This window comes from Rhizobium sp. SRI_017, assembly GCF_057586295.1.
Genome location: NZ_JBYCZP010000005.1, coordinates 1 through 449911, shown reverse-complemented (window position 1 = coordinate 449911; position 449911 = coordinate 1). Strand labels below are relative to the sequence as shown.

The 449911-nt window shown below is 60.9% G+C and carries 394 protein-coding genes, 3 tRNA genes, 1 other RNA gene and 5 pseudogenes; 191 read left to right on the top strand and 212 right to left on the bottom strand.

Going from position 1 to position 449911, the window contains the following annotated elements; genetic code table 11:
* Positions 1–423 (bottom strand): annotated as a pseudogene (locus AC2YI2_RS14815) (hypothetical protein); the annotation flags it as partial.
* Positions 424–440: 17 nt separating this feature from the next.
* On the opposite strand from AC2YI2_RS14815, the gene AC2YI2_RS14810 reads away from it, so the two are divergent.
* Complete coding sequence (locus AC2YI2_RS14810) at positions 441–707, top strand: helix-turn-helix domain-containing protein (protein ID WP_487387236.1); 267 nt, start codon at positions 441–443, stop codon at positions 705–707.
* 327 nt (positions 708–1034) lie between these two features.
* Here AC2YI2_RS14810 and AC2YI2_RS14805 read toward each other — a convergent pair whose 3' ends face one another.
* The 3 genes from AC2YI2_RS14805 to AC2YI2_RS14795 are packed head-to-tail and all read right to left on the bottom strand — an operon-like array spanning position 1035 to position 5642.
* On the bottom strand, positions 1035–2066 hold the full coding sequence (locus AC2YI2_RS14805) for a glycoside hydrolase family 19 protein (RefSeq protein ID WP_487387235.1): 1032 nt from the start codon (positions 2064–2066) through the stop codon (positions 1035–1037).
* A 15-nt stretch (positions 2067–2081) separates the two neighbouring features.
* Positions 2082–3227 (bottom strand): trypsin-like serine peptidase, encoded by a 1146-nt coding sequence (locus AC2YI2_RS14800; protein WP_487387234.1) that lies wholly within the window; start codon positions 3225–3227, stop codon positions 2082–2084.
* Positions 3228–3245: 18 nt separating this feature from the next.
* Positions 3246–5642, bottom strand: a complete 2397-nt coding sequence (locus AC2YI2_RS14795; RefSeq protein ID WP_487387233.1) for a S8/S53 family peptidase — start codon at positions 5640–5642, stop codon at positions 3246–3248.
* Positions 5643–6733: 1091 nt separating this feature from the next.
* Between AC2YI2_RS14795 and AC2YI2_RS14790 the strand changes: the two genes are divergently transcribed.
* Genes AC2YI2_RS14790 through AC2YI2_RS14780 form a run of 3 tightly spaced genes read left to right on the top strand, consistent with a single transcriptional unit; the run spans position 6734 to position 8705 of the window.
* A complete protein-coding gene (locus AC2YI2_RS14790; RefSeq protein WP_487387232.1) occupies positions 6734–7117 on the top strand; it encodes a very short patch repair endonuclease in 384 nt (127 codons plus the stop codon).
* A gap of 4 nt (positions 7118–7121) precedes the next feature.
* Entirely contained in the window at positions 7122–7793 is a 672-nt protein-coding gene (locus AC2YI2_RS14785; protein ID WP_487387231.1) for a hypothetical protein, read from the top strand.
* Between the two features lie 30 nt (positions 7794–7823).
* Complete coding sequence (locus tag AC2YI2_RS14780) at positions 7824–8705, top strand: GIY-YIG nuclease family protein (protein ID WP_487387230.1); 882 nt, start codon at positions 7824–7826, stop codon at positions 8703–8705.
* A 93-nt stretch (positions 8706–8798) separates the two neighbouring features.
* Here the strand turns inward: AC2YI2_RS14780 and AC2YI2_RS14775 are convergent.
* Positions 8799–8872, bottom strand: a tRNA-Gly gene (locus AC2YI2_RS14775).
* Positions 8873–9236: 364 nt separating this feature from the next.
* Here AC2YI2_RS14775 and AC2YI2_RS14770 point away from each other — a divergent pair.
* Positions 9237–10182, top strand: a protein-coding gene (locus AC2YI2_RS14770; RefSeq protein ID WP_487387229.1) for an IS630 family transposase whose coding sequence is annotated in 2 segments (ribosomal slippage) — positions 9237–9575 and positions 9577–10182 — 945 coding nt in all. Because the reading frame shifts where the segments join, the coding sequence is not laid out codon by codon here.
* Positions 10183–10357: 175 nt separating this feature from the next.
* Here AC2YI2_RS14770 and aqpZ read toward each other — a convergent pair.
* The 6 genes from aqpZ to rocF form a co-directional block, all read right to left on the bottom strand.
* Entirely contained in the window at positions 10358–11074 is a 717-nt protein-coding gene (gene aqpZ / locus AC2YI2_RS14765; RefSeq protein ID WP_487387228.1) for an aquaporin Z, read from the bottom strand.
* 215 nt (positions 11075–11289) lie between these two features.
* The gene (locus AC2YI2_RS14760) at positions 11290–11976 is read right to left on the bottom strand and encodes a Crp/Fnr family transcriptional regulator (protein ID WP_487387227.1); all 687 of its coding nucleotides are present in this window, start codon (positions 11974–11976) and stop codon (positions 11290–11292) included.
* Positions 11977–12125: 149 nt separating this feature from the next.
* Positions 12126–15479, bottom strand: coding sequence for an efflux RND transporter permease subunit (locus AC2YI2_RS14755; RefSeq protein ID WP_487387226.1), 3354 nt, complete (start codon positions 15477–15479; stop codon positions 12126–12128).
* Between the two features lie 12 nt (positions 15480–15491).
* A complete protein-coding gene (locus tag AC2YI2_RS14750) occupies positions 15492–16688 on the bottom strand; it encodes an efflux RND transporter periplasmic adaptor subunit (protein WP_487387225.1) in 1197 nt (398 codons plus the stop codon).
* Between the two features lie 373 nt (positions 16689–17061).
* Positions 17062–18126 (bottom strand): ornithine cyclodeaminase, encoded by a 1065-nt coding sequence (locus AC2YI2_RS14745; RefSeq protein ID WP_487387224.1) that lies wholly within the window; start codon positions 18124–18126, stop codon positions 17062–17064.
* Positions 18123–19046 (bottom strand): arginase, encoded by a 924-nt coding sequence (gene rocF / locus AC2YI2_RS14740; RefSeq protein WP_487387223.1) that lies wholly within the window; start codon positions 19044–19046, stop codon positions 18123–18125. Before rocF ends, AC2YI2_RS14745 begins: the two co-directional genes overlap by 4 nt.
* A gap of 114 nt (positions 19047–19160) precedes the next feature.
* Here rocF and AC2YI2_RS14735 point away from each other — a divergent pair, with 114 nt between their 5' ends.
* The gene (locus AC2YI2_RS14735; RefSeq protein ID WP_487387222.1) at positions 19161–19598 is read left to right on the top strand and encodes an Lrp/AsnC family transcriptional regulator; all 438 of its coding nucleotides are present in this window, start codon (positions 19161–19163) and stop codon (positions 19596–19598) included.
* Here the strand turns inward: AC2YI2_RS14735 and AC2YI2_RS14730 are convergent.
* The 5 genes from AC2YI2_RS14730 to tkt form a co-directional block, all read right to left on the bottom strand.
* Entirely contained in the window at positions 19595–20038 is a 444-nt protein-coding gene (locus AC2YI2_RS14730; RefSeq protein WP_487387221.1) for a hypothetical protein, read from the bottom strand. The two genes, AC2YI2_RS14735 and AC2YI2_RS14730, sit on opposite strands and share 4 nt — an antisense overlap.
* A 48-nt stretch (positions 20039–20086) precedes the next feature.
* On the bottom strand, positions 20087–21283 hold the full coding sequence (locus tag AC2YI2_RS14725; RefSeq protein WP_487387220.1) for a phosphoglycerate kinase: 1197 nt from the start codon (positions 21281–21283) through the stop codon (positions 20087–20089).
* A 75-nt stretch (positions 21284–21358) separates the two neighbouring features.
* Positions 21359–23155, bottom strand: a complete 1797-nt coding sequence (locus tag AC2YI2_RS14720) for a potassium/proton antiporter (protein WP_487387219.1) — start codon at positions 23153–23155, stop codon at positions 21359–21361.
* A 261-nt stretch (positions 23156–23416) separates the two neighbouring features.
* Positions 23417–24424, bottom strand: a complete 1008-nt coding sequence (gene gap, locus AC2YI2_RS14715) for a type I glyceraldehyde-3-phosphate dehydrogenase (protein ID WP_487387218.1) — start codon at positions 24422–24424, stop codon at positions 23417–23419.
* 70 nt (positions 24425–24494) lie between these two features.
* Positions 24495–26471, bottom strand: a complete 1977-nt coding sequence (gene tkt / locus AC2YI2_RS14710) for a transketolase (RefSeq protein WP_487387217.1) — start codon at positions 26469–26471, stop codon at positions 24495–24497.
* Positions 26472–26779: 308 nt separating this feature from the next.
* Here tkt and AC2YI2_RS14705 point away from each other — a divergent pair, with 308 nt between their 5' ends.
* From AC2YI2_RS14705 to ssrS, 3 genes are all read left to right on the top strand, one after another.
* Positions 26780–27052, top strand: a complete 273-nt coding sequence (locus AC2YI2_RS14705; protein ID WP_487387216.1) for a DUF4164 domain-containing protein — start codon at positions 26780–26782, stop codon at positions 27050–27052.
* 25 nt (positions 27053–27077) lie between these two features.
* Positions 27078–27458 carry a cell division protein ZapA gene (locus AC2YI2_RS14700; protein ID WP_487387215.1) on the top strand — a complete coding sequence of 127 codons (381 nt, stop codon included), beginning with the start codon at positions 27078–27080 and terminating at the stop codon, positions 27456–27458.
* A 58-nt stretch (positions 27459–27516) separates the two neighbouring features.
* A non-coding RNA gene (gene ssrS, locus AC2YI2_RS14695) (6S RNA) lies at positions 27517–27674 on the top strand.
* A gap of 73 nt (positions 27675–27747) precedes the next feature.
* On the opposite strand, the gene AC2YI2_RS14690 is transcribed toward ssrS, so the two are convergent.
* The 3 genes from AC2YI2_RS14690 to ybgC form a co-directional block, all read right to left on the bottom strand.
* Positions 27748–28227 carry a DUF2938 domain-containing protein gene (locus AC2YI2_RS14690; RefSeq protein WP_487387214.1) on the bottom strand — a complete coding sequence of 160 codons (480 nt, stop codon included), beginning with the start codon at positions 28225–28227 and terminating at the stop codon, positions 27748–27750.
* A gap of 153 nt (positions 28228–28380) precedes the next feature.
* A complete protein-coding gene (locus AC2YI2_RS14685; RefSeq protein ID WP_487387213.1) occupies positions 28381–28608 on the bottom strand; it encodes a hypothetical protein in 228 nt (75 codons plus the stop codon).
* A 123-nt stretch (positions 28609–28731) separates the two neighbouring features.
* On the bottom strand, positions 28732–29160 hold the full coding sequence (gene ybgC / locus AC2YI2_RS14680; protein ID WP_487387212.1) for a tol-pal system-associated acyl-CoA thioesterase: 429 nt from the start codon (positions 29158–29160) through the stop codon (positions 28732–28734).
* An 89-nt stretch (positions 29161–29249) separates the two neighbouring features.
* On the opposite strand from ybgC, the gene AC2YI2_RS14675 reads away from it, so the two are divergent.
* Positions 29250–29756 carry a hypothetical protein gene (locus AC2YI2_RS14675; protein WP_487387211.1) on the top strand — a complete coding sequence of 169 codons (507 nt, stop codon included), beginning with the start codon at positions 29250–29252 and terminating at the stop codon, positions 29754–29756.
* Here AC2YI2_RS14675 and AC2YI2_RS14670 read toward each other — a convergent pair.
* The 6 genes from AC2YI2_RS14670 to ruvC all read right to left on the bottom strand — a co-directional run bounded on the left by AC2YI2_RS14670 (position 29753) and on the right by ruvC (position 33637).
* Complete coding sequence (locus tag AC2YI2_RS14670) at positions 29753–30652, bottom strand: metallophosphoesterase (RefSeq protein ID WP_487387210.1); 900 nt, start codon at positions 30650–30652, stop codon at positions 29753–29755. The two genes, AC2YI2_RS14675 and AC2YI2_RS14670, sit on opposite strands and share 4 nt — an antisense overlap.
* Positions 30653–31693, bottom strand: coding sequence for a Holliday junction branch migration DNA helicase RuvB (gene ruvB, locus AC2YI2_RS14665; protein ID WP_487387209.1), 1041 nt, complete (start codon positions 31691–31693; stop codon positions 30653–30655).
* Positions 31694–31766: 73 nt separating this feature from the next.
* Positions 31767–32381 (bottom strand): Holliday junction branch migration protein RuvA, encoded by a 615-nt coding sequence (ruvA, locus tag AC2YI2_RS14660; RefSeq protein ID WP_487387208.1) that lies wholly within the window; start codon positions 32379–32381, stop codon positions 31767–31769.
* A 27-nt stretch (positions 32382–32408) separates the two neighbouring features.
* Entirely contained in the window at positions 32409–32825 is a 417-nt protein-coding gene (locus AC2YI2_RS14655; protein ID WP_487387207.1) for a type II toxin-antitoxin system VapC family toxin, read from the bottom strand.
* Complete coding sequence (locus tag AC2YI2_RS14650; protein WP_487387206.1) at positions 32806–33069, bottom strand: AbrB/MazE/SpoVT family DNA-binding domain-containing protein; 264 nt, start codon at positions 33067–33069, stop codon at positions 32806–32808. The genes AC2YI2_RS14655 and AC2YI2_RS14650 overlap by 20 nt, the downstream gene beginning before the upstream one ends.
* 55 nt (positions 33070–33124) lie before the next feature.
* Positions 33125–33637 (bottom strand): crossover junction endodeoxyribonuclease RuvC, encoded by a 513-nt coding sequence (ruvC, locus tag AC2YI2_RS14645; RefSeq protein ID WP_487387205.1) that lies wholly within the window; start codon positions 33635–33637, stop codon positions 33125–33127.
* A gap of 248 nt (positions 33638–33885) precedes the next feature.
* Between ruvC and AC2YI2_RS14640 the strand changes: the two genes are divergently transcribed.
* Both AC2YI2_RS14640 and AC2YI2_RS14635 read left to right on the top strand, forming a co-directional pair.
* Positions 33886–36183, top strand: coding sequence for a methyl-accepting chemotaxis protein (locus AC2YI2_RS14640; protein ID WP_487387204.1), 2298 nt, complete (start codon positions 33886–33888; stop codon positions 36181–36183).
* 127 nt (positions 36184–36310) lie between these two features.
* Positions 36311–37309, top strand: a complete 999-nt coding sequence (locus AC2YI2_RS14635; RefSeq protein WP_487387203.1) for an LLM class flavin-dependent oxidoreductase — start codon at positions 36311–36313, stop codon at positions 37307–37309.
* A gap of 62 nt (positions 37310–37371) precedes the next feature.
* Here the strand turns inward: AC2YI2_RS14635 and AC2YI2_RS14630 are convergent, their stop codons facing one another.
* From AC2YI2_RS14630 to AC2YI2_RS14600, 7 genes are all read right to left on the bottom strand, one after another.
* Positions 37372–38118, bottom strand: coding sequence for a YebC/PmpR family DNA-binding transcriptional regulator (locus tag AC2YI2_RS14630; protein WP_487387202.1), 747 nt, complete (start codon positions 38116–38118; stop codon positions 37372–37374).
* A gap of 76 nt (positions 38119–38194) precedes the next feature.
* Positions 38195–39028 (bottom strand): MBL fold metallo-hydrolase, encoded by an 834-nt coding sequence (locus AC2YI2_RS14625; RefSeq protein ID WP_487387201.1) that lies wholly within the window; start codon positions 39026–39028, stop codon positions 38195–38197.
* Positions 39029–39143: 115 nt separating this feature from the next.
* Positions 39144–39968, bottom strand: coding sequence for a TIGR00282 family metallophosphoesterase (locus AC2YI2_RS14620; RefSeq protein ID WP_487387200.1), 825 nt, complete (start codon positions 39966–39968; stop codon positions 39144–39146).
* Complete coding sequence (locus AC2YI2_RS14615; protein ID WP_487387199.1) at positions 39965–40552, bottom strand: 5-formyltetrahydrofolate cyclo-ligase; 588 nt, start codon at positions 40550–40552, stop codon at positions 39965–39967. The genes AC2YI2_RS14620 and AC2YI2_RS14615 overlap by 4 nt, the downstream gene beginning before the upstream one ends.
* Positions 40553–40648: 96 nt before the next feature.
* Complete coding sequence (locus AC2YI2_RS14610; protein WP_487387198.1) at positions 40649–41341, bottom strand: DUF1345 domain-containing protein; 693 nt, start codon at positions 41339–41341, stop codon at positions 40649–40651.
* A gap of 24 nt (positions 41342–41365) precedes the next feature.
* Positions 41366–41557 (bottom strand): DUF1192 domain-containing protein, encoded by a 192-nt coding sequence (locus AC2YI2_RS14605; protein ID WP_487387197.1) that lies wholly within the window; start codon positions 41555–41557, stop codon positions 41366–41368.
* Entirely contained in the window at positions 41554–42849 is a 1296-nt protein-coding gene (locus AC2YI2_RS14600) for an MFS transporter (protein WP_487387196.1), read from the bottom strand. Before AC2YI2_RS14600 ends, AC2YI2_RS14605 begins: the two co-directional genes overlap by 4 nt.
* A 254-nt stretch (positions 42850–43103) precedes the next feature.
* Between AC2YI2_RS14600 and AC2YI2_RS14595 the strand changes: the two genes are divergently transcribed.
* Positions 43104–43241, top strand: coding sequence for a hypothetical protein (locus AC2YI2_RS14595; RefSeq protein WP_487387195.1), 138 nt, complete (start codon positions 43104–43106; stop codon positions 43239–43241).
* Here the strand turns inward: AC2YI2_RS14595 and AC2YI2_RS14590 are convergent.
* Both AC2YI2_RS14590 and AC2YI2_RS14585 read right to left on the bottom strand, forming a co-directional pair.
* Entirely contained in the window at positions 43228–44259 is a 1032-nt protein-coding gene (locus AC2YI2_RS14590) for a peptidoglycan -binding protein (protein ID WP_487387194.1), read from the bottom strand. The two genes, AC2YI2_RS14595 and AC2YI2_RS14590, sit on opposite strands and share 14 nt — an antisense overlap.
* Position 44260: 1 nt before the next feature.
* Positions 44261–45307, bottom strand: a complete 1047-nt coding sequence (locus AC2YI2_RS14585) for a MotA/TolQ/ExbB proton channel family protein (RefSeq protein WP_487387193.1) — start codon at positions 45305–45307, stop codon at positions 44261–44263.
* Positions 45308–45810: 503 nt separating this feature from the next.
* Here AC2YI2_RS14585 and rcdA point away from each other — a divergent pair.
* The 4 genes from rcdA to AC2YI2_RS14565 all read left to right on the top strand — a co-directional run bounded on the left by rcdA (position 45811) and on the right by AC2YI2_RS14565 (position 48438).
* Positions 45811–46326: a protease adaptor protein RcdA gene (gene rcdA / locus AC2YI2_RS14580; protein ID WP_487387255.1), complete on the top strand. Its 516-nt coding sequence runs from the start codon at positions 45811–45813 to the stop codon at positions 46324–46326.
* A gap of 216 nt (positions 46327–46542) precedes the next feature.
* The gene (gene ykgO / locus AC2YI2_RS14575) at positions 46543–46668 is read left to right on the top strand and encodes a type B 50S ribosomal protein L36 (protein WP_280778017.1); all 126 of its coding nucleotides are present in this window, start codon (positions 46543–46545) and stop codon (positions 46666–46668) included.
* A gap of 81 nt (positions 46669–46749) precedes the next feature.
* Positions 46750–47373, top strand: a complete 624-nt coding sequence (locus AC2YI2_RS14570) for a hypothetical protein (RefSeq protein WP_487387192.1) — start codon at positions 46750–46752, stop codon at positions 47371–47373.
* A 57-nt stretch (positions 47374–47430) separates the two neighbouring features.
* Positions 47431–48438, top strand: coding sequence for an alpha/beta fold hydrolase (locus tag AC2YI2_RS14565; protein ID WP_487387191.1), 1008 nt, complete (start codon positions 47431–47433; stop codon positions 48436–48438).
* Positions 48439–48440: 2 nt separating this feature from the next.
* On the opposite strand, the gene pyk is transcribed toward AC2YI2_RS14565, so the two are convergent.
* The 3 genes from pyk to AC2YI2_RS14550 form a co-directional block, all read right to left on the bottom strand.
* The gene (pyk, locus tag AC2YI2_RS14560; protein ID WP_487387190.1) at positions 48441–49880 is read right to left on the bottom strand and encodes a pyruvate kinase; all 1440 of its coding nucleotides are present in this window, start codon (positions 49878–49880) and stop codon (positions 48441–48443) included.
* Positions 49880–50335 (bottom strand): DUF1036 domain-containing protein, encoded by a 456-nt coding sequence (locus AC2YI2_RS14555; protein WP_487387189.1) that lies wholly within the window; start codon positions 50333–50335, stop codon positions 49880–49882. Before AC2YI2_RS14555 ends, pyk begins: the two co-directional genes overlap by 1 nt.
* 129 nt (positions 50336–50464) lie before the next feature.
* Positions 50465–50587, bottom strand: a complete 123-nt coding sequence (locus AC2YI2_RS14550; RefSeq protein ID WP_487387188.1) for a hypothetical protein — start codon at positions 50585–50587, stop codon at positions 50465–50467.
* A gap of 103 nt (positions 50588–50690) precedes the next feature.
* On the opposite strand from AC2YI2_RS14550, the gene AC2YI2_RS14545 reads away from it, so the two are divergent.
* The 3 genes from AC2YI2_RS14545 (at position 50691) to AC2YI2_RS14535 (ending at position 52152) form a co-directional block, all read left to right on the top strand.
* Positions 50691–51485: an N-formylglutamate amidohydrolase gene (locus AC2YI2_RS14545; protein WP_487387187.1), complete on the top strand. Its 795-nt coding sequence runs from the start codon at positions 50691–50693 to the stop codon at positions 51483–51485.
* Positions 51486–51488: 3 nt separating this feature from the next.
* Complete coding sequence (locus tag AC2YI2_RS14540) at positions 51489–51794, top strand: DUF1244 domain-containing protein (protein WP_487387186.1); 306 nt, start codon at positions 51489–51491, stop codon at positions 51792–51794.
* A 91-nt stretch (positions 51795–51885) separates the two neighbouring features.
* Positions 51886–52152 carry a DUF2312 domain-containing protein gene (locus AC2YI2_RS14535; RefSeq protein ID WP_487387185.1) on the top strand — a complete coding sequence of 89 codons (267 nt, stop codon included), beginning with the start codon at positions 51886–51888 and terminating at the stop codon, positions 52150–52152.
* A 35-nt stretch (positions 52153–52187) separates the two neighbouring features.
* On the opposite strand, the gene AC2YI2_RS14530 is transcribed toward AC2YI2_RS14535, so the two are convergent.
* On the bottom strand, positions 52188–52655 hold the full coding sequence (locus tag AC2YI2_RS14530) for a hypothetical protein (protein ID WP_487387184.1): 468 nt from the start codon (positions 52653–52655) through the stop codon (positions 52188–52190).
* 2 nt (positions 52656–52657) lie between these two features.
* Positions 52658–53134 carry a MarR family winged helix-turn-helix transcriptional regulator gene (locus AC2YI2_RS14525; RefSeq protein ID WP_487387183.1) on the bottom strand — a complete coding sequence of 159 codons (477 nt, stop codon included), beginning with the start codon at positions 53132–53134 and terminating at the stop codon, positions 52658–52660.
* 138 nt (positions 53135–53272) lie between these two features.
* On the opposite strand from AC2YI2_RS14525, the gene AC2YI2_RS14520 reads away from it, so the two are divergent.
* The 4 genes from AC2YI2_RS14520 to AC2YI2_RS14505 are packed head-to-tail and all read left to right on the top strand — an operon-like array spanning position 53273 to position 56779.
* Entirely contained in the window at positions 53273–54193 is a 921-nt protein-coding gene (locus AC2YI2_RS14520; RefSeq protein WP_487387182.1) for a metal ABC transporter substrate-binding protein, read from the top strand.
* Complete coding sequence (locus AC2YI2_RS14515; RefSeq protein ID WP_487387181.1) at positions 54190–55092, top strand: manganese/iron ABC transporter ATP-binding protein; 903 nt, start codon at positions 54190–54192, stop codon at positions 55090–55092. Before AC2YI2_RS14520 ends, AC2YI2_RS14515 begins: the two co-directional genes overlap by 4 nt.
* Complete coding sequence (locus tag AC2YI2_RS14510; RefSeq protein ID WP_487387180.1) at positions 55089–55949, top strand: metal ABC transporter permease; 861 nt, start codon at positions 55089–55091, stop codon at positions 55947–55949. Before AC2YI2_RS14515 ends, AC2YI2_RS14510 begins: the two co-directional genes overlap by 4 nt.
* Positions 55946–56779 (top strand): metal ABC transporter permease, encoded by an 834-nt coding sequence (locus AC2YI2_RS14505; protein ID WP_487387179.1) that lies wholly within the window; start codon positions 55946–55948, stop codon positions 56777–56779. The genes AC2YI2_RS14510 and AC2YI2_RS14505 overlap by 4 nt, the downstream gene beginning before the upstream one ends.
* A gap of 110 nt (positions 56780–56889) precedes the next feature.
* On the opposite strand, the gene AC2YI2_RS14500 is transcribed toward AC2YI2_RS14505, so the two are convergent.
* Both AC2YI2_RS14500 and AC2YI2_RS14495 read right to left on the bottom strand, forming a co-directional pair.
* Entirely contained in the window at positions 56890–58728 is a 1839-nt protein-coding gene (locus AC2YI2_RS14500; protein ID WP_487387178.1) for a peptidoglycan L,D-endopeptidase MepK, read from the bottom strand.
* 457 nt (positions 58729–59185) lie between these two features.
* A complete protein-coding gene (locus AC2YI2_RS14495) occupies positions 59186–60757 on the bottom strand; it encodes a sigma-54-dependent transcriptional regulator (RefSeq protein WP_487387177.1) in 1572 nt (523 codons plus the stop codon).
* Positions 60758–60955: 198 nt separating this feature from the next.
* On the opposite strand from AC2YI2_RS14495, the gene AC2YI2_RS14490 reads away from it, so the two are divergent.
* The 9 genes from AC2YI2_RS14490 (at position 60956) to hemH (ending at position 71200) form a co-directional block, all read left to right on the top strand.
* A complete protein-coding gene (locus tag AC2YI2_RS14490) occupies positions 60956–62809 on the top strand; it encodes a M3 family oligoendopeptidase (protein WP_487387176.1) in 1854 nt (617 codons plus the stop codon).
* 33 nt (positions 62810–62842) lie between these two features.
* On the top strand, positions 62843–64000 hold the full coding sequence (locus AC2YI2_RS14485) for an aminodeoxychorismate synthase component I (RefSeq protein WP_487387175.1): 1158 nt from the start codon (positions 62843–62845) through the stop codon (positions 63998–64000).
* Positions 63997–64626, top strand: a complete 630-nt coding sequence (locus AC2YI2_RS14480; protein WP_487387174.1) for an aminotransferase class IV family protein — start codon at positions 63997–63999, stop codon at positions 64624–64626. The genes AC2YI2_RS14485 and AC2YI2_RS14480 overlap by 4 nt, the downstream gene beginning before the upstream one ends.
* Positions 64627–64634: 8 nt before the next feature.
* Positions 64635–64919: a YciI family protein gene (locus AC2YI2_RS14475; RefSeq protein WP_487387173.1), complete on the top strand. Its 285-nt coding sequence runs from the start codon at positions 64635–64637 to the stop codon at positions 64917–64919.
* The gene (locus AC2YI2_RS14470; RefSeq protein ID WP_487387172.1) at positions 64916–65839 is read left to right on the top strand and encodes a heme-dependent oxidative N-demethylase family protein; all 924 of its coding nucleotides are present in this window, start codon (positions 64916–64918) and stop codon (positions 65837–65839) included. The genes AC2YI2_RS14475 and AC2YI2_RS14470 overlap by 4 nt, the downstream gene beginning before the upstream one ends.
* An 80-nt stretch (positions 65840–65919) precedes the next feature.
* Positions 65920–67365: a homospermidine synthase gene (locus AC2YI2_RS14465; RefSeq protein ID WP_487387171.1), complete on the top strand. Its 1446-nt coding sequence runs from the start codon at positions 65920–65922 to the stop codon at positions 67363–67365.
* A gap of 190 nt (positions 67366–67555) precedes the next feature.
* On the top strand, positions 67556–67954 hold the full coding sequence (gene omp10 / locus AC2YI2_RS14460) for an outer membrane lipoprotein Omp10 (protein ID WP_487387170.1): 399 nt from the start codon (positions 67556–67558) through the stop codon (positions 67952–67954).
* Positions 67955–68063: 109 nt separating this feature from the next.
* Positions 68064–70043 carry a 5'-nucleotidase C-terminal domain-containing protein gene (locus tag AC2YI2_RS14455; RefSeq protein ID WP_487387169.1) on the top strand — a complete coding sequence of 660 codons (1980 nt, stop codon included), beginning with the start codon at positions 68064–68066 and terminating at the stop codon, positions 70041–70043.
* A gap of 131 nt (positions 70044–70174) precedes the next feature.
* On the top strand, positions 70175–71200 hold the full coding sequence (gene hemH / locus AC2YI2_RS14450) for a ferrochelatase (RefSeq protein ID WP_487387168.1): 1026 nt from the start codon (positions 70175–70177) through the stop codon (positions 71198–71200).
* Between the two features lie 6 nt (positions 71201–71206).
* Here the strand turns inward: hemH and AC2YI2_RS14445 are convergent, their stop codons facing one another.
* A complete protein-coding gene (locus AC2YI2_RS14445) occupies positions 71207–71767 on the bottom strand; it encodes a DinB family protein (protein WP_487387167.1) in 561 nt (186 codons plus the stop codon).
* Positions 71768–71923: 156 nt separating this feature from the next.
* Here AC2YI2_RS14445 and AC2YI2_RS14440 point away from each other — a divergent pair, with 156 nt between their 5' ends.
* Genes AC2YI2_RS14440 through AC2YI2_RS14430 form a run of 3 tightly spaced genes read left to right on the top strand, consistent with a single transcriptional unit; the run spans position 71924 to position 74176 of the window.
* A complete protein-coding gene (locus AC2YI2_RS14440) occupies positions 71924–72982 on the top strand; it encodes an SPFH domain-containing protein (protein ID WP_487387166.1) in 1059 nt (352 codons plus the stop codon).
* Entirely contained in the window at positions 72979–73437 is a 459-nt protein-coding gene (locus AC2YI2_RS14435) for an NfeD family protein (protein ID WP_487387165.1), read from the top strand. The genes AC2YI2_RS14440 and AC2YI2_RS14435 overlap by 4 nt, the downstream gene beginning before the upstream one ends.
* Before the next feature lie 25 nt (positions 73438–73462).
* A complete protein-coding gene (locus AC2YI2_RS14430) occupies positions 73463–74176 on the top strand; it encodes a carboxypeptidase-like regulatory domain-containing protein (protein WP_487387164.1) in 714 nt (237 codons plus the stop codon).
* On the opposite strand, the gene AC2YI2_RS14425 is transcribed toward AC2YI2_RS14430, so the two are convergent.
* On the bottom strand, positions 74177–75172 hold the full coding sequence (locus AC2YI2_RS14425) for a KpsF/GutQ family sugar-phosphate isomerase (protein ID WP_487387163.1): 996 nt from the start codon (positions 75170–75172) through the stop codon (positions 74177–74179).
* A 281-nt stretch (positions 75173–75453) separates the two neighbouring features.
* Between AC2YI2_RS14425 and AC2YI2_RS14420 the strand changes: the two genes are divergently transcribed.
* Positions 75454–76938, top strand: coding sequence for an outer membrane beta-barrel protein (locus AC2YI2_RS14420; protein WP_487387162.1), 1485 nt, complete (start codon positions 75454–75456; stop codon positions 76936–76938).
* Position 76939: 1 nt separating this feature from the next.
* Here the strand turns inward: AC2YI2_RS14420 and galU are convergent, their stop codons facing one another.
* Positions 76940–77824, bottom strand: coding sequence for a UTP--glucose-1-phosphate uridylyltransferase GalU (gene galU, locus AC2YI2_RS14415; protein ID WP_487387161.1), 885 nt, complete (start codon positions 77822–77824; stop codon positions 76940–76942).
* Positions 77825–77991: 167 nt separating this feature from the next.
* On the opposite strand from galU, the gene AC2YI2_RS14410 reads away from it, so the two are divergent.
* Together AC2YI2_RS14410 and AC2YI2_RS14405 are read left to right on the top strand one after the other, a co-directional pair.
* Positions 77992–79212 carry a lytic murein transglycosylase gene (locus AC2YI2_RS14410; RefSeq protein ID WP_487387160.1) on the top strand — a complete coding sequence of 407 codons (1221 nt, stop codon included), beginning with the start codon at positions 77992–77994 and terminating at the stop codon, positions 79210–79212.
* Between the two features lie 71 nt (positions 79213–79283).
* Positions 79284–80468, top strand: a complete 1185-nt coding sequence (locus AC2YI2_RS14405; RefSeq protein WP_487387159.1) for an SGNH/GDSL hydrolase family protein — start codon at positions 79284–79286, stop codon at positions 80466–80468.
* A 42-nt stretch (positions 80469–80510) separates the two neighbouring features.
* Here the strand turns inward: AC2YI2_RS14405 and AC2YI2_RS14400 are convergent, their stop codons facing one another.
* Both AC2YI2_RS14400 and gltB read right to left on the bottom strand, forming a co-directional pair.
* Positions 80511–81965 (bottom strand): glutamate synthase subunit beta, encoded by a 1455-nt coding sequence (locus tag AC2YI2_RS14400; protein ID WP_487387158.1) that lies wholly within the window; start codon positions 81963–81965, stop codon positions 80511–80513.
* 141 nt (positions 81966–82106) lie between these two features.
* Positions 82107–86837, bottom strand: coding sequence for a glutamate synthase large subunit (gltB, locus tag AC2YI2_RS14395; RefSeq protein WP_487387157.1), 4731 nt, complete (start codon positions 86835–86837; stop codon positions 82107–82109).
* 425 nt (positions 86838–87262) lie between these two features.
* On the opposite strand from gltB, the gene AC2YI2_RS14390 reads away from it, so the two are divergent.
* Positions 87263–88312 (top strand): threonine aldolase family protein, encoded by a 1050-nt coding sequence (locus AC2YI2_RS14390; protein WP_487387156.1) that lies wholly within the window; start codon positions 87263–87265, stop codon positions 88310–88312.
* Between the two features lie 7 nt (positions 88313–88319).
* Here AC2YI2_RS14390 and AC2YI2_RS14385 read toward each other — a convergent pair whose 3' ends face one another.
* Entirely contained in the window at positions 88320–88712 is a 393-nt protein-coding gene (locus tag AC2YI2_RS14385; RefSeq protein WP_487387155.1) for a nuclear transport factor 2 family protein, read from the bottom strand.
* 164 nt (positions 88713–88876) lie between these two features.
* Complete coding sequence (locus tag AC2YI2_RS14380; RefSeq protein ID WP_487387154.1) at positions 88877–89359, bottom strand: Hsp20 family protein; 483 nt, start codon at positions 89357–89359, stop codon at positions 88877–88879.
* Positions 89360–89773: 414 nt separating this feature from the next.
* On the opposite strand from AC2YI2_RS14380, the gene AC2YI2_RS14375 reads away from it, so the two are divergent.
* Complete coding sequence (locus AC2YI2_RS14375) at positions 89774–90751, top strand: alpha/beta fold hydrolase (RefSeq protein ID WP_487387153.1); 978 nt, start codon at positions 89774–89776, stop codon at positions 90749–90751.
* Between the two features lie 58 nt (positions 90752–90809).
* Here AC2YI2_RS14375 and hisN read toward each other — a convergent pair whose 3' ends face one another.
* Both hisN and AC2YI2_RS14365 read right to left on the bottom strand, forming a co-directional pair.
* Positions 90810–91583 (bottom strand): histidinol-phosphatase, encoded by a 774-nt coding sequence (gene hisN / locus AC2YI2_RS14370; RefSeq protein WP_487387152.1) that lies wholly within the window; start codon positions 91581–91583, stop codon positions 90810–90812.
* 291 nt (positions 91584–91874) lie between these two features.
* A complete protein-coding gene (locus AC2YI2_RS14365) occupies positions 91875–92759 on the bottom strand; it encodes an N-formylglutamate amidohydrolase (protein ID WP_487387151.1) in 885 nt (294 codons plus the stop codon).
* A 209-nt stretch (positions 92760–92968) separates the two neighbouring features.
* Here AC2YI2_RS14365 and cpdR1 point away from each other — a divergent pair, with 209 nt between their 5' ends.
* The 3 genes from cpdR1 to AC2YI2_RS14350 all read left to right on the top strand — a co-directional run bounded on the left by cpdR1 (position 92969) and on the right by AC2YI2_RS14350 (position 93766).
* Positions 92969–93331 carry a response regulator CpdR1 gene (gene cpdR1, locus AC2YI2_RS14360; RefSeq protein WP_449110743.1) on the top strand — a complete coding sequence of 121 codons (363 nt, stop codon included), beginning with the start codon at positions 92969–92971 and terminating at the stop codon, positions 93329–93331.
* Between the two features lie 90 nt (positions 93332–93421).
* Positions 93422–93496 (top strand) — tRNA-Val (locus AC2YI2_RS14355).
* Between the two features lie 102 nt (positions 93497–93598).
* Positions 93599–93766: a hypothetical protein gene (locus tag AC2YI2_RS14350; RefSeq protein WP_487387150.1), complete on the top strand. Its 168-nt coding sequence runs from the start codon at positions 93599–93601 to the stop codon at positions 93764–93766.
* Between the two features lie 34 nt (positions 93767–93800).
* Here AC2YI2_RS14350 and AC2YI2_RS14345 read toward each other — a convergent pair whose 3' ends face one another.
* From AC2YI2_RS14345 to AC2YI2_RS14335, 3 genes are all read right to left on the bottom strand, one after another.
* Positions 93801–94814, bottom strand: a complete 1014-nt coding sequence (locus tag AC2YI2_RS14345; protein WP_487387149.1) for an aldose epimerase family protein — start codon at positions 94812–94814, stop codon at positions 93801–93803.
* A gap of 116 nt (positions 94815–94930) precedes the next feature.
* Entirely contained in the window at positions 94931–95851 is a 921-nt protein-coding gene (locus AC2YI2_RS14340; RefSeq protein WP_487387254.1) for a 3-hydroxybutyryl-CoA dehydrogenase, read from the bottom strand.
* Positions 95852–96120: 269 nt separating this feature from the next.
* Positions 96121–96723, bottom strand: a complete 603-nt coding sequence (locus AC2YI2_RS14335; RefSeq protein WP_487387148.1) for a TetR/AcrR family transcriptional regulator — start codon at positions 96721–96723, stop codon at positions 96121–96123.
* 101 nt (positions 96724–96824) lie between these two features.
* Here AC2YI2_RS14335 and AC2YI2_RS14330 point away from each other — a divergent pair, with 101 nt between their 5' ends.
* The 4 genes from AC2YI2_RS14330 (at position 96825) to AC2YI2_RS14315 (ending at position 100496) form a co-directional block, all read left to right on the top strand.
* Complete coding sequence (locus tag AC2YI2_RS14330; RefSeq protein ID WP_487387147.1) at positions 96825–97262, top strand: ABA4-like family protein; 438 nt, start codon at positions 96825–96827, stop codon at positions 97260–97262.
* Positions 97263–97265: 3 nt separating this feature from the next.
* The gene (locus AC2YI2_RS14325; protein WP_487387146.1) at positions 97266–98123 is read left to right on the top strand and encodes a hypothetical protein; all 858 of its coding nucleotides are present in this window, start codon (positions 97266–97268) and stop codon (positions 98121–98123) included.
* 120 nt (positions 98124–98243) lie between these two features.
* On the top strand, positions 98244–99884 hold the full coding sequence (locus AC2YI2_RS14320; RefSeq protein ID WP_487387145.1) for a Na/Pi cotransporter family protein: 1641 nt from the start codon (positions 98244–98246) through the stop codon (positions 99882–99884).
* A 255-nt stretch (positions 99885–100139) separates the two neighbouring features.
* Positions 100140–100496, top strand: a complete 357-nt coding sequence (locus tag AC2YI2_RS14315; protein ID WP_487387144.1) for a hypothetical protein — start codon at positions 100140–100142, stop codon at positions 100494–100496.
* Positions 100497–100602: 106 nt separating this feature from the next.
* On the opposite strand, the gene AC2YI2_RS14310 is transcribed toward AC2YI2_RS14315, so the two are convergent.
* A complete protein-coding gene (locus AC2YI2_RS14310) occupies positions 100603–101310 on the bottom strand; it encodes a response regulator (RefSeq protein WP_487387143.1) in 708 nt (235 codons plus the stop codon).
* On the bottom strand, positions 101310–104297 hold the full coding sequence (locus tag AC2YI2_RS14305; RefSeq protein ID WP_487387142.1) for a hybrid sensor histidine kinase/response regulator: 2988 nt from the start codon (positions 104295–104297) through the stop codon (positions 101310–101312). The genes AC2YI2_RS14310 and AC2YI2_RS14305 overlap by 1 nt, the downstream gene beginning before the upstream one ends.
* A 267-nt stretch (positions 104298–104564) precedes the next feature.
* On the opposite strand from AC2YI2_RS14305, the gene AC2YI2_RS14300 reads away from it, so the two are divergent.
* From AC2YI2_RS14300 to AC2YI2_RS14290, 3 genes are all read left to right on the top strand, one after another.
* Positions 104565–105254: a response regulator gene (locus tag AC2YI2_RS14300; protein WP_487387141.1), complete on the top strand. Its 690-nt coding sequence runs from the start codon at positions 104565–104567 to the stop codon at positions 105252–105254.
* 156 nt (positions 105255–105410) lie between these two features.
* Positions 105411–106415: a L,D-transpeptidase family protein gene (locus AC2YI2_RS14295; RefSeq protein WP_487387140.1), complete on the top strand. Its 1005-nt coding sequence runs from the start codon at positions 105411–105413 to the stop codon at positions 106413–106415.
* Positions 106416–106563: 148 nt separating this feature from the next.
* Positions 106564–106800 (top strand): DUF4189 domain-containing protein, encoded by a 237-nt coding sequence (locus AC2YI2_RS14290; RefSeq protein ID WP_487387139.1) that lies wholly within the window; start codon positions 106564–106566, stop codon positions 106798–106800.
* Positions 106801–106856: 56 nt separating this feature from the next.
* Here the strand turns inward: AC2YI2_RS14290 and AC2YI2_RS14285 are convergent, their stop codons facing one another.
* From AC2YI2_RS14285 to AC2YI2_RS14245, 9 genes are all read right to left on the bottom strand, one after another.
* Positions 106857–107729, bottom strand: coding sequence for a DMT family transporter (locus AC2YI2_RS14285; protein WP_487387138.1), 873 nt, complete (start codon positions 107727–107729; stop codon positions 106857–106859).
* A 105-nt stretch (positions 107730–107834) separates the two neighbouring features.
* Positions 107835–108368 (bottom strand): MgtC/SapB family protein, encoded by a 534-nt coding sequence (locus AC2YI2_RS14280; protein ID WP_487387137.1) that lies wholly within the window; start codon positions 108366–108368, stop codon positions 107835–107837.
* A gap of 69 nt (positions 108369–108437) precedes the next feature.
* Complete coding sequence (gene speB, locus AC2YI2_RS14275; protein ID WP_487387136.1) at positions 108438–109391, bottom strand: agmatinase; 954 nt, start codon at positions 109389–109391, stop codon at positions 108438–108440.
* Positions 109392–109649: 258 nt separating this feature from the next.
* Positions 109650–111272, bottom strand: coding sequence for a 5-guanidino-2-oxopentanoate decarboxylase (locus AC2YI2_RS14270; RefSeq protein WP_487387135.1), 1623 nt, complete (start codon positions 111270–111272; stop codon positions 109650–109652).
* Between the two features lie 70 nt (positions 111273–111342).
* Positions 111343–112146 carry an ABC transporter permease gene (locus tag AC2YI2_RS14265; RefSeq protein WP_487387134.1) on the bottom strand — a complete coding sequence of 268 codons (804 nt, stop codon included), beginning with the start codon at positions 112144–112146 and terminating at the stop codon, positions 111343–111345.
* A 4-nt stretch (positions 112147–112150) separates the two neighbouring features.
* Positions 112151–112978, bottom strand: a complete 828-nt coding sequence (locus tag AC2YI2_RS14260) for an ABC transporter permease (RefSeq protein ID WP_487387133.1) — start codon at positions 112976–112978, stop codon at positions 112151–112153.
* A gap of 269 nt (positions 112979–113247) precedes the next feature.
* Complete coding sequence (locus AC2YI2_RS14255; protein ID WP_487387253.1) at positions 113248–114357, bottom strand: ABC transporter substrate-binding protein; 1110 nt, start codon at positions 114355–114357, stop codon at positions 113248–113250.
* 85 nt (positions 114358–114442) lie between these two features.
* Positions 114443–115516: an ABC transporter ATP-binding protein gene (locus tag AC2YI2_RS14250; RefSeq protein ID WP_487387132.1), complete on the bottom strand. Its 1074-nt coding sequence runs from the start codon at positions 115514–115516 to the stop codon at positions 114443–114445.
* A gap of 109 nt (positions 115517–115625) precedes the next feature.
* Positions 115626–116531: a LysR substrate-binding domain-containing protein gene (locus AC2YI2_RS14245; protein WP_487387131.1), complete on the bottom strand. Its 906-nt coding sequence runs from the start codon at positions 116529–116531 to the stop codon at positions 115626–115628.
* Between the two features lie 128 nt (positions 116532–116659).
* Between AC2YI2_RS14245 and AC2YI2_RS14240 the strand changes: the two genes are divergently transcribed.
* The 5 genes from AC2YI2_RS14240 (at position 116660) to AC2YI2_RS14220 (ending at position 122990) form a co-directional block, all read left to right on the top strand.
* Complete coding sequence (locus AC2YI2_RS14240; protein ID WP_487387130.1) at positions 116660–118240, top strand: zinc-binding metallopeptidase family protein; 1581 nt, start codon at positions 116660–116662, stop codon at positions 118238–118240.
* 45 nt (positions 118241–118285) lie between these two features.
* Positions 118286–119218 (top strand): dimethylarginine dimethylaminohydrolase family protein, encoded by a 933-nt coding sequence (locus AC2YI2_RS14235; protein WP_487387129.1) that lies wholly within the window; start codon positions 118286–118288, stop codon positions 119216–119218.
* Between the two features lie 17 nt (positions 119219–119235).
* Positions 119236–120402, top strand: coding sequence for an alpha-hydroxy acid oxidase (locus tag AC2YI2_RS14230; protein ID WP_487387128.1), 1167 nt, complete (start codon positions 119236–119238; stop codon positions 120400–120402).
* Positions 120395–121771 carry an FAD-binding oxidoreductase gene (locus AC2YI2_RS14225; protein WP_487387127.1) on the top strand — a complete coding sequence of 459 codons (1377 nt, stop codon included), beginning with the start codon at positions 120395–120397 and terminating at the stop codon, positions 121769–121771. The genes AC2YI2_RS14230 and AC2YI2_RS14225 overlap by 8 nt, the downstream gene beginning before the upstream one ends.
* A gap of 214 nt (positions 121772–121985) precedes the next feature.
* Complete coding sequence (locus AC2YI2_RS14220; protein ID WP_487387126.1) at positions 121986–122990, top strand: LacI family DNA-binding transcriptional regulator; 1005 nt, start codon at positions 121986–121988, stop codon at positions 122988–122990.
* On the opposite strand, the gene AC2YI2_RS14215 is transcribed toward AC2YI2_RS14220, so the two are convergent.
* The 3 genes from AC2YI2_RS14215 to AC2YI2_RS14205 all read right to left on the bottom strand — a co-directional run bounded on the left by AC2YI2_RS14215 (position 122987) and on the right by AC2YI2_RS14205 (position 126017).
* A complete protein-coding gene (locus tag AC2YI2_RS14215; RefSeq protein WP_487387125.1) occupies positions 122987–123736 on the bottom strand; it encodes a glutamine amidotransferase in 750 nt (249 codons plus the stop codon). The genes AC2YI2_RS14220 and AC2YI2_RS14215 overlap by 4 nt on opposite strands.
* 61 nt (positions 123737–123797) lie before the next feature.
* Entirely contained in the window at positions 123798–124604 is an 807-nt protein-coding gene (locus AC2YI2_RS14210; RefSeq protein ID WP_487387124.1) for a phosphodiesterase, read from the bottom strand.
* Between the two features lie 51 nt (positions 124605–124655).
* The gene (locus AC2YI2_RS14205) at positions 124656–126017 is read right to left on the bottom strand and encodes an aspartate aminotransferase family protein (protein WP_487387123.1); all 1362 of its coding nucleotides are present in this window, start codon (positions 126015–126017) and stop codon (positions 124656–124658) included.
* 185 nt (positions 126018–126202) lie between these two features.
* On the opposite strand from AC2YI2_RS14205, the gene AC2YI2_RS14200 reads away from it, so the two are divergent.
* From AC2YI2_RS14200 to AC2YI2_RS14160, 9 genes are all read left to right on the top strand, one after another.
* Positions 126203–127561, top strand: coding sequence for a glutamine synthetase family protein (locus tag AC2YI2_RS14200; RefSeq protein WP_487387122.1), 1359 nt, complete (start codon positions 126203–126205; stop codon positions 127559–127561).
* 8 nt (positions 127562–127569) lie between these two features.
* Positions 127570–128274: a transporter substrate-binding domain-containing protein gene (locus tag AC2YI2_RS14195; RefSeq protein WP_487387121.1), complete on the top strand. Its 705-nt coding sequence runs from the start codon at positions 127570–127572 to the stop codon at positions 128272–128274.
* Positions 128275–128291: 17 nt separating this feature from the next.
* Positions 128292–129962 carry an amidohydrolase gene (locus tag AC2YI2_RS14190; protein ID WP_487387120.1) on the top strand — a complete coding sequence of 557 codons (1671 nt, stop codon included), beginning with the start codon at positions 128292–128294 and terminating at the stop codon, positions 129960–129962.
* A gap of 188 nt (positions 129963–130150) precedes the next feature.
* Positions 130151–131248, top strand: coding sequence for an ABC transporter ATP-binding protein (locus tag AC2YI2_RS14185; protein ID WP_487387119.1), 1098 nt, complete (start codon positions 130151–130153; stop codon positions 131246–131248).
* A gap of 1 nt (position 131249) precedes the next feature.
* Complete coding sequence (locus tag AC2YI2_RS14180) at positions 131250–132170, top strand: ABC transporter permease (protein WP_487387118.1); 921 nt, start codon at positions 131250–131252, stop codon at positions 132168–132170.
* Positions 132163–132963: an ABC transporter permease gene (locus tag AC2YI2_RS14175; protein ID WP_487387117.1), complete on the top strand. Its 801-nt coding sequence runs from the start codon at positions 132163–132165 to the stop codon at positions 132961–132963. The genes AC2YI2_RS14180 and AC2YI2_RS14175 overlap by 8 nt, the downstream gene beginning before the upstream one ends.
* 55 nt (positions 132964–133018) lie before the next feature.
* Positions 133019–134017 carry an ABC transporter substrate-binding protein gene (locus tag AC2YI2_RS14170; RefSeq protein ID WP_487387116.1) on the top strand — a complete coding sequence of 333 codons (999 nt, stop codon included), beginning with the start codon at positions 133019–133021 and terminating at the stop codon, positions 134015–134017.
* Between the two features lie 69 nt (positions 134018–134086).
* Complete coding sequence (locus AC2YI2_RS14165) at positions 134087–135118, top strand: histone deacetylase family protein (protein WP_487387115.1); 1032 nt, start codon at positions 134087–134089, stop codon at positions 135116–135118.
* A 143-nt stretch (positions 135119–135261) separates the two neighbouring features.
* A tRNA-Val gene (locus tag AC2YI2_RS14160) sits at positions 135262–135336 on the top strand.
* Positions 135337–135373: 37 nt separating this feature from the next.
* On the opposite strand, the gene AC2YI2_RS14155 is transcribed toward AC2YI2_RS14160, so the two are convergent.
* The 3 genes from AC2YI2_RS14155 to AC2YI2_RS14145 form a co-directional block, all read right to left on the bottom strand.
* Entirely contained in the window at positions 135374–136543 is a 1170-nt protein-coding gene (locus tag AC2YI2_RS14155; RefSeq protein ID WP_487387114.1) for a site-specific integrase, read from the bottom strand.
* Positions 136544–136805: 262 nt separating this feature from the next.
* A complete protein-coding gene (locus AC2YI2_RS14150; protein ID WP_487387113.1) occupies positions 136806–137276 on the bottom strand; it encodes a hypothetical protein in 471 nt (156 codons plus the stop codon).
* Between the two features lie 59 nt (positions 137277–137335).
* Positions 137336–137593: an Arc family DNA-binding protein gene (locus tag AC2YI2_RS14145; protein ID WP_487387112.1), complete on the bottom strand. Its 258-nt coding sequence runs from the start codon at positions 137591–137593 to the stop codon at positions 137336–137338.
* A 112-nt stretch (positions 137594–137705) separates the two neighbouring features.
* Between AC2YI2_RS14145 and AC2YI2_RS14140 the strand changes: the two genes are divergently transcribed.
* Positions 137706–138356, top strand: a complete 651-nt coding sequence (locus tag AC2YI2_RS14140; RefSeq protein WP_487387111.1) for an Arc family DNA-binding protein — start codon at positions 137706–137708, stop codon at positions 138354–138356.
* Between the two features lie 633 nt (positions 138357–138989).
* Here the strand turns inward: AC2YI2_RS14140 and AC2YI2_RS14135 are convergent.
* Positions 138990–139571 carry a putative Ig domain-containing protein gene (locus AC2YI2_RS14135; RefSeq protein WP_487387110.1) on the bottom strand — a complete coding sequence of 194 codons (582 nt, stop codon included), beginning with the start codon at positions 139569–139571 and terminating at the stop codon, positions 138990–138992.
* A gap of 133 nt (positions 139572–139704) precedes the next feature.
* Between AC2YI2_RS14135 and AC2YI2_RS14130 the strand changes: the two are divergent.
* The 5 genes and pseudogenes from AC2YI2_RS14130 (at position 139705) to AC2YI2_RS14110 (ending at position 145502) form a co-directional block, all read left to right on the top strand.
* A pseudogene (locus tag AC2YI2_RS14130) lies at positions 139705–140615 on the top strand (IS5 family transposase).
* A 195-nt stretch (positions 140616–140810) separates the two neighbouring features.
* Positions 140811–142718: a hypothetical protein gene (locus AC2YI2_RS14125; RefSeq protein WP_487387109.1), complete on the top strand. Its 1908-nt coding sequence runs from the start codon at positions 140811–140813 to the stop codon at positions 142716–142718.
* Positions 142719–142805: 87 nt separating this feature from the next.
* On the top strand, positions 142806–143891 hold the full coding sequence (locus AC2YI2_RS14120) for an FAD-dependent oxidoreductase (RefSeq protein WP_487387252.1): 1086 nt from the start codon (positions 142806–142808) through the stop codon (positions 143889–143891).
* A gap of 4 nt (positions 143892–143895) precedes the next feature.
* Positions 143896–144669 (top strand): NAD-dependent epimerase/dehydratase family protein, encoded by a 774-nt coding sequence (locus AC2YI2_RS14115; RefSeq protein WP_487387108.1) that lies wholly within the window; start codon positions 143896–143898, stop codon positions 144667–144669.
* Positions 144666–145502 carry a sugar phosphate isomerase/epimerase family protein gene (locus AC2YI2_RS14110; RefSeq protein ID WP_487387107.1) on the top strand — a complete coding sequence of 279 codons (837 nt, stop codon included), beginning with the start codon at positions 144666–144668 and terminating at the stop codon, positions 145500–145502. Before AC2YI2_RS14115 ends, AC2YI2_RS14110 begins: the two co-directional genes overlap by 4 nt.
* Before the next feature lie 108 nt (positions 145503–145610).
* Here the strand turns inward: AC2YI2_RS14110 and AC2YI2_RS14105 are convergent.
* From AC2YI2_RS14105 to AC2YI2_RS14095, 3 genes and pseudogenes are all read right to left on the bottom strand, one after another.
* Positions 145611–145787, bottom strand: a pseudogene (locus AC2YI2_RS14105) (transposase); the annotation flags it as partial.
* Positions 145788–145911: 124 nt separating this feature from the next.
* Positions 145912–147045 carry a dTDP-4-amino-4,6-dideoxygalactose transaminase gene (rffA, locus tag AC2YI2_RS14100; protein WP_487387106.1) on the bottom strand — a complete coding sequence of 378 codons (1134 nt, stop codon included), beginning with the start codon at positions 147043–147045 and terminating at the stop codon, positions 145912–145914.
* Positions 147046–147313: 268 nt separating this feature from the next.
* Positions 147314–153418 carry a glycosyltransferase gene (locus AC2YI2_RS14095; RefSeq protein WP_487387251.1) on the bottom strand — a complete coding sequence of 2035 codons (6105 nt, stop codon included), beginning with the start codon at positions 153416–153418 and terminating at the stop codon, positions 147314–147316.
* Positions 153419–153725: 307 nt separating this feature from the next.
* Between AC2YI2_RS14095 and AC2YI2_RS14090 the strand changes: the two genes are divergently transcribed.
* Both AC2YI2_RS14090 and AC2YI2_RS14085 read left to right on the top strand, forming a co-directional pair.
* The gene (locus AC2YI2_RS14090) at positions 153726–154466 is read left to right on the top strand and encodes a class I SAM-dependent methyltransferase (RefSeq protein ID WP_487387105.1); all 741 of its coding nucleotides are present in this window, start codon (positions 153726–153728) and stop codon (positions 154464–154466) included.
* 143 nt (positions 154467–154609) lie between these two features.
* Positions 154610–155353, top strand: a complete 744-nt coding sequence (locus tag AC2YI2_RS14085) for a class I SAM-dependent methyltransferase (protein WP_487387104.1) — start codon at positions 154610–154612, stop codon at positions 155351–155353.
* Positions 155354–155986: 633 nt separating this feature from the next.
* On the opposite strand, the gene AC2YI2_RS14080 is transcribed toward AC2YI2_RS14085, so the two are convergent.
* From AC2YI2_RS14080 to AC2YI2_RS14045, 8 genes are all read right to left on the bottom strand, one after another.
* Positions 155987–157204 carry a glycosyltransferase gene (locus tag AC2YI2_RS14080; RefSeq protein ID WP_487387103.1) on the bottom strand — a complete coding sequence of 406 codons (1218 nt, stop codon included), beginning with the start codon at positions 157202–157204 and terminating at the stop codon, positions 155987–155989.
* Positions 157201–157959 carry a class I SAM-dependent methyltransferase gene (locus tag AC2YI2_RS14075; RefSeq protein WP_487387102.1) on the bottom strand — a complete coding sequence of 253 codons (759 nt, stop codon included), beginning with the start codon at positions 157957–157959 and terminating at the stop codon, positions 157201–157203. Before AC2YI2_RS14075 ends, AC2YI2_RS14080 begins: the two co-directional genes overlap by 4 nt.
* Positions 157960–157967: 8 nt before the next feature.
* Entirely contained in the window at positions 157968–160025 is a 2058-nt protein-coding gene (locus AC2YI2_RS14070) for a glycosyltransferase (RefSeq protein ID WP_487387101.1), read from the bottom strand.
* Positions 160015–161409, bottom strand: coding sequence for an HlyD family type I secretion periplasmic adaptor subunit (locus AC2YI2_RS14065; RefSeq protein ID WP_487387100.1), 1395 nt, complete (start codon positions 161407–161409; stop codon positions 160015–160017). Before AC2YI2_RS14065 ends, AC2YI2_RS14070 begins: the two co-directional genes overlap by 11 nt.
* A 2-nt stretch (positions 161410–161411) precedes the next feature.
* Positions 161412–163133, bottom strand: coding sequence for a type I secretion system permease/ATPase (locus tag AC2YI2_RS14060; protein WP_487387099.1), 1722 nt, complete (start codon positions 163131–163133; stop codon positions 161412–161414).
* Positions 163134–163172: 39 nt separating this feature from the next.
* A complete protein-coding gene (locus tag AC2YI2_RS14055) occupies positions 163173–164462 on the bottom strand; it encodes a glycosyltransferase (protein ID WP_487387098.1) in 1290 nt (429 codons plus the stop codon).
* 16 nt (positions 164463–164478) lie between these two features.
* Positions 164479–165042: a hypothetical protein gene (locus tag AC2YI2_RS14050; RefSeq protein WP_487387097.1), complete on the bottom strand. Its 564-nt coding sequence runs from the start codon at positions 165040–165042 to the stop codon at positions 164479–164481.
* A gap of 65 nt (positions 165043–165107) precedes the next feature.
* Complete coding sequence (locus tag AC2YI2_RS14045; protein ID WP_487387096.1) at positions 165108–165641, bottom strand: hypothetical protein; 534 nt, start codon at positions 165639–165641, stop codon at positions 165108–165110.
* A gap of 654 nt (positions 165642–166295) precedes the next feature.
* Here AC2YI2_RS14045 and rfbC point away from each other — a divergent pair.
* The 6 genes from rfbC (at position 166296) to AC2YI2_RS14015 (ending at position 173475) form a co-directional block, all read left to right on the top strand.
* Positions 166296–166850, top strand: a complete 555-nt coding sequence (gene rfbC / locus AC2YI2_RS14040; RefSeq protein ID WP_487387095.1) for a dTDP-4-dehydrorhamnose 3,5-epimerase — start codon at positions 166296–166298, stop codon at positions 166848–166850.
* A 16-nt stretch (positions 166851–166866) separates the two neighbouring features.
* A complete protein-coding gene (rfbB, locus tag AC2YI2_RS14035; protein ID WP_487387094.1) occupies positions 166867–167925 on the top strand; it encodes a dTDP-glucose 4,6-dehydratase in 1059 nt (352 codons plus the stop codon).
* Positions 167922–168854 (top strand): dTDP-4-dehydrorhamnose reductase, encoded by a 933-nt coding sequence (rfbD, locus tag AC2YI2_RS14030; RefSeq protein WP_487387093.1) that lies wholly within the window; start codon positions 167922–167924, stop codon positions 168852–168854. Before rfbB ends, rfbD begins: the two co-directional genes overlap by 4 nt.
* Positions 168851–169750 carry a glucose-1-phosphate thymidylyltransferase RfbA gene (gene rfbA, locus AC2YI2_RS14025; RefSeq protein ID WP_487387092.1) on the top strand — a complete coding sequence of 300 codons (900 nt, stop codon included), beginning with the start codon at positions 168851–168853 and terminating at the stop codon, positions 169748–169750. Before rfbD ends, rfbA begins: the two co-directional genes overlap by 4 nt.
* Positions 169751–170704: 954 nt before the next feature.
* Positions 170705–171928, top strand: coding sequence for a flagellar hook-basal body complex protein (locus AC2YI2_RS14020; protein WP_487387091.1), 1224 nt, complete (start codon positions 170705–170707; stop codon positions 171926–171928).
* A gap of 956 nt (positions 171929–172884) precedes the next feature.
* Positions 172885–173475, top strand: coding sequence for a calcium-binding protein (locus AC2YI2_RS14015; RefSeq protein WP_487387090.1), 591 nt, complete (start codon positions 172885–172887; stop codon positions 173473–173475).
* 617 nt (positions 173476–174092) lie between these two features.
* On the opposite strand, the gene AC2YI2_RS14010 is transcribed toward AC2YI2_RS14015, so the two are convergent.
* From AC2YI2_RS14010 to AC2YI2_RS14000, 3 genes are all read right to left on the bottom strand, one after another.
* On the bottom strand, positions 174093–174341 hold the full coding sequence (locus AC2YI2_RS14010; protein WP_487387089.1) for a hypothetical protein: 249 nt from the start codon (positions 174339–174341) through the stop codon (positions 174093–174095).
* Positions 174342–174437: 96 nt separating this feature from the next.
* Positions 174438–174779, bottom strand: a complete 342-nt coding sequence (locus AC2YI2_RS14005; RefSeq protein WP_487387250.1) for a hypothetical protein — start codon at positions 174777–174779, stop codon at positions 174438–174440.
* 723 nt (positions 174780–175502) lie between these two features.
* Positions 175503–176285: a hypothetical protein gene (locus tag AC2YI2_RS14000; RefSeq protein WP_487387088.1), complete on the bottom strand. Its 783-nt coding sequence runs from the start codon at positions 176283–176285 to the stop codon at positions 175503–175505.
* Between the two features lie 620 nt (positions 176286–176905).
* On the opposite strand from AC2YI2_RS14000, the gene AC2YI2_RS13995 reads away from it, so the two are divergent.
* The 11 genes from AC2YI2_RS13995 (at position 176906) to AC2YI2_RS13945 (ending at position 188622) form a co-directional block, all read left to right on the top strand.
* Entirely contained in the window at positions 176906–177082 is a 177-nt protein-coding gene (locus AC2YI2_RS13995; RefSeq protein WP_487387087.1) for a hypothetical protein, read from the top strand.
* Between the two features lie 154 nt (positions 177083–177236).
* Entirely contained in the window at positions 177237–178016 is a 780-nt protein-coding gene (locus AC2YI2_RS13990; RefSeq protein WP_487387086.1) for a glucose 1-dehydrogenase, read from the top strand.
* 22 nt (positions 178017–178038) lie between these two features.
* Positions 178039–179106: a 2,3-butanediol dehydrogenase gene (locus AC2YI2_RS13985; RefSeq protein ID WP_487387085.1), complete on the top strand. Its 1068-nt coding sequence runs from the start codon at positions 178039–178041 to the stop codon at positions 179104–179106.
* 7 nt (positions 179107–179113) lie between these two features.
* Entirely contained in the window at positions 179114–180133 is a 1020-nt protein-coding gene (locus AC2YI2_RS13980) for a Gfo/Idh/MocA family protein (protein WP_487387084.1), read from the top strand.
* A gap of 3 nt (positions 180134–180136) precedes the next feature.
* The gene (locus AC2YI2_RS13975; RefSeq protein ID WP_487387083.1) at positions 180137–181123 is read left to right on the top strand and encodes a zinc-dependent alcohol dehydrogenase; all 987 of its coding nucleotides are present in this window, start codon (positions 180137–180139) and stop codon (positions 181121–181123) included.
* Positions 181123–182181 carry an SDR family oxidoreductase gene (locus AC2YI2_RS13970; protein ID WP_487387082.1) on the top strand — a complete coding sequence of 353 codons (1059 nt, stop codon included), beginning with the start codon at positions 181123–181125 and terminating at the stop codon, positions 182179–182181. Before AC2YI2_RS13975 ends, AC2YI2_RS13970 begins: the two co-directional genes overlap by 1 nt.
* A gap of 37 nt (positions 182182–182218) precedes the next feature.
* Positions 182219–183241, top strand: a complete 1023-nt coding sequence (locus AC2YI2_RS13965) for an ABC transporter permease (protein WP_487387081.1) — start codon at positions 182219–182221, stop codon at positions 183239–183241.
* Complete coding sequence (locus AC2YI2_RS13960) at positions 183238–184296, top strand: substrate-binding domain-containing protein (RefSeq protein ID WP_487387080.1); 1059 nt, start codon at positions 183238–183240, stop codon at positions 184294–184296. The genes AC2YI2_RS13965 and AC2YI2_RS13960 overlap by 4 nt, the downstream gene beginning before the upstream one ends.
* Positions 184297–184373: 77 nt before the next feature.
* Positions 184374–186884 (top strand): ATP-binding cassette domain-containing protein, encoded by a 2511-nt coding sequence (locus tag AC2YI2_RS13955; RefSeq protein ID WP_487387079.1) that lies wholly within the window; start codon positions 184374–184376, stop codon positions 186882–186884.
* A 54-nt stretch (positions 186885–186938) separates the two neighbouring features.
* Positions 186939–187457 carry a VOC family protein gene (locus AC2YI2_RS13950; protein ID WP_487387078.1) on the top strand — a complete coding sequence of 173 codons (519 nt, stop codon included), beginning with the start codon at positions 186939–186941 and terminating at the stop codon, positions 187455–187457.
* 55 nt (positions 187458–187512) lie between these two features.
* Positions 187513–188622, top strand: coding sequence for an NAD(P)/FAD-dependent oxidoreductase (locus tag AC2YI2_RS13945; protein WP_487387077.1), 1110 nt, complete (start codon positions 187513–187515; stop codon positions 188620–188622).
* On the opposite strand, the gene AC2YI2_RS13940 is transcribed toward AC2YI2_RS13945, so the two are convergent.
* Positions 188619–189488, bottom strand: coding sequence for an NAD(P)-dependent oxidoreductase (locus tag AC2YI2_RS13940; protein ID WP_487387076.1), 870 nt, complete (start codon positions 189486–189488; stop codon positions 188619–188621). The genes AC2YI2_RS13945 and AC2YI2_RS13940 overlap by 4 nt on opposite strands.
* A 143-nt stretch (positions 189489–189631) precedes the next feature.
* On the opposite strand from AC2YI2_RS13940, the gene AC2YI2_RS13935 reads away from it, so the two are divergent.
* The gene (locus AC2YI2_RS13935; RefSeq protein WP_487387075.1) at positions 189632–189949 is read left to right on the top strand and encodes a putative quinol monooxygenase; all 318 of its coding nucleotides are present in this window, start codon (positions 189632–189634) and stop codon (positions 189947–189949) included.
* A gap of 139 nt (positions 189950–190088) precedes the next feature.
* Complete coding sequence (locus AC2YI2_RS13930; RefSeq protein ID WP_487387074.1) at positions 190089–191792, top strand: extracellular solute-binding protein; 1704 nt, start codon at positions 190089–190091, stop codon at positions 191790–191792.
* Between the two features lie 9 nt (positions 191793–191801).
* Here AC2YI2_RS13930 and AC2YI2_RS13925 read toward each other — a convergent pair whose 3' ends face one another.
* The 5 genes from AC2YI2_RS13925 to AC2YI2_RS13905 are packed head-to-tail and all read right to left on the bottom strand — an operon-like array spanning position 191802 to position 197518.
* The gene (locus AC2YI2_RS13925; RefSeq protein WP_487387073.1) at positions 191802–192881 is read right to left on the bottom strand and encodes a CobW family GTP-binding protein; all 1080 of its coding nucleotides are present in this window, start codon (positions 192879–192881) and stop codon (positions 191802–191804) included.
* Positions 192882–192904: 23 nt separating this feature from the next.
* A complete protein-coding gene (locus AC2YI2_RS13920; protein WP_487387072.1) occupies positions 192905–194158 on the bottom strand; it encodes a M24 family metallopeptidase in 1254 nt (417 codons plus the stop codon).
* Positions 194159–194215: 57 nt separating this feature from the next.
* On the bottom strand, positions 194216–195514 hold the full coding sequence (locus tag AC2YI2_RS13915; protein ID WP_487387071.1) for a dihydrolipoamide acetyltransferase family protein: 1299 nt from the start codon (positions 195512–195514) through the stop codon (positions 194216–194218).
* A 1-nt stretch (position 195515) separates the two neighbouring features.
* Entirely contained in the window at positions 195516–196499 is a 984-nt protein-coding gene (locus tag AC2YI2_RS13910) for an alpha-ketoacid dehydrogenase subunit beta (protein WP_487387070.1), read from the bottom strand.
* Positions 196487–197518 (bottom strand): thiamine pyrophosphate-dependent dehydrogenase E1 component subunit alpha, encoded by a 1032-nt coding sequence (locus tag AC2YI2_RS13905; RefSeq protein ID WP_487387069.1) that lies wholly within the window; start codon positions 197516–197518, stop codon positions 196487–196489. Before AC2YI2_RS13905 ends, AC2YI2_RS13910 begins: the two co-directional genes overlap by 13 nt.
* A 202-nt stretch (positions 197519–197720) precedes the next feature.
* Between AC2YI2_RS13905 and AC2YI2_RS13900 the strand changes: the two genes are divergently transcribed.
* The gene (locus AC2YI2_RS13900) at positions 197721–198785 is read left to right on the top strand and encodes a ketopantoate reductase family protein (RefSeq protein ID WP_487387068.1); all 1065 of its coding nucleotides are present in this window, start codon (positions 197721–197723) and stop codon (positions 198783–198785) included.
* A gap of 607 nt (positions 198786–199392) precedes the next feature.
* Here AC2YI2_RS13900 and AC2YI2_RS13895 read toward each other — a convergent pair.
* Positions 199393–199857 carry a hypothetical protein gene (locus AC2YI2_RS13895; RefSeq protein ID WP_487387067.1) on the bottom strand — a complete coding sequence of 155 codons (465 nt, stop codon included), beginning with the start codon at positions 199855–199857 and terminating at the stop codon, positions 199393–199395.
* A 401-nt stretch (positions 199858–200258) separates the two neighbouring features.
* Entirely contained in the window at positions 200259–200453 is a 195-nt protein-coding gene (locus AC2YI2_RS13890) for a hypothetical protein (protein WP_487387066.1), read from the bottom strand.
* 311 nt (positions 200454–200764) lie between these two features.
* Between AC2YI2_RS13890 and AC2YI2_RS13885 the strand changes: the two genes are divergently transcribed.
* Positions 200765–201301: a flavin reductase family protein gene (locus AC2YI2_RS13885; RefSeq protein WP_487387065.1), complete on the top strand. Its 537-nt coding sequence runs from the start codon at positions 200765–200767 to the stop codon at positions 201299–201301.
* A gap of 98 nt (positions 201302–201399) precedes the next feature.
* On the opposite strand, the gene AC2YI2_RS13880 is transcribed toward AC2YI2_RS13885, so the two are convergent.
* From AC2YI2_RS13880 to AC2YI2_RS13835, 10 genes are all read right to left on the bottom strand, one after another.
* Positions 201400–201867 (bottom strand): RrF2 family transcriptional regulator, encoded by a 468-nt coding sequence (locus AC2YI2_RS13880; protein WP_487387064.1) that lies wholly within the window; start codon positions 201865–201867, stop codon positions 201400–201402.
* 93 nt (positions 201868–201960) lie between these two features.
* Positions 201961–203328 (bottom strand): FAD/NAD(P)-binding protein, encoded by a 1368-nt coding sequence (locus AC2YI2_RS13875; RefSeq protein ID WP_487387063.1) that lies wholly within the window; start codon positions 203326–203328, stop codon positions 201961–201963.
* Positions 203329–203418: 90 nt separating this feature from the next.
* On the bottom strand, positions 203419–204942 hold the full coding sequence (locus AC2YI2_RS13870; RefSeq protein ID WP_487387062.1) for an FGGY-family carbohydrate kinase: 1524 nt from the start codon (positions 204940–204942) through the stop codon (positions 203419–203421).
* Positions 204943–204980: 38 nt separating this feature from the next.
* Positions 204981–205823, bottom strand: coding sequence for a class I fructose-bisphosphate aldolase (locus tag AC2YI2_RS13865; protein ID WP_487387061.1), 843 nt, complete (start codon positions 205821–205823; stop codon positions 204981–204983).
* Positions 205802–207538, bottom strand: coding sequence for a glycerol-3-phosphate dehydrogenase/oxidase (locus AC2YI2_RS13860; protein ID WP_487387060.1), 1737 nt, complete (start codon positions 207536–207538; stop codon positions 205802–205804). Before AC2YI2_RS13860 ends, AC2YI2_RS13865 begins: the two co-directional genes overlap by 22 nt.
* A gap of 11 nt (positions 207539–207549) precedes the next feature.
* Positions 207550–208542: an aldo/keto reductase gene (locus AC2YI2_RS13855; RefSeq protein ID WP_487387059.1), complete on the bottom strand. Its 993-nt coding sequence runs from the start codon at positions 208540–208542 to the stop codon at positions 207550–207552.
* A complete protein-coding gene (locus AC2YI2_RS13850; protein WP_487387249.1) occupies positions 208542–209546 on the bottom strand; it encodes a sugar-binding transcriptional regulator in 1005 nt (334 codons plus the stop codon). The genes AC2YI2_RS13855 and AC2YI2_RS13850 overlap by 1 nt, the downstream gene beginning before the upstream one ends.
* A 2-nt stretch (positions 209547–209548) precedes the next feature.
* Positions 209549–210538, bottom strand: coding sequence for an ABC transporter permease (locus AC2YI2_RS13845; RefSeq protein WP_487387058.1), 990 nt, complete (start codon positions 210536–210538; stop codon positions 209549–209551).
* A 28-nt stretch (positions 210539–210566) separates the two neighbouring features.
* A complete protein-coding gene (locus AC2YI2_RS13840; protein WP_487387057.1) occupies positions 210567–212090 on the bottom strand; it encodes a sugar ABC transporter ATP-binding protein in 1524 nt (507 codons plus the stop codon).
* 242 nt (positions 212091–212332) lie between these two features.
* Positions 212333–213364, bottom strand: coding sequence for a substrate-binding domain-containing protein (locus tag AC2YI2_RS13835; protein WP_487387056.1), 1032 nt, complete (start codon positions 213362–213364; stop codon positions 212333–212335).
* Between the two features lie 252 nt (positions 213365–213616).
* Here AC2YI2_RS13835 and AC2YI2_RS13830 point away from each other — a divergent pair, with 252 nt between their 5' ends.
* From AC2YI2_RS13830 to AC2YI2_RS13810, 5 genes are all read left to right on the top strand, one after another.
* Positions 213617–214567, top strand: coding sequence for a GlxA family transcriptional regulator (locus tag AC2YI2_RS13830; protein ID WP_487387055.1), 951 nt, complete (start codon positions 213617–213619; stop codon positions 214565–214567).
* Positions 214568–214647: 80 nt separating this feature from the next.
* Positions 214648–215949 carry a M24 family metallopeptidase gene (locus AC2YI2_RS13825; RefSeq protein WP_487387054.1) on the top strand — a complete coding sequence of 434 codons (1302 nt, stop codon included), beginning with the start codon at positions 214648–214650 and terminating at the stop codon, positions 215947–215949.
* On the top strand, positions 215949–216632 hold the full coding sequence (locus tag AC2YI2_RS13820) for an isochorismatase family protein (RefSeq protein WP_487387053.1): 684 nt from the start codon (positions 215949–215951) through the stop codon (positions 216630–216632). The genes AC2YI2_RS13825 and AC2YI2_RS13820 overlap by 1 nt, the downstream gene beginning before the upstream one ends.
* Positions 216633–216883: 251 nt before the next feature.
* Positions 216884–218494, top strand: a complete 1611-nt coding sequence (locus AC2YI2_RS13815; protein WP_487387052.1) for an ABC transporter substrate-binding protein — start codon at positions 216884–216886, stop codon at positions 218492–218494.
* Positions 218482–219333 (top strand): alpha/beta hydrolase, encoded by an 852-nt coding sequence (locus tag AC2YI2_RS13810; protein ID WP_487387248.1) that lies wholly within the window; start codon positions 218482–218484, stop codon positions 219331–219333. Before AC2YI2_RS13815 ends, AC2YI2_RS13810 begins: the two co-directional genes overlap by 13 nt.
* Here AC2YI2_RS13810 and AC2YI2_RS13805 read toward each other — a convergent pair.
* Complete coding sequence (locus AC2YI2_RS13805; RefSeq protein ID WP_487387051.1) at positions 219327–220070, bottom strand: SDR family NAD(P)-dependent oxidoreductase; 744 nt, start codon at positions 220068–220070, stop codon at positions 219327–219329. The genes AC2YI2_RS13810 and AC2YI2_RS13805 overlap by 7 nt on opposite strands.
* A gap of 27 nt (positions 220071–220097) precedes the next feature.
* Positions 220098–220412, bottom strand: coding sequence for an L-rhamnose mutarotase (gene rhaM / locus AC2YI2_RS13800; protein ID WP_487387050.1), 315 nt, complete (start codon positions 220410–220412; stop codon positions 220098–220100).
* A 157-nt stretch (positions 220413–220569) separates the two neighbouring features.
* Between rhaM and AC2YI2_RS13795 the strand changes: the two genes are divergently transcribed.
* Positions 220570–221001: a MarR family winged helix-turn-helix transcriptional regulator gene (locus AC2YI2_RS13795; protein WP_487387049.1), complete on the top strand. Its 432-nt coding sequence runs from the start codon at positions 220570–220572 to the stop codon at positions 220999–221001.
* Here the strand turns inward: AC2YI2_RS13795 and AC2YI2_RS13790 are convergent, their stop codons facing one another.
* Positions 221002–221586, bottom strand: coding sequence for an SRPBCC family protein (locus AC2YI2_RS13790; RefSeq protein WP_487387048.1), 585 nt, complete (start codon positions 221584–221586; stop codon positions 221002–221004).
* Positions 221583–221912 (bottom strand): ArsR/SmtB family transcription factor, encoded by a 330-nt coding sequence (locus AC2YI2_RS13785; protein ID WP_487387047.1) that lies wholly within the window; start codon positions 221910–221912, stop codon positions 221583–221585. The genes AC2YI2_RS13790 and AC2YI2_RS13785 overlap by 4 nt, the downstream gene beginning before the upstream one ends.
* A 155-nt stretch (positions 221913–222067) precedes the next feature.
* On the opposite strand from AC2YI2_RS13785, the gene AC2YI2_RS13780 reads away from it, so the two are divergent.
* From AC2YI2_RS13780 to AC2YI2_RS13740, 9 genes are all read left to right on the top strand, one after another.
* Positions 222068–225388 (top strand): transglutaminase family protein, encoded by a 3321-nt coding sequence (locus AC2YI2_RS13780; protein WP_487387046.1) that lies wholly within the window; start codon positions 222068–222070, stop codon positions 225386–225388.
* Between the two features lie 29 nt (positions 225389–225417).
* On the top strand, positions 225418–227814 hold the full coding sequence (locus AC2YI2_RS13775) for a circularly permuted type 2 ATP-grasp protein (RefSeq protein ID WP_487387045.1): 2397 nt from the start codon (positions 225418–225420) through the stop codon (positions 227812–227814).
* A gap of 8 nt (positions 227815–227822) precedes the next feature.
* Positions 227823–228704, top strand: a complete 882-nt coding sequence (locus AC2YI2_RS13770) for a transglutaminase family protein (RefSeq protein WP_487387044.1) — start codon at positions 227823–227825, stop codon at positions 228702–228704.
* A gap of 118 nt (positions 228705–228822) precedes the next feature.
* Positions 228823–229986 (top strand): vWA domain-containing protein, encoded by a 1164-nt coding sequence (locus AC2YI2_RS13765; protein ID WP_487387043.1) that lies wholly within the window; start codon positions 228823–228825, stop codon positions 229984–229986.
* A 243-nt stretch (positions 229987–230229) separates the two neighbouring features.
* Complete coding sequence (locus AC2YI2_RS13760) at positions 230230–232695, top strand: glycogen/starch/alpha-glucan phosphorylase (RefSeq protein ID WP_487387042.1); 2466 nt, start codon at positions 230230–230232, stop codon at positions 232693–232695.
* An 80-nt stretch (positions 232696–232775) separates the two neighbouring features.
* Entirely contained in the window at positions 232776–235061 is a 2286-nt protein-coding gene (gene glgB / locus AC2YI2_RS13755; protein WP_487387041.1) for a 1,4-alpha-glucan branching protein GlgB, read from the top strand.
* Between the two features lie 31 nt (positions 235062–235092).
* Entirely contained in the window at positions 235093–236355 is a 1263-nt protein-coding gene (gene glgC / locus AC2YI2_RS13750) for a glucose-1-phosphate adenylyltransferase (protein ID WP_487387040.1), read from the top strand.
* A gap of 15 nt (positions 236356–236370) precedes the next feature.
* Positions 236371–237822, top strand: coding sequence for a glycogen synthase GlgA (glgA, locus tag AC2YI2_RS13745; protein ID WP_487387039.1), 1452 nt, complete (start codon positions 236371–236373; stop codon positions 237820–237822).
* Entirely contained in the window at positions 237819–239450 is a 1632-nt protein-coding gene (locus AC2YI2_RS13740; protein WP_487387038.1) for an alpha-D-glucose phosphate-specific phosphoglucomutase, read from the top strand. The genes glgA and AC2YI2_RS13740 overlap by 4 nt, the downstream gene beginning before the upstream one ends.
* 185 nt (positions 239451–239635) lie before the next feature.
* On the opposite strand, the gene AC2YI2_RS13735 is transcribed toward AC2YI2_RS13740, so the two are convergent.
* Complete coding sequence (locus AC2YI2_RS13735; protein ID WP_487387037.1) at positions 239636–240598, bottom strand: flagellin N-terminal helical domain-containing protein; 963 nt, start codon at positions 240596–240598, stop codon at positions 239636–239638.
* 328 nt (positions 240599–240926) lie between these two features.
* Here AC2YI2_RS13735 and AC2YI2_RS13730 point away from each other — a divergent pair, with 328 nt between their 5' ends.
* The 6 genes from AC2YI2_RS13730 to AC2YI2_RS13705 all read left to right on the top strand — a co-directional run bounded on the left by AC2YI2_RS13730 (position 240927) and on the right by AC2YI2_RS13705 (position 250342).
* Positions 240927–241667 carry a metallophosphoesterase family protein gene (locus AC2YI2_RS13730; RefSeq protein WP_487387036.1) on the top strand — a complete coding sequence of 247 codons (741 nt, stop codon included), beginning with the start codon at positions 240927–240929 and terminating at the stop codon, positions 241665–241667.
* Positions 241668–243086 (top strand): protein kinase domain-containing protein, encoded by a 1419-nt coding sequence (locus AC2YI2_RS13725; protein ID WP_487387035.1) that lies wholly within the window; start codon positions 241668–241670, stop codon positions 243084–243086. It abuts the gene before it with no gap.
* A 109-nt stretch (positions 243087–243195) separates the two neighbouring features.
* On the top strand, positions 243196–243996 hold the full coding sequence (locus AC2YI2_RS13720; protein ID WP_487387034.1) for a GGDEF domain-containing protein: 801 nt from the start codon (positions 243196–243198) through the stop codon (positions 243994–243996).
* 512 nt (positions 243997–244508) lie between these two features.
* A complete protein-coding gene (locus tag AC2YI2_RS13715) occupies positions 244509–246299 on the top strand; it encodes a methyl-accepting chemotaxis protein (RefSeq protein ID WP_487387033.1) in 1791 nt (596 codons plus the stop codon).
* Between the two features lie 905 nt (positions 246300–247204).
* Positions 247205–249151 (top strand): glycogen debranching protein GlgX, encoded by a 1947-nt coding sequence (gene glgX / locus AC2YI2_RS13710; protein WP_487387032.1) that lies wholly within the window; start codon positions 247205–247207, stop codon positions 249149–249151.
* A 114-nt stretch (positions 249152–249265) separates the two neighbouring features.
* Entirely contained in the window at positions 249266–250342 is a 1077-nt protein-coding gene (locus AC2YI2_RS13705; protein WP_487387031.1) for a DUF2332 domain-containing protein, read from the top strand.
* Positions 250343–250679: 337 nt separating this feature from the next.
* Here the strand turns inward: AC2YI2_RS13705 and AC2YI2_RS13700 are convergent, their stop codons facing one another.
* From AC2YI2_RS13700 to AC2YI2_RS13685, 4 genes are read right to left on the bottom strand one after another with little or no spacing between them, the layout of a single operon-like run.
* Positions 250680–251231 carry a sarcosine oxidase subunit gamma gene (locus AC2YI2_RS13700; protein ID WP_487387030.1) on the bottom strand — a complete coding sequence of 184 codons (552 nt, stop codon included), beginning with the start codon at positions 251229–251231 and terminating at the stop codon, positions 250680–250682.
* On the bottom strand, positions 251224–254220 hold the full coding sequence (locus AC2YI2_RS13695; RefSeq protein ID WP_487387029.1) for a sarcosine oxidase subunit alpha: 2997 nt from the start codon (positions 254218–254220) through the stop codon (positions 251224–251226). The genes AC2YI2_RS13700 and AC2YI2_RS13695 overlap by 8 nt, the downstream gene beginning before the upstream one ends.
* Positions 254217–254531 carry a sarcosine oxidase subunit delta gene (locus tag AC2YI2_RS13690; RefSeq protein ID WP_487387028.1) on the bottom strand — a complete coding sequence of 105 codons (315 nt, stop codon included), beginning with the start codon at positions 254529–254531 and terminating at the stop codon, positions 254217–254219. The genes AC2YI2_RS13695 and AC2YI2_RS13690 overlap by 4 nt, the downstream gene beginning before the upstream one ends.
* Positions 254532–254546: 15 nt before the next feature.
* Positions 254547–255800: a sarcosine oxidase subunit beta family protein gene (locus tag AC2YI2_RS13685; RefSeq protein WP_487387027.1), complete on the bottom strand. Its 1254-nt coding sequence runs from the start codon at positions 255798–255800 to the stop codon at positions 254547–254549.
* 291 nt (positions 255801–256091) lie between these two features.
* Between AC2YI2_RS13685 and rpsU the strand changes: the two genes are divergently transcribed.
* The 3 genes from rpsU (at position 256092) to AC2YI2_RS13670 (ending at position 258461) form a co-directional block, all read left to right on the top strand.
* Positions 256092–256322, top strand: a complete 231-nt coding sequence (gene rpsU, locus AC2YI2_RS13680; protein ID WP_093003918.1) for a 30S ribosomal protein S21 — start codon at positions 256092–256094, stop codon at positions 256320–256322.
* A gap of 125 nt (positions 256323–256447) precedes the next feature.
* A complete protein-coding gene (locus AC2YI2_RS13675; protein WP_487387247.1) occupies positions 256448–257323 on the top strand; it encodes a tetratricopeptide repeat protein in 876 nt (291 codons plus the stop codon).
* Positions 257324–257384: 61 nt separating this feature from the next.
* A complete protein-coding gene (locus AC2YI2_RS13670) occupies positions 257385–258461 on the top strand; it encodes an NAD(P)/FAD-dependent oxidoreductase (RefSeq protein WP_487387026.1) in 1077 nt (358 codons plus the stop codon).
* Here AC2YI2_RS13670 and AC2YI2_RS13665 read toward each other — a convergent pair.
* Complete coding sequence (locus AC2YI2_RS13665) at positions 258431–259429, bottom strand: GlxA family transcriptional regulator (protein ID WP_487387025.1); 999 nt, start codon at positions 259427–259429, stop codon at positions 258431–258433. The two genes, AC2YI2_RS13670 and AC2YI2_RS13665, sit on opposite strands and share 31 nt — an antisense overlap.
* 78 nt (positions 259430–259507) lie before the next feature.
* Here AC2YI2_RS13665 and AC2YI2_RS13660 point away from each other — a divergent pair, with 78 nt between their 5' ends.
* On the top strand, positions 259508–260179 hold the full coding sequence (locus AC2YI2_RS13660; RefSeq protein ID WP_487387024.1) for a DJ-1/PfpI family protein: 672 nt from the start codon (positions 259508–259510) through the stop codon (positions 260177–260179).
* A 67-nt stretch (positions 260180–260246) separates the two neighbouring features.
* Here the strand turns inward: AC2YI2_RS13660 and AC2YI2_RS13655 are convergent, their stop codons facing one another.
* The 5 genes from AC2YI2_RS13655 to AC2YI2_RS13635 form a co-directional block, all read right to left on the bottom strand.
* Positions 260247–261644, bottom strand: a complete 1398-nt coding sequence (locus AC2YI2_RS13655) for an NAD(P)(+) transhydrogenase (Re/Si-specific) subunit beta (protein ID WP_487387023.1) — start codon at positions 261642–261644, stop codon at positions 260247–260249.
* 12 nt (positions 261645–261656) lie between these two features.
* Positions 261657–262064 carry a proton-translocating transhydrogenase family protein gene (locus AC2YI2_RS13650; protein WP_487387022.1) on the bottom strand — a complete coding sequence of 136 codons (408 nt, stop codon included), beginning with the start codon at positions 262062–262064 and terminating at the stop codon, positions 261657–261659.
* A gap of 2 nt (positions 262065–262066) precedes the next feature.
* The gene (locus tag AC2YI2_RS13645; RefSeq protein ID WP_487387021.1) at positions 262067–263203 is read right to left on the bottom strand and encodes a Re/Si-specific NAD(P)(+) transhydrogenase subunit alpha; all 1137 of its coding nucleotides are present in this window, start codon (positions 263201–263203) and stop codon (positions 262067–262069) included.
* Between the two features lie 82 nt (positions 263204–263285).
* Positions 263286–263507, bottom strand: a complete 222-nt coding sequence (locus AC2YI2_RS13640) for an aa3-type cytochrome c oxidase subunit IV (protein ID WP_487387020.1) — start codon at positions 263505–263507, stop codon at positions 263286–263288.
* Between the two features lie 489 nt (positions 263508–263996).
* A complete protein-coding gene (locus AC2YI2_RS13635) occupies positions 263997–265103 on the bottom strand; it encodes a TRAP transporter substrate-binding protein (RefSeq protein WP_487387019.1) in 1107 nt (368 codons plus the stop codon).
* 208 nt (positions 265104–265311) lie between these two features.
* On the opposite strand from AC2YI2_RS13635, the gene AC2YI2_RS13630 reads away from it, so the two are divergent.
* A complete protein-coding gene (locus tag AC2YI2_RS13630) occupies positions 265312–266061 on the top strand; it encodes a gamma-glutamyl-gamma-aminobutyrate hydrolase family protein (protein ID WP_487387018.1) in 750 nt (249 codons plus the stop codon).
* On the opposite strand, the gene msrQ is transcribed toward AC2YI2_RS13630, so the two are convergent.
* The 6 genes from msrQ to AC2YI2_RS13600 all read right to left on the bottom strand — a co-directional run bounded on the left by msrQ (position 266043) and on the right by AC2YI2_RS13600 (position 270163).
* A complete protein-coding gene (gene msrQ / locus AC2YI2_RS13625) occupies positions 266043–266690 on the bottom strand; it encodes a protein-methionine-sulfoxide reductase heme-binding subunit MsrQ (protein WP_487387017.1) in 648 nt (215 codons plus the stop codon). The genes AC2YI2_RS13630 and msrQ overlap by 19 nt on opposite strands.
* Before the next feature lie 10 nt (positions 266691–266700).
* The gene (msrP, locus tag AC2YI2_RS13620; protein WP_487387016.1) at positions 266701–267645 is read right to left on the bottom strand and encodes a protein-methionine-sulfoxide reductase catalytic subunit MsrP; all 945 of its coding nucleotides are present in this window, start codon (positions 267643–267645) and stop codon (positions 266701–266703) included.
* A 106-nt stretch (positions 267646–267751) separates the two neighbouring features.
* A complete protein-coding gene (locus AC2YI2_RS13615; protein ID WP_487387015.1) occupies positions 267752–267955 on the bottom strand; it encodes a hypothetical protein in 204 nt (67 codons plus the stop codon).
* A complete protein-coding gene (locus AC2YI2_RS13610) occupies positions 267952–268632 on the bottom strand; it encodes a GNAT family N-acetyltransferase (RefSeq protein ID WP_487387014.1) in 681 nt (226 codons plus the stop codon). Before AC2YI2_RS13610 ends, AC2YI2_RS13615 begins: the two co-directional genes overlap by 4 nt.
* Before the next feature lie 84 nt (positions 268633–268716).
* A complete protein-coding gene (locus tag AC2YI2_RS13605) occupies positions 268717–269430 on the bottom strand; it encodes a tellurite resistance TerB family protein (RefSeq protein ID WP_487387013.1) in 714 nt (237 codons plus the stop codon).
* 94 nt (positions 269431–269524) lie between these two features.
* The gene (locus AC2YI2_RS13600; protein ID WP_487387012.1) at positions 269525–270163 is read right to left on the bottom strand and encodes a 2-dehydro-3-deoxy-phosphogluconate aldolase; all 639 of its coding nucleotides are present in this window, start codon (positions 270161–270163) and stop codon (positions 269525–269527) included.
* A 144-nt stretch (positions 270164–270307) separates the two neighbouring features.
* Here AC2YI2_RS13600 and AC2YI2_RS13595 point away from each other — a divergent pair, with 144 nt between their 5' ends.
* The 9 genes from AC2YI2_RS13595 to AC2YI2_RS13555 all read left to right on the top strand — a co-directional run bounded on the left by AC2YI2_RS13595 (position 270308) and on the right by AC2YI2_RS13555 (position 278495).
* Positions 270308–271015 carry a helix-turn-helix transcriptional regulator gene (locus AC2YI2_RS13595; RefSeq protein ID WP_487387011.1) on the top strand — a complete coding sequence of 236 codons (708 nt, stop codon included), beginning with the start codon at positions 270308–270310 and terminating at the stop codon, positions 271013–271015.
* Between the two features lie 54 nt (positions 271016–271069).
* Positions 271070–271438, top strand: coding sequence for a VOC family protein (locus tag AC2YI2_RS13590; RefSeq protein WP_487387010.1), 369 nt, complete (start codon positions 271070–271072; stop codon positions 271436–271438).
* A complete protein-coding gene (locus AC2YI2_RS13585) occupies positions 271435–271851 on the top strand; it encodes an EVE domain-containing protein (protein WP_487387009.1) in 417 nt (138 codons plus the stop codon). Before AC2YI2_RS13590 ends, AC2YI2_RS13585 begins: the two co-directional genes overlap by 4 nt.
* A 219-nt stretch (positions 271852–272070) precedes the next feature.
* Positions 272071–273012 (top strand): oxygen-dependent tRNA uridine(34) hydroxylase TrhO, encoded by a 942-nt coding sequence (gene trhO, locus AC2YI2_RS13580; protein WP_487387246.1) that lies wholly within the window; start codon positions 272071–272073, stop codon positions 273010–273012.
* Between the two features lie 75 nt (positions 273013–273087).
* A complete protein-coding gene (locus AC2YI2_RS13575; protein ID WP_487387008.1) occupies positions 273088–273291 on the top strand; it encodes a type II toxin-antitoxin system HicA family toxin in 204 nt (67 codons plus the stop codon).
* Positions 273288–273671 carry a type II toxin-antitoxin system HicB family antitoxin gene (locus AC2YI2_RS13570; protein WP_487387007.1) on the top strand — a complete coding sequence of 128 codons (384 nt, stop codon included), beginning with the start codon at positions 273288–273290 and terminating at the stop codon, positions 273669–273671. Before AC2YI2_RS13575 ends, AC2YI2_RS13570 begins: the two co-directional genes overlap by 4 nt.
* Before the next feature lie 9 nt (positions 273672–273680).
* Positions 273681–274862, top strand: a complete 1182-nt coding sequence (locus AC2YI2_RS13565; protein ID WP_487387006.1) for an amino acid aminotransferase — start codon at positions 273681–273683, stop codon at positions 274860–274862.
* 119 nt (positions 274863–274981) lie between these two features.
* Positions 274982–276928, top strand: a complete 1947-nt coding sequence (locus AC2YI2_RS13560; RefSeq protein WP_487387005.1) for an AfsR/SARP family transcriptional regulator — start codon at positions 274982–274984, stop codon at positions 276926–276928.
* A 607-nt stretch (positions 276929–277535) separates the two neighbouring features.
* Positions 277536–278495, top strand: a complete 960-nt coding sequence (locus AC2YI2_RS13555; RefSeq protein ID WP_487387004.1) for a S1C family serine protease — start codon at positions 277536–277538, stop codon at positions 278493–278495.
* Here the strand turns inward: AC2YI2_RS13555 and AC2YI2_RS13550 are convergent.
* The 7 genes from AC2YI2_RS13550 to AC2YI2_RS13520 form a co-directional block, all read right to left on the bottom strand.
* Positions 278492–279037: an NADPH-dependent FMN reductase gene (locus tag AC2YI2_RS13550; protein WP_487387003.1), complete on the bottom strand. Its 546-nt coding sequence runs from the start codon at positions 279035–279037 to the stop codon at positions 278492–278494. The two genes, AC2YI2_RS13555 and AC2YI2_RS13550, sit on opposite strands and share 4 nt — an antisense overlap.
* A 1-nt stretch (position 279038) precedes the next feature.
* Complete coding sequence (locus tag AC2YI2_RS13545; RefSeq protein ID WP_487387002.1) at positions 279039–280433, bottom strand: GH1 family beta-glucosidase; 1395 nt, start codon at positions 280431–280433, stop codon at positions 279039–279041.
* A gap of 184 nt (positions 280434–280617) precedes the next feature.
* A complete protein-coding gene (locus AC2YI2_RS13540) occupies positions 280618–281793 on the bottom strand; it encodes a Gfo/Idh/MocA family protein (RefSeq protein WP_487387001.1) in 1176 nt (391 codons plus the stop codon).
* Between the two features lie 221 nt (positions 281794–282014).
* Positions 282015–283067 carry a sugar phosphate isomerase/epimerase family protein gene (locus AC2YI2_RS13535; RefSeq protein ID WP_487387000.1) on the bottom strand — a complete coding sequence of 351 codons (1053 nt, stop codon included), beginning with the start codon at positions 283065–283067 and terminating at the stop codon, positions 282015–282017.
* 154 nt (positions 283068–283221) lie between these two features.
* Entirely contained in the window at positions 283222–284166 is a 945-nt protein-coding gene (locus AC2YI2_RS13530; protein WP_487386999.1) for a substrate-binding domain-containing protein, read from the bottom strand.
* A gap of 69 nt (positions 284167–284235) precedes the next feature.
* Positions 284236–285246, bottom strand: coding sequence for an ABC transporter permease (locus tag AC2YI2_RS13525; protein WP_487386998.1), 1011 nt, complete (start codon positions 285244–285246; stop codon positions 284236–284238).
* A gap of 66 nt (positions 285247–285312) precedes the next feature.
* Complete coding sequence (locus tag AC2YI2_RS13520; RefSeq protein WP_487386997.1) at positions 285313–286836, bottom strand: sugar ABC transporter ATP-binding protein; 1524 nt, start codon at positions 286834–286836, stop codon at positions 285313–285315.
* A gap of 168 nt (positions 286837–287004) precedes the next feature.
* Between AC2YI2_RS13520 and AC2YI2_RS13515 the strand changes: the two genes are divergently transcribed.
* Together AC2YI2_RS13515 and AC2YI2_RS13510 are read left to right on the top strand one after the other, a co-directional pair.
* Complete coding sequence (locus AC2YI2_RS13515) at positions 287005–288036, top strand: LacI family DNA-binding transcriptional regulator (RefSeq protein ID WP_487386996.1); 1032 nt, start codon at positions 287005–287007, stop codon at positions 288034–288036.
* Positions 288037–288046: 10 nt separating this feature from the next.
* Complete coding sequence (locus tag AC2YI2_RS13510; RefSeq protein ID WP_487386995.1) at positions 288047–288697, top strand: hypothetical protein; 651 nt, start codon at positions 288047–288049, stop codon at positions 288695–288697.
* A 78-nt stretch (positions 288698–288775) separates the two neighbouring features.
* Here AC2YI2_RS13510 and xylA read toward each other — a convergent pair whose 3' ends face one another.
* The 7 genes from xylA to AC2YI2_RS13475 all read right to left on the bottom strand — a co-directional run bounded on the left by xylA (position 288776) and on the right by AC2YI2_RS13475 (position 296437).
* Entirely contained in the window at positions 288776–290083 is a 1308-nt protein-coding gene (gene xylA, locus AC2YI2_RS13505; protein ID WP_487386994.1) for a xylose isomerase, read from the bottom strand.
* 266 nt (positions 290084–290349) lie between these two features.
* A complete protein-coding gene (gene xylB, locus AC2YI2_RS13500) occupies positions 290350–291801 on the bottom strand; it encodes a xylulokinase (protein WP_487386993.1) in 1452 nt (483 codons plus the stop codon).
* Positions 291802–291819: 18 nt separating this feature from the next.
* Complete coding sequence (locus AC2YI2_RS13495) at positions 291820–292848, bottom strand: LacI family DNA-binding transcriptional regulator (protein WP_487386992.1); 1029 nt, start codon at positions 292846–292848, stop codon at positions 291820–291822.
* 87 nt (positions 292849–292935) lie between these two features.
* Positions 292936–293442 carry a DUF1993 domain-containing protein gene (locus AC2YI2_RS13490; protein ID WP_487386991.1) on the bottom strand — a complete coding sequence of 169 codons (507 nt, stop codon included), beginning with the start codon at positions 293440–293442 and terminating at the stop codon, positions 292936–292938.
* Between the two features lie 75 nt (positions 293443–293517).
* Positions 293518–294600, bottom strand: a complete 1083-nt coding sequence (locus AC2YI2_RS13485; protein WP_487387245.1) for a nickel/cobalt transporter — start codon at positions 294598–294600, stop codon at positions 293518–293520.
* Positions 294601–294812: 212 nt separating this feature from the next.
* On the bottom strand, positions 294813–295457 hold the full coding sequence (locus tag AC2YI2_RS13480; RefSeq protein ID WP_487386990.1) for a DUF1007 family protein: 645 nt from the start codon (positions 295455–295457) through the stop codon (positions 294813–294815).
* Positions 295458–295543: 86 nt separating this feature from the next.
* Positions 295544–296437: a LysR family transcriptional regulator gene (locus tag AC2YI2_RS13475; RefSeq protein WP_487386989.1), complete on the bottom strand. Its 894-nt coding sequence runs from the start codon at positions 296435–296437 to the stop codon at positions 295544–295546.
* 601 nt (positions 296438–297038) lie between these two features.
* On the opposite strand from AC2YI2_RS13475, the gene odc2 reads away from it, so the two are divergent.
* Entirely contained in the window at positions 297039–298172 is a 1134-nt protein-coding gene (gene odc2 / locus AC2YI2_RS13470; protein ID WP_487386988.1) for an ornithine/lysine decarboxylase, read from the top strand.
* Positions 298173–298259: 87 nt separating this feature from the next.
* A complete protein-coding gene (locus tag AC2YI2_RS13465) occupies positions 298260–298859 on the top strand; it encodes a GNAT family N-acetyltransferase (protein ID WP_487386987.1) in 600 nt (199 codons plus the stop codon).
* Here AC2YI2_RS13465 and AC2YI2_RS13460 read toward each other — a convergent pair.
* From AC2YI2_RS13460 to AC2YI2_RS13450, 3 genes are all read right to left on the bottom strand, one after another.
* On the bottom strand, positions 298804–299217 hold the full coding sequence (locus AC2YI2_RS13460; RefSeq protein WP_487386986.1) for a DUF982 domain-containing protein: 414 nt from the start codon (positions 299215–299217) through the stop codon (positions 298804–298806). The genes AC2YI2_RS13465 and AC2YI2_RS13460 overlap by 56 nt on opposite strands.
* Before the next feature lie 292 nt (positions 299218–299509).
* Complete coding sequence (locus AC2YI2_RS13455; protein ID WP_487386985.1) at positions 299510–300085, bottom strand: hypothetical protein; 576 nt, start codon at positions 300083–300085, stop codon at positions 299510–299512.
* Positions 300086–300193: 108 nt separating this feature from the next.
* Positions 300194–301018 carry a MerR family transcriptional regulator gene (locus AC2YI2_RS13450; protein ID WP_487386984.1) on the bottom strand — a complete coding sequence of 275 codons (825 nt, stop codon included), beginning with the start codon at positions 301016–301018 and terminating at the stop codon, positions 300194–300196.
* 145 nt (positions 301019–301163) lie between these two features.
* On the opposite strand from AC2YI2_RS13450, the gene AC2YI2_RS13445 reads away from it, so the two are divergent.
* Both AC2YI2_RS13445 and AC2YI2_RS13440 read left to right on the top strand, forming a co-directional pair.
* On the top strand, positions 301164–302447 hold the full coding sequence (locus AC2YI2_RS13445; protein ID WP_487386983.1) for a 4-aminobutyrate--2-oxoglutarate transaminase: 1284 nt from the start codon (positions 301164–301166) through the stop codon (positions 302445–302447).
* Positions 302448–302450: 3 nt separating this feature from the next.
* A complete protein-coding gene (locus AC2YI2_RS13440; RefSeq protein WP_487386982.1) occupies positions 302451–303929 on the top strand; it encodes an NAD-dependent succinate-semialdehyde dehydrogenase in 1479 nt (492 codons plus the stop codon).
* 153 nt (positions 303930–304082) lie between these two features.
* Here the strand turns inward: AC2YI2_RS13440 and amaB are convergent.
* Positions 304083–305626 (bottom strand): annotated as a pseudogene (gene amaB / locus AC2YI2_RS13435) (L-piperidine-6-carboxylate dehydrogenase).
* A gap of 161 nt (positions 305627–305787) precedes the next feature.
* On the opposite strand from amaB, the gene AC2YI2_RS13430 reads away from it, so the two are divergent.
* From AC2YI2_RS13430 to AC2YI2_RS13415, 4 genes are all read left to right on the top strand, one after another.
* Complete coding sequence (locus AC2YI2_RS13430; RefSeq protein WP_487386981.1) at positions 305788–305979, top strand: hypothetical protein; 192 nt, start codon at positions 305788–305790, stop codon at positions 305977–305979.
* 216 nt (positions 305980–306195) lie between these two features.
* Positions 306196–307191 carry a cytochrome-c peroxidase gene (locus AC2YI2_RS13425; RefSeq protein ID WP_487386980.1) on the top strand — a complete coding sequence of 332 codons (996 nt, stop codon included), beginning with the start codon at positions 306196–306198 and terminating at the stop codon, positions 307189–307191.
* A gap of 10 nt (positions 307192–307201) precedes the next feature.
* Entirely contained in the window at positions 307202–309094 is a 1893-nt protein-coding gene (locus AC2YI2_RS13420; protein ID WP_487386979.1) for a methyl-accepting chemotaxis protein, read from the top strand.
* Between the two features lie 97 nt (positions 309095–309191).
* Positions 309192–310391, top strand: a complete 1200-nt coding sequence (locus AC2YI2_RS13415; RefSeq protein ID WP_487386978.1) for a hypothetical protein — start codon at positions 309192–309194, stop codon at positions 310389–310391.
* 37 nt (positions 310392–310428) lie between these two features.
* Here the strand turns inward: AC2YI2_RS13415 and lysS are convergent, their stop codons facing one another.
* The 3 genes from lysS to AC2YI2_RS13400 form a co-directional block, all read right to left on the bottom strand.
* Positions 310429–311931 carry a lysine--tRNA ligase gene (gene lysS, locus AC2YI2_RS13410; RefSeq protein ID WP_487386977.1) on the bottom strand — a complete coding sequence of 501 codons (1503 nt, stop codon included), beginning with the start codon at positions 311929–311931 and terminating at the stop codon, positions 310429–310431.
* A gap of 19 nt (positions 311932–311950) precedes the next feature.
* Positions 311951–313399, bottom strand: coding sequence for a glutamate--tRNA ligase (gltX, locus tag AC2YI2_RS13405; protein ID WP_487386976.1), 1449 nt, complete (start codon positions 313397–313399; stop codon positions 311951–311953).
* Between the two features lie 106 nt (positions 313400–313505).
* The gene (locus AC2YI2_RS13400; protein WP_487386975.1) at positions 313506–314189 is read right to left on the bottom strand and encodes a TetR/AcrR family transcriptional regulator; all 684 of its coding nucleotides are present in this window, start codon (positions 314187–314189) and stop codon (positions 313506–313508) included.
* A gap of 143 nt (positions 314190–314332) precedes the next feature.
* On the opposite strand from AC2YI2_RS13400, the gene AC2YI2_RS13395 reads away from it, so the two are divergent.
* On the top strand, positions 314333–315541 hold the full coding sequence (locus AC2YI2_RS13395; RefSeq protein ID WP_487386974.1) for an HlyD family secretion protein: 1209 nt from the start codon (positions 314333–314335) through the stop codon (positions 315539–315541).
* A 220-nt stretch (positions 315542–315761) separates the two neighbouring features.
* Entirely contained in the window at positions 315762–317309 is a 1548-nt protein-coding gene (locus AC2YI2_RS13390; protein ID WP_487387244.1) for a DHA2 family efflux MFS transporter permease subunit, read from the top strand.
* Positions 317310–317332: 23 nt separating this feature from the next.
* On the opposite strand, the gene AC2YI2_RS13385 is transcribed toward AC2YI2_RS13390, so the two are convergent.
* The 4 genes from AC2YI2_RS13385 to AC2YI2_RS13370 form a co-directional block, all read right to left on the bottom strand.
* Complete coding sequence (locus tag AC2YI2_RS13385) at positions 317333–317737, bottom strand: hypothetical protein (RefSeq protein WP_487386973.1); 405 nt, start codon at positions 317735–317737, stop codon at positions 317333–317335.
* Positions 317738–317862: 125 nt separating this feature from the next.
* Positions 317863–318813: a 2-hydroxyacid dehydrogenase gene (locus AC2YI2_RS13380; protein WP_487386972.1), complete on the bottom strand. Its 951-nt coding sequence runs from the start codon at positions 318811–318813 to the stop codon at positions 317863–317865.
* A 20-nt stretch (positions 318814–318833) separates the two neighbouring features.
* The gene (locus AC2YI2_RS13375) at positions 318834–319856 is read right to left on the bottom strand and encodes a LacI family DNA-binding transcriptional regulator (RefSeq protein WP_487386971.1); all 1023 of its coding nucleotides are present in this window, start codon (positions 319854–319856) and stop codon (positions 318834–318836) included.
* Positions 319857–319968: 112 nt separating this feature from the next.
* Positions 319969–320475 (bottom strand): MarR family winged helix-turn-helix transcriptional regulator, encoded by a 507-nt coding sequence (locus tag AC2YI2_RS13370; protein WP_487386970.1) that lies wholly within the window; start codon positions 320473–320475, stop codon positions 319969–319971.
* 75 nt (positions 320476–320550) lie between these two features.
* Here AC2YI2_RS13370 and AC2YI2_RS13365 point away from each other — a divergent pair, with 75 nt between their 5' ends.
* Positions 320551–321330 carry a creatininase family protein gene (locus AC2YI2_RS13365; protein ID WP_487386969.1) on the top strand — a complete coding sequence of 260 codons (780 nt, stop codon included), beginning with the start codon at positions 320551–320553 and terminating at the stop codon, positions 321328–321330.
* 8 nt (positions 321331–321338) lie between these two features.
* Here the strand turns inward: AC2YI2_RS13365 and AC2YI2_RS13360 are convergent, their stop codons facing one another.
* Entirely contained in the window at positions 321339–323234 is a 1896-nt protein-coding gene (locus AC2YI2_RS13360; protein WP_487386968.1) for a methyl-accepting chemotaxis protein, read from the bottom strand.
* Positions 323235–323491: 257 nt separating this feature from the next.
* Between AC2YI2_RS13360 and AC2YI2_RS13355 the strand changes: the two genes are divergently transcribed.
* From AC2YI2_RS13355 to AC2YI2_RS13345, 3 genes are all read left to right on the top strand, one after another.
* Entirely contained in the window at positions 323492–324583 is a 1092-nt protein-coding gene (locus AC2YI2_RS13355) for a CobW family GTP-binding protein (protein WP_487386967.1), read from the top strand.
* Positions 324584–324695: 112 nt separating this feature from the next.
* Positions 324696–325685 carry a WD40 repeat domain-containing protein gene (locus AC2YI2_RS13350; protein WP_487386966.1) on the top strand — a complete coding sequence of 330 codons (990 nt, stop codon included), beginning with the start codon at positions 324696–324698 and terminating at the stop codon, positions 325683–325685.
* Positions 325686–325689: 4 nt separating this feature from the next.
* Positions 325690–326109 (top strand): DUF2267 domain-containing protein, encoded by a 420-nt coding sequence (locus tag AC2YI2_RS13345; protein ID WP_487386965.1) that lies wholly within the window; start codon positions 325690–325692, stop codon positions 326107–326109.
* Between the two features lie 51 nt (positions 326110–326160).
* On the opposite strand, the gene AC2YI2_RS13340 is transcribed toward AC2YI2_RS13345, so the two are convergent.
* Entirely contained in the window at positions 326161–326538 is a 378-nt protein-coding gene (locus tag AC2YI2_RS13340; RefSeq protein ID WP_487386964.1) for a VOC family protein, read from the bottom strand.
* A gap of 169 nt (positions 326539–326707) precedes the next feature.
* Here AC2YI2_RS13340 and AC2YI2_RS13335 point away from each other — a divergent pair, with 169 nt between their 5' ends.
* Complete coding sequence (locus tag AC2YI2_RS13335; RefSeq protein ID WP_487386963.1) at positions 326708–327568, top strand: hypothetical protein; 861 nt, start codon at positions 326708–326710, stop codon at positions 327566–327568.
* 173 nt (positions 327569–327741) lie between these two features.
* A complete protein-coding gene (locus tag AC2YI2_RS13330; RefSeq protein WP_487386962.1) occupies positions 327742–329754 on the top strand; it encodes a DEAD/DEAH box helicase in 2013 nt (670 codons plus the stop codon).
* A gap of 61 nt (positions 329755–329815) precedes the next feature.
* On the opposite strand, the gene AC2YI2_RS13325 is transcribed toward AC2YI2_RS13330, so the two are convergent.
* The 9 genes from AC2YI2_RS13325 to AC2YI2_RS13285 all read right to left on the bottom strand — a co-directional run bounded on the left by AC2YI2_RS13325 (position 329816) and on the right by AC2YI2_RS13285 (position 339223).
* Positions 329816–330256 carry a glyoxalase superfamily protein gene (locus AC2YI2_RS13325; RefSeq protein WP_487386961.1) on the bottom strand — a complete coding sequence of 147 codons (441 nt, stop codon included), beginning with the start codon at positions 330254–330256 and terminating at the stop codon, positions 329816–329818.
* Positions 330257–330489: 233 nt separating this feature from the next.
* Positions 330490–331935, bottom strand: a complete 1446-nt coding sequence (locus AC2YI2_RS13320; protein WP_487386960.1) for an aldehyde dehydrogenase — start codon at positions 331933–331935, stop codon at positions 330490–330492.
* A 16-nt stretch (positions 331936–331951) separates the two neighbouring features.
* Complete coding sequence (locus AC2YI2_RS13315; protein ID WP_487386959.1) at positions 331952–332737, bottom strand: coniferyl-alcohol dehydrogenase; 786 nt, start codon at positions 332735–332737, stop codon at positions 331952–331954.
* 3 nt (positions 332738–332740) lie between these two features.
* Complete coding sequence (locus AC2YI2_RS13310) at positions 332741–333757, bottom strand: branched-chain amino acid ABC transporter permease (RefSeq protein ID WP_487386958.1); 1017 nt, start codon at positions 333755–333757, stop codon at positions 332741–332743.
* Complete coding sequence (locus tag AC2YI2_RS13305; protein ID WP_487386957.1) at positions 333754–334650, bottom strand: branched-chain amino acid ABC transporter permease; 897 nt, start codon at positions 334648–334650, stop codon at positions 333754–333756. Before AC2YI2_RS13305 ends, AC2YI2_RS13310 begins: the two co-directional genes overlap by 4 nt.
* A gap of 244 nt (positions 334651–334894) precedes the next feature.
* Entirely contained in the window at positions 334895–335623 is a 729-nt protein-coding gene (locus tag AC2YI2_RS13300; RefSeq protein WP_487386956.1) for an ABC transporter ATP-binding protein, read from the bottom strand.
* Positions 335620–336372 (bottom strand): ABC transporter ATP-binding protein, encoded by a 753-nt coding sequence (locus AC2YI2_RS13295; protein ID WP_487386955.1) that lies wholly within the window; start codon positions 336370–336372, stop codon positions 335620–335622. Before AC2YI2_RS13295 ends, AC2YI2_RS13300 begins: the two co-directional genes overlap by 4 nt.
* A gap of 5 nt (positions 336373–336377) precedes the next feature.
* A complete protein-coding gene (locus tag AC2YI2_RS13290; RefSeq protein ID WP_487387243.1) occupies positions 336378–337601 on the bottom strand; it encodes an ABC transporter substrate-binding protein in 1224 nt (407 codons plus the stop codon).
* Between the two features lie 107 nt (positions 337602–337708).
* Positions 337709–339223: an aldehyde dehydrogenase gene (locus AC2YI2_RS13285; protein ID WP_487386954.1), complete on the bottom strand. Its 1515-nt coding sequence runs from the start codon at positions 339221–339223 to the stop codon at positions 337709–337711.
* A 104-nt stretch (positions 339224–339327) separates the two neighbouring features.
* Between AC2YI2_RS13285 and AC2YI2_RS13280 the strand changes: the two genes are divergently transcribed.
* Positions 339328–340221 carry a helix-turn-helix domain-containing protein gene (locus AC2YI2_RS13280; protein ID WP_487386953.1) on the top strand — a complete coding sequence of 298 codons (894 nt, stop codon included), beginning with the start codon at positions 339328–339330 and terminating at the stop codon, positions 340219–340221.
* 18 nt (positions 340222–340239) lie between these two features.
* On the opposite strand, the gene AC2YI2_RS13275 is transcribed toward AC2YI2_RS13280, so the two are convergent.
* Positions 340240–341262 carry a LacI family DNA-binding transcriptional regulator gene (locus AC2YI2_RS13275; protein WP_487386952.1) on the bottom strand — a complete coding sequence of 341 codons (1023 nt, stop codon included), beginning with the start codon at positions 341260–341262 and terminating at the stop codon, positions 340240–340242.
* Between the two features lie 419 nt (positions 341263–341681).
* On the opposite strand from AC2YI2_RS13275, the gene AC2YI2_RS13270 reads away from it, so the two are divergent.
* From AC2YI2_RS13270 to AC2YI2_RS13245, 6 genes are all read left to right on the top strand, one after another.
* Positions 341682–343043: an ABC transporter substrate-binding protein gene (locus AC2YI2_RS13270; protein ID WP_487386951.1), complete on the top strand. Its 1362-nt coding sequence runs from the start codon at positions 341682–341684 to the stop codon at positions 343041–343043.
* Positions 343044–343220: 177 nt separating this feature from the next.
* On the top strand, positions 343221–344231 hold the full coding sequence (locus tag AC2YI2_RS13265) for a carbohydrate ABC transporter permease (RefSeq protein ID WP_487386950.1): 1011 nt from the start codon (positions 343221–343223) through the stop codon (positions 344229–344231).
* Positions 344231–345370, top strand: a complete 1140-nt coding sequence (locus AC2YI2_RS13260; protein WP_487386949.1) for a carbohydrate ABC transporter permease — start codon at positions 344231–344233, stop codon at positions 345368–345370. Before AC2YI2_RS13265 ends, AC2YI2_RS13260 begins: the two co-directional genes overlap by 1 nt.
* Positions 345371–345410: 40 nt before the next feature.
* Positions 345411–347063: a beta-galactosidase BglA gene (gene bglA / locus AC2YI2_RS13255; protein WP_487387242.1), complete on the top strand. Its 1653-nt coding sequence runs from the start codon at positions 345411–345413 to the stop codon at positions 347061–347063.
* A 26-nt stretch (positions 347064–347089) separates the two neighbouring features.
* On the top strand, positions 347090–348097 hold the full coding sequence (locus AC2YI2_RS13250; RefSeq protein WP_487386948.1) for an ABC transporter ATP-binding protein: 1008 nt from the start codon (positions 347090–347092) through the stop codon (positions 348095–348097).
* 209 nt (positions 348098–348306) lie between these two features.
* Positions 348307–349476, top strand: coding sequence for an aminotransferase (locus tag AC2YI2_RS13245; protein WP_487386947.1), 1170 nt, complete (start codon positions 348307–348309; stop codon positions 349474–349476).
* A 7-nt stretch (positions 349477–349483) separates the two neighbouring features.
* Here AC2YI2_RS13245 and AC2YI2_RS13240 read toward each other — a convergent pair whose 3' ends face one another.
* The 4 genes from AC2YI2_RS13240 to AC2YI2_RS13225 form a co-directional block, all read right to left on the bottom strand.
* Positions 349484–351019, bottom strand: coding sequence for a trimethylamine methyltransferase family protein (locus AC2YI2_RS13240; RefSeq protein ID WP_487386946.1), 1536 nt, complete (start codon positions 351017–351019; stop codon positions 349484–349486).
* Entirely contained in the window at positions 351012–351854 is an 843-nt protein-coding gene (locus tag AC2YI2_RS13235; protein WP_487386945.1) for an isocitrate lyase/PEP mutase family protein, read from the bottom strand. Before AC2YI2_RS13235 ends, AC2YI2_RS13240 begins: the two co-directional genes overlap by 8 nt.
* Positions 351855–352130: 276 nt before the next feature.
* Positions 352131–354581, bottom strand: a complete 2451-nt coding sequence (locus AC2YI2_RS13230; RefSeq protein WP_487386944.1) for a GcvT family protein — start codon at positions 354579–354581, stop codon at positions 352131–352133.
* Positions 354578–357025, bottom strand: coding sequence for a GcvT family protein (locus AC2YI2_RS13225; RefSeq protein ID WP_487386943.1), 2448 nt, complete (start codon positions 357023–357025; stop codon positions 354578–354580). Before AC2YI2_RS13225 ends, AC2YI2_RS13230 begins: the two co-directional genes overlap by 4 nt.
* 245 nt (positions 357026–357270) lie before the next feature.
* On the opposite strand from AC2YI2_RS13225, the gene AC2YI2_RS13220 reads away from it, so the two are divergent.
* The 5 genes from AC2YI2_RS13220 to AC2YI2_RS13200 all read left to right on the top strand — a co-directional run bounded on the left by AC2YI2_RS13220 (position 357271) and on the right by AC2YI2_RS13200 (position 362531).
* Entirely contained in the window at positions 357271–358176 is a 906-nt protein-coding gene (locus tag AC2YI2_RS13220) for an NAD(P)-dependent oxidoreductase (RefSeq protein ID WP_487386942.1), read from the top strand.
* Positions 358176–359798 carry a GMC family oxidoreductase gene (locus AC2YI2_RS13215; protein ID WP_487386941.1) on the top strand — a complete coding sequence of 541 codons (1623 nt, stop codon included), beginning with the start codon at positions 358176–358178 and terminating at the stop codon, positions 359796–359798. Before AC2YI2_RS13220 ends, AC2YI2_RS13215 begins: the two co-directional genes overlap by 1 nt.
* 58 nt (positions 359799–359856) lie before the next feature.
* Complete coding sequence (locus AC2YI2_RS13210) at positions 359857–360774, top strand: LysR family transcriptional regulator (protein ID WP_487386940.1); 918 nt, start codon at positions 359857–359859, stop codon at positions 360772–360774.
* 199 nt (positions 360775–360973) lie between these two features.
* Positions 360974–362167 carry an aromatic ring-hydroxylating oxygenase subunit alpha gene (locus AC2YI2_RS13205; RefSeq protein ID WP_487386939.1) on the top strand — a complete coding sequence of 398 codons (1194 nt, stop codon included), beginning with the start codon at positions 360974–360976 and terminating at the stop codon, positions 362165–362167.
* A 43-nt stretch (positions 362168–362210) separates the two neighbouring features.
* Positions 362211–362531: a YnfA family protein gene (locus AC2YI2_RS13200; RefSeq protein ID WP_487386938.1), complete on the top strand. Its 321-nt coding sequence runs from the start codon at positions 362211–362213 to the stop codon at positions 362529–362531.
* A gap of 6 nt (positions 362532–362537) precedes the next feature.
* On the opposite strand, the gene AC2YI2_RS13195 is transcribed toward AC2YI2_RS13200, so the two are convergent.
* The 5 genes from AC2YI2_RS13195 to AC2YI2_RS13175 form a co-directional block, all read right to left on the bottom strand.
* Positions 362538–363950 carry an aminotransferase gene (locus tag AC2YI2_RS13195; RefSeq protein WP_487386937.1) on the bottom strand — a complete coding sequence of 471 codons (1413 nt, stop codon included), beginning with the start codon at positions 363948–363950 and terminating at the stop codon, positions 362538–362540.
* Between the two features lie 120 nt (positions 363951–364070).
* Positions 364071–364310: a hypothetical protein gene (locus tag AC2YI2_RS13190; RefSeq protein WP_487386936.1), complete on the bottom strand. Its 240-nt coding sequence runs from the start codon at positions 364308–364310 to the stop codon at positions 364071–364073.
* 33 nt (positions 364311–364343) lie between these two features.
* Entirely contained in the window at positions 364344–365564 is a 1221-nt protein-coding gene (locus tag AC2YI2_RS13185; protein ID WP_487386935.1) for an aminomethyl transferase family protein, read from the bottom strand.
* A complete protein-coding gene (locus AC2YI2_RS13180; RefSeq protein ID WP_487386934.1) occupies positions 365561–367120 on the bottom strand; it encodes a phytoene desaturase family protein in 1560 nt (519 codons plus the stop codon). The genes AC2YI2_RS13185 and AC2YI2_RS13180 overlap by 4 nt, the downstream gene beginning before the upstream one ends.
* Positions 367107–368726, bottom strand: coding sequence for a phytoene desaturase family protein (locus tag AC2YI2_RS13175; protein ID WP_487386933.1), 1620 nt, complete (start codon positions 368724–368726; stop codon positions 367107–367109). Before AC2YI2_RS13175 ends, AC2YI2_RS13180 begins: the two co-directional genes overlap by 14 nt.
* Positions 368727–368886: 160 nt before the next feature.
* On the opposite strand from AC2YI2_RS13175, the gene AC2YI2_RS13170 reads away from it, so the two are divergent.
* The 3 genes from AC2YI2_RS13170 (at position 368887) to AC2YI2_RS13160 (ending at position 371716) form a co-directional block, all read left to right on the top strand.
* A complete protein-coding gene (locus AC2YI2_RS13170) occupies positions 368887–369672 on the top strand; it encodes a class I SAM-dependent methyltransferase (protein WP_487386932.1) in 786 nt (261 codons plus the stop codon).
* Positions 369673–369712: 40 nt separating this feature from the next.
* Positions 369713–370360: a TetR family transcriptional regulator C-terminal domain-containing protein gene (locus tag AC2YI2_RS13165; RefSeq protein ID WP_487386931.1), complete on the top strand. Its 648-nt coding sequence runs from the start codon at positions 369713–369715 to the stop codon at positions 370358–370360.
* Positions 370361–370450: 90 nt separating this feature from the next.
* On the top strand, positions 370451–371716 hold the full coding sequence (locus AC2YI2_RS13160) for a hypothetical protein (RefSeq protein ID WP_487386930.1): 1266 nt from the start codon (positions 370451–370453) through the stop codon (positions 371714–371716).
* A 9-nt stretch (positions 371717–371725) separates the two neighbouring features.
* On the opposite strand, the gene AC2YI2_RS13155 is transcribed toward AC2YI2_RS13160, so the two are convergent.
* From AC2YI2_RS13155 to AC2YI2_RS13115, 9 genes are all read right to left on the bottom strand, one after another.
* The gene (locus AC2YI2_RS13155; protein ID WP_487386929.1) at positions 371726–373006 is read right to left on the bottom strand and encodes a glycerate kinase type-2 family protein; all 1281 of its coding nucleotides are present in this window, start codon (positions 373004–373006) and stop codon (positions 371726–371728) included.
* 2 nt (positions 373007–373008) lie between these two features.
* Positions 373009–373317, bottom strand: a complete 309-nt coding sequence (locus AC2YI2_RS13150; RefSeq protein ID WP_487386928.1) for a Dabb family protein — start codon at positions 373315–373317, stop codon at positions 373009–373011.
* A 4-nt stretch (positions 373318–373321) separates the two neighbouring features.
* A complete protein-coding gene (locus AC2YI2_RS13145; RefSeq protein WP_487386927.1) occupies positions 373322–374977 on the bottom strand; it encodes a GMC family oxidoreductase in 1656 nt (551 codons plus the stop codon).
* Positions 374978–375071: 94 nt separating this feature from the next.
* Positions 375072–375839: a 3-ketoacyl-ACP reductase gene (locus tag AC2YI2_RS13140; RefSeq protein ID WP_487386926.1), complete on the bottom strand. Its 768-nt coding sequence runs from the start codon at positions 375837–375839 to the stop codon at positions 375072–375074.
* Positions 375839–377344, bottom strand: a complete 1506-nt coding sequence (locus tag AC2YI2_RS13135) for a GMC oxidoreductase (protein ID WP_487386925.1) — start codon at positions 377342–377344, stop codon at positions 375839–375841. The genes AC2YI2_RS13140 and AC2YI2_RS13135 overlap by 1 nt, the downstream gene beginning before the upstream one ends.
* A gap of 3 nt (positions 377345–377347) precedes the next feature.
* Entirely contained in the window at positions 377348–378463 is a 1116-nt protein-coding gene (locus AC2YI2_RS13130) for an ABC transporter ATP-binding protein (protein WP_487386924.1), read from the bottom strand.
* A 5-nt stretch (positions 378464–378468) separates the two neighbouring features.
* Positions 378469–379353, bottom strand: a complete 885-nt coding sequence (locus AC2YI2_RS13125) for a carbohydrate ABC transporter permease (protein ID WP_487386923.1) — start codon at positions 379351–379353, stop codon at positions 378469–378471.
* Positions 379353–380231, bottom strand: coding sequence for a carbohydrate ABC transporter permease (locus AC2YI2_RS13120; RefSeq protein ID WP_487386922.1), 879 nt, complete (start codon positions 380229–380231; stop codon positions 379353–379355). Before AC2YI2_RS13120 ends, AC2YI2_RS13125 begins: the two co-directional genes overlap by 1 nt.
* Before the next feature lie 187 nt (positions 380232–380418).
* Complete coding sequence (locus AC2YI2_RS13115; RefSeq protein WP_487386921.1) at positions 380419–381669, bottom strand: ABC transporter substrate-binding protein; 1251 nt, start codon at positions 381667–381669, stop codon at positions 380419–380421.
* Between the two features lie 330 nt (positions 381670–381999).
* Between AC2YI2_RS13115 and AC2YI2_RS13110 the strand changes: the two genes are divergently transcribed.
* On the top strand, positions 382000–383046 hold the full coding sequence (locus AC2YI2_RS13110) for a LacI family transcriptional regulator (RefSeq protein WP_487386920.1): 1047 nt from the start codon (positions 382000–382002) through the stop codon (positions 383044–383046).
* 42 nt (positions 383047–383088) lie between these two features.
* Here AC2YI2_RS13110 and AC2YI2_RS13105 read toward each other — a convergent pair whose 3' ends face one another.
* The 5 genes from AC2YI2_RS13105 to AC2YI2_RS13085 are packed head-to-tail and all read right to left on the bottom strand — an operon-like array spanning position 383089 to position 389033.
* Entirely contained in the window at positions 383089–384594 is a 1506-nt protein-coding gene (locus tag AC2YI2_RS13105; RefSeq protein WP_487386919.1) for an aldehyde dehydrogenase family protein, read from the bottom strand.
* Entirely contained in the window at positions 384594–385373 is a 780-nt protein-coding gene (locus AC2YI2_RS13100; protein ID WP_487386918.1) for an enoyl-CoA hydratase/isomerase family protein, read from the bottom strand. The genes AC2YI2_RS13105 and AC2YI2_RS13100 overlap by 1 nt, the downstream gene beginning before the upstream one ends.
* Positions 385366–386976, bottom strand: a complete 1611-nt coding sequence (locus AC2YI2_RS13095) for an acyl CoA:acetate/3-ketoacid CoA transferase (protein ID WP_487386917.1) — start codon at positions 386974–386976, stop codon at positions 385366–385368. Before AC2YI2_RS13095 ends, AC2YI2_RS13100 begins: the two co-directional genes overlap by 8 nt.
* 18 nt (positions 386977–386994) lie before the next feature.
* A complete protein-coding gene (locus AC2YI2_RS13090; protein WP_487386916.1) occupies positions 386995–387996 on the bottom strand; it encodes a Gfo/Idh/MocA family protein in 1002 nt (333 codons plus the stop codon).
* Complete coding sequence (locus tag AC2YI2_RS13085; protein ID WP_487386915.1) at positions 387993–389033, bottom strand: LacI family DNA-binding transcriptional regulator; 1041 nt, start codon at positions 389031–389033, stop codon at positions 387993–387995. The genes AC2YI2_RS13090 and AC2YI2_RS13085 overlap by 4 nt, the downstream gene beginning before the upstream one ends.
* A gap of 303 nt (positions 389034–389336) precedes the next feature.
* Here AC2YI2_RS13085 and AC2YI2_RS13080 point away from each other — a divergent pair, with 303 nt between their 5' ends.
* From AC2YI2_RS13080 to hpaR, 3 genes are all read left to right on the top strand, one after another.
* The gene (locus AC2YI2_RS13080; protein WP_487386914.1) at positions 389337–390500 is read left to right on the top strand and encodes a dihydrodipicolinate synthase family protein; all 1164 of its coding nucleotides are present in this window, start codon (positions 389337–389339) and stop codon (positions 390498–390500) included.
* 567 nt (positions 390501–391067) lie between these two features.
* A complete protein-coding gene (locus AC2YI2_RS13075) occupies positions 391068–392483 on the top strand; it encodes a PepSY-associated TM helix domain-containing protein (RefSeq protein WP_487386913.1) in 1416 nt (471 codons plus the stop codon).
* Positions 392484–392527: 44 nt separating this feature from the next.
* The gene (gene hpaR / locus AC2YI2_RS13070; RefSeq protein WP_487386912.1) at positions 392528–393019 is read left to right on the top strand and encodes a homoprotocatechuate degradation operon regulator HpaR; all 492 of its coding nucleotides are present in this window, start codon (positions 392528–392530) and stop codon (positions 393017–393019) included.
* A gap of 3 nt (positions 393020–393022) precedes the next feature.
* Here the strand turns inward: hpaR and AC2YI2_RS13065 are convergent, their stop codons facing one another.
* From AC2YI2_RS13065 to AC2YI2_RS13040, 6 genes are read right to left on the bottom strand one after another with little or no spacing between them, the layout of a single operon-like run.
* The gene (locus AC2YI2_RS13065) at positions 393023–394012 is read right to left on the bottom strand and encodes a phosphotransferase enzyme family protein (protein ID WP_487386911.1); all 990 of its coding nucleotides are present in this window, start codon (positions 394010–394012) and stop codon (positions 393023–393025) included.
* A gap of 3 nt (positions 394013–394015) precedes the next feature.
* Entirely contained in the window at positions 394016–395299 is a 1284-nt protein-coding gene (locus AC2YI2_RS13060; protein ID WP_487386910.1) for an aspartate aminotransferase family protein, read from the bottom strand.
* A 1-nt stretch (position 395300) separates the two neighbouring features.
* Entirely contained in the window at positions 395301–396659 is a 1359-nt protein-coding gene (locus AC2YI2_RS13055; RefSeq protein WP_487386909.1) for an aminotransferase class III-fold pyridoxal phosphate-dependent enzyme, read from the bottom strand.
* Between the two features lie 3 nt (positions 396660–396662).
* Positions 396663–397316, bottom strand: coding sequence for an HAD family hydrolase (locus tag AC2YI2_RS13050; RefSeq protein WP_487387241.1), 654 nt, complete (start codon positions 397314–397316; stop codon positions 396663–396665).
* 2 nt (positions 397317–397318) lie between these two features.
* A complete protein-coding gene (locus AC2YI2_RS13045) occupies positions 397319–398572 on the bottom strand; it encodes a Tm-1-like ATP-binding domain-containing protein (RefSeq protein WP_487386908.1) in 1254 nt (417 codons plus the stop codon).
* Positions 398572–399357 carry an IclR family transcriptional regulator gene (locus AC2YI2_RS13040; RefSeq protein WP_487386907.1) on the bottom strand — a complete coding sequence of 262 codons (786 nt, stop codon included), beginning with the start codon at positions 399355–399357 and terminating at the stop codon, positions 398572–398574. The genes AC2YI2_RS13045 and AC2YI2_RS13040 overlap by 1 nt, the downstream gene beginning before the upstream one ends.
* A gap of 265 nt (positions 399358–399622) precedes the next feature.
* Here AC2YI2_RS13040 and AC2YI2_RS13035 point away from each other — a divergent pair, with 265 nt between their 5' ends.
* The 3 genes and pseudogenes from AC2YI2_RS13035 to AC2YI2_RS13025 all read left to right on the top strand — a co-directional run bounded on the left by AC2YI2_RS13035 (position 399623) and on the right by AC2YI2_RS13025 (position 403647).
* Positions 399623–401071 (top strand): APC family permease, encoded by a 1449-nt coding sequence (locus AC2YI2_RS13035; RefSeq protein WP_487386906.1) that lies wholly within the window; start codon positions 399623–399625, stop codon positions 401069–401071.
* Between the two features lie 71 nt (positions 401072–401142).
* Positions 401143–402621 (top strand): aldehyde dehydrogenase, encoded by a 1479-nt coding sequence (locus AC2YI2_RS13030; protein WP_487386905.1) that lies wholly within the window; start codon positions 401143–401145, stop codon positions 402619–402621.
* Positions 402622–402858: 237 nt separating this feature from the next.
* A pseudogene (locus AC2YI2_RS13025) lies at positions 402859–403647 on the top strand (SDR family NAD(P)-dependent oxidoreductase).
* Positions 403648–403685: 38 nt separating this feature from the next.
* Here AC2YI2_RS13025 and AC2YI2_RS13020 read toward each other — a convergent pair.
* The 12 genes from AC2YI2_RS13020 to minC all read right to left on the bottom strand — a co-directional run bounded on the left by AC2YI2_RS13020 (position 403686) and on the right by minC (position 414965).
* Positions 403686–404075 (bottom strand): nuclear transport factor 2 family protein, encoded by a 390-nt coding sequence (locus tag AC2YI2_RS13020; RefSeq protein ID WP_487386904.1) that lies wholly within the window; start codon positions 404073–404075, stop codon positions 403686–403688.
* A gap of 69 nt (positions 404076–404144) precedes the next feature.
* The gene (locus AC2YI2_RS13015; protein ID WP_487386903.1) at positions 404145–404852 is read right to left on the bottom strand and encodes an ABC transporter ATP-binding protein; all 708 of its coding nucleotides are present in this window, start codon (positions 404850–404852) and stop codon (positions 404145–404147) included.
* Positions 404849–405565 carry an ABC transporter ATP-binding protein gene (locus tag AC2YI2_RS13010; RefSeq protein WP_487386902.1) on the bottom strand — a complete coding sequence of 239 codons (717 nt, stop codon included), beginning with the start codon at positions 405563–405565 and terminating at the stop codon, positions 404849–404851. Before AC2YI2_RS13010 ends, AC2YI2_RS13015 begins: the two co-directional genes overlap by 4 nt.
* On the bottom strand, positions 405562–406581 hold the full coding sequence (locus tag AC2YI2_RS13005) for a branched-chain amino acid ABC transporter permease (protein WP_487386901.1): 1020 nt from the start codon (positions 406579–406581) through the stop codon (positions 405562–405564). Before AC2YI2_RS13005 ends, AC2YI2_RS13010 begins: the two co-directional genes overlap by 4 nt.
* Positions 406581–407453 carry a branched-chain amino acid ABC transporter permease gene (locus AC2YI2_RS13000; protein WP_487386900.1) on the bottom strand — a complete coding sequence of 291 codons (873 nt, stop codon included), beginning with the start codon at positions 407451–407453 and terminating at the stop codon, positions 406581–406583. Before AC2YI2_RS13000 ends, AC2YI2_RS13005 begins: the two co-directional genes overlap by 1 nt.
* A 12-nt stretch (positions 407454–407465) precedes the next feature.
* A complete protein-coding gene (locus AC2YI2_RS12995) occupies positions 407466–408722 on the bottom strand; it encodes an ABC transporter substrate-binding protein (RefSeq protein WP_487386899.1) in 1257 nt (418 codons plus the stop codon).
* Between the two features lie 88 nt (positions 408723–408810).
* Entirely contained in the window at positions 408811–410406 is a 1596-nt protein-coding gene (locus AC2YI2_RS12990) for a GMC family oxidoreductase (RefSeq protein WP_487386898.1), read from the bottom strand.
* A gap of 3 nt (positions 410407–410409) precedes the next feature.
* Positions 410410–411813 carry an aldehyde dehydrogenase family protein gene (locus AC2YI2_RS12985; RefSeq protein ID WP_487386897.1) on the bottom strand — a complete coding sequence of 468 codons (1404 nt, stop codon included), beginning with the start codon at positions 411811–411813 and terminating at the stop codon, positions 410410–410412.
* A gap of 152 nt (positions 411814–411965) precedes the next feature.
* Entirely contained in the window at positions 411966–412940 is a 975-nt protein-coding gene (locus AC2YI2_RS12980) for a helix-turn-helix domain-containing protein (protein ID WP_487386896.1), read from the bottom strand.
* 164 nt (positions 412941–413104) lie between these two features.
* Positions 413105–413371 (bottom strand): cell division topological specificity factor MinE, encoded by a 267-nt coding sequence (minE, locus tag AC2YI2_RS12975; protein WP_487386895.1) that lies wholly within the window; start codon positions 413369–413371, stop codon positions 413105–413107.
* Positions 413368–414183, bottom strand: a complete 816-nt coding sequence (gene minD, locus AC2YI2_RS12970) for a septum site-determining protein MinD (protein ID WP_487386894.1) — start codon at positions 414181–414183, stop codon at positions 413368–413370. The genes minE and minD overlap by 4 nt, the downstream gene beginning before the upstream one ends.
* A gap of 26 nt (positions 414184–414209) precedes the next feature.
* Positions 414210–414965 (bottom strand): septum site-determining protein MinC, encoded by a 756-nt coding sequence (gene minC, locus AC2YI2_RS12965; RefSeq protein WP_487386893.1) that lies wholly within the window; start codon positions 414963–414965, stop codon positions 414210–414212.
* Positions 414966–415196: 231 nt separating this feature from the next.
* Here minC and AC2YI2_RS12960 point away from each other — a divergent pair, with 231 nt between their 5' ends.
* The 5 genes from AC2YI2_RS12960 to AC2YI2_RS12940 are packed head-to-tail and all read left to right on the top strand — an operon-like array spanning position 415197 to position 420674.
* The gene (locus tag AC2YI2_RS12960; RefSeq protein WP_487386892.1) at positions 415197–416843 is read left to right on the top strand and encodes a N,N-dimethylformamidase beta subunit family domain-containing protein; all 1647 of its coding nucleotides are present in this window, start codon (positions 415197–415199) and stop codon (positions 416841–416843) included.
* Positions 416840–418207 (top strand): aminotransferase family protein, encoded by a 1368-nt coding sequence (locus AC2YI2_RS12955; RefSeq protein WP_487386891.1) that lies wholly within the window; start codon positions 416840–416842, stop codon positions 418205–418207. The genes AC2YI2_RS12960 and AC2YI2_RS12955 overlap by 4 nt, the downstream gene beginning before the upstream one ends.
* A gap of 9 nt (positions 418208–418216) precedes the next feature.
* Positions 418217–419146 carry a 3,5-dioxohexanoate:acetyl-CoA acetone transferase gene (gene kce / locus AC2YI2_RS12950; protein WP_487386890.1) on the top strand — a complete coding sequence of 310 codons (930 nt, stop codon included), beginning with the start codon at positions 418217–418219 and terminating at the stop codon, positions 419144–419146.
* 14 nt (positions 419147–419160) lie between these two features.
* A complete protein-coding gene (locus tag AC2YI2_RS12945) occupies positions 419161–419649 on the top strand; it encodes an N-acetyltransferase family protein (protein ID WP_487386889.1) in 489 nt (162 codons plus the stop codon).
* The gene (locus AC2YI2_RS12940; RefSeq protein ID WP_487386888.1) at positions 419646–420674 is read left to right on the top strand and encodes a histone deacetylase family protein; all 1029 of its coding nucleotides are present in this window, start codon (positions 419646–419648) and stop codon (positions 420672–420674) included. Before AC2YI2_RS12945 ends, AC2YI2_RS12940 begins: the two co-directional genes overlap by 4 nt.
* Here AC2YI2_RS12940 and AC2YI2_RS12935 read toward each other — a convergent pair.
* Both AC2YI2_RS12935 and AC2YI2_RS12930 read right to left on the bottom strand, forming a co-directional pair.
* On the bottom strand, positions 420665–421618 hold the full coding sequence (locus AC2YI2_RS12935; protein ID WP_487386887.1) for a LysR family transcriptional regulator: 954 nt from the start codon (positions 421616–421618) through the stop codon (positions 420665–420667). The genes AC2YI2_RS12940 and AC2YI2_RS12935 overlap by 10 nt on opposite strands.
* Positions 421615–422979 (bottom strand): aminotransferase-like domain-containing protein, encoded by a 1365-nt coding sequence (locus AC2YI2_RS12930; RefSeq protein WP_487387240.1) that lies wholly within the window; start codon positions 422977–422979, stop codon positions 421615–421617. The genes AC2YI2_RS12935 and AC2YI2_RS12930 overlap by 4 nt, the downstream gene beginning before the upstream one ends.
* Positions 422980–423136: 157 nt before the next feature.
* On the opposite strand from AC2YI2_RS12930, the gene AC2YI2_RS12925 reads away from it, so the two are divergent.
* Positions 423137–424000, top strand: coding sequence for a DMT family transporter (locus AC2YI2_RS12925; protein ID WP_487386886.1), 864 nt, complete (start codon positions 423137–423139; stop codon positions 423998–424000).
* A 186-nt stretch (positions 424001–424186) separates the two neighbouring features.
* Positions 424187–425353 (top strand): MFS transporter, encoded by a 1167-nt coding sequence (locus tag AC2YI2_RS12920; RefSeq protein WP_487386885.1) that lies wholly within the window; start codon positions 424187–424189, stop codon positions 425351–425353.
* Positions 425354–425381: 28 nt separating this feature from the next.
* On the opposite strand, the gene AC2YI2_RS12915 is transcribed toward AC2YI2_RS12920, so the two are convergent.
* From AC2YI2_RS12915 to AC2YI2_RS12895, 5 genes are all read right to left on the bottom strand, one after another.
* A complete protein-coding gene (locus AC2YI2_RS12915) occupies positions 425382–426341 on the bottom strand; it encodes an ABC transporter permease (RefSeq protein ID WP_487387239.1) in 960 nt (319 codons plus the stop codon).
* The gene (locus AC2YI2_RS12910; protein ID WP_487386884.1) at positions 426341–427888 is read right to left on the bottom strand and encodes a sugar ABC transporter ATP-binding protein; all 1548 of its coding nucleotides are present in this window, start codon (positions 427886–427888) and stop codon (positions 426341–426343) included. The genes AC2YI2_RS12915 and AC2YI2_RS12910 overlap by 1 nt, the downstream gene beginning before the upstream one ends.
* A 90-nt stretch (positions 427889–427978) precedes the next feature.
* Positions 427979–428932 (bottom strand): sugar-binding protein, encoded by a 954-nt coding sequence (locus AC2YI2_RS12905; RefSeq protein ID WP_487387238.1) that lies wholly within the window; start codon positions 428930–428932, stop codon positions 427979–427981.
* 136 nt (positions 428933–429068) lie between these two features.
* Complete coding sequence (locus AC2YI2_RS12900; RefSeq protein ID WP_487386883.1) at positions 429069–430064, bottom strand: substrate-binding domain-containing protein; 996 nt, start codon at positions 430062–430064, stop codon at positions 429069–429071.
* Positions 430065–430127: 63 nt separating this feature from the next.
* Positions 430128–431108 (bottom strand): NAD-dependent epimerase/dehydratase family protein, encoded by a 981-nt coding sequence (locus AC2YI2_RS12895; protein WP_487386882.1) that lies wholly within the window; start codon positions 431106–431108, stop codon positions 430128–430130.
* 141 nt (positions 431109–431249) lie between these two features.
* Here AC2YI2_RS12895 and AC2YI2_RS12890 point away from each other — a divergent pair, with 141 nt between their 5' ends.
* The 3 genes from AC2YI2_RS12890 (at position 431250) to AC2YI2_RS12880 (ending at position 433795) form a co-directional block, all read left to right on the top strand.
* Entirely contained in the window at positions 431250–431990 is a 741-nt protein-coding gene (locus AC2YI2_RS12890; RefSeq protein ID WP_487386881.1) for an ATP-binding cassette domain-containing protein, read from the top strand.
* Between the two features lie 14 nt (positions 431991–432004).
* Positions 432005–433003, top strand: coding sequence for an ABC transporter permease (locus tag AC2YI2_RS12885; RefSeq protein WP_487386880.1), 999 nt, complete (start codon positions 432005–432007; stop codon positions 433001–433003).
* 69 nt (positions 433004–433072) lie between these two features.
* The gene (locus AC2YI2_RS12880) at positions 433073–433795 is read left to right on the top strand and encodes a FadR/GntR family transcriptional regulator (protein ID WP_487386879.1); all 723 of its coding nucleotides are present in this window, start codon (positions 433073–433075) and stop codon (positions 433793–433795) included.
* Positions 433796–433922: 127 nt separating this feature from the next.
* Here AC2YI2_RS12880 and AC2YI2_RS12875 read toward each other — a convergent pair whose 3' ends face one another.
* Positions 433923–434048 carry a hypothetical protein gene (locus tag AC2YI2_RS12875; protein WP_487386878.1) on the bottom strand — a complete coding sequence of 42 codons (126 nt, stop codon included), beginning with the start codon at positions 434046–434048 and terminating at the stop codon, positions 433923–433925.
* 28 nt (positions 434049–434076) lie between these two features.
* Between AC2YI2_RS12875 and AC2YI2_RS12870 the strand changes: the two genes are divergently transcribed.
* The 6 genes from AC2YI2_RS12870 to AC2YI2_RS12845 all read left to right on the top strand — a co-directional run bounded on the left by AC2YI2_RS12870 (position 434077) and on the right by AC2YI2_RS12845 (position 440127).
* Positions 434077–435216, top strand: coding sequence for an ROK family transcriptional regulator (locus AC2YI2_RS12870; RefSeq protein WP_487386877.1), 1140 nt, complete (start codon positions 434077–434079; stop codon positions 435214–435216).
* Positions 435213–435980: an ATP-binding cassette domain-containing protein gene (locus tag AC2YI2_RS12865; RefSeq protein ID WP_487386876.1), complete on the top strand. Its 768-nt coding sequence runs from the start codon at positions 435213–435215 to the stop codon at positions 435978–435980. The genes AC2YI2_RS12870 and AC2YI2_RS12865 overlap by 4 nt, the downstream gene beginning before the upstream one ends.
* 35 nt (positions 435981–436015) lie before the next feature.
* The gene (locus AC2YI2_RS12860) at positions 436016–437056 is read left to right on the top strand and encodes a sugar ABC transporter substrate-binding protein (RefSeq protein WP_487386875.1); all 1041 of its coding nucleotides are present in this window, start codon (positions 436016–436018) and stop codon (positions 437054–437056) included.
* Positions 437057–437277: 221 nt separating this feature from the next.
* Complete coding sequence (locus AC2YI2_RS12855) at positions 437278–438273, top strand: ABC transporter permease (RefSeq protein WP_487386874.1); 996 nt, start codon at positions 437278–437280, stop codon at positions 438271–438273.
* Positions 438270–439040 carry an SDR family NAD(P)-dependent oxidoreductase gene (locus AC2YI2_RS12850; RefSeq protein WP_487387237.1) on the top strand — a complete coding sequence of 257 codons (771 nt, stop codon included), beginning with the start codon at positions 438270–438272 and terminating at the stop codon, positions 439038–439040. Before AC2YI2_RS12855 ends, AC2YI2_RS12850 begins: the two co-directional genes overlap by 4 nt.
* A gap of 88 nt (positions 439041–439128) precedes the next feature.
* Positions 439129–440127: an AraC family transcriptional regulator gene (locus AC2YI2_RS12845; protein WP_487386873.1), complete on the top strand. Its 999-nt coding sequence runs from the start codon at positions 439129–439131 to the stop codon at positions 440125–440127.
* 61 nt (positions 440128–440188) lie between these two features.
* Here AC2YI2_RS12845 and AC2YI2_RS12840 read toward each other — a convergent pair whose 3' ends face one another.
* Entirely contained in the window at positions 440189–441319 is a 1131-nt protein-coding gene (locus AC2YI2_RS12840; RefSeq protein ID WP_487386872.1) for an MFS transporter, read from the bottom strand.
* Positions 441320–441582: 263 nt separating this feature from the next.
* Here AC2YI2_RS12840 and AC2YI2_RS12835 point away from each other — a divergent pair, with 263 nt between their 5' ends.
* The 6 genes from AC2YI2_RS12835 (at position 441583) to AC2YI2_RS12810 (ending at position 449071) form a co-directional block, all read left to right on the top strand.
* Positions 441583–442623, top strand: a complete 1041-nt coding sequence (locus tag AC2YI2_RS12835; RefSeq protein WP_487386871.1) for an AraC family transcriptional regulator — start codon at positions 441583–441585, stop codon at positions 442621–442623.
* Between the two features lie 117 nt (positions 442624–442740).
* Positions 442741–444339, top strand: a complete 1599-nt coding sequence (locus tag AC2YI2_RS12830; RefSeq protein ID WP_487386870.1) for a xylulokinase — start codon at positions 442741–442743, stop codon at positions 444337–444339.
* Positions 444332–444982 (top strand): class II aldolase/adducin family protein, encoded by a 651-nt coding sequence (locus tag AC2YI2_RS12825; RefSeq protein ID WP_487386869.1) that lies wholly within the window; start codon positions 444332–444334, stop codon positions 444980–444982. Before AC2YI2_RS12830 ends, AC2YI2_RS12825 begins: the two co-directional genes overlap by 8 nt.
* A 3-nt stretch (positions 444983–444985) precedes the next feature.
* Positions 444986–446446 carry an aspartate aminotransferase family protein gene (locus tag AC2YI2_RS12820; protein WP_487386868.1) on the top strand — a complete coding sequence of 487 codons (1461 nt, stop codon included), beginning with the start codon at positions 444986–444988 and terminating at the stop codon, positions 446444–446446.
* Position 446447: 1 nt separating this feature from the next.
* On the top strand, positions 446448–447104 hold the full coding sequence (locus tag AC2YI2_RS12815) for a hypothetical protein (RefSeq protein ID WP_487386867.1): 657 nt from the start codon (positions 446448–446450) through the stop codon (positions 447102–447104).
* Positions 447105–447328: 224 nt separating this feature from the next.
* Positions 447329–449071, top strand: coding sequence for a chemotaxis protein (locus AC2YI2_RS12810; protein ID WP_487386866.1), 1743 nt, complete (start codon positions 447329–447331; stop codon positions 449069–449071).
* A gap of 38 nt (positions 449072–449109) precedes the next feature.
* Here AC2YI2_RS12810 and AC2YI2_RS12805 read toward each other — a convergent pair whose 3' ends face one another.
* Positions 449110–449805, bottom strand: coding sequence for an AAA family ATPase (locus tag AC2YI2_RS12805; RefSeq protein WP_487386865.1), 696 nt, complete (start codon positions 449803–449805; stop codon positions 449110–449112).
* Between the last annotated feature and the right edge of the window lie 106 nt (positions 449806–449911).

The window sequence follows — 449911 nt, the reverse complement described above, 5'->3', positions numbered from 1 at the left end:
GTCCGTATCGGTCAGTTTGGCCAAGAATGAAGGCGTCACACACAGATTCGCAAGAGAGGTGTAGCACTCGGGATCCTGACTATTGTCGTAGACATGATTGAACTGAAGATCCCTGGGCCGCCGCCTCCACCCGTTGCACCACATAAAGACATCCGTCGGCGCCTTATTATCATCATAGCCAATCTTGAGCTCCCCCTGTTCGACGACCTCCCCTCGCCTGGCGACGTTTCGAACGATATTAAAGATGGACCGGCCGCCTGTCTCGGCGACAGTCTTTGGATGGCTGAAAATCGTAAGTGAAGCCACGGCCTGCAAGGTCATTTGATAATTTGACGATGCAATGACCGCCTCAAGGGCGCTGCGCCCGTCGAAGCCAAACTCCTCAAGGGTACGACCCAAACCATAAGGCAGACTATGAGTCATAATATGACTCATAGTCTATGGCGCCAGTCGGCGCAATCGACCGACGTACTCCTATGGATGTGCGGGTGCGTATCGGGCTGAATCTTCAGAACTTGAGGCGGGATCGGGGCCTGTCGCAGGAAGAATTGGCGTTCAGATCAGGCATTCATCAAACCTACCTAAGCGTCGTGGAGCGCGGCAAACGAAATCCAACGGCGCTTGTTCTGCAGAAGATTGCTAGGGCAATTGACGCCGATATAGGCGACTTAGTGGCTCGGCGACAGAGCGAGTCAAAGCCAGACTAAGCACACTCTAATTGTGTGGAATCCCGATCAGAACCACTGACGAGGTCAGGGTCGCGCCTGGGGAATCCGGAACATTGAAAAAATATCCTCAGCGACTTTTCGATGCTCAGATGTAGAGGGGTGGAAATGAATTTCCGTCTGGAACTGGGGCCACTGTCCGTTCATGCGTATCAGGTAGACAATTTCCGCTTCCACAGTCTATAGGTCCAGGTGATTACGGAACTGCACGTCCTCGGCATCAGCCGGGTATACTGTCAATATTGCATACCCCTAACATCGCGGATTCTAACCGTAAATCTCCTGAGACGCTCCATGAGTGCCGCTCACCTACTTCATGGTCGGCTCCAGTGCGATTCGAGCGTCTATGTCGAGAAGGGTATCTGATGAATCAGCAACATTTTGCTTAGCAACAACCGCTATGGCGTTAATCGTTGCATTGTCTGGAAACCCGGTCTCCGGAAGTCCGACAGATGTTTGAAAGGTCGCTACACCGTTGGAAAAATCCGCAGGTGTGAATGCCTCCTCGGGCGCCTTTTGGATGTAGTCGAGTTTCTTCAGGAGCGAATAGATCGAGATAAAATCGCCGATGCCCAATTCATAGGCGCCTGCCTCAGCAGCGCCAGGCTTGAATATCGACTTTGCCCTCACCAGGTAGGTGCGCGCGACATCCAGCCCGTTTGTCCCGCCATTGATCTTCTTTCGAACGCCAGCCACATCGTCCAGCAGGGCGAATTTGCTCGCATTTGATATCTTCCAGAAAGCGACTGCTATTTTGAAAGCCACGGCCGGATCACGTGCGGTGTCAGGAAAATCAACGATGTTCAGTCCGGGCACACTGTCTTGCAACAATGCCTGGACGCGCTTGAAATTGTTCTTGAAGGTAAGTTGAATGAACCCAGACCCTCGATATTTCCAGCCGTCGCCCGGTTGCGTATTACCCATATTCGGGCGGGCATAGACGTGGTTTGCGATGGCAATCGGTCGACGTGCCAGCTTTTGCGCCTGATCTTCGGTAACGCGGGTCTTGAATATGGCTCGCAAGCGCTTCGCAGAGTAGTTTAGGTTTTCTTCGAGAATGGTGAGGCCGCCGGTTTCTGCCGCAAGCGTCGAGAAGAAATGGGCTATGACCAACGGATTCGTCATTCCTGCGGCCGCAGCAAAACCCCAATTGTCGACGATAGCGGTTATTATCTTCACAGGAGCATTTGGAGCGAATTTAGCGACTTTCTTCATGGTGACAAGCTGTGCCACACCGGCTTCAACCGACTCGCAATCCGCGGCCGAAGCAACGGCGGGAGTTGCCAAAAATGCAGTGGTGAAACCGACGCCGAATGCTCTTCTCGTTACTGCCATTCCCATCACGCTTTCCTCCATCTATTCGCAAACCTCGAATTTGAGATCCGTATCCTTCTTTCTCAAGAAGGAGACGATCTTGGACATCTCTACTGCGCGGTTGTAATCTTCGAAGGGCGGGTCATCGAAGCCGAAGTGATGGAGACCTCTTGCGCAATCGAAGGCGGGGTCACTGTTTCCGTTGGCCAGTGAGACGAGGACAGGAGAGCCCGATGAGCCCCCTAACGTGTCGCATCTGTGAGTAAAGTCGACCGATGGAACCCGACCATCGACGTCTACGTCGAGCACCGAGCAGCCCTTGACGGAAAACTGTTTCGGCTCACCACCCGGATGCTGGATCAGAACAGCAGGTTCGTTCCGTAGGGGAGCAGCTTCGGACAGTTTGATGTTGCCGCCATCGGGCAATGCACCCGACTCCACGGTGAAAACCGAAAAGTCCAGGTCAGGGTCGGAGATGATTTTCTTCTTGCATCGCGCTTGGGGCCCGTATTGCAGATCGCCAGCGGCAGAAATCTGATAGTTTTGGATAACGACAGTGGTGTCGCAGATCTCCTGCGTGCCAATGCAGTGTTCATTCGTCATGAAAGCGTCTTTGGCGATCTTGAAAGCGCTGCAGACCTTGAATTCCCCATCCTGTATCAAGGAGAGAAAAGAAATCGCTTTAATTGCGCTATCAAACTGGGAGTCATTTACACCCGTCTGAATCTTCTGTCTGTCGTCGGGGCCAAAAACACTATTTGGAACGGATATCTCTTGTTCGACATAGGCCCTGCCGATTGTAATGCCGATGTCGGAGGGGTTAGCGCCTTCCAGCGTCATTTTCGCAAATGTTGTCAGGATGGCGTAGCTGTATTGAGGTTTGGAGATCTCCAGGGGCCCGAGGAATTCCTGGATTAGATTTGAGGATTGATCGTATATGCTGATCTTCGCGCCGGGAGGTAATCTTACGGAGTCGATGCGAAGCCTCAGGAATCCGGAACGTTTTCCATCACTCTGACCGTCGCCTTGGCCAAGGTCGACGACCGTAGATTCATACTTGCCGGCTTGATCGCTTATTAATTTGGAACCGTCGAAACTCAAGTCGATGGGAAAGCCAATTCGAAGCGCCTCCTGCGCATAGCATGAAAGATGTGAAGAGCCGGCCACGAATATTGCCAGAAGTGCCATTCTCAATTTCATCTTCAACTACTCCCCCGCTCTAACATATTTTCGGATCTCCGAAATTTCTATTTCCTCGCGGGAGCCATCCAGCAATCTTACCCTTAGTTTCTGTTCGTTATATTCTCCTGGAAATGTCCCGAATTTCTTTTCTATTTCGGAATCAGACGAATTGCTCTTCCTCGAGTAAAACATGACGATCTGATCGTCTTCTCCATCTATTCTCTGAAATGATTTGATCCGCGACATCGAAAATTCTCTATCTTCTGAATCGTCATCCTTAAAGAGTAGTTTCTCATCACTTGAATTCATGATTGTTGTGCTGTGCTTCTTTGCTATTATTGGTGAGGTGGCGCCGGTTTTGTATATGAGATCCACCTCTGCCTTGATGACGCATCCCGCGTCGATAGAACCGCCTTTCATCTTCTTTTCCATCCAACTGGAGATGTCGGAGCAGACGATCAGGCGGTCTTTCACGTCAGAGGGCTTTAGTTCGGCATCCTTTGATCGAAGCGAAAGGTTCACAATTCCGGCCACAATGGCAGCAGCGGGCGATGTCCCGGTAAAATTGTCATACCGATTGAGGGGGGTGGTCGTCGGCACGCTCTCGCCGAGCGCCGCTATTGAATAGTCGTCATGGATCGATGTGTTGGTATAGAAGCCGTTGCCTTGGCTATTCAGTGCGGCGACTGCGATGAGATTTCTAAAATGAGACGAGAAGCATGCTGGAAATGTATCACACAGCGGTCCGCGGCTCTTGGTATTGCCGCCAGACACTACAAATGTAGCATAATTTGTCCCTTCAACCAAATCGTAGAACCAGTTTCTGGCAACGACATTGCTCGTAGACTCACTCGCTAATACCACCACAGAGACTTGGTTTTCTTGGATAATCTCACTTATGTTCTTTAGGAGGAATTTTCCGTACTGCTGGTTGGTAAAGACCCGCGCGAAATCAATCTTTACACCCAAGACTTCAGTTTCCGGGCTAAGTCCGCCGACGCCAAAATCGTCCCATTTCGCAGCGATCAGACCGACCATCTGTGTGCCGTGACGCTCAAGTGTTTGCTTCGGGGATGGGTTGACAACGCCTTCCAGCGCCCAAACGCCCGTGTCACCGCAGCGTTCGCGATCATTTGCAGTGAAACCTTCGCTCACGATGGCAGCAGGTGGCGCAGGTGTGCACTCCGCCTCATTGCCTTTGTAAACCGAGCAGTCCAGCACTGTGACGGCTCCAGCCGCAAACTCACAATGGTCTTTGTCAAAGTTGGCATCGAGCACCATAATGCGCCTCGGCACGAGGCCCGTGAGCTTCATCGGATATCGGGTCGGCGTCAGGATATCGACTTTTTGCAACTCTGCCCAATGGCTTAGATCGAAGTCCTGATCAAGCTTTATGCCGGGCACCGCGCGCCAAATCCGGTCCTTCACAGAGGCGGCGCTGTCCTCCAGCCTCGCCTTTAATTCCGGGGGGAGTGAAAACTGCTGGTGAGCATTGTCCAGATAGCGTTCGTTAAAGACCTCGGGATCGATCGCAGTGCTTGTTATGTCGACGATCGAAAAGGGCGGTGTAACGAAACTCTGCGTTACCGTATCGAAATACAATAGGCGATTTGCCACTGCGCATTTCTGCACGCATTCGGTATTAACCGTATAGCTATAGGCCGGAACCTCAATCGAGCCGAAAAAATCCTGCGAAGTAATTCGCTTATCGTATTGGTTTAGATATAAAATCGTGTCTTCGCAGGCGGAATCATCTAGTTTTCTGTCTTGGCAAACTTCATTGGATCTTATTATGTTCTTAAGTGAGTTCCTTTTGTCTTTTTCTATCCTTACTGACCCGCGTATTTTGGTGACATCGAATTTTGGTATTACAATCACCTGGCCCGGCTGGGGCCAACTGCGCGTATCGACTTCAGTGTCTTGCAGCTCGATAGTGCTTCGGAGAACAGTGAGATTCGCTGGCCAACCGTCTACGGGCTCTATGCTGGTAGGCTGATCTGCCCTGAGCTTTCGTTCTCTTGGGCAGCCCTGATTCAAATCGCAGACAAGTGCTGACAGAAATAGCGGAACATAGTCGCCGAAGAAGGCATTCTCGCGCTTCAGAATGTCTATAATTCGATCGCCCCTCTCGACCACGACGCGCTTAACGGGGATTTTTCCGACTACCGCAGCCGCTTGATAGAGGTTCTCAAATTGCCGTGCAGTATTGTCGCCATTGAGAGGCTTTATTGTGTAGTAATCAGCAAATGACGGAGCTGCCGCCAATGTCGTGATCCAGGCGACAATAAGTCCTCGCACTTTCAAGCCTTGATATGCGCAATACAATACCGACGCGATGTATCTCAACGCGGGAGAAAAACCCGCGGGCAGTTGCAAATCGCTCGGAGCGCAGGTTGCATTGAGGAGAAGGCCATTTCTCATCTTGCACTCCTTCCTTGCTGCGGTCGCACGCAAGCGCACGCAGCCCATTTGCGAGCTGCACGTAGTCGAAATCTATGTATGTATTAGAGAATGGACATTAATCTTTTGAGTGTAGTGAGTCAACAGACCTCTTTCGAGTGTGCAATCTGCATGATTATCGCCCAGGACGTCTTTCTTCTTTAGATAGAATTTTACACGTCGAACCGGGTACCCCTCGACTTACCGCATGTGCTTTTTCGGAGTCGAATATGCTTGGTCGTGCCGTGCAACGAGAGGCCGTGCGTCGCGCTACGATGCGGCAGAATCCGCGCCGTGGCGGTGCGTCTCATTGCACCCCCGAAACTCGAGAACCGCATGACCTAAAATCCTTGGCGCGGTTAACCCCAGCAGCGATGCGGATCATCAAGGTGACCGCGTAACAAATTTGAACCACCCGGGGGCTGCCGGAAGCTTCCACGACCGCTTAAGGCGCAAGGGCAGACTTAGCCCGAGTGACTGGAATTGCGGCGCATGGACGGCCTCAATGACCGACATGGGGGGCAAAGCGCTCGTTGGCCCGAGATCCAAAACGGAAGTATTAGGCGCATGCCAATCATTACATGCCACCAACCTATTACTCGTCGCTTTCACCCAGCTGTTGTCTCCGGCGTTTCCCTGCAAAGACATCCTTCAGACAAGCGCTATTAGAAGCCGATATCTACATTGGCCTACTTTATTTGGGGAGTTCCAAGGAACTCGAACGCGTTGGCCAAAGCCTTGTTGCATTCACGACGGTTGCGGAAGCAAGGCCGCCTGGCGATACGACCACTACGCTCAAAGCCAGGACAGAAACCACAGGATCGGGCAGACCCTGCCGGTCACTTACCTGCGACTACTCGCTTCGGACACCATCGAGGAGGCTATAGTGGTAGCACTGGAGCGGAAATCGGCGCTAGCACGCAGTCTTCTTGGCAATGAGGGTGCGGTCGATGCGGTGTCTCAACTTTATAAAGAGGAAATGTGTGAGCTGCTGAAGACCAATCGTCTCCCCGCCAGATAATGTAGGGGAAACGATGGCCGATCGGATTACGCCTGAGCAACGCTAAAAAAACATGTCGAGGATCAAAGGCCGAGACACCAAGCCGGAAGTCCGGCTTCGCTCGGCACTGCACCGGGCCGGGCTCCGTTTCCGCGTCTGCCGAACAGACCTCCCCGGGCGACCGGACATAGTATTCCCGCGCCAGAAGATGGCGATACAAGTCCGCGGGTGTTTTTGGCATCAGCACAATGACTGCGGCGGCGGTCGGATGCCAGGGTCAAACTTGGACTACTGGAGGCCAAAGCTGCAGCGGAACGTGTGGCGGGATGCCGCGAAGGACGAGGAGCTGCGCGGCCTCGGTTGGCAAGTGTTGGTGGTTTGGGAATGTGAGATACGGACGCCCTCCATGGTCGATGAGATTGTCGGGAGAATAATCCAGGAAATCGACAACAGGTGATGATATGCAGAAACTCTCCAATTTCGGCGACGACCGTCAAATCGGCTTCTGTGTCCATTGTGGCGGCCCCGCTGAAACTCAAGACCACGCGCCGTCCAAGGTCTTTCTGGACCTGCCTTACCCGCTTACCCGACCAACCGTCCCTAGCTGCATGGATTGCAACAATGGGTTCTCGGCCGATGAGGAATATGTCGCGTCGTTTATCGAGTGTGTCATCTGGGGCACGACCGAACCGGAGGCTCTCGGCAGGGAAAAAGTGGTGAAGGCGCTCCAGAGGAATAAGGGCCTCCGGGAGCGGATCGGAAGGGCGAAACGCGAGGCCAATACCCTGGCCGGTGGGAGGATCATTACATGGCAACCAGAAGAGAAGCCGTTTAGTCGTGTCGCTCTAAAGCTCGGTCGGTGCCACGCCGCATACGAATTGAACGAGCCACAGCTGTCTGAGCCTGATCACTTGCTGATAGTCCCGCTGGCTACTCTGGACCAGGCACAGCGCGAGCACTTCGAGACGCCACCAGATACGGCCCTTTCGCCTGAGGTTGGCGGCAGGGCGATGCAGCGTCTCCTTATTGTAGATCATGCCTACTCGGAGGGGCTGGCTACACGTCCAAGAGGGACGCTACAGATACATGGCTGCGGTCGCCGGAAGCATCATGGTTCGTGGTGTCTTGAGTGAATACCTTGCCTTTGAGGTAGTTTGGGAATCATGAAGGTTTTCATCACCAGAGTGTGGGGCTTTGATCCGGAACGATGGCCCGTAATCATGTTTGGTCTTGAGGGCGACAGAGACATACTGCTTCGGGATTCATCTCCGGGTGATCGTATTGTTTTTGTTGGGACGCTCCGAGATCCCACCCCAGAAGCCTTGCGCGGTCGGCTTCTCGGGATAGCACAAATTAGTAGAATTGCCGTCGATACCTTGGACGTGATTAGCGATGATGTCCAAGGTCCGCAAGGCTGTGACGGAACTGGTCGGCTTCGCTGGCCGAAAGCAGGTCTGATGGAAAAGGCATGGCGTTTTACACCGCAACCAAGGCTTCTGGAGGTTCTGACTGACCAACTACCTTATCATGCCGCGTCGCAGTCCGTTCTTCTGTCGCACGAGGACGCTCATGCTGTGTTTACGCTGCCGAGCACCGAGGTATCGATCCCGGCTTCTGTGGCCTTAACAACGGATCGGCTGCTCAATCAAACTGTCGAAATCTCGGGTCCAACAACAGGGCCGGCGCCCAGCTCATGGAACGGATCAACCGGCCGGGACGTCAACAGAACCGCGTTCAATTATGCACTCCGCTTCGGAAGCACGGGCATTTGGAAGATAGGTCACACGATCGATATCAGCCAACGCATAAAGCAGGCGAACTGGCATATTCCACCAAAGATTGTTCCACAAAGGTGGAGCCTAATGCTTCACCAGCGGTGGGCAAATGAGACTGATGCCCACGCTATGGAGCAAAGCGTACTCGGGCTGCTCCAATCCTATCGCACGAGCGCCGAACGCGTCAGTTGCTCCGAGGCCGAGCTATTAGCCGCTTGGTCGAAAGGGTTTAGATTTTCATTTCATAATGGTAAATTCGCTGTTGGATGAGAGTCAACATGTGAACTTTGCGAAAAAAATCTACCCTCAGACCAAAAGGCTAATTGGGACTAATCTAAAGTAACAAAAATACAGGCTTACGATTGGAGCGGGTAGCGGGAATCGAACCCGCACGTTCAGCTTGGGAAGCTGACAGGCTACCACTACATCATACCCGCGCTGTTGAATGGTTATCCCATCTCCTTCGCTACCGTCAACGTCGTTTGGCGAGGAAACTATCAGGTCTTCTCAGGAGATCGCTTCAATCCGCTACGCTATCGCTACGAACGCTTCCAGTCTCAAGGGTGAATTTAAGCCCGCACTAAGAATTGTGCTTCATATACAATCGCTTTGCGGCTTCCGGCTCGGAGTTGAGCATGAGCTTCCCAAGCTGAATACGAGGGTTCGATTCCCTTCACCCGCTCCAGCACAAGCCTAAACGGCTCCCGCGTCACGCTAGACGGGTTTGCAATTTATCGGAATCGGGATTCCAAAATTCTTTCAAATCAGATTCTGTTGGTCGGTCAACGGAGGTCTGGGGTGATGGGTCGTCCCTATTCGGTGGATTTGCGGCAGCGAGCGATGGATCGGCTCGGTTCGGGTGAGAGTTGTCATGACGTTGCGTCGGCGCTGAAGGTTGCGCCGTCGAGCGTGATCAAATGGGCCCAGCGACATCGCCAGACCGGCAGCGCTGCGCCGGGCAAGATGGGCGGCCATCGGCCGCATGCGATTGCTGGCAGCCATCGCGACTGGGTTCTGTCCAGGATCGAAGGACCGGGCCATGTCACCTTGGCGATACTGGCCGTTGGATTGCTGGAACGGGGCTTGAAGGTGCATCCGGCCAGCATCTCCCGCTTCCTGCATCGCGAGGGCAAGAGCTTCAAAAAAAACCGTTCTGCCGGCTGAACAGAACAGGCCGAAGCTGGTCCGTCAACGCGAACGGTGGAAGCGTCATCAGGGCAGGATCGACCCCAGTCGCCTTGTGTTCATTGATGAAACCTGGGTGAAGACCAACATGGCGCCACTGAGAGGATGGGGCCAGCGAGGCACACGACTGATCGCCCATGTTCCCCATGGCCATTGGCGGACAATGACGTTCGTCGCGGCGCTCAGGTGCGACCGTATCGATGCGCCATTGGTTCTCAATGGCCCGATCAATGCCAATGCCTTCCTGACCTATGTGGAAAGGGAACTGGTCAAGACCCTGTCGCCCAACGACATTGTCGTGCTCGACAATCTCGGCAGCCACAAAGGCCAGGCTGTGCGTCAGGCAATCCGGCGGGTAGGTGCGAGAATCATCTTCCTGCCACCCTACAGCCCAGACCTCAATCCCATCGAGCAGCTCTTCTCAAAGATCAAGCAGGCCATGAGAACCGCCATGGCCCGATCCGAGGATGCCGTCCACAACGCCCTCGCCGAAACGATCAAGGCAATCCCACCATCGGAATGCGCAAACTACATTCAGAACGCAGGATACAGGTCAACCTAAATGCAAAACGATCTAAGACTCAAGACAGCGCGACCCTCGGTGTGTCAACCTCATACCCGCATGAACCCGATGGCCCACATTGCTGGTTTTCGTCGTCCGCCTGACTGCGTCCAGGCGGCTCGGCAAACGGCGTGCCCCGCGCTCGATCTCACATGCCGAGCACGGGGCTCCTGCACTATTCCGTGCGACCGATGCCCCGCGGGGATTCGCCCGGCGATAGGACAAAACTCCAAATTGCCGCGCCAATCGCACCACCGATCAGGGGCGCCAGCCAGAACAGCCAGAGCTGACCCATGGCCCCGTTCTGGGCGAAGAATGCGACGGCAGTCGAGCGAGCCGGATTGACAGACGTATTGGTCACCGGAATCGAGATCAGGTGGATAAGCGTCAACCCCAAGCCGATTGCGATCGGTGCGAAGCCGGCGGGGGCAGCAGCCGATGTTGATCCAAGAATGATAACAAGGAACGCGGCGGTTAGCACCACCTCGATGAGGAACGCCGCGGTGATGCCGTAGCCGCCGGGGGAGTTCGCGCCATAGCCGTTGGACGCAAAGCCACCGACCGCGAAATCGGCCTTTCCAGTTGCGATCACATACAGAACCAGGGCTCCGACCGCGCCGCCGACGACCTGCGCAATCCAGTAGGGGACAAGATGCGCCCAATCGAACCGACGGGCAATCGCAAGACCAAGGGAGACGGCTGGATTGAAATGGCCGCCAGAGATGCCGCCAACGGCATATGCCATCGTCAGAACCGTCAAGCCAAAGGCCAGTGACACTCCCGCAAAAGCGATGCCCAACTGCGGAAAACCCGCAGCCAGCACGGCGCTGCCGCATCCACCGAACACAAGCCAAAAAGTGCCGAAAAACTCAGCTGCTAGTTTCCTAAACATACTTCCTCCGATCGCATTGTCCTAAAGGACGCGATTTTGTCGAACTATGCTTGCCTGGGGCTGAGGCTTAAGAGGCGCATCTGCCGATGGAGCCTACCCGCATATCACTCGCTGATCGCGTGAGGTGCGGATAGTCTCGGCCAGAGTCGAAAGAAAAAGCGCGCGCTCCGCGCTTCAGGGGTCAATGCTGGATCGGCGGCTGGGGTCGCCGCCAGTCAAAAATTTTCGAGCGCCTCGGCATCGGTAATGTGCACCATGCGGCCGCTGATCGAGACGCCGGTCTTCTGCAGCATTGCGAAGGCGCGGGAGAGCGCTTCTGGCGCAAGACCGAGCTTGCCGGCCAGCAGGCTCTTCTGGAACGGGAGGCGGAACGGATTGCCAGGGCCACCCTGTGCCCGCCAGAGTTCGAGCAGATATTTGGCCACGCGCTGCGGCGCCGTGTTGAGGCGGTCGTTCGCGACGCTGAGACGGGCGTCCATGCTGTGCTTGGCCATGATCCGGCCAATCGCAAGCAGCAGCGGCGGTTCTTCCTTCATGATCGCGCTGATCGCCTGTATGTCAAAGGCGGCTAATGTCGTCGCCTCGGCCGCCTGCACCTGGAACGGATAGCATCCGTCGAGGAACATGGCGCATTCGCCAAAGACGTCGCCTGGTCCGTAGATGGCGATGTCGGCCTGGCGGCCCTTGGCATCGACGCGGTAGAGCCGCACATGGCCGCTGATGACAGTGAAGAAACTGCGCGGCGTGCTCTCGAGCGCAATCATCACCTCACGCGCGCGGCAGCTCATCAGCGAGGCGGCTTCCAGAACGCGACGCTGGAGGCGCGGCTCAAGATCAACGAGCAACACGGACCTCAACGCGATTTCGCGATCACGTGCGCTCAGCTTCATGTTCCTGTTCACCACCATACTCCCGAGAAGAACCGACACGCTTATAGAGTAGCCGGTTCCTGTACCGGGAAATTGATCTGAATCAACTTCTGGCAAAAATTCACCTCAAAAGCAGAAACCCGACACGAGGCCGGGTTTCTGACAATTCGCAACTCTGGCGACTATTCCGCCGCGAGCGGTTTGCTGGTCATGTCGTTTGCCACGGCGCCGCGCCGGTTCCGCGTTGCGGCGGCGGGCTCGGGAGCCGCCGGCCGATCGCTTTCGAGCCGCTGTAGCCGTTCTTCGAGCGAAGAAATCGTCCGGCTGTTGTCAGTGAGCAGCCGTGTGAGTTCTTCGTTCTCCAGTGCCGGCTGATCTTCCTCCTTCTTGCCGAAGAAGCGGCCGAAGATCCAGCCGAGCAGACGCGACAGATCATCCATGATCAGGAAGAAGGCTGGCACGACGACAAGCGACAGCACCGTCGAGACGATGATGCCGCCCATCACCGCGATCGCCATGGGAGCGCGGAACGCACCGCCTTCGCCGACGCCGAGCGCCGACGGCAGCATGCCGGCTGACATGGCAATCGACGTCATGATGATCGGACGCGCGCGCTTGCGGCCCGCTTCCACCATGGCTTCGCTGCGCTTCATGCCGCGATGCATCATCTCGATCGCGAAGTCGACGAGCAGGATGGCGTTCTTCGCCACGATACCCATCAACATCAGCATGCCGATCATGACAGGCATCGACAGTGCATTGTTGGTGATGAGCAGCGCAATCGCCACGCCGCCGGTCGCCAGGAACAGCGAGAAGATGATGGTGATCGGCTGCAGCACGTCCTTGAAGAGCAGGATCAGCACCGCGAAGACCAGCATCAGGCCGAGGATCATCGCATTGAGGAAGCCCTGGACCATTTCGCCCTGGATCTTGGTGTCACCGCTTTCCAGCTGCTGCACGCTCGGTGGCAGGTTCGCGGCCTTGACCGCCTTGTTGAAGGCCACCATGGCCGGATCAAGCGCAACACCCTTCGGCAGGCCGGCGCCCAGCGTCACGACGCGGTTGCGGTCGTAGCGCTTGATCTGGCTCGGACCCTCCGCATAGAAGATGTCGGCGACCGACGAAAGCGGCACGCTGGCACCGGTATTCGTCGGAACCTTCAGCGCCTTGATGGCCGAGAGATTGCGGCGGACGGAAAGGTCGAGCTGCACACGAACCGGGATCATCCGATCGTCCAGCGAAACCTTGGAGAGCGCCTGGTCGGTATCGCCGATCGTGGCGACGCGCACCAGTTCCGACACCTGCGCGGTGGTGATGCCGAGGCGAGCCATGCGCACCGGATCCGGCCTGATCTGGATCTCCGACCGGGGCAATGCGCCTTCCGCGCCGACATTGAGCAGTTCCGGTGCTTTGCGCAGTTCGGCTTCAAGCAGAGCGGTCGCCTTGTCGAGATCTTCAGCGTTCGGCGACGTCAGATTGTAAGCTATGTCACGCTCGCCGCGGTCATTGAGCTTCAGGATGCGGGCATCCGGAATACCGGCGACGCGATTGAAGATCTCGGTTTCGATATCCCACTGCGGAACCGTACGGCCGTGGACCTCCATCTTCGGAATATAGGCCCCGACAACGGGCAGACGGCCGAAGACGTCGTTGACGACCTTCTTGAGCAGCGAGTGCTCGACCTTGTCGAGGTTCACATAGATCGATGCGCGGCGCAGTTCGAGATCGCCCTTGGGCGACGAACCGCCGAGGACGTAGATACTTTCCACACCCTCGATATCCTTGATCCGCTCGGCCACCTGGCTGGTCACATTGTCCGTGTCCTCGAGCTGTGCGCTCGGCGGCAGTTCGACGGACAGGATCACGCGACCGGCATCTTCGGGCGGCATGAAGCTGCCTGGAACCTGTGCCAGGAGGACGAACGATCCGAAGAGCACGCCAAGCGCAATGACCAGCGTGGCATACCGGCCATACCAACGATGCGTGACGGCGCCGACCAACGCGGTGTAGCCGCGCATGATCCAGCCTTCCTTGTCATGGCTGTCATGGTCAAGGTTGGCGTCGGATGCGCGCATCATATAGGCGGCCATCAGCGGCGTGACCAGTCGCGCCACAGCGAGCGAGAAGAATACCGAAATCGCGACGGTGAGGCCGAACTGGATGAAATACTGGCCCGGAATGCCGCCCATGAAGGATACCGGAGCGAACACCGCGATGATGGTGAAGCTCGTGGCGATGACGGCGAGACCGATTTCGTCGGCCGCTTCGATGGCTGCCCGATAGGGCGTCTTGCCCATCTTGATATGGCGGGCGATATTCTCGATTTCCACGATCGCGTCGTCGACCAGAATACCGGTGGCGAGCGTCATGGCGAGGAACGAGACCAGGTTCAGCGAGAACCCGATCATGTCCATAATCCAGAAGGTCGGGATCGCCGAAAGCGGTAGCGCCACGGCCGAGATCAGTGTCGCGCGCCAGTTCCGCAGGAACAGGAAGACGACGATGACGGCGAGCACTGCGCCTTCGATCAGCGTATGGATGGCCGATTCATAGTTGCCATAGGTGAAGTAGACCGCGTCATCGACGAGTTCCATCTTCACTTCAGGGTACTTGGCCTTGATATCGTTGAGACCGGCCTCGGTCGTCTCGGCAACGGTGACTTCCGACGCGCCCTTCGAGCGGAACACGGCGAAGGAAACGACCGGGTTGCCGTTGAAGCGCGAGAAGGACGACGGCTCCTTGTAGGTATCGCGGATGCTCCCGAGATCGGAAAGCTTTACGAAACGGTTCGCCGACACGTAGATCGTCGTATCCGCAAGCGCCTTGACGTTGCGCTTGTCGCCAAGCGTACGGATTGCCTGTTCGCCGCCGGCGAGCTGGCTGCGGCCCGAACCCATGTCGGCATTGGTGTTGCGGAGCTGGCGATTCACGTCGGCCGCGGTGATGCCGTAGGAGTTGAGCTTGGCAGGGTCGAGCTCGATATGGACCTCGCGATCGGCGCCGCCGTAACGGTCGATACGTCCGACGCCGGGCTTGCCCTGAAGCGCGCGTTTCACCGTATCGTCGACGAACCAGGACAGCTCCTCGAGCGTCATGTTGGGCGACGACACCGCATAGGTTCGGATCGGGCTGCTTTCGACGTCGATCTTGGTGACTTCGGGAGTCTCGGCGGTAGCCGGCAGGTCGGACTGGATGCGGTCGATCGCATCCTTGACGTCCTGCAGCGCCTTGTCTGAGGGCACCTCGATCTTGAACATGATAGCGGTCGTCGACACGCCGTCATTGACCGTCGACTGGATGAAGTCGACGCCGGCGATACCGGCCACAGCGTCTTCGACCTCGCGCGTCACCTGCATTTCGAGTTCGGCCGGCGCTGCACCGGTCTGTGACACGCTGACCGAGACGATCGGCACGTCGATATTCGGGAAACGGGTGATCGGCAGCTCGTAGAACGACTTCATGCCGAGGACCGTCAGCAGGAAGAAGGCGAGCAGTGGCGCGACCGGGTTTCGGATGGACCAGGCTGAGAAATTCATGTCCCGTCCCCCTTACTTCGACGCTGTCTTCTGGAAGACCGGGGCGACCTTGTCACCGTCGCGCACATAGGCGCCCGCCTTCTCAACCACGATATCCTTGAGCTTCAGCCCTTCGGAAATCTCGACGAAATCGCCATCCTGGACGCCGGTCGCAACCTTGGTCATCGTGACGACGCCATCCACCACCCGGCGAACAACCATGCTGCCGTCTTCGGCCATGACAGCGGTGAGCGGCAGCGCCAAAACCTTGCGATCCGACACGATGACCTCAGCGGAGGCATACATGCCGATGCGCGCGATATCCGGGTTGTCGATCGAGATCTTCACAGTTCCAAGACGGGTCGTGGCATTGATCACGGGCTCGATCGTCCGCACCTTGCCTTCGACGCGCGTGCTGGTTCCGGCGACATTCATATACACGACCTGGCCGGGCTTGAGCTTGAGCAGGTCGCCTTCGGACACATCGGCATTGAGTTCGATCGCGTTGTCGCGAATGATCGTGAAAAGCGGATTGCCGGCACCGGCGGCGATCGCGCCGATCTTGGCATTTCGCGCCGATATGACGCCGCCGATCGTCGTCTTAACGTCGGTGCGGGCGAGCCGGAGATCGACATCGTCGATCTGGGCGTCGATGACCTTGAGATCAGCATCGTTGGCGACAATGGACTGCTTGGCAGAATTCACACGCGCAGTCGATGCCGTCGCCGTCGCCCGAAGTTGCTCCGCCTGACCGACAGCAAAGGCCTTGCTCTTGACCAGACGCTCGGCGCGCTCGGCCTGACGGATTGCCTCTGCCTCGTTGGCTTCCGCCTCGAGGACCTGCGCCTGAAGCTGCGAGGTCACGGCCTGGACCTTGGCTCTGTTGGCAAGGAGCTGACTCTTTTGCAAAATCAGCGAGTCGGTCGCGAGCGTTGCAAGAACGTCTCCTGCCTTGACGGTGTCGCCGATATCCGCCTTCAGGTCCTCGATCCGGAGGCCTTCGACCTGCGGCTGGACATAGACCTCTTCGACGGCCTGGACGGTTCCGGTCACGATGATCCGGTCGACGAGTTGATGCTCGCCGACTTCGGTTACCCGGATCGCGGGAAGATTGGCGTCCGCGGGCTTAGCCGTCGTCGTTGCGGCTGGCTCCTCAGCGGAAAGCACAATGGCTGGCTGCGCCGCAAACACAGACGCGGCGAGAATGAACGCAAATTTGCTTGTAGACATGTATCATCGTCCCTGGCCGGTGGTCGAAGTTTGAATGATAAACCGGTTCCGGCGGTTAGCCGGAAGCATACCCTCTTTGCTGCAGTGCAACAAGTCCGTTGAAGGACTTCGCGCCAATCACACTGCAAACTCGGTTTCTATCCAGTCCGCCGCCCCCACCCAGCTTGACCGGCGGGGCAAGCGTGCAAAGGCAGCATGCCCGCTATGTGGACATTCAACGAAGGTCTCACAAGTGGGCTCGCTATCCTAATAATTGCAGAAAGTAAAAAAATGAAGGCACGATTGGACCAACTCTTGCACTGTTACGCAAAAGCGACAGTTTTGATCGGAACTGATCAATTTCAGTCCTGAAATTTAGTCGGTCGTCCAATAGTCAGGCAACCTTAGCTTCCTGTTTCGTCGAACGCAAGAGCATGCCGAAAAGATCGCGCGGTTCGTCCGGATCGGCCAGCAGGTCGAGCTCTTCGAAGAGACCCGTGCCGGCAAGGCGGTCACGGAGATAGCGCAGCGCAGAGAAGTCCTCGATCGCAAAACCGACGGAGTCGAAGAGCGTGATCTGGGCGGCATCGCGGCGGCCCTCGGCCTGGCCCGCGATCACCTTCCAGAGCTCATTGATCGGATGGCTGCGGTCGAGCTGCTGGATCTCGCCCTCGATCCAGGTCTGCGGCGGATATTCGACGAAGATGTCCGAGCGCAGCACGACATCCTTGTGGAGCTCAGTCTTGCCGGGGCAGTCGCCGCCCACCGCATTGATGTGAACGCCTGACCCGACCATGTTGTCGGTCAGGATCGTCGCATTCTTCTTGTCGGCCGTGACGGTGGTGATGATATGGGCGCCACTGACTGCTTCTTCCGGCGTAGCGCATTCGGTGATATCGAAACCGTATCCGGCGAGATTTCTGGCGCATTTCGTGGTGGCATTGGGGTCGAGATCATAAAGGCGCAGTTTGTTGATCCCCAGCACGGCCTTAAAAGCCATCGCCTGGAATTCGGACTGCGCGCCATTGCCGATGATCGCCATGGTATCAGCACCCTTCGGCGCGAGATACTTGGCGGCCATGGCCGACGTCGCGGCGGTGCGCAGCGCCGTCAGAATGGTCATCTCGGTGATCAAGGTCGGATAGCCGCTCGCCGTATCAGCCAGAACGCCAAAGGCTGTCACGGTCTGGCGGCCGGTCCGCGTGTTGTAGGGATGGCCGTTGACATATTTGAAGCCGTAGAGCGTGCCGTCGCTGGTCGGCATCAGCTCGATCACGCCGGCTTCCGAATGAGCGCCGATACGTGGCGTCTTGTCGAACAGCTCCCAGCGGCGGAAATCCTCCTCGATGTAGCCGACGAGGTCCGTCAGGAACTTGTCGAAACCAGTCCGCATCACGAGCTTCATCATGTTGTCGACGCTGACGAAGGGAACGATGTTGAGGTTCGGGATCGGCGTCATGCAAAACTCCTTGTGGGTCGGTCGATCACCTGCTTGCCCATCAGGCTCGCGGTGAAATCTGTCATGAGAACTGCGGTCCGGCCGCGGTCATCGAGGAAGGGATTGAGCTCGACGAGGTCGAGGCTGCAGACGAGGCCGCTGTCGTGAAGAATCTCCATGACGAGATGGGCCTCGCGGAAGGTCGCCCCACCCGGCACAGTGGTGCCGACTGCGGGGGCGATGGACGGTTCGAGGAAATCGACGTCGAAGCTGACATGGAGCACGCCGCCGGCTTCTTCGATCTCCTTGAGGAAGCGCTTGAGGGGCGTGACGATGCCTTCCTCGTCGATCATGCGCATATCGGCGACCTGGACGCCAACCTCTCTGATAGCCTTGCGTTCGGCGGGATCGACGGAGCGGATACCCATCATCATCATGTGCTCAGGCTTTACCGGCGCTTCGAGCGGCGGGAAATAGCCTTCGAAACCCGGCTGGCCAGTGAAATAGGAAACCGGCGTGCCGTGGAGATTGCCTGATGTCGTGGTCACCAAGGAATGGAAATCCGTGTGGGCGTCGAGCCAAAGCACATAGAAGGGCTTGCCGCGCGCCTTGGCACGCTTCGCCATGCCCGAAACCGTGCCTGCCGACAGGCTATGGTCTCCGCCGAGGAAGACCGGCGTCGCATCGGCGCTCTCGGTGAAGGCGGCATAAGCCAGCGCCTCGGTCCAGGCGACGGTTTCGGCGAGATTCTTGAGCGCCTTGTTCGGATGATCGAAACTGCGCGGCGTCGCCGGCGACACATTGCCGAGGTCGACGACGTCGTGGCCGAGCTCGCGAAGCGCGCCCACGATTCCAGCAGCACGAAAGGCAGCCGGTCCCATGTCACATCCGAGACGACCCGTGCCTTCCTGAACCGGCACGCCAATGAGCTTGATCTTCATGAATTTCTCCTTGCGATGATTGCACCACGAATGAATGGCAGTGTGAACAATATGATTTGGCAATTAGAACCATATTGCTTATCATTATGATGAATTTGGCTGGCATATTGGCACATGGACGATCTCGACCGGAAACTCATCACCCTTCTCCGGCACAATGCGCGCCGCAGCGTCTCGGATCTCGCGATCGAACTCCGCGTGGCACGCGCCACGATCCGCACCCGCATGGAGCGGCTGGAGCAATCGGGTGAGATCATCGGCTATACGGTCATGTTGAAATCCGATGCGGCAGCGCTTCCCGTCCGCGGCATCATGATGATCGAGGTCGAGGGCCACTCCGCCGACCGCGTGCTGCGTGCCCTCAACGGCTTTTCGGAAATCGCGGCCATCCATACGACCAATGGCCGCTGGGACCTGATTGCCGAGCTCGGTGCCGGGACACTGCCGGATTTCGACGGTGTCCTGCGGCGCATCCGGCTCATCACGGGTATCACCAGCAGCGAAACCACATTGCTACTGACGACGCCGCGGAGCACTAAGGCGCGGCTTTAAGGCGCGATTTGCACCGGCGTGCCTTCAAACGCCTTGGACGGAAGTCGTACGCCCGCGAGCGGGGGGTCGCCGATTTCGAAGGCGATAAACTCCCAGAAGAACAGCGTCTGTTTCCGGGCATTGAATATTGCCGAGAAAGGGACGAAGAGCGGCGGGTGGCCGGGGCGGAAAACCTTTCGGTTCTCGATATAGAGCCCGGTATCGGTGGTGATGACGGTCAGCACATGCTTGTACCGAGCCATGCCGAACATGCCTGTGAGATGTTTCAGGACCCTGCCCTGCGGTGGCCCGCCGACAGCGGCGTAGCGCTTGCCGACCTTGCCCCAGCCGCCGATGAAAGACATGACCAGAGTGACGCCGACCCAGAGGGCGGTGAAGAAAATCGGAAATACGATGAGGATGAAGAGGACAATTAGAGCCGTCTCGGTACCGGTAGACAATCGCAAATCCCCCAAAGAAAATGGCGGGCAAGCCCGCCATTCAAAAGATCATTTTTTCAAGACCTCGACACCCGGAAGCGGCTTGCCTTCCATCCATTCGAGGAAGGCGCCACCTGCGGTCGAAACATAGGAAAAGTCGTCGGCCACGCCGGCATGGTTGAGCGCCGAAACCGTATCGCCGCCGCCCGCGACAGAGACGAGTTTGCCGGCTTTGGTTTCCTCGGCCGCATGCTTTGCGGCCGAAACGGTCGCCTTGTCGAAGGGTTCGATTTCGAACGCGCCGAGTGGGCCATTCCAGACCAGGGTCGCAGCCTTGCCGATCCAGGCATTGACTGCTTCAATCGACTTCGGGCCGACATCCAGCATCATGGCATCGACCGGAATGGCGCTGACGGCCACCGTCTCGTTGGCGGCATTGGCTTTGAACTCGCGCGCGACGACGCCGTCCGAAGGCAGAACGATATGACAACCGGCTGACCTGGCTTCCGCCATGATGGCGCGCGCCGTGTCGGCAAGATCGTGCTCACAGAGCGACTTTCCGACATTGATGCCCTGGGCCGCGAGGAACGTGTTGGCCATGCCGCCGCCGATTACCAGCGCATCGACCTTCTTCACGAGGTTCTGCAACAGGTCGATCTTGGTCGAGACCTTGGCGCCGCCGACAATGGCAACGACCGGGCGCGTTGGATTGCCGAGACCCTTTTCCAGCGCTTCGAGCTCGGCCTGCATGGTGCGGCCGGCATAGGCCGGAAGATGGTGGGCGAGACCCTCGGTCGACGCATGCGCGCGATGGGCTGCGGAGAAAGCGTCGTTGACGAAGATGTCGCCATTGGCTGCAAGCGCCTTGACGAAATCCGGCTCGTTCTTCTCTTCCCCCTTGTGGAAGCGGGTGTTTTCGAGCAGCAGGATGCCGCCGGCTTCAAGGCCGTCAATGGCAGAAGCGGCCTTCCCGCCGATGCAGTCGTCGGCGAAATGCACCTTGCGATCCAGAACCGCCTCGACGGAAGGCGCGACAATCTTCAGCGAAAACTCCGCCTCGGGCCCTCCCTTGGGACGGCCGAAATGGGCGAGCAGGACGACCTTTGCACCCTTGTCGGAGAGTTCCAGAATCGTCGGTGCGACGCGCTCGATACGCGTCGCGTCGGTGACCTTGCCATCAGCCACCGGCACATTGAGATCGACGCGCACGAGAACGCGCTTGCCTTTGATGTCACCGAGGTCGTCGAGGGTCTTGAAAGACGGCATGAGATCAATCCGCACTGATGTTGAACCGGCGCGAACATACACCGGCAGATAGGAGACGCAAGCCCGCGAACCCGCTCAGGTCTCGCCCCGGAAGCGGTTTCGCATACGCTCGGCAATCTCGCGGATGTTGAGGAAGATCGGCAGGGTATGGCGCGGCTCCACTGCTTCCATCGAGATGCCGATGGAGGAAATGTGATTGGTCTCGTCTATGTCGCGGACAATGAGGATGATCGGGCCGAGACGAACGCGGTCGGCATAATCTGCCCGGCCGCCGAGTCGGGAAAGCATCAGTTCGCCGACCGTCATGCCCTTTTCGTTTTCTATCAGCAGGCCGGGGCCGTAGGCCGCATCGAGCTCGCGCGCCGGCCGATGCGGCGAGATGGCAAAGGTGCCGAAGAACTCCTCGTCCTCAGGATCGAGTTCGGCGCGCGTCGCGAACAGCCGGTCAAGCAGCGGAATGAAGGTCGGCGTCACGAACAGATACGCAATGTCGTTCTCTTTGAGCCGTCCCGCATATTGGTAGCGCATCGACCGACCATCGCGGATGACGAGCGAGGGCATCGCCCAGCGCGGCAGGCGCTCGCCTTTGAAAACCGGGCTGTCCTTGATGACCCGATAGGCGACGAGTTCATGGTTAGAAGAACGCGGGAGATCGACCTCCAGCCTGTCGACCGCGCCGGTCTGCCTCGGGATGATAAGGCCGAGGCGTCGCGCCACCGGCTTCAATGTCCAGCCCTGCAGGAGCAGCGATACCAGCACGATGATGAAGGTGATGTTGAAGAAGTTCTGCCCGTTCGGCAGCCCCGACAGAATAGGCAGGATCGACAGCAGGATGGATACGGCGCCGCGCAACCCGACCCAGGCGAGAAACGTGATTTCACGCTGGTTGAAGTCGAAGGGCAGCAGGCAGAGCCAAACCGCAAGCGGGCGGGCGACAAAGATCAGGAAGACACCGAGGACGACCGCTGGGATCGCGATCGAATGGAAATCGGATGGCGTCGCCAGAAGGCCGAGCATCACGAACATGATGATCTGCGCAAGCCAGGTCATTCCATCCTGGAAGCGCTTGATCGCCAGCTTCGACGGAAGCTTCTGGTTGCCGGCATAGAGCCCGGCGACATAGACGGCGAGGAAGCCGCTGCCATGCAGCGCGCCAGTGGTCGAGAAGACGAGCAGTGCGAGTGCCAGGACCAGAATGGGCGTCAGCCCTCGGTCGGCGTCGAAGCGGCTGACCGCGGCAGCGATCAGCCAGCCGCCCGCAAGACCTGCGACAAAGCCGATGCCCATCTCCTTGACGAAGGAGAGCAGCAGCGCCCCGTTGAAGCCGGCGAGGCCTTGCCCCGAAGTGATCAGTTCAACAAGAGAGATGGTGAGGAAGATTGCCATCGGATCATTGGTGCCCGACTCCACTTCGAGCGTGGAGGTGATCTGGTCGCGGATGTTGATGCCGCTGATCCTGAGAAGGAAGAAGACCGCGGCGGCATCCGTCGAGGCGACGATCGAGCCGAGCAGCAATCCCTCAATGAAGGTGAAGTCGAGTAGATAGATCGCAGCAGTGGCGAAGATCACCGTCGTGATGACAACACCGACCGAGGCAAGCACCACGGCCGGCACGGCAGCCTGCCTGAACGCCTTGATCGGCGTGCCGAAACCGGAGTCGAACAGAATGATCGCCAGGGCGACATAACCCAGCATGAAGGACAGGCCGTTATTGCTGAAATCGATGCCGAGACCATCGACTCCGGCGATCAATCCGACGCAGAGAAAAAGTAGAAGTATGGGGGAGCCAAAACGAAAAGCGATAAGGGAAGAAAACGCAGCCAGAAGAACCAGCGAGGCACAGACCAATACGACGATATAGAATGCCTCCAATAGTTATCCCCTCTTGCGCTCCAATAACTGGCGACTTTCCCGCTCAACCCGCCAGAAAAACAGACAAATATACTTCCATGTGCCAGGATAATCATTTTCCGACCATGGAGAAGGATGGGCCGGCGAATCCCGGCGAAGCAATACTGCTTTGAATATATGGACGAGAATGCGGCGATGACAATGAAAAATGGCAAATCGCCGGAAAATGAAAAGGCGGGCAAATTGCCCGCCTTGAAAATCGTCGATCCGTATTTTCGCGGATCAGATGAGCTTGGCCATCGCGACGGCGGTGTCCGACATGCGGTTGGAGAAGCCCCACTCGTTGTCGTACCATGAGAGAACCGAGACCATCGTACCGTCCATGACCTTGGTCTGGTCGAGCGCCACGGTCGAGGAATGCGGATCGTGGTTAAAGTCGATCGAGACGTTCGGATGGTTGGTATAGGCCAGAACGTTCTTGAAGCGGCCATCGGCGGCGGCGATGATCGCGTCGTTGATGTCCTTCACGGTCACCGACTTCGAGGCGATGAACTTGAAATCAACAAGCGACACATTCGGCGTCGGCACGCGAACCGAGATACCGTCGAGCTTGCCCTTGAGGGCCGGAATGACAAGGCCGATCGCCTTGGCTGCACCGGTCGAGGTCGGGATCTGGCTGAGCGCCGCAGCACGGGCGCGGTAGAGATCCTTGTGCATCGTATCCAGCGTCGGCTGGTCGCCGGTGTAGGAATGGATCGTCGTCATCATGCCGCGTTCGATGCCGAAGGCCGAATGCAGCACGTCGACCACCGGCGCCAGGCAGTTGGTGGTGCAGGACGCGTTGGAGACGACGAGGTCTTCCTTGGTCAAGGTGTCGTGGTTGACGCCGTAAACGATCGTCTTGTCGGCGCCATCGGACGGAGCGGAAACGAGCACGCGCTTCGCGCCAGCCGAGAGGTGGATTGCCGCCTTGTCTTTCGCGGTGAAAATGCCGGTGCATTCCATGACGATATCGACGCCGAGATCGCCCCAGGGCAGCTTGGCCGGATCGCGTTCGGCGAGAACCTTGAAGCTTTCGGAGCCAATGGAGATCACGTCGCCATCAACCTTCACTTCATGGGGAAAACGACCATGCACCGAGTCGAAGCGCAGCAGATGCGCATTGGTCTCGACCGGGCCAAGGTCGTTGACCGCAACGACGTCGATGTCCTTACGACCGGATTCATAGATCGCGCGGAGCACGTTGCGGCCGATACGGCCGAATCCGTTGATGCCTACCTTGACTGCCATGGTGTGTTTCTCCTGGTCAACCTTCTTGAGGCGCTTGATGTAGCGCCCCTCTCAAAGCATTTCAATCGATTTATGCGAGCATCTTCGACGCAAGATCGGAGACAGCTTCCGGCGTGATACCGAAGTGTTCGTAGAGTTGCTTATAGGGTGCCGAAGCACCGAAGCTCTTCATGCCGACAAAACCGCCGTCATTGCCAATGAACCGATCCCAACCCTGCCGAACGCCGGCCTCGACCGCGATATTGACCTTGGCTTTACCCAGAACCGAGGCCTTATAGGTGTCGGACTGCTGTTCGAAGAGTGCTACGGCCGGGACGGACACGACGCGAACCGAGACGCCCTTGGCCTCAAGCATTTCCTTGGCCTTGAGCGCGATCTCAACTTCCGAGCCGGAGGCGAAGATCGAAACCTTAGCATCGGCAGCGTCCGACAGGACATAGGCGCCCTTGGCCGAAAGGTTCTCCTCGCTATAGGTGGTGCGCGCGGCGATCAGGTTCTGGCGGGTCAGCGCCAGGCCCGACGGATGGGTCTTGGCTTCGAGCGCGAGCTGCCAGCATTCCGCCGTTTCGGTCGCATCGGCCGGACGGAACATCACGAGACCCGGGATGGCGCGGAGCGCCGCCATCTGCTCCACCGGCTGGTGGGTCGGACCGTCTTCACCGAGACCGATCGAGTCATGCGTCAACACATGGATGACGCGGATGCCCATCAGCGAGGCGAGACGGATCGGCGGGCGGCAATAGTCCGAGAAGATCAGGAAGCCGCCGCCATAGGGGATGAGGCCGCCATGCAGCGAAATACCATTCATGGCCGAGGCCATGCCGTGCTCGCGGATGCCGTAATGCATGTAGCGGCCGGAGAAATCGGTCGGAGTGATCGACTTCATCTGGCTGGTCTTGGTGTTGTTGGAGGGCGTCAGGTCGGCCGAACCGCCGATCGTCTCCGGTAGCACGCCGTTGATGACTTCAAGCACGTCCTCGGAGGCCTTGCGGGTTGCGACGGAAGCCTTGGCCTCGGCGAGCTTCTTCTTGTGTTCGGCAATTGCCGGGCCGAAGGACTTCGGCAGGTCACCGGCGAAGCGGCGTTCAAATTCAGCCTTGTGGGCAGAACCAGCCAGGCGGCCTTCCCACTCCTTGCGGGCAGCGACACCGCGGGTGCCGGCTTCACGCCAGGGCTTGAGGACCTCGTCAGGAACGACAAAGGCTTCCCAAGGCCAATCGAGCGCCTTGCGGGTCGCCGCGATTTCCTCTGCGCCGAGCGGCGAACCGTGGACCTTGTGGGTGCCGCCCTTGTTGGGCGCCCCAAAGCCAATCGTGGTCTTGGCAGCGATCAGGGTCGGCCTGTCGGACTTCTGCGCAGCCTCGATCGCCTTGCCGATGGCTTCAGGATCGTGACCGTCGATCTCGATCGTGTTCCAATGCACCGACTTGAAGCGGGCGATCTGGTCGGTCGAATCCGACAGAGATACGGCGCCATCGATGGTGATGGAATTGTTATCCCAGAAAACGATCAGCTTGTTGAGCTTGAGGTGGCCGGCTAGCGCGATCGCTTCCTGGCTGATGCCCTCCATCAGGCAGCCGTCGCCTGCCAGCACATAGGTGTAGTGGCTCTGGAGATCCGAACCGAATTCATCCGCGAGCTTGCGCTCGGCGAGCGCGAAGCCGACCGAATTGGCGAGGCCCTGGCCGAGCGGGCCGGTGGTGGTCTCGATGCCGGTGGCATGGCCATATTCCGGGTGGCCGGCGGTCTTGGAACCGAGCTGGCGGAAATTCTTGAGCTCGTCGATCGTCAGGTCCTCATAACCGGTGAGGTAGAGGAGCGAGTAGAGCAGCATTGAGCCGTGTCCGGCCGACAGGATGAAGCGGTCCCGGTCAGGCCAGTGCGGCGCCTTGGGATCGAATTTCAGATATTTCGTGAACAGCACGGTGGCGACATCAGCAGCGCCCATCGGCAGGCCGGGGTGACCCGAATTTGCCTTTTCAACGGCATCCATGGCCAGGAAGCGGATTGCGTTTGCCATCCGATCGTGTTGTTCGCGTGAAGTCATGATCTGACGCTTGCTCCGAAGTAAGGGGGGAGCAGCCGAAGGCTGCCGCCAATCGAGGGGGACACATAGCAGTTGGACGGTGTCTGTCAATCAATTCGCACAAGCTTTGTGCGGTGCGAGTCCAGATTCTACGCAGTAGGAAACTGTGCAGTTCCAGCACCCGCAAACAAGCACTACAACTCTTCCACAGAATTGCCTGATTTTGCGGCGCTTTGATCGATTGACGCGAGCCTGAGCGATCTCATACTATCGTAGAGTTAGCTCGGCCTGCAGGCGGTCGATTCGAGATTCTATAGGTTTGGTTGAATATGCCCGCAGGGACGGCGGTCAAGGCTGCGATCGAGGAACTTCGTAATGCATTGGGGGCGCTCGACCGCGCCATCGATATGCGTTTCGAACGCGAACGTGACTCCGTCGAGATGGAACAGGAGATACGGCGCGTCCACGCCGACCGGTCGCGCCTCGCACAGGATCTCGACCAGTCCGAATTCCGCGCCAACCGCCTCGAGGAAGTCAATCGCGAAGTCTCTCGCCGGCTTGTCACGGCGATGGAAACAATCCGCGCGGTCCTCGACCGCTGAAATCAGTTCGAAGAGCGTTTTATCGATGGCACAGGTAGTGGTGACGATCGACAGCAAGGCCTATCGCATGGCCTGCGAGGAAGGTCAGGAAGCCCATCTCGAGGGTCTTGCCCAGAATTTCGATCGCTATGTCGGCCACCTCAAGGCGCAGTTCGGCGAGATCGGCGATCTCCGGATCACCGTCATGGCCTCGATCATGGTGATGGACGAACTCTCCGAGGCCAATCGCCGGATCGGTGAACTGGAACGTCAGATGGACGCGATGCGCCAGCATGGCGACAACGCCGCCACGGTCGCCGAGAAGAGCGATCACGCACTCGCGGGCATGATCGCCGAGCTCAGTTCCCAGGTGCGCTCGATTGCCGACAAGCTCAATGGAACCGGCGGCGCCGACAGCGCCAACTGATTTGTCTCATTTCCCGGCTGCCCCTTCCTTCTGGGCAGCAAAACCACTATATGTCGGTTGCGGTCTGCGCCTCTCGACAGGGTCAACATTTCCAGGGGCCATACTCGATCTAAAGGGAGCTGTCCCTGTTCCGGCCCGTGGGCTGGGGCACACGGCGCCCACCTACGTTTGTAGGCACCCGGGATCGAAGCACTCATCGGCTGTCGTGGATCGCACCTTTCCCCTCATTGAGTGCCAATTCGGAGTATGCCGCCTAATTCAGCGACATCTGGTCCGCCAAATGGCGCTCTCACCGCAGAGCGATCGCGGTCCCCCACATGCCGAGTGCGAAGATCGTGTGGGCAATCAGCCCCATCGCGCGGACTTTCGTCGGATTGGGTGTGTTCGATGCCATCCAGCCGAGCCCGAGACCGGGATGCAGCAGGAACCAGCCCGCGCCGACGGTCACGATGCCCCATATGAAGGCCGGGAGGAATGTCGGCGCGGCAAGCCAGGTCTCGCCCATGAAAAGCGCCAGCACCACGCCATAGACAATCCCGACAAAGTAATGGAACGCCCAGCCGAGTACCTGCTCGTTGGCGTAGGGCGTCGCATGGGCAATGCTGTCGTGGAAAACCGTGCCGTCCTGCAAGTGCCAGGTCCAACGTCCGACGGGCGCCCAATTCGGTGCACTTTGCCCGAAGAGTCTCCAGAGGATGATCGCCCAGATATCCATGGCGACCGTGCCGCCGATGCCGATCAGGGCGCCGATGAGAATGGTGTGAAGCATGGTGATTCCTGCCAGACGGGAACGGCATGAAGAGCACCGGATCAGGGATTAGGCAAGCCCTTGCAGCAATGACAGATTCAAAATGGAGGAAGCCCGGTCCAGCAGGGCGGCGGACCGGGCTTCAGGGCAATCTGCGCCTTTGGCGAACGGGGATTAGGCGCAGACGCGAACTTTCTTCATGTAGGGAAGGCCGTTGAAATCATACTTCAAGGTCTTCTCGATCCGGCAGGTCTGGACGGTGTATTTACCGACGACCGCTTCTTCCGACGCACCCGTCACCTGGGTCTGCGCCGGGCGGAGCGAGATGCCTGCCTGAGAGGCCGCTGCAAAGCTGATTGCGCCCGCACCGATCACCACTGCCATGACAAGAAACTTGCGCATCGTCGAAACCTTCCGTTTTGTCGTTCCGGAAGGCCTTGGCCGTCCGATGTCCCTGTTTTCGCATCACTGGCGCTTGGATGCTGTTACAAAGGGAACAGGAGGAATGTTTCAGGAATATGCCGCTCAGAATTTTGCTGCGAGATCAGCCGGCAGTCGGCGCGGCCGGCCGGCCCGGTTGACGACGGCAACCGTTACTTTGGCAGCGATCAGCACACGTTCGCCGAGCCGCACCTCCTGCGCAAGCACGAGCTTGGCGCCGGCAGCCTTCTCGCTGACGGTGACGATATCGACCACGTCATCCATCCGCGCCGAACCCTTGAAGTCGATCTCCATGCGATGGACGACGAAGGCGAGCCCCTCGCCTTCCGCCGCATGCAGTCTGGCCTGCTCGATACCGAGGCAGCGAAGGAAGTCGGTGCGCCCCCGCTCCATGAAATGCAGGTAGCGAGCATGGTAGACGACACCCGAGAAATCCGTGTCCTCGTAATAGACCCGCTGGGTCAGCACATGGCCTTCTGCAGTCAGTGCACCGGAGAGGGGAATATTCGTCATGGGCGAGCCGTAGAGATTTGAGCGAGTTGTGACGCGGGTGATCCCGCGCGGACCGCGGCAGCTATAGTGGTTGACGAGAGGATATGACAATGCCCATTCGTTCCGGATTGATCGTCGTACTCAGGCTCTTTGCGATCCTGCTTCTGCTTCAGATCGCGGGCTACATGTTGGCTGTCGCGGTAACCATGCCGGGGTCCGAGGATGCCTCGCGGTTGCCCCAGGTCGCCGTGGCGGCCTTCCTGCTGATCCCATTCCTGCTGATCTTCTGGGGTGCGGCCGCGATCGTGGATTTCCTTGCTCCCAAGCCGGCCGATATCATACCCGAAGGGCCGATGACAGAACCCAGCCTCCAGGCGATTGCTTTCAGTGCGATGGGTGCCTTCATCCTCTTTCTTGCCCTTGGCCAGACGATCGGGTGGCTGTCAGCCTGGTACTATGTCAGTCGGGTGCCGGGTGCCACCGCCGACCTGCTTCCTGTCGGGGACCTGCCGAAAGCGATCCTTGGCTGGGTCGTCGGTGTCTACCTCCTGCTGGGCGGACCGGGCCTTCGGCAATGGATCATCGGTCTTCGGCGTGCCGGCCTGAAGGACGTCTAGCCTAGTTCGAGCAGCACGATCTCCGGCAGGCTCATGAAACGAACCGGAATGACCGAGCAGCCGAGGCCACGCGAGACGACGAGATTCCGACCGCCCTCCTCGACATGGCCGCCGGCATAGAGCGCACCGAAGCGCGATGGTACGACCGGCTTCCAGCCGAAAATATTGATCTGCCCGCCATGCGTATGGCCCGAGATCGTCAGACTGACGCGCGCGGGAACATCGGGAAAGATGTCCGGCTCATGGGCGAGCAAAATGACGGGTCCATCATCCGTCACCTGGGCAAGTGTCGCGGGAAGATCGTCAAGCCCCTGCCAGCCCGTCCGATTGAACCGACTGCCTGGCCGGAGCGCAACCTGGTCGTCGAGGCCCGCCAACCAGAATCCCATTCCATCCTTTTCAAGCCGGATTGCACGGTTCACGTGGACTGAGATGCCGACATCTTCGAGCGCCTTCTTGGCGAAGGGTTCGGCCGTCTGGTCACGCTGGAAGGTCAGGTCCTCCCAATAATCGTGATTGCCCATCACCGCATGCACACCGAGCGGCGCGCTAAGCCCTGCCATCGCCCTGGACCATTCGGACGAGTGGACATGATCGGTCACGAGGTTCATGCCGCTGACATAGTCGCCGAGCAGCAAAATGACGTCTGCTTCCAGTTCATTGGCGCGGTCGCAGATGCTCTTGATCCGCTCCGCGCTCATCCAGGGCTCGCAGGCGTGGATGTCGGCGATCACAGCCGCGCGAAGTTTCAGCCCCGGCGTCCAGCCCGGCGGCGTCAACCGGTAGGTCGTGATACGGGCCTTCGCCATCACCTCGGAGAAGGGATAGGCGGCCATGGCAGCAAGCACCAGCCCGCCGCGCCAGAGGAATTTCAGGAAGCCACGGCGGGTGAACAATCAGTCGTCATCCTGGAACAGGGCAATCTGCGTCATGGCAAGGTTCGCCGGCGGGTTGAGACCGAGATGCTTCCATGCATTTGCGGTCAAAACACGGCCGCGCGGCGTGCGCTGGATAAAACCCTGCTGGATGAGATAGGGTTCGATAATGTCCTCGATCGCATCGCGCGGCTCCGAGAGGCCCGCGGAGATCGTTTCGATGCCCACCGGCCCACCGCCGAAATTGGTGGCGATCATGGTGAGATAGCGCCGGTCGAGCTGGTCGAAGCCCATATGATCGACATCGAGGCGGGTCAGCGCCTTGTCTGCGACCTCGCGATTGACGGTCTCCGCTTTCGCCACTTCGGCAAAGTCACGCACGCGGCGCAGAAGCCGGCCCGCGATACGTGGGGTGCCCCGCGCCCGTCGTGCTATTTCCCGAGCGCCCTCGACCGACATCGGCAGACCCATCAGACGCGCGCCGCGGCTGACGATGCTTTCCAGTTCCTCCACCGTGTAGAAATTGAGCCGCACCGGAATACCGAAGCGGTCGCGCAGCGGGTTGGTCAGCAGGCCGAGGCGGGTGGTTGCCGCCACGAGCGTGAATTTCGAAAGATCGATCTTCACCGACCGCGCCGCCGGCCCCTCGCCGATGATGAGATCAAGCTGGAAGTCTTCCATTGCGGGATAGAGGATTTCCTCGACCGCCGGATTGAGCCGATGGATCTCGTCGATGAAGAGCACGTCCCGCTCTTCGAGATTGGTAAGCAGCGCCGCAAGGTCGCCAGCCTTGGCGATGACCGGGCCCGATGTCGAGCGGAAATTAACGCCCAGTTCCTTCGCCATGATCTGCGCCAGCGTCGTCTTGCCGAGGCCGGGCGGACCGACGAACAGCACATGATCGAGCGCTTCGCCACGATTCTTTGCTGCCTCGATGAAGATCTTCAGATTGGCGCGTGCCTCTGCCTGGCCGGTGAACTCGTCGAGCGACTGCGGCCGCAGCGCCGTGTCGATGTCGTCGCCACGCCGTTCGGGCGTCAACAATGCGTTGGGGCCGGTCATTGAAAATCGTCCATTGCGTTGCGGCTCATCTCAGCACGGCTTATCAAGCCCGCATCGATAAGGGAAATCGGATTCACCGCGCCAGCTCCTTCAAACCCAGCCTGATCAGCTTGGCGCTATCCGCACCCTCGCCGCCATTCCTCAGCGCCGCTGCAACGGCATTGGCCGCCTGGTCACGCGAATAGCCGAGATTGGTGAGTGCCGAGACGGCATCCGAGACTGGCGCCGCGGCGACGCCTTCCCCTATCTCCTGCTTAAGCGCGATATTGATAGATTCGCCCGCGAAGGCCGGCGCCTTGGTCTTGAGCTCAGTGAGGATACGGATCGCGACTTTCGGGCCGACGCCCGGCGCACGGGAAATTGCCGTCTTGTCCTGGAGCGCGATGGCATTGGCGAGTTCCGATGGCGTCAGTGTCGAGAGCACGGCGAGCGCTACCTTCGAGCCCACGCCCTGGACAATCTGCAGCAGACGGAACCACTCGCGCTCGAGAGCTGTCATGAAACCGAAGAGCTTCAACTGGTCCTCGCGGACATAAGTCTCGATGAACAGAACAACCGCTTCGCCCGCCGAGCCGATGCGCGACAGCGTCCGGCCCGAACAGAAGGCGACGTAGCAGACGCCGTGTACGTCAACGAGAACATAATCCTCGCCGATCTCGTCGATCGTTCCCTTGAGCTTTCCGATCATGTGGCTTTTCCGATCATGCGCGTACTTTCAGGGATGGGTTTCGGGAGAAATCGTAGCGAGATCAGGAAAATAGGTTCGGTATCTTGCTGCGTCACGCGTCAGCAACCGATGCCCGCGAACGGCGGCATGAGCGCCTATCAAGAAGTCTGGCAAGGTCCGTTCTCGAACGCCTCCGCGTGTCCGATAATCCCTGTGGGCTACACCAGCGCGGTAGGCAGCTGAAAAGGGGAGCGTCTCGCGAACGAGATCCAGTCGCGAAAAGAGTGTGGCCAGCTCGGCCTCGCTGTGACGCATTCCGGCCAACTCGGCCCAAACGATCGGAGACAGTACAAAGGAAGATGTCGTCCTGAGCGACGCTATCTGCCTTACAGACCATTCGAGAAACCGTGTCGGCGGGCCAAAAATGTCGATGAAGATGTTGGTATCAATGAGGATCGAGGTCATCCCGCGGCCCCCTCAACCATTCCATATACTCGTCAGTCGTCATCCCGCCGGTATTTAGCGTGCCGCTTACGCTGTTTAGCCATGCTTCAAAATCCGCGGGCTCGCGCTTGCGATGATCGGCAAGAACGATCAGCCTGGCGCCGCTTGCATCGTGAATGAAATCCACTTCGGAGCCTGGCACAATGCCGAGTTGATCGCGGATTTCCTTGGGAATGGTGACCTGGCCTTTTTCGGTGACGCGCATGGTAATACCTCTAAAGTATTACTTCTCACACAAGAGAGAACAAGTCAAGAACAAACTACCCGCCCGCCATTTTCAGCCGCGCCCTCAAGCCTCCGGAGTGATGCGCATGACAGATCGCGATCGCCAGCGCATCCGCTGCGTCATTGCCCACAAACTGCGCCTTCGGCATCAGCACCTTGAGCATCAGATGAATCTGTTGCTTCTCGCCGTGGCCGACGCCGATGACGGCCTTCTTCACCGCGTTCGGCGCATATTCGGAGACCGGCAGCCCGGCGCGCGCCGGAACCAGCATGGCGATGCCGCGGGCCTGGCCGAGCTTCAGGGTCGCCGTCGCGTCCTTGTTGACGAAGGTCTGCTCGACCGCCGCCTCGTCAGGCTTAAACGAATGGAGCACCTCGGCGAGCCCGTCGTGCAATTGGCAGAGCCGCGAGGCGAGATCGGCCTTGTCGTCGGATGTCACTGTGCCGGAGGCCACGAAGCGCAGCGAATTGCCAAGCGTTTCGATGATTCCCCATCCGGTTCGGCGGAGACCGGGATCGATGCCGATGATGCGAATCAGGCTGTTCATGCCACACTTATAAGCCGCGCCATCGCCGCCAGCCATCTGCCGAGGACCGCAACACATGTTTGATTGCTTTTGATTTGATTTTTTTCGGTTTTCGAAGCCTGATTAACCACGAATTAAACGGTTCAGCTTGAGATATCAGACTTCAAGGGGAAGGCAGAAAACTGCCTCGGGGAACATTGCACGTTTGCGGCTGCCGATCCGGCGCCATCGAAGACGATGTTCCGCGCCCAGCCCGAACGGAGTCGTCAATGCCGAAGATCTTTCAGACTCTTCAGGGTAAGGTCATCACCATTTTCCTGGTGTTGATCTTCCTTTCGGAGAGCGCGCTTGCGCTTTTGAGCTACTACAGTTCCAACACGATCTTCCTGGAAAAGACCAAGGCCTCGATGGAGAGCATCCTGACCTTCCGGTCCTCCAACCTGTCGAGCGGGCTGCATCAGATCACCGACCAGGCCTCCTCGCTCTCCAAGATCGAGTCGCTCGGCAAATCGATGGTCAATTTGAAGAGCGGCTGGAAGTCACTCGACAAGACTCCCGGCAACGCCAAGACGGAACTGCAGCAATATTTCATCGCCAAGAACCCGAACCCTGCCGAAGAGCGCGAGAAGCTCATCAAGCCGGAGGGTCCGGCCGGCTATTACTACTCGGCCCATGAAGAGCTTCAGCCGCAGCTTGCAAAGGTGCTGGCCGCGACGCCCTTCAAGGACATGCTGATGCTCGATGCCAAGGGCAATGTCATCTATTCCTACAAGAAGGCAGAAACATTCGCTGAAAACGCCGCCGACCCGGCCCTCGCCGAAACCGGCCTCGGCAAGGTCTTCGCCGAAACGTCCGCCAATGTGAAAAAGGCCGAGACCGATGAAGTGCCCAGCGCCTTCTCTGGCCTTGCCATGAACAAGGCGACTGGCAAATCCGACATTTTCGTCGCCGTGCCGCTCGTCAATCTCGGCCAGCTCCGCGGCATCTTCGTCTTCCAGGTTCGCGATGACGTGGTCGGCAAGATTCTTTCGATGGGCATTCCCTCGGGAAGCTCGGAGAAGACCAACATCATCACATCGGACGGCACCGTGATCGGCCTCGATGACAAGGGCCAGCTCACGATCGTCGATGCGGCGCCCTACGCCTTTCGCGATGGCGCCATGGCCGACGGTGCCATGACGGTGGCAAACTTTGCCCGTGCCGATGGCCCTGCCACCAGCTTCAGCAAGCCGCTGGTCGAAGGCGAGTCCAAATATCTGATCTCCGAAAGCGTGCTCGACAGCGAATTGCAGGCAGGCTCGCTACAGATCGCCGCCCTGCTGACACTCGTCGGCACGGCTGTTCTCGCGATCACCTCGGCCATCGCCTGGTTCGTGCTTCGCCGCATGTTTGGCCCGCTCGGCCGCCTCGCCGGCGCTACCGAAGCCGTTGCCGCAGGCACGCTCGACATCAAGATCGACGGCGAGGCGCGCAAGGACGAGATCGGCACCATGTCGCGCGCCCTCTCAGGCTTTCGCGACTCGCTGATTTCCCAGCGCGAACTCGAGGCTCAGGCCAAGGCCTCGCAGGCCGCAGAAGAGGAAGGTCGCCGCTCCCGTGCCGAACAACAGCAGCGTGAAGCTGATGCGCTCTCGGCTGTGGTCAACGCATTGGGCGAAGGCCTGACCCGCATGGCGCGGGGCGACCTCGCCTACCAGATCCACCAGCCCTTCCCGACAGCGCTCGAGAGCCTGCGCCACAACTTCAACGCCTCGGTCGATCAACTCGCCGAAGCGCTGACGGCGATCAGCCGCAACTCCAATGCCGTCAAGGCAGGCACCGAGGAAATGCGCAGTGCGGCCGACCAGCTTGCCGAACGCACCGAGCGCCAGTCGGCTTCGATCAGCGAAGCGGCCACCTCCATCGGCCAGATCACCAATGCGGTTCGCCAGCAGATGGCACGCGCCGAGGATGCGACCCGGATCGCACGCGACGCGACCCAGGGCACGCGCGCTTCCGCCGATATCATGGAGCAGACGATCAAGGCGATGGAGGCGATCCAGAGCTCGTCGCAGCAGATCAACACCATCATCTCCGTTATCGACGAAATCGCCTTCCAGACCAACCTGCTGGCACTGAATGCCGGCGTCGAAGCGGCCCGTGCCGGCGAATCCGGCAAGGGCTTTGCCGTCGTGGCGCAGGAAGTGCGCGAACTCGCCCAGCGTTCGGCAAAGGCAGCGAAGGAAATCTCCGATCTGTTGTCGAAATCCACTTCCGAAGTGGAGGCGGGTGTCTCTATGGTCGAGAAGGCCGGCCAGGCGCTGAAAGCGATCGGGAGCCATGTGGAATCGATCAATCACCAAATATCAGCGATGATGGACTCGACCCGCGAGGAAGCCGAAACGCTCCGCGAAATCAACACCTCCGTCACCCAGATCGAGGGTATGACGCAACAGAACGCGGCCATGGTTGAGGAGACCACGGCGTCCATCCATCAACTGGCCCAGGAAGCCGGCGAAATGGACGGCCGTATCGGCCATTTCCAGCTCGCCGAACAGGCGGCTCCGGAGTGGCGCCGCGCCGGCTGATAGAGTTTCAGGACACATTGAGACTGGCCGCGGTCACCTCCGCGGCCATTTTACGTTGCCGGCCACATCTTGATTCCTGGCACTGAAGCTCCCAACTTTGCGAGACAAGTTGCGGAAGGATGCCGGCATGATTCCCTTTTCCATTCTCGATCTCTCGCAGGTCACCGAAGGCGGCACCGTCGAGGAAAGCTTCCGCAACACCGCGCGCATGGCGCAGGCGGCCGAGAAGACAGGCTATCACCGCTATTGGCTCGCAGAGCATCATGGCATGCCCGCAGTGGCGAGCTCCGCGACCGCAGTGTTAATCGGCCATGTCGGCCAGGCGACGTCGCGCATCCGCATTGGTTCCGGCGGCATTATGCTTCCGAACCACTCGCCGCTCGTCATTGCCGAGCAGTTCGGCACGCTGGCTGCCCTCTTCCCCGGTCGAGTCGACCTCGGGCTTGGCCGTGCACCCGGCACGGACATGCGCACTGCCCGCGCGCTTCGTCGCGACCTCGAGGCCGGCGCGCATTCCTTCCCCAATGACATTCTCGAACTGCAACGCCTCTTTGGTCCGGGCGATGACGGCCAAGTCATGGCGATGCCCGGCATCGGCTCCAATGTGCCGCTCTGGCTGCTCGGATCGAGCCTCTATTCGGCGCATCTGGCGGCCGCACTCGGTCTGCCCTATGCCTTCGCGTCGCATTTTGCACCCGACGCACTATTGGACGCGATCGCCATTTATCGCGAGCGCTTCCAGCCTTCGGCACAGCTCGACAAGCCCTATGTGATGGCCGGGGTGATGGGCGTGGTTGCCGATACCGACGAAGAGGCGAAGTATCATTTCACGTCGGCGCAGCTTCAGTTCATCAACCTGCGTCGCAATGCCCGCGGCTATTTCCCCAAGCCGGTCAGGAACATGGACGAGCACTGGACCGAGGCCGAGAAATACAATGTCGAGCACACGCTGCAATATGCGATTGTCGGTTCGCCCAAGACCGCCGAGCGCGATCTCACTGACTTCATCCGCGTAACGGGCATCGACGAACTGATCATTTCCATGCCAGTCGCCGATGTCGACGCGCGGCTTAGATCCATCGAGCTATTCGCCGGCCTCGATACGATCGTACAGAAGGCCGCATAGATCAAAGAAGCCCGCAGCGACGAGCGCTGCGGGCTTCTTTCATTTTGAGCAGCTGAGAAGCGTTAGGCCGAGAGCTTGGCCATGACGTCCTCGGGAATATCCATGTTTGTATAGACATTCTGCACGTCGTCGTCGTCTTCGAGCGAGTCGGTCATCTTCATCAGTGATTGCGCGCGCTCTTCGTCGACCGGCACTGAATTCTGCGCCTTCCAGATCGCCTTCACGGTCGAGGCTTCGCCAAGAAGAGCTTCGAGCGCCTTCGAGACCTCGTTGATGGCTTCGAAGGCACAGTAGATGTAGTGGCCTTCCTCGTCGGTCTGCACGTCGTCGGCGCCGGCTTCGATTGCGGCTTCCATCACCTTGTCGCCATCGCCGACAGACAGTGGATAGACGATTTCGCCGACATGATCGAAGGAGAAGGAGACCGAACCGGTTTCGCCGAGCGCGCCGCCGCCTTTGGTAAAGATCGAGCGGACATTGGAAGCGGTACGGTTGCGATTGTCGGTCAGCGCCTCGACGATGACGGCGATACCGCCCGGGCCGTAGCCTTCGTAGCGCACCTGATCATAGTTTTCCGCATCGGCACCCGACGCCTTCTTGATGGCACGGTCGATATTGTCCTTGGGCATGGACTGCGCCTTGGCATTCTGAACCGCCAGGCGAAGCGCCGAATTCATCGACGGGTCCGGCAGACCCGTCTTAGCGGCAACGGTGATTTCGCGTGCGAGCTTGGAGAACATCTTGGACCGGATGCCGTCCTGCTTGCCCTTCCGGTGCATGATGTTCTTGAACTGTGAATGGCCTGCCATGGCACCCCTATTCGTCTCTATGTCGTTGGATGCGGCCTTATATTGCCGGAAAAGCAGGCATTCAAGGGGGTAGCCGTCAGAGTCCCTTCAGAACATAGATCGTCGGCTTCTTCGGCAACGACCGGAGTGACACGTCGATGGTCGCCTCTGGCGAGACGACCTGCTCGTATTCCGGGCCGAACATCGAGAGGAAATCATCGATGACAGGGCCGCGGCGATGCATCGGCAGGATGACCGAGGAGCGCAGGCGCTGCACCACCTTGCTCATGCTCTCCTTGCCCATGGTCAGCCCACCGTCGACCGGTACCATCAGCACGTCAAGACGGCCGATCTCTGCATAGTGCCCCTCGTCCAGTTCATGATGCAGATGGCCGAGATGGCCGATGCAGAGGCCTTGCACCTCGAAGATGAAGATAGAATTGCCGTCCTTCTCGTGCTGCCCCCAGCGATTGATGTCGGTGGTGACATTGCGGACGAACGTGTCGCCGACCATCAGTTCGTGCTTGATGGGCTCGCCCGGCGTGTCGCTCCAGCCATGCAGGACATATTGGATCTCGGGCTCGGGCGTCAGCGTGTAATGCGTCGTATGCGCATGGTTCATCGTGGCGACCATGGGCGGCACTGTCGGCTTGTACCAGCCATTATAATCGGTCGCGATCGTCACCCCGCCGGGCGTGACGATATGGAAGGTTGAGTGGCCGAGATAGGTGATCGAGACCGGCTGGTCCGATATCACGGCGCGCTGAAGCAGCAACCCTTCGGACGGCTCGTAGCTGGCAAAGGTCGCACCCGGCAGCCGGCCGGCAATCGCTTGGCACTGGCTGAAATTGCGCGGCTGTTCCTTGTCCTGCGCCTGGAGGGCAAGCGGCACGAAGATCGTAGCCACCACGAACAAAAACAATCGGAGCATCGCCGCGTCCCACATTAAGCCTTTTTGCAGGCGCGAAGGATGCGGCAGCCTTGGTCAATCGTCCAGCATCAATTGCCGGGGCAGCCGTCACTTTCCTGTTATCTAGGTCGTCGCGTCAAGACCAGAAATCCGGCACCGTCTCCGCCAATCGCGGCCCCAGCCGCAGCGGCGCGATCTTCTCTGCGAGCCCGGTGCGGCCGGAGATCTCGACGCCGACGCCGCAGATCGTCGCTGGACCCGACGCCGCTTCGAAGCGCCCGCGCGGCACCTTGGTGAGGAAGCGGTTGAGCGGCTCCTCCTTCTCCATGCCAAGTGAGGAATCATAGTCTCCGCACATGCCGGCATCGGACATATAGGCGGTGCCGCCGTTGAGGATCTGGTGATCGGCGGTCGGCACATGGGTATGGGTCCCGACGACGAAGCTCGCGCGGCCATCGACGAAATGGCCAAAACACTGCTTCTCGCTCGTCGCCTCGGCGTGGAAATCGAAGACCACCGCGTCGGCCTGCTCGCCCAGCGGACAGGCGGCAAGAATGTTCTCCGCCGACTTGAAGGGATCGTCGAGATCGGGGCTCATGAACACGCGCCCCATGATATTGGCGACGAGAATACGCGCCCCGTTGCGGGCGAGATAGACGCCCGATCCCTTACCCGGAGTGCCCGCGGGGTAATTCGCGGGCCGCAGGAACTGATCGTGCCGGTCAGCGAAGATCAGCGCCTCGCGCTGGTCCCAGACATGGTTGCCTGTCGTCACCACATCGGCGCCGGCATCGATCGTCGACTGGAAGATATCCTCGGTAATCCCGAAGCCGCCGGCGGCATTCTCGCCGTTGACGATGACGAAATCGAGCTTGAGATCGGCGATCAGACCCGGCAGCCGGTCATAGACCGCTTGCCGGCCGGTGCGGCCTACCATATCGCCGAGAAAGAGCAGTCTCATGGATTTTCCTTCTCGATGATTTTGAGCCCGCTTTCGGTCAGGATCGCGTCCACCGCGACATCATGATCCTCGGCCGGGATGATGTCGACCTCCTGGCAATCGAAGGCGACGCCGATCAGGCGCGGCCGCAAACCCTTCTCGTGCAAGCGGGAAATCGCGCGGTCATAGAAGCCCGCACCATAACCGATCCGGTGGCCAGCGCGATCGAAGGCGGCCAGCGGCACCAGCATGATATCAGGATCGACGGGGCGGGCATCCTCGCCGGGTCCGAAGGTGCCGAAGCCTGTGCTGACCATCGGCGCGCCGGCGAGCAGTTCGCGGAAGACAATCGTATGCTTGTCGACCACGACGGGCATGCAGAGCTTGGCACCCCGCTCCTTGAGCTTTTGCATCAGCGGCCGCACATCGACTTCGGAGCGGATAGGAAAGAAGCCGGAGACCTCCTGGCCGGGCAAGAGATCGATGAGGCTGCCACCCGTCTCGGCCATCATGAGGGCCTTCTCGATGCGGTCTTCCCCGGAGATCGCGTCGCGCGCCGCAAGCCGCTCCGAACGCAGCTTCGCCTTGAGGGCCTTCGAAATCATTTCCGTCTTTCTGCTCGTGCCATCTTCTGCCCTCTTAGAGCCTCGACGGAAAAATGAAAACAGGTCTGTAAGCGACGCTGGCTTGCCGGACAGCGGTCAGCCGCCAAGCATGCTGGCCGCGATGTTGATGGTGAGTGCCAGGATGATGGTGTTGAAGAAGTAGGAGATGACGGAATGGATCAGCACCAGCGCCCGCATCTGACGCGACACGACCTCCGTATCCGCAGTCTGGTTGGCAACGCCGATGGTGAAAGAGAAATAGAGAAAGTCGAGATAGTCCGGCCAGGGTTCACCGGGAAAATGCAGGCCCTTCTTCTTCCGCGTCTCGATGTCGTCGCTACCGCTGTCGAGCGGGCCATCGAGCAGATAGAAATTGTGCGCATAATGCTCGGTGAAGATGACATGTACGAAGCTCCAGGACGTCACGATCGTGGCGACCGAGAGCCCGATATGCAGCGCGACGACCGAACCCGGCTCACTCTTGAGGTTGAAGAGCTCCAGCACGATCGTCACGAGGCTGGAGAGCGCTGCAACGATCGCAAGGATCAGGACGGTGTAGCGCCCCTCGTCGAGCACGCGCGCGCGCCGCCGCATGGTCTCATGGTCGGATCGCGCCATCATGAAGCCGATCAGCACCAGATAGGCGATGATCGCTATGTTCCATGCGATCAACCCCCGGCTCGTCCACTCCAGGAAGGATGGGAGAAGAAAATAGGTCAGCAGACCGATGACCAGGGAAGAAAACAAGCGGATGCGGAACAGGATATGCCGCAGAGGGCCGGATGCCATGGCGGCCTTCATCGCGCGCGATCCCTATTTGCGGAACAGGCCTTCGGCTACATTGCGGCTCGAGGACTTGGCCGTAATCTCGTCTTCAAGGCGCTCGATCTCGGCCTTGAGAAGACCGATCCTTGCTTTGAGTTCATCAACGGAGAGCATGGAGAGGTCCGAGCCGATCTCGTGGCCGGTCTTCTTCTTCGGCTTGTCGTCTTCGAAAAGGCTCATGCGGGCTCCGCTCCATCCTTCACAGGCTCGACGTTAGCGCTGGAGCCCGGTTCCGGCAAGGGCTGGGCGCGCGGGTTGAGCGCGAGGCTTTCCGGCGTGACAGTCGTGCCCGAAGACACTGATTGGTAGCTGTCACGTTCGCCGACCGGCACCGGCGCACGCATCCGCGAGCGGATCAGCGCGTAGATGACGATCAGGGCATGCGAAAGGGCCGTCACGGCAAAGAGCGCATAGGGGCCGAGATATTGCATGACCGGGCCACCGACAGTCGGACCGATGACCGTGCCGATGCCATAGAGCAGCAGCAGGCCGCCTGAAATGGCGACGAAATCGGTCGATTTGGCGAAGTCGTTGGCATGCGCCACGGCGATCGGGTAGAGCGCATAGGCCGTCGCGCCATAGACGCTGATCAGGATCAGCAGCGTCGTTACATTTTCCGGTTGCACGACGAAAAGCTGGAATCCGGCCAGGAAGGCCACGCCTGACAGGATCGCCAGCACATAGCGCCGGTCCATGCGGTCCGACATGCGACCCGCCGGGATCTGCATGGCAGCGCCGGCGAAGATGGTGATCGTCATCATCAGCGCGATATCGCCTGCCGACAGGCCGGCCTTGGCGCCGAACACGGCGCCCAGCGTTCCCCAGGCGCCGTTCGCGATACCCACGAGCAATATGCCGAAAAACGAAACCGGAGAATTCTTGTAGAGCGCAACAAGGTCGAGCTTCAATTCGTTCAACGGCTTGGGAGTCTGCGCGTTTGAGATCAGCGTCGGCAGCATGGCGAAGCAGTAGAAAATGCCGGCCAGCAGGAACAGGGTCTGGCTGTTGATGTCTGACAGAGGCACAGCCATCTGCCCACCGACGACGCCGACGAGGGTGATCGAAATGTAGAATGAAAAGATCATGCCCCGGCTCTCGTTCGTCGCCCGTTCATTCAGCCAGCTCTCGATGATCATGACGGTCGCTGCCGACGAGAAGCCGGTGACGGCGCGCGAAAACACCCAGACGGTCGGTTCGATGATGATGCCAGTGGTCAGCGCGGTGATGGCGATAATCGAAATGAAGCCCGAGAATGCGCGGACATGGCCGACGCGCTTGACGAGCCGGCGCGCGAAGATGCAGCCGAGCACGAACCCCGCAGCCCAAGACGTCCCGAAGAACCCAAGGATCGTTTCCGAATAGCCCTCGACCGCGCCGCGCATCGGCATCAGCAGGCTGTGCAGGCCGTTGCCAAGAAAGAGAAAGAGTGTGCCGACCAGAAGCGCCAATACGGAAAACAGGTTTTGTCTCATAAGGCGTGCTCTTTCGCTTGCGGCGGCCCCACTCCCATCAGCCCCGGCAAGAAAGCCTGACGAGAAAACCCTGGGGGTGTTATGGATTTGTGGAGCGCCGATTCGTACCCGTGAAAGTCTATGCGACCTCCACGACTTGTCCAACCGGCGGAACGAGAAATGCCATCGACACGAAAGGCGCCGATTATGTGGCGCCTTGACCTAAAGGGCCGGAAAGTTTGACGAAAGTCATCCCGATCATCGGTTTGATTCTGATGGCATTGCACATCATCTGGCCGCTCAATCTGCCTGGACTCCGCAAACGTAGCGACTTCTGGAAGATCGCGCTTGCGATGGGCATTGCCATCGTCTTCACAGCGCTTCTTCGCGAGCAGCTGGCTATTTCTCCGTGAGCTTGAGCTCGATGCGGCGGTTCTGGTTTCGTGCCTCTTGGCTGTCGCCCTGCGCGATCGGCTGAAATTCGCCAAAGCCCGCCGCAACTAGTCTGTCGGCCGGCACGCCACTTGCGATCAGGAACTTGACGACCGAGGTCGCGCGCGCAGACGAGAGTTCCCAGTTGTCGGCATATCTGCCGGTGCCGGAGAGAGGCACATTGTCAGTATGACCATCGACTCGCAGCACCCAGTTGATCTCGGCGGGAATTTCCTTCGACAGATCAATAAGCGCCTGCGCGAGCTTCGCCATCTCCACCTTGCCGGCGTCATTGAGTTCGTTGCCTCCCGAGGGGAAGAGAACCTCGGACTGGAAGACGAAACGGTCGCCGACAATGCGGATATTCTCACGGTCGGAAAGGATTTCGCGCAGCCTGCCGAAGAAATCGGAGCGATAGCGGTTCAACTCTTGCACCCGCTGCGCCAGAGCGACGTTCAGGCGTTTGCCGAGATCGGCGATCTTGGTCTGCGAGGCCTTGTCCTTGGCTTCGGACGTTTGCAGCGCTTCCTCGACAGCGGCGATCTGAGCACGCAGGGCCGCGATCTGCTGGTTGAGCAGCTCGACCTGGCTCATCGCCTGCTGGCTGACCTCCTTCTGCTTGGAAAGCTCGTCATTCAGCGTGCCGATGCGGGCCGTGGCGGCATCGGAATTGCCGGATCCCTGGTCGAGCAGCTTACGAAGCCGCGACCTCTCGTTCTCGGCTGATGTCAGTTGCGCCTGCAGATTGGCGAAGGAATCCTCGAGATCCTGCTTGCCGCCCTTCTCGAGCGCGAGAAGTTCGGTCAGTTCGTTGATCTGGTTGTTGAGCCGTTCCAGCACCTCGTCGCGGCCGGAGACCTCCTGGCTCAGGATGAACTGGCCAAGCACGAAGACGACGAGCAGGAACATGATGGCAAGAAGCAGCGTCGACAGCGCGTCGACGAAGCCCGGCCAATAATCGATCGTGCGCTCACGGCCGCCCTTGCGACGCAACGCCATGCTACTTGCCCCCGATCTTTTCGGTCAGTTGGTCAAGCGTCCGGCGCAGCGCCTTCGATTCTTCCTGCTGCGCTTCGATCCAGTCGCGCAGCATCTGCTGTTCGGTGCGCATGTTGCGCACCAGGCCCTGGATACCCTCGGCGAGCGACGCCATGGCGGCCGTGGAGCGTTGGTTGCTGCCACCTTCCTGGGTGATCTTCACGAGCTGTTCGGAGAGCGCCTTGAGCTCCTCCGCCGAGCCGGTTGCCGCCACGCGGGCAACGGCGGGCGCGAAATCGTGGCTCACGTCGGTAACCGATGACAGCCAGTTTTCCAGCTCGTTGTAGAATCGGTTCTGCGCACGGCCAGCCTGGAGGTCGAGAAACCCGAGAATCAGTGAACCAGACAGGCCGAAGAGGGAGGCTGAGAAGGCGGTTGCCATGCCGGTCAGCGGTGCCGAAAGGCTGTCCTTCAGCGTGTTGAGGATATCTGAACTCTGGCCGTTGCCGGCATCGAGCCCCTGGATGACGGTGTTGATCGACCCGATCGTGCCAAGAAGGCCCCAGAATGTGCCGAGCAGGCCGAGAAAGACCAGAAGCCCAGTGAGGTAGCGTGTGATATCGCGCTGTTCGTCGAGGCGCGAGGCGATAGAATCGAGGATCGACCTCAGCGCCGCAGTCGAAATCGCACCTGTCTGGCTCGACGACATCAGCGCCCGCATCGGCCCAAGCAGAACAGGGTCACGGCCCGCCTTGTCAGTGCTGCCTGCGGCCCGGAAGGAGTTGAACCAGCGCACCTCCGGCCGAAGCGCCAACACATGGTTGAACGCCAGCAGAATGCCGATGGCGGCCACGCCGAGAATCAGCCCGTTGAGCCCCGGATTGGCGACAAATGCCTCACGCGCCTGCCTGAACAGAATGGCGCCTGCAAATCCTGCCAAAATAAGGAAGATGACCATCGTCCAGAAATAGGACATGGGACTTGAGAGCTTGCGGCTGTAGGACGGCTGATCGTCCGCCCCCTCTTCACGGTCGAAGAATCCTGCTGCAGCCATGCTTTCACTATCCATTCGTCAAATCGTGGCCGGAGACTAGAGGAAGATTGCGCCGAATTGAAGAGGCTGGAGTAGCCCAGCATGTGCATAGCGGCTGTTCGTCACTTCTTGGATTGTCGGAAGGACAGCGCTGGTGAAGGTGCTCGGCTCGCTTTACTCGGTATCGTCAAGAACTCTCGCGGGCTCTGTGCCGCTTTTCTTTGCAGCCGCGGCGGATATTAACTTTTCATTAACCCTCCTGTGATATTACTGTTCACATCCAGAGCTTCTGGACTCAGACAATTTCCTTCATCGGGTTGCGTCTGATTTTTCTCCCTGTTTTACCTTAAAGAGCCGCTCCGCGCGGCTCTTTTTTTATTCGATGTTGTGGAACATTTCGCTGACATTTGATATTAGTTGTGGAGATTAACCGTTCCTTAAGAATTGGGTTGCGCGGAAGAGGTACGAGTATATTGTCGCCGTTGTTCAGGCGGGCTTGTCCAGCTTCCGATGTGATGCGTACGGGAATGAAAAAAATGATGTCTGAGATGGGTGCCAATACCATTAGCTTCGCCGGTCATGCGGCTTCGTCCAATCAGTTCAAGTCGCTCTACGGCGAGGGCATGGCGTTGGTCGAGGAAACCGCGAGCTATCTCGACGGCCCCGGTCGCATTGCCTCCAAGGCTTTGCCCCGCATGGCATCGGTGCTCTACGCGGCAGAATCCATGCGACTGACCACCCGTCTGATGCAGGTTGCCTCATGGCTTCTCCTGCAGCGCGCCATCAACAATGGCGAAATGACCCGCGACCAGGTCGTGAACGAGAAGAAGAAGGTCCGCCTCGACACATTCAACGTCGACCGCAGCGCACCAGGCTGGACCGACCTGCCGGGCGATTTCCGCGAACTGGTCGAGAAGTCCATCCGCCTGCAGAATCGCGTCGCCGTGCTCGATCGTGAAATCTATCGCCCCGCGGAGATCATCCCGGCTGCCAACAACCAGAACTCGGTGCAGGCACAGCTTTCGCTGCTGAAGACGGCATTTGGCGGTCACTAAACGCGCCTGTGTCCCAAGAGGTACAAGGCCGGCTCTGCCGGCCTTTTTCATGCGACAAAGCCGCGTTTTCGGCCTGATTTCGAGCGTCATGCGGTTGACATGGAAAGACTCTGCAGCTACATGCCACAGCCAATTCCGGGCGCGCCTCTTTAGCCAGCGGCGCGCCTTTGATTGTCAATGAAGCAGGATCAACCTGCAGAATCGCGGATCAGTACAATGAAGATCAAGAACTCGCTCAAGGCGCTCAAGGCCCGTCATCGTGAAAACCGTCTGGTCCGTCGCAAGGGCCGGGTTTACATCATCAACAAGCTGAACCCGCGCTACAAGGCTCGCCAGGGCTGATCGGCCCGGCCTGTTTTGATGTGCGCGGCGTCTGCCGGCTCACGACATTTTGCCTTTGAATATTCGCAATGGCGGGCTACCATGCCCGCCATGCGCTTTATCACGTCTGCTCTTCCGCTCCTTGCCATTCTCGCTGCCGCGCCTGCCATGGCTCAGGACAAAAAGGCGACCGCCGTCAAACCGGAAGTAGTCAAGGAAAGCGCGCCCGGGCCGCTGGCCACCGGCGAGCAAAGGCTCGACAATCTTTTCCTTCGCCTGAAGAAAGAACGAAGCACCGAACAGGCGCGCGGCATTGCCAACGAGATCCGCGAAGTCCTCACCCAGTCCGGCAGCGCCACGGTCGACTTCCTGATGGAAAGCGCCGCGCGAGCGATGAACGACAAGCGCTACGGCGCCGCGCTCGACTTCCTGGACCAGGTGACGCTGCTCAAGCCCGACTATGTCGAAGGCTGGAACAGGCGTGCCACGCTGCACTATCTGCTCGGCAACTATCCCAAGGCCATGTCCGACAGCGCCCGCGTGCTCGCGCTCGAACCGCGCCATCTCGGCGCGCTGGCTGGTATTGCCGGCATCCTGCAGGAAACTGGCCACGAGCAGCAGGCGCTCAATGCCTGGCAGTCCTATCTCTCCTATTATCCCGCCGACCGCGAGGCGCAGGAGCAGATGTTCGAGCTCATGAACAAACTCGCCGGCCAGAAGACCTGAACCGAAGCCACCACTCCAGCGTAACAGAGACATTCGACCCGCCGGTTCATGGTTTTCATGCTGAAATTTTTCCTCTATGCCCTGACCGGCGTCGCCGGCCTCGTGTTCACGGCCTTCCTCTTCTCCCAATGGCAATCGCGCCAGATCACCTCACGCTACCCGAACATCGGTGAGTTGATCGACATCGGCGGCTTCCGGCTCAACAGCCTGCATGTGCCCCGCCCGGTAACGTCCGACCTGCCGACGCTGCTCTTCATCCATGGTGCGAGCGGCAATCTTCGTGATCCGATGGCGGCCTTCCTCAAGCCACTCGAAGGCCGGGCCGAGATGCTCTTCGTGGATCGGCCCGGTCACGGCTATTCCGAACGCGGTGATGACGCGAACCTCACGCCCGACGGCCAGGCCGATGCCATCGCCCGCCTGCTCGACAAGCGCGGCATCGACAAGGTCATCGTCATCGGCCATTCCTTCGGTGGCGCCACGACCGCGAGCTTCGCGCTCCGTCACAGGGACAAGGTGCTCGGCCTCGTCTTCCTGTCGCCCTCGACCCATCCCTGGCCGGGCGGCGTCGAGTGGTACTATGACCTCGCCAATACGCCCTATCTCGGCCCGCTCTTCTGTAACACTGTCGCCCTGCCTGCCGGTCTGCTCCGCATCCGGGAAGGCGTCAAGTCCGTCTTCCACCCGAACCCGGTGCCGGCGGGATATCTGGAAGGCGCGGCGATCCCGCTGGTCTTGCGCCCCGACAACTTCTGCAACAATGCACGCGATGTCGCGAACCTGCTCGTCTATGTCCGGAAGACCCAGCCACATTACCACGAGATCGCGGTGCCCACGGTCATCATAACCGGCGACAGCGACGAGATCGTCTATGAGGAACTGCACTCCCTCGGACTCAATCGCGACATCAAGGGCTCTGAGCTGGTCTGGGTCAAAGGCCTCGGCCACAAGCCCGACTATGTGGCAACCGACCTCGCGATCGCGGCAATAGAAAAGGTCGCGGGGATGGACCGCGACCTCAGGAAACTCGCCAGCGATGTCGAAAGGCGCATAGCGCCAAGGTAACCTTACACGCCGCCTTGGCCGTCCGAGGCGATATAGGCGATGCGCAGCATGTTGGTGGCGCCAGGCGTGCCGAGCGGCACGCCCGCGGTGATGATGATGCGGTCACCCGGCTTGCCGAAGCCTTCGTGATGCACGATGCGGCAAGCGCGGTTGACCATGTCATCTAGATCGCTCGCATCCTCGGTGACCACGCAATGCAAGCCCCAGACCACCGAGAGGCGCCGCGCCGTCTCGATAATCGGCGAGAGCGCCAGGACCGGCACTTCCGGCCGCTCGCGCGCGGCACGCAGGCCGGTATTGCCCGAGCCCGTATAACAAACGATGGCCGCGAGCTTCAGCGTCTCGGCGATTTCGCGCGAGGCCAGCGAGATGGCGTCGGCGCCCGTCGGTTCCGGCTTCGGCCGCTGGGCGTGGATGATGTTGGAGTAATACGGGTCGCGTTCGACGGTGCTGGCGATCGACGCCATGGTCTTGACCGCCTCGACGGGATACTGGCCGGAAGCGGACTCGGCCGAGAGCATGATCGCGTCAGCGCCTTCGAACACGGCAGTCGCGACGTCGGAGACTTCGGCGCGGGTCGGCACAGGCGCCGTGATCATCGATTCCAGCATCTGGGTCGCGACGACCACCGGCTTGCCGACACGGCGGCAGGCGCGGGTAAGCTGCTTCTGAATACCCGGAACCGCTTCGAGCGGCATTTCGACGCCGAGGTCGCCGCGCGCCACCATCAGCGCATCTGACATTTCGATGATTTCGTCGATGCGCTCGATCGCCTGCGGCTTCTCGATCTTCGACATCAAGCCGACCTTGCCGCGCGAGATCTTGCGCACTTCGGCCAGGTCTTCCGGACGCTGGACGAAGGACAAAGCGACCCAATCGACGCTGCCCGTTGCCAGGACGGCATCGAGATCGACGCGGTCCTTGTCGGTCAGCGCGCCGATAGCGAGCAGCGTGTCGGGAAGCGAAACACCCTTCTTGTCCGAGATTTTCGTACCGGCGACGACCTTGGTCACGATCGAGGTGCCATCGCATTCGACTGCTTCGAGATGAAGCTTGCCGTCATCGATCAGCAGGCGATGGCCGGGCTTGACGGCTTCGAGGATTTCCGGATGGGGCAGGTAGACGCGGGTATGGTCGCCCGGCGCGTCGTTGTTGTCCAGCGTGAAGGTCTGGCCCGGCGTCAGTTCAACCGGCCCATTGGCGAACTTCCCGACACGCAGCTTCGGCCCCTGAAGGTCGGCCAGAATGCCGATCGGACGGCCCGAACGCGCCTCTACTGCTCGGATCATTGAAATCAGCGAGCGCATCCCGTCATGGCTGGCATGGCTCATATTGATGCGGAACACATCCGCGCCTGCTTCATGCAGCTTCTCGATCATCTCCTCGTTGTTCGAGGCTGGACCGAGCGTGGCGAGGATTTTGACTTTTCTGTTCCGCTTCATCAATTCTGGCTTTCGTTTGTGGTCGGCGTGTCGGTCAGCTGGACCATCCAGCTCCCCTGACGGCCGGTGTCGTATTCCTTGAACCCGAATTGCTGGTAGCCGCGGGCATAGCAATCCTGGACACCGATAATCTTAAACTCGTTGTCTGCGACACACATATTAACGTTGCCCGTCCAACGACCCCCGCGCGCCGCATCTTCTGCATAAAGGTAGTAATACCGAGACTGCAACTGGCCTTCGATCAGGGTCGAGCAGGTCGTCGGCGGGATCTGCCACCAGCCCTCCGAAATCCAGCCCTCCTTGGCCCTGTAGCCGATCGCGACTCCGACCGCCGTCTGCGTGGCGTTGCAGACTCGGAACTCGGCCGAGGCCTCATTGGCGCTCAGCCCGAAGGCCGTCGCGGCCAGCAGAAATGATGCGCCGACAAGCGCGGCCGTCCTGAAGCGCGCTGTCATCGGGCGATCGGCTGACTGTACTGGCCCCGGTATCCTGCGTGCCGCGCCCGGCGATGCTGCAACTTTGGGCATGATGGTCCAGGAGGCTCCCATGGCTTGAGTGCTATTTGCGCTGCCAAAACTCGAATGTCAACGCAAATCTAAATCGATTATATTCGGCAATTTCTCCTTGAGCGGCGGGAGTTTGGCCGAATAGGCGGCATTCAACCGGACCGCATCCAGGCGACGTGCCGAGACGTCGAATCCATTCATATTGTGCCTTCCTTGAAGTCTCAATAACACGCGCCTTGAAAGAGAAGCCCGTCTCATGCAAAGACGTCAAAAAATGTGAGAAATTGTGCCGAAGGGCGTTCCGATGCAGGATTTTCCCGCCTTCGAGACTATCGAAGGCAATCTCGACCTCGGCCTTCTGATCCTTGCCGACCATGCCACCAACCGTCTGCCCGCCGATTACGGCGATCTCGGGCTCGACCCGTCGGCCTTCAAGCGGCACATCGCCTATGACATCGGCGTCGAACCGCTGACCCGGGCGCTTGCTGCGACACTTGGCGCACCGGCGGTGATGAGTTGCTTCTCCCGGCTGCTGATCGACCCCAACCGCGGCGAGGACGACCCGACGCTGATCATGAAGATCTCCGACGGCGCGATCATTCCGCGGAACTATCCCATGTCATCAGAGGAGGCCAATTTCCGCCTCACCCATTTCCACCGGCCCTACCACGACGAAGTGTCCGGTATGATCGGCCGCATCGAGAATGCGACCGGCAAGGCGCCGCTGGTCATGTCGATGCACTCTTTCACGCCGATATGGAGAACCACGGTGCGCCCCTGGCACGCCGGCATTCTCTGGGACACCGACGAGCGTGTCGCCCGCCCTCTGATCGACGCGCTCGCGGCCCTGCCCGGCATCATCTGCGGCGACAACGAACCCTATGATGGCGCGTTGAGGGGCGACACCATGTATCGCCATTGCATGAAGCGCGGCATCCCACACGCGCTGATCGAGGTCCGGCAGGATCTGATCGCCGATGCGAAGGGCGTTGCCGAATGGACAGAGTACCTCTCGCCGATCTTCGAAAGATTGAATGCCGATCCGGCGCTCCATACATATGAGATCCATTCCTCCCGCACCGGCCCCTATGAAGATTGATCCATGACAGAACTGACCAAGGAACAGCAGACCCAATTCGAGGCGGCGGCCTTCAGGCGGCTCGTCGGCCATCTCCGCGAACGCGCCGACGTGCAGAATATCGATCTGATGAATCTCGCGGGCTTCTGCCGCAACTGCCTGTCCAACTGGTATCTCGACGCGGCCACCGAGGCCGGCGCGGGTCTCAGCAAGGAGGAGTCGCGCGAGATCGTCTACGGCATGCCCTATGACGAATGGAAGGCGCGCACGCAGACCGAGGCGAGCGACGCACAGAAGGCCGCGTTCGAGATCAATCGCCCAAAGGAATGACCGGGCCCGAATCCACTTGACCTCCGGCCGCTTTCGCGGCACGTGAGCGCCCGAGATATCGTCCAACGGAATCAGAAAAGGAGCGGGCCCAATGGCGGATGCACATGGCGTCGCACGCGATCAGCTCAGGTCTTTCATCGAGCGGATCGAGCGGCTGGAAGAAGAAAAGAAGACCATCGCAGACGACATCAAGGATGTCTATGGCGAGGCCAAGGCCACGGGTTTCGACTCGAAGATCCTCAAGAAGGTCATCGCGATCCGCAAGCAGGACAAGGATGAGCGCATGGAGCAGGAAGCAATCCTGGAAACCTATCTCGCCGCGCTCGGCATGATCGAAGGTCCGCCCGAGGAGGCGTGAACCAAGACGATGTTGGAAGCTTTGACCGCCGGCCCTCAGCCGGCGGTTTTCGTTTTGCGTGGCGCCATCCGGCGCAGTCGCCCCGACAACCTGAGCCCGTCACGGAAGTTGCGACCCAACAGATAGAGCTGCAGCAATCCCCCAGCGATCTCGACGGCCTGAACGATCAAGAAGCCCGTGCCGAAGTTGCCTTCGGCGGCGAGCCAGTAGAGCCAGATCGCCGAGGGAAGCATCACGACGAGCCCGTTGACCGCAACCACACGCATGCGCTTCATCTTGGCGTCGACGGGTCCACCTACGCGTCCCTTGGCAAGCGAAAAGCCGCTGCCGCCGGTGACCGCCATCGCCGGGATCAACAGACAGAGGCCATAGAGGATGAGAAGCTTGGTTCCTGCGATCAGCCTCTCGTCCATCGTCACTTCGGCATAGATCGTGCTCACGAGAAATGTTGCGACGAGCAGCATTGCCGCTGTCCCGGCGATTGCATGAACCATTCGCTTCATATTCATTCTCCTTTGACTTTGGGAAGGCTCGCATCGAGGAAGCGCAGCCCGGTCAGCGCGCCATCCAGAACCGCTGCCGGCACATCCCTCGTCGCCTCCAGCGTCCACGCCTGATATTTTTCCGAAACCTGCGAATAGACACGCTCCCCCGCCTCGGTGAGCCGATAGTGCGGCGAGCGGCGATGGCGGGGATTGGGGCGTCTGGACACCAGCCCCTCTGCCTCCAGCAGGTTGACTTGCTTCTGCGTCGCCTGGCGGCTGACGCCCATGCGGTCGGCGATCTCGGGCACCGTCTGCGGCGCATTGGCAAGTGTGATCGCGCCCAGAACCTGCCAGCGCGCGCTGGTCAGGCCGAATTCGCTACTCAGGTCATCGCCCCATTCGATGATCCGCCCATTCAGCCGGAAGATCGCCAGGATGATTTCGGTAATTTTTTCGCTGTCTGACACAATCTTGATCTCTGTCTTTTCAGATGACAACTAATTACCAAGATGACATCCAGTTGTCAACATGACGAAAGTCCGGAACTTCCGCTTTGCGAATGACTTGCACTTGCAAAATCACGGGTCCTGCCATACCGTGCTATTGCAACTTATTCTCAATAAGGAGACGACTGCATGCTGACTGGAACTCGACGCGGCTTCATCACCGCCCTTGCGGCGGCATCTGTCCTGCTGATGCCCGGATTGTCGCCCGCCTTGGCCGCCGGAAAATTCAAGGTCGTGACGACCTTCACCGTCATCGCGGACATGGCGCGGAACGTCGCCGGCGATGCCGCCGAGGTGGAGTCGATCACCAAGGCGGGGGCCGAGATTCACAATTACGCGCCAACGCCGGGCGACATTCAGCGGGCCCAGGGCGCCCAACTCATTCTCTGGAACGGTCTGGGCCTGGAACGCTGGTTCGAGAAATTCTTTCAGAATCTGGACGCCGTGCCGGGCGTGGTTGTCTCCGATGGCATCGATCCAATGGGCATTTCCGAAGGACCATACGAGGGCAAGCCCAATCCGCATGCCTGGATGTCGCCGGCCAATGCGCTCATCTATGTCGATAATATCAGGGACGCGCTGGTGAAATACGACCCTGATAATGCCGAGACCTACAAGGCCAATGCCGAGGCTTACAAGAAGACGATCGAAGCCGCAGTCGCGCCGATCAAGGCCAAGCTCGATACGATTCCGGAGGACAAGCGCTGGCTCGTATCCAGTGAAGGCGCATTCACCTATCTCGCGCGCGATTTCGGCCTCAAGGAGCTCTATCTCTGGCCGATCAACGCCGACCAGCAGGGTACGCCGAAGCAGGTCCGCAAGGTGATCGACACCGTGCGCGAACACAAGATTCCCGCCGTTTTCAGCGAGAGCACCGTGTCGGACAAACCGGCCCGGCAGGTGGCGCGTGAAACCGGCGCGCATTATGGCGGCGTGCTCTATGTCGACTCGCTGAGCGAAGCGGACGGCCCGGTCCCCACCTATGTCGATCTGCTGAAGGTGACCTCCGACACGGTCCAGAAGGGTCTCGAAGAGGGCCTGTCGCAATGAATGTTGCCCCCGCACGCGCGATCGGACCCGATGTGAAGATCGGCCCTGGCCTCTCTGTCCGGCGTGCCACAGTTACCTATCGCAACGGGCTTACCGCCATCAAGGATGCAAGTTTTGAAATACCCGCAGGCACGATCACCGCGCTTGTTGGAGTCAACGGCTCGGGCAAGTCGACTATCTTCAAGGCCATCATGGGCTTCGTTCGGCTCGCCTCCGGCGACATTTCCATCCTCGGCGAACCGGTGAACAAGGCACTGCGCAAGAATCTCGTCGCCTATGTGCCGCAGGCCGAGGAGGTCGACTGGAATTTCCCCGTTCTGGTCGAGGATGTGGTGATGATGGGTCGTTACGGCCATATGGGTATGATGCGCATTGCTGGCGCTGCCGACCGCAGCGCGGTCGACACCGCGCTCGCTCGCGTCGGCATGAGCGATTTCCGCAAGCGGCAGATCGGCGAACTCTCTGGCGGCCAGAAGAAGCGCGTCTTTCTCGCCCGCGCATTGGCCCAGGATGGCCGTGTCATCCTGCTCGACGAGCCGTTCACCGGCGTCGACGTCAAGACCGAGGACGCGATCATCGGTTTGCTGCGCGACCTGCGCGATGAGGGTCGCATCATTCTCGTCTCGACGCACAATCTTGGCTCGGTTCCGGAATTCTGCGACCAGACCGTTTTGGTCAAGGGCACCGTGCTTGCCTATGGCCCGACATCGGAAATCTTCACCCAGGCAAATCTCGAGCGCGCTTTCGGCGGTGTATTGCGCCACTTTGTGCTCGGCCATGCCGACAGCGAGACGCCCTATCCCTTCGGCCTTCTCACCGACGACGAACGGCCGCTGGTGCTGCAGGGCGGCAAGGCCGTGCCACGGGTATCGCCGCCATCGCCCGAGGAAAGCACATGATGGAAGTGCTGCTCGAGCCCTTCGGCTATGAATACATGACCAATGCCATGTGGGTCTCTGCCCTTGTCGGCGGCGTCTGTGCCTTCCTCTCCTGCTATCTCATGCTCAAGGGCTGGTCGCTGATCGGCGACGCGCTCTCGCATGCCATCGTGCCGGGCGTCGCCGGCGCCTACATGCTGGGCCTGCCCTTCTCCATCGGCGCCTTCTTTTCGGGCGGGTTGGCCGCCGGCGCCATGCTCTTCCTCAACCACCGCACCAAGCTCCGGGAAGACGCGATCATCGGCCTGATCTTCTCTTCCTTCTTTGGTCTCGGCCTCTTCATGGTTTCGCTCTCGCCGACGTCGGTCGACATCAAGACCATCGTGCTTGGCAATATACTGGCGATCACGCCCGAGGACACGCTGCAGCTGGTTCTTATCAGCGTCGTGACGCTGGCTATCCTGCTCGTCAAATGGAAGGATCTGATGGTGACCTTCTTCGACGAGAGCCATGCGCGCTCCATCGGCCTCAATCCGACGCTGCTCAAGGCGCTTTTCTTTGCCTTGCTTTCCGCCTGCACCGTCGCAGCACTGCAGACCGTCGGCGCCTTTCTCGTCATCTGCATGGTCGTCACACCCGGCGCGACGGCCTATCTGCTTACCGACCGCTTTCAGCGTCTGCTCGTGATCGCCGCGGCTATCGGCACGGTCACCAGCTTCGCCGGCGCCTATATCAGCTACTTTCTCGACGGCGCGACCGGCGGTATCATCGTCGTTCTGCAGACCGCGATTTTCCTCCTCGCCTTCTTCCTCGCCCCCAAGCACGGCATGCTGGCCGCGCGCCGCCGTGCTGCGGCTGCCACGGAGACGACCCTATGATCGAGACGTTACTCTCCCCGTTTCACTTCGACTTCATGCTGAACGCCTTCCTGATTTCGGCGCTGATCGCGGTGCCGACGGCGCTGCTCTCCTGCTTCCTCGTCCTCAAGGGTTGGTCGCTGATGGGCGATGCGATCTCCCACGCGGTCTTCCCCGGCGTGGTCCTCGCCTATATTATCGGCATACCCTATGCGATCGGCGCCTTCGCTGCCGGCCTGTTCTCCGCTGTTGCGACCGGCTTCCTGAAGGACAACAGCCGCATCAAGCAGGATACGGTGATGGGCATCGTCTTCTCCGGCATGTTCGCTCTGGGGCTGGTGCTCTATCTCGAGATCCAGTCCGACGTGCATCTCGACCACATCCTCTTCGGCGACATGCTCGGCATCGGACTCTATGATCTCGCCCAGGCCGCGATCATCGCGCTGGTGGCGGTCGGCATTATCGTCGTAAAGTGGCGCGACTTTCTCCTCCATGCCTTCGATCCGGCCCAGGCGCGCGTCGCGGGCCTGCGGGTCGGCCTGCTGCACTATGGATTGCTCAGCCTGATCTCGCTGACCATCGTCGGTGCCTTGCAAGCGGTTGGCATCGTCCTGGTGATCGCACTGCTGATCGCGCCGGGGGCGATCGCCTTCCTTCTGACGCGCAGCTTCGGCACGATGTTGCTGATCAGTCTGGTGATCGCACTCCTCACCTCCCAGATCGGTGTCTATGCCGCATTCTTCATCGACGCTGCTCCTGCCCCGACCATCGTGCTGCTGATGGCGGCCACTTTCGTCGGCGCCTTCCTCTGGACCACATGTCGCCGGCACGAAATTGCCACGACAATCTGACTGAGCCGGGACCATCGACCCGATCCGACAAACAGCTCAAAACAAAACCGCCGAGGCAAACGCCTCGGCGGTTTTGTTTTCGTCCGATGCCCCGATGGGCTTCGATCTCTTTATTTGTCGAACTTCTTGACCGGAATGAAGTCCACGGCAGAGCCTGAGAAGCGGGCCGGGTCGATCCGCGCGGCTTCAAGCGTGAAGCCGTCGGTATAGACCTCGGTCGGTTGCTTGCGCATGGTACGGCTCACGAAGCGCGGTGCCTTGACCGGCTTTACGATGATCTGCGAACGGCCCTTGGTGAGCGCCCATTTGGCGATCAGGTTCTCGGTCAGCTTCGGCTCGACGCGGATGCTGTCCTTCGATGCCGTTTCGTTCTCGCCGGCCTTGATACGCGAGCTCTTCGACACGCGCTTCGGCTCGTCCTTGATATCGTCAAGCGACAGGCTGGTCGGGATGGAGAAGCCACGGGTGACCGTTGCCTTCGGCATGTCGAGCGATGCCATTTCGGCCAGCGGCTCCTTGGCATCGGACTTGTCGGCGCTATCCAGACTGTCGATCATGGCTGTGTTTACGTCGTCCTGATCGGTGGTCATCGCTGCAAGTTCCTGGCCGCTTTCCTGGGCAAGGGCAGCAATTTCCTTCTCCGTCAGATCCGGAGCAGGCTTGTTGGCATCATCCGCAGCGACACTGGCTGTGACAAGGGCCTGGGCATCCTCAGGACGGAATTCCGGTACCGGTACACCGGCCACGGTGACGGAAGCAGCCGAGTCGAGCGCCTCAGCAGAAGCCGTCAGCACCTCTTCCTGGCTGTCGCCGGGACGCTTGCGGTCGCCGAGCATTTCGGGAACCGGCACCTTGTACTGGGCGAGATCGGCAAATTCCGGCTTCTCTTCCTCAGGCTTGGTCTCGTCGAACTCCACCGGCTGCGGTGTCAGCGCAGCCTTCATCGCATCCTCGGCCGGATTCTTCTTGGTGGAGAAGAGCGCAGTCTGGATCGTTTCGGATTCTTCTTCCGCATAGGCCGGGCGGACGCGCGGCACGGGGGCCTTTAGGTCATCTTCGTCAGCCTTGGCGACCAGAATTTCGGCGGGCTTTTCTTCCTTGATCTTCTTCGACTTCGGCACTTCAGCCGCCGTCTCCGGAACATCATTGATATCGCCCTCGTCCTCATCGGCGCGCGAGAAGAGCGAGGCGAGCAGGCTCTTGCGTTCGCGGCTCTCGGAGTCCGAATTCTTCGACGGCGTATCGGCGATCATGATGGAATTCTTGCCGACGCGACGCTTGTAATCTGCAAGAGCGGCATTGTAGCCGGGCATCTGGCCACCTTCGGCTGGACGATGAAGCGTCTTGCCGTCGGGGAAGATACGGGCGAGTTCACGGCGCGGCATGCGCGGCCAGGTACGAACGCCACCAACATCCATATGGACGAAGGGCGAACCGGACTTCGGATAGAAGCCGACGCCACCAACCTGGAACTTCACGCCGATTTCGCGCAGTTTGCTGATCCGAACGTCGGGAATATAGAAGTCCATCGCTTTACCGAGCATGTGCTGGCTCTTTTCGGCAACGCCGGAGCGGCGCGAACGGCCCTTGAGCATGGCATTGGTCGATGGCGAACGGTAACCGCAGACAACATGGATATAATCGCGCGAACCCGACTTTTGGTAAACTTCCCAGATCAGGTCCAGCAGCCGCGGATCCATCTTGGTCGGCTGGTTCTTGCGCCAATCGCGCAGGATGTAATTGATCTTCTTCAGACCCGCTGAATCGTAACGACCACCGCGCTTGAAGACGATGGTCTGTTTCTCGTGGGTGTGTACGTTGTACAGCTTAAGCGCCCGGGTCTGGGCGACGGCGCCGGAGGTCACCGTCATGAGGCCGACGGCCAGAATGGCTGCCGGCACAAGTGCCTTGAGGTCACAGGCGGCCCTCCGCACAAAGGCGGATATCATGCCCAATTTCTGTGAAACTCGGCTCTTGGACTCTTCGTTATGTACCAACTCGATCCCCGTCCACTGGTCATCGCCCCGCCCGCCCTATGAAAGCCAAATGCGGTAAGACGATGGCAAATGCGTACACTCACGTCAGATCCCAACTTATAGTCAATGAAGCACTAACAAGGGATAAACGATAAGCAGGATTTTTAACCAAGCATCCGCATTAAGCTCATTTTCACGATGTTTTCCAGCGGTTTTTTTACGTGTTCGTTCGTAAGCCGCCGTCAATTTATATGAGGGGTTTCTTACCTGAGGCTGTTCGCAGGGCTTTGCGACCGAATCAAAAAAAGATTCAAAGTGACCTCGGGGCCACAGGAACTGTGGATGACGTTAACGATTCCTGAGTGGAATCGCGCCGTTCGCCAGATGCACGCGCCACCGATTCGGGCGCGTGCATTTGGAGCAGATTCGCTCAGAGATGTTCGAGCTCCCGCACCCGCATCGGATCGTCTGGGTCGATGCCGTAGTCCTTCAGTTTGCGATAGAGCGTCGAACGACCGATGCCGAGCCGGCGCGCCACTTCGCTCATCTGGCCGCGATAGAAGCGCAGTGCGAAGCGTATCAGCTCCTCTTCCACGATGGCGATCGTTCTGATCTCTCCGTCCGGACCGACGGCGGCAAGCGAACCCTCCGGCGCCGAACGGACGACAGCCGACCGCGGCTCATGTCTGATCTCGCTGACGTCGGACGTCCCGGCGAAATCCGGAAACACCGACGGCATGTGATTGACGGCCATGCTGGGGACTTGGAGCACATCCCTGTTGCCGGTGAAGATGCTCTCGCCATCCTCCGAGATATAGCCCGGGATCTGTGCGGCGATCTGCGGGAAATCGCCGACATCGAGATGATCGCCCTCGCAAAGCACCACCGCACGGAAAATCGAGTTCTCGAGCTGGCGGATATTGCCCGGCCAGTCGAATGCGGTGAGCAGCGCCATGGCTGCCGGCGTGATCTCAGGCAGCTTCTCGAGCTTCTGGCCTGCGGCGAAGCGCTCGGTGAAGGTGCGGGCCAGCACCGGAATGTCTTCCTTGCGCCTGCGTAGGGCCGGGATGGTGATCGGGAAGACGTTGAGGCGGTAATAGAGGTCCTCACGGAACTCACCGTTCTTTACCGCCGCGATCAGGTCCTTGTTCGTCGCAGAGATCAGGCGGACATCGACTTTCTGGGTGCGGCGGGCGCCGATCGTCTCGATCTCGCCGTGCTGGATGGCGCGTAGCAGTTTGACCTGGACTTCGAGCGGCAGGTCGCCGATCTCGTCGAGGAACAGTGTACCGCCATCGGCTTCCGCGAACTTGCCGGCATGTTTCTCGGTGGCGCCGGTAAAGGCGCCCTTCTCGTGGCCGAACAGGATGCTTTCGACGAGATTGTGCGGGATCGCGCCACAGTTCACGGTTACGAAGGGCTTGTGCGCCCGTTCGGAACTCGCCTGGATGGCGCGGGCCACCATTTCCTTGCCGACACCGGATTCACCTTCCAGTACGACGGGAATGTCGGACTGCGAGGCGCGCTTGGCCAGCTCCATCACACGCGCCATCGCTGGGCTGACAGCGACGATGTCCTCGAAGCGGATCGTGCTGTTGCGGGATCGGACCGGTGCACGTGAAGCGGCGGTGCGGTCGACCTTCAGCGCATTGTTGACCGCCGTGCCGATGCGCTCCGGCGAGACCGGCTTGACGACGAAGTCGAAAGCACCGGCGCGCATGGCCATGACCACGGTTTCGATGCCGCCCTGCCCGGTCTGGACAATGACGGGAATATCGATGCCACGATCCTTCATGGCATTGAGGAAAGCGAGCCCGTTCATTTCGGGCATCATCAGGTCAAGGATGATGACGGAAACCTTGTCGCCGAGGCGGCCAAGTGCTTCCAGTCCCTGCCGGCCGTTTTCCGCCATATGGGCGACATGGCCGATGCGTTCGACGGCGTGCCTTAGCAGCCGTCTCTGAACGGGATCATCATCGATCAGCAGGATATGCGTGCTCACAGGAAATTCTCCCCGAGTTCGTTCTCGTTATCCGGGCACAATCGCACCATCAGCTGAAAATCCCGTTCGGGGAAATGCTCGCATTTTAGCGATCGTCCCATTTTGGGCCTTGGCTTAAGAGACCGTGAATCTCAAGGTTTTCATCCTGCTCTTGATGCTCTAGAGAGGGGTGGATTCGAGACCATGCGAGGTACGCCCATGTACGATCCCCTCTCCCGCTCCATCCCCCGCCAGGCGCCAGAAACCCGCGCAGAGAAATTGAGCGAGGCTCTCGGCAACCTGCCGGAATGGAATCTCGGCGACCTCTATCCCTCTCGCGACGGCTCCGCCTTCATCGGCGATCTCGAAAAGGCGAAGAAGGATGCGGCCGCGTTCCAGGAGCGCTGGAAGGGCAATCTCGCCGATGCCTGCACGAAATCCGGCGACGAAGGTCTCGGCGCGTCGCTCCGCCAATTTGAGGCGCTCGAGGACCTGATCGGCCGCATCGGTTCCTATGCCGGCCTCGCCTACTATTCCGACATGACCGATCCGGCCAATGGCAAGTTCTTCGCCGACACGAGCGCGGCGATCACCGACATGGCTGGCAACCTCCTGTTCTTCAGCCTTGAACTCAATCGCGTCGAGGATGCGGTGCTGGAAGCGGCGATGAGCCAGGACGCCGTCGCCGGCCACTTCCGCCCGTGGATCGAGGATCTCCGCAAGGAGAAGCCCTACCAGCTCGAAGATCGGATCGAACAGCTTTTCCTCGAGAAGTCCCAGACCGCGGCTGCCGCATGGAATCGCCTGTTCAACGAAACGCAGGCGGAGCTGAAATTCGAACTCGACGGCGAGACGCTTGCACTCGAAGCCATCCTCAACAAGCTGCAGGAACCCGACCCGGCGCTGCGCGCCCGCGCGGCCGAAGTCATCAGCCGCGTGTTCAAGGACAATATCCGCGTCTTCGCCCTGATCACCAATACGCTCGCCAAGGACAAGGAAATCTCCGACCGCTGGCATGGCTTCAAGGACATCGCCGACTCCAGGCACCTCTCGAACCGCGTCGAGGGCGAGGTGGTCGATGCGCTCGCCGCTGCCGTCAAGGCCGCCTATCCGCGCCTGTCGCACCGTTATTACAAGATGAAGGCCAAATGGCTGGGCATGGAGCAGCTCAATTATTGGGACCGCAACGCGCCGCTGCCGGAAACGCCTTCGCAGATCGTGAGCTGGGACGAGGCCCGCGACACCGTGCTTTCGGCCTATCACGGCTTCGCACCCGAGATGGCCGACATCGCCCGCGACTTCTTCGAAAAGGGCTGGATCGATGCGCCGGTCAAGCCGGGCAAGGCACCGGGCGCTTTTGCCCATCCAACCGTGCCGTCGGCGCACCCTTACGTGCTGGTCAACTATCTCGGCAAGCCGCGCGACGTGATGACCCTCGCCCATGAGCTGGGCCACGGCGTGCACCAGGTGCTGGCCGGTGACCAGGGTGCGCTCATGTGCTCCACGCCGCTGACGCTGGCCGAGACTGCTTCGGTCTTCGGCGAGATGCTGACCTTCCGCGCGCTCCTGGCGAAGACCAAGGACAAGGCGGAGCGCAAGGCGATGCTCGCCCAGAAGGTCGAGGATATGATCAACACGGTCGTGCGCCAGATCGCATTCTATGAATTCGAGCGCCGGCTGCACACCGCGCGCAAGGATGGCGAGCTGACCTCCGATCAGATCGGCGAGATCTGGCTCTCGGTCCAGGGTGAGAGCCTTGGTCCCGCGATCAAGATCTCCGAGGGCTATGAGGCCTGGTGGTCCTACATCCCCCACTTCGTCCACTCGCCCTTCTATGTCTACGCCTATGCCTTCGGCGACTGCCTGGTGAATTCGCTCTACGCGGTCTACCAGAATGCTGAGGAAGGCTTCCAGGGACGCTATTTCGAATTGCTCAAGGCCGGCGGCACCAAGCATTATGCCGAGTTGCTCAAGCCCTTCGGCCTCGACGCCACCGATCCGTCGTTCTGGGACAAGGGCCTGTCGATGATCGAGGGGCTGATCGACGAGCTTGAGGCGCTTGATAGGGCTTGACCCTCCGCTGGCCTATACCGATCTGAGCAAGGCATGACACCGGACGAACCCTTTGTGCTGCTGCGCGACGACGTCGCGGACGAGACGCGCATTTTCGCGCGTCCCGAAGCGCTGATCGTCGCGCGCGATCCGGCAGAATTCTTTGCCGGGCTAGCGACGATGGAGGATGCGCGGAACCGGGGTAAGTGGTTAGCGGGCTTCATGGCCTACGAAGCCGGCTATCTCTTCGAAAAAAAGCTCGCACCCTATGCCAGCCTCGGCCGCGAAACCCCGCTGATGGCCTTTGGCGTCTTCGAAGCGCCCACGATTGGTCATCCGCTGGCAACGCCACGGCAGAGAGTCGAAAACGAGCCCTTCCTGTCCAATCCCCGCGCCGACTGGGACTTCGCGACATATAGAGAGCGCTTCGACAAGCTGCATTGGCACCTGAAGCAGGGCGACTGCTATCAGGCAAACTTGACCATGCCGATCCGCGCCCGCTGGACCGGCGACCCCGTCGCCGCCTTCTGGTCGCTGATCGAGCGGCAGCCGGTGCATTACGGCGCGCTGATCAATCTCGGCGGCCCGGTCCTGCTGTCGCGCTCGCCGGAACTCTTCTTCAACGTCGATGAGGAAGGCTGGATCGAAACCCATCCGATGAAGGGCACGGCGGCGCGTGGGTCTTCGCCCGAAGAAGATCGCCAGATCGTCGAGGCGATGAAAGCGGATGAGAAGACCCAGGCCGAGAACCGGATGATCGTCGACCTGCTGCGCAATGACATTTCGCGCATCACCGAGGTCGGCACGCTCAATGTCCCTCGACTCTTCGACGTCGAGACCTACCCGACCGTCCACCAGATGGTGAGCCATGTCCGCGCCAGGCTGCTGCCCGATTTGACGATATCGGACATCTTCGCCGCCCTCTTTCCCTGCGGTTCGATCACCGGTGCCCCCAAAATGCGGGCAATGGAAATCCTCCACGAACTCGAGGACGGCCCGCGCGACGCCTATTGCGGCGCGATCGGCTTCATCGCGCCGGATGGCCGCATGCGCTTCAACGTCGCGATCCGCACCATCTCGCTCTTCGACACCGGGGAGGCTGTCTTCAATGCCGGCGGCGGCATCGTCTTCGATTCCCGCGCCGCGGACGAATACGCCGAATGTCTGCTCAAGGCCCGCTTTGCGGTGGGCGACGCGGAGATCGCGGCATGACGCCGGATTTCTCGCTGATCGAGACGATGCGTTTCGAGCCGGGAACCGGGATAGTCCGCCGCAAGCTGCATGCCGCGAGACTTCGGAATTCTGCCAAGGTTCTCGGCTTCGAAGGTGCCGAGCGCGCGCTTGCCGCCCTGGATGAGGCGTTTGCCAACTCGGACAGTTCACTTCGTCTTCGCCTCGAACTCTTCGCCGACGGCCGCCACGACATCACCAGCGCTCCCTTTGTGCCCACAGCTGAAGGCACGACGTGGCGCATTGGAATTGCCCGTGAAGCGCGACTGAACTCGACAGACCCTATTCTCAGACACAAGACGTCGAAGCGTACGGTCTATGACACCGCCCGTGCCGAGCACCCGCGCGAGACAATCGACGAGGTCATCCTGCTCAACGAAAGGGATGAAGTTTGCGAAGGCACCATCACCAACCTTTTCGTCGATGACGGTTCGGGCAGGCTGCTCACACCGCCTCTCTCTTGCGGCTGCCTCGCTGGCATTCTCCGCACGTCTCTGATTTGTGGCAGGAAGGCCAGGAACCAGCGCCTCACCCTTGACGACCTGAAGCACCGTCCCTTCTATGTCGGCAATTCGCTGCGCGGATTGGTCCGCGCTATACTAGCCTGAAGGTTCGCATGTTCATCCTCTCGCTCACCTACATCGCCCCGCTCGAAGACGCCGACAAACATATGGAAGCGCATATGGCCTGGGTCAAAGCCGGCTATGAGAAAGGCCTCTTTCTAGCCTCCGGCCGCAAGGTGCCGCGCACCGGCGGCGTGATCCTGGCGCGCGGCGAGCGGGCCGCACTCGAAGCGATGTGCGCGGCCGATCCGTTCACGGTGCACGGCATTGCCGGATATGAAATCACCGAGACCGCCTTCACGACGGTTGCTCCCGGCTTCGAGAATCTCAAGGCATGACCGGCGCGCCTACAGCCGGGCCGAAATACACGCCCTATCTTGCCGCGAGTTCCTTCGTCATCGGGTTGTCGGCGATCGAGCCGAGGCATTGGCTCGAGCCCGACGGCGATCTCGAGGCCTTCCTCACAGAAAAACAGCGGCTGCTGGAGACGGAACATGACGCCGTGTTCCAGCAGGTTGAAGGCTCCGAGACCGGTCAGCGCGAGTGCCTCGACCTCGTCGTCTCCCACCTGGTCGAAGACCATCCCCACCTCTGTCGTCGCTCAGGCGAGCGGTTGGAAATTGGTGGGCGGAGCATCGATCTGGTCTCGGACGAACCGCCGCTAATCACTGCAGGATCGCTCATCCAGGATGACCTCATCATTCTTTCCAAGCGCGAGACCGGCTGGCATGTCGTGGCCGGCTTCGTCGCCTTCCCCTCGGCCTGGTCGCTGCGCGAGAAGATCGGCCATCGCATGGACGTGGTCCATGCCCATGTACCGGGCTTCTCCGGCGGCACGCGCAACGCCGCGATGATCAGCCGCATCTTCGATAATTTGCAACCTGACCTGCCGGCCATGCGAATGAACTGGTCGATCTATCCGGAGGGTGATCTCTTCTGGCCGCCGGACAGGAATGCCGAGGCGAACCGCCGGCCTTTCGCAGCGGCAAGCAACTTTGTGCGCGTCGAAAGGCAGGTGTTGCGCCGCCTGCCAAGAACCGGCGATATCGTCTTTTCGATCCGCATCTATTCCGATCCTATTGGAAGCCTCGGCAATCTCCCGAATGGAGCCGAGATCGCAAAGGCGCTGATCCAGCGCCTCGAAGATTTCACCCCGGAACAACTCGAGTACAAAGGAATGGCAAGCAAGAAAGCCGCTCTTCTTGCCTATCTGAGCGGCCTGATCGACGGCCGTTTCGCTGACTCGCCAGTTCAGTAAGCGAATCCTGCCCCTTTTTTGTGACATCGATATGTGGTTTGTAGCCACCGTCCGTGTCAACAAAAGGAGTACAGCGGGAAATGGCAGATAATAACTACCCGGTTTATGGCGAAATCACAGGTCCGATCGTGATGATCGGTTTCGGCTCGATCGGTCGCGGTACCTTGCCGCTCATCGAGCGTCACTTCAAGTTCGACAAGAGCCGGATGGTCGTCATTGACCCGCGCGATGCCGATGCGAAGCTGCTCGAGGAGCGCGGCATTAAACATATCCAAGAGCATGTTACGATCGACAATTACAAGAAGCTGCTCAAGCCGCTGCTGACGGAAGGCGAGGGCCAGGGCTTCTGCGTCAATCTTTCCGTCGACACGTCATCTCTAGATCTGATGAAGCTGTGCCGCAAGCTCGACGTTCTCTATATCGACACCGTCGTCGAACCCTGGCTCGGCTTCTATTTCGACGCCGACAAGGACAATGCTTCACGCACAAATTATGCGCTGCGCGAGACGGTCCGCAAGGAAAAGGAAAAGAACCCCGGTGGCTCGACAGCAGTCTCCTGCTGCGGCGCCAATCCCGGCATGGTCTCGTGGTTCGTCAAGCAGGCGCTGGTCAATCTCGCCAAGGACACCGGCACCAAGTTCGACGAGCCGGCGGCCGACGATCGCGAAGGCTGGGCCAAGCTCATGAAGAAGCTCGGCGTCAAGGGCGTGCACATCGCCGAACGTGATACCCAGCGCACCAAGAATCCGAAGCCGTTCAACACCTTCTGGAACACCTGGTCGGTCGAAGGCTTCGTCTCCGAGGGCCTGCAGCCGGCCGAGCTCGGCTGGGGCACGCACGAGAAGTGGATGCCGAAGAACGCCAAGAAGCAGAAGAAGGGCAACAAGGCCGCGATCTATCTCGAACAGCCCGGTGCCAATACGCGCGTGCGCACCTGGTGCCCGACGCCCGGCCCGCAATACGGCTTCCTCGTCACGCATAACGAGTCGATCTCGATCGCCGATTATTTCACGGTCCGCGACAAGGATGGCGACGTGACGTTCCGTCCGACCTGCCACTACGCCTACCATCCCGCCAACGACGCCGTGATCTCGCTGCACGAGATGTTCGGCAATGGCGGCAAGGCGCAGCCGGTTCTGCACGTGCTCGACGAGAACGAGCTGGTTGACGGCATCGACGAACTCGGCGTGCTGCTCTATGGCCACGAGAAGAACGCCTATTGGTACGGCTCACGTCTGTCGCTAGACGAAGCTCGCAAGCTCGCTCCCTACCAGAATGCAACCGGCATGCAGGTGACTTCAGCCGTGCTCGCCGGCATGGTCTGGGCACTCGAGAATCCGAACGCCGGCATCGTCGAAGCCGACGAGATGGACTACAAACGCTGCCTTGAAGTACAGGCACCCTATCTCGGACCGGTGGAAGGCCACTACACCGACTGGACGCCGCTCGACGACCGCGCGAAGCTCTTCGCGGAAGACCTCGATACGTCCGATCCGTGGCAGTTCCGCAACATCCTCGTTTGCTGAACCCGAACGCAGAAAAGACTGCAAACCCCGTGGCTTTGCCCACGGGGTCTTGCTTTGCACAGGGCAACCTGAACACGCTGGAGAAGCCTGTCCAAACCCTTGCTTTCGTTTTCGAAAGGCGGCAAACTCCGGTCCAACGGGGCGAAAGAGCAGAAAAAGCGGACGTTGTGCCGCCCCAAGGGAGATACGCATGAAGAATTTCGCCATTCCGGCTCTCGTCGTTACGGCTGCCTTGGCCTCCTGCAGCTCGACCGAACGCGAGCGGCCCCTGCCCGTCGCACCCGCGCCGGTGACAATCGAGGGCACATGGACGGATCCGAATGGCCTGATCTCCACTTTCCAGGCCGGTGCCTTCTCGACGCGCACCACCGATACGAACCAGATGCTGGCCACCGGCAGCTATGCCAATACGTCCGGAAACCTCTACGAAATCAGCCTGACCTCGCTCGTGCAGAACAAGCAATCGAAGGTCAATTGTGCGCTGGTCAATCCCAACCAGCTCAACTGCACCGCCGATTCCGGAGCGCAGTTCACGCTAGCGCGCCAGTCGAACACCGTGGCCGCCGTTACGCCTGCCCCCGCGCAATAAAGCCGGGGTATCTGCGTTCGCGCGCGCGCCGCTCGCAGACTGCGCCAAGCGCGTGTCATACTGCCCCGCTAGATATGATATAAGACGCCAGAAATCAGAGGAGAACACCATGAACCGCATGATACGGTTTGCCATGCTGACAGTGTCGGCACTGGCCGTGACGTCAGGCGCAGCACTTGCAGACTATGAGCTCAACATTCTCCACATCAACGATTTCCATTCCCGCATCGAGTCGATCAACAAATTCGATTCGACCTGCTCTGCCGAGGATGAAGGCAAGGGCGAGTGCTTCGGCGGCGCCGCGCGCCTTTTTACCGCCATCAACGAGACCCGTGCCGCGCTCGCGGGCAAGAACGTGCTGCTACTGAACGCCGGCGACAATTTCCAGGGCTCGCTCTTCTACACGATGTACAAGGGCTCGGTGGAAGCCGAGATGCTCAACTTCATGAAGTTCGACGCCATGACCGTCGGCAATCATGAATTCGACGACAGCGAGGATGCCCTGGCACCCTTCCTCGAAAAGGTCCATTTTCCCGTTGTCACCGCCAATGTGATGGCCGGCTTCAATTCCAAGATCAAGGACAAGATCAGGCCGTCGATTGTCATCACCGTCGGCGGCCAGAAGATCGGCATCGTCGGCGCCGTCACCAATGACACGCCCGAAATCGCGACGCCCGGCCCGAACATCATGATCGGCGTCGACGAGGCCGCGATCAAGGACGAAGTCGCCAAGATCAAGGCCGAAGGCGTCAACAAGATCATCGCGCTCACCCATGTCGGCTATCCGCGCGATCTCGAGGTCATCGCCAAGATTCCCGATGTCGACGTCGTCGTCGGCGGCCACACCCACACGCTGCTGTCCAACACCGACAAGGATGCGGCCGGCCCCTATCCGACCATGGTGGACAACCCCGGAGGCTACAAGGTTCCCGTCGTGCAGGCCGGCCAGTATTCCAAATATCTTGGCGACCTCAACTTGGTCTTCGACGACAACGGCGTCGTGAAGTCGGCCAAGGGCGACCCGATCCTTGTCGATGCCAAGTTCAAGCCGGATGCGGGGATTGCGACCCGCATCGCCGAACTCGCCAAGCCGATCGAGGAACTCAAGGGTAAGGTGATCGGCGAAAGTGCCGAAGCCATCGATGGCGACCGCAAGAATTGCCGCGCCAAGGAATGCGCGATGGGCAATCTTGTCGCCGAAGCCATGCTCGACCGCGTCAAGGACCAGGGCGTGACGATTGCCATCCAGAATGGTGGCGGCGTGCGTGCGTCGATCGATGCCGGTCCGGTGACGATGGGCGAGGTGCTGACGGTTCTGCCGTTCCAGAACTCTGTCGCGACTTTCCAGGTCACGGGCGCCGACCTTAGTGCCGCGCTTGAAAACGGCCTGTCGCAGTTGGAAGACGGCGGCGGTCGCTTCCCGCAGGTCGCCGGCATGAAGTATTCCTTCGATCCCAAGAAGCCTGCTGGTAACCGCGTGATTTCGGTCGAAGTGATGGACAACGGCAAGATGGTCGCACTCGATCCCGCCAAGACCTACAATGTTGTGACCAACAACTATGTCCGCGGCGGCGGCGACGGCTATAAGGTGTTCGCCGAAAAGGCCAAGAACGCCTACGACTTCGGACCAAGCCTCGAGGATACCACCGCGGCCTATCTGGAAAAGAACTCGCCTTACAAGCCGTTCACCGACGGGCGCATTACGATCGTCGATTCTGCAGTCCCGGCGACGACGGCGGAGACGAAGACCGAACCCGCCACGGAAACCAAGACCGACACCGCCTCGGGTGGCGACGTCAAGACGCCCGACCTGCCGACGGCAGCGACCGATATCGCCAGCCAGCCGCCGGTCGTCGTTCAGGATGCCGCCGAGTCGAAGCAGACGACGACGTCGGAAGGATCCGAGGCCGCGAACACCCAAGCAGCGACCGAGCAGAAATACACGCTCGCCAAGGGCGACAATTTCTGGGATCTCGCCAAAAAGACCTACGGTGACGGCACCCTGTGGAAGAAGATCTCCGACGCCAATCCGGGCCTGCGTCCGCGCGCCCTTCCGATCGGCAGGGAAATCACCGTTCCCGCAAAATAAGCGCGGCCGCAAATGCATGCGACAGACGGCCCGGTTGTCCCGGGCCGTTTTTGCTTTATGCGCAGTGTCAGCCGGGTAATCCACGCCGCGTCCGCCGACGTAAGACGACCGCAAGACAAACAGGATCGACCATGACCGCACACCGCCCCGCCAAGCATCCGCCCGTCAAATCCGGCAAGATCGGGGTGTTGCTGGTCAATCTGGGAACACCTGACGGTACCGACTATAATTCCATGCGACGCTACCTCGCGGAGTTCCTCAGCGACAAGCGCGTGATCGAATGGTCGCGCCTCTACTGGTACCCGATTCTCTACGGCATCGTGCTCAACCGCCGGCCGCAGAAGGTCGGCAGAGCCTATGAGACGATCTGGAACAAGGATCTCAACGAGAGCTATCTTCGCACCTATACCCGCGCGCAGGGGGAGAAAATGGCAACGCGTCTTGCCGACCTTCCCAACGTGATCGTCGACTGGGGCATGCGCTATGGCAATCCTTCGATTGCAGACCGGCTCAATGCTCTTCAGCAGCAGGGCTGCGAGAGAATCCTGCTCTTCCCGCTCTATCCGCAATATGCAGCAGCCACGACCGCAACGGTCAACGACAAGGCTTTCGACGCCCTGAAACAGATGCGCTGGCAGCCGGCCTTGCGCACAGTGCCGCCTTATCACGACGATGACAGTTACGTCACCGCGCTCGCCAGTTCGATCGGGACCCATATCGCCACGCTCGATTGGGAGCCCGAGAAGGTACTGATGTCCTTTCACGGCATCCCACAAAGCTATTTCGACAAGGGGGATCCCTACTATTGTCACTGCCAGAAGACGGCGAGGCTGCTGCGCGAGAAGCTCGGCTGGGGTGAGGACAGGCTCATGCTGACCTTCCAGTCGCGCTTCGGGCCCGAAGAATGGCTCAAGCCCTACACCGACAAGACCGTCGAGGAACTCGCCAAGCAGGGCGTGAAGCGCATCGCCGTCATCAATCCCGGCTTTGTCTCGGACTGCCTAGAAACACTCGAGGAAATTGCCGTCGCCGCAGGTGAGACATTCCATCACAATGGAGGGGAGAAATTCACCCATATCCCCTGCCTCAACGACAGCGAGGAAGGTATGGCGGTGCTGGAGAAGCAGGTGCGGCGCGAATTGATGGGCTGGATCTGATTACTCTCAGCGGGTCAGGTGCGCCTCGTCCCAGCCGACCGCAGCTAGATCGTCGGCTCGCGGCTCGGGCACATTGACCTGAATGAACTCGTCAAGCTGCGGCGGGGCGACACTCGAGCCGGCAAGCATCGCGTGAACCTGTCCGCGGTGGTGCTGCCCGTGCAGGAAGAAATGCAGAAGCGTGTCGGCCAGCGTCTCCGTGAAAGTGCGGTCCGGCCACTGGTTGACGATCTCGCGTGAGAGATCTTGCGCCCGGAGCCCCTCGCAGAATTCCACCAGCCAGGCATCGACCTCGGCCCTTTCGGCGGCGAACTCGGCCGCTGTCTCCCGACTTCCCGCATCGGTTCTAAGGCCGGGGCGATCGCCTCTCATCATGTCGATGTACCAGCGATCCGCATTGAGAAGATGGACCATCGTCTCCTTCAATGACGGGAAGAAGGAGGTCCGCTCCGCTTCCCATTCACCAGGACCGAGCGCCATGCAGGCTATATCGAGCCGCCGGTTCGAAAGCAGTGCATTGCGCGCCATCTGCCTCAGCGGCCGGCATATCGCGTCATCCCCAAGCATCTCCCCTCCATTTCGATTTGGCGTGCCAGCGACATTATTTCACGCGCAGCCCGCATCGAACTCGTCGCAGTCTTGCAAATAAAGGCCCGTATACCAACGTCTTGTGTATGATGCCTGCATGCACGCGCGGCAATCGATGTCATTTCGGAGGGACACATGGATTTCGAATCGTTTTCGGGTTTCGACTGGGTCGTCATAGGCCTCGTCATCCTGGTCATCCTGACGCTCTGGGCCGGCATCAAGACGGTGCCGCAGGGCAATAACTACACGGTTGAGTTCTTCCGCAAATATACGAGGACGCTGCATCCGGGCCTGAATTTCATCATCCCCTATTTCGAAACGATCGGTGCCAAGCTCAACATGATGGAGCAGGTACTCGACGTGCCGACGCAGGAAGTCATCACCAAGGACAATGCCAGCGTAAAGGCCGACGCTGTCGCCTTCTACCAGATAGTGAATGCCGCCCAGGCTGCCTACCAGATCTCCAACCTCAATCAGGCGCTTCTCAATCTCACCATGACCAATATCCGCTCGGTCATGGGCTCGATGGACCTCGACGAGTTGCTCTCCAACCGCGACGTCATCAACGAAAAACTGCTGCGCACGGTCGATGAAGCGGCCAATCCCTGGGGCGTCAAGATCACCCGCGTCGAGATCAAAGATATCTCGCCGCCGCAGAATCTCGTCGATTCGATGGCCCGCCAGATGATGGCCGAGCGCGAGAAGCGCGCGCTTGTCCTGGAGGCGGAAGGTCAGCGCAATTCCCAGATCCTCAAAGCGGAAGGTCTCAAGCAGGCCGCTATCCTCAAGGCCGAAGGCGAGCGCGAAGCCGCCTATCGCGAGGCCGAAGCCCGCGAGCGTCTCGCCGAAGCCGAAGCCAAGGCGACCAAAGTGGTGTCCGAAGCGATCGGCGAAGGCAACGTCCAGGCGCTGAATTACTTCGTCGCGCAGAAATACACCGAGGCGTTGGTATCAATCGGTACCGCCAACAATTCCAAGATCGTCCTGATGCCGCTCGAAGCGTCGTCGCTGATCGGCTCGCTCGGCGGTATCGGTGCCATCGCCAAGGAGGTGTTCGGCAATGGCGGCGGCTCGCCCAACACCCCGCGCCCGACCACGACGGCGCGCTCTACCCCCAATGTCACGACGACGTCTTCCAACACGCCGGTCAATCCTTTCGTGTTCCGGCAGGAAAACCAGGATGATCAGTCATGATTATCACCCTGATCAAGGAAGCCGGGCCCTGGGCCTGGTGGATCCTCGGCATCGTTCTGCTGGTCGCCGAAATCGCGGTTCCCGGCAATATCCTGGTCTGGGTCGGAGTCGCCGGCCTCGCGACCGGCCTGCTCTCGAATATCTTCTGGGAGACGAGCTGGTGGGTTTGGGAAGTCCAGTGGCTGATCTTTGCGGCGCTCGCCGCGCTCAGCCTCTGGCTCGGTCGTAGCTGGCTCAACCGCAGCCGCAATCAGTCGGAAGAGCCGACGCTGAACCAGCGTGGCGCGAGTCTCATCGGCCGCACCGCCGATCTTATCGAACCGATTCACAATGGCCGCGGTCGCGTGAAGATCGGCGACACGATCTGGATGGTCAGGGGCCCCGATCTCCCGGCAGGCAGCCGCGTCAAGGTCGTGGCGAGCGACGGCAGCGACCTCAAAGTCGAAGCCAGCTGATCGCAGTCAATTCGAAGAGACATTCATGCTTTTGAAAACCCTCATCGCCGGGGTGGCGATGCTTGTCGCCGTCACACAGGCTGCCGTCGCCGGCACCGTGAGCGGACTGGTAACCGACGAAAGCGGTGCACCGCTCCCCGGCGTCAATGTCGAAGTCGTCTACCAGACCTACAACTCCGACGACCTGCCCAATGGCGGGGAGAGCATCAAGCAGTCGGCGGTAACGGACGAGAGCGGGCGCTACACGATCTCCACCGAGGGAATGCCGCCGGGCGAGTATTCCGCCAATGCCTATCAGGTGGTCGAGAACGGCGGAAAGCAGATCAACATCGATTTCCGCGCCGAGGATCCGTCAACTTTCGCCGGGAATGCCGACATGGTACGCAATTTCAAAGGCGGCTTCGTCGAGAGCACGCCCGACAATCCCTATGGCAATGGCGGCATCTTCCTCGTCAACAACGATATCGGTGACTTTACCGACCTGAGTTCGGCGGAAGTCACGCTCACCCATGTCGAGACCGGCAAGACCTATCAGAAGACCGTACGATCGACCGGGGAGGGCTTGGTGGTCACCGGCATTCCCTTCGGCAGCTATCGTGCCGAAGTGCGCGTCAATGGAAAGCCGATGCAAATCCGGCTTTGGGGTCCGGGCACCTCGGATACGTTTGCCGACAGCGTCACCCACGATTTCACCATGGGCTGGCTGGGCAACCAGTTCTCGGTTGCGGTGACACCCTGATCAGGCCACGCCGATCTTCAGCAGGTCGTGGAAGTGCACGATGCCGACGGGGCGCTTGTCCTCGTCGGTCACGATCAACGCCGAGATATTGTGATGCTCCAGCAGGCCCATGGCGCTGGTCGCGAGCGTCGACGGCCGCACCGTCTTCGGGTTCCGCGTCATGATCTCATCGACCTTAAGCTCGGCGAGGTTCTTGTCGAGGTGACGGGCGATATCGCCATCCGTGACGATGCCGGCAAGACGGCCGTCATTGTCGACGATGCAGACGCAACCGAAACGCTTGGCCGAGAGCATCATGACAGCCCCGCGCATGTCGGTGCCGACGGGCACGAGCGGGATTTCGTCGTCCCTGTGCATCACATCGCCGACATGGCTGAGCGTCGCGCCCAGCTTTCCGCCGGGATGGAAGGTCTTGAAGTCGACAGCGGAGAAGCCACGGGCTTCAAGGAGCGCGACAGCCAGCGCATCACCGATCGCGAGCTGCATCATCGCCGACGTGGTCGGCGCCAGGCCATGCGGGCAGGCTTCCTGCGACTTCGGCAGGCAGAGCACGATGTCGGCTTCGCGCGCCAGCGTCGAGTTCTCGCCCGAAGTGACCGCGATCAGTGGAATGGAGAAACGGCGCGAATAGGCGACGATACCCTGCAGCTCGGACGTCTCGCCGCTCCACGACAACGCAATGATCGCATCACGCGTGGTGATCATGCCGAGATCGCCGTGATTGGCTTCCACGGGATGGACAAAGAAAGACGGCGTACCGGTGGAGGCAAGCGTCGCGGCGACCTTGGCGCCGACATGGCCGCTCTTGCCGATACCCGTCACGACCACCCGGCCAGGCGTCGCCCGGATCTTGCGAACGGCTTCGGTGAACGGAATCGACAGGCCATTGCCAAGCGCCCGCTCAAGATCGGCCAGACCCGACTTCTCTGCCTTGATCGTCCGCAATGCGGAACGGGCTGCATCGGTTTCGGGAAGCTTCAGAACATTTTCACTCATGCCCGTGATTTACTCTTTCTTTATCGGCTGTCCAGAGCGGATTTGACGTGAGACCTTCCGATTCTGAGTAAGCAACAGCGATCTGCGGCTTAAACCCCCGCCCATCCTTGCAGCCGTCTCAGCGAATCCCCGCCCGATTCCAGGAGCACTCACCCGAAATCGCGACTGATTTATGGTCGCGCTCCCGCACCCGCAGCAACGATTGATTAACCTTGGTCCTTTACGAATAGGTAAGGATATTCCGAAGACTGTCGCGGCCCTTCATGACCCGTTGCCCAACCATGCGCCTTAGGACGACCGCAGCGCTCTGCCTGAGCGTGCTGGCGACGCATATGTGGCTCGGCCTTGCCAGCACCGCGATTGCACAATCAGCGACATCGCGCGACCAGAATTCGACGGCCACGGACCAGTCGAGGCTTGAGGCCGATAGCGAGCGCGACGGAGAAGTCGATCCCAACGCGACTGACGACGGCGATGACGACTCGACCGACGCCAGGCCCGCTGCCACGACCAGCGCGCTAGACCCTTCGATCACTGATCCGTCCGATCTGCTCGACCAGGAAGCGCTGCAGGAGCTCCGCCGTCAGAATATGCGCGAAGCCACCGTCGATGGTCTGCGAACGCCGAAGACGGAGGGACGCGACGATGTCCAGGGTATCCGTGTCGGCTCCCTTATTCTCCGGCCGTCGCTGACCGAGACGGTCACGTCCGAACGGACGACGATCGGCGGCGACGCGACGACGCGCACCTTTCTGCGGTCGGGGCTCCGAACCTCGGTTCTGTCCGACTGGTCGCTGCATCGGTTGCGGATCGACGCGGAAGGCACCTGGGACAAGACGCTTTCGGGCGTCCAGCAGGACGATCCGGAGGCAAGGATCCAGGCCGAACTCAGGCTCGATCTTTCCGACGAGACGATCGCGACTTTGCGCGCCGGCTATACGCTCAGCCGCGAGGAGATCGGCGATCCCAATGCACTGGCCAACGCCGTGACGCAGGCGGAAGTCAACGAATATACGGCAGGCGCCGAGGTGACCCGCGACCTTGGCATTCTTCGGACGACAGCCGGCTTCGATTTCACCCGCCAGACCTACAGCAATGCGGTGCTGGCGGACGGCCTGCTGGTGGACCAATCCGCCCGCGACAACAACGAAGCCAAGGTCCGGGGACGCGTGGGATACGAATTGTCTCCCGCGCTTATTCCCTTCCTGGAAGCGTCCTACAGCCGCCTCTTCTACGATCAGCATGAGGATACAGCGGGCACCGTCCGCGATGCGAACCTCTATGCGATGAAGGCTGGTCTGGAGACCGATTTCGGCGAAAAGCTAACCGGCGAGCTTTCTGGTGGCTATCTGATCGCCGAGTTCGACGATGCGGCGCTGCAATCGATCTCGGCCGCCACCATCGACGGCAATGCCCTCTGGTCACCGTATCGCGGCACGAATGTTGCGTTCAATCTCAGAACCGAGATTGAACCGACAACGACACCCGGCGCCTCCGGCAGCACGGCTTATACGGGCACCATGGTGCTGAGCCAGATCATCCTGCAGAACCTAACGGGCCAGATATCGAGCGGTCTTACCCTGCGCGACTATTCGCAGGAGGAGATGCCGGTCCAAACCTTGCTATCGCTCGGGACCGGCGTCACCTGGAGCCTTTCACGCTCGCTCGACTTCAACGCCGATGTCGCCTGGGAAAAGACCCAGCAGCACGGCGTCGAATCGACCGAAATTCTCCGCGCCGGCATCGGCCTGACGCTGAAACGCTGATCTATTTAAGCGCTGCGATCAGCGCCTTGAGATCGGCTTCCACCAGCCCGCGTATGTCCGGCCGATCGAGCGCGAAGGCGACATTGGCCATGATGAAGCCATCCTTGGCGCCGGTGTCGTAGGTCGCGCCGCGGTAATGATAAGCGGTGAAATCCTGCTGCTGGAGGAGCTTCAGCATGCCGTCGGTGAGCTGGATCTCGTTGCCTGCACCGCTCTCCTGCGTGGAGAGGATCTCGAAGATCTCAGGCTGCAGGATATAGCGGCCATTGATGAAGAAGTTCGACGGCTGCGTGCCCTGCGGCGGCTTCTCGACCATGCCGGTAATGCGGAAGCCATCGCCGATCTTCTCGCCGGGTGCGACGATGCCGTAGCGATTTGCGAGTTCGGGCGCGCATTCCTCGACGGCGATGACATTGCCGCCGCTGACCTCGTAGAGATCGACCATGCCCTTGAGGCAGGCCACTTGGGACTTCATGATCATGTCGGGCAGCAGCAGCGCGAAGGGTTCGTGGCCGACAATATCGCGGGCACACCACACGGCATGGCCGAGACCAAGCGGCTCCTGCTGGCGCGTGAAGCTGGTCGAGCCGGCCTTGGGCAGGATCGACGACAGAAGGCTGAGCTCCGTCTTCTTGTTGCGCGCCTTGAGCGTCGCTTCCAGTTCGTACTGGATGTCGAAATAGTCCTCTATGACACCCTTGTTTCGACCGGTCACGAACACGAAATGCTCGATGCCGGCCTCGATTGCCTCTTCGACGACATATTGAATGACCGGCTTATCGACGACAGTCATCATTTCCTTCGGTACCGCCTTGGTGGCAGGCAGGAAGCGCGTTCCGAGGCCTGCGACGGGGAATACAGCCTTTTTGACTTTGCTAGCCGTCATCTATTTCTCCTTGGGGGGACATGAAACGGTCACGGTAGTGCGAACTATGCAGCCATACCTAGTACTTTCTGAAAAGGTGACGCAAGGCCACCGCCATGGTAAAGAATTTGTTGACTCGGTTCGGGTAAGTTCGCGTTTTCGACCAACGCATGACCGGAATGATACCAATGCAGAGTGTGCGCAAATCGAGCCTGAAGACCATCCTTCTGCCTCTCATCGCGGCGGGCCTACTCCTTGTCGCCTCGCCCGCGAGCGCGGACAAGGGGTTCCAGAAATGGATCAACAATTTCTACCCGACGGCAGCCAAGGCCGGCATCAGCAAGTCGACCTATCTCACTGCTTTCCAGGGCGTAACGGAACCCGATCCCGATGTGCTGCAGAAGGCGACCTACCAGCCTGAATTCAAGCATGCCATATGGGATTATCTCGACAGCCGTGTGAACCCCTATACGGTCGGCATCGGCCAGGACATGTTGCGCCAGCACGCCAAGACGCTCAATGCGATCGAGCGACATTTCGGCGTCGATAAGCATATCCTGCTCGCGATCTGGTCGATGGAGAGCAATTATGGCGCGGTTTTTGAAAAGCCCGACCGGCTCCACAGCGTTCCGCGTGCGCTGGCGACGCTCGCCTATGCCGACAAGCGGCGGTCCAAATTTGCGCGCACGCAGCTGATCGCGGCGCTGAAGATTCTCGAACGTGGCGACGTCAAACCCGGCCAGTTCACCGGCTCCTGGGCAGGTGCGATGGGCCATACCCAGTTCATCCCGACAAGCTACCTGATCTATGCCTATGACGCCGACGGCAATGGCAAGCGTGACATCTGGAATTCGATCCCGGATGCTCTCGCCACTGCGGCAAATCTTCTCAAGAAGAATGGCTGGCAGGCGGGCAAGACCTGGGGCTATGAAGTCACAGCGCCGGCCAATGCCGGAAAATATGCCGGCAAAAGCAAATCGCTCGCTGAATGGCAGTCGCTGGGCTTCGTTCGCCCGAACGGCAAGGGCTTCAAGTTTGGCAAGGATCGCGCCGTGCTGAAGATGCCTGCCGGCCCGAACGGCCCCGCCTTCTTGATGACCAAGAACTTTTTCGTCATCAAGAACTACAACGCCGCGGACTCCTACGCGCTCGGCGTCGGAACGTTGGCCGACCAGATCGCTGGCTTCAATGGCGTGGCACAAGCCTGGCCACGTCCGGCGGGTACGCTCGACATCAGCCAGAAATTCGAGCTCCAGACCCGGATGAAGACGCTGGGCTATTATGATGGCGCCATCGACGGCAATTTCGGCTCGGGCTCTAAGGCGGCAATTCAGGCGATCCAGAAGCAGCTCGGCATGGAGCCGGACGGCTTGCCATCAGCAGCATTGCTCAAGGCCTTGAAGAAATAGGCAGCCCTACCCTATAGTGATGTAAGGGCCGGCCATGTCCGGCCCTTTTGATTTGCAGCCGGTGAACGAAGATGACCCCTCTGCCACGGCGAACCAACCGAGCTATTGTCCTCAGGATTTTGATCCTGCCGGTGCTGGCCCTCGCCTTCCTCATCACCGATCCCGCCCTCAACTACCAGGGCGTGGCGCAGGCCCAGGAAGTGCGTGAGCGCCGCTCGATCATCGACATGATCTTCGGCGGGCGGAAGAAGCGGGTCACCAAGAGCAAGACATCTGTCACCCGTGTGAAACGACCGCGCCGGAAGAAGCCGACATCCGTGTCGGATCCTGCGATTACCGGCGCTGAAGTCGAAGTGGCAAAGCAGCCGGATGCCAAGAAGGTGCTCGTCGTCGGCGACTTCATGGCCTCGGCACTGGCTGACGGCCTGATCGTCGCCTTCGCCTCCGATCCCGGAATCATCATCGAGAAGAAGACCGACGGCTCGTCCGGTCTGGTCCGCGACGACCACCTCAACTGGCCTCAGACCCTCACGACCTATATTGGTGAGGTCAAGCCCGCGATGGTCGTGATCATGCTTGGCGCCAACGATCGTCAGCAGATGGTAGTGAACGGCAAACGCGAGAAATTCCAGACAGATCCGTGGAAGGTTGAATACGAGAAGCGGGTCGACGCCGTTCTAGCCGTTGCGCGCCAGAACAAGATTCCCTTCGTCTGGACCGGGCTGCCGGCCTTCTCCTCACCGTCGCTCAGCGCCGACGCGGCGACACTCAACAACTACTATCGCGCCAAGGCTGAATTTGCCGGCGGCGAATTCATCGACATCTGGGACGGCTTCGCCGACGAGAACGGCAAGTTCATCGCGTCAGGCTCCGATATCAACGGCCAGCCGGTTCGCCTGCGCGGCTCGGACGGTCTCAGCCTGACCAAGGCCGGCAAGCGCAAGATCGCCTTCTATGTCGAAAAGCCGATCCGAAAACTGATCGGCACCAGCCTGCCCGCCATTTCGCAGTTGAGCGCCACGGCCAACGACTCCGTCGCCGTCCCCACTGTCACCGATATCGTCTCCGTGCCGCCGATCAGCCTGATGGATCCCGATCTCGACGGCGGTGGCGAGCTGCTCGATGCCGCAACCATCCCGAAGACGAACGGCACCTCGCCACGCGACAAACTGATCGAGAAGGGCGAGACGGTCGATCCGCCGGATGGCCGCGTCGATGACTTCAAATGGAAGCCCATAGAAGAACCCGCCGGCTGAATTCAATCAGCGCAGCGGGTTCGGTATCCAACCCTGTCTTGCTTAGCGCGGCAGCGTCGTCGCGCCCATCAGCGCCTCGTCGATCGCACGCGCGGCTTGCCGGCCCTCGCGGATCGCCCAGACAACCAGCGACTGGCCGCGGCGCACGTCGCCGGCGGTCCAGAACTTGTCGACCGAGGTCTTGTAGTCGCTTTCATTGGCGATGACATTGGTCGACCCGCGCTTGTCGACATTGAGCGCCAGCCTGTCGCCGAGATCCTTCAGCACGCTGTCGGTGAAGGGGCCGCGGAAGCCGATGGCGATAAAGGCGAGATCCGCCTTGATGATGAACTCGGTGCCCTCCACCGGGCGGCGGCGATCATCGACCTGGCAGCACTTTACACCGGTCAGGATGCCGTCCTCGCCAACGAATTCCAGCGTCGCGACCTGGAATTCGCGCACGGCGCCCTCCGCCTGCGAGGACGAGGTGCGCATCTTGGTGGCCCAGAACGGCCAGACGGCGAGCTTGTCTTCCTTCTCCGGCGGCTGCGGACGGATGTCGAGCTGGCTCACACGAACCGCGCCCTGACGGAAAGCAGTACCGACGCAATCCGACGCAGTATCACCACCACCGACGACCACAACATGCTTGCCGCCCGCCATGATCGGCGCCGACGGCCAGCCGACGCTGTCGATATTCTCGCGGCCGACGCGGCGGTTCTGCTGTACGAGATAGGGCATGGCGTCATGCACGCCGACGAATTCTCCGCCCGGGATGCCCGCATCACGCGGGGTCTCGGAGCCGCCGCAATAAAGTACGGCGTCATAATCGGCCAGCAATTTGTCGACAGAGACGTCGACGCCGACATTGACGCCGCAATGGAAGGTCACACCTTCACCACGCATCTGTTCGGCGCGGCGGTCGATGAAGTTCTTCTCCATCTTGAAATCGGGAATGCCGTAGCGCAGTAGGCCGCCTGGACGGCTTTCGCGCTCGTAGAGATCGACGGTATGACCAGCGCGAGCAAGCTGCTGGGCAGCGGCCATGCCGGCCGGGCCGGAACCGATCACAGCAACCGACTTGCCCGACTTGATCGTTGCTGGCTGCGGCACGATAAAGCCCATCTCATAGGCCTTGTCGGCAATCGCTTGTTCGACCGTCTTGATCGCAACCGGCGCGTCCTCGAGGTTCAGCGTGCAGGCCTCCTCGCAAGGAGCAGGACAGACGCGGCCGGTGAATTCCGGGAAGTTGTTGGTCGAATGCAGATTGCGGATCGCCTCTTCCCACTTGCCGTTGAAAACGAGGTCGTTCCAATCGGGGATCTGGTTATGAACCGGGCAGCCCGTCGGACCGTGGCAGAAGGGAATGCCGCAATCCATGCAGCGGGCGGCCTGTTTCTCGACCTCGGGGTCCGACATCGGAATGGTGAATTCGCGGAAATGGCGAATGCGATCCGAGGCGGGTTGATAGCGTCCCACCTGCCTGTCGATTTCGAGAAAACCCGTTACCTTGCCCATACTACTCAGTCCTCAAGCGGCTGCTGCGGCAGCCTGTGCATTTACCCGATCGTCTCCGATCAGGATACCCCCAAGCCTAGTCGTCGTGATGACGCGTGGAAATACGCTGGATGCCGGTGGGGCATCCCGAAGGGGCGGAGGTTACTCCGCCGCCTCCTGTATTTTCATTCGCTCCATGTCCTCGAGCGCACGGCGATACTCGACCGGCATCACTTTGCGGAATTTCGGCCGGAACGCCGTCCAGTTGTCGAGAATCTCCTTGGCGCGCGTCGAACCGGTGTAATGCGCGTGGTTGGAGATGAGCTGGAAGAGCCGCTCCTCGTCATGCCGCGTCATGTCGCCTGACACGTCGACCATGCCCATATGGGCCAGGTCGCCGCCGTGATGGTGCAGCTTTTCGAGCAGTTCGTCTTCTTCCGGCACCGGCTGCAGTTCGACCATGGCCATGTTGCAGCGGCGTGCGAAGTCCTCGCTCTCGTCGAGAACATAGGCGACACCACCCGACATACCCGCCGCGAAGTTGCGGCCGGTCTCGCCGATGACGACGACGACGCCACCGGTCATATATTCGCAGCCGTGATCGCCCACACCTTCCACAACAGCGATGGCGCCCGAGTTACGGACGGCGAAACGCTCGCCGGCAACGCCCCTGAAGTAGCACTCACCTGTGGTCGCACCGTAGAGCACGGTGTTGCCGACGATGATCGAGTTCTCAGCGACGATCTTTGAATTCTCCGGCGGACGGATGATGATACGGCCGCCCGAGAGGCCCTTGCCGACATAGTCGTTGCCGTCGCCTTCGAGATCGAAGGTGACGCCGCGTGCCAGGAAGGCACCAAAGGACTGGCCGGCCGTGCCCTTGAGGCGCACGGTGATCGTGTCGTCCTTGAGGCCCTTCTGGCCATAGCGCTTGGCGACCTCGCCCGAGAGCATGGCACCCGCAGAACGGTCGACATTCTTGATCGTCGCCTCGATCACCATCGGCTGCTTGGTGTCGAGCGCCGGCTGGGCGCTCGCGATCAGCTCGCGGTCGAGGATATCAACGATCGGATGGTTCTGGCGCTCGGTCCAGCGCGTGGCTTCGACAGGCGCGTCGACCTTGTGGAAGAGCCGGGTGAAATCGAGACCCTGCGCCTTCCAGTGGCTGATCGACTCGTTCTTCTCGAGATATTCCGAACGCCCGACGATCTCGTTCAGGCTCTTGAAGCCCATTGCCGCGAGGATCTCGCGGACGTCGTTGGCGACGAAGAAGAAGTAGTTGATCACATGCTCGGGCAGGCCCTTGAAGCGCTTGCGCAACACCGGGTCCTGGGTCGCGACGCCCACCGGACAGGTGTTGAGATGGCACTTGCGCATCATGATGCAGCCGGCCGCGATCAGCGGAGCCGTCGAGAAGCCGAACTCGTCGGCGCCGAGCAGCGCGCCGATGATCACGTCTCGGCCGGTCTTGAGACCGCCGTCGACCTGCAGCGCCACGCGGCTGCGCAGGCCGTTCAGCACCAGCGTCTGCTGGGTTTCGGCAAGGCCGATTTCCCAGGGGCTGCCGGCGTGCTTGAGCGACGTCAGCGGCGAGGCGCCGGTGCCACCGTCATAGCCCGAGATGGTGATATGATCGGCACGCGCTTTGGCAACGCCGGCGGCGACCGTACCGACACCGACTTCCGAGACGAGCTTGACCGAGATATCGGCCGTCGGGTTGACATTCTTGAGGTCGAAGATCAGCTGCGCCAGATCCTCGATCGAATAGATGTCGTGATGCGGCGGCGGCGAGATCAGGCCGACGCCCGGCGTGGAGTGCCGCGTCTTGGCAATGGTCGCATCCACCTTGTGGCCAGGCAACTGGCCGCCTTCGCCAGGCTTGGCGCCTTGCGCAACTTTGATCTGCAGTACGTCAGCATTGACGAGATATTCCGTCGTGACGCCGAAGCGGCCAGAGGCAATCTGCTTGATCGCTGAGCGTTCGAGCGGGATCGAGCCATCAGCCTTCGGCATGTAGCGCTCGGATTCCTCGCCGCCTTCGCCCGTGTTGGATTTGCCACCGATCTTGTTCATGGCAATAGCAAGCGTCGTATGCGCCTCACGGCTGATCGAGCCGAAAGACATCGCGCCCGTGGCGAAGCGCCTGACGATGTCGGCCGCCGATTCGACCTCGGATATGTCGATCGGAGTCCGGCCGATTGCGTCAGCCATCTTGACCGTGAACAGGCCGCGCGGCGAGTTCATGCGGACAGAAGACGTGTTCACCAGCCGGGCAAATTCCTTGTAGCGATCCTCGGCATTGCCGCGGACGGCGTGCTGAAGCTCGGCCACCACGTCGGGCGTCCAGGAATGCGCCTCACCGCGCATGCGGTAGGCATATTCTCCGCCGATATCGAGCGTGCTTGCCAGGATCGGGTCGCGACCGAAGGCTGCCGTATGGCGGCTATAAGTCTCGGCCGCCACTTCGGCGAGGCCGACGCCTTCGATCATCGTCGCCGTGCCGAAGAAGAACTTATCGACGAATTCCGTCGACAGGCCGACTGCGTCAAAGATCTGCGCGCCGCAATAGGACTGGTAGGTCGAGATGCCCATCTTGGACATGACCTTGAGAATGCCCTTACCCACCGCTTTGATATAGCGATAGACGACTTCATCCTCGGACACTTCCTTCGGGAATTCGCCACGCTTGTGCATGTCGATCAGCGTGTCGAAGGCGAGATAGGGGTTGATCGCTTCGGCGCCGTAGCCCGCCAGGCAGCAGAAATGATGCACTTCGCGCGGCTCGCCGGATTCGACGACGATGCCGACGGAGGTCCGGAGCCCCTTGCGGATCAGATAGTTGTGCACGGCCGCCGTCGCCAGCAGCGCCGGGATCGCGACGCGGTCAGGCCCGACCTGGCGATCAGAGAGCACAATGATGTTATAACCACTGCGTACGGCTGCTTCCGCCCGCTCGCAGAGTCGGTCGAGCATCTCTGGCATCGCCTCGGCGCCGCGCTCGACATCATAGGTATAGTCGAGTGTCTTGGTGTCGAAGCGGTCTTCCGTGTGGCCGATCGAGCGGATCTTCTCGAGGTCGCCATTGGTCAGAATCGGCTGGCGCACTTCCAGCCGCTTGGCCTTCGACGCGCCCTCGTGATCGAGGATATTCGGCCGCGGGCCGATGAACGAGACGAGGCTCATCACCAGTTCTTCGCGGATCGGGTCGATCGGCGGGTTGGTGACCTGGGCGAAGTTCTGCTTAAAATAGGTATAGAGCAGCTTCGACTTGTCCGACATGGCCGAGATCGGCGTGTCGGTCCCCATCGAACCGACGGCCTCCTGCCCGGTGGTCGCCATGGGCGACATCAGGAGCTTGGTGTCTTCGAGCGTGTAGCCGAAGGCCTGCTGGCGGTCGAGCAGCGACACGTCACGGCGCAACGCCCGCGGCTCAACCGGGTCGAGGTCTTCGAGGATCAACTGGCTCTTGTCGAGCCACTCTTCGTATGGATGCGCCTTGGCCAGGCCGTCCTTGACCTCCTTGTCGGAGACGATGCAGCCTTTCTCCATGTCGATGAGCAGCATCTTGCCGGGCTGCAGCCGCCACTTCTTGACGATCATTTCCTCGGGCACCGGTAGCACACCGGCTTCGGAGGCAAGGATCACACGGTCGTCGGACGTGACGATATAGCGGGCTGGACGCAGGCCGTTGCGGTCGAGCGTCGCGCCGATCTGGCGGCCGTCGGTGAAGGCCACGGCGGCCGGGCCGTCCCACGGCTCCATCAGCGCGGCATGGTATTCGTAGAACGCCTTGCGCTCGCGCTTCATGAGCTGGTTGCCGGCCCAGGCCTCGGGGATCAGCATCATCACCGCATGAGCAAGCGAATAGCCGCCGCGCACGAGAAATTCGAGTGCGTTGTCGAAACAGGCGGTATCGGACTGACCTTCATAGGAAATCGGCCAGAGCTTGGATATATCGTCGCCATAAAGCGGCGAAGACACCGACGCCTGACGCGCCGCCATCCAGTTGACGTTGCCGCGCAGCGTGTTGATCTCGCCGTTATGCGCCACCATGCGGTAGGGATGCGACAGCTTCCAGCTCGGAAAGGTGTTGGTCGAAAAGCGCTGGTGCACGAGCGCCACCGCCGACTCGAAGCGCGGATCGGCAAGATCCTTGTAGTAGGCGCCGACCTGATAGGCCAGGAACATGCCCTTGTAGACGACGGTCGTGGTCGACAGCGACACGATATAGAAGCCGTTATCCTCGCCCTTCGTCTCGCCATAGATGCGATTGGAAATCACCTTGCGGAGCGTAAACAGCCGCCGCTCGAACTCGGCATTGTCCTTGACGGTTGCGCCGGCGCCGATGAAGACCTGCAGATGGAAGGGCTCCGTCGCCGCGATATCAGGGGCCTTCGACAGCGAAGCGTTATCGACCGGCACTTCGCGATAGCCGAGCAGGACTTGCCCCTCGGCAGCAACGACATCGGCGATGATGCCCTGGATATGGGCACGAACTGCCGCATCCGGCGGCATGAAGAGGTAACCGACGGCATATTGTTCGGCGGGCGGCAGGGTCACACCCTGCAAGGCCATCTCTTCGCGGAAGAACTGGTCCGGGATCTGCACGAGAATACCCGCGCCATCACCCATCAGCGGGTCGGCGCCGACTGCACCGCGATGCGTCAGGTTTTCGAGGATGAACAGGCCGTCGCGCACGATCTGGTGCGACTTCACGCCCTTCATATGGCAGACGAAGCCGACGCCGCAGGCATCGTGCTCGTTCCTCGGGTCGTAGAGGCCCTGTTTGGCAGGCAGGCCGAAATTGTAAGAGGCCTTCTTCGTCGTGCTCGTCAGCTCATGAGCCTTGAACCCGTCGAACGAATGCGATGCGGTATGGTCCGTCATCTTCATATCCTCCTGTCGCGCGCCTGCCGCGCTTTTTCTATTTCGCGGCGCGCGGGGCTTCGAACCCTTGCGCCGCAAGCGATGTCGACTCTCGCATTTTCCTGAACGCGCTGCAATTACCGGGCCAGATCGACCCGGTCTTGACGCGGCTGCCGGCTTCTGCCCTGGCCTGATTTCCCCATCAGTTCTTCCAGGGCCGGACCGCTTCTTAAAGACCAACTATGGCCTTCAGGATCCATGCAGCAAAATAGGACAGCATGACTGTCCTATTGCAGAGAATTGATGACACAAAGACCTGTCCCCTGCAAGGCCACTTTCCAAAAAATATGATCTTACGACACGAAGGGGGAAAAGGCTGAAAATCAAGGCTTCAGCGGCTTTTTTGGAGAGATCTGTTCGCCTATAAGTCTCGACATCAAGAGGAGTGACACATGTTCTTCGCGTCCGACAATTGGGCAGGCGCCCATCCCCTCATCGCCGAGAGCCTCGTCAAGGCCGCAACCGGCTATTCCGTCCCCTATGGCGAGGGCGAAATCGATCGCAGGGTCGAGCGCAAATTGTCTGATATCTTCGAGCGCGATGTGAAGGTTTTCTTCGTCGGCACCGGTACGGCCGCCAACGCACTTTCCCTCGCCTCCGTCGCCAAGCCGGCCAGCGTGATCTTCTGCCATCCGAAGGCCCATGTGACCCATGAGGGCGGCGCCGTAGAAATGATGACCAATGGCGGCAAGCTGGTCCCCGTGCGGCCGAGCGGCGCGGGCGCAAGCAAGATGGATACGGCCGGCCTCAAAGCTGCGATCAGCCCCTATCTATCGACGGATGCCAGCATCGGAAACCGGACCGCCTTTACGCTGTCCCAGGCCACCGAAGCTGGCACTGTCTATACGGTCGAAGAAATCGCCGAACTCTCGGCTGTCGCACATGCCGCCGGGCTCAAGGTTCACATGGACGGCGCACGATTTTCAAACGCCGTCGCGGCCTTGGGCGTGACGCCGGCCGAGATGACATGGAAGGCCGGCATCGATATCCTCTCGCTCGGCGGCACCAAGAATGGCTGCTGGTGCGCCGAGGCGATCGTCTTCTTCAATCCCGACGACGCTGCGGCACTGCCGGTGCTCCGCAAGCGCGCTGGCCACCTCTTCTCCAAGTCGACCTTCATCTCCGCCCAGTTCGAACGCTGGCTGGAAAGCGATCTCTGGCTGGAACTCGCTCGTCATGCCAATCAAATGGGCGACAAGCTCGCCGCGGCGATCCGAGCGTCGAAGGATCTTTGCCTCGCCTGGGAAACGGGCACCAACCAGCAATTCGCCATCATGACAGATGAGAAGGCGGCCAAGATCCGGGCCTCCGGGGCGACTTTTCACGATTGGCCTGCGCCGGAAGGGTTCGACGGTCTCGGTGAAGGCGAAAAAATCCGCCGCCTGATCGCTTGCTATGCGACCACGCAGACGGATATCGACCAGCTGGTTGCCCAGTTCTAGGAAAACCTTATTGCTTCAGGAATGTTTCGCTATGTGCGTGGCATTCCCAGCCATTCGCCCCACGGATCCACACGGAACTGTCGGCGGCCTTGAGACTGTCCGACTTGCCATCCATGGTGACGTCCTGCCGGACGGTATAGGCGATCAGCGCAACATCAGGAGATGGTGTCGAGACCTCGATGTCTTCAAATGCATAGGATTCGAGCGTCCAATTGCCCTCCTCCGTCATCTTGCCCATCTTTTCCTTCGCAATGCGGGTGACGCCGCGAGCGCCGGTCACGAGGCTGGATTTAGCCGACAGCTGTGCGGTGCGGTTGCCGTCTTTCGTCTTCATCGCATCCCAATAGGATTTCTCGAGAGCGATGATCTCGTCCTTGGTCGGCATGGCGTGAGCATTCATGTCATCCTCCTTCGGTAGATATGAGGCAAACGATCCAAATAGGATGCTGTTCCGGCCAACTGCCGCCAAAGTCTCTTCGATCGCATCAAGGCAACAAAAAGCCCTTCCGGAGAGGGGGACCGGAAGGGCTCTTTCGGAGAGCGGCTAAGCGCTCACCCGCTTGGTTAGTTGACCGTCTCTTCAGTCACGACCTGGGCCTCGATCGACTTCGGCTCATTGTTCTTCTGGGCCGGGAGGATGTCGATCTTGCGCGGCTTCATCGCCTCGGGAATGTCCCGCACGAGGTCAATATGAAGCAGGCCGTTCTTGAGCTGGGCAGCCCTTACCTCGACGTGATCGGCAAGCTGGAAGCGGCGCTCGAAGGCGCGCTTGGCAATGCCGCGATAGAGGGTTTCGGAGCCTTCGCCATTCTCGGTGCCTTTGTCGCCCTTCACGGTAAGCAGGTGCTGGTTGAGTTCGAGCGAGAGTTCGCTCTCGTCGAAGCCGGCAACCGCCATGGTGATGCGATAGGCATTTTCACCCGTCCGCTCGATATTGTAGGGCGGATAGGTAGGCTGTTCCGGCTGGGACAGGCTGTCCAGCATGGAGAAGACACGGTCGAAACCGACGGTCGAACGATAGAGGGGGGAGAAATCAAAGTGACGCATAGTGTCCTCCTTCAGAGCAACGTTTGCGATGTCAATTGAAGCGCTGCAGGCCCTGATTTTCAGGCGCCGGCCGCTCCGTTTTACAGGACCCGATCATCGGCGCCCCGTGTCCATGAATTGGTATTCGGCAAAATCCATTTCAAGACCGCCCGGCCGAATTTTCGAATCTGAACGCCAGATGAACGATAGGTTTGGCATGCATTCAGACGGCGGTTGGTAAAACCGGACCATTGGGAGCGAAATCTCCCTAGACTGGTGCGAATGTCCCTTCCGCCCCAGCCTTCTTTTGACCGGAAATCGCATTGCCCCTCAACATGGCGGTTTCCGGTTCCTTTTCTCCCCAGACCTCACCTTGCGAAGCCCGGTGCGAACTGGGATAAGCGCTTTCATCAAGCGTTTATCCGACCGGACATCATGAGCGACGTACTCTTCGAATCCCCCGGCAATCCCATACCACCCAATCATTTCGCCGGCTTTTTCGAGAGCTTCGACGGCATGAGGCTGCGTTATGCCGTATTCCGCTCGGGATCGCAGGTGCCGCGGGGCACGATCGTACTTCTTCCGGGCCGCAACGAGCCGATCGAGAAATATTTCGAGACAGCACGCGACCTCAACGCCCAGGGCCTGTGGGTCGCAACCTTCGACTGGCGCGGCCAGGGTGGATCCCCGCGCCTCATCAAGGGCCGCCGGGGTCGCCGTCGCGGCCACGCCCGCCGCATGCGCGATTTCGAGCGCGATCTCGATATCTTCCTCGAGCAGATCGTCCTGCCGGACACCAAGCTGCCATTCTTCATCCTCGGCCATTCCATGGGCGCGCTGATCGCTCTCAAGGCCGCGCCGCGACTGGCCAATCGCATCGAGCGCATGGCGCTGGTGGCGCCCTTTGTGGGCGCAACCGGCCTCGGCATCCCCTACTGGCTGCTGAAGCTGCTGGCCAACGCGTCGACACTGTTCGGTTTCGGCTGGATCCAGTTCTCGCGCGACACGCTGGCCAACCGCCCGTTCGAGGGCAATCCGCTTACCTCGGATCCGGTTCGCTTCGCCCGCAACCAGGCCATCGTTCAGGCCAATCCGAAACTCGGAATCGGTCCTCCGACCGCGCGCTGGATCGCCACCATGATCGATGCAATCGAGGAGGTAACGACAATGGATTACCTCCGGAAGATCGAGGTCCCGTGCCTCGTCATCGCCCCGGCCAATGATCAGATCGTGCCCTATGCGGAACTTGAAGCTCTGTCGCGGAAATTCCGCGCCGGCAAACTGCTGACCATCCCCGGCGCCCAGCACGAAGTACTGCAGGAGCGCGACATTTTCCGCGAACAGGCGCTGGCAGCGATTGCCGCTTTCATACCCGGCTCGGACGCCGACCCCGAGCAATATACGAGCGCCTGATTGTCTCTCGGGCGCAATTCCGGACGGAAAGCCGCTTCACACTTTTCCTGGAATTGCTCTAGCTATTGAGAATTTCCAGCGCCTCGGCATGGAGCTTGGCGTTCGCCGCGGCGACGATGTAGCCGCCCATTTCCGGCCGCCCGCCGTCCCAGGTTGTCATCACACCGCCGGCCTGCTCGATAACGGGAATGAGCGCGCCGACATCATAGGGCTTGAGCGAGTTTTCAACCACGAGGTCGACATGGCCGCTCGCGAGCAGTGCGTAGGCATAGCAATCGCAGCCATAACGGAAGAGTTTCGCCTTGCGCTCGATCTCGCGGTAGCGCCGATCACCCTCGTTTTGGAAGAGATGCGGCGAGGTGGTAAAGAGGATAGCGCTTGAAATGGTCTCGCAAGCGCTTGTCGTGAGGACCTTGTCGCCACCCGGCCCGCGATAATGGCTGCGCTCGCCGTCGGCGAACCAGCGCTCACCGGTAAAGGGCTGGTCGATGACACCCATGCGCGCCCGGCCGTTCTGGTAGAGGCCGATCAGCGTGCCCCAGACCGGCACCCCGGAAATGAAGGCCCGCGTACCGTCGATCGGGTCGATGACCCAGACGAATTCGCGGTCGAGCCCCTTCGACCCATGCTCCTCGCCGAGAATGCCATGATCCGGAAAGGTCGCCTCGATCAGGGTGACGATGGCCGTCTCAGCCCGCTGATCGCCCTCCGTGACGGGATCGTAGAATTGCCCGCCCTTGTCGGTAACGGATAGGGCCGAGCGGAATCGCGGCAGAGTCTCGGCCTTGGCGGCATCGGCGAGTCGATCGAAGAAAGCGCGGTCCGGAAGCATGGCGGGGCCTCGAAAACAGATTGATTGGCATCTCAAGAGCGGTCATTTGAAGAAAAATCAAGCACTGCGTCAGGCAAATGATGAAAATTTCTGCAAGTTAAGCTTCTGTCATTTTTTTCATCAGTTGCGTTGACTTTTTCGCAGTGCAGCAGTAGTCTTTTTCTTACAGTCCTTACCGGCTGTAAATGCCCTCCTTGGGTGTTTCCTCCCTAGACTTGACCGCGCTTTTGAGCGCGGTTCTTTTTTGACGAACCGTTTGTTGCGTTCGTTTTTCCGGAAGAAATATTGGCGTTATTCAGCGGCGAGGGAAACGTCACCGCCGCCCTTGCAGACCTCATTGGAAAAGCTCTGGATGAAGCTTCTGATGGAGAGCACGACCTTGTCGAAATCGGCCTTCTTCCTGAGCGAGGTTTCATCGATATAGAGGCTTCTGTTGACCTCGATCTGCAAGGCATGCAGCCCACGCGCCGGCCGGCCGTAATGCTCGGTGATGAAGCCGCCCGCATAGGGCTTGTTCCGTACTGCGACAAAGCCCTGCTCTTCGAGCAACTTCAGCGCCAGCCGCGACAGTTCCGACGAGGCCGAGGTGCCATAGCGGTCGCCGATGATAAAGTCGGGGCGAACGCCGCTACCGGAAATCCGGATATTGCCTGGCATGGAATGGCAATCGATCAGCACCGCGCGTCCGAAGCGCGCATGGGTCCGGGCGATCAGCCGTCTCAGCGCCGCGTGATACGGCTTATAGATAACCTCGATGCGCTGCATCGCCTCTTCGACACCGAGCTTGCAGCGATAGATATCCATGTTCTCGCCGACGATACGCGGCACGGTGCCGAGACCGCCCGCCACGCGCACCGAGGCCGTATTGGCATAGGGCGGCAGCCGCCCGTCGAACATGGTCGGATCGAGCTCATAGGGCTCGCGGTTCACATCGACATAGGCGCGGGGAAAATTGGCCGAGAGCATCGGCGCGCCAAAGCTGACACAGGAGAAGAAGAGCTCCTCGACGAAGTGATCTTCGGAGCGGCGGATGGCGGTCTGGTCGAGCTTGGATCGATCGGTGAATGTACGAGGATAGATCCGTCCGGAATGCGGAGAATTGAAAACAAAGGGCAGAGATTGACTCTCCGGTTCCCAGATTTCGAAAAGTTCCCCCTCCCTGAAATCCCAGACCATCCGGCTCCTTCTTTCGACGCGGCAATTTAACTGATTTGGCCATGTTGCCAGCAGCCGCTGGTCAAGTCCATACTATCAGAGGCTAAATTGCCGCACGGTTGACCGCATGCGACTAAAATGTCGTCGCGTTCACCGGATTTTTACTGCCCGCCCGGTAATTTCGGTCTATCCCTCCTATAGTCGGGTTCCACACAGGTTTTAAGACACCCATGAGTCAGAAGATCCTTCTCGCCGAAGACGACAACGACATGCGCCGGTTCCTGGTGAAGGCGCTTGAAAAGGCGGGCTATCGTGTCATATCCTATGACAATGGCGCCAGCGCCTATGACCGGCTTCGCGAAGAGCCCTTCTCGCTCCTGCTGACCGATATCGTCATGCCGGAGATGGATGGCATCGAGCTCGCGCGCCGGGCCACCGAACTCGACCCTGATTTGAAGGTCATGTTCATCACGGGATTCGCCGCCGTGGCGCTTAATCCTGATTCGAATGCGCCGAAGGATGCCAAGGTCCTGTCCAAGCCGTTCCACCTCCGAGAGCTGGTGGACGAGGTCAACAAGATGCTCGCCGCCTGACAATCTCGGAGCTTTCAAGAAAACGTCGCACGGCCAAAAAAACCCTATTGACCTCCGATGGGTTTTTTGGTCTATGCCCCGACATCGGATGGGCGTGTAGCTCAGCGGGAGAGCACTACGTTGACATCGTAGGGGTCACAGGTTCGATCCCTGTCACGCCCACCATCCTGTTTCAAAAGGCCTTTCGAGAAATCGAAAGGCCTTTTTGCATTGTTGCCGCTCGTTTCACCCACCCCCAGTTAGGGGATAGTGACCTTTGGAAGTGATGTGATCACCGACATTGACGCCAAAGGTGGCTTGCAGGCCCTGGACTATTTGATTGGGGATTTCGCCAGTGTCCCAGCGATCAAGAAATCCGGAAACACCACCGTCCTCGAGTTCTCCAGTGGTGACCAGATAACGCTTCGCTTCTGCATGTCAGGCCCGGCGATGTAACGCCCGACGACTTTCTCCGGAACGCCGATGCCCTTCAACTCTTGGCGAAGACGTATTCCGTCTCCTGCCGCAACACCTCGCCAGGCCGAAGAATGGCCTTTGGGAAACCCGCCTGGTTGATTGCATCCGGCCAGATCTGCGTTTCCAGGCAGAAGCCGGAGAAGGCGGGATAGCTGAGCCCATCGAGGCCGGGAACCGGCACATTCATCTTGAAGGCGGCGTAGAATTGCACCCCCGGCTCGGTGGTCAGCACGCGCAGATGCACGCCGGAAGCCGGGCTCGTCGCATGGGCGACGAGGCGCTTCTCCGTCCGCTCGGGCGAGAGGCAGAAATTGTGGTCGTAGAGCACCCGCTCGCCACTTGCCGTCTGCACCATCGGCTTCATTGCGCGAAAATCGAAGGGCGTGCCGCTGATGTCTTTCGGTCCGCCTTCCGGGATCTGCTCCGCATTGGTCGGCAGATAGGCATCGGCGGCGATCATCAGCATATGGTCCGATGTGTCATGCCCGTCCTTCAGCGAGAAATAGCTGTGCTGGCAGACATTGGCGATCGTGGGTTGGTCGGTTGTGCTCTCGTAGATGACGGAGAGTACGCCCTCTGGCTTGAGTTGATAGGTCGCTGTGATTGTGCAATTTCCCGGATAGCCGGCGCGGCCGTCGCGATCGACAATGCGCAGAACGACCTTGTCGTCGGCCAGTTCGATGATGTCCCAGTTCTGGCTGGCAATGCCGTCCTTGCCGCCATGGAGATGGGTAATGCCCTGCTCGTTCTGTTCGATCTGATACTGACGGCCATCGATGGTGATGCGGCCCTTGGCAATGCGGTTGGCATTGCGCCCGGGCGAGGCGCCGAAGAACGGCGAATGCGTGAGATAGTCGGCCATATTGTCGAAGCCGAGCACCAGCGGCGCGGCATGGCCTTCGAGCCTGAGATCCTGGATGATCGAGCCCCATGTCAGCACGTTCGCGGTGAGACCGCCGCCCTTGAGGAAGATCCGCGTCACAGCTTCGCCGTTGGCGCCTGTGCCAAACACTTCGCTCTTGGTCATGCGGCTATCCCCCCGAATTAAAGACTGGCGGCGCGCAAATTGTATGATTTTTCGTGCGATCGCAACCGCCAAACCTGGACGGATGCAAAAACCCTGCTGATAAGCCGAAATCAGGCTTAGCGGGTGGGAACGGGCGTCGCACCACGGTAGTCATAGAAGCCGCGGCCGGACTTTCGACCGAGCCAGCCTGCTTCAACATATTTCACCAGCAGCGGGCACGGGCGATATTTGGAATCGGCGAGACCGTCGTGCAGCACCTGCATGATCGAGAGGCAGGTATCGAGGCCGATGAAATCGGCGAGCTGCAGCGGACCCATCGGGTGGTTGGCGCCAAGCCTCATGGCCGTATCGATGGCATCGACGCTGCCGACGCCTTCATAAAGCGTGTAGATCGCCTCGTTGATCATGGGCAGTAGAATGCGGTTGACGATGAACGCGGGGAAGTCTTCGGCAACAGTGGTCGTCTTGTCCAGCGTGTCGACGAATTGCTTGGCGGAGGTGAAGGTCGCCTCGTCAGTTGCTATGCCGCGTACGAGCTCGACCAGCTTCATCACCGGCACCGGGTTCATGAAGTGAATGCCCATGAACTTTTCCGGCCTGTCCGTTGCCGAGGCCAGACGGGTGATCGAGAGTGAAGACGTGTTAGTGGCGAGGATCGCTTCCGGTTTCATGACCGGACAGACGGCATTGTAGATCTTGCGTTTGGTCGCTTCGTCCTCGGTCGCCGCTTCGATGACGAGATCGGCCGAGGCGAGATCGTTGATATCAGAGGAGCCAGCAATGAGAGAGAGCGCCGCCTTCCGCTCGTCCTCAGTGATCTTACCGCTCGACATCTGGCGGGCCAGGTTGCCGTTGACGGTGGCCAGCGCGGCTTCAATCCGGTCAGGCGTCAAATCGTAGAGCTGGACCTTGTATCCTGCCGCGGCAGCGACCTGGGCGATGCCATTGCCCATCTGCCCCGCGCCAACCACGCCCACCGTCTTGATTTCAATGCCCATGTTGTTTCCCGTCGAACGCCCGGCGTGCTTCTTCTTGATTGAGGAACCGGATAATAGATGGCGGATATGTTATTCCGCAAGTCTGACCTTGATATCGCCCTTACGCCGCCAGTTCCAGTGTTTTTTCGCAATTGCGAAAGCGAGGTAAATGTCCGCACGGCGTCCTAAAGCGCAGCGTGCTGCCCATGCTGGCGCAGCTGGGAGCAGCATCTTCGCGGACAGCAATGGCGACACGATCACGATTTCACGATCGAGCTCGATCGCGCTTCAACCTCAGGGAAGGCGACTTCCTGTTGTGAGTCACGCCCCTACCCGCCGGCTCGTCCGGCGGCACCGAAGATGAGCGAGGCTATGTCCAGCGTAGCCGCCCCACTTTCTTCGGGAAGTTTGTGATCTATCGTGAGATGCGCCTCGCCGTGGATCTGCGACCAGACAAGGCCAGCCAACCTTCGCCGCTCATTCTCGGTCTTGAGACCGAGATGGTTGGCCGCCGGCGCACTTAGATCGAGCAGCTGTTTCCAGGCCACGTCCGCCGCCTCACAGAGCTCCGGCGCGCTCCAGTCGAGATGCCCGGAACTGAACATGAGCCGCAGCACGTTGGGATGCACCTTGGCGAACGCCAGGTAGCCGCGCCGTGCCGCGCGCAGAATTTCAGCACCTTCCTTCGGCGACTGTTCCATCTCCCCGGCAATCGTGCGGACAAAGGTCTCGAAGCCCCAGGTCGCCATCGCATTGTGGAGATGCCGCATCGACGGGAAGTGATGTTCGGGCGCGGCGTGGGAAACCCCGACGCTCGCCGCGACCTTTCTGAGCGACAACTGCTCGAGGCCGATTTCCTCCACCATGATCAAAGCCGCCTGCAACAGGGCGTTGCGCAGGTCTCCATGATGATAGCTCTGTCGTTTGGGCATGACCCTGCATAGCGCCCAATCCGCTATGTGTCAAAAATATCTTGACACTGACAAGATAAAAACTCATCTTGATCCTGACACTGTCAAGATAGGAGGGCGGCATGTCATTCGAACAGGGCTTCTCGCTTGCAAGCACGCTGGCCATGATTGGATGGCTCGCATTGATCTGTCTGCCCCGCTGGTCCTTGCTGACCGCCGTCCTGAGGTTCGGGCTAGTTGGATTGCTATCCGTCGCCTACGCCGTCCTGATCATGGTCTATTTCTTCCGCGTCGAGGGTGGCGGCTTTGGTTCGATCACCGAGGTGCGGCAGCTCTTCCTCTCGGATGGCGGCCTTCTAGCCGGCTGGATCCATTATCTGGCCTTCGATCTCTTCGTCGGTCTCTGGATTGCCGAGCGGGCCGACCGCGCGCAGCTCAGCCGTCTGCTCCAGGCGCCCATTCTCGTCGCCACCTTCATGTTCGGTCCGCTAGGCCTACTCATGTTCTACGTCACCCGCGGGGCGCAGACCTCATTGTCCTCCATTGCTGCCAGGAGCTGAGCCATGGCCATCACCTTCGAGACTTTTCAGTCTGCCATCCCAGAGACCGCGGCTTTCGCTCGCACCAACCCGCTCACGCGCCGTGTCGAGCAGACGCTGCTCGCGGCCCTCGGCATCCAGATCGCCTTCATGATCCCCAGCCTCGCCGCCTATCTCATCGATGAGCGGCTGCTCAACGGGATCAGCGTCTGGTCAAAGCCGCTCAAGTTCCAGTCCTCCTTGATCCTGCTGATCGGAACGTTGTTTCTGTTACTGCCGATCCTCCGCGTCGAAGCGATGGCGGGCCGCTTGGCCCGCGCCACGGCTTTGGCGATAGCGGTTTCCGCCACGTTGGAGATCGCCTACATCACGCTCCAGGCGGCACGAGGCCGCGCCTCGCATTTCAATGACAGCACGGCGCTCGAGGCAACGCTCTATTCGGTCATGGGCGTCGGCGCATTAACACTCGTCATTTGCACCTTCATTTTCGGCTGGATGATCTGGCAACAGGGTCGTCCTGAAGTGGGCCTGGGCCTTCGGATGGGAGCAGCCTCGGGTCTGATGATCGGCGCCGTGCTTACCCTGATCACGGCCGGCGTGCTGAGCGGCGGCGCTATCGACGGCCCGGGCCACTGGGTCGGCGGAACCAAGACCGACGCCGGCGGACTCTTCCTCCTCGGCTGGTCACGCACCGGCGGTGACCTGCGCGTGCCACACTTCTTCGCCACCCATATCATGCAGGCACTACCGCTTCTCGGCCTCATGCTCGACCGGTTCCGACCCAATCGCGCACGCATTGGCATCTGGATCGGTGCATTGCTGGGCACGGCAATCGTTGCCGCAACCTTCGTGCAGGCCATGTCTGCTACGCCTTTCCTCTGAGCGCAGACCAGCTTTCGGGAATGGCGTCATCGGACGAATTAATTTCGCCGGCGAATGAACGCATCCTTTCAGATCGTGCTAGCATATGCGCTCATTCTGGAAAGGAGTCTTTCGCCCGCGATGGAATCCCTTGTCGTCATGACCAATCTGTTCGGCGCCGTGGCGCTGTTGCTCTTCGGCCTTGCGCAGGTCCGGGATGGCGCGACGCGTGCGCTCGGGGTTAGGCTCCGAAGCGGCCTTGCCAGCAGCACGCGCGGCAGTTTCAGATCGTTCGCATCCGGTTTCGCAGCCACCATCGCACTTCAGAGCTCCACCGCAACGGCGCTGATGATCACCTCCTTCGTCGAGCGCGATCTCGTGGCACCGGCCATGGCGCAGGTCGTGCTGCTCGGCGCCAATGTCGGTACTGCCGTCACGGCGTGGATCGTATCCACGGGGATTGAGTGGATATCGCCGCTCCTCATCCTCGTCGGCATCGTCTTCTATCGGCGCGCCTCGACGGTCGCCAAGGGAATCGGTATGGCGACGATCGGCGTCGGCCTGATGCTTCTCTCGCTTCATCTCCTCAGCCTCGCGACCGAGCCCCTCCGGCACTCGCCGGCGCTCGGCGCATTCATCCAGCTTCTCGACAATGCATGGGTCGTGGCGATGCTGTTTTCGGCGGCGCTCGCGGCCCTGTCGTCCTCCAGCCTTGCGGTCGTTATCCTCATTGTGTCGCTGGCCTCAACCGGCGCGCTCTCGCCCGGCCTGACAGTCGCATTGATCCTTGGCGCCAATCTCGGCGGCGCCGTGCCGCCGGTATTGTCGACGCTCTCCGCTCCGGCCCAGGCGCGCCGGGTCACCCTTGGTAATCTGCTCGTCCGCGCCATCGGCTGTGTCGCCGCGTTACCCTTCGCAGGCTATCTCGGCGCCCTGCTGCTGGGCCTGCCCTTCTCGCCCGCCACCATGCCGGTCGACGCACATCTTGCGTTCAACATCATCCTCGCGGCGCTTGCCTGGCCATTCACGCCACTTCTCAGCAAGCTGATGAAGCGGCTGATCGCGGATGATCCCAAGGGCGAGGAAGGATCGCGGTTCCTCGACACGCAGGCGCTCAACACCCCGGTCGTTGCGCTCGCCAATGCGACGCGCGAGGTACTGGGTATCGGCGACCTCATCGAAAAGATGCTGATCGAGTGCCAGAAGGCCTTCACCGCCAATGACCTGGCGCCGCTCAAGGATGTCCCGCTTCTGGAAAAGCGCGTCGACAAGCTGCAGCAGGAGGTGAAACTTTACCTCTCCCGCCTCGCCCGCGACACGGGTTCGGGCAATGATCGCCGGTCGATCGCCATTATCGAATATGCGATCAACCTCGAGCATATCGGCGACATCATCGAAAAGGGCCTGGTCGAGCAAATCACCAAGAAGGTCGCCAAGGGCCTTGCCTTCTCCGAAGATGGGCTCAAGGAACTCAAAGGCCTGTTCGACCTCACCATCGACAATCTGCGCATCGGTCAGACGATCTTCGTCACCAGCGATGCGGGGCTCGCCCGGCAGCTCATGGAAGTCAAGGTCAGCGTCCGCCGGCTGGAGAAACAATCCTCCGAGCGCCATCTCGAACGCCTGCGCGACGGCCTCACCGAAAGCCTGCTCTCGAGCTCACTGCATCTCGATCTGCTGCGCGACCTCAAGCGCATCAATGCCCATATCGTCTCCGTCGCCCACCCCATTCTCGATGAGAGCGGCCTCCTCATTGAAAGCCGCCTTCGGACTGGCGCCTAAAGTAAAATTTGGCGCGATCGTTTCAGTTGCGTGACCGTTCTGCGACTGAAAATCTGTGAATTCAGCTCAAGGTAGCGCTGTCATCAAAGCCTGGCGGCGCTGTTATTGTGGGCATTCTATCACTTCGGCGCCAGCTGGGACGCGTTTTGGCGCCCGATAACAAATTTTCGCCCCGACGACTTTGTTGTGAAACAATCATTTCTTAATCATGCCATCCAACGAAGGCGGGCGGGGAGCCAGGCCGGGGGACCGAAGATGAGCAACATTGCAAATCAGTTGGTGGCAGTTGTTGCAACCCTCTTGGGGTTCGTGGCGCACGATGCCCTCACGCAGCGCAGCACGCCGGTCACGGTCGTTGCCAGCGCCACCGAGGCCACTATCGATCCCGTCGTCACCCGCGCCCTCAATCTCGAAGGCATCTCTTCAGACTGGCTGAATGAAACAGCCCGCGCCGAGCGCGCCGCCCAGCCGTGCCCGTTGATGCGTGTTTCTGCGGCGGCGGTCGCGCCGCGGCTCGATCCTCACCATGTCGATGCCGAGTTCGCCGACATCCGCATCAATCACGCTCGCGTTGCGGCTCCCGGTGTGCGCAACGACGCCTTCATCCGCTGAAAAGAGTCCTCCCGAGACTCGGAAAGGGACGGCCAGTGTGCCGTCCCTTTTCATTTGGCGCCAGGTGCCTGATCGCATTCGGCGCTTGCGCACAAGATAATGCGGATCAGTTGACCGGCTCGAAGACATAACCTTCGCCACGCACCGTCTTCAGCACCGGCGGATGGTTGGGATCGACCTCGATCTTCTTGCGAAGCCGGGCGATGCGGATGTCAAGGCTGCGGTCGGCCGGCGCAAGCGGGCGCCCGAAGGCAAGTTCGCAAAGCCGGTCGCGCGACAGGATCTGCCGCGGATGGCGGGCAAAGGTTTCGAGCAGGTCGAAATCCATGCTGGAGACCTCGATCTCGATACCTTCAGGGCCGAAGACGCGACGACCGTCCATATCGAGCGCGAGCGGCCCGAATTCCAGCGTCTGGCGTTTCTTGGCGGGCTTCTCCTGGCGCGGCGGCAAGCGACGCTGCAGGCTGCGGACGCGGGCGAGCAGTTCCCGCACTTCGAACGGTTTGGTGAGGTAATCATCCGCGCCGTAGGAGAGCCCGTCAACCTTGCTGCTCTCTTCGGCATTGGCGGTCAGCATGATGATGCCCATGCGCTCGCCAGCATGCCTGAGCCGCTTGACGATGGAAATCCCGTCCTCGCCGGGCATATTTACATCCATCAGCAACATGTCCGGATTGTTGGTCGCCAGCAGACGGTCGAGTGCCGCGCCGTTTTCAGCGGAGGCCACGGAAAAACCCTGCATCGACAGATAGTCCTCGATCATGCCACGAAGGCCGGGTTCGTCATCGACGACGATGATATTCAGGTCTGACATTACGCATTCTCTTTCTGGTCTGCCTCGGCCTTTCGGTCGAGATTCTTTTCTTTGCTATGGCTATCCTTGCCCAGGATGGCACGCAGCGCGGTACGCAGTGCTCTCAGTTCGAGCGGCTTGACGACGACGGGAACGTCGCGCGTCCTGGAAACGACCTCGGGTCCGAGGGCGTCGCCGGTCATCATCACGACACGGCCCTCAAGATCCGGTCGGTTTTCGGCGATATAGTCGATCAGCTTGTCGCCGCTGATGTCGGGCATGCGAAGATCCGTCAGCACCGCATCGAAAGCGGTTCCGTTGGCGAGCAATTCGAGCGCCTCGCGACCCGTATCCACAGCGGTGACGACGACGCCTTCAGCGCTGAGATATTCGGTGATGTAGCGACCGATGGCCGGCTCATCGTCGACGACGAGCAGCGCGCCAGAAAGCACAAAGGCGGCCTCGCCGCCGCCTGGTACCGTTGTCATGCGCGCCTCTGTCACCGGCAATCGGATGCGGCATATGGTGCCACCCCCTTCACCATTGTCGAGGTGGATCGTCCCGCCATGCGCCTGAACGATGCGCAGGCAGACGGAAAGGCCGATACCGGTCCCGACCCCCTGCGGCTTGGTCGTGAAGAAGGGTTCGAACACGCGCTTGCGGATATCTTCCGGGACGCCGGGGCCGGTATCGGCGATGTCCACCTCGATATTGGTGCCATCGAACCGCGTCTCGACATCCAGGGAGCGCGCACCCGTGATGTTCATCATCGCCTGCTGCGCATTCAGCACGACATTCATGAAGACCTGATGCATCTGGTCCGGATCGGCAAGCGTGGTGGGCAGGTCCTTGCCGCGGTTCCGCACCATGGTGACACCGTTGCTGCGCAGTCCGTAGGCGGCCAGTTCCAGCACATCGTCGATGACGGTGTCGATATCGACGTTGCGCTTCTCGATCGGCTTCGACCGGGCCATGGAGAGGAAGGTCTTGACGATACGCCCGCAGCGCTCGGCCGCCGAATGCAGTTCCTTGGTCCGGCGCTTGGTCGCCTCGTCGGTCGCCATTTCATGCAGCATGCCGGCATAACCGACGACGATGGAAAGCGGATTGTTGAGTTCGTGCGCGACGCCGGCAAGCAGCGAACCGAGCGCCGCAAGCTTCTCGCTCTGGTGCAGGGCGCCACGCTGCTGGTCGAGTTCCAATTCCGCGAGCTTTTCACGGGTCTGGTCGACGACGAAAATGCCGACGCCGTTGATTTCGCCCGAGGCGGCACGCAGCGGAAAGCGGATGAACAGGCTGTAGAGGAACGGTTCGAGCGATGGATGATGCTGCTCCTCGACCTGCATCTCGCCGGTCTCCAGAACCTTGGCAATCGAGCGGTCCATCTCGTCGGCTTCGCTGGCCGGCAGGATATCGATTGTCATCTTGCCGATAACATCCGCTTCGGTCCGATTGAGCCGCTTGAGCGCCTCAGGATTGGCAAGCGTAAACCGTCCCTCCAGATCCTTGGCCAGCATGGCCACGGGCGCATAGTTCAGGAACCCTCCAAGACGAGCCTCGCTCGCGCTTTGCGCTTCCTGCGCCAGCATCTTCTCGGTCACATCGCGACCGATCGCCTGGATCTCGACGAGCTTGCCTGCCTCATCGAAAATGCCGGTATCGGTCCACTCTTCCCAGTGAATGATGTCGCTGGTCGGGGTCGTGCACCGGATGACGATCGTGGACGAAGGCTGATTGGGCGCGAGCGATTTGATGTAATCGCGATGGCGCTCGCGATCCTCGGGGATGACGAGTTCGAAATCGCTATTCGCCCTATTCAGCATCTCCTCGAGCGATATGCCAAGGTAGCGGCAGTAGGCCTCGTTTGCGAAAGTCGGGAAGCCGTTTCCGTCGTAGCGAACGACGAACTCGGTCTGGGTTTCGACGACATTGCGGTAGCGCGCCTCGCTCTCGCGCATCCTGAGTTCGGATGACTTCGCATCGGTGATGTCGCGCAGCAGGATCACGCGCCCGCCGTCTGGAATATGGCTCTGGCGGCCAGCGATCCAGCGACCGTCGGGCAGCTGGCGCTCGATATCCATGCCGTCACCGCCCGACCATGCTCTGTCAATGTCATCCTGAACATCGCGACCGACGAAAATCCTGTCGCGCTGCTCCTCGGCTAGATGCATGGCGAGCGCTTCGTTGAAGAAGGCAAGCTTGCCATCTGGTCCGATGATGGCGAAACCGTCCTGAAGGCTGGTCGTGGCGGCGAGGAAGCGGGCTTCGCTCCTTTCCAGCTGCGTCTGATAGCGACGGCTTGACGCAAAGGCGTTGGCGATCAGCCCGAACTGCTTGCTCCAGGCCGACGGCATTTGCGGCGCCGTTACCACCTGGCCCGAGGCCTGGTCGCTGACATAGCGCGCGAGCTTCAGGCTCGGCAGGATGTAAGCCCGGTGCAGGAAATAGAAGATGCCGGCCACGGTCGCGGCAAGACCAGCGAGGATGACCAGGAAAGGCGCAAAGCGCGGGAGCAGATAGGCCCTTAGATCGCTGTCCGGAACGATATAGACAAGCTTGTAGCCGGACTGCCCGAAGACACGGGTCAGCGATCGGAAATCCGAATGTTCCTCGAAAGTCGGCCCGCTCGTGTCCGTCGCACTGTCTTCGGCGATGTCGGGCCGGCGGATAAAGCCGACGAGACGCTGGCGGTCGCCATCGTTCATCTGCCCGTTGATACCGGCGATCGAATTCTTATCGTCGAGCACGACGACGGTGCCGATGGGCGGCTTGTAGGCATCGAGGCCCATCGACAGGCGCAGCGCCGTCAATTGCGGTCCTGCACCCTCGATCGATGCGCTGATAATCCCATGTCTTTCGGTCGCCTCGCCTGCAAGGTCCGAGAGAAGAGCTGCCCGCTGGCGGACATACTGGTCGACGCCCATGGCGATGACCAGGACAGCCAGCGGCAGGAAGCAGAGCATGAGCAAGCGCGGCGACGGCCCGATACCCGTTACCCTTGATGCCATGGCGTCTTCGTGCTCCCGCACTTTGTATGAAGATATCGCCAATCAAACTCCATGCACTGGGTGTTATTCAATCAAATTATCCCGATATGCGTCGAATGTTTCACATCGACGTCGCGCCGCTGGGCAGACGCCGGTCGCCCTTTAGGGCGGCGATTCGCACACCGCAGGTCCTCTGGCATTCTCGAGGGTTCAGACGATTGCATTTTGTCAGGCTTCGGATGATAGTGGGCACTGAAAAAATTGCCTTTTCTCGATCGTGGAGAGCGGATGGCAGACCTGATTGTGGTCGATGACGACGTAGCGTTGAGCGGAATGCTGGCCGACTACCTGTCGATTGCCGGCCATGAAGTGCGACTTGCCGCCGATGCGGGAACGCTCGACACACAAATGGCGGTGGCCTCCCCCGATCTGATCATCCTCGATGTCAGCCTGCCGGGCGAGGACGGTTTCAGCATCGCGCGCCGGATGCGGCAGCAGCACGATGTCGGAATCATCATGCTGACCGGCGCCATCGATCTCGTCGACCGCGTCGTCGGCCTCGAACTTGGTGCCGACGATTATGTTACCAAGCCCTTCTCGCTTTCGGAGATTTCAGCACGCATCGAGGCGATTATCCGGCGCCGCAGCGCAAACCGCCATCAGCTCGAACCCTTCGGTCCCTTTTCGCTCGATCTCAAGCGCTGGATCCTGCTTGATGGCACCGGGGAAAAGATCCCGCTCTTTCCGACCGAGATCGATCTCGTCGCCGCTTTCGTCACCAATCCTGGCAAGTTGATGACCCGCGACGAGTTGTTGCGGCTCGCGCCCGGCAATGCGTCCGACCCGATCGACCGGTCGATCGACAAGCGGGTGGAACGGTTGCGGCGAAAGCTCGACAAGCATGGGGTCGAGGCGGATCTGATCGAGACGGTGCGCAGCGACGGCTATATCTACAAGGGGCCGGTCACGCGGTCGTGAGCCCGGCGGACGTGCGCGATCAACCTTCTCTTAACTCTGTTGCCGCATTTTGACACGAAATCCGTGACCTCTTGCAACCCTGCCAAAATAGGGACACAAGCGTGTCGCAAGGAGGCGGATGCATGATGTGCGCATTCGGGGCCTAGAGTTACAGCGATGATCAGCAATAGACCGTCCATCATCACGACGATGCGGAAGCTTGCCAGCAGTGCGTTGGTGACATCCGCGATCCTGGTCGCCGCCGGCTGCTCCGGCGGGCTCGATGCGCTCGACCCGTCGACGGAAATCACCCCGAAACTCGCACGCGAGATCAAGGCCAAGGGCTTCGATCAAAAGGACGCCGTTCTCGTTCGCATCTTCAAGGAAGAGAGTGAACTTGAAGTCTGGAAGCGGAAGGCGTCGGGCGAATACGCGCTCTTCAAGACCTATCCGATCTGCCGCTGGTCGGGCAAACTCGGTCCGAAGAAGAAGATTGGCGATCGCCAGGCGCCCGAAGGATTCTATCAGGTCAATATGGGCCTGCTCAATCCGAAGTCCCAATTCTATCTCTCCTTCAATCTCGGCTACCCGAACCGGCTCGAAAGTGCGCTCGGTTATACGGGCGAAGCGCTGATGGTGCATGGCGCCTGCTCATCATCGGGCTGCTATGCCATGACCGACCAGCAGATGGCCGAACTCTACCCGATCATTCTCAAGGCGATGAAGAGCGGCCAGCGCTCCTTCCAGGTCCAGGCATACCCGTTCCGGATGAACGCGACCAATATGGCAAGCCATGCCGGCGACCCCAACATGCGTTTCTGGCAGAACCTGAAGCAGGGCTACGATGCCTTCAACCGCACCAAGCGAGACGTGAAGGTTTCGGTCTGCGAAGGCCGCTACCAGTTCAATCGCGCCTTTCCCGAAGAGCCCGACAGCCCGCTCGGCGCCTGCCCCGGCTCGAGTGACACTGTCGTTGCCGATGCGACGCCGGTGACCCGCGACATCGTGCTCGAGAGCCGTATCACCGAACACTCCTATGTCGACGGCGGCATGCACCCCTCGTTCCGGGCGCAGCTCAAGCGCTACGGCGCCAAGACTCTTGCAGCGAAGACCTCGGTCCGCAAATATCCGATCAGCCGACCGGACGCGGCGCTGTCGGACCCATTCAAGCCTGCGAACTGAGACTTTGCGGCCACAATCGACGAGCGCATCGGTTTAATCTGCGCCTGCGTACGCTAACGTACCAAGATTCCTTGACTTTTATCATGGACGGCAAGTGGCCGGCGTGCCACTGAAAAGCCGCCGCATGGCACCAATTCAGGGGAATGACATGAACAAATACCTGCGCATCGCGCTCGCAGCCTTCATTGCATCGACAGGTGCGATCGCGACCTCCGGCACCGCAAACGCCTGGGGCTGCATCGCTGTTTCCGAGGAAGGCTCCTATGGATACAGCTACAATTACGACAACCAGGACGATGCCTCCGATCGTGCGCTGAACGAATGCGCCGCCAAGACCACGACCTCAAGCACCTGCGAAATCACCGAATGCACCGAAGGCTCGTGAACGACCTGACGGCGGAGTGAAAACTCCGCCGGTTCCGTTCGCCGGCCGGCGTGGCGCTAAGCTGCGCGCCGCCCGAAACGTTCTCCGAGGATAATCGTGACGCCCGCTGCAAAGATCAGCATGGCGCCCAGGAACACATTGTGCCGGGGCACATCGCCCCATATCAGGAAGCCAAGCACAAAAGCCCAGATCAGCGACGTATATTCGAAAGGCGCCAGGATCGAGACCGGCGCACGCCGCATGCCTTCGAACATGGCATATTGACCAAGGGCGGCGAACACGCCGGTCAGCGAAGTCAGGGCAAGCTGCGGGAGTGTCACCGGCGTCCAGTAATAGAAAAGCGCAAGCCCGGTAAACACTGCGAGCATCGCGTTGGAGAGCGTCATCTGCACGATCGTCCGCTCCGCCAGCGATGTCTTGCGCAGCAGCACGGTCGAAATAGCCCAGAAGATAGCTGCCTGCAGCGCAAGCCAAACCGGCCAGGAAATCCGCATGCCGGTGCCTATCAGGTCGGTGGCAACGATCACGCCGACAAAGCCGATCAACACGGCGAGCCAGCGGATCGGCGGCACATCCTCCTTGAGTATCGGTACTGCCAGGATCGTGATCAGGATGGGCGCGGCGTAGTAGAGGGTCGTGAGTTCCGCGAGCCCGAGATACTTCGATGCATTGTAGTAGGAGAGCCAGGCGGCAAAGAGCAGCAGCGCGCGCAGGAACATCGGCTTCAGAACCGGCGAATTCAACGATTGCACAACCACGTCGCGGCGACCAATTGCAACACATATCACCAGGATGGTGATGGAGCGCACGAAGAGGATCTGCACGACGGGCTGGCCGACGACGAGCCATTTCACCGCCGCATCCTGAAGCGAGAACATGAAATAGGCGAGAATGGTCGAGACGACCCCGATGAGAACGGTCTTGGGCATGGGAACCGGAGGGGCTGGAATGCGGGCGCCCAGTATTAACGCATCCTCTCCCGGCCGGGAAATGATTATTATACGTCTGTATATTCGCCCTGAGAATGGATCACGTCATTCGCCCTTGGGCGGATCCCCCTGCGGCAGCTTGTCGTCATCGACATGGATGCTGCCACTGGAGTCGAGCCTGTCTTCCATGAAGCCCACGAAGAAGAGAATGGCAATGCCGGCCACGACGGCCGCGAAGCCGATGACCCAATGGCCGAAGCCCAGGCAAAGCCCGATGGCGCCGGCAAGCCAGAGGCTGGCACCTGTGGTGATGCCGTGGATCTCCCCGCGCGACAGTACGATCGTGCCGGCTGCGAGAAAAGCGACGCCCGCCGTGACCGCTTCGATCACGCGCAACGGATCCGGCTTGAAACTGTCCGAGGCGAGCGCCGCAGTATGGATGGCCTCGATTGAGATGATCGAGAACACCGCGGCGGCGAGCGCCACCATGATATGGGTCTTGAGCCCCGCCGGCCGATTCTTGGCTTCGCGCTCGAAGCCGATGAGGCCTCCGAGCAGGATCGCGCCGACAAAGCGGGCGAAGATGACGGGATAGCCGATGCGGCTTTCGGGGAACATGTCGGCGAGAATGGCATCCATGGCGGCAAGAACGCCGATGCCCGCGCCCGAGTTCCCCCGAGCCTTTCATGGAACATGAAAGGCTCCAGTTCAGCCGCGCTTCACGCCCGGCAGCACGCAGAGCATCTCGTAGAGCAGGTTGGCGCCGATCAGCGCCGTATTTCCGGTTGTATCGAAAGGCGGCGAGACCTCGACCAGATCTCCGCCGACGAGATTGAGACCAGCGCAGCCGCGGATGATCTCCAGCGCTTGCCAGGTCGTCAGGCCACCGATCTCGACCGTGCCGGTGCCCGGTGCGAAAGCAGGGTCGAGGCTGTCGATATCATAGGTGAGGTAGACCGGTGCATCGCCGATCTTGGCGCGGATGTCGGCCATCAGCGGCGTGAGCGACTTGTACCAGCATTCCTCCGCCTGAACCACCGTCCAGCCCTTGGACCGCGCCCAGTTGAAGTCCTCCGGCGAGTATCCGGTGCCGCGGAGCCCGATCTGGAACACCTTGTCGTTCCGCAGCAGGCCATCGTCATAGGCGCGGCGGAACGGCGTGCCATGGGCGATCTTCTCACCGAACATCTCGTCATTGATATCGGCATGGGCATCGACATGGATCAGCGCCACCGGCCCATGCTTCTTGGCGATCGAACGCAGGATCGGATAGGTCATCGTATGATCGCCGCCGAGCGAAAGCGGAATGCAGGGATGCGCCAGGATGCCGTCGTAGAAGGCGGTGATGATATCGACCGACTTCTTGAGATCGAACGTATTGAGCGGCACGTCGCCAATATCTGCCACCTGGATGGAATCAAAAGGCGCGGCACCCGTCGCCATGTTGTAGGGGCGCAGCATGCAGCTTTCCTGCCGGATCTGACGTGGCCCGAGCCGCGTGCCGGATCGGTTGGAGGTGCCGACATCGAGCGGAATGCCGACGAAGCAGGCATCGAGGCCCTCGGCCGTTGGCTGGGTCGGCAGCCGCATCATCGTGCCGGGGCCGGCAAAGCGGGGCATCTCGTTGCCGCCGAGCGGCTGGTTGAATTTGTGTTCCGACATGGTTGGTCAACCTTTTCCTTCAAACCGTCAGCTTGGAAATTTACCCCTCACCAACTTCGGCCAGGGGTTCGCTCTGCTCACCCGGCCTTCGTATCCTCTCCCACAAGGGGAGAGGTAGACTCGCTGCACCGCCTCGCCACAGTAAAGGCGGCAATCGGGGCACCCTACCTCTCCCCTTGTGGGAGAGGATAGCAAGCCCGCGCGAGACCAGCGGTCGAGTGCCTGGGCGCGCTTGGTGAGGGGTAATCCCCAATCACCTCATCCCGCCGTCGCCACCCTCATCGCCTCATCCCGCACAGTATCCCCAAAAACGATCATCGTCGGTTCATCGCTTCCACCCGCCGCCACCAGCGCGGCCTTCAACCCATCGAGATCGTCGACATGTTCCGTCTGCCATCCATAGGCCTTGCCGATGCCGATGAAGTCGGGCGTGTAAAGATCCACCCCCAGCGGCGGGATGTTCTGCGACACCATATAGGACTTGATCTCGCCATAACCCTTGTTGTCGAACAGCAGCAGGATGACTGGCAGCCTGGCCTCCTTGGCCGTGGCAAGCTCGGCAATGGAAAACTGCACGCCGCCATCGCCGGCGAGCACCACGACCGGCGCTTCGGACAGGCCCGCCTTGGCGCCTATGCCGGCCGGGAGGCCATAGCCCAGGGTGCCATAACCAGTGGCGGAGTTGAAATATTGCGCTGGTCCCGCCGAGTCGAAACCGAGATTGCCGGCATAGACGAGCTGGGTGGAATCGCCGGCGAAGATGACACCCGGCAGCGTATCGCGCACCAGCTCGAGGATGTGCAGGTCGCCGCGCATCTGTTCGGTCAGATCGCTGCGGGCGCCGTCGGCACGCGCCTTTTCGGCCCGTGCCTTGCCGCCGCGTTCCTTCTCCTCGACCAGTTCGATGAGGTCATTGGCCGCCGACTGCGCGTCGCCGACAATGCCGATCTCGGGAACCGGTCCACGCATGACCTGCGCCGGGTCGAGATCGACGCGGATCAATCGGCCGGGCAGTTCGAAGAAGCCATCCTCATACATGTCATAATCGGTCGGACCGAACTCCGTGCCGAGCGCCAGCACCACGTCGGACGACGCGACCAGCGCGCGCGAAGCAGGGAAGCTCGGCGAGATCGACACCGCGAGCGGATGCCCGGGCGGCAGGATGCCGCGACCATTGGTGGTCATGATCACGGGTGCATCAAGTCGCTCCGCAAGCGCCGTGATTTCCTGTGCCGACCATTTCGCGCCGCCGCCAGCGAGGATCAGCGGCGCCTTGGCAGCGTTCAGCAAGTCGGCCGCCCAGATGATTTCCTCGTAGCCCGGCTCCGGCGGCGCCATGCGCGCCACGCTTTCCGGCACCTTGAGATGGCCGGCATCCGCCAGCATCACATTGATCGGCAGCTCGATATGCACCGGCCGCGGCCGGGCGCTGTCGAAGATGGCAAATGCGCGGGCCAGGACCGGCGCCAGCTCCTCGGGGCGGTTCACGGTATGGCTGAAGGCCGCCACCTGGCTCACCAGCGCCTGCTGGTTCGGCAGCTCATGCAGCCAACCCTCGCCCGAGCCCATGCGGCCATGGCTGTTGACGGTGGAGATCACCAGCATCGGGATCGAATCGCCATAGGCCTGCCCCATGGCGGTGACGATATTGGTCATGCCGGGACCGGTGATGATGAAGCAAACGCCCGGCCGGCCGGTGACCCGTGCATAGCCATCGGCCATAAAGCCCGCGCCCTGCTCATGCCGCGGCGTGATATGGCGGATCGAGCTGCCGGCGAGACCGCGATAAAGCTCGACCGTATGCACGCCCGGAATGCCGAACACCGTGTCGACACCATAGGCTTCCAGAAGTTTCGTCAGATACATGCCCGTGCTGATCACGTCCCGCTCCCGTCAGATTCTTTTAATTCTACAAGCGTATAATTTATCGCGGATTTGTCCAGCAGGAAGTTCAGCTCTTTTTCGCCGCCATCGCGGCGACGACGGTTTTGCCGAGGATCACGATGATGACAAGGCCGATCAGTAGAACCGAGATCGCAGCGATGGCTGGATCGATATTGTCGCGCAGGCCCATCCACATCATGCGCGGCAGCGTCACGGCATTGACCGAAGTGATGAAGAGCGTGACCCCGATTTCCTCCCAGGAAAGCACGAAGGCAAGGAAGGCCGCAGTGAAGACGCCGAACTTAATATTGGGCAGGATCACCCGGAAGATCCTTTGGCTGACGCTGGCCCCGAAGCCGCGCGCGGCGAGATCGATACGGCGATCAACCTGGCTCAGCGACACCGTGACCAACACCACTGCGAAAGGCGCGATCATGACGGCATGCGCGATCGCCACGCCCACGACCGTGTCATAGCCGATCCAATCGTTCATCTTGGAGAGCGAGGTCAGGAAGAAGTAGATCGTGATCGCCGAAACAACAGGCGGCGCCACCATCGGCATCAGCACGAAGCCGTAATAAAGGCCCGGCATGACCGGCCGGTACATCCACATGCCGAGGCTGAAGGCGAGCGCGAGGCCTGTCGAGATCAGCGAACTCAAGACGGCAATCCGAATCGAGAGCCACGTCGCCTGCAGCCAGGCCGGGTTCTCGACTAGCGCCATATAGTGCCGCAGCGACCAATTTCCGTTGGGCATGGAGAGAAAGCGCGCTGGCGTGAAGGAAACCGGCACAACGGCGAACAGTGGCAGCAGCAGGAATACCGCGACGAAGGCGGCGAGGATGAGGGCGATTGCGCTTGGGCGTTCCATGGTTCTACCTCACCATTCCGCCGGGGCGGACATAGCGCATCAGCAGCGCCAGCAGCAGCCCGACGATCAGCATCATCAGCACGCTGATGGCCGCACCCAGGCCCCAGTCCGGGCTCTGGAACAGCCGAAGATAGATCAGTTCCGCGGCCATGACGCTGCGGCCGCCGCCGAGAATGGCGGGCGTGATGAAGAAGCCGAGCGAGAAGACGAAGACCATGATTGCGGCACCCAAAATGCCGGCCGCCGTCATCGGCAGGAAGATCTGCCAGAAGGTCCGCATCCGCGTCGCCCCCATGCCGCGCGCTGCGAGCAGAACGCGCTCGTCGAGGCTGCGCATCGCAGAGGCGATCGGGAAGACGGCAAAGGGAATGAGGAAATGCGTCATGCCGAGCACGACGCCGAATTCGTTGCGCACCATGGTCAGCGGCTCACTGATAACGCCAAGTTGGGTCAGCCAGGTATTGATCAGGCCACGATTGGAGAGCAGCGCCACCCAGCCGAAGGCGCGCGTCAGCACCGAGATCCAGAACGGAATGAGGATGCAGAGCTCCGCGATCAGCCTTTGCGCCGGCGTGCCGCGCACCCAGACGAGCGCGACAATATAGGCCATGGCGACGGAGAGGATGGTGACGAAGAAGCAGATCCGGAAGGTGCGGATAAAGACTGAGATGATCAGCGGATCGGTGACCGCCCGGCCGTAATTGCCGAGGCCAAGTTCGGGAAGCGTCACGCTCCAGCGGACGACACCGAGGAAGGGGATGGCATAGGCGAGCAGAAGGAACAGGATCAGCGGCCCGAGCAGCAGTGCCGGCTTGAGATAGTCCGATCGCATTTTGGGCCTCCTTTCCAGATATTGGTTTCACTAGAAGATCCACCCCTCACCAAGCGCGTCCATGCACTCGGCTTCGCCTCGTGCGGACTTGCTATCCTCTCCCACAAGGGGAGAGGTAGGGTGCCACGATTGCCGCCCTCACCTGCGGCAAGGGCGGTCGATGCGGGTTTACCTCTCCCCCTGTGGGAGAGGATACGAAGGCCGGGTGAACCACAGTGAACCTTTGGCCGAAGTTGGTGAGGGGTGAACTCGACACCCCTCACCCCATCTTAGGCAGCAATAATCTTCGTATACTCGTCCAGCGCCGGACCGTAATTGGTCTCGTACCAGGCCATGTCCAGCGCGATCTGCTTCTTCATGTTCTCCGGATCGACTGGGTTCAACCGCTTCTGGTCCTCGGGCACCAGCGCATCCGCTGCCGGATTGGCCGGGCCCTGGCCGAGCTTTTCGAACATGACGAGCTGCTTCTTCGGATCCTGCGAAGAAGCGATGAACTTCATCGCATTATCCTTGCCGCCCGGATTGCCCTTGAGCACGCCCATCGCGCCGGGCGAGATCAGGCCCTGGTCCCAGATGAACTTGACCGCGCCGCCGGAATCCTTCTCGATCAGGCCCGCGCGCGTCGACCACACGATCGCCATCGAGGCTTCGCCGTTGAGCAGGACCGACTGGCTTTCAGCACCGCCACCCCAATAAGAAACTACATTGTCCTTGAAGGCCGCGATCTTGTCATGTGCGCGCTTGAGGTCGAGCGGATAGAGCTTTTCCGGTGCGACCCCATCGGCGAGCAGAGCGGCTTCCCACATGCCGGCGCCCCATTTGTAGAGCGAGCGCTTGCCTGGGAATTTCTCGACGTCGAAGAAGTCGGCCATGCCTGTCGGCACCTTGTCGCCGAATTTCGAGGCGTCATAGGCGATGATGTAAGAGAAGAAATAGGTCGAGGCGGCATATTCCCAGCCGAAGCCCGGGCGGAACTTGGACTTATCGACGATCGAGTAGTCGATCGGCTCCATGAGGCCCTTCTTGCCGAGCGCCTGGGCAGAGAACGGGTCGGCGTCGACAATGTCCCAGCTCGGCTTGCCGCTTTCGACCTGGGCGGCGATCGCGCCTTCGGTCGGGCCGGAACCGTCCTGCTTGACGGTCACGCCGGCTTCCGCGAGGAACGCCTTGCCGTAGGCCTCGTCATAGGCGGTCATCGCGTCCCCGCCCCAATTGACGAACACCAACTCGTTGGCGGCAGCCCAGGCGCCCTTGGCCTTGAGCGCCAGCGGCGCGCCACCGATCAGCATCGCCGCAATCTGGGTGAAGCGGCGGCGGGTGAGCTGACCGCTATCGACGCGCTTGGACAGGATTTCCAGCGTTTCCTTCTCGAATTCCATAGACATGTCGTTCTCCTCTATTTTTGTGTTTTAGTATGCATTCCCAGTCTTCTCAGGTATTCCAGCCTTCTCAGACGGGCGGGGATCAGAGGAAAAAGCCCTGATCGCGTTCCCAGCTCGCCCAAACTCTCTTGCCCTTTTCGAAATCCGGCCCGGTCTCGCGCGTCGGCATTTCCAGAGCCAGTCCCTTGCCGCCCGGCGTCTTCAGTGCAAAGCGCGTCGCGGCGCCCAGATAGGTGATGTCCTCGATATCGGCAGCCAGTGCATTGCGATCCGCCGGCTGCTCGCGGGTCAGGACCATGTGCTCGGGCCGTATCGCGAAATGGCCGGTCGGCACGCCTGCGGCCTTCGAGGCCCGGATCACGCTGTCCTCGAACTTGCCCTCTGCGACATCGCCAGCGAGCTTGCAGCCTGCAAGATCGAAGATGTTGATATCGCCAAGGAATTCCGCCACGAACCGGTTGGCCGGATGCTCGTAGACGTCCTTCGGACTGCCAAGCTGCTGCAGCTTGCCCTTGTTGAAGATCGCCACCCGCGTCGACAGCGCCAAGGCCTCCGATTGGTCATGCGTCACGAAGACGAAGGTCGTGCCGGTCTCCTGGTGCAGCCGCCGCACCTCTTCCTGCATCGAACCGCGCAGATTCTTGTCGAGCGCCGAGAATGGCTCGTCGAGCAGCAGCACGGAGGGTTCGAACACCAACGCACGGGCCAGCGCCACGCGCTGTTGCTGACCACCCGAGAGGTCGGACGGGCGCTTCTTGGCATGTTCGCGCAGGCCGACGCGGTCGACGATGTTATCGACCTTGGCCTTGATGTCCTGGGCATTGCGGCCCTGGACCTGCAGCGGGAAGGCGATGTTCTTCTCGACCGACATGTGCGGGAAGAGCGCGTAGCCCTGGAACACCATGCCGAAGCCGCGCTTCTCCGCCGGCAGCTTGGTGATATCGGCGCCATCCATGGTGAGCGCGCCCGATGTCGCGTTCACGAAACCGGCCAGGATCATGAGAAACGTGGTCTTGCCGGAGCCCGAAGGCCCAAGCAGCGTCAGAAACTCGCCGCGTCCGATCGTCAGCGATACGTCATTCAGCGCATGAAAATCGCCGTATGTCTTGCCAATTCCCCGAGCGTCAAGTTCGGCCGCCCTGTTCTTGGTTTGCATGGCCGTTCCCTTGTTATTGCAATGAGCCTAGGGGCGAATTGACAGCCGTTCAAACGAAATCTTTTCACCCATTTGACAAATTTGGTTCACCTATTGGCCGATTTTTCCATCAAGCCATGACAGGCACCGCCTCGTTTTTCATCACCTCTTCTTTCAGCCACTCACAGAAGGCGACGACTGTCTTGTTGTCGGCCTTGGCCTCTGAAACGACGAGATAGTAAGAGCGCTTGGAGCGGATATTGATATCAAAGGGCCGCACGAGCTGGCCCGTCGCCATTGCATTGCGACAGATGAACTCGTCGCCCATGGCGATGCCCTGTCCCGCCATCGCAGCGGCGTAGACGAGATTCATGTCGGAGAAGGTGATGCCGGTCTGGGCGAAAGCGGGATCGACGCCCGCCGTCGTCAGCCATTCCTCCCAGTCGTCATCATCGACCAGATGCAGCAGGCAGGCCTTGCGGATGTCGGAAGGATCGGAGAGCCATACGGTCTTGTTGATCAGTACAGGGCTGCAGAGCGGGGTGAACTCCACCTCGACCAGGAGCTCCACTGTCATGTCCGGCCAGTAGCCAGTGCCGAAGGAGATGAAGACATCGACATCGGGATTGGAGACATCATCGAGCCGCATCGGTGTCGAGATTGCAAGCTTCACATCGGGATGCGCCTCGCGAAAGCTCGAAATATGGCTGCAGAGCCAGCTCGAGGCAAAGCCCGGCGTGCAGCAGACATTGATCGAGCCCGAGACACCCCGATTGGCATGCCGCACCGCCGAGCCGGTGATCGTGTTGAGCGCCTTGCGGACATCGAGCGCATAGCCAAGCCCTTGCTCGGTCAACTCGATCCGGGTTCCTATACGATTGAGCAGCTGAAAACCGAGGTCGCGTTCCAGAAGGCGCAGTTGGTGGCTGACGGCGCTGCGGGTCAGGTTCAGCTCGTCCGCTGCCTTCCAGACCGAGCCATGCCGGGTGAAACTGTCGAGCGCGCGCAGCGCCTGGGTCGATGGAATCCGTTTCATGACGTCTCCTCAAGCCCGTTAAGCTAACCAAATTCGGGGCAATGGTGAACCAAATTTGCCGCGCCAGGGAAAAGATTTCACTTTCTCGAATATGCGATGTGCGCTGTACTCCGGGTGAGGAGAATTGCATGTCCTTGTCGCCAGCCCAGAGCCACGCCCTTGCCCATGTCGATGCGATCCAGAGGGATCTCTCTGCCTGGACGTCGACGATTTTCGATTTCGGCGAGACGGCCTGGCGGGAATACAAATCCGTCGACTGGTATGTGAAGACGCTGCGCGCCAACGGCTTCACCGTCGAGGAAGGCTCGGCCGGCATGCCGACGGCCTTCGCCGCAGAATGGTCAAGCGGCGCCGGCCCCTCCGTCGGCATGTATGCCGAATATGACGCCGTGCCCGGCAACTGCCAGGCGGCCACGACCTACAAGGCACCCCGCGCTGGCCTCAGCGAACATGCCGGCGGTCATACGGATCCACATTCCGGCCTTGGCATCGGCGCGCTCGGCGGCCTGCTGGCCACCAAAGCGGCGATGGAGCGTCACGATATCAAAGGCACGCTACGCTTCACCGGCGAGCCGGCTGAGAAAGTGCGCGGCTCCAAGCCGATCCATGCTGCCAAAGGCTATTATGACGGCCTCGACGGCATGCTGTCATTCCACCCGTTCTACATGCTGCCGATGTGCAACACGGTGCGCTGGGACACGCATTGCGGCGCCGCCTATTCCATGATCTACCGCTTCGTCTGCGACCAGCCCGAGGATTGGGGCCGGTCGGACGGTGCCCCGATCCCCCAGTCGCATTCTGCCGTCCGCGCACCAGGCGCCAATGACGCACTCATGATGATGTACATGTCGTCCAAGGCGCTGCGCGATTCCATGCTACCGCATCAAGGCGGCTGGTCCGTCAGCGAGGCGATCTTGGCCGCCGGCCAGGCCACGGCCGACAACCTTCCCGCCGGCCTCGCCGAAATCCAGTACATGATGCGGATGCCTGATCTTGCCATGGCCGAGCAGGCGACCGCCTTCCTCGACCGCAATGCCGAACATGCCGCCCGGATGTCCGGCTGCCGCTACGAGCGCCACTGGGTCTGCAAGTCGCGCCCCGGCCTCGCCAATCACGCCATGGCCAACGTGGTCTGGGACTCATTGCAGGCCGTCGGCGCGCCGCGCTGGGGCGAAGCCGCCAAGGACAAGGCGCGCGAAATCCAGGCGACGCTCGGGCTCAAGCCGATGCCCGAACCCTTCATCGATGAGATGGAGCAGCTGATCGACCCGCAATCCGCCGAAGCAATCCTCCGCCGCGACCTGCCGCCGTCGCAGCTCAATTCGACATCCGACGACTATACCGACATGTCCTGGCATGCCCCAGTCGCCCGCTTTTACATCGCCCGCCCGGCCCTCAGGGCCCCGGGAGGTTACCGCTATCCCGGCTGGGTCATGAATGCCCTCGGCGGCATGCCCGAGACCATCGACCCGATGGTGCGAACCGCCTCCAAGGTGCTGGCGCTCTCCGCACTGCGCTTGATGGAAGACGCCGACGCCCGCAAGGCGGCCCGCGATGAATTCGAGACCCGCACCGGCGGCGGCATCGGCGGCGCCAAATGGATCCCGCCGCTCTGCGACTACGATCCCCCGATCCATTTCCGCTGGCCGGAATATGTCGAGACCCCGCGCGGTCGCGACTGGTGGATTCCGACCCAACCCCATTCCTGAACACCAAGAATTCAAAGCCCAAAAGCTAAATCAAGGAGACCGAACATGAACCTCCAGCCCACTTTCACCGACGAACCCTTCTCGCTCCAGCGCCGCAATCCCAATGGCAAGACACCGCGCCTCAAGGGCTGGGGTTTTCGCAACGAGACCGACAAGCTGACCGACGTGCTGCTCGGTTCGCCCGCCTATCTCCGTCACCTCGCGACTTCCTCGCTGTCGAGAAAGCACCTGCGCGACAATCCCTGCAACATCCAGACCGCCCAGGCCCAGCACAAGGAACTGGTCTCGGCCTATGAGCACTTCGATGTGAAGATCCACTGGCACGAGCCGTCGCCGGAACTGCCGATGCAGGTCTATTCCCGCGACAGCGCGGTCATGACGCCTTATGGCATGATCATCACGGCGATGGCGCAGTTCTGGCGCCGCGGCGAGAACTATGCCGCGATCCGCACCTTCGAAAAGCTCGGCCTGCCGATCTATGACATGGTCACCGCCGGCACCTTCGAAGGCGGCGATTTCAACGTCATCGAGGACGGAGTGGTGCTGATCGGCTGCGGCGGCGCCCGCACCAACGAGGAAGGCGCCCGCCAGGTCAAGGAGTGGTTCGACAAGGAAGGCTGGGAAACCCGCCTCGCCTTCATCGACGAATATTATGTCCATATCGACCTGATGGTCGTGCCGATCGCCGAGAAGCTGACCGCCGTCTGCCTCGACTGCACCGACCCCGCGATCGTGGCTTGGCTGAAAGATAAGGGCCATGATATCGTCGATGTGCCCTTCCAGGATACGATGGCGCTCGGCTGCAACTTCATGTCGCTCGGCAATGCCAAGGTCATCGCCCCCACGTCATCGCGGGTTCTGATCGAGCAGTTGAAGGCGCGCGGCTTCGAGGTCGCCGCGGTGGATACGAGCGAGATTTCCAAGACGGGCGGCGGCATTCATTGCATGGCGCAGGCCCTCCGTCGCGAGGCTGCGTAAGCCTCGCGGAGGACGACTTGGCGAATATTCAGAAGCGGTTTCCCTCGATCCCGCACATGAAGGACAAGGCCCGGTGGCGCATACCGGGCTTTGCCTGGGAGTATATGACCGGCGGCATCGGACTGGAGGAAAACGTTCGGCGCAACACCGACGATCTTCAGAAGATACAGTTCATGCCGCGCTATCTCAGCGACGCGCAGCAGCCGGACATCACGACGTCGATCTTCGACCAGAAGCTGGACGCGCCCTTCGGCGTGGCGCCTGTCGGCCTTGCCGGCCTGCAATGGCCAGGCTGCGAGCCGCCGATCGCCAAGGCCGCGCGCCAGCACAACGTGCTCCACGTGCTTTCGACGCATGCGACACAGAGCCTCGAGACGATGAAGGCCCATTCCGGCCCGGTCGGCTGGTTTCAGCTCTATCCGCCCAAGGATGCGAAGATGGAAACCGACATGATCGAGCGGGCGAAACGCGCCGGTTATGAGGGTCTCGTCGTCACCGTCGACATTCCCGGCGTCACCCGCCGCGACAAGGACATCCGCAACGGCCTCTCGGTGCCGCCCAATTTCGATGCGCGGACGGTTTATCACGCCGCTATGCGCCCGCACTGGCTGCTGCGCCTTGCCCGGCACGGTATCCCGCATTTCGAGAACCTAACGCCTTACGCGCCGAAGGGTGCCTCGACCAGGGAACTCTACGACTTCCTCGGCTCCGTCCTTTCCAACCACATCACCGCTGACCGCTTCAGGCAGATCCGCGACCAGTGGCCGGGCAAGCTGCTGGTCAAGGGCGTGCTCGACCCCGAAGAGGCCGCAACCTATATGGCGCTCGGCGCCGACGGCATCATCGTCTCCAACCATGGCGGCCGCCAGATCGACGCGGCCCCCTCCTCCGTCTCGATGCTGCCGCACGTTCGCAAGCGGCTGGGGCCGGATGCGCTGGTGATGGTCGATGGTGGCGTGCGCTCCGGCCTCGACATCGCACGGATGATCGCCCTCGGCGCCGACTATGTCTTCCTCGGTCGCCCCTTCATCTTCTCGGTGGCGGCGATCGGCGACGAGGGTCCCGCTCATCTGATCGACGTGCTGAAGCTGGAACTGCGCGGCACGATGTGGCAGCTCGGATGCCCCAGGCTCGGCGACCTGCACAACTTCCTGCACGATCCTGACAAGGCCGCGAATGCCTGACACACCTGCCTTCCTCACCGCCCTTTCGCGGGCGCTCGACGACAGTACCCTACTCACCGGGGATCGCATTCCCGCGAAGTCACGCAGCGACGCCAGTCTCTCCGGTCGCCTCCTGCCGATCGCCTATGTCAGGCCAATCAGCATCGAACAGATCTCTGCGACGCTCCGCATCTGCAACGACCATCGCATGCCCGTCGTCGCGCAGGGCGGCATGACCGGACTGGCCGGCGGCGCCAATCCGGTCGAGAACTCTCTCGTCCTCTCCCTCGACCGCTTCTCCGGCATCGAGGAAATCGACACCGCGGCGGGCACCATGACATTGAAAGCCGGCACCGTACTTGAGGTCGCCCAGCGCGCCGCAGAAGAGGCCGGCTTCCTGCTGCCGATCGATCTCGGCTCCCGCGGCTCCTGCCAGATCGGCGGCAATATCGCCACCAATGCCGGCGGCATCCGCGTCATCCGCCATGGCGTGACCCGCGACAATATCCTTGGCCTCGAAGCCGTGCTGGCGGACGGCACGGTGATTTCCTCGCTCAATCGCCTGCGCAAGAACAATACCGGCTACGATCTCAAGCACCTTTTCGTCGGCTCAGAAGGCACACTCGGCGTCATCACCCGCGCGGTCATCCGCCTCCAGCCGCTACCCGTGGGCAAGGCTACGGCGCTGGTGGCACTGCCAAGCTACGAAAATGCGGTCCAGCTTCTCGCCCGCGCCCAGGCAGGCCTTGTCGGGCTTACCGCCTTCGAGATCATGTGGGACAGCTATTTCAGTTTCTCGAGCACGGGCGAAGGCTTCAAGCTTTTTGATCACAGCCATCCGTTCGCTGTCATCATCGAACAATCCGGAACGCCGGACAACGAAGCCCTCGAGACCTTCCTCGGCGCCATGTTCGAGGAAGGCCTGATCGAGGATGCCCTGATCGCCCAGTCGGAAAAGGAAAGCCGCCAGTTCTGGGCGGTCCGCGAAGGCGCCGCCTACGACCGCCTGCCTGACCTCATCAATTTCGACGTCTCCATCACCGTCGGCCAGCTGGGCAATTTTGCCGAAGCCTGCGAGAGGGCGCTACGGGTAAATTATCCCGACTCCCACATCGCCTTCTTCGGCCATATGGGCGACAGCAACCTGCATGTCGCGGTGTCTGTCGGAGCCTCCGACGAAGCGACCCTGCATGCCATCGACGAGATCACCTATGGCGTGGTGCGGGATTTCGCCGGATCGATTTCCGCCGAGCATGGCATCGGCGTCCTCAAGCGCGATTTCCTCCGCTATTCTCGTAGCACGGAAGAGCTGGCGCTGATGCGGGCGATCAAGAAAACGCTCGACCCGAACGGCATCCTGAATCCGGGCAAGGTCCTGACGCCAGCCTAAGGATGAAGCAGGCAAGTCCCCTCGGTGGCCCCCGCCAGTATCTTCGCCATATGGCGGAGAAAATTTGCATGACCGCCTCACCTCCATCGATCCGCCGTTCGCCGCGATGAGGAGGCGCAGGGGCGGATATTTATCCACGCCATAAGGGATAACCCGATCCTTCGCGTGTCAAACGCGGTGCCGGAATGCTATGATTCCTCTAAGGGAGAACATCATGGCAAAACCGCCGTCATTGCAGGATGTCGCAAGCGCCGCCGGCCTGTCGCCGGCGACCGTGTCGCGGTTTCTCAATGGCTCGCTCAATCTGCCGCAGGAGACGGCCGAGCGGATCAATGCCGCGATCGCCGCGCTCAACTACCGCCCCAACCCGCATGCCCGGAGCCTCAGCCGCGGCCGTTCCGACACGATCGGCCTCGTCGTGCCCGATGTTTCCAACCCATTCTTCGCGCGGCTCGCCGCGGCCGTCGAGCACCACGCCGGCCAGGCCGGTCTTGGCCTGATGCTTTGCTCCAGCGTCAACCGCCAGAGCCGCGAACTCGACTATATCGAGCGCCTCCGCCGCAATCATGTCGATGGTCTGCTCTTCACCACCAATCACCACGATGAACACGAGGCCCTGCGCCAGGCGATCGATGCCAACAGGAACATCATTGTCATGGATGAGGATGTCGAAGGCACCACAGTTCCCAAGGTTTTCGGCGACAATCTCCTGGGCGGCCAGCTTGCGGCTCGCCATTTCATCGAGCGCGGCCACCGAAAGCTCGCCTATGTCGGCGGCTCGCGCAACATCATGACCTCGCGAGAACGTGCCCGCGGCTTTGGCGATGAGGTCGCAGCCCATGACGGCGAGATCGTCGTGGAACTCTTTGGGCATTACACGATGGATTACGGCCGCGCTGCCATGGCCATGCTGCTCGACAATTACCCCGAAGTGACAGGCATCTTCATCGGCTCGGACCAGGTCATGTACGGCATGGCGGAACTCGTGCGAGAGCGCGGCAAGCGCTTCGGTACCGACATTTCCATTATTACCTATGACGACGTCGGCCCGCTCTCTTTGCTCGACCCCCCAGTCACCGCCATCCACCAGCCGGTCGAGGAGATCGGTCGCATCGGCTTCGAGCTTCTGATGAAACGCATGGCCGACGACTTGTCGAACCCGCTCATCCGACTACCCGTGACACTCGTCGAGCGCGCTTCGGTCAAACGGCTTCGCTAGCTCTTGTCGCCGAGCCAGTTCGCGAGCTGCGACCAGAAGCGCGAATAGTGCTGCCAGCCGACGAATTCCGGCGGCCCCCAATGCGGCGAGCAATCCGATGCGAAAGCCGCCACGCGGCCATCTCCATGTGAGCCCAGTATCAGGAATGGATCATCGCCTGCCCTGAGCAGCACTTCCGCGCCCGGCTTGGCGATCAAGCGCTGATAGCCGAGGAAATGCGGCCAGTCGCTCCCAATGCCATCCAGCACCGCATGCTGCGCCGCGACGTCAGGATTAATCCCTTCCGGGCACTCCACGCGATCGTCATAGCCGAGCATCTTCACCGGCAGCACATCGGCGAAGACCGTGTTGTGATAGCAGGCATTGCCGCCGAAACCGGAAAAACTCATGAAGCCGCCAACCATGAGGAGTCCCCCGCCCTGGGCGACGTACTCGCCCATCACCTTGAGCGTGTTCGGCCTGCGGATCGATTTGGTCAGCGTCTCCGGATGCAGCAGGAAGGTGTCGGCCCCGATGTCAGAGAGAATGATCGCGTCATAGTCCCTGAGGCCTTCCACGGTATTCGGAAAGGTCGAGGGCACGAGATGGTTCGGGATATAGGTGACCGAATGGCCTTCCTTCGTGAGCGCATCGATCAGCGGCTTGCCGCCCTCTTCATAGCCGCCGGTCGTGTAAATCGAATAGCCCTTGAGATGGAACCCGATTGACGACCAGGATTCGCCGGCCAGCAATATCTTCAAACCCATGACGTCCTCCAAAGTATCGGGAGAGAGTTAGTGCCCGCCGATCCTGCCGCAAAGGCATGCATCAATACCAAGTGCCCCGTTCGGCATCCTTGGCCATCGCGGCAGGCCTGCGGTCATAGAAGGCATCGTTGTGGACGATGATCCCCTCGCCCGTCACATGCACCACGGCATAGGCCGGTGGCTCATGCGAATAGACAGTCTCCACGGAGCCGCCGACCAGCGGAAGCTGGTGGTTGAGCGACGGCAGCGCCGAGAAGCTGATGCCGCGCCACACGCCGCTGACCGCGCGATGGCCATGGCCGAAGAAGATGTGCTTGACGTCATGCCCCTGCAGCAGCGCTGCAAACTCTTCCGGATCATCGAGCATGATTTTATCCATCAGTTCATGCGCGATCGAAAAAGGCGGATGATGCATGAAGAGATAGACCGGCTTGCCCGCGGCCTTGTCGAGCTGCTGCGTAAGCCACTGCCGACGCTCCGGCGTGTAAAGCCCCGCCGAAGACGGCGGACCCTTGAGCGTATCGAGGAACAGGAAAACGCCCCCATGTTCCTCGCGCACCTGCTGCACGAAGCCGCCATAGTCGAGCGGAACATCGGAGAAGACCTGCTTGAAGTTCGAACGGTCGTCATGATTGCCGAGCATTAGCAGCACGGGCAGGTCGAGCGTCGCAAGCCGCTGCTTGAGCAGTTCATAGGCGGCCACTTCACCCCGCTCCGCAAGGTCGCCGGTGATGGCGACGAAGGCGGCATCGGCATGATGTTTGGCGATATCTGCCAGGCAGGCATCGAGCGTCTCGATCGGCTTGAGACCCCAGAGAACCTCATTCTCCTGGACGAGATGAAGGTCGGTGACGTGGATGAATTTCATGAGCTTCTCCGAGGCGCAGTCCGCTGTTCCTAGCGACACGCTGTGTCAGGACTATTTCAGTTTCTGCCACGTCGCGTCGAGCGCGTTCCGCAGCGTCTTGATCATGAAATCCACCTCCTCGTGGGTGATGATCAACGGCGGGGAAGCGAGCATGCGGTCGCCGGTGGCGCGCAGGATGAGACCCGCCTCGACACAATGATTGCGCACCAGCGTGCCGACCTCGTCGGGTTTCTCGAAGCGGGTCCGCGTCTTCTTGTCCTTGGCGAGTTGTACCGCCGCCATCAGGCCGACAGACTGCACTTCGCCGACCATATCGTGATCGAGCAGGCCGGCCAGCCCCTTGGCCAGGTAGGGTCCGATATCGTCGCGTACCCGGTCGACCAGCTTCTCCTCTTCGATGATTCGGAGATTTTCCAGCGCCGCCACCGCACAGACCGGATGGCCGGAATAGGTGTAGCCGTGGTTGAAATCGTCCGCCGTGATGACATCCGCGACATGGTCGCTGACCAGCACCCCGCCGATCGGCAGGTAACCGGACGACAGTCCCTTCGCCACCGGCGCCATGTCGGGCACGAAATCGAAATGCTGGTGGCCGAACCAGCTACCCGTGCGACCAAAACCGCAGATCACCTCATCTGCAACCAGCAGAATGTTGCGCGCCCGGCAGATCTTGATGATCTCCGGCCAGTAGCTGTCCGGCGGCACGATGACCCCGCCCGCACCCTGGATCGGCTCGGCGACGAAAGCCGCGACATTCTCCTCGCCGAGCTCGTCAATCTTCGCCTCGAGTTCACGCGCGACCTTGAGGCCGAACTCATCCGGCGTCATGTCGCCGCCCTCGGCATACCAGTAGGGCTGGCCGATATGGTGGATGCCCTCGATCGGCAGCGCGCCCTGTTCATGCATGTATTTCATGCCGCCGAGGCTGGCACCGGCCACCGTTGAGCCGTGATAGCCGTTCTTCCGCGCAATCACCTGCTTCTTCTGCGGCTGGCCCTTGGCCGCCCAATAGACGCGCGCCATGCGGAACCATGTGTCGGTGGCTTCGGAGCCCGAACCGGTGAAGAACACCTTGTTGAGCTTGCCGTTGGTGTGGGCGGTGATCTTCTCGGCCAGCAGCGCCGCGGGTGGCGTGGTCGTGCCGAAGAACAGATTGTAGTAGGGCAGTTCTTTCATCTGCCGCGCCACGGCATCGGCGATCTCGCAACGGCCATAGCCGATATTGACACACCAGAGGCCGGCAAAGGCGTCGAGATATTTCTTGCCCGTCGTATCCCACACCGTGGAGCCCTCGGCACGCTCGATGATGCGGCTACCCGTCGCATTCAGCTTGCTCATGTTGCTGAAGGGATGGATGTGGTGGGCCGCGTCGATGGCGCCGAGATTGGATAGCGCGGTGGCCGGTCTGGACATGAAACTTCTCCCCTGACGCCGCAGTTTTGGGCCGCCCCGGGATACATTCCGCGGGTCGTCCGGCCTGATTGAAAGGCGGCTTGAATTCGGCTACGAACATGACCTTGCCCGATCATTTTGGCAAGCCACCGGCAAAAATTTGCCCGTCCGGCCCAAAAATCTCGAAAAGCGAGCCATTTCGCATCATGAATCAACCGAAAAAGGCCGGGACCCTCAGCGATGCCGCCCTGCCCGCGCATATCGAAATCCTTCTCGTCGACATGAACGGCCGCCTGCGCGGCAAGCGCCTGCCGCCGGATGCGGAAAAGAAGATCTGGTCCGGCGCGGTGCGGCTTCCCGCCTCCACTCAGTCCCTCGACATCTGGGGCGATGACAACGACGACCTGACGCAGATTTCGCTCACGCTCGGCGACCCCGACGGCAAGGTGATCCCCGACAAGCGCAGCCATGTCGCCATGCCATGGGCCCCCGAAGGCTCGAGCCAGATGCTGGCGACGATGCACACGCTGTCCGATGAGGTGCACTTCTGTGACCCGCGCGGCATGCTGGCGAAAGTCCTCAAGCGCTACGACGCGCTCGGCCTCACTCCGGTCGTGGCGACCGAACTCGAATTCTACGTCATGGACGGCAAGAGCCGCGAGACCGGCATCCCGATGCCGCCGGCAGCGCTCACCTGCATGGGCGACAAGAACGGCTTCCAGCTCTACGAGATGGATGCCGTCGACAATATGAGCGAGTATCTCCAGACGGTGCGCGCCTACTCGGACGCCATGGGCCTCCCGGCCGATGCGACCACCGCCGAGTTCGGCGCGGGACAATTCGAGGTCAATCTCAACCATCGCCCCGACGCCTTGGCCGCCGCCGATGACTGTGTCTACCTCAAGCGCGTGGTCGAGCAGGCCGCCCGCAAATTCGGGCTCAAGTCGACCTGCATGGCCAAGCCCTATTCCGACCAGGCGGGTTCGGGCCTCCATGTCCATGCCAGCATCATCGACAAATCCGGCACCAATATCCTCGACGCCAGGGGTGGCGATCCGGTCAAGCTCAAGTCCATCACCGCGGGCATGCTGAGGACGATGCGCGCCACCCAGCTTCTCTTCGCCCCCTTCGCCAATTCCTACCGCCGTTTCCAGCCCGGTTCTTTCGCCCCGGTGGACGTCAACTGGGGCTATGGCAACCGCGGCACCGCGATCCGTATCCCCGAACGCGACGGTCCCGCCGCACGCGTCGAACATCGCGTCGCCGGCGCCGATGCCAACCCGTATTTCCTGCTCGCCGCGATGCTCGGCGGCATGCTGCTCGGCCTCGAGCAGGACCTCGATCCCGGCCCCGACACCAACCCGACGGGCGGTCCGGAGGCGTGCGACCGCCTTACCCACGATTTCCTGACGGCCGTCGAGGAATTTGCGGCGTCTGACTTCGTTGGCGACCTGCTCGGCAAGCAATATCAGAAGCTCTATGCCGACACGAAGCGTAAGGAAGCACTGACCTTCATGCGCACCGTATCGGACTTCGACTACCGGACCTACCTGCCGAGAATTTGAGACCCGCCTTGAAATTCGCCTATCTCATCGAGCCCCCCTTCAACTACCGCGACGCCGATGGCACCGTCACAGGCTGCGACGTCGAATTGGCGCGCTATGTGCTGGAAGAGCTCGGCGAGCCCTTCGAGCCGGTCGAAGCGGAATTCGCGGAGCTGCTGCCGGGGCTCGGCCAGAGCCGCTGGCAGATGACGACTGGCCTCTTCGCAACCGAGGAACGAAAGCGCTACGCGCTTTTCAGCCGCCCGATCTGGGCGCTGCCGGATGGTCTACTGGTCGCGAAGGGCAATCCCCTCGGCTTGGTCGGCTATCGGTCAGCGGCAGCGAAAGGCATTCGGGTCGCCGCGATCCAAGGCCAGGTGCAGCACCAGGCGGCACTGGACTTCGGCGTCGGTGCCGATCGGCTCCAGATTTTCGATACCTATGAGCAGGCTGCCGATGCTGTGGCGACCGGGGCGGTGGATGCCTATGCCAGCGTCGCCCGCGCCCACACAGGTTTCCTGGCCCAGCATCCGGAGCTGTCGCTCGATGTGGTCAGCGTTCCCGCAAGTGAAAAGCTCCCCGCCCGCGGCTCCTTTGGTTTCGCTCGCCACGACGAGGCCCTCTGCCGCTCGGTCGGCGCCATCCTCGAACGCTTCATCGGCACACCGGAACATCGCGCCTTGATGGCCCGTTTCGGCTTCGATGACTCCGAGATCGACCTTCTCCTGACATAAGCCCAGCGGAAATTCTGATGTCCATGCCCTCGCCCATCCTCATCACCAATGCCAGGATCCTGACGATGGACCCGGCCAATCCCCGCGCCGAGGCCATCCTGCTCAGGGACGGCCGGATCGCCGCCGTTGGCAGCCGCGCGGCGGTGGAAGCGCTGAAGACGGCGGATACCCGTGTCATCGATGCCGGCCGCAACACCGTGCTGCCCGGCCTCTCGGAAAACCATCTCCACCTTTTCTCCGGCTCGGCCGAACTCGATCACCTCCAGCTCAAGGGCATCAAGGGTTACGAAGCCCTTGAGCTTGCGGCGCGTGCCTATGCCGCCGACATGCCCGACGAGAAGGTGCTGTTCGGTCAGGGTGCCGATTACACGATCCTAGGCGACGAGCGCGTCACCCGCCACCATCTCGACCGCATCCTCCCCGACCGCCCCTTCGCGATCTTCGCACCCGACCACCACACGGCCTGGGCCAATACCAAGGCGCTGGAACTCGCCGGCCTGCTGCGTGGCAAGGAACTCGGCCCCGGCAACGAGGTTGTGATGGGCGAGGATGGCCTCGCCACGGGCGAACTGCGCGAAATGGAGGCCTTTGGCCCTCTGCAGTCAGCCGCCGGCTTCGATCGCTACCGCCTCGGTCTCGCCACAGGCGGCGAGCCCGATCCCTATCCCACCGGCACGGACTACGAGAAGGACATCGCGGTGATGCGCCGCGGGCTCGACTATTGCGCCCGCCACGGCTTCACCTCCCTGCAATGCATGGACGGCAATCTCTATCAGCTCGAACTCTTGGCCGAGATCGAGAAGCGCGACGGCTTCCTGCCGCTCCGCGTCCGCGTCCCGTTCCATCTCAAGAATTTCATGCCGCTCTCCATGCTGGAGAAGGCATCGAAGATGGTGGAGAAATACAATTCGGATTTCCTCAGCTCCGGCACCGTCAAGATGTTCTATGACGGCGTGATCGACAGCTGGACCGCAATCATGGTCGAGCCCTATGCCAACAAGCCGGATTCGACCGGTGGCCAGAGCCTGTTCACGCCTGACGAGATGAAGGCGGCCGCCATCGAAATCGACCGCCGCGGCCTGCAGATCGCCGTTCACGCCATCGGCGATGGCGCGGTCCGCGCCGTGCTCGACGGTTACGAAGCCGCCCGCGACGCCAATGGCGCACGCGACAGCCGCCATCGTATCGAACATGTCGAGGTCATCCATCCCGCCGATATCCATCGTTTCAAAGAGCTTGGCGCCATCGCCTCGATGCAGCCGCCGCATCCGCCCGGCTCGATGGGCCTTCCGCTCGAACCGACCGTGTCGATGATCGGCCGCGACCGCTGGCCCTATTCCTATGCCTGGCGCACCCTCAAGGACGCCGGCGCCCATATCCCCTTCGCCTCCGACTGGCCCGTCTCGCCGATCGATCCGCTCGAAGGCATCGAGGCTGCCATGACGCGCAAGACGTGGCAGGACAGCGACCCCGACCAGAGTTTCACGCTGATGGAGGCCATTGCAGCCTATACGATCGAGGGCGCCTATGCCGAATTCGCCGAGGATCGGAAGGGCATGTTGAAGCAGGGCTATTTCGCCGACGTCACGATGTTGGATGGCGATATCGAAGCTGTCGTGCCGGAGCGGATCCATGCGATCCGCCCACGAACCGTGATCTGTGGCGGACGGGTGACCTTCGAGGCCTGATCGCAGCGGGCAAGCCAGTGCCGCCTTAAGTTGCCGGAGCTGGCAACTCGTCGCGTCGTCATATGGCCGGCATCGCCTTTTCCGATCCCTACCGTCGCGAAATTGTTGAACGACCGCCTAGAATCCTGATTGTCAATCGCGTTTCCCTGTGGTCATCTAGCCGCAATAACAGGGAACAGCATTAGAAAATGACAGCGAACAACGCGATCGAAATTCGCGGCGTGTCGAAATTCTACGGCTATGGCGAACACCGCGTCGCTGCCGTCAGCGGCGCCAACCTCGCCATTCGACAGAATGAATTCTTCACCCTCCTCGGCCCCTCAGGCTGCGGCAAGACCACGCTTCTCCGGCTGATCGCCGGCTTCGAATTTCCGCAGGAAGGCGAGCTTCTGTTGTATGGCGAGAACATCGCCGCCATGCCGCCCTACAAGCGGCCCGTCAACACCGTCTTCCAGAGCTACGCGCTCTTCCCGCACATGACGGTGTCCGACAATATCGGTTTCGGATTGAAGATGCTCGGCAAGCCGCAGGCTGAGGTTGATGCCCGCGTTGGCGCGATGCTCAAGCTCGTGCGCATGGAGCAATTCGCCAAGCGCCAGACCAGTCAGCTCTCCGGCGGCCAGCAGCAGCGCGTGGCCCTCGCCCGGGCGCTCGCACCACAGCCCAAGGTGCTGTTGCTCGACGAGCCGCTCTCGGCGCTCGATTACAAGCTCCGCAAGGAGATGCAGATCGAGCTCAAGCGCCTGCAGACCGAGACCGGCATCACCTTCGTCTTCGTCACCCACGACCAGGAAGAAGCGCTGACCATGTCCGACCGCATCGCGGTCATGTCGTCGGGCAATATCCTGCAGGTTGGCAGCCCGCGCGAAATCTACGACACGCCGGCCAATCGTTTCGTCGCCGACTTCATCGGCGAAACCAATTTTCTCAAGGGCAAGATCACGGCGATCGACGGCGGCAATGCCGCGCTCACACTGCCTGCCGGCGCCACACTTTCCGCCGCTTCACCTGACAATGCCAAGAGCGGCGACGAGATCACCGTCATGGTTCGACCCGAACATGCGCGGCTCGCCAACGCCGAACGGGGCGAGCAGGCGATTCTGACCGGGGCACTTTCCGACATCATCTATTTCGGCACCGATACCTATTTCAACGTGAAGCTCCCCGACGGCGAGATCTTCACCGTCCGCCAACAGAACCGACCTGGCGAGGAAAACGTCCGGAATGTCGGAGATGCGGCGGGCGTCACCTTCTCGCCCAGCGCCATCCGCGTGCTGAGGGCATGACATGACGCCGCAGCAGCAACTCATCGAGAACGAAGCCAGGCGGGATATCCGCAACCGCTGGCTCCTCTCGGCTCCGGCGCTGGTCATCATCCTGCTTGCCGCCACAGGTCCCCTGCTGGTCGTGTTGCTTTACTCCTTCCTGACGCCGGGTCCCTATGGCGATGTGATCTGGAGTGGCTCTTCCGACGGCTGGGTCGGCGTTTTCCTGCAGCGCGATATTTTCGATGACACGCTATCGTTCGCCGATGCTCATCTGTCGATCTTCCTGCGCTCGCTGAAGCTCTCGATCCTGACAACACTGCTGGCGCTCGCTCTCGGTTTTCCCACGGCCTATTTCATCGCCACGCGGCCACAGCGAACGCGCGAGCTATGGGTCTTCTTGATCACCATTCCCTTTTGGACCAATCTTCTCATCCGCACATTTGCGATGCTCGAAATCATCCGCAATCAGGGCCTGGTCAATACGGCGCTGATCAAGCTCGGGGTGATTTCGTCGCCGATCCAGATGCTGTTCACCGACGGTGCCATCCTGGCCGGGATGGTTTATGTCTACCTGCCTCTGATGGTTCTGCCGCTCTATGCCAGCATGGAAAAGCTGGACTTCCGGCTGGTCGAGGCCGGATACGACCTCTATGCGACGCCGTTTCAGGTACTGCGCAGGATTATCATCCCGCTGGTGAAACCCGGCATGATCGCCGGCTCCATCCTTGTCTTCATCCCCTCGCTCGGCGCCTATGTCACGCCGTCAGTGCTCGGTGGCGGAAAGAACATGATGCTGGGCAACCTGATCGAGCTGCAGTTCGGGCAGGGACGAAACTGGCCTCTCGGTTCGGCGATTTCGATCACGCTCATGGTAATCGTCATGGTGGCGTTGCTCTTCTATGTGCGTAATGCCGGCTCGGGAGAGCGCAGTCATGGCTAGAAGTTTCGACATTCGCCGCCAGACCGGCTTCACGGCGATCGCGATGGTGGCCTTCTTCGCGCTCTACCTGCCGATCGCCGTGCTCGTGATCTTCGCATTCAATGCCGGCGAGAACCTGTCGCAGTGGGATGGGTTGTCATTACGATGGTTCGATAAGGCCATCAACAATGTCCAAGTCATTGATGCCGCAATCCGGTCTCTACAGATCGCGGTGATCGCAGCCCTGATCGCAACCGCCGCTGCTACGCTCGCGGCCATAGCAACAACCCGAACCTCGGGTTATCGCGGCCTGACCGCGAAATATGCTTTCCTCAACCTGCCCCTGATGGTGCCGGAAATCGTCACCGCCGTGGCACTGTTGATCGTGTTCTCGCGCATCAAGATCTGGACCGGCTATTCTGGGCTCGGCTTTCTGATTGCCGCCCACACCGCCTTCTGCATCCCCTTCGCCTATCTTCCCGTGCGGGCGCGGCTCGAGAACATGGACACGACGCTGGAAAAAGCAGCTGCCGATCTCTACGCCACGCCGTTCAACGCCTTCCGCTTCATCACGTTGCCGCTGCTTTGGCCGGGTATCATCGCCGGCTTCATGCTCGCCTTCGTGATTTCGCTCGACGACGTCGTCATTACAGAATTTGTGAAGTCCGGCGGCCAGGATACGCTGCCGACCTATATGCTCGGCCAGATCCGACGGGCGACGACGCCTGAGGTCAATGCGATATCGACAGTCTTCCTGCTTCTGTCGATCGCAGCGGTGACCATCTTCTTCTTCATCAATCGAAAACGTGCGTAAGACAAGAAAGGGAATAACAGTGAAAACGGGTAGGAAAATTCTGGCGGCAGCGGCCATGCTGTTCGCATCAACGGTGATGGCGCATGCCGACGGCGTGCTCAACATCTACAACTGGGGCAATTATACCAGCCCCGACATGATCAAGAAGTTCGAGAAGGAAAACAACGTCAAGGTCACGATCACCGACTATGACTCCAACGACACGGCGCTCGCCAAGGTCCGCCAGGGCGGTCACGGCTTTGACATCGTGGTTCCGTCACAGAACTATGTGCCGATATGGATTTCGGAAGGTCTGCTGCTCGAGACCGATCCGTCCAAGATGCCGAACTTCAAGAACGTCGCCAAGCAATGGGCCGATCCGCCCTTCGATCCGGGTCGCAATTATACCGTTCCGTGGGCCATGGGCACGGTCGGCACGGTCGTGAACACCGACGTCTACAAGGGCGACATCAACACTTGGGACATCGTCTTCAAGACCCCGGACGAGCTCAAGGGCAAGGTCAATGTCGTCCCTGAAATGAACGACGTCATTGACGCGGCCGTTCTCTATAATGGCGGCACGAAGTGCACGGGCGATCTCACCATTCTCAAGAAGGTGCGCGACACGCTGGTGGCCGCAAAGCCCAACTGGGTCGCCATGGAATATGGCACCATCGAAAAGATGGTGTCTGGCGACTTTTCCGCATCGAGCGACTGGAACGGATCGGCCTTCCGTCAGCGCCTGCAGAACCCTGCGATCCGCTACGGCTATCCGAAGGAAGGCTTTGTTTATTGGTCGGACAATCTCGCCGTCCTCAAGGATGCGCAGAATGTCGAGAATGCCAAGCTGTTCCAGAACTTCATGATGGATCCTGAGAATGCCGGCTTGAATTCTTCCTTCCATCGCTATGCAAACGGCATCGACGGTTCGGACAAGTTCATGCCCGCTGACATGAAGGACGCGCCCGAGATCAAGGTGCCGGAAGAATTCGCCAGCAAGGGCGTGCAGTCCCAGACCTGCCCGCCAGAAGTCCAGGCGCTCTACACCAAGATCTGGACCGAGCTGCAGAAGTAACATCCGCCGACATCGGGGCCGCCCCGCCGATGGTGCGGGGCGGCCCTTCTTTAATGCGAGTATGCAATCATGAAGTCAGTCTATTCGCCGCGCCATCATGGCCATTCCGGCAATGTCGAGCTCGTCGCAGGCGCCATCGTGCCGGCCTACGAAATGCCATCGCGCGCGGAATTCGTCCTGTCGCGCCTCAATGAGGTCAAGCTGGGGCCGGTCATCCAACCCGACGATCACAGCCTGGCGACCGCGGCAAAGGTCCATGACAAGGCCTATCTCGATTTCCTGCCGACCATCTATGATCGCTGGAAGGCGGAAGGCCGCACCGGCACCGCCCTTCCCTTCACCTGGCCGACCCGCGGCCTGCGTGGCGACAAGCTGCCGGAACATATCGACGGCCAGCTCGGCTTTTATTCCTTCGACGGCGGTTGCGGCTTCGTCGAGGGCACCTGGGACGCGATCAAGTCGTCGCATGACGTGGCGCTCACGGCGGCCAGCCTCGTCAATGGCGGCGAACGGGCAGCCTTCGCGCTTTGTCGCCCACCGGGCCATCATTCGGGCCACAATTTCATGGCCGGCTATTGCTACATCAACAACGCGGCCGTCGCTGCCCAATGGTTCCTCGACCAGGGCGCAAAACGCGTCTCGATCCTCGATGTCGACTACCATCACGGCAACGGCACGCAGGAGATCTTCTATCGTCGCTCGGACGTGCAGGTGATCAACCTCCATGCCGACCCGATGCAGGAATATCCCTATTTCCTCGGCCACGCCGACGAGACGGGCGAAGGCGCCGGCGCGGGCTTCAATCTCAACTATCCGATGCGCTGGGGCACGAGCTGGGAGACCTGGAACGCCGCGCTCGAGGACGCCTGCAGCAAGCTTGCGGCCTATGCGCCCGATGTCGTCGTCCTCTCGCTCGGCGTCGACACCTATGAGAAGGACCCGATCTCGAAGTTCAAGCTGAAGACCGAGGATTTCCCCAGGATCGGCGCCCGTATCGCCAGGCTCGGCCTGCCGACGCTGGTCGTCATGGAAGGCGGCTACGCCGTCGCCGACATCGGCACCAACGCCGTCGGCGTCCTGACAGGTTTCGAAGGCGGTTGACAGGGGATTTGGGCGCACCAGGCCGCGCCCCCAGAATTGCCGGCAATTGGCGCCCGACATCCCTTGCATTGCCCGGTGAAAACTGGTAGTCAGGCGCCAATCCGCACGAAGGACAATGATTTATCATTGTTTTTCAACGAGATGGGCGTGTAGCTCAGCGGGAGAGCACTTCGTTCACACCGAAGGGGTCACAGGTTCGATCCCTGTCACGCCCACCATCTCGATCCCCTGAAATCGTTTCGTTTTCTTGAGTTCTCATCGTCCAGTCCTTTCTTCTAAAGTCTTGCGGCCCAAGCTTTGCCCACGAAACCGCCTTTTGGCGGCCGGCATATGCTCAGGCGAATGGTGTCCATAAGTGTCGCGAATGACCTTTTCCGAGGCCCCGACGAAGCCGGCAACCTCCCAGATCGGCACGCCGCGTTGAAGCATCCATGTGATGCAAGTGTGGCGCAGAATGTGAGGCGTCACGTCCTCGCCGAGTCCGGCGAGTTCACGCGCGCGCTTCCAACCGCGCCGCTCTTTCTTGATCAGCCGGCCCGCATACTCGATCGGTCCCTGCGTGGTCAGTCTCTTCCAGCGCCGCGCATGCGGCAACAGATTCTCGGGAAGAGGCACCGGGGGCCGGCGTTTGGGCGTTTCGCGCTGCCGCTCCCCGCGCCGGTAGAGAACTTCATTCTCGATGTCGAACCATCCGCCGCGACTATTCCGCGTCCAGCGCAGATTGAGGATCGCATCGTGACGAGTGGCCGAATAGAAGCCGATCAGGATAAACCGTGCGACATGATAAGCCGGCTTCTGGACCCGTCCCCATTTGACCGGTTGTCGAGTCACGGCGTCGAACGCGACCGGAGCGATGCCCAGGGCCCCTGCAACCAGGCGTGCCGCCTCGGAGCGCGTCAGCCACCTCTCGCGCGGCAGCGATTTCGCCGGCAGTGTCACGGTCACGGGATAAAGCAGTTTTCGCTGTTTGTGCGCATAGTTCAGCGCCGCCTGCATCGTCTCAAGGTCACGTCGCGCCGTCGGCTCCTTGACCATACGCCGGCCGACCTTCCCGGCCATCCGCGCCGCCGTGTAGGCAGCGCAACTCGCGTCATCGATCGCATCGCAAGTCTTCTCGCCCCAGAATTCGCCGAGGTTCAGCAAATGCCCCGCCGCCTGTTCGGGATGCGCCAATTTCGGCGCGACCTGTTGCCCATACAGGTTCAACACATCGGCAATTAGAACGACCGCCGGATCCTTGTTCGCCCAATCAGGCTTGTATTTCCGCGCTAAGTATTCGGCGAGTGCTTTTTCAGCCCCGACACGGTCAGCCTCAAGGCATCCAGTGCTGATTTCGCCCCGACCGCTGTCGAGGATGACGAAAACGGACGGTCGCCCTTTTCGCTCTCTGAGATAGAGCCGAGGCCCCTTGGATTTGCGCGGCATAATTCTCTCATCCGTCGAATATGACCTGTTGTGGTATACCAGCGCCCGCCGATCTTCTCGCCAACCAGGCGACCGCGATCAATTTCGCCTTGGAGTGACCGAGCGGACATAGACTGGTCGGGAAACGCAAAGTGGGCGGCGACTGCCAGTGTCAAAGGCGTGTCGTCGCCCACAAGTTCGGCCGGCGGCAAAACTGCCTGCCGACGCTGTCGGGCGCGCGGCTGGGCAGTAACGGCCGTCGGGCCGCCAGCGTCCGGCGCGTTCATTCGGCACCTGCCCCGGCGGTCGAGCCCTGGCGGGGGTGCGGGTGATCGCCTTTGGTGTCGAGGTGAGCCCGCATTGCCTCTCCAAGCCGCATGACGCCGCCCCAGATACGATCGAAATGGGAGGCGATGACGGAACCGGCCTGCGGTCGTTGCAAATCGCTATTGACGGCGGTCATTAGTGGCAATCCGGAGGTCGTCGACAATAACCTGAACAGTAAAAGAGAAGGCGAATGATGCATTGCGCGTGCCGCCGCCCAAGCGATCTTCGTGGCTTGCGTCATACCCGCGTTTAGCCCGCTTACGCCGATGTTGATCATGCGCGCGTCATCAACCAGTTCAGTAGTTTCCCTGGCGCGATCCTCGATCAAACACGAGGTCTGCATGGTAGTCCCGAGCCGCTGCCGAGGGGCGGCCGAACGGCCACCTTCATAAAGCTGCGAAAGCGTTTCGATCAGCGCGGTCGACACTGCGCGCTGTCCGACGCACTTACATGTTAGCTGGTTGTCGGGACGATCCCACGTACGACTTACATGTTCGACCGGTTCGGATGTAGGTATCGATGGCATTTGCGGCTCTCCTGTAATTCCAGAAAGAAAATGCTCCACCGGTTCCTGAGCGGACACGGAGCCATTATTGCCAGCCGAGCGTTGCGGCGATCGCTCATGATCAGTAACAACTTCGAATTCATGGGACGGCGGTTCTCAGTTGCAATCTGCTTGACTCGCTCACCCATGCCATCAGGCAGACGAACCAGAAAGCGACCCGCTCGTTGACTTAGTTGCATGGGCTCCCTCATAATAGTGATTCACTATCATACGAGTCATAGTTAATTGCTATCATTGCCGCAAGTGAATTTTAATAGTTAATCACTATCATCAAACCAGGGTAGCAATGGAATGGCACGCGGCGACTCCCCCAGCGAAAAACAGGATCAATTCGTGCTCCGCATGCCCGATGGAATGCGCGAACAATTGAGGAAAGTCGCAAAAAAGAACGGGCGCTCGATGAACGCCGAAATCGTCGCTCGGCTGGAGCGTACACTGGAGGTTGGCGCACCAGCGCTCCGGGAAATCGAGACTTTGAGAGCCGCCACAGATCTTGCGATAGCGTCAGCAAGTAAGTCAGATTTAGATCTAAGCAAGCATCTTGTTATATCCCAAGCATTCTGCTTGGCTATATTGAAAGACAGGAACGGAACATCAGATCGCATTCGCAAACTTGCGGAAGATATGCATGATGTTTATTACGCGGAATTTCACGAAGCAGGCGAAGATAAAAGAATATCTCTTCTCAGGCAAATTGCTAATGTGCCAGAAGAAAGCATTGAGTTTTTCGATGCCAACAGCGCCGATCCAGCTGTCGGGTTTACCCGGGAGGAATACTTTGAGGCACGATCGATTCGTGACGCCATAGAGCAAGACCCAAACATCCTCAGGAGCACTCTGGACGAAATGTTAGCTCGCGGCGATGAGCCTACCAAAGCTCGGCTGATGCGAGAGTTGGCAATTAGGGTCGGCGGCGCCGCTAAACGAACGACGACGAAGTAAAGGCGAGCGATGGGGAGAGAGGGGACGGAACATCTTCAAGAGGCATCGAAGCAAACTTTACCACGTGTCGCCTACGACATATGATGCATGATCGATTTGTCCAGCAAGTGGTCGGCCTGCAGTGTGCGCTGCCAGCCGGCGAGATGCCGATTTGAGTAGTCCTCTCGCGATCGAGTGAGAGGTGGAAGAGAACTGCCGCAGGCGGCGCACCTTCTGTCGTAAACATACGGGCGCGGCACTTGCAGGAGAACGGGGAGGACAAACGCCACAAACTGTGTGTTCTATGATGTTCCCTCGACACAGGGCGCACCGTCAGTCAGGCATGCTGCGTCTTGCGCCCATGCTGCACTGGCCGGGACCAAGCAAGTCCGTCTTTTTGGTGGCGCGCGGATAGCGTTTTGGCAGAGATTTGCGGACTTCTCGACAGACGGTGCACCAACCACAGATGCGCGGTCAGAGGACAAAATCACTGGCCGCAAGATCGATCTCGCCGTTGACGACGAGATAGAACTCGGCTTGCTTATCCCTGTCGGTAGTGCCGTAGACATGGGTTTGCCGCCGTCAATTCAGTCGGGAATCTGGCCGCCGGCCCCCGTCACAGTCGGTATCGAAGCGGAACATCTGGTTGCCCCCTTACCTCGAATTGGGATCGATCCCGCTGGCGTCTGCCCGGTCGCCGTCGGCGATGCTGAAATCCATGATCGTGTCGAACAAGCCCGAGTGGAATGTGGATTCAGAAGAGCCGCGGTGGGCGAAGGTGTCGGCACCCGCTTCGCACCAGAGTTCGTCGGCGCCGCGGGCGCCGGCGATGAAATCGTCGCCGCCACCTGCGTTGACGATATCGTTGCCCGCAAACGCAAAGATGTTCTCCCCGGCATCCGTCCCGGCGAGGTCGTCGGCGCCTGTGGTGCCGAAAATGTCGTCACCGCCGGCGCTGTCGCCGATATCGAGTTCGAAAGTTTCGCTGGCGGTTCCGGTGCCGTCGCTCGCGGTGACCACGATCGATAGCGTGCCGATGTCGCCGGCGCCGGGGGTGCCGGACAAAGTGCGGGTCGCGGCGTCAAAACTGAGCCAGGCAGGCAGCGCCCCGCCGCCGGTAAGGGTGGCGGAATGGGTGAGCACGTCGCCGTTGGGATCGGTGAAACTACCCACAGGAATGGGGAAACTGAAAGAACGCGCCCGGCTCGGCATCCTGGCCGAAATAGCGCGATTCACTGCTGGATGAAAGCTGAGTGGCAGGCCAGCAGGTCAGTCGTTCTAGCGCCCTGATTAGTGCCAATCACCTACAGGAACTTAGATCGGCAGTGCTCAGAGCCTGTCCGAGAATGGGGGTTGAGTGATCCGGCCGATGATCATTCCAGGAAGGTGTCTGAAGCCTGAATGGAAGCGCCATGTGGACCCGACCACCCGGCGGCAGTGTAGTCGCACTCAGCCACGATACGAAACCGACCCGACGGATGCGGAGGGGGAGGTAATCGCCCCCCTTCTCCTACGGCCGGCCGAGAGAGGGCGTAAGCCAGCCAGGCCAGTGCGAGAGATCATCAACGCCATCTTCTATGTTCTGCGAGGCGGAACGGAATACCCAGGCGTCTCGCCCCCCAAGAACCTACCGCCCAATAGCACGGTGTGCGGCTATTTCTACCGTTGGCGCAACACCCGTGTCTTCACGAGATCAGTCACCGCCTCGTCATCATGGGTCGCGAACCGACCTGCCGCGCGGCTTCACCGAGCGCCGCTGTGCTAGACGGGCCAAAGCGTCAAAACCACCGAAAGTGGTGGTCCGCAAGGTTGCGATGCAGACAACAAAATCAAGGGCCGCAAACAACAGAGGTGGTCGATATGGGTGGACGCGCGCTCGTGCTCGATCCTCAACCGGCTGATGTGCGGGATCGGGATGGTGTCGTTCAGGTTCTGCGGCTGTCGCGAAAATCATTCCCATTCGTCGTAAAGGCCTTTGCCGACATGGGCAACTCCGGTGACAGGCCGCAAAATGCAACACTTATCGATGTCGAGATCGTCCGCAAACCGAAGGACCAGATCGGCTTTGCCGTTCATCCAGAGCGGTGGGTTGTTGAGCGCTTCTTCGCCTGGATCAGCCGAAACCGGCGGCTCTGGCAGGACCTGGAAGCGACAATCGAATCCGCCAAGGCCTTCCTTTATGCAGCATCCATCATGACCCTCGTCAGACGCATTGAACCGCTCTTCAGGAATTCTCGGACAGACTCTAACCTTGTCTACGATTTATGGTCACGCGATTGAGAGCGAAATGCCAGCGCGGCAGCCACGGAGGCCGCGACAGAGTGTGTCGGGAGCCTCACTTGGTAAGACTTCTTTCCGCTTGCGGGCTGAGGGCCTCGGAGGGCCCTAAACATAAGGTTGGCCTGAACAGGCAAAAATCTTTCGATATTTTTCAAATCCACCGTCTAGCGGCGGGCAGACCGCATCGGTTGCAGGATGACAAAATATACGTATATGACGGTACCCATTTCCTCCCGCCGGCAACGAAGCGAAAGGCAAAGCATGATATTGCACCACCAACGGCTCGACAAGCAAAACAGACACACACTGGTATTAGGTGTCGACGGCGGAACAAAGTCGCTAAAATTCGGCGTTGAACTGCCACAAATAAAGGAAAGCTGGGTACCGCACAACTTGATCAGCTTAGACAATAAATACCACTTCCTTACGTTTGCGGGGAGGGACGACCATCACAGCCGCGCGCACTGGGTGTTGAACAGCGATCTAACGTTGCGCTGGTATGACCTGAAAACTTTCGTGGACAATTTGGTCGAAACGAGCGACTTCGAGTCGATCTATGTGCCAATATCTCAGATCGTCTCCCTCCAGGGTTTGGAGTTCGCCATCGATGACGTATATGACATCATCAAAGTAATATACATCTACGTGGGAGACCGGAAGGAAGCATGTATATTTACACATAGTGAGGGCTACAATGATATGGGCGCGCAACACCTGGCCGAGCTAAACGACAGCTTTCCACATTTTTATTCTTCAAAGCCGCAAGCAATTATGCCGCATAATCTGTCGGAAGGACGAATTCGAACGAAATCATTCGGAGAGAATAATATAGAATTCGACATGTTTCTTCCTTTGGATGATTTGCGATTTTTTGCTTTTAACTCAGATCCGGAAAATGATTATATTGGTCTCATGGCCGGGTACACCCGAAGCATCGTGGTGCTGGCGGACGCCTCCGACAATAGGCTGTATTGTTCACAGCACACCCTTCAAACAATGAATTTTCGGTCCTTCCAATATGTTAAAGCCAAGTTGATCATTCGGTGGCTTGGATGTGTCCTTTGCGCGCGCACTGCCGAAAGATTTAGCAAAGTTGGATTGGTATTTCGGGAAGCGCATCTTGGTCACTATATTTGGAGTGAATTGAGCTCAGTGGAGGATGTCAGGTCGCAGCAGCGGGAGCCTTATTTGTTTCTGACCAAGCAATGCAGTGAGCCGGTTTTTCCGATTGCAGAAATCTATCCGGAATATATTGGGCGGATTACTTATGGCACGGACACACCCGACTACCTGAAAGCCTCGGCGCTGATGGATATAGATTTTTTTCCATTCATGTCCTATCGCGTCTCAAAGGATTTGTCGCAGCGCGTCATGAGGGTGGCGCGCGCGCTCGATCCCGAATATGTGCGGGTGATGTCAAAACGGAAGAAGGATAACTTCCTGCTACTTATTGGTTTGAGGCTCGAGAACCGCGTCTGGATCCGTCAAGCGCAAGGCTATATGGAGTTGATCAAAAAGTTGGCGCGTGAATCCGATTGGAGGTTTACAGTTATCTTCGATGGGCACAACTATCTAGATCCGGCCGCACATACTTTCGTAACTAGCTATCATGAGCAAAGCTCCGAGATTGAAGACGGCTTGCCCAAGATAGTAGGCCTGGAAAAGGCGTTAGTTGGGGAAATCAAACGATTTGTTTCAGATCGCCAGCTCGACAACATCACCATCTTTGACGAAATACCCTGCTCGATGGCTCGAAGTCTCATAAGCTCGGCTTTCTGTGACTACTTCATAACTCATTGGGGAGCGGGCCTCGCAAAGTACAAGTGGATCGCCAACGCGGAGGGACTAATCCTCAGTTCCAAAATGGTGCTCAGCGGCAAGAGCGATTTGCGCATTTATGATACGCCAGAGTTTCTTGAGGAAGCAGTCGAAGCCGACTACTATCCTTACGAGCAGGTGTATGACCTGGATGATTCAATGTCCGAAATCCAAACGAATCAACCGACTCGCACCAACTTCGATACCTCACCGGAATTCTTTGCGAACTTTGCACACGGCCAGATTAGGAAGCGAATGGCAGCGAAAGACCGGTTGAGAGATTGACCTAATTCTTGCACTGCGGCGATGAGAGGTGCAAATCCATGAATAGCACCAAGTTGCTCTCCATATGAAAGGAAACAAGCCGTGAGCATGCGCGTAGCCGTTGTCGGTGGAGGCTGGTACGGGTGCCACATTGCAAGCAGCCTGCTTGCATTGGGCTTCGAGGTCCGCCTGTTCGAAAAAAACAGTCGACTCATGCATGAGGCATCTGGAAACAACCAGTTCCGCCTACACATGGGCTTTCATTATGCGAGACATCACGGGACACGGGTTCAGTCACGTGACGGCTACCTGCGCTTTTTGGAGCGCTATTCTGCGTTAAGTGAGAAAATTGAGCAGAATATCTATGCGGTGCCTCTAACAAATAGTCTTATTGATTGGAACACTTACAAATTGATAATGACGTCAACAGGACTAGATTATCGAGAAATAGATCATGAGGGCATCGGCTTAGAAAATATTAACGGCGCCATGATTGTCGACGAGCGTGTTCTTATGATTGAACGATCCAGACGCTATTTCATGCGCTTACTGGGCGGGAATCTCGTACTGGACCATTCAGTTTCGTCTATTGCGCCTAACCGCACTAAAGTCGAGGTTGACGGCGATCTCTATGACTATGTAGTCGATGCAACTTGGGGCCATCATTCGAAGCTTCCCATAAAGACTTATTATGAGCCTACAATTCTGTTATACTATGAAGCAAGAGAGGATATGCCAGCCGTAACTTTTGTCGATGGCCCCCTATGCTCCGTATATCCCACCGAAGATCGCAAGATATATACACTTTCGAGCGTTAAATTTACGCCGCTGGGCAGGACGGATAGTTCAAATGAAGCACGCAGGATTCTCAATCTGATTAACGCTGAAATCGTTTCTCATAAGGTCGCTGATATGGAAGAGCAAATTTCAGAGTATATGGGCGATTTTCGACAGAAATACAAGTTTATGGGTCCACAGCTCGCGATAAAGACGAAGCCCATTGGGCTGTTTGATGATCGTAGTTGTGGAGTTTATCGCGATGGAAATATATTCCGGGTGATGTCCGGCAAGATAGATACTATCTTCTTTGCTCTCGAGCGTATCCTTGCCTTCATGCAGGAAGGCAACAGCCCACCAGCGGACAGGGAAGACTACGTGCTCCGCAAAGATATTTTGATGAGAGTGGAAGAGTGAAAGAATGCAGCAAGCGCTAATCGGCCATTCCGGTTTCGTCGGTAGCAACCTTCTTGAATCCGATAGATTCACTGAGGCCTACAACTCCAAGAATATCTCTGATATCCGAGGGAAGAAGTTTGACCGCATAATTTGTGCCGGGGCCTCAGCGCTAAAATGGTGGGCGAACAAGAATCCTGAAGAAGATCTGGCCAATATCAATAATCTGATTGCCCATCTCGATACGGTCGAAAGTGAAAGGTTTACGCTCATTTCGACCATCGATGTCTATCGCGATCCCCGAAAGGTAACGGAACTTGACATTCCGCAACCGGAGGGCCTGCATGCCTATGGTCTGCATCGCCTCTTCTTGGAGAACCAGGTGAAGGCGCGATTTCCATCTAGCCACATTGTTCGCTTGCCAGCCCTATTCGGCAACCATTTGCGCAAGAATGTCATTTTTGATTTGATTCACAACAATCAAGTCAATCTTATCAATCCCTTGAGTGTTTTTGCATGGTATCCAGTTGAACGTCTCAGTAGCGATCTCAAGCTCATTGAAACACACAATCTCGACGTCATCAATTTGGCGACTGAGCCGCTACCAGTGTCCGAAATAGTCGCCAAGTTCTTCCCGTATTCAGTGATAGGGCCTGAGAGCCAACCCGCCCCCTATTACGATTTTCATACGATCTATGCGGGGATCTTCGACAAAAGTGGAGATTATATTATGTATCGGACAGAAGTGTTGGCTAAGTTGGGCGAATTCCTTGCGAACTTTGGTTTGAAGGCGTTATGAAGCTCGGCGTTTCAAATCTAGCGTGGCGCCGCGACGAGGAAGAATTTGCGCTAGCGGTGCTACAAGAGCAGGGTGCGTCGGGTGTGGAAGTTGCGCCTACAAGGCTCGGTGACTGGTCCGAGCTTACCCCGAAGGTTCTGGCGGATTACCGGGGAAGATGTGCATCATTCGGGCTTTCCATACCCTCCCTGCAGGCTATATTTTTCAATCGACCGGATGCTCAGCTCCTAGGCACAGAGAATGATTTCGCACGTTTGCAGGAACATATGAAAGTGGTCGGGTCGATTTGCAATTCTCTAGGTTCCAAGATCGCCGTGTTCGGTTCACCGCAAAATCGTCGGAGAGGTGACATGCCGCTCGAGCAGGCAATAGCCTTGGGACTGGATAGGATGCGAAGATTAGGCGATGTAGCGGCTGCTTCCGATTTCATCATCGGCATTGAGCCAGTGCCGATCTACTATAAATGCGATTTTCTCAATCGCATTGACGATCTGAGCAGCTTTGTTACCGCGTGCGATCACCCGCACGTGATGATACATATGGACACGGCATGTGTAAGCCTGGCAGGCGATAACCCCGCAAGGAAGATCAGGGAACTTGAGGGGAGGTTCGCACATTTCCACGTGTCAGAGCCTGACCTTGGCGATTTCACAAATCCAAAATGTGCCCATGCCGCCATCGGCACAGCTCTTTGGCAAACCTCCTACGAAGGTTGGATTGTTATCGAGATGCGTGAATCTCATTCGAATAGCATTCCAAGAATACGACAAGCATTGCTTGAGGTCGACAGCGCGTATTTTGAAAGATGTCAAATATCGAAGGTTATCGAATAGGCATGGACGGATATGCTTTCATCGTGGTGACCTGCTTGACCTGCCACTGAGAATTTCCTCCAGAATGGATTAGAGTCCGGCCCATTGAGACGGACGAATGAAGAAGCAGAGAGCCTTCAGCCGTTTGGTCTCCGCCGCTTCCATGCCACAATACTTCGAACGCCACTTGCAGAAAGTCGCGTCGCTGGCGCCGTATTTGCGGCACAGCTCAACAGCCGAGAGCCCGGCCTGATGCTCCTTCAGAATACCGATGATCTGCTCATCGCTGAAACGGGAACGCTTCATTCTCTGAACCTTCTCCGGAGAACAGACTAACCTCAAACCGAGGACATTCCAGTGGAGCAGGTCAGCCAATGCGATGTCCCCATTGCCACAGACCGCTCTTTACTAAAAATCTGCCGAAGTAGTGCTAGGAAAGTTTAATCTGCTCCAGCGTCTTCTCTATGACCCACTCGACCTCCGCGTTTGTCAAATTTGCGTGCAAGGGCAGCCGGACAATACTCGAAGACACTCTGTCGGTGATGGCGAGCTCCCCGGAGGTTTTCGAATATTTTGCACCCCCAATACTGCTGTGCAACGGCACATAGTGAGACGCTGCCGCGACGCCGCATTCGCGCAAGCGTTGAAGCAAGGTCTGTTGGTGCAGGTGCGATGGAGTAGTTATGTAGTAAATGTGCGCGTTATGTTCCGCTCCCTGAGGTATCGTAGGCGTGGCATAATTCCCGAACGTCGCCAGATTGCGAAACGCAAGGTGATATTTTTCCCAAATTTCAAGCCGACGCTTAGTTATTTCCGCCGAACGCTCTAGTTGAGCAAGAAGAAGCGCTGCTATAATATCGCTAGGAAGATACGATGATCCAATATCAACCCATTCATATTTCATGGTCTCGCGGCGCAAAAATTGGGTCCTATTCGTGCCCTTTTCCCGAATGAACTGAGCTCTCTTCCTTAGCGCTGCGGAGTTAACAAGAAGCGCGCCGCCCTCGCCAGAAACAACATTTTTTGTTTCGTGGAAGCTCAAACAACCCAGTTCCCCAAAAGTTCCTAGTGGTCGGCCCTCATAATTCGCTCCAAACCCTTGGGCGGCGTCTTCGATGACCAAAAGCTCGTAGTGACTAGCCAGTTCACAGATTTGGTTCATCGCGCAACCGACGCCTGCGTAGTGAACTGGCATGATTGCCCGAGTGTTTTGTGTGATGGCTGCTTCGATCTTTGTTTCATCAATATTGAGCGTGTCCGCGCGAATATCAACGAACACCGGCACGCCCCCTCGCAAAACTACTGCGTTGGCAGTTGAAACGAACGTGAACGAGGGCATTATGACTTCATCGCCCGGCCCAATATCGGCCAACATAACTGCTGCTTCGAGGGCTGCGGTACAGGAGTGCATTAGTAGTGGCATTCCACTATATATCTTTTCAAGAAACGCGCTACAACGCTCTGTAAATGGACCGTCTCCCGAAATATGGGAGCTCGCTAAGCATTCTCTAATATACTGGAGCTCGAGGTCGCCAAGTTGAGGGCGGTTAAATTTCACGTTCATTTCTTACTCCAACAGGCCTTTGATCGGAAGAGGTTACAAACCCCGATTTCGGTCCAAGACGAAAGTTGACGGTCCATGATTCCCCCCAAAAAACATATGGTGGGCTTATCACATCGTTTTCAATCAAAGGACCCGAACTCGTCCAAATTGAGATGTCTGGCTCTAAGGGGGTCCGCTGCTGTCCAGAAGATCATCCAGTCAACCAAAGTCAACTGTATTATAGCGCGCTTCGTTGACGCTCTTGGAAAGGCGCCATGCAAGAGATTCCCTATGTTATCGCACTCGTATCCCGCGTATTATCAAGGCTAACAACCCTGACGGGGCGCGCCTCAAACCTTGTCACGTTACTGGCACTCAGGAACTCTAAGACAGATATGCCTTTATCCAACAGACGTTTTGTAAAAATCGCGATTTGATTAAAGTCTCCTGTGAAAACGACCGGACGCCCCTTCTCCGCATGCTGGTTCAATTTTGAAAGAACGGTGTCAAGTTCGGCTTTTGCTACGTGAGACAGATCAACGACCACAATTGGCGGCGGCGATAGATCACTCTCCTCAGATTGGCCAGGAACCCAATCCTTCGAACGAACGACCTGAGCCTCGCGGCAAATTGGGAGCAGAGCGCTTACCAATGGCTTGCCACCATCCAAGCAGGTAACCTGCGGCCTTCTTTGCAAGGCCCCAGATAGGCTCAAGCAGCGCATTGCCGATCGCTCAAAGGCAGAAGATCCGCATTGGGTACAACTAAAGTGGGATTCGAAATCGTATTTCTCGCCACGCCAATTGCAGATGTTGCAGTGCGCGCCGTCGCCGTTCGCGATCCCAGCGAATTGATTAGCCTGAGCGCTTGTCAGAGCGTGCATCGCCAGAGTGTCTTCATGGATCAATGTCTCTGGGCCCGGCCATGTATTCGCGCTTATTGAGTAAATGCCGGGTATATCCAGCAAACCTACACCGCTGCTTTCCAGAAAATAAGAATACTCAATATCGGTGCCATTGTGGGGAACTGCATCGCTGAAGCCACCAAGTTCCGCAAAGGTCGATCGCCGGATGACTAGTAGTCCACCTTGGAGATGCCGCATGAGCCGCTCGGGATTCTCTCGGGCGAAGTGCTGATTCCTCCATTCATCAAAGCTCGGGTATGTTGTGTATTCTCGGCCGGTCCTGAAATTCGGGACGGAGATTAGATATCCACCCATTCCAGCATCAGGAACTGCATCCATTGCATTAATAATGGCCAAATCCCATCCGTTTTGAAGGATAAATCCTTCCTTGCTGCACAGGTAGACAACGTATTCAGACGAGCCCGCGCAAACGCCGATGTTGGTGCCAGGACCCACGTAAACATTAACCGGCAACTCAATCAAATTGAAATTATGCCTGTGGCCATAACGATTTTCTAGCGCCTCAACGAACGACGGCTGGCTATTGTTATCAACAATGATCAAGTTGAACGGTACTACCGTATGCTCATAAAGCCGGTCAATAATGTCTAAAGTTGTTTCCATATTACTGTGTTTAGGCGTATCGTAAGTAACGAGGACAACGTCAATGCTGCGCGAGCGCCAAACATTAAACAAGCTATTCATCATACGCTCAACGCTAGCAAAGCCGCGAGCACGTTCCTCGGCACGCTGAAGCAGTTGTGCTTTTGCCAACTCACCGAGCGAAAGCGCTCGATTTATCGTACCAGCCAAGCTGGTTGAATCGGCGGGACTTGCTAAGAAGCCGTTAACGCCGTCGACAATTAGGTCGGGGATATTGGCAAGTTTGGTTGTAACCACTGGAATACCCGCCGCCATTGCCTCTAGCAAGACAGTGGGAAGCCCATCCATATCTCCATTCTCTGCCTCGACACACGGCAATACAAAGAGGTCGGCATCGAAATAAGCGCGGTGCAGTTCTTCTGTGTTGTTAAGGGTGCCCTCAAAGTAAACATTTGTAAGATTATAATTTAAGGCGAGATTCTTCAGATCGGCCTCCAGTGGGCCATAACCATACAATACTATGTCGCAATGCCTAAGCTGAGTCGCAGCTTCAATGAGATACTTTAACCCTTTCTTCTCGATGAAGCGCCCTATGGAAATGATCTTAGGACGCTGAGTATTCCTGCGACCCCGATAGCGGGGAGGCAGCCCTACGGCTTGACGTTCCATCAACATCTTGGACATCGGGACACCCTGCTCAGCCAGAAATCTGCGATGGAACTTTCCGAGTGTAATCAGTCCAAGACACAATGGATCCGATGCGATCTCCCCGATACGGTTGCGACGACGATTCTCGAAATGAGAAATATCAACCCCGCCAGGCATAAAGGTAAACGGAATACCGGTCGCGCGAGCCGCGGGCCAGGTCAACAGCGTGGTTGCCGGATATGCGAACGGTGAGTGCATAATGGTGCACTTATCACGCACGAGCTTTTCAGCGAGGGATTCCGCCGTGTCAATTTGCTCCGCCTGAATTTCAAAATCGAGGCTGGCCGCAACGTCTGGGGACGTTTTAAAGTAGACGCGCACGTCCACTCCCGCAGAAACCAACCAGCGAAGTTCGTTCAAGACAAACGTTTGGGAAAGCGCTGGAAAGTCCCATATTACGTAGGCCACACGTAGTGGCACCACGCCGTATCGCAGGCGTTCTAGATGATGCTTTCGAATGACGTGCGACCAATTACTTTGCCAGTTCTCGCTATAAGTGACATTGTTGAGGTTCACCTTATCAAGATAATAATCCACCATGCTTACAGGAAGAAAAGCAGGAGGATGGGAGCGTGTATAACGAATGATAAGTTCCCAATCTACCAGTCTCGTCATTTCCACATCAAAGCCTCCCAATCGCTTCACTATAGATCGGCGATGGACAAAGCAGTTGAGGTCGATAAAGTTGCGTTCGAGCAGTTTTGGTCTATCGAATACCTCTCCGACGATCGTCTCGGCTTTTTGATCAGCATCATGGTAGTTCTCTGCACAATATGCCGTACCAAGTGCAGGACATGCGGCGAACAGCGAAGCCATTATCAGGCAATAAAATCGATGCCACGTGTTGTCAGTGTCAAGATAGGCGACTAGGTCACCAGTCGCTGCATATAAGCCCGCGTTGCGCGTCGCACACAAACCCTCATGAGGACGCGCAATGATAACTAGCTTGCGCTCTTCAATTTCCGCCGCGAAGTTATCTCTGATCGTCGCGACGGTATCGTCGCTACTTCCGTCGTCAACGACAATTAGTTCGTGCACACCATACTCTTGCTGGAATACAGATTGAATAGCCGCGGAAATAACGTGCGCGCGGTTCCAAGCCGGCATTACTACCGAGATCCTTAAGGGATTCGAAGCTAATATTTCGCGCGCGCGCTCCAACACATCAGGGAAAATGTCGTCCGCCTTCTGCACTTCATCTCCCAGCTGATTAAGCAGAGAAATGCTTTTGGACCAATTTGGTCCGTACCAGCGGTCGGATGTAACGAGTTTGCCGCCTTCGCTTCCCTTTTCAAACCGTCGCGCCGGCGACGTTTGGGTCTGGCCGCGGCGATATCCGATATTGACGAAATAAAGGAACGGATCTTCAAAATTTGAGGTCTTGAAGCCATCTGACGTCGCCGCATAGAAATCGGGGTCGAAATCCGGATGAGGGCGCCTACCCATGTCGCGCCCATCCGATAAGTAATCTATAAGTGGGTTAAAGCGATCTTTACCGGCAGTACTATAAGTCTTAATGTACCAAGCGGTATCAAAAAAAGGACTTGGTGAATACACCGGTTTCCATCCGTGACGTAAATAATGTTGTATCGGATTCACATTAGCAGCTTTAACATCAGGATGCCGCTTGAAATAGAACTCGGTATCGAACAAGGGGTGCGGCGACCTGCTTTCAACGGCGCCATATTTTATGAAATGAAAAAATGGGTTAATTCCCTCAACAGCAACGTCAGGATTTCGCTCTAGGTAATATGCGTTGTCAAACAGCAAATTGGGCTGCTTATTCAAGCGCCAACCCCTTATGACGTAGTCATAAATAGGGTCTAAACTGAGCATGTCTGCCTCCGGCGCGTGCCGGAGATAATAAGCCGTGTCGAAGATTCTACTTTCCTGGAGGCTCCTAACTACTGTTTTGTCGACGCCTGGCAGTTCTACGGCACCTTTCATTGCGATCTGCAATATCTGGTGAAGAACCTCATTCCTTGATCCCGCGTATTCCGACTCTCGAGCTATTGCAAAAATGTCTACTGCGCTATTGATACGTCGTTCTTCATAATAACCATGCTGGAGAAAATGCAACAGGGGATCAAAGTTCTCAGCGGCGACGTCTGGATGCGCCTGCAGATAGTAATCGCTGTCGAAAAATGGATTTGGGAACGCGCGTCCTTCTTTGCTGCGACTATAGTGCAAGAGGGGATTCTCGTGGCGTGACAAATCTTGATTTGCCCGGCGATACCAAGTCGTTGAGAAAAAGCAATTCGGGTCACGCCCCTCAAAGCATCCGACCAGAGCGTAGTGCAGGAGCGGGTCAATCTTTGTCCGAGCTAATTCTGGATATGCATTGAGGTACCATTCCTCATCAAATAGGCCGGTGTCTGCGATACCCGATAGCAGAGCTTCCGTCTCCTGCCTAGAGTACTCCGGGGCCCCGGCATTCTTGGCGAGCACCGACAGCATGCGCTTAGAAGTTGATCGTGTTGATTTGCGATCTGCCAAATCGCTCAGGGCAACCTCAGCCGTTGCTCTATACATTTCTGCCTGAGAGGTGAGCAAGGCCTTGCCAACAGCAGCGGCACGTTGCTGCATCGAACTGAAATATTCCAGACGATCTTTTTCATCCTTGATCGTCGCAATGTTCGACCGAGCATTATCTAGGTCGACACGAAGGAGAACCTTGCTGCGTTCCTCCAGTGCGATTGCGGATTTCCAGTCTTGGGTGGCGAGGTTATATTTCTCCTCTTCCTCCCTCATCCTTTTTTCGAACTCTTCTCGGTCTTCGTCACGTACACGCCTGAGTTCCGAGAGCTGCTCTTGTGCCTTATCTAGCCGATCGCGTATGGCTGCATTCGTAGCCATCATTTCCGCAACTGCTTCATGTAGTTTGACCTCGCGGTCGCGCTGAGATTCCAGTTGGCTCACTGTTCTCGCGAATTCGTCCACCCGCAAGGTCAACGCCGTCACAGTCTCATCGACTTGCGCGAAACGGGCATCTACCGTCGAAAGCCCCGTCGATGCGGCCTCTCGAAAATGCCCCAAGTGCGCCAATTCGTCCTCGAATTGTGCGACCTTTCGGATTTGGTCCTGAAGCAACCGGTCTAGAGAAGCCACTGTCACCTTGACGTCCGATGCATCTCCTGCCTGCGCCCCGCTTTCGACGTGGTTCGGAGTCTGTTCCCCCTCTATTTTGCGGAGCATCTCAGCCAATGCTTGTTGAGCCTCTGAAATCTCAAGGCGGATTTGCCGGTTCTCCTCCTCCGCGACGCGTATCGTCGCGTCTTTGTCAAGAGCTTTGGCCTGCTCGACGCGATAGTAGTGTTCGTAGTGAGCGGCCTTCAGTTCGTTCTCAACCGCCTCGGCCGCGAATGAGCGGGCAGAAATTGATAGCAGATCGAACTCTGCCCTTATTTTGTCGAGTTGCCTAAAGATCTCTTCGCTCTGGGACCCGTTAGAAATCTGCTGCAGGAGCCGGTATGCGCGCTTTACCCATGGGTGCACGTGCTTTGAGGCAGGTAGCGCGTTATCATCGGAGTTGTGATGCTTCAGATTTGAATCAACAAAACTGTCAATCTCATCTCTTAACTCCGAGTTAACTTCACGAAGTTCTATTTTCAACGCATCCGCTATCTTAGCGATGGTCACATCCCAATGTTCGACCATTCGGCTAAATTCAACAAAAACACGTGGGAGGCGTCGGGAGTTGGCTTCTGCTTCAAGCATGTACCGAAGCCAGAGAAAGTGAGCTGCACTTGCAGGCATGGCGCTTCGATTAAATAGGGAGGCAGCCACGTCGAGCGGGTTTCTCAGACAAACAACAGCTCTGACCTGAATGTTCGCCGCTCCGCACGCCGCCTCCCACTCGGGCAACAGTCGACTGAATCGCGGATCCTTTAGAGCGAAAAGTTTCGCGTCGGCGAAGTCTTGCGGGAGATATCTGATAGCCTGCTGAATGAGTTGGTCCCGCGCAACAGCTCCATCGGACGTGGCTTCTAACTTCGTCCAATCTTTCCAGGATGTTTTTGCTTCACGGAAGAACCGCTCGTTGAGGTCGTAAACGTCCTCCGACTCCCAATGCCCCTTCGGATTTGCTTCTGTGGGACCTAAGAGTTTAGGTGATAAACTAACGCCGAGCATATTCAATACTCTTGTTAGGAGCGAGGTACCCGATCGGTGCATTCCCATTATTAGTATGCAGGTCTGTATCTCATTAGAAGACTTCACAATCATTGAAACGCAATCCATTCAATTCGCCACTATTTGCGTTTGTTTGCTCTCGGTGAAATTTCACAGCAGAGTCGCTACAATTCTTGTAAACGATCGGCCAGCATAATAAAATGACGAATACCGCTCGGGAGCATATTGTCAACGCCTCCACTCCGATACGTTGCACTCGCCGGACAGAATGCGGTTCCCGCGGGGCGACTTCATGGGTTTGACGCTTGGGGAGGTCGCGTGATATTGGCCTGACTCATTTCGAGGAAGCCACGATATGCCAAAGACAGATAGTGCCCAGTTGCACCGCGATCGCTACGCCGCGATGAGTGCTCAAAAGGATTTACGTACGGCTGCTTTTGATATGGTCGGTGGGGGAGATTACGAAAAGGTTGGATTCACCGAGAAATCGCTATTGGATATGCATGCGCCGTTACCCGCCGGCGGGTATTTGATTGATATTGGATGTGGGCCTGGCCGCCTCGCGCGATACCTGAAGAATCGACTGGATTTAAAGTACCTTGGCACCGATGTTGTCCCCGAACTTTTGGTCGTGGCCCGGGAAGAGTGCCAAAGACCTGATTGGTCGTTTATAGCTGTTGACGGGTTTTCGATTCCTGCAGGTAACAATGTCGCAGACGTGGTAGCAGTATTTTCTGTCTTCACGAATATATATCCTGAGCAAGCCCACCTAATCGTCGGAGATGCTTTTAGAGTGCTGAGGCCGGGCGGGACGTTTCTGGCTACCTACTTCGATATTACTGATGAAAGAACTCAAAACATCTTCCTTGATTTCGTGAAACATCAGCGAAAGCGTATCGATCCACTTGTCTTCCTCGATCGAAACTATCTTGAGTTCTTTACTACATCTGTCGGCTTCACGGAAGTCAGGCACTACCTGCCCCACGAAGCCACGATGGCGGCACCAGAAGGTGCGACGTTGCTGGATGGACGAGTAATAACCGGCCAAATGGATCTTGGCCAGGCGGTGACCATCGCACGTAAACCGCTGTGTTAGGTTCTTCCTGAGGATGTCTTGGGTGTTTTGTCCCAGGACATGTGGCTGGATGATCGAACTAAAGTTGCCGGCCGTTGTTGTGTTAAACTGGCAATTGTAGGCGTCACGCGGATCGTCACTGCAAGCTCAATGAGGATAGAAAATTGAATTCCGATCGGGTGTCTGAGCTCAAGAGCTATATTTTCCACTACCAGGACCATTTCGATAGATATTTTTCTCCGCTATGCGACTTAAAGTCCTCGAGAATACTTGTGCTTGGATCGGGATGGGGCGCTGAAACATTTTGGGCGCTTCAGAATGGCGCAGACTTTGTGCTAGGAGTAGATCCGGCCGAGCGAGATACAATTCCGCTCATTGCGGCTTTGAACGAAAGAACGGTTCACTACGCTGGTCGTTTTGAGCATCGTCGCGCCACTCTGAAAGAGCTCGACAAAAAGGAGTTCGGGCCTTTCGACATCGTGATAAGCAATAATGTGATGGAGCACGTATTTGATCTTGCGGGAACTCTTGAGTCATGCCGAGAGTGGATTCCAAATCGGGGCGGCCGAATAGTGATTTTTACAGACCCGCTTTTTTACTCTAGTGCTGGCGCACATCTCGAAACGACCCCTTGGGGACATTTGACCGAAAACCAGAATGAACTTCAGCAAAAGGTGTTGCCTTCCGAGTGGGAACATTACCGAAATGAGCTAAATGGGATGACCATTACTACGTTTCTTAATGCGGTAAGAGAAGCTGGTCTTTGGATCGATTCATTTTCCGTGGTAAAAGACAGATATACTTCCAGATTTAACCAGTACTCTTCTGCAATACCTCCAGGTATTAAGCCCATGGATTTGCTCTGCGAGGGGATTTGCTGTTCGCTTGGCTTCCCCCATAATATATGACGACATGCTTGATCGCGGTCAGTTTAAGCGAGTCCTGCCGTTCGTCGAGATCGACAATGTTCGCAGCCCAGCTGCCTTGGCGATGCTCTTCCAGGGCAGTGTGCATCGGCCTTTGCGCTGCACTTCAGCACGAATGACCCCCGCTACCGCGATCTCACCAGGTATAGACATTGACCGCAGTCCACTTGGTAAGGCCCCGCCGGTCGACCACACCCGCCTTTTCTTCATCGCATTGTCTCGAGGGTGATCGATGCGCCAAGTGGCACATCGCCGATTAGCTGCGCCGACCTGTTTGCGCGCCCGAAAAAACTCACGGCGGCGCGATATCGCCTCGTTTAGGAGTGGAAGGTGTCACGATGAAGCGCGAGCCACTCAATGGCGGCCTCCATAGCGGGCGAATTGCCGCCCAAACTATGCCCAAGCAATGGGCTGGAAACTGCCGAATTCGGTGACAGAGACGGGTGATCGGTATCGAGAGTATCAGCGTGTTGCGGGTTGCTACTCGTGTTCACACCGAAGGCGTCAAAGGTTCGATCCCTGTCACGCCCCATCGAATTGAATTTGCAGATTCCGGACCGTGGCGTGCTAAACTAAAATGTATTGGAAACTCGCGCCCCTACGCCATACTCGCGATTACTCGGCCGCCTCCTGGGAGGCTGGTTTGTCACGTTTCGCCAGCACGGCTGTTGCTACCGCCTCCATGGCGTATGAAAGGGCCAAGGGGTCGGAGGACTCCGCCATTATCCCGGTGTCATAACGTCGGAGGATCTCAGCAGCCCCACCGTGAGGATAGGAAACAATATCCCTCTTATGGTGCATCGCCTCATAGATGACCAACGGCGCGTTTTCCCACCATACCGACGGGAAGACAAGGCATTCGAAGGTTCCGAAGACTCGCGGAATGTCACATTGCCGATATCGGCCGTGATACTGTACGAGTCGCCCCAGTTCCTTCTTGGAACGGTCGATCCGATCCGTGAGCGCCTTATCTTCGAAGAGCTGCGATCCATGGACATGCAGGCGAAACTTGACGGTGCCCCGCTCGGCAAGCAGGTCGCAGGCGTCCAGAAGATCAGGCAATCCCTTGATGGCTGAGATATTGCCCATATAGCCGAACTGAACCTCGTCGCCCACGACCCGCGGCAGCGGTGTGGGCTCGACGTCCGGTCCGAAGTAGCCATTCTCAAGAAATTCGATAGGCGTGCGCAGTTTCAGGTGGGCCTCGACCTTCTCCTTCAGGAAATGGGACGGCGAGAAGATCCGGTCGCAGAGGGCAAGGGCGTTTTCGAATGAAAGCCGCCGCATCGTGAAATCGTTGAGCGTATACTGCGGCATGGACTTCAGATACTGGCGGGTGTCCGGTCCATCCATGCGGGAGCGGGTGTCGTGATCATAGAGTTGACCGTTGTTCGCGCAGATGACGTAGTAATCATGAAGCGTGAAATAGATTTCGGCCTTGGGCAGCATCTGCCGGATGAGGAAGAGCGATTCGAGACCGAAGTTCAGGAGGTGATGGATATGAACAATATCCGGCTTGATCTCCGCGACATAGTTCTTGAGCTCCCATAGGAAACCGCCGGAATCGTACTGGGCAAATTCAAACCGGTTGAAGACATAGGCAAAGATCACCGATTCCCTTTGATCTGGGGTGATCGCGACCATCTGTGTTCCGAGATTGGGCGTCAGATGGAGTTTCTCGGCCGCGCCGAGAAACCAGCTATCATAGTCTCGCTTTAGTGCCTCATGGTGAAGTGCCAAGGCTACGAGCTCTGTCCCACCCGGCGAAAAGCTCGGATGGTTGTGGGCAATCTGGAGTATTCTTTTGCCGGGCGGATAGATGAAAGATTTCATGCCAGAATCAGATCCTGATACCACGGTCCCGCTGCGCCCTGCCATCGACCTCTGAGTATCTCGAACGGTCGGCCCAGATTCTCACGGAGAACGTTGCTAAGATAATCGGACTGATAACACACTGCCGCGAGCGGCGGGGCTTCTGAAATGTGCCGTCTCGAAGGATTGCGTGCATCTGTCTGGTCGAAGCGGACAAGATGCCTATCCGAATCTGGCGGGTGTTCGCCATCAAACACATAGACTGTCGCGAATAGTTTTCCTTCGGGCTTCAACACGCGTCTGATTTCACGACAATAGGCGGCTATGTCGTCTTCGTATAGGTGTGTGAAGATCGACGTCGCGATGACGAGATCGGCGGCTACATCTTCCATCGGAAATTGATAGTCCGCAGGCTTGATCTTGCCGTCCTCGTTGTAGAGTTCGTTGAAAAGGTCGGCCCAGATGAACTGAAAGTTCGGCAAATCCGAATAGGCCTTTCTGCACCAGGCCACGCCACTCGGCACCGGTTCGAAGCCAACATAGCGACCTCTTTGCTGATCGAGGTAAAGGCTCAGACCGCTTGCCATACGGCCAATACCGCTCCCAATATCGAGCACTGTACCGTCGACCGGCAACCGACCAATCTCTACGAAATATTGCAAAAACTCGCCGGCAATCTCGGCATAAGGTCCATCGCCCACGAAGATGAGGCTGGCGTCTGGAACAGGCGCGCGTCCCTTTCTCAAACCTAACAGGGCCGCTTCGAGTCTTGCCATATCCATACTCAAGAAAACTCCGCCATCAGGCTGGCAAGCTGTTTGTCCCAGCGGCTCGTATGTAGCGCACGATTGTAGATCGTTGAGCGACGATCATGACCATCCACAATCTTCGGCATGGATTGACGCTCGAAATGGTATAGTGAGGCCGATGCCAGATAGAGGCATCGCCCGCCGCGTTCACGCAACTTCATGCACAGGTCGCTGTCTTCGTAATCGCCCAGGACATAGTCCGATGTGAAGCCGCCGACCTCAAGGAATTCCGCTGTCCGGAGGATCATGCATGCGCCGGTTACGCCAGGCACCGCTCTCGACTCGGTCGCCGGTGCATAATCGCGACCGTAGCCTTTCCAGTAATGCAGGTTCTGCCAATAGCCGTGAGGGAACTTTTGAAAATACATCCCCGCATGCTGCAAACTGTCATCGGCATAAAGTAGCTTCGGTCCCACGACCGAATAGCTCGGCGCGCTACTCAGCGTCTCCAAAGCTGCCTCGATCCAACCAATCTCGGACGGGATCACATCCGAATTCAGCAGCACGAGGTGTTCGCCCTCCGCCTCCGCTGCTGCGGTATTGTTGGCTGACGCGTAGCCGCCATTGCGGTCAAGTACCACGAGTTCAATGTCGAGATTTGTCCAGGTTTTGAAACCTTCGAGCAGATTTCGCGCCTCGTGTACGAGACGCGGATCATCCAGGGCATAAATTATTTGGCAGCTCTCTCTAATATATGCGTCGTTGACGAATGCCATCAGCTGCGTGCGTATGAAGCCAAGCTGGGCATAGAGTGGAATGACAACGCTAACTTCTCTCTTTGACTTGGGGCCAAAAGAATGTTGCGATCTTATTTCTTGCTTCGCATTCAGTTTGCTCTGAAGAGGGCCTAGAGCGGGAGCGTAAGCCGCATAGAACAATTCGCGCGAAAAGGTGCGGTCTTCGATCGTTGCAAGTATGGTGTCGCGAATCCTCGTCGTGTCATAGCTCACTTTGGGTCCCGCGAGCATTTGATGAATTCCGCCCCTCATGTTTGCCTTCAGGCGAATAAGAAGTGGCTGGCTATCAAGCTCTCCCGGGACAAAGGCACGAAATCGCTTCGCCAGTACCCGTTTGCCATCCTGTTCCCACACCTCCTCGGCAAGCTGCCAATGGTCTCTTACATCGGGCTCCTCGAGCCTTTGATCCAAGAGTAGCAGCTCAACTAATCGCTCCTCTGGATCCACATACCATCCTGAAACAAAATATCCGCTTGGCAATTGAAACGCTGTGTCGATCCGGAGATGGAACCCCCAGCCCGGATCGGAGATCGCTATCGGCAACGCCTCACGCGCGAACAGTTCCGAGAACTTTGCGCGCATCGGCCTGCAACATTGATAGAACATTTGCAGGACATCGGGAGCTTCGCCGCTGTTCCGGCGGAAAACTTCTTCGGCCGATGCGGAAACGACAGGTTTCACTGGTAACACAGACACCTTGTCGTCATTCAGAACGACAATCCTGCTTGGATTGAAAGCAGGATCCAACTCAAATGAAGTGAGCCGCAGCTTTGCATGCGGTCGCGCAAGAAGGCGACCATGTTGCTTTACCCGAACGCGTTGGAGAGACGACGCGTTGCCGACGTAGACAGCCAGCGCATCCGGAAGCTCCAGCGCGCGGGAGTGAATAAGGACCGAGGTCTCGGCGCCGGCGATCTGGTGCAGAACCGTTAGGCCCGCATCGGCTTCGCGGTGGGAGACGACTTCAAAGAGGGTTTCGATCGTGCTTGGATCTTGATCGACCAGCGAGCCCTCCGCGTTCGCGCCGAATACTTGCGCTAAAACCCCGTCAAGATCCGTTCGCGATAGGCTTCTCGATTTCAGGTAGTCGGGTAGTGAGATAACGCCGGCATCCGCGAACCTTTCGGGTTCAGCATGCACAAGAAAATGTGCTCGTCCTCCGAGCATAACCACGAGGCTATCGGAACCTTCCTCAGAGGATTGCGCCTTTGCGTCGCGAGGCTGCTCAGCCAACAGAAATGTTCGTTTGCCGACAGCGATCACGTTCACGAGAGGGCCAACCAAATTATTGTTCACGAAATGCTCTCGTAAAGCTCTTTGTCAGAGGAGAGATCAGATAAGTAAGTGCAGTTCTCTGGCCGTTGACGACATAAATCTCTGCAGTCATGCCTGGATAGAGAAAGAGGTTTGGCTGTTTTGCAAGCTCCCCATTGTCCAGCTTGACCCGAATAGCATACGTGGTTTCGCCAGTCGCCGGATCGGTGACAGAGTCAGCTGCAACATAGCTCACCTTCCCCTTAAGGGGGAACGCTTCGTCGGCGCCGAAACTTTTGAGATGGATCTCAGCCGGCGCATCGAGATGAATGGAGTCAATATCCATCGCCCGCGCTTTCGCTTCGATAACAAGTAGCTGGTTCGAAGGAACGATGTCCATGATAGGGCTGCCGCCCGTCACGGCAGACCCAGGGGTTACGACCTTGATGTTGGAGACCGTCCCGTCCTGTGGCGAGCGAATTGCGGCCTTGTCGACAACGTCTGCAGCGCTCACAATCTCCTGTTGCCCGCGCGCGATATCAGTATGGACCTGCTGCAATTCTTCGGAAATCGATCGGAGGTGTTCCGTCCTGAGGTTTGAAAGCGTCAATTTCGCTTGAGCCAATTGTTGCCTGTTCTGGCCCATTGCCGCTTCGCTCTCAGCCACGCGGCTTTTCATCTCCCAAAGCTGGATCCGCTTTTCATTAAGCTGAGGCCTGGTCGCGAGCTTCCTTTTCTCCAATGAGGTGAGTAGATCATCGTCCTTCTGCAAATAGGCGAGTTGCTCCTCCTGAGCATTCTTCTTAGCTTGATACGAAAGATAAAGGATTTCGAACTGCTCCACTTGAGATTGCGCAGAGGCAACCAGATCGATGTATTGGCTTTGCCGTTCCTTAAACAACCTCTCTTCGGTCTCAACAAGCTGCGAAGCAGCCTCCGATGACATGCCTTGGGGCACGTCACCGGCATAGGAAAAGCTCTTGCGCTCATCACGCTCTGCAATCAGTCTCGCCATCTTGACCTTATTGATGAAGAGTTGCTGACGTGCCTGCAATTCAACGGATCGGCTTCTCGTAATCTCAAGCGTGGCAAGGAGATCGCCCACACGAACGCGTTGGCCTTCACGAACCATTATTTCCTTGAGCGTGCCGCCTTCCAGATGCGTCACCGTCTTCGTGTAACTCTCAGCTATGACTTTGCCGGGGGCGGCAGAAGCCTGAGCTACTGGCGTGAAATAGGCCCAGACGAGAAAGCCGCCGACGCCGATGACGAGCGTTGCTATTCCACTGATAATAGGGCCGCGCAGGCTAACAGTCCGTGCGCTCTCTTCGTCAACGATGATGCTCCATTCGTCCTGCAGTTCTGCAGGGATAGAGGCCTTGGACGTGAGCTCCGCCTGCCGAGGCGGGATTATGATTTCCTTCATCGTCAATCTTCCCGTTTACTCACGAGGTGTATCGAGGATGCGCGCGCGCTGCTGCCAATCGCGCTAACAACCTCGGTTCGGGGGCCAAACTGCGTTATCCTGCCGTGTTCCAAAATTAACATCTTGTCCGCGGCGGACATGACCGAGGGTCGATGTGCAATCATGATGACGATGGCGCCCCTTTGGCGGGCCTCTGCGACCGCCGAAATGAGCGCCTGCTCGCCAACCGCATCAAGGTTCGAATTGGGTTCGTCCAAGATGAGCAATTTGGGTTCACCGTAGAGCGCCCGGGCAAGCGCAAGTCGCTGCAGCTGACCACCGGACATCAGATGCCTACCTTCGACGATCGGTGTGTCGTATCCGTGCGGAAGGCGTCCGATAAGATCGTGAATTCCAGCCGACTGTGCAGCCCGGATCACGATCCTTGGATCGCCTTCCTGCATCCGAGAAATGACCTGCCGAACCGTTCCATCGAGAATAGACAAGGATTGCGGCAGATATCCGACGGCACGCCCGAAAGAACTTCGCTCCCAAAGAAAGGTCGAGTGACCGTCGAGATAGACGCCGCCGACCGTTGGCTTCAGAATGCCAGTTAGGCAGCGGGCCAACGTTGATTTCCCAGCTCCCGATGGTCCCGCGATACCTAGGACTTCGCCAGGTTCAATTTCAAAACTCAACCCTCTGAGTACTGGAACTTCTCGCCCATCTGGCAAATAAACTAAGTTCTCAACGACCAGTGCGCCGTCGCCCACGGGGGCAGGCATGGACTGACGAACGGACCCCTGCTCCTCAACGAGATTCTTGATTCGACCCCACGCATGAGCAGCACTGACCCAAGAATGCCATGTCTCGATCATCCCTGCGAATGGCCCAACCGCCTGCGAGGTAAGGATCATGCCAGCAAATAGCACTCCCGGGCTCACTTCACCTGCTAGGACCAGGAAAGCACCGGTTGCAACGGTTACCATCTGGAGGCTTTTTTGCAGCCCTTTCGTAATCGCAAGCAAGACGCGCGCGCGGGTATGGGCCATATATGCCAGATCGAGCATCTCGACCTGCGACCGTCGCCAGCCACGTACCAGTGCAGGCAACATTCCCATGGCCTCAACGGCCTCTGCGTGCCTCAAGGAGTTTGCTACCTCCTGAGCATGATTTTGCTCCGCGTCCCGTGCGTCACGAAGGGAATTGCGGGTCAGGACGTCCGTAATGACGTTCAGCGAGATCATCACGACGATGAAGCCGACAGCGACGAAAAAATATACAGGGTGAACGAAATAGATGGTGATCAGAAATATGATGGACCACAGAGCATCAAGCGGCATCGAAATCGAATTGCTTGCAATGAACGCTCGCAATTCGGAAATGTCGCGTATCGCATTGCCGCCCGCGCCGACGCCACCGCCGATCGATCTCAGGACGCCAGCCTGAAGCGCGGGAAGGTTGAGCTTTTGAGCTATGCCGTGGGCGATAGCGCTGTAAGTCCAAGACCGGATGAAGTCCAACAGCGAATAGACAATTACGCCGAGGATCCCAATGATGATCAAGCCATATAGCGTGTCGTAGCTCTTAGCCGGGATGACCCGGTTATAGACTTGAATCATGAAAATGGGGCCGACCAGCATTGTTAGGCTTGTAAAAAAGCTTATGAACCCCGCAAACAGAAATCCGCGCAGAAATGTCCTTCGCGCGGACTGCAGCAATTCTAAGCTTGAAACTTGTGCCATCTATGCCATTGCCTCTGAATCTCGAAAATGACCATACCGCTAACCGGTCGTGATTTCACTAGAAATATGCCCTTTTGTTCCCTGTTCGACGGACACTGACGGGCGACTGTTCAGCGCCGACTGGACCAATTCGAGGTGAGCTGCAAGAGCTGCCTTGAGATCCCAGCTTCCAATCACCCGCTTTCGCGCGCTGGCTCCACAGTTCGCACGCAGTTGCTCGTTGTCCAGCATCATAAACACCCTCGAGGCTATCTCATGAGGGTCATTGAAATCGGCCAGCAACCCTTCTTCGCCGTCGTCGATAAACTCCCAGATCGGCTCAGTGTTCGAGGCTACAATCGCACAACCACACGCCATTGCCTCAAGCGCTGACCAAGATAGAACAAATGGCGCCGTCAAATACACATGGACGGCAGAGACTTGAAGGACGCTTACGAAATCGTCGTAGGAAACCGATCCAGTGAAATGGGTGCGATCACGATCGATGTTAGCCTCAGCCATGACAGATTTGAAATAGGCGTCCGTACCAGGGCCGGGTCCGTAGTAGGTTAGTTGATCGCCAACGATAATAGCCTCGAGCGTCGGATCGGCGGCTTGAAGCAGGCCCAGTGCATCCATGAACTGCTTGAAGCCGCGGAAGGGATCTGCGCCACGCCCCACGTAAGTTACGACCCTATCCCCCTTCGAGAAGTTCCTGCCTGAAGGTGCCGAAAATTGAGCTGCCGGATCAGGGCTCAGGCGACTTGCATCAATGCCATCCGGAACAACATGAATCGACTGGCGGATGTGCTTAGGAAACTGCTGGCGCTGCCAAGACGTCGGTGCCACCATAATATCTGCGCGTGTCAGATCCCACAGAATTGGCCCGTTTAGAAGTTCAGTTCCAACTCTTCCATCGACATTTCGAGGTCCTGTAAAAAACTCAGCACCATCCTCGGCATTTCGATAGAACCACTCGCAGTATTTAAGGTATACGGCATCAGGAAAAACATTATGGACGAATGCGCCCAGCCCAAACCCGCTATGACTGTAGACGACATCTGGCGCCCACCCATTGTTTAGCAGGCGCTTTGCGGCGTTGGCAGTCGCTGTGGCCGAGCGGATGAAGTTATCCAGCCCGCGTAAATATGGTTTCTGGTTCGAGTCGAGAGATGCGAGTGCACGCACGTCGTAGTCTAGAAGTCTCGTAAGCTCGGCGGGATACTGTTTACGCAGGTCTTCAGAGCCCATATGAATAACGGCGACTTCATTTTGCCCGTCACTCAAATAATGCTCTATCAGCTTCGAAAACTGGCCAGGCGCCTTGGGATGAATGAACAGAACCTTCATTCAAAGCCCTTTCACTTCAGAACAATCCAAAGAACCGCTTCCGTCGCTTTTTTGCATTATTTTCAACCAAGCGCCTTACCATTTCATCGATCCGGAGCAGTGAAACCTCTGCAGTATCAAGGCGCGCATTGAAGTCTTGGAGGGTTTCACTAATCCGCCCCGTACGATCCTCGATCTGCTGGTTCAGCGAGCCGCGGAATTCTCGCTCGAAGGCCTGGGAACGTTGCGCCATCGCGGCGAACAGCGTGTCATAGCGAGCGACGAGTATGTCATATAGTTCAGAAAACTTATGCTCTTCGGCGTCCGCAAACGCCAGAGTGGCACTACAGTCTGTACCGATCGCTCGGACCTCGAAGCCTGTCAAGGTTTGATGGGGGGGGAGGTCGATTTCGAACGCATGATCGCCCGCGCCAAAGCCGCCAGACTTGAGGTCGGCACGAAACCGGTCAGCCGATCCACGCGCGACCACTGACCCATCATGGACGATTTCTATCGACAGACACTCGGAAAAATCTCTGTCATCCGCTGCCCACCCAAAAACACGGTGATTTCCAACTTTGTCGACCCGTCCCAAGATCATCCGAGTATTGAACCTCCAAAAAAAATCCCCGCAAAGCGGGGATTTTCATCCTAAGTCGATGTTTCTCAGCTGACGTCGAAGTGGTCGCCTGGATTCTTCTTGAGATCCTTGAGATCAACGTTCAAGAGTGTGATCTTATTGCCATCGCCGAGCTTAATGACCACGTTGTCACCGTCTTGCTTGGCGTGCTTGAGCACATCCTTGGCATTTTCAAATCTATCGTAGCCGCGGAGCTTGATCACGTCGTTCTTGAGGTCGAAGCCGTCAATGACGTCTTTACCGCTGTCGCCCTTGAAAATGAACGTGTTTCCGTCACCACTGACCTTAGCGACGTCGTCTGCGTCGCTGGAGACCATATAGTCGTTGCCGCCGCCGCCGGTAACGGTGCTGCCACCACCTGACACATCAACAAGATCGTTGCCGTCGCCCGTGTTGACCTTGCCCTCGAAATCTCCGAGGATAACCGTGTCGCCACCTTCGCTGCCCTTCACCGTCACATTGAAGCTGCCGGTATCGCCGGACAGGTCAACATAAAGCGGATCATTCGGATCGGTGGTGATTTTTGGATCGCTTGCATCTACACCAGTCACTGTAGCCATGGTCTGATTCCCTCTTTGCGCACCTGCTAGTGTCCCGTTTGCCATGTTTGGAAGGCTAATTCAACCACTTAAATGCGTGCGAGAAAAAAAACAATCAAACGTATTACGTTTGTTCACAATGAAGTCGTCTTACCGCTTCAAATTTCAAACTGCTTCGTTCATGTATTACTCGGCGGAAAGCCGACAGGCTCTGGCGTTCATTCAGTAAATGCCAGAGTGAACACGACGTTTCACTCGACCGATTCCTTTCTGCCTATTGATGCAGGTTGAATATGCGCAGCGCGGACTTCCACAGAGCGAAATGCGGGACTGAAGGATGACGAATAGGTGCATGCGATGAGGAGACTCGAACTATGTTGATGGGAACCCGCAATGGTCTTCGGAAGTCGCTCGGCGGCGCCCGTTGCCGGTTCCTGTTGACCTAGTAATCCAGCGGGGTCTCGCCCTCGTAAATTTCACGCCACGCTTCGAACACGCGGTCTCGATGCGGTGGCTTGCATGGCCTTGACTGGCCTCCAATGTTGGAATAGCGGAGCCGAGGGCTGCCTTTGAACTTAACGGTTTCCGTCGGCAGTTCTGCCGTCGGGCGCGCACAAATATTCACTTGCTGCCGAACTTCTTGTAGGTAGGGGCTGGACGAGGCAGGAATGCAACATGGATTTCGAAACGGTCGACATTCAGGGACCTCTGTTGGTCAAGCCGACCAAGATTGGTGACGCGCGGGGCTGGTTTGCAGAGACGTTTCGCCACGACAAATTTTCCGACCTCGCTGGTCCGGTGAACTTCGTTCAGCACAACCATTCAATGTCCGCCGCCGTCGGAACGGTACGTGGCCTCCATTTTCAGATCGAACCACGTGCGCAAGGCAAGCTGGTAAGTTGCTTGAAGGGCACAATATTGGACGTCGCCGTTGATATCCGCCGCTCGTCGCAGAGTTTCGGCAGACATGTGTCGGTGGAGCTAAGCGCAGAAAACGGTCATCAGCTGTGGGTCCCTCCGGGCTTTGCCCATGGTTTCGTGACGCGGAGCAGCGATGCCGAGGTATTCTATCTGGTAACAGACTATTATAGTCCGTCCCATGACCGTGGGTTGCTCTGGAGCGATCCTGCTCTCGCCGTGGATTGGGGAACCTCGGAAGGCGACGCGGTCCTGTCTGACAAAGATCGAAAATGGCCAGAGCTCGCGAAGCTGCCAGAAACTTTCACATGAATATTGAGAGTCAAAAATGCGCATTCTTGTTACCGGCGGCGCCGGCTTCATCGGCTCGGCGCTTGTCCGCCATCTCGTGCGCGATGTCGGCGCCGAGGTGCTCAATGTCGACAAGTTGACCTATGCCGGCAATCTCGCCTCGCTCAAGGTCATCGAGAATGCGGCAAACTATCAATTTCTCAAGGTCGACATCTGCGATGGGCGGGCTATGGCGGAAGCCTTCGAGAGCTTCCGTCCCGACCAGGTGATACATCTTGCCGCCGAGAGCCATGTCGACCGCTCGATCACTGGGGCCGCGGCCTTCATCGAGACCAACGTGACGGGGACTTTCAAGCTTCTCGAGGCCGCCCGGCGCTATTGGGACGGCCTGGCCGGCGAGGCCAGGGATGGCTTCCGATTCCTGCATGTCTCGACCGACGAGGTCTATGGCTCGCTCGGCGACGAAGGGCTGTTTCGTGAAGAAACGCCCTATGATCCATCCTCCCCCTATTCCGCCTCGAAGGCGGCGAGTGATCATCTCGCAATCGCCTGGCACCGCACCTATGGCCTGCCGGTCGTTGTGTCGAACTGCTCCAACAATTACGGGCCCTACCATTTTCCGGAAAAGCTCATCCCGCTCGTCATCCTCAATGCGCTCGAAGGCAGGCCGCTGCCGGTCTACGGCAGGGGCGCCAATGTCCGCGACTGGCTCTATGTCGACGACCATGCCCGCGCGCTCCATCTCATCGCATCCAGGGGTCGGCTGGGCGAGAAGTACAATGTTGGCGGCCGCAACGAGCGGCGCAACATCGATGTCGTCACGCGCATCTGCGCGATCATGGACAAGCTGCGGCCGACGGACAAGCCCCACGCGCAACTCATAAGGTATGTGACTGACCGTCCCGGCCATGACGCGCGCTATGCGATCGATGCAACCCGGCTCGAGACCGAGCTCGGCTGGAAGGCGCAAGAGAATTTCGAGAGCGGCATCGAAAAGACCGTGGCATGGTATCTCGACAATGACTGGTGGTGGCGGCCGCTGCGCGAGACAGTCTATTCCGGCGAGCGCCTCGGCATGCTGGAGAAGCAGAGATGAGCCGGCTTCGGATAGCCCTGACCGGCAAGGAAGGTCAGGTCGCCCGCGCGATGGTGGCGCTCGGCCCGTCCTTGGGCGTCGAGATCGTCGCTCTCGGCCGGCCAGCGCTCGATCTTGCGGATCCGCGATCCGTTCTCCCGCCGCTCGCCGCCGCGCGGCCGGACGCGATCGTCTCCGCTGCCGCCTACACCGCCGTCGACAAGGCCGAGTCGGAGAAGGATCTCGCCTTCGCCGTCAATGGTATGGGTGCCGGCGCCGTGGCGGAAGCAGCGCATAGGCTCCGCGTGCCCGTGCTGCATCTTTCGACGGATTACGTTTTCGGCGGCACTAAACCAGACGCCTATGTCGAAAACGATCCGACCGGGCCGGCCTCCGTTTACGGCGCCTCCAAGCTCGAAGGCGAGAAGCGTGTCGCGGCGACCACCGACAATCACGCGATCTTCCGGACAGCCTGGATCTATTCGCCCTATGGATCGAATTTCGCCAAAACGATGCTGCGGCTAGGCGAAACGCGCGAGGTGCTTTCGGTTGTCGCCGACCAGCGTGGTTGCCCGACATCGGCCTGGGACATTGCCAATGCGATGATTCTTGCCGCGCAACGCATGGTGGAGGACAGCGATGCTCGTTATCGCGGCGTCTTCCATCTCACGGGGTCGGGGGAAGCGAGTTGGGCGGATTTTGCTCGCGCCATCTTCCGGGCCGCCGAAGCCCATGGCCGCAGGCCGGTCGAGGTGATCCCGATCAGCTCGGACCAATATCCGTCACCGGTCAGGCGGCCGGAAAATTCGAGACTTTCGGGCAAAAAGCTGAAACAGATCTACGGCATCGCATTGCCGGACTGGCGCGAGTCGACAAAAGAGGTGGTCGACGCGCTGCTCGGGCCCAAATCTGACGAGGAGGCGCGGCGCATGAATGGAGGAGGGCAATGAAGGGCATCATCCTCGCGGGCGGCAGCGGCACAAGGCTGCATCCGATGACGCTTGCGATCAGCAAGCAGCTCCTGCCGGTCTATGACAAGCCAATGATCTATTACCCGTTGACCACGCTGATGCTGGCCGGGATCCGGGAGATCCTCATCATCTCGACGCCGCATGACATGCCGCTGTTCCAGACGCTCTTGGGCGACGGCTCGCAATGGGGGCTCGCGCTCTCCTATGCGGTGCAGCCGGTGCCCAATGGGCTGGCGCAAGCGTTTGTCATCGGCGCCGACTTCATCGGCAATTCCCCCTCCTGCCTGATCCTCGGCGACAACATCTTCTTCGGCCATGGCCTGCCGGACCTGCTGACGGAGGCACGGGCAAATATCGACGGGGGAACCGTCTTCGCCTATCACGTTGTCGATCCCGAGCGCTACGGCGTCGTGGAATTCGACGACAGGATGCGCGCCGTCTCGATCGAGGAGAAGCCCAAGGCGCCCAAATCCAACTGGGCCGTCGCCGGCCTCTATTTCTACGATTCCGCCGTGATCGACATTGCCGCGAACCTGAAACCCTCGGCGCGCGGCGAATATGAAATCACCGATGTAAACCGCGCCTATCTCGAGCAGGACAAGCTCAAAGTGTCAATAATGGGCCGCGGCTATGCCTGGCTCGATACCGGTACGCCTGACAGTCTGCTTGAAGCCGCCGAATTCGTCCGCACGCTTGAGAAGCGCCAGGGCTTCAAGATTGCTTGCCCGGAAGAGGTTGCACTGCTGCAGGGGTATATTTCCCCGGATGAGTTTGAGAAACAGGCTGCGGGGTATCGAAAGAGCGACTACGGGAGGTATCTTGATGGTTTCGGGAGAACTAATCGTCATTTGCAGGGCAGTCGCGAAGTCAAATAGCGCTTTCCTCCCGGAGCCTTCAAGAGCAATGTCTTCACCTCATTCACGCTACTAAGGACCTTCTGCGATGTGGAGGACGACAAACCGTTCGCCAGCTCAGCGGATCGGTGCGCCCCCCTCAGCCACAACCGTGGTTGCGTAGCGTACCCGCCCTTCATTACCAGCGAGAGCCCAGCGCGGCCAATTTCTCAGCGTAGCCGGCGGGCGCTGGCGGCCAATCCCCAGGCGCAGTCATGCATGCGATTGCGCGCAACACCTTAGTCGGACGGAGTCGAGGTTGGCACCGTTGTCGGCCGAGGCGGAACACAGATGATCGCGAACACCCCCGCTCAAAGGGAATCGGTGATCTTTCTGCTTGTTCGTCTTTTGGTAATCGGAGTCCCGTCTCCACGTCGTCTCATCTGTTGTGATCTATGATTTGTTCCTGTGGCTGCGGAACGATAGGACGATGACCGACCTGACGAGCAGGCTCACCACGATCGTCTTTCCCGGGAGTGGGAAGGAGAAGGTAGTTGATGGCAAGAAAATGGGGCCGAACAGCTATCGACAGCAACACCGGTTTGGGGCAAGGTTCCAACGACTGGCCATTTGTCCGGGATCCGACTGAAGGCTTAGCTGCACGTCAAGTGGCCCGTGCCATCCTCTCCTGCGGTGGACCGACGTCCACCACTCCACGGGCCGCCGGACCGGGCCAAAACGGTTCGACCGGTTCTTTCGACTGGTTTAGCAGCAGCCTGCAAACAGGAAACGAGGCTCCTGGCCCTCGATCTGATGCGGCACCTGCTAGTTACGACGAGCGACTCATCCGGGCAGGGGGAATATTTAGGTCTTGTCGGAATTCGTGCGCCTGGCCGTGCCCGCGGGCTTCACGGCTGCGCTGATCGATCGTGCCAAGGTCCACGCAAGTAGCTGGGTGTAAGTTGCTTCAGGGAATTCTGGGCGAGAGGATACGTCATGGCTTTCTTCGACACGGTAGCGGCGGGCACGTCCCCCTTGAAGGTGGATTTCAGCCGCGCCGACGCAGCAGCCAATGGTTTCACAAGCGCTGCTTCATCCAGCGATGCAGAAGCGTCGATGAAATTTGCATCGCTGTTATTGGCAGAGCCGTCGACGGTCCCTGCCACAACGCTGCAGGCAACTGAGGAAATCGGCATCAGTGCCGTTAACACTGTTCAAAACTCTGTCCTCCTTCCCCCCAACGTCGCGGTAGAGGGAGAGGGCTATTTGGTTGTCTCAGATCCGGCCGGAACGACTTATTTGACGAGAGAGGGCTCATTCTCCGTCCATGAGAATGGCAATATATCAGATGCTGACGGCAATACGCTTCTTGGTTATCCCCACGACTCTAGTGCCGCGCATGTCGCGACTGATTATTCACAGCTGGAGCCGGTTAATCTCCCGACCCACTTTCCTGGTGATGGATCGTCCTACAGTACTTTTTCGGGCAACCTCGACGCTTCCGCTGATGTAGTCGATGCTGCCGCCTTGCCGAGCGCAACATCTGGCGTTAACACAAGGTTCACCAATATGACATTCGTGGACGCCTACGACACACAGGGCAAACCGGTGCGTTACGATGTCTATTTCTCCAAAACAGGGGTAAACAGCTGGCAGGTTTCGATTTTCGACGCCGCTGGGCGTAATTCGACGACCAACGCATTTCCATATGCACCCGGCTCACTCGTGACTTCGCCTATTGATGTAGAGTTCGACGCCTTCGGCAAGCCAATTGGCTTGCCCTCGGATCTTACGCTTCCAGGCAGTGAGGACGGTGGTTCGGTTCCGAATATGAGGAAACTGGAACTGTATCTCTCGCAATTGACCCAAGTTGCAGGGGAGTTTTCGGTGCGCACTGTCACAAACGGTAGTCAGCCATGCAGCCTCGAACAGGTTCAGATCTCCGAGGACGGGACGGTGTATGCGCAATATACCGGCCGCGAACTCTATCCCCGATATCATCTTGCAATGGCGACGGTTGGGAGCCCCACTGAGTTGGAAGTCATCTCTGACAATTTGTATTTGCCAAACGACGCGTCTGGGCTCCCGGCATTCAGCACGGCAGAATCCGGAGGCAAGGGTTCAATTGTATCTGGCACAATCGACGTGTCGCAGGTGCAGGTTGGTCCAAGCGGGCCGAAGTCCAATTTGATCGGCGCACTCGCCTATTTGGGTCTCTAATCAATTTCCTGCATCCGACCTGCTCCGCAAAGCACGCTTCTCGCCGGATGCTTTCATCGCCAGGGTCAATATGTTGGTTTCTGTGCCTCAGGTCGCGATCTCTGATAGCGCGGACGGCGGGGCGCGGAAATTTGAAACTTCCTGCCTATCGATCATGCGGCCCCATCCAAGAGCATGGGCGTTCCAGCGTTCGATCCAGCGAACCGGAAGCACACCACGGCTCTAGGCGCGGCTGTGAAGAACGCGGTTTCGGCCACGCATACGGACTGATCATGAAAAAAGGGCCGTCCGCCCATGGAGTGGCAGCCGGCCCTCGCTGCAGCCAGGCGGCCAATCGGCTTTCTGGTGCCCCGCCGAACGCAATTGAGATCTTATTTGTTTCAGCCAAAAGTCTAGCCATTGTTGAGATTGGCGAGACTTGTTCAACAAATGAGAAACCCCGCCCGCGGTAATGCGCGGACGGGGCTCTGCGTCGCTCCATGTCGACGCGACCAGCGCTGGAGAGCGCCGATCACCGCGACACGCCAAACACATCGCGGGCGCGTCGCGGTGAATCTGTTTAACAGATCATGCGTAAAGGTGAGGTGAATGAAGTGTTCCTGTGCACGCAAATCTACTCGGAGGACTTAAGAGGCTTTGCGCGTAGCGTACTAAAGGAACTGGGCATTGTCATGGAGTCGGCGCCCAGCCCGCAGCAACGGTCGCACCTGCTGCGATACTAAAGTGAGCGTCTCGCATACCTAATATAATGCCAAGTCTAGAACTTGAAACCCCGCCCGCATCAATGTGCGAACGGGGCTCTGCGTCGCTGCAAGCCGGCACAGTCGGCGAGATCATTGAAATGCTCTTGAGCCACGCTCTGTTAAGATCTCAAATACATAGATCAAAACTTCCCAGTAGACATGGTTACTGCAAAATGCATTTTTTTTAATGTTAAGCACGCTCAGGGGAGTGATATGGTGAGAATTAAGGGAACGTCCGCCGATGACTTTTTACAAGGAACGCGGCGCAATGACGTGATCGTTGGTCTAGCAGGCAGGGACGAGATTTATGCCGGTGCCGGAAACGATAGAATTTGGGGAGGAGACAACTACGACATCGTCTATGGCGAAGCGGGAGATGACTTCATTGACGGCGGATTCGACACTGTTGGCTCCGAGTTGTCCGGCGGCACAGGCAACGATATCGTGCGAGGCACCAACGGCAAGGACTATCTTTTCGGGGACTCAGGCCGTGATGAACTAATCGGGTTCAGCGGCGACGATCTGATAACAGGCGGTCGGGGAAATGACATTTTGTGGGGATCGCCGGGCAGTGACACATTCTTCTTTTCGTCAAGGGATGGACGCGATGTAGTCAAGCAGTTTGAGCGCAACGACGTTATCGACTTAACTGGCGTGGATCAAATAGACAGCTATCAAGACTTGCTCCAGGATCACATTGAAGCGGTGAATGGCAACCTTGTCATCAGTGTCGACTCGGTGTCTACGATCACCCTTGAGGGTGCGGATCTTACCGACATCAGCATCGGCACTTTCACCTTTTAGCTCTCAGTGCTCGATGACAAACAATAATTATTTATTGGGACACTAATACTCCAAGGCTCCTTCTGGAGCCTTCTTCTTGAGGTTGTCATGCCCACACCGATCAAAACTATCCGGCCAAAAAGTAAGTCGCGCGCCCCGTGACAGGGCTGACGGGGAAGCCGGGGTAAGCTTCAGGCATGCGGCCCGCGCGCTTGATAGGGCAACGAGCGGTTGGACGGAAGGTTCAAAAGCCGATCGGAGCGCGGTTTGATGCGGGATCTGCTTTTTCCGGCACCGGAAGAAGCCGACCGACAACGCGCAGCCGGCCGACTTGTTTTTCGAACGGTGGAGATTGGGAGTATCCTGCCGCCGCCAGGTGTTGAGTGCATCGATCGTCCAGACCTTGGTGAACCCATCAACCGTGGAGCTCGATCGCCGCTGATATCGATTCTGACCAAACTTGGTTAATCGGCGGTGAAGGCCGCCGTTACACCAAGCTTACGCCATACTAGAATTTTCGATGAGCGGGCGAATGTGCCGGTCGCCAGTTTGGGGCAGGCGACCGGCTTGCAGTCAGGATTCATGGCAAAATGAGACACTAGTTGCGACGCGCACAATAGTTACGAAGTGCCGTTCTCTCAAGTGTTGATCCGAGAGGAACCAGAATGACGTTCGAGGACCTGCTTGCCGTCGCCGGTGTCATCGTCCTGCCGGTTAATCAGCGTTGCGGACCCGGCAAAACACATGCCGTCGGCGTCCTGAAATCCATCTATCGCCAGGGCGGCGCCGAGCATCTCGCGCGGGTCTTCGCATGCATCGCCGCAGCGGGAGAGCTCGAGCTCTGGAGCGAGACCATCGAAAGACCCCGCGTTGAATGCAAGGTTCATGCGGGCTCATTCGGCACGGGCGCTTGCAATCCAAAAGCGCAAGCAGCCGAGGCGCTGGTGCGTCAGGAGGGTGATAGGAAGGACGGTATCACTTTCCTAGCAGGCTGTTGAAGAACTCTCTCGTTTCGCCCTGAGGATGGCTTCATCGCCATTGTGAAAGGCAAATGTGATCTCGATTGAGCCGTCGTCGAGCAATTCAGCGTGACCGTCGCCGGCGACTTCATCCATTTCGTCGAATCCGGCCCATGTGAAGAATACCATCGACGGGCTGTAACCGAGATCGAGGCTGGCTTGTAGGACACCGAAGGTGATTTCACCGTGATTGCCGGCTCCGATGGTGATCGTTGCGGGCGCGACCAGATCGAGATAGTCCCGATCCCACAGGTCCGCCTCGATGATCTGCCAGCGGCCGATCAAGTGGCAGCGCTCGGATACCATCATGACGACACGGTCAAGAGCTTCGGCAACCGCACCAGATTGTAGGCGCTCGCCGCCAGGGTGAAGGCCCATCCGACCCGGCAAGTGCTTTGGCGTCGCTGAGCATGAGCAAACCCAGTGTAGCGGTCACGGCGCCATTCTCGTCCGTGCCCTTAAGCTCAATAGAAGGCCTTTTCCTCGATCATGGCTCGCTCTCCCCGGTTGGAAGCAACAACAACAACCGAAAAACCAAGTAGCCATTTTCATCACATACGATTGTGCGCTGCGGTTCGAATTACCCGTGGGTCAGTGGGTCGGTTGGAAGGACCCAAAGGGTAGAGTTGGCAACCTCATCACAGGCGATCACCTCGTCTGAAGCCGGCCGGACCCATGCCACCGGCCCATCCGCGAAATCCATTCGCGGTGGCGTATCAATATCACTTTCGTTTGGATGAAAGCGCTCCGATCCTTAACATCGAGAAGGGTCTCGATCGCTGCCCGCTTGATTGCCCGCTGCACCGTCCTACTCCCAACGCCGGCTTCATGGCTGATCTCATCGATGGACAGTGGGTAGGCCTGACGAGACCAGAACTCATAGGCGATCACTGACAAAACCGTACGTTCGCCTTCAGACAACTTGGCGGCTATCGACGTCGGCAAGTAGCCCGAACTGCCCACGTCCTCCGCTCGCGAGTTCGGTAGTGGTCCAATGCTCGACCACAGCAGGGGTTGAGATGGCTTTCATCACGCCGCGATCTCCCCTCCATCCTGCATCCTCGGGGCGGGCACCTGCTCCCTCTGCTCCGCCGCATATGGTGGCCACTTGTCTCTGCCAAGCCCGACCGCTGCCATCATTTCAAGTGTCTTTTTAGCCAATTCCTTCCGTTCGCTCTTCTCTCTTGTTTTCTGGGGTCTCTGATCGGTAGGCACGGCCGTGCCCCCTTTGCTCGCTGGCTCGGCACGCCCCTGGTAGGAAATCCAGCTAAGCCATTCCTTAGAGATGATGGTGATCACGTTCGGCTCGTTATAGCCGTGCTCGTCAAGCCGCTCTTCAACTTTGATGAGATTATGCCGCTTCGCCAAACGTACGAACCGCTTGACCACAGTGGTACTGCGAAGGCCTGCGGCCTTCGCGATTGTCGAATACTTCAAAGTGCATTTGCCTTTTCGCCGGACCTCCTGTCGAATGATGCCAGCGACAGCATTCTCGCCAGGCGTGAACATCGATCGCAGAGTGTTAGGCAAGGCGCCACCGGTCGACCAAATACGGCGCTTCCTCTCGTGGTCATCAGCGGGATGCGCAATCGACCATGTGGCCGCTCGCCGCCGCATTGCGCCAACATGGCCACGCGCTCTGAAGAACTCACGGCGGCGCTCGATCGCCTCATTCAGGCGATTGGCCGCTTCGTCGGGCAGAATACCATTCGCGTGGCCGCCCCATATGACGCAAGATAGATGATGCAGGCGCTTCGCAGGAGCCGAGTAGATCGCTACAAGCAGCTGATCGTATTCGCCCCCGTCTTGCATTGTCGACGCATGGCATATGGGCATCACATCGCCCTCGCATTGCGAAGGGCTCGACCGAGCCTCAATGCGTTGATTGCCTCAAGGTTTGTGAGATCAAACTTGAGGCGGACGGCCGGCACTGGCGGTCCGATGATGCTGTCGCGGTGGCGCGCAAGCCACTCGATGGCGGCCTCCAGCCTGGGAGAATTGGCGCCCAAACTATGCCCAAGCAATGACCCTGAAACAGCCGAATTCGAGGAGACAGCCCACTGATCCGTGTCGAGAGTATCAGTATGTTGCGGCCTGCTACTCGTGTTCACACCGAAGGGGTCACAGGTTCGATCCCTGTCACGCCCACCATCTCGAACTCCTGAAATTGCTTCGTTTTTCAGGTTTCATTTTTCGTCCTTTCATCTTCGATCATGTTGCCCGAGATTCACCCACGGAACCGCCTCTTGCGGCCGGCATGTGCTCGGGTGAATGGTGCCCTAAGTGTCCCGGATCACTTTTTCGGATGCATCGTCGAAGCAGGCGACCTCCCAGAGTGGGAACCGATCTTTGCAGCATCCAGGCAATACAAGTCTGCGCTTTCGCGATGCTGCAGATGGAGGGCGCGCCAGGAACACCGTTCGCGATTCTCTATGACCTTCGGCACCTCAGCGCATACAAATGTGTTTGGACCTTCCAACCACAAGGTGAAGATGATTGATCGCGCGCCGACAACGCTGAATATGTCCGAACTTGTTCGTTTAGACATCTTTGCAGATGATCCACCGCATGCGATCGGAGAAGAGATCCTACCGGCATTCTCAATTTGAGAAAATTTTAGAAGGTCAGAGGAGGCCTTTTGGCTACGATCAAAATGCGGACTTGAGAGGAGCCTGTTCGCTGAGCCCTTGTTACAGCGTCGGAAAGTTTCTCTGACATAACAGTAGCTTATTGTCTCATCCGTTATCGGTCAGGGAGGACGCGGTGTCGGGAACGGTTAGTGGCAAGTCGATCATCGTCACAGGTGCGGGTCGTGGGATCGGCGCCGCCATCGCCCGCGATCTGGCAGCAAATGGCGCCGTGGTTTGCGTGGCGGACCTCAATCTGGATGCCGCAAAGACCGTAGCCGCCGATATCGGAAAATCAGCCATAGCCGCCGAGGTCAACGTCGCCGACCGGGCGAGTACCAGGGCGCTGATCGCAGAAGCTGTGAAGGCCTTCGGCAAGCTGGACGTGATGTTCAACAATGCCGGCATTAGCCAGACCTGCCCCTTCATGGAAGTCACTGAGGACGACTGGCGCCGCATCATGGACGTGAATGGGCTTGGGGTGTTGATCGGGACCCAGGAGGCAGCCCGGCAGATGAAGGCTCAAGGCACTGGCGGTAAGATCGTCAACACAGCTTCGATCGCCGGCAAGCAGGGCTATCCGCTCTTCGCCCATTACTGCGCCTCGAAATTCTCCGTCGTGGCCGTGACCCAGGCCGCCGCGCGCGCACTTGCCGCAGACAATATCACCGTCAATTGCTTCGCGCCGGGAGTGGTTCGCACCGAACTCTGGCAGCAGCTCGACCGCGAGTTTATGGCGCATGGCATCACCGAGAAGCCGGAGCAATCAATCAACGAATTCAGCCAGTCGATCCTCATCGGCCATGCCGCGCGGCCCGACGAGATCACTGGCGTGACGACCTTTCTTGCCTCGACGGGCTCCGACTACGTGACCGGACAGACCTACATGGTCGATGGCGGGATGGTACTGACATGACTTTTTCCCAGGAGTGCGCCCGATGAAAGCCGTGAGATTTCACGCCGCCAAGGATATTCGCGTAGAAGATGTCCCCGCCCCTTCGGCCAGGCTTGGCGCCAATGACGTGCTGATCAAGCCGATCGTGACCGGCATCTGCGGTACGGATCTGCACGAATATATCGCTGGCCCCATCGTGACACCGCAGACGCCGCATGTCTATTCGGGCGCGACCAATCCACAGATCCTCGGCCACGAGTTCAGTGCCGTCGTCGCCGACAAAGGCTCGGCCGTGTCAAACGTCAAGGTCGGCGACCGCGTCTCGATCCAGCCGCTGATCTCGCCGCGCGATGATTATTACGGTCGTCGCGGCCTCTATCACCTCAGCGAGAAGATGGCCTGCGTCGGTCTGAGCTGGGCATGGGGCGGCATGGCGGAGACCGCTGTCGTCAATGATTACAATGTCGCAGTCGTGCCGAAGGGTGTGAGCGATGTGCAGGCCGCGATGATCGAGCCGGCGGCGGTCGCGGTCTATGCCTCCGACCGCGGTGGCGTGACCTCGGGTTCGACGGTGCTGATTTCGGGCCTGGGGCCGATCGGTGCTCTGACGCTGCTTGCAGTCCGGGCCGCCGGTGCGGCTGTCATCTTCGTCAGCGAACCCAATGAATATCGCAGAAACCTCGCCAAGCAGCTCGTGCCCGACGCCATCTGCCTCGATCCGACCAAGGACGATGTGGTCACCTTTATCAAGGACCACACGGAAGAAGGTGTCGGCGTCGATGTCGCCATCGAATGCGTCGGCCTCGAGGCTAGCCTTAACAGCTGCGCCGCCTCCGTTCGTCGCCAGGGCAAGGTCGTTCAGACCGGCCTCCACATGAAGCCAGCCTCGGTCGATCCGATGCTGTGGGCGCTCAAGGACATCACCGTCGAGGCGACCTGGTGCTACCCGGTGCAGTGCTGGCCGCGCGTCATCCGAATGGTCGAGGCGGGGCTTCTTCCGGTGGACAAGATCTGCACCGCTGAAATTCTGGCGGACGATGTCGTCGAAAAGGGCTTCGACGCCCTGCTCGATAAGTCCGTCAATCACATGAAAATCCTGGTGAGAATTTGAGGCCGGAATGACAGAGAAGAACAAACCCGTCAAAATCGCGATGATCGGCCTCGGCTGGTGGGGTCGAAAGATGACGGCCGTGCTGCAGAAGGCGTCGGGCAACATCGAGATCGTCTGCGCCGCCGAGCCCAATGCCGCCGGTGCCGCCTTCGCCGCCGAGAATGGCCTGACCTGCTATCCCAGCGACGGGGAAGCTCTGGCCCATCCCGGCGTCGAGGCGGTCGTTCTCGCGACCCCGCATTCGCTGCATGCCGAGCAGATCGAACGCGCGGTCGCCGCCGGCAAGCATGTCTTCTGCGAAAAGCCGCTCGCCCACACCCGCAAGGGCGCCGAAGCCGCGGTCAATGCCTGCAAGGCCAAGGGCCTCGTGCTCGGGATGGGCCATGAGCGGCGCTGGGAGCCGCCGGTGGCGGAGATGCTCGAAGCTGCGCGCTCCGGCAAGCTCGGCCGCCTTCTGCAGGTCGAGGCCAATTTCAGCCATGACAAGTTCCTGTCGCTCAATGCCGACAACTGGCGGCTCAACGCATCAGAAGCGCCCGTCGCCGGCATGACCGCGACCGGCATCCACCTTACCGATCTCTCCGCCGCCCTGTTCGGCGCGCCGCGCGACGTTCGCGTCGCCTGCGAAAATCTCGGCTCGGAATTCCCGCAGGGTGACACGATGAGCGCCCATATCCGCTTCAGGAACGGCGGCACGGCCTATATTTCGGCAACGCTGGTGACACCTTTCGTCTCGCGCTTCGCGGTCTATGGCACCAAGGGCTGGATCGACATCCGCGACAAGGCGCATGTGGAATCGCCAGACGGCTGGGTCGTGACCTCGGCGGAAACCGGCTCGCCGATCACGGTCCGCGAAGTGCCCCCGGCGGAACCCGTCCGCGACAATCTCGTAGCCTTCGCCCGTGCCGTCAGAGGCGAGGCGCCTTATCCGATCACAGGCGACGAACTCGTTAACAATATCGCGATCCTTGAAGCCATTATCGCCTCGGCGGCCCAGGATGGCGCGGTCGTAAACATCCAGGAGTAGGACATGAAGGCGCTCGTATTCGAAAACCCCGACCAGCCCATCGTCATCGATGCTCCGATGCCCACGATCGATGACACCGAGGTCATGGTGCGCACTCGCACCGTCGGAATCTGCCATTCGGACTATGAGCTGCTGGCCGGCCGCTACATCATCCCGATCTCCTATCCGGTGACTCCAGGCCATGAATGGTGCGGCGAAATCGTCGAGGTCGGCAAGGCGGTCAAGAACTTCCGCGTCGGCGACCGCGTCGTCGGCGAATGCGTGGTCCGCACGCCAGAGCGGCTGCATCACTTCGGCTTCTCGATGAATGGCGCCGACCGCGAATTCTTCAACGTCAATCCCGATTGGCTGCACAAGCTGCCCGACGGCGTGGATGACAACAGAGGGTCCCTGATCGAGCCCTTCACCTGCGGCTTCTACGCCGTGCTGCGTTCGGGCGGCACCAACGCCAGCGAGACGGTGGTGGTTTCGGGTGGCGGCACGATCGGTCTGGTCTCAGCCGCGGCCGCCATCGGCATGGGCGCCAATGTCATTGTCGTCGACCCGATCCCGACCCGCCGCGACGTCGCGCTGAAACTCGGCGCCACCGAGGCGCTCGATCCTTCCGTGGCAGCGGAGCGGATCAAGGAAGTCACCCAGGGTCGCGGCGCCAATCTCGTCATCGAGGCTGCCGGGCACAGCGCCTCGCTCGCAGCCGCCTTCGATTATGTCGGCCAGGACGGACGCATGTCGATGGTCGGCATCAATATCGGCCAGAAAATCCCGGCCAATCTCGGCCTGATCCAGATGAAGAACCTCACTGTACGCGGCTGCATCGGCTCGCCCGGCGTCTGGCCTGCCGCGATTCGCTTCCTGGAAAAGACCGGCATCGACCTGTCGCCGATCCAGACCCATCACTTCAATCTCACCGAGGCCGTCGAGGCCTTCCAGCTCGGCCAAAATCCGCAGGCCTGCATCAAGATCACGCTCAACACCGGAGGCCTCAACTGATGGCACGGCACGCACTCATCGCCGGCGTCTCCGGCATTATCGGCCGCCATCTTGCGGAACGGCTGGTGGCCGAAGGCTGGATCGTCACCGGCCTCTCTCGCCACAAGCACGATCTGCCCACGGGCGTCGCCCATATCGCCGTGGACCTGACCGACGCGGTTGCCGTCATGCAGGCGCTCGCAGGCGTCGATCCAACGGATGTCTTCATCACGACCTGGCTGCGCCAGGCAACGGAGGCGGAGAACTGCCGCGTCAATGCGGGCATGGTCCGCAATCTGCTGAGCGCGATGGAAGGCAAGCCCGTCCGGCATGTCGCGCTGGTGACGGGGCTGAAGCATTACATGGGACCGTTCGAGGCCTATGCGAAGGCCAAGCCGATCACGCCGTTCCGCGAGGAGCAGCCGCGGCTGGCCTACCAGAATTTCTATTACGACCAGGAAGACGAGGTCTTTGCCGCCGCCGAGCGCCAGGGCTTCGGCTGGTCGGTCCATCGCCCGCACACGCTGATCGGTTACGCGGTCGGCAACCAGATGAACATGGCCGCGACGCTCGGCGCCTATGCCGCGATCTGTCGTGAGACCGGCCGGCCCTTCGTCTTTCCGGGCTCGCCGCAGCAATATGAGGCGCCGGTCGACATCACCGACGGCCGGATCATCGCCAAACACCTGCTGTGGGCCGCGACCGAGCCGGCTGCCCGCAACCAGGCCTTCAACATCGTCAATGGCGAAGTCTTCCGCTGGAGCTGGCTCTGGTCGAAGCTCGCCGCCCATCTCGGCGTCCTCGCAGCCGCCTATCCCGGCCATGCCCAGCCGCTTGAAGGGCAGATGGCCGGCATGGAGCCGGTCTGGAATGCGATCGTTGCCAAGCATGGGCTTGAGAAGAACCCACTCACCACCGTCGCCTCCTGGTGGCATTCCGACGCCGATCTCGGCCGCGTCATCGAAAACTTCACCGACATGACCAAGAGCCGCGACATGGGCTTCACGGCCTATCAGAACTCCGCACGGTCCTTCACCGACGCCTTCGACCGATTGCGCGCCGCCAAAATACTGCCCTGAACCCTGCCCGGAACCTTGGGACGAGAGACCAGACGACATGAACGCGACCGCAGTCACGCCGGACACACTTGCAAAGCAGGGCCTTCTGTCCATGCCGCTGACGCGGAGCTTCGTGACGGTGCTTTTGTCGACGGTCGTGCTGCTGATCGTCTGCCTGATCTTCGCCCCGTCGAGCGTCTCCTGGGGCTCATTCTCCGGCAGCCTTCCCTTTGCGGCGATCATCGCGATCGTCGGGCTGGGCCAGTTGCTCGTGGTGCAGCAGGGCGGCTTCGACCTGTCGCTGCCCGGCGCCGTGTCACTGGCGGTCGTCATCGCGACCCATCATCCGCAGCAGAATGATGCGCTGTTGTTCCAGGCGGTCCTGCTCGCCCTCGCCTTCGCTTTGGGCGCCGGCTTCCTCAATGGCGTCCTGGTCAGCTTCTTCAGGCTCAACGCGATCATCGCCACGATCGGTACCAATGCCCTGCTCTATGGCTGCGTCTTCGCCGTCTCCGGCGGCGTGCCCTCGATCACCACCGAACTTCTGGCCGAGATCGCCGGCGGCGAAACGCTTGGGGTTCCCAACTCGATCTTCTTCGCGCTCGGTGCTCTGGCGGTCGTTTCCTTCGTTCTGAAGAAGACCGTGGTCGGCCGAAGGTTCGAGGCGATCGGGGCCAACCCGCTGGCGGGCCGTGCCGCCGGGCTTGCCGTCCGCATCCACCAGATGATGGCCTATGTCTATGCCCAGCTTCTCTACTGCATGGCCGGCGTCCTGATTGCCGGGATTACCCGCGAGCCGACCGCCTTCCAGGGCGACAGCCTGCTACTGCCTTCCGTTGCTGTCGTCGTGCTCGGCGGTACCTCGCTGCTCGGCGGGCGCGGCTATCCGATCTCGACGGTCATTGCGGCCTTCTTCCTGAACCAATTGAGCCAATTCGCACTCTCAGTCGGGGTGCCTTTTTCGGCTCAAACCATCATCCAGGCCTTGGCGCTGGGTTTTGGCATCGGTGTTTACTCGCTCCGCTGGACGGTAAACTTCAGAAAAACGACTGGAACGAAAACTGTGGAGGAAAAGAAATGAAATACTCTTCTCTCGCGAAGGGCTTGGCGTTCTCCGTTGCAGCCGTGGTCATGGCACTCGGCAGTGCCAGGGTGGCCAGCGCCGAAACCCCGTCCTGGTGCGGCCCCAAGCAGGCCACGCTGGCGCTGCTCGACGGCTATGGCGGCAACAGCTGGCGCCAGGTGACAACCGCATCCGGCAAGCAGACCGTCGAATTGTGCCCCAGCATCACCAAATATGAATATGCCGATGGCCAGGGCGATACCCAGAAGTCGATCTCGGACATCAAGAGCATGGCAGCCAAGGGTATCGACGCGCTCGTCGTATTCGGCGACGCCGGTCCGGCGGTTCTTCCGGCCATTACCAGCGTCTTCAAGTCCGGCAAGATCATCGTCCCCTACCGCGTGAACGTCGGCGGCAAGGAAGGCGAGAACTACTCGAAGTTCATCGGCTCGTCCTTCGTCAATGACGGCGAGACCTGGGGCAAATGGATCAAGAGCATCCTGCCGAAGGGCGGCAATATCCTGTTCCTCAGCGGACCGGCCGGCAACAGCCAGGGTCTCGACGAGCTCAAGGGCATGAAGAACATCCTTGGACCGGAATATGTCTTCATCAATCCGGAGCCCTTCGCGGTGACCAACTGGGACCCGGCGCTGACACAGAAGGTTCTGACCGCCGAAATCGCCAAGGACCAGAAGATCGATGTAATCGTCTCCGACTTCGGCCCTTCGCTGGTCGGCGCGCTGCCGCTTTTTGCCAAGCAGGGCAAGTCTATCCCGGCACTCGCCACCTCCGACGGCAATTCGCTCGGCTGCTTCTGGCAGGAAAACCAGGCCGCGAACCCGGACTTCAAGCTGTTCACGGTCGCGACCGGCAACGACAATGTCAGGCTCGCCGTCCAATGGGCGGTGGCACTCGCCACCGACGGCACGCCGCCGAGCGACGAAATCTTTAAGGCGCCCGCCTTCGAAGACTCTGTCTCGGGCAAGGTACAGTGCCGCAAGGACCTTCCGGGTGCCATCTACCTGTCCTCGGAGCTGCCTGCCGAAGATCAGGCCAAGGCCGTCGGCAATTGAACGGCATGGACACCATCAAGAAAAGCCCGGAGGAGGACATCCTCCGGGCAGATTTTCCGAAGGACGGACCAAGGGATATGGCAAGACCAGACGTTAGCGCGATCGAGACGAACACGAAGGGCGGTTGCCGCGTGACGATCGGTCTGGCTGGCATTTGCAAATATTTCTCGGGCGTCGCGGCACTGCGGGACGTCAGCGTCGAGTTCCATCCGGGCGAGGTGCATGCCATTCTCGGCGAGAACGGCGCCGGCAAGTCGACGCTGATGAACATCATCTCAGGCACGTATCAGGCGAGCGAAGGCGAAATCAGCTTCGAGGATAAGCCTATCGCGCAGATGACGCCCGACATCGCCAAGTCGCTGGGCATCGCCATCTGTTTCCAGCATCCCGCCATTCTCGAGGACCTCTCCGTCCTCGAAAATCTCCGCGTATCGCTACCGTCGGCCCTCTTCGCCGGCCGGCCCGCACAGGAGGTCGCCCAGGAAATGCTCGACACGGTCGGGCTGAAAGTGCCGCTGCGCATGCGCGCCGAAGGGCTGACCGTGGCGCAGAAGCATCTCCTCGAAATCGCCAAGGCGCTGGCGCTCAAGCCCAAGGTCCTCATTCTCGACGAACCGACCGCCTCGCTCGACCAGGAGGCGACCGACATGCTGTTCGGCCGTATCCGCCAGGTCGTGAAATCGGGCACCTCGGTCATCTACATCACCCATCGTCTTGCCGAGGTCCGCCAGATCGCGCATCGCGTGACCGTCTTGCGCGACGGGCGTGTTCGCGGCGCGTCGCTGGTCAGCGACATCAGCGATGCCGATCTCGTCGGCCTCATCGTCGGCCGCACGCTGGAGGCTGCCTTCCCGCCCAAATCCCAGAGCGCGGCGGGCGCGATCGGTTTCGCCGTCGCTGGCTTGACCGGCAAGGGCATCACCAATGTCAGTTTCGATGTGTCGCGCGGCCAGATCGTCGGCGTCGCCGGGGTCGCCGGTAATGGACAGTCGGAACTGATGCGCGTGCTGGCTGGGCTGCAGTCTGCCGAAGGCACGATCAGTCTCCAGGGCCGGGCGATCAGCCAGCGCGAGCTGCTCGATGAGGCCGCCTTCATGCCCTCTGACCGCCATCTCGAAGGCGTCGCGAGCGGTCTGACCGTGCGCGAAAACGCGACTTTCGCGTCGCTGGAAAAATTCGCCACCGGCGGCATCATGAGCCGGGCCAGGGAACTGGACAAGGTAAGCTCGATCTTCGGCGAACTGGCGGTCAAGGCGCCGGGCATGGAGGCGCCGATTCTGTCGCTGTCGGGCGGCAACCAGCAGAAGGTCGTGATGTCGCGCGCGCTACTCTCCGAACCCGGCCTGATCATCGCAGACGAGCCGACGCAGGGCGTCGATGTCGGCGCGCGCTTCGAGATCTACCGCATCCTGCGCGACGTCTCCGATGCCGGTACGCCCGTCATCGTCAATTCCTCTGATGCCGTCGAGCTCCAGGGGCTCTGCGACAAGGTCATCGTCCTGTCGCGGGGACACGTGGTCGAAACGCTTGTTGGCGACGACGTCACGGAAGAGAGGATCGTGGCCGCAGCCGTTCGCGCCGAGACCCATGGGGGCGATGGCGTCGCGAAGGCCGAGACGTCGCAGGCAAAGGGGCTGAGGCATTTCCTGCAATCCGACAATGCGCCTGCGGTTCCGCTGGCACTCGTCACCATCCTGCTCGGGCTCTATGTCTACGGCCAGAACGAAAATTTCCTGTCGGTCTACAATATCTACAACATACTGCTCCTTGCGACCGCACTTGGCTTCATCGCGCTCGGGCAGACGATTGCCCTCCTGATGGGCGGCATCGATCTCTCGGTCGGTCCGCTGGCGGGTTTCCTCGTCGTGGTCGCGTCCTTCTTCATCAACGACGACAAGTCGGGCGCTGTGATGCTGGTCGGATTTGTGCTGATCTTCGCCGGGGCATTGTTCATCGGCGCTGTTAACGGCTTCCTGATACGCTTTGCAAACTTCACGCCGATCGCTGCCACGCTCGCCATGTATATCGCGATCCAGGGCTTCAGCTTCCTGCTGCGTGACAATCCGGACGGCTATATCAGCTATCCCGTCACCGACTGGATCAACTGGCAGTGGGGCCCTTTCCCCGTCGCCTTCCTGGTTCTCGTCGTCATCGCGCTCTGCGCCGAATATGTCCTGCGACGGACGAAGGCCGGATGGCGCTTGCGCGCTGTCGGCTCGGACGAGGAAGCGGCCCGCAGGACGGGTGTACGCATCGATCTCACCTTCGTCCTCGGCTATGTCGCCTGCTCGCTGCTGACCGCGCTGGGCGCGATCATGCTGATGACGCAGATCGGCGTGGGCGATCCGCGCCAGGGCGTCAATTACACGCTGGCAAGCATCACCGCCGTCGTGCTCGGCGGCACCAGCCTCACCGGCGGACGCGGGACGTTCATTGGAACGGTGCTCGGCGCCGTCCTGCTCACCGAAGTCCTAAACGCCGTCACCTTCCTCGGGCTCACCCAGACGTACCAATATCTGTTCCAGGGCATCCTGATCGTCGTTTCCGCGCTGGCCTATTCGGCCTTGCGCCGGCGCGCGGCCCATTAGGGCAAGGATCAATATTTCAGGGCTTCAGACCCGCGTCGTAATGTGGAGGATCAAATGGCCGGCAAGGTCTTCGGCATGCACCATATCGGCATCACAGTGCCCAACATCGAAGAAGGCATCGCGTTCTTCAAAGCCGTGTTCGGCGTTGTCGAGGTTTTCCGGACCGGTCCCTTCGACGTCGATAGGGACTTCATGAAGAACAAGCTCGGAGCCTCGGCCGATTCCAGGATCCGTGATCTCGTCTTCCTGCGCGCCGGCGAGGGTCCGAGCGTCGAGCTCTTCGAATATAGCGGCGACGACGGTTCGGTGCCCAAGCGTTCATCCGAGGTGGGCGGCATGCATCTCTGCTTCGAGGTGGACGACGTCCATGCCTCCGCCGAACGGCTGCGCGCCCTGGGCGTAGACATGCTCGACGGACCCAATCTCGTGGAGGACGGCCCGCTCGCCGGCTTCAACTGGATCTATTTCCGAGCGCCCTGGGGCCTGATCCTGGAGGTCGCCAGCTTCGACAAGCTCGGCTATGAAAAGACGTCGCCGCATCGTCTGTGGCGCGCAAAGGACAGCGCGGCCTGATATCGGCGTCTGCCGACTAACCAGTCGCCCGCGAACTGTCCGAGAGGCCAAACGGTTGGATAAGGTCGAGTGCATAATTGCAGGTGCCGGGGCCATCGGCCTCGCGGTGGCGCGTGCATTCGCGTTCCGAGGCTATGACGTGCTCGTCGTCGAGCACAATCACGACTTCGGACTGGAAACAAGCGGCCGCAATTCCGAGGTCATCCATGCCGGCATCTACTATCCGCCCGACAGCCTGAAGGCGCGCTTGTGCCGCGGCGGACGGGAGATGTTGCTGGATTACCTCGCGGCCAATGACGTGCCGCACCGGATCTGCGGCAAGCTGATCGTCGCCACCGCGCCCGAGCAGCTGGGAAGGCTGGCCGATATCGAGGCCAATGCCCGCGCCAATGGCGTCACATCGCTCAGAACCCTCGGTCGAAGCGCCATTGTCGAAATGGAGCCGGAACTGGCCTGCGCCGGTGGCCTGTCATCGCCGGGCACCGGGATATTCGAGAGCCGGGCCTATATGCGCGCACTCATCGCGGATATCGAGGCGAGAGGCGGATCGATCGCCTATCAGACCGAAATCTCGTCCGTGCGGGCCGGACCGGGAGGCTATGTTGTTGAGACCTCCGATGCCCATGGTGAACGCTATCTGATGAACTGCTCGGCCTTCATCAATGCGGCCGGCCTGAGGGCCACCGAACTTGCCGGCCGGATCGATGCGCAAACCCACTGGCGGGCGCCTGAAACCCGCTTTGTCCGGGGCAGCTATTATCAGGCGAGCGGCAAGGCGGCCTTTCGCCATCTCGTCTATCCCCTGCCCGAGCCCGGCGGCCTCGGCATCCACCTGACGCTCGATATCGATGGCGCCATGCGCTTCGGGCCGGATGTCGAATGGGTCGACACGGTCGATTACAGCCTCAACGACCATCGGCGCGAATATTTCAAGCAGGCCATCAGCCACTATTGGCGTGGCGTGGCGGAGCGGGAACTCAATCCCGCCTATTGCGGCGTCCGGCCAAAGCTCGCGGCTCAGGGACAGCCCGACGCGGACTTTCTCATTGCCGGTCCCGAGATGCATGGAATGCCACGGCTGGTTCAGCTCTTCGGCATCGAAAGCCCGGGCCTTACGTCATCGCTGGCCATCGCCGAACATGTCTGCGGGATAGCGGGACTCTAGATTTTCGAGGCACCTGCAAGCGCGAAAAAATCCGCCTCGCCCAGACCGTCTGCATAGGCACGTTCGAAACACTGCCTGACGGCTGAATTGACCGGGACCGGAATATGATCGGCGCGGGCTGTGCCGAGCGCGAGATCGAGATCCTTCATGATCTGGCTGACTGAAAAGGCAGCCGGATACTCACCCTTGATCAGCAGGGCCTTCTTGTAGCTGAGCAGCGGGGTGGCGATCGCGCTCTGGGTCATGACCTCGAGCATGTCGGTCCGCGTCAGGCCGCCCGCTTCCCCGATCGCCAGCGCCTCGGCCACCAGCACCGCATTGGCGGCGAGGATCGAGTTGATCGCGAGCTTGAGATAGCGCGACTGTTCTTCCGTCCCGAGATAGATCTGCCTGGCGGAAAAGGCCGACATCAACGGCTGCAGCCGGTCGAACGCGGCGCGCAGCCCGGACGCCATGACCGTCAACTGGCCGGACGCGGCATGCGTCGTCGAGCCGGATACGGGCGCGCGGAGATAGTCTATCCCAGTGGGCACCAGTCTGCCGGCGACATCTGCGGAGGCCGACGGCGAGACGGTCGAGATATCGACGAAGACCTGGCTGGCCCGGAGCGACGCCAGAAAGCCCGGCGTCATGAGTCCCAGAAGGGCAGCGTCATCAGGCACGGCGGAAATGATGACATCGGCGGATCTGAGGTCCTCCAGGCTGCGGCAATGGGAAAAGCCTTGTGCCTCGGCCTTGGCCGCACTGGCATCGTTGCGCGCGAAACTCGTCAGTTCGAAGCCGGCCTCTGTCAGGCGACGGCAGATCGGCAAACCCATCTTGCCCAACCCGATCCATCCCACGCTGCGAACAGTGCTCGCGTCCATCTTCTTCCTCCCGCGATCTCCCATCAAGATTTAGATCATCCCTCGGCTGTTCGTCGCCGGAAGTTTCTCATTTTGAGAATCTCTCGTGCGCCGTTATAGTGGTGCTGGCCTAGGATGCGTTCCATCAAAGAAGGGAGGCTTTGATGATTGGAGTGCTTACATTCCTCCGGGTGCGGCCTGAACGGCTCGCTCAGACCATCGATGCTTTGCAGGGCTTCCTCGCTCCGAGTCTCGAAAGCCCCGGCTGCCTCGCCATGCATCTTCACGCCGACCCGATCGATGCCTGCTGCCTGATGCTCTACGAGCAATGGTCGAGCAAGACCGATTTCGACGTGAATGGCGCATTGCCGGAATTCCAGTGGTTCTGGCAGCATCGCGGGGAACTGCTTCAGGACGATATCGACGTCCGCTTCTTCGAACTGGTCGATGCCCCGACCGCGCCTGGTGCAACGGCCGGATGACCATTTTCAGTGCAACTCGGCCAAACGCCTCCGCGGCAGCGGCGCCAGCGGGATCGCGGTCGATGGCAGGGATTCCACTTCCGCCTTGCTTCCCCCGGTCAGGGTGACATCATGAAGCCCGGTTGGGAGGCCGGAATGAATGACGGAATATGAGCTCTTGCGGATCATCAGCTTCCTGGAGCGGATGCGCAAACCCTATGACCAGCTTCTGCCGATGGCCGAACCCGACCAGAACTGGAACATGATCATATTCTTGATGCGCAGCTATCTGCGCGGCCAACCCGTGACGATGTCGTCGCTCGCCCAATCCGCCGAGGTTCCCTTCGCCAGCGCCATGCGGCGCATTCACAAGTTGATCGAACAGGGTGAGGTGGAACAGCAGGAGCGCGGCCCGGGCTCGAAGACATTCTATGTTGTTCCCAGTTTGAAGATGATCGAGAATTTCAAGGAATATGCCCGCAAAGTGAAGGCGCTGCTGGCCGAGACATTCGGTTTGAAGTCAGGCAATGACGACGACGAGGACTACTATTTCGGGGGCTCCTACCTGGCGGGCCAGATCATTCCGCCCCTGGAGATTATGGAGTCCAGGCAGGACGCGGGGCAGGACCTGAAATTCCTCCTGCATGATGACAACTATTTCGCCTCGATGCGGGACATGTGGTCGGACTTCCGCGCCAAGCTTTCGTCGCGCAAGAATTTCACGCTTCTGCCACTACGGGCACTGCGCGACGAAGTCTTCGAAAACGCCCGCCGAAAAGCCAGTAAATATGACGTCATCGCCGTCAACATGCCCTGGCTCGGCGAGGCGGTGAAGCGGGACGTCGGTCAGCCGCTGACTCAGTTCCTGGAAAAGAGCGGCATCAATCCGCTCGACTTCCATCCGAACATCTGGGCGACCGGCTCCTGGAGCAAGATCCAGTATGGCGTCCCAATCTATTGCACGGTCGAGACACTCGCCATTCGCAAGGATCTCTGCGAGGCCTACAAATTGCCGGCGCCGCTGAGTTTCGACCGGGTCATCGAAGTCGGCAAGCAGTTGCACCAGCCGAACCGCGGCCTGCACGGCGTGGTCTGGAACGCGGCGCAGGGCATGCCCGTCGCCCATTCCTTCATGTTCTTCATGGCCTGCTGCGGCAGTGCCGTGATCAACCTGCCGACGACACGACTCTACATGGACTATTCGCTGTTGTGCGGCGAACAGATGCGCCCTCGCGTCGACAGCGATGCCGGTCGAAAGACGCTGGATTTCATGCACCGCCTGCTGTCGATCTCGCCGCCCGACATCATGACGATCGACTGGAACCGGGGGCTCGAATATTTCATGACCGGCCATGCCGCCATGGCCTATACTTGGACCATGCGGGCTGCCCGTTTCGAGTATGACATCCGCTCCGTGGTCAAGCGCAAGGTCGAATATCTCGCCCATCCTCATGGCCCGGGCGGCGCCAGCGTCAGCCCGATCGGCGGCTTCCTGCTGATGGTGCCGCAATCGCTGCCCCCAGAGCGCGCCAATCTCGCCTTCGACGCCATTTCCTGGATGGCTTCGCCCTCGGCGATGAAGGAATATGTCAAGAACGGTTTTCCGGTCGCGCCGCGCTTCTCGGTCAGCGCCGACCCGGAGGCCGCCGCCTCGACGCCGATCGTCCGGTTCGTCGACCGTCTGGCCAAGAAGAACAAGCTGCAGAACTGGCAGAGGCCACCAATCCCGGAATATCATCATATCGAGGAAATTCTCGGCGAGGAAATCTATGCCGCGCTGATGGGCGAGATCGACGACGCCACGGCACTCGGGCGCGCGCAGAACCGGATCGACAGGGCGATGCGTGAGGCGGGTTACTACTGATTTCGGTCGTCACCTCTGGTCGCGCAGGACGCGGGCTCTTTCGCGCGCCTTGAACGTCCGCGTGCTCATGCGGTCGAGCAGTTCGACGACATCGCGGAGACTGTCGCGCGCGATGCCCTGGGTGATGAACACGACCCTCGTCCGCTCGTCACCGTCCGGCCAGCGGTCGAGCCAGGTCATGGTATGCAGCAGGTGCTGGGCACCCTGAATGACAGCGGGGCGTCCGGGCTCCTCCGCGACGTTGACCAGCCCTTTCACCCTGAGCAGGCCGGGTCCGAGATTCTGCGAAATGCCATCGAGCAGGAACTGCAATTCGGCCCGCGACACCGGCTCCTCGCGCAGAAGCACGAAGGATTCGATCTCCCGGCCGTAAAGATGATGATTGTGGACTTCCGTCGCCTGGTAGCGCGACAGCGACAGCCACGGCCGTGGGTCGGCACGAGGATCGGCCGCATCGAAGCCGTCGGCCGTCAGCAGGGCGACGATGTCAGCCGTCTCCCAGCTCATCGCCCTTATATCGGCGGCGGGATTGAGATGGGCCAGTTCCGCCGGAAGATCATTGGCAATGCCGGCTCCGGCCAGGTCGAGCTTGGTGATCCGGATCGTGTCGGCGAGAGCCGCTTGCCGCGTGGCCTCGTCGTGATTCAGGCGCGTCTGCTGCCAATTCACGGCATCGACGAGGGTAAGGACGCCGGAGACGCGATAGAGGCCGTCGAGTGTCGGTTCGGACAGGAAGGCCTGCAGCACCGGACCGGGCTCCGCGAGCCCCGAGGTTTCGATCACGACATGGTCGAAGGCGGCGATGCGTCCAGCCAGGCGGGATTGGTAGAGTTCGTTGAGGGTGGTGACCAGATCGCTGCGCACGGTGCAGCACAGGCAGCCATTCTCGAGAACGATCACGGCGTCGTTGGAATTGGCCACCAGCGAATGGTCCAGGCCGACCTCGCCGAACTCATTGACTACGACAACCGTGTTGCTCAATTCCGGTGCCTTGAGCGCCGCATTGATCATCGTCGTCTTGCCGCTGCCGAGGAAGCCCGTGACCAGCGTCACGGGCAGCCGGACGGCAGCCCTGCCGGGGCCTTCCATCTAGCCTCTCCGCCGACGAGTCATCAGAAAACCTCGCAACCCGGCAAGCCGCAGGAGATCAGGCGGTCGGAGGGGAAGTTGGTGATGATCTCGCAACCGTCCTTGGTGACGACGACCTCTTCCTCGATGCGGGCGGCGCCGGAGCCGTCCTCGGCACCCTTCCAGGTTTCGAGCGCAAAGACCATGCCTTCCTTCAGCGATGTGTTCTGCCCGCGGAAGCGCTTGGAGAAGATCGGCCGTTCCCAGAGCGAGAGGCCGACGCCGTGGCCATATTGCAGGAGAAACGCCTCTTCCTCGTCGCGATAGCCGAATTCATGCGCATCCGGCCAGACGGCGGCGACCTCGTCAGGCGTGACGCCGGGCTTGATCATGTCGATCGAGGCGCTGATCCACTTCGACGCCGTCTCATAGGCATCGATCTGGTGCTTGTTCGGCTCGCCGCAGATGAAGGTGCGGTAGTAACAGGTCCGGTAGCCGTTGAAGGAATGCATGATGTCGAGGAACACCATGTCACCCGGCTGGATCATGCGGTCGGAGAAAGTATGCGAATGCGGCCGGCCCCGCCGGCCCGAGACCGAATTCACGCATTCGACCCGTTCCGAGCCCATGCGGAACAGCCGGTCATTGGCGATGGCGACCAGTTCGTTCTCCCTGGTGCCGGGGCGGATGGCGCGGGCGATGTCGACATAGGTCGCGTCAACCATGGCCGCGGCCATTTTCAGCAACTCGATTTCGTCGCCGGTCTTGATCTCGCGTGCATCGAGCAGCGCTTGCTGGCCATCGACGACCTCGATACCCTCGGCTTCCAGCGCCCGGATCATGCCGAGTTCCATGATGTCGATGCCGAGCGGCTCTTTGTCGATGCCGTAATGCACCAGCGACTTCTTGATCTGCCGGGCGAAGTCGCGCGCAACATTCATGCCGGGCGGGATCGCGCCCTGCATGGTCGTGATCGGGGCCGCGACATTGTCGGCGATCCAGGGCGACGAGATGCGCTTGGCCGGCGGCGCCGGGTCCCAGAGGAACGGCGAACCTTCGGCCGGGCAGAGCGCGTAGCGGAAAAACTTGTCGCGCGCCCATTCGCCGATATGGGTCGCCGTCACATAGCGGATATTGTCGAAGTTGAAGCAGAGCACGCCGCCGAGACCGGCAAACTTGATCGCTTCCTGCGCGCGGCGCAGGCGCTCCTTGGAGAGGCGGTGATAATCGATCCCCTGCTCCCAGTCCTTGGCCTGGGAACCGTAGGCAGCGGTCGAATATGGGCTATTGTACTTCACTGTTTCCTCCACTCCAAACTTGCCGCCGCGCCGCTCACGATCGACGAAACTGACGTCTCATGCGAATTCCTGATCCCAGGCCCGCGTCTCCAGCACCGCCTTCAGCCGGGACAGGAAGGCCGCTGAATAGGCGCCGTCGAAGGCGCGGTGATCGAAGCTCTGCCCGACCATGCCGAGCATCCTCGGCGCGATGAAAACGCCCGCCGGCGTCGAGACGATGCCGGGCCGAAGCCGGATCGCGTCGGTCGACAGAATGGCAACTTGGGGCGCATTGATGATCGGCGAGGTGAACTGGGTGCCGAAGGCACCATTATTGGTAATCGAATAGGTGCCGCCTCCCATGTCGTCGGCCCCGAGCTTGCCGCCCCTCGCCTTCTCGACCAGCCGGCCGATGCCCTTGGCAATGCCCGCCACAGTCAGCTCGTCCGCATACCTGAGCACCGGCACGACGAGGCCCTTGTGGTCGAGATCGACCGCGATGCCGATATTGACGTCCCTGCTTCTGACAAGACGCGTGCCGTCGGTGCGGGCATTGATGTCGGGGAATTCCTTGAGCACGATCGAGACCGCGCGTGTGATGAAGGGCAGGAAGGTCAGCGAAAGCCCGTGCTCGGACTTGAAGCCGTTCTTGCGCGCCTTGCGCACGGTATCGATCGCGGTGAAATCCACCTCCGTCGCCTGGAAGACATGCGGGATCGTCCGCCAGTTTTCGGCCAGCCGGTCGGCGGTCTTCTGGCGGATCGTGGAAAAGGCGATGACCTCGTCGCGCGGCCCGATGTTCAGGCTGATCGAGGGCGCGGATGCCCCAGCCGAGATTGCCTGAGGCTGCGGCACATCACGCGCAGCCGGCTGCCGGGCGGCATAGGCGCGGACCTCCTTCTCGGAAATCCGGCCGAGGCCGCTCATCTTGCCTTCGGCGACGATACCCTTGAGATCGATGCCCTGTTCGGCGGCCAGCCGGCGGGCCAAAGGCGTGACGCGGATGCCGTCCTGCACCGCCTTGCCGAACAGGCCACGCGCCGTTCGCACTTCCTCTAGCACGGAGAGAGCTGATACCGGTGTAGCAGCTTTCGCGGCCGGTACAGTCTCAACGACCGACGCGGCCGGCGCATTGGCTGCTGCACCACCAAGCACCGCGACCACCGCGCCCACCGGAGCAGTCGCACCGTCGCCGACCCGGATTTCAGTGAGCGTGCCGGCCTCGATGGCCTCGACGTCGATCGTGACCTTGTCGGTCTCGACCTCGAACAACCGGTCGCCGGCGTTCACGGAATCGCCGACCTTCTTGAACCAGCTCAAGATCTTGCCTTCGGCGACTGTCTCGCCGAGCTGCGGCATGATGATGTCCGCGCCCATCTCAGCCTCCGTTCATGACGCGGCTGACGCGTTCGACGATCCGGTCGACATTCGGAAGTGCCATGTCCTCGAGATGGTCGGCGGCGGGCAGCGGGATGTGCGGCGTCGTGATCCGCACGCAGGGACCATCGAGATCCCAGAACACCTCGTCGGCGACGATGGAGACAATCTCCGCCCCCCAGCCGCAAAGCCGGGGATTTTCCTCGACGGTGAACAGCCGCCCGGTCTTGACGACCGACCCCAGGATCGTCTGTGTATCGAGCGGAACGAGGCAGCGCACATCGATCACCTCAGCGTCGATGCCATGCTCGTCGGCCAGTCGTTGCGCAGCATCCATCGCTCGGTGCACCATCATAGCGAGCGCGATGATGGTGCAGTCCTTGCCGGGCCGCAGGACCTTGGCTGTGCCGAGCGTGTCGATGATCTCGCCGTCGGGCACTTCGCCCTTCACGGCATAAAGCGCCTTGTGCTCGTGGAAGATCACGGGATTGTTGTCGCGGACGGAGGCGGCCATCAGGCCGATCACGTCGATCGGCGACGACGGCGCTACGACCTTGAGGCCGGGGATCATCATCGACCAGTTCTCGATCGACTGCGAATGCTGCGCGCCGAAACGCACGCCGCCACCATTGCCGGTCCGCACCACCAGCGGCACGGAGAGCTGGCCATTGGTCATGTAGCGCGTCTTGGGGAATTCATTGGCAACATAGTCGAAACAGACGGCCATGAAATCCGAGAACATGATTTCGGCGATGGGACGAAGCCCGGTCATCGCCGCGCCCATCGCGGCGCCGAGGATGGCCTGCTCCGAGATCGGCGTGTCACGCACCCGGCGCGGCCCGAACTCCTCATAGAGTCCGACGGTAGCCTTGAACACGCCGCCGGCCTTGGCGATATCCTCTCCGAGGAAGACGACGCGCTCGTCGCGACGCATTTCCTGCGCGATGGCGCGCGCAACTGCGTCGCGATAGGTCAGTTCCGCCATGCCCAGCCTCCATCGTCATACACATCCGCCGTCAGCAATGTTTCAGGTGCCGGCGGCGAGGCTTTACAAAGGGCTGTCGCGTCTTCGACCTTCTGCCTGCTCCGGGCCTCGATCGCGGTAATCTCGTCGGGCGATATCCCGAAATCGAGCATTCTCTGGCGGTAGATCTTCACCGGATCGCGCTCCAGCCAGCGATCGAGCTCACCCTCCGGCCGGTACTTCGCCGGGTCAGCCCGGGAATGGCCGGAATGACGGTAGGTCAGGCATTCGATCAGCGAAGGACCATCACCGCGCCGCGCCTTCTCGAGAGCCTCGCGCGCGGTGCGATAGACCACGTCGGCGTCGTTGCCGTCGACGATGATCCGCTCCAGTCCGTAGGCCGAGGCGCGGTCGCCTGCGGGGTGCTCCACCGCCGTCACCTCGCCGATCGGCGTATACTCCATGTAGAGATTGTTCTCGCAGACGAAGACGATCGGCAGCTTCCAGATGACGGCGAAATTCAGGGCTTCATGGAAGGCGCCGATATTGGTCGTGCCGTCGCCGAAAAAGCAGACGGCGACCTCGGGATCGCCGAGATATTGTGCCCGCCAGGCCGAACCGCAGGCGATCGGCAGATGCGCGCCGATGATTGCATAGGAGCCCATCACGCCATGTTCGACGGAGGTCAGGTGCATGGAGCCGCCCTTGCCGCGCATCAGCCCGATATCGCGCAGCATCAGCTCACCGAGAATTTTCTCCATGCCGACGCCGCGGGCCAGCGTATGGGCATGGCCGCGATAGGTGCAGAAGGACTTGTCGCCCGGCTGCATCGCCGCGCCAAAAGCCGCCGCGATCGCCTCCTGCCCGAGTGACAGGTGGCTGGTCCCCTTAATCAGGTTCTGCAGGAAAAGGTCGTAGGCCCGTTTTTCGCAATCCCGGATCTCAACCTGTAGCCGGAACAGGTCGAGACGGATTTCAAGCCCTATGTCGTCATTGGACAGGGCTTCGCCCGATGGCGCGCCCGCTTTTGAATCTGCCATGATTGTCTCGATTCCTCCCACACCCTCTCCCGGGGGCGGTTCTGTCAGGCTTCAACTCTGCCAAACAAAACCGCGCTGCTCGGTCCTCAATTTTCCCAAAATGAGAATCTTTCAGCGAGCGTCGGATGGCACCTGAGGCCAGCCTGCTCGTGCAGGTCTCCGTGCAAACGAGACAATCGGACGGGAGAGAGGAGAGTTCGCCATGGCTTGGGAGAGAGAGGGAGGCCCGCGCATCGCGTTCCTCGGAACGGGCGCGCAGGGGGCATCCGTCGGCGCCGATTTCGCGCTGGCCGGCCTCGATGTCACATTCATCGAACAATGGCCCGATCATGTCGAAGCCATCCGGGAGCGGGGCATAACCGTCAATCTGCCTTCGGGGACGATAAGCGCCAAGGTGCCTGCGCTGCATCTCTGCCAGGTTGCCGAGATCCGGGAGCCTTTCGACTTGGTCGTGCTGGTGGTGAAAGCTTATGACACGAAGTGGGCGACCCAGCTGATCGAACCCTGTCTCGCAGCTGACGGCCTGATCGTTGGCTTGCAGAACGGCATGACCCATGAGGATATCGCATCCATCGTCGGCCGCGAGCGCACCATCGGCGCCGTTATCGAGATCGCGTCGAACATGTGGACGCCAGGCATCACCAACCGGCAGAACGACCGCGACACATCGTGGTTCGCGCTTGGCGCGCTTGATCCGGCCACGCAGCCCCGCGTAGAGGCAGTCGCCCGGCTGCTCCGGAATGCCGGCCGGGTCGAGGTCACCGACGACATCCGCTCGGCGAAATGGATGAAGCTCGTGGTCAATGCCGCCGAGCTGATCCCTTCGGCGATCCTCGATATGCCGCTCGGCGATGCCGCACGATGGCCAGGCATGCTCGAAGTCATGCGCGCGGCCGGCTACGAGGCGATGAATGCAGCTCTGGCCGACGGTGCCAAAATCGTCCCGATCATCGGCATGCCACCGATGACGGCGAACCACCACGAACGCTATGTCGACCAGATTTTCGAAGAGGTGCTGACGACATTCTCGCAGCCCGACACGCTGACGACCTCACTGCAGGATTGGCGGAAAGGCCGACGGGCCGAGGTTCGGGAAGTCAACGGCTGGGTCGTCGACAAGCTCAGGGAACATGGGCACGACGCGCCTGTGAACAAGCGTGTCGTGGAAGTGGCATTAGAGATCGAGAAAGGGAGGCTCAAAGCAAGCCCTCACAATGCCGCGCGTTTGATCGAGGCGTTTCGCTGTGCAGTGACAGAATGGTCGTGACCTTCCACCGACTTGCCGTGTGCTGCGATATATGACCGAGTGCAGCGGAAGGGAATTTGGGCAAACAAATCGCCAATATCTTCACGGTTTCAGGCCTCCCACAGCCAGCCGGCCCCAAACCATGATCCATTGCTTCAACGTGTTTTCCGGCCAGATCCAGTCGCAATCCATGCCCTGATCGCCTGCCCCAGGCTTCGGCCGCTTCCCAATGCTGCTTCGACCCGGTTGCCGAGGCACCAGTCGCCACAGGCCGCGAGGCCAGCGTCGGAATCGAACAGATATGGCTTCCCAACCGCCCAGTCGACATTGGCAAAACGCCAGCGGTGGAGATCCCTCCAGGGGGGCCGGAAAAGTCGTGAGGCGTGATGTCCGCGAGCGCTTTCAGCATCGTTGCCTTCACCCAATCGCGGTCCGCCTCTGAGAAAATATCTGTCCGGTCAGGTTTGCCGCTATCGACTGCAGTCCAGCTCAGAACGGGGTCCTCGACGCGGGCCGCCGCAATCGGCAGCCGATGAATATCTGCTCCCATCAAGACCCGAAATGGCCGTTTCTGGCGGATACTGTTGAATATCTTTCGTTCTCCCCGGCTTCCATTCTGCGTAGTCGCTCACGCGTCTGCGAAAGCCTCGTACAGGTTGCCCAGCATGGTCTCTATCTGTGCCATGTCGAGTTTGGACAGATCGATCTTATCCTGCTCGCGCCGCTGCCCGGAGCCGGTGACGTTAACTCGCGCAGGCCCCTGCATCGCAAAGTCTGCGACGAAATCTGTCGCTTGCCCCTTTTCAATCACCACCACTTTGCAGAGCAGCGGCGCATTGGGATCCTTCGGGTCAAAAGGACCGTCCTGCCAACGCAACTCGCCAGATCCCGGCTTGAGCCGTTGATTGACATGCGTGCAGACATCTCCGACCATGATCACGAGGCGGGACCATTGCTCACGCCCGATCCGCCAGTTCTCGGCCTTTCGTTGCTCTTCCTCGATAACCCTTTCCGCCGCCCGCTTCGCGGCCTGTTCCCTTTTCAGAACACGATCGGATAGTGCATCTATTCGCTCGGCAAACTTGTCGTCCATGAGACCTCCGGAGGGGCCGCTGAGGCTACCTGACCGAGACGAACCGCAATTTCATGCGGAGACTACTCCCAGGGCTTCAGCTTTGGTTGGCGATTGGATTGAGATGGGATTCACGCAATGCGGCGCGCGGTCGAGCAGGCGTCGAGGGTAGAAGGTCTCGGGGATTTACCCGCACGCTTGAGACCATAACCCAAAGTAGCTTCGATTGTTGAACTGCTTTCGGCAATGTGTTCACCAGAAGACCGCTTGGTCCTCGACTTCCTCAGGAACCTCCGTCGGACATCCAACCTTCGAAAATATCGCCTATCTGCAGCGCGTCAGCGCACAACGTCATACCCGCAAAAAAGAACCGGACCTCGACGGGGGCGAGATCCGGTTGCCAACGGGGCGAAAGGGTCAATTCAGAAATAGCGGTAGAAATAGAAGGAGGCGGGCACTTCGCCGCCGTCGCTGGTGAGAACAGGACGGGCGTCAGTCCGCTCTGTCTCGCCCCGTACGGATTCCCTGACGGACGGTGCCTTCGGCGGATTCGCCGCGATATGCTTGACCTGTTTGGGGAAGAAGAAACCCAGTGTGTATCCGCTCAGCATCATCATGATCGACACTCCCTTTAATCAATCATCAGGGCCACGGACGCATCAGGCGCCACGAGTTCGTATATTCTATAAAAAATATAGATATTAAAAGCAACAGATATTCATTCCTAATTTTTGCCCAAAGGGAGATTCCCCTTTCAGCGGCCTCGGCCCATCGCCGTCCGGTCGCCATGGCCCTAATCAAGGATCTGCAATACGCGCGGTCGTCTGATCCAATAGTCATCGCATATTGTCTATAAAAATTATTGACAATATGGATTTAACACCTATCGTCGATCAGCGAGACAACGATGCCGAGAAGGAATCCGGAAATGAACATTGCCCACGCCCTCCACTTGTCGGGCACCAACATCCCTGGAACGCACGCTGATGTCGCGACCGTCAAGCGTGCACTGCGCTCGCTGGGAGGCGGCGTGTCCGTCATCACCGCCGGGCGAGGCGAGGACAGGACCGGCGCGACAGTCACGTCGGCGACCGGGCTTTCGATGGATCCGCCGACGATGATCGTCAACATCAACAAGAGTTCGTCGACCTGGCCGGCGATCGAGCGCCATGGGCACTACTGCGTCAATATTCTTGCGGTCGGGCAACAGGAAATTGCCAATCGCTTTGCCGGCATCGGCGGCGTGAAGGGCTCGGCGCGGTACGAAGGCGCAGAATGGACGACGCTCGTCAGCGGGGCGCCGGTTCTCGCCAATGCGCTTGCAGCCATCGACTGTGAAGTCGAGGAGATCATCGAGCGCCACAGCCATGCGATCATTCTTGGCCGCGCGGTCGCGGTATTGAGTGGCGAGGGTGAATCGCTGGTCTATCACAATGGCGGCTATGGCCACGTGGCGCGGCTTTAGGGATACCAAGCTTTGCCCGCCGGGCACCGATCCAAAACAGAAGGCCGCGAAACGATCGCGGCCTTCTGTTCATTTACAGATATGCGGCGAGGCCGCGTTCAGGTCGCGACTTTGGGCAGATCCATGTCGAGATCGACATCGAGATCGGCGTAGCCACCGGAAACCAGCTGCTCGAGCGTCAACTTGTCGAGTATCTCCGACATTGCATCGCGCACCTGGGTCATCGCCTTGCGCACGAGACAGGTCGCGGGATCAGCGCAATCCTCGCATGCCTCATACGCCGTGCGGCTCGCACAGCGGATCGGCGCAAGCGGCCCATCGATCACGCGGATGGCATGGCCGATGCGCACTTCGGACGCCGGTCGCGACAAGGAATAGCCACCCGTCGGACCTTTGCGCGAGCGCACGATGCCGGCATTGCGAAGTTCGAGCAGGATCGTGTCGAGGAATTTCTTCGGGATCTGGTTGGCAAGCGCGATCTCACCACTGAATGCGGTCTCACCCGGAGGCAGACGCGCAAGCGCAATCAGGGCCTTGAGCCCGTATTTTCCTTTTTTTGTGAGCATGAAGCACCTGAGAAAGTCGGGATCGATCGCCTAAGCGAACTTTATAATCTTTATAGATATAATTTTCGCTTACTTTCTCAAGCCCATTAGACCCTAAGTCGCTGGAATTTTCTCAGCAATACGTCCCGCGACCTGTTTTGTCTGCACTCTTATATCAGGAACCGCGAAAATTTCGAAGAATTGACCCATCGTCATCGGTCCGAGGGCGTAGGCCGAGGCCACTGTCGACCCGTCTTCGCGCTCGATCTGCGAATCAGCATTGACCGCCAGACCAAGGCCGAGCGCATCGCCCGTGATCATGCCGCGTGCCGACATCTTCTTGAGCAGAGGCACTTTCGAGATCGAACATTTCTCCATCCCGGTGCAATTGACCACCCAATCGGCGCTCAACTGGCGAAGCGTTCCCGTGTGGCGGTCGCGATAGGCCACGCGCGCTCCGGCCTCGTTGGCATAGATCTCATGCAGCCAGCCGGCGCTGACCGTGACCTGACCGCTCTGCTGCATCTCATTGAAACGTGCATGAATATCCGGCGCCAGGCGATGGCGATGCACGTTCCACCAGGCATTGGCATGGCGCAGGAACCGGCGTCGCTCGTTATGGGTGAGATGCTGCCAGACCGCCTGCGTCACCGGGCGCACGCCATCGATGGCGCTCCGCCAATCCACAGCCGAGCGCGCCGCGGCGCGCAGTCGCCGCATCATCTCGCTGAGCGGAGCCGAGCCGGGCGTGACAGCGGGCGGCAGCGCATCGCTCCGCGGCACCTGATGCGGCTGCGGCACGAGGCCATGGCGGGAGATGACATGGATCCGGCCGCGATGGCCGCGGCGGCGAAGCGACATCACTTGGTCGACCATGGTCAGGCCGGAACCGAGCATGAAGATCGTATCGTCGGGCTGGGCCCGTTCCATCCACTTGTCGGCCCAGACGTTCAGACAGAGATGCTTGCGGGCTTCCGGTGCGATCCTATCCTCCGGCAGGGGCAGCCCCGCGGGTGTGCCGCCGATACAGAACACACTCGCCCGCGCCTCGAGCCGCTCACCGTTCGAGAGGTGGAAGACCTGCCTGTCGTCGCCAAGCACTTCGCAATCGATCGCTTCGGCATCCTGAAAATAGAGCCGCGCAAGATTGTCGGCGCGATGGATCTGCGCCTCCAGCGCGTCCTGCACGTAGGCGCCGAAGAGCGGCCGCGGGATGAAATCCTCAGGCCCGTGGCTGTGGCCGTTGCGTGTCAGCCAATTGCAGAGATGATCCGGCCTGTCGGGAAAAAGGCTCATGCGGCCGGCCGGCACGTTCAGGCGGTGGACATCGTCCGCCCGTCCATAGGCCGTGCCGAGTCCCAGGCTAGCCGTGCGTCCGACAACACCGATCGTCTGGTCGGGGTCCAGGACTTCCATGAGGTTGACGATCGTTGCCGCGGCCGAAAAGCCGCCACCGATCACGGCGACATCCACGTGGTTCATGCGAATTCCTTTGTCTATAAATTTTATAGACTACACCAATGCGCATTTGTCAACGCCGCTTGTTCGCGTTCGCGGCAACCATTTCCGACTTCACGCCGTCTGTTGCGCGCGCATCACGAGTTGCGCGACATGCTTCCAGACCGGCGTCATCGTCTCCGATATCATGCCATAGATCTCATATCGTTGGCGATAGAGCTCGGAGAGACAGGGATCGGGCTCATAGGTTCGCTCGGCTTTGACCATGCGTGCCGCGCCTTCGGCAAAATCGCCGAACAGGCTCACGCCCGTCCCGGCTGCGATGGCCGCGCCAAGAGCTCCGGTTTCCCGCGACCGCGTCACCGTGACCGGCAATCCAAGAATATCGGCGAAGATTTGCGGCCAGACACGGCTGCGCGAGCCGCCACCCGACAGCACCGCATCGGCGAAATGGACGCCGGCGGCCCGGAGCCGGTCGATATGCCAGCGATGGCCGAAGACGACGCCCTCCAGCACCGCGCGCATCATGTCCGCCTTGCCGTGCCAGCCGCCGACGCCATAGAAGCCGGCGCGGGCATTGCCGTCGGTCTGGGCACCATAAAGGAACGGGTGATAGAACGGCGCTGTTGCCGAGGCCTCGACACTCGCGGCCAGTTCGCAGGCAATGTCGAACGGCGAGACGCCTTCCGGGCAATCGTGGAAGAATTCCCGCACCATCCATTCGAGATTGGCGGCAGAGGTCGCGCTGTTCTCCATCGCCATGTAGCGCTTGCGGTCATAGGTCGACCACATGAAGACCGGACCGGCGAGTTGCGAGCCGTCTGTTATCACCTGGTTGATGCTCCAGGTGCCGGCGATGATCGAGGCCGCGCCGCTACGGGTAACACCGGAGCCGAGCGCCGAGGCGACGACGTCGAACAGGCCGCCCACGACGGGCGTTCCCTCGGCTAAACCCGTAAGCCTCGCCGCCTCGGCCGTCACTCGGCCGGCGATCTCGTCGCTCTCGACGAGACGCGGCAGCAGCTCCTTGCATCCGCCGAGACCGAACGCATCGAGCAGCCGCGAATCGTAGGTTCGCTCATCGAGATTGAGCAGCCCGCAACCGCTCATGTCCGAGACGTCGCTGACCCGATCGCCGGTCAGCCGATAGGTCACATAGTCCTTGGCCAGGAAGACCGTGCCGACCCGTGCAAAGAGCCCCGGTTGGTTGTTCTTGAGCCAGGCCATCAGCGTCGGCGTCTGGGCCGGCCAGGGCCGCTGGCGGCCTATGGCGATCGTGATGTCGCCGACGCCGGCTGCCTCCAGCTCCTCCGCCAGCGCACCGGCCCGCGTGTCGATCGACTGGATTCCGATCAGCGGCGTGCCGTCCCTGTCCAGCGCATAGAGCCCGTTGCCATGGCCAGCACAACCGATTGCCCGGATTTCTCTGGGATCGATGCCCGCACCGTTGATGCAGGCGCGGATCACTGCCTGGGCATTCTCCCAGAACTCCCCGAGATCGCGCTCGACATGGCCGGGTTTCGGCATACGGCTATGGCCTTCCCGCGCAGCATGCGCCAGTTCCCGCCCGTCGAGGTCGAAAATGACGGCCTTGATGACCGTGTTGCCGGCGTCGAGGCCGAGTAGGTAGTCTCCCATGGCGAACCCCTCCTCCGGGTCGTCAATTCATTCGGCCGTCAGCCCTGTTCGTAGAGGGCGTGAGCCGTTGCCGCGTCCGCGCCTTCGTGGATCATTGCCATCAGCCCGCGAACCACCGCGCTCGCATTGGCATGCTGATAGATATTGCGGCCATAGACCATGCCCATGGCGCCCTGCTTCATCAGCGCCGCCGATTTCTCGAACACGATCCGGAGATCCTCTCGCCCGCCGCCGCGCACCAGCACCGGGCAACGCGCCGCCTCGACCACCTTGTGAAAATCCTCCGCGTTGGTGGTCGGATCGGCCTTGATGATATCGGCCCCCATCTCGCGCGCAAGCCGCGTCAGCGTCACGATCTTCTCGCAGTCGCCATCGACCATGTAGCCGCCCGCCTCGGTCACCGGCTGCATAACCAAGGGTTCGATCATCAGCGGCATGCCATATTTGTCGCAATCGGCGCGGACGCGGGAGATGTTCTGGACACATTGCTTGAAGAGCTCGGGCTCGTCGGGCAGCATGAAGAGATTGACGACGACACAGGCCGCATCCATTTGAAGCGCCCCGATCAGCGGCTCGACCTCGTTCTGCAGCACCGCCCACATGTGGCGATGGCGGATGCGGTTATAGGGATTGCCCATGTCGATGCGCATCACCAGGGCCGGCTTGTCCTTGCCATCGATGGTCTGCAGCAGGTCGGCCTGGCCGAAATTCATCTGGATCGCATCCGGCCTTGCGGCCACCAGCGACGTCACCACGGCCCCGATATCCTCCAGCCCATTGAGGAAGGAGGGCTCATTGCAGACGCCGTGATCGATCGCGACGTCGAGGCATCGTCCCTTGCCGAAGAGCCGGTTCATCCTCACCTTGCCATTGCTGCGCATGGGGTACTCCTGTCTGTGTTTCTGGATTTGAGCGTCGCTTCAGTGACGCCATGGCGCTCCGCGAGAAGCGTAAGGAATCGATGACGTTCGGCTGCCTTGGCCGGCTCATCCCACCCACGTTCGGCGGCAAGCACATCCAGCGAAGCATCGACGGCATCTAGGGAAAGCCGGCCAGATACCGCAAGCGTCGTGCGCCGAAGCAGCAGGTCATCGAGATGTTCGACGGCTTCGCTGCGAATAAGTTGGATAAACTCGCGGGACGAATGGCCGCTATCCACAAGAGGCTCATCCGGGCCTGCGGCAATGAACTCCGCAAGATCCGAAGCGGCCGTCCCGTAGAGAGCGAACAGGTCAGCGATCCGCGATGCCGGCAGCCCTGTGCGGACCGCCAGCGCCCTCTTCCAGGGCAGCGTAACAGCGGGATAATCCCGGCCGCCACCGATGGCTCGGTCGGCCGTCGGCACGGCGGCACGGCCCCCCAGCCGTTCGAGTACCATGGTCGAAGCCAGTTCGCCGAACGACCGAAATGTCGTCCATTTCCCACCAATCATGCAGAGGACGGGCGGCGATCCCGCCTGCTCGACGAAGGTGCAAAAGTGGTCGCGCGGAATGCGTCCGGTAAAACTGTCCTCGCTCGCCGGCAGCGGCCGGACGCCCGCGAACTGGAAGACGATGTCTTCCGGCGCGATCCTGATCTCAGGCAACACGAAGGCCAGCGATTGCAGGATATAGTCCCGCTCATCCGCCTCGCAGCGCACGGTGCCGGGATCGTCGACGCGGATGTCCGTCGAGCCGACCAGCACCTTGCCGAGATAGGGAAAGAGGATGCAGATGCGGCCATCCTCATTCTCGTAATAGAGCATGTGCCCGCCCAGCGCTTCCAGAAGCGCGGGATTGTCGATCATGAGATGCGAGCCCTTGGTGCCACCCATGAGCGGTGCTGACCTATCCGTACCTGGCAGGATTTCGCGATTGGTCAGGTCGATCCAGCCGCCTGTCGCATTGACGATGATCCGTGGCTCGATCGCGAGGGAGCGACTCGAGATCTCGTCACGCAGAACGAGGCCGCCACCGTCTCGACGGACCTCGGCATAGTTCAACGCCCGCGCATGCTCGCCGGCCTCCAGTCCATCCTTCAGAAGCTCGATTCCAAGCCTTTCGGGATGGCTGATCTGGGCGTCGTAATAGGTCGCCGAGCCGATCAGATCGGGGTTCAGCGCCGGCCAAAGGCCAAAGGTGCGGCGCTTGCCGCGAAAGCTGTGCCCCGGCATCCGTGCCCGGCGCCGGGTGAGGAAGTCGTAGATCGAGAGCCCGAGCTTGACCACGACGGCGCCGCGCCGACTCGGCCGGCGGCTCAGGCCGAGGAAGCGCACGGCGCCATTCGCCACGCCCGAGAAGACGTCGAAGACCGGCACCGTCGTCATCAGCGGCGAGACATAATGCGGCGCATTGGCGAGCAGCCGGTCGCGCTCCTCGAGGGATTCTCTCACCAGCTTGAATTCGCCATTCTCCAGATATCGCAACCCGCCATGCACCATGCGCGACAGTGCCGCGCTGGCGCCGGAACAGTAGTCGTTCCGCTCGACCAGCAGCACATCGACGCCCTGCAGCGCCAGCTCGCGGAACACGGAGATCCCGTTGATGCCGCCGCCGATGACCAATACATCGGGGTTCGGGCGTCTCGCGAGCCCGTTGAAAATCTCTTCTCGGTTCATGTCTGGTCTCGTTATCCGTCCATGGCCGACAGCCATGCCGTGATCGCGCGGTCGATGGTGGAATGATCCTCGGGCGAGAGCCGGATCTCGCCGGCCCGCGCATTGTCGATGGCCTGCGCCGGATTGCGCGCGCCGCACAGCGCGAAGGTCACGCCCTGCTGCGCCAGCGTCCAGGCGATGACGATCTGGGCGATACTCGCGCGATGCTGATCGGCCACTGGCCTGATCGCCTCGGCAAAGCCCGCGACTTTCCTGCGGTTCTCGATCGAGAAGCGCGGATTGTCCTTGCGCTGATCGTCACCCGAAAATACCCGGTCCGGTCCGATCGCGCCCGACAACAGTCCGAGCGCAAGCGACGAATAGCTCAGCGTCGAAATCCCGTTCGCCGTCGTCAGCGGCAGCAGTTCTTTCTCGATCTCGCGATCGATCATACTGAACCGCTCCTGGATCGCATCCAACCCACCCGCGGCGATGTAAGCCTTCAGATCCCCGGCATCGACATTGCTCGCCCCGATCGCACGAATCTTGCCCGCCTTTTTGAGATCCTTGAGCGCATCCATCGTCTCGCCAACTTCGGTCGTCGGGTCCTGCCAATGGGTAATGTAGAGATCGATATGGTCGGTGCCGAGCCGCTTCAGGCTCTCCTCCACTTCGTGGAAGATGGCGTCGCGGCCCAAATAGCGATGAACCGGCTTGCCGTCCTGGTCGAAGAAATGCCGGCCGTTTTGGGTGTGCCAGACGAGCCCGCATTTGGTGGTGATGACGGCTTGGTCGCGACGCCCCTTGAGCGCCTTGCCAACGATCTCCTCCGACCGTCCGAGCCCATAGGCTGGCGCCGTATCGATCAGCGTCACGCCGGCATCGAGCGATGCCTGGATCGCCGCGATCGATTCCGCCTCGTCCGTCCCGCCCCACATCCAGCCGCCGATCGCCCAGGTGCCCAGGCCGACGGCCGAGGCCTTGACGCCGGAAGCGCCGATCTCGCGCATGATCTGATCCGCCATTACGCGCGCCCTCCTTCGGCCATATCGATGACCCGTGACGCCGTCGCCTCGTCGGTGACCAGCGTGTCGAGATGCCCGCCCTTCATGACCGACAGGATCGGCCCTGCCTTGTTTAGACCGGCGGCAACGCCGATCTTGAGTGGGATCTGGGAGAATTCATCGAGCGTCAGCGCCACCAGCGAGCGGTTGAGCGCATAGTCGCAAACCCGGCCTTCGCGATCGAGCAGATGGGCGAGCAACTCGCAATAGGCGCCGGATTTGCCGATCGCGTCGCGGTCAGTGCCGGAGGACGGATGCAGGTCGTAATAGCTCGAATCGTCGGACAGGATCGAGCCGATGCCGACCACCGCGATCCGTGCCGCGCGTGCTCTGGCGAAGACATCGGCCACCGCGCGCATCTTGAGCAGCATGCCGCGCTCGGCAGCATCATCGGCAAAGAGCGGCGCATGGATCTGGTAGGCCCGGCCGCCCAAGCCCTCGGCCATCAGCGCGCCGACATGATTGACGTCGGTATAGTGCTTGCCCTGGACGCAGCCGGTGACCGGCGCGACCTCGACGTCCAGGCCATGCGGCCCATGCAGTCCTGCGACCACGGCCGAAACGCCCTTGCCGCCGGTGATGCAGATCGTATCGCCGTCCGCAATCGTCTCAAGCAGCAGCCGCGCCGCCGCCTCGCCGACAGCCTGAAGCGCCGTCACCTTGTTCTCCGACACCGTGGGCACGACGACGGCGCGCGAAATGCCGCCCAACGCGACAAGCCGCTCCTCCATCTCGACCAGCGGCTCCATCGGCGACCTGATCTTGATCTCCACCAGCCCGAGCTGGCGGCCGCGCTTGATCAACCGGTTGACCGTGGCATGCGACACGCCGAGCCGGTCGGCGATCTGTGCCTGGGTCAGGCCTTCGAGGAAATGCATCACCAGGGCCTGGTGCATCTGCCGAGCGGTGGTCAGTTCCTCGCGCGGCATGGTGACGATTTTGGAGGGGGTCTTGGCGATCGCCATGGTCATGCCTTGCGCTTGTGCAGGAAGTGGTCGGCCGAGACGGCCGCGAGCAGAATGCATCCCTTTATCATGTCCTGCCAATAGACCGATATGTTGAGAAGCACGAGCGACGAGGTGACGACCGAGAGCAGCGCGATGCCGAGGATGGCGCCGAGGATCGTGCCCGAGCCACCATTGAGCGAGGCCCCGCCGATGACAGCCGCGGCGATGATGTTGAGCTCCATGCCGACGCCGAAGGTCGGCGTGGCTGAGCCGAAGCGGGCCATGTAGATCACCCCGGCAAAGCCAGCGAGCGTCGAGCACATCACCGTCACCCAGAACTTCACCTGGTTGGTGCGAATGCCGGAATAGAGCGCCGCCTTCTCATTCGAGCCGGTATAGAAGACCTTGCGGAAGGCGGTCGCCCGGCGGAGCAGGAAGTCGAAGATCACGATGACCGCGAGGAAGATCAGGATCACATAGGGAATGCCGTAGATCGAACCCTGCCCGACCGCCTTGAATTCCGGTGGTAGCGTGAAGAGCGAGATCGGCGTGCCCTTGGTAATAGCAAGGCAAAGGCCGCGCACGATCACCATCGCCGCAAGCGACGTTATGAAATGGTTGAGGCCGACGACCGTTACGAAGAAGCCCATCACGGCGCCGATCGCGGCGCTCATCAATATGCCGAGCAGTGACGCGGTCCAGGGATCGACCCCCATCACGAACATCGAACCGGCGAACACCATGGCAAAGCAGAGCACCGATCCGACCGCGAGATCGATACCGCCGACGATCAGCAGCACCGTCATCCCCACCACCACGATGCCCTCGATCGAGAAGGACATCAGCATCGCCCGGAAATTGCCGAGCGTGAGGAAATGCGGCGAGGCAAAGCTCATCATGATGCAGAGCCCGAGAATGATCGCAATCAGCCCCGCCTCGCGCATCGTCGCGAGCCGCTTCCATGTCGGCGCCCGCGCCTCCCGCGCCATCATCACCGTATCGACGGCCATCAGTCTTCCTCCCGTAGTCTTTTCCGTTTCAGGCGGCATGTCGCGCCTGCGTGTTTTTTCCGATGCCGGAAGCCAGCCGCATCACTGCCTCCTCCGACATCTCGTCCGCCCCGAGCTCGCCCGCGACCCGGCCCTCGCGTACCACCAGCACCCGGTCGCAGAGGCCGAGCAGTTCCGGCAATTCCGAGGAGATGACGACGATGCCAATCCCGGATGCGGCGAGTTCCCGCAGCAGCCGATGGATCTCCGACTTCGCGCCGACATCGATGCCGCGGGTGGGCTCATCCATGATGATCACGCGCGGCTCGACCGCGAGCTGCTTTGCGATTGCCACCTTCTGCTGGTTGCCGCCCGACAGCGACGAGACCGGATTGCCGATCCCACCCATGCGAATGGACAGCTGGCGCGCCAGCCTGTTCGCCTGCGACGCCTCGGCCTCGCGATCGACCAGGCCCATCCGCGTCACGCGATCGAGATCGAGCGCCGAGATATTGCCCGCGATCGAGAGATCGAGAAACAGACCAGAACCCTTGCGGTCCTCGGAGAGGTAGACGATGCCGGCCGCGACTGCATCGGAATAGCGCTTGATCTTCTGCCTCTTGCCCGCCAGCACGACCTCGCCGACCGTCACGGGTCGCAGCCCACAGACGCCCTCCGCGATCTCCGTGCGGCCCGAGCCGATCAGCCCGCCGATCCCGAGAATCTCACCCTTCTCCAGCTCGAAGCTGACATGCGCAAACCGCTCGCCGTCGCCGAGCCCGCGCACCGAGAGAATGGCCTCGCCTGTGCGGTCATCTTCGCGGAGCTTCGCCGGATAAAGCTGCTCGATCTCGCGGCCAACCATGCGCCGCACCACCTCATCCGGCGTCGTTTCGGCAATGGTCTCAGTGCAGACATAGCGCCCGTCACGAAACACGGTGACCCGGTCGCAAAGCGAGAAAATCTCGGCCATGCGGTGGCTGATATAGATGATGGAAATGCCGTGCGCCTTCAGGTCGCGGATGATGCCGAACAGGATCTGCGCCTCGGTCTCGGTCAGCGCCGCGGTCGGCTCGTCGAAGATCAGCACCCGGCAGTCGAGCGTCAGCGCCTTGGCAATCTCGACCAGCTGCTGCGTGGAAATCGGCAGATCCGCGACGCGCTGGCGGACATCGACCGACGCCAGCCGGTTCATCACCTTCTGCGCATCGCGCATCAGCGCGGCGTAATTCATGAAAAGCTTTCTGCTCGCGCCGGTCGCCGCCATGAACATGTTCTCGGCAACGGAAATGTCGGGGCAGAGCGCGATCTCCTGATGCACCAGCCCGATACCCAGCGCCTTGGCGGAGGCCGGTGAGGATATGCTGATCAGCTTGCCGTCGAGCCTAATCTCGCCGTCGTCCGGCTGCAGCACGCCTGCGATGATGTTCATCAGCGTCGACTTGCCCGCGCCATTCTCGCCGCAGAGCGCGTGGATCTCGCCCTTCTCGAGCGCGAAATCGACTTCGGTCAGCGCCCTGATCGCCCCGAAGCTTTTCGAGACCTGGCATATCTGAAGCACGGGGTCTGGCATGATTGTTTCCTTAGACGTCGAGGACATTGTTCTTGAGAGGCCTGCGATCCGCTCTCGCTTCTCCCCTTGGGGAGAAGGTGGCCGAAGGCCGGATGAGGGGTTCTCACAACGCCGAATGCGCCTTTGAGAACCCCTCATCGCCTCGCATTCGCTCGGCACTTCTCCCCAAGGGGAGAAGCGGGAGACTGCTTCACCGCCGTCATTTCCATCCGACGCGACAGCCTCCCGCGAGACCTATCCCCTTACTCCTCAATCCCCTTCGTCCCGCGACGCTTGAGATACTTGTCCCAATAGAAGTCGTCGGCATTGTCAGCCGTCACGATCGAAAGACCATTGTCGACGACAGGCACGCTCATCGGGTTGAAGCCCGAGCGCTTGGCGTCGTTCATCGGGTCGATCAGTTCCGGATGCTTGGCCAGGAACAGCAGCATGAAGCCCATGTAGCCCTGCATGCCCTGGTTCGGATTGATCGAGCCGAAGACCTCGCCGGCCTTGATCATGTCGAGGATGTTGGCGTTGACGTCGGCGCACATGACGAGCACCTTGCCGCCGCTTTCCTTGGCCGCCTGGGCCGCACCGATCGCCGAATTGGCTTCCGGCATGAAGACGGCGTTGAGATCGGGATTGGCCTGGATGATGCTCATCAGGCCCTGATAGGCCTTGGCCGGATCCTGGTTGGAGGCCGCGCGGCCCACCAGCTTCATGTCAGGATACTTTTCTTCCATCCGGGCGATGAAGGCCGCGATCCGCTTGTCGTGATTGTCCTGGCCCGGATTTTCCAGCACCGCATAGGTGCCCTTGCCGCCGAGCTTGTTGGCAATCGCGTCGGCCGCATAGGTGCCTTCGCGGGTATTGTCCGAGGTGATGAACGAGACGCGCTTGGACAGCGGCGAGTCGGCCGCGAAGGTGACGATGGCCGTGCCCTGGTCGATGGCGCGGTTGATCGGTTCAATGAAGGGATCTGAATTCATCGGATGGACGAGGATGCCGGCCGGGTTCTGGGCCAACGCCTGGTCGAAGGACGCGATCTGCTTGTTGACGTCATATTCCGGCGTGCCGGTATAGGCCGTCTCGCAGCCCAGCTGCTTGCCGGCCTGCTTGAACATCTCATAGACCGGGAACCAGTATTCGACGCCCGAGACCATGACGTTCATCACATATTTCTCGCCGGGCTTGCAGCGAAAGGCGACGTCGGTGTTGGCCAAAGCAGTGCCAGACATCAAGGTCGCGCCTGCCACCATGGCCAGTGCGGTCGTACTGAAAAATTTGCGCAAAGTTCCTCCTCCGGGCCCAAGCCCGCTCCAAATTGCCGGCGGCGCCCGTCGGGCGGCCTCTGATCAGGTGAATCCGGCGCTCCTCCTCGACCGCCGGCAAGGGGGAGATAAGCACAGCCAAAACAGCTTCGTCAATAAAATTCATCACGTGAAATATATTTCATAAGGCGCCGATCCAAGGCCGCGATTGAATTGTGACCCACCTTCGGTGAAGTATGGCCGACCGCACCCTCGTCCCATGACACTCATCCCGTGACCCGCAGCTTCGCCATCCTGATCTTTCCCGGCTTCCCGATGATGGCCTTTTCCTCGGTCATCGAGCCCTTGCGCGCCGCCAACAAGCTGTCGGGCGAGGAACTCTATCGCTGGTCGATCGTCGGCGGCGAGCGCGGCGTCATCCGCGCATCGAGCGGCATCGCCGTGACACCTGATTATTCGGCCTACAATGCCCCGACCGCCGACTATATCGTCGTCTGCTCGGGCGGTGATGCCGACCGGCTGCAGGCACCGCAGCCGCTCAACTGGATCCGCAAGAACCTGCGCAACGGCGCCAATATCGGCAGCGTCGCCGATGGCGCCTTCTATCTCGGCCGCGCCGGCCTGCTCGACGGTTTCTCCTGCACGCTGCACTGGCAGAGCCAGCCCGCCTTTGCCGAGGCCTTCCCTGAGGTGAAACTGGAGCGCGACATCTATGTCATCGACCGCTCGCGCTTCACCTCGGCGGGCGGCATCGGTGCCTTCGACATGATGCTCGATCTCATCGGTCGGCATCACGGCGAAGAACTCTGTCGTGGCGTCGCCGAATGGTTCGTGCATGACCGCATCCGTGCCTCGACCGACCGCGAGCGGCTGCAACTCCGCCTCCGCACCGGCATCCGCGACGACCTCGTGCTCGACGCCGTTGACCAACTCGAAGCCGGCGGCGAGGGACAGGTCGAGATTTCCAAGGTGGCGGCCCGTCTCGGCGTCACCATCGAGCGGCTCGAACGTGCCTTCCGCGCGGAGGTTGGCCTGCTGCCCGGCGAATATTACAAGCGCATGAAGCTCAAGCGCGCCCGGGATCTCCTCGAACATTCCGCCATGTCGGTGCGCGAGATCGGACTCGCCAGTGGCTACCAGAGTTTTTCGGCTTTCGTTCGCGCTTTCCGCACTGTCTACGGCAAGACGCCCGGCCAGGTCCGCCGCGTCGTCGGTGAGCGATAGCGGCACATAAGCTGCGGTTTCCTGCACAATCCTCGATGCTGCGATCGCTATAGTCGGCTGGCAATTGGAGAGGTGCCGGCATGTCCATCGTTGTTTTTGACCCTGATCGCGTCGATGATGTCGACTGGCAAGACCGGATGCGCCATCCGATGGCCGAGGACCCGTCCAACGGCATGTGGCTGTCAGATACCGAACCATCCGCCATCGACGCCTACCAGCTTCGCCAGGAGCGGCTGGCCAAGGTCCGCGCCTGGCTGAAAGCGTCGGCTTACGGCGGTGTTCTCCTGTTCGACCCCTATAACCAGCGCTATGCCACCGGCACCCGCAACATGTTCGGCTATTTCCTGCGCAATTCGACGCGCTACATCTTCATCCCCGCCGAAGGCCCGATCACGCTGTTCGACTATCCGCAGAGCTATCATGTCTCCACAGCGCTCGAGACGATCGACGAGGCGCGGCCGTCGAAGCTCGTCTGGTCCTCGGTATCGAACAAGGACGAATCCACCGCCGCACCCTTCGCCCGCGAGATTGCCGACCTGATGCGCAAGCAATCGCCCGGCAACAGGAAGATCGGCATGGACCGCTCGACCCATATTCAGGCGCTGGCGCTCGAAGCCGAGGGGCTCGAGGTGCGCGACATCCAGGGCGAAATCCTCGCCGTCCGCGCCGTCAAGACACCGCAGGAAGTCAAGTGCCTGCAGGTCTCGATGGCCGGTGCGGAGGCCGCCGTCTCTGCGGTCCGTGATGCCATCAAACCCGGCATCAGCGAGAACGAACTCTTCGCGGTCATGTATGGCGAGGTGATCCGCCAGGGCGGCGAATTCATCGAAACCCGGCTGTTGACCTCGGGCCAGCGCACCAATCCCTGGTTCAACGAGGCGAGCGGCCGCAAGCTGCGCCCCGGCGAACTCGTGGCGCTGGATACCGACACGATCGGCTGCTACGGCTATTATTCCGACTTCTCCCGCACCTTCCGCTGCGGGCCGGGCCGGCCGACCGAATACCAGAAGATGCTCTATCGCATGTCCTACGACCAGGTTCAGCACAACATCGATCTCATCAAGCCCGGCATCACCTTCCGCGAGATCGCCGACCAGGCCTGGAAGATCCCGGCGCGCTTCGTCGACCAGCGCTACACCTCGGTCATGCATGGCGTCGGCATGCACGGCGAGACGCCCTTCATCGCCCATGCGATAGATTTCGAGACCTACGGCCGCGAAGGCCATCTCGAGCCGGGCATGGTGGTCTCGGTCGAGAGCTATATCGGCGAGAAGGGCGGCCGCGAGGGCGTCAAGCTGGAAGAGGAGGTGCTGGTCACCGAGACCGGCGGCGCGCTGATCTCCCGCTTCCCCTTTGAAGATGACCTGCTTGGAAATCCCTGATGCATGCCGACCTGACGCTTGATCCCAAGAAGACCGCGCTGCTGCTCGTCGATCTGCAGGAAGACCAGCGCTCCGACCCGCTCTGCATCGCCGCCGATCTCGACAAGGTGCTGGACCGATCCGCCCGCCTGCTGGCCGCCGCCCGTTCGAGCGGCGTGCACGTTTTCCACGCCGCCTTCGTCCGCGATTTCGACATCCGCCCACCGCGTCCCTTCGAGCCACTCGCCGAGGATGGCGGCCCCGCCTTCAGCCGCCGCGAGAGCCCGCTCGTTGCCATCTGCCACGAGGTCGCCCCAACCGACGGCGAGGTCGTGCTGCACAAGAACGACGCCTCCGCCTTCGAAGAAGGCTCGCTGCAGTCCAGACTGGAAGCGCTTGGCATCGAATGGCTGGTCATTGCCGGCGTCTGGACAGAGGCCTGCATCGCAGCCAGCGTCCGCGACGCCATGGCCGGCGGCTTCCGCGTCCTGATCGTCAAGGACGCCTGTGCCTCAGGCACCGAGGCGATGCACCAGACCGGTGTGCTCAATCTCGCCAACCGCCTCTACGGCGGCGCCATCGCCGACACGGCGCGGACAGAATCTCTGCTGCGGGGCGGCACGTCCAGGGCATGGTTCAACACCATGCCCGTCCCCTTCCGCTTCACGCTCGAGGATGCGCCAAGGCTCTATGCCAGCCTTTGATCCGGCTCTCCCTCAGTCTTCACCCCGAGACTGAACCCGGGCGTCCAGCCCCATCTCCGCCAGCCCTGTTTCACACGGGCTGGCGTTCTTGTTTCCATCGCAGCTTAAAACCATTCCTGACGATTGCTGCACATTTTTTGCCGAACCCTGCCCATTGATAGACCGCTCCCAGTCCTAGGATCACCGCGAGCAAAAACTGCCAGATGTCAAAAGGCAGGTTGCGGGGATCAATCGAAAACTGGAGAGCTGAGATGACCGACAATGAGCAGTCACGGGGGTTGGCGCGGCTGACGTCGCAGGCCATGTCCGGAAAGATCGACCGGCGTCAATTCATGCAGGGCGCGCTGAGCGTCGGCCTCGGCGTCACCGCCGCGTCCAGCCTCTTTGCGCGCGATGTCGCCGCCCAGACGCCGAAGTCGGGCGGCTCCTTCCGCGTCGGCCTCGATGACGGCAACACCGCCGACAGCCTCGATCCCGCCACCTACAATTCGCGCTTTATGATCACCATGGCGCATACCAAGAACAACTTCCTCACCGAGATCGCGCCCGACAATACGGTGACCGGCGAACTCGCCGAAAGTTTCGAGGCCTCCAAGGACGCCAGGACCTGGACCTTTCGCATCCGCAAGGGCGTCGAATTCCACAACAGCAAGACTTTTGACGCCAATGACGCCGTCGCCTCGCTCAACTATCACCGCGACGAGGCCTCGAAGTCCGCCGCCAAAGCGCTGCTCGATGGCATCGAGGAGATCAAGGCAGACGACGCCAACACCGTCACGATCAAGCTCAAGAGCGGCAATGCCGACCTGCCCTATGCCCTGACCGACTATCATCTCATCATGATGGCCTCGAAAGACGGCAAGGTCGATCCGCAGGAATCGTCAGGCACCGGTGCCTACAAGCTCGAGGAATTCGAGGCAGGCATCCGCGCCGCGTTCAGCAAGCATCCGAATTACTGGAAGAAGGACCGCGGCCATTTCGCCGATGTCACCTTCACCGCCGTCAACGACGTCGTCGCTCGCCAGTCGGCGCTGGCCTCCGACAGCTTCGATGCCGTTATCGAATGCGACTACAACACGTCTGACATGATTGCCGCGAACCCGGATCTCCGCCTCGACGAAGTCCCCTCCGGCACCCATGTCGGCATGCCGATGTTCTGCGACGCCGAGCCGTTCAGGAACAAGGACCTGCGTATGGCGCTCAAGCTCGCCTGTAACAGGCAGGTTCTGATCGACCGCATGCTCAAGGGCCACGGCTCTATCGGCAACGACCATCCCATCGCCCCGATCATGCCCTTCTTCGACGCCTCCCAGCCGCAGCGCGAATATGATCCCGACAAGGCCAAGGCGCTGATCAAGAAGGCCGGACTCGAAGGGCTGAAGATCGACCTTTCCGCGGCCGATACGGTGATTACCGGCGCGGTCGACATGGCGACGCTCTATGCCGAAATGGCCAAGCAGATCGGCGTCGAGATCGCGGTGAAGCGCGAACCGAACGACAGCTACTGGAGCGATGTCTGGCTGAAGAAGCCATTTTGCATGGCCGGCTGGGGCCAGCGCCCGACGCCCGATATCATCTTCTCGCTCGGCTATGCCAAGGGCGCGGACTGGAACGAGTCGCATTTCGAAAACGAACGCTTCAACGTGCTGCTCAATGAGGCGCGGGCCGAGATCGACGCCAAGAAGCGCACGGAGATGTATGGCGAAATGCAGCGGCTGGTCAGCGATGATGGCGGCACGATCATCCCCTTTTTCCGCAACTGGCTCTATGCGCGCCGCGCCACCGTCGCCCATTCCGGCCAGCTCTCGGCTAACTGGCCGCTCGATGGCGCGCGCGGCGCTGAACGTTGGTGGTTCGCCTGACGGAGGAGAGCGCCACGCACTTCGACTGGCTGAATGGCGATATCGGGACGCTGCGTGAGGACTATGCGCGCGCCCGGGCAAAGCCGGTTCCTCCGGATGCCGTCTGGTATCGCATTGGAGCAAACACCCATGCCGTCGGCGTGCTTTGCTTCCCCGGCGACGGGGAGGCGAAGACGGCCATCGTCTATTTCCACGGCGGCGGATTTATCGTCGGCTCGCCGGTCACACATGCCGACATCGCCGCCCGCCTTGCCCGTCACACCGGGCTCCCGGTCCATTCCATTGACTACCGCCTGGCCCCGGACCACCAGGCGCCGGCGCCCGCCGAGGATGGCATGGCAGTGATCCGCCACCTGATCGAAACCGGCATCGACAATCTCGTCATCTGCGGCGACTCCGCAGGTGGCGCCATCGCGCTCGCCACGGAAACAAGCCTCCCGGACAATCTTCGCAACCACATCATAGGCGTGGCGAGCTTCTATGGCGCCCACGGCCTGCTGGATACGGAGTCCATCCGCACGCGCGGCAATCGCGCCGACGGTACCGATCGCGACTGCGTCAAGCGCTATTTCGACCTCGCCGGGCGTGACGCCTATTCGATCGAGACGCTGGTCAAACCCTCCCCGGTCCCGGTCTATCTGATTGCCGCCGAGGATGACGCGCTTCGCGACGACACCCTTGCCCTCGCCCAGGCACTAACCTCACAGGGCCGCGACGTCTCGCTCGATCGCGTCCCCGGCGTCGATCATGGCTTCCTTCACGGCGGCGAAGGAAGCGCCGCCGCTAAGGCTGCCCTCACCCGCTTCGCTGCCTGGCTCGCAGCAATGCAAACTCAATAAGTCGCCCGACCACCCGAAAGATCGAAAACCGACGCCGTCGTAAAGCTGTTCTCGGCCGACACCAGCCACGCCACCATCGACGCCGCCTCCTCCACTTCGAGGAACCGCCCGCGCGGAATGCGCACCCGCATATATTCGATGAACTCCGGCGTGAGCTGTTCGAGGATCCGCGTCTGCGCCGTCGCCGGCGTGATGCAGTTGACCGCGATGTTGAAGCCCGCCAGTTCCTTGCCCAACGATTTGGTGAGCCCGATAACGCCCGCCTTCGAAGCCGAATAGGCCGAGGCATTGGGATTGCCCTCCTTGCCGGCGATCGAGGCGATGTTGACGATGCGGCCATAGTTCTGCGCCTTCATGTCGGGCACGAAGGCGCGGTTGACCAGGAACGTGCCGGTCAGATTGATGTCGATGATCCGCCGCCACATGGCGATGTCGTAATTTTCGAGCGGCGCGGCAGGTCCGGCAATGCCTGCGGAGTTGACGATGATGTCGACCTGTCCACGGGCCAGCGTCGCCGCGTGCGCCCGCTCCACCTGCTCCCAGTCCGATACGTCGACGACCTCGCCCGCCGCCGCGGCTCCGAGCGCCTCGACCGCCGTGTCGAGAACGTCGCCGTCCATGTCCCACAATGTGACCCTGGCGCCAGACTCGATCATCCGCTTGGCCATGGCAAAACCCAGCCCCTGCCCACCGCCTGATATCACGGCGTGCCGTCCGTCGAGGTCGATCCTGTTCATGCATCCTCCCGCATCAAGGGTATGACGCTACTCCATATAGAAAACACGGGTCAGCGGCACCTGCACAGGTGTGTTATCCCCTTCTACCGCCATCACGTCGGCCATGTAGTCCCACCACTTCCGCATCACCGCCTCCTTGGGAAGCGCGTCCAGGCCATGGTTTTCAGGGCGTTTGAGGATGCCGAACAGATGGTTGGTCTCCTCGTCGAGCCAGATCGAATAATCCGACACGCCAGCCGATTTCAGCAGGGCCACGAGCTCGGGCCAGATCTCGTCATGGCGCCGCTCATATTCCGCCTTCTGCCCAGGGTTGAGCACCATGCGAAAGGCGATGGTCTCCATATGAGCTTCTCCTAACATGCTGATATTGCCTGACAACAGGCAACTTCACTGATCACATTATAGATTTGTTTAGGCTCTCTCGGCAAAGCATTTGACGGAGCTCGGCTTCCGTCATTTTTATCCGCCGCGCCCGGGATGAACCGGGGCCGGAGAAGCCATGATGACACCATCCGCGACTGCACTTGCCGATTTGCTCGAACTCATCGCCCGCATGCTGCATGCACGCGGTTACCAGCATGACATGTTTCCAGCGCAATGGGTGGCGCTTAGATACTTTTCCAAAGCCCGACGCGATCTCTGTACCGCAAGCGAACTTGCCCGTTTCCAGGGCATGGCAAACGGCCCGGTGAGCCGGACCGTGCGGACGCTTCTGCACAAGGGGTTGCTGGCGAAATCGAAGGATCAGCCGCGCGGTAAGGCGGAAATCCTTGAAGTCACGACATCCGGGCGAGCGCTCCTGAAGCTCGATCCGAGCCGGGAGATTGAGTCGATCCTGTCGGGCCTCAGCGATGAGGCCCGGGTCCTGCTCAGTGACACGCTTGAGCTCTTGATCCGCAGGCTGTCGCTGCCACTGGCCAAGATCGCTTGATCAGCGCATGCGCGGCGGGATCGCTGAAATGGGATCGCGCATGCGTTCCTCCGTCGCCCGCCGCGCTGCCTCGGCAAAATCCTCCGCGACGCCGTTCGAACGCGGTTCCTTCCAGAGGAGATCGGTGAAAAGGCCCGCCGTGTACATGACCGCCAGTTGTTCGGAGAGCTTGTCGAGCGCGCTCGTCCAACCCCAGCGATGGTCTTCGCAATCCTCGAAACTGCCGAATTCCTCTTGGCGGAAGCGCATTTTGGTGCGGCCATCGCCGAGATCGTCGAAATGAATGGTCACCAGCGTCTCGTAGCGATGCCAATGCATGGACGAGGAAAAGACCAGCTTTGAAGGCTCCTGGATGTCATGATAGGTGCCCCAGACCCAGGTCTCCTGCGTGCCCTGATCCATGCAGAAGCGCCAGCCGCCGCCCACGCGAAAATCGACCTCGCAGGTTGTGACGCTATGGCCGCGCGGTCCGTACCAGCGGATCAGGTGCTTGGGATGCGTCCACATCGCAAAGACAATTTCGCGCGGCGCGTCGAAGACCCTTTCGAAGGCGAGTACCCGGTCCGACTTGCTCATCACATTCATTTCTTTTCCTCCATGATCTCTTCGAGATAGTCGTCCATCCGGTCGAAGCTATCGTCCCAAAACCGACGCATCCGCTTCGTCCAATCCTTGATTTCCTCGAGCTTCTCGCGCTCCAGCCGGCACGGCCGAAGCTGTGCATCGCGACGGCGGCTGATGAGCCCGGCCTGTTCCAGCACCTTGAGATGCCGCGAGATCGCCGGGCCGCTGATGTCGAAGGGCTCGGCCAGTTCCTGCACCGAGGCCTCGCCGTCAGCGAGGCGCTGGATGATGGCGAGCCGCGTCGGATCTCCGAGCGCCGCAAAGACGAGTGACAGATCGCGTTGCATATCTAACATTTCTGTTAATTAACTTTTTTGTTAAATACAGCGCCGATCGATGGGAGTCAAGGCGCCAACCTGTGGCTCCTACGTCGATTAACGGTTGCTTTCCGAGTTTGCAGCGCACAAGATCGATAAATAAAAGCAGGGGAACAAGGCAGCTTATGTCGATCAAGGCCAGTATCTATCACCTGACGCATTACAAGTACGACAAGCCGGTCATCCTCTCGCCCCAGGTCATCCGCCTCCGGCCCGCGCCGCATTCCAAGACCAAGGTGCTGAGCCATTCGCTGCGCGTCTCGCCCGAAGGCCATTTCGTCAATTTCCAGCAGGATCCCTACGGCAACTATCTCGCCCGCTTCGTCTTTCCCGAGCCGGTCACCGAACTGAAGGTCGAGGTCGACCTCGTCGCCGACATGACGGTCTACAATCCCTTCGACTTCTTCGTCGAGGAAAGCGCGGAGATGTGGCCGTTCGCCTATCCCGAGGACCTCAAGGAAGATCTTTCCATCTACATGAAGCCGGAGCCTCCCGGCCCGCATCTGCAGGCGTTCCTCGACACGCTCGACCGCTCGAAGCAGAAGACGGTCGACATGATCGTCGCCCTGAACGCGCGCCTGCAGAACCAGATCGGCTACGTCATCCGCATGGAACCCGGCGTGCAAAGCACCGAGGAAACGCTCAGTTTCGCGCTCGGCTCCTGCCGCGACACGGGCTGGCTGCTCGTCGAAACGCTCCGGCATCTCGGCCTCGCCGCCCGTTTCGTCTCCGGCTACCTGATCCAGCTCGCGCCCGACATCAAGGCGCTCGACGGTCCGTCGGGCACCGAGGTCGATTTCACCGACCTGCATGCCTGGTGCGAAGTCTATATCCCCGGCGCTGGCTGGATCGGCCTCGATCCGACCTCGGGCCTGCTGACCGGCGAGAGTCACATCCCGCTCGCAGCCACGCCGCACTTCAAGAACGCCGCGCCGATCACCGGCGGCTATTTCGGCCAGGCCGAAACCGAATTCGCCTTCGACATGAAGGTGATGCGCGTCTCCGAACATCCCCGCATCACCAAGCCTTTCCCGCAGGACAGTTGGGAACATCTCGATGCGCTGGGCGAGCAGGTCGACGCCCTCCTCAAGGCCGAGGACGTCCGCCTCACCATGGGTGGCGAGCCGACCTTCGTGTCGATCGACGACTTCCAGTCCGACGAATGGAACACCGGCGCTGTCGGTCCGCAGAAACGCGGCCTTGCTGACGCCCTGATCCGCCGCCTGCGCGAGCGCTTCGCACCCGGCGGCTTCCTGCATTATGGCCAGGGCAAGTGGTATCCGGGCGAAAGCCTGCCGCGCTGGACCTTCTCGCTCTACTGGCGCAAAGACGGCCTGCCGATCTGGCGTGACGAACAGCTCGTGGCGATCGAGCGCGACGACTACAAAGCGACGATCGAGGATGCCGGCAAGCTGCTCGCGGCGATCGCCGTGGAACTCGACCTGACGCCCGAAAATGTCCAGCCCGCCTTCGAGGATCCCGCCGAATGGATCGTCAAGGAAGCCAACCTCCCTGAAAATGTCGATCCGGCCAATTCGAAGATCAAGGATCCCGAGGAACGCAACCGCATTGCCCGCGTCTTCTCGCGCGGCCTCGACACGCCGTCGGGCTTCGTGCTGCCGGTACAGGCCTGGAATGCGCGTGCTTCGGGCCGTGTCTGGGTCAGCGAGAAATGGAACACGCGGCGCGGCCGCATCTTCCTGGTGCCCGGCGATTCCCCCGTGGGTTTCCGGCTGCCGCTCAATTCGCTCCCCTATATCGCACCCTCCTGGTATCCCTATATCAACCCCGCGGACCCCACCGTCCCGAGGCCGAATCTGCCGGATTTCTCCGTGGAGAAGGGCAGGCTGATGCCGGAGCATTCGCTCAGGCCCGACATCCCGCAGCAGCCTCAGATCGGACAGTCCTATGAGGAAATCGGCGGTCGCGTCCGCACGGCGATCTCGATCGAACCGCGCGACGGCAGGCTTTGCATTTTCATGCCGCCGACGGAGCAACTCGAGGACTATCTCGACCTGATCGCCTCGGCCGAACGCGCCGCCGCCGCCCTCGGCCTGCCCGTCCATATCGAGGGCTACACCCCGCCGCAGGACGAGCGCATCAACGTCATCCGTGTCGCGCCCGATCCTGGTGTCATCGAGGTCAACATCCATCCGGCTTCGAACTGGCGCGAATGCGTCGACATCACCACCACGATCTACGAGGAAGCCCGCCAGTGCCGCCTCGGCGCGGAAAAATTCATGATCGACGGCCGCCATACCGGCACCGGCGGCGGCAACCATGTCGTGGTCGGCGGCGCCAATCCCAACGACAGCCCGTTCCTGCGCCGCCCGGACCTGCTCAAGAGCATCGTGCTCTACTGGCAGCGCCATCCGTCGCTGTCCTATCTCTTCTCCGGCCTGTTCATCGGCCCGACCAGCCAGGCGCCGCGCATCGACGAAGCCCGCCACGACGGCCTCTACGAACTCGAAATCGCGCTCGCCCAGGTCCCGGCACCCGGCAAGGGCGTCCCGCCGCTGCCCTGGCTCGTCGACCGCCTGTTCCGCAATCTGCTCGTCGACTCCACCGGCAATACCCACCGTGCCGAAGTCTGCATCGACAAGCTGTTCTCGCCTGATGGCCCGACGGGCCGCCTCGGCCTTGTCGAATTCCGCGGCTTCGAAATGCCGCCGGATTCGCGGATGAGCCTTGCGCAGCAGCTCCTCGTCCGCGCGCTGATCGCCCGCTTCTGGAAATCGCCGGTCGAAGGAAAGTTCACCCGCTGGGGCACGACACTGCATGACCGTTTCATGCTGCCGCATTACGTCTGGGCCGACTTCATCGATGTCCTTGAGGACCTCAAGATCCACGGCTTCGCTTTCCGGCCGGAATGGTTCGAGGCCCAGCTCGAATTCCGCTTCCCCTTCTATGGCGAGGTCGATTTCGAGGGTACCAAGCTCGAACTCCGCCAGGCGCTCGAACCCTGGCACGTCACCGGCGAGACCGGTGCCATCGGCGGCACGGCCCGCTTCGTCGATTCCTCGGTCGAACGGCTGCAGGTCAAGCTCGAGACCACCAATCCCGAGCGCTTCTCGGTCGCCTGCAACGGGCGTCCGGTTCCACTTACCAACACCCAGACGCGCGGCATCGCCGTCGCCGGCGTGCGCTACAAGGCCTGGCATCCGCCGTCGGGATTCCACCCGGTTCTGCCGGTAAACACACCGCTTACCTTCGATATCTATGATAACTGGTCGGGGAAAGCCGTGGGTGGCTGCATCTATCACGTTGCGCATCCCGGCGGCCGGAACTACGAGACCTTTCCGGTCAATGGCTATGAAGCTCAGGCAAGGCGCCTCGCCCGCTTCGAGCCATGGGGTCACACGGCCGGGCGCTACCAGCTATTGCGGGAAGCGCCGCATCCGGATTTCCCGCTGACGCTGGATCTGAGAAGGCCCGCCGGGATATGAAGAACGGGCATGTGAAAGACAGAGTGTAGATGACCGCAACCGGGGCACAGGCGAAAGCCGGAGCGAAAAAGAAGCTGGACTACCGGCCGCTGGCAGGCGCTCCCGATGAAATGCTGGGACCCGATGGCCAGGTGCGCCCGGTCTGGCAGCATTTTCTAGAACGGCTATCGGGCATGGACGAGTCCGAACTCGATCGCCGCATCGACAGGGCCGATCGCTATTTGCGGGACGCCGGCGTCTTCTATCGTGTCTATGGAGGCGCGCCCAATGCCGAACGCTCCTGGCCGCTCAGCCACGTCCCCGTCCTGATCAGCGACAAGGAGTGGCTCGCGCTTTCCGAGGGCCTGGTGCAGCGCGCCGAACTTCTCGAACGCATCGCCGCCGACATCTATTCCGACAATCGCCTGGTCCAGGAAGGCGTTCTGCCACCGGCGCTGATTGCCGGCAACCCGGAATTCCTGCGTCCCCTCGTGGGCCTCAAGCCCGCCGGCGGCCACTATCTGCACTTCGTCGCCTTCGAGATCGGTCGCGGGCCCGATGGTGACTGGTGGGTCCTTGCCGACCGGACACAGGCACCGTCAGGTGCGGGCTTTGCGCTCGAAAACCGCGTGGCCACAACCCGCGCCTTCTCGGACGTCTATGCCGAAACCCATGTCCACCGCCTCGCTTCCTTCTTCGGCGCCTTTCGCGATGCGCTGCAGGCCTACAAACGAAACCCGGAAGACCGGATCGCGGTCTTGTCCCCCGGCCCGGCCAACGAGACCTATTTCGAGCATTCCTACATTGCCCGCTATCTCGGCTTCATGCTGCTCGAGGGCGAAGATCTCACCGTCGTCAACGGCCAGGTCATGGTTCGCACCGTCGCCGGCCTGAAGCCGGTGAGCGTGCTGTGGCGACGTCTCGACGCCACCTATGCAGACCCGCTGGAACTCGACCAGAAATCCCAGATCGGCACGCCTGGTCTCGTCCAGGCGCTCCGCTCCGAAAGCGTCACCATCGTCAATTCACTGGGTTCCGGCCTCTTGGAAACCCGTGCCTTTCTTGCCTTCATGCCGGCCATCTGTCGCCGGCTGCTCGACGAGGAACTGAGGCTGCCCTCCGTGGCGACATGGTGGTGCGGCCAGAAGAACGAGCGCGAGCACGTCATTCGCAATCTCGACCGGATGGTGATCGGTCCGGCCTATTCCCGGCTGCCCTTCTTCGACGACGGCAACGAGTCTCTGCCCGGCGGAAGTTCCAAGGAAAAGAACGCCGCGCTTCTCGAGCGGTTGAAGGAGCAAGGTCATCGCCTCGTCGGACAAGAGGTCGTCAAGCTTTCGACCACGCCGGCCTTCGTCAACGGCAAGCTCTCGCCGCGGCCGATGAGTCTGCGCGTCTTCGCCGCCCGCACCCGCGACGGATGGCAGATCATGCCCGGCGGCTTCGCCCGGATCGGCGCCAGCGACGATGTCTCGGCCATCGCCATGCAGAAGGGCGGATCCGTCGCCGATGTCTGGATCGTATCCGACGCGCCGGTCAAATGGTCCACGCTGCTGCCGTCGGAGGAGACCTTCACCCGCAACATGCCGGGCAGCCTGCCGTCGCGCGCCGCCGACAACCTGTTGTGGCTCGGCCGGTATATCGAACGGGCGGAAGGCGCGCTGCGCATTCTGCGCGCCTGGCACGGCCGCTTCGCCGAATATGCCGACCGGAAACAGCCGCTGCTGGCCAATGTATCCGACTATCTCGACGCGCTCGATATCGACACCGCAGAGGTCGTGCCCGAAAGTCTCGTCATGAACATATCGAGCGCGCTCTATTCCGCCTCGAATATCCGCGACCGGTTCTCTCCCGACGGCTGGCTGGCACTCAACGACCTCGCCAAGACCGCGCGCGACTTCCGCGACAAGGTGCAGCCCGGCGACGACGCCACCCGCGCCATGACCATCCTGCTGCGTAAGCTCGCGGGCTTCGCGGGTCTCGTGCATGAGAACATGTATCGCTTCACTGGCTGGCGCTTCCTGTCGATCGGCCGCCACCTCGAACGTGCACTGCATATGGCGCGCCTTCTCGGTCATTTCTCAGGCGCAGAAGCACCCGATGGCTCGCTCGACATGCTGATCGAGATCGGCGACAGCGTGATGACCCATCGCCGCCGCTACAATGTCGCCACGGCACGCCTGACGGTGACCGACCTGCTGGCGCTGGACCAGCTCAATCCGCGCTCGATCTTCTACCAGTTGAATGAGATCAAGACGGAAGTGGAACTGCTGCCCAACGCAACGGTGAACGGGCAATATTCGCCCTTCTACCGGGAGGTTCTCCGCATCTACAACACACTTTCGCTAATGACGCCGGAGGCTATGACCGAAGAGGTCTATTCGCAGCTCGAATCGGATATGGAGAAGCTGTCCGATCTTCTGGCGAAGACCTACATATCCATCTGAAAGCGGTCATGCTCTACGACATCTCGATGAAGATCACCTACGAATACGAGGTCGGCCCGAGCGGTGCCCGCCACGTGCTTCGCGTGCTGCCGCTGACCCTTTCACCCATCCAGCGCCTCATCGTCGGCACGGTCAGCGTCGATCCGGTCCCTGAAGAGCGTTCGGACTTCATCGACTTCTTCGGCAATCCCGCTTCCTCGATCAGCTTCCGCAACCCGCATCAGGATCTTGAGATCCGCATGCAGGCCCGCGTTCAGGTCGATACCCTGCCGGCGATCGCCGATTTCTCACCACTGGTTTCGAAAGTCACCGACGAGACATTCGAATGCTGGACGCTCCAGCCTGACTCGCCCCACCATTTCCTGTCCGCGAGCCCGCGGCTGCCGCCGAATGCCGAGATCGCCAAATGGGCGCGCGCCCTGGTGAAGCCCTCGATGAGCATCCGCGAGGCCGCCGATGCCCTTTGCCGTGCCATCCACACTGAGTTCACCTATGTACCGGGCGCCACCAAGGTCGACACGCCGGCCGGCAAGGCTTTCGAGCTGAAAAAGGGCGTCTGCCAGGATTTCACCCATGTGATGATCGTGGCGCTACGCTCGCTCGATATCCCGGCGGGCTATGTCTCCGGCTTCCTGCGCACCATTCCGCCGGCCGGCAAGGAACGGCTCGAAGGTGCCGACGCCATGCATGCCTGGGTTCGCGTCTGGTGCGGTCGCGCCACGGGCTGGATGGAGTGGGATCCCACCAACGATATGATGGCTGGCACCGACCACATAAGGGTAGCCTACGGAAGGGACTATTCCGACGTCGCCCCGATGATCGGAATCCTGCGCATCTACGGAGGTCACACAACTGACCAAGCCGTAGACGTCATTCCGGTAAAAGCTTGATTTCGTGTTGCGATTTCGATTCCATCTTTAATAAATTCACAACATATTCAGAAACTCGAATACAATAAATCGCTGTTAACTTTTAGCTTCATCGAAACCCCAACTCTCGAGAAGCGCCATGCCTTTGAACTTTTCGCATATTCGTCGCGAATTTCTGAAAGACAGGAAAGGCAATCTCTCCATTATCGCGGCGATCGTGTTGCCGGTCGGCCTAGCGGCCGCGGGCATGGCGATCGACATGTCGAAGATGGTTGCGTCGAAGGCCGCGCTTCAAAACGCGGCCGATGCAGCAGCACTGGCGGCCGCTTCGTCGCTCGCCAACGAGGAGATCACCACGACCCAGGCCGAGACGCTCGCCGCCGACTTCGTCCGGGGCCAGATGGCCAATCACATCGATGCGCCCGATACGGAAGAAGATCCCTTCGATTTCGCGACTTGCACCAATGTCGACGTCCAGCAGCTGACCACCACGGGCACGGCGAAGAAATACACGGTCAAGGTTTCCACCTGCTACGACGTCAAGTACTCGACGCTATCGGCTTTCATGGGTCGCTCCAGCGGGCGTGTCGCCGTGTCGAGCACCACGCAGTCGACCACGGAGAGCAAGAACGCGCTCTCCATGTATCTCGTCCTCGACCGCTCCGGTTCGATGGCGGAATATACCAACACGGTGTCGGGCAGCTACCAATGCCGCTACGGCCGCCGGACGACGACCTGCTACACCTACTATGACAAGATCACCGCGCTGCGCATCGCCGCCACCAACCTGATGGACCAGCTTAAGGCGGCTGACCCGGACAATATGTTCGTACGCACTGCGTCCGTCTCCTACAACAGCGCCATGCAGACGCCGGTCAATCTTGCCTGGAGCGTCGAGCATGCCAAGACCTACATCTCGCAGCTGACGGCCAACGGCGGCACCGATTCAGGCCTGGCCTTCAAGACAGCTTACAATGCCGTGAGCGCGTCCAGCGAGGATACGCTGCACATGCAGAAGAATGGCCAGGTGCCGTCGAAATACATCGTCTTCATGACCGACGGCGACAACAATTACACTTCGGCAGATACCGAGACCAAGAAGTGGTGCGACGCTGCACGGCAGGCAGGCATCGAGGTCTATTCCGTCGCCTTCATGGCGCCTGACCGTGGCCAGGCACTGCTCAGCTACTGCGCCACGACTTCGGCCCACTACTTCAAGGCCGAGGACGCCGAGGACCTGAATGCGGCTTTCCAATATATCGGAGAGCGCGCCACCGCGACGGCCACACGCCTCACCCAATGAGGTCCAGGGCCTTCCGTCGCCAGGCGGAAGGCTCCGTCCAGTCGGGTGTAAACCGCCGGCCCGCCCCAGCCGGCGGTTTTTCTACGCCCTTTGGCTTGCATCTAAATCGATTTAACGGCTATATCTGTCTGGCTTCAAATAAACCGTTGCATGCGGTTTTGAAGGATGCAAACTTGGTTGCGCCGCCGGGTATTCTCGCTCCCAGGGAATGCTTTCAGGCGTACCACCGAAGACGGACAGGCCATGAACGAAAGCTCCGCTATCCGGGACATTCCGGTTCCCGCTCCCCGCAAATCCGACCCTTCCGTTCTGGCGGCCGATATTGTCGAACGCCTGATCTACCGCATCGGCAAGGATGCCAAGGTCGCCAAGCCGCATGACTGGCTGATCGCAGCGATCCTGGTCGTCCGCGACCGGATCATCGATCGCTGGATGGAGTCGACTCGCAAGACATACGAGACCGGTGCGAAGCGCGTTTATTACTTGTCCCTGGAATTCCTGATCGGCCGCCTGACGCGCGACGCGGTGTCCAATCTCGGCATGATGGACGACCTGCGGGAAGCGCTCAAGTCGCTCGGCGTCGATCTCGACGTTATCGCAGCGCTCGAGCCGGACGCGGCGCTCGGCAATGGCGGCCTCGGCCGTCTCGCGGCCTGCTTCATGGAATCGATGGCCACGACCGATATCCCGGCCTATGGCTACGGCATCCGCTATGTCCACGGCCTCTTTCGTCAGCAGATCGCTGATGGCTGGCAGGTCGAGCTGCCGGAAACCTGGCTCGCCCACGGCAATCCCTGGGAATTCGAACGCCGCGAGAGCGCTTATGAGGTCGGATTTGGCGGCTCTGTTGAGTCGGTGCTCGCGGCCGATGGCGACCCTCGCTATGTCTGGAAGCCGGCTGAACGCGTCATCGCGGTTGCCTATGATACGCCGATCGTCGGCTGGCGCGCCAACCGCGTCAATACGCTCCGCCTCTGGACCGCCCAGCCGATCGACCCGATCCTGCTTGATGCCTTCAATGCAGGCGACCATATCGGCGCGCTGAAGGAGAGCAACAAGGCCGAGTCGCTGGCCCGCGTGCTCTATCCGGCCGATGCGACGCCGGCCGGCCAGGAACTGCGCCTGAGACAGGAATATTTCTTCTCGGCCGCCTCGCTGCAGGACATCATCCGCCGCCATCTCCAGCAGTATAATACGCTCGAGAACCTGCCGGATAAGGTATCGATCCAGCTCAACGACACCCATCCGGCGGTTTCGGTCGCCGAACTGATGCGGCTGCTTTGCGATGTGCACGGCTTCGATTTCGAGACCGCCTGGGACATGACCCAGCGGACTGTATCCTACACCAATCACACCCTTCTGCCCGAGGCGCTTGAAACCTGGCCGGTGCCGCTCTTCGAACGCCTGCTGCCGCGCCATATGCAGATCATCTACGGCATCAATGCCAAGCTGCTGATCGAAGCGCGCAAGGTGAAGAAGTTCAACGACGCCCAGATCGGCGCGATCTCTCTGATCGACGAGGCCGGCGGCCGGCGCGTGCGCATGGGCAACCTCGCCTTCACCGGCTCACACTCGATCAACGGCGTCTCGGCACTGCATACCGAGCTTATGAAGGTCACGGTCTTCGCCGATCTCCACAAGCTGTATCCGGATCGCATCAACAACAAGACCAACGGCATCACGCCACGCCGCTGGCTGATGCAGTGCAACGCGCCCCTGACATCTCTGATCCGCGAGGCGATCGGCGACAAGTTCCTTGACGATACCGATGAGCTGAAATCGCTCGACACGTTCGCCGACGATGGCGAGTTCCAGAAGAAGTTCGCCGCCGTCAAGCGCGGCAACAAGGTCAAGCTCGCCCAGCTGATCCAGAGCCGGATGGGGCTCAAGCTCGACCCGTCGGCGATGTTCGATATCCACGTCAAGCGTATCCACGAATACAAGCGCCAGCTCCTCAACATCATCGAGGCGGTCGCGCTGTTCGACCAGATCCGTTCGCACCCGGAACGCGACTGGGTGCCGCGCGTCAAGATCTTCGCCGGCAAGGCGGCGCCGAGTTATCACAACGCCAAGCTGATCATCAAACTGGCCAATGACGTCGCCCGCGTGATCAATTCGGACCCGTCCGTCCGCGGCCTGCTCAAGGTCGTCTTCGTGCCCAACTACAACGTCTCGCTTGCCGAGATGCTGGTGCCGGCCGCCGACCTCTCCGAGCAGATCTCGACCGCCGGCATGGAAGCATCCGGCACCGGCAACATGAAGTTCGCGCTCAACGGTGCGCTGACCATCGGCACGCTCGACGGCGCCAATGTCGAGATGCTGGAAAATGTCGGCGCCGAGAATATCAAGATCTTCGGCATGACCACCGAGGAAGTTGCCAAGGCCCGCGCCGAGGGCCACAATCCACGCGCGATCATCGAGAGTTCGCGGGAATTGCAGCAGGCGCTGCATGCGATCGGCACGGGCGTCTTCTCGCCGGATGATCCGCATCGCTTCCAGAGCCTTGTCGACGGCCTTTATTCGCATGACTGGTTCATGGTGGCCGGCGATTTCGATGCCTATGCGATTGCCCAGCGAGAAATCGACCAGATCTGGACCGACGAAGCGAGCTGGAATGCGAAGGCGGTTCGCAACACCGCTCGCATGGGCTGGTTCTCTTCGGATCGCACGATCCGGCAATATGCATCCGAAATCTGGAAGGCAGGCTGAACCTGGGGGAGCACTGGGACGTTTAGGCCGAGCACCTCAGATATCGAAGCTCAAATAAAAGCCTGACGGGAGGGGACGCGATGGACAAGCCGGCAAAGAAGAAGGACGAGGCAAAAGCCTCCGAGGCTGAGAAGTCGGCGAAGACCGGCGAGGCCGAAGCCAAGCGCGACAAGAAGTCGAAGGAGGCACCCGACTTCCGCATCTTCAACGAGGAGATCGCGGCTGTTGTCGCCGGCGTCCACGCCAATCCCTTTGCCGTGCTCGGCATGCACGAATTCGGCAAGCAGTTCGTCGCCCGCACCTTCATTCCCGATGCCGAGCAGGTGACCGCTTATACGCTTTCGGGCGAGGACGTCGGCTCGCTGCCGCGTCGCCATGATGCCGGCTTCTTCGAGGGCGAGGTCTCCGTCAAGAAGCGCCAGCCGCTCAAGTACAAGGCGCGCAATGCGGGCGGTGAATGGGAAATCGTCGATCCCTATTCCTTCGGCCCGGTCCTCGGTCCGATGGACGATTACTATCTTCGCGAAGGTTCGCATCTTCGCATGTTCGACAGGATGGGCGCCCATCCCCTCCATCACGAGGGCGCTGACGGCTTCCACTTCGCCGTCTGGGCCCCGAATGCCGCCCGCGTTTCCATTGTCGGCGGTTTCAACAACTGGGACGGCCGCCGCCATGTGATGCGGCTCCGGTCCGACACTGGCGTCTGGGAAATCTTCCTGCCCGGCATCCATGGCGGCGAGCCCTACAAATACGAGATCCTGTCCCGCGACGGCACGCTGCAGCCGTTGAAGGCCGACCCCTTCGCCCGGCGCTCCGAACTGAGGCCCAAGACGGCCTCGATGACGACGCCGGAGATCGATCAGGTCTGGGACGACAAGGCCCACCGCGACTGGTGGTGCAATGTCGATGCCCGCCGCGTGCCGATCTCGATCTACGAGGTTCACCCCGGATCCTGGATGCGCGGAGAGGGCAATGAGATGCTCTCGTGGGATGAAATGGGCGACCGGCTGATCCCCTATGCCGTCGAGATGGGCTTCACCCATATCGAATTCATGCCGATCACCGAGCATCCCTACGACCCGTCCTGGGGCTACCAGACCACGGGCCTCTTTGCGCCGACTGCCCGATTTGGCGAACCGGAAGCCTTTTCCCGCTTCGTCAACGGCGCCCACAAGGCCGGTATCTCGATCCTGCTCGACTGGGTGCCCGCGCATTTCCCGACCGACGAGCATGGTCTCCGCCGTTTCGACGGCACCTCGCTCTACGAACACGCGGATCCGCGCCAGGGCTTCCATCCCGACTGGAACACCGCGATCTACAATTTCGGCCGCAGCGAGGTCAAAAGCTTCATCATCAATTCGGCCCTCTACTGGGCGGAGAAATTCCACTGCGACGGCATCAGGGTCGACGCCGTCGCCTCGATGCTCTACCTCGACTATTCCCGCAAGGAAGGCGAGTGGATCCCCAACAAATATGGTGGCCGCGAGAATCTCGAGGCGATCGAGTTCCTGCAGGACATGAACCGCCATCTCTATGGTTCGCATCCCGGCATCATGACCATCGCCGAGGAATCCACCTCCTGGCCCAAGGTCTCGGCACCCGTCCACGACGGCGGCCTGGGCTTCGGCTTCAAGTGGAACATGGGCTTCATGCACGATACGCTGCAGTATTTCGCGCGCGAGCCGATCCACCGCAAGCACCATCACAACGACCTGACCTTCGGCCTGCTCTACGCCTTCTCGGAAAATTTCGTCCTGCCGCTGAGCCATGACGAGGTGGTCCACGGCAAGGGCTCGCTGATCGCCAAGATGGCCGGTGACGACTGGCAGAAGTTTGCCAATCTCCGGGCCTACTATGCCTTCATGTGGGGCTACCCCGGCAAGAAGCTGCTGTTCATGGGCCAGGAATTCGCCCAATGGGCCGAATGGTCGGAGGCGCGCTCGCTCGACTGGCACCTGCTCGACTTTCCCAATCACGCCGGCATGAAGTCGCTTGTGCGGGACCTCAACCATCTCTATCGCGACAAGCCCGCACTGCACGCGCGCGACTGCGAGGGCGAGGGCTTCGAATGGCTGATCGCCGATGACCACCAGAATTCGGTCTATGCCTGGCTGCGCAAGGCGCCGGGCGAGAGGCCGGTCGCCGTCATCTGCAATTTCACGCCTGTCCCGCGCGAACACTATTCCGTGCCGATGCCATCGGAGGGCCGTTGGCGCGAAATCATGAATACCGATGCGAGCCACTATGGAGGATCCGGCAAGGGGAACGCCGGGGAGGTAAGCGCGCATCGGGAAGCAAGCGGCCGGATCTCGGCCGTCGTGCAACTTCCGCCACTGGCAACCATCTGGCTCGAGTTGGCGGACTAACTTGTAACCGGTATCACTGGGAGGACTAGACATGACAGAAAAGAGAATCCAGCCACTGGCCCGTGACGCCATGGCCTATGTTCTCGCCGGGGGCCGCGGCAGCCGGCTCAAGGAACTGACCGACCGGCGCGCCAAGCCTGCGGTCTATTTTGGCGGCAAGACACGCATCATCGATTTCGCTCTGTCCAACGCGCTCAATTCCGGTATCCGCCGCATCGGCGTCGCCACGCAATACAAGGCGCACTCCCTGATCCGCCACCTCCAGCGCGGCTGGGACTTCTTCCGCCCCGAGCGCAACGAGAGCTTCGATATCCTGCCCGCCTCCCAGCGCGTCTCCGAAACCCAATGGTATGAAGGCACCGCCGACGCTGTCTATCAGAACATCGACATCATCGAGCCCTATAACCCGCAATACATGGTCATCCTAGCCGGCGACCACATCTACAAGATGGACTACGAACTGATGCTGCGCCAGCACGTCAATTCCGGCGCCGATGTCACTATCGGCTGCCTGGAAGTGCCGCGCATGGAGGCCGTCGGCTTCGGCGTCATGCATGTCGACAAGACCGACACCATCATCGATTTCGTAGAGAAGCCTGCCGATCCGCCCGGCATCCCCGGCAACGAATCCATGGCGCTTGCCTCCATGGGTATCTATGTCTTCCACACCAAGTTCCTGCTCGACCTGCTGAAAGCCGATGCGGCCGATCCGAACTCGTCCAAGGATTTCGGCAAGGACCTGATTCCGCACATCGTCAAGAATGGCAAGGCCGTCGCTCACCGCTTCAACGAGAGCTGCGTTCGCGCCGAGATGGAAACCCAGGCCTATTGGCGCGACGTCGGAACCGTCGACGCCTATTGGCAGGCCAATATCGACCTGACCGACATCGTCCCGGAGCTCGACCTCTACGACAGCGAATGGCCGATCTGGACCTATTCGGAACTGACCCCGCCAGCCAAGTTCGTTCATGACGAGCCCGGTCGCCGCGGCTCGGCCGTGTCCTCGCTGGTCTCGGGCAATTGCATTGTCTCTGGCGCCGCGCTCAACCGGACGCTGCTGTTCACCGGCTGCCGGGTCAATTCCTACTCGCATCTCGATCATGCCGTCGTTCTGCCGGAGGTGACGGTCCACCGTCGCGCGCGGCTCAAGAATGTCGTCGTCGATCGCGGCGTCATCATTCCGGAAGGGCTCGTCGTCGGCGAGGATCCGGAACTCGACGCTAAGCGCTTCCGCCGCACCGAAAGCGGGATTTGCCTGATCACCCAGACGATGATCGACAAACTGGGCATGTGAGCGGAGCATCGTGCCATGAAGATCCTTTCCGTCGCGTCGGAAGTCTTTCCGTTGATCAAGACCGGCGGCCTGGCCGACGTGGCCGGCGCACTGCCGCTCGCGCTCGCCCCGCTCGGGATCTCCATGCGCACGATCATGCCGGGCTATCCGGTCGTGCTCAAGAAGGTCGGAAAGACCAAGGCGATTGCCGATTTTCCAGATCTGCTCGGCAAGCCGGCCCGGCTGCTCTATGCCGAACATGCCGGCCTCGAGCTCTATATCCTCGACAGCCCCGAGCTCTATGATCGCGAAGGCGGCCCCTATGTCGACACGGAAGGCAAGGACTATATCGACAACTGGCAGCGCTTTGCGGCGCTGTCGCGCGCCGCGGTCGACATCGCCAATGGCATAGACCCCGGCTGGGCGCCTGACATCGTCCACGGCCACGACTGGCAGGCTGGCCTTGTGCCGCTCTATCTCAAATATTCCGAGGTCGGCCCGCATACGCCCTCGGTGCTGACCATCCACAACATCGCCTTCCAGGGCCAGTTCTCGGCGCAGATTTTTCCCGCGCTCGACCTGCCGCTCGCGGCCTACACCGTCGATGGCGCCGAATATTACGGTGATGTCGGCTTTCTCAAGGGCGGGCTCCGCACCGCATGGGCGATCACGACCGTCAGCCCGACCTATGCCGAGGAAATTCTCGAGCCCCAGTTCGGCATGGGTCTCGAAGGCCTGATCGGCGAGCGCGTCCATGATCTCATCGGCATCGTCAACGGCATCGACGACGACGTCTGGAACCCGGAGAAGGACAAGCATATCGCCGCCAACTATAACGGCGTCAACCTCGGCCGCCGCGCCGAGAACCGGGCGGCACTGGAGAAGCGTTTTGGCCTCGCCGCCACGGACGGCCCGATCTTCTGCGTCGTTTCGCGGCTGACCTGGCAGAAAGGCATCGATCTGGTCATCGAGGCCGCAGACGAGATCGTCGCCCACGGCGGCAAACTCGTCGTGCTCGGCTCCGGCGATCCCGTATTGGAGGAAGGCATGCGGGCAGCGACGGCGAAGCATCCCGGCCGCGTTGCCGTGGCGTTCGGTTACGACGAACCGCTCTCGCATCTCATGCAGGCAGGCGCCGATGCCATCCTCATCCCCTCGCGCTTCGAGCCCTGCGGTCTGACCCAGCTCTATGGCCTGCGCTATGGCTGTGTCCCGATCGTCGGCCGCACCGGTGGCCTGTCGGATACCATCATCGATGCCAACGGCGCAGCGCTCGCTGCCAAGGTCGCGACCGGTATCCAGTTTTCGCCGATTGACAAGCACGGCTTCGGCCAGGCGTTGCGTCGCGCCTTCCGCCTTTTTGAGGACAAGCCCACTTGGCAATCGCTGCAGAAGGCGGCAATGAAGTCCGACGTCTCCTGGCAATCCAGCGCCAGTCAGTATGCGTCGCTCTACAAGACACTCATCAACAGGGTAGCCGTGCCATGATCAACACCGTCCCGACCACCCCCTATTCCGACCAGAAGCCGGGCACATCGGGCCTGCGTAAGAAAGTCCCGCATTTCCAGCAGAAGAACTATGCAGAGAACTTCATCCAGTCGATCTTCGATTCCCTCGAAGGCTTCGTCGGCCAGACCCTGGTGATCGGCGGCGACGGCCGCTACTACAATCGCGAGGTCATCCAGATCGCGATCAAGATGGCGGCGGCAAACGGTTTCGGCAAGGTCATGGTCGGCCGCGGCGGCATCCTGTCGACGCCGGCCGCTTCCAACATCATCCGTAAATACAAGGCTTTCGGCGGCATCGTGCTGTCGGCGTCGCACAATCCCGGCGGCCCGACCGAGGATTTCGGCATCAAGTACAATGCCTCGAACGGCGGTCCAGCACCGGAGAAGATCACCGACGCAATCTTCGCCCGCTCCAAGGTCATCGACAAATACCTGATCTCGGACGCGGCCGATATCGATCTCGACGTGCCCGGCCTCAAGCAGGTCGAAAACATGGAGGTCAATGTCATCGACCCCGTCGAGGACTATGCGGCTTTGATGGAAACGCTCTTCGATTTCCCGGCGATCCGCGCCAAGATCCAGGGCGGCTTCCGCGTCGTCTTCGACGCGATGAGCGCAGTGACCGGCCCCTATGCCAAGGAGATTCTCGAAAACCGCCTCGGCGCGCCCAAGGGTTCGGTCCTCAATTTCATCCCGCTGCCCGATTTCGGCGGCCACCATCCGGACCCGAACCTCGTCCATGCCAAGGACCTGTACGATCTGATGATGTCAGGCGATGGCGCCCCCGATTTCGGCGCCGCCTCCGACGGAGACGGCGACCGCAACCTGATCATCGGCAAGGGCATCTTCGTCACGCCGTCCGACAGTGTCGCCATGCTCGCCGCCAATGCCCATCTCGCGCCGGGCTATGCCAGTGGCCTCGCCGGCATCGCCCGATCCATGCCGACCTCCGGCGCCGCAGACCGCGTCGCCGAAAAGCTCGGCATCGGCATCTACGAAACGCCGACCGGCTGGAAGTTCTTCGGCAACCTGCTCGACGAGGGCATGGCGACGATCTGCGGCGAGGAAAGCGCCGGCACCGGCTCCAACCACGTCCGCGAGAAGGACGGCCTGTGGGCGGTCCTGCTCTGGCTCAACATCCTCGCCGTCCGCAACGAGAGCGTGAAGGACATCGTCACCAAGCACTGGGCCGCCTTCGGCCGCAATTACTATTCCCGCCACGACTATGAGGAGGTCGCGACCGACGCCGCCAATGGCTTGGTCGACAACCTCCGCGCCCAGCTCGCCACCCTCCCCGGCAAGAGCTTCGGTGCGCTGAAGGTCCGCGAGGCCGACGACTTCGCCTATCACGACCCGGTCGACGGCTCGATCTCGAAGAACCAGGGCATCCGCATTCTCTTCGAAGGCGGCTCCCGTGTCGTCTTCCGCCTCTCCGGCACCGGCACGTCGGGCGCCACGCTGCGCGTTTATATCGAGCGCTACGAGCCCGACGCCTCACGCCATGACATGGAGACGCAGGAAGCATTGGCCGATCTGATCGCGGTGGCGGATGAGATCGCGGGGATCAAGAGCCGGACGGGACGCAACGAGCCAAGCGTGATCACCTGACTGCGGTTTTCGGCCCTTTCTTTCCGGCCGAAGCGATGGACGGCCGATATCGCTCACGCAGGCTCGTCCGAATTTCTCGGCCCATGCGAGAACTATCCGACGCGCGCAAAGGTCACGACACGTCGTGTAGCATCACAGGACGGCCGGAGGTACCAGCCGCCCCCGGCCTGAGCCCTGAACGTCGCTTAGCGGAAGAGCTGGAGGACGTTTTCGGAATTCGAGTTTGCGATCGACAGCGATTGGATGCCGAGCTGCTGCTGTGTCTGCAGAGCCTTGAGCTTGGTCGACTCCTCGTTCATGTCGGCATCGACGAGGCGGCCAACGCCCTTGTCGATCACGTCCATGAGGTCGGCAACGAAATCGTTCTGCAAATCGAGGCGCATATTGGTCGAGCCGAGCGTCGCCGCAGTGTCGGTCAGGGTGCTCAGCATGGATTCGATGGCCGAGATCATGCCATCGACGTCGGTGTTGGTCGTCGCCGCAGAGAGCGCGATTTCCGTGCCGGAAGCGCTGGTGGTTGAGCTTGCATCCACCAGGAAGTAGGTGGCGGTGGTCGTGCCGGTGCCGACGGGAACTGTGACGGCTACGTCCTGGGTCAGCTTGCCGTTGGCCGCGTTATTGGTGTCGACGAGCGTCGAACTCGACGTGTCGAAAGTCAGCAGGCCGACCGACACCGTGTTGTCGGAGGCACGGTTGAAAGAACCGACCATTTCGACGTTGCCATTGGCCGTCGAGTCGTCATTGTAGAGCCAGTTCTGGCCGGAGAACGAAGCCGACTCGGAGATCGAGACCAGCTGGCTCTTGAGTTCGGTCAGCTCCGAATTGATTTTGAGCTTGTCGACACCCGGTTCGCGGGCGGCAACCAGCTTGGCCTTGATTTCGGTGACGACGTCGATCGCCGAATTCAGGCCGGTATAGGCGGTGTCCGTCTTGGCGGCACCGAAAGCCAGTGCATCCTGAACGGTCGAGAGCGCCTTGTTGTCCGAACGCATGGTGGTCGCTATCGACCAGTAAGCGGCGTTGTCAGAGGCCGTTTCGACGCGGTAGCCCGAAGACACGTGGCTCTGTGTTTCCTCCATGTTCGAATTGATCGAACGGAGGGTGTCGAGAGCCGCCATTGCGGCGGCATTGGTGATGATACTCGTCATTTGCAGACACCTCTCAGCATGAATCAGAGCGATGGACTGCAGATTTCTGCACCGTCACCGGAAATTCATGCACCAAATTGAAAATTTTCCGTCTTCCTGACGGTTCCTCCCATCATTACGCGCGTCTTGGTTAACAAATCTCGAAGAGCCGCTAAATTTCGCCCTAGGTTGTATACCGGGCGTTAATAAACCAAGCCGCGCATGATTGAATCTGCCTGAAAACAGGCACGCGCCATGGGCTCTCGAAGCCCGCTCGACCTCATACCTCCGGCGAATGGCGCTCACCGCCCGGGATTGCTAGAGTAGGTCAAGGAGGAACCCCCGAACCGTGCTGATCGCCATCCTTTCCGACATCCATGCCAACCGCGAGGCCTTCGAGACCTGCCTCGATGCCGTGGCCGGCCATGGCGCCGACCGTCTCGTCCTGCTCGGCGACATCGTCGGCTACGGCGCCGATCCCGAATGGTGCCTCGACAAGGCCCGCCGCCTGATCGAGGACGGCGCGATCGCGGTTCGGGGCAACCATGACGACGCCGCAGCCAAGTCGACGCAGTCGATGACGTCAAATGCCCGTATCGCCATCGAATGGACCCGCAACCGCCTCGACGCTGACGCCCGCGCCTTCCTGGGCGCGCTTCCGATGCGCGTCGACGACGAAGACCGGCTCTATGTCCATGCCGAAGCCAGCGCACCTTCCGACTGGCGCTATGTGCTCGACACCGATGATGCCAAGCGCCATCTCTCCGCGTGCGATGCCCGGGTCAGCTTCTGCGGTCACACCCACCGTCCGGCGCTCCATTGTCTTTCGACGTTGGCCCGCGTCACCTCCTTCACACCGAATGGATCGGATACGATACCCCTCGTTGCCCAGCGCCAATGGCTCGCCGTGATGGGCGCCGTCGGCCAGCCGCGCGATGGCAATCCAGCTGCAGCCTATGGACTTTACGACACCGAAAGCCGCGAAATCCGCTTCTGCCGCATCGCCTACGATGTCGATACGGCCGCGCGGAAGGTGGTCGCCGCCGGCCTGCCCGAAGCGCTCGCCACGCGCCTTTACCGAGGACACTGAATGGCCAGATCGTCGCTCAAGACGGGGAATGTGATCGACGGCTTCGTCATCGGCGACCTCATGCACAATGGCGGCATGGCCCGCCTCTGGAGCGTTACCAGGGCCCCCATCGATTTTCCGCTCCTCATGAAAGTGCCGCTTATCGGTGAGGGCGACGACCCCGCCGCGATCGTTTCCTTCGAGATGGAGCAGATGATCCTGCCGAAGCTCTCCGGTCCGCATGTGCCGCGCTTCGTCGCCAATGGCGATTTCGCCACCCAGCCCTATATCGTCATGGAACGCATCGATGGCGCCTCGCTCTATCCCTGGCTCGACACCCTGCCGCGCACCGACGCGGACGTCGCCACGCTCGGCAGCAAGATCGCCGATGCGCTCGACGCGATCCACCGCCAGAGCGTCGTCCATCTCGACCTGAAACCCTCCAACATCATGTTCCGGCCGACGGGCGAGGCAGTGCTGATCGATTATGGCCTCGCCTGCCACATCCACCTGCCGGACCTGATGGCCGAGGAATTCCGCCTGCCCTATGGCACGGCCCCCTATATGGCGCCCGAACAGGTCATCGGCCGCCGCACCGATTTCCGCAGCGATCTCTTCGCGCTCGGCGTGCTGATGTATTTCTTCGCCACCGGCACCCGCCCCTTTGGCGATCCGCAGCGGCTGAGCGGCTTGCGCAAGCGCCTGTGGCGTGATCCCTGGCCGCCCCGCGCGCTGCGCCCCGACATGTCTCCGGCGCTGCAGGAGGTCATCCTTCGCTGCCTGGAGGTCAAGCCCGACTGGCGCTACCAGACCGCGGCGCAAATCGCCAACGACCTCCGCGATCTCTCCCAGGTCAAACTCACCGCCCGTTCGGAGCGTCTCAAGCGTGATCCCTGGACCGAGGTCATCCGTCGCCGCTTCAATCCCGAACCGCTCGGCGTCCACAAGCCTGCCGTCGTTTCCGGCCAATATGCCGAAGCGCCGATCGTCCTCGTCGCGATCGACCTCGACCAGATCACACCGGAGCTCGCGACAGCCCTTCGCCTCACCACCCAGCGTATCGTCGAGACATCGGCACAGGCCCGCATTGCCTGCCTCAATATCCAGAGGATCAACCGCATCAATCTCGACACCTCGCTCGATGAGCAAGGCCACAACAAGCATGTCGCCCGCCTCGTCCAGCTCAAGGGCTGGGCGCAGCCGATCGGCGGTGCCGAAGGCGCCATCACCTACCATGTCGTCGAGGCCGTCGACCCTGCCGATGCGATCCTCGAATTCGCCCGCGCCAACAAGGTCGATCATATCGTCATGGGCGCGCGCCAATCCTCGGCCATCCGCTCGCTGATCGGCAGCGTCGCGGGTGAAGTTGCCGCCCACGCTCCCTGCACGGTCACGGTCGTGCGCAAACGCTACACGGCACCGCCGCCAGGTTCGGTCTAAATCGGCAAATCAAAGTTAAGCGGACAATTGATCTGAAGATGGCGCATGGATTTATGAATTGTTAGAGCTATCATTATATTGATCGACTGACCAACGAGCAGGATCGACCATGCCGAGACCCGCGCGCCGACTGTCGAAGCCCGCATTTCCCTCTATTGAGACACCGCAAGATACAGGCGGTGAAGTCGTCTTTGACACCGCCGTCGTCGTGCGCGCACTTGACCGGTTGATCACGGGTCGCCTTCAGGATCTTGAGACCCTGCACCACATCGCCACTAAGATGAACACGCCGGAAAATACGGCCCTTCATAACCAATTGCTGGCGCTGGCCCGCTCAGCCCGCACAGCCTTCGACGATCTTCAGCAGAGCCGCGCAACACTCGTCGGGCTGCACAAGCAGGCCTCCGGCGGCGAGGTCGTGGCCTCGGTCGATGCTCGGACGAACCTGCCCAACGGGAGGGCGTTCTCCACTCGCCTGTCGGAATCACTCAGGCGTCTCGAACCCGCTCATACCCTGTCGCTGGTCCTGATCGAGGTCGGCGCCCTGCAACTCCTCGCCAATGAAGTCGGCGGAGCCGTCGCCAACCGCGTCGTCAGGCGCCTGGCAACGATCCTTCGGCGCACCGTCAAGCGCAGCGATTTCATCGCCCGCATCGGCCCGCAGCATTTCGCGCTGATCTTCGAGGATATCCTGCCCGACAAGGCCGTGAATATCGCGCTTCGCCTCCACGGCGCCATCGAAACAAAACTGTCGCCGAAAGGCGATCCATTGGCCGGGCTGCTCTCGGTCAATATGGGCATTGCCGGCGCTGCCGGCCCCGGCCTGTCGGCCGACGACCTGCTGCAACGGGCCCACGACGCCGTCATCGAGGCGCGCAAGGAAGGCCGTCCGGCAATCTACGTGGCTTGAGCGCCAACCACCGCTCCAACGTCCAACCCGATCATGACTGTGATTGAATCGTAGCCACGACTCGCGGCCGATGACGGCCGTGTGGCAACACGTCCTTAACCGCATCAGAATTGTGATTGAACAGTTCATCAGCAATTCTGAATTGCAGGATCTCCCAGATAATCCTGCAAAATATCAAGTATATTATACTTAACTAATCCTCAATAATAGGCGAATAAACTTATCATCCGGAATGCGTAAGACGCCTAATGTAGATAGTGTGCGGCCTCAAAGCATACATCTGTATTAAGCCATTATGTATTGTGCAAAGGCCGCATGCTTATGCGCGGCTGCAAGACGAGAACTATCGCTCTCTCCGGAAGAGTCCGGAGAAGCTGTCCATCTCTGATTGTACCAAGTGTGTGTCGCACGACTGCAGGAAGTGAATGCCTCTTGCCAGTCGGCAACGGTGCTCGTCGGAGACCAAGATCGACAGGAGGTTTGAAGACCACGGTTACAAAGGAACAATATCAATGACTATGCCATCTTTCCTGTCCCGCGACAGCGATGCGATCCTTGCGGCGATGGACAAATCTCAGGCCATCATCGAATTCTCGCTCGACGGAAAAGTCTTGAAGGCGAATGATAACTTCTGTGCCGCCCTCGGCTATGAGCGGAAGGAGATCGTTGGTCAGCATCACAGGATGTTCGTGGACCCAACCGAGGCCGCATCGCCGGCCTATGCCGAATTCTGGCGAAACCTCGCTGCAGGCAAGTTCGACCAGCGCCAGTATAAGCGAATCGCCAAGGGCGGCCGCGAAGTCTGGATCGAGGCGTCCTACAACCCCATTTTCAGGGGCGGCAAGCCATACAAGGTGGTCAAATTCGCGACCGATGTCACCGCCACAAAACTCCGCGCCGCCGAAGATGCCGGTAAGCTCGAGGCCCTCTCGCGCGCTCAGGCGATCATCGAGTTCACGCCGGCGGGCGAAATTCTCACCGCCAACAGGAACTTCCTGTCGACGCTCGGCTATGAGCTCGCGGAAATCGTTGGCAAGCATCATTCCATGTTCTGCGATCCCGATTACACGCGCAGCAGCGAGTATCAGGACTTCTGGGCCAAGCTCCGAAGCGGCGAATTCGCCGCCTCGGAATTCAAGCGCATCGGCAAAAGTGGAAAGGTCGTCTACATCCAGGCGTCTTACAATCCGATCTTCGATCCCAATGGCCGCATCTTCAAGGTGGTGAAGTTCGCGACCGACGTGACCGACCGCGTCAACAACGTAACCGAGCTCGCCACCGGCCTGCAGAAACTCTCCGCCGGCAACCTGACACAGACACTGTCCCACGCCTTCACGCCGGCGCTCGAACAGCTTCGGTCGGACTATAACAACGCTGTCGACAAGCTCCAGTCGGCCATGCGCACCGTCGGCGAGAATGCTCAGGCCATTGCCGCTGGTTCTAACCAGGTCCGTTCGGCCGCCGACGATCTTTCCAAGCGAACCGAACAGCAGGCAGCCTCCGTCGAGCAGACGGCCGCTGCCCTCGAAGAGATCACGACGACGGTTGCCAATTCCTCGGCCAAGGCCGAAGAATCTGGCAAGCTGGTCGCCGAAACCCGCCAGAACGCTATTGCATCGGGCGAAGTGGTGCAAAAGACGATCGTCGCCATGGGCGAGATCGAGAAGTCGTCGACCGAAATCTCCAGCATCATCGGGGTGATCGACGAGATCGCCTTCCAGACCAACCTGCTCGCGCTCAATGCCGGCGTCGAGGCCGCGCGCGCCGGCGAAGCCGGCAAGGGTTTTGCCGTCGTCGCCCAGGAGGTCCGCGAACTTGCCCAGCGCTCCGCCAAGGCCGCCAAGGAGATCAAGGCGCTCATCAACACATCGGGCGATCAGGTCAAGAACGGCGTCGTCCTTGTCGGTCAGACGGGCGAGGCGCTGCAGAAAATCGTCGGCCAGGTGCAGACCATCGACACCAACATCCAGGCCATCGTCCAGTCCTCGCGCGAACAGGCGACCGGCCTGAAGGAAGTCAACAGCGCCGTCGCAATCATGGATCAGGGCACCCAGCAGAATGCCGCCATGGTCGAGGAATCCACGGCTGCCAGCCACAGCCTGGCCAAGGAGGCCGAAGCCCTGTTCACCCTGCTCGGCACCTTCGAGATCGGCGGCACCCGCTCCGCATCCCCAGGCCGGCACGAGCCGTCCGCCGCTCAGGCGCCATCGCCGGTCCACAAGCTCACCAACCGCATCGAAAAGGCCCTGCCCAGGAAGGTCGCCGGTGGCGGTAGCAGCAGCGCGAACTGGGAAGAATTCTGATCGTTGCCGATCATCGAAAGGCCCGGTTCGCCGGGCCTTTTTGCATATGACGGAACGCAGGGGAGCCTGGGGCGCGACGCTCTCGACCTCGCTTTTGGCGAGGCGTTGCCGCGAGTCTACCTCTCCCCTTGTGGGAGAGGATAGCAAGTCCGAACGAGACGAAGTCGAGTTCTGGACGCGCTTGATGAGGGGTGATAAATTCTCCCAAAATTTCCGCGCATTCACCAGCAAAAACAATCCACTAACCTCGATTTTCCACGGGGTTCGAAGCCATGCGAGAATCACTCCGTCCCGCATCGGCTACAACGCATGGCGATGCGTCGAGGCGGGGCCGGTGTTGCTGGTGTGGAGAGACGACGCAAAGCTCCATGCCAGGGCCTGTCGCAGAAAATGGTTCTCCTCAGGCCTGAAAAAGGGCCTGGCGTGCCTGTGAGGCATAGGAGGCATTCGAATGCCAGCCGGGGGTGACGGACCGGCACTTCCGGACTGCCAGCGATGGAGGACGGAAGAACATCGTGGGCGTGGAGGCCAAGGCTACCTCGGCTTCCGCCACCCCGGGGCATTCGGTGACGCAGAGGGACCGGAGTTGCGCGGGAAAAACCACCGAACGGGGCACGGAAGCGGGCCTTATCGGCTGCCGCGAGGCAGTCATACCTAACGTGGCACGGTTTCGTGCCCCGGCCGACATCCTTTGCGAAAGCGGGGGAATCGGGAGACGTGCATGGTCAAACCACGGGGCGGAACCGCCCGCGTGAACGAGGAGGTGTGTCTTGGAAGAATGACGGACGACCGGTTTGGCGAAAAGAAAGCAAACCAACTCCGTCACCAACTATTCGCTTTCATCCCCCGACGAATTCATTAAGAATCGTCCCAATCAAGCTGACCCGTCCGAGAGTGACCGTTCCATGGCCAAACCCGGCATCGTTCTCACGCCGCAAGGTGTCGAATTCTCCGTCTTCTCCCGCAATGCCAGCAAGATCGAGCTCTGCCTCTTCGCCGATCGCGGCGGCCATGAGATCGGCCGGCTGCCGATGGAGCGGCATGAAGACGACATCTGGCGCCTCACCGTCCGCGGCGCCCATGCCGGCATGCATTACGGCTACCGCGCCCATGGCGTCTATGCGCCGGAACACGGCCTGTGGTTCGATCCGTCGAAGCTGCTCGTCGACCCCTATGCCGTGATTCTCGATCGCCCGTTCACCTTCTCGCCTGATCTTTCGGTCTACGGCACCGACACAGAGGCTATCGTTCCCCGTTCGATCATAACGGCGCCCGAGCCCGTCGCCCCCCAGCCACCACGTTTCAGCCAGGGCGGCCTGATCTACGAGGTGAATGTCCGCGCCTATACCATGCTGCATCCCGACATTCCGGAGAACGAGCGTGGTACGATCAAGGCGCTCGCCCATCCCGCCATTGTCGCCCATCTCAAGCGGATCGGCGTATCGGCGATCGAGCTGATGCCGATCACCGCCTGGATCGATGAGCGCCATCTTGGGGCCCTCGGCCTTCGCAACAGCTGGGGCTACAATCCGGTCGCGTTGATGGCGCTCGAGCCGCGCCTCTGCCCCGGCGGCATCGAGGAACTCCGGGACACCGTTGCGGCACTCCATGCCGAGAATATCGGCGTGATCCTCGATCTCGTCTTCAACCATACCGGCGAAAGCGACCAGCTCGGTCCGACCGTCTCGATGCGCGGCCTCGACAGCCTCGCCTATTACCGCTCGCCGGAGGGCCATCCCGGCCTGCTCGTCAACGACACCGGCACCGGCAACACGATTGCCTGCGATCAGCCCGTCGTGCGCGACCTCGTGCTCGACACGCTCCGCCATTTCGTCACCCATGCCGGCATCGATGGCTTCCGCTTCGATCTTGCGCCGATCATGTTCCGCGACATGTCGGGTTTCCGCTCCGACGCGGCAACCCTTGGCGAAATGCTGGCCGATCCCATTCTCGCCGATCGCGTCCTGATCGCCGAACCCTGGGACATCGGTCCCGGCGGATACCAGCTCGGCAATTTCCCCGAGCCCTTCCTCGAATGGAACGACTGGGCGCGCGACACGCTGCGGATGTTCTGGCGCGGCGATGGCCGCAAGCTCGGTGACATCGCCACCGTGCTCGCTGGCTCGTCCAACATATTTGAGCGCAACGGCGCGGGCCGCACCCGGACGGTCAATTTCATTTGCGCCCATGATGGCTTCACACTGCGCGATCTCGTCTCCTTCGAGGAGAAACACAACGATCTCAACGGCGAGTACAATCGCGACGGCCACAACGAAAACTATTCCTGGAACAATGGCGTCGAAGGCGACACGACCGATATCGTCACCCAGAACCGCCGCATTGCCGACGTGAAGGCCCTGCTCGCAACACTGTTCGCCACCCGCGGCACGATCATGCTCACCGCAGGCGACGAACTCGGCCGCACCCAGAAGGGCAACAACAACGCCTATGCGCAGGACAACGAACTGACCTGGCTCGACTGGCCGCATGCCGACGCCGAACTGATCTCCCATGCCGCCGCGCTTTCGGCGATGCGCAGCCGCTTCACGGTTTTCTCCGAAACACATTTCTTCGGCATCGGCAGCGACGAGGTCGAGTGGTTCAGCGTGCGCGGCGAGCCGATGGAAATCCCCGACTGGGAAGACCCGTCGGGCGGCACGCTCGCCATGCTGCTCAAGACCACGGATCGTGAAACAGGTGGCCCCGCCCGGCTTGCCGTCGCCTTCAACCGCACCGACGAACAGCGCCGCTTCGCGCTGCCAGGTGGCGCCAAGACCTGGAAAACGCTCGTCGGCAGCGGCCTCACCGTCGAGCCGCGCTCCGTCGCTATCTTCTGCGCAGCCGGCAGCTGACGAAGGCAGACGGCGCATGATCGTTTCGGCACCAAATCTGATCCGCCGTGCCATAGACGCTGTGGCCGCCGCCACAAAGACTGCTGCCTCGAAAGCATCGCAGCGAGGCGCCCCATGACATCTGATTCACCGGTTCCCGAAACCACCATGCCGGAAAAGATCCGAAACGCCTTCCTCCGGCAGGCCGCGGCCTGCGAGGCGCTCGGTTCGCCTTTCACCGCCCGTCTCAGCCGCCTGTTCGCCGACCGCCTCGGGCCGGGCGGTCCGGTGACCGACCGCATCCTGCAATGGCCGGGCGATCCTTCGCCGATGGCCGATTCCGTGCCTCTCCGCATTGCAGGCTCGCTGCATGCACTGGTCCTCGAAGGTCGCGACAAGAATTTGAAGGCAGCTTATCCGCCGAACGAGGTGGACGGCGACAAACTCTGGTCCGCCGTGAAAAGGGCGATGTCCGACCACGCCGCCTTCATCCTCGACCGCCTGGCCTCATCCCCGCAGACCAATGAGGTCCGCCGCTCGGGTGCCCTGCTCCCAGGCTTCCTGCTGATCGGCGAGATGACAGGCAAGCCACTCGTCCTCTCCGAAGTCGGCGCCAGTGCCGGCCTCAATCTGCAATGGGATCGCTACCGCTACGACCTCGGCGGCCGCGCATGCGGCGCCAGCAATTCCCCGGTCCTGATCGCACCGGAATGGCGCGGCCAGCCCGCCCCGTCGGGCAGCGCCACCGTCGCCGCCCGCTCCGGCTGCGACCTCAATCCGGTCCACGCATCAGATCCCGCCCATCGCCTCCGCATGCTCTCCTACATCTGGGCCGACCAGACCGACCGCCTGCAGCGCACCGCAGCCGCCCTCGACATCGCGGCCCGGGAAGGCCTGAAGGTCGAGCAAGCCGACGCCGTCGACTGGCTCGCCAACCGTCTCGCCGACCGTCACCCCGGCGCCGTCCACGTCGTCTACCACACGATCGCCTGGCAATACCTGCCCCGCCCGCTCCGCGAAAAGGGCGAAGCCCTTATCGCCGAAGCGGGCGCTCGCGCCACTCCGGACGCCCCTCTCGCTCGCGTCGCCCTCGAAGCCGACGACCAGCCCGACGGCGCCTCCCTCACCCTCGAGATTTGGCCGTCAGGTGAGAAAAAAGAAATCGGCCGCGGAGATTTCCACGGCCGATGGGTCGATTGGCGGGGATGGTAGCAGATCGGCGGCCTTCGAAAGGCCGGTCTCTTCACATCCCCGGTCTCTTGGCCCGTGCTAGAATCGAGCGGTGTGAAATGGGGACCGTTTTCGTTTGCTAGAGTTGGAAGTTCGCAGGGTCGCGGCGCGCGTCCCAAATCCTCAGAACAGCGATGCGATCGTCCATCGCGCGATAGACCATGATGAACGGTCTTCGCGCTCGGCGACCGCCTCGAGCCGCTGTTTCAGTTCCGGCGACAATCTCACGGAAAATGGGCTGCTGGCCATAACGAAAAGACCCAGTGCTACATCTCACTACAATGTAGCACTGGGTCCGACATTTTCAAAACCGAAGGCCTCAATACACCGCGTCGTGCGCACCTTCCGCCAGCATGCCGAAGCAGTAATCGGCGAAAGAGCGCCAGCTTTCGACCCGATAAGTGTCCTCGCTTTCGCGATGGAGCACGATCTCCATCTTGCCGAACACCGTGCGGGTGCAGGCGCCGACGGGGAAGGATGCTTCCGTCAGGTCGTGCGGGCAGGCGGAGTTGACCGTCACCCGTGCGCCCGGGCCGGAGACCAGGATGCCGATATTGCGGTGGGAGACGTCGACCGCCGAGTGGAACACGCCGGATTTGCCGGCGAGTGCCACGAAATCGGTACCATCAGGTCCAATCAGGAACCATTCGTCCGGGCCGAGCCACATCGCGGTGATGCCGCTGCCCGTCGCCGAAGTCTTGGGCTTCGTCGGCAATTCCACCCCGAGCGCGGCAGACAGGGCGGCGACGGCATCTGGATAGGCGCGGAGCGAGGCGCGGGCCGCGTTCGGCGCCGGCGTCAGCCGGGCCGCGGAGGAGCCGCCATGGAAACCATCGAGCGCGGAGCGGCGCATGCTATTGAGCTCAGCCATTGATGCGGCCTCCTTCCTTGTCATAGAACACGGCGTCGCAGACCTCGACCGGGATCACGCGATCGGCCATCGGCACGTAGAGCGTCTGACCCATCTTTGCCCGGCCGCCGGCGACCAGCGCCATGGCGATCGACCGGCCGCAATTCTCGGACCAGTAGGACGAGGTGACGTGGCCGAGCATCTTCATCGGCACCGGCTGGTTCGGGTCGGCGACGATCTGCGCGCCTTCCTCCAGCACTTCCTTCGGATCCTTGGTCTTGAGGCCAACGAGTTGCTTGCGGCCTTCGGCCACGAGATCGGGACGCCTGAGGCCGCGGATACCGACGAAGTCGGTCTTCTTCTTGCCGACGGCCCAGCCGAGGCCGGCATCATCAGGCGTCACGGTGCCGTCGGTGTCCTGGCCGACGATGATGTAGCCCTTCTCGGCGCGCAGCACGTGCATCGCCTCGGTGCCATAGGCGCAGGCGCCGAGCGGTTCTGCACGAGCCCAGATCGCTTCCCACACGGCCTGGCCGTAGTCGGCCGGGACATTGACTTCGTAGCCGAGTTCACCGGCAAAAGTCATGCGGAACAGGCGGGTCGGAACGCCGGCGATCTTGCCTTCGACGACGCTCATATGCGGGAAGGCCTCGTTCGTCACATCGATGCCCTCGAGCAGAGGCTCGATGATCTCCCGCGCCTTCGGACCCTGCACCGCGATGACCGCCCACTGTTCGGTGGTCGAGGTCAGGAACACCTTGAAATGCGGGAATTCGGTCTGGAGATAGTCTTCCATATGCTGCATGACGCGCGGCGCACCGCCGGTCGTGGTGGTGATATGGAAGCGATCCTCGGCAAGGCGGCCGACGACACCGTCGTCATAGACGTAGCCGTCTTCGCGCAGCATGATGCCGTAGCGGCAGCGACCGGGCTTCAGCGTTTCCCAGCTGTTGGTGTACATGATGTTCATGAACTTGGCCGCATCGGGGCCGACGACCTCGATCTTGCCCAGCGTCGAGGCATCGAACAGGCCGGCCACGTTACGGACCGTCTTGCACTCGCGGTTGACCGCCTGGTGCATGTCCTCGCCCGCCCTCGGGTAGAACCAGGCGCGCTTCCAGATACCGACATCTTCGAAGACGGCGCCGTGGTCTTCTTCCCACTTGTGCATTGGCGTCTTGCGTGCCGGGTCGAACAACGGACCGCGGGCATGGTTGACGATCGCGCCGAAGGTGACCGGCGTGTAGGGAGCACGGAAGGTGGTGAGGCCGACTTCCGGGATCGGCTTGCCGAGCGCCTCGGCAGCGATGGCGAGGCCATGAATATTGGACGTCTTGCCCTGATCCGTCGCCATGCCATTGGTGGTGAAGCGCTTGATATGCTCGATCGAATGCATGCCTTCGCGGACTGCGAGGCGAATGTCCTTGGCGCAGACATCGTGCTGGAAATCGACGAAAGCCTTGGCCATCGAATTCTCTGGGCCGGCGCCATCGGCGGAACCCGCCATCCCGCCGCTCCAGTCGAAGGTCTGCGTGGCCGTGATCGACACATTCGAGGCGCCGGTCGCGCCGACAGCCTGGGCCAGCAACTGGCCGGCGCCGAGCGCCTCTTCGATCGAGGCCGCGATCGAACCGGTGCCATTGCAGGCCCCGACCGAGAGGCAATCCTGGGCATAGGTGCCGGGCAGGAAGCGCTGATTGTCGGCATCGAAGGCAAGCTTGCCGCGCGATTGCGAGAAGAGATGCACCGAGGGCGTCCAGCCCGCGGACATGATCAGCGCGTCGACCGCGATCTTCTCGCCACTCCGCATGCCGCGGCGCGCCACGGTCATGGAGGAGACGCGCAGCTTGCCACCAGTCTTGAGCACGGAAGAGCCGACCTGGACGGTGATCCCGAGGTCGCGGGCCTTCTTCAGCACCGCCTCGCCCGGTTTGTCGCGCGTATCGACGATCACGGGGATCTGGATGCCGGCAGACTTGAGGTCGAAGGCGGCTTCATAGGCCGAGTCATGCGACGTGTAGACACCGACCTTGGCGCCGACGGCGACACCATAATGGTTGAGATAGGTGCGGGCTGCCGAGGCGAGCATGATGCCCGGCCGGTCGTTGCCGTCGAACACCATGTGGCGTTCGATCGCGCCGGTGGCGAGGATCACCCGCTTGGCACGGACCTGCCAGAGGCGCTCGCGCGGCAGGGCCTTATCGGGGCTAGCGACGTGATCTGTGACGCGCTCGACCAGACCGATGAAGTTCTGCGCATAATAGCCGAACACCGTCGTACGGGTCAGCACGGTGACACCAGGCATAGCCGCGAGCTTCGCCGTCATGGCCTGCGCCCAGGCAAAGCCGTCCTGGCCATCGATCTGGACGCCCGAGTCGAAATGCAGCGAGCCACCCAGCGCCGGGCGCTCGTCGGCGAGGATGACCGATGCCCCTGTCTCGGCGGCAGCAAGCGCCGCAGCGATACCGGCCGCACCACCACCCGCGATCAGCACGTCGCAATGGCCGAAGCGGCTGGCATAGTGATCCGGATCGGCTTCCTTCGGCGCGACGCCGAGACCGGCGGCAGCACGGATACGCGGCTCGTAGATCGCCTTCCAGGCAGCTTTCGGCCACATGAAGGTCTTGTAGTAGAAGCCCGCCGCAAAGAACGGCGAGAACAGATTGTTGATCGCGCCGACATCGAAGGCGAGCGACGGCCAGCGGTTCTGCGACTGGACCTTGATCCCATCATAGACTTCCTGCATCGGGCCGCGCACGTTGGGCGTCGAGCGACCGGCGTCGCGGGAAATGTCGAACAGCGCGTTCGGCTCTTCCGGACCAGCCGTCAGGATGCCGCGGGCGCGGTGATACTTGAACGAGCGGGCAGCGAGATGGATGCCGTTGGCGAGCAGCGCGGAGGCGACGGAGTCGCCCTCCAGCGCATTGAGCTGGGTGCCGTCGAAGGTCATGCGCGCGGTCTTGGCGGGCGTCAGGCGGCCCTTGCCGGCGATACGGTTGGCTCCGCTCATTTTGCGCCTCCTGCCATGCGGGCTTCGATGGTCGCCTGGTCAGGCTTCGGCTCATCCTGGCGATATGTCATCACGAACTTGTCGGTGACGGTGTGACGGACCGCGCGGAAGAACTTGCCGCAGCCCGAAACATGCCGCCAGCGCTCGAAGACGAGGCCCTTCGGATTGTCGCGCAAGAAGAAATAGTTCTCGAACTCCGCATCCGAGATCTCGGTGATGTTCTCAGGACGAAGAATGTGCGCCTCGTCGCCGTTGCGGAACTCAAGTTCCGCCCGGTCTTCCTGGCAATAGGGGCAATGGATGAGAAGCATGGTGATCCCTATCGGTTAGTGCGCGACAGCGGCGGCGGCCGCTTCGTCGATCAGTCGACCGTTGCGGAAGCGCTCGAGATTGAACGGCGCGTTGATCGGATGCGGTTCGTCGCGGGCGATGGTGTGGGCAAACACATGAGCCGAGCCCGGCGTCGCCTTGAAGCCACCCGTACCCCAGCCGCAGTTCACATAGAGGCCCTTGACCGGGGTCTTCGACAGGATCGGCGAACGGTCCGGCGTCACGTCGACGATGCCGCCCCAGGAGCGCATCATCTTCATGCGGGTGAAAACAGGGAACATCTCGCAGATCGCATCAAGCGTGTGGTTGATGATGTGGAGGCCCCCAGTCTGCGAATAGGACGCATACTGGTCGGTGCCGGCACCGATGACGAGTTCGCCCTTGTCGGACTGCGAGATATAGGCATGCACCGTGTTGGACATGACCACGCAGGGGAAGATCGGCTTGATCGGCTCGGAGACCAGGGCCTGCAGCGGGTAGGAGACGAGCGGCAGCTTGAGCCCGGCCATTTCCATCACCACCGACGTATGGCCTGCAGCCACGACGCCGACCTTCTTGGCGCCGATATAGCCTCTCGAGGTCTCGACACCCTGCACGGCGCCATCCGGGCCGCGGCGAATGCCGGTGACTTCGCAATTCTGGATGACATGGACGCCGCGATCGGATGCGCCGCGGGCGTAGCCCCAGGCGACCGCATCATGGCGGGCCGTGCCGCCCTTCCGCTGCAGCGTGGCACCCACGACCGGGTAGCGTGCCGTGCGGGAAATATTGAGCGGCGGGCAGTATTCCTTGGCTTCCTCGGGCGTCAGCCACTCGTTCTCGACGCCGTTCAGGCGGTTGGAATGGACATGGCGCTTCAGCACCTGCACGTCATGGACGTTGTGCGCCAGCATCATCACGCCGCGCGGCGAATACATGACATTGTAGTTGAAGTCCTGCGAGAGATTGTCCCAGAGCTTCAGCGCGTGGTTATAAAGCGCCGCACTTTCGTCATAGAGGTAGTTGGAACGAATGATGGTGGTGTTGCGGCCGGTATTGCCGCCGCCCAGCCAGCCCTTTTCGATCACGGCGATATTGGTGATGCCGTGTTCCTTGGCGAGGTAATAGGCCGTGCCGAGGCCATGGCCGCCGGCGCCGATGATGACGACGTCGTATTCAGACTTGGGCTCGGGCGAGGCCCAGTGCTTGTCCCAGCCGCTGTGGCCTCTCAAGGCTTCACGGGCGATGGCGAAGGCCGAGTATTTGCGCATCCGGGGGAAACTCCATGTCGTGGCGGCCGCTTGTTCTGGTGCAGGAGATCGCAAAAAACCAGGCGGCACAACGTTTCTTTTGCGACGCCTGACGGTGCGGACCCGCCAGCGGCCCGACGCCGTGCAAAGCTGGATTTTTCGCGCCTGCTCATGGACAGGGTCTGGACTTCCGCCGGCACTTCTGATATTCGCAACGACCAATCGCTGGGCACACGCCCGGCGAAGTTGTTTTTGGCAGTTTCCTGGGCCGCGACTTGGGAAGCGAAACTCGAGATAAGGAACGGGATTCACGTGCAGGTTTTGGTTCGCGACAACAATGTTGATCAGGCTCTCCGCGCTCTTAAGAAAAAGATGCAGCGCGAAGGAATTTTCCGCGAAATGAAGATGCGCGACTACTACGAGAAACCGTCCCAGAAGCGCGCCCGCGAAAAGGCCGAAGCTGTTCGTCGCGTCCGCAAACTGGCCCGCAAGCGCATGCAGCGCGAAGGCCTCCTGCCCTCGACTCCTCGTCCGGCTCGGTGATCTGCCGTCCTTTTGACGAAATATGATGCATGTGTCGGCGGGGGCGAAGAAAGTTCGCCACCGCCTTTTTGTTGCTTGACCCGGAGCTCAGGGGCTCCCCGGAAGTTGAAGAAAACATGACCGACATGACAGCCGCCTGCGTGATCGCTTCTGGGCCGCGCGCGAAGACGCCTTCGCAGCTCCTTGGAATAGTGCTCCTGGCTGGTGCGATGGGCATGGGTCTTGCCGCCTGCGGCACGACCGATACGACGGACACGATCCGGATCAACAAGGAACAGGGCACGGAAGAGAACATCTCGTCGCTGACGACGGTGATCAGTGCCAACCCGTCCGATCCGGAGGGTTACAATACCCGCGGCTCGGCCTATGGCCGCGCCGGTCAGTTCTCGGACGCGCTCGACGATTTCAATCGCGCGCTCGAACTCAATCCGCGCTTCTACCAGGCCTATGCGAACCGGGCCCTGATCTACCGCAACCAGGGCAAGGCCGAGCTCGCGCTCGCCGACTACAACACGGCGCTGAAGCTTTCCCCGCGTTACGACGTCGCCTTCATCGGCCGCGGCAACATCTATCGCCAGGCCGGCCAGCTCGATGCCGCGATGAACGACTACAACCGCGCCATCGGCCTCGATACGACTGATCCGCGCGCCTATCACAATCGCGGCCTGATCTACCAGCTGCGCGGCAACCACGCCAAGGCGATCGAGGACTTCTCGACGGCGATCTCGCTGTCGCCGAACTCCGCCGAACCCTATAACGGCCGCGGCATCTCCTACGTCGCGCTCAATGACGACGACAATGCCTTTGCGGACTTCAACACCGCCATCGCGCTCGACGGCAAGCTCGCCGAGTCCTGGGCCAACCAGGCGCTGGTCTATGAGCGCAAGGGCGACATGAAGCGGGCTTACAAGTCCTACAGCTTCGCGGTGCGGCTCGATCCGAAATATCAGCTTGCCAAGGACGGCATGGCGCGCACCCGCGGTGCGGTCCCCGCAAACTAAATCTTTGTCTCGGAAGCAATTGGTCGGCTAGTCTCTCGCTATGGATTCGGAAAGGATCATCATGGCGGACAAGCGTGACATCATCGTCGTGGGCGGCGGAATCATCGGCGCCTCGATTGCCTGGCATCTGGTGGCGGCAGGGGCAAAGGTCCGGCTGATCGCCGGCAAGACCGGTGGCGTGGCAACGCCCACATCCTTTGCCTGGATCAATGCCAGCTGGGGCAATCCCGAACCCTATTTCCGGCTGAGAACCCGCTCGATGGCGGAATGGACACGGCTTGCCAAAGACGTGCCCGGCGTGCAGCTCGCATGGTGCGGCGGGCTTTGCTGGGACTTGCCGCGCGAGGAACTGCTTATCTTCGCCCGTGAGCATGGCAAGTGGGGATACGATGTCCGCGAAGTCGACGCAGATGAAGCGTCCCGGATCGAGCCGGCGGTCAAGAATCTCCCTGATCTTGCGCTGCATGTGCGGGAAGAGGGTGCGGCTGAGCCAGTTGCCGCGACCATTGCGCTGATTGAAAGCACCCGGGCACGGGGACTTGAGGTGCTCGAGGGCGTGGCTGTCACCGGCCTTGAAACGAAGGCCGGAAAGCTTACCGGCGTCCGGACTGCCGACGGCATCATGACCGCCGATGCGGTGGTGATCGCAAGCGGCGCCGATACGCTGAAGCTCGCTTCAACGATAGGCATTGCTGTTCCAATTGAAGCGCCGCCCGGGCTGATCGTGCATTCCAGGCCTGTGCCGAAGCTGCTGAACGGCCTGGTCATCGCCACCGAACTCCATGTCCGCCAGACACATGACGGCCGCATCATCGCCGGCAGCGATTTCGGCGGCACGGACCCCGGCAATGATGCCGAGGGCGCGGCGCGCGATCTGTTCGCGAAGCTCAAGGCATTCCTGAAGGACGGCGAATCGCTGGAGATGGATTTCCACACCGTCGGCTATCGCCCGACGCCAAAGGACGGCTTCCCGATACTGGGCGGGGCCGATGGTGTCGAGGGGCTCTACCTCGCTGTGACCCATTCCGGCATCACGCTGGCGCCGGCGATCGGGCGGTTTGCTGCTGAGGAAATCCTGACAGGCGCGTCGGAGCCTCTTCTGGCGCCCTACCGGCTCTCGCGATTCGCTGCCGCCTGAGTCGATTGGCCCGGCGAGGCGAACCGCTCCCGGTAGGCCTGCGGCGTCACGCCATAGCGGCGCAGGAACGCACGGCGCATCGTTTCCTCGGAACCGAATCCGCAACGCGATGCCGCGCGTCCGATGGGCGCCCCCTGTTCGAGCTGGCGCCGGGCGCTTTCGAGTCGAAGTTCCTCGATGGCGCGAGCGGGGGTCAGCCCGGTCTTTTCCCGATAGTGGCGCGAGAAGCTTCGCGTGCTCATTCCGGACTTGTCTGCGAGGTCGGAGAGCGACAGGCGGCGATGGAGGTTCTGCACGATCCAGGCATGCAAGTCGTCGAATCGTGATCCGGTATCCTGAAGCGCCAGCGCGACGGAGAATTGCGACTGTCCGCCGGGGCGCTTGAGGAATACGACGAGCTGGCGCGCCACCCGCAGCGCCGGCTCGCGTCCCAGATCGGCCTCGACGAGTGCCAGCGCGAGATCGATGCCCGATGTGACACCGGCCGAGGTCCAGATGTCACCGTCACGGATGAAGATCGGATCGGGATCGAGCTTTACCGAGGGGAAACGGCGCTTGAGGTCGTCGCAGCTCTGCCAATGGGTGACGACGCTCCGACCATCGAGCAGACCGGCCGCGGCGAGGATGAAGGCGCCACTGCAGACCGAAGCGGTGCGCCGGGCGAGCGCACTGCGCTCCCGGACCCAGGCAAGCGTCGCCGCATCCTCGCTGATCCGGTGGACGCCCCACCCTCCCGGCACGATCAGCGTATCGAGCGGAACATCCTCTCCCGGCAATCCCTCGCCGCCGATCAACAGGCCTGACGAAGTCCGCACCAGCGCGCTCCTGGCGACAACAACCGGGTCGTAGGGCCGGGGACGGCCCGCGATCGTCGCCATGTCATTGGCCGAGGCGAAGACCTGCAGCGGACCGGCGATGTCAAGCAGTTGGCTGTCGGGATAGGAGAGGATTTCGATGCGACGCTGCATTTGGCCAGATCTGTGGGCTATATGGCGATCTGGCCAAACCATGACGGGCTAATGTCATCAAGTCAACAGGAGGCATTCATGACGTTAGAAATTGGCCTGCTCGTCTTCCCCATGGTCCAGCAGTTGGACATGACCGGTCCCTACGAGGTCTTCGCCTCCACGCCCGGCACAAATGTGCATCTCGTCTGGAAGGATGCCGCGCCGTTGATATCGGCGACGGGTCTCGTCGTCATCCCGACCACGTCTTTCGAGGACTGCCCCAAGCTCGACGTCATCTGCGTGCCGGGCGGTGGCGGCGTCAATCCGCTGCTCGAGGACCGCGAGGTGCTCGATTTCGTCCGTCGGCAGGCAGCGGGCGCACGCTTCGTGACGTCGGTCTGCACAGGATCGCTGGTGCTCGGCGCTGCCGGCCTGCTCAAGGGCCGAAGGGCGACGACGCATTGGAACGCGCTCGACTTCCTGCCCCATTTCGGCGCAACGCCGGTGGCGGAGAGGATTGTCCGCGACGGCAATGTGATCACCGCCGGCGGTGTGACGTCAGGCATCGACTTCGGCCTGGCATTGTTGGCAGAGCTCTTCGGCGCCGACGAGGCCCGCACTGTTCAGCTGGCGCTGGAATATTCCCCCGCACCACCGTTCGCATCCGGCACGCCTCAGGAAGCGACGCCCGAGATCATCGCGGCTGCCCGGGGCCGCATGGCGGGTTCGCGAGCACAGCGCGAGAAGGTCATACCGACTCTCGTTGTTTGATCGGGCACGCGGGAAGGGCCGGTCGGCGGCGAAGGCACGCGCCTGTGCCGCCGGCCAGATCGCATGATCAATGCGCCATCGCCTTGACGATATCCTCGGTGACCTTCTTGGCGTCGCCGAGCAGCATCATGGTGCCGTCCTTGTAGAACAGCGTGTTGTCTATGCCGGCGTAGCCGGAGCCGAGTGAGCGCTTGACGAAGAGGCAGGTCTTGGCCTTGTCGACATCGAGGATCGGCATGCCGTAGATCGGCGAGGTCTTGTCGTCGCGGGCGGCGGGGTTGGTGACGTCATTGGCGCCGATGACATAGGCGACATCGGCCTGGCCGAAGTCGGAATTGATGTCTTCCAGCTCGAACACGTCGTCATAGGGCACGTTGGCTTCGGCAAGCAGCACGTTCATATGGCCCGGCATGCGGCCGGCGACGGGGTGGATTGCGTATTTGACCTCGACGCCGGCGGCCTTGAGCTTGTCACCCATTTCTCTGAGCGCGTGCTGGGCTTGCGCCACCGCCATGCCGTAGCCCGGCACGATGATGACCTTGGAGGCATTGGCCATCAGATAGGCCGCGTCCTCGGCCGAGCCGAGCTTGACCTGCTTGTCGGAATTGTCCTGCGCGGGACCACCCGTCTCACCGCCGAAGCCGCCGAGAATGACCGAGATGAAGGACCGGTTCATGCCCTTGCACATGATGTAGCTGAGGATCGCACCCGAGGAACCGACCAGCGCGCCGGTGATGATCAGCGCGAGATTGCCCAGGGTAAAGCCGATGCCGGCTGCAGCCCAGCCGGAATAGGAGTTCAGCATCGAGACGACGACCGGCATATCGGCGCCGCCGATCGGCACGATCAGAAGCACGCCGAAGACCAGCGCGAGGGCGACGATGAGCCAGAACACCAGATGGCTCTCGGTGACGGTGAGCACGCCGATCAGCACGACGATGGCGATGAACAGTGCGAGGTTGATCGCATGTCGCATCGGCAGCATGATCGGCTTGCCGCTCATCCGTCCGTCAAGCTTCAGGAAAGCGATGATCGAGCCGGTGAAGGTGATGGCGCCAATGGCCACGCCGAGCGACATTTCGACCAGCGCCTGAGCATGGATATGCTCGACTTCGCCGATGCCGAAGGATGACGGCGCATAGAGCGCTGCCGCAGCCACCAGCACGGCAGCGAGGCCGACGAGGCTGTGGAAGCCGGCGACGAGCTGCGGCATCGAGGTCATGGCGATGCGACGGGCAATGACCGCGCCGACGCCGCCGCCGATGGCGAGGCCGGCGATGATCAGGCCCCAGCCCGTGACACTGGGCGTGGCCAGCGCGAGCGTGGTGGCGATGGCTATACCCATGCCGACCATGCCATAGCGATTGCCCTGGCGGCTGGTGGACGGGTGGCTCAGCCCCCGGAGCGCCATGATGAACAGCACCCCGGACACGAGATAGAGGAAGGCAGCGATATTGACCGACATGTTATCCCGCCCTCACTTGTCTTTTTTCTTGTACATGGCGAGCATGCGCTGGGTGACCAGGAAGCCGCCGAAGATGTTGATCGAGGCAAGGATCAGCGCGACGAAGCCCATGCCGGTCGCGATGCCCGAAGCCGACAGGCCGACCGCGAGCAGCGCGCCGACGACGATGACAGAGGAGATCGCGTTGGTGACAGCCATCAGCGGCGTGTGCAGCGCCGGCGTCACCGACCAGACCACATAATAGCCGACGAAGATCGCCAGCACGAAGATCGCGAGCTGGAAGACGAACGGGTCGATGGCGCCGCCCGACAACACATGCGCCGCGTCGGCGATGGAAGGCTGTGTCGCGACCGCATCCTGGACGGCGGCAACGGCCTTGTCGAGATTTTCGAGGGCCTTGGTGACGGTTTCGGATGCCATGTTCAGCCCTCCTTCTTGAAGTTCGGATGCACGACCTGGCCGCCATGAGTCAGCATCGTCGCCTTGACCAGTTCGTCCTCGGCATTGATGACGACGTCCTTGGTCTCCTTGGAAATCAGCGTCTCGAGGAAGGTGAGCAGGTTCTTGGCGTAGAGCAACGAAGCCGACGCCGCGATACGTCCGGCGACATTGGCATAGGCAATAACGCGTACGCCTTCGACATCGGTGACCTGGTCGGCGACCGCGCCCTCGATATTGCCGCCGCGCTCAATGGCGAGATCGACGGCAACCGAGCCGGGCTTCATGGCCTTGAGCATGTCGCGCGTCACGAGCCGCGGGGCGGGACGGCCGGGGATCAGCGCCGTGGTGATGACGATGTCCTGCTTGGCGATGTGCTCGGCAACGAGCGCCGCCTGCTTGGCTTGATATTCCGCCGACATCGGCTTGGCATAGCCGGCAGCGGTTTCGGCGGCCTTGAATTCCTCGTCCTCGACCGCGATGAACTTGGCGCCGAGCGAGGCAACCTGTTCCTTGGCGGCGGGTCGCACGTCGGTCGCCGAAACTACGGCGCCAAGGCGCCGGGCGGTGGCGATAGCCTGGAGGCCGGCGACGCCGGCGCCCATGACGAACACCTTTGCCGCGGGCACGGTGCCGGCAGCAGTCATCATCATCGGTATGGCGCGGTCATAGACCGACGCCGCATCGATCACGGCCTGATAGCCCGCAAGATTAGCTTGGGAAGAGAGGATGTCCATCGACTGGGCGCGGGTGATACGCGGCATCAGTTCCATGGCGAAAGCCGTCAGCGAAGCGCCCGCTATTTCGGCGATCGCGTCTTCATTGCCATAGGGATCCATTGTGGCGATGACGACGGCGCCGGATTTGTAGCCCTTATGCTCCGCGCCGGTCGGGCGGCGGACCTTGAGGACGACATCGGCCGAGGCGGCATCCGCAGCGGTGCCAATGCGGGCACCGAACTTCTCGAACTCGCTGTCCGGGATACGGGAAAGCTCACCCGCGCCCGCCTCGACGATAACGTCGAGACCGAGCGCCTTCATCTTCTTCACCGTCTCAGGCGAACCCGCAACACGCGGCTCGCCGTCTACGGATTCACGCGCAATAAAGATAGTAGCCGCCACAAAGCCCTCCCCGGCATTCAGCAAACAACCGTGCCCGCCACATGCCGCAGCGAGCATCGATCACGAACGTTCGAGAATCGGATTACAGCAGATAGAAGCCGAGTGCCGTCAGAACGATAAAGAGCAGGGTCGAGAAGACAAAACCGGCCCCAGTGAAGAAACCGACCGCCATGCAGATGAGCAGAATGGCGATGGTCATGGTGCCGTATTTGGCAGCGAACATGAAACCCTTGTAGGTCTTGTCGTGCTCGGCATAATCCATGGAAGCACCCACTTCCACCGGCCCAGAATGATGTTCAGCCATCAAAGTCTCCCCAGTCGCGTCGGCATGGCGCGCCTTCGCAGGTCATTGTCGCAATAAGATCAGGCGGCGGATGGAATCCAGCCTTGTCTAGGCCTTACACAATGCAAAATCGAAGCGCAATGCAGCGGAAAGCCGCACGGGTACGGTCAAATCGATTTAGAGCCTTTCAGGACTAGATTGCAGCATTCTGCCGGAGCAGATTTTCGTCAGGATCAGAGGCGATTGGCGAAGGGCATACCCCAATGTACGGCCGAGCCGATCGCCTCTGATCCTGGCGAAAAGATGCCCGGCCCTTCGGGTTGGCTGAAACGGGCCGGCTGATCGACCGGCCGGCTTGGACGTAGATTTGGCTACGACGCGCGCCGGCCGGTCGACCATCCGACTCCGCTTGAGCCAACAGAATGCTGCAATCTAATCCTGAAAGGCTCTCACCGAACGAAAATGGCCCAGGCGTCACCGCCCGGGCCATTTGTCGAAAACCGGCAGGCGTTAGAGCTTGCCCTGGCGCTGCTGAATCATCATGAACGTGTCGAAGGTGTATTCGCCGATCTGCGCCCAGAGGTAGGAGTCCTTCTTGAACGCCAGCTGGTCATCGTAGATCTTCTTCCAGGCTGGGTTCGCGTCATTGAGCTCGGCATAGGTGGCGAGCGACGCATCATAGGCCGCCTGCAAGATTTCCTGGCTATAGGGCTTCAGCACGGCGCCGCCGGCGACGATCTCCTTGAGCGCCTTCGCATTGCGGGCATCGTATTTGGCCAGCATGTTCGAGTTGGCCGAGGCGCTGGCCGCCATCAGGATCGCCTGATAGTTCTTCGGCAGGCTGTTCCATTTCTCGAGATTGATCATCGCGTGGACGACCGGGCCGCCTTCCCAGAAGCCGGGATAATAGTAGTATTTGGCGACCTTGGCGAAGCCGAGCTTGTTGTCGTCATAGGGGCCAACCCACTCGGCGGCATCGATGGTGCCCTTTTCGAGCGCCGGATAGATATCACCGCCGGCGATCTGCTGCGGCACGACTCCGAGCCTTTCCATGACCTTGCCCGCGAGACCACCGATACGCATCTTCAGGCCCTGCAGGTCGGCGACAGTCTTGATCTCCTTGCGGAACCAGCCGCCCATCTGCACGCCGGTATTGCCGGCCGGAAACGCGATGAGATTCTGCGTCGCCAGGAACTCGTTGACCAGCGTCATGCCGTTGCCGGCATTGTACCAGGCGTTCTGCATGCGGGCGTTCAGGCCGAAGGGAATGGCCGAGGCAAGCGCGTAAGCCGCGTTCTTGCCGTAATAGTAGTAGGCGACCGTATGCGCCATTTCGACGGTGCCGGCGCCGGTGGCGTTGGCTGCCTCAAGACCCGGAACCAGCTCGCCAGCGGCGAAGACCTGGATGTCGAAGGCACCGCCCGTCATTGCACGGACCTGATCGGCGATATCGACGCCGCCGCCGTAGATCGTATCGAGGCCCTTCGGAAAGGAGGAAGCCAGACGCCAGGAAATCTTGGGATTTTCCTGCGCGAGAGCCGGTGCGGCAAGCGTGGTCGCAGCGGCCGCGCCGACGACGCCGGTACCGGCCTTCTTGAAGAATGAACGACGATCCATGAAATACCTCCCGTTGAGTTATTCTTGAGGAGGCTGTGTGGTTCGTGCTTCGCCTCCCCTGAGCACGCGGAGAGATAAACATCTAAGATGACGCCTTTCAAGCACAAGCGGCGATTTTGTTGCGATCCGGATTAGTCATTTCGTCGAATGGGTTGACAGTCCCATTCGTCTGCACAAAGAAGAGGCATAAATATCTACGGAGCATGAAATGCCGAGCCCGATCATCGCCATTCCCGCCGACACGCGCGAGATCGAGGGATATTACTGGCATGCGACCCCGAACCAGTATGTCAACGCCGTGGTCAAGGGTACTGGCGCGACGGCGATCGTCATTCCGGCGCTGATCGAAGGCAACGACATCGATTCCATCCTCGATCGGGTCGATGGCGTCATGCTCTCGGGTTCGCGCACCAATGTGAGCCCCAAGCTCTATGGCAAGGAAGAGACGGAGGCCGACGGACCTTTCGACCCGGCCCGCGACGCGACGACAATGGAGCTGATCCGCAAGACGATCGACCGCGGCATCCCCTTGCTTGCGATCTGCCGCGGCATCCAGGAACTCAACGTCGCACTCGGCGGCACGCTCGCAACCGAAATCCAAGACGGGCCGGGCATGTGGGATCATCGCCGGCCAGATGTCCCCACCCGCGACGAGATGTATGTCATCCGTCAGCCGGTGAGGATCAAGGAAGGCACCTGCATTGCCGACTTCCTTGGTGCAGGCGAGGTTCAGGTGAATTCGCTGCATCGCCAGGCAATCGGCGAAAAAGCCCCGAACCTCACCGTCGAGGCTGTCGCGGACGACGGCACGGTCGAAGCGGTCTCGGTGATCGGCGCGAAGAATTTCGCCGTGGGCGTTCAGTGGCATCCCGAATACTGGGTCGAGAGCGACGTCGTCTCTGCGAAACTATTCAAGGCCTTCGGAGAGGCCGTGAAGGCCTATGCCGCCCGCCGCTGATCCCTGACATAGCGCCAAAGCCTGTAGGCGAGCAGAACGGCAATAATCGTCGCATAGACGAAGGGCCGCGGCGGCCAGCTTTTCACCGCCATGAAGAAATGCGTGACGCCGAGAATGGCGATCACATAGGCCAGCTTGTGTAGCTGGCCCCAGGCCCGACCCATCGCCCGGATCGCCCGGTTGTTTGACGTGACCGCAAGCGCGATCAGACAGAGAAAGGCAACCATGCCGATGATGATGTATGGGCGCTTGAAAATATCCACGAAAATGACCGGCAGGTTCATCCCCCGATCGAGGATGAAATAGGTCAGGAAGTGGAACAGGACATAATAGAAGGTCAGCAGGCCGAAGGCGCGGCGGAAGCGGAACAGGTTGATCCGCGTGAGGTCCCGGAGCGGCGTGACGCAGAGCGTCACGATCAGGAACCTCAGTGCCCACTCGCCCAGCAGATGCTCGAAGGCCTGGATCGGATTGGCGCCGAGATTGTTGGTGGCGCCGAGATAGAAATACCAGAGGGCTGGAATGAGCCCGAAGCCGTAGATCCACCAGGATGAGACCTTGGCAAGCGTCTTGTTGATGCGCTTCGGGTAATCGACGGGTCGCCGGGCCGCCGAGGTTGCGTCGACCATGATCCAGTCCTCAATAATTCTCGATCAGGTCCATGCCGGCATAGAGCGAAGCCACCTGTTCGCCATAACCGTTGAACTTCTCGGTGTCGCGGCTCGTGCCGCCACCGAAGAAGCCGCCGCCGGTGCCGAGCACGCGCTCGCTCGCCTGGCTCCAGCGCGGATGGTCGCGCTCCGGATTGACGTTGGAATAGAAGCCGTATTCGCTGGCGGCCGCCATGTTCCAGGACGTCTCGGGTTGCTTGTCGGTGAAGGTGATCGTCTCGATCGACTTGACGCTCTTGAACCCATATTTCCAGGGCGTGACGAGCCGGATCGGCGCGCCGTTCTGGTTCGGCAGCTTGTCGCCATAGATGCCGACGGCCATCAGCGTCAGCGGATGCATGGCCTCGTCCAGCCTAAGTCCCTCGCGATAGGGCCATTCGAGAACGGGATAATTCACGCCGGGCATCTCTTCCGGCCGGAGCGCCGTGCGGAAGGCGACATATTTGGCGCTGCCTAGCGGCTCAACCTTCTTCAAGAGGTCCGACAGCATGAAGCCGGTCCAGGGCAGCACCATGGACCAGGCCTCGACGCAGCGGAAGCGATAGACGCGCTCCTCGAGCGGCAGCGTTGCCATCAGTTCCTCGACGTCGAATTCCATCGGCTTGGCAACCATGCCGTCGATCTTGATCTTCCAGGGGAACGGCTTGAAGTTGCCGGAATAATTGGCCGGATCTTCCTTGCCGGTGCCGAACTCATAATAGTTATTGTAGGTGGTCGCATCCTCCTTCGGGGTAATCTTGTCGTTCACCATGTAGTCGGACTTCTTGGCGTTCAACGCTGCGACAGCACCGGAGCCAGCGATTCCCGCCAGCCCGATCGCGCCGGCACCGGCAATGAAATGCCGGCGATTGAGGTAGAATTTCCTCGGCGTGATCTCGGAGGACGGGATCGCAGGCGTCTTGAAGGTGGGCATGGGAAGCTCCTAGAACTTTTCTCTAACACCTATACGCTCAATTTCGGGCGGGTGTTTCACGGCACCGGTCACGAGCGCGTGAAAAAGTTCGAGGCGGATTGTCGCGCTATTTCTTGAACCGGCTGCGGAGCCAAAACAGGATGAAAAAGGCAAGCACGATCACCGCGCCAGCGGCCGCGCCCAGGAGAGGGGAAATCTCGCCAAGCCCGAGCACGATGGCCGGCATGAAATAGAGGGCCGCGCCGACCACCAGCAGGATAATTGCGGCCGCAATCGCATTGTTCTTCGTCTGGTTTCCGTTTTCCGTCATTGCGGAAGGGCGTTCCTTATGTCTTCGAGCTTGCGCTTCTGGCTGCCGTCAGCATTGAAATTGGCAGGCTCGAGCCAGGCTTCGAACGCCGCCTTGAGACGCGGCCATTCGTCATTGATCATGGAGAACCATGCCGTGTCACGATTCTTGCCGCGCGACAACATATGCTTGCGGAAAACGCCTTCGAAGGTGAAGCCGAGGCGGTTCGCCGTGACCTTGCTCGCCTCGTTGGCATTGTCGCATTTCCACTCATAGCGACGGTAGCCGAGATCGTCGAACACGTGCCGTGCCATGAGGTAATGGACTTCGGTCGACAGCGGCGAGCGCGCCATGGCGAGGCCATGGCCGACACCGCCGACCTCGACCACGCCGTTCGCCGGATCGGCGCGCATATAGTGCGCCATGCCCACGACTTCGCCGGTGTTGTTGTCGCGGAAGAGTTCGGTGAGCCAGCCGCTGGTCTTGACCTTGTCCAGCCAGTCGGCGAATTCCTCGGCATTGGCGAAATTCGGCGCCGCAAAATATTTGAGCCGCTCATTGGTGCCGAGTTCCCCCAGCGCTTTCCAAAGCGCCTCGGCATGCTCGCCGCGGATATAGGGTTCGATCGTGACGAAGCGGCCCTTGAGCGTGACCGGCTTCGGAGCGGGACGGGGCTTCCAGTTGGTGAGGTCTTCCATTGGCTCTCGCAAAGATTCAGCATTCGATGCGGCGATATCAGCGCCGCACCGGCGATTAAGCAAATGAAATCTCGTGAACTAACTTCACGCGACCTTGGCGGACGCCACTGTCGCCTCGATGTGGTCGATCAGACCGTCGGCGAGACCGAGACGGCCGGCCAGCAGGTCGAGATAGCCACGCTCCGCCCGACCATCCGGCTCTATGGCAATGCGCGACGCCGTGTAGAGCTCTACCTTCTGGCTCTCGGTCGCCGCGGCAGCAATGAGCGCATCGAGATCGACCGGATTGGAAAGTTCCTGGTTGAGGAAGTCTTCCGCATCGGCGCCGAGCCCGGCGAGCTTGACCTTACCGAGGATCGCCTCGCGTTCGACATCGTCGATATGACCATCGGCGCGCGCCGCGGCGATCATGGCACGGACGAGGATCACGGCGAAATCGGCATTGTTGGCTTCATCCTCGACATTAAAGCCTGTGCCCGTGGGCGGGGGCAAGAGTTCGGGTTCGGCCGTGGCGGCTGTGGATGCATCCGCCGGCTGGGGCTGTTGCCCGGCCTGCCAGTTCTTGTAGGCCTGGTAGCCGAGACCAGCGATGGCCGCGAGGCCGCCGAGTTTCAACGCGGAGCCGCCGAGCTGCCGGCCCGTACTGGTACCAAGCAGGACCGCAGCAATCGCACCGGTCGCCAGCGGATTGTCCTTGGCCATCTGGCCGAGTTGGCCCGCCCGATCCCTGACCGAGCCACCCGCGCCGGGCACCTGGCTGCCGAGAAACTGATCCAGCAACTTCTTCGCGTCGAACATGCAGTCCTCCTGTTTAGCCTCAAGGGGTCGGAGGACAACATAGGATCACGGCGGGAGTATTACAAAGGCAAGCAGCTTCGAATGTTGGGAGAGGTTATCCCCTCAGCGCCGCTGCCTCAGCCGCCAACTTGGTGATGCCATCCCAGTCTCCGGCAGCCACCATGGCCTTCGGTGCGACCCAGGAGCCGCCGACGCAGACGACGTTCGGCAACGAGAGATAATCCATCGCATTCTTGAGCGAGACGCCGCCGGTGGGGCAGAACTGGATGCCTGCGAGGGGAGAGGCGAGCGCGCCGAGATAGCTGGCGCCGCCGGCCTGTTCGGCGGGGAAGAATTTCATGACGGTGTAGCCGCGGTCGCGGACCTGCATGACTTCGGTCGCGGTCGCCGTGCCCGGCAGGAGCGGGATATCGGACTGATCGGCGGCGTCGAGCACGGAGGTGCCGGCGCCCGGGGAGACGATGAACTTCGAACCGGCTTTCACAGCCTGGTCCCATTGCCTGGCGTCGAGCACGGTGCCAGCACCGGCGATGGCACCCTCGACTTCGTCGGCGACGGCCTTGATCGCGTCGAGCGCGGCGGGCGTGCGCATGGTGATTTCGATCGCCTTCAGCCCACCCTTCACCAGTGCCCGCGCGAGCGGGACCGCGGACTTGGCGTCCTCGATGATGATCACGGGAACCACCGGCTGCAGCCGCAGCGTCGCAAGCAGGTTTTCGGTCTTGGAGTTCATCGGGACCATCCTTTTCAAACGATTGAATGCGAGGCCTAGATACTGCGGTCGCCTGCGCATGTCGAGGGGCAAACTATCTGGCGGATGCTGCCACAATATGACAGCATAGCGCGCTAGGCTGCTGTCAGAAACAGGTTGGACCCCATGTCACGCTCTGAACGTCTGCTCGAACTGATCCAGACCCTCCGTCGCTATCGCCGGCCCGTCAGCGGGCAGACGCTCGCGGATGAGACGAATGTCAGTCTGCGCACGCTCTATCGCGATATCGCGACGTTGCAGGCACAGGGAGCGGATATCGAAGGCGAGCCCGGTATGGGCTACATTCTGAAACCGGGGTTTCTCTTGCCACCACTGATGTTTTCAGAAGATGAGATCGAAGCCCTGGTGCTGGGTTCGCGCTGGGTCGCGAGCCGCACCGACAGCGATCTGTCCCGTGCGGCCTCCAACGTGCTGGCCAAGATCGCGGCCGTGCTGCCCGACGACATGAAGCCGAAGCTCGAGAGCTCGAATCTTCTCGTGCCGCAGTACCATAACGAGATTGCCGACGTCGTTGATCTCTCCCTTGTGCGCAAGGCGATCCGCAACGAACACATCGTCGAGATCGGCTATGTCGACGCGGCCGGGGTGCCGACCGAGCGCCGGATCTGGCCCTTCGCGCTCGGTTTCTATGACCGGGTGCGCGTGGTCGCTGCCTGGTGCGAGATGCGCAACGACTTCCGCAACTTCCGCACCGATCGCATCCAGCGCATGGAGCCCCAGGGCAAGCGCTATCCGCGCCGCAAGGCGGAACTGCTCAAGGCCTGGCGGATTGCGGAGGGCCGCGACAATTCGTCGAATACTGACAATATTTGACAGTATCTGTCGATAGTCCGTTCCTGTTCGCATTCAACACCGAAAGGAACGGCCATGAGCCCGGATTTCATGCTTCTCTATGTCAACGACCCCGCCGCAAGCGCTCGCTTCTATGGCGACCTGTTGGGCAAACAACCTCTCGATGCGTCCCCTGGCTTCGTCATGTTCGGCCTTGGTAACGGCATGCGGCTCGGCCTCTGGGGCAAGGATACGGTCGCACCGTCACCCAACCAGCCCGGCGGTTTCGAGATTGGCTGGCCGGTCGAGAGCGACGCCGAGGTCGATCGCCTCTCCCAGGAATGGTCGGAGCGCGGCGTGACCATTGCCCAGCAGCCCGAGACCATGAGCTTCGGCCGCACCTTCACCGCGCTCGACCCGGATGGCCATCGCCTCCGCGTCTACAAGCCGGCGCTGCGCCAATGACCGCCTGGATCGGCGTGGCCTCCGCCGACCACGTCGGCCGCGGCCGCGCTGGCGGTTTCATGCAGGTCTGCCATGGCAAGTCGGGTCCGCTTTCGCGGATCCGGCCCGGCGACGACATCATATACTATTCGCCATCGACCGAAATGGGCGGCGGCGAGCGGGTGCAGAGCTTTACGGCGGCTGGCCGTGTCGCGGACAGCGATGCCTATCGCTTCGACATGGGCAACGGTTTTGTGCCGACGCGGCGGGATGTCGCGTGGTTGGAAACCCGGACGACACCGATCCAGCCGCTGCTTGAGCAGTTGCAGTTCACGCAAGGCAAGCGGAACTGGGGCTATGTATTCCGGTTCGGGGTGGTGAAGATTTCGGAGGCTGATCGGGACGTGATTTTGGAGGCGATGGGCGCGCATTAGGGCGCCCCGCTTCTCCCCCTGGGGAGAAGGTGGCCCGCAGGGCCGGATGAGGGGTTCCCAGAACCACTGAGTATGCCGCTGAGAACCCCTCAACTGCCCTTCGGGCATCTACTTCCCAGGGGGAGATGCGGGGGCGAATAGTCTCCGGCGCATCCATACAGCGCCCTGCGACGCCCGATCCCGTTGCGCTTTGTAGCCGATGGCGCTATGTCGCCGGACATGATCGACGAGACGACAATTCCGGCAGCGGCACAGGGCGCTTGGCGCGTCGCTGCACTCTACCACTTCACACGGGTGGACGACCACACGCGGCTGCGCGAGCCGCTGCAGACGCTCTGCGAAGAGAACGATGTCTGCGGCACCCTGCTGCTCGCCCATGAGGGCATCAACGGAACGATCGGCGGCCCGGACGAAGGCGTCGAGACGGTGCTCGCCTTCCTTCGCGACCAGCCGGAATTCGCGACGCTGGAACACAAGGAAAGCCGCGCATCGAAGAAGCCCTTCCTGCGCATGAAGGTGAAGCTCAAGAAAGAGATCGTCACCATGGGCGTCGAGACGATCGACCCGCTCAAGGTCGTCGGCACCTATGTCGAGCCGACCGACTGGAATGCGCTGATCAGCGATCCCGACACGATCGTTATTGACACGCGCAACGACTACGAGACAGCGATCGGCACCTTCAAGGGCGCGGTCGACCCCAATATCAAGACATTCCGCGAATTCCCCGACTGGGTCCGCGAACATGGCGAACTGCGCGCCAAGCCGAAGATCGCGATGTTCTGCACCGGCGGCATCCGCTGCGAGAAGGCGACGGCCTTCATGAAGGAAGAGGGCTTCGACGAGGTCTTCCACCTCAAGGGCGGCATCCTGAAATATCTCGAACAAGTGCCCGCAGAACAGAGCCTCTGGGAAGGCGCCTGCTTCGTCTTCGACGAACGCGTCTCTGTCGTTCACGGCCTTGAGGAAGGCGACCACAAGCTTTGCCGCGCCTGCCGCAATCCGTTGACATCGGAAGCCATGGCCTCGCCGCTCTATGAAGCCGGTGTCTCCTGTCCCGCCTGCCACGAGGTCCGCACCGAGGACGACCGCAACCGCTTCCGCGAACGCGAGAAGCAGGCGCGGCTCGCCCGCGAACGCGGCCAGCGGCATGTGGGCAGCTAACATACGTGCATTATTTTGCACTTACAAAGGACGACAGATCTGCTATCATTTGATCGATCGTGAAGCAGGTCGACCTTGGAAACGAGCACAGCCAAGATACGCAAGCGGCTGGAGCAGGAAGCATGGCGCCTTGCACGAAACGGCGCCAATCACGACATTTACTGGCACGACGAAAAGGGTCTCTTCGCCACGATTCCGCGACACCAGACAGTCAGCCCTGGTGTTGCCCGGCAGATCGCCAAGGTGGCCGGCTGGGACGAGCATGGAGATGGATCATGAAACGCTATCCCGCATTTCTCGACGGTCAAGCCGGTGCCTATGGCATCGTGTTTCCCGATGTCGATGGGGCAATGGCCATGGGCAGCACCCTTGACGAAGCTTTGATCAACGCCGAAGGGGCGCTGCGCGACTATGCGCAGGAGATGGCGAGTGATGGCCGCGAGATGCCCGCGCCTTCGGATCCGGAGAAGGTGATCGTGCCGGATGGCAGTGCATTGGTGCTCATTCCTCTGATCAGGACCTCTGGCAAGGCGGTCCGCGCCAATATGGTCCTTGACGAAGACGTGCTGGCCTACATAGACAGCGAGGCCAAACGGCGCTCCATGACGCGCACTGCTTTTGTGACATGGATGACGCGCCGGATCGCCCAAGCCGGATAGGAAACACCGATGTTCGAAACGCTGACTGCCGCTCCGCCCGACAAGATCCTGAACCTCTCGGTTCTCTACCGTGCCGACACCAGGCCGGACAAGATGGATCTCGGCGTCGGCGTCTACAAGGATTCCTCCGGCGCAACCGTGATCATGAAGGCGGTGCGCGAGGCCGAGAAGCGCCTCTATGACAGCCAGACCACCAAGACCTATCTCGGCATGGCCGGCGACGAGGGCTTCAACAAGGCGATGCTGAAGATGGTCTTCGGCGCCGACGGCGATTATTCCCGCCTCTTTGCCTGCCAGACGGCGGGCGGCACCGGCGCACTTCGCACACTGGCCGAACTGCTTGCCAAGAGCCGGCCCGATGCGACGGTGTGGCTCTCGGACCCGACCTGGGCGAACCACTTGCCGATCCTCAAGGCCGCGCATCTCAACACCGCGACCTATCCCTATTTCGACGCTGTCTCCGGCATGGTGAAGTTCGACCAGATGCTGGAGGGCCTGAAGGCCGCCAAGCCGGGCGACATCGTCATGCTGCATGGCTGCTGCCACAACCCGACAGGCGCCAACCTGACGCTGGCCCAATGGGCCAAGGTCGCCGACCTGCTGGTCGAGCGAGAACTCTTCCCCTTTGTCGACCTCGCCTATCAGGGTTTTGGCGATGGGCTCGAGGAAGACTGCGCGCCGACCCGGCTGTTGGCAAAGAAGGTGCCGGAAATGGCGATCGCCACCTCCTGCTCCAAGAATTTCTCCGTCTATCGCGACCGCGTCGGCTGCGCCATGCTGCTCGGCAGGGATGCCGATGCCGTCAAGATCGCCGGCAGCCAGGCGCTGATGATGACCCGCACCATGTATTCCATGCCGCCGGACCACGCCGCCGCCGCCGTGCGCATCATCCTCGATGACGAGGCGCTGACCGCCAACTGGAAGGCCGAGCTGGAAGAAATGCGGCTGCGCATGCTCAACCTGCGCAAGGGTTTTGCCGAGGCGCTGCGCCGCTTCTCCAATTCCGACCGTTTCGATTTCATCGCCGAACATCGTGGCATGTTCTCGCGCCTCGGACTGACAGAGGCACAGGTCGACCGGCTGCGCGAGGAGTATGGGATCTACATGGTCGGCGACAGCCGCTTCAACGTCGCGGGTCTGAAGGAAGACAGGCTTGAAGAACTTGCAAAAGCCGTGGTTTCGGTCCTCTAGCCGCAGCGGGGAACCTTGACTCCCGGGTACTACCGCTGATCTACTTCTGCCATTGATGCTCTTACGAAAAACGCTCGGCGAGCTTCGCCGGGTGTTTTTGTTTGAAGGTGATGGCGGCCTTGGCACTCACACTGGTCTCATTCGGAAATCCCCGCCTGCTCGACGGCAGCGGCTTGACGATCGCGTTTCCTGAAAAGGCTCTGCTCGCCGCTGCCTATGTTTCCGCCCGATCCAGCCGAAGCATCACGCGCGCCGAGCTCGCGGCCTTCCTCTGGGGCGAGGATTCGGGCAATCCGCTGGTCAATCTGCGCAAGCTCCTCTCCCGCGTCAAAGCCCGCCAGTCGGAGATCGGCGCCGTCGTTCTCGACACGCATGACAGCGATGTCACGGTGCCCGCCAACAGCTTCGATTGCGACTTCATGCTATTGAAGGGTCTGCCCGCCGATCGTCCGGCGGAAATCGTCAGGATGTCGCTCGCGACGATTACCGGCGCCTTCTTCGCGGGCGTCGACGCCTCTTCCGACAAGGCGGAACTGTGGCTGGCAGCACAGCAGGAACAGCTGCTCTCGCGTTTCACGCGGGCGTTGGAGGCCCTCGCCAGCCAGGATGGCCCCTTGGCCGACCTGCATTTGCAAAAGCAGGCCGCCTATCGACTGCTCGAATTCGATCCCTACAACGAAACCGCCTACCGCTCGCTGATCAATGCCCTCGCCGGAGAGGGTAACTTGGCGCAGGCGAAGGCCATGTTCGATCGATACAGGAGCCGGCTGCAGGAGGATCTCAACGCCGAGCCGGAGGCTAGCATGTTGGCCCTCGGAGATCACATCGCGCGCCAGGCGATGAAACGTTTGCCGGCCGCGCCCGTGGAGGCTGCCCCGAAAATTGCGGCTACCGGCAACTCCCCTCTGCCGCGGCTGATGCTGATGCCGCCGCCACCGCCGGACAGGATCCATCACACCGGCCTGCTCGCCACCAGCCTCCTCGAAGACGTCACGATCAGCCTTTGCCGGGCGCGGAGCATTCAGCTCGTGGCGCAGCACACCGCGCGCCGCATAGCTGCGATGGAAGAAGCCGGGCAGCAGGAAGCCTATCGGAACTGGGACGTATCCTATGTTCTGGAAACCCGGTTTGCGCCCACCGCGGGCGGCGAGGCGCTTTTCGCCTCGCTTGTCAGCATCGCCGAAGACGCAATCATTTGGGCGGAACGCCTGCCCATTGATCCCTCCAGCCTTGGCAGCGCCTACAACACCATGGTCCGCCGCGTTTCGGCAGTTGCGCTGTCGCAGATCGAACGACGCGAATTCGCCCGTATCGATCGCAACACGACGCCGACGGCCTATCAGAACTTCCTCATCGGCAAGCACTATGTGCGCAACATGGAGTTGCCCGACATCCGCCGTGCCCGCAAGGCATTCCGGGAAACGCTCAAGGAAATGCCGGACTTTCCGCCGGCACTCGGCGGTCTCTCGCGCACTGCGCATCTCGAATGGCTGATAACGGCGCGCGGCGATACCGAGTTGCTCAAACTGTCCGAGAAGTTTGCCAAGGCCGCGATGGATGCCGATGCCGACGACTCCGAGGGCTTTCACCAGCTTGGCGTGTCCAGACTGTACCGCGGCGCCTTCGACGAGAGCATCGAACTCTTCGAAATCGCCGAACGCAATGCACCGTCGCATGCAGACCTCATAGCGGATCATGCCGACACGCTCGTCCACGCCTCGCAGCTGGAAGAGGCGCTCGCCAAGATCAATCTCGCCTTCGAGCTCAATCCATTTGCTCCGGACTCCTACTGGTGGACCAAGGCCGGCGCGAATTATGCGCTGGGCCGTTATGAGGCCGCGATCGACAGCCTCACCCAGGTGGCCGACCAGACCAATGTGTTGCGCTTCAACGCCGCCTGTTGGGCGATGCAGGGAGATACGCGCCGAGCGCGTGCCTATATGCGCCGGACCATGGAGCATTTCCCCGACTTCGAAATCGACAAGTGGCTGTCGTTGATTCCGATCCGCGACCCTGCCCAACAGGACCAATACCGCGAAGGATTGCGTCGCGCCGGGTTCAAGTGATCCGGCACCGGCGACCATCCGGTGTGTCACGCTTGTGTCACGCCATTGTCGCTACCCGTGTATTGGGCGGATTCACAAATTTCCTATCTGTCGTCGAATGCCCCGGCACGGCCTGATCACAAGCCGTACCGGGACACCACAACGGAAGCCATCTGCAGCCCTGCCGGAGGCTTCCGTCACCCCGCCGCTGCCGGAGGAATTTCTTCCGGCGGCGGAAACCACAACTTCCTACAGCCTTGACTTGGCGCTCCATGCGGAACGTCAGCCGTCAGCCGATGCCAGCGATAGTCCCGGGAAGCCGACCTATGGAATCAGATACAAAGAACAAGTGGACCTACGCAATACTGATCCTTGGCTTGCTTGTGACTTGTATCGGATTTGCCCTGCGTGAGGCGACGCTCCTCGGCTGGCTATGATCGCCGCGAATGACTGGGACGTTTTCCTTGGGGCGGGCGATTCGAGGCCCCGAGCCGGGCGCTTGAAACTGCATCATCGCCTTCATATTTGACTCTTATCAAGGTTTCATTCGAACGCGGACGCGCCGGAATGAGGACGGCGGGCATTGTCCGCCGCCGCCCATATGTCGTTGTCCGCCGAGGACATCACGATGGGTTACATCGACAGGGAATTGCACGCCGAAGCCGACAGCGAACTGCTCGACGCCTACTCCAGAACCGTATCCCACGCCGTCGAGTTGGTCGGCCCCTCCGTGGCGCAGATCACGGTCGGCGCCAATGGGCGCGGCGGCCAGGGCTCGGGCTTCGTCATCTCGCCTGATGGGCTTGTTATCACCAACAATCACGTCGTCTCGGATGCGAAGACCGTTCGCGTCTACATGCCGGACGGTTTTTCGAGCGAGGCGCGGGTGCTTGGGCGCGATCCGGATACCGACATCGCACTGATCCGGACGGATACCAGCCTCAGCGCCGCGGCGCCTCTTGGCAACTCGAAAAATTTGAAGCGTGGCCAGATCGCCATCGCGATCGGCAATCCGCTTGGCTTCGAATGGACGGTCACGGCCGGTGTAGTCTCAGCGCTCGGACGCTCCATGCGGGCGCAGAACGGGCGGCTTATCGATGACGTGATCCAGACCGACGCATCGCTCAATCCCGGCAATTCCGGCGGGCCGCTGGTCTCAACATCCGGCGAGGTGATCGGCGTCAACACCGCCGTGATCCGCGGCGCGCAGGGCATCGCCTTTGCTGTCGCCTCAAACACGGCGAATTTCGTCATCTCGGAGATCCTGCGCTTCGGCCATGTCCGCCGCGCCTATATCGGCGTCGCGGGCGACACGATCGCCCTGCCCCGGCGTATCGCCGTTCGGGCGAATTCCAATGCCGAGAGCGCGGTCAGGGTCCGGCGAGTGGAGCCAGGCGGGCCGGCGGAAACGGCAGGGCTGCAGGAAGGCGACATCATCCTCGCCGTCGAGGACCAGCCGGTGCAGGGCATCGACGATCTGATCCGGCTGCTCAATGGCGAGCGCATCGGCAAGCCGACGGAACTTCTCGTTCTGCCGCTCGGCAACCTTCTGGAAACGCGGATGATCACGCCTGCCGCACGGCCCTAGGGTCTTTCACCAGGAAGCGCTCCTATCCAATCGCGGAATTCCTCGAGCGTGCGGCACATCCCGTCGCGCGCTTCCGGCGTGGAGAGAATCTCGTTCATGCGCTCGGCAGCCTTGCCGAGAAGATGCACGGAAAAGCCGATCTCCGGCTTGAGTTTCAGCGACATGGTGCGCAACACTTCCTGAAGCGCCGAAAGCGCGTGGTCGCTGCGGGTCGAGGCCCGGACGATCAGCGCCGGCTTGTCGGGGATCTCGTCGCGCGACACCATCCAGTCGAGCGCATTCTTGATCCCTCCCGGAATGCCATGGGCATATTCCGGACAAGCGAAGACCAGCCCATCGGCCTCGCGGATCGAGCGACCCAAGGCCTCGACGGAAGGCGGCGTAAGTTCGCCTTCCCGATCGGGGTTGAAGATCGGCAATTCGCCGATCAGGTCGGATATGTCGAGCGTCACGCCCACGGGTGCATTCTCCGCGAGCGCGCGCAGCAGCGCCGTATTGGTCGAGACGCGGCGCAGGCTCCCCGAAATGCCGAGGAGCTTCATCTCACTCAGCGGCCTCGGGGGCCTTGGTGCTGGCGAAGTTGCCCTTGGGGAATTCGCTGGCGAGTTCGCTATACCATTTGCCGCTCTTCTTGACGGTGCGGACCTGGGTCTCGTAGTCGACATGGACGAGGCCGAAGCGCATCTTGTAGCCTTCCGCCCATTCGAAATTGTCCATCAGCGACCAGGCGAAATATCCGCGCATCGGGAAGCCTTCCTTGATCAGGTCGGCGGTCACCGAAAGATGGTCGCCATAGTAGTCGAGCCGCGGCTGGTCATCGACCTCGCCATCGGCGCCGACGCCCATATTGTAGGCCGCGCCGTTTTCGGTGATGTAGCAATCCGGCAGGTCGTATTTCGAGTAGAGATCGCGGACGACATGGCTGAGGCCGGTGGAGTCGATCTCCCAGCCGATATCGGTTTTTTCCGGCTTCACGGCCGGCGCCTGGATATGCGCCGGATAGGGTGCATCCGGGTTCGGATCGGCAGCCACGCGCATCGGCGTGTAGTAGTTCAGGCCCCACCAGTCGATCTTCTGGTTGATCGTCTTGAGGTCATTCTCCTCGATGACCGGCATGATCGGCTCATAGGCTTCGATCAGGTCCTGGGGATAGGCACCCTTGAAGAGCGGACCGAAGAACATGTCGTTGTGGAAATCCTCGGCGCGCTTGGCGGCGGCGAGATCGGCTTCCGTCTGCGTGGCCGGAATGACCGACATCGCATTGTAGACGATGCCGACGGGCAGTTTCGGCGCTTCCGCCCGGATTGCCTCGACGCCGAGGCCGTGGGCGAGATTGGTGTAATGCGCGGCGTGCAGGGTGGCCTGCATGTTTTGCTCGCCCGGCGCATGGATGCCGAGGAGATGCGAGAGGATGACCGAGCACCAGGGCTCGTTGAAGGTCGCCACCGCATCGAGCCGGTCACCGAGACGGCGGATCACCGTCTGGGCGTAGCGCTGGAAGGCATAGGCGGTCGAGCGGGCGGTCCAGCCGCCATCACCCATCAGCGTCAGGGGCAGGTCCCAGTGGTAGAGGGTGGCGAAGGTCTTGATCCCGCGCTGCTTGCAGCCGTCGACGAGCCGGTCGTAGAAATCGAGACCCTTCTCGTTGAGCGGACCAGTCCCATCAGGATAGACCCGCGGCCAGGCGATCGAGAAGCGATAGGCTTCGACACCCAATTCCTTGATCAGGTCGAGATCCTCGTCCAGACGATTGTAGTGGTCGCAGGCGACGTCGCCATTGTCGCGGTTATGGACCCTGCCCGGCATGTTGGCAAAGGCATCCCAGATCGACGGCTTGCGGCCATCGGCCTTCGAGGCGCCTTCGATCTGGAAGGCGGCGGTCGCAACGCCGAAGACGAAATCACCCGGGAAGCGGGCAGCGAGCTTTTTCGGATCCATGAGAAATTGTTCCGTCGATAGGTGGACAGTGATGGCTCGACCTCCACTAAACAAGCAGAGCTGGCATGTACAGACTGAAATTTTCAAATCTGTAACGTTACAGTTTAGATTCTGTGATCGAAAGCGATGCAAAAGCCCGCCGCGGCCAAATGACCGGGCGGGCCGATGCGGCAGCATATCGCGACTAGGCTTGCGCCTTGACCCAGGCACCGTTGCGCTTGGAAGACGCGATGCAGGCTTCGACGAAAGCCACACCCTTCACGCCGTCCTGGACGGTCGGGTAGATCACATCCTTGTCGACCTTTTTGCCGTTGCGCTTGGCGATGATCGCCTTGGCGGCTTCGGTGTAGATGGTGGCAAAGCCTTCGAGATAGCCTTCCGGATGGCCCGAGGGAATGCGGCTGACGCGTGCCGCATCCGGGCCGGAACCGGCGCCGTTGCGGGTAATCAGCTGGCGCGTCTTGCCGAGTTCGGTGAACCACAGATAGTTCGGATCGGCCTGCACCCATTCGATGCCGCCCTTGGTGCCATAGACGCGCAGCTTGAGGCCATTCTCATGGCCGGTCGCCACCTGGCTGCACCACAGCATGCCTTTGGCGCCGCCCTTGAAGCGCATCATCACATGGGCGTTGTCGTCGAGCTGGCGGCCCTTGACGAAGGTGTGGACGTCGGCTGCGAGTTCGTCGAGTTCGAGGCCGGTGACGAAGCAGGCGAGGTTATAGGCATGGGTGCCGATATCGCCGGTGGAACCACCAGCGCCCGACTGCTTGGGGTCAGTGCGCCAGGCGGCCTGCTTCTGGCCGGTCTGCTCGATCGGCTCGGCGAGCCAATCCTGCGGATATTCAGCCTGGATGAGGCGAATCTCGCCGAGGGCGCCCGAGGCGATCATGGCGCGGGCCTGCCGCACCATCGGATAGCCGGTATAATTGTGCGTCAGCACGAAGAGCGCATCGGACTCCTCGGCGATCTTCAGAAGCTTCTTGGCGTCGGCGAGATTCGAGGTCAGCGGCTTGTCGCAGATCACATGAATGCCACGACGCAGGAATTCCTTGGCGGCCGGGTAATGCATGTGGTTCGGCGTGACGATCGCCACCGCCTCGATGCCGTTCTTGAGCTTGGCCTCGCGGATCGCCATCGACTTGAAGTCGTCATAGGTGCGCGACGGATCGAGGCCAAGTTCGGCACCCGACTGGCGCGACTTCTCCAGGGTTGAAGACAGCGCGCCCGCCACCAGTTCATACTTGTCGTCGATGCGGGCGGCGATGCGATGCACCGCGCCGATAAAGGCGCCGGAACCGCCGCCGACCATGCCGAGCTTGATGCGGGGTTCGAACGTTGCCGTTGTTCCTTCGATTGCCATTGGGTTCTCCCTTGTACGTCGAGTGTGGAGTATACCCCCCTCTGTCCTGCCGGACATCTCCCCCTCATGGGGGGAGATTCGATGTGGCACAGTCACCGCCAATCGCACCGTCCGTTCCTCAGTTTGCGGCCTTTGAAATGGAGCAGTCGGGCGCTACCTGCAAATCTCCCCCCTTGAGGGGGAGATGCCCGGCAGGGCAGAGGGGGGTATGCTTAATTCAATTAGATCCCGAGCAGCCGCCGGTTGGCGGCCTCGTCCGTACCGCCACCGGCAAAATCGTCGAAGGCCTTCTCGGTGACGCGGATGATGTGGTGCTTGACGAATTCAGCGCCTTCGCGCGCGCCGTCTTCCGGGTGCTTCAGGCAGCATTCCCATTCGACGACAGCCCAGCCGGCGAAATCGTTGGCGGCCATCTTGGAGAAGATCGCGCCGAAATCGACCTGGCCATCGCCGAGTGAGCGGAAGCGGCCGGCGCGGTTGACCCAGGACTGGAAGCCCGAATAGACGCCCTGGCGGCCGGTCGGGTTGAACTCGGCATCCTTGACGTGGAACATCTTGATCCGCTCGTGATAGATGTCGATGTGATCGAGATAATCCAGGCACTGCAGCAGATAGTGCGAGGGATCATAGAGCAGGTTGGCACGGGCATGGTTGCCGGTGCGCTCGAGGAACATCTCGTAGGTGATCCCGTCGTGCAGGTCTTCGCCGGGATGGATCTCGTAGCAGACATCGACGCCGTTGGCATCGGCATGATCGAGGATCGGCTTCCAGCGCTTGGCAAGCTCATCGAAGGCGGTCTCGACAAGGCCGGCCGGGCGCTGCGGCCAGGGATAGAGGAAAGGCCAGGCGAGCGCGCCGGAGAAGGTCGCCATCGCATTGAGGCCGAGATGCTTGGAGGCGGTGAGCGCCAGCTTCACCTGTTCGACCGCCCATTCCTGACGCGCCTTCGGATTGCCGCGCACTTCCGGCGCCGCGAAACCGTCGAAAGGCTCGTCATAGGCGGGATGGACGGCCACGAGCTGGCCCTGCAGATGCGTGGAAAGCTCGGTGACCTCCACGCCATTTTCGCGCGCCACGCCGGCAAATTCGTCGCAATAATCCTTCGACGCCGCAGCCTTCTTGAGGTCGATCAGGCGACCGTCCCATGAGGGAACCTGCACGCCCTTGTAGCCGATATCGCCGGCCCATTTGGTGATGGATTTCCAGGAATTGAACGGCGCCGCGTCACCCGCGAACTGCGCCAGGAACAGGGCTGGCCCCTTGATCGTCTTCATCTCTTTCCTCCCTGAGACGCTTCTGCAACGTTGCCGGAAACGTTTAATCAAAAATCCGATGGCCAGACAACCGGCCGCTTTGTTCGAAACAGGAAATCTGCCCGGCTGACCGGGCAGATCGCTTACTTTCAGACTGATCGATCAGATCCGGGGATCAGAACGGCGAGTCCGGGAAGTAGTAGTTGGCTGCATTTTCCTTGGTGATCAGGGTTGCATCCAGCGTGTAGGTGCCGTGGACCGGGACCTGGTTGAAGATCGCAGCGGCGGTGAGTTCCATCGCCGTGCCGACCATTGCCGGCGGATAGAGAACGTCGACCGGGATCATCTTGTCGCCGTCCATGACGCGCTTGACCATGTCCTTGGAGCCTGCACCCGCGATGACATATTGGATGTCGGTACGGCCGGCCTGTTCGATCGCCTGCAGCACGCCGACGGCCATGTCGTCGTCCTGGCACCAGACCACATCGATCTTCGGATATTTGGTCAGGTAGTCCTGCATCACCTTGAAGGCGTCGTCGCGGTTCCAGTTGCCGAACTGGCGGTCGAGAACCTTGATGTTCGAACCTTCGATGCCCTTGTCGAAACCGTCCTGGCGCTGCTGGTCGATCGGAATCGGCATGCCGCGGATAACGACGACCTGTGCGTCCGGCGTGTTGGCCTTGATATATTCGCCGGCGGTCTGGCCGAGTGCCGGGTTGTTGCCGGCGACGTAGAGGTCACGCACGGAATCGTCCATCACGGACGGCGCGCGGTCGACGATGGTGACGAACGTGCCCTTGGCCTTGACTTCCTTGATCGCGTTGACCAGCTGATCCGGATCGGTCGGCAGGATGACAAGCGCATCGAGACCCTGGACGGCGAGGTCCTGCACCGCATTGGCCTGGCTTGCCGGATCGGGCGAGGTCTTGACGATGACATTGGCGCCCGGATGTTCCTTGCGGATCAATTCAGCGACGCGCTCGGCGTGATAGACGACGCCTGCGGTCCAGCCATGGTCGGCAGCCGGGATCGACACGCCGATTGTCTTGGTGTCCTGCGCAAGCGCAGAGCTGGTCAGAGCTGCCGCGATGAAGGCGGCGCCCACGAGTTTCCTAAGCATTTCTCACTCCCTGTGAAATGCGGGTCCGAACTCCTGGAACCGGGCCACCCGCAGGCCCGGCTCCCTTTCTCACGATCGTCGCGACAGCGTGCGCTGGACGAGCATCGCAATGATGATGATCGAGCCCTGGATGGTGCTGATCAGATATTCGCTGATGAAATTGGAGAGCAGCATGATGTTGCCCACCAGTTCGAGAATGAACGCGCCGCAGATGGTTCCCCAGACGCGCCCCGCCCCGCCCTTGAGCGCCGTGCCACCAACCACGACCGCGGTGATCGCCTGCAATTCCCAAAGGATGCCAGTCGTCGCCGAAGTCGAGCCGAGGCGCGGCACATAAAGCAGCACGGCGACCGCTACGCAGAGACCCTGGATCACGAAGGCAATGGTGCGGACGCGATCGACATGGATGCCGGAGTAGCGCGCGACATCGCGATTCGAGCCGACGGCCACGACATGCCGGCCATAGCGTGTACGATAGAGGATGAAGGCGGCGATGAGCGTCACCAGGAAGATGACGACGATCGGCACCGGCACGCCGAGGATATAGCCGAAATAGACAGGACGATAGAGCTCCTGGATCGCCGGCTCGCGCAGCGTGATCGCGCCACCCTGAGACAGCCAGGTCGTGAGGCCGCGATATATGCCCATCGTGCCGAGGGTCGCGATGAACGGCTCGATCTTGCCGAGCGTGGTGATCAGACCGTTGGCGAGACCACAAGCGGCGCCGATGGCAACCGTCAGCACCATCGAGGTCAGCAGCAGCAGCAGCGGATCGGCGATGACGCCCGAATTCATGAAGAGAATCATCAGGCTCGCGACGAACGCAACCATCGATCCGACAGAGAGGTCGAGATCACCCGACGAGATCACAAAGGTCGCGCCAACGGCGATAATGGCGATGAAGGCACTGCGCGTGGCGACATTGGCGAGGTTGGTGATCCCGATGAAATTGGGGTTCACCATTGCGCCGACGATGAGCAGCAACAGCAGCGCCGCAAATGGCGCGACGGCACGGAGATCGACATCCCGCCAGCTTCGCCGCGACCTGCCAGTCGCCTTGCTTTCGTCATTGATGGTCATTGCCACTACAGCCTCCCCTACCCTGCCCCGAGGGCATCCGGACTCTCACGTAGCGCGACCTGCCGGTCACGCCGTCTCCTGCTTCTTCAGCCCCGCCGAATAGCGCATGATCTCCTGTTCGGAGATCTCCTCGCCCTCGAGCATGCCGACGATCCGACCTTCCCGCATCACGCAGATTCTCGCGCAGAGGCCGATGACCTCGGGCAATTCGGACGACACGACGATGATTGACCGACCCTCGCGGGCGAGCGCTGAGATGAAATGATAGATCTGCTGCTTGGTGCCGACATCGATGCCGCGCGTCGGCTCGTCGATGATGATGATCTGGGGCTCGGTTTCCATGACCTTGGCGAGCAGCAGCTTCTGTTGATTGCCCCCGGACATGCGACCGGCGACGACACCCGCATCGCGCACGCGGATGTCGAAGCGGCGCTTGGCGCGCACCAGTGCCTCGGTTTCACTCTTCGGATCGAGATAGCCATAGCGCGAATGCTGGCCGAGCGACTGCAGCGTGAGATTGGCCATCAGGCCGGAATTGAGCAGCAGGCCCTTGGCCTTGCGGTCCTTGGTCATGTAGCCGAGACCGACGGCATTGGCGGCATGCAGGTCATGCGCCACAAGCGGCTCGCCACGCACGAAGACCTCGCCCTGTCGGGCGCGCAAGCCGACGACGGCCTCCATGAGTTCGGTACGACCGGAACCGATCAGTCCGGAAAAGCCGAGGATCTCGCCTTTGCGGATCTCGAAGCTCGCATTCTTGACGAAGCCGGTCGAGACATTGCGGACCGACAGCACGACCTTCTCATCGACATCGGGCTCCGACTTGGCCGGATAGAGGCTCGAAAGCTCGCGGCCGACCATCAGCTGGGCGATCGCCTCGCCATCGAGGATTTTTGTGGGCGCCGTCTTCACCCATTGGCCGTCACGCAGCACGGTGACACGATCGGTGAGTTCCATGACTTCATCGAGCTTGTGGGAGACGAAGACGAAGCTTGTGCCGCTGTCGCGCAGCTTGCGGACCTGCTCGAACAGCATGCGGGCCTCTTCACGTGACAGCACCGCCGTTGGCTCGTCCATGAAGACGACGCGCGCATCGCGGCTGATCGCCTTGGCAATCTCGACCATCTGCTTGTCGGCGACGGGCAGCGAGCTGATCAGCGCATTCTCATCGACATGCGAACCCAGCGTATCAAGCGCCTTCCGCGTTTCCGCTCGCATGAAGTTGCGGTCGAGGATGCCGAAGCGCGTGACCTCGCGGCCGAGGAACAGGCTCTCGGTGACGGTCAGATGTTCGGCGAGGTTGAATTCCTGATGGATGATGACGATGCCGAGCGCTTCCGCCGCACCATTGGCCGGCAGCCTGATTGGCTCGCCGTCGAGCAGAATCTCGCCGGAGCTCGGCTGTTCGAAGCCGGAAAGGATTTTGACGAGGGTGGATTTGCCGGCGCCGTTCTCACCCATCAGGGCATGAATCTCGCCCTTCCTCAGATCGAAATTGACACTGAAAAGAACCTGGACGCCGTTGAACGACTTACTGATCCGCCTTGCGGACAGCACGGTCTCACCATCAAGGGCTGGCGCCGATTCCATTGAATTCCTCCCCGCAGCTCACCCACTGCATGATGATCGTGTAAACCTTTACATGCATAATGTAAAGGTTTACATTGCCTGAAATCACTGAATTGTTCGGGGTCGGCCTTTGACCTCCCCGCAAGTCTCCCGTAGTGTCGCCCCATCAGGGGATCAGGCAGAAGCTTAGTGACGAATTCCGCACCCGCCACGATCGAAGACGTCGCCCGCATCGCCGAAGTGTCGATCGCGACGGTTTCACGCGCGATCCATAATCCCGAGAAGGTCGCGAACTCGACGCGCCTAAAGGTCAACCAGGCGATCGCCATCACGGGCTATACGACCAATGCCATGGCGCGCAGCCTGCGGCTCGGTCGGTCGAACATGATTCTCGTGGTGGCTCCCGACATCGGTGACCCGAACTTCTCCAACATTCTTGTCGGTCTGGAGAACGAGGCACGGTCGCATGGCTATGGCATCCTGATCGGCCACACCCAGAATGACGCCCAGCGCGGCCTCGAATATCTGAAGTTCCTGAACTCGAACCAGGCGGCGGGACTGATCCTGTTCACCGGCATCCTGCCCTTCGGCCACCAGGCCATGACCGCCCGCCTGCCGCCCTGCGTCGGCGTCTTCGAGCCGGTCTACAATGGCGGTATTCCCTATGTCGGCGTCGACGACATCGCCGGCGCCCGCAAGGCGGTCGACCTGTTGATCGCCGAGGGCCATAGCAAGATCGCCTTCATCGGCGACTCCCGTACGCGCCTCGCCTATGGCCGCCGGCGCATGGGTTATGAAGCAGGGCTCGACGCGGCTGGCATCTCACCCGATCTCCGTATCGTGCTCGAGGGCGATGGCACGATCGAAAGCGGCAGGCTGGCGATCGAACAGCTCTTCATGCGCGACACGCTGCCGACCGCCTTCATGTGCGTCAACGACCAGACGGCGCTCGGCGTCATGCTCGGGCTGATCGCCCGCGGCTACGACATTCCCCGCGACTTCTCGATCACCGGCTTCGACGACGTGCCGCAGGCGGTCTACATGCAGCCGTCGCTGACGACGATCCGCCAGCCGCGCACGCTGATCGGCCGGCATGCCATGGCGCTGCTGCTGGATCTGCTAGGGGGCGGCGAGCCGCCTGAGACGGAGATCCTTCTGGTGCCGGATCTGGTGGTGCGGAATTCGGTATCGGCGCCGTCGCGGCAGTGGCTGAAGCGGTAGGATTCCGCAAATGCCAAAGCGCAAGGATGGAATGACGAGAGAAGATATCAAGGCTCGTCATACGCTCGATCGTGAGTTGGCAAAGGCAGTGAGAGACGTTCGTCGGGGCACCAAATGGGGGTCAATACAGGGCGGTCTTTATCGGGCGAGCGGCGGATGGTTCGTAACGGCGAAGCCGTCCGTGCACATGAAACCTGGGGTCAGCACGGTGGCGATAGATGTCAAGCCGATGGCGATCGATCCGGTCTTCTGGGAGATTTTCTCTCCTGACACAGCGGATGCACCTTTGTCATACCGTTCAAATGGCGCTTGGACTTGCTGGCCTCCGGAGTTCTGGACCGGTGACTTGCCCGAAGCCGGCGGCGCTGGGGCGATGGCAGCGAAAATCTTGGAGGTCGCTGATCTTCAACTTCAAATGATTGAGACGACGCTGACCACCGAGAAATTCCTGCAGACATGCACGGAACGAAGCGGTGATAATGGTTCGTATCAATCCAGCGTCATCTGCACCTTGATCGCATTGCATCGTCATGCCGAAGCGCTTGAAGTCGCCCGGCACGGACAATCGCAGGGACTTAGTGGTGGGTTCGGAAAGCCGGGAAAGTCGTTCAACGATCTGGCCGTGGAGTGGCTCACGACGGCTGCTGCAGCCAAGCACTGAACTCTACCTTGAAGGAATAGCGAGGTCAGAAAAAGGCCGGGAAAATCGCTCTCACCGGCCTTTCCAGTCCATGGCTTATCAGACGTAGCGATTAACCACGTTTTCGAGCAACTCCTGCCGGCCCGACTTCGGCTGCGGATTGATATCCTTGGACTCAACCATCGCAGCAATGCTTTCGAGCGACGAGGACTTGTCGAGCATCGCCTTGGCTTCAGGCTTGTCCCAGCCGGCATAACGATCGGCCAACGGACCCGACAGGGCCTTTTCCTCGACCATCTTGGCCGCGGCCTTTAGGCCGCGGGCGCAGCAATCGATGCCGCCGATATGGCCGATCAGCAGGTCTTCCGGTTCGATCGACTGGCGGCGCAGCTTGGCGTCGAAATTGGTGCCGCCGGTGGTGAACCCGCCCGCCTGCAGGACTTCATAATAGGCCAGCGCCATTTCCGGCACATTGTTCGGGAACTGATCGGTGTCCCAACCGGACTGGTAGTCATTGCGGTTCATATCGATCGAGCCGAAAATGCCGAGCGTGCGGGCGAGCGACAGTTCATGCTCGAAGGTGTGGCCGGCGAGGATGGCATGGCCCTGCTCGATGTTGAGCTTCACTTCGTTTTCAAGGCCGTACTTCTTGAGGAAGCCGTAGACGGTCGCAACGTCGTAGTCGTACTGGTGCTTGGACGGCTCCTGCGGCTTCGGCTCGATCAGGATCGCGCCCTTGAAACCGATCTTGTGCTTGTACTCGACTACCATCTGCAGGAAGCGGCCCATATGGTCCAGTTCCTTCTTGAGATCGGTGTTGAGCAGCGTCTCGTAGCCTTCGCGGCCGCCCCACAGCACGTAGTTCTCGCCACCGAGCTTTTGCGTGGCGTCGATGCAGGTCTTCACCGTCGCCGCAGCGAATGCGAATACATCAGGATCGGGATTGGTCGCCGCACCCGACATGTAGCGGCGGTTCGAGAACATGTTGGCCGTGCCCCAGAGAAGCTTGACGCCGGTCGCCGCCTGCTTCTCGGCGAAGTAATCGACGATCTCGTTGAGATTCCTGGTGTTCTCGGCGAAATTCTTGCCTTCCGGACGCACGTCGGCATCATGGAAGCAGTAGTAGGGCGTGCCGAGCAGCGAGAAGAATTCGAAGGCGACATCGGCCTTGAGCTTGGCCGCATCCATCGTGTTTTTGAACCAAGGACGCTCGAATGTGTTGCCACCGAACGGATCGGTGCCCGGCCAGACAAGAGTGTGCCAATAGGCAATGGCGAAGCGAAGGTGATCCGCCATGCGCTTGCCCATCACCACTTCATCGGGATTGTAGTGGCGGAACGCGAGCGGGCTCGTGGAATTGGGATCGTATTTGATCTTCTCGATATTGCCGAAAAAGCCGGTGGACATGGGGTCTCCTCTAGGTGTTATCGGGGATTTGGTGAAATGAGAAAGGATCGGAGAGGCCTGGGCTTTACCCCCCTCTGCCCTACCGGGGATCTCCCCCTCAAGGGGGGAGATCCGATGGAGAACCGTTGCCGCCCAACCGCTACCAACGTGCCATTTGCCAAGCTGCCAATCGGGGCGATGCGCATGCCGCCGGCCGATCTCCCCCCTTGAGGGGGAGATGTCCGGCAGGACAGAGGGGGGTACCATGCGCCGAGCATTGCCGGTCCTTAGTTGAGCGCTGAAATCACCGGATAGGTCTTCCGATACCGCGCATAGGCCTCTTCGTAGGCCGAGGTCAGGTCCTTGGCCGGTTCGATGGTCTCTTCGGTCTTGGGGGCCGTGCAGACCTTCACCGGATCGGCGCCGGTGGCGGCGATCAGGCCAAGGCGGGCGGCACCGAAAGCGGCACCGAAATCGCCGTCCTGCGGGATATCGACGGGTACGCCGAGAGAGGTGGCGATCGACTTCAGCCAGTATCTCGACCGCGAACCGCCGCCGACCGCAGTGACGCGGGAGATCGACGTGCCGGCGCTCTTCAGTGCTTCGAGATTGTCGCGGATGGCGAAGGTTACGCCTTCGAGCACCGCCTGGGTGAGGACTGCGCGCGACGATTCATGACCAAGGCCGGTGAACACGCCGCGGATCCTGGCATCATTGTGCGGCGTACGCTCGCCTGAGAGATAGGGCAGGAAAGTGACCGAGGTCGGAGCCTTGAGGTCGTTACCGAGTTCCCCGGTGAGATCGGCGGCCGACTTGCCGGCAATGCCGGAATACCAGTTGAGCGCATCGGTAGCCGACAGGATCACACCCATCTGGTGCCAGGTGTTGGGCAGCGCGTGGCAGAAGGCATGGACGGCGCTTTCCGGCTTCGGCAGGTACTTCGCATTGGCGGCGAAGAGCACACCGGACGTGCCGAGCGAAACGAAGGCATTGCCCTCGCTGACCGTACCCATACCGCAGGCCGAGGCCGCATTGTCGCCCGCGCCACCGGCGACGACGACACCGGAACCCATGCCCCACTTCGAAGCAAGTTCACCGCGCAGGATACCGGCGCTGTCGGTGCCTTCGACAAGCGAGGGCATGTGGCTCTCGTCGAGGCCGGTCGCGGCCAGAAGATCAGACGACCATTCGCGTTTTCCCGTGTCGAGCCAGCTGGTGCCGGCAGAGTCCGACATTTCCGAAATATGTTCGCCAGAGAGCCAGAGACGCAGATAATCCTTTGGCAGGAGCACCTTGCGCACCTTGGCAAAGGTGTCCGGCTCGTTGTTCTTCACCCAAACCACCTTCGGCGCCGTAAAGCCCGGGAACACGATATTGCCAGTCAGTTTGCGGAAGCGCGGATCGGCATCGAGTTCGGCGGCTTCCTTGAAGCTGCGGGTGTCGTTCCATAGCATGCAGGGGCGCAGCACTTGGTCCGCACCATCAAGCAGCGTCGCGCCATGCATCTGGCCCGACAGACCGATGCCCTTGACCGCTGCCAGTTCCCTTGGATGGCTCGCCTTCAATTCAGCGATCGCATCCTCGGTCGCGCGAATCCAGTCTGCAGGCGCTTGTTCCGACCAGCCGGAATGCGGGCGGGAGACATCGAGCGTACCATGGCCCGCGCCGATGATCTTCTGATCACCATCCATAAGCATGGCCTTGACGCCTGATGTGCCAAGATCGAGCCCCAGATACATATTAACCTCCCTCGCCTTTCACGGCAGATTGTCCTTGAGAAAAATATCGATGCGGATGCGCTCCTGCCCATCGATAACGTCGATGCCGTCGGCTCGCGCCTTGAGCACGCGGATGGCGCTGCGCACTTCGTGGCCAGCATCCTGGTTCAATACCGCATCGATGAGGCCGGATTGCAGCGCAACGCGCGTATGCGGCGTCAGCTCGTGGGCGATCACGATCGGCCGGCTTTCCATGACCGGCATATTCTTGAGCGCACGGATCAGGCCGCGATTGCCTGCGCCCAGGCTGTAGATGCCGGCCAGTTGGCTTTCGCGGCACAGGCATTCGGAGACGAGGCCATGGACCTGATCGGGATCGTCCTGGCCTTCCATGACCGGAAGGATTTCGAGTTTGGCATTGAGTTCGCCGAGGCTTTTGCGGAAACCTTCAAGACGGTCGCGATGGTCGCCGACCAGCATCGAGCCCGCGACGACCGCGACCTTGCCGCCGCGCCCCGCGAGGAAACGGCCCATCAGGCTGCCGGCGGTGCGGCCAGCGGCGATGTTGTCCACGCCGGCGAAATGATCGCGAGCCGAACCGGGCAGGTCCGAGACCAGTGTGACGATCGCCACGCCACAATCCTTGAGCCGGGAGATTGCGTCATGCACCATGGGGTGATCGACGGCGACGACCGCAATGCCGGCCGGTGGATCAGCGGCGAGCTTGTCCAGCGTCGCCGCCAGAGACGCGCCATCGAAACGCGGCACTTCCCTGATCGTGATGCGGGTGCGCTCGTGGCCTGAGCGGGCGATTGCCTGCTCTACCTCGAACTTGAGGCCTTCCATGAAAGAATTGTTGCCGCGCGGAATGACGAAGACCAACGGATAGGTGCGGCCCTTGGCGAGGTTCGCCGCTGCCATGTCGCGGACGAAGCCGATCTTTCGGATTGCCTGCTCGACGCGCTCGCGCGTTGCGGCCTTGACGCCGGGGCGTCGGTTGAGCACCCGGTCGACCGTCGCAAGGCTCACGCCCGCCGTTTCGGCGATGTCATGGACTGTTGGCCGCATCAATTCCTCCCGTAGCGGTCTTCTACAGGAGAAATTGAGGTACGTAAATCAGAAATTTTTCCTCAGCGGGCTAAGCTGAGGAAGGTATCAGACGCGACCCATATAGAGGCTCTTGCCGAGCGTCAGGCCGTTGTGGCGGAGGATATCGTAGGCGGTGGTGACATGGAAATAGAAGTTCGGCAACGCAAAGCCGATCAGGTAATCATGTGTGCTGAACTGCATGGCACCGGTGCGGAATTTGAGTTCGACCTGCTCGGCCTCGCGGCCGTTCATCTGCTCTGGCGTCACCGCATCGATCAGCTCGACCGTCTTGTCGATGCGGGCATGGAGTTCGGCGAAGGTCTGCTCGGTATCGGCAAGCGACGGATTTTCGAGGCCGGCGGTGCGGTAGAACGCGCCTTTGGCGTGGTCTGATGCAAGTTGCACCTGCCCCTTCAGGGGAGCCATGTCGGGGAAAAGGCGCGCGGTGAGCAGGACGGAGGGATCGATGTTGCGCTCGGTGGCGAATGCCTCGGCCTGATCGAGGGCCGCCTTGAGGCCCTTGAAGCGCGGAAGAATGGAAAGAATAGCGACGGAATGAAGCGAAACGGCCATGGAAGTCTCCTGACAAGTGACCTCCTCTATGTGCGTCGCGCCGCCGGCATTACCACGCCGCCAGGCAAATAATCCTCACGCCTGCAGTGAAGCCATCAGGAAGGTGAAGCCGAAGAACGTCACGACGAGTGCGCCGGCGATCTCTATCGCATTGGCTAGTCGCATTTTTCCGCTACCGGAATTCATGAATTTCAAGGCGAAATCCTTGGCGACCACCGAAAGCGTCGCAAGGATCGAGACGGTGATCGCTGTGCCGAGCGACATGGCGAAGACCGAAAGCAGCCCGCCGAGATAGAGGCCGTTGAGAAATGAGAAGGTCAGAACGAAAAGTGCGCCGGTGCAGGGACGCAGGCCGACGGCGACAATCGCGCTCCAGGCATCGGTCAGAGAGAAAGTCTCGCCCGCCACGAGATCCGGCGTGGGCGCATGGGAATGGCCGCAGACCTCGCAGATCTCGCCTGAATACGCGTGGGCATCGGCATGGGCATGCGAATGACCGTGGTCGTGACCATGATTGTGAAGGTGCCCATGGTGATGTTGGTGACTATGGTCGTGATCATGTTGATCGTGGTCATGCATATGGTGCCCGCCGCCCGCGAGCGCCAGCTCCGGCGTCCCGAAATTCAGGAGCGGCCGGCGGAAGAGGCTGCGTGTCTTGCGATAGAGCAGATAAAGGCCGAACACCATGATCGCCGCGAAAGATGCGACTTCAAGCCACTTGGTGGCATCGTTCATCGTGAACACGGTGCCGCGCAGCACCAGGAAGCCCGCCCCGGTGACCAGGAGTGCGGTACCCCCTTGCAGGAAAGCCGACATGAAAGAGATCAGCACGCCCCGCTTCAGCTCGGTCTCGTTGGCGATCATATAGGCCGAAATCACCGCCTTGCCATGGCCGGGGCCGGCGGCGTGGAAAATGCCGTAGAGGAAAGAAATGCCCACCAGCCACCAGAGCTGCCAGGTATCGGTCTTCATGCCCTTCAGCGCGGCCGTCAGCGCGCGGTAGAATTCCTGCTGCTTGGCATTGATGAAGGAAATGACCGGCTGCAGCCAAGGCAAATAATGCATGACGAAAGTCGAGGGGCCGGCGCCGGGCTCGGCATTGCCGAGGCCGAGCGAGGTCTGGGCATGCACGATGGTGGCAGTTGCCAGGAAGAGCATGAGGGCAGCGAGGAGAGTCACCCCCCTCTGGCCTGCCGGCCATCTCCCCCTCAAGGGGGGAGATTCGATGGAGCGCTTTTGCCGCCCACAGAGACGGGGGACACGGGGAACTCGATGGTTGCTTTGTTTGGTGAGGGCACCGCTGACGGATCTCCCCCCGTGAAGGGGAGATGCCCGGCAGGGCAGAGGGGGGTGAGCCAAATTCTCAACCATCAGCAGGTCACCTCCATGCGCGTGGCGAAGAGCTTTGACATGTCCGTGCCGGTGGGATCGTTGAAGAAGGCATCAGTGAGGTTCGACTGGTTCTCGGCGATCACCGTATCGGCGTCAGGTCGCACAACGACATGCTTGCAAGCCTTGAAGTCACCCATCAGCACGAGATCCTGATCGGAGGGGAAGTCGATCGAGGCATAGAGCGTCGGATCATAGACGCCGAAGGTCAGCTTGCCCTTGAGCGGCATCGGCGTTGCCGGCTTGACGGCGAAGAACATCAGGAGCTGGCCATCCTTGAAATCGACATTGATCACATCGGGTTTGGCCACCGCGACCGATTTGCCGTCCAGCGTCAGCGTCGTGTAATAGCCGAACTCCTCGAGCGAGTTGCGAACCGTCTTGCCGATCTCCTCGAGTTCATCCTGGTCGAGTACAAGATTGGTGTTCTTGTCGAAATCGAGCAGCACCTGCGACGAGAAGACGTCGTCGAAGCGCCAGACATTGTGCAGCTCCTGAATCGCACCGTCGGCGCCGGCGACCACTTCGAGCCGCGCATCCGCAAAGACATGCGGATGGGCCATTGCAGGAGCGGGCGCCAGCATTGCCAGGGCGGCGACCGACAGGATTGTCTTGAAGCTGTTCATCGATTTTCCCTGAAATCCGCTTTTTCCTGGAAGACAAATGAGTCGAAATTCCGATATCCGCGTGACTCTACGCGTTGCGAATGGCGTCAGACATTCTTCTTGAACCAGCCGCTGAGGAAGTCGACGAAACGCCGCACCTTGGCGGGCAGGTAGCGGCGGTGCGGATAGATGGCATAGATGCCGCCGCCCTTGGGGACATATTCGTCGAGAATGGTGATGAGTTCGCCACATTCGGTCTTCGGCTTGGCGACGAAATCGGGGATCATGGCCACGCCAAGCCCGGCAAGTGCCGCGCGCGTGCAGGCGATCGGCGAATTGACTTCGATCGGGCCATAGACCGTCACGGTCTGGCTGATGCCGTCTGGCCCCTCGAAGCGCCAGTTGTTGTTGAAGCGGCTGTTGGTATCGACAATGCAGGGGACTTTTGCCAGATCGGCCGGCGCCTTGATCGGCCCGTATTTCTCGAGCACCGCGGGTGAGACGAAGCAGAACATCCCGAAATCACAGAGCTTGCGGGCGATCATGCCGGAATCCTCAAGCTTGGTGATCCGGATCGCGACATCGAAACCTTCCTCGATAAGGTCGACGAAACGATCTTCTGCAACGATCTCAAGCGTGATGTCGGGATGCTCGACGGAAAAATCGACCAGCGACCGGCCGATATCGGCATCGACGAAGGACCGCGGTACCGAAACCTTGATTCGACCCTTGAGGTCGGTCGCGCCTTCGCGGACCAGATCGGCGAGATTATCGATCTCCTTGAGAATGTCGGAGGACTGGCGGTAATAGGTATGGCCCGCCTCGGTGAGAGAAAACTGGCGAGTCGTGCGATTGAGCAACAGCGCGCCGAGTTCGTCCTCGAGTTCTTTCACATACTTGGAAAGCAGCGCCTTGGAGCGCCCCATCTTGCGCGCGGCGGCCGAATAGCCTTCTGCATCAACCACATCGATGAAGGCCCGCATCCTGGTCAGGGTATCCATGAAATCCCGATCTGAAAAATCAACGAAAGCTTCGTCCCGCCAGTGTCTTAACACGGGGGAAAAAAATCTGGCAGGGGGCAAAAAAATTCTTGATTATGACAGCGAATATCCCTATCTCAGCGCTTGCCCAATGTCGCACGTGCCCATGGGTGTCCGCCGACCCTCGAACTGGGACTTGTCCCTAAGGTGAGGTCATCGGTAAGGTACCTGGAACTAACCGCTCCAGTCGCTATTCCGGCCAACCGGAAAATGCGAGGACATCTGAAGCAACGACGGTGCGGGCCTTTCTGGTCTCGGCCGGCTTTCCATCAGCCGGTGTTTCTGAAGAGGCACACCCTCATTGCCAAAAGTGCGGTTGGGACAACCCTCCAATCTAAGGCAGAAAATCTGAACCCCCGCCATGTCGTGGCGTTGGTTCAAAAAGCCGCGTGATGGCTTTCACGTTTTGGCGCCGGGGTCTCCACCGGCTGGCGCCGGAACGCAATGCCGTCACCCAGTTTTGCTCTCCGGTTTTCCGGGGTTTTGCCAATTGGCCTAGCGATCACGCCGTTTGAACCCGGCTGACGCGACGCCCGCGATTTGACTTTGGAAGGGTAATGCCATGACGACTCAGCGCATCCGCGATTTCCTCGCAACCCGACGTCCCGACGGTCCCTGCCTCGTGGTCGACCTCGATGTCGTCAAGGACAATTTCAAGGCTTTCCGCCACGCCTTGCCGGACAGCATGATCTACTATGCCGTCAAGGCCAACCCGGCGCCTGAAATCCTCAAGCTGCTCGCCGGCATGGGCTCCAACTTCGATTGCGCCTCCGTGGCCGAAATCGAAATGGCGCTCGACGCCGGTGCAACGCCATCTCGCATCTCCTTCGGCAACACGATCAAGAAGGAGCGCGATGTCGCCCGTGCGCATGCACTCGGCATCAACCTCTTCGCGGTCGATTGCCATGAGGAAGTCGAGAAGATCGCGCGTTCCGCCCCCGGCGCCCGTGTGTTCTGCCGCGTGCTCACCGATGGCGAAGGCGCCGAATGGCCGCTTTCCCGCAAGTTCGGCTGCGTGCCCCAGATGGCCGTCGACGTGCTCGTCTATGCCCATCAGCTCGGCCTCGTCTCCTATGGCGTCTCGTTCCATGTCGGTTCGCAGATGACCAAGGTCGATGCCTGGGATTCGGCACTTGCCGATGCCAAGCGCGTCTTCGTGTCGCTCGCCAAGCAGGGCATAGAGCTCAAGATGGTCAATTTGGGTGGCGGTTTTCCGACCAAGTACCTCAAGGACATCCCGTCCTCCGAGGCCTATGGCCGCGCGATCTTCGCCTCGCTCAAGAAGCATTTCGGCAATCACATTCCGGAAACCATCATCGAGCCGGGCCGCGGCATGGTCGGCAATGCGGGCGTCATCAAGACGGAAGTCGTGCTGATCTCGAAGAAGTCGGACAAGGATGCCCATCGCTGGGTGTTCCTCGACATCGGCAAGTTCGGCGGCCTCGCCGAGACCATGGACGAGGCGATCCGCTACCCGATCCGCACCGAGCGTGACGGCGACGCCATGGAGCCTGTCGTTCTGGCCGGCCCGACCTGCGACTCGGCCGACGTGATGTACGAGAAGAACATGTATCCGCTGCCGCTCACACTGACGATCGGCGACGAAGTTCTGATCGAAGGCACTGGCGCCTACACGACGACCTACTCGGCCGTCGCCTTCAACGGCTTCGAGCCGCTCAAGGCCTACGTGATCTAATTTCGCCAGCCCCGTAACCAGCCGGGGCGGCACTTTCACAATTCGATTCATCACCGCTTATCACGGTATTGGGTACGGGAGGCCAAGATGGCCGCTGTTCTTGATTCTGTCCGTGCGCTCTTTGCGCCGAAAACCGAAATCGCCTTCCGCATCGACCGGGAAAATCCCGGCGACGTGCTGGCCCGCGAGCGCCTGCTCGACGCCGCCATGGGTCCGATGCGCCGCAAGAAGTCATCGGAAGCGATCCGCCGCGACCACATTCCGGCCGAAGGCCTGGCGCTGGTCGCCCGCGACGAGGCCGGCCATCTGATCGGCACGGTTCGCCTCTGGGACATCCAGGCCGGCATCACGCCGGGGGGCCGCGCCGTGCCGGCGCTGCTGCTCGGTCCGCTTGCTGTCGACTCCGCCCATGAAGGCAAAGGCATCGGCGCAGCACTGATGCGCGCGGCCATGCTCGAAGCCAAGAGGCTCGGCCATGGCGCAATCCTGCTGGTGGGCGATGCGCCCTACTACGAGCGCTTCGGTTTTGCGGCTGAGAAGACCGCCACACTGATGATGCCAGGCCCCTTCGAGCGCCACCGCCTTCTCGGCCTCGAACTCAAGGAAGGCTGGCTCGAGGGCGCAGCCGGCATCATTGTGCCGACGGGCCGGAAGCTTGCCGTTTCGGCCACCAAAAAGGCGGCTTAGAGCTCGCCATTTTGTCTGCAGGAGCCGTCGGCTCCTGCAGCAACATGTCCTCGGCAAGCAACTGCTGGCAGACATCGGCGATCTCCGTGTCGAGCCGGTCGATGATTTCGTAGGACAAGGTGGCTTCCATGGCCGCGACGATGAAGGACCATTGGGCGAGATCCTGCGGCACCCGGCCGTGGACGGCCGCGGAGCAATTGAGCACCGCCCGGCGATAGCTCATGCCTTCTTTGGTCGGCCATGATTTCAACAATACACGCGCAGCATCTCTGGAATTCTTGATGGCAAGCCTCTTCGGCGCCGTATCATTCATCCTGAGAACAACGATCTTTTCCCAATAGTCCATATCGCCACCCATCAACTCCGCACTACGGGTAGTTATTCAAACTTGCCTGAAGATTATTACTTCCATAAGTCAAAGATTGACTTACGGCAAGAACAGACAAAATAGATCGTTTGTCACATTTCGTACGGACGCGAGAATGCGCCCGCTTCCGGCTTGTTGGACAATGCAGATATGCTCAGCGAACTCGTTGCGGGAACTGTTCAACCCGATCAGAATATGTGCAGTGTATTTGCCCAGACCAGCACGGTCTCGCTGCCAAAACTGTTGCGCCAGTTGTGCGGCCGGCTTTCATGCCCGCAGGCCATCACGAGAATGGTACGCGCGGATCCTGCAAAAGGTAGAACTCGTCGACGGGCGTGAGGTCGGTTATGAAAAAGCCGAACTGCACCTGCTTGAGCGGATCAGTGTGACCATTGCTGAAGCGGAGGCTGTCGAAACTCTCGAAGCGGCTCTCGACTGTGGCAAACCGATCGGATGAAAGGAGCCCGGGATCGGGATTGGCTTGAGCAAACGACAGGCCGTCATAGAAGTCGCTCGGCTTGCCACGAGTTTCCTGAAGCTCGAACACGAACTCGATCCAGGCCAACCCGCTCCTGTTCTGAACCACGACGCGAAAATGCAAGGTGCCGGCCTGCGAGACCGGCAAGCGATGGATGGCTCTGATCACCAGCGTTACAGGATCTGCCGAATAGAACTCTTCGACGATTTCGACCGGATCGGCTTTTGTCCCCGTACCTCTTATCGAAAGTATGCGGAAGCCGCCAAGTTCATCGGAGAAAGAATAGTTTCCTGCATACCAGCGACCATCGTCGGCCGGCCCCGCACTGGCAAGCAGCAGTGACAGCATCAGCAACACAGCGAGAATTCGAAACTCACGCATGATGGCACGGGCTCCTCGGGCGGAGTATCGCAGCCATATAGCGTATTTCAAGTAGGTTGAGATCGCCTGGTGTCGCCGCGGCCGCGGGCGCTATCGCCGGTCATCGCGTCAGAACGTCGGCGGCGTATTCACCCAGATCAGCACGGTCTCACCGTCATGACTATTGCGCCAGCTGTGGGGGCGACGGCTTTCGAAGTAAAAGGAGTCGCCTTCCTTGAGCTCGAAGAACTGGTCCCCATCGAGAATGATTTCCATGCTGCCCATGAGCACGTGGAGAAATTCCTCACCGTCGTGACTATAGGCGCCCTCGCTGGACGCGCCCGGCCCGAGCTGGAAGCGATGGCATTCCATCTGACGACGATCGGTGGTGAGGTTCTGCACGGTCACGCCAGAAGATGTCGGCGGCCACGAAGTCCATTCGCCGTTCCGCACCAGCGACTCCCGTTCGTTCGCTTCCGCCTGACCGGTCAGAACCGGGATGGTGGTGCCGCAGAATTCGGCGAGATCGTGCAACGCCTTGAAGGACAGCCCCTGTGACGTTCGCTCGAATGTCGAGAGCAGCGACACGGCGATGCCGGTCTTCTCCGCGACCTTCTCCAGTGTGCAACCCATTTCGCGGCGGAGATGGCGAAGCTTGGGGCCGATCGTCTTCTCACCTGTGAGCGGCTCTATCTCTCCGGAGGATTCCGGCTGATGCTCGTGCTCCTCCGCGCGCATCGCCTGGCGTATTGCCGCCGGATTGAGCCCTTTGCTGGTCCGAAGCCAGCTTACACGCTTCAGCCGCTCGACATGCGACGCCTCATAAAGACGCTGGCCGGACTCGGTGCGGACAGGCTCGATCAGGCCCTGGCTTTCCCAGAGCCGCAGGGTCGAGGGTGACACGCCCGCCATGCGCGCGGCTTCCGCGATCTTGTAGCGAACCCTGTCATCCATCACGCGATTTCCGGCCCACTTCGACGCTTGGGATTTTCATGAAAGCCATATTGCAACTCTACAGAAAAAATGCAAAGAATATTTTCGAAGCCTCGGGAGGAGCGTTCCGCAGGCAATATCCATCCATTCTCACGAGGGCAGTTCCATGCTGAACAACGAAGTTGCAGCCCGCCGTACCGATGCGATCTCGCGCGGCGTCGGCGTCACGACACAGATCTATGCTGACAGGGCAGAAAACTCCGAGATCTGGGACGTCGAAGGGCGCCGCTACATCGACTTCGCGGCCGGCATTGCCGTCGTCAACACAGGTCACCGCCACCCGAAGGTGATCGCGGCCGTCAAGGATCAGCTCGATCACTTCACCCACACCTGCCACCAGGTCGTGCCTTACGAGAACTATGTCCGCCTCGCCGAGCGCCTGAACAACGCCGTGCCCGGCAATTTCAAGAAGAAGACGATCTTCGTGACCACAGGTGCCGAAGCCGTCGAGAACGCGATCAAGATCGCCCGTGCCGCCACCAACCGCTCCGCGGTTATCGCCTTCTCGGGCGCCTTCCATGGCCGCACCTTCATGGGCATGACGCTGACCGGCAAGGTCGTCCCCTACAAGGCCGGCTTCGGCGCGATGATGCCCGACGTCTTCCACGTCCCCTTCCCGGTCGAACTGCATGGCACCTCGATCGAGGACTCGCTCTCCGTTCTCGACAAGCTGTTCAAGGCCGATGTCGATCCGAACCGCGTCGCAGCTTTCATCGTCGAACCAGTGCAGGGCGAAGGTGGCTTTTATGAAGTGCCGCGTGCCTTTATGGCCAAGCTCCGCGAAATCGCCGACAAGCATGGCATCCTGCTGATCGCCGACGAGGTGCAGACCGGCTTTGCCCGCACCGGCAAGCTGTTCGCCATGGAGCACTACGGCGTCGTCGCCGACATCACCACCATGGCCAAGGGCCTCGGCGGCGGCTTCCCGATCGCAGCCGTCACCGGCCGCGCCGAAATCATGGACGCGCCTGGCCCCGGCGGCCTCGGCGGCACCTATGGCGGCAACCCGATCGGCATCGCCGCTGGAAACGCTGTGCTCGACGTGATCGAGGAAGAGAAGCTCAACGAACGTGCCGAGTTCCTCGGCAACCGGCTCAAGCAGCGCCTGCAGTCGCTGATCTCTGATGTACCGCAGATCGCCGACATCAGGGGCCTCGGCTTCATGAACGCCGTCGAGTTCAACCTGCCGGGCACCAAGAACCCCAATGCCGACTTCACCAACAAGGTGCGCGAGAAGGCATTGGCCAAGGGCCTGATCCTGCTGACCTGCGGCGTCTACGGCAATGTCATCCGCTTCCTGGCGCCGATCACCATCCAGGACAATGTCTTTGCAGAAGCGATGGACATCCTCGAAGAAGCCCTGCGCGAATGCGCCAAAGAGGCAGCCTGACCCATGACTATTTCCCAGTCTCTTCTTTCCAAGCTCAAGGACCCCTCGCTGGTCACCGATAAGGCGCTTGTCGCCGGCGAATGGGTTGCCAAGAGCGATAGCGGCAAGACCTTCGACGTCACCAATCCTGCCAATGGCGACGTCATCGCCACCTTGCCCGACATGAATCGTGCCGAAACCAGCCGCGCCATCGATGCCGCCTACAAGGCCCAGAAGGAATGGGCCAGGAAGACCGGCAAGGAACGTGCCGCCGTTCTCCGCAAGCTCTATGACCTGATGGTCGCCAATGCTGACGACCTCGCCGCGATCCTGACCATCGAAATGGGCAAGCCGCTGGCTGAAGCCAAGGGCGAAATCCTCTATGGCGCTGCTTACGTCGAATGGTTCGGCGAGGAAGCCAAGCGCGTCTATGGCGACACGATCCCCGGCCACCAGCCCGACAAGCGCATCATCGTCATCAAGCAGCCCATCGGCGTCGTCGCCGCGATCACGCCGTGGAACTTCCCCAACGCCATGCTGGCCCGCAAGTTCGCGCCGGCGGTGGCCGCCGGTTGCGCCATGGTGTCGAAGCCCGCTGCCGAAACCCCGCTGTCCGCGCTGTCGCTGGCGCTGCTCGCCGAACGTGCCGGTCTGCCCGCCGGCATCTTCAACGTCATCACCTCGAAGGACTCGCCCTCGATCGGCAAGGAATTCACCGAGAATGACAAGGTGCGCAAGCTGACCTTCACCGGTTCGACCGGCGTCGGCAAGATCCTGATGCGCCAGGGTGCCGATCAGATCATGAAGCTCGGGCTCGAACTCGGCGGCAACGCGCCCTTCATCGTCTTCGATGATGCCGATCTCGATGCGGCGGTCGAAGGCGCGATGGTCTCCAAGTACCGCAACAACGGCCAGACCTGCGTCTGCGCCAACCGCCTCTATGTCCAGTCAGGCGTCTATGACGCCTTCGCGGAAAAGCTGGCCGCGAGGGTCGGCGCCATGAAGGTCGGCGACGGCTTTGAAGCCGGCGTGAATGCCGGGCCGCTGATCACGCGGGCTGCCGTCGACAAGGTCGAGGAGCACATTGCCGACGCTCTGGAGAAGGGCGCCAAGGTCGCCGTCGGCGGCAAGCCGGATGCGAAGGGCGGCCTGTTCTTTCAGCCGACGATCCTCACCGGCGTCACCACCGAGATGATGGTAGCCCGCGAAGAGACCTTCGGCCCGGTCGCGCCGCTGTTCAAGTTCGACACCGAAGAGCAGGTGATCGAGATGGCCAACAACACCGAATTCGGCCTCGCCTCCTATTTCTACTCGAAGGACATGTCCAAGATCTTCCGGGTCGCCGAGGCGCTTGAATACGGCATGGTCGGCATCAATACCGGCCTGATCTCCACCGAAGTCGCCCCCTTCGGCGGCATCAAGCAGTCCGGCCAGGGCCGCGAAGGTTCGAAATACGGCATCGAGGACTATATCGAGATCAAGTATTTGTGCTTGAGCATTTGAGCTCCAGGCCGCAAATGATTGAGAAGGCCGCGGGAGTGATCCTGCGGCCTTCTTCATTTGGGATGTCAAAGGCAATAGGTGCTGAAGGCACTCAGTATCAAATCAACTGCCGAGCCGCTGACCGTGGCATAGCCGCCACGTTCATTCGAAGCCTCACTCCACGTCGAACTTCACGCCCTGCGCCAGCGGCAGTGTCCGACCATAATTGATCGTATTCGTCGCCCGCCGCATGTACCCTTTCCAGGCATCCGAACCGGATTCGCGGCCGCCGCCGGTTTCCTTTTCGCCCCCGAATGCGCCGCCGATTTCGGCGCCGGAGGGACCGATATTGACGTTGGCGATGCCGCAATCCGAGCCTTTGACCGAGAGGAAGGTCTCTGCCTCGCGCATGTCATTGGTGAATATCGAGGATGACAGGCCCTGCGGCACATCATTGTGCTCGGCAAGCACCGCATCGAAATCCGAATAGCGCACGACATAGAGGATCGGCGCGAAAGTTTCGTCCACCATCGGGCCGGACTGCTTCGGCATTTCTACGATTGCAGGACGGACGTAGACGCTGTCGCCGGGGGCGGACAGGTCGACCTTCTCCCCGCCATGCACCTTGCCACCGGCGGCCTTCGCGCACCGTCCAGCGCGGATTGCATCCGGTCGTAAGCGCCCTTGTCGATCAGCGGACCGACCAGCGTACCGGTCTCCAGCGGGTTGCCGACCTTGACCGAGCCATAAGCCTTCACGAGGCGCGGTACGAGCGTGTCGTAGATGCTTTCGTGGACGAAGAGGCGGCGTAGCGATGTGCAGCGCTGGCCCGCCGTGCCCATGGCGGCGAAGGCCACGCCTCGAAGCGTGAGGTCGAGATCGGCGGACGGTGCCACGATCGCGGCATTGTTGCCGCCGAGTTCGAGGATCGAGCGGCCGAAACGGGCGGCGACGCGCGGACCGACCTCACGGCCCATGCGGGTCGAGCCGGTTGCGGAAACCAGCGCCACATCCTTGTGGTCGACCAGTACTTCGCCGATCGCGCGGTCGCCCATGACGACCTGCGACAGGCCCTTCGGTGCCGTCCCACCGTCGGCCTCGAAACGGGCAATGGCGCGCTCCAGCAGGGCCTGCGTGGCGAGCGCTGTGAGCGGCGCCTTTTCCGATGGCTTCCAGATGATGGCATTGCCGGCGATCAGAGCGAGCGCGGCATTCCAGGACCAGACGGCGACCGGGAAATTGAAGGCGGAGATGATCAGCACCGTGCCGAGCGGATGCCAGGTCTCCATCATGCGGTGATCCGGGCGCTCGGTGGCAATGGTGAGACCGGTAAGCTGGCGCGAGAGACCGACGGCGAAGTCGCAGATGTCGATCATCTCCTGCACCTCGCCGAGGCCTTCGGAAACGATCTTGCCGACCTCGATCGAGACGAGACGGCCAAGCTCGGTCTTGTGCGCCCGCAGTTCCTCGCCAAGCAGACGAATGAGTTCGCCGCGCTTCGGTGCAGGCACGTTGCGCCAGGCCCGGAAAGCGGCCTGCGAGGTGGCGATCGCCTCGTTCGCTGCTTTCGCGTCCTGCTCCGGCACTCTGGCGAGGATCTCGCCCGATATGGCCGACCGTGCCGGCAGCGTGCCGCCGGAGTAGAGAGCCTCTTGCACACCGAGGGCATTCATCAGGTCCACGGTTTCCTTGATCAGGCTGGAAATGGCGCTGCTCATGTCATTCTCACGATTTTCTGGAATTTGTGCCCTTTTGGCCGAGGCAGGCATTCAAGGCAAGCGATTTCGCCTCTGTTTCCATAGGAACAGCCTGTGAAACGAGAAGAATCTAAAAGAGAGGCTAGTTCAACAAACGGTCTTGGGAAAAGTCCGAGGGGAATATGAGAAAGTTCGCATCCATCCTGATCTTCATGTCGCTTGCACTTGGCGCGACGACCACCGCCAGCGAAGCCGGATGGAACAAACGTGGCTGGTATCAGAAGCGTCCCGGCAACAACTGCGTAATGCGCAAGGTCGTCGTCAGCGGCATGAACGGCAAAGTTGTCGTCCGCAAAGTGCGAGTCTGCCGGTAGAAAATCGGTGACACCTTTCCCAAATTGTTGTTATTCGGATTGCGCGACTCAAGTATATTTTCGGTTGTATATTGCGCATGCGTCCAGTTCAACTGGAAGCAGTATATTCCATTTTAGATATTATTAATGTGTTATGGTTAATATTCGCACTCTGGGAAGAGTGGCGAGACAGGATAACAGCCAGCTCCCTTAGATAAACGTCCGGAGCTAAGGCAGATGAGATCAAGAGTACCATTCCTTGCAGTGTCTATTGCCATAGTTCTCTATCCTATCGCAGTCGCCGCGGCCGACAAGAGCGACTATAAGCGCCCGCTTACCATTCCCTTTGCCAAGGTTACAGCCTATTCCCCACAGCTCGCGACGCTGGGAAAGATGCTGTTCTTCGACCCGAGACTCTCTGGCAACAAGAACATGAACTGCGCCACCTGCCACAATCCTTCTTTCGGATTCGAGACGCCGGTCGAAACACCCGTGGGTGCGGCCAATACGCGCCTCGGTCGCCAGGCTCCAACGGTGCTCAACGCCGCCTGGGTGACGCCGAATTTCTGGGATGGGCGTGCCGCGTCGCTCGAAGAACAAGCGGCTGGTCCGATCACCGCCGCAGCCGAGATGAATGGCAAGCTCGATGAGATCGTGGATAATCTCAAGGCCGTCCCCGATTACGACAAGTGGTTCAATCAGGTTTTCCCGGGCTCCGGCATCACGCAGGACAATCTGCTGACTGCCATCGCTACCTATGAACGGACCGTGGTTTCCGGCTGGTCACCCTTTGACCGCTGGGTCGACGGCGACGAGACCGCGATCAACGATTCGGCCAAGCGCGGCTTCGAACTCTTCACCGGCAAGGCAATGTGTTCAAGCTGTCACGCCGGCTGGAACTTCACCGATAACAAGTTCCACGACATCGGCCTCGACACAGAGGATATAGGCCGGGCGAAGTTGGAGCCGAAAAATCCCAAGGCTCTCCATGCCTTCAAGACGCCGGGTCTCCGCAACACCGCCTATCGTGCACCCTTCATGCACAACGGATCGATACCCGACCTGACCTCGGTCCTGATGCATTACGAGTCCGGCGGCATCAACCGGCCTTCTCTTTCCGAATTCATGTTGCCGTTCAGCCTCGAGGAAAGTGAACGCAATGACCTGATCGCCTTCCTCAACACCCTGACCGCCGAAAAGCAGGACACACCCCTGCCGACGCTGCCGAACTGAGGAGGCGACCATGTCCATCAGGCTTCAATTTCTTCTCCCCATGTTCCTCGCCATAGCCGGCGGCCTCGGCGTTGCCGGTCACATCGGCTGGCAGTCCATTGAGGGCCAGATCCATGTCGAGAAGGTCGTCCGTTCCGCGATGGAAGCACGCGCGCTGTCGAGCCAGATAGCCGGCGAATTCCAGGATGCATCCGCTGTCGTGGACGGCGTGCTGGACATGACGAACTTCATTTCGGCCGACACGGTGAAGAAGGATTTCGACGCTGCCGACGACGCGGCGCGCACGACGCTCGCAAAGTTCAGCGCGACCTCGCTCTCCCCTGATGTCACCGCCGCGGCGACGGAACTTTCCGGCCGCTATGAGACATGGCGAAAGGATGCCCGTATCGTGCTCGGCCTTGACCCTTCCGCGGAAGTCCCGACGGAGGAGCTTCTCGGGCGCGGCCAGCAATCTGTCCACAAGCAGATCGAACTGATCGACGGTCTTGTTTCAACTGCGGCGTCCGAGGCCGTTGCCCGGGCAGGTGCCTCACTTCAGAACTCGCTTCGAACCGAACTCACTTATGGCGCGATCGGTGCCATCGTCGGCATTCTGGTGCTGTTGATCATCACGCAACGCATCGTAGGCCCCATTGCCCGCATCACCCGCATCATGGGAGAACTGTCCGGCGGCCAGCTGAATGTCACGATTCCCGCCCGCCGCGGCGCCAGCGAGATCAAGGCGATGATCGCGGCACTCGCTGTTTTCAAGGACAACGCTATCGCCCGAGAGGAACTCGAATCCTCGACACGCAGTCAAAACAGCGATCTCTCGGCGCTCACCTCCGAAGCAGCTCTCCTCCAGCTTCAGATGGCCGAAGCCGTGGAACGCGCCACCAATGGCGACTTCTCCGGCCGGATCACGGGCCCCTTCAGCCGACGGGAAAATCAGGCGCTCGCCTCCAGCCTCAATGCGCTGGTGGAGAGCTTCGAGGGTGGCATCGAGGAGACGAGCCGCGTGCTTTCCTCCCTCGCCGCAGCCGACCTAACGGTTCGTTTCGAAGGCCACCACAAGGGTGCCTTTGCCAAGCTTCAGCACAACGCCAACTCAGTCACCGAGCATCTCTCCGGCGTGATTTCCCGCCTGTCGAATGCCTGCCATCAGGTCAGCGCGGCAAGCGACGAGATCCATTCCGGCACGCAACAGCTCAATAACCGCTTCTCGACGCAGGCTGCGACCGTACAGCAAACCAATGCGACGACGGCTACGGTCGCCTCGACGGTCAGCCAGAACGCCAAGCGGGCCGGCGAAACTTCCAGCGTCGTTCGTCAAACCAGCGTCATTGCCGGCACCGGCAGCGAGGTCATGCAGGGCGCGCAGACAGCCATGGGTCAGATCACTGACTCGGCGAGCAAGATCTCCGACATCATCGGCGTCATCGAGGACATCGCCTTCCAGACCAACCTGCTCGCACTCAATGCCGGCGTCGAAGCGGCGCGTGCCGGCGAGTCCGGCAAGGGATTTGCAGTGGTCGCCACAGAAGTACGGTTGCTGGCACAGAAGACTGCCCAGGCTTCCAATGAAGTGAAGGCACTGATCGAAAGAAGTTCGGTAGAAGTGAAGCAGGGTGCGGACCTGGTCCGCAAGGCGACGGAGCAGTTTTCGCACATCGTTGGGTCGATCACCTCGATCAGCGCGCTGTCGAACGAGATCGCAGCCGACAGTACCAGCCAGAGCGAAAACCTCAACCAGCTCACGGCCGCGATGCGCAGTCTCGACCAGTTGATTACCGACAATATGCACTTGGTCAGTAACCTGACCCAGTCGTCCGACGAGACCAGCCGCGAAATGCGCACATTGCGCGAGATCGTCAGCCTCTTCCGCCTGCCCAACGACGAAGTGCAAGCCCGTCGCGTGGCATGAAAATGCAAAGGCCGATGTTAAATCTTCCGAAACCGGCGGTTGGATATAGTTAACCCTAGCGACCGGTTTCGGTCCCAGTCCGGTGGGGTATCGCGTCTTGAAAATCGGCCTTCCCAAGCTCCGGCTATCCCGGAAGCTCCTGATCATCACGCTCGGCATCACCGTGCTTCTGGGTGGAACTAGCGCGGCCGCCCTCTTCTTTAAAAGCTCCGAATTCGGACTGGAGAGCGCCGGAAGCACAATCGGCGGCGAATGCACCGACGTGCAGACCATGGTGCTCAAGACACCGACGAACCGCCTCTGGCTCCGCCGCTTCATCCGCATGGAAAATGCCAGCGGCCCCGACCGCGTCCGCACGGCGTTGCGCATTGCCGGGCTGCTTGCCAAGAAGAATACCGTCGACCTTATTCACGTCAGCGTGCTCGACTCGCACGGCCCCACCCTGCGCTCGCAGATGCGCGGGCGCTCGATCGGCGCCGAAGTGCTGATCGCGCTGAAGCCTGACGCCCTCTCTGAAATGAAATCGCCCGCCATGGCGAGCTACTACGAAGGGCCGGTCAGCGATGCGGGCCGCTACTATGGCGACAAGGTGGTCGTCGACATCGACGAAATCGGCGCCATGATGACCGCCATGCGCAGCGTCGAGGAGAAGCCCGATTGCATCAGCCCGGAAAAGACCGAGGATGCCGAGGCCAAGCCAAACGGCAAGAAGGACCAGAAGTCCGCCGATCACGGCAAGAAGGAAGAACAACAGGTCAAGCCGGCAGAGGATCCCGGCGAAGAGCCCGCCAAGGAGGGCGCCGACGAAACGGCGGATGGCGATCAGCCGGCCAAGGAGCAATCCTTCGTCGACAGCATGCTGAGTATGGTGGGCCTGGGTGGCGGTGACGAAAAGCCAGCCGACGAACACCCGCCGGCAACCGACAATAGTCATGCCGTCGCCGAAGAACCAGCGGATGCGACTGCGGAAGATCCAGGCGAGAAGATCGCTGTCGATCATGAAGCCAAGCCTGCCGATGACGCCAAGGCTGCGGCTGAGAGCCATGAGCCGGCGGCGAAGGCCGATGGCCATGATACGGCCGCGCAACCGGCCGATGCTCATGGCGACAAATCCGCCGTGACAGAGGAAGCGAAGCCCGAAGATCAGGCCCAGACTGAGGGTCACGAGCCAGCCGCTAAAACTGAGAGTCATGACGCGGCCGAGAAGGCGGCAGATGCGGCTTCGGAAGACCACGTTCAGCCGAAGAAGCGAAAGGCTGACGAGCATGCAGAGGTCAGCATGCCCGTCGGTGACTAGCTCCCCAGGAAGCCTGAGGCGCCCCGCCCATCCCTGATTAGTCCGCTTTGCTGCGGCGGGCCGGGAAGAGGATCACATCGCGGATAGACGGTGCGTTCGTCAGCAGCATGATCAGGCGGTCGACGCCGATGCCGAGGCCACCGGCCGGGGGCATGCCCTGGTCGATCGCATCGAGGAACTCCTCGTCGAGTTGCTTGTCCTTCTCGCCGCGGGCATGCGCCTGCTGGAGCTGCTCGACCATGCGCGCGCGCTGCTCGACGGGATCGTTGAGCTCCGAGAAGGCATTGCCCAGTTCCCAGGTGTTGCAGTAGGTCTCGAAGCGCTCGACCAGCCGCGGTTCACCCGGCACTTCCTTGGCGAAAGGCGAGATATCCTTCGGGAAATGCGTGACGTGGGACGGCTGGATCAGCGTCGGCTCGACCTTCTCCTCGAAGATGAAAGCAAGGCACTCGCCCCAGGTCCAATCCTTCTCGACCTCGAAGCCGGCAGCCTTGGCAGCGGCGCGGGCTTCCTCGTCAGTCTTGATCGCGAGGAAGTCGATGCCGGTCACGTCCTTGACAGCATCCGGCATCGGCACGCGTCGGAACGGACCCTTGAAGGAGATTTGTTTGTCGCCATAGGGGAATTCCGTCGTGCCGTGGATCGATGTGGCCAGCTCGGCGAACAGCCGCTCTACGAGGTCCATGATGTCCTCGTAGTCGGCATAGGCCCAGTAGCACTCCATCATCGTGAATTCGGGATTGTGTCGGGTGGAGACGCCTTCATTGCGGAAGTTGCGGTTGATCTCGAAGACCTTGTCGGTCAGCGCCGAGACCAAGGTACGCTTGAGATAAAGCTCGGGCGCGATGCGGAGATACATATCGAGCTTCAGGGTGTTGTGATGGGTCTTGAACGGTTCGGCGGTGGCGCCGCCATAGACCGAATGCAGCATCGGCGTCTCGATTTCCATGAAACCGTCATTTTCCATGAAGCGGCGGATGCCGGAGACGATCTTCGAACGTTGCTGGAAGCGGAGCTTGGACTCCTCGTTGGTCATGATGTCGAGATGGCGCTTGCGATAGCGGATCTCGATGTCGGAGACGCCGTGCCACTTCTCTGGCATCGGCAGCAGCGACTTGGTGAGCATGGTGATCTCATGCGCATTGATCGAGAGTTCGCCGCGCTTGGTGCGGCGCACAGCACCGGTCACGCCGATGATGTCGCCGATATCGATCAGCGAGAGCAGGTCGCGCGCGGCTTCCGGCGTCACCTCCTTGTGGGAAAAAATCTGGATCTTGCCCGAGGCGTCATGGATATCCATGAACATGCCGGAATTGCGCGAGGAATAGACGCGGCCGGCAACGGTCACGATATCCTGCGTTTCCGTGTCGTCGGCCAGATCCTTGTACTTCTCGGCGAGGTCCGCATTGGTGATCGTGCGGTGGAAATGGGCGGGGTAGACGTCGCCAACCTTCTCGCGCAGGATCGCGAGCTTCTGGGCACGGACTTCCGCGGCGTCGGAGGAAAGGGCGGCGGCTTCGGGCTTCTTTTCGTTCGTCATCATCAATCTCTTACGGGTCTCAGACGGCCATCGACTTCACGACTGCGGCGGCGACTTTCAGCCGCTGGCGGACGACGGAGCGGCCGAGCAAAGCCATGGAATCGAACAGCGGCAGCGAGCGCTGGCTGCCGGACATCGCGATGAAGAGCGGGCCAACGATCACCTTCAGCTTCTTGCCCATACGGTCGCCGATGGCGCGCAACTCGGCTTCGATCGTCTCGACATTCCATTCGAGGATCTTTTCGAGATCGGCCTGCACCGTCTCGAGGATCTCCAGCGTCTCTGCCGGCGGCGCCTTGATGCCCGCGAAGGATGCCGGCGTCAGGCCGACATCCGACGACAGCAGGAAACCGGCGAGCGGCGGCAGTTCGCCGAGCTTTCCGACACGCGAATGGGCCAACTTGAGGCCTTCGACAAGCCGCGAATTTTCGCCGGCCCATTCGAGCACGCGCATGACGAATTCATCGGGTGTGAGCTTCTCGCGCAGCCAGCGGCCGTTCAGCCAGTCGAGCTTCTGTACGTCGAAGATCGCGCCGGCCTTGGAAAGGTTGTCCGGATCGAATTTCTGCGCCAGTTCCTGCATCGTCATCATCTCCTCGCCTTCGGCGATCTGGATGAAGAACAGGCCGAGGAAGTTCATTAGCGCTTCAGGCAGGTAGCCGAGCGCCGAATAATAGGAGATCGAGGTCGGGTTCTTGCGCTTGGAGAGCTTCGACTTGTCGGCATTGCGCATCAGCGAGAGATGCATGAAGACCGGCGGCTCGAGACCGAGATACTGGTAGATCAGGATATGCTTCGGCACCGAGGCCAGCCATTCCTCGCCGCGCGCCACATGGGTGATCTTCATCAGGTAGTCGTCGACGACGTTCGCCATGTGATAGGTCGGCATGCCGTCGGCCTTGAGCAGGACCTGCATGTCGACGGAATCCCAAGGGATTTCGACATCGCCATAGACGCCGTCATGGAACTTGCAGGCGCCTTCGGTCGGGATCTTCATGCGCACGACGGTCGCCTCGCCCGCAGCCATGCGGGTGGTGACTTCCTCGGCGGAGAGGTTGAGGCATTTGCCGTCATATTTCGGCTGCTTGCCGGCGGCGCGCTGGCCGGCGCGCATCTCTTCCAGACGCTCGGGCGTGCAGAAGCAGCGGAAGCCGTGGCCGGCCGCCACGATCTTCTCGACATATTCGCCATAGATATGCTTGCGGTCGGACTGACGATACGGGCCATAGGGGCCGCCGACATCGGGGCCTTCGCTCCATTTCAGGCCCGTCCATTTCAGCGCATCCAGCACCTTCTGCTCAAATTCCGGGGTCGAGCGCGTGGCGTCGGTATCCTCGATGCGCAGGATGAATTCGCCACCATGTTTCAGCGCGAAGAGATAGTTGAACAGCGCGATATAGGCGGTGCCGACATGCGGCTCGCCGGTCGGGGAAGGTGCAATGCGGACGCGAACGCCGGAAGCAGTCATTTTCTTGAATCCAGTCGGAGGGGTCTGGGAACAGCCGAAAGGCCACCCTTTTGTTGGGGCAGCCTTAGGCCATATTCAGATTAGCGCGTCAAGGAAAAGCTGGCCTTCAGGCCTGCTCGACACCGTAGGAATTGAGGAACAGCCGGACCGCCCATTCGACATTGCGCTCGACCTTCTCGCGGGACGGCGGCTCCTGCATCTCGCCGAACAGGCGCGGACGGTAAAGACCGGCGACACAGAGGTCGCCAAGCTGGCGTGACGTATGCATCGTATCCTCGATCGGCTTCAGCCGGCCGAGTTCGACCTGCCGCGTGAGATAGTTGGCAAGCAGCGCCGGCCCGGTATTCGGTCCGAACTTGAAAAAGCTGTCAGCCAGCTCCGGCATCCGGTCGATCACACCGATCACAATGCGCTGTCCCCTGATGGCATCATCAGACAGAATTTGGATGGCGAATGTGACGCCGAACTCGTAAAGCGTCTCCGCCACGGGCTTATGCGCCGCAACAATTTCCCGCAATTTTTCGAAAACAAGTGACTTCTTGCGCTGTATGATCGCAGCGAACAGGTCTTCCTTGTTCTTGAAATAGACATAGAGCGTGCCTTTCGACACACCCGCCTCGCGGGTAATGTCGTTCATGCTGGAGGCGTCAAAGCCCTGGCGCATGAAAATGCGCATGGCACCGTCCAGGATCTGTTCGCGCTTGACCGGGTCTTCCCCGGCCGCCGGACGACCGCCAAGCCCGTCCTTGCGACATTCGTCGATTGCGGCGGTCTCGGTGAGATCGCTCATCTTGGTTGTTTTCCCCAAATTAACGCTATTCGAACCGATCGGTTCGATTGCCTCTTGATATGGGCCATAAAAGGGATTAAGTCAATTCGAACTGAACCGTTCGGTTCGATTAATCATTCGCTGAAAAGCGGGGCATTCATAAAATGGCAAGATCAGCAAGCAAGGTCGCGGCAGTGCACGCGGTCGAAGACGATATGGAAGCGGATGCGGTGGGCGAGGCTCCGATCAAGATGGAAGCCCCCGCTGCTTCTCCTGCAGCCGTCACCGTCGAGGCACAGCCGAAAAAGAGAGGTATCGTCCGCAAGCTCATTCTTTCGGTTGTCGCCCTGGGCGCGCTCGCAGGCGGCGCCTATTACGGCCACCAGTACTGGATCGACGGTCGCTTCATGATCTCGACCGATGACGCCTATGTAGAGGGCGACATCACCAACATTTCGCCCAAGGTCACCGGCTATGTCGCCAAGGTCAATGTGTTGGCCAACCAGCACGTCAAGGCCGGCGATACGCTCGTGACGCTCGACAATGGCGACTACAAGATCGCCGCAGAGCAGGCCGACGCGCAGATCGCGACGCAGAAGCTGACGCTGGCCCGCTATGACGCCCAGATTGCGGCAGCGAAGTCGGCAGTCACCCAGACCGAGGCTCAGAAGACCGCACTCGAGGCCACCGTCCGCGGCGCCGAGATCACGCTCGCCCGTCAGCAGGATCTCGCCACGAAGAAGGCCGGTGTCCGCGCCGATCTCGACAATGCCCAGGTCGCCTACGATCAGGCCAAGGCGAACCTCGCCGGCGCCGACTCGGCCATCGCGTCCGCGCAAGCCAATATCGCCGTCGTGACCGCCCAGCGCGCCGAGGCCGAGAGCCAGATCCATTCGCTCCAGTTGCAGAAGGCCAAGGCCGAGCGCGATCTGTCCTTCACGATCCTCAAGGCTCCGTTCAACGGCGTCGTCGGCAACCTCGCCGTCCAGGACGGCGATCTCGTGTCGCCCGGCCAGCGCCTTGCCGCCCTCGTTCCGATCGAGAACCTCTATATCGAGGCGAACTTCAAGGAGACCCAGGTTGCCGGCATCAAGCCGGGCGCCAAGGTCAAGGTCGAGATCGACGCGCTGGAAGATCATGTCATCGAAGGCACCGTCGAGTCGATCTCGCCGGCCTCCGGGTCGGTCTTCTCGCTGCTGCCGCCGGAAAATGCCACGGGCAATTTCACCAAGGTGATCCAGCGCCTGCCTGTCCGGATCGCGCTGCCGAAATCGGTGCTCGAAAGCGGTCATCTGCGCGCCGGCCTCTCCGTTGTCGTCGAAGTCGATAGCCGCACCGGCAATGCGGAAGCTGTGCGCCTGGCGAAGAAGTAAGCAACGGCGCTCGTCGTCCACACTGACACGACGCATTCGATGGTCGATAAGGCGATGGCCTGACACCGACCTCATGGGTCCCCCTCTGTGAATGTCAGCGGCGGCGAGCGTCCACATTGTTTGTTCAACACCGCCTGCACGACGGTGAGAGGAGGCCACTATGGCCACAACCACTGCCGATCGGGTTCCAGTCCCTACCAATGCGCCGGCGGCCACCGGCATGCCGGGCGAGCGGGTCGTCACCACCCGTGAGGTCCTGGCCTTCTTCGCCATGGTCTTCGGCATGTTCATGGCGATCCTCGATATCCAGATCGTCTCGGCCTCCCTGGCCGACATCCAGGCGGGCTTGTCCGCGAGCAATGATGAAGTCGCGTGGGTTCAGACCTCCTACCTGATCGCCGAAGTCATCATGATTCCGCTCTCGGGCACGCTCGCCCGGGTGTTATCCACCCGCGTGCTGTTCTCGGTCTCCGCCGCGGGCTTCACCGCCGCCAGCGCGCTGGCCGCGACCGCCACCAATATCGACCAGATGATCGTCTACCGCGCGATCCAGGGTTTCATCGGCGGCGGCATGATCCCGTCGGTCTTCGCGGCCGCCTTCATCATCTTCCCGCCCTCCAAGCGCGCGATCGTGTCGCCAATCATCGGCCTCGTCGCAACGCTGGCCCCGACGATCGGCCCCACCGTCGGTGGCTACCTTACCGCAGCCTTCTCCTGGCACTGGCTGTTCCTGATCAACGTCATTCCCGGCATCCTCGTCGCCACCGCGACCTGGTTCCTGATCGATTTCGACAAGCCGGAACTGAGTCTGATGAAGAAGTTCGACTGGTTTGGCCTCGCCTATATGGCGATCTTCCTCGGCTCGCTCGAATACTTCCTCGAGGAGGGCAATATCAAGGGCTGGTTCGAGGATGAGATCATCATCTATACCGGCCTCGCAGCCCTGCTTGGCGGAACCGCCTTCTTCTACCGGGTCTTCACGGCATCCTTCCCGATCGTCGACTTGCGCGCTTTCAACAACAGAAACTTCGCCTTCGGCTCGCTGTTCTCCTTCGTCATGGGCATCGGCCTCTACGGCCTGACCTATCTCTATCCGCTCTATCTCGGCCGGATCCGCGGCTACGACGCCCTGATGATCGGCGAAACCATGTTCGTCTCGGGTCTGGCCATGTTCCTGACCGCGCCGATCGCCGGCATCCTGTCGAACAAGCTCGACCCGCGCGTCATGATGGCGATCGGCTTCACCGGCTTTGCGACAGGCACCTGGATGATGAGCCACATCACGGCGGACTGGGATTTCTGGGAACTGTTGGTCCCGCAGATCCTGCGCGGCTCGTCGATGATGCTCGCCATGGTGCCGATCAACAACGTCGCGCTGGGTACGCTGCCGGTCGACAAAATCCGATCGGCCTCGGGTCTGTTCAATCTAACCCGAAACCTCGGCGGCGCCGTGGGGCTGGCGATCATCAACACATTGCTGACCCGGCAGAGCCAGATCCACTATTCACAGCTTGCCGAACATGTGAACGCGGCGAACCCGGCCGCGACCAGCATGATCGACAACCTGACGGCCAATTTCGCCTCGCATGGCATGGATGGCAGTACGATCGCGATCAAGCAGATATCGGGCATGGTTCACCAGCAGGCGTCGCTGTTGTCCTTCATGGATGTGTTCCTGATCCTGACGATGCTGTTCGCGTCGCTCGTGCTGATGACGACACTTCTCAGGAAACCCAAGGCCGCTGGCGGCGGTGGCGGAGGTCATTAAGGATCGAAGGGGTCTTGCCGCTGTCAGTTTGCCGCGGTCAGCGCAATCGAGGCATCGGCCGGCTCGAGCGACTCATAGGCTACGCCATCCCCGAGCCCGAGCGACAGAATCTGCTCGCCGCTGCCATCGGTCAGTTGGAACGTGCCGTCGCCATTGTCAGTCCAGTTGCGCACCCGCTCCAAGCCGGGCCAAACAGCCATGCAATCCTCGCCGGCAATCACGCTGCTGGAGCGATGCGTGGTCATTGTGCCTCGGCTTATGAGGCAAACTGTGCGGCTCTGCATGTTGGATACGGTAAATTCACGCTCGCCCGTCGTAGTGACAGACGCGGTCGTTAGCGGGTCGGGCTGGACGTCATGCGCCGGCGAAAACCACCAGAGTGGACCGCCGACCGCAAACACGGCCGCCAGAAGTTCGCGAATTGCCATTCTCCGCTCCTTCACATCACCCAAGCATCGATCGATGCCGGCATGATGCGCCGCAAAGCTTGCGTCATGGTTAACGGATTGCAAACGCGTGTGAATCGGAGCGTTTCAGCTCGAGTGTAAACGCTTCAGCCCTTGAAAGGCGTCTCCGGCACCGGTGTGACCGGCTTGCCCTGCTCGAACCAGGAGATCAGGTTGTCGGCCACGAGGTCCGCCATGGCATTGCGGGTGGCCACCGACGCTGAGGCGACATGCGGCAGCAGCGAGACATTATCGAATTTCATCAGCCGCTCCGGCAGGCAGGGCTCGACTTCGAAGACATCGAGGCCGGCGCCCGCGATCACCTTGCGCTCAAGCGCGTCGGCAAGATCGTCCTCATGCACTGTCCAGCCGCGGCCGACATTGATCATCACGCCACTGGCGCCGAGCACTTCGAGGATTTCCCTGTTCACCGTCTGTCGTGTCTCGGGCGTTTTTGGCACGATGCAGATCAGCGTATCGACAGCGGTCGCGAGCGCCTTGAGTGACGGGTAATAATCATAGGCGATCTCAGCCTTGGCCGAGCGCGTGTGATAGCTGATCTTGACGTTGAAGGCTTCGAGCCGGTGCGCGATCTGCTGCCCGATGCGGCCCATGCCATACATGCCGATATGCCGGCCGCGCAGCGTCAGCGGCGAGAGCGGAAAGGCGCCCTCCTTCACCCAGCGCCCTTCGCGCATGTAATTCTCGGCGCGTGGGAACAGCCGCAGTGTATTGAGCAGCAGCCCGATGGTGGTATCGGCCACTTCCTCGTCGAGCACGTCGGGCGTGTTGGTGACAATGATGCCCTTCGACGCGGCGTGCCCGACGTCGACGCCATCATAGCCGACGCCGAAATTGGCGATGATCTTGAGATTGGGCAACGCGTCCATGATCGATGCCGGCATGGCGTTGAACGACGCCGTGCCCACGACTTTTGCCGCCATGTCAGGCGTGATGTCTTCCGCCTTGGCGCTCGGCAGTTCCATGATGTCGAATCGGCCCGCGAGCCTTTCGCGAACGCGCGGATTTACCTTGCCGATGAGGAGCAGAGTGGTCATTGGATTACCGTCTCAGAGTTTCATTTCCGGGGTTTCACGGGGCCGGTGGACTGGCGAATGCGCATTTCCGGCTTGATGAGATGGAGTCCGTCCGGCTCGTGGCTGCCGGCAAGGCGATCGAGCAGCGCCCGTGCCGCCATCCGACCCACCTCGGACTGACCGTTCCAGACTGTGGTCAGCGCCGGCGTGGCGATCGCTGCCTCTTCGAGATCGTCGTAGCCGGTGACAGAAATGTCGACGCCAGGCACGAGGCCCGCGCGCTGGATGCCGTTCATGAGGCCGATCGCGACGAGATCGTTCCAGCAGACGGCCGCCGTCGGCCTTTGCGGCAGCGACAGGAAATGCACTGCTGCCTCGAAGCCACCCTCGCGGGTACGCGGCCCGGGGATGCGCAGTTCCGGCAGAACCGTCATGCCCGCCTTCTGCAGGGCGTTGACATAGCCCTGGTAGCGGTCGCGGCCGGTCGAGGTCTGGTCGGTACCGCCGATCATCGCGATGACTTTGTGACCAAGTGAGATCAGATGATTGGTGGCGAGCGAAATACCGTAGCTGTCATCGCCGCGATAGGCCGGCAGCGTGACGCCCTCGATGGTGCGGGCAACGAGGATCAGCGGCATGCCATTTTCCTCGGCGAGTTCGATATCCCCGGGAGGGGTACCGATCGCCGGGGAGATGATGATGCCGTCGCCGCCAAGCTGCAGCATGGTCTCGAGAAAATTCCGCTGCTTTTCGACGGAATCGTAGTGGTTGGAGAGAATGAAGGTGTGCTGGCTGCGGTCGAGCTCGCTCTCGATGGCTTTCAGGATTTCGCCATAGAACGGGTTCATGATGTCGTGAACCACGACGCCGATGATGCCGGAGCGAGAGGTGCGCAGGCTGGCCGCACGGCGGTTATAGATGTAACCGAGCGCACGCGCCTGCTCCTTGATTCTGTCGCGGGTCGTCGTAGCCACGAGCGGACTGTCCCGAAGCGCAAGCGACACGGTGGCGGTAGAAACCCCCAGCGTCTCGGCAATCGTGGACAGTTTCACTTTCTGGGCCATCGAGCCTCCCGTTGCGGAACTCCGGCCGATGCCGGCTCCCGCCTCTCCCTAAATCGATTGAGTAGCGACATTCTTCGACGCCCGCAACAACCCTTGCAAGCCTGTGTGGCGCTTATTCACTTGATATCTCCGCCTCAGGCTCCACCTGCCCAAGGTTGCGGTTGATCTTGCGCAACACTTTGAGGAACTGGCGGATCTCTTTGTCCGACAATGCGGAGAGCGCCATGTTCTCGGTCGCCTTCGCGGCGAGCTGGATGGCGTGGACATGCTTGCGGCCCTCGTCGGTGAGAACGGCGCGCAATTGCCGGCCGTCGGCCGCATCGGGCTGTCGCTGGATGAAGCCCTGCGCCTCCATGCGCGCAAGCGTCCGCGTCATGGTCGGCGGTTTGACGCCCAGGCGGTCGGCTATGGCGCCTGCCGAAAGGCCGTCTTCTTCGGCGAGTGCCAGGATGACACCATCCTGTCCGGCATAGATGCCGCTGTGGGAGAGAGAATTCGTCAAGAAGGTGCGCATCGAGCGCGACGCGCGCGTGACTTCGGACTGGAGATCACCGGGCTCGCGGGGCTGGATTTCCTTTTCCGGCTTGTCCTTCTTCTTGGACTTGTCCTTCTTGGTCATCCCCGCCCCGTTTGAATTTAAACTTTTTGAATGTATGACTGATGGCGCGGGGCAATGGCAAGGGGTTGGCGCGAAATGGCAGGAGAAACAGGGCTTTTGACCGCCCGCACCATCGCCATCCTGCCGCTCGGCGCGCATGAATTTCATGGCCCGCATCTGCCGCTGGAAACGGATACGATCATCGCCAGGGCCATCGCCGCGCGGCTGAGAACGGCCCTGTCCGATGCGCTCGACGTGATCTTCCTCGAAGCCGAACCGGTGGGCTATTCGCCCGAGCATCTCGATCGACCCGGCACGAAATCTCTCGCCTTCGACGAGGCTGTGAACCGCTGGCTCGGCATTGCCGAAGACCTTTCTAGCCGCGGCATCCGCAAGCTGGTGCTGCTCAATGCCCATGGCGGCAATTCGCCGTTGATGACCATCGTCGCCACCGAGGCCCGCATCCGCTTCCACATGCTCTGCGTCGCCACCAGTTGGACCCGTTTTGGCGTACCGGAGGGCCTGATTGCGTCGGAAGCAAAGGCAGTGGACATCCATGGCGGTGATATCGAGACGTCGGTCATGCTGGCGACCGCTCCGGACCAGGTCGATATGACGAAGGCGCAAGACTTTCCTTCGTTACAGTCCCGCCTGGCAAATGACTACCGACACCTGCGTGCCTACGGGCCGCATGCCTTCGGCTGGATGATGCGCGATCTGAATCCCGATGGTGCGGCGGGCAATGCCGCCGCGGCCAGTGCCGCCAGGGGCGAGGCGTTGCTCGCCCATGCCATCACGGGATTGGTCGAACTGGTCGAGGATGTCGATGGATTCGACGTCAGCCTCTTCCTCCCCCGGTCGCACGCTTCGAGTTGAGCGTTGCCTCAAGCCGCCTGCCGGTACCTGGCGGTTCCCGAATTACCGAGCCTGAAGCGCTCGAGCAGATCGTGCAGATGCCGGCTCTGTTCGGACAGCGAGACGCTTGCCGATGTCGTTTCCTCGACCATGGCGGCGTTCTGTTGGGTCATCTGATCCATCTGATTGACGGAGCTGTTGATCTCCTGCAGCGCCGAGGACTGCTCCTCTGTCGCCTTGGAAATCGTGGTTATGTGATCGTTCACACGGTTGACCAGGCCTTCGATTTCCACGAGGGCCTCACCCGTGGACCGCACCAGGGTGACGCCGCTCGCAACCTCGATTTCGGATTGGCCGATCAAGCTCTTGATCTCCTTGGCGGCGGTTGCCGAGCGCTGCGCGAGTTCGCGCACTTCCTGTGCGACCACCGCAAAACCACGGCCCGCCTCGCCTGCGCGCGCCGCTTCGACGCCCGCATTGAGCGCGAGAAGGTTGGTCTGGAAGGCGATTTCATCGATCACCGACAGGATCTGGCTGATCTTGCCGGAGGATTGCTCGATCCGGCTCATGGCCTCGACCGCATTGCGGACGATGTCGCCGGACTTGCCAGCGCTGCCCTGCGTCTCGATCATCATGGCCTTGACCTCCCGGGCCCGCTCCGAAGTGCTGCGAACGGTCACTGTGATCTCGTCAAGCGCGGCAGCGGCCTCTTCGAGCGAAGCGGCCTGGCGTTCGGTGCGGCGGGAAAGATCGTTTGCTGCCGAACTGAGCTCCCGCGTATCGTTGTTGATCGTGTCGCCGGAGGCACGAATACGCTCGATCGTCGATCCGAGGATCTCCATCGTGGCGTTGACATTGGCCTGGAGTTCGGCGAAAGCGCCACGGAACTGGCCCCGCATCGTCTGCGACAGGTCCGCCTCGGCGAGTGCCGCCACGACACGGCGGAACTCGGTTATGCCAGAATCCACGGAGATCACGAGCTCGTTTACCGACTGCGCAAAGCGGTTGAGGTCGCCATTCTCATAATCCTTGGTGATGCGCTGCGAGAAGTCGCCCGCGACTGCCGCCGCCACCACGGTGCTGATCGTGGACTGGAGTTCGGCGCTCTTGGCATGCAGTGCGGCCTCCTGGGCTTCAAGGGCCCTGATGGCGATGCTGTTCTGGCGGAATACCTCCATGGAGCGCGCCATCTCGCCGATTTCGTCGCGCCGGCCGGTGTCGCCAACTTCGCTTTCAAGGTTGCCACCCGCCAGGCGAGTCATGCCTGCGGTCAGCGTCTTGATCGGCCTGGCAATACCCTGGCGGGCAACGAAGGAACTGACGCCACCGCCGGCCAGAACGCAGATGGCCGCAACGATGATCTGGGTCCAGATAGCAACCGAGGAGGAACCAAGCGCCTCCTCGCGCGCCGCAGCCAGCGTATCGCCTGACGACTTGCTATAGACCTTGACCGCGGCAGTCACGGTTTTCTGTGCAGCGAGCGCCTTGCCGAGTGCCGCCTTCATTGCCGCAACATCCGACGCGGATGTCTGCGCTGTCTTCACCATCGCGCGAATCTCGTCGAAATAGACAAGAAGCGCCGCTTTGACATCTGCGAGCATCTTGATCTCGTCCGGCGTTGCGGCCGCCTCGATCTTGGGCAGGCGCGCCAGCATTTCCTCGGCGCGCTTTTCAGTTTCCGCTGCAAAATCCGCTACCTTTTCAGGCTCGGCTGCCAGTTGATAGGTCATGCGGCTGATCGCGATGATATCGACGCGAAGATCCATAGCCTCCCGCGCAACTTCCTCCCTCTGGCCGACGGACGCCAACGTGCCCCCCAGGTCCCGGATACCAAGTACGCCCATGGCCGCGATGGAAAGCGCCGCCACTCCCATGAAAAGCACCACGATGCCGATCTTGAGCTGGATGGGAAGGTTTTGAAGCATGGAGAAATTCCTTTGAGTCATGCGAGCCGTGGCAATCGGTCGGATGTTGCTTAGAATTTATAAATTTTGCTAAGTTTTTGATAACGCAGGCGCCCAAAACCCGGGGTTTTGGGCTGTTTTTGCTGCAGCGCAAACATATCGGATCGGTCAAAGCCGCAATAGCGCCGGAAACTGCACCACGCGTCCATTTGCGCGCCGATCGTTCCTCTCCTATATACGATCCAACCCCTTAGCTTCCCATCACCCCCGAGGCGACCATGACCGAAGCCCAGACCGCAAAGCCCATTCCCGTCACCGTGCTCACCGGCTATCTCGGCGCCGGCAAGACGACGTTGCTCAACCGCATCCTGACCGAGAACCACGGCAAGAAATACGCCGTCATCGTTAACGAATTCGGCGAGATCGGCATCGACAACGACCTGATCGTGGAATCCGACGAGGAAATCTACGAGATGAACAACGGCTGCATCTGCTGCACCGTGCGCGGCGACCTGATCCGCGTCGTCGAGGGCCTGATGCGCCGCCCCGGTCGCTTCGACGCGATCATTGTCGAGACCACCGGCCTTGCCGATCCGGTGCCGGTCGCCCAGACCTTCTTCATGGACGACGACGTGCGGGCCAAGACCCAGCTCGATGCCGTGGTGGCGCTGGTCGACGCCAAGCACCTGCCGCTCCGCCTCAAGGACAGCCGCGAAGCCGAGGACCAGTTGGCGTTCGCCGACGTGGTGCTGCTCAACAAGACCGATCTCGTCTCGCCGGAAGAGGCCAACAAGATCGAGCAGATCATTCGCGTGATCAATCCGTCGGCGCGCATCTATCGCACGGAGCGCTCGAATGTGGACCTGACCAAGGTTCTCGATCTCGGTGCCTTCGATCTCGACCGTGCGCTGGAGAACGATCCGCAATTCCTCGAACACGGCCACGAGGACCATGTCTGCGGCCCGGATTGCGATCACAACCATGATCACGATCATCACGACCACGATCATCATGGTCATGAGCACCATGACCATGATCACCACCATCATGACCATGCACCCTCGGCGATCCATGATGTGACTGTGCAGTCGATCTCGCTCCGCGCCGGCGAGATGAATCCGAAGAAATTCTTCCCCTGGATCGAAAAGATCACCCAGGTGCAGGGCCCGAACATCCTGCGCCTCAAGGGCATCATCGCCTTCGACCAGGACGACGAGCGCTACGTGGTGCAGGGCGTACATATGATCATCGAGGGCAACCACCAGCGTGCCTGGAAGGACGGCGAGAAGCGCGAGAGCAAGCTCGTCTTCATCGGTCGCGACCTCGATCGCAAGAAGATCGAGGAGAGCTTCCTCGCCTGCGCGGCATGAACCGCATAGACCGCGAGACCCACCCGATGGGATGCACCCGGCATTGACACGATGCCGGGTTCACGCCATCGAGGCCGCGTGACTGATTGATCCAATGCCGGAGAATGCTTGTATGCCGACCGTTGCCCCGCTCGACCTTGACGGCCATGTGCTCGGTGCGCATTTCCTGGGCGACGTTCCCTTCTTCGCCTCCTCGACCGGCAGCGTCCATCGTCTCGACATGGGCCATAAGGTGACTGAGGCCAACAACGGCATGCTGGCGAGCGTCGCTGACCCCCTGACCAATTCCGTGCTGACAAGTGGCGAGGACGGCAAAATCTTCCGGATCTCCGCTGATGGTACGGCAAAGCTCGTGGCGGAAGAGCCCCGCAAATGGATCACCGCACTGGCGGCCGGCCCATCCGGTGCGGTCGGCTATGCCACCGGCAAGGTGGCGACAGCGGTTACCTCCGACGGCAAGAGCCGCAGCTTCACCGAGCAGCGTTCGGTCGAGGGCGTCGCTTTTGCACCAAAGGGCCTTCGCCTCGCGGCATCTCGCTACAACGGCGTGACGCTTCACTGGGCGGGCACCAACGGCGCACCGGTCGATCTCGAATGGAAGGGAGCCCATACGCAGGTCACCTTCTCGCCCGACGGCCGTTTCCTCGTAACCGCGATGCAGGAGAATGCGCTGCACGGCTGGAAGCTCGACGGCAAGCCCGGCGAGGAGACCCGCCACATGCGCATGACCGGCTATCCCGCCAAGATCAAGTCGCTCTCCTGGTCGCCGAAGGGCAAATGGCTCGCCTCCTCCGGCGCGCCGGCTGCGATCGTGTGGCCCTTCGCCGCCAAGGACGGTCCGATGGGCAAGGCGCCGCTCGAGCTCGGCACCCGCGCCAACATCCTGGTGACTGCGGTCCAGTTCCACGGCAATGACGAAGTCCTGGCGATCGGCTTCATGGACGGCATGATCCTCGGCGTCCGCCTCGCCGACCAGAAGGAAGCGCTGCTCCGCCGACCCGGCAAGGGCGCGATTACTTCGATGGCCTGGTCGAAATCGGGCAAGCTCCTCGCCTTCGCCTCGGAAGCCGGCGACTGCGGCGTGATCGACATATCGGGATGACGCGATGACTGTTCCGCAGGAATATGTCCATGCGACGCGAGACTTCGAGCGTTTCATGGACGATTTCATGCAGATCGCCATGCTGGAGACTCACCATCGCAGCTACGCGATCTTGCGCGCCGTGCTCCACGTCTTCCGCGACCACCTGACCGTCGATGATGCTTTGCGTTTCGCCGAAATCCTGCCCGCCGTTCTGCGCGCGATCTTCGTCGAGAATTGGCACCCGGTCACTGAGCCCGCACCCTTTCCGGATCGGGCCAGGTTGAACCAAGAAGTCAGGGCCAACAGACGCGACCACAATCTCGCCTCCGAGACCTCGATCTCGGACGTCGCTGCAGCCCTGCGGCGCAGTGTAAGCAACGCCGACCTCGATCGTGTCCTGGCAACGTTGCCGCCGGGCGCCGCTGAATATTGGACGCCCTGATCCGCAATTGCAGAGGGCGCCAGACCGCATCGCAGCCCGGCGCCTGCAACGTCACATCGGGTCAGGCTGCAGGAGGCCGATCATGGTCTTGGCGGAATCCTGCACGATGGCGATCCAGCCGGTATTGTCGATATAGAACTTTTCGCGCATGACCGTGCCGCCGGCGCCAGCCGCAGCTTCGGTCGCCGCATCGATGTCATCGACATTGATATAGGCGAACCAGTCGTTGCTGCCCGGCTGGCTCTCCGGCCAGGGCATCAGGCCCGCCACCGGCACCGGATTGCCGGCGATGAAGGCCAGCGTGTAATTGCCCATGTCGCCCATCGGCATGTCCTGATAGGTCCAACCCGCGACGCGTTTGTAGAATTCCTTCGAGGCTTCGATGTCAGAGCTCATCAGCTCGTTCCAGCCGAAAGTACCGTGTGCCATCGTCTTCTCCCTTGGTTTTGGCCCAGTGAAAGGCTCTTAGCATCGCTATAAGAACATTTCATGAACGCAAGAGTCAACCCGATCGCTGGTTCAAAATGCCGTGCGCAAGAATCCGGTTGCTCAAGTTTTCCCGATATCTATGCTGACCATTGGACCGAGGAGTTGGGGCATGAGGCACTCGATTGCGCGAGGCGTCGCGACACTGCTATTCCTGCTGATGATGATCAGTCCGGGCTGGACCGCGGATGTCGAGAATTCTCCTGTCGTGAAAGTGGTGATACCGGGCACCCAGACACGTTTCCTTGATCTCGCGCGGCAGTTCGTCCCCGATCTCGACGGCTTCGCCAACACCTTCACGGGCCAGACGTTCAATCCAGTTCGTCACATTGGCGGACCTGATTTCGCCAATAAGGACGTCAAGACGTTCGGCCTCTTCGACGTCTCCCATCTCACCATGAAGGCCGACGGCAAGAACCGCCTTCTGGTCCTGTTCGATTTCTCCCAGGCGGCCGACGCAGCGCAGAGCATAGCGATCCTCGCACTCTACGACCTCTCGAAGGAAAAGCCGGAACTGCTCGATGCGGCCGATACCGGCTTCGACGCCAGTACCTATTTCTTCGATCAGGCGCTGCTGCCGGTCAGCGATGCCACCGATGTGATCCTGACGCTGAGTTCACATTTCAACGCGAACCAGAGTTACGCCACGCAATCGATGATCCTGGTGCGGAACGACAAGTTCGAACTCATCGACAGCACCAGCCTTCTTGGAGAGCGCAATTGCGGCATCGACCGGCAGCAGGTGATCGGCTATACTGCCAATCCGGCGGAGGGCAAACCCTATGCACCGATCACAGTGACGGTGACCGACACGACATCGGCCATCGAGGAAGTCTGTGCCGATCTGAAGACGACCAAGCTGGGCACGAAACAGGTCAAGACGACGTATGTCTGGAATGCGGAGAAGGGGCGCTACGTGCCTGACTCCGATGCGATGCAGCGACTCGAGAAGGAAAACGAGTCCCGCTATTAAGCATGAGGGCAAATAGTGCCCTTACATTGCAGTCCCGCATTGAAGCTATGTGTGCGGCGCACTGTACTTTTTCTGCGTTGCGCACTATGTAGGCGCAAAATCACGGCATCGTCGCCGTTCTGCCGCCCTCTCAATGGTACCTCCATTTCCGGGCGCATATCCGAAAGATGGACATGACCCAATTTGAAGGCATCGAGCCGCCGCTTGGCGTTGCTTTGGCAAAACGCGGCTACAGCGAACTCACCCCCGTCCAGAAAGCCATGCTGGCACCAGAGCTTCGCGACGCCGATGCGCTTGTCTCGGCCCAGACCGGCTCCGGCAAGACCGTGGCCTTTGGTCTCGCGATCGCGACGACCCTGCTTGACGGCAAAAACAGGCTGCCGCGCATCCAGGCGCCGCTGGCACTCGTCATTGCCCCGACCCGTGAACTCGCCATGCAGGTCGCTCGCGAACTGACCTGGCTCTACGAGGAAGCCGGCGCGTCGATCGCCACCTGTGTCGGTGGCATGGATGCGCGCGACGAGCGGCGGGCGCTGGAACGCGGTGCGCATATCGTCGTCGGCACGCCGGGCCGTCTGCGCGACCACATCACACGCCGGGCGCTCGATCTTTCGGCGATACGCGCGGTTGTCCTCGACGAGGCCGACGAGATGCTCGATCTCGGCTTCCGCGAGGATCTCGAATTCATCCTCGACGCAGCACCCGTCGAGCGCCGCACGCTGATGTTTTCGGCCACTGTGCCGAAGTCGATCGCCACGCTCGCCCAGAACTACCAGCGCAACGCGATCCGCATCGCGACGCAGTCCGAGCAGCGCCAGCATATCGATATCGAATATCGCGCGCTGCCCGTGGCACCGTCCGATCGCGACAATGCCATCGTCAATGTGCTGCGCTTTTACGAGGCGCAAAACGCGATCATCTTCTGCAACACCCGCGCTGCGGTGAACCACCTGACCGCGCGGCTGCACAATCGTGGCTTCACCGTCGTGGCACTTTCTGGCGAGCTTTCGCAGAACGAGCGCACCCACGCGCTGCAGTCGATGCGCGACGGCCGTGCCCGCGTCTGCATCGCGACCGACGTGGCTGCGCGCGGCATCGACCTGCCGAATCTCGAACTGGTCATTCATGCCGACCTGCCGACCAATCCCGACACGCTGCTGCACCGTTCGGGCCGTACCGGCCGTGCCGGCCGCAAGGGCGTTTCCGCGCTCGTGGTACCGACCAGCGCCCGCCGCAAGGCCGAGCGCCTGCTGCAGATGGCCAAGTTGCAGGTTGAATGGGCGGCTCCGCCCTCGGCCGACGAGGTCAATGCCCGCGACGACGACCGCCTGCTTAACGACGAGGTCTTCGCCAGTCCCGTACAGGATACGGAGCGCGATTTCGTCGCCCAACTCATCGCCCGCCACGGCGCCGAGCAGGTTGCCGCCGCCTTCTTGCGCCAGTACCGCGCGGGACGCTCCGCGCCGGAAGACCTCATCGACATTGGTTCGGTACAGGCCGCACGTCCGGCTCGCGCGACACGCGACTTTCCAATCGATGACACGCCGCCCCGCCGCGGCGAGGATTTCGGGCCCTCGACCTGGATCTCGATCTCGGTCGGCCGCAAGCAGAATGCGGAGCCGCGCTGGCTGATCCCGCTGCTTTGCCGCGCCGGCAATATGACGAAGCGCGATATCGGCGCAATCAAAATGCAACAGGACGAGACCTATGTGCAGCTCTCTCAGGATTCGATCGAGAACTTCCTGCACAATATCGGCCCGAACAAGACGATGGAACGCGGCATCCGCATCAGCGTGATCGAGGGCCAGCCGGATCTGTCGAAGCCATCGCGGGAGCCAAAGAAGTCCTTCGCCGAGCGCAAGTATGGCGACGACCGCAAGGCTACCACAGATCGCCGGCCCTATGAGGATCGTAAGCCCCGCGCCGAAGTGCCGGCCCGCGAAAAGCCGGCCTATTCGAAGAAGTCCGACCCCGTGGCCGAAGAATTCGGCGCTGCCCATACCAAGAAGAAGTTCGGCCGCAAGCCGGAATTCGCCGGTGGCGAGCGGACCTTCTCCGAGCGTCCCTTCGCAGACCGCCCGCCGTCAGATCGTCCCGGCAAGGATTGGGCAAAGCCCTCCAAGCCGACTTTCGCCGGCGCGGGCGATGGCCTGAAGCGCAAGAAGAAGACCAAGAGCAACGGCTGAGCCAGCCGGGCTTGTTGAAAGGAAGATCCCCTTATCGCTGGACGGCGATGAGGGGATTTTTTTAGCTCAACACCATATGCGGCTGGCCGTTGGAGGTTTTCTCCATCGTCCTGCCTTCCTCGTTGAGCGTACAGGTCACCCGCTTGCGGAAAGCCGACCAGCTCTCGAAGGTGATGACATCGACGGGCTCGTCGAAGTCGAAAGTCACGCGCGTGCGGCCGTGCACACTGGTCAGCGTCTGCACCGCGATGATGGTGCCGGTGAACATCTGGCCGAGATAGTGCCCGATGACCTGGTCGCCGATATTGTAGCTCCGCACCGGCGGCCGGTTGCCGATCGCCCCCATCAGCGTGTTCCAGTCGCGGAACCCGTGCTGTGCGGCGATCAGTTCGAGCGCCTTGGAATGATTGATCACTGTGCCCTGCCGTCCCAGCGTGTCGCGCAAGCGCTTCGCCTGGTCCTTCAGGACATCGAGCGACGGTAGTTTGGGAGCCTGTCCCATGACTGTCCTCTTGTCCGGCATATGTGGCGCATCTCGGGTGCCCGCATTGCCAAGGCCTATGCCTTAAAGAGAAATCAGACTAGGTCCAAAATCAGGAACTTCACCATGTCTTGCGACTGCGGGCGGCAGGGGTTCCCATCCCTGCCGCGCTCATAGTTCGGGATCTGCTGAATGTCAATCTGGAGCACCGCGCGTTCGAATGACCGCGCCGCGCTCCATCTCGAAGGTACATCTCAGAACGGATAATGCTGATGCGGATCCTCGATGGTGATCCAGCGCAGGTCGGTGAACTCCGAGATCGCGGCCTTGCCGCCGAAGCGGCCATAGCCGGAACCCTTGACCCCGCCGAAGGGCATCTGCGCCTCGTCATGCACCGTCGGGCCGTTGATATGGCAAATGCCGGATTCGATCCGCGCCGCCACGGCCATCGCCCGCTGGATGTCGCGGCTGTAGACCGAAGCCGACAAGCCATATTCGGTATCGTTGGCAATGCGGATCGCTTCATCCTCGTCCCTGACGCGGATGACAGGCTTGACCGGCCCGAAGCTTTCCTCGTCATAAGCGCGCATCCCAGGCTTCACATTGTCGAGCACGGTGGCTTCGACGACGCTGCCCGTCCGCTTGCCGCCTGCCGTGACGGTCGCGCCTTTGCCAGTCGCGTCGGAGATGAAGTCATCCATCTTCGCGGCCGAGGCAGGGCTCACGAGCGAGCCGAGCACGACATGGCCGCGCGGGTCGCCGGCGGGCAGTTTCGACGCGCGGGCCGAGAGCTTGGACACGAATTCGTCGGCGATCTTCTCATGCACGATCAGCCGCTCGGTCGACATGCAGATCTGGCCCATATTGGCGAAGGCGCCAAAGATCGCACCGTTCACCGCGGCATCGATATCCGCGTCTTCGAGCACGATCATCGGCGCCTTGCCGCCGAGCTCGAGCAGTGCCGGCTTGAGATTGCGGCCGCAGAGTTCGCCGATGCGCCGGCCGACCTTGGTCGAGCCGGTAAAGTTGACGCGCTTGACCTCGGGGGCCGAGATAAGCGCCTCGACGATGGCAGCAGCGTCCTCCGGCGCATTGGTGATGACGTTGACCACGCCCTCGGGGAAGCCCGCCTCCAGGAACGCCTTGCCGATGGTGACATGCACGCCGGGGCAGGATTCGGACGCCTTGAGGATGACCGTGTTGCCACAGGCAAGCGCCATGGCGAGCGCGCGGACGCCGAGGATGATCGGCGCGTTCCACGGCGCGATGCCGAGGCAGACGCCAGCCGGCTGGCGGATCGCCATGGACAGCGTGCCCGGCTTGTCGGACGGGATGATGTCGCCCTGGATCTGCGTCGTCATGCCAGCAGCTTCGCGCAGCATGCCGGCGGCCAGCATCGTGTTGAAGCCAGCCCACGGACCGGTGCCACCGGTTTCCATGATCAGCAGCTCGGTGAACTCGCCGACCTTGGAGGCCAGCACATCGGCCGCCTTGTTGAGCAGCGCGCGGCGCTCCCCGGGACCGGTCTTCGACCAGGCGGGAAAAGCCGCCTGCGCCGCCGCGACGGCTGCCTTGACGTCGTCGAGACCGGAGGCCGGCGAACGTGTCGCCACTTCGCCGTTGAAGGGATCGATGCGGTCGAATGTCTTGCCTGAGATGGCGCCGACGAACTTGCCGCCGATGATCTGTTGAATATCCATGGTCGTTTCCTCTTTCTTAAAATCCAAGCACGTCTGCATTGATCGACGCTTCGAGACCGCCATCGGCGGCGAGATTGGCGCCGTTGATCCAGCGCGCCGCATCCGAGGCGGCGAAGAGGATCACGGGAGCGATATCGGATGCGGTGCCGGCGCGGCCGGTGCGGTTAATGTCGGAATCGACCTTCTCGTCGCCCAGCACGTCGCGGAATTGCTTCAGGATCGGCGTTTCGACCGGGCCGGGGCTCACGGCGTTGACGCGGATGCCGCGGTCTTTGAAGCGTTGTTGATGGGCGGCAATCTGCGTCCAGAGGATCAGCAGTTCCTTGGAGAGCGGATAGCCGATCTCGTCGGGCACCTCATTGTCGGCCATGACCTTCAGGATATTGGGGAAGCCCTGAACGCCGACCATCCGTTTCGCGCGTTCGAGATTGGCGCGCCAGCCATAGCCTGCGATCGAGGCGACGTTGACGACCGCGCCACCCTCGCGGATATGCGGCGCCAACGTTTCCGTCAAATGGCGGAGGCCATAGAAATTGATCGCAAGCGTGGTCGCTGCGCCACCGTTACCGGAGACGCCCGCCACGTTGAGCAGCGCATCGAAGCGCTTCGGCAACTGGCGGGTGACTGCCGCGATGCCATCGGGATTCGACAAGTCACCCTTGAGAAAGGCACCATGCGGCACGGGCGGATCGCGCATGTCGATGCCGACGACATCCGCACCCTGAGCGATGGCCAGTTCCGCCGTGCGGGCGCCGATGCCCGAGGATACGCCTGTTATAACGAGGGTCTTACCTGCAAGCATGCTTCACTCCCTGCTGGATTGGCCGGGTATTTCGAGCCGGTAGCCCACTGGCATCAGCGAAATCCCGAAACGTGTTTCGATTTCGCCCCAGAGGCCGCGCGGCAGCAGGAGCGAGAAGAGAAGGGCAACGACACCGAGGCCGATCAGGTACCAGACGCCGAGCGCGCCGAACCAGGTCTCGATAACGAAGAAGATCACCGCACCCAGGATCGCGCCCTCGAACCGGCCGATGCCGCCGACCAGCACCATGAAGATCATATAGGCCGTCCACTGGACCGAGAAATAGGTCTTGGGCTGGAAGCTGGTGGCGCTGGCCAGCCAGAGCGCGCCAGCAACGCCGATGCCGAAAGCCGCGAGCACGAAGAGCAGTCGCTTGGTCCTGACGACATCGACGCCAAGCGACTCCGCAGCATCCTCGTTGTCCCGGATCGCCTGAATCGCCGCACCCGTCCGGCTGCGCAGCAGCGCGAAGAGACCGGTGAGCAGGCCGGCCATGGCGATCAGCGCCAGCCAGTAGATGATGTCGCGCCTAGCGCCGGCGTCATAGACATTGAGCGAAATCAGCGACCGGCCGGTCTCGCCCTGGATCAGCCCATCGAGATTGACGCAGAGATGGGTGAGGGCCGAGACCACCCACATGCCGATGGCGAATTCGCCGCCCTTGAGTCGCAGCATGACCAGGGACAATGGATAGGACACCGCCGCGACCACGACACTCGCCAGAACCATGGCGATGAAGGGATCGATGTCAGCTTCGGCGAGGCGAACGGTGAAATAGGCGCCGAGGCCGAAGAACACTTGCTGGCCGACCGAGACCAGTCCGCCATAGCCAGCCAGCGCATTCCACATCGCTGCCATGATGACATAGATGAAGAGCGCGGTGAGCCGATCGACAGCGCCGGCACCAAGCACGCCCGGCAGTACGGCGAGGCCGAGCAGCACGATGGCCGAGACCCAGACAGCCAGCCGCGACGAACGGGTCCAGCGATGAACCATCGAAGGGGATACGACCGTGCTCATAGCGCACCTCCCCGGCTGAGCAACCGTGCCGGTAGCGTGGCGAGATCAGGCAACAGCAGCCGGCCGAACAAGATGATGAGGAACACCGCGTGGCCGGCAATCAGGAAGCCGAGAGGATGCAGCGAGGCTCCGAAAGTCTGGGCGATGCCGAGGATGATGCCTCCGGCCAGCGTGCCCCAGAGCGAGCCCGCCCCGCCGATAACCGCTGCTTCGAAGGCGAACAACAATTGCGGCGCGCCGGAATAGGGCTCGAACGTTGCCCGCATGGCGAGGAACATGCCGGCGATCGTGACAGTCACCAACGTGATCGCTGCTGCCGCCGCATTCACCCGCCTTGCGTCAATGCCGACAAGGCCCGCCGTATCCGGATCTTCCGCCGTGGCGCGGATGGCGCGGCCGAGTTTGGTGTAGGTCAGCATTATCTGCAGCACGGCGAGCATGAGAACGGCGGTAACAAAAATGAGCACCGGCAGCTTGCCAACGAAGAGCCCACCCGGAAGCTCCCAGCTGTCCCAGGAGAGATCGCCGATCGAATTGGCCAACGACCGCGTGTCGGCGCCGAACTGTTCGAACAGCGTGTTGTCGATCACCATCGACAGGCCGAAGGTCGAGAGGATCGGCAGCAACTGACCGCCGCGCGCGCTGCGATCGAGAATCAGCCGCTGGATCAGCCATCCGGCCACGGCCATGACCGCCACAGCGATCAGGAAACTCGCCCAGAGCGGCAGCTGCGCCCGCTCGGCGAGCACGAAAATGAGGTAGGCGGCTGCGACCGCGAGGCTGCCATGCGCGAGATTGATTATGCGCATGACCGAGAACATGAAGGAAAGACCGCAGGCGATCAGCGCGTAATAGCCGCCAAGCAGGATGCCCTGAAGGATCTGGTTGGTCATGCGGGGATCCTCCTTGTCGCAGGGCGAAACGCTTGCTCCCTCTTCTCCCAAGCGGGGAGAAGTGCCGAGCGGATGCGAGGCGATGAGGGGGTCTTTGTTGCTATGGGCGCTTCGCGCACCCCCTCATTCGGCCCTTCGGGCCACCCTCTCCCCGCTGGGGAGAAGAGGGAGTTTGCGGTCGTCCTCGAGAGCAAATCCCCGAGCAGAATTCCTTCGGCTTCCATCGAGAGCGGTCTAAACTTCCTCATGCCACCACCCTCCCCGGCTTGGCCCGATTGAGTCCGAAATAGGCCTCGGTCACCTGGTCGCGCGTCAATTCCTTTGCCTTGCCCTCCAGCACCGCTTTCCCTTCCAGCATGCAGATCACCCGGTCGGCGACGCTCATCGCCCGGGTCAGGTCCTGCTCGACCAGGATGATCGTCGTGCCCGACTTGATCAGCCCGTCGAGCGACGCATAGACGCGGTCGACGATGAGCGGGGAAAGTCCGAGTGAGACCTCGTCGAGTAGCAATATGTCCGGATTGCTCATCAGCGCCCGGCCGATCGCGGTGGCCTGTTGCTCGCCGCCGGAGAGATGGCCGGTCTTGTGATCCAGTCGCTTCTGGAGATTCGGAAAGATCTCGATGATCCGATCGATGGACCAGTCACCCTTGCGATCGGCCATTGCGCCGAGCTTCAAGTTCTCGGTGACAGTCATCGAGGCGAACATCCGCCGGCCTTCCGGGACCAGGGCAATGCCCCGACGGACGCGCTGATGCGCTGGCAGAGCGGTCACATCTTCGCCATCCAGAAACATTCTTCCGGAAGCGATTGCATGTGCACCGGCCAGCGTCCGCATCAGCGTTGTCTTGCCAGCGCCATTGGCGCCGACAAGCGCCAGCGTCTCACCCTTGCCGACGCTGAACGAGACGCCCCGGACGGCTTCGAGTAGCCCATGGCGGGCGGTGAGGTTCTCGACTGTGAGCGTGCTCATTTCGGCCCACCTCCGAGATAGGCCTTAACCACCTGCGGATCGGACATTACCGCCTTGGGTTCGCCGTCGGCGATGATGCGGCCGGCATCCATGCAGATAAGCCGCTCGACCACCTGCAGGAGCACATGGACGATATGCTCGATCCAGACGATGCCGATACCGCGATGGCGGAGTTCCTGGATGGTGTGAACGAGTTCCTGCGCTTCGGAATCGGTCAGCCCCCCGCCGATCTCGTCGAGCAGGACGACCTTCGGCCCCGTCGCCAGTGCGCGGGCCAGCTCAAGCCGCTTGCGGTCGAGGAGACCGAGCGTCTCGGCCCGGCGGTTCGCGACGGCGAGCATGCCGCAAAGGGTAAGGGAATCGATGACGCGCTCATAGGCTTCGTCGCGGCTCTGCACATTGCCATGCGAAGCCGCGACATAGACATTCTCGAAGGTGGTCATCCCGGCAAAGGGCTTCGGCACCTGATGCGTCCGGACGAGGCCCAACCGGCAGCGGGCCGCTGCCGAGAGCCGCGTCACGTCGCGCCCGCCGAAGTTCACTGTCCCCGCGCTCGGCGGATAGGCGCCCGACAGCGTGGCGAGCAGCGTGGTCTTGCCGGCGCCGTTCGGCCCGACAATCCCCACTGCTTCGCCCATGCCCATCGAGAAGTCGACATCCTCGAGCACGGCCAGTGCGCCGAACCGCTTGGTGATGCCGCTCCCCGAGAACCGGCTTTCGCCGGTCCCTTTTCCGCTTTCCACCAGCATGAACCTTATCCGTTATAGGGCAGCAGCTTGGCCGCGACAGGCACGTTCGGGTCGGTCGCATTCTCGGTCACGACGTAATCGAGCGGGAATTTCGACCCCTCAGGTGCCTTGACCCACTGCGTCCCGATGATCGGGCCGGGCGAGATGTTCGGGAAAGGACCGGAGGTGAAGTCGACCTTGCCCGCGATGGTCACCGTATTGAGCGTCGAAATCGACTTGGCCACCGCTTCCTTGCTCTTCGGATCCGAAGCCTTCTTCAGCGCATCGAAGCCGGCATCGAACAGTGACAACGTCGCGCCGAGCTGCTGGGTCCACTGCTTGCCGGACGAGGCCTCGTAGCCGTCGGCCAGTTCAGGACCGCCGACGCCTGCGATCGAAGACTTGTAGGGAAACGCCTTGTGCCAGTAGCAGGCGCTGCCGAGATTGACGCCGAGATTGCCGAGCGCCTCTACGCCGGAGGGGAACAGGCCGGTCTTGGCGACCTGGACGATCTTGACCTGCTTGTGCAGACCCTGCTGTGCCGCCTGGCGCCAGAAGGTGGCGAAATCAGGCGGAATCGGGAAGGTGTTGATGATCTCGACGCCTTCCTGCTTGAACAGCGCGATCTGGCTGGAGAAATCGGTCGTGCCGGTCTCGTAGGCACCCGGATCGATGATCGTGAAGCCGTCCTTCTGCAAGAGCGGCGCGAGATTGGCACGGATCGCGTTGCCGTCGGCATCATTGGGATACATGACGCCGACCTTCTTGTTGGTCTCGATCAGGTTCCACTGCGACACATAGGCCTTGTGGAATTCGCCGACGCCGAAGCCGAAATGATAGGTCCATTTGAACGGCGACGGCTGGTCGGGCTTGGCGCCACGGCCGAAATACCAGGCTTCCCAGGGCATCACGGTCGAGAGGCAGGGCACGCCCGCCGCTTCGCAGGCGTCGGCCACTGGATTGATCGTCTCGGGCGTCGAGATCGCCAGTATCATGTCGATGCCCTGGTTGTTGATCAGGTCCTTGGCGAGCTGGCCGGCACGCGACGGATCCGACTGCGTGTCCTGGTCGAGGATCTCGACCGCATATTTCTTGCCCGCGATCTCGATGCCGTCGCCGATCGCCTTGCGCACGACGTCGAGCACGTAGCCGTCGGTCTCGCCGAAACCGCCGAGCGGGCCGGTGCGCGGGCTGATGAAGCCCACCTTGAGCGTGTCGGCCGCGAAGGCCGGACGCAGACCCACAGTCATGGCCGCCGTTGCCGCACCCGCTGTTGCCAGCAGTTCGCGGCGCGACATTCCCTTCTTCATTGTCATTGCTTCCTCCCGTTTTGAAAATCGCCGATCGGCCTTGTGGCTCAAATCGGGTACTCTCCCTTGCCGCCGGATAATGTGATCCAGCGGAGTTCCGTGAATTCGTCGAGGGCCGCGGGGCCCCCGAACTTGCCGTAGCCGCTCGCCTTGACGCCACCGAACGGCACCTGCGGCTCGTCGGCGACGGTTGCCGAATTGATGTGGCAGATGCCGGATTCGATGCGCTTGGCAACCTCGAAGGCACGGCCGATATCCCGGCCGAAAACCGCGGCGGACAGACCGTATTCGCAATCGTTGGCGACCGTCACGGCTTCGTCGACCGAGCCGACGCGGATAATCACCGCTACGGGCCCGAAACTCTCCTCACGATAGAGCCGCATCGGGCGCGTCACATGGTCGATGACGGCGGCGTCCATCATTGCGTCGTGGTTCTCGCCTCCGGTCAGGAGCACAGCGCCTTTGGCTACGGCATCGTCGATCAGGCCACGCACCCGGCGGGCGGATTCAGCGGTGACCAATGCTCCCAGGGGCAGGTCACCGCGCGCCGGGTCACCCGCCCGCAACGTCCTGGCTTTGGCGAGGAACTTCTCGACGAAGGCATCCGCCATCTCATCCATGACAATGATCCGCTCCGTCGACATGCAGATCTGGCCCTGGTTGAAGTAGGCGCCGAAAGCAGCGGCCTTCACCGCCTCGTCGAGGTCCGCGTCGTCGAGGACGATGAAGGCCGCCTTGCCGCCGAGTTCCAACAAGCAACGTTTGAGATGCTTGGCGGCTGTCTGGGCGATGATCCGGCCGACACGGGTCGAGCCGGTGAAATTGATGCGTCGGATGACAGGGTGGGCGATCAGCGTTTCCATAATCGCCGAGGCGTCGGCCGGCGCATTCGAGATAATGTTGATCACCCCATCCGGCAGACCCGCTTCCTGCAGCACATCGCCGATCAACCGGTGCGTCGCCGGGCAGAGTTCGGATGATTTCAGCACCACGGTGTTGCCGCAGGCGAGCGCGATGGCGATCGAACGGACGCCAAGGATGACGGGTGCGTTCCATGGCGCAATGGCGAGGCAGACACCTGCCGGTTGGCGCCAGGCGAAGGAAGTCTTGCCCGCCATGTCGGTGGGGATGATCGATCCGCCGACCTGTGTCGTCGCGGCAGCTGCCTCCTGAAAGATCTTCGCGGAGAGCTCGACATTGAACCCGCTCCATTCGCGGGTCGCACCCGTCTCGGCCATCATCGCCGCGATGAAGTCTTCGTTGCGGGCGAGCAGCAACGCGGCTGCGCGCTCCAGCAGCTTGCGACGAAAGCTGGGGCTGGTTTGCGACCAGTCGGGAAAGGCAGCAGCGGCCGCATTCGCGGCTGCTGTGACGTCATCCAGACTGGCCGCAGCAGCGACGGTGACAAGGTCGCCGGAAACCGGGCTGAAGCGTTCGAAGGTCGCTGTGTTCGAGGCGGCGATATCACGGCCACCGATCAGCAAGCTGACGAGCCTTGGCGTGCTTGTCGGCGCTCGATCGAGCGGGTTTTCCGTGATGACAGGATTGTTCGCCAGGGCCATGTCTGCCTCCTCCCAAAGGCCGATAATGAAGATGCTACGCCTTGCGTCGGAAATGAGAATGTGATTTTCTGGCCAATACTTGCAAATTTCTGGTCATTCTGACGATGCAGGTCGAATCCGCTATCCATCATGATGTCCGCGGCGAGGCGATCGAGCCCGCGATCCAGTCGCGCGTGATCCGCTTTGGCCGGCCGCCGCAGCGCTGGTTCCATCATGCATTGCTGCTGGCAAATGGTTCGATTCGCCTGTCGCGTGATGATGGCGCGGCGGCGGTGTCGGGCCCGGCGATCGCCTTCTTCCCCCCGAGCGAGGGCGAAACGATTACCGTCGGCGCCGGCAGCCGCGGTTATCTCGTCGGCATGTCGCCGGAGATCATCGGCGAGGCGATCGGCGACCACGCGGAATCGGCTGCACTGCGGGTCTTCTCCGGCAGCTTCTCGCTCGGCGACGCGATCCAGCCAGCCACGTCGCGCGAAATGGCGCCGCTCTTTGAAGGCGTGATCGCCGAACTGGCCGATGAAGGCCGCGCGTCGCGCATGGTGATATCAGCCTATACCCGGCTGATCCTGATGGCCGCTTGGCGGCTGAGGCGTTCCGATGCCACCGATGAACCACGCGCGAATGCCGGCTCGATACTCCAGCGCTTCCGGCAATCGGTGGAGATCGGCTTTCGGCGCCACCGCTCCATAGCAGATTATGCCGGCGAGCTCGGCATCAGCCCGGACCGGCTGCATGCCATCTGTCAGCGCATGCTGTCGCGCTCACCGATCGAACTGGTGCATGATCGCGTGGTGCAGGAGGCCAAGCTTCGGCTCGAACGGTCCGCGCGCAGCTTGCAGGAGATTTCCTACGGTCTCGGCTTCCGGGATCCCGCAAATTTCAGCCATTTCTTCAAGCGCAAGACAGGCGTGTCCCCGGCGCGCTATCGTGCGCTGGCGCGTGACGCGACCAGCGCCCCGACGATCCCGCTGTCGTCGAGCTATTACGACTGGCCCTGATCGGGGCGGAACGAAGCCTCACGCCTCCGGCGGCGGGGCTGCAGTCGACTGGCGGAGCACGAGTTCGACCGGCCAGATCTCGCCGTGGCTGGAGAGGTCCCGGCCGGCCAAAAGCTGCAGCAGGATATCGCCGATTCGTACGCCCGCATCCCGCATCGAGGACCGCGTCGTCGAGACCGTCGGCACCATGTTGTCGGCGTTGATATAGTTGAACACGTCGTCATGCGCGATCAGCGAAATGTCCTTGCCGAGCATCAGCCCGCCCGAGCGCACCGCGCGCATCACGCCGAGCGCCGTCATCATCGAGCCCGCGAGCACCGCCGTCGGCGGCTCTTTCTGGCTCAGGAAGTCCTGCATCGACCGATAGCCGACATCGTCGCTGAACTGGCCGAAAGTGATCAGCTCGGTGCGAAGCGGCAGCCCATGCTCCTTGAGCGCCTTGCGGTAGCCCGCGTCGCGATGCTCGGCGAAGAGATCACCGCTGTAACCGTTGATCATCGCTATGCGCTTGTGACCGAGATCGGCGAGATAGGAGGTGGCGCGATACATCGCGTCGAAATTGTCGATGTCCAGCCAGGGATAATCCGAACCGTCGATGCCCCGCCCATGCACGACGAAGGGCATGTTCAGCTTCTTGAGGAAGCCCATCCGCTCGTCACCGACGGTCGGCGTATGCAGGATTACCGCATCGACGCGCTTCGAAGCCGCGAGCCGCTGATAGGCGACGAGTTCGTTCTCTCGGTCCTCCACGACCGTGATCAGGATGTCGATCTGCCGGGCCTCCATGCGGCTGCCTAGGCCAGCCAGGAATTCCGTCGTGTTCGGGTCGAAGCCCTTGCCCTCGCGGAGCACGATGCCGACCGCGCCGGCCCGGCCGGTCGCAAGGCCCGCCGCCGAACGATTGGGGTGATAGCCGTGCTCTTGCGCGAGCTTGAGGATTCGCTGACGTGTCTCCGGCTTCACTTCGGGATAGCCCGAAAGCGCGCGGCTGACCGTCGTCTGGCTTATGCCGATGGTCTTGGCGAACTCTTTCAGATTCATCAAACCAAAGCCTCCAGGGATCAACGCGGCAAACCTCCTCCTGCCGTGCGTCCCCTCTCGATCTCACCATAGACGGAAATCCAAAAATTTGAAAGCGCCATCAAATTTATTTTGGAGGCCTCATCCGTAACTGCAGGCAGACATAGGGGGTACCTGAGTTACGCTCCTTAAGAATTATCACACTAATTCAGTTGCTTGATCGACTCACCAGCCCATACGTGGACGGTCAGGGCACCCTTAAAAAATGCTGGAGGCACCCTTGACAAATACGCGGTAAAGTCGTTTTATATATTTAAAGCGCTTTCAAAACTGGGGAGAGAATTGAAAGCTTCACCCAAGACGAACGCTTTTCAATGAACGGCCGCCCCATCCGGGGACGGGCGACATTTGCATATCCAGATCCAAGGGAGGACCATCGGATGAAGAAATTGTTCCTGGCGAGCGTCGCAACGTTCGCGCTCTCAGCAGTCGCGGCCCACGCTGCCGACCTCGAGTTCAAGCCCGGCGAAGACAAGCGCTTCAACTGGGCGAGCTTTGACGAATACAAGGCCGGCCATGGCGACCTGAAGGGCCAGACGCTGACGGTCTTCGGGCCATGGCGCGGCGACGACGAGAAGCTGGCGCTCGCCATGCTCTCCTACTTCCAGGAAGCCACCGGCATCACCGTGAAGTACTCGTCCTCCGAAAACTACGAGCAGCAGATCGTCATCGACACCCAGGCCGGCAGCCCGCCTGACGTCGCGATCCTGCCGCAGCCGGGCCTGCTGGCCGACCTCGCATCCAAGGGCTTCCTCGTCGATCTCGGCCAGAAGAATGCCGACTGGATGAAGGAAAACTATGCGGCCGGCGATTCCTGGGTCAAGCTCGGCACATACAAGGACAAGGACGGCTCGGAAAAGTTCTTCGCTTTCCCCTACAAGGCCGACCTGAAGTCGCTCGTCTGGTATTCGCCCGACAACTTCGCTGACGCCGGCTACGAAGTGCCGAAGACCATGGAAGAGCTCAAGGCGCTCACCGAGAAGATGGCAGCAGACGGCGCCAAGCCGTGGTGCATCGGCCTCGGCTCCGGTGGTGCGACCGGCTGGCCGGCGACCGACTGGGTCGAAGACATGATGCTGCGCACGCAGTCGCCTGACGTCTACGACAAGTGGGTCACCAACGCGATCCCGTTCAACGATCCGGCCGTCGTCGGCGCGATCGATGAATTCGGCTGGTTTGCCAAGAACGACAAGTTCGTCGATGGCGGCGCACAGGCCGTGTCCTCGACCGACTTCCGCGACAGCCCGAAGGGCATGTTCACCTCGCCGCCGAAGTGCTACATGCATCGCCAGGCCTCGTTCATCCCGTCCTTCTTCGGCGATGGCGTGAAGCTCGGCGTCGATGCCGACTTCTTCTACCTGCCGCCTTACGCGTCCAAGCCCGAGCTCGGCAATCCGGTTCTCGGTGCCGGCACGCTGGTCTCCATCACCAAGGACACTCCGGCTGCCCGCGCTTTCATCGAATGGCTGGAAACTCCGATCGCGCATGAAGTCTGGATGGCCAAGACCGGCTTCCTGACCCCGTACAAGAAGGCCAATCCGGACGCCTATTCGGACGCGCCGACCAAGAAGATGGGTGAGATCCTCACCAATGCGACGACGTTCCGCTTCGACGGTTCGGACCTGATGCCCGGCAAGATCGGCGCCGGCGCCTTCTGGACCGGCATGGTCGACTATACCGGCGGCAAGTCTGCCGAAGATGTCGGCAAGGGCATCCAGAACGCCTGGGACGCCATCAAGTAAGCAATACGGCGCGGCGGGAGCTCATGCTCCCGCCGCAGCCCGACCCCGGTTGTGGGTCCATCAAGTTTTCACTTGAGCATGATCTGAAATACAGACTTAATCGGATCTTCCGGGGGATAAACCGGGGAGGATGCGGCGCTCGCAAAATGGCGGGCGGCGACAGGGGAGGACTGTCTCATGCAACAGCTTTTATATGCCGCCTTTACCATGGTGGCCGGGGTTGTCGGTTGCGCCATCTATTTCTTCAGCAGCAACTTCATCCTCGATATGATCTTTCCCTCCAAGGGAACGGACACGGCGAAAGCCGGGCGGAACATACGCCGCGCCAACATGATCCGGCCTTGGCTGTTCCTGTTGCCGGCGCTGATCGCGCTGATCCTCTATCTGGTCTACCCGGTCTTCGACTCGATCCGGCTGTCCTTCATGAACAGGTCGGGCACCGAATTCGTCGGTATCTCGAACTACGTGTGGATGTTCAACGACGCGCAATTCCGGGAATCGATCTTCAACAATTTCCTCTGGCTGCTCGTCGTGCCGGCTGCGGCCACCTTCTTCGGCCTTGTCATCGCTGTGCTGACCGACCGTATATGGTGGGGTAATATCGCCAAGTCGCTAATCTTCATGCCAATGGCGATCTCCTTCGTCGGCGCGGCGGTGATTTGGAAGTTCATCTACGACTATCGCGACGCTTCCACGGCACAGATCGGCTTGCTCAACGCCATCGTCGTCTATTTCGGCGGCGATCCGCAGGCCTGGATCACCATTCCCTTCTGGAACAACTTCTTCCTGATGGTCATCCTCGTCTGGATCCAGACCGGCTTCGCGATGGTGATCCTGTCCGCGGCGCTCCGCGGCATTCCCGAAGAAACCATCGAGGCAGCCGTCATCGACGGCGCCAGCGGACCGCAGATCTTCTTCAAGATCATGGTGCCGCAGATCTGGGGCACGATCGCGGTCGTCTGGACCACCATTACCATTCTGGTGCTCAAGGTCTTCGATATCGTGCTGGCCATGACCAATGGCCAGTGGCAAAGCCAGGTGCTCGCCAACCTGATGTTCGACTGGATGTTCCGCGGCGGCGGCGACTTCGGCCGAGGTGCGGCCATCGCCATCGTCATCATGGTTCTCGTCATTCCGATCATGGTCTGGAACATCCGTAACGCACGCAAAGAGATGGAGGGACGCTGATGCTCGGGACCAAGAAATCTCCGCTTATCTGGGTTGTCCACCTCTCGGTCATCCTCATCGTGACGCTCTGGACACTGCCGACGGCCGGCCTGCTGATCTCGTCCTTCCGCGACAAGAACCAGCTCGCTGCCTCCGGCTGGTGGACCGCACTGACCACCTCGACGCAGAATGTGGTCTTCCGTACGCCCGGAGCCGATACCGCGGTCGAAAAGGACGGCAAGTTCGTGATCGCGGGCAATGTGCTCGAGGCGCGTGGTGGTGTCGTCAGCGCTTGGGGTTCTACGCCGGCCAAGCCATCCGAATTCCAGCCCGGCCAGTCGGCCGAGCTGAAGGATGGCTCGACGGTGACAGTGGCAGCCGATGGCGCCTTCACCATCGTGTTTCCGACCAAGCCGGAAGGCGTTCGTGGCCAGCGCATCGCCTTCGTCGCCTCGATTCCGCCGCGCTTCACCCTCGATAACTATCGCGAGGTTCTGAACGCGGAAGGCATCGGATCGTCCTTCATCAACTCGCTGACCGTGGCGATCCCCTCGACCGTGATCCCCATCCTGGTCGCAGCCTTCGCCGCCTATGCGCTCGCCTGGATGAAGTTCCCCGGCCGCGCGCTGATCATCGCCATGGTCGTCGGCCTGCTGGTCGTACCGCTGCAGATGTCGCTGATCCCGCTGTTGAAGTTCTACAATGGCGTCGGCGCCTTCTTCGGAGTGCCTTCCAAGACTTATCTCGGCATCTGGCTCGCGCATATGGGTTTCGGCCTGCCGCTCGCCATTTACCTGCTGAGGAACTACATGGCCGGCCTGCCGCGAGAGATCATGGAATCTGCCCGCGTCGACGGCGCCACCGATTTCGAGATCTTCCTCAAGATCGTGCTGCCGCTCTCCTTCCCGGCACTCGCCTCCTTCTCGATCTTCCAGTTCCTGTGGACCTGGAACGACCTCCTCGTCGCCATGGTCTTCCTCGGCGCCGGCAATGAGGAACTGGTGCTCACCGGCCGCCTCGTCAACCTGCTCGGTTCGCGCGGTGGCAATTGGGAAATCCTGACGGCCTCGGCATTCATCACCATCGTGGTGCCGCTTCTCGTGTTCTTCACGTTGCAGCGCTTCCTCGTCCGCGGCCTGCTTTCAGGCTCGGTGAAGTAGTCGGGAGATAGTTGTGAACGTGCATATGGGACAGGCAATGATGAACCAGACGAACCTGATATCGCCGGCGCCTGACAAGGACTGGTGGCGTGGCGCGGTGATCTACCAGATCTATCCGCGCAGCTACCAGGACTCGAATGCCGACGGTATCGGCGACCTCAGGGGCATCACGGCCCGCCTGCCCCATATCGCCTCTCTGGGCGCGGATGCGATCTGGATCTCGCCCTTCTTCACCTCGCCGATGAAGGATTTCGGCTACGACGTCACCGACTATTGCGACGTCGATCCGATCTTCGGCACGCTCTCGGATTTCGACGAATTGGTAATGACCGCCCACAGCCTTGGCATCCGGGTGATGATAGACCTCGTGCTCTCGCACACATCGGACCAGCATCCGTGGTTTGCCGAGAGCCGGACGTCGCTGACCAATCCCAAGGCCGACTGGTATGTGTGGTCGGACGCTGCCCCGGATGGCACGCCGCCGACCAACTGGCTGTCGATCTTCGGCGGCTCGGCCTGGCAATGGGATTCACGCCGCCAGCAATATTACATGCACAACTTCCTGACCTCGCAGCCCGACCTCAACTTCCACAATCCGGAAGTCCAGGACGCGCTGCTCGACGTCACCCGTTTCTGGCTCGCCAAGGGCGTCGATGGCTTCCGCCTCGATACGATCAATTTCTATTTCCACGACAAGCATCTGCGCCACAATCCGCCGCTCGCGCCCGAACTGCGCAACGCCCAGACGGCGCCCGCCGTCAATCCGTACAATCACCAGGAACATCTCTACGACAAGAGCCAGCCTGAAAATCTCGAGTTCCTCAAGCGCTTCCGCGCCGTCTGCGACGACTATCCGGCCATCACCTCGGTCGGCGAAGTCGGCGACAGCCAGCGCGGCCTCGAGATCGCCGGTGAGTATACGTCCGGCGGCGACAAGGTGCATATGTGCTACGCCTTCGAGTTCCTGGCGCCGGAACCGCTGACGCCCGCCTTCGTCCGTGCCACGCAGGAAAAGCTGCAACGCGTCGCCCCTGAAGGATGGGCCTGCTGGGCCTTCTCCAACCACGACGTCATGCGTCACATCTCGCGCTGGGGCGCCAACATCCATGACGTGTCAGGCTATGCCAAGCTCCTGAGCGCGCTCTTGATGACGCTGCGCGGCTCCGTCTGCATCTATGAAGGTGAGGAACTGGCGCTTCCCGAAGCCGACCTCGCCTATGAGGATCTCCGCGACCCCTACGGAATCCAGTTCTGGCCGAACTACAAGGGCCGCGACGGATGCCGCACGCCAATGGTCTGGGAGAAGGCCGCACCAAATGGCGGCTTCTCCCTGGTCAAGCCCTGGCTGCCGGTACCATCAGCGCATCTCGACCTCGCGGTCGATGCGCAGAGTGCCGAGCCGACCTCGGTGCTCAATCACTACCGCAATTTCCTGGCCTTTCGCCGGACACAGCCCGCTTTCGCCAAGGGCGAGATCGAGTTCTTGGTCGCGGACAGCGCCGTACTCAGCTTTACCCGCAGCAACGGCAACGAGACGGTGCTCGCGGTCTACAATATGTCGGAACACTCAGTCGTGGCCGACCAGCCAGAGGGGAACTGGGAGCCGCTCGAAGGACACGGCTTCCCGTCGGAACTGAACGAACGCAGCATAAACCTGCCGGCCTGGGGCGCATGGTTCGCCCGCAGAGCCTGACAAATATCGGTGAGGAGGGAATGCAAATGTCTGGAGTGGTTCTGAAGGACATCAAGAAGTCCTACGGCGCGGTGCACGTGATCCATGGGGTGGATCTCGACGTGAAGAAGGGCGAGTTCATCGTCTTCGTCGGCCCATCGGGTTGCGGCAAATCGACCTTGCTCCGGATGATCGCCGGTCTCGAGGACATTTCCGGGGGTGAGATGTTCATCGATGGCGTCAAGGTCAACGACGTGCCGCCGTCCAAGCGCGGCATCGCCATGGTCTTCCAGTCCTACGCGCTCTATCCGCATATGACGGTCTACGACAACATGGCCTTCGGCATGCGCATCGCCAAAGAGCCGCAGGCCGAGATCGACAAGAAAGTCCGTGCCGCAGCCAACATCCTGCAACTCACGAACTATCTCGAGCGCCTGCCGAAGGCACTTTCCGGCGGCCAGCGCCAGCGCGTCGCCATCGGCCGCTCGATCGTACGCAACCCGAAGGTCTTCCTGTTCGACGAACCGCTGTCGAACCTCGACGCAGCCCTGCGCGTCGCGACCCGCATCGAGATCGCCAAGCTGCATGAAAGCATGGATGACGCGATCATGATCTACGTCACCCATGACCAGGTCGAAGCCATGACACTGGCAGACCGGATCGTGGTCCTCTCGGCCGGCAGGATCGAACAGGTCGGCTCGCCGCTCGAACTCTACGAGAATCCGCAGTCGCTGTTCGTGGCGGGTTTCATCGGCTCGCCGAAGATGAACCTGCTAACCGGCAAGCATGCCGAGCCCTATAGCTGCACCACGGTTGGCGTGCGTCCGGAACATCTTGACATCGTCGAGAGCGGCGGCACCTGGAGCGGCAAGGTCATCCACACCGAAAAGCTCGGCGCGGATTCCTTCCTCTATGTCGACATGGGTCTCGACGAGCCGATGACGGTCCGCGAAAACGGCACGACGAAATACAATTCCGGCGACACGGTTTCCGTTAAGGCGGTGGATGGCAAGGTCCATCGCTTCGGTCCCGACGGCCGCCCGGTCAAAGCATAGTCGATCAAGGCCTGACCGCCGCCGCAACCAGACCCAATGGTCCGGATGGCTCCAAGATTCTCCTCCCGGTCATCCGGGCCACCCTCCCCGCCGCTTGCGGGGAGGGTTTTCGTTTTCGATGGCACCTTGGTGTCGGCCGCAAGGATTGACGCCGGACAGACGGTCGTCCAAAGCATCCTGATCAAGCACCTCCAGCCCGAGTATCGCCCATGGCCGAATTCAATCCTCTGGTTTCCCGGCTGTCCCCTCCGCCGATCCCTTCGGTGCAGGCCTGGTCACGCGCCTATGACGGGTCGCTCGGGGAGCGGATCAACCTGAGCCAGGCCGTTCCGGGCTATCCGACGCATCCCGACATGTTGAAGTGGCTGGGCGAGGCCGCGGCGCTGCAGGAATATACCAACTACGGCGACATCGAGGGCGAACCGGTGCTGCGTGAGGCCTATGCTGACCATGCCTCGGAGGTCTATGGAACGCGGCTCTCTCCGGCGAACATTCACATCACGTCAGGCGCCAACCAGGCTTTTATGTGCCTCATCATGGCCGTCGCCAATGCCGGCGAAGCCGTGGCGCTGCCGATGCCGTTCTATTTCAATCACGACACTACGCTCGCCATGCTCGGCATCCGCAGCGTGCCGGTGCCCTGCGACGCCGGCTTCCTGCCCGATATCGAAGGGCTGAGAAAAGTCGCCGCAAGTGGCATCCGCGCGCTGGTGCTGGTGACGCCGAACAATCCGACCGGTGCGGTCTATCCACCTGCCCTGCTTGCCGAAATATTCGAAATCTGCCGAACGAATGGCGTCTGGTTGATTCTCGACGAGACCTATCGCGACTTCCTGCCATCAGATGGCGGTGCACCGCACAAGCTGCTCGACCTGCCGGGCTGGGAAAAGAGCCTGGCGCTAACCTACAGCTTCTCGAAATCCTATTGCATTCCCGGCCATCGCTTGGGCGCAATCACCGCGAGCGCCGATATGGTCGACCAAGTGGCAAAGGTAATGGACAATCTGCAGATCTGCGCGCCTCGTTCCCCGCAGGCCGCGGTCGCCAAGGCGATCCCGGCACTGGCCGATTGGCGGCAAGCGAATAACGAAGAGATCGGCAAACGCGTTGCGGCGATGAGGGATGTGATGACCCGCCTGCCGGCCTGGGAGATCGCCGCCATTGGCGCCTATTTCGCTTATGTGAGGCATCCCTTCCGCGGCGCAAAATCAGAGGCGGTGGCTGAAAAGCTGGCCCGCGAAGCCGGCGTCGTCTGCCTGCCAGGCGCCTATTTCGGCGAGGGCCAGGACGACTACCTGCGGTTTGCCTTTGCCAATGCGGATGCGCCGACGATCCTGAAGCTGGAGGCAAGGCTGAAGGATTTCAGACTTTCGCCCTGAGAACCTGTCAGCAATAGATCTGCCACCGCTTCCTGATCGCCGCATCGGCTTCGAAGTCAATCAGCGATGGCGCCGCATCCGCCAAAATCCTGTTCTTGCGCTCGATCGCCTTCTGGATCAGATCCGGGCGGCCGAGCTCGTTCCATTCCTTCGGGCTCGAACGGTTTGCGACGGCGGGGTAGATATATTCGGTCTGCATCACTTCCAGCGTCTGTGCATGGCCGAGATAGTGGCCGGGGCCGTCGAGGCAGACCGAGCGCATGGTCTCGATCGAGACCGAATCCTCGGTCACGTCGATGCCGCGCACGCAGCGCTGCACCTGGCCGAGCAGGTCATCGCCAAGCACCAGCGATTCCAGGCAGAAACCGAGCAGCGAGGCATGCATGCCGACGGCTTCATAGACCATGTTGAGGCCGGAGAGGCCTGCCATCACGTTGAGGATGCCCTGTTCCCAACCGGCCTGCATGTCGGGCAGCTTGGAGTCGGACATGCCGCCTGCGGCACCGCCGGGCAGGCCGTAGAACTGGTGCATCTGGGCGCAGCCTGATGTCAGAAGGCCCTGCTCGCCCGAGCCACCCGACATGGCGCCGGTGCGCAGGTCGGAGACGAAAGGCCAGGTTCCGAAGATCGCCGGGAAGCCGGGCGAGATCGAATTGACATAGACGACACCGGCAAGGCACTCGGCCACCGCCTGGACGATCGCGGTGGCGAGCGGAGCGGGTGCGGTGGCGCCCGCCTGTCCGGCCGAAAGCAGCAGGATCGGCATGCCCTCGCGGATGCAATGCTCCATCGTCTGGCAGCTTTCGGTCGCGAATTTCATCGGCGGCACGACGAAGCAGTTCGAATTGGAAACGAAGGGACGCGCGCGCCACTTGTCCTCGCCGCCGGCGATCATGTGCAGCATCTCGAAACCGTCGGCGACATGCGACGGATCGGAGAAGCTCGTGCCGACATGCTTGGTCGTGCCAGCGCAGCAGGCATAGAGCGTGTTCATGTCCATCTGGAGATTGTCGACCACGTCGCGGCAGACCATCGCCCGCTGGAAGAAATGGATATTGTCGAGATGGTGGACGAGCTTCGAGGCGGCCAGCAGGTCATGCGAGGTCGATTCGCGATATTCGCGCTTCTCGACATCGACGACATGCACCGCGGCACCCGCGGTGCCGAAGTGGACCTTGGTGCCCGACAGTTCCATGTCGAATTTCTCGTCGCGGCCATGGAGCGTGATGCCGCGCGCAGCCTTGGCCAGCATGTCCTCGACCAGCGCCCGCGGGAAGCGCAAGCGGCCGTCCTCGCCCAGAATGGCGCCGGCTTTGGTCATATACTCGACACCGGTATCCGGCGCCTGGGACAGGCCGATCTTTTCGAGCGCCTCGAGCGCCGCCTCATGGATGCGCTTCACCGAGGCATCGGTGAGCGGCTTGTATTGGCCGCCGGGCATACCCGGACGTACTGGACGCAGGTTCTCCGCAAGCGGCGCCGACCGGGCTGCAACGCGGGCCGATCGGCCGCCTGCACGGCGGCTCAGGACGACTTCATTCATTCTGCTTCTCCATGTCCGATCCGGCGATGAGCATGGCATCGATCTTGCTGCCCGATGCCGCCGCCGAGAGTTTGGTGAAATCGCCATGCTTGATAATGGCATCCATCTGTTCCGCGATCGCCGCATGGGTGACCCGGGCGATCATCGAGCCCAGCGAGATGCGGCGCGCGCCGATCGCTGCGATCTCGCTGACCGAAAGCTTGGTGAGCGGGCCCGCCGCCAGTGCATTGACAGGTGACCTGACCGAGGCGATGACACTCTTCAGTTCCTCCGGCCCTGGCGGGACGGGGATGTAGACGAGGTCGGCGCCGACCTTTTCGAAAGCCTGGATGCGGCGGATGCCTTCGTCGAGGTCATAGACACCGTTCATCACGCCATCGGCACGTGCGCAGAGGATGAAAGGCTGCTTGAGCGAGCGGGCAGCATCGACAGCGGCCTTGATGCGCTCGACGGCAAGCGTGAAATCATAAGCCGGGTTGTCACCGGACATCATCGTGTCTTCGATCGAGCAACCCGACAGGCCGGCTTCGGCTGCCAGCCGGATCGTCTCAGCGACATCATCCGGTGCATCGGCAAAGCCATTCTCGAAATCACCCGACACCGGCAGCGGTGTGGCGCGGACGATATCTTCAGCGTGCTTCAATGCTTCCTCACGCGTCACATGACCTATGTCCGGTCGGCCGAGGGTGAAGGCGAAGGCGGCGGAGCTGGTGGCGAGTGCGACGGCGCCCGAGGCGGCCATCATGCGGGCGGAGCCCATATCCCACGGGTTGGGTATGACGAAGCAGCCCTCCTGGTGAAGGGCGTGGAATGTCTGGTGACGTTCGGCGAGCATGATGATCCTCCTATGGTTCGATAGGAGTGGTGTAGTGAGGATGCTGGCAGATTATGTCAGGATGGTGCGCCAGCACGGAGACCCAGGCACCCCCCTCTGCCCTGCCGGGCATCTCCCCCTCAAGGGGGGAGATTTGATGGGGCACAGCCTCACCCGTCACGACCGTCGAATGCGCAGCAGTCGATGCCCATTTGGGGCGGCGAGCAAGCATCTTGCGAATCTCCCCCCTTGAGGGGGAGATGTCCGGCAGGACAGAGGGGGGTAAGATGTTCGGCACTACGCCCTCACCCTCTCCGCCTTCGGATCATACATCGGCGCCAGCGAGGCCGTCGCCGAAACCCGCGTCCCGGCAATCTCGATCTCGTATGTCGAGCCCAGCACATCCGCCTCGCTCTCGCCCTCGCAGGGCACGTAGCCCAAACCGATGGCGCCGCCGAGATGGTGACCGTAATTGCCCGACGTCACGATCGACACGATCTTGCCGTCGCGCACCACGGCTTCGTTGTGGAACAGCAGCGGCTGCGGATTATCGAGCTTGAACTGCAGCATACGGCGCTTGAGCCCTGCCTCCTGCTTCCGCAGCACCGCCTCGCGGCCCATGAAATCCTGCTTGTTGAGCCGGACCGCAAAGCCTAGGCCGGCTTCCAGTACATGGTCCTCATCCGTTATGTCATGGCCGAAATGGCGGAAGGCCTTTTCGATGCGGCAGCTGTCGAGCGTGTGCAGGCCACAGAGCTTAAGGCCAACGTCCACTCCTGCTTCTTCCAGCGCCTCGAACACATGCGCGGCCTGGTCGGTGGAGACATAGAGTTCCCAGCCGAGTTCGCCGACATAGGTCACGCGATGGGCGCGGGCGAGGCCCATGCCGACTTCGATCTCGCGCGCTGTGCCGAAGGGGTGATGTGCATTCGAGAAGTCATTGGGACTGACCTTGGCCATCAGTTCGCGCGACTTCGGACCCATGACGCAGAGCACGGCCTCGCCGGCCGTTACATCGGTGATGACGACGAATTCATCGGAGGTCAGGTTCTTGCGCAGCCAGGCGAGATCGCGTTGCAGCGTGGCGCCCGGCACGACGAGGAAGAATGCATTTTCCGAGAGCCGCGTCACCGTCAGGTCGCTCTCGATGCCGCCCTTGTGGTTCAGCATCTGGGTATAGACGATGCGGCCGGGCTTGACGTCCATCTGGTTGGCGCAAAGGCGGTTCAGGAACGCGCAGGCATCGCGGCCCTCGACCCGGATCTTGCCGAAGGAGGACATATCGAACAGGCCGACACCATTGCGGACCGCGAGATGTTCGTCCTTCTGGTTTTCGAACCAGTTCTGCCGGTTCCAGCTATATTTGTACTCCCGCTCCTGGCCTTCCTTGGCGAACCAGTTGGCGCGCTCGTTGCCGGCGACTTCGCCGAACACCGCACCACGCGCCTTAAGATGCTCGTGCAGCGGCGAGCGGCGGACGCCGCGGGCGGTCGCCATCTGGCGATAGGGGAAATGGTCGGCGTAGAGCAGGCCGAGCGTCTCGGTAACGCGCTCCTTGAGATAGGCCCGGTTCTTCTGGAACGGCTGGGCGCGGCGGATATCGACTTCCCAGAGATCGAAGGGCGGCTCGCCGTCGTTCATCCACTGAGCCAGCGCCATGCCGGCGCCGCCGGAGGAGACGATGCCGATCGAATTGTAGCCGGCCGCGACCCAGTAGCCCTTCAGTTCCGGTGCCTCGCCGAGATAATAGCGGTCGTCAGGCGTAAAGCTCTCTGGACCGTTGAAGAACGTATGGATGCCGGCGGTTTCCAACATCGGCATGCGATTGATCGCCATTTCCAGGATCGGCTGGAAGTGATCGAAATCCTCGGGCAGCTGGTCGAAGCAGAAATCCTCGCGGATCCCGTCCATGCCCCAGGGCTTCGCCTTGAGCTCGAAGGCGCCGACCAGCATCTTGCCGGCATCTTCCTTGTAATAGGTGCACTCGTCCGGCACGCGCAGCACCGGGAGCTGCGTCAGGCCCGCGATCGGCTCGGTGACGATGTAGAAATGCTCGCAGGCATGCAGCGGCACGGTGACGCCTGACATATTGGCGAGCGTACGCCCCCACATGCCGGCGGCATTGACGACATTCTCGGTCTCGATCGTGTAGGTCTCGCCGTCCTGCTCGCAGGTGACGCTGGTGACGCGGCCATCCTTCTGATTGACAGCAGTGACCTTGACGCCCTCGATGATCGTGGCACCGTTCTGCCGAGCGCCCTTGGCGAGCGCCATGGCGATATTGGCCGGGTCGCATTGGCCATCGAGCGGCAGATGCACGGCGGCCTTGACGTCGCCGATATTGAGATGCGGATACATCTCCTTGGCTTCCTGCGGGCTGATCTCTCGCACATCCACATTGAAGGCGCGGGCGAGCGAGGCCTGACGGTAGATCTCCTGCTTGCGCTCTTCGGTCAGCGCCATGGTCATGGAGCCGTTCTGCTTCATGCCGGTGCCGATGCCGGTCTCGGCTTCGAGCTTGACATAGAGATCGGCGGAATATTTGGCGAGCCTGGTCATGTTCTGGCTGGCGCGCAGCTGCCCGATCAAGCCGGCGGCATGCCAGGTCGTGCCTGATGTCAACTGCTTGCGTTCGAGCAGCACGACATCGGTCCAGCCGAGCTTGGCGAGGTGATAGGCCACCGAGCAGCCTGAAACACCACCGCCGATAATGACCGCGCGGACCTTGGAGGGGATGGGCTTCTTCATGCACGGAGCCTTTCATTCTCGGGATCGAACAGCGGCTTGTCTTCCTGGACGATAGCCTTGCGCTTGTCGCCGAAGATCTCGACCTCGATTTCCATGCCGGGCACCGCGAGATCGGCGCGCAGCATGCCGAGCGCCACCGATTTACCAATGCGGTAACCCCAATTGCCCGACGTGGTCTCGCCGACGACCTTGTCGCCATGCCAGAGGGTGGACATGTACGGCGCATCGCAATCGCCGGCGTCAACGACCAGCGTCACGAACCGCTTGGTGACGCCCTGCTGCTTCTCGCGCTCCAGCGCCGGTTTGCCCCTGAAACTTGGCTTCGACCAATCGACGAAGCGCTCAAGCCCGCCCTGCAGGATCGTGTAGTCGGTCGAGAGATCGCCCTTCCAGGCGCGATAGCCCTTCTCGATGCGCAGCGAATCCAACGCCTCCATGCCGAAAGGCTTGAGGCCATGCTTCTGCCCCGCCGCCCACACGGCGTCGAACACCGCGCCCGTGTCATCCACCTTGGTATGCAGTTCCCAGCCGAGCTCGCCGGCGAAGGAGACGCGGACGAGGTGCAGCCAGCGGCCCGCGATCTGGCAGGACTGATGCGTCAGCCACGGCTTCGTCAGATCGGCATCGGCAACTTCGGCCAGGATCGCACGCGCATTTGGGCCTGTGAGGATCTGGCAGGAGAACTGCTCCGTCACGTCGTCGATGGTGAAGGTCGCATCCTTGGGCAGGTGCTTCCTCAGCCACTCCAGATCATGCCACTGCGCCGTCGCCGCCGTGATCAGGAAGAAGAAATCCTCGTCCAGCATCATGACCGACATTTCGGTGACGATCCGGCCCTTGTCGTCGGAGAAATAAGCTAGGCCGATGCGGCCCGGCTTCGGCACGCGGCCGGTGATTAGGCCCTTGAGCCATTCCGTGGCGCCCTCACCCTTGACGCGGTAGCGCGAGAAGCCGGGAAGATCGAGGATCCCGGCCGTGTCGCGCACGGCGAGACACTCTTCCTCGATCCGGGGCGACCACGGGCCGTTGCGGGTCCAGGTCTGCGTCGCGGCTTCCGACGTATCGTCGCCCGGCTTGGCATACCACATGGCGCGTTCCCAGCCGTTGTAGGGCTTGAACTGCGCGCCGAGTGCCTTGATCCGGTCATGGATCGCCGAATGCTTGCGGTCGCGGCCGGCTGGCCAATAGTGCTTGGGGAAATGCATGGCATATTCGTGGCCATAGATTTCCACGCCCTTGTCGACGCAATATTGCGGGTCGGTATAGTCGGTATAGCGGCGCGGATCGCAGGACCACATGTCCCACTCGGTCTCGCCATGCATCACCCATTCGGCCAGCACCTTGCCGGCGCCGCCCGCCTGGCAGATACCGAAGGTGAAGACGCAGGCCTCGAAGGCATTGGGGACGCCAGGCATCGGCCCGATCAGCGGGTTGCCATCCGGCGTATAGGGAATCGGCCCGTTGATCATCTTGGAAAGACCTGCCGTGCCGAGGATCGGCACCCGCTCGATCGCATCGTTGAGATACCATTCCAGCCGCTCGAGATCGTCGGGGAAGAGCTGGAAGGAGAAATCCTCCGGCATCGGGTCGTCCTTGGTCACCCAATGCGCCTTGCAGTTCTTCTCGTAGGGGCCGAGATTCATGCCGTACTTCTCCTGGCGGAGATAGTAGGAGCTATCGACATCGCGCAGCAGCGGCAGCTTATGGCCGGCTTCCTTCGACCAGGCTTCGAGTTCAGGAATGGTATCGAACAGCATATACTGATGGCTCATCACCATCATCGGCACGTCGCGGCCGAACATCTTGCCGACCTCGCGGGCATAATAGCCGGCGGCATTGACCACATATTCGCAGCGGACCTCGCCCTTCGGCGTGGTGATCACCCATTCGTCATTCTCGCGGCGAACCGCCGTGACCGGGCAGAAACGGACGATCTTCGCGCCCATATCGCGCGCACCCTTGGCCAGCGCCTGCGTCAACTGCGCCGGGTCGATATCACCGTCGTTCGGATCATAGAGCGCACCGGTCAGGTCATGCGTTTCGGCGAAGGGGTAGCGGGTGCGGATGTCGTCAGGGCTTAGGGTATCGAGCTCCATGCCCTGGTAGCGGCCCATCCCCACGACACGCTTGAATTCCTGCAGCCTCTCCCCAGAGTGGCCGAGCCGCACAGAGCCGGTGACGTGGTAGTTCATGGGATAATCGACTTCGGCGCCCAGCCCGCGATAAAGCTCAGCCGAATAACGCTGCATGTTCATCAGCGACCAGGACGACGAGAAGGTCGGCACGTTGCCGGCGGCATGCCAGGTCGAGCCCGCGGTCAGCTCGTTCTTTTCAAGCAGGATACAGTCGGTCCAGCCGGCCTTGGCGAGGTGATAGAGGCTAGAGGCACCCACAGCGCCACCCCCAATGATCACCACCCGCGCGGTTGATGGCAGTTCCGACATTCGCGACCTCCAAACCGAAATACGAGCCGTCGCCGGAGCCCATCCGGACGGCTGAATACTGCTCTGGATTTGCCCTCTTGCCCAGCCTTGGCGCAAACAAAGGATAGAGCGCCTATGGCAACGAAATTTTTGCGTCGAAGGGGGAATTACCCAGTCCATGCTTTGCGATAGATTGGATCGCACAAATTTATCAGCCCCTCGAAATCGGCGAATCTGCCTATTTGCGTCGGGATCAAGGGGGAATGATGCGTTACGGATTTATCGGCCTCGGCCATCTCGGCCGCTTTCTCGCTGGCAGCCTCGTGAGAGCTGGCTTCGATCTCACCGTCAACGATCTCGACGAGGTCAACGCAGAGGCCTTGATCGCCTCCGGAGCGAAGTGGGCGAAAGACCCGCAAGCCCTGGCCGAGCAGGTCGATTGCGTCATCACCTGCCTGCCTTCGCCCAAGATTTCCGAGGCGGTGCTGGCAGGCCCGCGCGGCATTCTCTCGGGGCTGAGGTCCGGCGGTACCTGGATCGAGATGAGCACGCTCGACCATAATGACGTGACCCGGCTCGCCGCGGTGGCGGCCGACAAAGGCGTCCGCATGATGGAAGCCCCCGTCACCGGCGGCGTCCATAAGGCAGCCTCCGGCGAGATCACCGTCATCGCTGGCGGCGCCAAGGATCTGTTCGAACTGCATAGGCCGGCACTTCAAGCCATGGGTGGCGAGATCTTCCACGCCGGCGATCTCGGCAAGGCCGCGGTCATCAAGGTCATCACCAACATGCTGGCCTTCATCCACCTGATCGCGGCCGGTGAAGCGCTGATGCTGGCCAAGAAGGGCGGCATCGACCTGACCGACGCCTTCAACATCATCAAGGCCTCGTCGGGTAATAGCTTCGTCCACGAGACCGAGAGCCAGGTGATCCTCAACGGCAGCTACAACATCAATTTCACCATGGACCTCGCGCTGAAGGATCTCGGCTTCGCGCTCGGTTTCGGCAAGGAGTTCGGCGTACCGCTGGATCTCGCCGGCCACGCCATGCAGACCTTCGTCCGTGCCAAGGCGATGTATGGTGGCTCGGCCTGGTCGAGCCAGGTTGTCAAGCTCCTCGAGGACGCCACCGGCACCGACCTCCGCGCCCCCGGCTTCCCGGCCGAACTCTGATGGACCTGGATGGTGCGGTATTCGACTATGTCATCGTCGGCGCGGGCTCGGCGGGCTGCGTGCTGGCCGACGCGCTGAGCCGCGACGGCCGGAGCACCGTCGCCATCGTCGAGGCCGGCGGCACGGATCGCAAATTCTACGTCCAGATGCCGCTCGGCTACGGCAAGACCTTCTACGACAAGTCGATCAACTGGAACTACTACGCCGAGCCCGATCCGGGCCTCAATGGCCAGCGCGATTTCTGGCCGCGCGGCAAACTGCTTGGCGGCTCCGGTTCGATCAATGCCATGGTCTGGATCCGCGGCGACCGGCGTGACTATGACGAATGGGATGTACCGGGTTGGCGCTATGACGATGTGCTGCCGGCCTTCAAGGCGCTGGAGGACAACGAAGCCGGCGCCGACCATTATCGCGGCACGGGCGGCCCGATCCATGTCACTGACTGTACCCATCGCCCGCAACTGCTGACCGACCGCTTCTTGGCTGCCGGCCAGCAGGCAGGTTTCCCCTACAACAAGGATTTCAACGGCGCCACCCAGGAAGGCGTCGGCGTCTACCAGATCAACACCATGGGCGGCTGGCGCATGTCGGCCGCAAAGGCTTTCCTGCGGCCGGCGCTGAAGCGGAAGAACGTTACGCTGATCACCGAGGCGCAGGCGACAAGGATATTGTTCGAAGGCAAGCGCGCGAGCGGCATCGAGGTCGACCGTCGCGGCCGGAGATGCCGGCTCACCGCACGCCGGTCGGTTGTCCTCGCTGCCGGCGCCGTCAATACCCCGCAACTGCTGCAACTTTCCGGCATCGGCCCTGCCGGCCACCTTCGTTCGCTCGGCATCGATGTCATCAGTGACAGCCCCGCCGTCGGTCGTCACCTGCAGGATCATCTCGGCATCAACTACACCTTCCTTGCCAAAGTGCCGACCATCAACCAGCAACTCGGATCCTGGTGGGGCAAGCTGCGTCACGGGCTGGACTTTTTGCTTTTTGGGCAGGGCCCCCTCAGCCTCAGCCTCAACCAGGGCGGCGGCTTCGTCCGCTCGCGGCCCGAGCTCGATCGTCCCGATGTCCAGCTCTATTTCCAGGCGGTCAGCACCGTCACGGCAAAAGCCGGCACCCGGCCGCTGACGGAACCCGACCCCTTCCCCGGCTACGCGATCGGCCTGTCGAGCACACGGCCTAAGGCGCGGGGCAGCATCCTAATCCGCTCGATCAATCCTTTCGAACATCCCGAAATCCGCGCCAACGCCTATGGCGAGGCTGAAGACGCCACGGTGATGCTAGCGGGCGTCAAGCTGATCCGCCGCATCGCCGCCCAGCCGGCGCTGGCAGATATCACGGCAGAGGAACTCGTCCCCGGCCCTTCCGTGCAAAGCAATGCGGAACTGACCAACGACTTCCGCAATCGCTCCGGCACGGTCTACCACCCCTGTGGCACCGCGCGGATGGGCGCCGACCCCGCAAGCTCCGCGGTCGACGCGCGCCTTCGGGTCCACGGTGTCGATGGTCTCGTCGTGGCCGACGCCTCCGTTTTCCCGGCGGTCATGTCGGGCAATACCAATGCCCCAACCATGATGGTAGCCGCCCGCGCCGCTGCCTGGTTGCTCGAAGACAGGGAGGCCTAGCGGAATGACCGATCTCTGGTTACAGTCCGCGCCGAAACGGCCCGACCCGGCGGACAGAATGAACAATCACAATGCCTTTGCAGGCTATCAACTGCCGCCGCTCGCCTGGCTGCGCGCCTTCGAGGCCGCTGCCCGCCACCAGAGCTTTACGCTCGCCGCCACTGAGTTGAACCTCACCCAGGCAGCCGTCAGCCATCAGGTCCGCTCGCTGGAAAAGCATCTCGGCGTCGTGCTGTTCGAGCGGCTGCCGCGCAGCCTGCGCCTTACCGAGAAGGGTGCGGCCTACCTGCCACCGCTGCGCAACAGTTTCGACGAACTCGCGGCCGCCACGGCTGGGCTATTCGGGCCAGTCGGCAAGCGAACACTTTCCATTCGAGGACCCGTTTCCTTCATCGCGCTGTGGCTTGCACCGCGTCTCGCCGACTTTCGGGCGAAGTGGCCGGAGATATCGCTGCGTATCTCGACGATCGTCTGGGCACCGACCCAGCAGGACGAAACTTCTGACATCGATATCCGCTTCGGCGATGGCAATTGGCCCGGTTTCCGCTCGGCGCTCATCCTGTCCCACAGAGTTATCCCCCTCTGCGTGCCCTCCATGGTGCAAGGTGAAGATGATGCTTCAAGGCTCGCGTGGGTCATGAGCCGCAACCTGCTGATCCACGATACCGGCTATGAGGATCTCTGGAAGAAGCTCGCACAACAGGCGGGGCTGAGCTTCATCCAGCCTGCCGGCATTAATATCGACACGACGATCTCCGCGCTCGAACTCGCTTCTGCCGGCATCGGCCCGGCCATCGTGCTCGAACGCCTCGCCCACTCCTACATCACCAGCGGCCGGTTGGTGAAGTTCGTCGATATGGCGCTGCCGATCGCCGAGGGGCACTACGTCGTCCAGCCCGAGAGCCAGAAACGGCCGAAGCCCGAGGCGACGCTGTTCCGCGACTGGCTGCTGGAACAAGCCGCCCGGCAGGACTGATCACAGAAAATTTGGCGTCATGCACGTAACCTGCAACGAGGGTCTTACGCCGGATCCTGCGCATCCTCTTGAGGCTGCGAGGTTTTTTAGGCTCCTCAGAAATTGCCTATCAAACTCTTTACAATATCGACAACATATTGCAAAAGAACGCGAAATATGATTATATTGAATGAACATTCAGCAAATAATGAGGTCCGCCATGAACGAGATTGTCCGCGATTTGAGCATCCCGAATGATTGGGACCGCCGCGGCTTGCCCGGCTGGACCTATCATTCCGACGCCATGCTGGAACTCGAAAAGCAGCATGTCTTCCGCGAGCACTGGCAGATTGCCTGCCACATCTCCGACCTGCCGGAACCCGGCAACTATCTGACGATGGACATCGTCGGCGAGCGGGCACTGATCCTGCGCGGCCAGGACGGCGAGGTCCGCGGCTTCCATAATATCTGCAAGCATCGCGGCTCGCGGCTTGTCGCCGACGACAAGGGCAAGTGCCGCAACGCGCTGGTCTGTCCATTCCACGGCTGGGTCTACAATCTCGATGGTACGCTGCGCGGCCCGTCGCGCCCCAATTCCTTCCCGCCGCTCGACAAGGTCGAATTCGGCCTGACGGCGCTCGATACCGAGGTCTGGATGGGCTTCGTCTTTATTCGCTTCGCCAAGGGTCAGCAGGGCTCGGTGGCCGAGATCATGGCACCTTTTGCCGACGAGCTTCGCCATTACCAGTCCGAAACCATGGTGCCCGCAGGCGAGATCTTCACCCAGACGACGCCGGTCAACTGGAAGTCGGTCCGCGACGTCGACAATGAGGGTTATCATGTCGCCATGGCCCATCCGGCGCTGCAGGACCTCTACGGCCAGACCTATTACGACGAACCCTTCGTCGACGGCATCTGCCGCTCGTTCGCCACCTACAACCCGCATGCCGGCCGCCGCTGGAGCGTGCGCAACTACGTCAGGATCAGCCAGGACAATCCGCGCCTGCCGGAACGGCTGAAGAAGGCCTGGATCTATTATGGCCTGTTCCCGAATTGCGTGATCGCGGTGACGCCGGAGACCGTGCAGTTCTACCAGGAATTCCCGATCTCCCGGACCGAGACCATGCTGCGAGGCGCCGTCTATCGCTATCGCGACGAGACCCGCGAGCAGGAAGCGGCGCGTTATCTCCAGATGCGCATCGATCGCGACACGCTGTCGGAAGACGTCCAGCTCACCATCTGGTCGAACGAAGCCATGGCATCCAAGAGCTTTGGCAACTTCTATCTCTCCGACCTCGAATATGGCGTGCGGACACATCACGAACATCTGCGCCGCGTGCTGCCGGTCATGACGCTGGAAAAGGCGCCGGACGAGAAGGAAGTGGCCGAGGTGAATGCGCAGATGCGCAGCTGATCCAAGCACTGGAATTCGACGGTAGGGCATGCCAGTCTGAGGCATGACCTACCTCATCTATGCCGCCGCAGCCCTCGCCGAAATCGCCGGATGCTTTGCCTTCTGGGCCTGGCTCAAGCTCGACAGGTCCCCGTTCTGGCTGGCGCCAGGCATGGTGTCGCTGGCACTCTTCGCCTGGCTCTTGACCCTTGTGCCAAGCGACGCCGCGGGCCGGGCCTATGCGGCCTATGGCGGCGTCTATATTGCCGCATCCATTCTCTGGCTCTGGCTGATGGAAGGACAACGCCCAGACAGGTGGGATCTGACCGGGCTCGCCGTCTGCCTCGTGGGCAGCGCGATTATTCTCTTGCCGTCGAGGACGTGAAGGGCCTCAGCCCTTCCACAACCCTTCGCGCACCAGTTCGTCCTGGGTGATGACGATGCTCTTGCGCAGGATGTCGGCCATCTCATCGATCTGGGCGGCATTGATGGTCAGCGGCGGGCTCATCACGCACATATTGATCAGCGGCCGCACCAGCAGGCCCATTTCCTGGCAATGCTTGTCGATACGCTTGCCGACTTCGAGATCGAGGGCGAGCGGATTGTTGCTCACATGGTCGGCGACGCATTCGATCCCGGCCATCAGGCCGACGCCGCGCACCTCACCCACCAGCGGCAGGTCCTCGAGTGCCTTGAGCCGGCTCTGGAAGTGGCTGGAGATCGTGCGCGTATGGTCGAGCAGGCCTTCCTCGAGCAGATCGAGATTCTTGAGCGCCACGGCGCATCCAACAGGATGGCTCGAATAGGTCAGGCCATGCGCGAACATCGCGTCATTGTGGTTGGACTGGCGCAGTTCCTCGAAGAGGCGCGAGGCGATCATCACGCCGCCGAGAGGAAAATAGCCCGACGTGACCCCCTTCGCGAAGGTGATCATGTCGGGCCTGACGCCGAACACGTCTTCGGCGGCAAAGACATGGCCGAGACGGCCAAAGGCGGTGACGACTTCATCCATGATAAAAAGAATGTCGTTCTCCGCGCAAAGCTCCCGCATACGCGGCCAGTAGCCCTTGGGCGGCACGATGACGCCGCCCGAGGCCATGATCGGCTCGCCGATGAAGGCGCCGATCTTCTCCGCACCGACCTTCTCGATCAGCGCCCGGAATTCCTCGACGAGGAAGTCGGTGAACTCGGCCTCGGTCATGCCAGCGGGGCGGCGGAACGGGTTCGGGCAGGTCAGCTTCAGTACCTGCTCGCGCGCCGAATCCATCCAGTCGTGATCGCGCGGGCGACCGTTGAGCGAGCCCGACAGATAGGTCGAGCCGTGATAGGCGCCCTCGCGCGACACGATCAGCTTCTTCTCCGGCCGGCCCTTCACATTGTTGTAGAACTGCATGAAGCGCAACGCCGTCTCCACGGCCGACGAACCGCCCGTCGTGTAGAAGACATGGCCGACACCCTCGGGCGCGTGGTCAGCAAGTCGCTTGGACAGCACCGCGGACGGCTGGTTGGTCGTGTACCAGGGCGAATTATAGCTCAGCGCCATCGCCTGGTCGAACATCACCTGAGCGATTTCCTTGTTGCGGTGGCCGACATTGACGCACCACATCCCGGCAGGGCCGTCGATCAGCCGCTTGCCGGTATGGTCGGTGACATAGATGCCATCGCCGCTCTCAATGAAGCCTCGCGCCTCGGCGCCTATCGAGCCCGACACCGGCCAGGGCTGAACGAGATGCTGCTCCGCCATCGCGTAGACGCCATCCGGGCTGTTGTCGTTCAGATCGTCATAGTCGCGCTTGGCAGCCATCGCAGCCTCCATTCATTCTATCATTAGTCATGCAAGACAATGTTTTTCAAACTTATCTTGCCACTATATTGAATGCCCGTTCAGTCAATATCGCAGACGGCAGCAGTCTTGGCAATGCCATCAGCCCTTGCTTTCCGCCGTGCCGGCAAGTTCTGCACGCTTCTCTTCGACCTTCTCGATCCAGGCCTGACCCATCTTGTAGGCCTTCAGTGCGTCGACCGCGTCTTCGTGGTCGATGCGAGAACAGATACGGTAGATCTCCAGCACTTCGGCGCTCATCTCGTCCTTGCGGAAAAAATACATCGCCGCCGCATAGCGAGCGCGGCCCGACCATTCCTCGCCGGCCGGCGTCAAAATCAATCCCCAATTTTCCCTGTCTTCATGGGTCATGGCTTACGCAATGCCAGGCGGATTGGCCCCGCGCCGATCGAGCTTCAGGAAAGGGCGTGGCACGATCTTCACCCGCTTCATCATCTTGCTGTATTGCAGCTCGCGGAGCGCATAGATCTCGACCCAGAGATCATCGACGATCCGGTCGCCATAGGGCCGCGTCAGGCTGGCGATGGCGATATTCTTCTTGAGGATCGGCGACCAGGCCGAGGCCGTAACGATGCCGGCTTCCTTTCGTCTGCGATGATAAATCAGCGACAAGGGTCCGGCGACGTTGCCCTCGACTTCAAGGCCGACGAGGATATGCTTCAGCGTCTTCTTCTCTCGCGCCCGCATGATCGCACGGCGACCGTTGTAGTTCGGCTTTTCGAGATCGATCATCCAGTCCAGCCCGATCTCGTCGGGCAGGCGCAGGCGGTCTTCCCGGAGCGCCGTCTCCGAGGTGACGAATTCGGCATTGGCGACGATGAAGCCTGCCTCGGTGCGTGCATGATTGAGCGCCGCATAGCCGATCGCCCGCATGCGGTTGCGATTGCCGGATTCCCAGAGACGATCCCAGAGCCCGAGCGCCTGATCGCGATGGCAGAAGACCTCATAGCCGAGATCGCCGGTAAAGCCGGTGCGCGAGATGGTCACGCTGCCGCCATCATGCGGGAAATCTGCCAGTTGGAACGGCTTGAGCTTTTCCACGCCCTCGAAGCCCGCATCGCGCAACACGACCCAGCTGACCGGACCTTGCAGCGCAAGGCCGGCAATCTCGGTGCTCTCGTCGGTGACCTTGATATCATAACCCTCGGCGCTGTCGAGCAGCCAGGGCAGATGCCGCTCCTGCGAGCAGAGGCGGAAAAGCTGCGGACCGAGCCGGAACAGCGTGCCGTCGTCAAGCACATGGCCGTTGTCGTCGCACCAGGCTGTATAGTGGACGCGGCCGATGCCCAGCTTCCGCACATCGCGCAAGGTCAGCCGATTGCAGAAGGCCTCCGCATCCGGCCCTTCGATCCAATACTTGGTCATCGGCGAGATATCGAACAAAGCAGCCGTCGAGCGGATCGCGAAATATTCGAGCTCCTCGTCCGACAGCGTCGTCGGCGCCTTGAAGCCCGACCAGGCATACCAGTCATTGTTGATATTCAGCGCTTCGAGCCGCGGATGAAACGGCGTTTCGAGGAGCGGCGTCAGCACATCGCCGCCACGCTTGCCGATCTGCAGAGAAATCTGGTTCATGCCGCCCTCCGCGAGAGAATGTGCCGCGCCGCATTGCGACCCGGAAGTCCGGAAATGCCGCCGCCGGGATGCGAGCCGGCGCTGGCGAGGTAGAGGCCCTCGAGCGGCGTATCATAACCCGAAACGCCGAAGGTCGGCCGGTTGAGCAGCAGCTGGTCGACCTGCAATTCGCCATGATGCCAGTGACCACCCGGCATGCGGAACTGCCGCTCGATATCGACGGGCGTCAGCAATTCGCTCGCCACCACGGTCTCGCCGATGCCGGGCGCATATTGCTCCAGCGTCGCCATGATCGCGGCCATGAATTTCGGCTTGCCGACCTCCCAGCCTTCGCGGAGATCGTAGGGTGAATATTGCACCACCGCCGAAAGCACTGCACCGCCCGGGGGTGCGAAAGATGCATCGGCAAGGCTCGGGATGGTGAATTCCATCACCGGATCCGGCGAGAACTCGCCATATTTCGAGGGGTTGAAGGCTTCCTCGACATGCCGCACCGAACGCGCAATCACCAGCCGTCCCTTGAGGTCGCCGGCAGAGACACCCTTGAAGTCCGGCACCTTCGAGAGCGCGAGATGCAGCTTGGCCGCATCGCCTTTGCTTCGGACATGCTTGAGGCTCATCGACAGATGCGTATCGACCTCGCCCGGCGCAACGAGATTGCGCAGCGTCGCCACCGGATGGATCGCCGAGACGACCAGCGCCGCACGCAGTTCCTCGCCGCCTTGAAGCACCACGCCCTGAACCTTGCCACGATCGGATAGAATACGGGAAACCGGCGCGTTGAGCCGGATTTCCGCGCCATGGTTGCGCGCCGCCTGCTCCAGCGCCGAGGCCAGCGAGCCCATGCCGCCACGCGGCAGGAACTGGCCGCCCTTGGCACCGAGTGCCGTACCGGTCAGCCGATAGTAGAGACCGAGCAGCGACGTCGGCGAACGCGGGCCGAGATGGATGCCAAGCACCGCATCGAAGGCGATCAGCGCCTTCAGCCTGTTGTCGGTGAGATACTCATCGGCGACGTCGGCGACATTCATCAGCGCCATGCGGGCGAAGTCGCGCGCCTCGTCGCGACCCTTGCCGATGAGGCTGAGGCCCGTCATGCCGAGGTCGAAAAGTTCACCGAGACCTGCCTCGCCCGGACGCGGAGGACGTTTGCCGAGGAAGCGGCCGAGAATGCCCGCCTGCATCATCAGCTTGCTGCGCATTCTGCCGAAAGCCGCGGCTTCGGTGGGCGAAACACCGTCGAAGCTTTCGCCATAAGCACCGCGAAGAACAGCCGGGCCGCTGTTCGCATCGAGCACCACGGTCGGCGCCATCTCGGAGGTGAACAGCGACGTATCAAGCCCGAGTTCGGAGATCACCTCCGGCGCGAGCCGGTTGACGATATGGGCAAGCCCACTCGCCCTGTAGCCGGGATGGAATTCGCGCGTCCGCGCACCGCCGCCGACCGCGTCAGAGGCTTCAAGCACGATGACCTTCCTGCCCGCCTTGGCGAGCAGTCCGGCAGCGACGAGACCATTGTGGCCGCCGCCGATAATGATGGCGTCAAAGGACTTCATGGGCGGGGCTCATATGTTGGCGTGTCATCTTGAGGTCGCGCAGCACTTCGGCCGCGGCGTTGTAGCCGGGGGCGCCCATCACGCCGCCACCCGGGTGGGTCGATGAGCCGCACATATAGAGCCCGTCAATCGGGCTGCGATATTGCGCATAGCCGGGCACCGGGCGGTTGAACAGCAATTGGTCGAAGGTCAGCTCACCCTGGAAAATGTTGCCCTCGGTCAGGCCAACTTCGGCTTCCAGCTCACGCGGCGTGCGTACTTCCATATGCAGGATACGGTCGCGGAAGCCGGGCGAATATTCGGCGATCTGGCTGACCACGGATTCGGCGAAGCCATCGCGGTTGGCATCCGTCCAATCCCGGCCTTCCACTTTCGGCGGGCAGTACTGCACGAAGCAACTCATGAAATGCTTGCCCGGATGGGACATGGTCGGGTCAAGCGTGGTCGGGATCATCGCATCGAGGAACGGATCAGCCGACCAGCGCTCGGCCTTCCAGTCGTCATAGCCGCGTTCGATGCGCTCGACGGAGTCCGTGAAATGCAGGTCGCCCTTGATGCAGGTCGAACCTTTCGGCAGCGCCGGAAATTCCGGAAGACCGTCGAGCGCGATGTTCACCTTGCCCGAGGAGCCGCGCATCTTGAAATGCTTGACGCGTTGTACAAACTTTTCCGGTAGGTCTTTCTCGTCGACCAGCTTAAGGAAGGTGCGCTTGACGTCGGCATTGGAGATGACGAGCTTGCCGAGGATTTCGTCGCCCGAAGCGAGCGCCACGCCGGTCGCGCGACCATTCTTGACGATGACCTTATCGACTGCCGAGCCGGTGCGGATCGTGCCGCCTGAAGCCTGGAAACTCCGCGACAGCGCCTGCGTCACCGCGCCCATGCCGCCGCGGGCATAGCCCCATGCGCCGACCGAGCCATCAACCTCGCCCATATAGTGATGCAGCAGGACGTAAGCCGTGCCGGGCGACATCGGGCCGAGCGCCGTGCCGATGATGCCTGATAGAGCCAGATAGGCCTTGACGACATCGGTCTCAAAATACTCATCGAGGAAATCGGAGATCGACATCGTCCAGAAGCGCAGCGTCAGCGCCAGCTGTTCCGGGCTGAACTCACCGATCTTCTTGGCGAGGAACAGCAGCTCGCCGATATCGCGCGGCTTGTAGGAGAACGGATCGGGTGCGGTGCGCATCAGGAGCGGCTGGATGAACCGGCACTGGCGCGTCACGTCGCGGGCATAGCGCTCATAGGCCTCGCCGTCGCGCGGCGAATAGCGAGCGAATTCGCGGCGATGTTGGTTATGGTCACGATAGGAGGCGAGATAGCCGCCGTCGCGCGTCAGGACGGCGCCGCCCTCATAGCCGACGATCTGCAGGCCATGCTTCGGCAGTTCGAGATCGCGCATGATCTCGGGACGGAACAGCGAACAGACATAGGAACAGTTGGAATATGTGACCCCGGGCGTGAGTTCGCGGCTGACGGCAGCGCCGCCGACCCAATCGTTCTTCTCGACCACGCAGACCTCAAGCCCTGCCCGCTGCAGATAGCTGGCTGTGACGAGACCGTTGTGGCCGCCTCCAATGATCACGGCGTCATATGTTTTCATTGTCGTTCCCCGTTATCTGACCGGAAACTGCCACAGGCCGACCAATCTTGTCCAGATATTTTGAATGAACATTCAGTCAGAACATTGCAATTAACTGAATTTGCGATATTATTTCTGCAACACAACGCAAGCGACCAATGAGGAAATGGAGAGCCGCAGCATGACCGAAGCCGAACCGGAATATGACGACGTCCATATGCGATTCCTCGAACTGCTCTGGGGCGACGGCTATCTCTCGCCCGGCGGCCCGGCGGAGGTCGACCGGGTGCTTGAGCGCTTCCCTATCGCGGGCAAAGACATGCTGGACATCGGCTGCGGCTCCGGCGGTATCACGCTGCACATCGCCAAGCGTTTCTCGCCCCGTTCGATCACTGGCTTCGACGTCGAAAAGCCCGTGATCCGCGAAGCAACGCGCCGCGCGGCCGAGGCAGGACTCAGCGACCGCGTCGATTTCGTCCAAGCTTCACCCGGCCGCCTACCCTTCGAGGACGGCAGCTTCGATGTCGTCTTCTCCAAGGATGCGATGGTCCATATCCCCGATAAGGACGGGATCTTCGCCGAAATCTTCCGCGTGCTGCGACCGGGCGGGATCTTTGCCGCTTCCGACTGGCTGGTCGGTCATGACGGGGAACTATCGCAGGATATGAAGGATTACATCGAGGCCGAAGGTCTGTCCTTTGGAATGGCCTCGCCGAAACGTTACCAGCAGGCAATGGCAGGCGCCGGCTTCATGGACGTACGCACCGAGAGCCGCAATGCCTGGTATCGCGAGGAGGCGCGGCGCGAATTGAACCGCCTGAAGACCGAACTATATGACGAGGCAGTCAGGATCACCAGCAAGGCCTTCGTGGAGAAGAACCTCCGCACCTGGACGGCCATGCAAAAGGTTCTTGACAGCGGTGAGCATTGTCCTACGCATCTGAGTGCAACCAAGCCCGCAGTTTGATTCACCAAACGGCTGGGAACGACGGGAAACTGACCACGCAATGAACATTGTCCCGGATCTCGGCGGCGAGCGGAAAAGCCGCAAGGCATCCAAGGAAACCCGCCAGCAGCAGCTCATAGAGGCGACGATCGACTCGCTCGCCAAGCGCGGCTATTCCGACACCACGCTCGCCAATGTCGCCGATGGGGCGGGCCTGTCGCGCGGCATCGTCAATTTCCATTTCGAGAGCAAGGAAAAGCTGCTCATCTCGACCTTACAGTTCATGTCGGACGAGTATGCCAACCACTGGAATGCCGCTCTGGAAAAGGCTGGCCCCGGCGCGGCCGACAAGATCTGGTCCCTGGTCAACGCCGATTTCGACCGCAAGATCTGCACCAAGCGGAAGCTCGCTGCCTGGTGCGCATTCTGGGGCGAGGCCAAGTCCCGGCCGACCTATCAGGCGCTCTGTGGCGCGAGCGATCAGAACTATCAGCAGACATTCGTCGAACTCTGCACTGAGTTGAAAGCCGATGGCGGTTATGCCTATGACGCCGAACCGATGGCGCTCGGCATTTGCTCGATGATGGAAGGCCTTTGGTTCCGGCTGATGATGAATGACGGCCTGACTCGTGAACGGGCGCTCGGTGCCGCGATAGAGTATGTCGCTGCGGTCTTCCCCAAACATATTTCCACATCCGGCGTGAAATAAGCGCTGCACGCCAACCGTACCGCCTATGGGACGGTCGATCAGTGACCTTGCCGCCAAACCTGCAACCCTGCCCCGCCCGATGGAGCTTTCATGCGCCTGCGCATCTCCCTTGCCATTACCCTTCTCTCCGCCACTTCGGCTCTTGCCGCGGAGGCCACCACCTACAAGGGCACGATCGGCAGAATTCCGATCATCGTCGAAATGGCGGAAGGCACGGACAGCGGCGACTTCGCGGCGCGCTATTCCTATCTGTCGAAGGGAGTCGATATTCCGCTGCATGGCACGCGCAGTCTCGATGACGGCATAACCATCGAGGAAGAAGCGCCCTGCAATGAAAAGATCTGCAAGAACGCAGCGGGCGATATCCTCGAACAGCCGCCCATCGGCGCCGACTGGACGTTGACCAGCGACAAGGACGGCCAGCGTCTCAAGGGCACCTGGAAGGACCGCAAATCGGGCAAGTCCTTGCCGATCTCGCTCACACTCGTCGGTAGCCGATCGCTGGGCGACAGCACGGGCGAGAATGTCGATGATCTCGATCCCTCCAGCGCCGCGCGCGATGCGACGTCGACGATCACGCCAAAGGACCTGCTCTACGACTTCCTCAAGTTCGACCATCCCGTGAAGCAGGGACCGGAAACGCCGTTCGACGGTGCCACGATCCGCATGGACACCGATCCCTTCACGGCGACTGCCTACCCCACGATCGTCAAGCTGCCGGGCGCCGACACCGCCGCCATCAACACCTATCTCAGGCAGCAATGGCTGCAATTCCAGTTCAACCCCTATTATTGCAAGTCCAAGCTCTACCTCGGTTATGGCTGGTTTGGCAGCGAGAGCGACGGCAGCAACGGCTTCTGGGACGGCGCCAATGTGTCCGTCGATTACCTGTCGACGCGCCTGCTCGGCATCTCGGAGAGTGGCAGCTTCTATTGCGGCGGCGCCTATCCAAATCACTTCATCAACCGCCGTTTTGCCGATGTCAAAACCGGCCAGCCTGTGGTGGCCGAGAGCCTGCTCAAGGGTTTTGTCCTGAGGAATTCCGACGGCGAAGAGGTTGATCCGGCAAAGGTCGATAAAGACGACTATGTGAAGTACAGCCCGAATGTGGAACTGGTCAAGTTCATCAATGATCGCCGGAACAAGTCCGACGTTTCTGTCGAGAACGACTGCGTCATGGACGATCTAGTTCAGACTAATCTCGGCGTCTATTTCACCAAGGATGAACTGGTCTTCAATCTGAAGGATTTACCGCATGTCATCTTTGCCTGCACGGATGATGTCGTCAGGATACCGCTCAAGGACGCGCTACCGTTGTTGAACGAGGAAGGCATCCGTCTGCTTTTCGGCACGTGAGACCCTGCCTCAACGGATCAGGATCGCCCTGAAATCATTGACATTCGTGCCGGTCGGACCCGGCACGAAGAGGTCGCCGGCGGCATGGAAAGCCGACCACGCGTCGTGACGTGCGAGAAAGCTGCGTGGATCGCCGGCCGCCTTGCGGATACGCGCGGCCGTACCGCCGTCGGCAAAGGCACCGGCATTGTCTTCCGAGCCGTCGATTCCATCAGTGTCGGCGGCCAGCGCGGTGATGCTGTCCACGCCTTCGATATCCAGCGCGAAGGACAGCAGGAATTCGCTGTTGCGCCCACCCTTGCCATAAATATCCATGATCGTCACCGTCGTCTCGCCGCCGGAGAGAATAACCACCGGTTTGGTGAAAGGACGATCGCGCAACGCGACCTCCCGGGCGAGAGCCGCGTGCATCTTGCCGATATCGCGTGCCTCACCCTCGATCTGGTCGGAGAGGATCATGGCCTCGACGCCCTGGCGCTTTGCTTCCTCCGCAGCAGATTCCAGCGAAACACGAGCGGAGGCGATGACACGAACCTCGTTGCGGGTGAATGCACTATCATCCGGCCTCGGCGCAGCGGCAGCCTCGCTCCGCAAGTGAAGAATGACATTATAGGGCAAAGACATGCGATAGTCGGCAACGATGCGGAGCCCCTCCTCGGCCGAACCCGCATCCGGCACGGTCGGACCGGACGCTACAAAGGCCGGATTGTCGCCCGGGACATCGGAAACGACGAGGCTCACCACACGAGCCGGGAAAGCCGCCTTTGCCAGCCGGCCGCCCTTGATGCGCGAGACATGCTTGCGCACGGTATTCATTGCCGAGATCGGCGCACCCGAGGCCAGGAGCGCCTTGTTGACCGCGATTTCGTCAGCCAGCGTCAGTCCTTCGGGCGGCGCCGGAAGCAGGGCCGAGCCGCCGCCGGAGATGAGCGCAATGACCAGATCGTCCTCGGTCAAACCCTTGACCGCATCAAGCAGCGCCTGTGAGCCAACAAGACCGGCCTCGTCCGGCACTGGATGGGCCGATTGCAGAACCTTGATATGCTCTGTTTTCTCTATCGGCCCGTGGCGCGCCACGACCACACCCTCATAGGGCCCCAACCACAGTTTCTCAAAAGCCGCCGCCATCTGGCTCGCCGCCTTGCCGGCGCCGATGACCACGGTTCGACCCTTGGGCCGCGCCGGCAGATGTGCCCTGATCGCTTCGAGCGGATCGGCAGCGCGCACGGCCGTTTCGAAGAGCGAAACAAGGAACGCGCGAGGATCACCAAGTGCGGGAGTGGTGATCATGGTCAGATTTCGAGATCGTAGACCAGGACACCTTCAACGCCACCTTCCAGCGCAGCGACGATGCGGCCGCCAAGTCTGACATGGTCCGGATGGACAAGATAGGCATCGCGCGCCGCCGGCCCGTCGAAATCGATGATGAAGCCCTCGGCGAAGCCCTTGCCCAGTCCCTCAGGGCTGACATTGGGGCCGATATGAAGCGCGACGAAACCTGATATCATCGTCTTCAATGCCGCGAGATCGGCCCAGATACCGTCCTTTTCGGCCTGCGGCAGGTCGCTGCGGAAGCGGAGGAACACGCAATGTCTGATCATGATCTCACCTGATATCGGCGCGGGCGCGGGGCCGCTGGTCGTTGCGTTCATGGGCGAAGACCGCGCGCGGCAATGGCTCCCGCTCGCGGATGATGTCGGCACCCTTCTCGCCCACCATGATGGTCGGCGCATTGGTGTTGCACGAGGGCACGCGAGGCATGACGGAACTATCGCAGACGCGCAAGCCCTGAAGCCCCCTCACGCGCAGGTCGAGATCGACGACGGCCATGGAATCCGTGCCCATCTTGCAGGTTCCGACCGGATGATGGTCGGTCTTGGCATTGGCGCAGCCATAGTCGAACAGTTCCTCATCCGTCTGCACCTTCCCTCCCGGCAGCCGCTCGGCAAGAATATAAGGCTTCAGCGCCGCCTGCTGGAAGATTTCACGCGCTATTTTCAAGCCCTCCAGCGACATCACCCGATCATGCGGGTCCGACCAGTAGTTGGGGTCGATGAGCGGCGCCGCTGCAGGGTCCGAAGACTTCAGGCGCACTGTGCCGCGCGAACGAGGATGGAGATAGGCCGAGTTGAGTGTGACGCCAGCGTTCTTTAGCTTTTCGACGCCGGCCTCGATGCCGGAGCCAAGGCCGAGATGGAACTGGATATCGGGCGAGCGTGCCTGCGGGTCGGCATACCAGAAGCCGCCGGTCTCGAAGAGGCTCGATGCCACAGGTCCGGTCCGGAAGAGCACATATTGCAGCCCGGCCCAAAGAGTTCGGTGAAGCTTGGCGACTCCGTCATAAGTGTGGTCGCCTGTGCATTCCGCGATGACGAACAGATCGAGGTGATCCTGCAGATTGCTGCCGACACCGGGCAGGTCGTGATGGACCTGAACGCCGACGGACTTGAGATGGTCCGCCGGCCCAATGCCCGATTGCAGCAGCAGCTTCGGCGATCCGATCGCGCCGGAGGACACCAGAACCTCACGATCGGCGCGAATGATCTCGCTGCCTGATGACGTCACGACGTCAACGCCGATGGCGCGGCTGCCTTCCAGCACGATGCGGGCAACACGGGCGCCGAGCTTGATCGTCAGATTCTTGCGATCCTTGATCGGCGATAGATAGCCGAGCGAGGCGGACGAACGGCGCCTGTTGCGTTGAGTGAGCTGGTAGAAACCGACGCCCGCCTGCTGCTTACCATTGAAGTCGTGATTGTAGGGAATGCCGAGTTCCTGCCCGGCACGGATATAGGCATCGCAGATCGGCAGTGCCGAAACAGGCATCGAGACACCCAGAGGCCCACCATAGGAATGGTAATCATCGGCAAACCGTTGATTATCCTCGGCGCGCTTGAAATAGGGCAGGACCGAGCGATAGTCCCAGCCTTCACAGCCATCCTGGGACGCCCAGAGGTCGTAGTCTACGGCGTTGCCGCGCGTATAGAGCTGGGCGTTGATCGACGAGCCACCGCCAATCACCTTGGCCTGGGTATAACGCAGCACACGGTTCTTCATGTGCTTCTGCGGCACGGTCTCCCAGCCCCAGCTCGCCACGCCCTTGGTCATCTTGGCAAAGCCGGCCGGCATGTGGAACAGCGGATTCCAGTCGCCGCCGCCAGCGTCAAGCAGCAGGACCTTCACGGATGGGTCTTCGGTCAAGCGATTAGCGAGCACGCAACCCGCTGGGCCGGCGCCAGTGATGATGTAGTCATAGGTCATGGTCTATGGTCCCTAGAAGTCGGCCGCCCTCATTCGCCTGCCGGCACCCTCTCCCCGCAAGCGGGGAGAGGGTTAAGGTGAGGACAATCCCAAATCACAATCTCGCGATCGACAGGCCGCCATCGGCATCAATGATGCTGCCGGTCGCAAAGCCGAATTTCCCCGATGCCAGGCCGGAGACGATGCCGCCGATGTCCCCCGGCTCGCCCCATCGCCTCATAGGTACGAGCCCATCGCCGATCAGCTTGTCGTATTTCTCAGACACACCCGCCGTCATGTCACTGCGGATGATGCCCGGCCGCACCTCGAAGACGGCGATGCCGGTCTCCGCCAGTCGAAGCGCCAGACCCTGTGAAAAGGCAGATAGTCCCGCCTTGCTCATGCAGTAATCCAGCCGTTCGGGCGAGCTCAGCGCCGAGGAAACCGAGGTTATGTTGACCACCGACCGCGGGAATCGCTGCTCGCCCGTCAGCATCGCCTTCAGAACGGCTTGCGTGAAGAAGACCGTACCACGCAGGTTAGTGTCTATGATCGTATCGAAATTCTCAGGCGTCATTTCGAGGAAGTCACCGCGCACCACCGAGGCGATGCCGGCATTGTTGACGAGGCAATCGACGCGACCATAGGTGTCGAGCACTGTGGCCACAGCCTGTCCATGGGTATCGAGTCGGGCAAGATCCGACTGGACATATATGGCATTGGCCCCCAGTGCCTTCAGTTCCGCAAGTGCGCGGTCGCCCAGGACGGCTTCGCCGATCCCGGTCAACGCAATGTCGAAACCATCAGCGGCGAGCGATTTCGCAATGCCGAGGCCGATACCGCGCCGGCCGCCCGTTATGATCGCAACCGGCCGCTCGCCCATCACTGAAGCCCCCCCGCCGTGAGATAGTCCGCGACGCGGAGCGCCTGTGCCGCGACCGTCAGCGCCGGGTTGACCGCGGCCGAGGTCGGCAGGCAGCTCGCATCAACCACGAACAGATTCCGATGATCATAGGACCGGCACCAGATATCCAGCGGCGAGGTCGCCGGATCGTTGCCCATCTTGACCGTGCCGCATTGATGCGACGGCGTGCGCTTGTCGAATGGCCGCGACAGCACGATCGGGAAGCCGGACTTCTTCAGCACTGCCCTGAGCTTCCGCACAAGATCGAGATGGGCATCCCAATTGGTCCGGTGCCACTTCAGCACGATCTTGTCGCCATCCACCGTGATCCGGCTCTCGGGATGCGGGATGTCCTCACTCATTGCGTAGAAATCGATCGCATGCGCCGATATCTGATTGAGCAGCCACTGTGGCACGCTGGGCATATTTGCCTTCAGGATCGTGCCCGAGACACGGCCCAGCAGTTGGATATTGCCGAGCGGCGCCCCACCCTCGCCATCGGAGAGATAGAAATCGTTGAAGCCGAAAGTCTTCTGATAGATCGAGTCGTTGCGATAGAAGGGCGAAATTGCCAGCACCGCGCTCGAATTGTGGTTCATGAAATTGCGGCCGACCTGATCGGAGGAATTGGCGAGACCGGCCTTGAAACGGTCGTTGGCCGAGCGCAGCAGTACGACCGAGGATTGCACGGCGCCGGCAGTCAGGATCACCAGCTTCGGCGACACGGACTTCGCTTCGCCATTCTGCTGATAATGCACCGTCTCGATCCGACTGCCATCGGCCGAGGTTTCCAGCCGCGTCACCCGCGACTTCGTCTGCAGCGTCACAGTCTTATGCTGCAAAGCGTAAGCAAGCGCTGTCGTTTCAGCATCCATCTTGCCGTCGAAGCTGTTGGGATGGGCGTCCCATGGCGTTTTTGCCTTGGCGAGCCATTTTTCGATATCGACGCCAAGCGGCAGCGAATAGGGGTGCATGCCATTGGCCTGCAGCTTCGCACGCACGCTCGCGATCGCTGGCTCTTCAGGCACGGGCGGAAAGGGATAGGGCTGCGAATGATGCGGCTCCGTCGGATCCTGCCCCAGCACGCCACGCACCTGGAACAGTTGCTCAGCCTGGCTGTACCATGGCTCCAGTTCCTCATAGGGGAACGGCCATGCCGGCGAGACGCCCTCGCGATGCTTCATTTCGAGGAAGTCTTCACGCCGATAGCGCACCAGCACCGCGCCATAGAATTTCGAATTGCCGCCGACATTGTAGTAATTGCCGGGATTGAAGGCTTGGCCTTCATGCTCGTACCACATCTCCTTCGGGCGGAAATGGCCACGCTGGAAGATGGCGCGTTGATCGCGATTTTCCGGTTGGTCTGCAATATGGTCGCCGGCCTCGAGGATAAGAATATTGGCGCCCGAGGCCGCGAGTCCCGAGGCGACTGTCGCCCCGCCTATGCCGGAGCCGATGATCACGATGTCAGGCGTAGTCTCCATAACTCAAGCAATCCGCAACTGGCTGGTAGGATCGAAGTAAACTGCCTTGTCGAGATTGAAAGCAAGCTTGGTCGTCTGTCCGGCTTCGATTCGTGCGTCGGCGCGCAGCCGCGCCACGACTTCCTTACTTCCGAGCTTGGTGACCGCGAATGTGTCGGAGCCGGCGGGCTCGACCACCTCGATCAGGCACTCACCCTCGGCAAGCTGGCGCGCATTGCGGTCGGCGCCATCAGGATCAGTCAGCGCCTCGGGCCGGATGCCGAAAATGACCTGCCTGCCAGCGAAGCTCGCCAGCTTATCGGAGGCCTGGCCGGCAGGCAGCTTCAGCGCGCCGCCCTCGGGGCGCTCGAGCGAGACACTGATCCCGCCATCGCCGCGTTCGACAGTCGCCGTCAGCAGGTTCATCGCGGGCGATCCCATGAAGTCAGCGACGAACATGTTGGACGGATTGTTGTAGATTTCGGCCGGCGTGCCGAACTGTTGCAGCACGCCATCCTTCAGCACCGCGATCTTGGTCGCCAGCGTCATCGCCTCGATCTGGTCATGGGTGACATAGACGATGGTGGTCTTCATCCGCTGGTGCAGCCGCTTGATCTCGGTCCGCATATCGACGCGGAGTTTCGCGTCGAGGTTGGACAGCGGCTCGTCGAACAGGAAGACCTGCGGATTGCGCACCAGCGCTCGACCCATGGCGACACGCTGGCGCTGGCCGCCCGAGAGCTGGCTCGGCTTGCGCTCGAGCAGGTGGCCGATCTGCAGCATGTCCGAGACTTGCTTGATTGCCTTCTCGCGCTCTTCCTTGGGAATGCCGCGGATCTCCATGCCGAAGGCGATGTTTCCCGCCACCGTCATGTTGGGATAGAGCGCATAGGACTGGAACACCATGGCGATATCGCGCTTGGATGGCGGCAGGCCGGCGACCGAGCGACCGTTGATCGAGATCTCACCCGAGGTGATGGGCTCAAGGCCGGCAATCGTGTTGAGCAGCGTGGACTTGCCGCAGCCCGAGGGACCGACCAGCACCAGGAAGCCGCCCTCGTCGATTTCGAGATTGATATCCTTGAGGATTTCGAGCGATCCGTAGGACTTGCGTAGATGGGAGATTTTCAGGAAGGACATGATGCTTATCCCTTCACGGCGCCGGACATGAGCCCGCGTACGAAATAGCGGCCGGAGACGATGTAGACGATGAGAGTTGGAAGTGCCGCGAGGATCGCGCCGGCGAAATGGACATTGTATTCCTTGACCCCCGTCGACGAGCTCACGAGATTGTTGAGCGCGACCGTCATCGGCGTCGAGGTGGCCCCCGAGAAGGAGGCGCCAAACAGGAAGTCGTTCCAGATATTGGTGAACTGCCAGATGACCGAGACGACGATGATCGGGCCGGAGGACGGCAGCAGGATGCGCCAGAAGATCTGGAAGAAGCTCGCGCCATCGATCTGCGCCGCCCGCACCAGTTCGGTCGGGAACGCCTCGTAGTAATTGCGGAAGTAGAGCGTCGTGAAGCCGATGCCATAGACGACATGCACCATGATCAGCCCCCAGACCGAGCCGGCAATGCCGAGGATGCCGAGGATGCGGGCCATCGGGATCAGCACGATCTGGAACGGGATGAAGCAGGATAGCAACAACATGCCGAAGAAGATGTTAGAGCCCCTGAAGGACCACTTGGTCAGCACATAACCGTTCAGCGCGCCGATCATGGTAGAGATTGCGACGGCGGGAATCACCATCAGGATCGAGTTGATGAAGAACGGCCTGAGGCCAGTGGGCTGCACACCGATCTGCGCCGTCGACCAGGCCGAGAGCCATGGTTCGATCGTCCAGGTGCCCGGCAGGTTCAGCATGCCACCCTGGCGGATCTCTTCAAGCGGCTTGAAGGAATTGACCACCATCACATAGAGCGGCAGCATGTAGTAGACGGCGAAGACGATCAGTGCCGTGTAGATCAGCGCCCGGGTCAGCAGTCCGTGCGAGATCACATTCTGTGGATTTGGTTGCCCGCTCATCAGCGTTTCCCCTGCCGGATTTCGGAATAAAGATAGGGAATGATGATCGAGAAGATCATCGCGAGCATCACGATCGCCGACGATGCGCCGATGCCCATCGAATTGCGGGTGAAGGTGTAGGAATACATGAAGGTCGCGGGCAGCTCGGTCGCCTGGCCCGGCCCGCCGCCGGTCAGCGCGATGACCAGGTCATAAGCCTTGATCGCAAGATGGGCGAGGACCACGAAAGCCGACAAGAACACCGGCCGCATCAACGGAATGATGATCCGGCGATAGGTCATGAAGGGCGAAGCGCCGTCGATCTGCGCAGCCTTGATGATCTCGTTGTCGACGCCGCGCAGGCCTGCGAGGAACATCGCCATGACGAAGCCGGAGGACTGCCAGACGGCCGCGATCACCACGCAATAGATCGCGTAGTTGCGATCCTTGATCCAGCTGAAGGCAAAGCTCTCCCAGCCCCAGAGATGCATGGTGTTCTCAAGCCCGATGCCGGGATCGAGGAACCACTTCCAGGCGGTGCCGGTGACGATGAAGGAGAGCGCCATAGGATAGAGGTAGATCGGCCGCAGCAGACCTTCGGCGCGAATTTTCTGGTCGAGCAGGATCGCCAGCATCAGGCCGAGGACCGAGCAGATGATGATGTAGAGCGAGGCGAAGATCGCCAGATTGCTGATCGCCCGCCACCAGTGCGGCAGCGCCCATAGCTTGGTGTAATTACCGAAGCCGATGAGATTGTAGGACGGCAGCATCTTGCTGTCGGTCAGCGACAGAAAGCCGGTATAGGCAATGAAGCCATAGACGAAGATGAGGATGATGAGGAAGCTCGGCGCCACGACGATGCGTGGCAACAGGTCCTGCAATCGGCTGCGGCTGTCCATGTTCGACCTACCGTTGGAATTCGTGTCATTGGCAGCAGGAGAGATCGCCCCTCATCCGCCTGCCGGCACCTTCTCCCGTAGTTACGGGGAGAAGGGACTTGTGGCACCGGTCGTGCCTCTAGCTTCCCCTCTCCCCGCAAGCGGGGAGAGGGTCAGGGTGAGGGGCAATCACGCCCCAATCCCTTGATTACTTCGCGCCTTCGACGGCCGCGACCAGTTCCTTGACCGCAGCCGCGGAGTCGATTTCACCGTTGAACTGGCGGGTCACGACGTCGTAGATCGCGTTCTTGACGGCAGCCGGATTGGCATGGCCATGCGCCATGGAACCGAAGAGGCGGACGTTCTTGTCGGCATCGGCGAGGTCGGCGATAGCCTTCTTGCCGCAATCGTCGAAGTCGGTGTTCGGAACGTCTGTACGCGCCGGAGCCGAGCCCTTGACCACGTTAAAGGCCGACTGGAAGACAGGGTTCTCGATCGCCGAGGCCATCTGCAGCTGTGCGGCAACCTTGTCGTCGGCAACCTTGAACATCGCGAACTGGTCGGAGTTGAAGGTCACGGCGCCCTGGGTACCCGGGAAGCGGATGCAGACGAAATCAGCGCCCGGCTTCTTGCCGGCCTTGATGAATTCACCCTTGGCCCAGTCACCCATGAACTGCGCGCCGGCCTTGCCTTCTATCACCATGGCCGAAGCCAGGTTCCAGTCGCGCCCGGAGAAGTTGTCGTCCACATAGGAACGCAGCTTCGTCATGCGATCGAAGGCTTCCTTCATCTTGTCCGAGCCGAGCGTCGCCGAGTCGAGATCGATGAAGGCCTTCTTGTAGAAGTCATCGCCAAACGAGAGCACGACGGCGTCGAACAGCGTCGCGTCCTGCCAGGCCTGGCCGCCGGCGGCTACGGCGGTGATGCCCTGTGCTTTGAAATTGTCGAGCATCGCGATCAGTTCGTCCCAGGTCTCTGGCGCCTTGCCGCCAGCCTTGTCGAGGGCGGCCTTGTTGATCCACATCCAGTTTGTCGAATGGACGTTGACAGGGGCCGCGATCCAGTGGCCGTCATATTTGGAGAACTGCTGCAGCGCCTTCGGCACCACCGCGTCCCAGTTTTCCTTGGCGGCGATGTCGTCGAGATTGCCGAGAGCGCCTTCCTTGGCCCAGTCGAGAATGTCGAAGCCGAGCATCTGCACTGCCGTCGGAGCGTTGCCCGAGGTGACGCGGGCGCGCAGCACGGTCATGGCTTCCGTACCGCCACCACCGGCAACCGGCATGTCGGTCCAGGAAATATTCTTGGATTCAAGGTCCTTCTTGAGGACGTCAAGAGCGGCAGCCTCGCCGCCGGACGTCCACCAATGCAGCACTTCCACGCTGTCGGCGGCACGTGCCGCACCTGCGGCCATGCCCATTACCATTGCCATTGCTGCAGTCGTCATCAGTAACTTGCGCATTGTGTACCTCCCGTTTGCAAGTTCATCGTTCGACGGTTTCCCGCCTTGTCCAAGCCCGCGGCAATCCCTGTCCCGGACCGTCTTCTCCCACGGCTCTCGCCGCTCGCACAATTTAAAACGTTATAAATACATGCAAGTCAAGGCCTGCTTCAACGCTTTCTACGCAAATCATAGAGCTAATTTCCTATTGAAAAATAACACTTTTTCTAAGATCTTATGGCCGAGCAAACGCTTCTCCAAAAAATTGAAACGTTTCCAAAGGCGCCATTGCGCATCCCGCTGAGCCGCGTTAGTCTTCGCCGACTTTTTCCGACTTCGAAGTGCGATCGCGTGGCTAATACCGAGACCTTGAAACCGACGAGCGGCCGGAAATCCGGCAAGCCGACGCTGCGGACCATTGCAGACCTCACCGGCCTTGCGGTCACCACGGTATCGCGCGCGCTCTCCGACGATCCGCTGATCAACCACGAGACCCGCAAGCGCATCGCCCAGGTGGCCGCCGAGATCGGCTATTCCCCCGACCGTGCCGCCCAGCGCCTCAAGACCGGCCGTACCAATGTCATCAGCGTGCTGCTCGACCCTCACGAGGAAATTCTGGGCTTCGGCACGTCGATCATGCTGGGCATCACCAATGCGCTGCAGGGCACGCCCTACCACCTCATCGTCATGCCGAACTTCGTAAAGTCCTCGAACGTCGAGGCGGTGCAATATATCGTCCGCAACAACCTCGCCGATGGGCTGATTTTCACCCGCACCGAGCCGCTCGATCCGCGCGTCCGCCTGCTGATCGAAAACGATTTCCCCTTCGTCACCCACGGCCGAACCGAATTCTCCACGCCGCATCCCTTCGTCGATTACGACAATTTCGCTTTCGCCTACGAAGCGGGGAAACGACTGATCGCCAAGGGTCGGAACAAGCTCACCATTATCCTGCCACCTGCCCGGCTGACCTTCAGCCAGCACATGCGTCACGGCTTCATGACCGCGGTGCGTGAAGCCGGCATCGCCTACGAGATCCCCGAGGCGCTCGACCTCGACTCGCCGGCGAGCGCCGTGCGCGACCATTTCCACGACCGTGCCCGCGGTGACGATCCGCCCGACGGACTGATCTGTCCCGGCGAAGTCTCGGCGCTGGCCGCCGTCACTGGCCTTCTCGAGGCGGGCAGCACGCTGGGTCGGGAGTATGACATCGTCGCCAAGCAGACGTCGCGACTTCTCACCGACATCCAACCCGGCGTCGACACAATCTATGAGGATCTGACCGCCGCCGGCGAACATCTCGGCCGAATGCTGCTCAAGCGCATCGGCGGCGACAGCGGCGGCAGCCTGCAGTTGCTGCTGCAGCCGCCGTTTGGCACCAATGGCGCCGAACGCTGACATCACCTTGCTGATTGCGCCGAGCTGCTTCATCACCATCCCTCAGCGCGGCATCCACCAGCCGGTGCGCCGGCCGATATGCATGTTGAGGGTCTTCATCTCGGTGTAATCCTCCACCGCGTGTTTGCCGAGTTCGCGGCCGAGGCCCGACTGGCGGAAGCCGCCGAAGGGCAATTCCGGCGTGCCGTCCATGAAGGTGTTCATCCAGATCGTGCCGGCCCGCACCTTGCGGCCGATGGTCATGCAGGTGTCGAAACTCTGGCTCCAGACCCCTGCCGACAGGCCGTAGTCGATGGAGTTGGCAATCTGGATCGCCTCTGCCGTCGTCTCGAAGGTGAGCACCGAGAGTACCGGGCCGAACACTTCTTCGCGGGCCACCGCCATGTCCTTGGTCACGCCGGACAGGATGGTCGGCGTCATGTATTGGCCCATGCCGAGGTCGAGCGCGCCGCCACCAAAGGCCACTGTCGCGCCGCCACTGGAGGCGCCTGAAACATAGCCCGAGATCTTCTCGAGATGCTGCGGCGTGATGATCGCCCCGACCTGGGTTGTCGGATCGAGCGGGTCGCCGACCTTCACCTTTTTGGACAGCTCGGCGACGCGCGCGATCACGTCGCTGGCGATATCCTTGTGCAGGATCAGCCGCGAACCGGCATTGCAGCATTCGCCGGCATTGAAATAGGCGCCGAATACGGCCGCATCGATAAAGTCATCAAGATTGGCATCGGGGAAGACGATCTGCGGATTCTTGCCGCCAAGTTCCAGCGACACCTTCTTCAAATGCTGGGCAGCGCTTGCCATCGTCAGCTTGCCGACACCGGTCGAGCCGGTGAAGGACACCATGTCGACGTCGGGATGGCTGGTCATCACCGAGCCGACGTCCGGACCTGTACCGACGACGATGTTGACGACGCCTTCAGGCACGCCGGCTTCCATCAGGATCTCGCCGAGCAGCAGGGTCGAGCCCGAGGTAAGCTCAGACGGCTTGACCACCGTCGTGCAGCCGGCCGCGAGCGCAAACGGCAGCTTCTGGGCGACGATCAGGAAGGGAAAATTCCAAGGCGTGATGATCGAGACGACCCCGATCGGCTCGCGCAGGACAACCCCCATCGTGCCTTCGCCGAGATTGTTGTAGCTCTCGCCATAAAGCGTGCGGGCGAGTGCCGCGGCATAGCGCCAGATATCGACCGCGCCACCGATCTCACCCTTGCACTGGCTGATCGGCTTGCCGGCCTCGATCGCGTCGAGATAGGCGATTTCGTCGAGGCGGGCTGCAATCAGGTCGGCCGCCCTGAGCAGGATATTGGAACGCTCACCGGCCGTCATATTCGGCCAGCGGCCGTTGTCGAAGGCATTGCGGGCCGCCGCAATTGCCCGCTCGGCATCGACCTTGGTGGCGGCCTGATAGCGGCTCACGACGACGCCGTGGCTGGGCGCGGTGCGCTCGATCGTGCGGCCTTCGGCGCCTGATGTCCATTTGCCATCGATCAGCATTTTGAAATCGCGAACCGACTGCTTCAGCTCGCTCGGACGTATCTGCACCGTCATCACCATTCTCCCTTGAAGGTCGCCTGCCGCTTTTCGCTGAAGGCCGCGACCCCTTCCTTGAGATCGCCGGTCTTGGCGGCCAGGATCGAGCCGAGTGCCTCGACCGCTGCACCGTTATCCTCGCCATTGGCGACGGCGATCATGAGTTTCGAAATTTCGAGTGCTGCCGGACCACGAGTGGCGACGCGAGCTGCGTAAGCCTTCGCTTCCTGAACTACGGTGCCGGTTTCGACGACGGCATCGACAAGGCCATTCGCCCGCCCCTCCTCGGCCGAAAACATCTCGCCGCCCAACACCATGCGGCGCACGACTTGCGCCCCAAAACGCTTGACCAGTCGCTGTGTACCCGACCAACCCGGCACCATGCCGAGCCCGGTCTCCGGCAGGCCGATCCTTATCTGACTCTCGGCGATACGGATATCGGCGCAGGCCGCGAGCTCTAGCCCGCCACCCAGTGCATGGCCATTGAGCGCCGCGATCAGAGGCATGCGCAGCGTCGCCAGCCGCTCGAAAACACGATGACCGAAGCGCACCCATTGATGGCCGAATTCCTCCGGCTTCATGTCCGCCCAGGCCTTGATATCGCCGCCTGCGGAGAAGGCTTTGCCCTCTCCGGTCAGAATGGCCACGCGAACCGTCGCGTCGCCCTCGACCCGGTCACATGCCGTAGCGAGCGCCTTCAGCATATCAAGGTCAAAGGCATTGACCTTCTCCGGCCTTGAAACGGTCATGACCGCTACGCCACCTTCGATCTCGACGCGCACTGTCTTATCAGACATGTGCCCCCTCCAAAGTGCGAGCTGGCTTCCGCGGCAGCGAAAGACCGATCAGGCTTTCCGAAAACAGAGCAGCATCCATGACCTTGAGATCATCAGCGACGATCAGCGGGAATTCCGACTGGTCGAGAATGGCTGTCTGCAGGTCGACGCCCGGCGCGATTTCGGTCAGCACGATGCCCGCGGGTGTCAGCTTCATCACGCAGCGCTCGGTCACATAGGTGATGTCCTGGCCCTGTGCGACGGCACGCGCGCCGGAGAAGGTGACATGCTCGACCTGCTCGACAAGCTTCTTGAGCTTGCCTTCCTTCTCGATCACGAGTCGGCCAGCCTCGGTGCCGAGCTTGGCGCCGGCATTGAACATGCCCGAGAAGACGATCTTCTTGGCGCGCGCTGTGATGTCGACGAAGCCACCTGCCCCCGCCGTGACATGCGGCCGGAAGGAAAGCTTGGAGACATTGACCGAGCCATCGCGGCCGATCTCGAGAAACGAGAGCAGCGAGGCATCGAAGCCGCCGCCCTGGAAATAGGTAAACTGATAGGGCGACGGCATATAGGCATCGGCATTCGAGGCGCAGCCGAAGGCGAAGTCCAGCAGCGGCACACCGCCGACGGCACCCTGTTCGATCACCCAGGTGACCGCGCCATGCAGCCCCTCTTCCATCAGGATGCGCGGCACATTGGCCGAAATGCCGAACCCGAGATTGACGCAGCTGTTTGCTTCTAGTTCCTGCGCCACCCGGCGGGCGATCACCTTCTGGATGTTGAATTCCGGCACGCGGAAGGTTTCGAGCGGCCGGAAGATCTCGCCCGAAATGGCCGGGTCGTAGAGCGTCTGCGTGGTCTGTTTCTGGTCGGGATCGACCACGACATAATCGACGAGCATGCCCGGCACGCGCACGTCATGCGGCTTCAGCGATCCTTGCTTGGTGATGCGCTTGACCTGGGCGATGACGATGCCACCATTGTTGCGGGCAGCAAGTGCCTGGTCGAGGCCGCCAAGATAGGCGCCTTCATGCTCATAGGTCAGGTTGCCGTGTTCATCTGCCGTCGTGGCGCGGATGATCGCGACCTGTGGCACGATAACAGGGAAATAGAGCCACTCCTCGCCCTCGAACGCGATCTTCTTCACGACCGGCTCGGCCGCCGCCTTGTCGTTCATCGCGCAGCCCTGGCGGCTGGGATCGACAAAGGTATCGAGACCGATCTTGGTGATCACGCCAGGGCGCTTGGCCGCAGCCTCGCGATGCATGTCGAACAGAATGCCCGAGGGAATATTGTAGGCGGGGATCTCGTTTCCGGTGACCATCTGCCAGATCAGCGGCGGCTCGGATGTCGACGGACCCGATGGATAGGAGCCACCGAGGATCTTCTTGAGCAGGCCCTTCTTCGCGATGTGGTCGACACCCTTGATGCCGCTCATGTCGCCCGCCGCGATCGGATGCAGCGTGGTGATGTCGCGCGGATGGCCGGTCGTATCGAAGCGCTCGCCGATCGCCTTCAGCATCGCATCCGGGCAGCCGAGCCCGCTCGACGACGACACGGACACCACCGCCCCATCAGGGATCAGCGCTGCTGCTTCGGAAGGAGAAATATGCTTGTCCATGTACCTGTCTTCTGAAATCTAAATGCCTGCTTCGACGGCGACTTTGCCGCCCGTCCGGGCCGCCTCGACCACGGCGAGCCCCGTCGCCAGCGACCAGACACCGTCCTCGCCGGTTGCCGAAGCGCTGCCCTTGCCGGATATGGCCGCATGGAACTTTTCGAGCGCCGTCTCATAAAGATTGCGCGGCTCGAGCTTGAGCTCCTGCTCACCCTCGGCATTGCGCAGCACGACAGTGCCGACCGGCCGCTGGGTCATGACATTGCGTCCAACGAGCGAGCCTTCCGTGCCATGCACTTCGAAACCGGTTTCGGCATATTTCGTCGTGAACCCATCGTGGAACTGCGCAATGAGGCCGGACTTGAAGCGCAGCACGCCCATCACGGCATCCTCGAGCCCCACCTTGCCCATGCCGCCGCGCTGGCTGAAGGCCACCGCCTCCACCGGGTCGTCGCCGAGCACGAAGCGTAGCGTATCGGCATCGTGGACGGTGATATCGAGGATCACGCCACCGCCGGCATCCGGCCGGTCGAGGCGCCAACCCTGCAGATGCGGCGGCAGATAGACGGCGTGGAACACGCGGGCAGCCAGAGGCCTGCCTATCTTGCCGGCCGCAATGGCTTCCCGCATCGCACGATGGCTCGCGGCATTGCGGAGATGATGGTTGGTGCCCATCACGACACCCGCCTCGCGCGCCGCTTGCACCATGGCGTGAGCGTCATTCAGGTTCAGGGCCAAAGGTTTTTCGCAGAGAATGTGCTTTCCGGCGCGGGCGGCGGCAATCGCTTGCTCCCGGTGCAACTCGTTGGTTGTCGAGATATAGACCGCGTCGACATCCGCATCCCCGACGAGTGTGTCGAGATCGGTCACCGACTTGGCGATCCCGTGATCGGCCGCATATTTCTTCCCGCGTTCGGCACTCGTGCTCATGACGGAAACGACCTCACCACCGGTCGCCTGGATGGCGTCGATCACCCATTCATGCGCGATCGTGCTCGCACCGATCAAACCCCACCTAGTCATGCACTCTTCCTCCCGGACGCATTCAGTCCGCCCCGGCTCGACTCGCGCACCGCAAGCCGGACTGAGGTGACGATCGCCTCGGCTTCCGCCTTGCCCGAATTGATCTGCTTGAGCAGCAGTTGCGCCGCCCGGCTGCCCATCGCCTGCGGATCCACCGACACGGTCGTCAGCGCCGGCACCGCCGTCTTCGCCTCGATCACATCGTCGAAACCGACCACGGCGAAATCGATACCCGGCTCCAGCTTGCGGGCACGCAAGCCATCGCAGGCGCCGAAGGCCACCGCATCGTTGAAACAGACGGCAGCCGTCGGACGATCCGGCAAGCCGAGCGCTCGCCCCACCGCGTCGACGCCGCCGGCACGCGAGGGTGCGGATCCGATGACGAGATCCTCCGAGACCACAAGCCCTGCCTTCTCCATCGCCGCGCGATAACCGTGCATGCGCTCGGTGAAGACGGCCGTATCCGGGAACCCGCCGAGGAAGGCGATGCGGCGATGGCCGAGGCCGGCGAGATGCTCGACTGCCTGATAGGCACCACCATGATTATCGGCCATCAGCGAGGAGACCTTGGAGCCGGAAATGTTGCGCACGACGATGACCACGGGAATGCCGGCCGCGACCAGCGGCTTGAAATCCTGCGCCGTCGTGCCGCGCGCCGGCGATACGACGAGGCCGGAAATGCCGTGTTCCATCATCGAAGCGATCACCTCGCGTTGGCGGTCGACATTCTCGCCAGTATTGGCGAGGAACTGCACATAGCCCGCGGACTGCACGACCTGGTCGACGCCCACGGCGAGTTCGGCGAAGAACGAATTGGTGAGATCGTTGACGACAATGCCGACGATGCGGGACTTTGATTGCCGAAGGTTGGCTGCCCCGCGGTTATAGACATAGCCGAGATCGCGGATCGCCGCCTGGACTTTGGCCCTTGTGGCCTCGTTCACCAGCGGGCTGGCCTGAAGAACCAGCGAAACGGTCGATTTCGACACGCCCGCCGCCTCAGCGACATCCACCACCGTGATCCGATCCTTTGACATCTCAACTCCCTGATTGTGGCCTGATCTATTGGATCGTTCCAAATTAGTCAAGCGGGATTTTGTGGATCGCAAGGTGGGGCCTATTGCTTCCAATCTACAAGGAGCGGCGATCTCATTACGATAATACATTGATATATAGATATTAATTTTGAAATCTCTCGTCAGTTCGTGCCGCGTTGCAGAAAAGTTTGTTGCAATGCATGCAGATCTCGACAACTCTCCATGCCATACACGAAGCCGAATATTCCATCTTGTGATTTGGAACGATCTAAATTATTCATCCTCAACCTTATGGAGGATCCCATGTCCCTTAGCCTCACGCTGCCCACGACGAATGGTCGCCGCGAAGCCTACATGATGGCAGGCGTGCCGCACGTGGCGCCCGCCGTGCGGCCGACTTTCAACCGCATCGCTTACGCTGCCGCCCATGTCGTTTCCGACCCGCTGCGGGATAGCGATCCCTGGAGTCGCCCTGCCATCGACTGGGAGCGGACCATCGCTTACCGCCGCCATCTCTGGTCGCTCGGCTTCCGGATCGCCGAGGCGATGGACACGTCGCAGCGTGGCATGGGCCTCGATTGGACCGGCGCGCAGGAGCTGATCCGCGAGTCGATGGCGGCTTCGCGTGGTGTCGAGGGTGCCGACCTCGCCTGTGGCGCGGGTACCGACCATCTCGATCCCAATGCCGCGCGCAGCCTCGACGACGTCATCATGGCCTATGAGACCCAGTGCGAATTCGTCGAAGCCCAGGGCGGCCGAATCATCCTAATGGCGAGCCGCGCTCTGGCGCGCGTTGCGCAGTCTGCCGACGACTACCGCAAGGTCTATCGCCGCATGCTGAGCCAGGCGAAGGACAAGGTGATCCTGCACTGGCTGGGCGACATGTTCGACCCGCAGCTTTGCGGCTACTGGGGTTCGGAAAGATTCGAGGAAGCCCTCGAAACGGTACTGACGATCATCGGTGAGAACCGCGACAAGGTCGAAGGCATCAAGATCTCGCTTCTCGACAACGCCAAGGAGGTCGAGCTCCGCAAGCGCCTGCCCGAGGGCGTGCTCTGCTACACCGGCGACGACTTCAATTACGCGGAGCTGATCGAAGGCGACGGCGAACACTACAGCCACGCCCTGCTCGGCATATTCGACGCGGTCGCCGTGCCCGCGTCGCTCGCGCTTTCGGCACTGGCATCGGGCGACACGGCCCGCTTTCGCGCGATCATCGAACCGACAGTGCCCCTCTCGCGCTGCATCTTCGAAGCACCGACGCAGTATTACAAGGCGGGCGTCGTTTTCCTCGCCTGGCTCAACGGCCACCAGGATCATTTCATGATGCCCGCAGGCATGCAGTCGGCCCGCGGCATTCTGCACTATGCCGATGTGTTCCGGCTGGCGGATCAATCGGGCGTCTTGGCGCAACCCGACCTGGCCCATGTGCGCATGAAGCATTTGCTCGGGCTGGCTGGGCTATGAATGGGCCTGGCGGTTAGGATCGTCGAATTGTCGCATTGCCATTTCCTGTCGGCGTGACTACGAGGTTGGAGCCCCAGCCTTCACCCTCGGCGGACATGACGAAGTTCGGCAAAACATCAGGATTCACCTTGCGCCTCTTCTGCGCGATGCTGCTTGTTGCCTTGGGTTTTGCCCATCGGCCTGCCTCGGCGATGCCGGCGGAGATATCGGCCTATTATACGCTACCCGACGGTTCCTTTCCGACAATCTGCATCCCGGAGAACGGAGATAGCAAGACTGGCAAGGATATGAGCCAACGGTGCGAGGCTTGCCGTGTCGCCGGTGCCGTCGCACTGCCGTCTCCGCCCTGTGAGAGCGCAGACGTCGCGCCCATAATTGAGCGCGCGGCATTCGCCTTCACCCCTGAGCGTTTCCATCGTCTGAACTTTCCACCCAACGCGCCGCCCCGCGGCCCGCCTGCCCTCCCGGTTTCATTCCTGACCGCCTGACCTCCATCAGGCTTGCGATGAACCATGGACCGGCAAATGGCGCACTCCGCTGTCCGGTCGGATATGCGGAACTGACACCATGACTGATGCAACCTTCAACGCGCCCTCCGTGAAGGAGCGCCCTTCGACCCGAAAGTTCTACATCGCCGCCTGGCGCTGGCATTTCTATGCCGGCCTCTATGTGGCGCCCTTCCTCATCATGCTCGCCGTCACCGGGCTCATCATGCTCTGGTCCGCAGCACTTGTCGGCCGCGATGGCGAGAAACTCTATCAAGTCACACCGGGGTCCGAGACGGTTGCCGTCTCACGGCAGGCGGTTGCTGCTGTCCTCGCCGTGCCCGGCAGCACGATCGTACAATATATTGCCCCGCGTTCAGCCGATGGCGCGGCTGTGTTTCGATTGGACGTAAACGCGCAGTCGACGATGGTCGCCGTCGATCCTTATACAGCTCAGATTCTCGGCCAGTGGCAGCGCCACAATCTGCTCTACGACCTCGCCAACACCATTCATGGCACCTTTCTTCTCGGCGACCTCGGCGATCGGCTGATCGAGATCGCTGCCGGTTTCGGTGTCGTCCTGGTAATCACGGGGCTCTTCCTTTGGTGGCCTCGCGACGCCGGAGGCTTTCGTTCCGCGGTCCTGCCCCAGGTTTCGGCACGCGGCCGTTCATTGTGGAAATCGCTCCATCAGTCGATCGGCCTATGGTGCGCGGTCGTCCTGCTTGTCTTCCTCGTATCGGGACTCTCCTGGTCCGGCATCTGGGGAGAAAAATTCACCCAGGCCTGGGCCACTTTCCCGGCCGAGAAATGGGACAATGTGCCCCTCTCCGACAAGACCCACGCCGATCACATGAACCACGATGGCGTCAAGGACGTGCCCTGGACACTCGAGCAGACGAAGATGCCAATCTCCGGTACGAATACCGGCATCGACGGCGTTCCAGGCGGCCAGCCCATCGATATCGACAACATCGTCGCACTCGCCCGTTCGATAGGGTTTGACAACCGCTTCCAGCTCGCTTTCCCACGCAACGACGAAGGAGTCTGGACGATCTCGCGCGACACGATGAGCAATGACAGCGCCGGCCCCACGTCTGATCGGACGGTTCATATCGACCAGTACACCGGCAAGATCCTCGCAGATGTCGAATTCGCCGATTACGGCACGGCCGGCAAGGCGATGGCGGTGGGCGTCGCCTTCCATGAGGGCGACATCGGTCTCTGGAACCTGGTCTTTAACACACTCTTCTGCCTGTCGATCATCTTCCTGTCGGTGAGCGGCATTATCATGTGGTGGAAGCGCCGCCCGGCCGGCGCGACCCGCCTCGTCGCGCCGACGCTTCCCGAAAAACTGGGTCTCTGGAAGCCCGGCGCGATCGTAATGCTCGCAGTCGCCTGCCTCTTCCCGCTGACCGGCGCGGTGCTGCTCGCCGTGCTGGCACTCGACCTGCTGGTCCTGAGGCATGTCAAGCCGCTCAAGCGCGCCCTCAGTTAGGCCGCACAGCTTCGGTTGCGGCGGCAATTGCAAAGCGCCCGCAAATGGACGATAGAACCGTGATGAACGATCAATCGCCGCGCGCAACCAAGCTCCCGCAGGACGCCCTGCTGCCACGCAACACCCGCCGTTCGCTGCCGATCGCGCTGCTCCGCGCACGCGAAGCGGTGATGACGCATTTCCGGCCGATGCTGGCGGAGCACGACATCACCGAGCAGCAATGGCGCGTCATCCGCATTCTCGCCGAACGCGGCATGGTCGATGCCTCGGAAATGGCCGACCGCGCCTTCATCCTCGCGCCGAGCCTCACCCGCATCATCCGGTCGCTGGAAGAGCGCGGCATCATCACCAAGGCCAAGGATGAGAATGACGGCCGCCGCGTGCTGCTAGAGATCACGGCGGCAGGTCTCGCCATCATCGACGAGGTCGCGCCCGAAAGCCGCCTGATCTACGACAGGCTCGAGAAAACTTTTGGCCGCGAACGCATCGACCAACTGCTCAACATGCTCGACGAACTGGCCTCGATCAACGATTGACGCTCACGCTGGCACATAGTCGGCCGCAAGCTGCCTGACGTCGGCGACATAACGCTTCAATCTTGCTTCGCTATCGGGCAACTCCGGCCTCGCGCCGGCCCAGCCGATATAGGTCACAGCCCGCAGGAGCAGGAAGAGCGGCAGATGTCTGAGCTCTTTCTTCATTCCCGGCCGGATGGCGAGATATCCTGCGAGTAAGGATTGCTCGATCGTCGGATAATCTGGCTCGCCACGATTCCGAAGCAAGGCCGTCGCCAGATCGAAGAGCCGGAATCCGAAACCGCAATCATCGAAGTCGATGAAGGTGACGCGATCACCGTTGATGAGAATGTTTTCGCGAACCAGATCGGCGTGGATCAGGCCATGGCTCAACTCTCCGTCGATCGACACGAATTCGCTTGAAAGCCTTCCACGAAGCGCGCCCAGAAAGTCGCGATCGGCGGGATCGAGCCGCACACAATCCCAGAACCGCCCCCAGAATGGCTGATCGCCGACCAGCCCCTCGCCGTTCCAGAACGGGCGTACGAAGTCCCGCGGCTGAACGAACTGATCGGCGGCATCGTGCAGGCGCGCCATCTCACTGCCGATGTTGGCAAACACGGCCGCGAGTTCGGTACGAGTGTGCTCCAGCGGCTTGCCGGAAACACCGAGTGGTTCACCCGCCACCCAGCCAATCAGATCAGCATATTGCTGCCCCACCCGGTCCTCGTCGAGGCCCACGAGCAGGGCGCCGTCCGGCGTCGGAAGAGGCTCCGGCACGGAAACACCACACCGGCGAAGATGGGCCATCCAGACAAGTTCCGAGGAGAGCGCATCCTGCGAATGATAGCCCGGACGGTGCAGTCTGAGAGCCGCCGCAGCGCCATTCTCCAACGTGACCCTGAATACCGCATTCTCGCGATATTTGATCAGTTTCGGCTGCTGGTCCGGCAGCTTCCAACGCGCAAGCGCCAACCGTGCCCGCTCTATCAGCGCCTCCTCGATCGCGTCCATCACTCAGAGCCCGGCCAGCACGTCATCAAGAGTAGAAAGCATGAAATCCGCGTCAGGCTTGGAAAATGGCATCGGCGGCCGGATCTTGGTGGCATTCTGCTTGACGCCCAGCTTGCCCATCAGCACGCCGCGTTCGCGCATCTCGTTGATGACCCGTGTCGCAATGTCAGGTGCCGGCGTCTTTTCAGCGCGGTCGAGAACCAGTTCGGCGCCAAAGAACAGGCCCGCGCCACGGACATTGCCGATTATCTCATGCTTGTCCGCAAGCTTTGCGAGCCCCGCAACTGCGTAAGCGCCGACTTCCCTTGCGTTCTCCTGCAGCTTCTCGTCCTTGAGTACATCGAGCACCGCCATCGCCGCCGCGCAGGACACCGGGTTTCCGCCGAAGGTGTTGAAGTAGCGGAAGGCTTTTCGGAAGGCATTCAACGTCTCTGAATTGGCGACGACGCCACCGATCGGATGACCGTTGCCCATCGGCTTGCCGAGCGTCACCACGTCAGGAACGATGCCGGCACGCTGGTGACCCCACGTGTGGGAACCCGTCCGCCCGAAACCCGGTTGCACCTCGTCGGCGATCAAGAGCCCGCCGGCCTTCCTGACGATTGCTGCGGCCCGCCTGAGAAAACCATCAGGCAAATCAGGGAAACCCTCATTGGCAAAGAATGGATCGACAATCAGCGCCGAGAAGCCGAAAGGTGTCTTCTGAAGATCCTCTATAGCCTCGTCGAGCTTCGCCGCCCAGGCATCCGTGAAGGATTCGCCCGGAACGCCCCCCAACGGCCGATAGCCGTCGGGTGCCGGCACATGGCGGACATGGCCGCCATAGCCCCCGACCGGCGGCATGCGGGTCGAGAGCTGCGACACAGCGGCGGTGTTGCCATGATAGGTGTGGTCTGTAGCAATCACGCCGGTCTTGCCGGTCACCGCCTGGGCCATGCGGAGCGCGATGTCGTTGGCCTCGCTACCGGTGCAGGTCAGGATCGCCGTATCAAGGCTGTCGCCGAACGTCGCTGTCAACCGCTCGACATAGTCGAGAATGCCCTCGTGCAGATAGCGCGTATGGGTATTGAGCATAGACGCCTGCCGGCAGATCGCCTCGACCACGCGCGGATGGCAATGGCCGACATGCGGGACATTGTTGTAACAGTCGAGATATTTCCGCCCATCCGCATCCCAGACCCAGACGCCCTCTCCTTTCACCAGATGGACGGGATCATTGTAGAAGGTCGACATGTTGCGGCCGAGCAGCCGCTCGCGCCGCGCCAACAGAGCCTTGACGTCGCTCATCTCACTTGCCTTCCGCGGCCGAGAGCCCTGCATCGAGCGCCGAGATGATACGCTGCACGTCTGTGGCGGTGACGATCAGCGGCGGCGAGATGATCACATTGGTGCCTGACGTACGCACCATCACGCCTTCTTCATAAGCAGTCTCATAGACCTTTGCGACCGCATCCTTGGAGGCGCCGCTCTTCTTGGCGCGATCCGAGACGAGCTCCAGCGCCGCCATCAGCCCCTTGCCCCTCACGTCACCGACAAGCTCGTGCTTCTCCTTGAGTTCGGCCAGCCCCGTGTTGAGTTCTTCGCCCCGTACCACCGCATTCGCAGCGACATTGAGCCGAATGGTCTCCTTGAGCGTGGCCAGCGCCGCCGCCGCGCCCACCGGATGGCCGGAATAGGTATAGCCGTGGCCGATCGACCCGAACGTCGTCTTGTCGGCCTCGAACACTTGCACGACTTTGTCAGCGATCATCACCGCACCGAAGGGGAAGTAGCCGTTGGTGATCGCCTTGGCCGTCGTCATCATATCCGGCTTGACGCCCCAGCCGCGCGAACCCGTCCAGGCGCCCGTACGGCCGAAGGCGCAGATCACCTCATCGGCGATCAGCAGGATGCCATGACGATCGCAGATGTCGCGCATCAGGGGCATGAAGCTCTCATGCGGCACGATCACCCCGCCGGCGCCGAGCACCGGCTCCATGATGAAGGCTGCAATCGTGTCCGCACCCTGGAAGGCAACCTCGTCCTCGAACTGGCGGGCGATCGCCGCTGCGATCTCCGCCGGATCAGACGTGTTGAACGGATTGCGATAGGGAAAGGGCGCGGCGAGATGGATGACGCCGGGCAGCAGCGGCTCGTAGTTGCGGCGGAAATTGGCATTGCCATTGACCGACGCAGCGCCGAAATGCGTGCCGTGATAACCCTTCTTCAGCGCGACGAACTTGGTGCGCTCCGGCTGGCCGTTGATCTTGTGGAACTGGCGAGCGAGGCGCAGCGCCGTCTCCACCGAGTCCGAGCCGCCGGAGGTGAAGAAGGACCGGGTCAGGCCGTCTTCCTTGAAGAATTGCGCCAACTCCCAGGAGAGCTCGATCAGCGGCGAATTGGTTGTGCCGCGGAAGGTCGAATAATAGGGCAACTCGTCGAGCTGTTCACGGATCGCCTGCTTCACCGGCTCGCACGAATAGCCAAGATTGACGTTCCAGAGCCCGCCGACCGCGTCGAGCACCTTCTTGCCGTGGATGTCGACGACTTCGACCCCCTCGGCCGCATTGATGATCTTCGGCGGCTTGGCCTGCATCTCAGCCGGATGCGCCATGGGATGCCAGAGATGGCGGGCATTGTTCTCGATCAGGAAATTGCTGTCACGCATCGGTCAATCCTCTAAAAGGCCAAGCATCTCAAGTGCCTGGGCATAACTCTCGGCAGGGCGGGTGACGTCGAAATGGACGTGAGGGAGGCTCACCGCCTCCGCACCCTCGATATTCTTCTTCTGGTCGTCGACGAAGACGCAGTTCTGGCGGTCGAGCCCGAGCTCGGCCAGAACCTGCTCATAGGCGCGCGGATCGGGTTTCAGGATACCGGTGTAGGTCGCGTCGGCGATGACATCGAACAGCTCGATCAGCGGGAAGCGCTTGCGGAACTCGACACCATAGAACAGGTCCAGCTCGTTGGAGAGAATGGCGAGCTTGAGCCCCGCCGTCTTGACCTTCAGGATCGCATCCCGCGCCTCAGGCCGCATCACCAGCTCGGCATCAGCGCCGCGGGCGCGCTGCACGAAGGTCTTCATGTCCGCCCAGTTCTCGCCGAGCAGCAGGCCGACCTCGCGCGTCCGGGTCATCCAATAGTCGCGCTCGGTGATCTCGCGCGCCTGCATCGACCGCCAGAGCGGATCGGTGGCAGGATCGAAAGGGCCGCGCCAGCTCAGGGAGCCGGGCGGGAGACCCAGCGCGCCTTCGGTAATGTCATGCGTCTCGAACATCGTGCGGGTGACGACACCACCGAAATCGAGGATCAGGGCCTTCTCCACGCTCATGCTCGGCCCCTCGGAACGATGCCTTCGGCGACCCATCTGTCGAAGATCGCAAGCGCCTTGGCCGCAAATTCCGGCGCGTTGATGTGCACATCGGTCTCCTCAAACTGTACCGCGGCCGGTATCGCCCTGCGCATCTCGTCGAGGAAGGCGTCGAGCGCCTCCGGTTCATGCAGCGGCTCGCCCGCCTGGTCCCATTCCTGGATACCGCCCGAAGGCAGGATGAAGGCGACAGGCGCGGTTGCCCTTGCGAGCTTCCGGCCGATGACGCGGGCGACATCACGCCGGCCGGCCGGGGCCGTTGTGACCGAGCCGATCAGCCGGTTGTGCGCGTGGTACGGTCGATCAGCGAAATGGTCAGGCAACGTCTGCCAGGCCTGGATATCGACCATGTCGACGGCGCCCGGCGCAATTATCTGTGGGATTCCAGCACGACCGGCATTCTCCATGCGGTCGGGGCCAGACGTGACGACCGAGCCATTGTGATGATTGGTCACTTCCTGGATGCAGAGATCGAAGACCGCAGCAAAACCCTTCTGCGCCGCGATCGCCTCATAGGCGCGGCCGCCCATGCCGGTCGAGTGGAACACGGCCACGTCATAACCACGCTTCTCCAGCGCCGGCTTCAGGTATTTCATATATTTCAGGCAGGATGAGCCCAGCGAGGTCATGCCGATCAGCGGCCGCTCATTGTCGGGCTTGATGCCGACTTTGGCAGCACCGACCACGGCTCCGCAGGCCTGTGACAGGACCGAACGGCAGATCGGGTTGAGGCCATAGAGACCACCGGCCCAGAGGATCATCATCAGGTCGGGCGCGATCCGCTCTGGCGGCAGCAGATGCGAATAGGCGATGGTCGAGACGATGAATTTCGGCACGCCGAGCGGCAGCACTGCCGCCGCATCGAGCGCGAGATCGGTTCCCATCGAACCGCCGAGCACGATCATGCCATCGACCTGCCCGGCCTCATGCAGAGTGCGCACCAGATTGGAGGCGCCCTCCGCCATCAGCGCCATCGCCGAATTCTCGTCGCCACTGTCGATGATATCAGGGATCGTCGTGTTCGCGGCCCTGGCAATGTCATGCTTGGAATAATCAGGCATATAGGGCGGATCGCCCAGCACGCTGACGTCGACCATGACAGGCAGGCCGCCAGCCTTGGCGATGATATCGGCCATGAACAGCAATTCGTCGCTCTTGGTGTCGCCGGTACCGATCACCAGTATGTTGGGCAGACGGGCGCTAGCGCTCATCAACCGATCCTCCTTGATTGAATTGTGGGTCGGACCTGTGTCTCGGCCCCGAAAAATGCTTCCGAAATGCGCCGGGCCGCCGCCCGCACCGCCATGCCGTGCTCGCGAATACGATCATCGTCCGTGCGGACGAGGGGTGCAGCAACCGTGATGCTGCCGACAGGTCGACCACCAGGCGGGATGATGGCAGACGAGGCACTGATCACGCCCGCTTCCATGCCCTGCCGGTTGACCGAATAACCGCGTGCCTGTGTTTCCTCGACGCGTTCCCGCAGTTCTGTCGGATCCAAGGACGTGTAGTCGGTATAGGCTGCGAGCGGCTTGGCGAGTTCCGCCTCGATCATCTCCACAGGACACGCCGCGAGATAGGCGAGCCCCGAGGCCGTCGCGTGGAACGGCAGGATCGTACCGATCTTGACGAAGACCCGATGCGCCTTGCTCGATTCCTCGACGTGGATGGTCGAGAGCCGGCCATTCGAAAATTCTGAAAGGTGGACGGTTTCGCCGGTGAGTTCGGCCAATTCCCTGACGAACTCTGTCGCAGTTCGGAGGAAGGGATAGCGCTCTTCTCGGATCCGGGCGAGGCGCAACAGCGTCGGGCCAAGCCGATACCTGCGTGACTCCGCTTGCTGCTCGACGAAGCCATGCCTCTCCAGTTCGACCAAGAACCGCCGCGTGGTCGCCTTGTCATAGCCACAGGCCTGGGCGATCTCGGTGAGGCCCGCCTCCCGATCCATCCCGGATAGAATATCCAGCAGCGTCAATGCCTTGCCGATGGTGCCCATGGTCTCCTCGCTCCCGTTGGTTCGACGCTTCGTCAGTCAGGCATAACACCCTTCAACAAGCCTTCGCAGCCACCGAGATACTTAACATGCGAATTAACTTGACAGGAAGCCATGCGATTTGCAAGTCTATATTTGAAGCTACGGTTCAATTATCGAACCACAAGTTCCGACGGACTCGCAACCAAAAACAACAACAGCGAGCCGACTTTCGACTGGGAGCCGTTTGATCGGCACATCGCGCAAGAAGCAGGGGAGCCAAAGCGATATGAGCAATCTCAATTCCACAAGCGAAGTGAATCAGCTTCGCAAGAACAGCCTCGGCGTCGCCGCCGTGACCTTTCTGGTCGTGTCTGCCGCCGCACCGCTGACCGCGGTCGCCGGCGGCGTGCCGCTGTCCATGTTGCTGGGCAATGGTCCCGGTATTCCGCTGACCTTCCTTCTGGTCACGGCGATCCTTCTGATGTTCTCCGTTGGCTACGTCGCCATGGCCCGCCACATTCGCAATGCCGGCGCCTTCTATGCCTACACGGCCCAAGGCCTCGGCGGCATGATGGGCGGCGCAGCAGCGATGGTCGCAATCCTCGCCTACAATGCCATGCAGATCGGCGTCTTCGGCCTGTTCGGCGCGGCCACATCGGGCCTCTTCGCCGGCTTCGGCCTGACGCTGCCCTGGTGGGTCTGGACCTATATCGGCATCGCCGTTGTCGCGGTGCTCGGCTACCGTCGCGTCGACCTGTCAGCCAAGGTGCTGACGGTGTTGGTCGTCCTCGAATATCTCGTCGTGCTCGTCATCGATGCCGCGATCCTCATCAAGGGCGGCGACAGCGGCCTGTCGGCGACGCCTTTCACGCCGTCCGCCTTCATGAGCGGCGCGCCGGCTATCGGCATCCTGTTCTGCTTCGCCGCCTTCATCGGCTTCGAGGCCACCACCATCTACAGCGAGGAAGCCCGCGAACCGCACCGCACCGTGCCGCGCGCGACCTACATCTCGGTGGTTATCATCGGCCTCTTCTACATGCTGACCTCCTGGCTGATGGTCATCGGCGCCGGCGTCGACAAACTGGTGCCGGAACTGCAGGGTCTGCAGGATCCGACGACCTTCCTGTTCGGTCTCGCGGACCGCTATGTCGGCCATGGCATCGGCACGATCATGAGCGTTCTCTTTGTCACCAGCCTGTTCGCCGGTGTGCTCGCCTTCCACAATGGTGTCGCCCGCTACATGTATGTCGCCGGTCGCGAAGGCCTGCTGCCGAAGTCGGTCGGCGTTACCCATCCGGTCTTCCAGAGCCCGCATGTCGGCTCCGTCATCCAGACCGCGATCGCCGTGCTCGTCATCGCGCTCTTCGCCCTCACGGGGCAGGATCCGGTGCTGGCACTCTTCTCCTGGCTGACCAATGTCGGCACGCTGGCGATCATCCTGCTGATGGCTCTCACCGCCTTCGCCATCGTCGCCTTCTTCAGCCGCAACCGAGGCCTCGAGAGCAACACTCTGGTCACCACGATCCTGCCCGTCATCACCGGCGTCATCCTGCTGGCACTGGTCATCTACATCGCCGTGAATTTTGGTACGATTGCCGGCGCGAGCGGTTTCCTTGCCGTCTTCCTGCCGGGCCTCGTGGTGATCGCTGCCCTGATCGGCTTCGGGCTGGCCGCACGGCTCAAGGGCGCGGACTCCGCCGGCTTCGCACGGCTTGGCGCGGGCCAGGAAGCCTGATCTATTGGATTGCGTGGCGGGCGGTTTCGCCCGCCATTCTCATTCGAGGCACCGTTTCACCAGGGCAGACCATGCAGGACAAGATCGATCACCTCCGCACGCTTCCCGTTCCGGCGCAATCGCTGTTCATCGCGGGCGCATGGCAGCCGGCAAAGAGCGGCGCGACGTTGGAAGTGGTCTCGCCAATCGATGGCAAGATCCTGACCACGATCGCCGATGCGGGCGCCGATGATGTCGATTTCGCGGTGCGCGCCGCACGCGCCGCCTACGAGAAGGGGACATGGTCCAAGGCCGCGCCCGCCGAGCGCAAGAAGGTTCTGCTTGGGATCGCTGACCTGATCGAGAAACACGCACTCGAACTCGCCGTTCTCGGCGTCCGCGACAACGGCACGGAAATCTCGATGGCCCTGAAGGCCGAGCCCGGCAGCGCCGCCGGCACATTCCGCTACTATGGCGAGGCGATCGACAAGGTCTATGGCGAGATCGCGCCGACCGCCGAGAATGTCCTCGGCCTTGTCCACCGCGCGCCGATCGGCGTGGTCGCGGCAATCGTGCCGTGGAATTTCCCGATGATGATCGGCGCCTGGAAGGTCGCGCCAGCGCTTGCCGCCGGCAATTCGGTGGTGCTGAAGCCGGCCGAAGGCGCATCACTGACGCTGCTCAGACTTGCCGAACTCTGTGCCGAAGCCGGCCTGCCCGAAGGCGTGTTCAACGTCGTCACCGGACGCGGCTCGGTCTCGGGCGAAGCGCTCGGGCTGCATATGGATATCGACGTGCTCGCATTCACCGGCTCCGGCCCGGTCGGCCGGAGGCTGCTCGAATATTCCGCCCGCTCCAATCTCAAGCGCGTCTATCTCGAACTCGGCGGCAAGTCGCCGAATGTGGTCTTCGCCGACGCGCCCAGCATCGACCAGGCGGCAAAGGTCTCGGCCTACGGCATCTTCCGCAATTCCGGGCAGGTCTGCGTCGCCGGCTCGCGGTTGCTGGTCGAGCGCTCCATCCACGAGGAGTTCTCGGAGAAGGTCGCCAAGATCGCAGCCGGGATGAAGCTCGGCGATCCGCTCCAGCTGTCCACCGAAGCCGGCGCCATCTCCAGCGAGATCCAACTCCGGAAAGATCTCAGCTATGCCGACCAGGCCCTCTCGGAGGGCGCCACTCTGCGCACCGGCGGCAAGCGTATCCTCGAGGACACCGGCGGCTTCTACATGCAGCCGACTGTGTTTGACGTAACGCCCTCCATGACGCTGGCCAGGGAGGAGGTCTTCGGCCCCATCCTCTCCGTCATCCCCTTCGACACGGAAGAAGACGCCCTTGGCATCGCCAATGCCACCGACTACGGCCTGGCCTCCGCCGTCTGGACTTCCAACCTCTCTCGCGCTCACCGCATGGTGCGCGGCATCAAGGCGGGTGTCGTCCATGTCAACACCTATGGCGGCGCCGACAACACGGTGCCGCTCGGCGGCGTCAAGCAATCCGGCAATGGCCACGACAAATCGCTGCATGCGCTGGACAAATATGTCGATCTGAAAACCGCCTGGATCCAACTCTAGCAAGTCTTGAACCGCTCACGACCAAGTGAACTTACGACCGAATGGTCTATGGCGCGGCAGCGAACCGCTTTCCACGACCCGGCCATGCTGCATCGCCTCTATCTCGGTGACATCGGCCAAGCGGCTTCACATCATCGCCATGCGCTTTGTGCACTCCCAGACAAGCTTTCGTGCAGGCCTGGGAAAGCAGCGCCGCGTTTCCCTTTAAAGAACAGCATTCAGGCACGGAGGAATGCCATGAGATTTGCAGGCAAGACCGCCGTCATCACTGGTGGCGGCACGGGCATCGGCGCTGCCGTCGCGCGACGGATCGCGAGCGAGGGCGGCAGGGGCGCACTGATTGGCCGGCGCCGTGAGCCGCTCGAAGAGGTTGCCTTTGCCATCGGTGCCTCGGTCTTCCAGGCCGACGCGGCGGACACGCCGGCGATGAAAGTTGCCGCTACCGACATCGTCGCCAAGCTTGGCGGCATCGACGTCCTCGTCGCCAATGCCGGCGGCCATGGCATTGGTCCGACCATCGAGATGAGCGACGAGACCTGGGCGCTCGCTGCTCGAACCAACCTCAACACCGCCTTCGTCAGTGCCCGCGAATGCCTGCCGCAGCTCATTGCTCGCGGCGGCAACATCGTCGTGCTCGCCTCGATCGCCGGGCTCTTCGCAGGCCCCGATGCGGTAGGTTATGTTACCATGAAGCATGCCTGCATCGGCCTCGCCAAATCGCTCGCCCGCGACTACGGCCGCAAGGGCGTTCGGACCAACACCGTCTGCCCCGGCTGGGTCACAACGCCGATGGCAGACGAGGAGATGGATTATGTAATGAAGAAGCACGGGCTCTCGTCGCGGGAGGAAGCCTATGCGCTGGTCACCAAGGACGTGCCGCTCGGCAAGCCGGCCACCCCGGAGGATGTCGCCAATGCCGTGACTTTCCTTGCGTCGTCATAGGCCCGGATGATCAACGGCGCGATCCTGACCGTCGATGGCGGCGCCGGCACGGTCGACCTTCCGACGCTGGCCATGGTGGATTGAGGAGGCGACGGGCCGTTGGCCGCGCCACGTGCGCCTGGCTAACGCATGGCCTCCGCGACACGCAGCGTGTCCGTGAACTGTTCGAAGCGACGGATCTTACCCCGTGATCCAACCCAGACATGGACGACGCGAACATCCATCGACTTGCGCGTACCCTTATGCGTGGCGGTGTAGTTGCCGATCCCCACCGCTGCGTCGCCGGCATCGAGCAAGCGCTCCAGCGTGAAAGTGTAGCCATCGAACATTTCGCCGAGTTGCTTGAATACGCCGGCCACGACGGCATCCGGGCCGACATAGGTTCCGGCGCAGGGAAAGCCATCCATTTCCGTCCAGCTGCAATCTTCGGCAATGTCAGCCAGCATGCCAGCCAGGTCCTTGCGGTCGTTGGCCGCGTAATGGTCGCGGACCATTTCATATGTCGTGCGCATTGATTCCCCCTTGCTATTGCTCTTTTCCAGCGTACCCGGCTCGGCCGATGCCCGCGTCACACCGGACGACTACTGTGCGAGATAGGCACGGTGCAGGATCTCGGGCTCATCGACCAGCCGCTGCGGCGCGCCCGAGAAGGTCAGCTTTCCGCGCGACATCACATTGGCATGGTGCGCGATCTTGAGCGCGATGTGGGTGAACTGCTCGATCAGCAATATGCCCGTACCCTGCTCCGCCAGCTTGACCACGACACCCATCAGCCGCTTGACGATCAGCGGCGAGAGGCCGAGCGACATCTCGTCGGCAAGGATGAATTTCGGTCGTGCCACCAGCGCCTGGCCGAGAGCCAGCATCTGCTGCTGGCCACCGGACATCGAGCCCGCCTTCTGCGCCTTGCGCTCCGCAAGTTCCGGGACGATGCCATAGACGTCTTCGACGGCATCCGCAGCGACGCCTGCTTGATGGCCGAAGCCGGCGGCAAGCAGGTTGTCGTGGACACTCATGCCGGCGAGCACGCGATGGCCTTCTGGCACGGCCGCCAGGCCCGCCGCACGAATGGCTTCGGGCGCCTGCCCGGCCATCGGTCGTCCGCCGATCTCCAGCCCACCTTTCTCGATCGGTAGAACCCCGGCCAATGCGAGAACGAGCGAACTCTTGCCTGCGCCATTGGGACCCAGCAGCGCGGTGATCTTGCTAGGCTCAAGCGTGAGTGAAAGGCCATCGACGACGACCTTGTTGCCCCTTCGGACGGAGAGGTCGGATATGATCACGCTCATGCTACTTCATCCACGCCGAGATAGACCGCGCGGACTCTAGCATCGTTGAGCACCTCCCGCGTTGGGCCGCTGGTGACCAGCGAGCCGAAATCAAGCACCATGGTCGACGAACAGACGGCCTGGATGAGGTCGACATCGTGGTCGATGAGCAGGGTCATCGCACCGTTGAAGGCGTGGATGTCGGAGATGGTCCTGCGCAGGACCTCCACCTCATTCTGTGAAAGACCAGCACCGGGCTCGTCGAGCAGCAGCAACCGCGCCGGTCCGGCCGAACAACGGGCGATTTCGGTCATCCGCCGCTGGAAGGCATTGAGACCCGCGGCCCGCTCGCGTCGCACCGATGACAGACCAGCAAACTCAAGTGCCGCGGAAAGATGCCGCTCGCGCTCGGCGCTGCTCAGAGGCAGGCTGTCGAGCACGACGCTGACATTGTCTTCCACCGTCAGTTCGTCGACCACCTGCTCTTTCTGGAAGGAACGGCGCAGACCCCACCGGCTGCGCATATGCGGCTTCAGCGCCAGGAGTTCGGTGCCGAAAGCCTTGATCGAGCCCGTCTTTGGTGTGAGGAAGCCCGAAAGCACGTTGAGCACGGTCGTCTTGCCCGCGCCGTTCGGGCCGATAATGCCGACGACCGGATCGGTCAGATCGACGGTCACCTTGTTGAGGGCAACCACGCCGCCGAAGGTCACAGTGATATCGCGGATCGAGATCATCGTTGCCCCCCTCGCGCCGTGAGGCGGCCGAAGAGGTCCGCAAGTTGTCCCGCAATGCCGCGCGGCGCGGTCATCAGCGCATGGATCAGCGCTGCGCCGAAGATGATGAAGGCCGCATCGCCGCTGACGCCGATGTCGTTAAGCAGTGCCGGCACGAAGCGATAGAGCACCGCAGCGATTACCGCGCCGTACCAGTTCCAGGCACCGCCCACGATGGTGAGTGCGAAGATCATCACCGACTCGGCCGGCGGAAATGAACGCGCATCGAGAAGCTGGAGATTGCCGGCGAGCAGGCCGCCAGCGACACCCGCCAGGAAACCGGACAGCGCAAAACCCCAGATCTTGTAGAAGGTGACATCGATGCCGACTGCCATCGCCGCCGCTTCACTTCGCCGGATCAGCGACCAGGCGCGCCCGGGCTTGCCGCGTTCATGGAAGTGGATCAGCAGGAAGCCGAGCGCCGCGACCGCGCAGCAATAGCGGAAATAGGCTTCGTCCGTCTGCGCCAGCCATGGCCGCGGCATGTAGGATACGGCCTTGACCGCAAAGCCGAAGACGCCGTCGCCGCCATTGGGGAACTGAACGACATTGATGAGGATGCCGAAACCACCCGCCGCCATCAACGTGACCAGCGCAAGGTAGAGCCCGCGCATCCGCAGCGCCGGATAGGCGAAGATCATGCCGACAATGGCCGCGAAGAAGCCGCCGACGAGAATGTTGATCTCGAAGGGCAGGCCCGTACCGTAGGAAAGTCTGAGCGCCATCCAACCGCCGCAGCCCATGAAAGCAACCTGCGCGAGCGAGACCTGACCCAGTTTGCGATAGAGCAGCGCGATGCTGGCCGCTGTCAGCGCGTAGATCACGACCGAGGTCAGCACCTTGAGCCAGAGCGCGGCGACCAGCATCGGGATGGCGGCCACGATCAGCGCTGCCACGGCGAAGGGCCACGCCGCCTTGACGTTCAGCCTTGCCTTTGGTTCGGAGACAGGAGAAGCGAGTTCGTTGACCACGACCATCAATCCTGCCCCGCAAAGGTAAGCCTGCGGCCTCGCTGCAGCCACATCAGGGCGAGGATTGCGACGATGAAGGGCGAGGCGACGCGGAACGGCGCGAGCGGCTTGTAGAGCGTGATGAAGCTCTCGATGATGCCGATGGCAAGGCCGGCAAAAAAGGCGGTCCGGATCGAAGTGAGTCGCCCCACCACGGTCGTCGCGATGATCGGGATGACCATGAAGGTCAGCACCGCCGGATCGAGCCGTACGAGATCGCCGAACAACATGCCGGTGAAGCCGGCGAGCAGGCCGGAAAAGCCCCAGGCGATGGTCTCAACCTTCCGAATCGGGGTGCCGAGCACCGCGGCGAGCTGCCGGTCTTCGGCAACCGTGCGCATCATCAGGCCCAGCCTCGTATGCGTGAGAAAGATGCTCATCCCCACGGTCACCGCAATGCCTGCGAGCAACGCCAGCAGACGCGTGGCCGTCATCCTGAGGCCGAGAATGTTGAGCGAGATGCCATCAAGTGCCAGCGTCAGCTTACGCGGATTGACGACCCAGAGCAGGTTCATCGCACCGAGTATCGCAATGCCGAAACCGAGGGTCGCCACCGCCTTGACCACTGGTTCGCGATGGCTGAGGCCCGGCGCAATCAGCATCCCATAGCCCGTCGAGAGAAAGACCCCGATGGCAAGGCAGGCGAGCCAGGCCACCGGTTCGGGATAACCCCATTGCAGCACCTGCCAGGCGCACATGGCCCCAAGCGCTCCGATCGCGCCATAGGCGAAGTTCAAGACGCCCGTCGCGCGATTGAGCATGACCAGCCCGACCCCGCCAAGCGCATAGAGCGCGCCGACGGCGAGGCCGGAAACCAGGAAGAGGCCATAAGCACCCATCAGTCAGTCCTGTCAGTTCGAGGTGATGCCGAGCTCTTTTTCCTGAGCACGGATCGGATCGAGATAGGCGCTGTCGACATCGGCGCACTGGCTGACCTGCTTGAAGCCATCTTTGACCAACTGCATCATGATGTTGGCGTGGTTCGGCATGTGCCGGTCACCATTGCCGACATAGTAGGGACCGCAGAGAAGATCGGATTTCTCATTCTTGATGGCGCGGATCGCTTCGGTCACCGTGGCCCGGTCGATTTTCGACGGATCGAGTTTCAGCATCGCATCGACGAAGAAGCGCGCCGAGAGATAGCCGGCTTGGCTGAACGTATCGCGCGGATCGCTCTCGGAGGCATATTTGTCCATAACCGCGCGCCAGTTGGTGGCGTCCGGGCCGGTGCCGTCGATCGGGGTCAGCTCGGCATTGACATACATTACATCCCACCAGGCTTCGCCCAGCAGGCCGGGCACGTCCTTGTCGTAGAGCGGGGTGGACGAGATCCACTTGTACTGGTCACGGCTGCCGGACTCGGTCACGACCTGAAGGAAGGCCGCTGCCATGCCGGCCGGCAGGTTGACGAGGATCGTATCGGGGTTCGACCCGACAGCCTCGAGGAAGCCGGCATTCATGTCGGCGGCACCGGGATCGAGCAGCACACTGGAGCCGGTAAGGCCCTTGGCCTGCATGTACTTCTCCATCCAGCCGCAGGAATACTGGCCGACCGACGGAATCGTGAGGCCGATACAGACCACGTTCTTGGTGCCGAGATTGGCGACCGCCCATTGCGCCGCGCCGACCGTCGAAGGCAGCGGGCCCTCATTGGTTGACACGATATTCGGAGATTCGAAGCATTCCGATACGGCGCAGGCCGACGCCATCGACATCACGCCTTCGTCGGAATAGAGTTTGGCGTTGACACCCATCTCGACGAAGGAGCCGCTGGCGACCAGCGCCACCACTTGTCTGTCCTTGACCAGTTTGGTCGCGACCTGGGCGGCGACTTCAGGATTCCATTGATCGTCCTCGACAAGATATTCGATCGGCCGGCCATTGATGCCGCCATTGTCGTTGACGCATTTGAAGTATGCCGCGGCGGCATCCGCCGAAGACGAGAAATCGTCCGGACCAGTCTGGCCGACCAGGGCCCCGACGAGGATCGGCTCACCCTCGGCCTTCTTGCCATTGTTGAGGCCGCAAGTCGGCGCGGCGAACGCAGTCGTGCCGGTGGCTACGAACAGGGCCGCTGTGGCGCCCATGAGATAAGCGATGCGTTTCATTGTTATCCTCCTAGTTGCTTTGCCGCCGGCCGCTTGTGCGCCCAGCCGGCACGCGGCGGCCTCCCCGGCGCCGCGCCTCAGGGCCCTGTCAGGCCGAGATCTGCTTGCCTGATATGAACGACGCGGCGCGCGCGGCGATCATCATGGTCGGCGCATTGGTGTTGCCCGAGACGAGCGTCGGCATGATCGAGGCGTCGCTGACGCGCAGCCCTTCGACTCCGTGAACCTTGAGGTCGGGACCAACCACGGCCGTGCGATCGTCGGCGCGGCCCATTTTCGCGGTGCCGGACGGATGGAACACGGTCTTGGCGGTCGAGCGGATGTAGTCGCGAAGCGCAGCGGGATCTTTCTCGATCCCCGGCTTCGGCATCACGCGCCGCTTGACGATCCTTGCCAGAGCCGGCGCTTCGAGAATGCGGATCGCCGCCTCGACGCCGCGCACCAGCGTCTCGATGTCGGCCGGGTCGGAGAGCGCGTTCGCATTGAAGATCGCGCCCTCCTTCGGGTCCGCCGACTTCACCCGGATCGAGCCCCGCGACCGCGGCCTGAGAAAACACGGACCGATGCTGAGACCGTGTCCCGGCTCCGGTTCGCGGTCGGCAAAGCCGACCAGGACGGGTAGAACGTGGAACTGGATATCGGGCTGACCGGTGCCTGATGTGTCGACGAAGCCGCCACTCTCCACGACGTTAGAGGAAAGCAGGCCGCCATGAGTCAACATGTAGCGCGCCATGTGCAGCGCCGCCTTGATGCCCTTGTCCTGGCCGAGGATCGAGATCGGATCCCGCGTCTCACCCTGCACTGGAACCTCAAGATGGTCCTGGAAGTTCGCGCCCACACCTGGCAGGTCCGCGACCACGGGAATGCCGAGATCGCTCAAATGAGCGGCGTCGCCGATGCCCGACAGCTGCAGGATCTTCGGTGTTGCAAGCGCACCTGCGGTGAGCACGATTTCCTTGGTTGCAGCGATCCGGGTGCCGTCGAACAGCTCGACCCCGGACGCGCGCTTGCCGTCGAACAGCACGCGGGCGACTTTCGTCTCCGTCATGATCGTCAGGTTCGACCGCTTCTCTGCCTCGCGCAGGAACGCCTGCGCCGAACTCCATCGGCGGCCGTTATAGGTAGTCGACTGGTAGAAGCCGACGCCTTCCTGGTTCTCGCCGTTGAAATCGTCATTGGCCGGCAGCCCGGCCTCGACCGCGGCCTTGACGAAGGCCTCGCTCAGCGGATGGCGATGGCGCGGGTTGGAGACATGCAGCGTGCCGGCACGACCATGATACTTGCCGTTGAGGCTGCCATTGTTCTCGAGCGATCGGAAGGCCGGCAGCACATCCTCGTAGGACCAGCCCTGGCAGCCCATCTGCGACCAGGTGTCGTAGTCGTTTTGGTGGCCGCGAATATAGATCATCGCGTTGATCGAGCTGCCGCCGCCAATGACATTGCCCTGCGGCACGATCTGCGGACGCCCGTTGAGGCCCTTCTCGGGTTCCGAGACATAACCGTGAACGTCGATCCCCTTCTCCAGAACCTTGAAGAAAGTCGCCGGAATATGGATGAAGGGATCGGCATCACGCCGGCCGGATTCGATCAGTAGCACCTTGTGCGCCGGATTCTCGGAAAGGCGGTTGGCGAGCACGCAGCCAGAGGAGCCGCCACCGACAATGATGTAATCGTAGCTTGTCATGGCTCAGCTCAACACGGTCTGGACGGTGGTGAATTCCTTGAGGCCCTCGGCGCCGAACTCGACGCCGATACCCGATTGCTTGACCCCGCCGAACGGCGCATTCGGCTGGATCGCGCCGTGCTTGTTGATCCAGACCGAGCCGCATTCGAGCTTCAGCGCATAGTGCTTGGCCTTCTCCGGATCGGAGGACCAGACAGAGCCGCCGAGGCCGGCGGGGTTGCGGTTGGCGCGCTCGATCACCTCGTCGACATCGCTGTACCGGATGATCGGCAGTGCCGGGCCAAACTGCTCCTCGTCGACGAGGCGGATGCCATCGGAAACGTCCGCAACCAGCGTGATTGGATAGAAATAGCCGGGCCGGTCAATGGGCTGGCCGCCCGTCAGCACGCGGCCGCCTTTGGCCTTGGCGTCCTCCACGAGGTCGCGGACCTTATTGTACTGCATCTCGTTCTGGACGGGGCCGAGCACGCTTTTCTCATCCATGCCGTCGCCAACGGTGATCTTCCCGGCATAATCGGCGAGCGCCGCGCAGACATCCTCGTAGATGCTGTCATGTACGTAGAGCCGCTTGAGCGCCGCGCAGGTCTGGCCATTGTTTATGAAGGCACCCCAGAACAGGCCTTCGGCAATACGCATCGGCTCGGCATCCGGCAGCACGATGCCGGCATCGTTGCCGCCGAGTTCCAGCGTCAGGCGCTTGAGCGTGTCGACCGCCGAAGCCATGACCTTCTTGCCGGTTTCGGTCGAGCCGGTGAAGGTCATCTTGGCGATGCCGGGATGGGCCGAGAGCGCCGAACCGATGGCATTTTCACCGGTCACGACGTTGACGACGCCTGCCGGCAGAACCTCATTCATGATCTCGACGAGGCGGATCGTCGAAAGCGGCGTCATCGGTGATGGCTTGATGACGACGGTGTTGCCGGCGCGGATCGCCGGAATGATATGCCAGCAGGCAATCATCACAGGCCAGTTCCATGGCGTGATCGATCCGACGACACCGATCGCCTTGCGATGCAGCTCGACCCTGCCCTCATTGTTGTCCTGCAGGACTTCCATCGGCAGCGACAGTTCGGCCGTGTAGCGCGTCCAGGCGAGCGCCCCGCCGATCTCAAAACGCGAACCAAGGCCGTTCATGGGCTTGCCCTGTTCGAGCGTCAGGAGCGTCGCCAGTTCCTCGGCATGGGCCTCGATTGCGGCTGCGACATCGCGGCAGGCCTGCGCGCGCTCTTCCTCGGACTTCTGACTCCAATCGCGGAACGCGGCGGCGGCGGCATCGACCGCTTGGTCGAGCTGCTCCGGCGTCGCCAGCGGCATGCGGCCGACGATATCGCCGGTCGACGGGTTTCTGATATCCTGATGATTGGCTGCGGCAACCTTCTGCCCGCCGATGAACAGCGTATGGTCCATAATCCATCCTCCCTGTGGAGCGATCCCGATTGAGGGATCAATCCAGCTTTCGGAAGGATCATCTGCTTTTCATGATGAGCCGTCTTGGGCTGCCGCGCGCCACGACTTGGAGAAAAGCGCAGACTTCGCGCAATCGTCCAAGCCGGTGCGCATCAGGCGCGTCCGGCGGGCTTCAGGAGGTCGGTCGGCGCGCAGTCGAACAGCTCCCGGAAACTGCGATTGAAATAGGAAATGTCGTTGAAGCCAGCGGCGTAGGCGACTTCCGCAATGGTCTGGCCGAAGCGCGCGTCCTTGATCTGCTCGATCTTTTCGCGCGCAAGCCGCAGCCTTTTGTCACGGATTACGGTGGTGCAGGTGACGCCCATGCCCTGGAAATCCTCCTGCAGCGTGCGGATCGAAACGCCGATCCGCGTCGCCAGCCACTTGGCCGAGAGATCACTCTCCGTCAGATGCCGGTCGATCAGGATGTCGACCATCTGCAGCCGCCGTGCGGCGCTGTCGTGCAGCGACTGCATGTGCTCGATCGTTGCCGCCTCGGCGACGAAAGCCTGGCGCGTCGCGTTGAACATCAGTTCACGCAGATTGCCGGCGCTCGGATCGCTGTCCGGCGTCGACATGATCTTGGCGATCAGCGCGCGCAGCATGATCGCCATCGGATCGAAACCTACAAGCTTGCGGGCGACCTCGAACGAGTCGCGCCTTTCCGAATACATAATCTGCCGCGGCAGGTGCATCGAGAGATGATTGGAGAACTGGCCGCCGAAATGGAAGGTCGTCGGCTTGGTGGAGTCGACGAGAATGCAGTCGCCGACATCGAGCGTGTTCTGCTGGCCGCTATGGTCTACACCGCAGGAGCCCTCGAGCTGCACGATCAGGAAGAGATGTTCGGCCGTGTCGCGGCGTATGTCCTCATGACTGCGATGGACGAAATCAAGGTCATTCGAGACATGGGCGAACTGCATGCCGCAAACGTCAATGCCGCGGGCAGCACCCCGGACCGATTTACCCTTGTCGGTCGGTAGCGGATTGAAGCTGCCGCAGATCGAATGAAGGTCATGCCGCCATTGTTCGTAAGCAATGAGCGACCATTGGACAGGAGTGAGATTTTCGCTGCGCAACAGTTCCAACTCTGCCTCCCAACAGTGCCGGTTGAACCTGCGAAACCCGCAATGGGCCGCGATCTATTTAACACATGAAGTATCTGCACTTATGCGGGAGGAGTCAAGGCACCACTTGAAACACAAAGCGCCGCGGGCGATGCCGCGGCGCGCATGCTTGGAGCCAACTTTTGTCAAGCGGCGTTAAGCGCCGAATTCAGCGGTATTTCGACATCGATCTCGAGCAGCGAGAAATTCTTGTCGCGGTCGAGCTTCACCTGAACTTTGTCAGCGTCGAGCTGCACATGTTTGGAGATGACGGCGAGAATTTCCTCGCGCAGGATCGCCACGAGATCGGTCTGGCCGATCGACGAGCGTTCATGCGCGAGCAGCACCTGCAGCCGCTCGCGGGCCATGGGGGCCGATGATTTCTGCCGCTTGAAGAGATTCATAATATTCATGCAGCCCTCCGACCGAAGAACTTGCCGAAGAATCCTGCCTTTGCACCCGGGATCGAGATCGGCACGTCCTCCCCGGCCAGCCTGCGCGCGGCGTCGAAATAGGCCATTGCCGGAGCACTGCGGCTGTCGGCCAAGGTGACCGGCGCGCCGAGATTCGAGGCCTTCAGCACCTCCATGCTCTCCGGCACGATGCCGAGAAGCGGGATCGAGAGAATCTCAAGGACGTCGTCGACCTTCAGCATGTCGCCGCGCTCGGCGCGGACGCTGTCGTAGCGGGTGAGAAGCAGGTGCTTCTCGATACGCTCGCCGATCTCGGCCTTGACTGTCTTGGAGTCGAGCAGACCGATAATGCGGTCGGAGTCGCGCACCGACGAGACTTCCGGATTGGTGACGATCACGGCCGTGTCGGCGTGCCGCATGGCAAGCGTCGCGCCGCGCTCGATGCCGGCCGGGCTGTCGCAGATCACCCAGTCGAAATAGCGCTTGAGTTCGGCGATCACCCATTCGACCCCCTCGGGGGTCAGCGCATCCTTGTCGCGAGTCTGCGAGGCCGGCAACAGGAAGAGGTTTTCCAGCCGCTTGTCGCGGATCAGTGCCTGCGTCAGCTTGGCATCGCCCTGTATGACATTGACGAGGTCGTAAACGACCCGCCGTTCAGCGCCCATGATCAAGTCGAGATTACGCAGGCCGACGTCGAAATCCACGAGCACGACCTTCTCGTTGCGCATTGCAAGCGCCGCACCGAGAGCGGCGGTCGACGTCGTCTTGCCGACGCCGCCCTTGCCAGATGTCACGACGACTACTTTCCCCATCTTAGCCTCTCCGTCTTTCTTCATTGTCACGTCAATCTTTGTGCTTTGATTTCATCGCCATCGAGCCAGAGATGGACCGACTGGCCCTGAAGCTCGGGCGACAGCTCGTCCGCCGTGGTGTAGATGCCGTCGATCGACAGCAGTTCCGCTTCCAGTTTGCGGCAGAAGATGCGTGCCGAGCCGTTGCCCAGCGATCCCGCCATCACCCGGCCGCGCAGGGTGCCATAGACATGCACTGAACCTCCGGCGATCACTTCCGCACCCGATGCCACCGACCCGACAATGGTGATGTCACCTTCCGGGAAGATCACCGATTGCCCGGATCGCACCGGTTCGCGGATCACGATCGAAGGCGCCGTGGGCCTGATATCGGCCACCTGCACGATCGGTGCCACCGGCTCGCTCGCCAGGGATTCGGAAGCAACGGCAACCGCCACCCCTTCGCGATTCGGCACTTCGACATCGGCAGCCGGCCGGCCACCCTTCATTGCCGGCGGCATGCCCGGCTCGATAAACGAGGGCCGCGCGCCTTCAAGTCCCATGATCCGGACATTGCGCTCCGCAAGCTGCGCAAGCAGGACCTTGAGTTGCTTCTTGTCGATCTTGAGATCGGTAATGTCGAGCACGACAGGACGTTCCAGGAAGAACCCGGCAGAACGGGTGGCGAGGTCGTCGAGCTTCACGACCCAATCATCGAGCGGCGCTTCCGGCGAAAGCACGACCGCCAGGAAGGAGCGTCCCTTGATTCGAATCGAGCGGGCGTCAGTTAGGGCTTCATTCATCTGTCTTAATCTTTGTTAACCAGAAGCTAGGCGGGCATGGTTAACATTGTCTTAACAGCGGCTGCCTGCACGAGGCTGGATTGGCGCTGACTTGATGACGCCAATATGACGAGTAGCCTTCATTCCCCGGGGCTATGATCGGCATTGAAACTATCTATTTGCGCAATGAAAGGGATTGACCGATGGTGCAGCGGAGGGCCGGTGTTCCACGCCGGTGGCAAAGCGGCTGGCATGATGGCGAAGCAAGAATTCCCGGATTTCGGACTGACCGAAGCACAGCGTCGCGAGGCAGTGCTGGGGCACTACTACGAATATCCGGGCATGGACGGCGAGCGTGGCGAGATCTGGTGCTATTCGGACCGCTTCTCCTATTTCCCCGGCGACGAGATGATACTTTGTATCTCCGCGACATCTGAGACCTGCGACATCGACATCACCAGAGACGGCGGAGTCGAAACCCATGTCACGACGATTGGTGGCGTCCGGACGACCTGGCAGGAAACACCTGATCAATGTTCCGTCGAAGGCTGCGGCTGGCAACCTGCACATCGATTCACGATCCCGGCCGACTGGACGTCGGGCGCCTATCGGCTGACGCTGAGGGCAACCGGCAAAGACGGCGCGCCCATCATCTCGCACCACCTCTTCATCCTCTGTCCCGGCCCGGACCACGGCAACGGCCGTCTCCTCCAGATCGCCGCAACCGGCACCTGGACCGCATACAACACCTGGGGTGGCTCGAACCATTACCAGGGCATCACCGGCCCCAACCGAGACCTATACGCCACCCGCGTCAGCACCCAGCGCCCCTGGTGCCGTGGCTTCGTCGTCCTGCCGAAAGATGCGCCGCGCGTGCCGCTCGACATCGAGACGCCGCCGGCCACGATCCCGCGCTATCCGCATATGGAATGGGCCTATGCCACCGGCCATTCCAAGAAATATGCATCCTCAGGCTGGGCGAGCTACGACAGTCATTTCTTCCGCTGGGCCGAACGATCCGGCTATGCGATCGACCTGATCAGCCAGCACGAACTGCATTTCCGCCCCGAAATCCTCGAAGGCTATGACTGCATCACCTGCATCGGCCATGACGAATACTGGACCTGGGAGATGCGCGACGCCGTCGATAGCTTCGTCACCCGCGGCGGCCGAGCAACACGCTTTGCCGGCAATTTCATGTGGCAGACTCGGCTCGAGGACGAGGGCCGGACGCAGGTCTGCTACAAGTATCGAGCCCGCGCCGAGGACCCAGTCTACACCAACGGAGGCGATATCACTCGCGCCACCAATTCCTGGGAAGTGCCCGAGATCGGCCGACCAGGCGCGATGACCTTCGGCCTCAATGCCACGCGTGGGCTCTACGCCGGTTGGGGCGGCTGTGCGCCACGCGGCGTTCGCGGCTTCCCGGTCTATCGGCCGGAGCATTGGGCCTTTGCCGGCACCGGCATCTACTACGGCGACCTGCTTGGCGGTGCGAGCCATGTGTTCGGCTATGAGGTCGACGGGCTCGACTATGTCATCCGCAACGGCCTGCCCGAACCCGGCGGCGAGGACGCCTATCCGGAGGGCCTTCAGATTCTTGCGCTGGGCATGACCTCGCTGGTCGAGGAGAGCGCCGATATCGGCCCCGAGAATCGCTTCCTCTCCGACGAGGACGGCCGGTTCTCCGCAGAGGTGCTCTATGGCAGCCCGAGCGACGAGAATCTCGAAAAGGTCAAGCGCGGTTGCGGCATGATCGTCAATTTCCCCAAGGGCAAGGGCGAGGTCTTCCATGTCGGTTCCACCGAATGGATCGCCGGCCTGATCAAGGAGGACGCGATGGTCGAGCGCGTCACCCGCAACATACTCGACCGCTATCTCGCAGCGAGTGCATCATGACCACCGATCAGAACGCGGCCACGCGGCCGGCATCCCATCTTTTCTATCAGTCCCGCCTGCGCCGCCCGCTCGCCGATCATGCCGAGGGCATCTATATCTGGGACGAGCATGGCCGGAGGGTGATCGATGGATCAAGCGGCGCCATGGTCGTCAATATCGGCCATTCCAACCGCAACGTCCTCGATGCCATGAAGCATCAGATGGACAAGGCGACCTTCGCCTATCGCCTGCATTTCGAAAACCAGCCGGCCGAGGATCTCGCCCGCCGCCTTGTCGGCTACATGCCCGAAGGTCTCAACAAGGTGTTTTTCGTCTCCGGCGGATCGGAGGCCGTCGAGTCGGCGCTGAAGCTCGCGCGCCAGTGGGCGCTGGCCACCGATCAGGGCCATCGCTGGAAGGTCATTTCGCGCTTTCCGTCCTATCACGGTTCGACGCTCGGCGCGCTTGCGGTCACCGGATATGATGCGCTGAAGAAGCCGTTCCTGCCGATGCTGCAGGACATGCCGCATATCAAGGCGCCGACCGCCTATCTCGACCGGGACAATTTCTCGATGGAAGAGCGCGGCCTCCGCTATGCCGACCTGCTCGAGGAGAAGGTCCAGTCGGAAGGTCCCGAGAGCATTCTCGCGTTCATCATGGAGCCGATCGGTGGCGCCTCGACCGGTGCGCTCGTCGCACCCGACTCTTACTATCCGCGCATCCGCGAAATCTGCGACAAATACGGCATCCTGCTGATCCACGACGAGGTGATGAGCGGCGCCGGCCGCACCGGCAAATATCTCGGCGGCGACCATTGGGGCTGCCGGCCTGATATCATCGCGCTGTCCAAAGGTCTCGGTGCCGGCTATTGCCCGCTCGGCGCGATGATCGCCCACAACGGACTGGTGCAGCCGGTGCTCGACAAGGGCGGCTTCGCCCATGGCTACACTTATGCCGGCAATCCCTTGGCCTGCGCCGCTGGCCTCGCCGTGCTGGAGGAGATCGAGAACCAGAACCTGCTGGAGAACACGACCACCGTCGGTGCGCTCATCAAATCCGAACTTGAAAGCCTGGCTGAACGGTATCCCTTCATCGGTGATGTCAGGGGCAAAGGTATGCTGCTCGCCGCCGAATTCGTTTCCGACCGCGAGACGATGGCCCCTTTGCCCAAACATCTCGAAGCCCATCAGCGCGTCGTCGATATCGCCTATGAGCGCGGCCTGGTCATCTATTCGCGCCGCACCCGCGGCGGCGTCGAAGGCGACCATTTCCTCGTCTGCCCGCCGATGATCACCACACCGGAACAGGTCGGCGAGATCATGACGATTCTGGACGGCACGCTTGAGCAACTCGCCGACGAGCTCAAACTTCCAATGCGCGGCTGAGGCACTGTTATGAAGTCGAAGAAAGTCATCATCACCTGCGCCGTGACAGGCTCGGTCCACACGCCCTCCATGTCGCCGCATCTGCCCTGGAAGCCCGAGGACATTGCGAGCCAGGCGATCGAGGCCGCCGAAGCCGGGGCCTCGATCCTGCATCTCCATGCCCGCGACCCCGACAATGGCAAGCCGACGGCCGACCCTGCGGTCTTCATGCGCTTCCTGCCCGTGATCAAGCAAGCGAGCAGTGCGGTGATCAATATCTCCACCGGTGGCTCATCGCTGATGACGCTGGAGGACCGCCTTGCCGCCGCACTTCAGGCGCAGCCTGAAATGTGCTCGCTCAACATGGGCTCGATGAATTTCGGCCTCTACCCGGCGCTCGACCGACCGCGCGAATGGGAGCACAGCTGGGAGCCGGAACTGCTGGAGGCGACCCGCAATACGATCTTCAGGAACACTTTCGGCGATATCGAAACGATCCTGAAGCGGCTCGGCGAAGGCTGCGGCACGCGTTTCGAGTTCGAATGCTACGATGTCGGCCACCTCTACACGCTCGCCCATTTCCGCGACCGTGGCCTCATCCCGGGCACGCCCTTCATCCAGTTCGTCTTCGGCGTGCTCGGCGGCATCGGCGCCGATCCGGAAAATTTGATCCATATGAAGCGTATAGCCGACAAGCTGTTCGGCGACGACTATCGCTTCTCGGTCCTTGCGGCCGGCCGCCAGCAGATGCCGATGATCACCATGGCCGCAGCCATGGGCGGCAACGTCCGCGTCGGCCTGGAGGACAGCCTCTACAACGGCCGGGAGCTCGCGAAATCCAACGCCGAACAGGTCCACCGCATCCGCGGCATTCTCGAGGGCCTATCGCTGGACGTAGCGACACCGGACGAGGCCCGCGATATGCTCGGCCTCAAGGGCGGCGACCGGGTGGCATTCTGACGATGGCGGGAAACTTGACAATCAGGCTGGCCGAGGCAGCGGACGCGGAGACGATCCATGCCGCGCTCCTGGCCATGGCGCGGGCGATGGGCGCCGAGGGCAAGATGGTCTCGACGGCGGAAAACATCCGCTCCCATGGCTTTGGCGAAAATCCGGCCTTCGAAGTGTTGATCGCAGAGATCGACGGCGCTTTCGCCGGTCTCTGTCTCACCTTCCAGAGTTTCTCGACCTGGCGCGGCGAACCCGGCATCTATGTGCAGGATCTCTATGTCGATGAAGCCTTCCGAGGCCAGGGTCTCGGCGAAAAACTCCTGCAGGCAACGGCCCGGCGCGGAAAGGCGCGCGGCGCCGGCTATCTCCGGCTGTCGGTCGACATCACGAACCCCAAGGCCCAGACCTTCTACGAGCGGCTGGGCATCGTTCATTCCAGCGATGAGCAGATCCGCATGATCAAGGGCGACGCCTTCGACACGCTCGCCAAAAGCGGAGCCTGTGCACCATGAAGGCATTCTTCGCAGAGGAGCAGAAGCGCCACGACCCGACCTTCTTCCTGTCGAGCGGCGCCCCGCAGCCCAATCCGGAGCAGCCCGAGCGCGTAGAACGGTTACTATCAGGCGCCCGTGCCGCCGGCGTTGAAATCCTGCGCCCTGCCAATCACGGTCTCGGCCCGATCGCGGCGATCCACACGCCGGAATATATTGATTTCCTCAAGCGCATCTATGAACGCTGGCAGCGGATCGAAGGTGCTTCTATCGAGGTGATCCCGAACATCCATCCGATCGCCCGCACCGGCTCATATCCCGCTTCCGCAGTCGGCCAGGCCGGCTATCATATGGCCGACACCTCCTGCCCAATCTCAAAGGACACGTGGGAAAGCGCCTGCTGGAGCGCGTGGACGGCGGTCTCAGCCACAGACGCCGTGCTGGCGGGTGACGGCTGGAGTTACGCGCTGTGCCGTCCGCCCGGCCATCACGCTTTCCGCGATGTCGCTGGCGGCTTCTGCTATTTCAACAATTCCGCCATATCAGGCCAGCGCTTGCGCAAGCAGGCCGACCGGGTTGCGATCATCGATGTCGACCTGCACCATGGCAACGGCACGCAAGGCGTCTTCTACGAGCGCAATGACGTGCTGACTGTCTCGATCCATGCCGATCCGGTGCGCTTCTACCCGTTCTTCTGGGGCCATGCCGACGAGCGTGGCGAAGGCCTCGGCCTGGGTTACAATCTCAACCTGCCGCTGCCCCGCAAATCCGCCGACGCGGCCTTTCTTGACACACTCTCGGCAGCGCTCCGCCGTGTCGAAGCCTTCGCTCCCGACGCCATAGTTGTCGCGCTCGGCCTCGATGCCTTCGAGAAGGATCCGTTCGGCGGTCTCTCCGTCTCGACACCGGGCTTCGCGCGCATCGGCGAAGCCATCGCGAAGCTCAAGCTCCCCACTGTCATCGTCCAGGAGGGCGGCTATCTCTGTGATGAACTCGGCAACAACCTGACCTCCTTCCTGTCAGGCTTCGGCGCCGTTCAGGGGTAGGTTCGTTCGCCGATGGAGATCGAGGCGATCGCATGGCGCAGGTCGTCGAGCAGGAGACGCTCCGCGCGGCTCAGGCGTGCCGAGCGGTCATGGACCAAGTGAACATCGACCACCGGCGCGTCGTGATACGGCGGTAGACGCCAGAGCCGCGCCGCCTTCACATCGTCCTCGACAACATGGATCGGCAGAGGACCAAAGCCGAAACCGGCGATGATCAAGCGCTTGACCTCTTCAAGATGCGACGACGTTCCCACCGTCTCGCCCTCGAAACCCTCCTGCTGTCGAAGCAGCGCGACCGGCCAGAGCGCGCCTGACATCTGATCGGTCTTGAACGAGACATAGGGCTCATTGCGCAAGTCGGAGAGAGTCAGATTTGACTTACCGAAGAGCAGGTGTCGCGGCCCGCAGAAATAGCCAAAGCTCTCGCGGTAGAGCGTCTCATATTCGAGCTTCGCCATCCGCTCCTGCATCAGGCAGATGCCAAAGCTCGCGTCACGGCTGGCCACGGCGGCCATCACCTCTTGGCTCGACATAACGGTCATCGAGATCGTCACATGCGGCAGCGCCTTGTGGAACGCGCCGAGGACCTCGTCAAAGAACGGGCATACGACGTGGCTCGCCAATGCGATCTCGATATGGCCGGTCACATCCTCCGGCTGCTCCTCCATCTGCTGCGGCAGGCCAGAGACGATGTCAAACAGCGCGAGGCAGTCATCGAACAGTCGCTGACCGGCTGGCGTGACGGCAAAATGCGAGGCATTTCGCTCCAGCAGTTTCGCGCCCATATGGGTCTCAAGCCGCTTCAGCGCATTGCTGACGGTCGGCTGCTTCAGCGAAAGCTTCTCACCCGCTGCTGTCAGCCCTTTTTCCTGCACGATCACCATGAAAGTGCGCAACAGGTTCCAGTCGATTTCCCAAACGAAGCGCCGGCGCGGCGGTGTCATCGCATCATCTTCCTGATCTCGTCATTGATCGCCACGCAGATCCGCGGATCCTGCATATGGGCGACATTGAACCGCATGAATCGCGAGGCGCTCTGCGACACGCTGAAGACATTGCCCGGCGCGAGGACGATGCCTCGTGCGATCGTCGCCTGGGCGAGCTGCGCGGAATCGACGCCCTCTGGCAACCGGCTCCAGAGATAGAAACCGCCGCGCGGCATGAGCCAGGGCTCGATGCCGATCTGCGCGAGCTTGTCCGCAGTCTCACGACGCGCCCGGACCAGCCTGCGCCGCAGCTCCTCCATATGCTTGCGATAGCCGCCGCCCGCCAGAACATGCGAAAGCAACTCGGTCGAGACCGGGCTCGGTCCGCCGAAATTGGTGGCCACCTGCAGATCCACCAGACCTTCGATCCAATCCGGCCGTGCCGCGATATAGCCGCAGCGCACCGAGGCCGAGAGCGTCTTGGAGAAGCTGCCGATACGGACGACACGATCGAGCCCGCCGAGCGCCGCCAGCCGCGACGACGGCTCCGGTTCGAAGTCGGCGAAAATGTCATCCTCGATGATCGTGACATCATGCCGGGCAGTGGCATTCAGGAGACGATGCGCGGTCTGCGGCGAGAGCGTCGCGCCGGTCGGATTGTGAAGGGCCGAATTGGTGATGTAGAGCCGCGGATGCTCGGCCGCGAGCACAGTTTCGAAGGCGGCGATGTCGGGCCCAACAGGCGTATAGGGCACCCCAACGATCCTCACCTGATGCGCCCTGAGCAGCGCCTGGAAGTTGAAGTAGCAGGGATCGTCGATCAGCACCGTATCGCCGGGCCGAAGCACAAAGCGGCAGACGAGATCCAGCGCCTGGGTCCCCGTATTGGTCAGCATCACCTGGTCCGGTCCGGCCTCGACGCCCTCCTCCGCGAAGCGGCCAAGCAACAAACGACGAAGCGCAAGCGACCCCTGCGTGGTGCCGTAATAGGCGAGCAGATCATCCCCGCTCCGCGCCAGGCTGCGCAGTGCGCGACGAAGCGCATCATTCGGCATCCAGTCGGCCGGCAGCCAACCACAGCCGGGCTTCAGCGCGCCATCCTCCGCATCGAGCGACTGGCGCGACACCCAGAACGGATCGACCGCACGAGCGCGCGGCGAAGCCGTTTCGCCGAGCTTGAGCGGTGGTAGCGCACCACTCGATACATAGAAGCCCGAGCCGCGCACCGCCCGGATCAAGCCCTCGGCGGCAAGACGATCATAGGCTTCGACGACGGTAGACGGCGACACGTTCATCGATGCTGCAAAGCCACGGATCGATGGCAGCCTCTCCCCTGGCAACAGCGCACGGCCTGCGATCTTCGAGCGGATCGCGGTCATCACATCCATCGTCCGGCTTCCAGCTTCACTCTGCAACATGTCGTGAGACCTCAACTGTATCGCTTCTGATACCAGTACAGTTTTACCGAATTGTATCGATCTGTCCCTGTCCGCGCCAGTCCCCCGCCTGTATCAAAGACAACGAAAGCGAGGCGGCATGAAATCTTCCATAGACGGCTGGGGCAGCGGATTGCTCGGCGTGATCATTTTCAGCGGCTCGCTGCCGGCGACGCGTGTGGCCGTCTCGGACTTTTCGCCCCTGTTCCTGACCTCGGCCCGCGCCGTCATCGCTGCGCTGCTCGGAGCGGCATTGCTTCTGGTATTGCGCCAGTCCCGACCGGCAAAGAACGACCTCCTCTCGCTGGCAATCGTGGCCATCGGAGTCGTCGTCGGCTTCCCGCTGCTGACGGCACTCGCGCTGCAATATATTACCTCCGCCCATTCAATCGTCTTTGTCGGCCTGCTGCCACTCGCCACCGCCATCTTCGGCGTGCTGCGCGGCGGCGAACGGCCGAAGCCTCTCTTCTGGCTGTTCTCCGGCGTCGGCAGCGCAACCGTGGTCGGCTTCGCGCTCGCCTATGGCGGTGAAGTCTCGCTTGTCGGCGACCTGCTGATGCTCGCGGCTATCATCGCCTGCGGGTTGGGCTATGCCGAAGGCGCCAAGCTTTCGCGGACACTCGGCGGCTGGCAGGTCATATCCTGGGCACTGCTTCTGTCCCTGCCGTTGATGGGCATCATCGCCCTCATGACGCTGCCGGGCTCGTGGCAGGACATCAGCAACCCATCCTGGCTCGGCCTCGCTTATGTCTCCGTCTTCAGCATGCTGGTGGGCTTCGTCTTTTGGTATCACGGCCTTGCGCGCGGCGGCATCGCCGGCGTCGGCCAGCTGCAGCTGCTGCAACCCTTCTTCGGCCTTCTGCTCGCTGCGAGCCTGCTCGGAGAACATGTGAGCCCGACGATGATCGTCACCACCATCGCCGTCGTGCTCTGCGTTGCCGGTGCCCGTCGGTTTGCGCGCTGACGGCAGCCATGAGGGGCATGGCATTATTGCCGCACCCCCTTGGAAAAATGGTCGTGTGACCAATCCTTTATCCATGAACGACCTGCTCGTGGCTGGTCTCGCCTTCGGATATGGCCTAACCATCGGTGTCGACTCCGGTCGATCCTTGCCTTCGCGCCTTGCCGCGCCTCAGCCATCGAACAGATCATGCTTCTCGCCCCGCAGCGCCGCACCTATCTCGCCTTTTTCCTGATCGCGATCTCGACCGGCGCCTTCCTGGCCCGCATTCCCGATCTTCAGGTCCTGCTTGGGGTCAACAAGGCGCAGCTGGGCTTCACGCTCATCGGCCTGGCAGTCGGGGCACTGGTGTCGCTGACTTTCGCCTCGCCCATTGTCGTCCGGCTTGGCGCCAGGACCACGCTGATGATCACGATCCTCGGCACGGCGGTCCTGCTCTCGCTCGCGCCCTTCATGCCCAATGCGCCCTCGGTGTTCTGCCTGCTCTTCCTCGTCGGTCTGCTCGGCGGCGCCTTCGAGATCAATCTCAATGTCGAGGTCGGCCGCATCGAAGCCCAGGTCGGCTTCGGCATCATGAACCGCGCGCATGGTTTCTGGAGTGTCGGCTTTTTCATCACCGCCGTCTCGGCCTCGATCATCCGACAGGCCGGGATCAGCATGCAGACCCATCTGCACATGGTGCTGGCGCTTGTCTTCATTCTCGGCGTCATCAATGTCGCGGGAATGAAGAACGCCCCGGCCATCGAGGGCACCGAGAGCGACATCGCTCCGCATTTCGCAATGCCGACTCTCGGTCTCATGCCGCTCTGCATTATCGGCCTTTCGGCCTTCCTGGTCGAAGGCGCCGGCATCGACTGGTCGGCGATCTACATGCGCGACGTCTTCAATGCCGAACCATTCATCGGCGGTACGGGCCTGACGCTCTTTGCCGGCTTCATGGCCGTTGCCCGACTCTTCGTCGACCCTGTCGTGGACCGCTACGGCGCCCGGCCGGTGGCGATCGTGATGCTTTCCACCGCCGCGATCGGCATCGCCATGGTCTGGCTCGCCCCGCACGCTTATGTCGCACTGGCCGGTTTTGCGTTGATGGGCTTCGGCTGCAGCGCTGTCTATCCGATGGCCGTGACGGCTGCTGCTCAGCGGACCGACCGGCCCTCCGTCGTCAATGTCGCCGCACTCGCCCAGATGTCCTTCGTGGTCTTCTTCCTGGCCCCGCCGCTGCTCGGCTTCGTGGCGGAGCATTGGGGCATCCGCAACGCCTATCTCGTCTGCCTGCCGCTGATCCTCGGCTCACTGCTGGCGAGCCCGGCCTTGGCGCCGAAGCGCCGGGAGGCGCAGGCGCTTCAGTCGGCGTAAAAATCCCCGCCTCATAGATAGCTTGCGATCAAGCCGCCTTCTGTTCCGTGCGCCTGGATTTCGAGATCTGCTGGTCGGCCAGCACGCCGATCAGGATGACCGAGCCCATGACCGCGAAATTGAGCGAGCTCGGGATGCCAAGCAGATTGACCAGGTTCTGCAGCACCTGCAGCAGCACGGTTCCGAGAACCACGCCGATGATCGAGCCCTCCCCGCCGCGAAGCGAGCATCCGCCGAGCACCGCGGCGGCAATCGCGTAGAGTTCGTAGAAATTGCCATGCGACGAAGGCGATATCGAGCGCGTGTACATGGCGATGAAGATCGCGGCGAGCGCGGTCAATCCGCAGCAAAGGACGTAGGACGCGATGACGACGGCCGATGTGTTGATGCCGCTGTAGTGGGCGGCCTCCTCGTTCTTGCCGACGGCGAAGAAATAGCGGCCGAGGACGGAGCGGTGCAGCAGGACGCCCATCACCAATGTGACGATTGCGAAGGCGATCAGACTGTGTGGGATGCCGAAGAAGCGGCCGGTGGTCAGCCATTCGAGCGCCGGAAAACTCGCGCCGAAGGGAAAGCCGGCGGTGGCGTCGTCCGTGTAGTAGCGGGCCGCCCCGCGATAGATCAGCAGCCCGCACAGGGTGACGACAAAGGGCTGGAGCTGCATCTTCGCGACCAGCAGACCATGAACGAGACCGATCAGGCAGCCGAGTGCGATGACGAGCAGGGCCGCCACGCTCCAGTTCAACGTTCCCAGCGCGACGAGGTCGACGAAGATCACGCCGAGCAGCGCGATGATCGAACCGACCGAGAGTTCGATGCCGCCGGCAATGATGACGAAGGCCTGCGCGACGGCAAAGATGCCGAAAAGACCGATGAGATTGGCGGTGTTGGAAAGGTTTATCGGCGACAGGAAGCGCGGATTGATGATGGCGACCACCGTGCCCACGACCAGGATCAGAATGAGAAGCCAGAGGTCCTTGCGGTTGATCATGTTGCCAATTCTCCCTCGAATTCCTTCTGCGGCGCTTCCTCGTCGCGGACGCGACCGACCGCGAGCGCCATGATGGCTGGTTCGCTCACCTGGTCGCGAGACAATTCACCGGCGATCCGTCCCTCATGCATGACCGCCACCCTGTCGCTCACCCCGATTACCTCTTCCATGTCGCTTGATATCATCAGAATACCGACGCCTTCGCCGGAGAGATTGCGCATCAGCTGATAGATCTCGCTCTTGGCGCCGACATCGACGCCCCGCGTCGGCTCGTCGAATATCAACAGGCGCGGTGCCATCGAGAGCCATTTCGCCAGCACCACCTTCTGCTGGTTGCCGCCGGACAGCGAACGGACTTCGACATCGACACTGGGCGCGCGGATCTGAAGAGCATCCTTCTGCCGATCAGCCGCAGCGCGTTCGGACGAGCGGTCCGTCAAGCCAAATCGGCTGAAGCCCAGTAGGCTCGCAAGCGTCACATTGTCGACCACAGGAAATTCGAGAACCAGCCCCGATCGCTTGCGATCCTCAGGGATGAGATAGACGCCACGACGGATCGCATCCTGGGGCGACGCGATGGTCACCTGTTTCCCGTCAATCGCGATGGAGCCTGCCATCGGCTTGTCGAGCCCGAAGAGCGTGCGCGCAAGTTCGGTGCGTCCCGACCCGACCAGGCCAGCGAGCCCGACGATTTCGCCGCGGCGCAGCGTGAGATCCACTTCCTGCCCCGGCCAGTAGCGGGTGCGCAGGGACTTCACCTCGAGGACCGCGGCGCCCGGCTTGCCATTTGGTGGCCGGTAGAGCGTCTTGAGCTCGCGCCCGATCATATGCCGGATCATTCGGTCGGGGCGGATCTCCTCGCCATGGAGTTCGGCGACGCGCTTGCCGTCGCGAAGAACGACGACACGATCGGCAATCTCCTCCACCTCGCTCAAGCGGTGCGAGATGAAAATGATGCTGACACCCTTGGCTCTAAGCCGCCTGATCGTATTGAGGAGCCGTTCTGTTTCGGTCACCGTCAGGCTCGATGTCGGCTCGTCCATGATGATCAACCGCGCATTGAGTGACAGCGCCTTGGCGATTTCGACGAGCTGCCGTTCAGCGAGCGACAGATTGGCAAGCAACGTGTCGGCGGCGAATTCCGCGCCGAGTTGCTCAAGCAGCGGCGCCGCCATCTCGTTCATCCTCCGCTCGGCGATCAGCCAGCGCGAGCCCGGCCGCCGCGGTTCACGGCCGATAAAGATGTTGGCAGCGACGGTCAGGTTGTCGAAGAGATTGAGTTCCTGATGGACGAAGGCGATACCCGCAGCCATCGAGCTCTTCACCGTCAGTCGCTCGTGGCTGACGCCATCGACGGTGATCGAGCCGCCCGAGGGCGCCACGACTCCGCCAAGGACCTTCATAAGCGTCGATTTTCCGGCGCCATTTTCGCCGACCAGACCGACCACCTCGCCCGAGGCCACATCGAGGCTGACCGCTTCGAGCGCGACTACGCCGGGATATGTCTTGGAAATTTCGACGATCTCGATGAAGTTCTGAACCATCTGCTCATTCGTCCTCCCTGTTCTCAACATACAGGAAATACAGGCCGGCGGGAGGTATGAGTAGGTTGCCGGCCTGTATCCTCCGAGGTCTCAGCCGCCGATGCGCGACTTCAATTCGGCCTCGAATGCATCGACATTGGACTTGTCGATGATGGCCGTCGGAACGATCACGAGCTTGTTGTCAGGGACGACGGACTTGTCGCCCTCGAGATATTTCGCCATCAGCTTCATGCCCTGGTAGCCCCATTCGTAGGGCTGCTGCACCACGGTGCCGGCGATGGTGCCTTCGCGCACGCCGCCAAGCGTGATCGGATCCTCGTCGAAGGCGATGACGGTGATCTGGCCCAGCTTGCCGGCCTCCTTCAGCACTTCATAGATGCGCGGCGGATTGTAGGAATAGAAGCCGACCATGCAGGTGATATCGGGATTGGCTGCGAGTGCATCCTCGACATTGCGCTTGGCGCGGGTCATGTCGATATCGTCGCCGCGGACGTCAATGAGCTCGACCTTGGAGCCCGCGATCACCGACTTCATGCCCTCGATACGCTCGCGCGCATTGTCAGCGCCGGGCAGACCGACGAAGCCGATGCATTTGCCGCCGTTGGGCAACGCCTTGAGCGCGATCTCACCTGCTTGCTTGCCGGCATCGGTGTTGGACGAACCGATATAGGCGATGCGGTTGGTGTCCGGCGCGTCGGAGTCAGTGGTAAAGAGCGGCACCTGGCCGCCGATACGGTTGAGCGCGTCGGTCGAAGATTTCGGATCGACGGCGCTGACCATGATGGCCGAGACACCGGCGGCGACGAGGTCATCCATCAGCCGCTGTTGAACCGCAGCGGCGGCCTGCTCCGGGTATTTGAGGCTGAGCTCGTAGTTCGGCAGTTCCTCCTGCGCCTTGCGAACACCGGCCTCGGCGAGCTTCCAGAAATCGGATGCGCCGTTGACGACGAAAGCGAGCTGCTTCTTTTCCTGCGCCTGGGCGGACCAGCCGCCGGTGACGGCGATCGCGGTGGCGATAAGAAGCGACGAGATGGCGAGTTTCATCTTCATGATTTCCTCCTTGCGGGGTCCATCCCCGCGTTTTCAGGCATGGCTTCGCCGACGATGGCGGATAGGGTCGTCATCGGCGTCAGGGTTGGAAAAGGGCCGGCCCTGCTGCACGGGGCCGGCCAAGGAGTCGTTAGCCGCCGATGCAGGAGTCGGCAGTCTCCTGGGTGCACTCATCGAGACCGGTGTAGATGATCGGCTCCACGGTCTTGCCGTCGATCAGGTCGATCATCACGCTCGGCGCGCGATAGCCCATCTCGAACGGCCGCTGACCAACCTGGACATGGCTGCGTCCGGCCTTGAGCGCTTCCATCTGCGGCGGCAGCGTGTCGCCGGCGACAATGGCGAGCGTCTTGGACTTCAGCTTGTCCATAACCTGGTCTGTAACCTGAGCGTAGGCCTGCGGTGCAAACTGCGCCCAGCCGCCGATCAGCATGAAGGCCGTGAGATCGGGATTGGCGGTAAAGGTATCCGCCATCTGCTGGTTGGCGAGGTCGATCTGGTCATTGGTGAAGACCGGGCAGCTATCGATCTCGGTCCAGCCGCCTTCACCCTTTAGGCGCTCAACACCCTTGGTGCCTGACAACGTGTCGCGCGTTCCGGCCGCACGAGCATTGATGTTGTCGGCCGCGACGTTGCCGAGTTGCAGGCACACAGTGCCGCCTTCCGGCTTCAGCTTCTTGAGGTGCTCGGCGAACTTGACGCCCATCAGGTAGTTGTCCGTGCCGAGATAGGTCTTGCGCAGGCCGGCATCGTCCTTCGAGAGGTCGGCGTCGATGGTCATGACCGGGATCTTGGGTTGGACCTTCTTGAGCAAGTTGGCCATCAGCGGCGCATTGGAGGGCGAGATGGCGATCGCAACGACGTCAGAACGGTTCAGAAGATCCTCCACAATCTGAACTTCACCGGCTTCGTCGGCGCTCGATGCCGGACCTGTGTAAAGGCACTCATACTCCGAGCTCGCATTCTCCTTGTTCCACTTCTGGCAGCCGAGATTGATCTGCTCGAAGAAAGGGTTGTCCAGGCCCTTGACCACGATGGCCAGAACCTTCTTGTCAGCGCTGAGCGCTGTCGTGGCCATCAGCGACAAGGCCGCGAGTGCAAGCGTAGCAGTTAGTAGCTTTCTCATGAATTCCTCCCAAAATTCGATTTGCGACGGTGCATGCTTGCCGGAGCCTCTGGCCCCAGCCATTCAACCCGGATACCAGATGTGTCGCGGATCGTCCGCGGCGCGCTGGTAGGTCCAGGAAGATTCGATCAACCTCTCGAGGTCGTAACGCGGGCGCCAGCCGAGCTCGAACTTGGCGCGGTTATTGTCCAACCAGTTGCTGACATATTGGCTTTTGATGTCGATCGACGGCAGACCGCGGGTCCGCGCGAGATAGCGCGTGACTTCGGCGTAATCCACCGGCTCGTCCATTGCGATATTGTAGAGGCGCTGGCAGGCCCGCGGCGCATCGAGCGCCTTGAGGATCGCCGCGACCAAGTCGTCGACATGGACGAAATTGCGCTTGAGCGGCGCGCCATCCGCATCGCGAAGCAGCGGGATCGTGCCATTCGCCCGGCATGCCTCAGCCTTCTCCGGACCAACCATGGCCGACCAGTCTGGGCCGCCAAAGAGATCCAGACCAAAGGAAAGGGTCGCCTTGAAGTCATCTTTCTCCATGATCCAGGGTGCACGAAGGCAGCACCAGTCGATGCCGTATTGGACGCCGAACTGCTGCACCATCACCTCTTCCAGTACCTTGGACAGCGCGTAGCAGCCCGGATAGGCCATATGCGGCGCATCCTCGGTGATCGGGGCCGGATGCTTGTGGAAGAAATGGCCGACGCCGGCATCGCCGCCGATCAGGACGAAGCGACGCGCGTCAGAGCTTTGGCGGAATTCTTCGAGCAGCCAGAACAGGCCTTTGACGGTCACGTCCATGACCGTTTCAGGCACTTCCTTGCAGGTGGCCAGGTGAACAACGTGGGTGACGCCCTCAAGCGCGGAACGGCAGATATCCCGGTCCTCGATCGAACCGCGCACGACCTTCAGCCGATCATTCTCGGCCAGCGTCCGGTTGTGGCAAAGCGCACGGATTTCGGTGCCGGCATGATCCGGATCCCTAAGGACAGCCGAAATCAATGCCTGCCCGACCTTGCCAGTCGCGCCGGTTACCAGGATGCGCATTCTACCTCCCAACGCACCCCATGAGGTACGTCACTCATCAAAAGTACTATTTGTCCGATAAATCATTTTATATGTTTTGTCCAGCTATTGACGCTTCGGAAATTTTCGGTCCTAACTCGCCTCGGGAGAGGGAGGGAGTGAATGTCGGTTCTGAGACTTGAACAGATCTCGAAGCATTTCGGTGCGATACAAGCGCTCAATGATTTTTCAGTCACGATCGAGAAAGGTGAGGTGCTCGGCTTGATGGGCGACAACGGCGCCGGCAAGTCGACGCTCGTGAAGATCATCGCCGGAAATTTCCGGCCTTCGCACGGCCGCATCTTCATGGCGGAGAAGGAAGTGACCTTCCATCGACCGGTCGAGGCGCGCGAACATGGGATCGAGATCGTCTATCAGGATCTCGCGCTCTGCAATAATCTCACGGCCGCGGTCAACGTCTTCCTTGGCCGCGAACTGACCCGCCGCATCGGGCCCTTCAAGGTGATGGACTATCGCCGCATGAACGAGGTCGCGAGCAAGCTCTTCAAGGAACTCAAATCCGAAACGCGGCCGAAGGATCTCGTCAAGGACATGTCGGGAGGGCAGCGACAGGCCGTCGCCATCGCCCGCACCCGGCTTTCCTCCTCCGATATCGTGCTGATGGACGAGCCGACCGCGGCGATCTCGGTGCGCCAAGTCGCCGAGGTGCTGAACCTGATCCAAGAACTGAAGCGCCAGGGGGTGGCCGTCGTGTTGATCAGTCACCGCATGCCCGACGTGTTCGCGGTCGCCGATCGCATCGTCGTCCTTCGTCGCGGCAGCAAGGTCGCCGAGAAGAAGACGTCGGACACGTCGCCGGAAGAGATCACCGGTCTCATCACCGGCGCGATCGAACGGGCTTAAGGGAGGCGACGCATATGGCACTGGATATCGAAAAAGCCATCGACCGGCAGACGCACACGCCGCTCTCGCTGCTGCTCTCGAAGCCGGAATTCTGGGTGTTCATCGCGGCCTTGCTGGCCTGCATCGCGCTGAGCATCCTGACCGACACATTCGCGACGCCGCAGAACCTGTTCAACGTCACCCGCAATTTCGCTTTCGTCGCAATCATCGCGCTCGGCATGACGGTGGTGATCATCTCGGGTGGTATCGACCTCTCGGTCGGCTCCGTGCTCTGTCTGTCGGCGATGGTGCTCGCCATCTGCATGAACGCCGAATATCCCCTCTGGCTTTCAGCCATCGCGGCGCTCGCGGTATCGCTGTTTGTCGGCGCGATCAATGGCGCCCTGATCGCCTATGTCCGCATCCCGCCCTTCGTCGTGACGCTCGGCATGCTGTCGGTGGCACGAAGCGCCGCGATGGTTCTGTCCCAGAACAAGATGATCTACCAGTTCGGCCCGGACGAGAAGCTGCTGTTCTGGCTCGGCGGCGGTTCGACGGCGGGTATCGCAAATCCGGTGATCGCGCTCGTGCTCTTCGCGATCATGACGTCGCTGCTCCTGAGCTGGACCCGCTGGGGCTGCCATGTCTTCGCCATCGGCAGCAACGAGAGGGCGGCCGTCCTCACCGGCATCGCCGTGCGCCGCCTCAAGATCAGCGTATATATGTTTTCCGCTCTGTTTGCGGGCATCGCAGGCGTGCTCGAAGCCGGCTGGCTCGGCGGCGTCACCACCAATCTCGGCCAGTCGATGGAACTGAGCGTCATCGCCGCAGCCGTCATCGGCGGAGCCAACCTTATGGGCGGAGCGGGCACAGTCTTTGGCTCGGTCGTCGGCGCCGCCCTCATCGAAATTATCCGCAACAGCTTGACTCTCTTGGGGATAAGTACTTTCTGGCAGGGTGCGTTCGTAGGCAGCTTCATTGTACTGGCAGTGGCTTTTGACCGTATCCGTGCAAACCGACAGCAAGACGAATGAAGCCCGCCAACTGAAATGACGAACGACAAGCCTCTATTCCGTGCTGGTACCCAATCCAGGACGACTCTTATGGAGCCGATTCTCAGGGCAATGTCCGGAGGGCAGCGGCTTGTCGGCACGAGCGTCCATCACTCGGTCGCCCATGAGATCGGTTCGCGGATCGTCCGCGGCGATTTTCCCGAAGGCGGAAGCCTGCCCAACGAGGCCCAGTGGGGCGAGTATTTCGGCGTCAGCCGCTCCGCCGTTCGCGAGGCGATCAAGATCCTGATGGCCAAGGGCCTCTTGAGTTCCCGCCCCAAGGTTGGGACCTGGGTCGAAAGCCGTGACCGCTGGAACCTGCTCGATCGCGACGTGCTGAGCTGGTATGCGAGTGCGCCCGATGCGATGGGCTTCCTCCGGACCGTCCAGGAATTCCGCTACATCATCGAACCCGAGGCGGCGGCGCTCGCTGCCGAACGGCGCACCGAAGAGGAGATGGCGGAAATCACCCGGGCGCTCAACGGCATGGGCAATGCACCAACCCTCTCCGACCGCACGCGCTCCGACACGCAGTTCCACCTGGCGATCTTGAAGGCCACGCATAACGAGTTGCTCATCCCGCTCGGAACGCTCATCGAATCTGCGCTTAACAACCTGTTCGTCTATGTCACCCGCGAGGCCAACAGCCTTCGCTATGCGCAGGAACTGCATGCGGCGATCGAGGAACAGATCAGGCTGCAGAAGCCGGAGGCCGCGCGGCAGGCGGTGCGCAACCTGCTTGCCGATACCGACGCAATGATCCGGCGGAACTGAGGCCGCCCGAGCCTTTCAGGCGAAACGAAACCCGGGTCGGCGTCTGGCGCGACGATCCCGCGGACGCCCGGAGCGACAGCAAGATCTATCGACGACTTCGGCGCCTATCCGCCGGCCGCTCCTGCGTTCAATCTTCCATGATGGTGATTGCAAGGTCGAAATCGAGTGCATCGCCTGCCAGGTAGAAAGGCACCGAAGGCTTTGCCGGATTCTTTTTTGAAAACCATTTGACTAAATCAAAGGTCGATGCCAATCTGCCCTCAATTCCGAGGACCGTTGACATGACGTTGCGTGGTACCAATCAGGAATCGGGAAGACCGTACAACCGGCGGATCGTGCTCGAATCGATCCGCCTGAATGGTCCGACGACGCGCAGCGACATCGCCGAACGCGTCGGCCTCACCGTCCAGACCGTGTCTACGATCGTCCGCGAACTCGAAGATCAGGAACTGGTCCTTTCGGTGCGCGAGAAACCCAAGGGTCGGGGTATCCCGCCTTCCGCACTCACCATCAATCCCGAGGGTGGATATGCGCTCGGCATCCACCTCACTCCACTCGGCATCGAAACTGCACTCGTCAATCTCCGCGGCGACGTTATCGAATCCAGGCACCGCGATGCCCCGAACGCGATGCCGGACGAAGCGTTTGGATTAATCGGAGAGATGGTCGCCGAGCTCAAGGCAAGCCGTCGGCCAGGCCGTCTGCTCGGCGCGGGGATCGCACTGCCAGGTCCGTTCGACGTCGAATCCATGAGCTTTGTCGGCCCGACCACCATGAGCGGCTGGAAGAATATCGACATCCGCCAGCGGCTTGCGGACGCGACTGCTCTGCCCGCCTTCATGGAAAACGACATGGCCGCCGCCGCGCTCGGCGAACAGCTCTACGGCCTTGGCCAGCAGTTTTCGGATTACTATTACCTCTTCTTCAGCGTCGGTCTCGGCGGTGTCATGATGCATGATGGCTCGGTGATCCGCGGCGCCTGGGGCAATGCCGGCGAAATCGGCCATATCCCGGCCGTGCCCGACGGCGAGCCCTGCCCCTGCGGCAATCGCGGCTGCCTCGAACGCTATCTTTCCCTCGATGCCTTCCATCGGCGAGGCCTGCCCGAAGCGGAATGGGTCGGAGAGGTCGCGCCGATCTTCAACAACGCCATCCGCACGATCGAGAACCTCTTTGATCCGCAAACCGTCGTGATCGGCGGCCTCGCGCCGCAGACTCTGATCGACCAACTCGCAACGCTGAGCGCCGGATTGACGAATTCCATCGCTGCCCGCGCCAACCGCACCCATCCGCGTGTGGTCGTGGCGAGCGACTGCCAGCATTCGGCGCTACGGGGTGCCGCCGCACTCGCCGTTTTCGGCGTGCTGTCGCCGCGCTTCGGCCAGATGTTCGAGACTGCAGAAAGAGGGGCTGCCGAATGACGGAAAAACTGCTCGTCCTCGACGACATCAAGAAGAATTTCGGCGCCATCGAAGCGCTCAAGGGTATCAGCTTTTCGATCGGCAAGGGCGAAGTCGTGGCGCTGCTCGGCGACAATGGCGCCGGCAAGTCGACACTGGTGAAGATCATCTCCGGCGGCCTGCAACCGACCTCCGGCCGCATGCTGTTCGAAGGCAAGGAATTCGAGGCGAGGACACCCGCGGAAGCCAAGGCAGCCGGCATCGAGACGGTCTACCAGGACCTGTCGCTCTGCACCAATGTCGACGTCGTCGCCAACTTCTTCATGGGCCGAGAGATCGTCCGCAAGATTGCCGGCGTGCCCTTCCTCGACGAACGTGCGATGGAATCCGTCGTGGCAAAGGCGCTGGCCAATGCAGGCACGCGCATTCCCTCGCTGCGCACCAAGGTCGAGCATCTCTCGGGCGGCCAACGCCAGGCAATCGAGCTCAACCGTTTCGTCCACTGGGGCGGCAAACTGGTCCTGCTCGACGAACCTTTCGCGGCGCTCGGCGTCGAGCAGACCCGCCGCGGCCTCGACATGATCCGTCATGTCGCGAGCCAGGGCATCGGCGTCGTCATTATCACTCACATCATGCAGCAGGCCTTTCAGGTCGCTGACCGCATCGTCGTCATCCGCCACGGCGTGGTGGCCGGCGATGTCGAGAGATCAAAAACAAGCCCGGACGCGGTCATCGAGATGATCACCGGGCAAACCCTCGCCGGCGCCGGACCGGTGGGGAACTAGACGATAAGGGGTCCGGCAAACTGGAGAGAACGATCATGAAGCGAATATTGCTATCTCTGCTGAGCGTTCTGGTGCTCGGCCTCGCCATGCTCACGACGGTCGCCGCCCAGTCCAAGGGAACGGTCTATTATCTCGTGCCGACGCTGCTCGATGAGTTCCAGACCGGTTCGGTCAGCGCGCTCGAAATGTTCCTGAAGCAGACCGGCTATGAGATGAAGACGCTCAATGCCGACAACAAGACCGACGCGCAGCAATCGCAGATGAATGACGTGATTGCGTTGAAACCCGCGGCGATCATCCTTGCTGCCGTCGATTTCAATGCGCTGAAACCCTCGATCGAGGCAGCGCGGGCTGCCGGCATCCCGGTGGTCGAATTCGACCGCCAGATCACGTCGACCATGTCGGACTTCACCTCGGTGGCCGGCACGATCGAGATCGGCTATGTCGCCGCCGAGCAGGCCCAGGCCATGCTCAAGGCCAGGAATGGCGATGTGAAGGGCAAGATTCTTCAAGTCCTCGGCGACCCCGGCGATCCCTATACGCTCGACATCCAGAAGGGCTTCGAGGAGAAGATGAAGGCCTTCTCTGGCGTCACTATCATTTCGGTGCCCGCCATGCAGTGGGAGGCCAGCAATGCCGGCACAATCGTCTCCGACCAGATGCTCGCCAATCCTGACATCGACCTGATCTTCCTGCACGCAGCTCATCTGTCGGTCGCTGCCGTCGCCTCGCTCGAGGCCGCCGGCAAGAAGCCGGGCGATGTCATGCTGATGAGCTCGAACGGCGCACCCGTCGGCCTCGACCTGATCCGCAAGGGTTGGCTGAACACCGAAGTCGAGCAGCCGCTTTACGCCCAGGCCGCGGCGGTTGCCATGTTCATGGACAAGATCGCCGGCAAGCAGGAGATCAAGGCTGGCGAATACGACGTGCTCGGGCTGAAGAGCACCGTGACGATCGAAGCCTGGGGCCCGAACATCAAGATCCCCGGCGCCGCGATCACCAAGGACAATGTCGACAACCCGGCCTTCTGGGGCAACCTCAAGCCGCCGACAGCGGAAGTGAAGTCGGTGCCGTAAGGGCCGACTGCGTCTTGACAGGACCCCGCCCCGAAACCCCTCCCCACAAGGGGGAGGGGCCAACCCGCGGCGCCTGCGGTGCCCCCAGTCAGCGCTGCGGATCTCTGCAGTGGTGATTGTGGGATCAACGGCGCAGCCGGGTTAAGCCCTCCCCCTTGTGGGGAGGATTGGGGAGGGGCCTTCGCCCCAGACTTGACATCCAAACAACGGGACTCTCCCGCATGACGCCACGCACGCGCAAAATCCTTGAATTCGTCCTCGACAACCTCGTCTGGTTCATGCTGATCCTCGTGCTCGCCATATTCTCGGCGACAATCCCGAACTATTTCCAGCTCGGCATCTTCGCCAACATCATCGAAGCCTCGAGCGTACTCGGTGTGATGTCGATCGGGCTCGCGCTGGTGATCATCGCCGGCCATATGGATCTCTCGGTCGAATCCGTCGCTGCTTTGTCAGCCATGGCGGTCGGCATCCTGTTCTGCTCGGCCGGCATCGGGCTGGGCATTAAGCTCTCGCCCGAATGGCTGATGGTGCCGGCCTCGCTGCTGGTCGCCTGCGCCGTCGGAGGATTGATCGGCCTGTTCAACGGTGTGCTTATCGTCAAGCTCAAGATGAGCGCATTCATCATCACACTCGCCTCTTTCATCTGGGTGCGCGGCATCGTGCTCGCTGTATCCGGCGGCCGCTCCGCGCAGGATCTGGCGCCCGCCATCCGCTGGTTCGCGATCGAGCGCTTCCTCGGCATACCGCTCACGGCCTGGATCGCGATCTCGTGCTTCCTGATCTTCTCCGTCATCATGGCGAAGACGCCCTTTGGCCGGCATCTCGTCATGATCGGCGGCAATGAGACCGCGACCTTCCGCGCCGGCATCCGCGTTACCCGCAACCTGATCATCGCTTTCGTGCTGGCGGGTGCAATTGCCGGCCTCGCCGGCTGGCTGCTCGCCATCCGCACCTCAGGCGCAACGGCCAATCTCGGTGTCGGCCTGCTGTTCAACGCCTTCGCCGCTGTCGTGATCGGCGGCGTCAGCCTCAAGGGCGGTGTCGGCGCACTGCCCGGCGTCTATGCCGGCGTACTGCTGCTTTCCTCGATCAACACAGCGATCAATCTCATGGGCCTGCCCGCCAATTTCACCCAGGTCATTCACGGCTTCCTGGTGCTCGCGGCCGTCCTTCTCGACACGTTCAAGCAAAGACTGCGCCAGAGGCTCGCATAATGGGAAGACTGGAAAACAAGGTGGCGCTGGTCATTGGAGCCTCGCGCGGCATCGGCAAGGCGATTGCGGTCCGGTACGTCGAAGAGGGTGCCAAACTCGTGCTCGCCGATTTCGATGCCGAGGGCGGCAAGTCCACCGCGGATGAACTCGGCGCCCCCTTTGTGCATACTGACATCGCGCGGATGGACGACGCGGTTGCGGCGGTCGAATGCACCATCGAACGCTTCGGCCGGCTCGATATCATCGTCCAGAATGCCGGCATCTATCCCTGGCAGTTGATCGAGAATACCAGCCCCGAGGATTGGGACCGCGTCATGGGCGTCAATCTGCGCGGCTGTTTCAACGCCGCCCGCGCCGCCCTGCCGCAGATGAAGAAGCAGCAGTCAGGCCGCATCCTCTTCACCTCTTCGATCACAGGCCCGCATGTCACCAGCCCGGGTCATGGCCACTATTCCGCGACCAAGGCTGGCATCAACGGCTTCATCCGTTCGGCGGCGCTGGAATTCTCCGGCTACGGCATCAACGTCAACGGCGTTGAGCCCGGCAATATCCTGACGGAGGCGATCCAACTCCATCGCGGCGACGCCTTCATCAAGAACATGGAAAACGCAATCCCGCTCGGCCGGCTGGGTAGCCCACGCGACGTCGCCAATGCCTTCCTTTTCCTCGCCTCCGACGATGCGAGCTATATCACCGGCACGACGATCGTCGTCGATGGCGGTCAACTGCTGCCGGAGGGTGCGGATTTCAGGCTGCAGCCGCCCTGATCAGAGACCTGTCGCTCGGATTCCGCATATTCGAACCCTTGCTGTAAAACGTCATGACAAGGAACAGGAGTGCGGAGGCAAGACGTCCTTGACGGGAAGTGCATCACGCTTGATCGAGAAGGGCGGCGACGAAACCTATGTCGACCTGCTGGCGAGCGTGCTTCAGTCGGTCCGGCTGACGGGTTCGATGCAATTCTGCTTCATGCCGACGGGTAAGTGGCAGACCGATGCCAAGCCGTCGTTGGCAAAGCTTTCCACCTCGAATAGCGGCGTCATGCCATTTCATATCATGGCCGCGGGCACCTGCTGGCTGAAGATCGAGGGCCAAGAGGCTATTCTTCACGCCGGCGACATCGTCGTCTTCCCCTTCGGCACCGGCCATCAACTCGGCGCAGGCGAAGCCGGGCGGCTGATCCTCCCGACCGGCGATCTGCCGCAGAAGCCCTGGGCGCGAACGCCGGTGCTGCATTATGGCGAGGGGCCGGATCTCGTCCGCCTGCTCTGTGGCTACCTACATTGCGAGGTGCTCGATTTCGCGCCGCTGCAACGCGTGCTTCCAAAGCTCATCCATATCCGGACGACCGGCCAGGCACAGCTCACCTGGCTCTCAACCATGGTGCAGCAGATCATCCACGAGGTCGACGAACCCCGCCCCGGAAGCGCGTCGATGATCGAGCGGCTGACCGAAGTGACCCTGATCGAGGTGCTGCGCCACCAGATGTCGGACGCCGAAAGGAACCTCGTCCAGACCTTCCCGGTCATGTCGGACGTTGCACTTTCGCGCTGCCTCAACGCGATCCATCGCGAGCCGCATCGGGAATGGACCTTGCAGGAACTCGCATCCATCTCGGCGATTTCCCGCAGCGGCCTGATTGAGCGGTTCCAGACGGCGCTTGATACGTCTCCGATGAAATATCTCCGGGATTGGCGGCTTTATCTGGCCAGCACAAAACTCAGGAACACCTCCGACTCGATCGCCAACATCGCAATCGAAGCCAATTATAGCTCCGAGGCCGCCTTCAATCGCGCCTTCACGCGCGCCTTTGGCGTGTCGCCCGGCGCGTGGCGGCAGCAAGGGGCAGGCTGAGAGCGATCAAGCACCGTCGCGCGCAACCGGCTCCGGCCTGAAGAGCTTGGTGGTGATCCCGTCAGCCCCGCGCGGCGGATCCACTCCGGTGCAGGTGGCCGAAAACGACCGTACCGAGCACCGCCGCGAGCAGCAGCGGCAGCAGGCATGTCCAGGCGAAAACCGAGGCACTGGTGGCGACGAGAACTGGGCCGGCGACCCCGGTCCCCACCGTTGCACCGACGATGGCCACGACCAGCGTGCGCGACATCAGAGACCCATCCGCATCATTCTCCGTCAACAGGCCCGTGAGGAAAGGCGTGACGATATAGAAGCCGATATTGACGAAAACCTGCGTCGTCACGAACACGAAGGCTGTGAAGATGTTGAACAGGAAATAGATCGCAACCGCCATCACGAGGAACCCGAACAGCACGGACGGCAGCCGCATCGACCGTTCCCGCGTCATCGACGGCACGATAGCGCCGACGAAGCCGAGCAGAGAGGAGACTGCGAGATAGAAGCCCACCTCGCCGCCACTCAAGCCCACCCGTTCGCCGACATAGCCGCAGATCGCCCACTGCGCCGCCTGCACGGCGTAGACGAGAAAGACGACGACCATCGTCAGCAGCATCTTGCCGCGGTCGAGCCGCGACTGTTCCGACGCGGTCGGCATGGTCGCAGGGCGTCGTGACAGGAAAAGCAGGAACGGCGCCATGATCACAGTGAATGCGGCGATTGCGAGGAACACTGGCGCACTATCCGGCTGCACCCTCATCAAGGAAACAACGAAGAGAAGCAGTCCCATGGCCGTACCACCGACCAGGCTGATCGCGCCCCAGAGGCGCTCGGCATTGGCGAGCGATGCGAGATGCATGCAGACGAGGCTGAACACTGCGCCTTCACCGAGCCCGGTCGCGAGCCGCGCTCCGGCCAGCGCCCAGGGCGAATGCAGCCAAAAGCTCGCCGCCTCACCAGCCGCAACGGCGATAAGCCCTGCAATGGCCACGGTCTTCCAGGATTTCTTGGCAAGCCCAGGCAGAAAAATGCCGTAGAGCGCTATGCCCGCCAGTTCGGCGCTGGCGACAATGGTGGCGAGGCCCTCGTCATAACCCGCGAGCTTGCTCATCGACAGAACCACGACCGGCATCACCATCGTGCCATTGAGCGCGACCGCATAGGCGGCGCTGAGGGCCACAATCCACCAGATCATCCAATTCCCCTAGCAGCCGCTCCCCGGTTGGTCTGGCGGCCATCTCGTTCGTTGCCGCCTGCGACGGCAGACCGAAAGCATAGACCGCACCCGTTTTCCCACAAGGGACAACGGGGCCGCGATGGTGTCAATTCCGGCCAAACTTTCCGCTATACGCAAGACCGCGGCGTTCGTCATCCATGAGCTCGGTGCTACGAAGGCCTTGAAGACAACGGCCTCAGGGCGCTACATCGACATGCAACGAGGATGCAGAGAGGGGTCATGTGAAGCCAGTCGACGCACGCTATGTGACCGCCAATATTCCGGCCTTCCTGATCCGCAGCCTCGCCGCGGCGCTCGATGAAATGGGCCTGGATGCGAAACGACTGCTGGTCGGGCTCGGCGTCACAATGGACGATCTTGCCGATCCGACCTGCCGTGTTTCCTTCCGCCAGGGGCGGGACGTCATTCTCCGCGCCATGAGAATGGCGAAGGGCAAGGCACTTGGCCTCGAAACCGGCATCCGCGAGAAGATCACCTCTGTCGGCCTGGTCGGCTATGCAATGCTGACGGCAGGCACCGTAGGCGACGCTGTGCGGCTTGGCCTCGAGCTGCAGAAGGACACTGGCAGCATGCTGGAATTCGACATGCGAGCCTCCGAGGCAGGTGTCGCAGTGACCGCGACCAGCCGCTTCAATGATCCCGAGATCTATCTCTTCCTCGTCGAGGAGGCCTTTGCCAGCTTCATGGGCATCGGCCTCGCCCTTGCCGGCGATGCATTCAAGCCACTTCGGATCGACCTCGCCTATCCGCCGCCGCCTCACGCCGATGAGTACAACCGCGTCTTCGGTTCAGAAATCCGCTTTGGCCGGTTGGAAAACGCCTTCGTCTTCGATCCCGCCTGGTATCGGCAGCCCCTGAAAACAGCCGATCCATTCGGCCATCGGCAGCTCCTCGAGTTCCTCGCCTTCAACCGCGCCCGCTCGCGGGAGGCTGCGGAGATCATCGAATCCGTGGAACGCGTGCTGCGGCCGAAGCTCAGCGACCACTTTCCCATCGCCAGGGTTGCGCGCGAACTCGGGATGAGCGAGCGGACGTTGCGCCGCCGCCTCGCTGAAAGCGACGTCTCGTTTCATGGGCTTCTCGATGGCCTCAAGAAGAACCGAGCGCTCGAACTTCTCGCCAATCCACAAATATCGGTCGAGCAGATCGCCTTCGCCGTCGGCTTCACCGACCCGCACAATTTCCGCCGCGCCTTCCGGCGCTGGACGGGCTCTACGCCGGGTGCGCTACGCAAGGATATGTCAGCCGTTTGGCCGAAATAGACCCCATTTGGGACGGCTTTGCCGCTTATGAGCTTGCGCTTACTCGGCTAGACCTCATCATGGGCAAACGAGCTTGGGAGGGTGTCTGCGAGCCATGACACCGGGATTGCGCGATCAATGACGGCATCAGAGCCACATATCCTGGCAATCGACCTCGGCACGAGCGGTTGCAAGGTCGGGCTCGTCTCGCTCGCGGGCAAGGTGGCAGCCTGGGCGTTCCGGCCGGTCCAGTTGATGGTGGTCGACAAGATCGGCGCCGAGCAGAACCCCGAGGATTGGTGGACAGCCTTTCTCGATGCGGCCCGCGAGGTGCTCGGCCAGAATGCCGCGCCGGTTTCGAGCATAGTCGGCATCTGCTGCTCCACCCAGGGCGAAGGCACGATCGCCGTCGACCGCGACGGCAAGCCGTTGATGAACGCAGTGATCTGGCTCGATATGCGTGGTGCGCGCTATCTCAAGCGCGAAATGCGCGGCGGCCTGAAAGTTGCGGGCTATGATCCGCTGAAGCTACAGAAATGGATAAGGTTTTGTGGTGGTGCACCGGCCCTTTCCGGCAAGGACCCGGCCGGCCACATGCTGCTGATCCGTGACGCCTTCCCCGATATCTATGCCCGGACCTACAAATTCCTCAATGTTCTCGACTTCTTCAACCTGCGCCTCACCGGCCGCTTCTGCGCGACGCAGGATTCGATCCTCACCTCCTGGGTGACCGACAACCGTGACGTCGACAACATCCGTTATGACGACGCCCTGATCGCGATGAGCGGCATCGACCGGGAGAAATTCCCCGACCTTGTGCGATGCACCGACGTCATCGGTACATTGCTGCCCTCGGTCGCGGAGGCTCTCGGCCTGCCTCCCACGACGCAAGTGGTCGCCGGCGCCATCGACAACACTGCCGCCGCGATCGGCGCTGGCACCCAAGCCGACTATGACCCCCATCTCTATATGGGCTCATCGTCCTGGATCGCGGCGCATGTGCCCTTCAAGAAGACCAATGTCCTGACCCAGATCGCTGCCATACCCTGTGCAGTACCGTCGAAATACCTGATGATGGCGATGCAATCGAGCGGGGCATCCAACATCGCCTTCCTCAAGGACCGTATCGTCTTCCACAAGGATGGGCTGATCGACGCCGAGCCCTCGATCGACACCTACCGTATCCTCGACGAGATCGCCGCCCGCGTGCCAGCGGGCGCCGAGGGCGCGATCTATCTGCCCTGGCTGTTCGGCGAGCGTTCGCCCGTTGATGATCGATCGCTCCGGGCCGGCATCTTCAATCTCAGCATGGAACACAACCGGGAAACACTGGTTCGCGCGGTCTTCGAAGGCGTGGCGCTCAATACTCGATGGATGATGAAGCCGGTCGGCGGATTCCTCGGCCGCAGGATCGAGCAGCTCGCCATGATCGGCGGCGGGGCAATGTCCGGCGCGTGGTGCCAGATCTTCGCCGATGTGCTCGATGTCCGGATCCGCCAGCTCAGAGACCCGGTCAAGGCCAATGCCAGGGGCGCGGCCTTTATCGGCGCCGTCGGCCTCGGCCTCCTGCGCTTCGAGAATGTGCCTGATCTTGTTGAGGTCGAGCACTGCTACGAGCCGAACCGGGCCAACCGCCCACTCTACGACGACCTCTTCGGCACGTTCACGGAGCTCCACAAGCGGCTCGCCCCGCTCTATCGGCGCCTCAACAGCGGGAAGGGCAGCGTCGATGGTTAGCTTCCTGACCGAGCGGCAAGAGATCGCCGACATGTGCCGCCGCCTTTCCGACCAAGGCTACCTCGCCGGCACTGGCGGCAATATTGGACTGCGCCTCGATGACAGGCATTTCGCCGTCACCCCGACCGCGACCGATTATGAGGCGATGAGGGCCGAGGATGTGGTTATCCTCCAGCTCGATACGCTGGAACAGGTCGAGGGCGAGAAGAAACCCTCGGTCGAAAAAGGCCTGCATCAGCGGATGCTGAGGGCCTATCCCGAACGGCGTGCCAGCATCCACACGCATCAGCCGATCGCCAGCGCCGTCGCCCTTCTGCACGAGACGCTGCCCTGGCCTGACGGCAGCCCTCCGGAGCTTGGTCGCCATGTCGGCCTCATCCCCTACCGCCCTTCCGGCACCGGCATGCTGGTCAAGGCGCTCGGCAAGGCGCTCAAGCCGGATGTCTTCGCCTATCTCCTCGCCAGCCACGGCGTTATCTGCACCGTAGCAAGCCTTGAAGGTGCCACAGACATGGTCCGCCGGATCGAAGCCGCCGCCGCCATCCATCTTCGCAAACGCATCGAACGAAACGCCCCAGCCGACAACGCAATCCGGCAGATGATCGCCGAGACGCTGGATACGGCCATGACACAGGGAGCCTGAGACATGAACATGACCCCCCGCCCCACCGAACCCGCCTATGCCATCAGCCAGTGGCCCGACAACAAGGACCTGATGGATCGGTTGAATGCCCTGATCAAGCAGCCCCTCCGTGGAATCCGCAAAGACGCGATGCCCGGCGTGCTCGATTACTTCGAGAAGAAGTGCCCGACGTCGAAAGCCTGGGCCAAGCGCGCCGCAGAGGTGATCCCAGGAGGCGTCCAGCACAATCTCGCCTTCAACTACCCTTTCCCCCTCGGCATGACGAAGGTCGACGGCGCCTATATGTGGGACGCCGATGGTAACCGATATATCGACTTTCTTCAGGCCGGCGGGCCGACCCTTCTCGGCTCCAATTACCTGCCTGTGCGCGAGAAGGCGCATCAGGTGATCGACGAATGCGGCCCGGTGACCGGCATGCTCCACGAATATGAGTTCAAGCTCGCCGAACTCATCCGTCACCACATGCCCAATATCGAGATGTTCCGCATGCTGGGCTCCGGCACGGAGGCGGTCATGGGTGCGATCCGCCTCGCCCGGGCTCACACCGGCAAGAAATGGGTTATCAAGGTCGGCGGCGGCTATCACGGTTGGAGCGACCAGGTCGTCTACGGCCTGCGCGTGCCCGGGACCGGGCGACGCGAAGCGGCCGGAATTCCGCGCGGTTCCACCGGCAAGACCCAGGAAGTCTTCCCGAACGAACTCGGCACACTGCGCCGCAAGCTATCGCTCAACCGCTTCCGCGGCGGAACCGCCGCCGTCATCGTTGAACCCCTGGGCCCGGAGAGCGGCACGCGGCCGGTAACACCGGAATACAACGCCGAGGTCCGCAAACTCTGCGACGAGTTCGGCGCGCTCCTGATCTTCGACGAAGTCGTCACCGGCTTCCGCGTCGGCATGGGCGGCGCCCAGGGCTATTTCAACATCAAGCCGGACCTGACTGTCTTCGGCAAATGCATCACCGGCGGCTATCTGATGGCGGGCGGCATCGGCGGCCCTAAGAGTGTAATGATGACATTGGCCGGTGGCATCGGTTCCGGCACCAAGCGTGCCTTCGTCGGCGGCACGCTCTCGGCCAACCCGCTCTCCTGTGTAGCGGGATACTACGCGATCGAGGAAATGGCGCGCACCAATGCCGCCGTCATCGCCGGCCGCGCCGGAGACCGGCTCGCCATGGGACTGAAGGAGATCATGGATCGCCTCGGCCTTCCCTATGTCGTCTACAATCTGGGTTCGATCGTTCACCTGCAGACCTCAGCGCTGCTGCTGATGAGCATGCGCAACCCGATCAAACTGTTGCGTGAGGTCCATGCCCGCAGGCATCTGATGGAGGAGATGGGGGCCGCCTATCTGGCACACGGCATCCTGACCGTCGGCGGCAGCCGCATCTACACCAGCATGGCCGACACCGACGAGGTGATCGACGATGCGTTGAACCGCTTCGAATCCGTCTTCAAGCTGGTGTGACATGACCGCTGGTAAAGGCAGGGAAGAAGTTGAAGGCGCACTGGGGCAAGCTGCTCGACGTCTGGCCGACAAAGGCCTTCTGACTGCGGGCGACGTCCTCTCACAGCGCATTCCGGAACAGAACGCTTTCGTCAGCGTGATCTTACCTTCCAAGCAGCAGGCGCCGTTGGCCTTCGTCCATGCAAGTCTGTCAGGTGCGCGCACGGGACTTCATCACCGCATTTATGCGGCCCGACCCGATGTGGGCGCCATTGCTGCCGGTGCGTTCAAATGGACCCACGCTCTCGCTCGGTTGAATATCTCGCTGCCCGCGGTGTTCGACGAACAGGTTCGTCATCTCGGCGTCGCGGTGGCGCGTGTCGCGATGCGCTCGACTGACGACAAGACCATTCCCGCACTGGCGACTGGCGCCAACGCCTATTGCCTTGACGATACCTCGCTCTGCCTCGGCATGGGACTCGAGCGCTTGATGCCGAATATCGAAATTCTCGAAAAATGCGCGGAGAGTTTCGTGTTGGCGCATTGCGCATCACAACAGGTGAAGCGCATCCCCTGGCTCATCAAATTCGTCGCCAATGGACGCTTGAGGAAGGACCAGAAGGACGCCGCTGCCCGCCACCTGCGCGGTGAGCGCGCCGTCATGAAGGCTGGCTACTGATCGGCCGCGGGCTTCCCGACCCGTTTTGAACGCGGCGGGAGAATGACCTTGCCGACCATGATGCACAGGCCTTGGATGACGGATCTTGGAGGTCGATCTTCCGAGCGCCAGTTCTCACATCCAAATCGCAATGATTTGCAAACCTTACCGACAGGAATCTCAGGTCGTTTACGTCCCGTTGGACAATCCCCGGTAGGTTTCTCGTGGGAACTGCGGGGATAAGAATGACAAGACCGTTCAGAATTGAAACAGGATCGTCTGCGACAGGCGCCACGCTTGTCGGTAGGCTTGCGGTAGCGCAGGCTCGTATCGAGCAATCGTTCCTGGATGGCGGCAACGTCCTGATTGCCGTGATGGAAGCGGTCAGCAGCCTGACCGAAATCCTCGACGGCATCGTCAACCTGCTCGACCCCAAGGCGACCAATCAGGTGTTCGCAGGCATGAAGACGGTGGTCAGTGACCTCGCTGGACTGCCCGAGATCGCCGATCGCAAGCAGGTCGAGCTTACCAAGATTTCCGGCCTCTGCGACACCGTCCACATACGCGTCGAGGACATGCGGGAGATCATCCGCTACCTCCGCACGATCGCCGTTACCGTGAAGATCACCGGTGCCAGCATCCCGGAATTTTCGGGCTTCGCCGACGAAATCCGCGAGCGCATCCAGACGGTCTCGGAAGAGATCAGTCGCTTCGGCGATCAGTTGGTTGCCATGCGCAACCGCCTTAGAACAGCCAATACGAGCTCTGCCGGCGTCATCAAGGATTTTGCCTCGGCCATTCCGCAGCTGGTGGGCAACATGGACCGCAGCTCGGTGGCGCTTGCCGAGCAGCAGAAGCGCATGGCGGCCTCGGCTTCCCAGCTCAAGCAGATCACGGGCTCCATCCAAGGCAAGATCGCCATGGTCCTTTCTGCTTTGCAGATCGGCGATGCCACACGCCAGCGCATCGAGCATGTCATGTCGATGTTCGAAGCCCTCCACAATTTCAAAGCCTCCGAGGATGCCAAGTCGATCGACGGCGAAATCATCTCGGAACTCGAAAAGACGATATCCGGCCTCGCCCGCGCGCAGCTCGAAGAGAGCGTCGATGAACTGCATACGAAATGCGCCAGCATTTCCGCCAATATCGCGAGTTTCACGGTGGATGCGAGCCAGGTCCTGTCGCTGCGCGACGACCTTGCTGGCCATGGCCGACCTTCCGAGGACAATATTCTCGAGGGCATGCGGGACGACCTCACGCAGGCCGCCAACCTCTCGGTCAAGGTCAGCGAACGCACCCGGGAACTCGATCACGTGGTTGCCAGCGTCGGTGAATCGACCCAGGTGCTGATCTCGGGCATCGCGACGATCCGCAAGATCAAGCTCGATATCTTCTACATGGCGCTCAATTCCAACCTCGCCTGCACACGGCTCGGCGATGCCGGCCGTTCGGTGAATGTGGCAAGCGGCGAATTGCGCATCTTCGCCGACAAGCTGGAAGGACCGGCCGAAGGCATCGTGCTGCAGATGCAGGAAATCGAAGCTGCCAAGAATCTGCTGACATCGGACAATGCCCAAAAAGGCAACGGCATCGACGAGCCGCTCGAAATGGCCCGCTTTGCGGTCGACAAGGTGGCAGATGAGATGTCGGTTGGCCTGGAAGCACTCTCCGGCAAGGGCAATGCCGTCTTCGAATGCATCGAGACGGCCATTCGCAAGCTCGATTTCAGAAGCGATCTCGGCGATGTCCTCGACGACTGCCTGAAGATTGCGGCGATCGAGGATGCCGGCGTCGCGGCGCCAATGCCCGCGGGCTGCGACGCAATCGACATCCTGTCGGCGAAAATCTTCAAGACTTATACGATGGCGCAGGAGCGCAGCATCCATCAGCGCTTCTTCACAGCGACGGAGGTTGCTTCGGCGACGCAACCCACAAGCACCACCAATAGCGTCGATGATGACGACGACGTGCTGTCTGCTCTGTTCTAGGATCAAGGCTCGTAACGCCTGAGCCCTCGAGGCGCGGTCTACGCAGCGCGATGTCTCTGCGCACCCTTCGACTGACCCACGAGATGCAGGACCTCGTCGGCATAGGCCGAGGCATTGGCGATGGCCTTGTCGAGGTTGGAAACCTTCTCAGGATCCATGAGATGCAGAAAGGTCTTGAAGTCGAACATGTCGCGGAAGGCGGCGCGCTCGATAATTGGCGTGCTCAGCACATGGACCGAACGCTGGGCCAGCAATCCCTTGACGGCCAGCATCGAGCGCGTCGTGACCATGGAATTGACCCGCGACAGGACCACCGAATGCGGGATCACGATATTCGCGCGATAATTGAGATAGGACAGGATCTCGAGGACCTGCGCGCCACCCTGGGCATCCATCGAACTGCCCTGGATCGGAATCAGGATGTGCTTTGAAAGGCCGATAGCCGTGGCAAGCAGCGGCGATTGCGCGCCCGGCAGATCCACCAGCACATAGTCATAGTGCGGTGCATAGGACTCGACCGTGCGCTGCAAGGTGTTGGCATTGACGTAGGTGGCTACCGTCACCTGGTCCTGACGCGAATTCGCCCCCTCGAACCAGCGGCTGATCCAGCGCTGCGGATCGGTATCGACCACGCAAACGCGGTTGCCGCGGCGGATCAGTTCGGTGGCGAGCAGGAGCAGAGCCGTAGTCTTCCCCGCGCCGCCTTTGGTGTTTGCGAAAGTAATGACCGCCATGAGGCCCCCGATGGCTGTTTCAGGCTGTCCCCGGCCCGTCACATGCACAATGCTGAATTGTGGATATCGTGCCGATTTATGGTTAACAAAGAGTGAAAATCGCTAT

Bases quoted from the DNA above. Each gene is read 5' to 3' on its own strand.
- AC2YI2_RS14810 (WP_487387236.1), top strand. From the start codon at position 441: ATGGCGCCAGTCGGCGCAATCGACCGACGTACTCCTATGGATGTGCGG.
- AC2YI2_RS14805 (WP_487387235.1), bottom strand. From the start codon at position 2,066: ATGGGAATGGCAGTAACGAGAAGAGCATTCGGCGTCGGTTTCACCACT.
- AC2YI2_RS14800 (WP_487387234.1), bottom strand. From the start codon at position 3,227: ATGGCACTTCTGGCAATATTCGTGGCCGGCTCTTCACATCTTTCATGC.
- AC2YI2_RS14795 (WP_487387233.1), bottom strand. From the start codon at position 5,642: ATGAGAAATGGCCTTCTCCTCAATGCAACCTGCGCTCCGAGCGATTTG.
- AC2YI2_RS14790 (WP_487387232.1), top strand. From the start codon at position 6,734: ATGTCGAGGATCAAAGGCCGAGACACCAAGCCGGAAGTCCGGCTTCGC.
- AC2YI2_RS14785 (WP_487387231.1), top strand. From the start codon at position 7,122: ATGCAGAAACTCTCCAATTTCGGCGACGACCGTCAAATCGGCTTCTGT.
- AC2YI2_RS14780 (WP_487387230.1), top strand. From the start codon at position 7,824: ATGAAGGTTTTCATCACCAGAGTGTGGGGCTTTGATCCGGAACGATGG.
- aqpZ (WP_487387228.1), bottom strand. From the start codon at position 11,074: ATGTTTAGGAAACTAGCAGCTGAGTTTTTCGGCACTTTTTGGCTTGTG.
- AC2YI2_RS14755 (WP_487387226.1), bottom strand. From the start codon at position 15,479: ATGAATTTCTCAGCCTGGTCCATCCGAAACCCGGTCGCGCCACTGCTC.
- AC2YI2_RS14750 (WP_487387225.1), bottom strand. From the start codon at position 16,688: ATGTCTACAAGCAAATTTGCGTTCATTCTCGCCGCGTCTGTGTTTGCG.
- AC2YI2_RS14745 (WP_487387224.1), bottom strand. From the start codon at position 18,126: ATGACGCCGATCCCGAACCTCAACATCGTTCCCTTCGTCAGCGTCGAC.
- rocF (WP_487387223.1), bottom strand. From the start codon at position 19,046: ATGAAGATCAAGCTCATTGGCGTGCCGGTTCAGGAAGGCACGGGTCGT.
- AC2YI2_RS14735 (WP_487387222.1), top strand. From the start codon at position 19,161: ATGGACGATCTCGACCGGAAACTCATCACCCTTCTCCGGCACAATGCG.
- AC2YI2_RS14725 (WP_487387220.1), bottom strand. From the start codon at position 21,283: ATGCCGTCTTTCAAGACCCTCGACGACCTCGGTGACATCAAAGGCAAG.
- gap (WP_487387218.1), bottom strand. From the start codon at position 24,424: ATGGCAGTCAAGGTAGGCATCAACGGATTCGGCCGTATCGGCCGCAAC.
- tkt (WP_487387217.1), bottom strand. From the start codon at position 26,471: ATGACTTCACGCGAACAACACGATCGGATGGCAAACGCAATCCGCTTC.
- AC2YI2_RS14705 (WP_487387216.1), top strand. From the start codon at position 26,780: ATGCCCGCAGGGACGGCGGTCAAGGCTGCGATCGAGGAACTTCGTAAT.
- AC2YI2_RS14700 (WP_487387215.1), top strand. From the start codon at position 27,078: ATGGCACAGGTAGTGGTGACGATCGACAGCAAGGCCTATCGCATGGCC.
- AC2YI2_RS14690 (WP_487387214.1), bottom strand. From the start codon at position 28,227: ATGCTTCACACCATTCTCATCGGCGCCCTGATCGGCATCGGCGGCACG.
- AC2YI2_RS14685 (WP_487387213.1), bottom strand. From the start codon at position 28,608: ATGCGCAAGTTTCTTGTCATGGCAGTGGTGATCGGTGCGGGCGCAATC.
- ybgC (WP_487387212.1), bottom strand. From the start codon at position 29,160: ATGACGAATATTCCCCTCTCCGGTGCACTGACTGCAGAAGGCCATGTG.
- AC2YI2_RS14675 (WP_487387211.1), top strand. From the start codon at position 29,250: ATGCCCATTCGTTCCGGATTGATCGTCGTACTCAGGCTCTTTGCGATC.
- ruvB (WP_487387209.1), bottom strand. From the start codon at position 31,693: ATGACCGGCCCCAACGCATTGTTGACGCCCGAACGGCGTGGCGACGAC.
- ruvA (WP_487387208.1), bottom strand. From the start codon at position 32,381: ATGATCGGAAAGCTCAAGGGAACGATCGACGAGATCGGCGAGGATTAT.
- AC2YI2_RS14655 (WP_487387207.1), bottom strand. From the start codon at position 32,825: ATGACCTCGATCCTCATTGATACCAACATCTTCATCGACATTTTTGGC.
- AC2YI2_RS14650 (WP_487387206.1), bottom strand. From the start codon at position 33,069: ATGCGCGTCACCGAAAAAGGCCAGGTCACCATTCCCAAGGAAATCCGC.
- ruvC (WP_487387205.1), bottom strand. From the start codon at position 33,637: ATGAACAGCCTGATTCGCATCATCGGCATCGATCCCGGTCTCCGCCGA.
- AC2YI2_RS14640 (WP_487387204.1), top strand. From the start codon at position 33,886: ATGCCGAAGATCTTTCAGACTCTTCAGGGTAAGGTCATCACCATTTTC.
- AC2YI2_RS14635 (WP_487387203.1), top strand. From the start codon at position 36,311: ATGATTCCCTTTTCCATTCTCGATCTCTCGCAGGTCACCGAAGGCGGC.
- AC2YI2_RS14630 (WP_487387202.1), bottom strand. From the start codon at position 38,118: ATGGCAGGCCATTCACAGTTCAAGAACATCATGCACCGGAAGGGCAAG.
- AC2YI2_RS14625 (WP_487387201.1), bottom strand. From the start codon at position 39,028: ATGCTCCGATTGTTTTTGTTCGTGGTGGCTACGATCTTCGTGCCGCTT.
- AC2YI2_RS14620 (WP_487387200.1), bottom strand. From the start codon at position 39,968: ATGAGACTGCTCTTTCTCGGCGATATGGTAGGCCGCACCGGCCGGCAA.
- AC2YI2_RS14615 (WP_487387199.1), bottom strand. From the start codon at position 40,552: ATGATTTCGAAGGCCCTCAAGGCGAAGCTGCGTTCGGAGCGGCTTGCG.
- AC2YI2_RS14610 (WP_487387198.1), bottom strand. From the start codon at position 41,341: ATGGCATCCGGCCCTCTGCGGCATATCCTGTTCCGCATCCGCTTGTTT.
- AC2YI2_RS14605 (WP_487387197.1), bottom strand. From the start codon at position 41,557: ATGAGCCTTTTCGAAGACGACAAGCCGAAGAAGAAGACCGGCCACGAG.
- AC2YI2_RS14600 (WP_487387196.1), bottom strand. From the start codon at position 42,849: ATGAGACAAAACCTGTTTTCCGTATTGGCGCTTCTGGTCGGCACACTC.
- AC2YI2_RS14595 (WP_487387195.1), top strand. From the start codon at position 43,104: ATGGCATTGCACATCATCTGGCCGCTCAATCTGCCTGGACTCCGCAAA.
- AC2YI2_RS14590 (WP_487387194.1), bottom strand. From the start codon at position 44,259: ATGGCGTTGCGTCGCAAGGGCGGCCGTGAGCGCACGATCGATTATTGG.
- AC2YI2_RS14585 (WP_487387193.1), bottom strand. From the start codon at position 45,307: ATGGATAGTGAAAGCATGGCTGCAGCAGGATTCTTCGACCGTGAAGAG.
- rcdA (WP_487387255.1), top strand. From the start codon at position 45,811: ATGTCTGAGATGGGTGCCAATACCATTAGCTTCGCCGGTCATGCGGCT.
- ykgO (WP_280778017.1), top strand. From the start codon at position 46,543: ATGAAGATCAAGAACTCGCTCAAGGCGCTCAAGGCCCGTCATCGTGAA.
- AC2YI2_RS14570 (WP_487387192.1), top strand. From the start codon at position 46,750: ATGCCCGCCATGCGCTTTATCACGTCTGCTCTTCCGCTCCTTGCCATT.
- AC2YI2_RS14565 (WP_487387191.1), top strand. From the start codon at position 47,431: ATGCTGAAATTTTTCCTCTATGCCCTGACCGGCGTCGCCGGCCTCGTG.
- pyk (WP_487387190.1), bottom strand. From the start codon at position 49,880: ATGAAGCGGAACAGAAAAGTCAAAATCCTCGCCACGCTCGGTCCAGCC.
- AC2YI2_RS14555 (WP_487387189.1), bottom strand. From the start codon at position 50,335: ATGACAGCGCGCTTCAGGACGGCCGCGCTTGTCGGCGCATCATTTCTG.
- AC2YI2_RS14550 (WP_487387188.1), bottom strand. From the start codon at position 50,587: ATGAATGGATTCGACGTCTCGGCACGTCGCCTGGATGCGGTCCGGTTG.
- AC2YI2_RS14545 (WP_487387187.1), top strand. From the start codon at position 50,691: ATGCAGGATTTTCCCGCCTTCGAGACTATCGAAGGCAATCTCGACCTC.
- AC2YI2_RS14540 (WP_487387186.1), top strand. From the start codon at position 51,489: ATGACAGAACTGACCAAGGAACAGCAGACCCAATTCGAGGCGGCGGCC.
- AC2YI2_RS14535 (WP_487387185.1), top strand. From the start codon at position 51,886: ATGGCGGATGCACATGGCGTCGCACGCGATCAGCTCAGGTCTTTCATC.
- AC2YI2_RS14530 (WP_487387184.1), bottom strand. From the start codon at position 52,655: ATGAAGCGAATGGTTCATGCAATCGCCGGGACAGCGGCAATGCTGCTC.
- AC2YI2_RS14520 (WP_487387182.1), top strand. From the start codon at position 53,273: ATGCTGACTGGAACTCGACGCGGCTTCATCACCGCCCTTGCGGCGGCA.
- AC2YI2_RS14515 (WP_487387181.1), top strand. From the start codon at position 54,190: ATGAATGTTGCCCCCGCACGCGCGATCGGACCCGATGTGAAGATCGGC.
- AC2YI2_RS14510 (WP_487387180.1), top strand. From the start codon at position 55,089: ATGATGGAAGTGCTGCTCGAGCCCTTCGGCTATGAATACATGACCAAT.
- AC2YI2_RS14505 (WP_487387179.1), top strand. From the start codon at position 55,946: ATGATCGAGACGTTACTCTCCCCGTTTCACTTCGACTTCATGCTGAAC.
- AC2YI2_RS14500 (WP_487387178.1), bottom strand. From the start codon at position 58,728: ATGATATCCGCCTTTGTGCGGAGGGCCGCCTGTGACCTCAAGGCACTT.
- AC2YI2_RS14490 (WP_487387176.1), top strand. From the start codon at position 60,956: ATGTACGATCCCCTCTCCCGCTCCATCCCCCGCCAGGCGCCAGAAACC.
- AC2YI2_RS14485 (WP_487387175.1), top strand. From the start codon at position 62,843: ATGACACCGGACGAACCCTTTGTGCTGCTGCGCGACGACGTCGCGGAC.
- AC2YI2_RS14480 (WP_487387174.1), top strand. From the start codon at position 63,997: ATGACGCCGGATTTCTCGCTGATCGAGACGATGCGTTTCGAGCCGGGA.
- AC2YI2_RS14475 (WP_487387173.1), top strand. From the start codon at position 64,635: ATGTTCATCCTCTCGCTCACCTACATCGCCCCGCTCGAAGACGCCGAC.
- AC2YI2_RS14470 (WP_487387172.1), top strand. From the start codon at position 64,916: ATGACCGGCGCGCCTACAGCCGGGCCGAAATACACGCCCTATCTTGCC.
- AC2YI2_RS14465 (WP_487387171.1), top strand. From the start codon at position 65,920: ATGGCAGATAATAACTACCCGGTTTATGGCGAAATCACAGGTCCGATC.
- omp10 (WP_487387170.1), top strand. From the start codon at position 67,556: ATGAAGAATTTCGCCATTCCGGCTCTCGTCGTTACGGCTGCCTTGGCC.
- AC2YI2_RS14455 (WP_487387169.1), top strand. From the start codon at position 68,064: ATGAACCGCATGATACGGTTTGCCATGCTGACAGTGTCGGCACTGGCC.
- hemH (WP_487387168.1), top strand. From the start codon at position 70,175: ATGACCGCACACCGCCCCGCCAAGCATCCGCCCGTCAAATCCGGCAAG.
- AC2YI2_RS14445 (WP_487387167.1), bottom strand. From the start codon at position 71,767: ATGCTTGGGGATGACGCGATATGCCGGCCGCTGAGGCAGATGGCGCGC.
- AC2YI2_RS14440 (WP_487387166.1), top strand. From the start codon at position 71,924: ATGGATTTCGAATCGTTTTCGGGTTTCGACTGGGTCGTCATAGGCCTC.
- AC2YI2_RS14435 (WP_487387165.1), top strand. From the start codon at position 72,979: ATGATTATCACCCTGATCAAGGAAGCCGGGCCCTGGGCCTGGTGGATC.
- AC2YI2_RS14430 (WP_487387164.1), top strand. From the start codon at position 73,463: ATGCTTTTGAAAACCCTCATCGCCGGGGTGGCGATGCTTGTCGCCGTC.
- AC2YI2_RS14425 (WP_487387163.1), bottom strand. From the start codon at position 75,172: ATGAGTGAAAATGTTCTGAAGCTTCCCGAAACCGATGCAGCCCGTTCC.
- AC2YI2_RS14420 (WP_487387162.1), top strand. From the start codon at position 75,454: ATGCGCCTTAGGACGACCGCAGCGCTCTGCCTGAGCGTGCTGGCGACG.
- galU (WP_487387161.1), bottom strand. From the start codon at position 77,824: ATGACGGCTAGCAAAGTCAAAAAGGCTGTATTCCCCGTCGCAGGCCTC.
- AC2YI2_RS14410 (WP_487387160.1), top strand. From the start codon at position 77,992: ATGCAGAGTGTGCGCAAATCGAGCCTGAAGACCATCCTTCTGCCTCTC.
- AC2YI2_RS14405 (WP_487387159.1), top strand. From the start codon at position 79,284: ATGACCCCTCTGCCACGGCGAACCAACCGAGCTATTGTCCTCAGGATT.
- AC2YI2_RS14400 (WP_487387158.1), bottom strand. From the start codon at position 81,965: ATGGGCAAGGTAACGGGTTTTCTCGAAATCGACAGGCAGGTGGGACGC.
- gltB (WP_487387157.1), bottom strand. From the start codon at position 86,837: ATGAAGATGACGGACCATACCGCATCGCATTCGTTCGACGGGTTCAAG.
- AC2YI2_RS14390 (WP_487387156.1), top strand. From the start codon at position 87,263: ATGTTCTTCGCGTCCGACAATTGGGCAGGCGCCCATCCCCTCATCGCC.
- AC2YI2_RS14385 (WP_487387155.1), bottom strand. From the start codon at position 88,712: ATGAATGCTCACGCCATGCCGACCAAGGACGAGATCATCGCTCTCGAG.
- AC2YI2_RS14380 (WP_487387154.1), bottom strand. From the start codon at position 89,359: ATGCGTCACTTTGATTTCTCCCCCCTCTATCGTTCGACCGTCGGTTTC.
- AC2YI2_RS14375 (WP_487387153.1), top strand. From the start codon at position 89,774: ATGAGCGACGTACTCTTCGAATCCCCCGGCAATCCCATACCACCCAAT.
- hisN (WP_487387152.1), bottom strand. From the start codon at position 91,583: ATGCTTCCGGACCGCGCTTTCTTCGATCGACTCGCCGATGCCGCCAAG.
- AC2YI2_RS14365 (WP_487387151.1), bottom strand. From the start codon at position 92,759: ATGGTCTGGGATTTCAGGGAGGGGGAACTTTTCGAAATCTGGGAACCG.
- cpdR1 (WP_449110743.1), top strand. From the start codon at position 92,969: ATGAGTCAGAAGATCCTTCTCGCCGAAGACGACAACGACATGCGCCGG.
- AC2YI2_RS14345 (WP_487387149.1), bottom strand. From the start codon at position 94,814: ATGACCAAGAGCGAAGTGTTTGGCACAGGCGCCAACGGCGAAGCTGTG.
- AC2YI2_RS14335 (WP_487387148.1), bottom strand. From the start codon at position 96,723: ATGCCCAAACGACAGAGCTATCATCATGGAGACCTGCGCAACGCCCTG.
- AC2YI2_RS14330 (WP_487387147.1), top strand. From the start codon at position 96,825: ATGTCATTCGAACAGGGCTTCTCGCTTGCAAGCACGCTGGCCATGATT.
- AC2YI2_RS14325 (WP_487387146.1), top strand. From the start codon at position 97,266: ATGGCCATCACCTTCGAGACTTTTCAGTCTGCCATCCCAGAGACCGCG.
- AC2YI2_RS14320 (WP_487387145.1), top strand. From the start codon at position 98,244: ATGGAATCCCTTGTCGTCATGACCAATCTGTTCGGCGCCGTGGCGCTG.
- AC2YI2_RS14315 (WP_487387144.1), top strand. From the start codon at position 100,140: ATGAGCAACATTGCAAATCAGTTGGTGGCAGTTGTTGCAACCCTCTTG.
- AC2YI2_RS14310 (WP_487387143.1), bottom strand. From the start codon at position 101,310: ATGTCAGACCTGAATATCATCGTCGTCGATGACGAACCCGGCCTTCGT.
- AC2YI2_RS14305 (WP_487387142.1), bottom strand. From the start codon at position 104,297: ATGGCATCAAGGGTAACGGGTATCGGGCCGTCGCCGCGCTTGCTCATG.
- AC2YI2_RS14300 (WP_487387141.1), top strand. From the start codon at position 104,565: ATGGCAGACCTGATTGTGGTCGATGACGACGTAGCGTTGAGCGGAATG.
- AC2YI2_RS14295 (WP_487387140.1), top strand. From the start codon at position 105,411: ATGATCAGCAATAGACCGTCCATCATCACGACGATGCGGAAGCTTGCC.
- AC2YI2_RS14290 (WP_487387139.1), top strand. From the start codon at position 106,564: ATGAACAAATACCTGCGCATCGCGCTCGCAGCCTTCATTGCATCGACA.
- AC2YI2_RS14285 (WP_487387138.1), bottom strand. From the start codon at position 107,729: ATGCCCAAGACCGTTCTCATCGGGGTCGTCTCGACCATTCTCGCCTAT.
- AC2YI2_RS14280 (WP_487387137.1), bottom strand. From the start codon at position 108,368: ATGGATGCCATTCTCGCCGACATGTTCCCCGAAAGCCGCATCGGCTAT.
- speB (WP_487387136.1), bottom strand. From the start codon at position 109,391: ATGTCGGAACACAAATTCAACCAGCCGCTCGGCGGCAACGAGATGCCC.
- AC2YI2_RS14265 (WP_487387134.1), bottom strand. From the start codon at position 112,146: ATGGAACGCCCAAGCGCAATCGCCCTCATCCTCGCCGCCTTCGTCGCG.
- AC2YI2_RS14260 (WP_487387133.1), bottom strand. From the start codon at position 112,978: ATGCGATCGGACTATCTCAAGCCGGCACTGCTGCTCGGGCCGCTGATC.
- AC2YI2_RS14255 (WP_487387253.1), bottom strand. From the start codon at position 114,357: ATGGAATTCGAGAAGGAAACGCTGGAAATCCTGTCCAAGCGCGTCGAT.
- AC2YI2_RS14250 (WP_487387132.1), bottom strand. From the start codon at position 115,516: ATGCAAACCAAGAACAGGGCGGCCGAACTTGACGCTCGGGGAATTGGC.
- AC2YI2_RS14245 (WP_487387131.1), bottom strand. From the start codon at position 116,531: ATGAAACGGATTCCATCGACCCAGGCGCTGCGCGCGCTCGACAGTTTC.
- AC2YI2_RS14240 (WP_487387130.1), top strand. From the start codon at position 116,660: ATGTCCTTGTCGCCAGCCCAGAGCCACGCCCTTGCCCATGTCGATGCG.
- AC2YI2_RS14235 (WP_487387129.1), top strand. From the start codon at position 118,286: ATGAACCTCCAGCCCACTTTCACCGACGAACCCTTCTCGCTCCAGCGC.
- AC2YI2_RS14225 (WP_487387127.1), top strand. From the start codon at position 120,395: ATGCCTGACACACCTGCCTTCCTCACCGCCCTTTCGCGGGCGCTCGAC.
- AC2YI2_RS14220 (WP_487387126.1), top strand. From the start codon at position 121,986: ATGGCAAAACCGCCGTCATTGCAGGATGTCGCAAGCGCCGCCGGCCTG.
- AC2YI2_RS14215 (WP_487387125.1), bottom strand. From the start codon at position 123,736: ATGGGTTTGAAGATATTGCTGGCCGGCGAATCCTGGTCGTCAATCGGG.
- AC2YI2_RS14210 (WP_487387124.1), bottom strand. From the start codon at position 124,604: ATGAAATTCATCCACGTCACCGACCTTCATCTCGTCCAGGAGAATGAG.
- AC2YI2_RS14205 (WP_487387123.1), bottom strand. From the start codon at position 126,017: ATGTCCAGACCGGCCACCGCGCTATCCAATCTCGGCGCCATCGACGCG.
- AC2YI2_RS14200 (WP_487387122.1), top strand. From the start codon at position 126,203: ATGAATCAACCGAAAAAGGCCGGGACCCTCAGCGATGCCGCCCTGCCC.
- AC2YI2_RS14190 (WP_487387120.1), top strand. From the start codon at position 128,292: ATGTCCATGCCCTCGCCCATCCTCATCACCAATGCCAGGATCCTGACG.
- AC2YI2_RS14185 (WP_487387119.1), top strand. From the start codon at position 130,151: ATGACAGCGAACAACGCGATCGAAATTCGCGGCGTGTCGAAATTCTAC.
- AC2YI2_RS14180 (WP_487387118.1), top strand. From the start codon at position 131,250: ATGACGCCGCAGCAGCAACTCATCGAGAACGAAGCCAGGCGGGATATC.
- AC2YI2_RS14175 (WP_487387117.1), top strand. From the start codon at position 132,163: ATGGCTAGAAGTTTCGACATTCGCCGCCAGACCGGCTTCACGGCGATC.
- AC2YI2_RS14170 (WP_487387116.1), top strand. From the start codon at position 133,019: ATGCTGTTCGCATCAACGGTGATGGCGCATGCCGACGGCGTGCTCAAC.
- AC2YI2_RS14165 (WP_487387115.1), top strand. From the start codon at position 134,087: ATGAAGTCAGTCTATTCGCCGCGCCATCATGGCCATTCCGGCAATGTC.
- AC2YI2_RS14155 (WP_487387114.1), bottom strand. From the start codon at position 136,543: ATGCCGCGCAAATCCAAGGGGCCTCGGCTCTATCTCAGAGAGCGAAAA.
- AC2YI2_RS14145 (WP_487387112.1), bottom strand. From the start codon at position 137,593: ATGCAACTAAGTCAACGAGCGGGTCGCTTTCTGGTTCGTCTGCCTGAT.
- AC2YI2_RS14140 (WP_487387111.1), top strand. From the start codon at position 137,706: ATGGCACGCGGCGACTCCCCCAGCGAAAAACAGGATCAATTCGTGCTC.
- AC2YI2_RS14125 (WP_487387109.1), top strand. From the start codon at position 140,811: ATGACAAAATATACGTATATGACGGTACCCATTTCCTCCCGCCGGCAA.
- AC2YI2_RS14120 (WP_487387252.1), top strand. From the start codon at position 142,806: ATGCGCGTAGCCGTTGTCGGTGGAGGCTGGTACGGGTGCCACATTGCA.
- AC2YI2_RS14115 (WP_487387108.1), top strand. From the start codon at position 143,896: ATGCAGCAAGCGCTAATCGGCCATTCCGGTTTCGTCGGTAGCAACCTT.
- AC2YI2_RS14110 (WP_487387107.1), top strand. From the start codon at position 144,666: ATGAAGCTCGGCGTTTCAAATCTAGCGTGGCGCCGCGACGAGGAAGAA.
- rffA (WP_487387106.1), bottom strand. From the start codon at position 147,045: ATGAACGTGAAATTTAACCGCCCTCAACTTGGCGACCTCGAGCTCCAG.
- AC2YI2_RS14095 (WP_487387251.1), bottom strand. From the start codon at position 153,418: ATGGGAATGCACCGATCGGGTACCTCGCTCCTAACAAGAGTATTGAAT.
- AC2YI2_RS14090 (WP_487387105.1), top strand. From the start codon at position 153,726: ATGCCAAAGACAGATAGTGCCCAGTTGCACCGCGATCGCTACGCCGCG.
- AC2YI2_RS14080 (WP_487387103.1), bottom strand. From the start codon at position 157,204: ATGAAATCTTTCATCTATCCGCCCGGCAAAAGAATACTCCAGATTGCC.
- AC2YI2_RS14075 (WP_487387102.1), bottom strand. From the start codon at position 157,959: ATGGCAAGACTCGAAGCGGCCCTGTTAGGTTTGAGAAAGGGACGCGCG.
- AC2YI2_RS14065 (WP_487387100.1), bottom strand. From the start codon at position 161,409: ATGAAGGAAATCATAATCCCGCCTCGGCAGGCGGAGCTCACGTCCAAG.
- AC2YI2_RS14060 (WP_487387099.1), bottom strand. From the start codon at position 163,133: ATGGCACAAGTTTCAAGCTTAGAATTGCTGCAGTCCGCGCGAAGGACA.
- AC2YI2_RS14055 (WP_487387098.1), bottom strand. From the start codon at position 164,462: ATGAAGGTTCTGTTCATTCATCCCAAGGCGCCTGGCCAGTTTTCGAAG.
- AC2YI2_RS14050 (WP_487387097.1), bottom strand. From the start codon at position 165,042: ATGATCTTGGGACGGGTCGACAAAGTTGGAAATCACCGTGTTTTTGGG.
- AC2YI2_RS14045 (WP_487387096.1), bottom strand. From the start codon at position 165,641: ATGGCTACAGTGACTGGTGTAGATGCAAGCGATCCAAAAATCACCACC.
- rfbC (WP_487387095.1), top strand. From the start codon at position 166,296: ATGGATTTCGAAACGGTCGACATTCAGGGACCTCTGTTGGTCAAGCCG.
- rfbB (WP_487387094.1), top strand. From the start codon at position 166,867: ATGCGCATTCTTGTTACCGGCGGCGCCGGCTTCATCGGCTCGGCGCTT.
- rfbD (WP_487387093.1), top strand. From the start codon at position 167,922: ATGAGCCGGCTTCGGATAGCCCTGACCGGCAAGGAAGGTCAGGTCGCC.
- rfbA (WP_487387092.1), top strand. From the start codon at position 168,851: ATGAAGGGCATCATCCTCGCGGGCGGCAGCGGCACAAGGCTGCATCCG.
- AC2YI2_RS14020 (WP_487387091.1), top strand. From the start codon at position 170,705: ATGGCTTTCTTCGACACGGTAGCGGCGGGCACGTCCCCCTTGAAGGTG.
- AC2YI2_RS14015 (WP_487387090.1), top strand. From the start codon at position 172,885: ATGGTGAGAATTAAGGGAACGTCCGCCGATGACTTTTTACAAGGAACG.
- AC2YI2_RS14010 (WP_487387089.1), bottom strand. From the start codon at position 174,341: ATGAACCTTGCATTCAACGCGGGGTCTTTCGATGGTCTCGCTCCAGAG.
- AC2YI2_RS14005 (WP_487387250.1), bottom strand. From the start codon at position 174,779: ATGGTATCCGAGCGCTGCCACTTGATCGGCCGCTGGCAGATCATCGAG.
- AC2YI2_RS14000 (WP_487387088.1), bottom strand. From the start codon at position 176,285: ATGCAAGACGGGGGCGAATACGATCAGCTGCTTGTAGCGATCTACTCG.
- AC2YI2_RS13995 (WP_487387087.1), top strand. From the start codon at position 176,906: ATGACCTTCGGCACCTCAGCGCATACAAATGTGTTTGGACCTTCCAAC.
- AC2YI2_RS13985 (WP_487387085.1), top strand. From the start codon at position 178,039: ATGAAAGCCGTGAGATTTCACGCCGCCAAGGATATTCGCGTAGAAGAT.
- AC2YI2_RS13980 (WP_487387084.1), top strand. From the start codon at position 179,114: ATGACAGAGAAGAACAAACCCGTCAAAATCGCGATGATCGGCCTCGGC.
- AC2YI2_RS13975 (WP_487387083.1), top strand. From the start codon at position 180,137: ATGAAGGCGCTCGTATTCGAAAACCCCGACCAGCCCATCGTCATCGAT.
- AC2YI2_RS13970 (WP_487387082.1), top strand. From the start codon at position 181,123: ATGGCACGGCACGCACTCATCGCCGGCGTCTCCGGCATTATCGGCCGC.
- AC2YI2_RS13965 (WP_487387081.1), top strand. From the start codon at position 182,219: ATGAACGCGACCGCAGTCACGCCGGACACACTTGCAAAGCAGGGCCTT.
- AC2YI2_RS13960 (WP_487387080.1), top strand. From the start codon at position 183,238: ATGAAATACTCTTCTCTCGCGAAGGGCTTGGCGTTCTCCGTTGCAGCC.
- AC2YI2_RS13955 (WP_487387079.1), top strand. From the start codon at position 184,374: ATGGCAAGACCAGACGTTAGCGCGATCGAGACGAACACGAAGGGCGGT.
- AC2YI2_RS13950 (WP_487387078.1), top strand. From the start codon at position 186,939: ATGGCCGGCAAGGTCTTCGGCATGCACCATATCGGCATCACAGTGCCC.
- AC2YI2_RS13940 (WP_487387076.1), bottom strand. From the start codon at position 189,488: ATGGACGCGAGCACTGTTCGCAGCGTGGGATGGATCGGGTTGGGCAAG.
- AC2YI2_RS13935 (WP_487387075.1), top strand. From the start codon at position 189,632: ATGATTGGAGTGCTTACATTCCTCCGGGTGCGGCCTGAACGGCTCGCT.
- AC2YI2_RS13930 (WP_487387074.1), top strand. From the start codon at position 190,089: ATGACGGAATATGAGCTCTTGCGGATCATCAGCTTCCTGGAGCGGATG.
- AC2YI2_RS13925 (WP_487387073.1), bottom strand. From the start codon at position 192,881: ATGGAAGGCCCCGGCAGGGCTGCCGTCCGGCTGCCCGTGACGCTGGTC.
- AC2YI2_RS13915 (WP_487387071.1), bottom strand. From the start codon at position 195,514: ATGGGCGCGGACATCATCATGCCGCAGCTCGGCGAGACAGTCGCCGAA.
- AC2YI2_RS13910 (WP_487387070.1), bottom strand. From the start codon at position 196,499: ATGGCGGAACTGACCTATCGCGACGCAGTTGCGCGCGCCATCGCGCAG.
- AC2YI2_RS13905 (WP_487387069.1), bottom strand. From the start codon at position 197,518: ATGGCAGATTCAAAAGCGGGCGCGCCATCGGGCGAAGCCCTGTCCAAT.
- AC2YI2_RS13900 (WP_487387068.1), top strand. From the start codon at position 197,721: ATGGCTTGGGAGAGAGAGGGAGGCCCGCGCATCGCGTTCCTCGGAACG.
- AC2YI2_RS13895 (WP_487387067.1), bottom strand. From the start codon at position 199,857: ATGGACGACAAGTTTGCCGAGCGAATAGATGCACTATCCGATCGTGTT.
- AC2YI2_RS13890 (WP_487387066.1), bottom strand. From the start codon at position 200,453: ATGATGATGCTGAGCGGATACACACTGGGTTTCTTCTTCCCCAAACAG.
- AC2YI2_RS13885 (WP_487387065.1), top strand. From the start codon at position 200,765: ATGAACATTGCCCACGCCCTCCACTTGTCGGGCACCAACATCCCTGGA.
- AC2YI2_RS13880 (WP_487387064.1), bottom strand. From the start codon at position 201,867: ATGCTCACAAAAAAAGGAAAATACGGGCTCAAGGCCCTGATTGCGCTT.
- AC2YI2_RS13875 (WP_487387063.1), bottom strand. From the start codon at position 203,328: ATGAACCACGTGGATGTCGCCGTGATCGGTGGCGGCTTTTCGGCCGCG.
- AC2YI2_RS13870 (WP_487387062.1), bottom strand. From the start codon at position 204,942: ATGGGAGACTACCTACTCGGCCTCGACGCCGGCAACACGGTCATCAAG.
- AC2YI2_RS13865 (WP_487387061.1), bottom strand. From the start codon at position 205,823: ATGCGCAGCAATGGCAAGGTGAGGATGAACCGGCTCTTCGGCAAGGGA.
- AC2YI2_RS13860 (WP_487387060.1), bottom strand. From the start codon at position 207,538: ATGAACCGAGAAGAGATTTTCAACGGGCTCGCGAGACGCCCGAACCCC.
- AC2YI2_RS13855 (WP_487387059.1), bottom strand. From the start codon at position 208,542: ATGGCGGATCAGATCATGCGCGAGATCGGCGCTTCCGGCGTCAAGGCC.
- AC2YI2_RS13850 (WP_487387249.1), bottom strand. From the start codon at position 209,546: ATGGCGATCGCCAAGACCCCCTCCAAAATCGTCACCATGCCGCGCGAG.
- AC2YI2_RS13845 (WP_487387058.1), bottom strand. From the start codon at position 210,538: ATGGCCGTCGATACGGTGATGATGGCGCGGGAGGCGCGGGCGCCGACA.
- AC2YI2_RS13840 (WP_487387057.1), bottom strand. From the start codon at position 212,090: ATGCCAGACCCCGTGCTTCAGATATGCCAGGTCTCGAAAAGCTTCGGG.
- AC2YI2_RS13825 (WP_487387054.1), top strand. From the start codon at position 214,648: ATGTCCATCGTTGTTTTTGACCCTGATCGCGTCGATGATGTCGACTGG.
- AC2YI2_RS13820 (WP_487387053.1), top strand. From the start codon at position 215,949: ATGCATGCCGACCTGACGCTTGATCCCAAGAAGACCGCGCTGCTGCTC.
- AC2YI2_RS13815 (WP_487387052.1), top strand. From the start codon at position 216,884: ATGACCGACAATGAGCAGTCACGGGGGTTGGCGCGGCTGACGTCGCAG.
- AC2YI2_RS13805 (WP_487387051.1), bottom strand. From the start codon at position 220,070: ATGAACAGGATCGACCTCGACGGACGGCACGCCGTGATATCAGGCGGT.
- rhaM (WP_487387050.1), bottom strand. From the start codon at position 220,412: ATGGAGACCATCGCCTTTCGCATGGTGCTCAACCCTGGGCAGAAGGCG.
- AC2YI2_RS13795 (WP_487387049.1), top strand. From the start codon at position 220,570: ATGATGACACCATCCGCGACTGCACTTGCCGATTTGCTCGAACTCATC.
- AC2YI2_RS13790 (WP_487387048.1), bottom strand. From the start codon at position 221,586: ATGAATGTGATGAGCAAGTCGGACCGGGTACTCGCCTTCGAAAGGGTC.
- AC2YI2_RS13785 (WP_487387047.1), bottom strand. From the start codon at position 221,912: ATGCAACGCGATCTGTCACTCGTCTTTGCGGCGCTCGGAGATCCGACG.
- AC2YI2_RS13780 (WP_487387046.1), top strand. From the start codon at position 222,068: ATGTCGATCAAGGCCAGTATCTATCACCTGACGCATTACAAGTACGAC.
- AC2YI2_RS13775 (WP_487387045.1), top strand. From the start codon at position 225,418: ATGACCGCAACCGGGGCACAGGCGAAAGCCGGAGCGAAAAAGAAGCTG.
- AC2YI2_RS13770 (WP_487387044.1), top strand. From the start codon at position 227,823: ATGCTCTACGACATCTCGATGAAGATCACCTACGAATACGAGGTCGGC.
- AC2YI2_RS13765 (WP_487387043.1), top strand. From the start codon at position 228,823: ATGCCTTTGAACTTTTCGCATATTCGTCGCGAATTTCTGAAAGACAGG.
- AC2YI2_RS13760 (WP_487387042.1), top strand. From the start codon at position 230,230: ATGAACGAAAGCTCCGCTATCCGGGACATTCCGGTTCCCGCTCCCCGC.
- glgB (WP_487387041.1), top strand. From the start codon at position 232,776: ATGGACAAGCCGGCAAAGAAGAAGGACGAGGCAAAAGCCTCCGAGGCT.
- glgC (WP_487387040.1), top strand. From the start codon at position 235,093: ATGACAGAAAAGAGAATCCAGCCACTGGCCCGTGACGCCATGGCCTAT.
- glgA (WP_487387039.1), top strand. From the start codon at position 236,371: ATGAAGATCCTTTCCGTCGCGTCGGAAGTCTTTCCGTTGATCAAGACC.
- AC2YI2_RS13740 (WP_487387038.1), top strand. From the start codon at position 237,819: ATGATCAACACCGTCCCGACCACCCCCTATTCCGACCAGAAGCCGGGC.
- AC2YI2_RS13735 (WP_487387037.1), bottom strand. From the start codon at position 240,598: ATGACGAGTATCATCACCAATGCCGCCGCAATGGCGGCTCTCGACACC.
- AC2YI2_RS13725 (WP_487387035.1), top strand. From the start codon at position 241,668: ATGGCCAGATCGTCGCTCAAGACGGGGAATGTGATCGACGGCTTCGTC.
- AC2YI2_RS13720 (WP_487387034.1), top strand. From the start codon at position 243,196: ATGCCGAGACCCGCGCGCCGACTGTCGAAGCCCGCATTTCCCTCTATT.
- AC2YI2_RS13715 (WP_487387033.1), top strand. From the start codon at position 244,509: ATGACTATGCCATCTTTCCTGTCCCGCGACAGCGATGCGATCCTTGCG.
- glgX (WP_487387032.1), top strand. From the start codon at position 247,205: ATGGCCAAACCCGGCATCGTTCTCACGCCGCAAGGTGTCGAATTCTCC.
- AC2YI2_RS13705 (WP_487387031.1), top strand. From the start codon at position 249,266: ATGACATCTGATTCACCGGTTCCCGAAACCACCATGCCGGAAAAGATC.
- AC2YI2_RS13700 (WP_487387030.1), bottom strand. From the start codon at position 251,231: ATGGCTGAGCTCAATAGCATGCGCCGCTCCGCGCTCGATGGTTTCCAT.
- AC2YI2_RS13695 (WP_487387029.1), bottom strand. From the start codon at position 254,220: ATGAGCGGAGCCAACCGTATCGCCGGCAAGGGCCGCCTGACGCCCGCC.
- AC2YI2_RS13690 (WP_487387028.1), bottom strand. From the start codon at position 254,531: ATGCTTCTCATCCATTGCCCCTATTGCCAGGAAGACCGGGCGGAACTT.
- AC2YI2_RS13685 (WP_487387027.1), bottom strand. From the start codon at position 255,800: ATGCGCAAATACTCGGCCTTCGCCATCGCCCGTGAAGCCTTGAGAGGC.
- AC2YI2_RS13675 (WP_487387247.1), top strand. From the start codon at position 256,448: ATGACAGCCGCCTGCGTGATCGCTTCTGGGCCGCGCGCGAAGACGCCT.
- AC2YI2_RS13670 (WP_487387026.1), top strand. From the start codon at position 257,385: ATGGCGGACAAGCGTGACATCATCGTCGTGGGCGGCGGAATCATCGGC.
- AC2YI2_RS13665 (WP_487387025.1), bottom strand. From the start codon at position 259,429: ATGCAGCGTCGCATCGAAATCCTCTCCTATCCCGACAGCCAACTGCTT.
- AC2YI2_RS13660 (WP_487387024.1), top strand. From the start codon at position 259,508: ATGACGTTAGAAATTGGCCTGCTCGTCTTCCCCATGGTCCAGCAGTTG.
- AC2YI2_RS13655 (WP_487387023.1), bottom strand. From the start codon at position 261,644: ATGTCGGTCAATATCGCTGCCTTCCTCTATCTCGTGTCCGGGGTGCTG.
- AC2YI2_RS13650 (WP_487387022.1), bottom strand. From the start codon at position 262,064: ATGGCATCCGAAACCGTCACCAAGGCCCTCGAAAATCTCGACAAGGCC.
- AC2YI2_RS13640 (WP_487387020.1), bottom strand. From the start codon at position 263,507: ATGGCTGAACATCATTCTGGGCCGGTGGAAGTGGGTGCTTCCATGGAT.
- AC2YI2_RS13635 (WP_487387019.1), bottom strand. From the start codon at position 265,103: ATGGATCGTCGTTCATTCTTCAAGAAGGCCGGTACCGGCGTCGTCGGC.
- AC2YI2_RS13630 (WP_487387018.1), top strand. From the start codon at position 265,312: ATGCCGAGCCCGATCATCGCCATTCCCGCCGACACGCGCGAGATCGAG.
- msrQ (WP_487387017.1), bottom strand. From the start codon at position 266,690: ATGGTCGACGCAACCTCGGCGGCCCGGCGACCCGTCGATTACCCGAAG.
- msrP (WP_487387016.1), bottom strand. From the start codon at position 267,645: ATGCCCACCTTCAAGACGCCTGCGATCCCGTCCTCCGAGATCACGCCG.
- AC2YI2_RS13615 (WP_487387015.1), bottom strand. From the start codon at position 267,955: ATGACGGAAAACGGAAACCAGACGAAGAACAATGCGATTGCGGCCGCA.
- AC2YI2_RS13610 (WP_487387014.1), bottom strand. From the start codon at position 268,632: ATGGAAGACCTCACCAACTGGAAGCCCCGTCCCGCTCCGAAGCCGGTC.
- AC2YI2_RS13605 (WP_487387013.1), bottom strand. From the start codon at position 269,430: ATGTTCGACGCGAAGAAGTTGCTGGATCAGTTTCTCGGCAGCCAGGTG.
- AC2YI2_RS13600 (WP_487387012.1), bottom strand. From the start codon at position 270,163: ATGAACTCCAAGACCGAAAACCTGCTTGCGACGCTGCGGCTGCAGCCG.
- AC2YI2_RS13595 (WP_487387011.1), top strand. From the start codon at position 270,308: ATGTCACGCTCTGAACGTCTGCTCGAACTGATCCAGACCCTCCGTCGC.
- AC2YI2_RS13590 (WP_487387010.1), top strand. From the start codon at position 271,070: ATGAGCCCGGATTTCATGCTTCTCTATGTCAACGACCCCGCCGCAAGC.
- AC2YI2_RS13585 (WP_487387009.1), top strand. From the start codon at position 271,435: ATGACCGCCTGGATCGGCGTGGCCTCCGCCGACCACGTCGGCCGCGGC.
- trhO (WP_487387246.1), top strand. From the start codon at position 272,071: ATGATCGACGAGACGACAATTCCGGCAGCGGCACAGGGCGCTTGGCGC.
- AC2YI2_RS13570 (WP_487387007.1), top strand. From the start codon at position 273,288: ATGAAACGCTATCCCGCATTTCTCGACGGTCAAGCCGGTGCCTATGGC.
- AC2YI2_RS13565 (WP_487387006.1), top strand. From the start codon at position 273,681: ATGTTCGAAACGCTGACTGCCGCTCCGCCCGACAAGATCCTGAACCTC.
- AC2YI2_RS13555 (WP_487387004.1), top strand. From the start codon at position 277,536: ATGGGTTACATCGACAGGGAATTGCACGCCGAAGCCGACAGCGAACTG.
- AC2YI2_RS13550 (WP_487387003.1), bottom strand. From the start codon at position 279,037: ATGAAGCTCCTCGGCATTTCGGGGAGCCTGCGCCGCGTCTCGACCAAT.
- AC2YI2_RS13545 (WP_487387002.1), bottom strand. From the start codon at position 280,433: ATGGATCCGAAAAAGCTCGCTGCCCGCTTCCCGGGTGATTTCGTCTTC.
- AC2YI2_RS13540 (WP_487387001.1), bottom strand. From the start codon at position 281,793: ATGGCAATCGAAGGAACAACGGCAACGTTCGAACCCCGCATCAAGCTC.
- AC2YI2_RS13535 (WP_487387000.1), bottom strand. From the start codon at position 283,067: ATGAAGACGATCAAGGGGCCAGCCCTGTTCCTGGCGCAGTTCGCGGGT.
- AC2YI2_RS13530 (WP_487386999.1), bottom strand. From the start codon at position 284,166: ATGCTTAGGAAACTCGTGGGCGCCGCCTTCATCGCGGCAGCTCTGACC.
- AC2YI2_RS13525 (WP_487386998.1), bottom strand. From the start codon at position 285,246: ATGACCATCAATGACGAAAGCAAGGCGACTGGCAGGTCGCGGCGAAGC.
- AC2YI2_RS13520 (WP_487386997.1), bottom strand. From the start codon at position 286,836: ATGGAATCGGCGCCAGCCCTTGATGGTGAGACCGTGCTGTCCGCAAGG.
- AC2YI2_RS13510 (WP_487386995.1), top strand. From the start codon at position 288,047: ATGCCAAAGCGCAAGGATGGAATGACGAGAGAAGATATCAAGGCTCGT.
- xylA (WP_487386994.1), bottom strand. From the start codon at position 290,083: ATGTCCACCGGCTTTTTCGGCAATATCGAGAAGATCAAATACGATCCC.
- xylB (WP_487386993.1), bottom strand. From the start codon at position 291,801: ATGTATCTGGGGCTCGATCTTGGCACATCAGGCGTCAAGGCCATGCTT.
- AC2YI2_RS13495 (WP_487386992.1), bottom strand. From the start codon at position 292,848: ATGCGGCCAACAGTCCATGACATCGCCGAAACGGCGGGCGTGAGCCTT.
- AC2YI2_RS13490 (WP_487386991.1), bottom strand. From the start codon at position 293,442: ATGGCCGTTTCGCTTCATTCCGTCGCTATTCTTTCCATTCTTCCGCGC.
- AC2YI2_RS13485 (WP_487387245.1), bottom strand. From the start codon at position 294,600: ATGCTCTTCCTGGCAACTGCCACCATCGTGCATGCCCAGACCTCGCTC.
- AC2YI2_RS13480 (WP_487386990.1), bottom strand. From the start codon at position 295,457: ATGAACAGCTTCAAGACAATCCTGTCGGTCGCCGCCCTGGCAATGCTG.
- AC2YI2_RS13475 (WP_487386989.1), bottom strand. From the start codon at position 296,437: ATGGATACCCTGACCAGGATGCGGGCCTTCATCGATGTGGTTGATGCA.
- odc2 (WP_487386988.1), top strand. From the start codon at position 297,039: ATGACGACTCAGCGCATCCGCGATTTCCTCGCAACCCGACGTCCCGAC.
- AC2YI2_RS13465 (WP_487386987.1), top strand. From the start codon at position 298,260: ATGGCCGCTGTTCTTGATTCTGTCCGTGCGCTCTTTGCGCCGAAAACC.
- AC2YI2_RS13460 (WP_487386986.1), bottom strand. From the start codon at position 299,217: ATGGGTGGCGATATGGACTATTGGGAAAAGATCGTTGTTCTCAGGATG.
- AC2YI2_RS13455 (WP_487386985.1), bottom strand. From the start codon at position 300,085: ATGCGTGAGTTTCGAATTCTCGCTGTGTTGCTGATGCTGTCACTGCTG.
- AC2YI2_RS13450 (WP_487386984.1), bottom strand. From the start codon at position 301,018: ATGGATGACAGGGTTCGCTACAAGATCGCGGAAGCCGCGCGCATGGCG.
- AC2YI2_RS13445 (WP_487386983.1), top strand. From the start codon at position 301,164: ATGCTGAACAACGAAGTTGCAGCCCGCCGTACCGATGCGATCTCGCGC.
- AC2YI2_RS13440 (WP_487386982.1), top strand. From the start codon at position 302,451: ATGACTATTTCCCAGTCTCTTCTTTCCAAGCTCAAGGACCCCTCGCTG.
- AC2YI2_RS13430 (WP_487386981.1), top strand. From the start codon at position 305,788: ATGAGAAAGTTCGCATCCATCCTGATCTTCATGTCGCTTGCACTTGGC.
- AC2YI2_RS13425 (WP_487386980.1), top strand. From the start codon at position 306,196: ATGAGATCAAGAGTACCATTCCTTGCAGTGTCTATTGCCATAGTTCTC.
- AC2YI2_RS13420 (WP_487386979.1), top strand. From the start codon at position 307,202: ATGTCCATCAGGCTTCAATTTCTTCTCCCCATGTTCCTCGCCATAGCC.
- lysS (WP_487386977.1), bottom strand. From the start codon at position 311,931: ATGACGAACGAAAAGAAGCCCGAAGCCGCCGCCCTTTCCTCCGACGCC.
- gltX (WP_487386976.1), bottom strand. From the start codon at position 313,399: ATGACTGCTTCCGGCGTTCGCGTCCGCATTGCACCTTCCCCGACCGGC.
- AC2YI2_RS13400 (WP_487386975.1), bottom strand. From the start codon at position 314,189: ATGAGCGATCTCACCGAGACCGCCGCAATCGACGAATGTCGCAAGGAC.
- AC2YI2_RS13395 (WP_487386974.1), top strand. From the start codon at position 314,333: ATGGCAAGATCAGCAAGCAAGGTCGCGGCAGTGCACGCGGTCGAAGAC.
- AC2YI2_RS13390 (WP_487387244.1), top strand. From the start codon at position 315,762: ATGCCGGGCGAGCGGGTCGTCACCACCCGTGAGGTCCTGGCCTTCTTC.
- AC2YI2_RS13385 (WP_487386973.1), bottom strand. From the start codon at position 317,737: ATGGCAATTCGCGAACTTCTGGCGGCCGTGTTTGCGGTCGGCGGTCCA.
- AC2YI2_RS13380 (WP_487386972.1), bottom strand. From the start codon at position 318,813: ATGACCACTCTGCTCCTCATCGGCAAGGTAAATCCGCGCGTTCGCGAA.
- AC2YI2_RS13375 (WP_487386971.1), bottom strand. From the start codon at position 319,856: ATGGCCCAGAAAGTGAAACTGTCCACGATTGCCGAGACGCTGGGGGTT.
- AC2YI2_RS13370 (WP_487386970.1), bottom strand. From the start codon at position 320,475: ATGACCAAGAAGGACAAGTCCAAGAAGAAGGACAAGCCGGAAAAGGAA.
- AC2YI2_RS13365 (WP_487386969.1), top strand. From the start codon at position 320,551: ATGGCAGGAGAAACAGGGCTTTTGACCGCCCGCACCATCGCCATCCTG.
- AC2YI2_RS13360 (WP_487386968.1), bottom strand. From the start codon at position 323,234: ATGCTTCAAAACCTTCCCATCCAGCTCAAGATCGGCATCGTGGTGCTT.
- AC2YI2_RS13355 (WP_487386967.1), top strand. From the start codon at position 323,492: ATGACCGAAGCCCAGACCGCAAAGCCCATTCCCGTCACCGTGCTCACC.
- AC2YI2_RS13350 (WP_487386966.1), top strand. From the start codon at position 324,696: ATGCCGACCGTTGCCCCGCTCGACCTTGACGGCCATGTGCTCGGTGCG.
- AC2YI2_RS13345 (WP_487386965.1), top strand. From the start codon at position 325,690: ATGACTGTTCCGCAGGAATATGTCCATGCGACGCGAGACTTCGAGCGT.
- AC2YI2_RS13340 (WP_487386964.1), bottom strand. From the start codon at position 326,538: ATGGCACACGGTACTTTCGGCTGGAACGAGCTGATGAGCTCTGACATC.
- AC2YI2_RS13335 (WP_487386963.1), top strand. From the start codon at position 326,708: ATGAGGCACTCGATTGCGCGAGGCGTCGCGACACTGCTATTCCTGCTG.
- AC2YI2_RS13330 (WP_487386962.1), top strand. From the start codon at position 327,742: ATGACCCAATTTGAAGGCATCGAGCCGCCGCTTGGCGTTGCTTTGGCA.
- AC2YI2_RS13325 (WP_487386961.1), bottom strand. From the start codon at position 330,256: ATGGGACAGGCTCCCAAACTACCGTCGCTCGATGTCCTGAAGGACCAG.
- AC2YI2_RS13320 (WP_487386960.1), bottom strand. From the start codon at position 331,935: ATGGATATTCAACAGATCATCGGCGGCAAGTTCGTCGGCGCCATCTCA.
- AC2YI2_RS13315 (WP_487386959.1), bottom strand. From the start codon at position 332,737: ATGCTTGCAGGTAAGACCCTCGTTATAACAGGCGTATCCTCGGGCATC.
- AC2YI2_RS13310 (WP_487386958.1), bottom strand. From the start codon at position 333,757: ATGAGCACGGTCGTATCCCCTTCGATGGTTCATCGCTGGACCCGTTCG.
- AC2YI2_RS13305 (WP_487386957.1), bottom strand. From the start codon at position 334,650: ATGACCAACCAGATCCTTCAGGGCATCCTGCTTGGCGGCTATTACGCG.
- AC2YI2_RS13300 (WP_487386956.1), bottom strand. From the start codon at position 335,623: ATGAGCACGCTCACAGTCGAGAACCTCACCGCCCGCCATGGGCTACTC.
- AC2YI2_RS13295 (WP_487386955.1), bottom strand. From the start codon at position 336,372: ATGCTGGTGGAAAGCGGAAAAGGGACCGGCGAAAGCCGGTTCTCGGGG.
- AC2YI2_RS13290 (WP_487387243.1), bottom strand. From the start codon at position 337,601: ATGACTGTGGGTCTGCGTCCGGCCTTCGCGGCCGACACGCTCAAGGTG.
- AC2YI2_RS13285 (WP_487386954.1), bottom strand. From the start codon at position 339,223: ATGGCCCTGGCGAACAATCCTGTCATCACGGAAAACCCGCTCGATCGA.
- AC2YI2_RS13280 (WP_487386953.1), top strand. From the start codon at position 339,328: ATGCAGGTCGAATCCGCTATCCATCATGATGTCCGCGGCGAGGCGATC.
- AC2YI2_RS13275 (WP_487386952.1), bottom strand. From the start codon at position 341,262: ATGAATCTGAAAGAGTTCGCCAAGACCATCGGCATAAGCCAGACGACG.
- AC2YI2_RS13270 (WP_487386951.1), top strand. From the start codon at position 341,682: ATGAAGAAATTGTTCCTGGCGAGCGTCGCAACGTTCGCGCTCTCAGCA.
- AC2YI2_RS13265 (WP_487386950.1), top strand. From the start codon at position 343,221: ATGCAACAGCTTTTATATGCCGCCTTTACCATGGTGGCCGGGGTTGTC.
- AC2YI2_RS13260 (WP_487386949.1), top strand. From the start codon at position 344,231: ATGCTCGGGACCAAGAAATCTCCGCTTATCTGGGTTGTCCACCTCTCG.
- bglA (WP_487387242.1), top strand. From the start codon at position 345,411: ATGAACCAGACGAACCTGATATCGCCGGCGCCTGACAAGGACTGGTGG.
- AC2YI2_RS13250 (WP_487386948.1), top strand. From the start codon at position 347,090: ATGTCTGGAGTGGTTCTGAAGGACATCAAGAAGTCCTACGGCGCGGTG.
- AC2YI2_RS13245 (WP_487386947.1), top strand. From the start codon at position 348,307: ATGGCCGAATTCAATCCTCTGGTTTCCCGGCTGTCCCCTCCGCCGATC.
- AC2YI2_RS13240 (WP_487386946.1), bottom strand. From the start codon at position 351,019: ATGAATGAAGTCGTCCTGAGCCGCCGTGCAGGCGGCCGATCGGCCCGC.
- AC2YI2_RS13235 (WP_487386945.1), bottom strand. From the start codon at position 351,854: ATGCTCGCCGAACGTCACCAGACATTCCACGCCCTTCACCAGGAGGGC.
- AC2YI2_RS13230 (WP_487386944.1), bottom strand. From the start codon at position 354,581: ATGAAGAAGCCCATCCCCTCCAAGGTCCGCGCGGTCATTATCGGCGGT.
- AC2YI2_RS13225 (WP_487386943.1), bottom strand. From the start codon at position 357,025: ATGTCGGAACTGCCATCAACCGCGCGGGTGGTGATCATTGGGGGTGGC.
- AC2YI2_RS13220 (WP_487386942.1), top strand. From the start codon at position 357,271: ATGCGTTACGGATTTATCGGCCTCGGCCATCTCGGCCGCTTTCTCGCT.
- AC2YI2_RS13215 (WP_487386941.1), top strand. From the start codon at position 358,176: ATGGACCTGGATGGTGCGGTATTCGACTATGTCATCGTCGGCGCGGGC.
- AC2YI2_RS13210 (WP_487386940.1), top strand. From the start codon at position 359,857: ATGAACAATCACAATGCCTTTGCAGGCTATCAACTGCCGCCGCTCGCC.
- AC2YI2_RS13205 (WP_487386939.1), top strand. From the start codon at position 360,974: ATGAACGAGATTGTCCGCGATTTGAGCATCCCGAATGATTGGGACCGC.
- AC2YI2_RS13200 (WP_487386938.1), top strand. From the start codon at position 362,211: ATGACCTACCTCATCTATGCCGCCGCAGCCCTCGCCGAAATCGCCGGA.
- AC2YI2_RS13195 (WP_487386937.1), bottom strand. From the start codon at position 363,950: ATGGCTGCCAAGCGCGACTATGACGATCTGAACGACAACAGCCCGGAT.
- AC2YI2_RS13185 (WP_487386935.1), bottom strand. From the start codon at position 365,564: ATGAACCAGATTTCTCTGCAGATCGGCAAGCGTGGCGGCGATGTGCTG.
- AC2YI2_RS13180 (WP_487386934.1), bottom strand. From the start codon at position 367,120: ATGAAGTCCTTTGACGCCATCATTATCGGCGGCGGCCACAATGGTCTC.
- AC2YI2_RS13175 (WP_487386933.1), bottom strand. From the start codon at position 368,726: ATGAAAACATATGACGCCGTGATCATTGGAGGCGGCCACAACGGTCTC.
- AC2YI2_RS13170 (WP_487386932.1), top strand. From the start codon at position 368,887: ATGACCGAAGCCGAACCGGAATATGACGACGTCCATATGCGATTCCTC.
- AC2YI2_RS13165 (WP_487386931.1), top strand. From the start codon at position 369,713: ATGAACATTGTCCCGGATCTCGGCGGCGAGCGGAAAAGCCGCAAGGCA.
- AC2YI2_RS13160 (WP_487386930.1), top strand. From the start codon at position 370,451: ATGCGCCTGCGCATCTCCCTTGCCATTACCCTTCTCTCCGCCACTTCG.
- AC2YI2_RS13155 (WP_487386929.1), bottom strand. From the start codon at position 373,006: ATGATCACCACTCCCGCACTTGGTGATCCTCGCGCGTTCCTTGTTTCG.
- AC2YI2_RS13150 (WP_487386928.1), bottom strand. From the start codon at position 373,317: ATGATCAGACATTGCGTGTTCCTCCGCTTCCGCAGCGACCTGCCGCAG.
- AC2YI2_RS13145 (WP_487386927.1), bottom strand. From the start codon at position 374,977: ATGACCTATGACTACATCATCACTGGCGCCGGCCCAGCGGGTTGCGTG.
- AC2YI2_RS13140 (WP_487386926.1), bottom strand. From the start codon at position 375,839: ATGGGCGAGCGGCCGGTTGCGATCATAACGGGCGGCCGGCGCGGTATC.
- AC2YI2_RS13135 (WP_487386925.1), bottom strand. From the start codon at position 377,344: ATGGAGACTACGCCTGACATCGTGATCATCGGCTCCGGCATAGGCGGG.
- AC2YI2_RS13130 (WP_487386924.1), bottom strand. From the start codon at position 378,463: ATGTCCTTCCTGAAAATCTCCCATCTACGCAAGTCCTACGGATCGCTC.
- AC2YI2_RS13125 (WP_487386923.1), bottom strand. From the start codon at position 379,353: ATGAGCGGGCAACCAAATCCACAGAATGTGATCTCGCACGGACTGCTG.
- AC2YI2_RS13120 (WP_487386922.1), bottom strand. From the start codon at position 380,231: ATGGACAGCCGCAGCCGATTGCAGGACCTGTTGCCACGCATCGTCGTG.
- AC2YI2_RS13115 (WP_487386921.1), bottom strand. From the start codon at position 381,669: ATGCGCAAGTTACTGATGACGACTGCAGCAATGGCAATGGTAATGGGC.
- AC2YI2_RS13105 (WP_487386919.1), bottom strand. From the start codon at position 384,594: ATGACGGTGCAGATACGTCCGAGCGAGCTGAAGCAGTCGGTTCGCGAT.
- AC2YI2_RS13100 (WP_487386918.1), bottom strand. From the start codon at position 385,373: ATGTCTGATAAGACAGTGCGCGTCGAGATCGAAGGTGGCGTAGCGGTC.
- AC2YI2_RS13095 (WP_487386917.1), bottom strand. From the start codon at position 386,976: ATGGACAAGCATATTTCTCCTTCCGAAGCAGCAGCGCTGATCCCTGAT.
- AC2YI2_RS13090 (WP_487386916.1), bottom strand. From the start codon at position 387,996: ATGACTAGGTGGGGTTTGATCGGTGCGAGCACGATCGCGCATGAATGG.
- AC2YI2_RS13085 (WP_487386915.1), bottom strand. From the start codon at position 389,033: ATGTCAAAGGATCGGATCACGGTGGTGGATGTCGCTGAGGCGGCGGGC.
- AC2YI2_RS13080 (WP_487386914.1), top strand. From the start codon at position 389,337: ATGTCCCTTAGCCTCACGCTGCCCACGACGAATGGTCGCCGCGAAGCC.
- AC2YI2_RS13075 (WP_487386913.1), top strand. From the start codon at position 391,068: ATGACTGATGCAACCTTCAACGCGCCCTCCGTGAAGGAGCGCCCTTCG.
- hpaR (WP_487386912.1), top strand. From the start codon at position 392,528: ATGGACGATAGAACCGTGATGAACGATCAATCGCCGCGCGCAACCAAG.
- AC2YI2_RS13065 (WP_487386911.1), bottom strand. From the start codon at position 394,012: ATGGACGCGATCGAGGAGGCGCTGATAGAGCGGGCACGGTTGGCGCTT.
- AC2YI2_RS13060 (WP_487386910.1), bottom strand. From the start codon at position 395,299: ATGAGCGACGTCAAGGCTCTGTTGGCGCGGCGCGAGCGGCTGCTCGGC.
- AC2YI2_RS13055 (WP_487386909.1), bottom strand. From the start codon at position 396,659: ATGCGTGACAGCAATTTCCTGATCGAGAACAATGCCCGCCATCTCTGG.
- AC2YI2_RS13045 (WP_487386908.1), bottom strand. From the start codon at position 398,572: ATGAGCGCTAGCGCCCGTCTGCCCAACATACTGGTGATCGGTACCGGC.
- AC2YI2_RS13040 (WP_487386907.1), bottom strand. From the start codon at position 399,357: ATGGGCACCATCGGCAAGGCATTGACGCTGCTGGATATTCTATCCGGG.
- AC2YI2_RS13035 (WP_487386906.1), top strand. From the start codon at position 399,623: ATGAGCAATCTCAATTCCACAAGCGAAGTGAATCAGCTTCGCAAGAAC.
- AC2YI2_RS13030 (WP_487386905.1), top strand. From the start codon at position 401,143: ATGCAGGACAAGATCGATCACCTCCGCACGCTTCCCGTTCCGGCGCAA.
- AC2YI2_RS13020 (WP_487386904.1), bottom strand. From the start codon at position 404,075: ATGCGCACGACATATGAAATGGTCCGCGACCATTACGCGGCCAACGAC.
- AC2YI2_RS13015 (WP_487386903.1), bottom strand. From the start codon at position 404,852: ATGAGCGTGATCATATCCGACCTCTCCGTCCGAAGGGGCAACAAGGTC.
- AC2YI2_RS13010 (WP_487386902.1), bottom strand. From the start codon at position 405,565: ATGATCTCGATCCGCGATATCACTGTGACCTTCGGCGGCGTGGTTGCC.
- AC2YI2_RS13005 (WP_487386901.1), bottom strand. From the start codon at position 406,581: ATGGTCGTGGTCAACGAACTCGCTTCTCCTGTCTCCGAACCAAAGGCA.
- AC2YI2_RS13000 (WP_487386900.1), bottom strand. From the start codon at position 407,453: ATGGGTGCTTATGGCCTCTTCCTGGTTTCCGGCCTCGCCGTCGGCGCG.
- AC2YI2_RS12995 (WP_487386899.1), bottom strand. From the start codon at position 408,722: ATGAAACGCATCGCTTATCTCATGGGCGCCACAGCGGCCCTGTTCGTA.
- AC2YI2_RS12990 (WP_487386898.1), bottom strand. From the start codon at position 410,406: ATGACAAGCTACGATTACATCATTGTCGGTGGCGGCTCCTCTGGCTGC.
- AC2YI2_RS12985 (WP_487386897.1), bottom strand. From the start codon at position 411,813: ATGGACCATACGCTGTTCATCGGCGGGCAGAAGGTTGCCGCAGCCAAT.
- minE (WP_487386895.1), bottom strand. From the start codon at position 413,371: ATGAATATTATGAATCTCTTCAAGCGGCAGAAATCATCGGCCCCCATG.
- minD (WP_487386894.1), bottom strand. From the start codon at position 414,183: ATGGGGAAAGTAGTCGTCGTGACATCTGGCAAGGGCGGCGTCGGCAAG.
- minC (WP_487386893.1), bottom strand. From the start codon at position 414,965: ATGAATGAAGCCCTAACTGACGCCCGCTCGATTCGAATCAAGGGACGC.
- AC2YI2_RS12960 (WP_487386892.1), top strand. From the start codon at position 415,197: ATGATGGCGAAGCAAGAATTCCCGGATTTCGGACTGACCGAAGCACAG.
- AC2YI2_RS12955 (WP_487386891.1), top strand. From the start codon at position 416,840: ATGACCACCGATCAGAACGCGGCCACGCGGCCGGCATCCCATCTTTTC.
- kce (WP_487386890.1), top strand. From the start codon at position 418,217: ATGAAGTCGAAGAAAGTCATCATCACCTGCGCCGTGACAGGCTCGGTC.
- AC2YI2_RS12940 (WP_487386888.1), top strand. From the start codon at position 419,646: ATGAAGGCATTCTTCGCAGAGGAGCAGAAGCGCCACGACCCGACCTTC.
- AC2YI2_RS12935 (WP_487386887.1), bottom strand. From the start codon at position 421,618: ATGACACCGCCGCGCCGGCGCTTCGTTTGGGAAATCGACTGGAACCTG.
- AC2YI2_RS12930 (WP_487387240.1), bottom strand. From the start codon at position 422,979: ATGACCGCGATCCGCTCGAAGATCGCAGGCCGTGCGCTGTTGCCAGGG.
- AC2YI2_RS12925 (WP_487386886.1), top strand. From the start codon at position 423,137: ATGAAATCTTCCATAGACGGCTGGGGCAGCGGATTGCTCGGCGTGATC.
- AC2YI2_RS12920 (WP_487386885.1), top strand. From the start codon at position 424,187: ATGCTTCTCGCCCCGCAGCGCCGCACCTATCTCGCCTTTTTCCTGATC.
- AC2YI2_RS12910 (WP_487386884.1), bottom strand. From the start codon at position 427,888: ATGGTTCAGAACTTCATCGAGATCGTCGAAATTTCCAAGACATATCCC.
- AC2YI2_RS12905 (WP_487387238.1), bottom strand. From the start codon at position 428,932: ATGAAACTCGCCATCTCGTCGCTTCTTATCGCCACCGCGATCGCCGTC.
- AC2YI2_RS12900 (WP_487386883.1), bottom strand. From the start codon at position 430,064: ATGAGAAAGCTACTAACTGCTACGCTTGCACTCGCGGCCTTGTCGCTG.
- AC2YI2_RS12895 (WP_487386882.1), bottom strand. From the start codon at position 431,108: ATGCGCATCCTGGTAACCGGCGCGACTGGCAAGGTCGGGCAGGCATTG.
- AC2YI2_RS12890 (WP_487386881.1), top strand. From the start codon at position 431,250: ATGTCGGTTCTGAGACTTGAACAGATCTCGAAGCATTTCGGTGCGATA.
- AC2YI2_RS12885 (WP_487386880.1), top strand. From the start codon at position 432,005: ATGGCACTGGATATCGAAAAAGCCATCGACCGGCAGACGCACACGCCG.
- AC2YI2_RS12880 (WP_487386879.1), top strand. From the start codon at position 433,073: ATGGAGCCGATTCTCAGGGCAATGTCCGGAGGGCAGCGGCTTGTCGGC.
- AC2YI2_RS12870 (WP_487386877.1), top strand. From the start codon at position 434,077: ATGACGTTGCGTGGTACCAATCAGGAATCGGGAAGACCGTACAACCGG.
- AC2YI2_RS12865 (WP_487386876.1), top strand. From the start codon at position 435,213: ATGACGGAAAAACTGCTCGTCCTCGACGACATCAAGAAGAATTTCGGC.
- AC2YI2_RS12860 (WP_487386875.1), top strand. From the start codon at position 436,016: ATGAAGCGAATATTGCTATCTCTGCTGAGCGTTCTGGTGCTCGGCCTC.
- AC2YI2_RS12855 (WP_487386874.1), top strand. From the start codon at position 437,278: ATGACGCCACGCACGCGCAAAATCCTTGAATTCGTCCTCGACAACCTC.
- AC2YI2_RS12840 (WP_487386872.1), bottom strand. From the start codon at position 441,319: ATGATCTGGTGGATTGTGGCCCTCAGCGCCGCCTATGCGGTCGCGCTC.
- AC2YI2_RS12830 (WP_487386870.1), top strand. From the start codon at position 442,741: ATGACGGCATCAGAGCCACATATCCTGGCAATCGACCTCGGCACGAGC.
- AC2YI2_RS12825 (WP_487386869.1), top strand. From the start codon at position 444,332: ATGGTTAGCTTCCTGACCGAGCGGCAAGAGATCGCCGACATGTGCCGC.
- AC2YI2_RS12820 (WP_487386868.1), top strand. From the start codon at position 444,986: ATGAACATGACCCCCCGCCCCACCGAACCCGCCTATGCCATCAGCCAG.
- AC2YI2_RS12815 (WP_487386867.1), top strand. From the start codon at position 446,448: ATGACCGCTGGTAAAGGCAGGGAAGAAGTTGAAGGCGCACTGGGGCAA.
- AC2YI2_RS12810 (WP_487386866.1), top strand. From the start codon at position 447,329: ATGACAAGACCGTTCAGAATTGAAACAGGATCGTCTGCGACAGGCGCC.
- AC2YI2_RS12805 (WP_487386865.1), bottom strand. From the start codon at position 449,805: ATGGCGGTCATTACTTTCGCAAACACCAAAGGCGGCGCGGGGAAGACT.